The organism is Ruegeria sp. HKCCSP351 (assembly GCF_017872535.1).
Classification (GTDB): Bacteria; Pseudomonadota; Alphaproteobacteria; order Rhodobacterales; family Rhodobacteraceae; genus Ruegeria.
The window spans coordinates 228,955-637,285 of the sequence record NZ_JAEDOV010000002.1 but is presented as its reverse complement, the minus strand read 5'-3'; the positions used below and the strand labels follow the sequence as shown (position 1 = coordinate 637,285).

Here is a 408,331-nt window from a genome sequence, read left to right as displayed (position 1 = left end):
CAGAGCCTCCGTTACGAAATCGCCTCAGCATTCCGAAAAACTCTGAAGACGGACAGGGTTTCACAGCGCATTTATTCTTCACCTTTGCGGGTAAGTTTGCCTCAGTCCTAATCTCACTGTTGCGGTATTTCATAGTCGCGATAACAGGTTACGCGCTGAATGGCGGGATACTGATCGCCGCAGAGTCGACCGGGAAGATTTCAGCTGAACCCGCCCTCGTTTTGGCTGTTGCTCTTGCAGCTATATTGTCCTTCATTCTAAGTCGAAATTGGGCATTTTAGTCGAGTTCTGCTGCATTTTTTTGAAGGTTGCGTAAATGTGGCAGGCCTGTCAAAGAAAAGGTTTACAAACCCCCTGCCCGCTTTACACGCATTATTTGCAGTTTTTGCTTGTTACTTTTGCTGCACCATAGATTCCTCATTTAACCCGATAAGTATCCCTTATCATGTATGATTGATTTCGCCGGAAGATGCGCACAGAATGTGCCTCATGAAACCCCTTGCGCCTTACCTCCCCTGCCCCTCCCCTGCCCTCTCCGCAGAAGATCAGGAGGCGCTCACCGATCTTTATGTGCGCGGCACGCCAGCCAATACGCTGCGCGCTTATGAGCGCGACCTGCTCTATGTCAGCGCGGGGAAAGTCGTGCTGTTTGGTGCAACGCTGGACTAGAGAGTTGCAGCTTCTGGATATGTTCGCAAACTCGGCCCCATTCAGAGTCGTCAAAGTGGGTCTGAACGATTTGTACCTGAAGATTTACCGGATGCGGCGTTCGATACATTGGTGATCCTGTTTGATCATGTTGTTCATAAACTTGGACTTGTTCGTTGTAATTTGGCTAAGCAACCAATCCGTCTCAGTGTCTTGTTCACTGCCTCATTATCTGCCGCGTTTGCTTTGCTCTTGCCCACAACCTTGTCCAAAACTTCGTTTGAAGAAGGTGTCTTGGCAATGAAACCGGTTGCTGCTGAGCGCCTCCCGCGCTCAGACTGCTAAAGTCAAGGCGTCTTCTAATCCGGGTGGTCTCCGATCGAGATACATCCATTTTCCAAAAACATATGTTCGTACACGCGCCAGGAACTTAGTGAACGCGCTTCTTCGTTTCTGCTCTTGCTGCGATAATAAGTGGGTATTTCACAACACGCATATTGAAAGATGCGTGGTCCTTCTGCACGAGGTATTCGGCTATGATCTCTTTCAAATCCCGATGCAACTTGCGCAACGCAGATAGCGACACGCAGCGTAGAATACTGCATCCTTGGAGACATGACCGACTTTCAGAGCGAACCAAGCTGAAACACTCCAAAGAACTGTGCGCAGGAACCAAACGCTGGTTCCTGGACATTTCTCAAACCAGGCAAAAATCCGCAACACACCACTGGATCTTACCCATGGGTAAGATCATCTTCTTCGGGAAGCGCATCGATCAGAGCGGCAATTGCTGCTTCCAGCTTACTGCGATCAACGCGGGTAAAATCCAGATCATACCGCACCTCGATCCTCCCACTAGAGGCAGCGCATTTCGCGATCCCTGCCCTGCCCGAAACTTGAAATGTCGTTTTTGCACGGCGCGGTTTACCTGTGCTGACTGCATCCGACTTTCTTGAAGACGTGGTTTCCGGCTCACCCAAGAATGACCTGAGAATTGCAACCTCACGCGCGCCATCCCGATCAGGCTCGCTCTTCAGTGTCTCGCTTACCTGCCGAACCAGACCTGGCGTGGCGTCAAATTTTCGCTTCAGCTCAACGCCCACGTTTCGTGGAATGTCGTTCGGGTGGATCAGAACTTTGTCCAGCATCAGCAGCAAACTGGCGAAAGACCGGATATAGCTACGCTTTGTATAGCTGGCAGACTTAAACAGCGTGGAGACCGCTTTGTCGACATCCGGACAGTCATTTGCTGGGTCCTCGGAATATGCCCGGGCAAGGGCGCCCATTTCCGCAAATGAGATATCCTTTCGGATCAGGTTCTCGTCGACCATACGCCGGTAACTGTTGTCCAGATCACCCGCATCAGATATCCCCGCTGGAATTCTGGCATAGGTCTCGTCACCGGTCTCATCGTACAAGGCACGATAGGCGGACAAGCGGCGCATACCCTGGATCAATTCATACAGCCCGTCTGACCTGCGCTCTAGGCGGATCGGGTTGGACAAACCGATGTCCCGGATCGAATCCTTGAGTTCATCCAGTTCCGGATCAGGACCCGGTTTGCGGTCTCGTGTCAGTTTTTCCGTGACAACGTCTTTAAGCAGCACCCGTTCTGTCACCAGACCTTCAGCTCTCAGCCGCACCAGTTCATGGGCAAGACGATCGTTTTCTGCGCGGATGGATTGTTCCGTCGATTGCTGATCACGCAAAGCGTCGGCATTTTCCGAAATTGCTGCGGCCATTGGACCGCGCCGTTTTTCAAAAACCTTATCCGGCACCTTTCCAACAGGAATGTCATCCATAGCCGGTATGTCGATATCGAACATTCTTCGCTTGCGGCTCATGCGTCATCCTCCACCTTGTCCCAGGCCGATAACATTACGCCCCGGAATTCCTCATACACATTGTCGAAAGTCGAGCGGGCGCGCCGCCAGGTTTCGCGGGTCATCTCACGGTAATCCATTTCGTAAACCGAACTCAGGAATCGTCCCGACTGCTCCACCGCACGGGTCATTTCCACCGGGTGCTGGGCGACATGCTCGCCAAATACCTTCTTAAAGGCATCAAACATCGCCAGATGCAGCGCATTGCCCGGTTCATACCGCGTCAACAGGAACCGCAACTCACAGAAGGTTTTGGGCAACCCAATCTTACCCGTGGGTAAGGTTTTGTCGAACCCATAGGCCAGATCTTCCAACGCTTCGGCCAACTGGCCGATGAACGACGTGGTCGAGTCATATTCCCAATATCCGGGCCCAGAAGGGATATAAAGCATGTCAGCGGCAAAGACCGCGTTCATGGACTGGTATCCGATTGCGGGCGGGCAATCGAACAGGATGAGGTCATAGGCGTCATCCGGAATCTGATCTAGATACCGGGACACAGCCGCAAAGAAGGACCATTCGGGATTCAGGTGCCTGTACTGGGCCGACGCAAATTCAACAAAGGCTGCGTTCGCACAGGAAGGTATCGCATCGATCGTCGACCACGAGGTCTTCTTGATGAAATCACCAATTCGCAGGTCACCTAAGCCCATGTCCGTTATCGCGGGCGGCAATTCCCGACGGGGCAGGGCGGTTCCTGATTCCGCAGCAGCGGGGCGGTTGTTCATGCGCTCTGTCTCACGAATGAGATCGCGCGCCATTATCCCCCAAACCGTATAGTCCTCGGTCACGTCTGTCAGGCCCATCGAATGGCTTAGTGTTGCCTGAGGGTCGAAATCCACCACGAGGACCCTGTATCCATCCAGGGCAGCCGCATGGGCAAGATGCAGGGCCACGGTCGACTTTCCCGCGCCACCCTTGAAGTTTGCGACAGCCGCTCGAATAGCACGCTTGCTTTCTGGGCGAGGGGGCATCAGGGACTTGCGATTAATTTTGAGCCGTCGCCGCAGCTCATTCACCTCCTCTAGGCTGAACCAGCGCTGACGCCCGTCGGGCTCAACCTCGCCGCCGGGCAGGGATGGGTCGGCTGCAAGCTTTCCGCGAAAGGTCGACTGGTTAACTCGGAAGATCAGTTCGGACACTTCCCAGCTTGAAAACCGGCGGAGCGTTTTCTCCATCTCAGGGCTAAAGGTCTGCTGGCGAATCCACCCCTGCAATTTGAGGGACTGATTGCGCAGTGCGTTCAGGTCTTCGTGCGTGTACATGCCTCGGGTCTCGTATTTTGGAACGTAAATTTCTGCTCGTTTCTTTTTTACGCTTGATTTGCGCTTTTAGCAAAACAAATTATGATGAGACTACGATCTTACCCATGGGTAAGAAAACAAGGCCTGAAAACACCCTTAGCGATTCGTCGGGCCCAGTCGGTGCAAAAAGTTTAGGACAGCCTTATCAGGCGAGTATTTAGGGGGACGGATCGAGGCAAATAACCATATATAGGGGGACACAACGATCCAATAAGGGGTCATTCAGAATGTCCCCCATCACCATTACTTCACCAAATTTCTTTTCCTTATTTGGGTTTGATCTGCGCAAGATCGCACGACGTTCCAGTCTTTGCTTGACAGAATCGAAGCTTTGGACGCTAATTATCTCAAGATGACGAAAAGCGTTGGCAAACGGCGCAGGATCGGTGGGATACACCCGCCAGAGGCAGACAGAGCGGTGAGAACGGGTATGCAGCTTGCGAAACCGGTCGGGCGAAATGCGCCGGCTTTGAAATATGATATACTGTCTGCACTGACCGTTCATGCGCTGTCAGGCGACAAGCACCGGCAACGAAGCATTCTGCGTATCATTGCGTTGATTACGACCCGCTATAACTGGCGCAACAACGAATTATCCATTGGGCGGGAAGAAATTGCGCGCCTGTGGACAGTAAACGAAAGAACCGTAAAGCGCGAAATGGCCAGATTTCGCACATTAGGTTGGGTAACAGTAAAACGGCCTGCTGCGCGGGGTCGTGTTGCCGTTTACGAGATCGATCTGAAGCAAATCCTGATTGACACCGAAGAGGTCTGGCCTGTTATAGGATCGGACTTTCAAGCCCGGATGTCTGACGTGCCAGAACCCGAAACGAATGTCATACCTTTCGCGAACAAACCAAATGCCCCGGAAAGTACCGAAGGGGATGTCTGGTCCCAGGTTCAGGCGATTCTTCACGGGCACGACCCGGAGCTGTGGGCAAGCTGGTTTCAACATCTGTCCGAAGCTGAAAGGGCAGGGGGGCGTGTTGTTCTTGTCGCGCCGTCACGATTCATGGCCGATTATATTTCGCAAAAGTGGTCGGCGCGACTGTTGGCTGCCTACAGCCGTATTGATCCGGGCATCAGGACGGTTCGCGTGGACGCTGCGGAATAACTGTCTTCGCTGTGTAACCAGTGGGATCTCCTCGTTCAATTGACCGGGGAAACAGATACGAGTACCCAACCGAAGCCGGTACGCCGGTATTGACCAGCCCGGCCCACGTAAAGGACGCATCATGGTATCCGAGAATTTTCTTCCCTTTAAGGTCGAACAATTCTTGTCTGACATGGAACATGGCGTGGTTTACAATTTTTCGGAAAGTGGCGTGCACCCCATGTCGTTGAAGGGGTTGGTGGATCTGGCCGAAATCGATCTGGATCAACTACTGGCGACCATGATCGACTATCCGCAAGTCAACGGAAAGCAATCCTTGCGCGAAACCATTGCCGGGTTTTATCCGGGCGCGTCGTCCGATGGAGTCATGGTTACGGTCGGAGCAACGGAAGCCAATACGCTGGTAGCCAATACCGTACTGGGGGCCGGGGAAAACGTTGTGTGTTTTCGCCCGACATACGAGCAGATTTCGGGAAATGCCGTCAATCGTGGGAACGAGGTGCGTTGGGTCAATCTGGTTGAGGCCAACGGTTGGGGCATCGATGCCGAAGCGCTGGACCGTGCTGTCGATGACAAGACGCGTATCATTCATGTGGTCAATCCCAACAACCCGACGGGCCGGGTGTTGAGCGACATCGATCGAGCGCACATCATAGCGGCCGCCAATCGTGTTGGTGCCTGGATCGTCGTCGATGAGGTCTATGCCGGGACCGAGCGGGAAGGGGACATTGAAACACCGTCATTCTGGGGCAGCACAGATCGGGTGCTGGTGGTGAACTCCATGTCAAAGGCCTATGGCTCGCCGGGCTTACGGCTGGGTTGGCTGGTTGGTCCAGAAGACATCATTCAAGAATGCTGGCGGCGGCATGAATACGCGTCGATCGCGGCGTCGATGCTGTCAATGGAACTGGCGGATAAGGCACTTGCCGAACCGGCACGGTCCAAGCTGAAAGCCCGTGCGCGGCGTCTGATACGCACCGGGTTCGATGTGCTGACACAGGAATTGGCGCGACACCAAGGTGTGTTTTCTGTTGTACCGCCTCAGGCCTCAGCCATGTCTTTTGTCCGGTTCAACCTTCCCATCGCATCGGAAGAACTGGGTTTGCGTCTGTTGCGCGAGAAAGATGTGCTGGTCATTCCCGGCTCACGGTTCGGGGTCGAAAACCACTTTCGGTTCAGCTCCGCCCTGCCGGAAGACCACTTGCGAGAGGGGCTGGCAAGGCTCAACGATCTGACCGGTGATATTCTAAACCACACGTGACGGTTAACGGATCGCAGGATCGTTAAAACGGCGCCGCTGATTCGCGCCGTTTTGGCTTGTCTGAGACCGGAATGAGTCGCCAATCGGGCATGGAGGATGGTTCGGAATCCGCGTGGCTTCACAAAAATGTCACGAAGACTGGTCCAATCCTTAGATAATTGCCGGCACCAAGTCGTTGGAGATATTTCTGCTTATGGTTGCTTGAAAATTCATCAAGGCTTTATCCCCAAGCCAAAAGATGTCACGCTTCGCGGCAGTGAAAGACAACTTTCGCAACTTCTTTACCGATAGAAACCAAGAAAGCTGCGACGCAGTGTTCTTTGCGACTTGGCAAAATCAAAATCGAAATGAACGAAGTCTCAGCGGGCGTCGGTCTAATCCGGCTGCTGTGTGCGTTCCCGATCAAGTGGGGCCGCGCGGCGACGAACATATGGGAGAGAAAACATGAACAGATTCATTCGAAACTCAGTGGCGGGGCTTTTATCTTCGACCATGATCACTGGTGCTGCATTTGCTGCAGGCACGCATCCTGAAACCGGCGAAGCGCTGGCAGACGACCAAACCTTTACCTACCGCATTCTGGATGAGCACAGCTCGGTCGATCCGCAGGTTGTCGAAGACGTTTCCGGTGCTGAAATTGTACGTGACCTGTTTGAAGGGCTGATGAACCAGGATGAGGATGGCAATCTGGTTCCGGGCGTCGCCACAGGCTACACCGTCGATGACAGCAAGAAAGTCTATACCTTCACACTTCGCGACAATGCTAAATGGTCGAATGGCGACCCGGTAACCGCCGGAGATTTCGTTTTCGCATGGAAACGCGCGGTTGATCCGGCGCTGTCCTCTCCTTACGCGTGGTTCATGGAGCTGATGTCGATCGAAAACGCATCAGCGATCATCGCAGGCGAAAAGCCGGTTGATGATCTGGGTGTCAAAGCCATCGATGACACGACCCTGGAAGTCACGCTGAGCGCGCCGCTGCCGTATTTCCCGCAGATGACAACGCATTCGACGACCTTCCCGGCACCTCAGAAGGTGATCGCGGAATTTGGCGATGAATGGACCAAGCCCGGAAACATCGTGTCGAATGGCGCGTATGTTCTGACCGAGCACCTGCCGCAGGAACGTTCGGTACGTGAGCGCAACGAGATGTACTGGGACAATGACAACACCATCATCGACAAGGTTGTGGCACTGGTCATCAATGACGAAAACGTAGCCCTGACCCGCTATCTGGCCGGTGAACTGGACCGGACCGAAGTTCCCGCCGGTCAATTCCCGCGTCTGCAGGAAGAGCATCCTGATGAGGCCATCAGCTTCCCGCGCCTGTGCAACTACTACTACACGTTTAACGTGTCTGACAGCGGCCCTGAAGAATTCAAGGATCCCAAAGTTCGCCAGGCCCTGTCGCTAGCCGTTGACCGGGACATCATCACCAAGAACATCAAGGCCGGTGGCGAGCCGCCCGCATATACATTCGTTCCAGAAGCAACCGCAGGCTTTACGGTTCCGGTCGTGGAAATGGCATCGATGAGCCAGGCAGAGCGCGACGAGCTGGCCAAGGAACTGCTGGCCGAGGCCGGCTTTGGCGCGGATAATCCTTTGACCTTCTCGATGGTCTACAACACTTCGGAAGCCCACAAGAAAGTTGCCGTCGCGCTGAGCCAGATGTGGAAGCAAAAACTGGGCGCCAATGTTGAACTGGCCAACATGGAATGGAAAGTCTTTCTGGAAGAGCGGGGCAACCAGAACTTTGATCTGGCCCGCGGCGCGTGGTGCGGCGACTATAACGAAGCCTCGACCTTCCTTGACCTGTTGCAGTCGGATTCGGGCTACAACGACGGCAAGTATAACAATGCCCGCGTGGACGAGTTGCTGGCCGAAGCCAAAACTTCGGACGATCCGGCACCGCTGTACACCGAGGTCGAGCGTATTATCGCTCAGGAAACCCCCGTTATTCCGATCTACCACTATGCCGGTGTCTACATGATGGACAGCGATGTCGGAAACTGGCCGGTCAAAAACGTAGAGCAAAACTGGTACTCCAAGAACCTCTACAAAATCGCCGAGTAATCATCTTCTGACCATGACCTGCCCCGAAGTTTTCTTCGGGGCAGCGCCATCTATTGGGGGCATTGAATGCTTGCCTATGTCATTCGGCGGGTGCTGACCGCCATACCGACGATCCTGCTGCTGATCGTCGCCTGTTTCTTTTTGATGCACTATGCGCCCGGTGGGCCCTTTACCTCGGAACGGACATTGCCGCCGCAAGTTCTGGCCAATATCGAGGCGCGGTACGGTTTGGACCAGCCGTTGTGGAAGCAACTCTGGGACTATCTGTACAATATCGTTGTGCATTTCGACTTTGGCCCGTCCTTCAAGTTCAAGGACCGCGATGTGAACGACATCATCGCGCAGGGCTTTCCGATCTCACTGACCTATGGGTCTTTGTCCTTTCTGGTCGCCACAGTGGTGGGCATCGGACTGGGGATTGCCGCCGCAATCCGGCACAACAGCTGGATCGACTACTTTGCGGTTGGGCTGGGGATTGCAGCGCAGGCGCTGCCCAACTTCATCATGGGTCCGATCCTGATCCTGACCTTCACCCTGTGGCTGGGATGGTTGCCCGGCGGCGGGTGGAATGGTGGTCAGTGGCCCTATCTGATCATGCCGGTTATCGCCCTTGCGACATCTTACATGGGGTCGATTGCGCGGATCACCCGGTCTTCAATGCTGGAGGTTCTGAATTCGAACTTCATCAGAACCGCCCGTGCCAAGGGCCTGCCGACTAGAACCGTGATCTGGCGCCATGCGATGAAGCCGACATTGCTGCCGGTCGTATCTTATCTGGGGCCGGTGTTTGTCTATGTGCTGACCGGGTCCGTCTTTGTTGACATCTATTTCTCGACCGGTGGTCTGGGGCAGGCATATGTCGGCTCGGCCTTGTCACGCGACTATGCCGTGCTGCTTGGGGTAACGATCCTCTATGGCGTTCTGACCGTTCTGGTAAACCTGCTGACCGATCTGGCCTATGCCTGGTTCGATCCGAAGATCCGCTATTGAGGGGCTGGATATGCTAGGAAAATCACAAAAAGCCGCGCATCTGGCCGAAGAAATCACCGATTATACAGCCGTTCAGGGACGTTCTCTCTGGCAGGATGCGCGTATGCGCTTTGTACGAAACAAAGCGGCAATGGCCAGTGTGTTCATTCTGCTGCTTATCGTGTTGTTCACGATCATAGGCCCGTATTTTGCCGTCTGGAGCAATGAAGAGATCGACTGGAATGTCATGGGCGATGTCCGGGGTATGGGAATGCCGTCGATGGAAACGGGTCACTATTTCGGTGTCGATGATCTTGGGCGCGATTTGTACAGCCGCGTCATTCAGGCAACCACGACGTCCTTGCTTGTTGGGTTGATCGGGGCGGCGACCGCTCTGATCGTTGGAACGTGTTATGGCATTACTGCCGGGTACTTTGGGGGGCGGACGGATGGTGCGATGATGCGTTTCGTCGACATCCTTCTGGCTATCCCGACAACTCTGATCATCATCCTTCTGCTGGTTGTTGCCGGGCGATCCTTCTTCACGCTTTTCATCGCACTGGGCGCGGTTGGATGGCTGACCATGTCACGCATTGTGCGCGGGCAGACGCTTGCCCTGAAGAACCGCGAATTCATCGAGGCTGCTCGCGCCGCAGGCGTCAGTGAATTCACGATCATGTATCGCCATATTTTGCCCAATCTGCTGGGTGTCGTGATCGTCTATGCGTCGCTTCTGGTGCCCGAGATGATCCTGACCGAAAGCTTCATCTCATTCCTGGGACTGGGGATCTCCGAACCTTACACGTCGCTGGGAAGGCTGATCGCAGAAGGGGCGGGAACCATGGGCTATGGAACGCTGTGGCAATTGATGTTCCCACTGACATTCTATGTCGCCATTATCATCACGATGTTCTTCATCGGCGATGGTCTGCGTGACGCTTTGGACCCGAAGGACCGCTGATATGAGTCTGTTTTCCGTAAAGAACCTGAGCGTCCGGTTTGACACCCCCGATGGTGTCGTCGAGGCGGTCAAAGACATCAGTTTTGATATCAATCCGGGCGAATGCCTTGGCATCGTCGGTGAAAGTGGATCCGGCAAAAGTCAGACCTTCATGGCCGCAATGGGTTTGCTGCCCCCTGCCGGACATGCCAGCGGGTCAGCCAAGCTGAACGGTCAGGAGATTTTGAACCTGCCGGTGAACAAGCTGAACAAGATCCGCGGCGATGATGTCGGCATGATCTTTCAGGATCCTCTGACCGCTTTGACGCCACATCTGAAGATTGGGCAGCAGATGCGCGAAGTGCTGCAGGTCCACGAGGGCCTGAAGGGGTCAGCCGCGCGCGCACGCTGTCTGGAGTGGTTGGACAGGGTGCGCATTCCCGAAGCGGGCCGCCGTCTGGACCAGTACCCGCACGAATTATCCGGCGGAATGCGACAGCGTGTTATGATTGCGATGTCGATGCTGTGCAGTCCCAAACTGCTTATTGCGGACGAGCCGACGACGGCGCTGGATGTCACTGTTCAGGCAGACATCCTCGATCTGATGGTTCACCTGCAAAAGGATGAGGGAACCGCGATTGCACTGATCACGCATGACATGGGCGTTGTTGCGCGCATGTGCGACCGGGTTCAGGTCATGCGCATGGGTCAATTCGTCGAAGCCGGCGAAACACGCGCGCTGTTCCGAAATCCGCAACACGAATACACGCGGGCCTTGCTGGAGGCGATGCCCCGGATTGATGCCGGCGACGCGCCGCGTGCTTTGGAAAAGGCCGAAGAACCCCTTCTCAAGGTCGATGACGTCAAAGTTCATTTCCCCATTCATGTCTCTGGCGGGTTGTTCGGGCGCAAGGTTCCGCTGAAAGCTGTCGATGGTGTCAGCTTTGATATTCGCAAGGGCGAAACTCTGGGTGTCGTGGGCGAATCCGGTTGCGGAAAATCGACACTGGCGCGCGCGGTTTTGCAACTGATCGAACCCAGCGCGGGGGGTGTCAGCTGGTTAGGCCATCCGATCGTCGGCTTGAAGCGATCCGAGCTGAACAAGTACCGCAAGGACCTGCAGATCGTGTTCCAAGACCCGTTGGCCAGTCTTGATCCACGCATGACGATTTCAGCGTCGATTGCTGAGCCGCTGAAAACCTACCGCCCCGATCTGACGGACCGGGAACGCAAGCAGATGGTCGCCGCGATGATGGAACGGGTTGGTCTGCAGGCCAACATGATCAACCGTTACCCGCACGAGCTGTCCGGAGGGCAGAACCAGCGCGTCGGCATTGCGCGGGCGATGATCAACAAGCCCAGGCTGATTATCTGCGACGAGGCGGTTTCAGCGCTCGACGTTTCCATTCAGGCGCAGATTGTCGAGCTGCTAAAGGAACTTCAGCAGGAATTTGGCCTGTCGATGATTTTCATCAGCCATGACTTGTCCGTGGTGCGCGCGGTATCGAACCGGATCATGGTTCTGTATCTCGGGCGAATTGTGGAAATGGGTGATGGTGAGGTGATCTGCTCGGAACCGATCCATCCCTATACCAAATCACTGATCTCGGCCGTGCCGATACCAGACCCGGATGTAGAGCGGACGCGGCAGCGCCTCAAACTGCCGGGTGAGCTGCCATCGCCGTTGGATCCCAAAGCCGCGTTGCGTTTTTTGCCCAGCCGACTGGTTAACGGTCACAGTGATTATGTTCCAAAGCTGCAGGAAGTCGCACCAGACCATTTTGTAGCGGAACACGACACACTGGATTCCATCATGGCCAATGGCTGAGAGAAAGGTCTGCTGCAGGTTTTCGGTGCTTGAAGCATGCGCCGAAAACCTGCGCAGGGACTGTACGAAAAAACCGTAGCGTGTGGTGGGGCTTAACGCTCGGGAATGAAAGACAATCCTGACACAAGCTGTCGCAGGCCAAGAGCTGCTCCGGCAAAGATCGCCGCAAAGGTTATAGGCGCGCTATAGGCCAGCAGAGAAAAAGCGGAGATGCCTTGCCCGACGCTGCATCCAACCGCAATTATTGCTCCGGGTCCCATTATTGCCGCTCCCAGCATCTGCCGCTTAAGCTCACGTGGATCTTCGCAGGCTTCCCAGCGGAAATGACCTTTTGACCATGATCCGAGGAAAGCCCCAATCAGAACCCCTGAAACCGAACCGACCGCAAACGAGAGCGTGTTGCCTGAGGCGGTCATGAGATAGAACACGGTATCACCCAAAGGCGCGGCAAACGTGTGTGTTTGCAAGGTCTCACCGTCAAACCCGTGTGTGGCTACCCAATTGGTGCCAAGCCAGCCTGAAACGACTGCCAATCCGACCGCCGCACCCCAAAAAACCTGCGCAGGTGATTTACGAAAACGGTCATTTGTCAGGGCAAACACTACTATGGCAGAGCCGACAAGCGTTCCTGTAACCCATGCCGGTATCGACGTCAGCCGTTCGGCTAGGTAGCTGACGCTTTGTGGGTTACCGAGATCCATGGCTTCGGGAAAAAGCCAGATCCTGACATAGGCCAGAGGACCGGACATGACCACATATGCGGAAAGGCCCACGATCAGGACAATAACGAATGACCGAAGATCGCCGCCGCCAAGGCGTGCAAGCGCGCCATAGCCGCAGTTTCCGCTGATGGCCATGCCATATCCGAACATCAATCCGCCAATAACCGATCCGATCGGATTCCATGTCTGCGCAATATAGGTCGTGCCGAGCGGGTCAATCCCACCCAACGCCATTCCCAAATGGCTGCCGACAATCGCAACACCAATCGCAACGGCCCACATACGCAGGCGCCGGTCGTCATTTGCATAAAGATAATCTTCTATTGCACCCAAGGTGCAGAACCGCCCGATGCGCGCAGCAAGACCAAGTACAATGCCGCCGATCAGACCGATCAGCGCAACTGTATTGGCGTCTCCCAGAAGTTCGAACATGGCCAGTCTCCTCCCAAAGCTGGCGGTGTTTCTTTCGGGCTTCTACTTGTCCCGACAGAAAAGATTGTAGACGACTTCCAGGATCTGAGTCGACCGGTCGTCCGCCAATCTGTAATAGATCGTTTTGCCTTCGCGCCGTGTCTTGACCAGCCCTTCAAAGCGCAAGCGGGACAATTGTTGGGAAACGGCAGCCTGCCTGGCCGACAGCATTTCCTCCATCTGCGTGACGGATTTTTCTCCAGATGACAAATAGCACAGAATCATCAGCCGCCCCTCATGGCTGATCGCCTTGAGGAAATTGGACGCCGTCTGGGCGTTATCCATCATCCTGTCCAAGTCCTCGTTGCACATGTCCTTGGTGAACACGGGCAGTTTCGACGGTTTGTCCAACAAGATCATCTCGCTTTCGTGGCTTCACGTATTCAAAACAGTATATGTAAATCCCGAGGATTTAACCAGAGCTCTCGATCTTAACTCCGGCGTCGCGTAGTAAAACACCCAATAGCCCCCAGAAAAAGTCTTCGCCAGGATAACCTTCGATCCGGCCGATTTCTTGACCGTCCTCCAGCAATACAAAGGTCGGCGTATAGAAAAGGGGCCGATCCAGGGTAATCCCTTCGGGCGTGGTTGCGTGGATATCCGTTCGTTGCAATGGGGCAGCTTTACCTTCGGCTGTCAGCGGGTAGATCCCGGATATTTCGGCGTCCCAGCGGGCGCACCACATGCACCCGTCTTCTTCGGCCATCAGCAATACCATTTCGGCCCGCGACGCAGCAGGCCAGGCCAGCAGTGTGACTACGAATAATGTCTGCAACACGTGGCGCATCAAAAGCTCCGATTGACCTGGGTGACACATCTTTACTATTTTGAATGTGTGAATAGTAACCTGTCAGGACGGATTTGACCATGCTCGACATCACGGTTGCAGGGGCTCTGATCGCGGGGCTTTTGTCTTTCCTGTCCCCCTGCATTCTGCCCATTGTCCCGTTCTACCTCAGCTATCTGGCGGGCGTAGGGATGGAGCAGATTTCGGCCGGTTCGACGATCACCCCGGATGTTCGCCGCCGGGCGACCCTGTCAGCGATAGCTTTTGCCGCCGGGATCATCACGGTCTTCATGGCGCTTGGGGCCACGGCGTCGATCTTCGGTCAGCTGGTTCGTGCGTATTTCGACATTCTGCGATGGATCGCTGCGCTCATCATCATCGCGATGGGCCTGCATTTTCTGGGTCTTTTCCGTATCGGCTTCCTGTATCGGCAGTTTCGCGCAGACATCGGTGAGACGAGAAATGTAAGCGTGATCGGGGCATATGTTCTGGGGCTGGCTTTTGCCTTTGGCTGGACGCCTTGCGTCGGGCCGGTTTTGGCGGCGATCCTGTTCACGGCGGCTGGAACCGAGACCGCCTGGCGCGGTGCCGTGCTTTTGTTCGTCTATGGGGTTGGCATGACAGCGCCGTTTGTTCTGGCAGCCTTTCTGGTTCGGCCCTTCATGCAATGGATGGCACGTTTCCGGAAACATCTGGGAATGATTGAAAAGGCGATGGGTGTCTTGCTGATTCTTTTTGGCATCCTGATCGCGACCAATTCCATAAATCTAATCGCACAATGGATGCTGGATCACATGCCTTGGCTGGCGGCCATTGGCTAATTCGGGAGAACACCATGAAACGGATAGTATTGTTCTTGATTGCAGGGCTGTTTGCTGGGGCGGTTTACGCAGCTGAACTGGGGGATGACGGTCTGCATAAAACGCCGTGGATGCGAGACACGTTCAAAGACCTTCGTGAAGACCTTGAAGAAGCGAGGGGGGAAGGCAAGCGGCTGGTTCTGTTCATTGAACAACAGGGCTGCATCTACTGCAAAAAGATGCATGAAGAGGTTTTCCCGCAACCCGACCTGTCTGCGTATATCGAGGAGAACTTCTTTGTCGTTCAGTTGGACCTACACGGAAGCACCTTGGCCATCGATTTTGACGGAGAAGAAGCCGAGCAAAGATCACTGATGCGCAAATGGGGGATTCTGTTCACCCCTACATTGGTTTTCTTACCGGAGGACGTGTCAGAGGATGCCACAGCAATCGAAGCGGCCGTTGCGGTCATGCCCGGGGCGTTCTCGAAGGGAACGACCCTCGATCTTTTTACCTGGGTCAATGAAAAACGGTACGAGCTTGATAACGGGGAAGATTTTCAACGGTATCACGCGCGCCGCATTCAAGAGAGAAACAATGTTTCGCAAGATTGACGTGTTGCAATATAAATAAAAAAATTCATTAAGATGAATTTAATGTTGCGATGAACCCTGCCCGTCGACTACGGTACACAGAGGCTTTGGGTCGCAAAGCGCCATCGGCGCGGTAGCAAATGGGAGGGATCATGAAGCTGAGACACTTGACTTTGGCTTGTATCATAACAGGCAGTGCCGCCATCGCGGCAGAAACAGGGCCAAAAGACGTACGGTTCGACGATTATGGTGCGATCGAGGCTTCATTGACCGGCGTCGCCGGCGATGCGGCAAACGGTGCGGTCATCGTGGGCGAGAAATCCAAGGGCAACTGTGTGGCCTGTCATCAGGTCACGGCTTTGGCGGATATTCCGTTCCATGGCGAAGTCGGTCCGCTGTTGGATGGGGCCGGGGATCGGTGGTCCGAGGCGGAGCTTCGAGGACTGGTCGCAAATGCCAAGATGACGTTTGACGGAACGGTCATGCCGGCTTTCTACAAGGATGACGGCTATATCCGCCCGGGCGACGCCTATACGGGCAAAGCCCCATCAGGGCCTTTGACGTCAATCCTGACTGCACAGGAAATTGAGGACGTCGTCGCGTTCCTCGCAACCCTTAAAGAACAATAATCACGCTTTCAGGCGTGAATTCGTGAGGATCCAAAGGAGATTGAAAATGGAATTTTCTCGTCGCGAGACTCTGGCTCTTGGTCTGGGCGCTGCGGTCCTGACCCTGATGCCGTTCCGCGCAAATGCGGCTGCGGAAGACGCGATAGCCGCGTTTACTGGCGGTGCAGACATGGCCGACGGCGGTGTGACGCTGACGGCGCCGGAAATTGCCGAGAACGGAAATACCGTTCCGATCGAAGTCAGCGCGCCGGGTGCGGCAGCAATTCTGATCGTAGCGGCTGGAAACCCCGAGCCCGGCGTGGCCACGTTCAACTTTGGCCCGCTGGCTGCTGCGCAGGCGGCTTCGACCCGCATTCGTCTTGCAGGAACGCAAGATGTCATTGCTGTGGCCAAAATGGCTGATGGTAGCTTTGCCAAGGCCTCGGCAACCGTAAAAGTGACAATTGGCGGCTGCGGCGGCTGATTGCCACGCGCCCTGAAGAACAGGAGAACAACCAATGGCATCCGGTGTAAAACCCCGCGTCAAGGTTCCAAAAACAGCCGCTGCTGGCGAAGCAATCACGATCAAAACGCTGATCAGCCACAATATGGAAAGTGGCCAGCGTAAGGATAAGGAAGGCAACGTCATACCGCGTTCGATCATCAATCGGTTCACCTGCGAGTTTAACGGAGAACTGGTGATAGACGTGACGATGGAGCCGGCGATTTCGACAAACCCGTATTTTCAGTTCGATGCAACCGTGCCTGAAGCCGGGGAATTCGTTTTCACCTGGTATGACGATGACGGGTCCGTTTACGACACAAAAAAACCGATCGAGATCGCCTGACGGCTCGACCGTAACGGCAGATCAGCGCCGGTGGTTAAAACCTGCGCTGATCACCCAAGGGAGGAACGCAATGAATAAAAAAGCACTCACGGCGATCGCGGCAGTTCTGGCTTTCCCGGTTTCAGTGGCAGCTGGACCTGACGAAGACAAGCTGGTGATCAACGAAGAACTGGAAATGGTTTCGGTGACCGAGGCCCCGGCCCATGTCGAGAACTTCGATAGGATCTACTCGGGGTGGCATTTCAGGACCGATGAAACGCAGGCGTTGCAGATCGACGATTTCGACAACCCGGCTATGATCTTTGTCGACCAGGCCGCTGATCTTTATGAGGCTGTCGATGGCGCCGCTGGCAAAAGTTGCTCTTCGTGCCACGATGATGTGGAAAGCTTCAAAGGGCTGCAAGCGTCCATGCCGAAGGTCGATGCGGAAACCGGCAAGCTGGTTGTGATGGAAGATCTGATCAACAAGTGCCGTACGGAACGCATGGAAGCAGATGCGTGGAAATGGTCTGGTGCCGATATGCAGGGCATGGTCGCGCTGATTGCCTTTCAGTCACGAGGGCTGCCCATGAATGTCGCCATTGACGGCGATGCTGCCCCATATTGGGAGCAAGGCAAGGAAATGTACTACACCCGATATGGTCAGCTGGAGTTGAGCTGCGCCAACTGTCACGAAGACAATTGGGGCAACATGATCCGGGCCGACCATCTGAGCCAGGGGATGATCAACGGTTTCCCGACTTATCGTCTGAAGCAGGCCAAGCTGATCTCGCGTCACAACCGCTTCCGCGGCTGTATTCGTGATACACGCGCTGAAACCTTTGCCGAAGGTTCCGACGAATTCCGGGCACTGGAGCTTTATGTAGCATCGCGCGGCAACGGCCTTTCGGTCGAAACGCCGGCCGTGCGTCAGTAACAAAGAACCCGCGCCAGGATTTCCGGGCGCGGGTTTTTCATTTCTGCCACATTCACACATTTATATGTGAAATAGGAAAGCCAACAGATGATATCGCGACGTGATTTTCTACAGGTCTCCATGGCGGCCTCAGCGCTGTACGGGGCATCCGGTTTCGGGAACTGGGCAAGGCTGGCGGCCCAGCAAAGCCTGACCCAGGACCAGTTGCTGGAATTTGAGACCTTCGGAAATATCAGCCTGATTCATATCACGGATATCCACGCGCAGCTCAAACCGATTTACTTCCGCGAGCCCGAGGTCAACCTGGGCATCGGAGACGCGCGCGGGCAAATGCCGCATGTGACGGGGGCCGCATTTCGCAAGGCTTACGGGATCGAAGATGGCAGCCCGTCCGCCTATGCGCTGACTTACAATGACTTTGCTGCATTGGCGAAGACCTATGGCCGCGTCGGAGGGCTTGACCGGGTCTCGACCGTTATCAACGCCATCCGTGCCGACCGGCCAGATGCGTTGTTGCTGGATGGGGGCGACACCTGGCATGGCTCGTATACCTGCTATCAGACAGCGGGTCAGGACATGGTCAACGTGATGAATGCACTCAAGCCCGATGCGATGACATTCCATTGGGAGTTCACGTTGGGCAGCGAGCGGGTCAACGAGATCGTTGAGGGTTTGCCTTTTGCGGCGCTGGGTCAGAATATCTTTGACGCGGAATGGGATGAACCTGCGGAGCTTTTCAAGCCCTACAAGTTCTTCGAACGCGGCGGGGCCAAGGTTGCCGTCATCGGACAGGCTTTCCCCTATATGCCAATTGCCAACCCCAGTTGGATGTTCCCGGAGTACTCGTTCGGGATCCGGGATGAGAACATGCAGGCCATGGTGGACGAGGTGCGCGACGCAGGTGCCGATGTGGTCGTCGTCCTCAGCCATAACGGCTTTGACGTGGACAAAAAAATGGCGAGCCGTGTTCAAGGGATTGACGTAATCCTGAGCGGTCACACCCATGACGCTTTGCCTGAACCGGTTCTGGTCGAAAAGACGCATATCATCGCGTCCGGCTCGAACGGCAAATTCGTCAGCCGCGTTGATCTGGACGTGCGGGATGGCCAGATGATGGGGCTGAAGCACAAGCTGATCCCGATCTTTTCAGACGTCATCGCACCTGATCCGGCACTCACGGCCCTGATCAACGAACAGCGTGCACCATATGATGCGGCACTAAGCGAAGTGATCGGCAAGACGGACTCGCTGCTTTATCGGCGCGGAAACTTCAATGGCACGTGGGACGATCTGATCTGCGATGCACTGATCAGCGAGCGCGAGGCAGACATTGCCATGTCGCCGGGTGTGCGCTGGGGTCCGTCGATCCTGCCCGGTCAGGAGATCACGCGTGAGGATATCTGGAACGTCACTTCGATGTCCTATCCGAATGCGTATCGTACGGAAATGACGGGTGAATTCATTCACGTGATCCTCGAGGATGTTGGCGACAACCTGTTCAACCCCGATCCCTATTACCAGCAGGGTGGCGACATGGTGCGTGTCGGCGGCCTTGGGTACCGTATCGATGTTACCAAACCGCAAGGGCAGCGGATCAGCGACATGACCCTGCTCAAGACGGGTGAGGCGATTGATCCGGAGAAATCCTATGTTGTGGCCGGTTGGGCCAGCGTCAACGAGGGCACCGAAGGCCCGCCCATCTGGGATGTCGTCGAAAACCACATTCGTAATCAGGGCACCGTCACCGTCGAGCCGAATACATCGGTCGAGGTGATCGGAGCCTGACAGCGCGAACCGAATGTCAAACATTGAATACAAGATTTGCTGATCGAATGACGGAGGCAAACAAAATGAGCGAGAATCCAAGGGCAAAAGCCCCATCGCGTCGCCAGTTTCTAAGCGGTGCTGCCGCGGTTGGCGTAGGTGCGGTCGGTGCCTCAGCGGCGCGCGCCGCAGGCCCTGACCCGCTGATCACTCAGGTTCAGGAATGGGCACAGGCAACGGGCGAAGGTGTAGATGCAACCCCCTACGGCCTGCCAATCCAATTCGAGAGTGATGTCGTACGGCGCAACGTCGAGTGGTTGACCGCAGACACAATCAGTTCGATCAATTTCACGCCGATCCACGCGCTGGACGGCACGATCACCCCGCAGGGATGCGCATTCGAGCGGCACCATTCGGGTGCGATCGAACTGAGCAAGGCGGACTACCGTCTGATGATCAACGGTCTGGTCGAAACTCCGCTGATTTTCACATATGAAGATCTGGAACGTTTCCCGCGCGAGAACCGTATCTATTTCTGCGAATGCGCTGCCAATACGGGTATGGAATGGGCCGGTGCGCAGCTCAACGGCGCGCAGTTCACGCACGGAATGATCCACAACATGGAATATTCCGGTGTTCCGCTGCGCACTCTGCTGGAAGAGGCCGGGGTAAAGCCCGAAGGCAAATGGGTTTACGTAGAAGGCGCCGATGCTTCCTCGAATGGTCGCTCGATCCCAGTGGAAAAGGCAATGGATGACGTACTTGTTGCGTTCAAGGCCAATGGTGAGGCTTTGCGCAAGGAGCACGGATATCCCGTTCGTCTTGTCGTTCCCGGCTGGGAAGGCAACATGTGGGTCAAGTGGTTGCGCCGGGTCGAGGTCACCGAGATGGCTATCGAAAGCCGCGAAGAGACATCCAAGTATACGGATACTCTCGAAGACGGAACATCACGCAAGTGGACATGGGTCATGGACGCCAAATCGGTCGTCACATCGCCCAGCCCGCAAGCGCCGATAACCCATGGCCCCGGGCCGTTGGTGATCACCGGGTTGGCCTGGTCCGGGCGGGGCTCGATTACCGGCGTCGACGTGTCGGTGGATGGTGGCAAGAACTGGGTTCCGGCCCGTCTGGCGGCGCCCGGAACAGACAAGGCGCTGACCCGGTTTTATCTGGACCATAACTGGGACGGTTCAGAGATGCTGTTGCAGGCCCGCGCCAAGGATTCGACCGGTTACGTCCAACCCAGCAAAGCTCAGCTGCGGGATGTGCGAGGCGAGAACTCGATCTACCACAACAATTGTATCCAGACCTGGTGGATCAAGGAAAATGGAGAGGCGGAAAATGTCGAAGTATCGTAAGCTATTGGCCGCCTCGGCCCTTGGGTTGTGCGTAGCGGTTCCGGCCCATGCAGACAAGCTAGGGCTTGGGCGCCCTGCGTTGCCCGAAGAAATCGCGGCATGGAACCATGACATTGCACCTGACGGAACCGGATTGCCCGAAGGTTCCGGCGACGTGTTCACCGGCGAAGAGGTCTTTGCCGAACGGTGCGCGATCTGTCATGGCGATTTTGCTGAAGGTGTGGACAACTGGCCGAAACTGGCGGGCGGCGAGGGCACGCTTGCAGATAAGGACCCGCTGAAAACAGTGGGCTCCTACTGGCCGCACCTTTCGACGGTATGGGACTATGTGAACCGTTCGATGCCGTTTGGAGACGCACAATCGCTGGAGCCTGACGACGTTTACGCGATTGTCGCCTATATCCTGTATTCCAATGACATCGTTGATGATGAGTTCACGCTGTCGCACGAAAATTTCCTTGAAGTGGAAATGCCGAATGCCGGGGGTTTCATCGTGGATGACCGCGAAACAGCCGAGGCGCATTTCTGGACGGATGAGCCATGCATGACGGATTGCAAAGAAGGCGTGGAAATCACCATGCGCGCCGCCGTTCTGGATGTAACACCTGACGAAGCCGGGGCTGACAGCGCGGAGCCGGCATCTGTTTCAGAGGAAGCATCCGTCGAGGTCGAAGAAACCGCTGAAGACACAGCGGCACTTGATCCCGAAATGATCGAAAATGGCGAAAAAGTTTTCAAGAAGTGCAAGTCATGCCATCAGGTCGGCGAAGGGGCCAAGCATCGCACGGGTCCGGCATTGAACGGCGTTGTCGGCGCCAATGCGGCCGCCGTCGAAGGCTTTAAGTACTCCAAGGCCATGAAAGCTGCCGCCGAGGATGGCTTGATCTGGACGGATGAAGAGATGGCCGCGTTTCTGGCTAAGCCTAAAGCCTACATGAAGGGGACACGTATGTCCTTTGCCGGGCTCAAGAAACAGGATGATATCGACGCGGTCATCGTTTACCTGAAATCTTTCGGCAGCTGATCATGCGGTGGCGGGGGGCAACAGGTGTCATATTTGCTGCGAGTATTCTGGCAACAGCTGCTGCCGCGACCGAGGATTTGGGCGATGCAGCAGCTGGCAAGCTTGTGTTTGCCCAGTGCGAAGGATGTCATCAGGTCGGCGCGGGCGCTGAAAACAGGATCGGTCCGCACCTGAATGGTGTATTTGGCCGCCGGGCTGCCGGGCTTGAGGAGTTCAACTATTCCAAAAGCCTGATCCGTGCGGGTACTTCGGGGCTGGAATGGCACGCCGATACATTGTCGGCTTACATTGAAAACCCCCGCGCCTTCGCATCCGGCACCAGAATGAGCTTTCGCGGGCTCGAGAACGCGGAAGACCGGGCCAATGTAATTGCCTACTTGCGTGTGTTTTCCGACAACCCGCAAGACATCCCCGAAGCCGACCCAACCGCAAAGGGAACGGACCATTCCGTCAATCCCGAAATCCTCGCGATACAAGGTGATCCCGAATATGGCGAATACCTGAGCAGCGAATGCACGACGTGCCACCAGATAGAGGGTGGCGATGATGGGATTCCTTCGATCGTTTACTGGCCCGACCAGGATTTTGTTGTCGCCATGCACGCCTACAAGGACAAGCAGCGGCCCCATCCCGTCATGCAAATGATCGCGGGCCGCCTGAGCAACGATGAGATCGCGGCACTGGCCGCTTATTTCAACAATCCACAGTGACAATGCCTAAGGGGAGGAAACGCGATGACACTCAACAGACGGACATTTCTGGGAACCGCAGGGGTACTTGCCGCCGGGCTGTCGGCCCCGATGGTACTGGCGCAGGGCAAGCCCCGTGTCGTGGTGGTCGGGGGCGGGGCAGGCGGCGCAACCGCGGCCCGCTATATCTCCAAAGACAGCAAGGGTGAGATTGACGTCACCCTGATCGAGCCGTCCAGAACATATTACACCTGTTTTTTCTCGAATCTGTATCTGGGCGGGTTTCAAGAGCTTTCGGACATTGCGCACAGCTATGGCACGCTTGCTGCAAAATACGGTATCAACGTTGTTCACGATTGGGCCGTGGGCGTCGACCGCGACGCCAAAACTGTCTCATTGGCGGGTGGCGGATCCATTCCTTATGACAAATTGATCCTGAGCCCGGGTATCGACTTTGTCGACGGCGCGGTCGAGGGGTGGGATGTAACTGTACAAAACAAGATGCCGCATGCGTATAAGGCGGGCTCTCAAACCGAGCTGTTGAAGGCGCAGGTTCTGGCGATGCCCGAAGGCGGAACCTTTGCGATGGTCGCACCGCCGAACCCGTTCCGTTGCCCGCCCGGACCTTATGAGCGGGTTTCGATGGTTGCGCATGTGCTGAAGGCGAACAATCCGACAGCGAAAATCATCATTGCTGATCCGAAAGCCAAATTCTCCAAGATGTCTTTGTTCCAGGAGGGGTGGGCCGACCACTACGAAGGCATGATCGACTGGATCGGAGAGGATTTCGGCGGCGGCAATGTCTCGGTCAATCCGGATGCCATGACAGTGACCATCGACGGTGAAGAAACCAAGGTCGACGTCTGCAACGTGATCCCGGCCATGAAGGCCGGGCGTATTGCGGAAATGGCCGGTGTAACCGATGGCAACTGGGCACCGGTGAACGCGGCGGACATGTCATCGAAAGCTGATCCTGACATCTATGTTCTTGGTGATGCCAGCCAGCAAGGCGACATGCCGAAATCCGGTTTTTCGGCCAACAGCCAGGCGAAAGTCTGTGCCAACGCCGTTCGTGGCGCATTGACCGGATCAAAGATCTTCCCGGCCAAGTTCTCGAACACGTGCTGGTCGCTCATTGATACGGATGACGGGGTCAAGGTCGGTGCGACTTATGAGGCGACGCCTGAAAAGATTGCCAAGGTGGATGGGTTTATCAGCCAGACCGGCGAAGATTCCGACCTGAGAAAAGCAACCTACCAAGAGTCGCTGGGTTGGTATGCTGGTATCACATCGGACATGTTCGGCTAAAAAACGCCGAGGCTTTGACACCGGTCAAAGCCTTGGCGATAAAATCCGAAGAAATGTGGTTCAGTAGGAGGAACATCATCATGAAGCACTTTATCGCATCAGCCGCATTTTCAGTTGTATTGGCAAACCCGGCTTTTGCTGAGGAGGTCATTGCGGTTCCCTTTGACGGTAGCTTTGATGATGCAACCTTTGCCGTTGAATCAGCAATTGTTGGGCAGGGGCTGGTTATCGATTATGTGAGCCATGTTGGCGACATGCTGAACCGGACGGGGGCGGATGTCGGCAGCGACAAGCAGATTTTCACAGCCGCTGAAATATTTATCTTCTGTTCCGCAAAGCTCTCGCGCGAGATGATGGAGGCCGACCCGATGAATATCGGCTATTGCCCCTACGGGATCTTTGTGGCCGAGGACGAAGGCGGTGTCAAAGTGGGTTACCGAAGCTATCCTGACGGACCGATGGAGAAAGTCGAAGCCCTGTTGGCCGGTATCGTCGAAGAAGCCGTTGGAAACTGAAATGAACTACCAAGAGTATTTTCGTGACCAGCTGAGGCAATTGCAGGACGAAGGAAACTACCGGGTCTTCGCTGAGCTTGAGCGCCATTGCGGCGCCTTTCCAACTGCACACAACCATGCAGAAAACGGACCTGAGAAAGTTACGGTCTGGTGCTCGAACGATTATCTGGGAATGGGTCAGCATCCAAAGGTTCTGGCAGCCATGCACCGGGCGATTGATGGCTGTGGCGCAGGGGCTGGCGGGACCCGGAATATTTCGGGGACCACCCATGAACATGTTCTGCTTGAGCACGAGCTTGCAGATCTGCATGGCAAGGAAGCAGCGCTGCTTTTTACGTCCGGGTATGTTTCAAATTGGGCTGCATTGGGAACTCTGGCCTCGCGAATTCCCGGTATCACGGTTCTGTCCGACGAATTGAACCACGCATCGATGATCGAGGGTATCCGCCACAGTCGTTGCGCAAAGCGGGTCTGGAAGCATAACGATTTGAAGGACCTTGAACGACATCTCATGGACCTGCCGTTCAACGCGCCAAAACTGATCGCGTCTGAAAGTGTGTATTCGATGGATGGCGATATCGCTCCCATCAAGGAAATCTGCGATCTGGCGGATCGGTACGGCGCGATGACCTATCTGGACGAGGTTCATGCAGTAGGGCTTTACGGCCCGCGCGGTGGCGGCATTGCCGAACGCGAAGGGTTGATGGATCGCTTGACAGTCATCGAAGGCACGTTGGGCAAAGCGTTCGGCGTGGTTGGTGGATACATCGCGGCGTCAAAGGAACTTGTCGACTTTGTTCGTTCCTTTGCCAGCGGGTTTATCTTTACCACCGCGTTGCCCCCGGCCGTCGCCGCCGGCGCCGCAGCATCCGTTCGGCACCTCAAGCAAAGCAATGCGGAACGGTGTCTGCATCAGCAACGCGTAAGCGAGGTTCGAGGCAGGCTGGACGCTTTAGGCATTCCGCACACGTCCAACCCAAGCCATATTATCCCGGTCATGGTCGGTGACCCGGTCAAGTGCCGCTTCATCTCGGATGTTCTGATGCGCGACTATGGGATTTATATCCAGCCGATAAACTATCCCACTGTCCCGAAAGGCACCGAACGTCTTCGGATCACACCGTCGCCTGTACATTCGTCAGAAGATGTGACCCGGTTGGTCGAGGCATTGGGTGCGTTGTGGACACAGTGTCAGCTTGCGCGCAAGCCAATGGCTGCACAGTGAGAACTTGACGAAAGGCAAAGACGGGCACGTAAAAAGGTGAGAGTTTTTGTCTATGGAACGCCTCATCGATCTGCTGGGAGATTCGGGCACATTGGCCGTTGCCGGTTTGCTTGTTGGCATCCTGTTCGGAGTTACCGCTCAGAAATCTCATTTCTGCTTGCGGGCATCCACTGTTGAAGTCGCCGAGGGCGAGCTTGGGCCCCGTCTGGCCGTCTGGCTGATCGCATTCACGTCGGCACTGACCTTGGTTCAGGGGTTCGTTTCGATTGAATGGCTGGATTTGTCCGGGGCGCGTTCGATTGCGTCAACAGGCAGCCTGAGCGGTGCGGTGATCGGTGGTCTGATGTTTGGCGTCGGAATGATTTTGGCGCGCGGATGCGCGTCGCGCCTGTTGGTGTTGGCCTCATGCGGCAATCTGCGTGCAATGGTGACGGGGTTGGTTCTGACGTTGGTCGCGCAAGCGGCTTACACAGGTGTGCTCAGCCCCGCGCGCGAGGCGCTGTCCGGTCTTTGGACGATCACAGGTGGCAATGCGCGCGACCTTTCGGCACTGCTTGGGTTTTCGCCTATTGTATACACAGTATTTGCCGCAGGGACATTTGTTCTGGCCGTTGCCTTTGCAATGCGCCAGCAGGTGACAATGACAAGGATTGTCACGGCAGCCGGAGTTGGTTTCGCCGTGGCGCTTGGCTGGTTGATGACATTTGCGATTGCGCAAGCCTCCTTCGAAGTCGTGCCGGTGTCTTCGGTCACGTTCACCGGCCCGGCAACGGATACATTGATGGCGCTGGTGGCCGAACGGAACGTTGCGCTGTCCTTTGGCATTGGTCTGGTTCCGGGCGTTGCAATTGGCGCCGCTGTTTCTGCCGTTCTTTCCGGCGAGTGGAAGATCGAACAGTTCGGCCCGGATACTCCGATGGAGCGTTACCTTGTCGGGGCGGTCTTGATGGGCTTTGGTGCAATGTTGGCAGGTGGCTGCGCCGTTGGTGCCGGATTGTCCGGGGGATCGGCCTTGTCGCTGACTGCGTGGCTTGCCGTCTTCTCGATGTGGGTCGGGGCCGTGGCCACCCATCGGATGATGATGCGAATGCCCGTTCTTCGGCGGTCCTGACTTATTCGAATTCCATCTGTTCGTAGACCCGACCGGCGTTTTTTGTAGCCAGTTCTTCGAACGTGTCCAAATGGGCGTAAGGGGATTGGTCGACGTAATAGGCCTCGGCCAGATCGCCGCCAGCATCCATATGTTCCTGTATCTTCGCGCGCAGGTAGATCAGATAGTCGCGTGTATACCGGCGCACCTGATCCATGTTCGTAGGATGACCGTGCCCGGGGATCACATATGTGGCTTCCAGTGCTTCGAACTCATTGTCCCAGGTCTCAAGCCAATCTGCGGTGTAGGTGTCCTGAAAGATCGGCAGCATACGTTCGTGAAATGCCATGTCACCGGCAATGACAAGGCTTTGATTGGGCAGCCAGATCGAAATGTCGCCGGGGCTGTGCGCAGGTCCAAGATGTTTGGCCTCGATGCGAAAATCGCCGAGTTCGACAACGTATTCATCGTCAAACGTTTCTGTCGGACTGGACAGAAACGTTCCTTCTGCCTTGTCCTTGTTATATTCCTGCATCCCTTCAAGGATTTGCGGCCCATATTCTTCGAATTCAGCCGCCGCATCTGAATGAGCGACGATGGGCACCCCAAGTTCCGACCAGTAGGCGTTCCCCAGCATGGCGTGCCCCTGACCGTTTTCGTTGAAGACAAGCTTCACGGGCTGATCCGTGAGCGCTTGAATCTCCTTATGAAGCGCTTCGGCAAGCACATAGGCCGCGCCACCGTTGATGACGACAACGCCCTCCCCGGTCACGATAAAGCTGAGGTTGTTGTTGTGGCCCGAATTCTCATAGGTCGGGGGTGCGGTTGCACCGATGGCGGAAAAGACGCCGGGAATAAATTCGACAGGTTTCGAGTAAAGAACGCTCTGCGGGTACTGGTCTGCAATATCCTCACTGGCCCAGGTTTGCGTGGCCAGGGTACAGGCAATCAACAAAGCGCGCATCATGCAGGCTCTCCAATAAATCGATAGGTCGAACCGGCCTTTTCGACACGGCCAATTCCGCCATTTGGCAAATGGAATCCAATAATCTTCATTTGGGCATGAGAAATCTGATCCAGCAGCGATTTCCGGGCACTTGCCGCGGCGTCAGGGTCCTGATCCGTACCGCTGCGCCAGTCTGGACGCTCGAACGCGACGTGTGGATTGCCGAGCGCATCGCCGACGACCATCACCGCGTCACTGCCTTTGCGAATTTCGAAGGCCATATGTCCGGGCGTGTGCCCGAAACTAGCGCGTGCTGCGATACCGGGAAGGATTTCCTGCCCATCATCAAAGAACGCAACCATGTCTTCGATGGCTTCCATGCGCCGCTTTGCGCCCACCGCGAATGCCGTGCGGTCGGCTCCTATCGTGTCAACGGTTGCGGGGTTCCACCAATAGTCCCATTCCTTGCGGCCAAGATGATATCTGGCATTGGGAAAGAGGTGATCTCCGAAGTCGTCCAGCACACCCCAGATGTGATCCGGATGAGCATGGGTGAATATCACCTGCGTGACCTCATCCGGATATAACCCGACGGCGTCCAGAGTTTCCGGAAGTTTGCCAGCGGTTTGCATGAAATCCGGCCCGGCCCCAACGTCGAACAGTACGGTATTCTGGTCATCGCGGTAGAGCACAATGTTGCACTCGGGCTCGTATCTGGTCAGATCTGTTTGATGGCGGTTCAGAAGTTCTGTTAGCTCTGCCTCGGGCATTGCCCCAAAGACCATTTCGGGCGGCAATGACAAGTAGCCATCCGACAAAGTTGAAATCCTTGCCGATTGACCAAGTGTCATTTCCGCAATCGCAAAGCTGGGTCGCAGGCAGAGTGCCGCCAGACATGCGCCTTGGGACAGGAAGGTGCGCCGGGAGAAATTTGGGTCTCTGCTCATACATAATCATTAAGATGAATGTTTATATTTGTAAATGATGAATGGCGCGGTCGGCACATTCTATCTGGGGCTTTTCACCACCTGCGTTGGAACGTTCGCAGCGAGGTGTCGCATATCTGGCCCATCCCAAAGTACCTTCGACACGTCTTGGCGAAACAGATCCGGAAAGAACTACCTGGAGCGGCGGTGAAAACCTGACCATCGCGGCGCAGGACGTCCAGTTGCAGGTATAGGGCAACCGCCACGACTTGCCGGAGATTTCAACGCAAAGCGACCTACCAAGACGCTAAAATTGTGACGTCATCCAGCCAGTGCGTGCGGCAGGTGTTCAAGCAAAGCCCGTTGCACGACCGCAAACCTTGGCGTGTGTGCGATTTCCTCAAGTGTCGCGACCCAAAGCGGAACCTCGATCCCGGGATCAATGTCGTTCAACCTGTGAAGCCGGGGATCAGCGTCGCCAATAAATGCAGGTAAGAAAGCTCTCCCCACACCGGATGCTACCATCTGCTGAAGCACCAGAAAACTGTCTGCTCCGTTTGTCATGTCATCGGTGCGAACATGTTCAGCCAACCATTTGGCCGGCAGTGAACGGCTGAGGGCCCCATCAAGCCGCATCCATTTTTGGTTATGGGTACCGTCACTATAAACCCCGAAGCGCAACGTTCCTGCGCGCTCTCCGGTCAACCCTTCACCTAGTTGAACCGAAGGGCGGACAACGATATCCGCAGTTAACCTGGTCAGATCATGGTGGCTGTTACCGCTGAGGATCGTCAGTTCGAGGCTGGGATAGAGGGCGGAAATTGAGTTTAGTATCTGTGGCAGGACAAACTGGCAAAGGCTGTCCGTGGACGCAATACGCACATGACCCGTAGGCGAACGATTTGCGCCCACAACGGCGCGTTCGACCGAAAGCACGGCCTCTTCAACGCTTTCCATTGCGGACAGAATTGTTCTGGCTTCGGGAAGAACCGAATACCCTGACGGGTCTTTCCGAAACACAACACAGCCATATCGGTGTTCGAAGGCGGCAACTCTGCGCAGGACGGTTGCATGTGCAACGCCCAGGGCTGTCGCCGCCGCATTCAACGAGCCATGTTTGCTGACGGCTAGGGCATATCGAATATCGTCCCAATTGTCGTTGTTCATAAATGAACAAGTGAGGCCGAATAACAAACAATTACAAGAAAAATCGTTCAAGCTATCATATGGCACATTAAACAGGGAGCCACACCATGATGAAGAAGTCTTCGATCTTTGCGGCAGGTCTTTTGTCCTTGGCCGTAGTTGGAACTGCAATTGCTCAGGATAGCGAAAACCCGGCTGTAAAAGCGCGGACTTCGATTATGCAGCTTTACGCTTTCAACCTTGGAACGCTGGGCGCCATGGCCAAGGGAGAGGCAGAATATGATGCCGAAGCGGCTACACGGGCCGCAAATAATATTGTTGTCGTGTCGCAGATCGACCAGTCTGCGATGTGGCCAGCCGGATCGGATAATGTGTCAGACCCGTCTACCCGTGCCTTGCCTGCAATTTGGGAAAACTTCGCAGATGTTGGGGCCAAAGGGCAGGCACTGGCCGACGCCGCTGTTGCGATGCAGGCTGCGGCAGGTCAGGATGTTGAAGCCCTGAAAGGGGCGATGGGTCAGCTTGGCGGAACCTGCTCTGCCTGTCACAAAGCTTACAGAGCACCGGAAAATTAAAGGAGAATTGATCAGTGCGGCGCATTCTACTTTTCGCCGTTCTGGTCATGCTTATGGTCGGGTTGGCCGGTTTGCTGTTGACCCGACCGCAAAGGGTTGATCCAGCCCGGTTGGCGGGTCTGACCCCCGACGTGACCAGAGGGGCGTCTGTCTTCTATTCAGCAGGATGCGCCTCATGCCACTCGGCCCCGGGTGCCAGCGAGGAAGGAAAGCTTATTCTTTCCGGCGGGCGGCGGTTCGAAACGGATTTTGGTACGTTTGTAGCTCCAAACATCTCCAGTGATCCAGACGCCGGAATTGGATCATGGTCCGCGCTGGATCTGGCCAATGCCCTGAAACACGGAACAGGCCCCAAGGGACAGCATTATTACCCGGCCTTCCCCTATACGTCTTATGCCAAGATGACGGTCGAGGATGTTGCAGCGCTTCATGCGTTTTTGAACACCCTGCCTGCGTCTGACGCGGCAAATATCCCGCATGACATTGGGTTCCCTTTCAATATCCGGCGCGGGCTGGGGTTGTGGAAACTTCTGTTTTCAGGCTCGGGCTGGGTGGTTGAAGGTGATCTGACCGACCAGCAAATCCGAGGCCGGTATTTGGTGGAAGCTTTGGGGCACTGCGCAGAATGCCATACACCACGAAACGGACTGGGAGGGTTGAAGCGGGGTCTCTGGCTGACCGGAGCGCCAAATCCGAATGGAAAGGGGCGCATCCCCGGTTTGACCACCGCCCAGCTTGACTGGTCCGAGGCTGACATCGCTGAATATCTGATATCCGGTTTCACACCGGATTATGACAGCGCTGGTGGCGAAATGGTCGAAGTCATCGAGAACACCTCGAAACTAAGCGATGAAGACCGATTGGCCATTGCTGCTTACCTGAAATCCGTTCCCGTTCAGTGAATTGACTAATGGTTGCAGAAACTCAGGATTTTGTCAGCGCAGGTCTTATGACGCTGGTTCAAACCAGCACGTCTACGTTGCTCAGATCTCCGGCAATGCGGATCAGCGGGCATTGTTTTCTTTTGGTTAACCGCCCCGCGTCGGATAATCCCATTACTTCGGCGGGTATTCGAGTTGCAGCTGCCAATGCGTCTTCCAGCGGTACTTCGGCTTGCGTGGTCAGGACACGCAGCGCTGTGGTCAAATCCAGATCAGCCCCTGCCAAAGTACCATTGGCCAGTGTCAAACGCCCGTCTTTGCGGGAAATGCGGCGGCCTTCCAGTTCGAACATGCGCTGGTCCGTGCCAGCCGGCGCCATCGCATCGCTGACCAGAAATATCCGGCCTGGGCCCCGCTTGGCGGCCCAGGCTGTGCGCATGGCTTCAGGGTGAACGTGAATACCGTCGGCGATTAGCCCGGCGTTTAATCGACCCGCGGCCAGAACCGCCCCGACAAGCCCGGGAGATCGATTGCCCAGTTGACTCATGGCGTTGAACAGATGCGTGGCACAGGACGCACCGGCCTCGGCATAAGACAGGCAGGTATCATAATCCGCATCACTGTGGCCCAGCGAAACAACGGCACCTGCTGAGACCAGCGCTTTCACCTGCGCAATTGACACGTTTTCTGGCGCAACCGTCAGCATCAATGCGGGTAGCGCTTGTGCTGCCGCGACAAGCGTTGTCAGGTCCTCGTCATCCATGGGGCGGATCAGGGCTGCATCATGGGCACCTTTCCGAGCCACCGAAAGGTGCGGCCCTTCCAGATGCAGGCCAGCGATCCCCGCAATACCCGCAGCTACCGCCGCCTTGGCCGCTTCGATGGCGGCGCGGGTCTTGGCTGCGGTATCCGTGATCAGGGTGGGAAGGATCGAGGTTGCCCCAAGCGTCCGGTGCGCCTTGGCGATGCGTGCCAGTGTATCGACAGACGGGGCGGCGTTGAACATCACTCCGCCACCGCCATTCACTTGCAGGTCAACATAGCCGGGGGCCAGAATATCGCCTTGCAGATCGACAAGCTTGCCAGCGCTTGTCTTCACGTCAACGCCAATATCGGTGATGCGGCCAGCCTCCAGCCGCAGCGCGGCACCGTCATGCAAACTGGTGCCGTCATAAACAAGCCCGCCGTGGTAGATGGTCGCCTGGCCGCTCATACCGTTTCCGTCACTTTCCGCAGGTGACGTGGCGCATCCGGGTTGATCCCGCGCTGTACTGCGACCTGCTCGACCATTGAATAAAAGGACACGATAGCTGCCACCGGGTCCGTTAGCCAATGATCCGTGCGGACATGAGGCAGCACCTCGGCCTTTGTGACCAATGGGCTGGTGGCAAATACCTGTGCCCCTTTGGCCGCGAGCGTGTCGGCAACCTCGGCCAACAGCGGCTCTGCCGGATCATTGGCGGCAAAGGCAATAACCGGAAATCCGCCTTCCACGATCGAGACCGGGCCGTGCAGCACCTCGGCCGAGGAATAGCTTTCGGCATGGATCTGGCAGGTTTCCTTGAATTTCAGCGCGGCCTCGTTCGAGATCGCTACGCTTGGTCCGCGACCGAGCGTATAAAGCGAGCTTTGGGTGACGGCAGCCGCCGCTCTGCCCCAGTCACTCCGAGTCGCGGCATCAAGGTGCCTGGGCAGGCCACGTAGCGCAGCCAGAAGATCTTTGTCGTCTTTCAGTTCCGCCAGCAGCCAAAGCCCGGCAACCAGCGAGGTCACGAAGGTTTTTGTCGCCGCTACACTAAGCTCGGGGCCTGCGTGCAGCGGCAAAGCCGCCTCAGCCGCCAGTGCAAGGGGGGACGACGGATCATTAGTGATTGCCACGGTGCTGGCCCCGGCCTTTCGGGCACTTTTCGTAAGCTGCACGATATCCGGGCTTTTTCCTGATTGTGAAACAGAAAGGCAAAGCGCCCCGGCCACATGCAGGTCAGCGCCATACACTGACGCGACCGATGGGCCGACGGATGCCATAGGCAAGCCAAGAAGCAATTCGCTTGCGTATTTCAGAAAAGTGCAGGCGTGGTCGGAAGAGCCGCGCGCCGCCGAAATCATGAACTTCAGCCCTCCGTTCCGGGCGACGTCCGCGGCTGTGCTCAGGGCATCTCCGCCATTGCTAAGCAATCGCTCGACGGCAACAGGAATCTCTTCGATTTCCTGACGCATCAGGGTCGTTTTCGGGGTCATCGGGGCAGCCTTTCCATCGGAATCGCAGATCATGGAGTGAGTCGCAGCTCAGCCACAAAGTCATAGGCATCGCCGCGATAGTTGGATTTTGTGAACTCGGCGACACGCCCGCCTTCCAGATGGGAAATCCGCTGGATGCTCAGCCCTGCCGCGCCTTCCGCGACGCCAAGCAGAGCGGCATCTTCAGCCTCAAGATTGACGGCGGAAATCTTCTGGATGGCGCGAACAGGTCGGCAGCCGCTTTCTTCCAGTAGATCATAGAGTGAGTCGCGCACGGCAAGCGGATTTGGCAGAATGTCCAATGGCAACGAGGCACGTTCGACTGCCATGGGGCGTCCACCAGCCTCTCGCAGGCGGCAAATGCGCGCCACCTGTCCGTCAGCGGGCAACCCGAGCACCGCCGTTTCCTCGGGTGATGGCAGAAAAACGCCCCGTTCCAACCACTTGGAGGTTGATTCCATGCCGCGCAGGCGCATGTCCTCGCTGAACGAGGTCAGATGCGAAAGCGATTGTTCCAGTTTCGGTGCGGCGTTCCGTACGAAAGATCCGGAACCCTGCCGCTGCACGATTGCGCCCTGTTTCACCAGTTCCTGAATGGCCTTGCGCACGGTGACCCTGGACAGGCCGGTAATCTCGGCGATCTCGCGCTCGGGCGGTAATGAGGAATTCGGGGGCAGGACACCAGCGTCGATGCCTTCCTCCAGTCGCTGACGCAGCCGGACATAACGCGGCCCGCCGCTGTTTTCGAGCCAGTCGTCAGAAGCCAGAAAAGATGCTGCGTTCATGCCGAATGCTCCACTTGAAAAGCCCGGGCCAAGGCGATGGCCCCGTCGATAGGCGCACCTTTGGGCTCTGTTACTGCGCCACGCGCACGATCCGGCAGATACGCCTCGTAATGGGGGCCAATACCCCCGGTCAGGCATAATGGCATGGTCGGGGTCCAGCCCATTGCTTCCAGTGCCCGCAAAAGATGCGCGGCGCCTTCGCGCATAAGCGAAACCGCCCGTTCATCCCCTGACCTCGCCGCCGCTGTCACCTGTCGCGCAATTTGGCCGAATTCATGAGGTTGGGCCGCAGCCGCGAAAGCGACAATGCCGCTTGTACTGCCAAATTCGTTCAGCAAGGCCTCGGTCAGGTTGGAAATTGAGACCAGCCCGTCCCATGCATCCAGCGTAACGGAAAGCGCTCTGCGCCCAATCCACTGAGCAGAAGCCTCATCCCCCAGCACAGAGCCCCAGCCACCTGCAAAGCGTCGGCCGGCTTGCGATTGCAGGGCCAGAAACGAACCCGTCCCGCAATGGGCGATTGCACCATCGGTTGCCTGATGCGCACCCGCCAGCGCAGGGTGACGATCATCCTCGACCAGTATCCTGTCCAACGGCAAATCCGCGGCTACTCGCTGGGCGATCTGCTCTCCGGTAACACCGGCCAGTCCAAAATACGCCGGTACCGGTCTCAGGGTGTCGGGCTGAACATTGAGCTTGGTTGCAAGCATCTTCAGGCCGTCTTTCAGCCGCACAATCGCGCCGTCATAATCGCTGGCGACGTTGGCGGGGCCAACCTCGACCACCAGCCGCTGCCCCCCATCGTCATAGGCGATCCGACAGGTTGTTCCGCCGCCGTCTGCTGCGATGATTGGATTGTTTTTCGACCTAAGCATGATGATACCTATATAATGCCTATGCTGAAATGTAAATGCCAAAGTAAATCCAATAAGGGCAGAAAGATCGAAATTACATTGAAAAATAAGGCCAATAGCGGCTGAAAAAAAATTAGTGGACAAATGGTATTGTATAGGTATGCTTTCTGGCAACGAGGAGAAACACGTGCTGCCACACATCACAGAACAACTCCACCCGGACGCATACGATTTGGGCAACCGACCGCTGGAAGAGGCGGCGCTGGCCCTGTCCAGGGGTCAGCAGGAAGCGGCCGGTGCCCCGCAGGGCGCCCTGCGTGGGATATGCGACGGTGCCGACGCCATGGCCCGCAGTCTGGCATCAGGTGGTTCATTATATTACGCGGCGGCGGGGTCTTCGGGGCTGATGGCTGCGGCTGATGCAATGGAACTGGGCGGCACTTTCGGCATCGACGAAAACCGAATCCATATCCTGATGGCCGGAGGATTGCCCCAATCCGCGCATATGCCCGGTGGGACCGAGGACGACACCGACGGGTTGGTTGAAGGGCTGGCCGGGCTTACCTGCAACGACACGGTCATTGCTGTCTCTGCCAGCGGCAGCACCCCTTATACACTTGAGGCCGCGCGACTTGCGCGTGCTGCGGGTGCCAGCACGATCGGGATAGCCAACAACCCGGGCAGCCCACTGTTGACGCAATGCGATCACGCGATTCTGCTTGCCACCCCGCCTGAGCTGATTTCAGGCTCAACCCGAATGGGCGCTGGTACGGCCCAGAAAATTGCGCTGAACATGCTGTCCAGCCTTATGGCAATCAAGTTGGGTCATGTTCACGAGGGGATGATGGTCAACCTGAGAGCAGACAATGCAAAGCTGCGCGCGCGTGCGACCGGCATCGTCGCCCGGATCGCCGGAGTTGATGCAAGCACCGCCCAAAACGCCCTGGCTGAAGCGCAAGGAGACACCAAATCCGCCATTCTCATCGCCGCTCGCGGCGTTTCACTGGCGGCAGCCAATGTGCGCCTGAAAGAAACGGGCGGAGTTCTGAGCGCGGCACTGACACCTGATAAATAACTGCAAACCAAATGGGAGAGTACAATGAAACGTAATAGCCTGAAACTGGCCTTGCTTGGTGGGACGCTGTTAGCCTCTGCCGCCTATGCCGAGGACGTCACGCTGACCATCGAAAGCTGGCGAAACGATGACCTGACCCTGTGGCAGGACCAGATCATCCCGGCCTTTGAAGCAAAGCATCCTGGAATTAAAGTCCAGTTCACCCCGTCTGCCCCGGCAGAATATAACGCGGTTTTGAACTCGAAACTCGATGCGGGGTCTGCTGGTGACCTGATTACCTGCCGCCCCTTCGATGCTTCGCTGGCGCTTTATGAGGCTGGTCATCTGACCGATCTGTCCTCGGTCGAGGCGATGAACAACTTCTCGGACGTTGCAAAGTCTGCCTGGCAGACGGATGACGGTTCGGCCAGCTTCTGCGTGCCGATGGCGTCGGTAATTCACGGCTTCATCTACAACAAGGACGCTTTTGCCGAGTTGGGCCTCGAAGTGCCGACCACGGAAGACGAGTTCTTTGCCGCTTTGGACAAGATCAAGGAAGACGGCACTTACATCCCAATGGCGATGGGTACCAACGACCAGTGGGAAGCTGCCACGATGGGTTACAATAACATCGGGCCGAACTACTGGAAGGGTGAAGAAGGTCGTCAGGCGTTGATCGCAGGCGAACAGAAGCTGACCGACGAAGCCTGGACAGCCCCGTACGCAACGCTGGCCCGCTGGGGTGCGTATCTGGGTGATGGCTACGAAGCACAGACCTATCCCGACAGCCAGAACATCTTCACTTTGGGCCGCGCAGCCATCTATCCTGCGGGATCATGGGAGATTTCCGGCTTCAACGCACAAGCCGATTTCGAGATGGGTGCATTCAAGCCTCCGGTTCAGAACGCGGGCGACACCTGCTATATCTCGGACCATACGGATATCGGCATCGGGATGAACGCGGCCACGAAGAATCCTGAAGCCGCCAAAACGTTTTTGACCTGGGTCGCAAGCCCTGAGTTTGCTGAAATCTTCGGCAACGCTCTGCCCGGCTTCTTCCCGCTGTCGAGCACTCCGGTCGAGTTGCAGGACCCGCTGGCCAAGGAAATCGTCGGCTGGCGTGAAGAATGTGAATCGACTATCCGCTCGACCTATCAAATCCTGTCGCGCGGCACACCAAACCTCGAGAACGAGACCTGGGGTGCATCCGTTGCCGCGATCAAAGGTGCCAAGTCGCCCGAAGAGCTGGGTGCAGAACTACAGGCAGGCCTCGCCTCGTGGTACGCACCACATCAGTAAGCTGAACCATACCCGGGCAGCATGAGTTGCCCGGGTACGCCCGGCATTCCATCGAAAGCGCTCCCCATGACCCGCCCCCGCATCCGCTGGCATATCGTCGTGTTTCTGGCACCAGCCGTGCTTGTCTACACAGCGGTGATGATCTTTCCCCTGTTCAACACGCTCCGTCTGGCCCTTTACTCTGAAGTCGACCAGAGCCGCATATTTGTTGGACTGCAGAACTTTCAAACGCTGTTTTTCGATCCGATCTGGTCGGAACAGTTCTGGAATGCGCTGGGCAACAATTTCTGGTTCTTTCTGATCCATATGCTGGTGCAGAACCCCATCGGCATCGCGCTGGCCGCGCTTCTCAGCCATCCGCGCCTGCGATTTGCGGTGCTCTATCGGTCGGCGATCTTCATCCCGACAATCCTCAGTTTTGTGATTGTCGGGTTTGCATGGAAACTGATCTTGTCGCCCATCTGGGGCATCGCGCCTTCGATGCTGGACGCGGTTGGGCTGAAATCCCTCTTTGCCCCGTGGTTGGGGAAGGAGGAATATGCCCTGACCACACTGGCGTTGATTTCGGTCTGGCAGTTCGTTGGCATCCCGATGATGTTGATCTACGCGGCCTTGCTGTCGATTCCCGAGGAAATCCTGGAAGCCGGGGAAGTGGATGGCATCACCGGTACAAGTGCCTTTTGGAAAATCAAGCTGCCGCTGATCCTGCCCTCGATCGGGATCATCTCAATTCTGACATTTGTCGGCAATTTCAACGCCTTCGATCTGATCTATGCTGCACAGGGCGCTCTGGCGGGGCCTGACTTCTCGACCGATATTCTTGGCACCTTCATGTATCGCACATTCTTTGGCTTCCAGCTGCAATTGGGTGATCCGCATATGGGTTCGGCCATCGCTGGTGCGATGTTTGCAATCATCCTGCTGGGTGTCTGTGTCTACCTTTTCGGCATCCAGACCCGGATGCGCCGGTACCAGCTGTAAGGAGCAGATGACATGAACAAGGCCCGCTCCAACCCGCTAAACACCTTCGCGATGCATGGTGCACTGATCTTCTATACGCTGATCGCACTGTTTCCGGTTTTTGTGATCCTGATCAACAGCTTCAAGACCCGCAAGGCGATCTTTCGCGAACCGCTGGCGCTGCCCGATGCCGACAGTTTTTCGATGATCGGTTATCAGACAGTGATGAAACAGGGGGATTTCTTCCTTTATTTCCAGAACTCTCTGATTGTGACAGTTGCATCCCTGACTTTGATCCTGCTGTTTGGTGCAATGGCGGCTTATGCGCTGAGTGAGTACCGGTTCAAGGGCAACATGCTTATGGGTCTGTACCTGGCGCTTGGAATCATGATCCCGATCCGCATCGGCACTGTGGCCATCCTGGAAATGATGGTGGCGACCGGGCTGGTGAACACCCTGTGGGCGCTGATCCTTGTCTATACGGCGCAGGGCCTGCCCTTGGCGGTGTTCATCCTCAGCGAGTTCATGAAACAGGTGAGTGACGACCTCAAGAATGCGGGCCGCATTGACGGGCTAAGCGAATACACAATCTTCTTTCGGCTTGTGTTGCCGCTGGTGCGTCCGGCAATGGCAACGGTTGCCGTGTTCAACATGATCCCGATCTGGAACGATCTGTGGTTCCCGCTGATCCTGGCCCCTGCGGAAGAGACCAAGACACTGACGCTGGGCAGCCAGGTCTTCATCGGTCAGTTTGTGACAGACTGGAATGCGGTCTTGTCAGCCCTTTCAATGGCGATTCTGCCGGTGCTGATCCTCTATGTAATCTTCTCGCGACAGCTTATCCGCGGCATCACGTCAGGAGCGGTGAAATGACCCGCGTCCTGATCGCAGGCCTTGGAAATATGGGGCTGAGCCATGCGCTGGCACATCACCACCACCCGGACGCACAGATTGTCGGGCTGGTGAACCGATCCGGCCGCGTGGATCACCCTGATCTGACGCGCTATTCGGTGTATTCAAGTTTTGAGGCCGCTCTGACCGAAACCAAACCCGATCTGGTTGTGATCGCGACCTATTCGGACAGTCACGCGGATTACGCCTGCGCTGCGATGGAGGCGAGTGCGCATGTGTTTGTGGAAAAACCGCTGGCCACCAATGTTGCCGATGCGCGGCGTGTGGTCGAAACAGCGGCGCGTCTGAACCGTAAGCTGGTCGTGGGCTACATCCTGCGCCACCACCCATCCTGGATGCGTCTGATCGCCGAGGCTCGCACTCTGGGTGGCCCCTATGTGTTCCGTCTGAACCTGAATCAACAATCCTCAGGGCCTGAGTGGGAGACGCACAAGGCTCTGATGCAGACCACTTCCCCCATCGTGGATTGTGGTGTGCATTATGTCGATGTGATGTGCCAGATCACCGACGCAAAACCCGTTCGCGTCCATGGCATGGGTGTGCGCCTGTCAGAAGAAATCGCACCCGACATGTACAATTATGGCCAGTTTCAGGTCGTGTTCGACGACGGATCGGTCGGGTGGTACGAGGCTGGCTGGGGTCCGATGATGTCCGAAACCGCGTTTTTTGTGAAGGACATCGTCTCGCCCAACGGGTCTGTTTCGATCACCGACGGAAACAAGGGCGCGTCCGCAGACATCGATGGTCACACCAAGGTTGGTGGTCTTCTGGTTCACACGCCGCAGGGCGACCGGACTATCGACATGCCTGATGAACCCGGCCATCAGGAACTGTGCGATGCTGAACAAGCCTATATGCTGCGCGCCATCGCCGAGGATATCGACCTGACCCGCCATATGTCCGACGCCGTACAATCCCTTGCTATCTGCCTGGCCGCTGATCAAAGCATCCGCACTGGCCAACCCGTTTCTCTTGAGGAGACCCGCCAATGACCGCCCTTTCACTGAAAAACATTCACAAATCCTTTGGCAATGTAGAGGTCCTGAAGGACATCAATCTTGAGGTCGAGGACGGCGAGTTTGTGGTTTTTGTCGGCCCCTCCGGATGCGGAAAGTCCACTCTTCTGCGCGTTATTGCAGGGCTTGAAGACGCCACATCGGGCGAGATCAGAATTGCTGGCGAGCAGGTCAATCTGACCCCGCCCTCGAAACGTGGCATTGCCATGGTGTTCCAGAGCTACGCGCTTTATCCGCACCTGAATGTACGCGGCAACCTGACCCTTGCCCTTAAACAGGAACGCCAGGCGAAGGCCGTGATCGACGAGCGCGTCGCCGAGGCGAGCCGGATGCTGGGGTTGGAGCCCTACCTTGACCGCTATCCATCCGAACTGTCGGGGGGACAGCGCCAGCGTGTTGCAATCGGTCGTGCCATCGTGCGCCAACCCAAGCTGTTTCTGTTCGACGAACCGCTGTCCAATCTTGATGCTGCTTTGCGCATGAACACCCGGATCGAGATTGCAAATCTGCACAGGCAACTTTCGGCCTCGATGATCTACGTCACACACGATCAGACAGAAGCGATGACATTGGCCGACAAGATTGTGGTGCTGCGCGACGGACGGGTGGAACAGGTCGGCAGCCCCATGGAGCTGTACAACAACCCGGCAAACCGCTTTGTTGCGGGCTTTCTTGGTGCACCGTCCATGAATTTTCTGCCGGCGGACAATCTGACCCCGGGCGATTCGCGCGAACTGGGGCTGCGCCCGGAAGACATCCGCCTGGAAAGCGGTGGGCCGATCGCCGGCACCGTTTCGCATGTTGAGCAGTTGGGCGGCGATACTAATGTCATTCTGCAAACCAGCAACGTGCCAATTACAGTCCGTTTGTTTGGCCAGCATGCAATTGCCCCGGGTGACGATGTACAATTCGGATTTGATCCCAACCGCGCATATTACTTCGGGAATGACGGGCAAAGATTACAGTAACGGTAGTTTTTCTAGCCCGTTCTGTGCCAGTTTGGTCCGGTGTGAGCGTGACCCAAAGAGTGCAAGCGCCGGAAGATGTGACCGGTTATCCAAGACTGTGGCGTGTGAACATGAATTGCCCGGATGGTAGGTTCGACCGGAAGTCAGCGGCACGACCGGACAGCGCCCTGTAGAACTGACGCAAGCCGGGCTCGATGTCTTCAGCCAGTTCTTCGCACTGTTGGCACAAGGTCTTGACCAGGCTGTTTGGATGTCGATTTGTGATCGCAAAAATCAGCTCTGCATGTGCAGCCCTGAGATCCTGGAATGCCGCTGTTTGCAACAAGGTCTGATCGCCCACCAAAACAAAGACGGGTTCCGGGTTGGCTTTGCCTTTCAGATCAACATGCCCGGCCTCTAACAGGGCCAGATCCCCATGCGTGATTTCATGGACGCCGTTTGAAACAACGATGTCGTAGTCGACCGTTCGACAGCATTGTTCGATCCGCGCTGAGACATTCACGACGTCGCCGATGACCGTATAGTTGAACCGTTTCTGCGATCCGATATTGCCGACGCAGGCCTGCCCGGTGGCAAGCCCCGTTGCCAGCGCGATAGGGGGGCGGTTTCGCATGATGTCGGATGCATTGAACTCTGCCAGAGCGCGCCGCATTTTCAGTGCGGCAAGTGCCGCCCGGCACGGGTGGTCAGCGACAGGCAGAGGCGCGTTCCAGAACGCCATAACGGCGTCGCCGATAAACTTGTCGATGGTTCCCCGTTCAGCCAGTATCTGGTCGCCGATACTGGAAAAAAGCGCATTCAGCAGCGAGACCAGTTCGGTGGCAGATGCGGATTCAGACAGAGGTGTAAAACCCCGGATGTCGGAAAACATCACTGTGATATCCTGCGTCTCGCCTCCCAATTGCAGCTGATGCCCGGTGGCTTCCATCTCATCAAGGATTTCCGGGGCGACGTAATGAGAAAAGACTTTCCGGATTTTGCGCTTTTCCCGTTCGCTGGACAGGAAAAGATACCCTGCCAGCAGCCCGAAATTGGCCATGCCACCGACAAGCGGAAATGTGGCGTCGAACAAAACCGACTGGTTTTGAAAGACCAGCCAACTCAATATCAGAACGGCGGCAGCGGCGACACCGCCTGCAATGAAAGATGCAACCGCACCAAAACTGGACATGACGGCAATCACGACAAGCCCGAGAAAGGCGAAGGCAAGCATTTCCTGCGCTGCGGTCACGTCCGAACGGCTTAGCATTTCGTTGGTCAGGACCTGTTCCAGCACCTGAGCATGAATTGAAACGCCGGGAACGCTCTCTCCAAGCGCTGTCTGATGCATATCGAATAAACCGGCGGCCGACGTTCCGATCAGGATGATCCGCCCCTCAACTTCCGCCCGAATGTCCGCATCATCCGAGCTTTTGAGGATATCGTTGGCCGAGATGTACAGTTCGGGCGCATCCCGCCGGTATCTCAGCCAAATCTCGCCGTTTTCTGTCGTTGGTATACGGTATCCCCCGACCTCAACCGCCAACATGATGCCTGTTTCGTCCTGCGCACCTTCGGCTACGATATTGGTTTCACCCAAGGCAACTCTCAGGGCTTCAATTGACAGACCCGGCAACAGCCCGTCCGGCCCGCGCCAAAGAACCGGCACGCGGCGCATGATACCGGTTCCCCCGATGGGCGAGACGTTGACGCCACCAATACCCGCAGCGGTCCGATCCAATGGAGGCGCAATTGGCGTCCAATGAGGAACTGAAATTAGACCCGCGGCGGGATTTTCCCCGAACTCAATGATACCTGCTTTTGCAGTGATGGGGTTTCCTTCCGCCGACAATCGTGCGGCAGTCCCAAGAACGACCGGCCAATAAGCGATTTCCATCCCAAGCAAGACATCATTATCGAGCTTTTGAGCGTGGCGTTCCACTGTGAGGACCCCTGCCAAAGATGGATCGTTCAGAAGACGCGAGGGCGAAAACCGGTCAGGTTCAGCGAACAACATATCAAATGCGATGGCCGCAGCACCGTATTCACCCAGGTTTTGAACCATCTGCGCCACCAGTGTTCGGGGCCAGGGCCATTGCCCCCAATTGGCCAGAGAGGCTTCGTCAATATCTACAACCCGTATGGGAAGTTCAGGATTGAACTCTCGCGGAGATGACCTTTGCAGAACGTCGAAATAGATCAGACGGGTCATTCGCACAGGATAAGGATCCATGACCCGGATGAAACAACCCACCAAGATCAGACACAATCCGACAAGGCGGAACGCCCATTTCCCTGTCTTGGTTTTGCGCTTTTCGTCGCTCACGTCGTTCTCCGGACAAGTGAGTCCATTTCCGCTTTTTCGACAACGCTACCGGAACAGCTCACTATTTGATTCTTGCTGCTCTGGAACTTCCTGACCTGGTTCCTCCCGATCAGGTTCTTCGGGTTCGGGTTCGGGTTCCGGTTCAGGTTCTTCGGGTTCCGGTTCCGGCTCCTCCGGCTCCGGCTCAGGTTCCGGTTCTGGTTTTACATCTGGCTCTGGGTTTGACGGAGGTGCTGGCGGCGCCGCGACGCTGACTCGGCGCGGCTGGGGCGCAGTTCTGCGAATGTCGGCCCTGTCGACTTTGGCCTGTTGCACGGGCGCCCCTTCGCCAGAACACCCCTCAACCCGTACCTGCAAAGGAGGCAGCAGGCCTTCCTGCGACTGAATAAATGGGAATCCCTCTTTCAGTGCTTGATCATACTGTTCCTGATCAGCGGGCCGCCCGACTGTTCCGCCTCCACCGGTGGCATACATGCTGCACACGCGGCCTGTGGACCTGCAGGACCCTTGTGCACTGCACATTTGAACAGTTCCGTGCAGGACAAGCATTGCGCTTTGGGTTTGTGATACGACCCACATATCGAAGGTTGTGCCACGAACTGCCATTGTCGCTGTCGGGGTCTTGATCGAATAGGCTCTTTTTCTGCTTTTGCCTGAAATGAATCGAAAGCTGCCGCCCAAGGCCTGCACGGCGAAGCTTTTGGCCTTTCGGTTACCGCGCAGCATGGTCACATCCAAAACCATATGCGCATTGGGGCCTACGGCAATTTTGGTTTCATCCACAAATACGATCTGCACCAAACCGCTGTGGTCTGTAGAAATCGTATCGCCCGACACCACATCCATTCCTGAAATGACAGGCTGCGCGTTTCCGGCGCGAATGATCTGAGCGCCTTGCTTGGCGCTGATAACTGTCCCGATGTTGGCAAGGGCCTGCGCTGGCATGAGCGCGACAACAAATACAACCAACACAATCTTTAACCAAGTCAAACTAGAGCCCCTTCCCCCAACGGGTCTAAGTAAGCGCAAAGCGCGCCAAGCTCGATTTTTGCCCCAAAAAATGTGTTATTCTTATTCAAATAGTCAAAAATGCTAACGTTAAATATGCATTATGGCATGTATTTGTAGCAAGAGATTTTTTGATCGTGAATTTCTGCGTTAAGGCCGACGTGAGCCTCCCCACTTAACAGGCCGAAGTGCAGCCTCCATCAAATGAGAGCATTGGGCACCCGGCTCATCGCTTGCCCCGCGATGAGCCATGACGTTATGGGTGTGTTTAGCCGAAAATTCAGAGGAATTGTTCTGGCAACAATGCGTCAGGCATGTTCTGGTAACATACGGGTCTTAAAAACCGCCGGATTGACAATGTGCCGACAGAGGTAGCACCGAAATTGGTCGAAGCGGGGTAGGGGCCGCCATGCACCATGCTGTCGCAGACGTCGACGCCCGTGGGAAAGCTATTGGCCAGAACACGCCCGGCCTTGCGCTCGAGGATCGGCATCAGGGAACGCGCGGTGTCCAAGTCCGCATCATCCATATGCAGGGTGCAGGTCAGCTGACCTTGCAGACTGTGCGCGACGGCCCGCATTTCGTCAGGCGTTTCGGCGGTCACGATAACGCCCAGCGGGCCAAAAACCTCTTCACCAAGGGTTTCGTTTGCCAGCCAGTTCACAGCATTGGTGCGATACAGGTAAGGGGACGCGGTGCGTTGTTCACACATAGAGGTCAGAACCTCCTGCACACCTGCCGTGTTGGCGATCCTTGCCTGACCGGCTCGATAAGCGTCGGCGATGCCGTCGGTCAGCATGGTCTGCGCGGGTGTCTCTGACAGGGCGGTTCGCGCGGTCTCAGCGAAGTGGTCCGCTGCTGCACCCGCCAGCATTACGGCGACCCCGGGGTTGGTACAGAACTGACCTGCACCCATGGTCAGCGACCCTGCCCAGTTCTGAGCAATATTGTCGCCCCGGTTCGTCAGCGCAGCATCGAGAACGAACATCGGGTTGACCGAGCCAAGTTCACCGAAAAACGGGATTGGTTCAGGACGCGCGGCACACAGATCGAACAGTGCCCGACCACCAGCCAATGAGCCAGTGAACCCGACAGCCCTGATCAGCGGGTGTTGCACCAAAGCGGAACCTACTGTCCGGTCACCCCCCTGAATCAGACTGAAAACACCGGGATGAATTTTGCAGCGTTCGATGGCAGCATGTATGGCCTCGGCTATGATCTCACCGGTGCCCGGATGGGCGCTGTGCCCTTTTACGACAACGGGGCACCCAGCAGCCAAGGCGGCCGCGGTGTCACCGCCTGCGGTTGAAAAGGCCAAAGGGAAATTTGAAGCACCGAATACGGCGACAGGGCCAATAGGGCGCTGGATCATTTTCAGATCCGGGCGCGGCAGCGGCGAGCGGTCTGGCAACGGGCCGTCGTGGCGCCGATCCAGATACTCACCACTCAGAATATGAGTGGCAAACAAGCGAAGTTGGCCCGATGTGCGACCCCGCTCTCCTTGCAGACGGGCCTCGGGCAGGCCGGTTTCCTGCGTGCCGATTTCAGTAATTGCCTCGGCGCGGGCTTCGATCTCATCCGCGATGGTATTCAGAAATGCCGCTCGGTCTTCCCGGGTCGAAAAACCATAGCTCCAGAACGCTTCTTCGGCAGCTTTTGCAGCCGCATCAACATCCTGGAAGCGCCCCACCGAAAAACGGTGCGACGGTCCAAAAGCGGGCTGTGACTGAAAAAACGTGTCACCTGAAAGCCAATTTCCAGCGATGAGGTGCTTGCCATGGGGGGAGCAGGTCATGAAGGTTCCATATTTTCGATTCTATGTTAATGGATAATGTATCCAATTTTGAGGGGCAATCAAGCGCCCTGTTAGGTCTCCTCCATGGCGCGTTTTGCTACGATCATTTCCAGCAACTGTTCCTTTGTTCGCCGGATGTGCCGCATCAGCATGTCACAGGCTTCGTCAACGTTCCCTGCTTGCGCCAGTTTCAACAGTTCTCGATGCTCTTTTTTCGCCGGTTCCCGCTGTTTCATCACGCTCAGATGCATTCGGACATAGCGGTCAGATTGCAGATTGACGCGATCCAGCAATTCATTTGTCAGTTTCCTCTGTGACGCCGCGTAGAGGGCGGAGTGATATTGATAGTTCAGGATCCCCCACTTCCCGACGTCATTCTCGTCATAAGACGCTTCCATCTGTGTCAATATCTCGTTGCATCGTGCGAAGTCGGCAGATGTCATCTGCGGAATGGCTCTGCGGAAAAGATCGACTTCAATAAGCATTCGAAGGTCGAATATTTCTCCGATTTCTTTCAGCGAGTGTTTGGTGACTGATCCGCCCCGATTATTGGCCCATTGAATCAGACCTTCAGCGTTCAGACGCTTTAGGGCTTCGCGGATGGGCATCCGCGATACGTCGTATTCCTCGGCCAGAGCTTCCTGGCGAATAGCTTCACCTTCGGCAAGTTCACCATTCAGTATCCGCTCACGAAGATCGTTCGCGATGACATCTGGTAGGCTTTGCTTGGTTATTGCGCGCTTTCCTGCCATGTTCTTCCTGCCACTTGTTTGGGTACAGCTACCGGTTACTGGCGGTTATTCCAAGCTAAGCCGCGGCTCGACCACTCGGAAAGCTGATTAAGGACACTCGGTCTATAATGCATCCAATATCCACGTTGATTCAACCCTGCTGAGACAGCGAGGTATGACCAAGTGCGAATGGGACCTTCTGTGACCGCCTTTCCCTGAGTGTGGGCGCGGCCAATGCACTGTTTAATCAGACACCCCAGGTGTCCGACAAACGATACCCGCCAGGCCAGGGGTCATCCGGGTCAAGCATGAGTTGATGAATGCCGGTGATCCAGCCGCGCCCACTGATTTCGGGGACAATCGCGGCGCGGCCCGCCACTTCGGTGGTATCGACAATCCGGCCGGTGAACCGTGATCCGATGATCGAAACCGCCTCGAATGTCTGACCCGGCGACATCAACCCTTTTGCAGCCATCAGCGCCATGCGTGCGGAAACCGCTGTACCCGTAGGCGACCGATCAACCTTGCCGGGCCGGATCGCCACGGCAGATTTTCCGGTCAATCCGGTTTCGGTCTGGCTCAGCGGTCCGCAGAAAGCACAGAATGAGATATGGTCCCAATCCGGGTTTTCAGGATGCGAAAACCCAAGCTGTTCATTGGCTGCATTGGTGATATTCACCCCCAATCGGGCAATGTCACGGGCCTCATGTTCGACAATTTCGAACCCCAACGCCTGTGCATCGACCACGACAAAACTGTCACCCCCATAAGCAGTATCAACCATGATCGTATCCAATCCGGGCACCTCAAGCGGGACGGACAGTTTATCGGCAAAGCTGGGCAGGTTCTGCACGAAAATGCGTTGCGCTTTGCCACCGCTGCATTCTGCCCGGACATGAACCAGCCCGCCCGGGGCCTCAAGCACCATATGAGTTTCGGGTTCCTGCATCGGAATGATCCCGCCATCCAGCAATACGGTTGAAACACATATCGAGTTCGAGCCGGACATGGGCGGTGTGTCTTCGGGTTCCATAATGATGAAAGCCGCGTCCGCCTTGGGGTGTTTCGGGGGCACCAGAAGATTTACATGACGGAAAACACCGCCCCGAGGTTCGTTCAGAACGAAGTTGCGCAGCGTCTGGTCGCCGGCGACAAAGCTGCGCTGTTCCCACAAGGTATCGCCCGGTGGCGGGGCGACGCCCCCAACGATAACATCGCCTACTTCGCCTTCTGCATGGGCTGAAATGACATGAACGGTTTTGCTGCTTCGCATCGGAACTCTCAATATTGTGCGACAGGCTCGCCCAGAGCGTCAAAAATCGGTGTAACACCCAGACCCGGACGGGCGGGTGCGGTCATCCGGCCGTTGACACGCTTTGGCGCACCCTCGGCAATGTCCACCGTGCCGTAAGAGTTGAAATCCGTGGCAGAGAATGTGAATTCGGACGGCGTTGAACGGGCCAGATGTGCGATGGCTGCCGTGGTGATGTCACCGCCCCAGGTGTCTTCGATCGTCATGGGGATGCCGTGCGCCACGCAGAGGTCACGCATAAGACGGGCTTTGGTCAACCCTCCGACTTTCGAGATTTTCAGGTTGATCACATCCATTGCGTCTTCGGCAATGCCGCGGACCAGCGTGTTGGGGGTGTCGATCACCTCGTCCATCACAAAAGGCAATGCAGTGCGGCGGCGGATCGACACGCATTCCTCATAGGTCAGGCAAGGCTGTTCCACATAGACATCCAGACCCGAAATCGCGCCCACCACGCGTGCGGCCTCGTGCCGGGTCCAGCCGGTATTGGCGTCCGCAACCAGCAGGTCCGACTTTTTCAGAACGGCGCGGGTGGCGTGGATACGGTCAATGTCGTCATTGGCCTCGCCACCCACCTTGAGCTGAAACTTGGTGTAGCCTTCGGCGGCATAGCCTTCGATCTTTTTGGCCATGATCTCAGGTGCTTCCTGACTGATCGCGCGATAAAGCACCACATCGTCCTGCGCAGCGCCCCCCAGCAAGGTGTAAAGCGGCTGTTCCGTGGCCTTGCCCAGCAGATCCCAGCAGGCAATATCCACCGGAGCCTTGGCATAGGGATGGCCCCGCAAGGCCGCATCCATCGTGCGGTTGATCTGACCGATATTCAGTGGGTCCTGCCCGATCAAATGCGGGGCCAGTTCTGCAAGCCCGGCTCGGACGCCGAGCGCGAAAGACGGCAGATAGGCCGAGCCAAGCGGGCAGCATTCTGCATAGCCCTTCAACCCCTCATCCGTGATGATTTCCAGAACGGTGCTGTCAAACACTTCGACAAAATTGCCGTTGGACCAGCTATAGCGGCCTTCTTTCAGCGGCAGATCGACCTGATATACGTTCAGCCCGGTGATTTTCATAAGGTGTTCTCCAGATTAGAAGCGTGTGGATGAGAAAGGTGACATATCGAGCACCGGCTTGGCGTCAGTGACCAGATCAGCCACCAGTTCGGCCGTGCCTGCGGATTGGGTCAGCCCCAGATGACCATGGCCAAAGGCATAAAGCACCTCTGGTGCGCGCGAAGATCGGTCAATCACTGGCAGGCTGTCGGGCAGTGACGGGCGAAAGCCCATCCATTGCGTGCCGCCCTCTAGGTTAAGGTCTGGCATGAAGCGCCCGGCCTTGGCCAGCAACGTGTCAGCGCGCCGGTAATTCGGGGCCAGCTTCAATCCACCCAGTTCGACCGCGCCACCGATGCGCACACCGCCGTTGATCCGGGTCACCACAAACCCATGCCCCCCAAAGGTCAGATGCGTGCGCAGGTCAAAAGCACCTTCGGGCAGGGTCGTGTTATAACCCCGTTCGGTCTCAAGCGGGATATGATCCCCTAGGGATTTGGCCAGTTGGTGTGACCAGGCTCCGGCGGCAACAATCACCTGACCTGCCGAAATGTCGCCGTTGTCTGTGGCAAGACGCACGCCATCATCGGTTGGTTTCAGTGCCGTGATCTCCGCGATCTTTACCTGTCCACCGTGCGCGATGAACTGTGCCGCCAGATGCTCGGTCCAGTGGGCCGGGTCGACGGTATTCATCCATGTCGGGGTAAAACCCGCATGGGTGAATCGCCGGTTCAGTCCGGGTTGAATTTCGGCAATAGCATTCGGACTGTCCAGAAGATCAAACGGGATGCCATGGTCCTTGCGCAGGTCCCAAGTGGGCAGGCTGGCACGGAATTCGCTCTCACTCTCGAACAACTGCAACTGGCCTTGGCGCTGCATCAGCGCCTCGCCGTCAACATACGCGATTTGGCGCTCCAGCGCGGCGCGGCTGTGGTTCATCAGCGCGGCCTGTGCGGACAGTGAGGCAGCATAACGATCTCGCCAACTGGCCCGCCAGAACCGGAGCATCCACGGTGCAATACTCAGCGCATAAGCGGGCGGGATCGACAAAGGCCCCAGCGGATCAAGCAGCCATTTCGGCGCTTTGCGCATGATCCCCGGGGTTGCAAGCGGCACGATATCTGTAAAGGCAAAGGCCCCGGCATTGCCCTTTGACGCCCCGGCTGCGACGCCTTCACGGTCCAGCACCAGCACGTTCCTGCCGCGCTTTTGCAGTTCCAGCGCAGCGCTGATGCCAATGATGCCAGCACCGATCACAACTATGTCCGTCTTGGTATCATGCTGCATGGTTATAGGTTCTCAAATCGTGCTGGGGGGTCGGGGACCGAACAGCGTCTGTCCCCGGACTTGATTTCAAAACGCGATGCCATCTCGGAACGGATCATTCGGCGCGAAAACCAATCTGGCTTCCGCCATGATATGTGCCTGCCCGGTCAGGGTGGGAATGACACCCCCGTTCGGGCCGGGTTGGTAGCTCAGCACATAGGGGCTGCCGATCACGCTTTCCTGCACAATCTCTTCCCCCGCTTCCAGCGCCCCGTTTGCCGCCAGACAGGCGAGGCGCGCCGAACTGCCAGTACCGCAGGGCGACCGGTCATATTGATTGTCCGGGCACAGTACAAAGTTGCGGCTGTGAACATCCTTGTTGGGGGATTGATCCTGTAGGATCACGTGGTCGACCAGTTCCCCGTTTTCACCACGCACCCCCTGTGCGATGCAGGCTTGACGTATGGCTATGGTCAAATCGGTCAACGCACGAATGTTTCCCGGGTTCACCGGGATCGGGCTGGGATCAACAATGAAGAACCAATTCCCACCGTATGCAAGATCGCCGGTGATTGACCCATGGCCGTCAACCTCAATCTGCACAGCTGCCCGCACGCGCCGGCTCTCGACATTTGTGACGCGCACGGTATTGGCGTCCAGCAACTCCACCGAGATGACCCCGACCGGCGTTTCCACCCGGTGCGTGCCGGGCCGGATCCGACCCATATGGGCCAGAGTGACACTCAAACCGATGGTGCCATGCCCGCACATGCCCAGAACGGCATCCGCATCGAAATAGATCACGCCGGTCTCACATCCAGAATCTTCGGGCGCGACCAGAAGCGCCCCCACCATACCGGGCTGCCCACGCGGTTCCAACAAGATGGATTTGTAGAACGCCTCATGCTCGGTGGCCAAGCGTCGTGCACGCTCGGCCAGTGGGCCGGACCCCAGATCGGGGCCGCCGTCGAGGATCACCCGCGTAGGCATTCCTCCGGTGTGACTGTCAATCACATGCATTCAGCAATGACCCCGCCTTGGCCGGACCAATCGGTAAACCAAGTGCGGAACAGGTGGTATTGCTGTTCGCAATAGTTGCGCTGGGCATCCGTCAACTCGTCGGTTTCGTTGAAGTGCAAACGGTATTCCTCTTCGCCGTTCAGGACCAGCAGGTGTTTGTAATACAGTACCAGATCGGTGCCCTCGTCAAAGCTGGCCAGCACACTAAAGGCTTCTTCCAGTTCCCGCGCGCGAAGGCGGGCCTCGGCATGACCGGCAGCTGCTTTCTGACACAGGGCCGCCAGCAGAAGTGCCTCCTTAGGCAAAGCAGTGCCGATCCCCGTGATCGAGCCGGTGGCGCCGCAATTGACGAAGCCATGGTAGACCTCGGTGTCCACACCAACCATCAGTGTAACCTGATCATCTTTCGAGGTAATGTGTTCCGCCGCATAGCGCAGATCGCTTTTGCCGCCGAATTCCTTGAACCCAACAAGGTTCGGATGATCTGCACGCAATTCCAGGAACAGATCGGCGCGCGTCGCAAAGCCGTAAACCGGGCTGTTATAGATGATTGCCGGGATATCAGGTGCAGCCGACAGGATCGCTTTGAAATGGTTACGCTGCGCCGCGATGGACGATCCACGCGACAATACACGCGGGATCACCATAAGCCCTGCCGCACCAACCTTTTGCGCATGCGCGGCAAGCGCCACGGCGGATTTCGAATTTATCGCACCGGTGCCGACGACAACGGGCAGTCCGGCCGCGATCAGACGTTCGACACCTTCCATCCGTTCGGCATCCGACAAGAGAGGCCAGTCGCCCATCGAGCCGCAATAGACTACGGCAGACATGCCCGCTGCGATCATTTCCTTGCCCTTTTTCACCAGCGCGTCGAAATCCGGTGTCCGGTCCGGTTTGCAGGGGGTCATCAGGGCTGGCATGGTGCCGGTGAAGATATTCTGGGACATGAAGGTGACCTTCCTAATTGTTTTGGGGCGGGGGCTCTTATCGCACATTCGCCAGGAATTTGCGGGTGTGTTCGGATTGGGCTTCGCTAAAAATCTGGGCGGGCGGGCCGATCTCTTCCATCACGCCCTGATGAAAAAAAGCAACCCGGTCTGATACATCACGAGCGAAACCCATCTCATGCGTGACACAAATCATTGTCATCCCTTCTTCGGCCAAAAGCCGCATCGTGTCGAGAACTTCGCCCACCAGTTCAGGATCCAGCGCCGAGGTTGCTTCGTCAAACAGCATGTATTCCGGCTCCATCGCCAGCGCGCGGGCAATGGCAAGTCGCTGCTGTTGACCACCCGATAAGGACGAGGGGAAGACGTTCAGCTTCTCGCCCAACCCTACATGGGTCAACTGCTTTGCGGCAATGTCACGCGCCTCGTCCCTCGACTTGCCTTTGACAATCTTCGGGGCCAAAGCAACGTTTTCCAGTGCTGTCAGATGCGGAAAGCTGTTCCATTGCTGGAACACCATCCCCAGCTTTGTGCGCAGCTTGTTGATGTCGGTGCCTTTTGCATGAACATCAATGCCATCAACCCGGACCGATCCCTGCTGGATCGGTTCCAGCCCGTTGATGCAATAGAGAAGGGTCGATTTTCCGGAGCCTGACGCGCCAATCACCGACAAAACTTCTCCTTTCTGCACATCCAGATCGATGCCTTTCAGCACATGCAGCGATCCAAAATACTTGTGCAGGTCGCGTATTTCGATCATTGGGCCCACCTTTTTTCTAGCGACGCAGAATAACGCGAAATCGGATAGCTGAGCGCGAAATAGAACGCACCAGCGATTGTCAGGATCAGGAACGGTTCCTGCGTGCGGGTGATCAGGATTTGGCTGGCCTTCAGCAGCTCGACATAGCCCAGAACCGAGACCAGCGCGCTGTCCTTCATCACACCCAGCGCGACCCCAACCCAAGCGGGGAACACCGCGCGCCCACCGATCGGGAAGACGACGTAGCGCAGATCCTGCCAATAGGTCATGCCCAGACTGCGCGCGGCGCGACGCATCGGATCACCGACGGCCTCAATCCCGCCGCGCGCCACATTCGCAACCAGTGCTGCCGTATAGATGGACAGGATCACCACGCCTGAAGCAAACGGGTCCAGATTGAGCCCGACAATAGGTGCAAAGTTATAAAACAGCACCAGCTGGATGATCAGAGGGACCGACCGGAAAATATCCAGAACCGGAGCCAACGTCAGGGTCGCTGCCAGTTTGCCCTCGTACAGAAGCCATCCGCACACCACGCCAATGACCGTTCCTATGGAAATCGAAAGTACTGAAATCCAGAGCGTTCGCAGCGCGGCTTCGCCCAGAAACCACAGATCGTTGATGTTGAAGCCGCTGAAGAAGCTGACAGTGGGTTGCATCTGTGCCTCCTTCAGTAGCGGAAAAGCCGGGACGCCAGCAGGCGCGAGGCAAGAAGGATGATTTTGACGATCACGTAATAAATGACCGCGGTGACGGCAAAATATTCAAAGATGCGGAAAGTGCGCGAGGCAAAGAACTGCGTCTCGCCCGACAGCTCCCGGAAGCCGACCAGCATGCCCAGCGAGGACATCAAAACAGCCCAGACCATCTGGTTCGTGATCGGATGATAGACAATGCGAAACACCTGTGGGATCACGACGCGTGTGTAGGCCTGCCACGCGGTCATGCCCAGCGATCGCGACGCGCGTAACTGTGTCTCGGGGACGGCCTGAAAGCCGCCGCGAAAGTTTTCAGCCAGATAACCGGCGCAATTGAATGTCAGTCCGGCCAGCACGATGAAGTACGGCGACAGATGCAGGCCAAAGGCACCAAGCCCGAAGCCGAAAAAAAATAGCTGGAACAACGCCGGAGTATTACGCGCCAGTTCGACCCAGGCTGAGGCGAACCAGTAAAGCGGCCCTTTCAGGTGCAGTCGCGTCAGCGCCAGACAAAGCCCGATGATGATGCCAAGGACCATTGCCAGCACGGCAACCTGTATCGTCAGCAGCGATGCTTCAAGCAGGTCCGGCAGGCTTTTCATCACTGGCCGCCAATGGAATTTATAGTCGAACACGGGTGTTCCTCGCGCAATCTACTGGTCCTTTCGCCCGGCCATAGCCGGACGAAAGCATGGAGCAGGAAAGAGTCAGTACATTACGCCGGGAATGCGCAGCTCGGGGGCTTCGCCACTGACATATTTTCCCCAATGCTCCTGATAGCGGCCCGAACGCACCTGGTGGGTCACGAACAGGTTCAGGAAGTTCAGCCAGGTGACATCTTCACGCTTGCCGACAACCGAAGTGTAGTCGGTGGTCCATGGCATACGAGGACCGGCAACAACGGTGTCATATTGCTGGGTAATCGGCAGCACGGCAGTATTTGTGGTAATGCCGATATCGGCCTTGCCCTGAGCCACCGCCAGGAACACCTCATTCTCGGACTGGTAGCCCTGGTAATTGCCTTCTTCACCCCATTCGGCGGCGATCTTCAGCCATTCCTGCTCGGGTACGGTGCCGATCGCGGCAGCCACGCGCTTGCCGCGGATATCCTCGAAGGTTTCAATACCGCTTTCCGCGTTCACCACACCCTGCGCATAATAGATGGCGTAAGGAATGGTAAAGCCCACGGTCCGCGCCCGTTCGAGGCTGTCCGAGGTTGCTCCGAACACAACGTCTGCGCGTCCGGTGACGATCACTGGCAGGCGTTCTGCCCAGGTCAGCGGCAGGATTTCGGCGTCAACTTCAAGGGCGGCGGCCAGATCATTGCAGTATTCCACGTCAAAACCCGCCGGTTCGTTGTTGGCGTCGCGATATCCAATTGGCGGAAAATCCAACACTACACCGCAGCGCAATGTCCCGCGATCTACGACATCGTCCAGCGTGTCCGCCATCGCAGGAACCGTGGAGATAGTGGTGAGGGCCGCCAGTGCGGCGAGTTTCTTGAGCATGTGATCCTCCCTGAATCAATCAATACGCAGAGGAGTAACGGATATTGTATCCAACATCCAGTATTTTGTTTTGACCTCGACGACCTTCTTGTGGTGACAAGGACATCTTGGAGTGGTGATGGTCTTGAAAAGACTGACTTACCGCGCCCGTAAGGGGTGCGTTATCGTCGTGAGGCGAATTTCAGCCGGTAAGACCGCCTGACACTTCCAATCAAGCGGTAATTGGGTTCCTTACAGAGAACCGCATTAGCGACCACTGAGGTCAAGTGCGCTGGTTCAGGTTCTGACGGCCTGCAATTCTTCGAGCAGATCCAGAAGTTGATCCAACTTTTCCTGTCCCATTTGTGCCTCGATGTTGCCGGTGATCGCAAGCGAAGCCGCTAGGTTGTCCGTAAGAATAGATCGGCCTGCGTTGGTGATCGTGACCATGGTGCGACGTTTGTCATCACTATCCCGACGGCGTGAAATCTGGCCTTCGGCCTCCATCGTTCGCAGGATGCGCGTCACACTAGGAAGAAGCAGACATGCCTCGTGAGCGATTGTGCTTTGCTCCACTTCACCAAGCTCATCTAGCACACGCAAGACGCGCCATTTCTGTTCGGTCAGATGAATGCTTTGCAGCATATCCCGGATCGGGGACATGACGGTTTCCCGCGCGCGCAACAGTGCGATTGGAAGGGAGCGGGCGGTGCTTTTGATGTGGCTTTGCGTGGTCATGCGGTTTTCTAGAATGCTGCAATGGCAATTGCAAAGATTAACAAGGCAATCTCTTGACGTGCGGCTTTGTGAATAATAAACATGTTAACTAAATACGCAGAAAGGGAAGGCTATGCCGCATTTCCACGTCGAGTATTCCGGCAATCTGGAAGACAAGATCGACATGGACGGTCTGTGCGAATGCATACGGGCCACCGCTGCAGGGGTTGAGGCGTTTCCTATGGCCGGAATTCGTGTTCGGGCTACGCGGGTTGATCACTATGCCATCGCTGACGGCAACCCGGCGCACGGGTTTGTCGATATCTCGATCCGCCTGAGAGCGGGCCGGCCTAAGGATGTCAAACGGGACGCCACGCAGCGCATTTTTGAGGCGGTTGAGGCCTATCTGTCCCCCGCCTTCACCGGACATTCCATCGCTCTCTCGCTTGAGATGCGTGACATTGACCCAGACCTTTCGCCCAAGACCGGCACGATCCGGCACCATTTGGGCGCCACCAACCAGGAGACCTGATCCATGAGCGCACTGGGTACGAATATCGAGAAGCTGGCGGGCTTTCTGGTCCGGTTTAAGGAAACCGGCATCAAAAACCGGATCGCGGGCGAAGATCGCGACGGTTCCGCAGGGGTGTTCCAATCCACATCTCCCGTCGACAAGTCGGTGATCTGCGATGTCGCCCATGGCACTGCCGAGGATATCGACGCTGCCGCCAATGCCGCTCATGCCGCATTTTCCGATTGGCGTGACAAGCCTGCCACCGAGCGCCGCCGCATCTTGCTGAACGTTGCCGATGCGATCGAGACCCGTGCCGAGGAAATCGCGCTGTGTGAATGCTGGGACACGGGCCAGACCCTGCGCTTTATGTCCAAGGCCGCACTGCGGGGGGCCGAGAACTTCCGGTATTTCGCGGATCAGGTGGTCCAGGCGCGGGACGGTCAGCACCTTAAGTCGCCGACCCTGATGAACATCACCACGCGCGTACCGATCGGTCCGGTGGGCGTGATCACGCCGTGGAACACGCCGTTCATGCTGTCGACATGGAAGATCGCACCTGCTTTGGCTGCCGGGTGCACCGTGGTTCACAAACCGGCCGAAGATTCTCCGCTGTCCGCTCGCCTGCTGGTGGAGATCGCCGAAGAGGTCGGGCTGCCCAAGGGTGTGCTGAACACCGTGAACGGGTTCGGCCCCGATGCGGGTAAGGCGTTGACGGAGCATCCGTTGATCAAGGCGATCGCCTTTGTCGGTGAAAGCCGCACCGGCAGCATCATCACCAAACAAGGTGCCGATACGCTCAAGCGGATGCATCTGGAACTGGGCGGCAAGAACCCGGTTGTTGTGTTCGACGACGCCGATCTCGACCGGGCGCTGGATGCGGTGATCTTCATGATCTACTCGATCAATGGCGAGCGCTGCACGTCATCCTCGCGCCTGCTGGTGCAGGACACCATCAAGGACGCGTTCGAGGCAAAGCTGATCGAACGGGTCAACACCATCAAGGTCGGTCATCCGCTGGATCCTGCGACCGAGATCGGGCCCCTGGTGACCGAGGAGCACTATAACAAGGTGACTTCCTATTTTGACATCGCCAAAGAAGACGGTGCGACTGTCGCCGCCGGAGGTGTCAAGGTGGGCGACACAGGGTATTTCATTCGCCCAACCCTGTTTACCGATGCCAATAACCAGATGCGTATCGCGCGCGAAGAGATATTCGGCCCGGTTCTGACCTCGATCCCATTCTCGACCGAGGACGAGGCGCTGCAGATCGCCAACGACACACCATACGGTCTGACCGGCTATGTCTGGACCAATGACCTGACCCGCGCCTTGCGGTTCACCGACAAGCTAGAAGCCGGGATGATCTGGGTGAACTCGGAAAACGTCCGCCACCTGCCCACCCCGTTCGGCGGCGTCAAAGCATCCGGTATCGGCCGCGACGGCGGCAACTGGAGCTTCGAGTTCTACATGGAACAAAAGCATATCGGATTCGCAACTGGCCAACACAAAATCATGCAATTGGGCCAGTGAAACCGGCAGGAGGCCGCGGTACGCTGACGTCGGTACACACGAGGAGGAACTGTCATGGGAAAGATCGTACAAGCCGCAAAGATCACGCATGTGCCAAGTATCTGGATGTCCCACACGATGCCGAAATATAAGGGCATCCGGCAGTCTGCCATTGATGGGTATGCGCGCCTGCGCCAGGACGCGATAGATCGCGAGGTCGAGACCTTTCTTGTTTTCGACACCCATTGGATCACCAATCAGGGGTTTCACCTGAATACCAAAGAGCACCACAAAGGTCGCTTCATCAGTCATGAACTGCCGCATATGCTAGCGGATATGGAGTTTGACTATCGCGGCGACCACGCATTGGGCGAAACCATCCTTGATGTTTTGCGCGAGCGCGGCGAGCGGGCACTTGGCCATTCGCACCCCGATATGGGAATGGAGTACGGCACACTTCTGCCTATGCATTTCATTAACGATGGATTGAATGCCAGGGTTTTGCCCGTTGCAGTCAACCAGTTCTCGTCGATCCAGGAAAACCGCGTCTGGGGTGAGGCCATTGCTGAAGGTATCCGGCGTTCCGACCGGAACGTTTCCATACTGGCATCCGGCTCACTCAGCCATGATTTCACACCGAATGAACGCTCAGTTGAAGGGCTCAATGCGGTGAACGGAGAATTTAATCGCCAGATGGATATGCGTGTTCTGGAGCTTTGGGAACAGGGAAGGTTTGAAGAGTTTCTTGAGATGCTTCCGGACTATGCAAAGAAATGTACAGGCGAATGTGCAATGAATGACACCGCTTTGCTGTTTGGAGCACTGGGTTGGGGCAGCTACAAGGGTGAGATCAACATCTACACCCCGTATTTCGGCAGCTCTGGCACGGGTCAGGCAAATGTCAGCTTTTCGGTGTGAACCGGACAATCGAACACTAAGATTCAGTGGCGATCCCGTCACAAAGGAAAGTCAATAAATGAACTGGGACGCGTTTTCGCATTGGGGTCAGCACATCTCGAAATGGGCGGCCGACTATCACAGAACTCTTGCCGAGCGCCCTGTTCGCGCACAGACAAAACCAGGACAAATCGCTGCCCAGCTAAAGGTATCACCCCCCGAGAGTGGCGAGCCGATGGAAGCCATCATGGCCGATTTCGAACGGATTGTGATGCCGGGTATTACACATTGGCAACATCCCCGGTTCTTTGCCTATTTCCCGGCCAACGCAGCGCCCCCGTCGATGCTGGCTGAAATGCTGGTGACCACAATCGCGGCGCAATGCATGTTGTGGCAGACCTCGCCAGCTGCGACCGAGGTCGAAGGGGTCATGGTCGATTGGCTGCGGCAGGCGCTTGGGTTGCCCGAAGGTATGACCGGAGTTATTCAGGACAGTGCATCATCCGCCACGTTGTCGGCTGTTCTGACCATGCGGGAACGGGCCACAGGGTTTACCGGAAACCGCGAAGGCCTGAACGCCAAGGGCGCACTGCGCATCTACTGCTCGGATCAGGTGCATTCATCGATTGATCGGGCTTGCTGGGTTGCGGGGATCGGTCAGGACAATCTGGTGAAACTACCTACAGGTGGTCCGACCTTTGCGATTGATACTGGGGCTCTAGATACCGCAATTCAGGGTGATATCGCGGCCGGACATATTCCCGCCGGTATCATTGCAATCACGGGCGGTACTGGTGTCGGGGCCTGCGATGATCTGGTAGCGGTCGCTGAGATTGCGCAAAAATATGACCTCTACACACATCTTGACGCGGCCTGGGCGGGGTCGGCGATGATCTGCCCTGAGTTTCGAGAGGCCCTTTGGCCGGGAGTGGACCGTTACGACAGCATTGTCTTCAACCCACATAAATGGATGGGGGCGCAGTTCGATTGCGCGATCCAGTTTCTGCGGGACGCCGCGCCACAGCTCAACACGCTTAAGATCGAACCGGAATACCTCAAGACCACCGGGGCAGAGGTGACGAATTATTCAGAATGGACCATCCCCTTGGGTCGACGGTTCCGGGCACTAAAGATCTGGTTCTTGTTGCGCTCTTATGGTCTCGACGGGTTGCGGGACCGTATTCGCAACCATGTACTTTGGGCCAATGAAGTTGCAGAAAAGATCGGTGCGATAGAGGGGTTTGAGATCACCACCGGCCCGATCCTAAGCCTGTTTTCCTTTCGCTGTCCGGGGGATGACGCCGCGCAGCAGCGGCTGGTGGATGCGTTGAATGACGATAGCCGAATTTACCTGACGCAAGGCATGTTCGATGGCCGCAAGATCATCCGCTTTCAGGTCGGGCAATTCGATACAACTCGCGATGACGTGCTTATGGCGGCGGATGTCATCCGCGATGTCTGGGAGAGCCTGTTATGAAGTTCGCGACGTTCAGTGCTGCAGGGGATACCTTCTTTGGCGCGATTACCGATGATGGCGCAATCGCTCTGAACAGTGATTTTCCCGGGCTTTCCAGCCTGTATGAGGTTATCGCTGCCGGTGAGTTTGGCCGGTTGGCTGCGGTGGCCGAGGGCAAGCCTGTGACCCATTCGGATTTCACCTATGAAATGGTGATGCCGGATGCCCGCCGCATTCTGTGCGTCGGCGTGAACTTCCCTGACAGGAATGCGGAATACAAGGATGGCAGCGCGCAGCCGGAAAATATGTCACTGTTCCCGCGCTTTGCCAGCGGCTTTACCGGCCACAACCGCCCGCTGATCCGTCCGCCGGAAAACCACACGCTGGATTACGAGGGCGAAGTGGCCATTGTGATCGGCAAGGCGGGCCGCCGGATTTCGCAGGACGAAGCCTATGACCACATCGCCGCTTTGACGCTGTGCAACGAAGGCACGATCCGCGATTGGGTGCGCCATGCCAAGTTCAACGTGACTCAGGGCAAGAACTGGGACAATTCAGGGTCGATCGGCCCGTGGCTGGAGCCCTTCACCGATCCGGCGCAATTAGATGACGCCCGCATTCAGACCCGCGTCAATGGTGAATTGCGCCAGGACGACACCCTTGACCGCATGATGTTCCCGATCCGACGCGAGATCGAGTATATCTCGACCTTCATGACGCTGAAACCGGGTGACATTATCGTAACCGGTACTCCTACGGGAGCGGGTGCGCGCTTTGACCCGCCAAAATATCTTGCACCGGGTGACGTGATCGAGGTTTCCGTCGAAGGTATCGGCACCCTGCGCAACACGGTCGAGGATGAGAAGATATGACGCCGGAAGAGCACGCCCGCGCGGCAGCCGACCTGCTTCAGGCCGAACGCACCGGCGACCAGATCGGTCTGCTGAGCCTGCGCCACCCCGAGATGGGTATGGACGACGCCTATGAGGTGCAGAATGCCATCTATCACCAGAAACTGGCCGAGGGGCGCAGGGTCATCGGGTGGAAGATCGGTCTGACGTCGAAAGCGATGCAATATGCGCTGAACATCGACATTCCCGACAGCGGCATCCTGTTTGATGATATGGCGTTTGAAAACGGTGGTACGGTCCCTGCAGGCCGATTCATCCAGCCCCGAATCGAGGCTGAAATCGCCTTTGTCATGAAATCCGCCGTTGGTGGCGAGAATGTGAGCCGCGACGTTATTATATCCGCCACCGATTACGTCGCGCCAGCGATTGAAATTCTGGACACACGTATTCAGCGTCAGGACCCCGAGACTGGCAAGGTCCGAACCGTCTTTGACACGATCAGCGACAATGCCGCCAATGCGGGCATTGTGCTGGGCTCCGAGCGGCATGCGATCGACGCGTTCGACCTGCGCTGGGTTGGCGCCTTGACCTTCCGCAACGGTGAGATTGAGGAAACCGGCCTAGGGGCCGGCGTATTGAATGATCCTGTCGAAAGTGTTGTCTGGCTGGCCCGGCGCATGGCGCAATATGGACAAAGCGTAGAACCGGGGCAGGTTATTTTGTCCGGCAGTTTTATCCGCCCTGTCGAGTGCCCCCCGGGCACAGAAATTCACACGGATTTCGGGCCGTTCGGCGCAGTCGATATCAACTTTGCCTGAAAGGCTGTCTCTGGGAAAGCCGTCAGGGCAGCATTGAAGGCTGGAAGCCTGCTGATCGGATGTTGTGTGACCCTGCCGGCCTGTCCCGAGATCTTGAATATCGCGCCTGACAAAGCCCGGGTGTCGTTTTGCCAGAGGGGACAACCTAAAGCTTTTGCACACCATGCATGGTCAGGGTACTCACCAGATCGGCATAATCCTCGCGGGCTTTAGCGCCTGCGCCGGTGTTCCACATGTAATACCAGTTCAACATGCCAAAGACTGACATCGTCGCACCGCGAAGCTTGTCCTTGGCGCCGTCAAAGGATCCGGGCGACATTTCCAGAAGTATGTCGCGTACAAAGTTCACCAGATCAAGCTGATAGCCCCGCAGACGTTTTTGCTGTTCTTCGGTCAATGCGCTCATGCCGCTGATCTGAACCCGGTGCTCGTCATCTGCACCTTGATAGGCAAAAAGGATCTCGCGCACTGCTTTGCGCAATTTCTGTTCGGGGCTAAGGCCGTCCAGATCAACATTGCAAATCCGGTCCCGCAACTCACGCAGGTACGTTTCAAGGATGTCATACAGGATGGCATCCTTGCTGTCATAGTAGTGATATATGTTTGCTTTCGATATCCCGCATTCTTTGGCCAAAAGGGTCATCGAAGCACGGTCAAATCCCTGGTCGGCAAACACTTTTGCCGCCATCTTCAGGATCTGTTCCCGCTTTTGGTCGTGGTCTTTGGCAATTGTCCGGGCCACGGCTCAGTCCTTATCGCGATTGTCTACAACGCGCTTCGCCTTGCCCTGAGAGCGTTCGACGTCGCCGGGGTCACCTACTACAATTTCGGTTGAAACGCCAACGACGTCCTTGATCCGCTTGGTCAGCATCCGTGCAGCGGCTGTTTTCGACAGCTCGTCGGTGGAATCTGGGGAAGATTCAACAAAGACCCGCATGGCGTCCATGCGACCGGATTTGTAGAGCTCGATCTGGTAATAGGGGGCAAGACCGCCCGTTGCCATGACCTGTTCCTCGATCTGGCTGGGGAAGACGTTGACGCCGCGCAGGATCATCATGTCGTCACTGCGGCCGGTGATCTTTGCCATCCGGCGCATGGACCGCGCTGTCCCTGGCAGCAGGCATGTCAGATCGCGTGTGCGATAGCGGATCATCGGCAACCCTTCTTTGGTCAGTGTCGTGAACACCAATTCTCCGGTTTCGCCATCGGGCAGGACTTCCCCGGTAACCGGGTCGATGATTTCTGGCAGGAAATGATCCTCCCAGATTACTGGCCCGTCTTTTGTTTCAACGCATTCATTGGCTACTCCGGGGCCCATGATCTCGGACAGACCATAGATATCGACGGCGTGCATGTCGAAGGCTGCCTCGACCTCGGCCCTCATCGCGTCAGTCCAGGGTTCCGCACCAAAAACACCAACCTTCAGCGAGCTCTCACGTGGGTCGAGACCCGCCTTGTGGAACTGTTCAAGGATATTGAGCATGTAGGAGGGTGTGACCATGATCCCGTCAGGCCGGAAATCATTGATCAGGTTGACCTGCTTTTCGGTTTGCCCGCCCGACATCGGGACGACGGTCGCGCCAAGGCGTTCGATCCCGTAATGGGCACCTAGCCCACCGGTGAACAGCCCATAGCCGTAGGCATTGTGCACCATGTCGCCCTTGCGCAGCCCAGATGCCCGCAGAGACCGCGCGCCAAGATCAGCCCAATTGTCGATGTCATTCTTTGTGTAGCCAACCACCGTCGGTTTGCCTGTCGTGCCGGAGGACGCGTGCAGGCGAATTATCTCGCTACGCGGAACTGCAAACAAGCCAAACGGATAGTTGTCGCGCAGATCGTTTTTGTACGTGAACGGAAACTTTGACAGATCCGAAAGCTGCTGAAGATCGTCAGGATGCACGCCAGCCTCGTCAAAGCGCTGTTTGTACATCGGAACGTTTTCATAAGCATGACGCAAGGACCACTTCAGACGCTCAAGCTGTGTGGCGCGAATTTCGTCGATCGAGGCGATTTCGATCGGGTCAAGGTCCGCTTTGTTGGGGGAAAGGTCTTTCATCGCGTAACTCCTCCAGTCACGAAACTATTCTTGAAAATTCTGGCCGCCAATGGTGCGGGACATGCCGCGAAACTCAGCGATCAGAGTATCGTCTTGATTGATGACGCGGACGTCGTAGATGCCGCTGCGACCGGACAGGTTCACTTCTGTCGCGGTAGCAGTCAGGCAGTCACCTTTCCGTCCCGGTGCAAGATAGCTGACCATCGTATGCTGCGCTACAGTTGCAACATTCCGGCTGTTGCAGGCAAAGGCGAAAGCACTGTCAGCAAGAGCGTGCGTGACTCCGCCATGGCAAATACCATGTCCGTTGCAGTGATGCGGCGCAACAGTCAGGGACAGGACTGCGTGCCCTTCATCGACCTCGACAAGCTCCATCCCGAACCATTTACTGGCTTCGTCACTGGCCCACATCGCCGCTGCGGATTTTTGGGCGCGTTCTTTTGGGGTCATCATCATCTTCCCTGAAAATGCGGTGCGCGTTTTTCGAGGAAACTGGACACGCCTTCGGCGTAATCAGCACTTTCCCCGCAGGTTTTCATTGCGTCCGCTTCAATTTCAAGCTGATCGGACAAGGATGTGGTGGCTGCTGTTTGAATGCACTGCTTGGTCAGGCCCAACCCAAGGGTGGGGCCGTTGGCAAGTTGCGCGGCAAGAGCGCGTGCTTCGGTCATCAGCTGATCATCGGGCAACGCTTTCCAGATCAACCCCCAGTCTTCGGCCTGCTTGGCGGTTAGGGGCAATGCTGTCAGGGCCAGCCCCTTTGCGCGCGCCTCGCCCAACAATCGGGGCAGGTGCCAGCTGCCGCCTGTGTCCGGAATCAGCCCGACCTTAGAAAAGCTTTGAATGAACTTTGCGCTTTCCCCGGCCAAAACCATGTCGCAGGCCAGTGCAAGGTTTGCGCCCGCGCCCGCGGCCACGCCGTTTACGGCACAAACAACCGGGAAATTCAAAGACCGGATCAGTCTCACCAGAGGGGCATAGAAAGTGCGTACAGTTTTGCCCAGGTCGGGCGGGCCATCCATTTTCGAGGGATCGCGGTCTCCAAGGTCCTGACCCGCACAAAAACCGCGCCCTGCGCCGGTCAGCAAAATCGCGCGGGCACCATTTTCGCGCGCGCTCTGCAGCGCGTCGTGAAGGGCAAGATGCATCTCCTCATTGAACGAGTTCAGCTTGTCGGGGCGGTTCAGGGTTATTTCAACCCAGTTTCCGTGATCATGTACAAGGATCGTATCGCTCATGGCTGTCTCATCTGTTCCCGTGACAACTTAATCATTGCATTAACCGAACGGTTGGTCAATATATAAACCCAAACCGAATCTGGACTGATCAAAGGGAATGCAAATGCCGCAACCGTCGCTGGTGAGTGTTGACTTTAAGGGCGACGTGGCCTGGGTCACGGTCGACAACCCGCCGGTGAACGCAACCTCGACGGGCGTTCGGCAGGGTCTGGCCGACGCGGTCGACGCAGTTCAGAAAGCTCGGGTTGCCGTCCTGTGCTGCGCCGGTCGGACATTCATCGCGGGCGGTGATATGTCCGAGTTTGACGCGGCTCCGGTTGAGCCGCATTTGCCTGATGTTGTTCAAAAAATCGAAGACAGTAATGTGCCGTTTATCGCCTGTATGCACGGCAACGTGTTGGGTGGCGGGTTTGAAATTGCCATGGCCTGCGCGTGGCGGGTCGCAGCGCCGGGCACCTGCTTTGGGCTGCCGGAAGTCAATGTGGGCCTGATCCCGGGGGCGGGGGGCACGCAGCGATTGCCGCGCCTTGTTGGAATGGAAGCGGCGGTCGACATCGCCTGTTCGGGAAAAATCCTGAAAGCGGAAGAAATGGCCAATCTCGGGGGAATTGACCTGATTGCCGATAACCCAATGTCGGCTATTCTGGATTTTGTCGCCAACCTGCCAAAGCGCCCGGCACCTGTCAGTCAACGGCCCGTTGGCAATGTCGCGTCTGACCTTCTGAAGACAAGCCGTCAGGCTTTGAAAAAACGCGCCAGGGGTCAGCAATCACCGCTGGAAAACCTGACCGCGCTCAGCTGGTCGTCCGAACCTTTTGCTGTCGCACAGCCGAAAGAGCGTGCGCGCCATCTGGCACTGCGTCAAAGCCCTGAAAGCCGCGCCCTGCGATACGCCTTTTTTGCCGAGCGCCAGGTGGCCAGACCTTCGTTTATCGCAGGTGTCACCCCGCGCGATATCAGCCGGATCGCAGTTGTCGGTGGCGGGTTGATGGGGGCAGGGATCGCGACCGCTGCCCTGAATGGTGGTCTTTCGGTCACTCTGATCGAGAGGGATATGGAAGCAGCGGCCGCAGCCCGTGATCGGGTTGAGGGGCTGTTAAAGGGGGCAGTCAAGCGGGGCAAGATGTCCGAAGCACAGCTGCAGGAACGCCTTGCCGCGTTTTGCGCCGTGGACAGCTACTCCGAAGCTGCCGACGTTCAGTTGGCTATCGAGGCTGTGTTTGAAGACTTATCGGTCAAGCAACAGGTTTTTGCAGAATTGGCCTGCCATATGCAGCGTGACGCGATTCTGGCCACGAACACGTCGTACTTGAGCCCGGTCGAGATCTTCGCAGGTATCGAAAATCAATCGCGGTGCATTGGTCTGCACTTCTTCAGCCCTGCCCATGTCATGAAGCTGTTGGAAGTCGTGCATACGCCGCAAACTTCGCCCGAAGTTGTCGCTACCGGGTTTGCGCTTGGAAAAAGGCTTCGCAAGGTTTCTGTCCTGTCGGGCATCTGCGATGGTTTTATTGGCAACCGGATGTTGGCTGCGTATCGGCGCGAGGCTGATTATTTGCTGGCGGATGGGGCGTTGCCTTATCAGGTGGACCAGGCAATGCGAGCTTTCGGGATGCCCATGGGGCCTTACGAGCTGCAAGATCTGACAGGCCTCCAAATCGCCTGGGCCAACCGAAAACGCAATGCCGCAACCCGCGACCCGAACGAACGCCATGTGACGATCGCTGACCAACTTTGCGAGATGGGTCGTCTTGGCCAACGCACAGGCAAAGGATGGTATCGCTATGAAGTGGATCATCGCGAACCGATCCGCGATCCCGAAGTGGAGGCGTTGATCGAGTCCTACTCGGCTGAACAGGGCATAACGCGGCGGGCATACGCGCAGGACGAAATCGTGTCGCGCATCTTGGCGGTGCTGGCCAACGAGGGCGCGTTGATCATTCAGCAGGGGATCGCCGAGTCCGCGGAAGCCGTCGATATGGTTCAAATTCACGGCTACGGCTTTCCGCGCTGGCGCGGCGGGCCGATGAACTATTGCAAGGAAATCGGAACCAGCACGTCGCAGGCAATGATGGAAGCCGTTGCCAAGGAAAGCCCCGGTTCATGGCACGTCGCGGGATGTATTGAAAATAATTAACATGTTGATGGTTACAAAAGTGACCATTAACGCATTCTTGACTCATGTTTCACAGGGAGGAGACAGAACTATGAAATTCACTAGGTTGAGCACACTTCTTGCCTCAGCTGCGCTTGCCGTTTCAGGTACAGTGGCGCTTGCGGCAGATTATACGCTGACCATTTCCAGCTGGGCCCCGCCGACCCATGGCATCAATGCCAAGATGTGGCCGAAATTCGTCGAGATGATCGAAGAGGCCACCGATGGTCAGGTCACCGCCGAGCTGAAGCTGGGCCTTGCCCCGCCCCCCGCGCAGATGGACCTGATCATGGATGGCGCCGCTGATGCCTCGATCATATTCCACGGCTATCAGCCAGGCCGGTTTGTCACCACCAAGATGATCGAACTGCCCGGATACGAAGGTTCGGCCGAGGCTGCGTCGGTTGCGTATTGGCGGGCATATGACGCGCATTTGAAGGCGGCGGATGAACACCGTGGCGTGAAAGTGATCGCCTTGCACACGCATGGTCCGGCTCAGCTGCATTCCAGCAACCCGGTGACGTCTCTGGACGAAGTCTCGGGTCTCAAGGTTCGCATCCCTGGCGGTGTTGGTGGTGACGTGGGCACGGCGCTGGGTGCAACCGGTATCCAGGTTCCTGCACCGAAAGTGTATGAAACCCTGGCCTCCAAGGCCGCAGATGGCGTCGTCATGCCCTTTGAATCCCGTAAAGGTTTCAAGCTGACGGAAGTGGCGCAGAACGTCTATGAGGTCCCTGGCGGCCTGTATCGCGGTTCGTTTGCCTTTATCATGAACGAGGACACCTTTGCTGACCTGCCCGCCGATCTGCAGGCAGCGCTGGAAGAAAACGTTTTCGGAGAACCGCTGAGCCGCGAGATTGGCAAGATCTGGGATGAGATCGATGCGATCGGCCGCGAAGAGACCGAAGGCACCGAAGGCAACGCGATTCATGCGGCATCCGCTGAAGATCTTGAAAAGTTCAATGCAATTGCTGTGGATGTACGTGCCAAAGTTATCGACGAAGTCAATGGCACAGGCATCGACGCCCAGGCCGCCTATGACATGATCGTAAATGAAATGGCTGCGCAATAACGCAGTCTGGCTGGCGGACGCGATCCGCCAGCCGATTTCACCCGCTGGGGACCCGTTATGCAATCTCTCGTGACCTTTGCGCGTCGCGTCAGTATCGTGCCTACGCTGCTGGCCTGTTCCGCGCTGTTCATCCTGATGGTGATGACTTTCTTTGATGTCATCCTACGATCTGTATTCAATGCCCCGATCGAGGCGGCCACGGAACTGACCCGGATCCTGATGGCCGTCCTCGTGTTCTCGGTCTTGCCGATGATCTCGGCAGGCAAGGGTCAAATCGCTGTGGATTTGACGGATGGGCTGTTTTCACGTCTGCGGTTAAGTCGGGTACGTGATGCGATTGTATATCTGTTCTCTGGCATCATGCTTTTTTGGCCAATTCAGCGTGTCTGGGTATTGGCTGAACGTGCGCGGGATTACGGGGACGTCACGGAATATCTTTCGATCCCAGTCTTCTATGTAGGCTGGTTCATCTCGGGGTTCATAGCGATCACCGCTGTTGCAATGATCATCACCGGCATCTTGCACTTCTTTGCCCCCCATACATTGTCGGAGCACCCCCAATGACCGCTGCGCTGATCGGTTTTGTTCTTGTTCTTGTTCTTGTGCTGGTGCGCTTGCCCATCGTGTTTGCAATGGGATTGGTCGGAACGCTTGGCTTTGCCTATGAACGCGGCGGCAGCATCCTGTCCGAGCGTGGGTTGAAGGCCGCGATGTCGATGGTGGGTCGTCAGATCACCGACACCGCGCAGGATTACGGCTTGTCGGTCGTCCCGCTGTTTATCCTTATGGGCTTGTTCGTGAATAAAGGTGGGCTTGCGCGCGAGCTTTACGCAGTTTCAAACGCTTTTCTGGGCCATTTTCGGGGTGGTATCGCCATGGCGACGGTGGCAGCATGCGGGGGTTTTTCGGCCATTTGCGGCTCGTCTCTGGCAACGGCGGCCACCATGTCCAAGGTCGCAATGCCGGAAATGCGCCGCTATGGTTATTCCGACGAGCTTTCGACGGCATCGATTGCAGCGGGCGGTACGCTTGGTATCCTTATTCCGCCTTCGGTGATCCTGGTCATTTACGGGCTGCTGACCGAAACCTCGATTGGGAAACTTTTCGTTGCGGGTATCATTCCCGGTCTGCTTGGCATTCTGTTCTACCTGCTCGCCGTCAGCTGGACCGTCGCGCGCAAACCCGAGTCGGGACCGGCGGGTGAACGTCACGGCTGGTCCGAGCGTTTGTCGGCGGTGCGCTCGGTCTGGGCCGTATTGCTGCTGTTCTTTCTGGTTATTGGCGGATTGTACGGAGCTTTCGATTTTCATCCGCTGAACCTGACCTTCAGCCCGACCGAGGCGGCAGGCATGGGCGCAATGGGCGCTTTCCTGATCGCTCTGTCACGAGGCGGGCTTACTTTGGGGTCGACGTTTGAGGTGCTGAAGGAAACCACCTATACCGCAGCGGCATTGTTCTCGGTTCTGATCGGGGCACAGATCTTTTCGAATTTCATCAACCTTGCCGGTCTGCCCGAAGCGCTCATCGCATTGGTTACGGCCTATGACGTGGAACCTTTCGTCGTGATCCTGATGATCCTTGGGATCTACATCATTCTGGGTTGCGTCTTTGAATCCCTGTCGATGCTGCTGCTTACGGTTCCGATCTTTTTCCCGTTGGTCACATCGTTGGGGTATGATCCGATCTGGTTCGGCATTGTTGTGGTTGTCGTGACCGAGATCAGCCTGATCACTCCACCCGTCGGCTTGAATGTCTTCATTCTGAAAGGCGTGGTCGGAGATGTGTCAACAGGAACAATCTTTAAGGGTGTCACTCCGTTCTGGGTGGCGGATATCTTCCGGCTGGCTCTGATCGTTCTGGTGCCATGGTTGGTGTTGGTTCTACCTGAACAAATGGGGGCGATGGGGCACTGATGTTCTCTCTGACCGCGCTTCCAGACGGGTTTCATACAGATCCCTATCCTGCCTACGCTGCGCTGCGCGAAGATACACCCGTCTGCTGGCAGCCTGACGGATCGGTTATCCTGTCCCGATACCAGGACCTGGACCTTGTTTACCGGGACACGTCGCGATTCATATCGGACAAGAAAGCGGTATTTGGTCCCAAATTCGGGGTCGACAGCCCCTTGTATGAGCACCACACCACCAGTTTGGTGTTTAATGACCCGCCGCTGCATACCCGTGTTCGCAAGGTGATGGTCGGCGCGATGAACCCACGCGCGTTGGCGCAAATGGAACCGGGTCTGATCCAGCTTGTCGATGGGCTGCTGGACGAGATGCTGGTCAAGGGCAACGTCGAACTGATCGAGGATTTTGCCGGAGCAATCCCGATCGAGATCATCGGCAATCTGCTGGGTATACCACGATCCGAACGCGGGCCACTGCGCGATTGGTCTCTGGCCATTCTTGGAGCGTTGGAGCCGCAATTGACGCCAGAGCAGGAAGAGTGGGGTAACCGCTCGGTCTCGGATTTCAAGGACTTCCTGCGGCATATCATCGAGGATCGCCGCGCCAACCCCGGGGACCCGGCAACGGATGTCCTGACCCGGCTGATGCAGGACGACACGGATGGTGGCCTGACCGAGGTCGAGCTGTATCAGAACTGCATTTTCATCCTGAATGCGGGTCACGAGACCACAACAAACCTGATCGGCAACGCATTGGACCTGTTGGACCGGCACCGCGCCAAGCGGGCGGAGTTACTGGCCGACCCGGATCTGATCGGTTCGGCCGTGGACGAGTTTCTGCGGCTGGAAAGCCCGAACCAGTTCGGTAATCGTCTGACCACCGTTGATGTAGTATTCCACGGTCAGACCATTCCGGCAGGTACTGATGTTCATCTGTGTATCGGCGCGGCCAACCGTGATCCACGGCAGTTTGACCGGTCTGACGAGATGATCTTGGACAGACGCCCGAACAAGCATCACGCTTTTGCCGGAGGCCCCCATACTTGCGTCGGTCTGACCCTCGCGCGTCTGGAGGGCCGGGTGGCTGTGGGCCGGTTTCTGGCCCGTTTTCCAGACTATCGCATCACCGACGGCGCCGAACGGGGCGGGCGCATCCGGTTTCGGGGGTTTGCACGAATACCCGCGCGGGTCTGAAAACCCTAGCTTGGGAAAATAGCTTGGTAATTTATTGACCGACCGTACGGTTTAAAATATGATTTCGCAAGACCGGCCTGTGGCAACGCGGGGATCGCGACCTAGATGAGGAGACGCTCATGACTATCCAACAGATTTCCAGCTTTGCAGCTGGTGAGTGGGTTTCGCCCGGCGAGGGTGCCCGCGCAATAACAAGCGCTGTGACCGGCGAGGTTATCGCCGCAGCGGGTAACAGCGCGCTGGATGTCCAGGGGATGTTGGACTATGCGCGCAATGTCGGGGGGCCGGCACTGCGCAAAATGACGTTCCATGAACGGGCCAAAATGCTCAAGGCGCTGTCTATGCATTTGGGCCAGCACAAGCAGGCCATGTATGATTTGTCTTTCAACACTGGTGCGACGCAATCGGATCATATGATTGATATCGACGGCGGCATCGGAACGATGTTTGTTTTTGCCGCAAAAGGCCGTCGTGAAATGCCGGATGGACATGTCTATCTGGACGGTGAGGTCGAGCAGTTGTCGCGCAACGGCACCTTTCTGGGGCAGCACATCTGCACCCCGCTGCAAGGTGTGGCAATTCACATCAACGCGTTCAATTTTCCGGTTTGGGGGATGCTAGAGAAGCTTGCCCCGACCCTTCTGGCGGGCGTTCCGGCGATTGTAAAACCAGCCACGAGCTCGTGTTATGTGACCGAGCTGTGTGTCAGGTTGATGCTTGAGTCCGGCATCTTGCCAACCGGCGCATTGCAGTTGGTCTCGGGTGGTTTGGGTGACATGCTGGACCGTCTGACCATGCAGGACGTGGTCAGCTTTACCGGATCCGCCGATACAGCCCTGAAACTGCGCTCCAATCCGGTGATCCTTGAGAACTCGGTACGGTTTGTTGCGGAACAGGACAGCCTGAACTGTTCGATCCTTGGCCCCGATGCCGTGCCGGGTACGCCGGAATTTGACCTCTTCGTGAAGGAAGTCCAGCGCGAGATGACCACGAAGGCAGGGCAGAAATGCACCGCAATCCGTCGGATCATCGCACCCGAACCGCAGGTACAGGCGGTAATCGAGGCGCTGTCGGCACGACTGGCGAAAACGGTCATTGGCGACCCAAAGTTGGAAACCACCCGCATGGGTGCGTTGGTTTCGAACGGTCAGAAGCGTGATGTTCTGGAAAAGGCCGCTATCCTTGGGCAAGAGGCCGAGCGTGTCTTCGGCAACCCCGATGATTTCGCGGTTGAAGGCGCTGATGCCGAAAAGGGTGCGTTCCTGCCGCCCATGCTCTTCCACTGCGCCAATCCTGACGCGGCGCAGCGCGTGCACGACACCGAAGCCTTTGGTCCGGTCAGCACAGTGATGGGGTATCGCGATCTTGACCATGCCATAGAACTGGCGAACCGGGGGCAGGGCTCTCTGGTGGCATCGGTGATCACCCATGATCCCGACGTGGCGCGACAGGTTGCCATGGGATCAGGGGCTTATCATGGGCGTCTGTATTTCAACAACCGTGACTCGATGAAGGAATCCACCGGTCATGGCTCACCTCTGCCGCACATGGTTCATGGCGGTCCAGGACGCGCCGGTGGCGGCGAAGAAATGGGCGGGGTGCGGGGTGTGAAACACTATATGCAGCGCACTGCCATTCAAGGTTCGCCCGATCTGCTGACAGCGATTGGCCGGAAATGGGTGCCTGGCGCGACCGAAGTCGAAGGTCCTGCTCATCCCTTTACCCGTCGGTTTCACGATCTGTCGATTGGCGAGACCCTTCACACGGCGCCAAGAACCATCACCATGGAGGACATTGAACACTTCGCCAACTTCACCGGTGATACCTTCTATGCGCATATGGATCAGGCGGCGGCGGAACGTAACCCGTTCTTCCCGGGTCGCGTTGCACATGGATATTTGCTGTTGTCTTTTGCAGCCGGATTGTTCGTCGAACCGAACGAGGGGCCGGTTTTGGCAAATACCGGTCTTGACGGGCTGCGCTTCATGAAACCGGTCGAGGCTGGCGACACCATCAAGGTGCGTTTGACTGTCAAGCACAAAACCAAGCGCAATGATGACTACGGCGAGGTTCGCTGGCACGTTACCCTGACACAGCAGGATGATGACCTGGTCGCAGAATATGAGTTGCTGACCATGGTTGCCTACTAGGCGAAGGTGCAGCTGCGCAGGGGCTGGATGGCATTTCCCTCCGGCCCGATTATACTGTGCTTATGAAAGATACGGCCCCAGAATGGTTCGAAACCTGCGTCAGCCAGTTGACCACAACTGGCACGCAACGTGTGTGGTCAGTGCTGGTCACAATTTTCGGTGATCTGGCCCAGAGCGGGTCTGACCAGGTTAGTGGCGCGCTGATCACAGCGCTGACCAACCTTGCTGGGATCAAGGCAGAAGCCACGCGTGTTGCGCTGCACAGGCTGCGCAAGGAAGGCTGGATCGAAAGTACGCGGGTCGGGCGAAACAGCGTTCACAGACTGACCGAATTTGGCCGCAGTCAAAGCGCCGCCGCCGCCCCGCGCATCTATTCCCGCGAGACGAATACGCCAGAAATCTGGCATATGCTTATCGCCAGCAACTCGGAATGTTCGCGAAAAGAGCTGGCAGATCTGATGCTGACCGGAGATTATATTTCAGTTAACCCCACAACAGCCATGTCGGCAGGCCCCGTCCCCGAGAACCTTGAAGAACTGCTGGGTGTTGAAAGCAGCGCCATTTCAGTTCCAGGCTGGCTGTGCGACCTTTGTGGCCCTGAACCGTTGAAGTCAGCCTATGATCAGTTCTTGCACTCCATTCAGATCACCGAGCAACTGTTGCCTGTCGATGGCGTCGGCGATCCGCTGAAAATAGCGGTGCTGCGCGTATTGATTGTGCATGGGTGGCGTCGTTTGGTTCTACGCCATCCATCCCTGCCCCCGGCCTTTTTGCCTGCTGATTGGAAAGGCACGGAGTGTCGCGCGGCGGTGTCCCGATTGCTGGGACAATTGCCCAAACCGGATCTTGCCAAACTGGAATCTGCGGTGGGTTGTTAACTCTTTTCTTGCCGTGTCCGGGGATGGCGCTCTTGGGCGTTGGAAGACGGATGTGAAAGAAGGACCATTTTATGTTACAGAAAACTTATATGAGCGATTACATGGTAACATAATGCTTGCGCCGAATCGATTGAGCATTTATTAACCGACCAGACGGTTAATGACTTGTGTTCCAATGGGAGACCCAATTGATGGATGCCTTCATCTGCGACGCAACCCGCACCCCGATTGGGCGGTATGGTGGTGCGCTTTCATCGGTTCGCACGGATGATCTGGCGGCTATCCCGCTAGCGGCCCTGATGGCGCGCAACCCGCAAGTCGACTGGACCAGTGTGGATGACGTCATTTTTGGCGATGCCAACCAGGCAGGAGAGAGCAATCGCAACGTTGCCCGGATGGCAGCCCTGCTGGCCGGATTGCCGACGGACGTGCCGGGAACAACGATAAACCGATTGTGTGCCAGTGGCATGGATGCTGTCGGAATGGCGGCGCGGGGCATCAAGGCAGGCGATTATGATCTTGCTGTCGCAGGTGGCGTGGAAAGCATGTCGCGCGCACCGTTTGTGATGCCCAAAGCGACGGCGGCGTTTACGCGCAGCAATGCGGTTTACGACACCACGATTGGCTGGCGCTTTGTGAACCCAAAGCTAAAGCAGCAGTATGGCGTCGATTCCATGCCGCAAACTGCTGACAATGTGGCCGAAGACTACGGGATCAGCCGTGAAGACCAGGACGCCTTTGCCGCGCGCAGCCAGGCGCGATGGGCTGCGGCCCACGCGGCAGGCGTGTTCCACGAGGAAATCACACCGGTTACGATTCCACAGCGCAAAGGCGATCCGATTGTTGTCGATACGGATGAACACCCTCGCCCGGGAACCACAGCGGAAAAACTCTCGGGCCTCGTGGGTGTGAACGGGCCGGACAAAACAGTGACCGCAGGGAACGCCTCGGGTGTGAATGATGGTGCAGCCGCGATCCTGATGGCGAACGAAGCGGCAGCGACAAAGAACGGCCTGACCCCGATTGCCCGTGTGGTTGGCATGTCCGTCGCGGGCGTCGAGCCGCGGGTCATGGGTATTGGTCCGGTTCCTGCCAGCCGAAAGGTTTTGGCACGCTCCGGGCTGAGCATCGACCAGATGGATGTGATCGAGTTGAACGAAGCTTTCGCGTCGCAAGGTCTGGCTACACTGCGAGAGTTGGGCCTGCCTGATGACGCCGCCCATGTGAACCCGAATGGCGGTGCAATCGCCCTTGGTCATCCATTGGGAATGAGCGGCGCCCGACTTGTGTTGACCGCAGCGTACCAACTGAAACGCACCAAAGGGCGCTATGCGCTTTGCACAATGTGCGTCGGCGTCGGGCAAGGCGCTGCACTTATTCTTGAACGCGTGTAACGGAGGAGGCGGGACATGTATGCTCAGATGGTAGAATCCGAGGCGTCAAACGATGATCCTGAAAAGCTTGCTGAATTTCAGGCGCGGATCGACGCGGATATCAAGATCGAACCCAAGGACTGGATGCCTCAGGGGTATCGCAAGACGCTGATCCGCCAGATCGGACAGCACGCGCATTCCGAGATCGTCGGGCAATTGCCCGAAGGGAACTGGATCACACGTGCACCGACGCTGCAACGCAAGGCGATCCTTCTGGCCAAGGTGCAGGATGAAGCCGGCCATGGGCTCTACCTGTATTGTGCGGCCGAAACACTGGGTGTCAGCCGCGATGAGATCACCGAGATGCTACTGGACGGTCGCATGAAATACTCGTCGATCTTCAATTACCCGACGCTGAACTGGGCGGATATCGGCGCGGTCGGATGGCTGGTCGATGGCGCTGCAATCATGAATCAGGTGCCGCTGCAAAGAACGTCTTACGGGCCGTATTCGCGCGCCATGATCCGCATCTGCAAGGAAGAAAGCTTCCATCAGCGCCAAGGCTATGACGCGATCCGCAAGATGGCCGAAGGCACGCCCGAGCAACGCAAGATGGCGCAGGACGCGATGAATCGCTTCTGGTACCCGTCTCTGATGATGTTTGGACCGTCCGACAAGGATTCTGTCCACTCCGCGCAGTCGATGGCGTGGAAGATCAAGATCAACACCAATGATGAGCTGCGCCAGAAATTCGTCGACCAGACCGTCCCACAGGCCGAATATCTGGGTCTGACCATCCCTGATCCCGACCTGACGTGGAATGAAGAGCGTGGGCATTACGATTTCTCAGAGCCGGATTGGTCGGAATTCTTCGATGTGATCAAGGGAAACGGCCCCTGCAACGTCGACCGTCTGGCGGCGCGCAACAAGGCCTGGGATGACGGCAAATGGGTGCGTGACGGGCTGTTGGCCCACGCCCGCAAGAAACAGGCCGGCAATCTGGCCGCCGAATAAGCTTACCCTGAGGAGGAAACCCGATGAATACCGAATGGCCCCTGTGGGAAATCTTCATCCGCGGTCAACATGGGATGAGCCACCGACATGTCGGCTCGCTGCATGCCCCGGACGCGGAAATGGCGATCAAGAACGCACGCGACGTCTATACCCGCCGCAACGAAGGCGTCTCGATCTGGGTGGTAGAAGCCAACAACATCTCGGCCTCGTCGCCCAGTGACAAAGGCCCGTTGTATGAGCCCAGCGAAAGCAAAGTGTACCGACACCCGACCTTTTTCGACATCCCCGAAGAAGTGGGGGCGATGTGATGACCCGCGACGAAGCGTTTCAGCAGTTCCTGCTGCGGATGGGGGACAATACCCTGATCCTGGGCCATCGCGTCAGCGAATGGTGCGGCCACGCGCCAGTGTTGGAGGAGGATATTGCACTGGCCAACACGGCGCTGGACCTGATTGGGCAGACCCAGATGTGGCTTGGCCTTGCCGGAGAGATGGGTGGCGGCAAAACCGCCGATGATCTGGCATTTCTGCGCGACGTGTGGGATTTCCGCAATGTGTTGCTGGTAGAGGTTGCGAACGGTGATTTCGGCCGCACCCTGATGCGCCAGTTCCTGTTCGATGCCTGGCATTCGATCATGCTCGGTCGTCTTCTGACATCTTCTGATGATCGTGTCGCCGCGATTGCTGCCAAAGCCAGCAAGGAAGTCGCCTATCATCTGGAGCGTTCGGCAGAAACGGTCGTAGGTCTGGGTGATGGAACCGAAGAAAGTCACACCCGGATGCAGGCGGCGCTGGATTACCTCTGGCCATATGTAGGCGAGATGTTTGTCAGCGACGACATCGACGCTCAGATTGCTGCGGCCGGGATTGCGCCGAACCCAGCCGACCTGCGCGACGAATATGATGCGTTGGTCAAACGGGTTCTGGCCAAGGCGACATTGACCCTTCCGGAAAGCCGATTTGCCCATAAAGGCGGGCGGGACGGGCGCATGCATACCGAACATCTGGGCCATCTGCTGTCGCAGATGCAGTGGCTGCAGCGCGCCTATCCCGGTGCAAGCTGGTAAAAGCGGATGCGGGTCTCGACTGACCAGATATGGAGCTGGCTGGATGCCGTGCCCGATCCCGAAATCCCGGTTATTTCCGTCGTGGATTTGGGCATTGTGCGCGATGTGCGCTGGGACGCTGACACTCTGGTCGTAACCGTCACGCCAACCTATTCCGGTTGCCCGGCGACATCCATCATCAGTATGGATATCGAAACCGCCCTGCGCGATCACGGCATCGGAGATCTGCGCATAGAAACCTGCATCTCACCAGCCTGGACAACCGATTGGCTGAGCGAAAAAGGTCGCGCCAAGCTGGAAGAGTTTGGCATCGCCCCGCCACAACCGGCGGGCGGGCCAGAGCGTTGCCCACATTGCGGCAGTAAAGCGGTTGAAAAGGTCAGCCAATTCGGCTCGACCCCGTGCAAGGCCCATTGGCGCTGCACTGACTGCCTGGAACCCTTTGACTATTTCAAGTGCATCTGAGGAGGAGCACCGGATGGCACGTTTTCATGACCTGAAAGTCACCGACATCCACAAAACCATCCGCGATGCGGTTGTCGTGACGCTTGAACCCGTCAACGGCGCGGCGGATCAATTCGATTTCACCGCAGGCCAGTACCTGACGTTTCGCCGCGACTTTGACGGAGAAGAGCTGCGCCGGTCCTACTCCATTTGTGCGGGCAAGGATGACGGGGTACTGCAAGTCGGGATCAAACGTGTCGACGGCGGCGCGTTCTCCAGTTGGGCCAATTCCGAGCTTAACGTCGGGGACGTTGTGCAGGCGATGCCACCGATGGGCAGCTTTCACACTCCGATCGATGCTGATGCGGAAAAGCAGTATCTCGGTTTCGCTGGCGGCTCTGGCATCACGCCGGTTCTGTCGATCCTGAAGACGACACTGACCCGCGAACCCAAATCCCGCTTTACGCTGATCTACGCCAACAAGGGCATCAACACGATCATGTTCCGCGAGGAGCTGGAAGACCTGAAGAACCTCTATATGGGCCGCCTGAACGTAATCCATATTCTTGAGGCGGATGCGCAGGAGATAGACCTGTTCACCGGTCTGGTGACGCAGGAAAAATGCGCTGACCTGTTCGAACATTGGGTCGATATTCAGAACGTGGACACAGCCTTTATCTGCGGCCCCGAGCCGATGATGCTGGGGATTGCTGCCGCGCTGCGCGCGCATGGTCTTGACGACAGGCAGATCAAGTTTGAACTCTTTGCCAGCGCTCAGCCGGGCCGGGCCAAACGCAAGGAAGGTGCGGCAGATGCGGGTACGCAGGCGAACCAAACCAGCGCATCAATCACTCTTGATGGGTCCACTCAGACGATAACTCTGCCCAAGGACCAATCCATTCTGGACGCAGCCTTGGAAAATGCCATGGACGCCCCTTACGCCTGCAAGGCCGGTGTCTGTTCAACCTGCCGCTGCCGCGTTCTGGAAGGCGAAGTTGAAATGCTCGCCAATCACGCGCTTGAGGATTACGAGGTTGAAAAAGGCTATGTGCTGAGCTGTCAGGCCTATCCGGTCACCGACCGTGTGGTCGTGGACTACGACCAGTAAAGGGAGAAGACCGATGACTGACACCATGACACTCGACAGCTATCTGGCCGCAGGCGGTGTGCTGACCAACCCGACCAATGTTCCGCCGCGCTACCGCGCCGAACTCATGAAGCTGATGGCCACGTTCGTGGACAGCGAACTTGCCGGTGCCGCCGGTTTTGCGGACATCATCAATCAGGGTCCGGGCATCAAGGAACGGATCGCAGCCGCCAGGATTGTTCTTGAGAAAACGGATCACGCCGATCAGGTTCTCAGGATAATGGGTGAGTTCGGGGCCGATACCGAGAGATATGCCACACATCATCCGTGGACGGCGCGCCTGGATCGAGACGCAGATATCGGCGCGACCCGCAGCGCGCATGACATGCGCCTTGCCGTATTCAATTATCCGATCTCGGGCTGGACCGACGCCGTCATCATGAACCTGCTGATGAGCCGTGCGGTCATGGAACAACTGGCCGAGTTTTCAATGGTTTCCTATCAACCGTTGGCCGAAGCGTTCCGCAGCATCGCCCCGGTCGAAGCCCATCATGGTGCGTTGGCGCTGGAAGGTGCTGTGAAGCTTGCCAAGAGCGGAGAGACAGAGCAGATGCAGGATGCGGTTAACTATTGGTGGCCGCGTGTCGCTGTGTCCTTTGGTGGCGATGATTTGAAACGGTTTGAGCTTCTGAAATCGCTGGGCTTGCGCCACAATGGTAACAACGCCCTAAAAGAGCGTTGGGTTCAGACAGCAGGCACCGCCGTGAAACAGCTGGGCCTGAAACCACCGGCCTAGTTCTGTGTGAACGCCAAAGGCAGGTTGAGAGGCGCTTTCGGGGGCGGGCGATGTGAATTTCGCCCCGCGGAGCAAATCTCCGAGTGGGGCTCGATCAAGCCCTTGCGTTTTGTTGGTCCACCCGGTTCTGAGAGCAAAGACAAATGAGCCTTATGACTGAGCCCGGGTCATAAGGCTGACGTGCAATGACCTGACGTTTCACGCCGGCAGACTGCGGTATTGGTTTTTTCCTCTTTTCATATCGGATTGATTGCGCAAACTGAGCGTAATCAAGCGCCAGATAAAACTCACCAGAAGACAGTGCCTTGGCGGCCGTGCTGGCGCAAACAGGGTTCGAGGATACCACCGCCACAACGCACCGGAAGGAACCGCCATGGATTTTGCCCCATCGCCGCGCGCCACGGAAATGTATGACCGCCTGAAAGCGTTTATGGAGGCGCATATCTACCCGCGCATACGCGATCACAAAGAAGAAATGGCGGCAGGCAGTTTCCCGGTCTCGTTTATGGAAGATCTCAAGGCGTTGGCCCGGGCCGAAGGGTTGTGGAACTTGTTCCTGCCCAGCCTGCGCGACGATGAACCCGGCACCCGGCTGAGCAATCTGGAATACGCGCCGCTGGCCGAACTTATGGGGCAGGTGGCCTGGTCTTCGGAAGTGTTCAATTGCAGTGCGCCGGATACCGGAAACATGGAACTGTTGCACATGTTCGCCACCTCGGAACAGCGCGAGACGTGGCTGGTGCCGCTTTTGAACGGTGAAATCCGATCCTCGTTTGCGATGACTGAACCGGATGTGGCCAGTTCGGACGCGACCAATATTACCACTTCGATCCGGCGAGAGGGGGATGAATATGTCATTAATGGCCGCAAGTGGTTCATCACAAACGCCTGCCATCCGAACACCAGATTGTTTATCGTGATGGGTAAAACGGATCCCAATGCGGATCGACACAAACAGCAAAGCATGGTCATTGTCCCGAAGGACACACCCGGTTTTGAGATTGTTCGCAACCCGACCATTCTGAACATGCACGACCCCGAAGGCCATGCCGAGCTGGTCTTCAAGGATGTGCGCGTCCCGGTCAGCAATCTTTTGGGCGAGGAAGGCAGCGGGTTCGCACTGGCGCAGGCCCGGCTTGGGCCGGGTCGCATCCACCATTGCATGCGATCGATCGGTGCGGCGGAAATGGCGCTTAACCTGATGGTCGAACGCGCGCAGGAGCGAAAGGCGTTTGGCAAGCAGCTTGCAGAACAAGGCGTGATCCGCGAATGGATCGCCAAGTCCCGGTTAGAGATCGAACAGGCGCGGTTGCTGACCCTGAAAGCAGCCTGGAAGATTGATCAGGTGGGCGCCAAAGAAGCGTTCCGAGAGATTTCATTGATCAAGGTGGTGGCACCCAATGTTCATGCCGCTGTGACGGATCGTGCGATGCAGGTCTTTGGGGCGATGGGCATGACCCCGGATACTCCGCTGGCCGACAGCTATACCTGGGCACGCGCGCTGCGATATGCGGATGGGCCGGATGAGGTTCATTTGCAGGCGATTGCCAAGCAAGAGTTAAAGAATTCAAACTTTGGTATGTCGGCCCAATGGCTGACCCCACCATCGCGCTAGGCCGGGGGCGGCAACAGGTCTTGCGCGCCCTGCTTTGTTTGAGTGGCAAAGACTTGGGGGTTCGTGCCGCGGCAGGGGTAAGAAGTGAAGGCCAGTAAGTCGTCCTGCGAAAATCCTACCGCCCTTTGACCTCGCGTACCCATGCGATGATGGTTTGGCGCGCTTCTACGTCCATTTGAACCGCTGAAGGTGGCGGCATTGCATGGCTGATTCCGGCCTGCAGGTAAATCTGGTCGGCGTGCCGGGCAACATCGCCGGGTGTTTCAAGATAAACCTTCTTGGGGGCCCATTTCATGGTGCCATAAACCGGCTCGCGGGCATGGCACATCGAGCAGTTGCCCAGAACAGTGTCATAGGCTTCTTCAAACCCCGCAGCCGACGCAAATTTTTCTTCGTAAGGTGTCAGCGCCCTTGCTTCGGCGTCCTCCCATGTCTCGCCGGTTCTGACAGAAGACAGCCATGCGATCACGATCATGAGAATGACAGTAACACCCCAGGTCCAGTGCGGCCCTTTCCCGGTTGCGTGCATCGTGTTGAAGTAGTGGCGGATGGTTACACCGGTCAGGAAGATCAGGCTGGCGATGATCCATGAATACTGGGTGCCAAAGGCCAAAGGATAATGGTTCGACAGCATCAGGAACACGACGGGCAGCGTCAGGTAGTTGTTGTGCGTCGACCGCACCTTGGCGATTTTTCCATATTTGGCGTCCGGCGTCCGGCCCGCCTTGAGGTCTTCCACCACGATCCGCTGGTTGGGCATGATCTGGAAAAACACATTTGCCGTCATGATGGTTGCGGTGAACGCACCCAGGTGCAAAAGCGCGGCACGACCGGTAAAGATCTGATTGTAACCCCAGGACATTGCCACCAGAATCACGAACAGCAACAGCATCAGCGCGGTGGGTCGCTCACTCAGGCGCGATTTGCACATCTGGTCGTAAAGCAGCCAGCCGATGGTCAGTGACCCGCCCGAGATCAATATCCCCTGCCACAACGCCAGGTCCGCTTTGGTCGGATCAAGCAGGAACAACTCGCCCCCGACCCAATATATGATCATGAGCAAGGCCGCACCCGAAAGCCATGTCGTGTAGCTCTGCCATTTATGCCAGGTCAGGTGCTCGGGCATACGTGCAGGTGCGACAAGATATTTGACGGTGTGATAGAACCCACCCCCGTGCACCTCCCACTCTTCGCCATAGGCCCCTTCTGGCAAGGCAGGGTTCGGCTTAAGCATAAGGTCGAGCGCGATAAAATAGAATGACGCGCCGATCCACGCCATCGCCGTGATCACATGCAGCCAGCGGACGGAAAAGGCCATCCACTCCCACATAACAGCCAAGTCATACATGGCGTTGCTCCTACATATCCAAGTTCTTCGGCACTCTAGGCGACAGAGGTTTCATCGGGTATTGCTACGAAAGATCAAGCAGTATCAAAAATAACAATACAATTGTCAGTCTACAGGAACACGCAGCGCAACGCTCAGCTTCCGCGATAAGTCGCGTAGCTGAAAGGCGAAAGTAGCAGCGGAACATGATAGTGGGCGTGTTCGGACATCCCGAACCGGATCGGGATCAAATCCAGAAAACGCGGGCTTTCAGGTGGCACGCCAGTGGCGTCGAGGTATTCGCCCGCATGAAACACCAACTCGTATTCGCCTGTCGAAAACTCGGCCTCGGGAAGGATTTGTTCATCGGTGCGGCCGTCCTCGTTGGTGAGCAGAGTTTTCAGCAACGTGCGGTCTGTTCCGTTGATCCGGAACAACTCGATCTTCATCCCACTGGCCGGGCAGCCCCGCGCCGTATCCAGGACATGTGTTGTAAGGTAACCGGCCATTTGCACCTCTCGCTAAGCATTGCTGTTACTATTGCAATACCTTCGCGGCAGGCAAAGGCAGTCTGTCAAAAGACTGCTTACAGAATTTTTTGAAAAACATAGGTGATTGTTTGGGTTATTCGTTTTTTCACCAAGAGGGAAATTGATGTGACGCGGTATCCACGAGACATGACCGGCTATGGTCGGCAAGTGCCCAATGCAAACTGGCCAAACGGGGCCAAGATCGCGGTTCAGATTGTGCTGAACTATGAAGAAGGCGGCGAAAACAACGTTTTGCACGGGGATGCCGCATCCGAGGCGTTTCTTTCCGAAATCACCGGTGCGGCCCCTTGGACCGGGCAAAGGCACTGGAACATGGAATCCATTTACGAATACGGCAGCCGCGCCGGATTCTGGCGGGTGCATCGGCTTTTACAGGACCTACCCGTCACGGTTTATGGCGTTGCCACAGCATTGGCCCGTGCACCGGCGCAGGTTGCGGCGATGAAGGCCGCAGGCTGGGAGATTGCCAGCCATGGCCTGAAATGGGTTGAGCACAAGGACATGGACGCGGAAGAAGAACGCGCCCAGATCCGTGAGGCGATCCGGCTTCATACCGAGGTCGTCGGCACGCCCCCACGTGGCTGGTACACGGGCCGCTGTTCGATGAACACGGTCGATCTGGCCGCCGCCGAAGGCGAGCTGGCCTATATTGCCGACAGCTATGCCGACGATTTGCCCTATTGGGTCAAGGCTGGTGGCAAGGATCAGTTGATCGTGCCCTACACGATGGATTGCAACGATATGCGGTTTGCAATTCAGGCGGGCTATACCAACGGCGAACAGTTTGAAAGCTATCTCAAGGACAGCTTCGACATGCTTTATGCCGAAGGCCAAGCGGGTGAGCCGAAGATGCTTTCGATCGGACTGCATTGCCGCCTCATCGGTCGCCCTGGTCGCGCCATGGCCCTGAAACGCGCACTCGACCACTTCAAGAAACATGACGGGGTCTGGTTTGCCACGCGTGAACAAATCGCTGATCACTGGGCGCAAACGCATCCGCCAAGTCGACGGCTGACACCGTCGGAAATGGACGAGCCAACCTTTGTCGCCGAGTTCGGCGGCGTGTTCGAACACAGCCCGTGGATTGCCCAAGCGGCCTTTGATCTGGAGCTGGGCCGCACACATGACAATGCCGCAGGGGTTCACAATGCACTGGCGCGCGTATTCCGTTCTGCCACAGCCGACCAGCGGCTTGGCGTCCTGACAGCCCACCCGGATTTGGCAGGCAAACTTGCTGCTGCGGGTCGTCTGACCAAGGAAAGCACGGCAGAACAGGCCGGGGCAGGTCTGGATATGCTGACGGATGATGAGCGTGCGACCTTCACGGCCTTGAACGACGCCTACACGACCAAGTTCGGTTTTCCTTTCATCATTGCGGTCAAGGACAATACCAAAGCAAGCATTCTTGAGGCATTTCACCGTCGGATAGACAGTGACCGAGACACCGAATTCACCGAGGCCTGCCGTCAGGTCGAACGGATTGCCGAGTTGCGGCTGATCGAGAAATTCGCTCAATGACATCCACGCTGAAACTCCGGCCACTGACCGCCGAGGCCTTTGCGCCGTTCGGCGATGTTATCGAAGTGTCTGGCGCGGTGGACAAATACATCAATCAGGGAAAATGCGCGCGCTACCATGATCGCGCCCAGTTGGATTTCCATGAGGGGCGCGCAGGGATCAGCATATTCCAATCCCAGGCCTTCGACTTGCCCATCAAACTTGAAATGGTCGAGCGTCATCCCGACGGCAGTCAAGCCTTTCTGCCGCTTTCAGATAAACCCTTTGTCGTTGTCGTCGCGCCCGACAACGCGGGTGTGCCTGGTGAGCCGGTTGCATTCATTACCGCGCCCGGACAGGGCGTGAATTATCACCGGAACACCTGGCATGGGGTGCTGACACCGCTTCATCCCCCCGGGTTGTTCGCCGTGGTCGACCGAATAGGAAACGGGCCCAACCTTGAGGAATATTGGTTCCAGAACGCCTACACGATCACTGAATAAGGGACATTGCCGGAAGAGGAGCCGGCCCACGCTGTTTTTTTGGGAGGAAAAGCGCGATGTCAGATGCAACTTTAGGGACGCCGGAGCAGCTCCGCGACCCGAACTACACCCCGCCAATCCTGAAGGCGGTACCTTTGGGAATTCAGCACGTTCTGGCGATGTTTGTTTCCAATGTCACGCCAGCCATCATCGTCTGTGGTGCGGCGGGTTTCGGGTTTGGTTCAAACAGCCCCGATTTCCCGCAGATGATCTACATGATCCAGATGTCGATGTTCTTTGCGGGCGTTGCGACACTGTTCCAGACCATTGGGCTGGGGCCTGTTGGCGCCCGCCTGCCAATCGTGCAGGGAACGTCATTTGCCTTTATTCCGATCATGATCCCCTTGGTGGTTGGTAAGGGCGTTGACGCGATTGCCGTATTGATGGGTGGTATAGTCGTTGGCGGCCTGTTTCATGCCAGCCTTGGGTTGTTCATTGGCCGTATTCGCTTTGCGCTTCCGCCCTTGGTTACCGGTCTTGTCGTGACCATGATCGGGCTTGCGCTTGTCAAGGTCGGCGTCCAGTACGCCGCAGGGGGTGTACCCGCCATCGGTACCGAAGAATACGGCTCTGGTCTGAACTGGCTCATGGCCGGAACTGTGATTGTTGTTACGCTGGGCCTGAAGTTTTTTGCCCGCGGTATGTTGTCGGTGTCGGCGGTTCTGATTGGCTTGTTGGTCGGATATGTTGTGGCATTCGCACTGGGTCAGGTGAACTTGGGCAATGTCGGGCGCGCGGCTCCGTTTGCCATGCCGAACCCGTTTCACTTCGGTATCGAGTTTACATTTGCGGCGATCATCGGGTTTTGTGCGATGTCCTTTGTATCGGCTGTTGAAACGGTCGGGGATGTGTCCGGTATCACCAAGGGGGGCGCGGGACGCGAGGCAACCGACAAGGAAATTCAGGGCGCGACTTTTGCCGATGGTCTTGGAACTGCGGTATCAGGCGTCTTTGGGGCCCTGCCGAACACGTCGTTCAGTCAGAACGTCGGCCTGATTGCCATGACCGGTGTCATGAGCCGCACGGTCGTAACCATAGGTGCCCTGTTCCTGATCATATGCGGGCTTATCCCCAAGATCGGCGCGGTGATCTCGTCCGTTCCAATCGAGGTTCTGGGCGGCGGTGTGATCGTGATGTTCGGTATGGTGGTTGCAGCCGGTGTCTCGATGCTGTCGGACGTGACGTGGAATCGCCGCAACATGGTGATCTTTGCGATTTCACTCAGCCTTGGTCTGGGCTTGCAGTTAGAGCCCGGCGCTTTACAGCATCTGCCCGGAACTTTCAAAGTTCTGGCGACATCCGGAATCTTGCCTGCCGCTATCATCGCCATTGTCCTGAATCTGGTTCTGCCCGAAGAGCTTTCTGATGAAGCGACGGAAGAGGTGTCCGGTGGAATGGCAGGCCACGGGCTGGGCTCTATCGAACAGGACGATCACGTCTGACCGGTTCGGCCCGGACTTGTAAACGAAGAAGCGGCGCGCTAATCGCGCCGCTTTTTTGGTTTCTGGCCGGTGTTGCAGACTTGGCCCGTGGCTCACATAAGCAACGCGTCGTTCGACACGACGCTTAGGCGACCAAACGGGAATGTCGTTAGAAATCGACCTCAATCGCGATGCCTTTCTGTACGGCCAGCTCGACAACAGATGCAGCAACCGCCAGATCCTGAAGACCGACGCCAGTGCCATCGAACAACGTGATCTGATCGTCTGATGTTCGGCCCGGGTTCGTTCCGTTGATGACCGCACCCAACTGGATCAGATCACTTTCCCTGATCAGGCCCTGCGCCACGGCGTGTTGAGCCTCGCCAATCGAAATTGACTGTGCGATTTCATCAGTGAATACGGTTGCTTTGGCCAGCAACGCCGCCTCGACTTCCTGCTTACCCTTGGTGTCCGTTCCCATGCACGTGATATGCGTTCCGGGACTGACATGGTTTGCCATCAGCGATGGTGCAAAAGCCGAGGTGATCGAGATTATGACATCCGCCTCGGTCATGCCATCAAGTTCGACCGCTTCAAACGGAACACCGGCTTCATTGGCGACCTTTTCAATGTTGGGCAACATCTCGGGATGGTAGTTCCAGCCAAGGACCTTTTCAAAGGCGCGCGTCTCCAGCGCCGAGCGTAGCTGAAAGGTTGCCTGATGCCCGGCCCCGATCATACCGATCACCCGCGCGTCCGCACGGGCAAGGTGCTTGATGGATACAGAAGAGGCCGCCGCAGTGCGCAAGGCGGTCAACAGGTTGCCGCCAACCATCGCTGACGGTTTTCCGGTGTCAGGGTCAAAAAGAAAAACAGTGGACTGGTGATTGATCAATCCGCGTTTTTCCAGGTTGTTCGGCCAATACCCCCCAGCCTTCAGACCCAGTGTCAGCCCGGCGCGATCAAACCCGCCTTTAAAGCCGTACAGGGCGTCCTCATGCCCGATGGCTTCGCGCACGACAGGAAAGTTATAGGCGTCCCCTGCGGCCATAGAGGCAAAGACCTGTTCGACGGCTTCAAAGGCCGCGTCGCGGGTCATGAGGTTGGCGATTTCGCGCTCGGGTACAATCAGCATGTCATTCTCCACTTGGAATTCGTGCGCCCGTGCGTTTCACCGATAAAAGCGGGCGCGCACGGGCGACTGTCCGGCCATGTTTGGCCGAATGCTTATTCTTTGAGCATTCAAGCTCAGTACGCGCGGCCGCGGGCTGACACCGGCCAAACGCATTCGACCTTGCCATTCCGGACGCCCACATACCAATCATGCACGTTTGCGGTTGGGTCACAGTGCCCCGGCACCAGCTTCAGTTTGTCATTGACCTTGAGCGCCCCGCTTGGATCCATCACGACGCCATGTTCATCCGAGCATTTGATGTATTCGACATCGTCACGCCCGAAAACAACAGGCAGACCGCTATCCACCGACTGCGCCTTGAGGCCCGCATCGACGATTGCCTTGTCAGCCTTGGCGTGGCTCATGACGCTGGTCAGGATGAAGAATGCGTTTTCCCACTCGCCCTGGTCGATCCGGTTGCCGTTCTCGTCCAGGATTCGACCGTAATCAGCATCCATGAACGCATAAGACCCGCATTGCAGTTCATTATACACGCCCGAGTTGGATTCGAAGTAGTAAGACCCCGTACCGCCGCCCGAGACCAGCTCACACTCGATACCCTCGGCTTTAAGGCCTTCTACCGCGTCTTTGACCATCGCGATGGCGGTATCCAGTTTCTCTTTGCGTGCCTTATAGCTGTCGAGGTGTTGCATGGCACCCTGATAGGCCTGAATTCCGCTGAATTTCAGGTTGTCGGCAGCCTCAACTGCTTTGGCGATTTCAATCACTTCGGGTGTCGTTGTGACCCCGCATCGCCCTGCGCCGCAATCGATTTCCACGAAGACTTCCAGCTGTGTTTCATGCCGGACTGCCGCCGCCGAAAGGTCGGCGACATTTTCCAGATCGTCGACACACACAATAATGCGGCTGCCCAGCTTTGGCAGGCCTGCGAGACGGTCTATTTTGGCCGGGTCGCGCACTTGGTTTGAAACCAGAACGTCCTTGATCCCACCACGAACGAAAACTTCGGCCTCGGAAACTTTCTGGCAGCAGACACCGACGGCACCACCGATTGTCTCTTGCAGCTTGGCCACGTCGACCGACTTGTGCATTTTACCATGCACGCGGTGACGCATCCCATGCGCCTTCGCATAATCGCCCATTTTCCTGATATTGCGTTCAAGCGCGTCGAGATCCAAAATCAGGCTGGGTGTCTGGATATCTGCTTCGTCCATGCCGGGCTTGGCCGGAATGTCGTAACCTACTTCGAACTGGTCGAGAGTGCTCATATCTTTCATCTCCGTAATCCTATACCGGAATTGTTTTTTGTTGGGGTGTATTCAGACGTTCATCCAGGGCAGCCGGTCCAGATCGACATTGCCACCTGTAACAATCAGTCCGACACGCTTGCCCTTGAAAGCGTCCGGGTTCTTGAGAACCGTAGCCAGCGGAACGGCTGAAGATGGCTCCATCACAATCCGCAGGTGCTTCCATGTCAGTTTCATCGCATCGATGATCTCCTGCTCGGAGGCTGTGTAAATCTCTGAGACGTGGTTCGATACGAAATTCCAGGTCAGCTCTTTCAGTGGAACCAGCAACCCGTCGGCAATCGTTTTGGGTGCGTCATCCGCGATGATGTGGCCGGCCTTGAAGCTGCGATAGGCATCGTCGGCCTGTTCCGGTTCCGCCGCGATGATCGCGGTTTCCGGGGCGAGCGTCGATAGTGTCAAACAGGTGCCGGACACCATGCCACCGCCGCCAATTGGCGCGACGACCACGTCCAGACCGTCGGTCTGCTCGATAAACTCGCGCGAACAGGTGCCTTGCCCGGCGATGACCCGAGGATCGTTGTAGGGATGAACAAAGTCACCGCCCGTTGCCGCCTGAACTTCGGCAAATGTCGCTTCGCGTGACGAGGTGGAGGGTTCGCATTCTGTGATCTTCCCGCCGTAACGGCGGACCGTATCCTTCTTTGCCTGCGGCGCTGTCCGCGGCATGACCACGTTGCAGGGAATGCCCCGTTTCATCGCCGCATAAGACAGGCACGAGGCGTGATTACCCGAAGAATGGGTGGCGACACCTTTTTCGGCCTGTTTCTCATCCAGCCCAAAAACCGCATTTGTGGCACCTCGTACTTTGAAAGCGCCCGGTTCCTGAAAGTTTTCACATTTGAAGAACAGCTGCGCGCCTGACAGTTCGTTGAGAAAGTCCGAGGTTCGCACTGGGGTGCGGCGGATATAGGGTTTGATCCGGTCATGTGCCGCAAGCATGTCTTCATAGGTTGGGATATACATGGTGCAATCCTTCATCATGCCGCGTTCTTCTGAACGGAACCGGGATGGCCGCGATAGTATTCCTGTGCGGCGGCAACTCCGGACCCCAGGTCAATGTTCAGGCCCAGGTCAACCATGCACATCTCAGCAGTGGCGATCCCGGACAGTGCCATGACATCCGTCAGGCTGCCCAGATGGCCGATCCGGAACACCTTGCCCGCGACCTCACCAAGGCCCACGCCAAAGGCAACGCCGTATTTTTCAGCTGCGTGCGTGACTATATCCGTCGCGTTGAAGCCGTTCGGCGTGCGGATTGCGCTTACGGTATCGGAATAGACCGCAGGGCTGCTGGCACAAAGCTCCAGCCCCCACGCCCCCACAGCGGCACGGACCCCTTCGGCAATCCGGTGGTGCCGGGCAAAAACGTTCTCCAGACCTTCGCTCAGCAGCATAGAGCAGGCTTGATTGAGGCCATTCATCAACCCAACAGCGGGTGTATAGGGGTAAGCATTGTTGGCGTATCCCTTGGTCATGTCCCGGACGTCAAAGAATGTGCGGGGCAAGGTGCCGGTTTTGGTCGCTTCCATCGCTTTCTGGCTGAAACCGACGATGGCAAGGCCAGCGGGCAACATGAAACCCTTTTGCGATCCAGTAACGGCAACATCCACGCCCCATTCATCAAACCGAAAATCCATCGACGCTATTGATGAAACGCCATCAACAAACAGCAGGGCCGGGTGTTGCGCGGCAGTCAGCGCCCTGCGTACAGCAGCGATATCCGACTTCACGCCAGTTGCCGTCTCGTTATGCGTGGCTAGAACCGCCTTGATCTCATGGTTTTTGTCGGCGGCAAGGATTTCTTCGTACCGGTCAGCCGGCAGCCCATCGCCCCACGGGGTTTCGACGATCTCAACATTCAGCCCATGGCGCTGGCACATATCGATCCAGCGATGGCTGAACATGCCGTTGCGGGCCGCCAGGACCTTGTCACCGGCGGACAGCGTATTGGTCAGGGCGGTTTCCCAACCCCCGGTTCCGGTCGACGGGAAAATGAAGACTTCGGCACTGTCGCTTTTCAGAATCTCCCGCACGCCCGCGCGCGCAGGATGCAGGATTTGCCCGAACAATGGCGAACGATGGTCGATCGTGGGCATATCGCAGGCTTTGCGCAGGCTTTCCGGGATGTTCGTCGGGCCCGGGATGAAAACGGGGTTTTGAAAGCTCATGGATGGTCTCCTTCCGTCCTTGCCAGCACAATAAGTATCAGCGATCCAATTGGAAATTTTTTTGAAAACGTATTTCAAAATTTGTCTAACGAGATTTAACTTATATTTGTCAGTTGGTTATATTTTTCATATCATGAAATAGTCTTTCACAAATGATCAGAGGGTTCTTATGGAATTGCAAGACAATGACCCGAAACTCCGTCGCAAAGCCCGGGGAAGACCGCGGGGGTGGGACGACAAAACCGCGCAGAATACGATCAAATCACTGGATCGGGCGATGGAGGTTTTCGAGTATCTGAGCCAGGCGCAAGGCAAAGCTCTTACTGAACTTTCAGATGAAATGCGTCAGGCACCGGCCACGGTTTATCGCATCCTCGTGACGTTGCAGGGCAGGGGCCTGGTCGAGTTCGACCATGAAGAACAGGTTTGGCACATTGGCCCGCAGGCATTTGTCATCGGCTCGCGGTTTCTGCGCCGAACCAGTCTGGTGGAGCGGGCACGGCCGATCATGCGCAAGCTGATGGAAACCACAGGCGAGACCGCCAATTTGGGAATTGAGAAAGAAGGTCTGGTGTTGTTCCTGAGCCAGGTGGAAACACATGAAAGCATCCGGGCGTTTTTCCCCCCCGGTACATTGTCACCCATGCACGCGTCGGGCATCGGAAAAGCGTTATTGGCCCATATGGACGAAGACAGATTGAACAGAAGGTTGGCCGCCGCGAATTTACAGGCTTTTACGGATCAGTCGATTACCAGCCCTGAGGCGTTGAAAAAAGATCTTACAACCATCAGATTGCGGGGTTTTTCCGTGGATAACGAAGAAAAGACTACGGGTATGCGATGCATCGCAGCACCCGTTTTCGATATCAACAGAGAGGCGGTCGCAGGGCTTTCCGTGTCCGGGCCAACCAGCCGCGTCAGAGCGACCGAAATCGAACGGCTGAGCCGCCCGGTGATGGAAGCGGCGCGCCAGTTGACGCTGGCTATTGGTGGGACAGTTTTGTCACCGCAACCCTAAGGCTTTGCCGCCGACGTACGTCGACCGCCGTTCCCGGGTTCGTCTGCCACGACACAACACCAACGCGTGGTGACATGCCTTGTGCACAGACAAGCTCAATAGCAGAACAGGCGTGACCCCTTCCGGCCGCCTGCCTTCCAACCCTCCCCATTATTCTGCGACATTTTGTTTTTGTTTGTGTTTATTGAACTGTTGGTCGAAGAGGTTTTTGAAAGGGCCGTTTTTCTGCATGAGTTGGTCGAGGTTTCCCTGTTCGGCGATGGTGCCGTCCTGGATGACGATGATCTTGTCTGCCTCCAGCACGGTTGACAGGCGGTGGGCGATGACGATGACGGTGACATCCTGTGTCAGGGCGTCCAGCGCCTCTTTGACCAGCGATTCCGATTCCGCGTCCAGCGCGCTTGTGGCCTCGTCCAGCAGCAGGATTTCGGCCTTGCGCAGAATGGCACGGGCTATCGCGATGCGCTGTTTCTGACCGCCCGACAGAAAGGTTCCGTTTTCGCCCACCGGGGTCTCATAGCCCTGCGGCAGGTCGGTGATGAACTGATGCGCATGTGCGGCCCGGGCTGCCGCGATCACCTCTTCATCGCTCGCATCGGGTGCCGAGCAGCGCAGGTTGTCCATCACCGAGGCCGAGAACAGGAACGTGTCCTGACCGACATACGAGATTTTCCGCCGCAGCGAGGCAAAGCTGACCTCCCTCAGGTCCTGGCCATCGATCTCGACGCTGCCCTGATCGGGGTCGTAAAACCGCATGATCAGGCCAAACAACGTGGATTTGCCACCACCGGACTGGCCGACAAGGGCCGTGGTTTTCCCGGCCTCGAAAGTGGCGCTCATGTTGTCGATCACCGGCACCGTGCCCTGATAGCCAAAGGTCACATTGCGCAGCTTGATCTGTCCGGGGCCGTCACTCAGGTCACGGGCCCGGGGGCTTTCCACCATCGTGTCCTCCTGATCCAGCAGGCTGAACAACATGCCGACACCGACCATGCAGGTTTCGATCTGGACCCGCATCCTGGACAGGCGCTTGGCAGGTTCATAGGCCATCAGCAAAGCGGTGATGAAGGACATCAGCTGACCCGCGGTCGGCTGTTCGGTGCCCGCGATGCCCATCGTGCTGACAATGAGAACCCCGGCAACCGCCAGACCGGCCAGAAACTCCATCAGCGGGCTGGCAATGGCCTGCAGCCGGGCGATGTCGTTCGAGCGCTGTTCGACCTTCCGGATTGCGGTCTCCATTCGGTCGATCATGCGATCTTCAAGCGCAAACACCTTGATCACCTTGATCCCCGCCGAGGTCTCCTGCAGCACCCGGATGATCTCTGCCAGCGATTTGAACTCGGCCTGCATGATCGAGCGCACGCTTTTCAGCAGATACCGCACGCCCAGCAGGGCAACCGGGCCCACCACAAAGAACATCACCGACAGAACCGGCTGCTGATACACCATGACCACAATCAGGCCGACCAGGGTCAGGGCATCGCGGACAAACCCGGTGACCAGAACATCAATCAGGCTTCGGGCCGATTGCGCGCCATTGGTCGTGCGCATCAGCAGATCCGATGATTCATTGGTCGAGAAAAACGACACCCCGTGCCGGACCAGCTTGCGGTACAGCTTCTCCTGCTGCTGGGCCACAATCCGGTTGCCCGCGCGTGCCAGAAAAACGGCCTGAATATACGAGGCCACCGCCTTGGTCAGGAACAGAAGCACAACCCCCAGCGCAATGACATGCGCCCATCCCCGCAACTCCGGGCTGGTCATGGCATCGACGATATATTCCATCATGTAAGCCGAGCCGGCGGTGGTGACCGCTACCGCGATCATCGCCAGGATCGCAACGCCGTAAAGCCCGCCCTGCGCATAAAAGCTCTCACCGACAAGCCGGCCCATATAGCCCGATCGCCACTTGTTCCAGGCGCGCTTCATCATTGCGTTCTCCAAATCCGTGAAACGGTGCGCACGCCCAGATACCCCATATCCCGCCGCGCCTAAAGGACAGATGCAACCCTGCGGCAGACCAACCCATCCCAACATCCAAACACGCTAAATAAGACCTCACACACAAACCCGCAACCAAAACCAAAAAACTAAACCAAGCATAAACCTAAAATCGAAAAAGGCTGTGGCTCCTGTTCTTTCGAGCAACATGTCATTGGTCAAAACCAAAACAACTGTCGCAAATGACTGGCATCCAATACCCAACCGGTTGCTGAAATAGGCGCTGCAACAATTACAGACGCAAATGTGACTGTTTTGAACAGGAGTTTCGTTTCATTTCACGGCCAAATATGGCAATTCTGCCCTTGCGGGTCCGGTCCGCAATTTAGAAACACAAGCAGGTCGCGATCATTCGATGAGAGCTGAGATAACTTCTGAACAAGCCGTCCGCGATGCGGTTCAGACGCATTCGAAGCGTGTCTGGCGGTTTGCGCTGGCATTATCGGGTGCCTCGGATGTAGCCGATGATTTGTTACAGGCCACATGTTTGCGCGCGCTTGAACGACATCATCAGGTGACGTCGCACAACCGTTTGGATAGCTGGTTGATGACAATCTGCCGGTCGATCTGGCTGAACGAGCTGCGTTCGCGGTCGGTTAGGCGCGCGCAGGCGCTGTCGGTGACCCCCGAAGCGGATCTGGTTGCAACGGGACCGGACACGGAAACGAATATTTTTGCGGCTGAAGTGTTTACTCAAGTGATGCAGTTGCCAGAGGCACAGCGCGAAACGGTTATGCTCGTCTTCGTTGAGGGGTACAGTTACCGCGAAGCCGCCGCCTTGTTGGAGGTTCCAATCGGCACGATCATGAGCCGGCTTTCGAATACCCGGCAGAAACTTAAAACTGTGATGCAGGTTGATGCAGCGGACACCGCGCGACGGAGTGGCAAATGACGTTTTCCGACGAGACGCTGTTAGCATATCTGGAAGGCAGCCTGGATGAGGCTCAGACCCGCGCTATTGAGGCTGCGGTTGTAGATGACGCTGCGCTGGAACATCGTCTGATGGCGCTGGATCCGTTTGCGCCTGCTGTTCGGGATGTTTTTGTGAACCTGCCCGCTGAAGCGCCGAAGGTGGACCTTCCGGAAAAAACGACGCGGCCCGCCAATGACGGGTTTCTGCGTCTTGTTGTGGTGGCTGCCAGCGCGGCGTTTGCAGCCGTCGCCGTAACCTTCTGGGCCACCCGGCCAGCAGACTTAAGCTGGACCCAGCAGGCCGCGATCTATCAATCACTTTACGTGCCGGAAACGATTGCATCGCTGGACAGTTCAGAAGCGTCGCTGACCAAGCAATTTGCAATGGCCGAAGCCGAGCTGGGACGATCGCTGAATCAGGAAACACTGGAAGCGTTGCCAGGGTTGGAGCTGAAGCGGGCGCAGGTTCTTTCATTCAAAGGCAAGCCCTTGATCCAAGTGGTTTTTGCCGACGATCAGGGTCAACCACTTGCCTTCTGTGTCATTCGCCAGGGACCGAATGCCGCAAATACCGAAGTTCAACATACGGTGTTGAGCGGTTTGGCAACTGCAAAGTGGGAGCAGGGCGGCTATGGATATATGCTGTTGGGCAGTTCCCCGCAGACGGATTTAAGCGCCGAACTGGAAGTATTGACCCGCACATTCTCGGGCTGATGGAAAACCCTTGTGAACTGTTGCAAATGCCCAAAGAATGCCGGGTATGACGCCGAAGAAAACCACGCCCCTTCCAGAAGACGAGGTCGATGATCTTGGCCCAGCCAGCATCTATGATGGTGATCCGGCAGAAGAGGATGACCCTTGGTTTTTGCCTCCGGACCAGGACGTGGAGGAAGATTTCTTTTTGCCTGGTCCCCGATCGGATCAGCGCCCGTTATTCGATCCGCGCGATTGGTATTTAGCACAATCAGAATTGTCGGCAGAGCTTGCTGATCTTGCCCTGACCTTTGGCGCTCTGGATGAGCGGCTGCGTTCGGGGCCTGAGGGGTGGACGCATCGTTTGGCACTTATGGAAACGTCCGATCTGGGGTGGTGGACAGGGGATCGGGTCAGCGTGGACCGCCTAGCTTTGTGGACGGGTCTGAGGATCGGCGCGACCCACGATGACGTGCAGGCGCTGTTTCGGGCAGGTTGGGCCGTGCGCCGTCTGAGCTCAGGCGCGGGCCCTGCGACAGGCGGGTGGGAAAGCGGGTTGACCGCGTTTCTCGACCGTCTGGCTCAGGGGGCCGATGCGACGCCTGAGGCGATCGTTGATCTGGCCGAAGTCATGCGGAATGCTGAAAGGCTGCACCCGGTGACACAATCGGCCATCGCGTTTCATGCATGGCGAGCGGTTTCGCAGGGGGTCGGACAAGACACCGAGGCGGCAATCATCGCAGCGCGGCACGCGGCTTCGATGGGGCGGGGTGGCGCAATGTTCATGCCTCTGGCGTTGTCTGGTCCGGGTGCGTTGCGCGGAACAGGTGGGCCGACGGAAAAGTTAGGGTCTTGGATACAGGGCTCCGGGCAAGCTGTTCTTGCGGCTTTGCTGCACCTCGACAGGATCAGTGTCTGGGAGGGTAAGGCCCGCGACGCGACGCAGGATCTGAGCGGTCGCACCCCCCCGCGTCTGATTGATGCTCTGGCGGCGTGGCCGATGGTCTCGGCCCCACTTGCAGAAGAACTTACCAATTCTTCCCGCGCAGCGGTTCAGCGGAACTTTGACCTGTTCACCCGGAGAGGCCTGGTGCGCGAGGTCACCGGACAAGGCCGCTACCGGGTTTGGACAGCCGCATTATGATCCGTCAACTACTTGCGAAACGGTAAGATTGGACGGGTGCTTTCAGCGTCCAACGCCGACGTAGGTTTCGAACCCCGATTTCAGCGCTGTAGTTTTCGAGTAGATGTTGCGCAGGTCGACCATCCTGGCTGATTTCATTGACGCCGCAATTTCGGAAAGGTTCAGCGCGCGGAATTCATTCCATTCCGTCAGCAGCACAACAACATCCGCGCCCCGCGCGGCGATATACGGATCGTCGCACCATTCGGCGCCCGGCAAAAGCGCCTCTCCTTCAGATTTTCCCTGTGGGTCAACAACACGCACCTTTGCGCCTCCGCCTATCAGGGCGGGGACGATAGACAGCGATGGCGCGTCGCGCATATCGTCCGTATTGGGTTTGAATGTGACACCCAGAACCGCCACGGTTTTGCCGTTGAAATGATCGTCACATGCGTCACGAATTTTCTCGATCATCCGTTTCTTGATTTCGTCATTCACGCGGATGACGGTCTCGGTGATCTGCATTGGATGCGCGTGGTCCTGCCCGATCCGGGCCAACGCGGCCGTGTCTTTTGGAAAACATGAACCACCGTAGCCAGGTCCTGCATGCAGGAATTTGTTGCCAATCCGCCCGTCAAGGCCAATGCCACGCGAGACTTCTTTAACATCCGCACCAACTTTTTCGCATAGCCCGGCGATTTCATTGATGAAGGTGATCTTGGTCGCCAAAAACGCGTTGGCGGCGTATTTTATCATCTCCGCGCTTTCCAGATCGGTGGTCAGGATCGGGAAGTCGCGCAGATACAGAGGGCGGTATATTTCTGCCATCACTTCGGCCGCGCGGTCATTTTCAACGCCGACCACGACGCGATCCGGGCGCATGAAATCGTCGATTGCCGCGCCTTCGCGAAGGAATTCAGGGTTCGAAGCCACGTCAAATTCGGCCTGGGGGTTGGCGGCCTTGACTGTTTCCCACACATTCCTGTTTGTTCCGACGGGCACAGTCGATTTTGTGACGATAACGGTATACCCGGTGACAGCCTGAGCGATTTCTTCCGCCGCTGCCATCACATAAGTCAGATCCGCATGGCCGTCTCCACGCCGGGTTGGCGTTCCGACAGCAATAAAGACAGCATCGGCGCCGTCTACTGCGGCTGCAAGATCGGTTGTGAAGCTCAGGCGGCCAGCCGCGACGTTTCGCGCCATCAGCACGTCAAGACCCGGTTCATAAATAGGCACCTGTCCGGCTTTGAGCATATCGATTTTCTGCTCAGCCTTATCAACGCAAATCACATCATGACCGAAGTCCGAAAAACACACGCCGGACACAAGGCCCACATACCCGGTGCCGATCATTGCAATGCGCATCTGCCAAATCCTTTTTTACCAATTACTATCAACGGCGCGGGCACAATCGAAGAATCCAGCGCCGGTTTCAATGATTTACAGGTATGGCTGCTGAGTTCCCATGTTTTCTTGTTGTTTTTGAGGCAATAAGTACTGAAACAGAGGTTTTTCAATCCGTCGTGCTGCGCAGAACCTGTTGAATCACGGCCATTGTCAGCTAAAAAGACACAATTCTGGGCATGGGTCTGAAGTAAACAGCCATCAGGCGTGTGGTGTCGCGCTGCCTGCTTTTTCGCCCGGAGTTCGGCGTCTTCGGTGGGTCCAATGGAATCGGCGATTGCTAAGGAAATGGCTCGACTACACAAAAAACCGCCCGAACCACAGTTCAGGCGGCAGCTGCACTCAGAACCAGCGCCCTATGGCGATGACACTTGGTGAAAAAGCTGCTGTATCCGAAGTTGCGGAGAGAGCTTTGCACGAGGCTTGAGTGTTTCCGGGCCCATCAAACCCGATGAAACGATTATTAGCTCCAGCGCTGCCACTAATGCAGGGCGCAGAGGAAAATGGCGCTGGGTAGTCCCACGTTATTGCAGCGCTTGCGAATAATGCGCCTTCAGCGGTCGTGCAAGCGACAGGCAACAACGCGGCGGTGCAAATCAGGGTTCCATCGGCAAAACGCGTAAAATCGCCATTGGCATTACTTCCGCGCTCTATGACCGCACCGGTTGGTGTACCGCCAACTTCCGATACCGCCCCCAGAAGGTTGCCCGGCCCATAACCGTAGTCTGCACGCATAAGTCGACCCGGAGTGGTATCCGTCGCATCGCCCTGAACAGCTGCACCAGCCGCTGTTCCGGTCGCGGGGTCAAAAGTCAAAGCTTCCGTCCAGGATCCTCCGTCTGGGGACACTTTGATTGAAAACCCCGTACTTCCGGATAACCCCATTTCAGCGTGGCCGGTCCAGTTCGACTGAAACACCAGCGATGCCGTATCGCTCGCACCCGCCTTGTTGATCTTCAGCTGATGCCCGCCGCCCTCATGGCTCAGAAGCGAGGCTGGGCTTCGGACAGACAAGCGATTCGTAAGGTCTGAGCTTGTTGCCACCCCAATACCGTCCAGGTTCTGTGTATTGACGGGCAAGGGTAGCCAATCAGACCCATTCCAGAATTTCAGTTCACCAGTGGTCTCGTCCCAGGCGCGCCAGCCCGCATACGGGGTCAAGAAATGCCAGGCGTTGTCCAGCCATGCGGCAAGCTCTCCTGCATGTCCGGCCCAGTCCCCAGTGGGGGTGACGCCCAGAGCATAGACATCGCCCTGCTCGGGGACTACGGGCGGAGTGCCGGCATTGGTCGTTCGCACTGTCAGCTGCACGACCAGATCAAGCTGCCGCAGTGCTTCATTGTGAGTAACGTGTTTTTGAGCCTGCGAAGGTTGTAGAAAAGGCAGGCGCAATCTGGGTGAGGTCATTGACACGGGGGGGGTCCTCCTGTGGCTGTCGGTCCGGAAGTCGGTTGCGCGCCACCCTGCCGTAAGGCGCGTCAATCCGGTCTGACCTGGCCGACCGCACAGGAAATGATCTATTAACCTAAGTAACTCCGGGGACAAGCCGACCCGAGTATGGCCTATGGAGAACTTTGTCGCTGCTTAATCTCGGGCATAAATGTCTTCGTACCGTATGATGTCATCTTCGCCCAAGTAGGTGCCTGTCTGAACTTCGATCAGAACCATGGGCACTTTGCCGGGGTTCTCCATCCGGTGCACGGCACCCAGCGGGATATAGACAGACTGGTTTTCGCTGACCAGCCGTTCCTGATCATCGACTGTAACCTTGGCGGTGCCTTCAACCACAATCCAATGCTCGGACCGATGGTGATGGGACTGCAGACTGAGCGCTGCGCCAGGATGTACATGGATTCGTTTGACCTGAAATCTGTCACCGATTACGAGGCTCTCAAACCAGCCCCAGGGGCGGTGATCGACCGGAAGCGTATCTGCCTGTTTGGCCCCTTTTGCCTTTAAGGCAGCGACAGCCTGCTTGACGTCCTGGGCTTTGTCCATGCTAGCAACCAGCACAGCATCCGGCATCGCAACTGCGATAACGTTCTCAAGCCCCATTGCCACCACTTCCTGAGCTGGCGATTCTGATCGTATCAGAACGTTGCGGCAGTCGATTGTGGTTACTTCCCCATTTGTCGCGATGCCGTTTTCATCAGGGTTTGACAATTCTTGAACAGCCGTCCAACTGCCAACATCCGACCAACCAGCGGAATACGGAACCACGCTGAGGTTGGGAGCTTTTTCCATGACCGCATAGTCGATCGAGATGTCATCGACGTCAGTCCAAGCCGAAGGATCCAATCTCAGGAACCCCAAATCTGTCTTTGCGTTGTCGACGGCCTTTTGGACAGGTGCAACAAGGGTGCTTGCGAATTTTTCATATGCGGCAACGATGTCACGTGCCGCAAACAGGAAGATGCCGGAATTCCACAGGTAACTGCCATCTTTCACCATCGCCTGCGCCGCATCCAGATCCGGTTTCTCCACGAACCGATCCAGGCGAACTGCACCCCCGGACGCGTCTAGGGCGTCGTTCAGCTTTAAGTAGCCATACCCGGTTTCGGGCCGAGTGGGCGTAATACCAAATGTCACCAGATCGCCTCGTTCGGCAATTGCGCGCGTGCCTTCGGCGACGGCCTGATGAAAAGCCGCCTTGTTTGGAAGCACATGATCGGAAGGTGCAACCAGCATGATGGCATCCGGATCACGTGAGGCAAGGTAGAGCGCCGCCGCCAGTACGGCAGGGGCCGTGTTGCGCCCTTCAGGCTCAATCAGGATCGGACCGGGGTCGATCCCCACGGTGGTTAACTGTTCAGGGACAATAAACCGAAAGGCTTCGTTGGTGAGAACCATTGGTTTGGCATAGGGTGCATGAGAGGGTCCCAACATCCGGTCAGCACAATCTTGCAAAAGACTGGTTTTGCCGACAAGTGGAACGAATTGCTTGGGATAGCTTTTGCGCGACAGGGGCCACAAACGCGTTCCTGAACCACCACACAGGATGACTGGATAGACCGTACTGTTCATACACGTGCCCCTGAATTGCTGATGACCAACGATATTGTTCAATTATTTTTGTAGACTGAAAGATCCCGTGGCTACTGGGCCGCTTTTCCAGTTGCCACAATGTCATTCAGATATTGGCTCAGGTCATCACGCAGGTCGTCACGGGCAAGGGCAAAGGAAACGGTTGCTTGCAGAAAACCGGATTTTGAGCCGCAGTCGAAACGCTGCCCGTCGAACTTGTATCCAAAAACAGGCACACCGGATGCGATATCCTCGGCGATTGCATCAGTCAGTTGGATTTCACCACCACTTCCGGTTTTCATTGCGTTCAGGTTGTTCAGCACGGAAGGTCGAAGAATATAACGACCAATAACTGCCAGATTGGATGGCGCTTTCGACGGCTCAGGCTTTTCAACCATACCCTTGGCTGGAATGACCGGGCCAATACTGTCGACAACATCCAGCACGCCGTACGAACTTGTCTTTTCTGGTGGAACTTCCATCGTTGCCACCATGTTGCCGCCTGTTTCTTCATAGGCTTCAACCATTTGTTGCAGACATGGTTTGTCTGCAGCAATCACATCGTCAGGCAGCATTACGGCAAAAGGTTCATCGCCTATCAAACGGCGCGCGCACCATACGGCGTGGCCCAACCCCAAGGCTTTGTGTTGGCGGATATAGGCTATCGCGCCGCTTTCCATGTTGGTCTTGTTCAGGATATCGAGAAGCTTGTTTTTACCTTTGGCCATTAGCTCCTGTTCGAGGACGAGGTTATGGTCAAAGTAATCTTCAAGCGCGGATTTCCCGCGAGACGTCACAAAGATGAACTCTTTGATCCCAGCGGCGCGGGCTTCGTCGATTGCATATTGCACCAGCGGGCGATCCACCAACGTCATGATCTCTTTCGGAACGGATTTGGTTGCCGGCAAAAACCGGGTTCCCATTCCCGCCACTGGAAAAACTGCTTTGGTGACTTTACGTGTCATGGTGCCTCTCAAAACAAAACTTGGCCGGCAAAGCAAAAAACATCCGGAATGTCCTCTTAGTCTTCAAAACCGTGTCAATCAATCATGCCCGGTGTGCCGACTGTAATTGACCAACTCGTGCCATCTCGGTCCAGATGAGTCAAAAGCCGACTCTATTGTTTCCTGTATACAAGGACTGAACCACAGTTCCCAGAGACCCTTCCGTTACAACTCTGTGCCAAAAATCTGGCGACGATTTGTCGATCACGGAAAGTTGATGTGTTTGGAGCAGCGTCAGTTGACTTAAATAGTCCCCGGACGGAGTCCCGCGTACCTTACATTGGATGGGCATATCGCATTGTTATAACGAGAAGTTTTGGGCTGCGCGGTCAAAAAAAGAACTCAGTTGGCAAGGACTGTGCGTTTGAAATTAACACGGCTCGCTTAGTCGCAAGCGGCGTGTCTAAATGGCACACGCAACCCGTCGGCAAAAATCCGAGCTTCATGGAAATACATGGTCTGACGCATCAAGTTAGTTTTCGATTGAGCAACAATATAATCGCAACCACAAAGATTGATGTTAATGACGGTCTGTTGCGACCGGCGGTAAGACGCTCAGGCAAGTTACCAGAGACCGTTCAATGCATGCTTGGTGCCTTATCGGGCCAGTTTTGTTTTCATCGAGATTTCAGGAAAACAGGTAGGTGCAAGACCCATCGCTTCCTGCCATCTGCCTATTGATCGGCGGGTTTTGAAACCTGGCAAACCGTCAACGCCCCCGACATCGTACCCCAAGCTTTCCAGCGCGCCCTGCATCTTTGCGATGTCAGAACGGTACAAGCCACCGACCTTGCCCCATTGTCCTTTAAAATCGCCGCTTCCAAATTGGATTCTGTCACCGACATGGCCCACGAACAAAGCATACAGATCGCTTTTGTTGTATTCCTTAAGAACGTAAAAATTGGGAGTGACAAGAAAAGCAGGACCAAATCGTCCGGCCGGCATCATCAGGTAACCTGCACCCTTCAGCTCGTGAGCTGGATAAGGTTTGCCCGAGACCCGGTTTATGCCCATCGCTTCCCATTGCTGGATTGACCGCCCCTGATCAGGTCCTTCCAATGCACATGATACGGTTGCTGGCACAGACACTTCGAAGCCCCAGTCACGCCCGGCGACCCAGCCGTGCTGTTTCAGGTAGTTGCCAATCGATGTGATTGTATCATCGGATGACCCCCAGATATCGAACTGTCCATCGCCGTTGCCATCTGCGGCGTATGCCAAATAGCTTGATGGCATGAATTGGGGTTGTCCTAACGCGCCTGCCCAACTGCTTTTCATTTGCCGGGCTGGCAGGGGCCCTGCTTCCGCGATTTGCAGAGCTGCGATAAGCTCGGTCGTGAAGTAGTCCGCGCGTGTGCTCATGAATGCCTTGGTCGACAGAACCCTGAACGCATCATGGCGGATTGGCACCTGCCCATAGCCGCTTTCTCTGCCCCAGATTGCCAGAATGATACGAGCAGGAACGCCTGTATTGTTTTCGACTTTCGCAAGAATCGCAGAATGTTGCCTCGCCATCCTGCGCCCGACAGACGTTGCACCCTGAATTGACCCCGGATTGAAATACCGGCTGGGCGAGCCAAATTCGGCTTGTTTTTGCGCCTTGGGCGTTTTGTGTTTTTGTCCGGGCGGAACCAGGTCAGGCAGGTCCCAGTTCAGAGTAACACCGGAAAACGCCTGTTGCAGTGTGTTGCGCGAAACACCTTTGGCCTGCGCCTGCGGCCAGATCGTCTCCAACAACCACGACTGAAACTGGCGTTCAATTGCTGCACGATCCTGTGCCAGTGTGGTCTGGGTCAGAAGGATCAATCCTAAAGTGAACAGCAAAGTACGCATTGACGATTTATCTGTCCCGACTGGCCTTGCAAGTCAACGGGAAGATGCCGCGCGACCCGTCGCCGTTTACACCCAAAGTTGAAAGAAAGTTGAGGATGGCAATCCCTGGTTCGGAATAACTCTTGAGAAAATTCACCCACTTGCCGATAGTTGGATGGGATCGAGATGAGGAGAGGACAGTCAGCTGTGGCACAAGTCGTTTCGTCCAATCCATCCTTGCTCAGGCTCGCCGCTGTGTTCCTGTTGATCGCTTCGGTGCAACCAGCTTTGGCCAGCGACAGCTTTTTGGACCCGCAAGGCCCGATAGCGGCAGTTCAGAAAACGCATTTGCTTCGGGCGACCGCATTGATCCTGCTGGCCGTTATCCCGGTATTGGTGCTGGTCCCGGTAATAGCATTTCGGTATCGCCGCCGAAGCAACCGCATTGCGCCTTACGCACCGGATTGGGATTTCTCGGCCAAGCTGGAATTTGTCATGTGGGGCGTACCTGTCATAATCGTGGCCCTGCTGTCTTTTTATCTTTGGAAGGCGACGCATCGGCTTGACCCGTATTCGGCACCATTTGGTGAAGACCCGGCGCTGCGGGTTCAGGTTGTCGGTCTGGATTGGAAATGGCTGTTTCTGTACCCCGATCTCGGGATCGCCACTGTGGGAGAGTTCGGAATTCCGACAAAGCGGCAAGTTGCATTGACGCTGACAACCGATACCGTGATGCAGTCGTTTTTAATACCCGCGCTGGCTGGACAGATTTATGCGATGCCGGGCATGACCACCCAGTTACATCTTGTCGCGGATGCGCCGGAAGTGATGCAAGGTGAAAACACTCAGTACAACGGACGGGGCTTTACCAAGCAGAAGTTCCGCACCATCGCAATGAGTGGTGAGGATTTCGACACTTGGGTCGAAGAAGTGCGTAACAACAGCATCCAACTCGATGCGGCAACTTATCGGAATTTGGCCATGCGGACCGACAGGGATGAGGTTCAGGCCGCTTTGGGAACATCTCGGATGCCGGATGATGCGCTCTACTTCACAATAGAAGACGACCTGTTCCGGAATATCCTGAGCCGTTACCACAGCGGTCAGCCTTTGCCGATCGATCTACAGCCTGGAACTGCATCATTTGGGCAGGAGGCGCAAAAATGACGCCTACCAAGACAGGTTTCTTCGGGCGTCTGAATTGGGACGCTTTTCCGATTGCCGGGTTGATCCAGAACCCAAATACAAATGAGATCGTGGCCAATACAGCCGCAGCTGTTGTGATTTTTGGCGTTGTGGTTGTCGTAGGATTGCTGAGCTGGTTTCGTCTGTGGACACCCCTGTGGCGCGATTGGCTGACTAGCGTCGATCACAAGAAGATCGGTATCATGTATATCGTCTTTGCCATCGTGATGCTGGCACGCGGAGTCCTTGAAGGCGTTGTCATGCGCGCGCAGCAGGCTTCCGGGCCCGGCGACGGCTTCCTCGAAGCGGAACACTTTGCCGAACTTTTCAGCACCCACGGCACAATCATGGTCTTCTTTGTTGCCGTTCCCTTTGTCTTTGGTGTTGCGAATTACATTGTCCCGCTGATGATCGGCGCGCGTGATGTGGCGTTCCCGCGACTAAACCAGATTAGTCTGGGTCTTACGGTTTCAGCAGGCATGATGCTGATGGTGTCGCTGGTGGTTGGAGAGTTTTCGACCGGCGGCTGGACAGCATATCCACCGTATACCGGCGCGGCGTTCAATCCCGGCGTTGGGCCGGATTACTGGATCTGGGCCATCGTAGTTTCGGGCATTGGCACCTCGCTGACCGGTATCAATTTTGCCGTTACGATCTACAAGTTGCGCGCTCCGGGCATGACGTTCATGCGGCTGCCCATGTATTGCTGGACAATCATTTGCAGTTCGATCCTGATCGTCTTTGCCATGCCGCCCTTGGGTGTCGCCGCGCTGATGCTTGCCGCTGATCGCTATCTTGATTTTCACTTTTTCACAAACGACCTCGGCGGCAACATGATGAACTATGCCAATCTGTTCTGGCTGTTCGGCCACCCCGAGGTTTACCTGTTGGTGCTGCCTGCCTACGGCATCTATTCCGAGGTGTTCGCGACCTTCTCGGCCAAACGGCTTTATGGCTACAACTCGCTTGTCATTGCGACCATGTCGATTGCAGTGCTGTCGTTCACGGTTTGGCTGCACCACTTTTTCACCATGGGTCAAAGCGCGCTGATCAACGCGGTGTTTGGTATCGCGACCATGCTGATTGCCATCCCAACCGGCGTGAAAGTCTATGACTGGATGGCGACGTTGTGGCGGGGGCGCATTCGGTTCTCGGTGCCTATGCTTTATGGGCTTTCATTTTTGATTCTGTTTGCCATCGGCGGCCTGAGCGGTGTGATCCTGGCAAATCCAACCGTAGACTACCAGGTTCACAATACGCTGTTTTTGGTGGCTCACTTCCACAACGCGTTATTGCCTGGCGTGTTGTTCGGGTTGTTGGCGGCATACAATTACTGGTTCCCCAAGGCATTTGGATTTCGACTGAACGAATTCTGGGGCCGGGTTTCTGTTTTTTGCTGGACCGGGGGGTTTTTGCTGACATTCATGCCGCTCTATTTCGTCGGGCTGTTGGGCATGCCGCGCCGGTCTTTCAGCTATAGCGATCCGTCTTTCCACCCTTTCATGATCGTAGCCATCATCGGAGCGATTGTTATTACCTGTGGATTGTTCTCGGTCCTGATCCAGCTATGGGTCAGCATTCGTGACCGTGCCCAAACCCGCGTTCCTGTTGGGGATCCTTGGGATGGTCGTACATTGGAATGGTCTATCCCTTCACCGCCTCCGGCTTACAACTTTGCGATAATCCCCAAGGTTACGGATCGGGATGAATTCACGGCACAGAAGGCAAAAGGAACGGCCTATCCGACACCAGACGCTTATGAAGATATTGAATTGCCCCGAAACACAGGAATTGGCTTCGTCCTGTGCGTTCTCAGTGGCATATGGATGTTTGCGCTGGTCTGGTGGATCTGGTGGCTTGCAGCGATAATGACGGTTTTGATGATCCTTGCGGTGATCATCTGGACATTCGATGACAGTACAGAACTCACCATCCCCGCGGAAGAGGTGCGAAGGGATTACGAAGCCTGGCTGGCGTTGGTCCACAGCGAAGCCGCAGTTGATCGCGACTTTGAAACTTCTCCGGAAAACCGCGGCCTTGCCCGCCCGGATCTGGAGGTTGCGACATGAAGCGCGCGCCCACTCACAGCTATCCCGGTATCAATCTTGGGGAACATCACGCCAGCGCCCACAAGGCGACCGAGGTTGTCACCTTTGGGTTCTGGGTCTTCTTGATGAGCGATCTGGTCTATTTTGGCCTGATGTTTGCGATTTACATAACGATGATCGATGCGCAGGCAGGTGGCCCCGGCCCGCACGAGCTGTTTGATCTGAAAAGTGTCTTTGCGCAGACCCTGATACTGCTGACCAGCAGCCTGACAGTTGGTCTTGCGATGCTGGCGCTGAAGTACAATCTGCCGCGCGGTCGCATTGTCTTGTGGTTTGGCGTCACGCTTGTTCTGGGCCTTAGTTTTCTGGTGCTGGAAGTGCGTGACTTCATGGCCATGGCGGAAAAAGGTGGCAATCCACAGCGCAGCGGATTTCTGTCAGCCTTTTTTGGGTTGGTCCCGCTGCATGGTCTGCACGTTGCGACAGGATGCCTTTGGCTGATCGTTTTGGGTATTCAGCTGCGCGTCAAGGGCATGACCGACGTGGTTATCTCGCGCGTGGTGCGGCTGGCGTTGTTCTGGCATTTTCTCGATCTGATCTGGATTGGGATCATTACAATCGTGTATTTCGGAGGTCTGACCTATGGATAGGCGCTCTGAAATGCATCGTCGCGAGCGTCGGCGCTATGTGATTGGGTATGGTGGCTCGCTGTTGCTGACCTTGGCAATGTTTGGCGTGGCACAGGTTTATGGGATTGAAACGGTTGGTGTTTACCTGACCATCGGGTTGATTGGATTGGCACAGCTTGTGTTGCAGCTTGTCTACTTCCTGCATATCGACCGCCGGCGCAGCAGCCGTGAAGATCTGCACCTAGTGCTGTTTTCGACACTGGTTCTGACGATAATGATCCTTGGCACCGTCTGGGTTCTTGGCAATTTGGCCACCCGAATGCACATGCACTTGATGTAGTGCCTATTTGAGACAAGCGGAGTAGCGGGTCGAGATTTGGCTTTCGGCAGGACCACCAATAGCGGAAAAAGCCTCAGTACGTTGTCCGCATTTGATAACCCTGATGAAAGGTCATTCGTACGAAAGTGACTGGGGTATTGCGAAACCACGTTGTCCGCTCCAACTGGAACAAAGGTGTTCCGGGCGGAACAGAAAGAAAGTCCTGAAGCGGACCGGTTGCCGGAACAGCTGAGAATGCAATTTCCGCGTTCGAAAAAGGAACCTCGGCCAGCAACCATTCGTTTGGACCGGTGGACAGAAAGTCTTCATCCATGACGTGCGGTACCGCGGCTGTATTGATCCATCGTTCCTCGTACTGGAAGGGGCGATTGTCTGCATGGTGCATACAGCGCAAATGCAGAATTTGCGTACCCTCGGGCAGCCCGAGTTTGGCTTGTAGCCATGCCGGGCAATCAATCAGTGTACGGCTGACCAACGCATACCGGTATTCTGCATTCATATCTTCAATGGTTTGACGGACTACCGCAATCGGCAATCTGGCCTGTTTGACCGGTGTTGTAACCACACGTGTGCCGCCTTTGCGTTTGCGTGTTACAATACCCTGATCAGCAAGTTCACGCAGAGCTCGATTGACAGTCGCGCGGGCGCAGCCGAACTCGGCGGCCAGTTCCAGTTCGGTGGGTAGCAGGCTGCCTTGCGGCCAAATTCTGGTCTGGATGCGATTCAGAACTTCATCGCGGACATCCTGAAAGCCGACGTTTTTCTGCTCGTTCACATTGTACTCACTATATTTTCCAAACTTATTAGTATTATGTCTAGGTTAACGGCGAGATGCAAAGAATTTGACCCAGAACCTTATCAGATTGCAGGATTTCGCGGTTACGCCATGGGCCAATGGTGGCGGGGTAACAACCGAACTTGCCGCGAAGCGGGTCGGTAAGCACGTCGTCTGGCGTATCAGTGTGGCCCGGATCGATCGGGATGGGCCATTTTCCCGATTTCCGGGGATGTCGCGCGTACACACGATCATCGAAGGGACCGGGCTTGATTTGCTGAGTGATAGTGGTGTTTTACCAGCGCGGCCATTCCTGCCGGTTTCGTTCGACGGGGCGCTCGCGCTGAATGCGCGGCTGTTGGGCGGGCCGTGTCGTGCATTCAATGTGATTTACGATTCAAAGGTCGTTGTTGTGGTGAACGTTTTTGCAAATGATCAGGAATTCGAAGCGACAGCGGGCGAGTTTGTCTTTGTCGCCTCGGGAATGGCCCACATGTCAGACAACACGCCGCTGGTTGCCGGAGACGCAATGACGCTGAACGCCGCTGTTACGGTCAGTCCGGCTGCAGGAGCTAAGATCCTTCGCGTGTGTTTCAATAAGATCCCTAGCTAAAGCTCAGCCAGAAGCTCACTTATTGCCCCTTTGTAGTTACGCGTGACCTTGTCCCGCAGGACGTGATGTCCGTTTTGAACCTGGTGTCTGCCTGCGGACCAAAGATCAGTTACGACATTATCTTTGGCGGCAAAGACTAGACCATCCAGCAGTTGGTGAGGTTGTAGTGCGCAAAGGGCAGGGGCCTGACTGTCGATGGCGACGAGATCGGCCAGCATTCCTTCGGTAATTTGCCCCGCGTTGCGGCCTAGCGCCTGCGCACCGCCAATAGCTGCGCCGCGATAAAGGGTTTGTCCGGCAGAGCCTTCGCCAACCACCATCACGTTACGTGACAGATCGCGCAGTCGTTGCGAGTATTCGAGTGTGCGGAGTTCTTCGGTCATGGAAATCAACACGTTGGAGTCCGATCCCACGCCAAAAGCGCCGCCTGCATTCAGATAGACAGGGCCGTTGAAAGGCCCGTCGCCCAGGTTGGCTTCTGTCACCGGGCACAGACCGGCAACCGCTTTGCTGCGGGCCATTGCGCAAGTCTCTTCGTCGGTCATATGGGTTGCGTGGATCAGGCACCAGTTGGACTCAACCGGGGCATTATCCAGCAGCCATTCGACCGGACGCGCGCCAAGGCCAGCCTGCACTTCCTCAACTTCTCTGGGTTGTTCAGCGATGTGAATATGGATTGGACCGGAACTTTGTGATGCCACCACCTGCGCCAGATCGCGCGGACAGGTGGCGCGCAGGGAATGTGGCGCGATGCCGACGCGACAGTCGTCGGGAAGATTGCCGAGCGCACCCCGCGCCTGTGCGACAAGTTCGCAAAAACGGTCCACATCATTGCCAAAGCGTCGCTGCCCCGCCTCCAGTGGTTTTTCCCCAACTCCTGCATAGCTGTAGAGCACGGGCAGATGGGACAGGCCAATTCCGGTCTCAGCAGCAGCGGCCATGATCCGGTCGCTGAGTTCGCAAAGCCTGTCATAGGGTTGCCCGTTCGGTTGGTGGTGCAGATAATGGAATTCCCCGACCGAGGCGTACCCGGCCTCCTGCATCTCGACATAGACTTGCGCAGCGATGGCCTGAATGTGTACGGGGTTCAGGCGGGCTGTGAAGCGATACATCAGATCACGCCAAGTCCAGAAACTGTCACGGCCAGCCTGCCGATATTCGGTCATTCCCGCCATGGCACGCTGAAAAGCATGGCTGTGAAGGTTGGCCAAAGCGGGCAGTAGAGTGTCAACGCAGGTGTCGCCGAGTTGCGCGACCGCGTCGGGTGTCAGACGGGTAATACGACCATTTTTGATCTCGAGTCGTAGATTCTCTGCCCAGCCGGCTGCCAGATAGGCCCGTTTTGCGAAAATGACCGTCATCCCTACCTCCGGTTTTATGAATAGACATATGCCATAAAGACCTGTACCAGAAAAGAGAGAATTGCACCGAAGAGGGATTCGAATGCAAACCCACGATCAACTGTTCACAGATCTGCACGCTGCCACCATGGTTGGTGCGATTGCATACGGATTGATCGAAGATGCTGCGATTGCCTTGCGTGGAGGCCAGATTGCATGGGTCGGTCCGAAGACGCAGTTGCCGGAAGAATACGCGACGTTCTCTCAAACCTCGCTGGACGGGCGGCTGGTGACGCCGGCTCTGATCGATTGCCATACCCATGTAGTGCATGGCGGCCACCGCGCGGCTGAGTTCGAGATGCGCCTTAACGGTGCCAGCTATGAAGAGGTGGCCCGCGCGGGCGGAGGTATTGTTTCGACCGTGAAAGCCACGCGTGCGGCCAGTAAAGAGGATTTGATTGCGCAGGCCCTGCCGCGCGTGGACGCGATGATCGCCGAAGGGGTTTCGGTGATCGAGGTCAAATCGGGCTATGGGCTTGATCGTGAAACTGAGCTGACCATGCTGCGAACCGCGCGGGCCTTGCAGGAAAGCCGCCCGGTGCGCATTGTAACCAGCTTTCTGGGCGCTCATGCATTGCCCGCCGAGTATGAAGACCGGCCCGAGGCTTATATCGACGAAGTCTGCATTCCGACGCTCCGCGCGGCTCATGCCGAGGGATTGGTAGACGCAGTGGACGCCTTTTGCGAAGGGATTGCCTTCCTGCCCGGCCAACTGGTGCCACTGTTTGACGTTGCCAAGGAACTAGGACTGCCGGTCAAACTGCATGCTGAACAACTGTCCAACCTGGGTGGTACGAAACTTGCTGCAAGCTATGGTGCGCTTTCTGCCGACCACATTGAGTATCTGGACGAAAGCAGTGTCAAAGCCATGGAAGCGGCTGGCACGGTGGCCGTGATCCTGCCCGGGGCTTTCTACACCCTGCGCGAGACGCAACAACCGCCAATTGATCTGTTGCGCAAGTACGACGTGCCAATGGCCCTTGCGACCGACTGCAATCCGGGCTCGGCTCCGATGACGTCGCTTTTGCTTGCGATGAACATGGGGTGCACCTTGTTTCGAATGACACCCGAGGAAGCATTGAAAGGTGTCACCGTAAATGCCGCGCGTGCCCTGGGCCTGAGAGACTGCGGCAGGATCGTCCAAGGCCTGCGGGCGGATCTGGCTGTCTGGAATGTTACTCACCCGGCCGAGCTTGCCTACCGCATCGGTTTTAACCCCCTTCACGCCCGCATATTCGGAGGCGCATTTTGACCACTCTGACGTTAACTCCCGGCGCTGTGTCTCTGGCGCATCTGGAACAGGTTTTTCGCCAAGAATGCGCCGTTCGACTGAACCCGGATTGCAGGCCTGCCATAGCTGCGGCGCACGCTCGCATCATTGAGGCGGCGACTGGCGAAGCCGCCGTTTACGGGGTCAATACGGGTTTTGGAAAACTGGCAAGCGTCAAGATCGCGGCCGAGGATACCGCGACGCTGCAACGCAACCTGATCCTGTCCCATTGCTGTGGCGTCGGACCAGCGATCCCGCGTGCAGTTGCGCGGCTTATGATGGTGCTTAAACTGCTCAGCCTCGGACGTGGCGCGTCGGGTGTGCGGTTGGAACTGATTGACCTGCTGGAAGCGATGCTGGCCGCAGGCGTGACACCGGTGATCCCGGCACAAGGGTCTGTTGGCGCTTCGGGTGATTTGGCACCGCTTTCGCACATGGCAGCCGTCATGATGGGCGAGGGAGACGCTGAGTTTGGCGGTACCGTTATGTCTGGCGGCGACGCACTGACAGCGGCAGGTTTGACCCCGGTCGAACTTGGTCCCAAGGAAGGTCTGGCGCTGATCAACGGTACTCAGTTTTCGACGGCATTTGCGCTGGCGGGGCTTTTCGGCGCTTGGCGGGCGGCGCAAAGCGCCTTGGTCACCTCAGCCCTGACAACTGATGCGATCATGGGGTCTACCGCACCTTTGCAACCCGAAATCCACGCCTTGCGTGGTCACCGGGGCCAGATCGAAGCGGGCGCAACCATGCGCGCGCTACTGGCTGGGTCCGTCATTCGCGAAAGCCACCGGGACGGTGATACGCGGGTTCAGGACCCGTACTGCATCCGCTGCCAACCACAGGTTGTTGGTGCCGCGATGGATGTGCTGCGTCAGGCTTCAGTGACACTGGAAACCGAGGCTAACGCCGCCACCGATAACCCTCTGGTTCTGGCCGAGGCCGGGTTGATCGTATCAGGCGGAAACTTTCATGCAGAACCGGTCGGGTTTGCCGCCGACATGATTGCTCTGGCAGTGGCCGAGATCGGGGCGATTGCGCAGCGACGCATTGCGCTAATCGTCGATCCGGTGCTCAGCTTTGATTTGCCTCCGTTTTTGACGCCCAAGCCCGGTTTGAACTCTGGCATGATGATTGCCGAAGTCACTACAGCCGCGCTGATGAGCGAAAACAAGCATCTGGCCAATCCCTGTGTCACGGATTCAACACCGACTTCGGCCAATCAGGAAGATCACGTGTCAATGGCGGCCCATGGCGCGCGGCGGCTGGGACAAATGGTGACCAATCTGGAACGTATCCTGGGGGTCGAGTTGCTGTGCGCAACGCAAGGGGTTGAATATCGCGCGCCGCTGCCAACCAGTGATAGCCTTCAAGGCGTCATGGCGCGCCTGCGTTCGGTTGTGCCGGCGTTGGAAGATGACAGGTACATGGCAAATGACATCGAAGCAGCCTCGGCCCTTATTGCAAGCGGTGAGATTGCCGAAGGCACCGGTGTCGCCATGCCGGAGCTTGGCGCATGACTGATCCAGTCGAGGTAGTTCAGGGCGATAGTCCAATTGTTTTGGGCCTGCCTCACGCGGGCACTTCTGTGCCGGCGGCGATTGATGCCAAGCTGAATGCACAGGGTCGGGCGCTGGCAGATACGGATTGGCACATCCACATGCTGTACGACGGGCTTTTGCCCGGTGCAACCACGGTGCGTGCCACCTTTCATCGCTATGTGATCGATGCCAATCGTGACCCAGGCGGTACTTCTCTTTACCCTGGTCAGAACACGACGACCCTGGTGCCGCTTACGGATTTCGACGGGCAGGATATCTGGGACATCTTCCCAACTGAAAAAGATATCATTGAACGACGTGACTCATTTCATGCGCCATATCATGCCGCTTTGTTAGCCGAACTGGAGAGGGTGAAGGCGATCCACGGAATCGCTGTGCTGTATGATTGCCACTCAATCCGCAGCCGCATTCCTTTTCTGTTCGACGGCGTTTTGCCCGACATGAACATTGGTACAAATAACGGGATGACCTGCGCATCGGAAATCGAAACAATTGCACATGAGTTCGCCGCTTCATCCCCTTACAGCACCGTTTTGAACGGGCGCTTCAAAGGCGGGTGGACGACACGCCACTACGGACGCCCAGATAACGGTATACACGCGATCCAGATGGAGCTGGCGCAGTCGACCTACCTGACCACAGAAACACCACCTTGGACTTTTGACACCGCCAAAGCCAACCGTCTCCGGCGTTGGTTGAAAGATATTCTAGACGTCCTCAACGACACAGCATTGGAGCTTGCCCGATGACCGATCCTCGCAAAAACACCCGTGACATCTTTCCGCCCACCGGACCTGAACTGAACGCTAAAAGCTGGATGACCGAAGCGCCGTTGCGGATGATGATGAATAACCTGCATCCTGACGTGGCCGAAAACCCGCATGAACTGGTGGTCTATGGCGGGATTGGCCGCGCGGCGCGGACGTGGAAGGATTTTGACACCATCGTTGCCAGCCTGAAGGATCTGGAAGAGGATGAAACGCTAGTGGTGCAGTCCGGAAAGCCGATTGCCATTGTTCGCACCCATAGCGATGCACCCCGCGTATTGATCGCAAACTCGAACCTTGTGCCGAACTGGGCCAATTGGGACCACTTCAACGAGCTCGATAAGAAAGGTCTGATGATGTACGGCCAGATGACTGCCGGCTCGTGGATCTATATTGGCACACAGGGCATCGTGCAGGGCACGTATGAAACCTTTGCCGAGGCCGGGCGTCAGCACTATGGCGGTGACCTGTCAGGTAAGTGGATCCTGACCGGGGGGCTGGGTGGAATGGGCGGCGCGCAGCCTCTGGCCGCTGTCTTTGCAGGGGCTTGTTGTCTGGCTGTGGAATGCAACCCGGACAGCATCGACTTTCGGTTGCGTACAAAATACCTGGACGAAAAAGCCGAGACGCTGGACGAGGCCCTGGCAATGATTGATCGCTGGACCAAGGCGGGCGAAGCGAAATCCGTTGGTCTGTTGGGAAATGCCGCTGAAATCTTCCCGGAAATTTACGCTCGGATGCAAGCTGGCGGGATGCGCCCCGATATTGTTACGGATCAGACCAGTGCCCACGATCCGGTAAATGGCTACCTGCCGCTTGGTTGGACCATGGCGCAATGGAAAGACAAGCGCGAAAGTGACCCGAAGGCGGTCGAAAAGGCTGCACGGGCTTCGATGAAGCAGCACGTCGCTGCAATGGTGGACTTCTGGAACGCGGGCGTGCCGACGTTGGATTATGGCAACAACATCCGACAGGTGGCGCAGGATGAAGGGTTGGAGAACGCTTTTGCCTTCCCCGGCTTCGTGCCCGCCTATATTCGCCCGCTGTTTTGTCGGGGTATCGGACCCTTCCGCTGGTGTGCGTTGTCCGGTGACCCTGACGATATCTACAAGACTGACGCCAAGATGAAGGAACTGTTCCCCAACAATACCCATCTGCACAACTGGTTGGACATGGCGCAGGAGCGTATTGCATTTCAGGGCTTGCCGGCGCGGATTTGTTGGATTGGGCTAGGAGATCGCCACAAGGCTGGGCTGGCGGTCAACGAGATGGTTAGAAACGGCGAATTGAAAGCTCCGGTCGTCATCGGTCGAGACCATCTCGACAGTGGTTCTGTCGCTTCCCCCAACCGCGAGACCGAGGCGATGAGGGACGGTTCGGACGCTGTTTCGGACTGGCCGCTGCTAAATGCGCTTGTCAATACGGCCTCGGGTGCAACGTGGGTTTCGCTGCATCATGGCGGCGGGGTTGGTATGGGCTTCAGCCAGCATGCAGGCGTCGTCATCTGCGCAGACGGAACCGATGCCGCCGCCAAGCGGCTGGAACGGGTGCTCTGGAATGATCCCGCGTCAGGTGTCTGGCGTCATGCGGATGCCGGGTACGAGGATGCAAAAGCCTGCGCTCGTGAACATGGTCTGCGATTGCCGGGCATTTTGGGCTGATTACCACGCGAACCTTTGTTTTGTCGGTTTGCCTTAGCGCTAACGTCACATTTTCCGGTTTCGAACCGGTACTGTTTCCGCTAGGGCTAAGCCGTTCAACAGCCCCGAGGGGTTGAAGGCAACTGACAAAGGTGGCTACCCGTTGCTCGATATTGCACATGTCCGCTCGGTGATTTCGGACGTTTATGACCTTGCTCCATCGGCCACTCTGGCCAATGAGATGAAAGACACGTTTGCCCGCATGGATCGTGTGGTCAGCCCACCAGATTGGGCAATCTACGCGCCATACGTGCGGACCATCAATACGCTCAAGAAAGAGCGTAACGCCGTGATCCTTGGGCACAATTACATGACACCCGAGATTTTTCATGGCGTGTCCGATTTCGTTGGAGACAGTTTACAGCTTGCGATCAAGGCTAGTGAGGTCGAAGAAGATGTGATCGTTCAGGCCGGTGTTCATTTCATGGCCGAGACATCGAAAATCCTCAGCCCTCAGAAGACTGTTCTGATGCCCGACATGGAAGCCGGTTGTTCATTGGCAGAATCGATCACCGCTGAGGGAATCGACGAAATGCGCGCCAAATACCCCGGCGCGCCGGTTGTGTCCTATGTAAACACCACTGCCGAGGTTAAAGCAGCCTCGGATATCTGCTGCACCTCTTCGAACGCACTTCAGATCGTGAACGCCATGGAAAGTGATACGGTCATCATGACACCGGATCAGTATCTGGCGCAGAATGTTGCCAATCAAAGCCACAAGAACGTGGTGTATTGGCCTGGCTCTTGCATCGTGCACGAACAATACACGGCACAGGACCTGCGCGACTTCCGCGAATGGAACCCGGGAACACGGCTGATTGCGCATCCTGAATGCCCGCCGGATGTGGTGGCCGAGGCAGACTATTCCGGCTCGACCAGCGGCATCATCAAATACGTGCATGATGAAAAGCCGAATAAGGCGATGCTGATCACCGAGTGTTCGATGGCATCCAACATTGCCGATGAATTGCCCGAGGTCGAATTTGTCGGGCCATGCAACATGTGCCCGTATATGAAGAAGATCACGCTTGAAAAAATCCTCTACGCCCTGCACACGATGGAAGGGCAGGTCGAGGTAGCCAAAGATGTGGCTGAAAAGGCGCGCAAATCCGTACAGGCGATGATCGATCTGTCCCGCAAGCTCGGCATTTGATCTGAAATGACCAAAGTCACCACGGATCGCGTTATTATTGTGGGGGCTGGCATTGGTGCGCTTTATGCAGCACTAAAGCTCGCGCCGCGGGCAGTGGTTGTGATTTCACCGGATGTTTTGGGTGAAGGTGCTAGTTCCTCTTGGGCACAAGGCGGTGTGGCCGCAGCAATGGATTTGTCTGACAGCCCTGAAAGCCACAGCCTGGACACCGTCAAGGCTGGCGCGGGCATAGTCGTTCCGGCTGTCGCTGATCTGGTCACACGCGAGGCGCGGCAATATATCCTCGACCTGACAACCTTGGGCACGCCATTCGATCGCACCAAGGATGGCAGTTATGTGTTGTCACGCGAAGCGGCGCATAGCTTCGCCCGTGTCGTTCGGGTGAAAGGGGATCAGGCAGGTAGTGAAATCATGGCTGCCCTGATCGAACGGGTGCATGAAACGCCTTCGGTTCAGGTGTTGGAAGGTGTCCTTGCCACGGCGCTGGACGTATCAAACGGTCGGGTGACTGGCGTCACGGTTCAGGACGCATCTGAAACAGAGTCCGAGCCCGTAACGCTATGCGGGCCTGCCGTATTGCTTGCCGGGGGTGGCTCTGGCGGGCTGTATGCCTTGACGACCAATCCGGCACGCATTCGCGGGCAAGTCATCGGGATGGCCGCGCGTGCTGGTGCACTTATTGCTGACGCCGAATTCGTTCAGTTTCATCCGACGGCAATGGATGTTGGTGAAGATCCGGCTCCGCTGGCAACCGAGGCGTTGCGCGGCGAAGGGGCAACCCTGATCAACAATAAGGGTGAGCGGTTCATGTTATCCGTTCACCCGGACGCAGAACTTGCCCCGCGAGACGTCGTTGCGCGTGCAATTTTTGCCGAAGTGCAGGCGGGTAACCAACCAATGCTGGACACCCGCGCCGCATTAGGCTCGAAGATTACGGACCTGTTCCCGGCAGTTGCCGAATACTGCGCGCGCAACGGTATCGACCCGGCCAACGAACCGATTCCGGTCGCACCGGCAGCGCATTATCACATGGGTGGTATTGCCACCGACACTGACGGTCGCGCGACACTTGACGGGCTTTGGGTCTGCGGCGAGGCATCTTCGACCGGCCTTCACGGTGCCAACCGGCTGGCCTCGAACGGGCTGCTTGAGGCGCTTGTTTTTGCGCGCATCTGCGCCGAAAGCATCGGGGCATCCGTTCTGGTGGTGTCAAATGCCGAACCAGTTGCATTGCAGTTTGTTCAGGTAGTGTCCCCTGACACGACAAAGGCTATCCAGGAGTTGCGCGAAACTATGACGCGTGACGTTGGCGTTGTCCGGGACCGGGCGGGCCTAAACCGTGCTCTGCAAACTATTGCGCAGTTGGAGGGGCAGCATGATACCTGCCCGTCATTTCGCAACATGTGTGCAACCGCGACCCTGATCGCTGCCGCAGCCTTGAAACGCGAAGAAAGCCGCGGTGCACACAAGCGATCTGACTTTCCAAACGCCAATGATGGGCCCGGAGAGCGGTCCCGGATGTATTTGTCCGAAGCAATGAGCATTCGGGCCAAAGCCTGCGAGGAACTGTCATGACAAATGCGATCCTGCCAGATCTGATCCTGGAACCCATGGTCCGAGCTGCGTTGATGGAGGATCTGGGAAGCTACGGTGATGTGACAACCCGCGCCGTGATCCCACAGGAAACAACCTACACAGCCAGCCTTAACGCGCGCGAGAACGCTGTCGTGTCGGGGATGCAAGTTGCTGCAATCGCGTTCCGGCTTGTGGATCCGTCGCTTGAGGTTGACGTGAGGATCAAGGATGGTTCGCGTTGCGCACGCGGTGATACGCTGATGACCATCAAAGGCTCTGCCGCATCGATCCTGTCGGGCGAACGTGTCGCTCTGAACTTTGCCGGACGCCTGACGGGTATTGCCACAAAGACTGCCGCATTTGTGGAGCAGACCAAGGGCACCACGGCCCGCATGACCTGCACGCGCAAAACCACACCAGGTCTGCGCATCGTGGAAAAACAAGCCGTGCTGCACGGTGGCGGTTTCAACCACCGCTATTCCTTATCAGATGCAATTCTGATCAAGGACAACCACATTGCTGCGGCCGGTGGCATCCGTCAGGTTCTTGAAGCCGCCAAGGCACAGGCCAGTCACATGATGGCGGTCGAAATTGAAGTTGATCGACTGGACCAGCTTACCGAAGTGCTGGACGTGGGCGGCGCTTCGGTTGTTTTGTTGGACAACATGGACAATGACATGCTGCGCGAAGCGGTTGCCATGGTGGGCGGGCGGTTGAAGACCGAAGCCAGCGGCAATGTGACATTGGAACGGGTCGCATCGATTGCGGGGACAGGGGTTGATTACATCTCGTCCGGTGCCTTGACGCATTCTGCCCGCACCGTCGATCTGGGGCTCGATTTCTGAAGGCGCGGCATTTCCGCTTGATTTATGATCGTTTGCGCCAACACAGTTGCGCATTCTGGTTTTATCGATAATAAATCCACAGCAACGCAAGCTGCAGAAAGTTTTATAGATAAAATGATCATCCCACACTCCGGCTGGACCCGTAAAACTGCGCAAGCTATTCATGATCTTCCGCTGATGGACCTTTTGTTCCGTGCGCAGACCGTGCATCGGGAAAACTTTGATCCAAACCAGATCCAGACTTCGAAGCTATTGTCGATCAAGACAGGTGGCTGCGCCGAAGATTGTGCCTATTGCTCGCAATCAGCCCGCAATGGATCAACCTTACCAGCATCGAAGCTGATCGAGGTTCAGCGCGTTCTGACCGAGGCCAAGAAAGCCCGCGATGGCGGCGCGACCCGGTTTTGCATGGGCGCGGCGTGGCGCGAGCCAAAGGCGCGTGACATGGATGCGCTGGTCGCGATGGTCGAGGGCGTCAAGGAACTGGGCATGGAAACCTGCATGACGTTGGGTATGCTCGACGACACCCAGGTGGTGCAGCTGCGCGATGCCGGTTTGGACTATTACAATCACAACATCGACACATCGGAACGCTATTACTCCGAAGTCATCACCACCCGTACCTTTGCGGATCGGATCGATACGATGAACCGGGTGCAGGAAGCAGGGATCAAGGTTTGCTCAGGCGGCATTCTGGGGATGGGTGAACATACTGGCGACCGTATCGACATGTTGCTGACATTGGCCAACATGACGCCTCCACCGGACTCGGTGCCGATCAATATGTTGATGCCGCAGGCCGATACCCCACTTGCCGACGCCGAGCCGATTGACCCGATCGACTTTGTGCGGATCATAGCAACGGCCCGCATTTTGATGCCCAAGTCCTATGTGCGGCTTTCGGCCGGGCGCAGCGACATGAGTGACGAGATGCAGGCGATGTGCTTTTTCGCCGGTGCCAACTCGATCTTTGTTGGCGAAACGCTTCTGACAGCAGAAAACCCCGAAGAAGACACCGACGCGGTCCTGTTTGCGAAACTTGGTCTTCAGGCCGAAAAAGCCGAAACGCGAAACTGCACGGAAGCTGCCGAATGAAAGCAGTCAACCGACTGGAATCGATGCTTGATGCGCTTCAAGCCCGGCACCGCCGCCGGGCCTTGATCCCAACGCAAGGGCTGGATTTCGCGTCGAATGACTATCTGGGTCTTGCCGGATCTCAAGTGTTACAACGTGCGGCGCATGATGCGTTGTCGCGGGGTGTGCCTGTAGGTTCGGGAGGTTCGCGTCTGTTGCGGGGCAACCACCCTGAACATGAAGCGCTGGAGCGGGAAGCGGCCGCATTCTTTGGAGCTGAGGCCGCGCTGTTCATGGGAGGCGGGTTTCAGGCCAATCAGGCGATCTTCTCCACGTTGCCTGCGGCTGAGGATTTGGTCCTTTATGACGCACTGGTTCACGCGAGCGCCCATGAAGGTATGCGGTCCAGCCGTGCAGACCTGCGTGCCTTCCGCCACAATGATGTTGCGGATGCACGTAACGTATTGCGCGACTGGCAATCTACAGGCGGTTCGGGCCAGGTCTGGATTGCCGTAGAAAGCGTGTATTCCATGGAAGGTGATCTGGCGCCGCTGGAAGACCTGTCCGTACTTGCGCGCGAAGCTGATGCGGTTTTGGTTGTTGATGAAGCCCACGCCACCGGCGTTTTCGGAGAGCGAGGCCGGGGTCTTGCGCATGACCTGAACGCTGATCTGCTGACATTGCATACCTGTGGTAAAGGGCTTGGTGTCTCAGGCGGGCTGATCTGCGGTCCGCGCGTGATGATAGATACCCTGATCAACCGCGCTCGTCCCTTCATCTTTGCGACCGCTCCGTCGCCATTGAACGCTTCTCTGGTTCGTGCTGCGCTACGGGAGCTGGCCAAGGATGTCAGTCTGGTTGAAGGTGCGCATGAACGTATGCGCCATGCCCATGACACCGCACGGGAACTGGGGTTGCCCGCAGCCGCGTTGAACAGCCAGATCATCCCGGTTGTACTGGGAGACGACGAGCGCACAATGGCGATGGCGGCCACTTTGCAGCAGCAGGGTTTTGACGTTCGGGGCATCCGCCCGCCCACTGTCCCAAAAGGCACATCCCGTTTGCGCGTCTCGATTACCGGAAATGTCACCCTTCAGGATATCTCGACCCTGTTTTCAACCATCGCAATCTGCCAGTCGGAGGCCGCATGAGCGCGCTGATCGTTACCGGAACCGACACCGGTGTCGGAAAAACCGTGTTTTCGGCCGGTCTGGCGGCAGCTTTGCAGGCCCGGTACTGGAAACCTGTTCAGTCTGGTCTTGAGGTTGCTACGGACACTGAAACCGTCAGCGCGCTGAGCGGTGCCGAGGTCCTGCCCGAAGCCTACCGGCTGAACATGCCCGCCTCACCGCATCTGTCTGCCGAAGACATGGGTATTGAGATTGACCTCTCGCGTCTTGACATTCCGAAAGTGGACGGGCCTCTGGTTGTCGAAGGGGCAGGGGGCCTTATGGTGCCGCTGAACCGCCAGTCGTTCTTTCTGGACCTGATTGCCGGATGGCAGGCTCCGGTTGTTCTTGTAGCGCGCACCGCCTTGGGAACGATCAACCACACCACATTGTCCCTAATGGTGCTTAGGGCTGCTGGTTGCGAGGTTGTCGGTGTCGCATTCGTGGGTGACCCCGTGCCGGACGTGGAGCAAACCATCGTAGAGATGTGCAAAGTGCATCATCTGGGACGCCTGCCATTTCTGAGCGACCTGACACCGCAGCGCCTGAACAGTGCTTTTTCGGCAATTGATGTGGCGACCATTCGGAGATTCCTGTGACCCCGTTGGAATTTGATGCGCGCCATCTGTGGCACCCTTATACTCATGTGCTTGAACCCGGCCCGATGCACCTGATTACCGGGGCAGAAGGTGTCTGGCTGACGCGTGCTGATGGCGTCAGAATGATCGACGCAATGTCGTCCTGGTGGTGTACGGTGCATGGGCACAGGCACCCGGCCATCATCGATGCGATGCAAAAGCAGCTGAATACACTGCCGCATGTGATGTTTGGTGGCCTGACCCATGAACCCGCCGTGGAACTTGGCCGCAGGTTGGTCGACCTCCTGCCAGATGGCCTGGATCGCATATTCTACAGCGACAGCGGCTCGGTCGCGATTGAAGTCGCGTTGAAGATGGCAGTCCAATACCAGATTGCCAATGGTCGGGGCGAACGGTCTGAATTTGCCACGATCCGGGGTGGCTATCACGGCGACACGTGGAAGGCCATGAGCGTTTGTGATCCCGTCAACGGGATGCATGGCCTGTTTCGCGGTGCGTTGTCGATCCAGCACTTTCTGCCACGCCCTCACATCCAGTTCGGCCGTGAATGGCCTGACAATCCCTCCGCGAACGGATTAGAGTCGCTGGAAGCGTTGCTGAACGACAAAGGCAACAGGATCGCCGCACTGATCCTTGAACCGGTGGTGCAGGGCGCTGGTGGGATGTATTTCTACCACCCTGCCTGGTTACGTGGTGCGCGTGCCTTGTGTGATGCGCATGACGTTTTGCTGATCTTCGATGAAATCGCGACCGGTTTCGGACGCAGCGGCGAGATGTTTGCAATGGATCACGCCGGGGTGGTTCCGGATATCCTGTGTCTTGGCAAGGCGCTGACCGGTGGGCATATCACTTTGGCCGCCACTATTGCGACCGAGGCCGTCGCTCACGGGATTGGCGAAAGCGAGGCCGGTGTTTTGATGCACGGTCCCACCTACATGGCCAACCCTTTGGCTTGCTCGGCAGGTGTGGCGAGCCTTGACCAGTTGCAACAGCGAAACTGGAAGCAGGAAGTTGCATCAATCTCGCAGCAGATGAAAACCGAACTCGCGCCCGCGCGCAATCTGCCCGGTGTTGCAGATGTGCGCGTTCTTGGCGCAATTGGCGTTATCGAGATGGAAGAGCGGGTCGACCCCTCCATCGCACATGGATTGGCCGCAGAAACCGGTGTTTGGCTGCGCCCGTTTGCTCGCAATATTTATTGCATGCCTCCCTATGTTATTTCGCCGGACGAACTGAGCAGGGTAACGTCTGCAATGCTTGCTCTGGCTGGGGGGCAGAAATGAAAAGCCGTTGGCTGGCCCAATCAGACGACTGTACTCTGACCCTTGTGTTCGGTGGATGGGCATTGGGCGATGCTCCGTTCCGGGGTCTTACGGGGGGCGGGAATATCCTGTTGGTGGAAGGCTACACCAGCCTCGATGATCCCCTGCCTGATCTCGCCCGTTTCGATCACATTGATATGCTGGCCTTTTCCTTTGGTGTCGCGTCGGCTGCGCATTGGCTGGAGTGCTCGGGCTTTCGTCCCGACCAATTGATCGCCATCAGCGGCACTTTGCATCCGGCGTGCCCGGAGCGTGGTATTGCGCCTGACATGATCAAGGCAACGGCGGCTCAGCTTTCCGAGCGCAGCTTTGCCAAGTTCTGCCGCCGCGCGGGTTTGCCAGGCGAGCCCCCGGAACTGGACATCGCAGCGGCGCGGCGGGAACTATTTGCCGTGATCCAACGCGGGTCTGCCCCTGATCCAGGTTTTGACAGAGTGTGGATACCCACAAACGACCGGATCATTCCGACAGCGGCCCAAGAAACGGCATGGGCCTCAACCTTGGCCCGAGTCGAGCATGTGGCGGGGCCGCACGTACCATTCCTACAGGGGCAAAGTTGGGCGAGTTGGGTATCATGACAGCGCAACTGGCAGACAGGGTGCAGCGGAGCTTTAGCCGAAGCTTTCAAACCTACCACGACACGGCAAATCAGCAAGCCTGGGTCGCAGGCAAGCTGGTCTCCGAACTGCGTCGTGCCGGAGCCCCGGGTCGTTTTGAAACTGTCTTCGAGCTGGGATGTGGCACAGGGCATCTGACCCGTCTGATGCGACAAAACTTTCACCTGCCAAACCTCATATTGAACGACATCGCGCCGCAGGCTCAGGCAACAGCGGATGCGGAACAGGCGACGTTCATTGCCGGTGATGCGCGTGAAGTTCACTGGCCTTCCCGGATTGATCTGATCGCCTCGGCTTCGATGATCCAATGGATGGAAAGCCCGCTTCAGTTGCTTCACAAAGCGATGGACGCGCTTGAGCCCGGCGGGTGGTTGGCGGTTTCGGGTTTTGGCCCTCAGCAATATCAAGAGCTTAGCGCGATCGGATCATCAGCGCGTGCACCGGGCCTTACTACGCCAGCTGCTCTTGCCGCTGCTGTCGACGGGCCGATTCAGGTATTGGCCGCTGGTGAAAGCCTGAGACAAACCTATTTCGATACGCCCCGCGAGGTTCTTAGGTATTTGCGAAGAACAGGTGTAAACGGCAGGGCGCAAGGGACATGGACCAAGTCCACGCTGGCTCGGTTCGAAAACGAATACGCTAAGGAATTCGGCACGGACTGCGGGGTCTCACTGACATATCATCCCGTGTGGATCATTGCCCGGAAGCGATAGGTGCTTATTCTGCCGTGGCCCAACGTAATTTGTGAGCCTGCCAGGCGGTCGCAAACTCCGCAGCCACGGCCCTCGGCCTTGATGCGATTGTCACCAGTTCCTTTTTGCGGTTGTTGCAGGCAATCAAATTTCATGTGCCCAGGGCGGCTCTGCCCCGGCGCGTGATACTGTTACAGCGGCAACAGTTGCGCCCAACGCCATGGCCGCCCGCAAGCTTTCGGGGGTCAGATTGCGCAGCCCTTGCTTTGTCAAATGCCCTGCGCGGCTGAGTTCGGTCAAAACCCCAGCATTAAACGTGTCGCCCGCGCCGATCGTGTCGACAACCTGAACAGGTTTTACAGGAACCGAAACCTTGGAACCGTCGGCCAAGTACCCGTTCGCCCCGTCGCCACCCCTGGTCACGATGAGGGCAGACGGACCGGTCTGCAATAAAAGGGACGCTTTGGCGGCCTCGGGTTCGGCTCCTGGGATGATCCAATCAAGATCTTCGTCTGAAACCTTCACAATATCGGACTGCGCAATCATGCGGTTCAGACGGGTTCGATACCGGGTCTGATCCTTGATGAAATCCGGTCGGATATTCGGATCCAACATCACTGCGCGATCCGCTCCGTGGCGGTTCAGAAGGGAGGCATAGGCATCCGCGCAGGGTTCACATGCCAGGCTGATACCCCCAAGATATAAGGCGGACACGGCTGTAAGCTGGTCCGGCATGTCCTCGGGTTGCAGCATTCGTCCAGCGGTGTTTTCATCAACAAAGCCGTAAGTGGCGTGACCGTCTTTTAGCTGTACGAACGCAAGGGTCGTGGGGCGGTCAGAGACGATCACATGTGACGTGTCAACATGGCTTGAAATCAGCGCCTTAGTAATTTGTTGGCCAAACATGTCAGACGACACACCGGTCAGCATTCCGACGGAAACACCCAGACGACCGACTGCGACCGCCGTGTTCAATATCGCCCCACCTGTGTGCGGTACAAATCCTTGTGCGCCCGACACTGTCGGCTCGGAAATCATGTCGATCAGGGCTTCACCACAGCACAGGATCATTTCGTAGTCCTTTTCAGATTATTTTGTCAGGAAGACCTGTTATCGCATCAAAGCGTTCTTGCAGAAATTGTTCGCCCCGATGATGCCGAACTCTGCTTGCTCGGATACATACAGGTTCAACGAGCGGCGCAGTTCGCTGAAACGGCCGCCGCCGTTGAATGCCTCTCTGAACTCATCACCGAACAACCAGCGGTTCTTTTCCGCGACGCCGCCAACAAGAAACACTCCGCCCGCAGGCATCAGTGTGACAGCCATGTCGCCCATCAAAGCTCCCAGATGGGTGTTGAACATCCGAGCTGCCTTTACCGCGACGGGGTCAGAATGGTCGCGGGCGTCGCGCAGGATGTCTTTCGCCGAGCGCGTTGGTGTCTGAACATGGCCTGCCGCCAGCCCGATCGCCTGATAGAGGATAGGCAAGCCCGTACCGCTGAGGAACATTTCAGCTTCCAGCGCGAGGCTGTCACCAAAGAAACACTCGGGCGCAATCCCGCGGGCTGCTTCAAAGATGTCAACTTCGTCTCGGTGACGCGGATACAGACCCACATGCCCACCTTCACCAGAGACTGTATGATAGTGGCCCTCGGAAAACAGCAACGCTCCCACGCCAAGCCCGGTGCCAGGACCCACCACCAATCGCGTGCCTGCGGGCGGTGTTGCGTGACCTTGCAAGACGGCAACATCTTTCTGGGTTACTTCTGCTACCGACCAGGCTGCAGCGGTGAAATCATTAATTACAAACGTATGACTGGCACCGGTGGCCTTGGCCAATTCGGCCTCGGACAGGTCCAGATTGGCATTTGTCAGCCGAATCGTGCCGTTTCGGACAGGGCCCGCCCCCGCCGCCACCACTGCCTGCGGATTTGTTCCGATTTCATCCCGAAGCGCGTGAAACGCTTCAAGCAGATCTTCCAGTGTCCCCGTCGGGCGCTTGCGCAGGTCTGTCAGCTCGCCGTTCGTAACCACGCCCAGCCGTGTGTTGGTGCCCCCTATGTCAGCAACCAGATTCCAATGCTCATGCACCGCACCGGATGGTTGCGCTAACGGCTGGGAGACGTTCTGACCCCCGGAAAGGGCAGACTTGAGCGCCATGAACGACGCTTTTGGTGTTCTCTCAAGCGTTTCAAAATCCACGTCCACCAGTCCAAACCTTTTCTCATACCCGAAGGCCCACTCGTAATTGTCCAGAAGCGACCAGACAAAATAGCCTTTTACCGGAACATCTTGTGCCAAAGCGTCCCGTACGGCGGCCAGGTGTCGGTCGAGATAATCGATGCGATCATCATCCCGCTGACGTTCCGCGCTCGCCATACCGTTTTCGGTGATATAGATTGGTAACCCGCCCGTATAGTCTTTCCGTGTTCGGATCAGGAAATTGGTCAGGGCGGATGGTTCGATTTCCCACCCCATCTGAGTTTTGGGCAAAGGCCCTGTAACTTCTTTCAGGGCTGGCCAGGTAGAGGTTGAAGGAGCGACCAGCTTTCGCGTGTAGTAGTTCAATCCGCACCAGTCGACGGGGGTTCCAATCGTATCAAAATCGTTTTGCCACCTTGCTGGTAGGTGTTGCTCCAGCCCTTCCAGCACATTTGCAGGATAAGATTGGTTAAATACTCCCCCAAGGAAGAACCGGTTGTAGATGCCATCATACAGGTCCGCTGCGCGCTGTGCTTCGGTGCTGCCATCGGCGGGCTCAGCCCATTCCAAGTTGAACACTGCTCCCAGATTGCTCATGCCCAGACTGCGCATGGCTTGAATAGCTTTTCCATGGGCCAACAAGACGTGGTGCATAGCTCGGGCGGTGGCGCGGATATCCCGTAGGCCGGGGGCATGGTGACCTTCAAAATGGCTTAGCCAGCTGACACACCAGGGTTCGTTTATCGGCGCAGCACTGAACATCCTGTCGCCGATCCGCCCCATAATAATTTCGGTATAGTCCGCAAACCATCCTGCGATGTCTCGGTTGCTCCATCCACCAATATCCGCAAGAGCAGAGGGCAATTCCCAATGATAGAGCGTCACACAAGGCCGGATCCCGCGTTCTAGCAACGCGTCAGCTAGTCGGTCATAGTAGTCCAGCCCAATCTGATTAACCTGACCACGTCCCTCTGGTAGCACCCGCGCCCAACTTGTTGAAAATCTATAACAGTCAAATCCGGCGTCGCGAACCAGATCGAAATCCTGTTCGAAACGGTTCAGGTGATCGCAGGCTATGTCGCCATTTTCACCTCGAACCACGTTGCCTGGTGAAGCTGCAAAAGTATCCCAGTGAGTCTGACCGGCCCCACCTTGCGCGTGCCCTTCGATCTGATAGGCAGAGGTAGCGACGCCAAAGAGGAAGTCCTCAGGGAAATCCGCGCGCGAGTGTTTCATGATCGCGACCTGTTTGGTGCGGGACCGGTTGATTCTCCCACTACCAACTCTGCCTCCAACAATCTAGTTTTGGCAGGATCATCCGGGGACGTGATCCGCTCGATCAGCATTTCTGCTGCCATCTCTCCGGCCAAGCGAACTGAAGAGCGAGTCGCAGTAAAGATCGGAACGTCTTGCCCGTTTTTTAAATAGGAAAGATCATCGTCATGAGCGATTACCGAGATATCTCGGCCCATTTTCAAACCAGCTTCGTCCATCGCGCGCCTGACACCGATCGCAGAAATCATGGAAGAAGTCAGGATGGCTGTGGGTGGATCGTCAAGTTGCAGCATCCCGTGCGTTTCACGATGCCCATAAACTTCGGTCATTTCCGCGCTGCGCATCAGATCAGGATCGACAGCCAGCTCGGCGTTTTTCAATGCCTCAAGGTACCCTTCGCGACGGCGTTGCGCGAAATCCATGTCTTCGAGCCCATTGATCAAAGCGATGCGGTGATGGCCTAGGTCGATCAGGAAACGCGTCGCGCGCAGGAACGAGCTTTTATTGTTAACGTCAATCCAATCATATGAAGCGTTCACACCCGTTGAGCGACCATGAACAATAAACGGCACACCCATTCGGGTCAGAACTTCGATCCGGGGCTCATTGACCTTCGGACTCTGCAAGACAACCCCGTCCACTGCGCCGCGTTGGAAGAGACTACGATACGCTTTCTCGATCGATGTATCGTCTGCATTTGTGAACATAATATCATAGCCATGTTTGGCGTATTTATTGGCAGCTCCGGCTACAAAGTCCCCAAAGATAGGGTTGACCATTTCATGCTGCGAAGAGCTTGGGATGACGTGGCCGATCACCATGGATCTACCAGTCGCCAATCCCTTGGCGCGACTGTTCGGGCGGTACCCATGTTTGTACGCCGCTGCCTGGACGCGCGCGCGCGTGTCTTCGCTGACTTCGGGGTACCCGTTGAGTGCGCGGCTGACCGTTGTCTGGGAAAGCCTGAGAATCTCTGAGAGCTGTTTCAGGTTCATTATGATTTCAAAGCGCCTTCAATATAGTGACCTAGTTTGTTTTGTTGATAATCGTCTTTCCCGTCAACTGCTATTGTGGATTGGCGCTGGGATGCTAAAAAATAAATGAAACAGGGTGGATGTTGACAGTTTAACTTTCATCGAAGATAAACCCACTATCCAAAGCGCTTTGAAAGAGAGTCTTTCTGGCGCGACAATGTGGGAGGAGGTTTTGATGAGACACTCGCTTTATGCAGGTGCGGCGATGTTCGCCCTGATGGCCGGGCCTGTTCAGGCGCAGGGTGAATTGATCCACGCCGTGGGTGTGGGTGGCTTTGACTGGGATGGGTTTCAGGCTTTTGCCGAAGCCAATGACCTATCCGGTGAAAGCCTGACCATTTTTGGTCCCTGGCTGGCGGGTGAAGGAAAGTCTTTCGAGAACCTTGTCGCATATTTCGACGCGGCGACCGGTGCCAGTTCAAGCTATGTTGGTTCGGATTCGCTTGAACAGCAAATCCTTATCGACGCGGCTGCGGGATCAGCACCAAACCTGACTGTCTTTCCGCAGCCCGGACTGGCGGCGAACCTAGCGAAGCAAGGGTATCTGACACCGCTTCCGGAAGGCTCGGCAGACTGGATCAGGGAAAACTTTGCAGCCGGTCAGTCCTGGGTGGATTTGGGTACTTTTGCCAACGCCGATGGGGCTGACGATTTTTATGGCTTTTTCTTCAACGTGAACGTCAAGTCCCTGGTCTGGTACATTCCTGAAAACTTTGAAGACTTTGGGTATGAAGTGCCTCAGACCATGGAAGAGTTTAAGGCGCTGATGGATCAGATGGTTGCTGATGGTGAAACACCCTTGTGTGTCGGATTGGCGTCAGGTGGAGCAACCGGGTGGCCAGCAACGGACTGGGTTGAGGACCTGATGCTGCGAACCCAGCCTCCGGAAGTCTATGACCAATGGGTGTCGAACGAGATGAAGTTTGACGATCCCCGTGTGATTGCTGCAATTGAGGAATATGGCAGCTTTACCCGCAATGACGACTATGTTGTTGGTAATGCGGACGACACCGCGGCTATTGATTTTCGCGACAGCCCAAAGGGTTTGTTCGACAGCCCGCCAGCCTGCATGATGCACCGCCAAGCGTCTTTTATTCCAGCATACTTCCCTGAAGGGACGGAACTGGGTGTTGACGCTGATTTCTTTTACTTCCCGGCCTATGCAGAAAAGGATTTAGGTACACCAGTGCTTGGGGCCGGGACGTTGTTTACAATTACGAACACAAATCCTGCGGCGGAAGCCTTTATGGAGTTTCTCAAGACGCCATTCGCGCACGAGATCATGATGTCGCAGGACGGTTTCCTGACGCCTCACTTGGGTGCAAATCCTGACAATTACGCGAATGACACGCAACGGGGTCAGGGGGAGATTTTAACCAACGCAACGACATTTCGCTTTGACGGGTCTGACCTGATGCCGGGTGCGGTCGGTGCCGGCACTTTTTGGACCGGGATGGTAGACTATTCGTCTGGTGCTAAAGATGCTGCCACCGTGGCTAGTGAAATCCAGTCCTCTTGGGACGCGGCAAAGTGATCAACGCACAGGGGGGCGGTCCAGTGACCGCCCGCTTGCCAAACGGATGAGCGCACCATGACACCGGCACTACAAGGCCTGCTGACGATCACCATCGGTGTGTCGGGTTGTGTAGGCTATTTCTACCTTTCAAACCTGTTTCTGGACAAAGTCCTGTTCCCGCCGCGCGGGCCAAACGCTGGCCAAAACATCAACCGCGCAAACTTGATCCGCCCGTGGTTGTTCCTGTTCCCGGCGCTTGCTGCATTGGGGCTGTATCTGGCGTATCCGGTGGTTGAAACCTTGCGCCTGTCGCTTACGGAACGCGTGCCTGGCAGCGGATATCGCTGGGTTGGCTTGGACAACTATACCCAAATGGCGGCTGAGCCGAAGTTTTGGGAAGCCATGCGCAATAACATGTTCTGGCTGATCGTTGTGCCAGCAATGTCAACGGCTTTTGGTCTTCTCGTGGCGCAACTGACCGACCGCATCCGCTGGGGTAACTTTGCCAAGTCCTTGATTTTCATGCCGATGGCCATTTCATTTGTTGGTGCATCGGTGATCTGGAAACTGGTTTATGACGCACGGCCGACTGAACAGGACCAGATAGGAATCCTGAACGCGCTGTACATCTTCTTCGGCGGCACCGAACCCAACACGTGGTTAACAATCCCCTTCTGGAACAGTTTCTTTCTGATGGTTGTCCTGATCTGGATACAGACTGGTTTTGCCATGGTTATCCTGTCGGCGGCTTTGCGCGGTATTCCCGAAGAAACCATCGAGGCGGCCATTTTGGATGGGGCCAATCCCTTTCAGATCTTCTTCAGGATCAAGGTGCCGCAGATCAAAACCACAATCCTTGTTGTTTGGACGACGATCACGATCACTGTTCTCAAAGTATTCGACATCGTCTTTGCCATGACCAACGGCCAGTGGGAGACGCAGGTGCTGGCAAACTACATGTACGACAAGCTTTTCCGCGCCAATGACTGGGGCGTCGGATCGGCCTCGGCCATGGTGATCATGTTGCTTGTCACGCCGATCCTCGTCTGGAACGTGCGCAACGCGCGCAAGGAGATGGAGTAAGCCATGAGCGACATCGCCGGAACCAAACCCGCGCTCAGATGGGTGGTGCATCTGTCAGTCATCTTCCTGGTGATCCTTTGGGTCATTCCGACGCTTGGCTTGCTGATTTCGTCCTTTCGGACGGCAGATCAGATTTCGTCCGGCGGCTGGTGGCGGTCTCTGTTTCCTTCTGAACAAAACCTGACGCTGCGCAGTGCCGCGCCCGAGGCGCAGGTGCTGGAAAACGGAGTGTATATCATTCAGGGGGCGTTGTTCGGCGAAGATGAGCAAGTAACGATTTCCAGATGGGGTATCAGTTCGCGTGATGTGGGGGTCTTTGAACCGGGCGAAACGGCCGAACTGCGCAGAGGAGGCATAATCACAGTAGATGAAGCTGGTAATTACCGGATGGAGAACTCTGAGGAATTTACCGGCAAACGCGGTGCGCGTATCTTCGTGACAGCCGAATTACCACCCGAGTTCACCTTGGACAATTACCGGAAAATTTTATTGGACCAGACCAACACAGACAGCATGGCCAAGGCATTCTTCAATACGCTAACCGTTACGATACCGGCGACAATCATCCCTATATTGGTCGCAGCCTTTGCGGCTTACGCGCTGGCGTGGATGGATTTTCCGGGCCGGGCGCTGCTGATCGCAGCGGTCGTTGGTCTTTTGGTCGTGCCGCTTCAGCTTGCCTTGATCCCGTTACTGAAATTTCACTTGAGCATCGGAATTGGCAAAGGGTACCTGGGGGTCTGGCTTGCCCATACAGGATTTGGAATGCCCCTGGCGATCTATTTGCTGCGTAACTACATGGCTGGGCTTCCGCGCGACCTGATCGAGAACGCACGCGTTGATGGGGCCACCGAGTTCCAAATATTCACTAAGCTGATCCTGCCACTTAGTTTTCCCGCTCTGGCGTCTTTTGCGATCTTCCAGTTCTTGTGGACATGGAACGACCTGTTGGTTGCCAAAGTTTTCCTGATCGATGCCACCGGACAGACCACTGTCATGACGAACCGCATCGTCGAGCTTTTGGGCACCCGCGGTGGCAATTGGGAAATCCTCGCGACGGCTGCCTTCGTGTCGATCTTCGTGCCGCTGGTCGTTTTCTTCGCGATGCAAAAATACCTGGTCCGGGGCTTGCTGGCCGGATCTGTCAAATAGAGGCGTCTGATGAACGTGCAGAACAACCTTGAACAATGCAAAGCAACAAAACTGTCTTCGGACTGGTGGCGCGGTGGTGTGATCTATCAGATCTACCCACGCAGTTTTCAGGACAGCAACGGGGATGGGATCGGCGATCTGAAGGGCATCACTGCGCGACTGGATTACATTGCCTCGCTGGGCGTTGATGCAATCTGGATTTCGCCGTTTTTCAAATCGCCGATGAAGGATTTTGGCTACGATGTCAGCGATTACCGCGATGTCGATCCCATGTTCGGGTCGCTGGCGGATTTCAAAGAGCTTTTGGATCAGGCCCATGCGAAGGGTCTGAGGATCATGATTGATCTGGTCCTGTCGCATACATCCGATCAGCACCCTTGGTTCATCGAAAGCCGCAGCAGTCGGGAAAACCCGAAATCCGACTGGTATGTTTGGGCGGATCCCAAACCGGATGGCACGCCGCCGAACAACTGGCTTTCGATCTTCGGCGGCTCGGCCTGGCAATGGGATGCACGACGCCTGCAATATTATTTGCACAACTTCCTGACATCGCAGCCGGATCTGAATTTCCACTGCCCGGATGTTCAGGATGCGTTGCTGGACGTGGCGCGGTTCTGGCTTGATCTGGGGGTGGATGGTTTTCGGCTGGATACCATCAATTTCTATTTCCACGACAAGGCGCTGCGCGACAATCCTGCGCTGCCGATGGATCAACGCAACGCCACGATCGCACCGGCCGTGAACCCCTACAACCATCAGGACCACCTGTTTTCAAAAAGCCAGCCCGAGAACATCGCCTTCCTCGAAAGACTTCGGGCCTTGACGGACGAATATGAAGGCCGGGCTTGTCTGGGCGAGGTCGGAGATGCGCAGCGTGGGCTCGAGATCATGGGCGAATACACATCCGGGGATAAGCGGATGCACATGTGTTATGCCTTCGAGTTCCTGGAAAATCGTTCATTGACAGCAACTTACACCAAGCACGTTTTCGACCAGCTGGAAGCGAAGGCAGGTGACGCATGGCCATGTTGGGCATTTTCCAACCATGATGTGCAGCGCCACGCTTCACGCTGGAATCTGAACGATGCAGCCGCGCGACAGTATGTGGTTTTGATGATGTGCCTGCGCGGCTCTGCATGCCTGTATCAGGGTGAGGAACTGGGCCTGCAAGAAGCTGACGTGCCGTTTGAAAAGCTGCAGGACCCGTATGGGCTCGAATTCTGGCCAGAATTCAAAGGTCGCGATGGATGCCGTACGCCGATGGTTTGGGCCGCTCAGGATGAACAGTCAGGCTTTAGTACAACCGAACCCTGGTTACCTGTAAGCGCCCGGCAAGCCGAACATGCAGTTGACCGGTTGGAAGCAGACCCGCAATCTATGCTGAACCACTATCGCCGCGCCATTGCATTGCGTCACACCCATTCAGCTTTGGCATCAGGTTTGCAGCGCGACCTGACCGAGGCTGGATCGGTTTTGTCCTTCCTGCGCGAGGATTCCCGGGAGAAGGTCTATTGTGCGTTCAATCTGGGGTCGGACACGACCAAGTTAAAACTGCCGGAAGGCAACTGGCGTTTCATTGGTCAAGAACTGGGCGGAGTTGGCGGTATAGGTAGCGTCACCCTTAGCGCTTCGCAATTTTGCCTGATGGTCAGAAACAAGGGGTAAGGCATGTCAGATCTCAAACTCACGGGGGTCGCCAAGTCCTATGGCCCAGTCGACGTGCTTAAAGACATCAATCTTGATATCGAACAGGGCGAACTGATCGTATTTGTTGGTCCGTCAGGCTGCGGAAAATCCACATTGTTGCGGATGATCGCTGGTCTGGAGAATATCACGGGCGGAACCCTGGAAATTGAAGGGCAGGTAATGAACGACGTCCCGCCTGCGCAACGTGGTATTGCGATGGTCTTTCAAAGCTACGCTTTGTACCCCCATATGACAGTAAGGGAAAATATGGCGTTTGCGCTGAAAATTGCCAAAATGCCTGCGACCGACGTCGACGCTGCCGTGAAACGAGCTGCACGCATACTGCAGCTGGAGCCGTTTCTGGATCGCTTGCCCAAGGCCCTGTCAGGCGGTCAACGTCAACGTGTCGCTATCGGACGGGCCATCGTGCGCGACCCCAAGGTATACTTGTTCGACGAACCGCTCTCGAACCTGGATGCGGCTCTGCGGGTTGCGACCCGGATCGAGATCGCGCGCCTGAAGGAGGCCATGCCTGACAGCACCATGATCTATGTGACCCATGATCAAGTCGAAGCCATGACGCTGGCGAGCCGAATTGTTGTGTTGGCCAACAAAGGCATCGCGCAGGTAGGAACACCGCTTGAACTCTATGAGACACCTGACAACGAATTTGTCGCCCAATTCATAGGCTCACCTTCCATGAACCTTTTGCCAGGTAAAATCACAAAGACTGGAGAAATGACAACTGTTGAGCTTGCATCAGGTGGAATTGCTGTGTCAGCGATTCCTACTGAAGACAGCGATCTCGGAAGACAGGTCGCAATCGGGGTTCGCCCCGAGGATTTTTTCATCACGAGCGAAGCCGCAGTCCTGACAGGAAAAGTGGATTTCACTGAAGCACTGGGAGAGGTCACGCTTCTATATTTTGAAAAGACTCAAGACTCCGAAGCTGCGATTGCCAAATTACCTGGCGTACAAAGAAATCTGCGTGGGCAGGTGGTATCCGTAGGGGCGGTCCCGGAAAAAGTGCATCTTTTTCACAACGGTGTTTCCATGCGAAAGTAACAGCTAGGTCGCATCTATACGGCGCTTGACAAGGATATAACTCATAATCCACCTTAATTGAAACGTTTCAATGGTGAGGGATGCGAGTTTCTGCCCAACTCTACACAGTGCGACAATGCGGTGATCTTGCAGATCAACTGCAATTGGTTGCGGCCTGCGGTTTTTCAGATGTCGAAACCACTGGCTTGCACGGCCTCACCCCCGCTCAGATGGCTGGCATTATTTTCGGGTCAGGCCTTAGTGTTCGGTCTGCACATTTTGATTGGGAAGAGTTCGAAGAGCGATTTTCGGATATCGTCGAAGTATTAAACCTAATGGAATGCCGGGTGGCTGTCATGCCTTGGCTGGCGCCCCAGGTGCGGCCCGACACTGCCGAGGGATGGAGGGTGGTGTCGGTCCAGTTGTCCAAATGGGCAAACCAGCTGATGGATCATGGTGTCAGCCTGGCGTATCACAATCATGATTTTGATCTTATCGGCGAGGTTGGCGACACACCTCTTGACCTGATCCTTTCCGGCGGAGATGTCTTTTGGCAGCCAGATATCGGTTGGCTGGTTGCGGCTGGCCTGGATCCGGCGGACGCGATCCGCCGCCACGCCAATCGAATCCTGTCCGTACATGCAAAGGATATCGACCCAGCAGGCGGAACAGGTGACGCGCGCTGGCGCGATTTGGGCGAAGGTGCGGTTGACTGGAACGCAACCCTGCACGCGCTTGCCTCGACCAACTGCATGGATCTTTTTGTTGAACATGACGAAACCGCAGATCACGTACGCACGCTGCAAACGGGTCGGTCGTTTTTGACGGAACAATTGGCAGGGTTTGAGTGATGGCGCGGGCGACGATCAAATCGATTGCCAGAAGTACCGGGTATTCCGTTGGCACAGTCTCAAATGCTCTGCGGGATTCCGTATCGGTGAAGCGGGAAACCCGGGAAGAGATTCAGAAAGTTGCATCGGAGCTGGGATACCGGGTGAATCTGGATGGCCTAAAGCTGCGCACTAATAAGTCCTATAGAATTGCGGTCATGGTCAGTGTTTCAAATGATGCGGCGGAAGAGTGGGAAGGTGTAGAGTTTACGCGAATTCTGGCCGGGATATCCAATGCGCTAATAGGATCACGCTATCAGCTGAGCGTATTTAGCACATGTGATGGCGAGGCTGCGCTGCAGACGTTGAAGTCCATCGTGCAGGAAGGGCAGGCTGATGGCGTGATCTTTTCCGGCACGCGTGTTCATGATGAACGCATCGCGTATCTGCAGGGGCAGGGTTTTCCTTTTGTCACATACGGCATGAGCGACAGCCCCCAACCGCATCCTTTTGTGGATCTCGACAGTCAGGCAGCGGCCTATGATGCCACGGCTCGACTACTTGCGCTGGGGCATCGTCGCATCGCTTTGATAAACCCGCCGGATGACCTGATCTATGCACAACAACGCCGCCGGGGGTATGCTGATGCGCTGTCAGAATGCGGTGTGGAGTTGGACCCGGCACTGGTATCCACCGGCCCGACCACCGCAGAATCCGGTCAGCAGAAATTTGCGACGCTAATGCAGTTGCCGAAACCGCCGAGCGCCATCATCTGTGCAAATGAGGCCATAACCCTTGGGGCTCTGTCAGCTGCCGATAAAGCCGGAGTGCATGTTGGCAGGGACGTTGTGGTCATCTCGAACGATGACTTGAAGCTCAGCCAGTATTTTGTACCGCCACCCAGCACTTATTACTTGCCGATTGCTGAAACAAGCCGTCTGCTGGGTGAGTTCATGTTGAAAACCTTGGACGGTGTCGATCCGTCCGAGATTCAAAAAAAGATCAGGGCCACATTGATCGAGCGGCAACCTGACTCCCCGGCGCCGGAAGCGGCGCAGACCACCTGATCCAATAAAGGAGTACCTGAACATGATTAAGAACCTACTTGCCGCTGCCACACTCACGACGCTGATGGCTCCAGCGGCCATTGCTGCTGACCTGGAAGGGCGTGTTCTGAAAATCGGAACCGATGCGACATACCCACCGATGGAAACCGTGGATGAAACAACCGGAGAGATCGTGGGCTTTGATGTCGATGTGATGAATGCGATCTGTGCGAAGGTCAATTGCGTTCCCAACTTCGTAAACACCGCCTGGGACGGTATCTTTGCGGCCCTTCAGCAGGGTGAGTTCGATCTGGTTATCTCGGGCGTGTCGATCACACCGGAACGCGAAGAAACCATGGACTTTTCCGAGCCTTACATCGTTGTCAGCCAAGCCATTCTGTTGCAGGTTGATAATGCTGACATGACACTTGAGGACTTCAAAGCCGGTGGCCAGAAACTGGCCGCGCAAACCGCGACGACCAACGCCCAATTGGCGGAAGAGCTTGTCGGGCGCGAGAATGTCAGCCTTTACGACAACTTCTCGGCCGCCATTCTGGCGCTTCAGAACGCGGACGTTCAGGGCGTGATCATCGATGGCACTTCGGCGGCGGCCTATGAACAGGAATTTGCGGGCGAATTGACTGTTGGCATTACAGGCCTGCAATCCGACCCGTTAGGCATCGTGTTTCAGGAAGGTGATCCGACAGTGGATGCAATTAACGCTGGTCTGAAAGCCATACAGGAGGACGGAACACTGGACGAGCTGACGGCCAAATACTGGGGCACCAACTGATCCATTAGCGCCCTTTTTTGGTCCGGCGGTCAGCACCGCCGGGCCTTGTTTTAGCGGAGAATTTCCATGTCGCGCCTCAGCACGATCCGCCCGAGTAACCTGGTGTTGCTCGCTGCAGCGCCCTTTATTATCTACCTGTTCGCTACATCCTCAAAATACTTGCGGTCGTTGGTCGCAATTCTGGGGATCGGCATCGACGCGGGGCCCATTTTTGTAGGGTTTCTGCTGATTTCGACCGTTGCGATCCTTGGATATCTTTGCGCCCGGTACGCGCGGTTTTCACAAAACTCCCCCGGCTGGTTGAGGTTCAGTGCGCTTGCTGCGTTACCGGCTGCTGCGGCGCTTTTGGTCATCAGCTTTGTTTCTCCGCAGCTTCTGATGCCATTTGCCGAGTCGGTCTTCTTTCATGCGCTCAGCGAAAACACCTCACCCCTTATCGATCGATCCAGTCAGACCTGGGTACTGTTTCCGGACGTGATCGCCAAGGTTCAGTCGGGACTACAAGTTTTCCTCACAGTTTACGCGGCTGTCGTCGCACTATGCCTGATTTCGGCACGTTTGCAGCCGCCCTGGCGCAGGCGCGTCTTGTTGGGGTTGGAGTGTCTCACGGGCGCGGTTCTGTTTTATCTCATGTTCATGGCTCATTGGCAGTTCGCAACCGGGGTGGCCATTACATTCCGTGCGGCCATTTTTGCCTATATCTTCGCGGCCATTCTTGGTTTGGTCTGGGTCGGGCTGCAATCGTTCAAACCAAAGGCACGTACGACGGTCGTCTATGGTTCGATCAGTTTGGCAATGCTGGCAGCCTCGGCATTTTCCTTTATGCAGCCGCAGGTCAGCTTTGTTCTGGTGGGCAGCACAGAGGGGCGTATCGCGGTTGTGCGCGGCACGCCGCAGGCGCAGGCTGACGTCATCCGGTTTGGCGAGTTCGAGGGGGCCGATGGTCAGCAGTATCGGATCCGCAGCGCAACCGATGCCACTGCCGCGCTTGAACAGATCGAAACGGTCGACAGCGTCTCGGGCGCTTTTGTTCCGGCGGAGGCGCATACGCAAGGTTATCCGGTCCTGTGGCAAACAAGATTTCTACCCGATAAGTACCGCAATCCGGCCCTGGCATTTGCCGTGCTCGGGTTTTTGTTGCTGACACTGACCATCGGCGGGGCTCAGCATAAACTGCACCCGCTGGCGGTCGGGGCCGAATTTTTCGTGGATACGATACGCGGCATTCCGATGCTGGTAATCATTCTTTATATCGGTTTGCCGCTGGCGGGCGCAGTCAAGGATGTTACCGGCGGCGGAATCGATATGACCAATATGACACGGGGGATCATCGCGATCTCGGTTGGCTATTCCGCCTATATGGCCGAAATTTTCCGGTCCGGGATCGAGGCGATACCGAAAGGCCAATTGGAAGCGGGCAGCTCTCTGGGTTTGTCGCGATGGCATACGGCGCGGCTTATTGTTCTGCCGCAAGCCCTTCGGATTGTAACTCCACCGCTTGGCAACGAGTTCATCGCGATGATCAAGGACACGTCATTGCTGTCTATCCTGTCCGTCCGCGACATGACCCAGAGGATGCGCGAATTTCAGGCGGCTAGCTTTTTGCCCTTTGCCCCCTTCAACACGGCAGCAATCCTGTATGTCGTTCTCACACTCGGCTGCGCCAGTTTCCTGAAGTGGATCGAACGACGCATGGCAAAGGACACACGATGAGCGCGCTGGAACTTGGGGTTTGTTACTACCCCGAACAGTGGGACCCTTTGCAATGGCGAGACGATGCCGCCCGAATGGCAGATATGGGGTTGGATTGGGTGCGGATTGCTGAATTCACCTGGGGCCTGATCGAACCCGCGCGCGGTCAGTTCCACTGGGGCTGGCTGGATGAGGTGATTGAGATTTTGGGGCAAGCCGGTCTGCGGGTCATGATGTCCACCCCAACAGCCGCCCCCCCAAAATGGTTGATCGATGAGTACCCCGAAATCCTGCCTGTAGGGCCGGATGGTCGGGTCAGAGGGTTCGGTTCGCGCAGGCATTATTGTTTTTCCAGTGAGGTTTATCTGACCGAGGCGCAAAGGATCGCAACCGAATACGCTCGCAGATATGGTCAGAATTCGTATGTACAAGCGTGGCAGATCGACAATGAGTATAACGACCACGATACAGTTCTCAGCTATTCCGATGCCGCGCGGACTGGTTTTCAGAACTGGTTGGAGGAACGATATGGTGCAATCGACGTATTGAACGACGCGTGGGGAACCGTTTTCTGGGGGTCGCTTTACTCACGGTTTGGTCAGATCGAACTGCCCAACGGGCTGGTCGCCATGCCCAATCCAGCCCACGCGCTGGATTTCGCGCGCTATTCTTCAGAGCGGGTTCGGCTGTTCAACAAAACGCAGGTGGATGTTCTGCGCAAATATGCGCCGGGCCGGGATATCACCCATAACTTTATGGCAGGCAGTTTCGAGTTCGATCACCACGTCGTGGCTGCTGATCTGGATATTGTCGGGTTCGACAGTTACCCGCTGGGGAACCTATTGGGCTCTTCCCTTTCGGATGAAGAAAAGCGCCGTTATCTGCGCACCGGCGCACCGGATTATCAGGGATTTCATTGTGATTTGTATCGCAGTCAGGGGCGCGGTCGGATGTGGGTGCTGGAACAGCAGCCGGGCCCGGTAGATTGGGCCGATAAGAATCCGTCTCCGGCAGAGGGGATGGTTCGGCTTTGGACCTGGGCGGCCTATGCACATGGCGCGCAAGCCGTGATGTTTTTTCGCTGGCGACAGGCAAGATCTGCTCAAGAACAATACCATACAGCGATATTACGGTCAGATGGTAGCCTGGATCAGGCCGCAATTGAATTGGCTGAGATCGTAAAGGACCGCGCCATTTTGCCACCCGAGAGGCGGGCAAAAGCGCGGGTTGCAATGCTGCTGGATTATACCTCTATCTGGGCGGCGGATATCCTGCCGCATGACAGGGATTTCCCCAATGCCCAGATTTTTCGCGAGTGGTACACTGCTATTCGTGGTTTTGGGGTCGATCTTGATTTTGTTGGCCCTGAAGATGAGCTGAGCGACTACGCCCTCATCGTACTATCGCAAAGCATGATCGTGACGGCTGACCTTGCAGACAAGCTTGACGCTTCGGGAGCCAAGATACTGATTGGTGCCCGTTCCGGCAGCAAGACATCCGGGATGAACACTCCGTCCAATCTGGCTCCGGGCGAATTGGCAAAGTTAACAGGTATCCGTGTCACGCGCGTCGAATCACTCCCTTCACTTGCGCAGGAGGCTGTGGTTCTTCACGGTGGACAGCAATTTGAATTCACAGGCTGGCGTGAAATCATCGAGACCAATGAGCACGTATTGGCCCGCTTCAAGAGCGCTTATTGTGATGCCAGCCCAGCGGTAATCCGTTCTGACCGCACGACCTATCTGGCAATGGTTCCGCGAAATGAGCTTTTGCAGGCGATTGTCGGTGAGGTACTGAACTGGGCTGGGGTAAATGCAACGCCTTGCGACCCCGATATACGCATAACCCAACGCGGCTCGACCTACTACGCGTTCAACTTCAGTGACGTTTCAAAGCCTTTGCCTGTTGGTCGTGCACGTCAAATTCTGCTTGGTTCAGATCCGGTCAATCCAAGGGACGTTACCGTTTGGCGGGAGAATGCGGCGCCTCATAATTCAGCTTAGACGTGTCAAATCGTGAAACTGGACATAAGAATTTCGAAAACTGTCACTTTTGGACTGACGGATGGGCGCAGAAAGTCCTATGAATAGAAAACAAAAAAAATCGAGTCCAACAACGGGAGAACACTAATGGTTACCAAGTCATCACTTTCCAGACGCACTGTTTTGAAAGGAGCGGGTGCCGCGGCACTTGCCGCGCCTCTTTACAGCAAGAGCGCTCTGGCGTCGTCCGGTGAAATCAACATCCTGATGTGGTCGGATTACCTGCCGCCCAGCTTTATCGAAGAGTTTGAGACCCTTACCGGCATCAAGGTGAACTACACCGGGATCGGCTCAAACGAAGAAATCATCAACAAGATGAAGGCGACCAAAGGTCAGGGCTTTGACATCGTCTCACCGACCAACAACCGCTCGTTGCAATGGGAGCCGCTGGAGCTGTTACAACCCTTTGACATGAACAAGGTTCCGGTCGACCTGGTGAACCCAGCCATGGCTAAAATCGGTACGGATGCTTGGAACTTTGGCGGCGCCGGGGTCCACTGGTTGCCGCATATCTGGGGCACCGAAGGTATTGCATACCGCACCGACTTGTGGCTGCCGGCTGGGGACGCGCCATCCTATGGCGACGTCTGGTCAGAAGAAAACGCAGGCAAGACCATGGGCCGCGCGCATTCGATGATGCTGGGTGCAGGTCTCTACATGGAGCGTTCCGGCGAGATGGAACCGGGTTCGGTCTGGGCCGCATATGGCGATGAAGAAACCATGCGCAAGGTCTGGGGTCAGATCACCGACTGGTGCATTGCACGTAAGGATCGCATCAAGCTGATCTGGAACGATGCCGACACGCAGAAAAACGGTCTTCTGAATGAAGGTGTTGTTGTCGGTCAGACCTGGGACGGCCCGCCACTTGCACTGAAATCGGCTGGTGAACCGGTGCATTATCAGGCTCCCATCGAAGGGGCGATGGCATGGGTTGACGGGATGTCGATTCCATCTGGTGCGGCGAATATCGACCAGATCTATGCCTTCATCGACTTCGCCTATCAGGCCAAACCTGCCGGTGTTGCCATCGACAGCCACGGGTACAACTCTCCTGTTCTGGGGGCTGACCAGTATTCAGGCGACACCTATAAGAAGAACTTTGCCGAGGCCTATCCGGGCGACTCGCTGGCCAACCTCAACCCCTGGCCGGCCGAAGCACCGTGGTATGCTGAAACGCGGACCGAGTTCGTCAACAAGTTCAAGAGCGCATAAGCGATCTGAATCCATGCCCCTCGCGACCTGCGAGGGGCAACAATCTGTGCGCCGCTCCGGCGTAACGGAAAGCTATGTGGTGTGGTGATAGCGCGCACCTCAAGGAGATACCAAAAATGAGTGCAGGGGTCGGAGTCGATCTGGAAAACCTGTGGATCCGTTTCGGTGACTTCGTCGCCGTGCGCGATGCAAACGTCAATATAAACGGGGGCGATTTCTTTTCGTTCCTCGGGCCCTCGGGTTGCGGAAAAACAACGATCTTAAGGGCTGTTTCCGGCTTTCTCGAGCCTAGCGAAGGCAATGTTCTGATCGGCGGAAAGAACATGCGGGGCATCGGGCCCAACAAGCGCCCCACTGCTCTGATCTTTCAAAACCTAGCGTTGTTTCCCTTGATGAAGGTCTGGGAGAACATCACGTTCTCGATGGAAATCAAAGGTGCCAGCAGCGCCGAACGACGCAAGCGTGCTGATGAGCTTTTGGACATGATCGCGCTGCCGGGGCAAGGCGACAAACTTCCCAGCGAATTATCTGGGGGTCAGCGTCAGCGAGTGGCCATCGCGCGCGCCCTTTGCGCCGAGCCGCACGTATTGCTTCTTGATGAACCTCTATCAGCACTTGACCTCAAATTGCGCCAGCACATGCGAACGGAACTGCGTGAGATACAGCAGCGTGTGGGCATTACTTTTATCTACATCACGCACGACCAGGGCGAGGCGCTGACCATGTCAGATAGTATTGCTGTCATGCGTGCAGGTGTGATTGACCAGATTGCCGATGGCAAAACCATCTACAACGATCCCAACACGGCTTTCGCAGCCTCATTTGTCGGCGAAAACAACGTTTTCCGTGGCAAGATAAAGCAGGTCATGGGTACCGAAGCGCTGATCTCGACCAACCGCTCGGGCGATCTGGTTGCACGGATATCGACCGCCAACCAAGGCAAGATGAAAGAAGGCGATAGTGCGATGATGTTCATTCGCCCCGAAGCCTTCGCCATTGCGCCCAAGGCGGCTTCGGGTGACCATTTTGTTACCGCGCGCGTCAACCACGAAGAATTCGAAGGCAACGTCTTCAACATCTTTACCGAAGGTGAAGGCGGAAAAGAGATCAAAGTGTCGATCCCGAACCATGGACAATCCTTCGAGGACCACACCGGACAGAACATCACGTTGGAATACAAGACGGATAACGCCGTCATCGTTCCTGCGGGTGAACTGGCTGCAGAATAAGGGGAGTGACTCATGCCCCAGTTTCTGAAAGACTTCTTCAATCGCAACGGCACCGGCATGGGAGTGGCAATCCTGGGTCTGGTTCTGTTCTGGACCATCGGCCTGATCATCCTTCCGCAGCTGTCGATGTTGGACTTCTCGTTCCGTCCGAACCTGCCGCCGCCAGAGATCGGCGGCCCCAAAGACGTATATACGCTGGAGAACTACAAATATCTGATCTATGGCCCCGAAGGCGGCAGTCAGGACTACAACACTGTTGATCTGAGGGTGTTTTTCCGAACTCTCGTGGCTGCGGTTTTTGTGACGGTTTTCAACCTGATCATTTGCTATCCGATTGCCTATTACCTGGGTCAGGCCGAAGGCAGCCATATTCGTATCTTCGCGATCATGCTGATCATCCCTTACTGGATCAACGAGATCCTGCGCGCCTTTGCGCTGCGCATCATTTTTGGGGAAACAGGCGTGTTGAACACATTGTTCACGGGGCTGGGCATCTGGGATACGCCGTTCGACTTCATTCGCAATGACATCGCGCTCTATGCGGGCCTGGGATATGCCTACATTCTGCTGATGATTTTCCCAATGTATAACGTGATTGAAAGTCTGGACAAAAACCAGATCGAAGCAGCACGCGACCTTGGTGCACCCTGGTGGCGGATTCATTGGCGTGTGGTCATTCCTTATGCCAAGCCGGGGATCAGCTCGGGCTGTACCATGGTCTTCATGTTGTCCGCCGGTGCGTTGGCTGCGCCGCAAATTCTGGGCGGGCCGTCCAGTTTGTGGTTCACCCAACTGATCTATCAGCAATTCAATGACAACAACGACTGGCCACAAGGCGCCGCCTACGCAATCGTTCTGCTGGTCACTTGTATTCTGTTCGTGCTGGCCATGATGCGCCTGTTCAAAGTGAACATGGGGGATATCGGGAAATGAACAATTCCTTCCTCCGTATAAGCATCTGGGTCTATCTGGCGATCTTCTTCCTGTATCTGCTGGGCCCGCTTGTGATCATGTCGATCACCGCGTTCAACTCGTCCGGGTTCCCCCGGATGAGCCCATGGGAATGTCTGACATTCCAATGGTTTGGCGAACTGTTTCAGGATCAGCGTATCCTGAACGGTATCAAGAACTCGCTGATCATCGGAATTGGTACAGTGATCCTGTCCGTGGCGATGGGTTTGGCAGGCGCGTTGATGCTGACCCAGATCTGGCCGAAGCTTCGTGCGACCTACTATACAGTCATCATCGCTCCTATCCTGATCCCCGGTGTGGTTCTTGGTATCTCGACGCTGGTCTTCTGGGACCGGATCAACCGGATGCTGGGGCTGGGTGCAGACAGCTTTCTGTCGAACGGTATTTTCCTGACGGTGATCGGCCAATCGACCTTCATCGCCAGTTACTGTATGCTGGTGCTGGTGGCGCGGTTGCAGCGTTATGATGTCGCCCTGACCGAGGCGGCACTGGACCTTGGGGCCAGCCACGCTCAGGCTTTCCGCAAAATCCTGCTGCCGTTCATGCGCCCGGCGATTGCCTCGGCGGCGGTGCTGGCATTCTTGGCTTCGTTCGAGAACTACAACACCACCACTTTCACCTTTGGTGAATACCCGACGCTGACGATTGAGCTGGCTCAGAAGGTTCGCTACGGCATCACGCCTGCGATCTCGGCGCTGGCATTCATCATCGTTGCGCTGACGGTTTTCTTCGCTCTGCTGAACGAAGCCAAGCTGAAACGTCAGGAACTGGTGGCCGCGGCGCGTAAGAACGCAACGGTCGAGGAACTGGCTGGAAAGATCAAGCTGCCCAGTTTCTTTGCCGGTAACATGGCCGCCGTGTTGTTGGTCGCATTTGCGGTTGTAACGATCACCGTTATTGGCACAGCGGCGACCTACAGTCCGGCGCAATGCATTGCCGATGTTCGCGAGCAAAAACAGTTGGAAGCAGAACAACGCATTCAGGAACTTCGCAAGCAGCGTGAGGAACGCCGCAAACAGCAGGAGGCGGAAAAAGCCGGGCAGGGTGATGCCCAAACCGCGCCAAAGCCGTCAAATAACAGCGGTTTTGGTAATGTCTTCGCTCCGAACTCGCTGGATGGTAGCGAGAATGAAAGCAACGAAGGTGCTTCTGAAACCGAGAGTGAGCCGTCCAACAACAGTGGTTTCGGAGGGGTGTTTGACCCCAACAGCCTGAAAAGCGACTAATCGGTGTGCTAAGCGGCAACCAACGCAACTGTCCGGACAGGATTCAAATCTGTCCGGGCAGATTGCGCTTCAGGATTTTCACATCACAACCGCCAATGGTCGACCCGTTCCAGACCACCGGTTCAGCGTTATAGTTGATCAAGAACACGTGATCGGCTGTCTCACGCAGTCGCAGTCCTGGCGGCATTGGCTTCGGGCTCAATCCCGTTTTTCCCGCAGCCAGACCGATGACGCGATCCCATAATATTTCGTTTGGGAAGCCTGCAAGATACCAGAGCCCGTCCTCTGCCATAAGCGCAGGCGCTCCGTCGTCAAAACTCAGAATTTCTTCGGCTGATCCTGAAAGGCGATCAATCCAATGTTGTGCCGCGCCGCCGCCCCGGACAGGCCGGTTGTTTGCGGGGGGCAGTGTTTCGACCAAGTCCACGTTGCAATCCAACCCGTTCAGGCCAGGTCGACCGACGACGGGGATCTGGAAATCACGAGTAATTGCGCCGCTGCGCGGACCGAGGATGGCCAGATCCGAGTTGTCCGTTAACCTACGCTCCAAATCCGGGCCAATCGTTGCCAGTCCGGGGGCAAGGATCAGCGCATAATGCGCGGACAGGTCATCGGACGAAACGAAGTCAATCGACAACCCCGCGCGGCGCAATGCACGATAAGCTGAGAAGACCAACCGGAAATAGTCAAAGCCTGCTCCTTGCGGTAGCGATGTCCAGGCCCAGTCCGAGGGGTAATCAAACAGTATCGCAACCTTGGATTGGACCTGATACACCTCGCCCAATGTGGATAGCTCTCCCGCTGTCTGACGGGCCTCGTGCAAGGCAGGGGCAGGGCGATTGTCCGGTGTCAGCAAACCCGCGTGCATCTGTTCCTGTGCAAAGGGGGCTTGCCGCCACCGAAAATAGCTCACAACCTCAGCTCCGTGGGCGACAGCTTCAAGCGACCACAACCGTACCATTCCGGGCAAGGGTGCCGGGTTATAGGGCGCCCAATTCACCGGACCGGGTTGTTGTTCCATCACCCACCATCGGCCACGGCCCACTGCCCGGTAAAGATCATGGTGAAACGCCTGCATGTCCGGATCGCCTTGCTGAAGAAAGGCGGTCTTGTGGGCTTCGTCATCTTCCAATCGGTCCGATAGAAATCCGATCGGATAGCTGTCCCAAGTCGCAATATCCAGATCCGCGCCAACCTCGAAATGGTCGAAATCCAGAATACGGCCCATATAGTTATGCAACAGCGGCGCATCGGTTAAAGTTCGCAATACATCGACCTGAGCTTTGTTGAATGCCACAACCTGATCTGAACTGAACCGACGGAATGCCAGTACATGAGCAGGGTTCGGTTCGGTCACAGTTTGATTGGGTAGGTCAATCTCATCGAAGTTGCGATACTCCATTGACCAGAACACGTTTCCCCAGGCCTTGTTCAGTAGTTCTATGGAACTGTATTGAACAGCCAGCCAGCGCCTGAATGCGTTCAGTGCCGGGGTGCTGTAGCTGACGGTTGTGTCGTGACACCCATACTCATTATCGATCTGCCATGCCGCCACGTACGGGTTATGACCATAGCGCTCTCCCAGGACCCGTGCGATGCGGACACATTCATCGACATAGCCCTGGTGGCTAAAGCAGTAATGTCGCCGTGACCCGAATTTGCGCGTGTTTCCATTTGCATCCACAGCCAGCATGTCCGGATGTTTGTCCAGCATCCAACGCGGTGGTGTTGCTGTTGGTGTACCAAGCACGACTTTCAATCCTGCCGCGCCAAGTGTTTCAACCGCGCGATCCAACCATTCGAATTGCAGGGTTCCAGGGTGAGGTTCCAGCCGGTTCCACGCGAACTCTCCAATGCGTACCCACAAGATGCCGGTGTCTACCATGCGCGCGGCATCTTCCGCGCACATCGCCTCGGGCCAGTGTTCAGGGTAGTAACACACACCAAGTTCCGGCTTCATAATATGATCCTGTGTTCTGCCTGCCCTCGCCCCGCGTTTGGCATTGCAAAGGTCATGCCGTTGGTGGGTTGGGATTCAATATCCGCGTTGCTCAATCCCTGGCGCGCTGAGGTGCAGAACAGCGTGCCTAAGCTGTCGCCACCAAAGGCCGGGCAGGACGTATGTGACGCGTCGAAGGAAATGGCCTTCAGGAATTGACCTCTGGGTGTGTAGGCAGCGACACGTCCAATCCCCCATTGCGCGATCCAGATGTTGCCGTCGGCATCAACCACCGCACCGTCCGGGTTCAAGCCTTCTTTGTGAAGGTCCAGAAATACCGTGCTTTCCCCTTCGGGCCATCCGCTTTCTGCATTCAAGCTCCAGCGCCTGACCTGCCTCGTTTTCGTGTCACAGAAATAGGCCACGGATCGATCCGGGGCAAAACAGATTGCATTGGAAATCGTCACATCCGACACGAGACATCTGAGTGTACCTTTCCAGAACCGATAGATTGATCCGGCCCCGGCTTCAGCCTGTTTGCCCATCGTACCGATCCAGAAACCGCCCCAGGGATCAGCGCGACCGTCATTCGAGCGGGTGATTGGGTTGTCTGCCTCGAGCGGCGTGACCAGCGCTCGATGCCCGGACTTCAAGTTAAACTGCCAAAGACCCGTTTCCGACGCCAAAAGCAGTGTATCGCGATCCACCCAGCCAGCGGCAGAGACATGTTCATCGAATTCCCAGCTTATCTGATTTACGCCTTCGCGCGTCATCAGGCGTTTGTTGAGAATGTCGAACCAGAATAGCTGTTGCCGAGCGGGGTGCCATAGCGGACCTTCGCCCAACGCGCATGGGCGGTCGTCAAAGACCGTACTCATCCTGCCGCCTTGTCAAAGGCTGCCACGATCTGCCCCGCGCGTTCTGCGATTTCGACTGTGTCCATGCCGGGTTTGTACAGCGCTGATCCAATCCCGAATCCATCGGCACCAGCTTTGATCCATTGGTCGAAATTTTCAGGCCCGGCACCACCGACGGCAAAGACGCGTGTTTTCTTGGGCAAGACGGGTCGAAGTGCGGCCAATCCTGTAGGGCCTGCCATGACGCCAGGAAACAGCTTAAGTCCTGTGGCCCCGGCTTTGAGAGCGGCAAAAGCTTCGGTCGGCGTGTAAACACCCGGCCAGCTTTGCATCCCCAACGCCAAAGACCGTTTGATCACATCAGCATCATAGTTGGGTGACACGATCAGCCTGCCTCCGGCATTCCGGACGGCGTCCACCTGATCAACTGTTAGTACAGTACCTGCGCCTATCAGGGCGTGATCTTCGAAGGCGCGGGCCAGGATGGAAACGCTGTCGAGCGGATCAGGCGAATTGAGTGGAACTTCGATCCGGTCGATCCCTGCATCAATGATAACTCTACCAACGGCTTCAGCTTCTTGTGGTCGCAAGCCACGCAGAATGGCGATGATGGGGCGGCTCATGCGGTTTGCCTTGTCATGTTTCGCGCCAGCGCCAGTCCGGCCAGCGTTGCTTCGGTGGCGTTTGCAGTCTCAACAAAAGCGCCCTGTTGTTTCAACGCTGCCGCATAGACCCGCGATACGGCATCTGCACCAATGATAGCCAGTTGTTGACCCAGCCAATAGGGACGGGTTGCGGCCAATTCAGCACCAATAAGCAGTCCCGACAGCCGCGCACGCGCGATGCCTTTGTCCTGATTATGCAGCAGGTCCGCAGCCCGCAAGCCGAACAGGCGCGCAGCCAATTGTTCGGGTTTGGACAACGTATCCGCCACAGCGTCGGTAAAGGTATTTTCATCCCATCCTTCGCCTATCGAATGCCGCAGCACAGATTGCGCACTTAACAAATCAAAAAGCTCTCCGGTCATGAGCGTCCGAAAACTCACGATTTCACCTGCGCTGACCTGAACCCACTTCGTGTGAGTTCCCGGAAGGCAGAGGACACCATCCCAGTTCTGGCGAGTTCCCAAAAAACCCGCGATCTGTGTTTCTTCTCCCCGCATCACATCTGGCGGGCTCAGTTGCTTTAATCCGGGTATGACGAAGGCCCGGATGCGCGGGTCTGTGCCGGGAACACGGACCGGGGCATGCGGCAAGGGCTGCGACGGAACGGTGGAATAAGGTGCTTCGACCCAGCCTTGGCGTGCGCCGACCATGCCGCAGGCGATCACGTCGATGGGGTCATCCTTCAGCCAGTTTTCAACAAGGTCCAACAGGGCGGTCTGGAACCCGTCGGCTCCGATGCGTGCCATACCCTTGTCGGACTGCGCGCAGCCCAGCACCTTTGCCCCCTGCATGGCCCAGACCCGCAGGTGAGATGTGCCCCAATCAACGGCGATCCAGTCAGTATTCATTGCGTCACCCTGAAACCACGACGCCGCCATCAACCGCCATACACTGACCGGTCATCGCCCGGCTGGCGTTGGATGCCAGGAACAATGTCGGTGCAACCATGTCTTCGGGTGTCAAGTGTTCTTTCAGGCATTGTCGATCCAAATGCGCGGCCAAATCTTCGGGCGTCGCCCACATATCCAACTGTTTTTGCGTCAAAACCCAACCGGGAGCCAGCGCATTCACACGAATGTTCTTTGGCCCCAGTTCGCGGGCCAAAGACCGAGTCATCCCTGTAATGCCCGCATTTGACGTCGTATAGATCGGATAGCCTGCATTGCCCATCATGTAGCTGATCGAGCTGAAATTAATGATAACGCCGCCTTCTTTCATTTGCCGGGCCGCTTCCTGACAGGCGAAATAATAGGCTTTCAGGTTTACGTCGATCATCCAGTCCCAGAACTCGGTCGTGGTTTCCTCAAGTGTATGGCGTTGGTCATTGGCCGCGTTGTTAACCAAAACGTCTAGGGGGCCGTGGGCTTCGGCGGCTTTGGCCATTGTCGTGTGAAGAAGCTGGGTGTCGGTCATGTCACCCTGCATGAACAGAGGTGCGCGGCCATGTTTGTCGCGCATCTCTTCGACAAAACCGCTGGCATCCGATCTGCCGATAAAAGCCACATTGGCCCCCTGAGCCAGGAACCCATCCGTCAATGCCGCGCCCACGCCCGAGCCTCCGCCGGTGATATAGACGGATGACCCGTTTAAGTCATGAAATGTCGCTGGCTGGGTCATCAGTGGCTCTCTCTGGTCACAAGGCGGGTGTCTTTGCCGACGAGGAAATCCAGATCGGCCCCTTGATCGGCCTGCAACACGTGATCGATATATAATTTTGCATACCCGCGGGAATAATGCGGCTTGTCGGGTTTCCATTGGGCTCGGCGTGCGTCCAGTTCTTTTTCGTCCACCAACAATTCAAGCTTGCCAGCGCTGGCCGAGACGCGGATGCGGTCACCGGTTTTCACCAGCGCCAGCGTGCCACCTGCTTGTGCCTCGGGGCTGACATGCAGGATGACGGTGCCATAGGCTGTACCGGACATGCGGGCATCCGAGATACGGATCATGTCGCGAACGCCTTCCTTCACCAATCTCGCCGGAATCGGCATGTTTCCCACCTCAGGCATCCCGGGATAACCCTTGGGCCCACATCCCTTGAGCACCAGAATGCTCTTGGATGTGACGGGCAGATCATCCCGGTCGATATTGACTTTCAGGTCTTCGATATTTTCGAAAACGAACGCCTCACCCTCGGTTTCAAGAAGGGCATCGGTTGCGGCAGAAGGTTTGACGATGGCCCCGTTGGGCGCAAGATTGCCGCGTAAAACACGAAGGCCAGCAGCGGGCTTCACCGGATCGTTGAAAGGGCGAATGACGTCGCGGTTGAAACATTCGGCACCTTCGTAATGTGCAGAGATGTCCTTGTTCAGAACCGTTCTGGCCGGGCGGAGGAAAGGTTTGAGTTCGCTCAGCACGGCAGGCACACCGCCTGCGTAACAGAAATCTTCCATCAGGTATTTGCCTGAGGGCATGCAGTTCACCAGTAAGGGAATCTCTGAACCAATTTCAAAGTCCTTGAGCGTCAGGTCAACGCCCACGCGCCCTGCGAGCGCTAGTAGATGCACAACGGCATTGGTCGATCCCCCTACGGCCGCATTGGCGAGGATTGCATTCTCAAAGGCTTCCTTAGTCAAAATGTCCGATGGTTTCAGGTCTTCGTCGACCATTTCGACAATCCGCTTGCCGGTCATATGGGCGAGGGCCATGCGGCGGGCGTCAACGGCGGGCAGGGCGGCATTAGTGGGCAGGCTCATGCCCATCGCTTCGACCAGAGACGCCATGGTGCTGGCTGTCCCCATGGTCATGCAAACCCCGGCACTGCGAGACATCCCGGATTCGGCGCTCATGAACTGCTGAAGGGTCATCTCTCCGGCGCGCACAGCTTCGGAAAACTTCCAAACATCGGTTCCTGAGCCAATATCCTGACCTCGATATTTTCCATTCAGCATAGGGCCGGAGCTGACAACGATCGACGGCAGATCGACCGATGCCGCGCCCATCAGTTGGCCCGGCGTGGTCTTGTCGCACCCGCCCAGCAGAACCACACCATCAATGCCATATGCGCGGATCGACTCTTCGACATCCATGGCCAGAAGATTGCGAAACAGCATGGCTGTGGGTTTCATCTGGGTCTCGCCCAACGACATGACCGGGAATTCGACGGGAAAGCCCCCGGCCTCCCAGACACCACGCTTTACCCCTTCGGCCAGATCGCGCAGGCCGGAATTGCAAGGGGTCAGCTCCGACCACGTGTTGCAAATTCCGATAATTGGCCGCCCATCGAAGGCGTGATCAGGAAAACCCTGATTTTTCATCCAGGATCGATGGATGAACCCATCCTTGTCGAGTTTCCCATACCAGTGCTGTGAGCGGCGTTTTGACATTGTTCTGTGATGCTTTTCGAGATCTGGGAGGATTTGAGTATTTCTAAAAAGATGAAATTCAAGCGGCGCGAGGCGGGCGACACCAATCCGGCAACCAGTCGACATGGGCAGACAGTAGGTCGTTCACCAGATTTCGAATTTGGCGCAGATCCAGCTCGGCGGCGGTGTGCGGGTCCATCATCGCCGCGTGATAGATATGCTCGGGGTTCTGGTCGACCAATGCCCTGACTGTGAGTTCCTGAACGTTGATCTGGCTACGCATCAGGGCGATCAACTGCGGTGGGATGTCTGCGATGACAGAAGGCTGAACACCATTTGCATCAACCAGACAAGGTGTTTCGACAGCAGCCCCAATCGGCAGCTGAGGTATCTGGCCGGTGTTTGGCAGATTGCCATAGGCCACGTAAGGGGAGTCAGAGGTGATCGCGTTCATTATGTCCGCCGCAAACTCGTGGCTGCGAGTGACCGCTATGTCGCGCCCGTCAGTCAGGGTTTTGGCCTGCTGTTTCCAGTTGCTCATCTGTTCCACACAGCGGGTCGGGTATTCATCCAGTGGGATTGAGAATTTCTCGATCAGGTCCGCCCGCCCGTCTTTGATGAACCATGGCACGTATTCTGCCAAATGCTCAGAACTTTCGGTGCAGAAATAGCCAAGGTGGTCCATCACTTCGTAGCGCACCTTGTTGGGGCAGCGCGGCATCAGCAGCGGCGCCTTGGGGATCCTGCCGCTGACATAACCTTGCCGAAGGGCGGGGTATAAATCTTGTCCCTGATGCTCAAGCCGCAGGAAGAAGGCGACGTGATTGACGCCCGCCACCTTGTAGCGAATGTCGTCTTTTGGCAGGTCCAAATCATGTGCTAGTTCCGCCACCGTGTTCTGAACCGAGTGGCACAGGCCGACCTGCTTCAATAATGGGTATTTCTCGGCCAGTGCCCAGGTGTTGATGGCCATCGGATTGACGTATTGCAGCAGTGTCGCATCAGGGCATAGCTGCATCATGTCATGCGCCACGTCCCACAAGACCGGCACAGTGCGCAGTCCCCGCATGATGCCACCTACGCCCAGCGTATCGGCGATGGTCTGGCGCAGCCCGTATTGCTTGGGGATCTCAAAATCTGTGACGGTGCAAGGCTGGTACCCGCCAATCTGAAAGGCAGTGATAACGAAATCGGCACCATCAAGTGCCGCGCGTCGATCTGTATGTGTGGATACTGTCGCGTTTGACCGGACGGAACGGATCAAGGCGCGGGCTACAGCTTCGCTTTCCATCAGGCGTACGGGGTCGATGTCCATCAGCGCAAAATGACTGTCTGCCAGAGCAGGCGTTAACAGAGCATCCCCCACGATGTTCTGCATAAAGATCGTGGAACCTGCTCCGATAAAAGTTATCTTTGTCATTTTACAGCTCCGAGGGTCAGGCCCGCGATAAAGTGCTTTTGCATCAGGAAGAACATGGCAACCGGTGGCAGCGCTGCTACGATCGAGCCCGCGCTCATCAGTTGGTAGGCGGCACGGAACTGGGCGTTGAAACTGGTGATGCCTGCTGTGACAGGCTGGCTTTCCGCGCCCTGTGTCAGGACGACCGCCCAGAAATAATCGTTCCAGATGAAAGTGAAGATCAGCACGCTGAGCGCGGCTATTGCAGGTTTCATCAGCGGCAGGACCACGTACCAGAAGATGCGCCATTCGCTGATACCCTCGACCCGCGCGGCCTCGATTAATTCAAAGGGCAGGGCCCGGATAAAGTTGCGCATGAACAATGTGCAAAAGCCAGTCTGGAAGGCGATGTGAAACAAGACGAGGCCGGTTTTTGTGTTGTAGAGGCCCAAATCCAGGGTCAGGTCGCGCACAGGCACCATCAGGATCTGGAACGGCACGAAATTGCCGGCTACGAACATGAAGAAGATCCATAGGTTCGATTTGAATTTGTAGATGCCTAGTGCAAAGCCGGTCATGGAACTGAGGGCAACGGCACCGATCACAGTGGGGATAGTGATCATGAAAGAGTTCAGCAAATACCGTGGCATGTCAGAATTGAAGAAAACCAGCCCGTAATTGACAGCGCCCTCAAAACTGGATGGCAGGCCCCAATAGTTGGCGTTGGTGAAATCCGCCGCAGGTTTGACCGAAAACAGAGCCACCGCCAGCAGGGGCCCCAGCCACAGCAACAGGGCAATTGGCAGCATCGCCTGATAGGTGATCTGCGCGGCACGCGGCTGTTTTTCGATAGGCTTGGGAAACATCTCAGTGCCCCCTTTCTTCGCGATACATCGACCAGAGGAAATAGGCGATGAAGCAGAGCATGATCAGGAACAGAACCACAGCGATTGCCGCGCCATACCCCATGCGGAACCCGTATTCGGACAGGGCGACTTCGAACATGTAATAGGCCAGCACTCGGGATGAACCGAACGGCCCGCCCTGTGTCATGATCGAGATCAGGTCGAAACTGCGCAGCGCCCCGATGATTGTCACGACAAAGGCTATGAAAGTGGCCGGGCGCAACTGCGGCAGAATGATGTGCCACAGCATTCTCAAGCCTTTGGCACCGTCCAGGCGTCCGGCTTCGATCTGTTCTGGATCGACGGCATTCAGACCGGTGAGATAGAGGATCATGCAATAAGCGGTTTGCGGCCAAAGACCCGCAACGATGATGCCATAGGTGACCAGACGCTCATCACCCAGCACATTCAAGGGGCCCATTCCAAATAGGCCGAGAAGCTCATTCAGAAGGCCAAAAGTAGGGTCATAAAACCACGTGAATACGAGGCCAACAACAACCTGAGAGATGACAAATGGAAAGAAGAACAGCGACTTGTAAAGGCGAATACCCCAGACCGTCTGGTTCAGAAACAAGGCAATGAACAGGCCCGCGGGAATGGCCAGAAGGTACAGGATCAGCCAGATCAGATTGTTTTTGAGCGAAATATAGAATGCGTCCCGGTCAACCCACTCCCAATACAAATCTTCATAGTTGCGCATGCCCACATATTCAGCGGCCCCCAACCCATCCCATTCATAAAGTGACAGGTTGAAGGACTGGAAGACCGGAATGATCACATAGACCATGAAGAACAGCAGGCCCGGAGCCAAAAATAGCCACGGGGCGATCCGCTGTTGGTTTCTGTGAAACCAGCTTTCCTGTTCTGGGGCGTCGGCGGCAGTGGTCATGGGTGTCCCGGGGTTTCTTGAGGTGAAGGCGGGCTGAAGCCCGCCCTACAAAGCGGGTCAAGTAGGCCGGGCTTCAGCCCGGCCCAAGCCTGATTAGTTGTCGTAGATACGCTCTCGCGCGCGTTCCAGCTTGGCCAGAATACGGTCAGCATTGTCTGGTTTGACCATGAATTCCTGGAAACCTTCCATTGACACTTTGGCCATTTCAGCCGGCGCGTCGCGGTCCCAGAACTGAGCCACACCGCCGGGGCTGTTGGACGAGAGCATCGAAAAACCCTGCTGCAGGAACTTGTCATCGTCTACTGAGGATTGCGCGTTCACCGGCAGCTGACCGAGATTTGACCCATTGTTGATCTCGGTCTGTTCGTCCGCCGAGACAACGAAGCGCAGGAATTCACGCGCGGCTTCTTTGTTCGAGGCATTCGCCGGGATATGGAATGTATCGGTCGGCGCGTCTTCAGCCAGTTCGACATCAGGATTGATCGACACGAATTGGTAGAAATCCAGCTGATCGTCTGTCAGCCCTGCTTCACGCAAAGGCGCGACTGCGAAGTTGCCCATCAGATAAGCAGCGGCCTCTCCGTTGACCATGAATGGCAAAGCCTCCTGCCAGCTATAGGTCTGATGGTTATCAATGAAGGCCCCCATGTCGATCAACTGCTTCCAGTTGGCAAAGGTCTGCTTGACCCGGTCATCTTCCCAGCTGATTTCACCATTGGCCAATTGGTTGTGGAAATCAAACCCGTTGGTGCGCATGTTCAGGTAGTCGAACCAGCCACCAGCGGTCCACAGGAACTTGGTGCCGATAGTATAGCATGCGCGGCCAGAATCGACGATCTTCTGACAGTTGGCCAGTTCTTCTTCCCAAGTGGTCGGTTCGCTGAGGCCCAGCTCATCAAAGATATCTTTGCGGTAGTAAACGCCCCACTGGTAGTAGGTATAGGGCACGCCCCATTGTTTGCCGTCGATGGTCATAGCGCCTTTGGTCGAAGCCAGGTTCTCGGCAATTTCGGGCTCGGCCCACAGATCTGATACGTCTTCAAACAGGCCAGCCTCGACATACGGCTTCATACGGTTGGCGGCATACCAAGTGGCCACGTCAGGTGTGTCAGCCGTCAGAAAGTTGCGGATCTGAGTCTTATACGCCTCGCGGTCGATAACCGTGGTTTCGATTTCCAGGCCGGGGTGCTGCGCTGCAAACCGCTCGATCATCGCTTCCATCGTTGCGCGCGGGGCCGGGTTTGACGTGTCCAGGAATATCCGAAGCTCTCCGGTCAGGTCAGCAGCCGCCGGTGCCGCCATAGCAACGCCAAGTGCCAGCGCAGCGGTTGTGCGCTTGAAAGTGGAATACATGGTTTCCTCCCTGTTGTTTCCACAATAGTTCCAAATAATGAAACCTTGTTTTATATATTGAAAACTACACATCGACTCGGTTAGTCTTGTCAAGACCCTCGTGCGATCTGCGATGGGCAAGCGGAGGAGAACGGACGCTCGTGTCAGGTGACGGAACTATTGGCAAAGCATGCGACGTGCTGGATCAGGTCGCCGCATTTCAGCGCCCTGTGCGATTTTCGGAATTGCTGGACGACAGCGATTTCCCGAAAGCAACACTTTATCGGTTTTTGCAATCATTAACCAATCAGGGAATGCTATGTTACGACCCCGAGCGCCAAACCTACGCGCCGGGTATGCGTTTGGTAAGGCTTGCGCATGCAGCCTGGACCCAAAGTTCGCTGGCCCCTATCGCACGTCCGTTTCTCGATATTCTAAGCCAGGAAACCGGCGAGACCGTGCATTTGGCGCAGCTCGATGCAGGTCAGGTTCTATACGTTGATAAACGCAACGCAGCGCAACCGATCGAGATGTATTCTCAGGCGGGTAAGGTGGGCCCGGCCTACTGCACGGGCGTCGGCAAGGCGATGCTTGCCTTTCTGGATGAGGGAGACCTTAACCGGGCAATTTCGCAGCAGAGTTTTCACCGCTTTACCGACAAGACCCTGACGTCGGACAATGACCTGCGCACGGATCTCGATCGAATTCGCAGCAAGGGTTTTGCCGTTGATGACGAAGAACATGAACCCGGAATTATCTGCGTCGCCTGCCCCATTCTGACATCAAACGGTCGGGTGCTGGGCGCAATCTCAGTAACCGGCTCGACCCAACGAATGGATTTTGAACAACTCGAGGCATGGGTGCCTCGTGTGCGGCGGGTGGCTGAACAAATCAGCACCGAGGCACAGGCTTGGCGTTTCCCTGAAACGCGACCAGACCTCGGCAATGACAGGAAGCAAGCGACATGACAGGTGTAACTCTGAACCAGGCAATCAAGCGGTACGGCCAGACGCAAGTCATTCACGGCATCGACTTGCAGATCGATGATGGTGAATTCTGTGTTTTCGTTGGCCCTTCGGGATGTGGCAAATCCACATTGCTACGGATGATCGCGGGTCTTGAAGAAACGTCGGAAGGCGAGATCCACATAGGGGCGCGGGACGTAACCCACATGGACCCGGCTAAGCGAGGCGTGGCGATGGTGTTCCAGACCTATGCGCTTTATCCACATATGACCGTGGCAGAAAACATGGGCTTTGGGCTGCGCATGAACGGCGTCGCAAAGGCAGAGATCACCAGAAAAGTGCAGGAAGCCTCGAACATTCTGAAACTTGACCAGTACCTCAAACGCAAACCCAAGGCCCTGTCGGGTGGTCAGCGGCAGCGGGTTGCGATTGGCCGTGCCATCGTTCGTGGCCCAGACGTTTTCCTGTTTGACGAACCCTTGTCCAATCTGGACGCCGAGTTGCGCGTGGAAATGCGTGTCGAGATCGCGCGCCTTCATCAGGAAATCGGCGCAACCATGATTTACGTGACCCATGATCAGGTCGAAGCCATGACCATGGCCGACAAGATCGTCGTGCTGCGGGATGGTCGTGTTGAACAGGTTGGCGCTCCGATGGATTTGTACCGCGATCCGGACAACCGGTTTGTCGCAGGCTTCATCGGTTCGCCTGCAATGAACTTTCTGGAATGTGACTATGGGGATGGCCTAGTCTCCCATCCCGCACTTAGCAAGCCGTTGCCCGTTACTGTGGCTATACCCGCTGGTCGGACCAAGGTGACATTGGGCATGCGGCCCGAGCATATTCAGATTGACCGTTCGGCTGATGCCTGCACCGTGGACCTGACCGAAGCCTTGGGCGGCGTGTCCTATTCCTATTTACGGACGCCAAATGGTGATAAGCTGATCGTTGAGGAACGGGATGATCAGCGAAGCAGAACCGGGGATCGGATCGGCATAACCATACAGCCAGAGCGTGTGATGATTTTTGATCCAGAGACCGGGCAACGGTTTCGTTAATTACGACTTTCCGACCCAAGGGCAGTCTTCCCAGTGCCAAGAGTTACAAGACACATTAGTTGCCCCGTGGCAAAACGCGCGGGCAGATGTGATTGATTCCAAGTCGAACGTGATTTAAGGGAAGCCCTGTCAAAACAGAGTCACCCAGGGGCTGTACCGTGGTTTCGCCCCTCTCACGCCACGCAATTGTGGTTGCAACTCTTGGATCGCACGCCCCGAAAGGCTTAAAAAAGGTAAAAGAATATGGCAGATAAATCGAACTTCGACATATTGTATACCATTGTAGACGAAGCGCCAGAACTGGCCAGCGCCTCGTTCCTGCCCATCATTCGCAAGTTCGCATCTGCTGCGGGCGTCCGCGTTGGCACCAAAGATATTTCCCTTGCGGGACGCATTCTGGCAGTATTCCCCGAAAACCTTACCGACGAACAGCGGGTAAGCGACGATCTGGCTGATTTGGGCGAGCTGGTGAAGACACCTGATGCCAATGTCATCAAGTTGCCGAATATCTCTGCCTCGGTTCCACAGTTGGTTGCGGCCATCGAAGAACTGCAATCGCAGGGTTACGACATTCCGACTTACCCGGCAGAGCCTGCAACGGATGAGGAAAAGGCGATCCGCGCCCGTTATGACGCGATCAAAGGTTCCGCTGTTAACCCGGTTCTGCGCGAAGGGAACAGTGACCGCCGTGCGGCGCGTGCCGTGAAAAACTATGCTCAGAACAACCCGCATTCGATGGGCGAATGGGCGTCGGACAGCAAGACCAAAGTGTCGTCCATGCCGGCCAATGATTTCTATGCAAACGAGATTTCGGCCACCATCACCGCAGCACAAGCGGGCGATGCTAAAATTGAATTTGTGGGCAAGGATGGTGACGTCACCGTACTGAAAGACGGCTGGTCGCTGGAAGAAGGAACCATAGCCGACGCGACTTTCATGTCGGTCAAAGCACTGTCTGCGTTCCTTGCAGATGCCATTGAGGATACCAAAAAAGACGGGACCATGTTCTCGCTGCATATGAAAGCCACGATGATGAAGGTTTCAGACCCGATCATCTTTGGCTATGCCGTCAATGCGTGGCTGGCCCCCGTGTTTGAAAAATTCGGCGCGGAACTGGATGCGTTGGGTGTGAACCCAAATTCAGGCCTGGGTGCATTGCTGGAGCGTGTACAGGGTCACGCCGACATCATGGCTGCCATCGACGCGCTCAAGGCGGACCGGCCGTCCATGTATATGGTGGATTCGGACCGCGGGATCACGAACCTGCATGTCCCATCGGATGTGATCATTGATGCCTCAATGCCTGCTGTGATCCGCGCCGGGGGCAAGGGCTGGGACGAGACGGGTGCCAAAGGTGACACCAACTGTGTGATCCCAGATCGCTGCTACGCGACCGTCTATGATGAGGCGATCAAGTTCTTCAAAGCCAATGGCGCGTTGAACCCGTCCACTGCCGGAGCCGTGGCGAACGTGGGCCTGATGGCTCAGAAAGCCGAGGAATACGGTTCGCACCCGACAACTTTCGAGGCACCGGCCGATGGTGCAATCCGCATCGTTCTGGCCAATGGTGAAACGTTGCACAGCCACAGTGTCGAGGCCGGCGATATCTGGCGCGCCTGCACCGTCAAAAAGGCGCCTATCGAGAACTGGATTCAGTTGGCTATGGACCGTCAGCGTCTGACCGGGTCCGAAGCGATTTTCTGGCTGGACTCAAACCGGGCCCATGACGCGGAACTTATCAAATATGTCAAACCGGCGCTTGAGGCCGCTGGCGTGGCCGACAAGTTCCAGATCATGGCCCCGCGTGAAGCGACCCGGCAGTCGTTGGAGACGATCACAGCAGGTAATGACTCGATTGCTATCACCGGCAACGTGCTGCGGGATTATTTGACTGACCTGTTCCCCATCCTGGAATTGGGTACTTCGGCCAAGATGCTCTCCATTGTCAAACTGATGAACGGCGGTGGTTTGTTCGAAACCGGTGCCGGTGGCTCGGCGCCCAAACATGTGCAGCAGTTGGTCGAAGAAAATCACCTGCGCTGGGACTCGATGGGTGAGTTCTGTGCGTTGGGTGAATCGCTGAACTTCCTTGCTGACAGCAAAGGCAACGAGAAAGCGGGCATTCTGGGTGCGGCGGCCGAAGCAGCGACGCAGGGTATTCTGGACAACAACCGCTCACCCAGCCGCAAAGTTGGTCAGCCGGATAACCGCGACAGCCACTATTGGTTTGCTCGCTACTGGGCTGAGGCTTTGGCCGCCCAGTCCGAAGATGCGGAACTGGCTGCCGAGTTTGAATCATTGGCCAAGGATCTGGCCGCCAATGAAGCGCAAATCCTGTCCGAGTTGGCCGCAGCGCAAGGTAAAGCTGCGGATTTGGGCGGTTACTATCACACCGACCCAGCCAAAACGGCAGCGGTTATGCGGCCCAGCACAACGTTGAACGCAATCATCGGCTAATCGCTAACGGCAAAACAGGTGATCCCTCGCCTGTTCAAAACATGGAAAGGGACCGGCACAGTTGTGCGGTCCCTTTTTGTATCGCAGACACTGTGACGGAAAGTAGGGTCGGCAAAAGTTTTTTGCATTTACAATGCTTTATAAAAAATTTGTTTGTACTTACGGGATTCCCCTAATAGCACGACAGCGCTGACTGCTTTAAACCTTGGATAACAGAGAATTTCACTGGTGATGCCTCAGGGCCTTATCACTCACTCAGAGAATGACCAGCATTTGGGGTGCTGGTCATTTCATTTTGGTTCTCAGGATTTTCTGGACAGTCCAGCAGTTCAACCATGGTTGAAAACGAACACTATATCGAGTGCTCACAAAATACTGGAGACAGGGTTTTAACCAACACGCCGGGGTTCTGGGCTGGCAATCGGCGCTTGTATTCTGTTCGCTCCGCTAACCGCAACACCTTTATGCCGTAGATAAGAAAGGCGACGCGCCTCACGCCGGGCGAGCGCCAGGGATTCAAGGATAAGCGCGCACACGATCGACAGCATGGTTCCAACAAAACCGGATACTGCGACAACCAAAGACGGAACTCGGTCAACCAACCCTGTTTCCAGAAACTCTCGGAAAACCGATACGAATACGAAAAGCGACGGTAAGAAAATAAACAAGGCCAAAGAAAGGAAGAAAGCGATTGGTTTTTCGTCCTTGATCAGAAGGCCAATCATCTTGAGAATTCGCCACCCATCGGAATAGGTGGCTAGCTTGGAATTCGAATCCGGAAGCCGTGCGACGTATTTGGTCTCAATTTCTCCAATTGGCATGCGCATCTGCATCGCGTGTACCGTAAGTTCAGTTTCAATTTCGAAACCGTTGGAAACCGCTGGAAAACTTTTGACAAAACGTCTGCTGAAAACACGATAGCCGGACAGCAGGTCGTTGATTTTGCTTTTAAAGAAGAATTTCACCAGCCCGCTGAACAAGGCGTTTCCAAGTTTATGGCCCCGCCGATAGGCTTGAATGTCGTCGTTTACCCGTGCGCCGTTGACCATATCAAGATTTCGAGAGACCAGCAGATTTATCAATTCAGGTGCTGCCATACTGTCATAGGTCGCATCCCCGTCTGCCATAACGTAGACATCCGCATCCACGTCGGCAAACATCCTGCGGACAACGTTACCTTTACCCTGATATGTTTCAGAATAGACCAGCGCGCCAGCTTCTTGCGCCACTCTGGCTGAGCCGTCCGTGGAATTGTTGTCGAATACATAGATTACGGCTTCTGGCAGGGCGGCGCGGAACTGCTTGACTGTTTCACCAATGGCAATTGCTTCATTGTAACACGGCAAGATAACGGCAATCTCCAAGCCCGGCCACGACGCCCGCGTCAGAGCTCCACTTCGGATATTCAAGGCACCCTGTATCATATGTTACTCATGCTCGCTCAGATGTGTCACTTGAAGGATGATTGCACTTCACCCCCAAGATGCTGCGCGTATGAGGCAGTTCTGAAGCAGATAAATGGCTGAAATTTGGCATCCGGCTGAAACGCACCGATAATTCAGCAAAAAGGGGCCGGTTCAGGAACCGGCCCCAAAGTTTCAGCTGAACCGAGGGATCAGTTCGAAGCTGAGTTCAGCTTTTCATTTTGCTCACGCAGTGTATCCGAGATAATCGCGTACCATTCACCGGATTGACGCATTTCGATCAGACCTTTGTTCATCATTGCGATGTACTCGCGCGCGAATGGGTTAGTACGATGTGCAAGGAAGCTCATCGACGACAATGTAGACACATAGGGGTTCTCAACAATGTCAGCCGATGTCAAACCCATGTCTTTCATTGTTGATGCGAACAGATCAACTTCGAATGCCGCAACATCTGCAGTCCCGGTCAATACGGCGTCAAGACAATCACGGGCCGAATTGGGCTGAACCACAGTCGTGTTCTCGCGGTTCAGTCCTTGTTCTTCCAAGACAACCATGCTCCAGCCTGCCATACGGCAAATGGTCGAGCCTTCCAGGTCCTTGAAGCTTGTCGCGCTTGCGTATTCGCTTTCCGGCAGTGTGAAGAAGCCACCGACGATATCGTATACCGGAACGGAAGCTACGAATTGACTGCAGCGAGCTTCGGTTTCTGGAGACCATTCGTACGTACGGTTAGTACAATCCGGAACGGTCCATGCAATTGAAATATCAAACGCACCAAGCGGCAACAGTGTATCCAGATGCGAACTCCAGTCGTCGACAAAGCTGACGGAATACTCGCGGCTGTTTCCAGCCCGCTGAAGGCTGGTCGTTGCTAGGCGGGTCATGATGCCCCCGCCGCTGAGTGTTTCGGTTGTGAACGGTTCCCAGCCGTTACCTGCCACCATTTTGATCGGCGGCGCATAGACATTCGACCGCTTTACGCTGGCCGCACGCTGTTCTTCAGCAGCGATGATTTCCTGTGCGCTCTGACCGTTCGGCAAGCTGCCGTCTTCACAGGGCAGGGCCAGCACCAAACCAGGGTTGAGAGACCCCGGGTTGGTGATTGCATTCCTGTTCGCGTTGAAGATCGGCTGGTAGTTCGAGGTGCCATAGGCGGCGATCGCGATGGTTGCCAATGTGTCACCGTCTTGCACAGTATAGTTCGTGCACGCTTCCTGTGCAGCGGCGGCGCCTGCGCTCAGAGCTGTGATGGCGGTTGCCGACAGCACTGCTTTCTTAATATTCTCGTTAAACATGTCCACTTCCTCCAGACTTTAGATTGTCAGGCCAGACGGGGGCCTTATCCATTTTCCATTTGATGACGCAGTGCGGTCGACACGATATCGCGCCATTCGCCCGACTGCTGCATGATTGCCAGACCCTGATTCAGCGTCTCTAAGATCGCTTCCCCATCAGGATTATCTTTATGGGTCATGACGTTTAGCGACTTGATCGCCGCCAGGTTGGGGTTTTCGATAATCCGGTGTTTGTAGCCAAGCCGTGCGATGGCTTCCTCTGCCAGATGCGCTTCGATTGCCACGATGTCAGCAGTTCCGTCCATCACAGCATGAAAGCACTCGTCGGGCGATGTTGGCCGCATCAACTTGATGACGGGTTCGTAAAGACTTACCGCGTCCATATGTGAAAGCGACCAACCTTCCGGGCGGCAAATTGTTGTCCCGGCAAAGTCGGCATGGGTCAGCGTCTGCTCGTACCCCGATCCATCGCGTGCAAAGAATGTATCCACGACTTCATAGAAAGGGTTCGAGAAATCGTATGTTTCACAACGATTACGGTCACTTTCGGACAACGCTGCTACATCTTCGCAATTTGGGCGTGACCAGGGGAAAGTGCCGTCAAATGCAAGTGTTGGCATCAATAGATCCAGATGCGACGACCAATCGTTCACGAACTGAATTTTGTACGCTTGTTCCGGTGCGGCCCGCAGCATCGCTGTCTCAACCAGATGCGTGTAAAGCCCCCGGTTGGGCAACGCTTCGTCCGTAAACGGAGCGTAGTTCCCGCCGGTAATCAACAGCAACTGACGATCACGAATTTCCGGGCGCGTTTCAGCGTTAGCATTTCTGATCAGTGCGGCGGCTTCCGAGCGGGCTGCCTCGATCTCTTCTTTGGCAGCTGCCCGTGCAGCCACGACTGCATCTTCACTTGCCTTTTTTGCCTCAGCTTCTGCTGCCGCAACACGGGCTTCCGCTTCGGCCACGGCTTTTTCCGCGCGTTCTTCAGCGGCCTTTACCAGTTCTGAGGCCATTTCAGCCGCCAGACGTCCAGCTTCGGTGTCGGGCAGCTCGGGTGCGCGCCCAACATCTTCCAGACATGGCAGATTTAGAACGTCACCGATACGAATGATATTGGGGTTTTTGCCGATAACATCCCGGTTGGCATCGTAGATTGGCCGGAAATCTTCAGTCGCGTAAACTCGAATTGCCAATTCCCGCAGGCTGTCGCCGCGCTGAATCTCGTAGGTTGAACATGCCTCTTGCGCTGACACCGCGCTTGTGGCGGCGGCGAGGGCAAGGCTTGATATGATTATGTGTTTTCTCATGGGTCCTGTTGCTTTGCCTGTTTAATTTCTCGTAAGTTTGGCGACGGCGATCGACAGATTGTCCTGATCGGGATCGCCCTTGGCCTGCACAGCCAGTTGCAAGGCTTCGGCGATTTCCTGTGCTAGATCCTGCTGATGCAGGCGCAAAACATCCTGAATCTCAGCGTCGCTGAGATATTGCAGCCCGTCACTGCCAAGGATCAGAATATCAGCCGGAGACACGATCAGCGGTTCTTCAGGGCAATCCACTTTTGGAATAGCGCCCCCCATGATTACCGACGTCAGTTGGTTCCTGTCCAGTTCCCGTGCTTCAGCTTCCGAAAGCTCGCCAGCGGCCAGTTTTGCGTCGATCACGGGGGCCATCGAGTGGTCTTCGTTCACCTGTGTCAACTTGCCTTCGCGGAACAGGTAAAGGGGGCTGTCTCCGATTGAAATCCTGAACACACGCTGACCCAGAAAGAGGACACCCAACAAGGTGGAGCCCATGTTGAAACCCTGGCCCTGCGCTTCGTTATGGTCAGAAATCGCTGCATTGGCTTGCATGGCTGCCAAAGGCAACGCATCAATTGCGGCTCCTTCATTTAAGGTGTCAGCTTCCAGCTCGGCATCCAGCGCGTTGCGCCAAGCGGAGATCACCATTTCCGAGGCTACTTCACCCGCTTCGTGACCACCCATGCCGTCAGCAATCGCAATATAGCCCGCGTCCGATACATCGAACATGCGCGCGGCAATTGCGTCTTCCTGCGTTTCCCGCTGACCCTGGTTCAGGATCAGAGCAACATCATATGCCGGAGTTGCCAGCATCTATCAGGAATCCCGCCAATCAAAACCTTCATCGCAGAAGGCCATAAATCGGATTGAGGTTTCACTGATGCGGATTAGATCTCCGCTGGAGAGCGCGATTGTGCTCAGAACGGGTTTACCATTCAGCCTAACAAGGTTGGCCTTACCGCCATGTCCCAGATAGCATTTTCTATCTTCGGGGTCGTAAGCAATAACGGCGTGGTTCGAACGTGAAATGCCCGTGTCGCCGAAATCCAGTTGGATCGCCTGGTCATCGTTTCGACCGATTTGCATCAGGCCTTCGGTCAGGGTGATGCTGGCGCCCCGTCCGGGACCAGCCGTCACTACCAGCCAGCCAACCGGGAATGTTTCCCGAGCGGCTTCGGTTTTTGAGACGGGTTCTGATGTTTCAATCAATTCCTGAACATGCGTGTCCGCACGCTCAAACCCCAAGAACGTTGTTTTGACCCGTGAACGACGGTCTTCGGCCGGGGCGGCCGGCGTGGGCTGAGCCTGCACGGCGACCTCGTCCACCATTGTTGGTTCTTGCATGGGCGGGGTTGCATCTTCAGCTTCCACCTTCTCTGGCGCACTCATTTCAGCTGCATCCAGAGGCGGCTTAACTTCATCCGGTGTTTCTGCAAGCTCGTCGGCTACATGCAAAGTGATGATTTGATCGTCCGAGATATCCTCGTCATCATCGGGGTCGGCCATCAGGTTTTTGGTATCTTGGTCGTCCTCGTCAATCGCATCTTCAACAAAGATGGATTCTTCAACCGGTTCTTCCGTTTCTTCCGCCGCAACTTCGTCGAATTCCGGCATTTTTTCTTCAGGGATAAGCTCGTCTGTTTCCTCGTAGGATTCAGACGTCATGTTTCCACCGGCCAGTGCGGCGCGCAGCGCGTTGAAGTCCGCGATAGGCTCCTGCTTTTCGGTTTCAGGTGCCGCGCTGTCCGCTGCATGAGCGTTTTCTGCAACATCGTCTTCTTTGGTTTTGCCGGCACCTTCGAGAAGCCGGCTCAGAGGGCTTTTGTATTTGAACATGGTGTCGACACCTTCGAATTGTTGGCACGGACCTTTCGTGCCATTGGGCTGCTACCTACCTCCGCGTGAAACAACGCAGAGACACTCAACGAAAAACATGGAAACTGGTACTCTCTGCGGTGGGCCGGACCCCACCGGGCGGCAAACTGAACGCCACCCTCAGTAAACACACACTGGCAGATCAAAAATGAACCGGTCAGATCACTCCTGCGCTAACTGCATGATCGCGGCTACTTCGGCACCGTTACGGAGCACGGTTAGCTTTGCTTCTGGCTGGCTGTCGGAAACCAGCGCAGCCAGCATGTCATCAAGGCCTTCGGGCCCATTCAATGTCATGTCAGTCTGGCTTTCGCTTAACAGAACATCACCTTTTCGCAGTTGGCCCGTTGGCTCTGCCGGGACGGAGCTAACTTCTGTCTGCCATCCGTCACTTCCCGAGCCGCTGACAGTGAACGAATAACCGTTCTCCAAACCGATCGAGCGCAGCGCAGGCAGTGCTAGCAGGCCATTCTGTGCACGGGTCTTTCCAAGCGGACGATAGCGTGCTGCAACGCGAGTATAGCCGTCTGGATCGACGCTTAGCTTGTCTAGGACCTGCGCAGCGAAAGACATGTCTTCACGAACCGGGTTGCCGTTCAGCGTAAAGATCACAACTCCGGGTTCCACCCACTCGCCGACAATGCTCATGTCCTGATCGGCGTCCACACCGGTAACCGCTATAGTTGCACCTGTTGCGGTGCGGCGGCGGGATGTCTGGAAGGGGATTTCAACATCCCAATGGTGGAACGATATCTGTTGTTCTGCGGGAGTACCGGAAGCGGCATCGGTTTTGGGTTCGGCCACAGCGGCCGCAATCTCTTGTTCTGCTGGTTGTTCTTGGGCACCGACCGTCTCGGTAGTTTCGGACGCTACTTCTGCGGCGGTTGGTTCCGCAGGTTCAACTTGCGCCTGCTCGACAGGCTCTTCTGGTTCAGGTTGTTGCTCTGAAGCGACCGCGACGTCGGGTTCAGGTGTTTCGACCGCGGGCTCTTCCACCGCGGGCGGTTCTGCTTCGGCAGTTTGAGTAGTTGCTTCAGGCAGCGTCGTCGTAACCTCAGCTTGTTCTTCACCTTTGTCGCCGGACATCACAAAGAAACCGCCTGCGGCCAATGCTGCCACAAGCACTGCTGCACCAGCTATCATCTTGCCGCTGCCACCGGATCCGCTCTGAACTACGGTATCAACTGCGACCGGTGTTTCCGCTTTTGCGGAAATCTTGGCCATCTCGGGTTCATTCTTTTTTTCGTTTTCGCGAACAATGTCCGAGTTCCCGGCGAGCAGAGCCGTAACAACCGCTTCGGCATTTTCGCTTTCGGCCTTGATCCGCGCCTTTTCTTCTTCCTTGTCCTTGCGATCCATGCCGACGATCACCGAAACCGGGCGATAGGCGAAGGTATCAAACATCACGCCAGGGCCGCGGAACATGCGCAGCCAATCCAAGGCTGTCTGCAAACGGTCCGTTGCGTGCACTTCCATTGCCTTGTCGATTGCTTCGAGGAATCCATCGGGATATCCGTCAAAGCGGTCTGCCAATGGGGTATAAGGGTCGTCCTGCCCGTTGTTGAATGCATTCAGGCGACTCTGGCCGTCGACCGGACGTTCACCACTGATCGCATGGTATAGGGTTGCCGCCAAAACATAGAGATCGCTGCTGGGCCCCTGTTCGGCACCTCGGACGTAAAACTCGTGCGGCGAATATCCGTCTTTTATGACGCGCAGGGTCAACAATGCGGCCGACTTGTTTGCGGCTTGCTCACGCGCGGCACCGAAATCGATCAGGACCGGGTTTCCGTTTTCGTCAATCAGGATGTTATCCGGCGAAATGTCACGGTGCAGCATCCCGCTTTGGTGGATGAACGACACCGCGGACAGCATCTTTTCCGTTACCTGTACGATAAAGTCAGGACCATCGTCGTTTTCCGGATTTTCAACATAGTCCAGCAGGTCGCAACCACGGATCAGATCCATAGCGATGTAAGCTGTGTCATTATCTTCGAACACCTGGTGAACGTCGACGATGTTCGGATGCACCAGACGCGCATGATTGCGGGCTTCCTGAATAAACAGGTCGATAATGGCGCGCAGATCATCCTTGTAGGACGGGTCGTTCGGCTCAACCAGGTCCCCGTTGCGACGGCACAACGCACCGGGGAAACATTCCTTGATCACGACATCACGCTCCAGGCTGTCGCGCGCTAGATAGGTGATTCCAAATCCGCCATTGCTGAGGTATTGGAGGATTTCATACTGTCCGCGCAACAGCTTTGCGCCCGGTTGCAGTCCTTCAATCTTTGGTTCGTCGTGCGTTGCACCGACAGCCTGGTTGTGGCTCATTTCAATCCGCCCGTTCTACTCATTTTGCGGCTTTATCTAACAGGGCCGGCAGCCCACGAACTCACAACCAAAAACAACCGCAGGACACTTAAGAACGGTTAGACGTTTCAAATTTGACTTTAATGGGGCCGCCTGATGGCTTCACTAAGGATCGGTTTTTTGAATAAAGCTTATATAGTATGCCGACTTCGTGCTAATACTACATATTGACCTATGGGGTGGGAAAAACGAAAACTGATGACCCCAAACAGGTCTGTTGGTCTACGAATTCGAAACAATAAAGGGCCGATTCTTCGGCCCTTCGAATCGCTTCACAGCGCTTCAATCCTTGTGAAAAGTGGCTAGGTACCGGTTTTAGGTTGCGCCGCGGCGACGGTACTGCCAGCCCATGCAAGGTTGTCACCAAGCTGTACAAGTATGCTGATTGCGTCTTTCAAAGGCGCATCCCCGCTTTCAAACTGAAGCAACAACAACAAGTCAGTCGCTTTTTCGAACTCAGCCGGAATCCAATCAGCATCAGGATCAATTTCACCACCTTGGTCCAACCGCTCTGCGAAATCTTCGACGATTTCCTGGCAGCTTTGCAGAAAGGCAGCGGGTTCAATATGAGCGGAGTCACGCAGATCTTCATAGATGCTTGCAATGGCAGCTAGCCAGTCTTCAAGAATGGGGTTGTTCAGTGGCGGAAGGGCAGACTCCAACGTTGACTGCATTGAGGTAGCATCGCTTACGGTCGGTTCCGGTTCGGGCCCTTTCAATGTTTCCAGGAATGGCAGAAACTCGTTCTTCAGATCCTTCCGAGCAGCGTCAAGGTCACTGCGCCGCCGGTCAGACGCCGCATCAAGGACCCTTTCCGCAAGTTCCTGGCCACCACAGTTTTCCCAAAGATCGAAATCAGGTTCTGGCTCTTGTGCCATGGCGCGCACCGCGACGGGTGTGCCAATTGGGACCACAGCGCGAAACAGACCTTCTTTTTCTTTGTTCAATCGAGCTAGCACCCGATCCAGAGCGGACTGCACCGGGGGCAAATCAGCATGCGTGACCGCCAGCAGGCTGTTGGCTCGTAGCTCGGGCGGCACCTGCGCCCACAAATGCCGTTCTGTTTCACGCCATGCGCTAGTGCCATTAGTACACCAGATGGCACAGTCGACGAATTTCAGCAGGTCCAGTGTCTGTTTGTATGTATCATCCAATGCGCCAGAGCCGGGAAGATCGAACAGTGATATCTCTTTGAGAGCAGGGGTGTTCAATCCAACAGAGATAAAGTCAGGCTCATCCGCAGCGGCCTTTTCCAGTGCTATGCCAGAATATGTCTTGGGCTCCTTGTTCCACCAGCCGACTGTCGTCTCTGGCGTATCCGCGTAGGCAACGATGACAAGTGGCAGCTTCAGGTGCTGCGGGCCGGTTGGAAGGATATCCGCCCCTGCCAGCATGTTCGCAAGGCTTGACTTGCCCGCCCCGAACTCTCCAGCGAAACCGATGTTGACCGCGTTGGACAAGCGCTCGGCATGGGCCAGGGCCCGTGCGCGCATATCTTCCAATTTCGGGTCCGACGACAGTTTTTCTGTCGTTGTCAGAAAACGCTCCAGCTGGCGCACTTCCTGTTCGGTTCCGGGAAACTCAATCATTCCGCAGCCTCTGCTTGTCGTTCGTCCACGTTGCTTGTTCCAAAGACACTATCCAACTCGTCAGCAATACGGCGCGCCCGTTCAAACGCAGCTTGTGCTTCCGCCTGAGCATTCAACTCACCCGCTCCGGAACGGTGCTCAAGATGGCCTGCCAACAGGGCCAAGTAATGATCCAGAACGGTTTTCAACCGTTCCAGAAGATTTTCACGCGTTGTGTCGATCAGGTCATCGCCAATCAGTTCGAATTCCTGCACGATCATGCGCTCAGCCCGCGCCACAACGCTGTTGCGCGATATCAGACGCGACAACCAGTTTACACGCAGCTCAACGGTAATGCCACGGGTCAAGGCGGTGGTGTCCGGACGGAACCAACGCACTGCACTTGTGTTCATGCGATTGTCGACTGGTTCCTGCCAACCTGGCAGTGCCCGCAAAGCGGCGTTGCATTGCATGTCGATCGCGTAAAGTTCGCTCAACATGCGTTGCCGCACCACTTGCGACGCGCCCTGCACCAACTCGCGCATTTGTTCGCGCAAAGGAGTGAAATTCAATTCGGTCGCGCCGCCTTTGGCAAGCAATGGGGATTGTCCTTCAGGTCCGCGCACCACAACAAAGACGGATTCAGAGACTGTGTCATCCATGACCCCACGCAGGTTTGACAGAACATCGTCCATGTCCTTGACGATGTCTTGCGATTTGTCCGCAATCAGTTTGCGCAGATCACCAAGCGTCTTGTCGCTGTCATCCGGGCTGTGCGCCCCCGCGCTGCCTTCGTCTTGCAGCGCACGAAGATGTACCTGTGACCGCTCCAAATCGCCACGCGCGAAGCTGTCGAGATGCTGCCACGCCATCCTCAGCTGTTCGTTTATCGGCCCGTCCGCCAACGCCTGAGTGACATGGCGGCGCAAGTCGGGCAAGCCTGACGCGATCATCGCGGCAAACCGTAGTACAGCCTCGCGGCTGATGGGTCCCGGGCCTTGTTTGATCTCGGCCACGCCGTTCAGGTACTGTTGCATCTGTTCCGGGTGCGCCCGCAACCAAGCCAGAATATGATCGTGGTTCACACCGGTTTCATCGCCGGTCAGTGCATAATGCGCCCATTGTGCGCTTCCCATCAGTACATCGATATTCGACGTGCCTAACGCTTTTTCGAGCCCGTCTACAACATCCAGACGCACCTTTGCCGCATCATCGGCCCCGCCGCCCAATTCATCGACTCGGTTGATGAAGACAACGATCTGTCCAAGTTCCAATGCCTGCATCAGCCTGAACAGTTTCAGGTCCGCACGCGACAACGCCTGATGCGCTGACAGAACCACCACAAAGAAATCGGATTCTTTGAGATACTGACGCGAAATCTCCTCACGGATCAGCAGGGGGTCATTTACTCCGGGCGTATCAGTGACGGTCAGAGGAAATGGGAAATGTCCGATGTCGAAATAGACCTCGGCCTTGCGCGTGATGTCGCTGTAAAGTCCCCGATCACTGCCGGGGTCAATTGTTCCATCTTCCGCAGGGTCGTCCCCGGCGCACACGTAACGCGCCAGATCATCGGATGTCAGTTGATCCAGATCGTGGTGTTGACCCAACAACTGTTCATAACTGTCCCCCAGTCGCCGACGCGCCCGGGTCTTCATGGCTTCGACCTGCTCTTCGATCATCTCGCGCTTGTAGCTGTCCTCGTCATCCGGGAACATGTTGCGCAATTCTTCGCCTTCAGCGATCAGTGATTGCCACTGGTAGTTGTCGAAGAAATGGAACTCGGCCCCTTCGGTTCGACCGTTCGGGTGCCCGAAATGCATGTCGGTGATCACGGTCGTCCAGGGGTTCACGTCCGACGGCAGGTATTCTGCCTGACCGGTGAAGCCGTTGATCAAGCGCGACTTTCCTGCTTTGATTTGCCCGACGAAGGCAACTGACGGTTTCAGTTTCCCCAGATCACCAATGATGCGCGATATGAACTGACGCGTTTCATCATTGCTCGTCCCATTCATGTCTTCTGCGATGCGAATAAGCTCGCGGCGATGTGTTTCACTCATTACTCTTTACCCTGACTACAAAAAAACAACGCATTGAATTAGTCGAAAATTTGAATGCTTTGGGGGCGGTCATTCCTCGGCCTCCTCCAAAGATTTCCAAAGATTGATTACCGCCCCAAGTTTGCGGGCATCGTGGATGGCCACAGCGATCTGCTCGTTATCGCTCAGAACTGCCATACCCGCACCCTTACCACCCGATGGCCGCATGACGATCAGATGCGGGCCTTCGAATTCGCCCCGGGTGTCATTGTTCCAACCAGCAAGATCCGAAACAAAACGTGTCAAAATCTCTTGATTGGGGTGCATTCCCTCGGAAGGTTTGCAGGTTCCTTCGCAAGCCACCGCAGTGTTTTCCATATTGTCCACAAGGACACGACCTGTGGCAAAGCGTTCGGCCCCTTCAAAAAACTGTTGCGCCAACGAATTGCCCGACCGTGCTAACGGGGCAGGGCTGTCATCTGAAGGTTTTTCAACATCTGGAACGACAGACACGATGGGCTCAGAGGAGAGCTCAATTCCGGCGCAGGCGCTCTCGATCTCACTCAGCGTAATACCAACATCATCAACCTCCAGTGATGAGGCGGGCTTTCCTGACATCAGTTCCAATGGGGCAGGTGCGGCTGAGATGTCAGAAACCAGTTGGGCCAATTTATCGACCAGCGCGGTACGTGATTCCGTTTCGAAATCAGGGATCTGCCCGGACGGCACCTGAAACACATCCGTGATCCGAGAGCTGTTCACTTCGATTTTCAGGCAGTTTCCATTTGCCGCGGTCAGCTCCAGTCGCCTGGGCAGTATTGTTCCGCGAATGAAACGCAATACAGCCGCCCGACGGGCTGCAGCAGTTTCACCGGGGACAATCACCGTCGGAGACAGGCGGGCAACCGAAGACCGCCCGATATCTTCGAGCATGTCGAGAATGTCTGTGTCCATCATACCGTGACCCCCTCTGGTCCCGTTCAGACTGCGGCCGCAACCGGCTTGAGACTGAGATGCGATTTCGTGAGTGCCAGTCCCACGTTCGCGCTGTTGCGGCAGATATAGCAGACCACATGATCAGGATATTCCTTGGTCCGCAAAAAGATGTTCAACCGGTCTTTTGAAAACACCGCGATTTCCCCGAACCCGGCGTTTTCCTCATCAGTGTTTCCGGCCTCGTGCAAGAGCGCTTCAAATGCAGCGACACCCCGCCCCTGAAACAGATTGGCCACTGCGATTGCCAAAGTGTCCAGCGATTCTGCGCAATCGGAATCAGAGACACTGCTGCCTAAAAGCATGCCGGTCTCCATGTCGATATACCCGGCTGCAATGCAGTCGGGTATCGTTTCAATCGCGGTGTTCAATGCATCCTGAATGGACATTTAACTCTTTATCGTCCTTCTTCTCAGCGTCTTGACTAAGGCGTCCTTACAAAACATGCCATTCTGCACTGCTGTTTTCTTTTGTCTTTGGAATGGCTTGCGGGGCGTGTCTGGACTGTTTCGCACTATATTCAACTGCGATCTGGTCAAATTCGGCAAGAAAGGCTTTGAATACATTCTGAAGCCCGACTGCGTCTTTTGGCAGGTCCTCCTTGTTTGTGATTTCCCGCCACATATCCGACGCGCTAAGCGGCGACCCGACTGCGGACTCTGGAAGATCGATATGCGCATCGTGGCGGATATCGCGGGCGTCTTCCTCGACTGAGGCCACGACCTCTATCAAACCGTTTGACTCAGGCTCAGGTTCGTAATCCTCAGCGTTGTTCTCGGACTGAGCCGCCATCAACGCCGCAATGGAGGATACCGAGACTTCGATACCCCGATCATCACGCGATTCAACTTCCGGCGTGAAAATTTCACTTTCATCCGCTTCGACCGAGGCTTCACGCAAGGTAGAGTTCAAAGAAGTCAGGACGTCATCAACGGATTTGTCACCCGTTTCAGCATCTGGAGTGTCATCCAACAGATCGTCAGAGTGATCTGTATCGCCGATTTCACCGGACAGGTCGAACTCATCTACATCTTCTTCCAGACCGGCGACATTCTTCAATTCCAGCGGATCGTTCGAGGTGTCTTTGAAGAAGGCGCGCAATTCGTCGCTGGTATCAGCTTTCTCGGACATCTGCTCCGGGTCCGATACCATTTCGGCACGCAGCCGTTCAGCTTCATCCGGGTTGATCCGAACTCGTTCGCCCTCATCAGGGCGCCGCTCCACGCGGGCTGGCCGAATGGGGAAGCTTGTCACGACGTTAAGATCGTTGTCTTCAGTTCGCTGTTCGTCGTCCAACGGGTTGACCAGTCGCAAAGGTGCAGCTTCGATGTCGCTGGACAGTGCTTCTCGTTCGTCTGGTTTGCGGGCAGGGCGCAGTGGTTGAACCTTGAATGCGCCCGCTTGGCTTTTGTCGATCTGGTACCGTGCCAGCTGATCGGCGCGGTTGTCCATGATCTGTTCTGTGATTTCCAGAAAACTGTCAATCATCTTACCGCCGCCGCTGCGCGACCACATTTCAGCGTCCCCAGTCTTGTCGCGGGCATTGATCGCATCCCGGGCAGAAAACAAGATGGACCGGTTGAACAGATGCCCGGCTTCGCGGTTGACACGACGCAGAACCTTTTGGCGGTCCTTAAGGTTTAGTGCATCCGCCCGCGTCACCAACAACAGAGAGTTGTGTTGCAAGCGGTCCGGCAGCGAAACCCACGTTGCACGTTCGGTTTCGCGCCAGGCTTGCGTCGCATGGGTGCACCATATGACACCATTTGCCTGACCGACTGCCCGCTGCCAGACATCTGTCGAGATCTTGGGGTCCGAGATGCCGGGGGTGTCGATCAGATCGACGGCTTCCAGAATATCTGCTTCAAGAAAGATACGAATGAACTGCGCGTCATTGACGCCAACAGTCTCAAGCTGATCCAAGTCAATTGGCTCAACGCTTCCGTCATGGCGTTTGATGTACGGTGTTTCACTGCCCCAGCTAAACCAGACCGGTGGTAGCTGGGTCGCGGTGACCTGCGTTGGCAATGTATGCGTTCGCAGTAAAAAGTTCATCAGTGTGGATTTGCCAGCGCTGAATTCACCCATCAAAGCGAAAACCGGTTTGCGGCGGGACCACTGCTCGATACGTTCCCATGCTTTCGGTGAAACAAAGCGTGTTTGTGAGTTGTTTGCCATTTTTCTACTTATGCCGCTTCGTTGCTTAGGTCTTTCAGGATGTCACCCAGAATTTCGTCTCGCGATTTCTGAGGTTGCAGGCCCGCCATCGCTGCCGAGGCCTGCCCGATATTTTTGTCCGCTGATGATGAGATACTCAGCAACGTCTCCTTCTGCTCCCGCATGAAGTCCGCCAGAATTGCGCGGACGTTTTCCAACACTGCCGCAATCTGGTTTTCCTCGATATCCTTGGTGATCGAATTCGCTTCGGACGCGATCAGGCGAGTGTAATCGGCAGCGTATGCTTCAAAGCCTTTGCGCTTTTGCCACCAGCGTCGCCACCAAGTACTTTGCAAGTCCAGAGCAATCGTCCGGCCAATCCCCAATGGTGGTGGAACGCGCGGCACGATCGGTGCTTCGATGTTGAATTCGCCCAGATGGTTGCCAAGTATCTTGTGATACAGCGCTTCGACATCCGCGGCCGCAGTTGAATAGAGCGCTCCAGCATCTTTACGCATTGCGCGGGCAAAGCTGAAATAGGCGGCTTTTTGCAGCGTCCTCAAGCCAGCAGGGTCGTATTGCCAAGTGCCTTGCTCACCATTTTTCTCAAGATGCGCGATCAGAGAGTCTGTCGCACGCTTCACGAAATTTGTCTCGGCCGAGTTTAGACGCTCCAATACTTTGTCGCGCAAAGCGTTGGTCAGTTCGGCTGCTTTCTTTTCATACTCCGCCGAGACTGTTGCAATCGCATCTTCCGGAGATACACCGTCAAGATCACGCGCGACGCCTTCACCCTCTGACAGAGTCTTTGCTACAGCGGTGGCACGAATTTGGCTGGCAATGTTGCGGGCGCGATGGCGAACCCGGTCCATCAGCCGCGCTCCCGCACCTTCTGCAATACGCTCGTTTATCGCCAACAGCAGATCAGGCAAACCGGACAATGCCCAGATTTTATCCAGCGAAGGGGCTTGATCACCGAACCCGGCGGCGAGGTAAAAAGTATTGAGTGCTTCGCGGGATTCTTCGTTCAGAATCTCGGGATTCCCGGTCAGCGCCGCCTCAGCCCATAAGGCACTGCCGAACACGACACTTGTCTTTTCGTCGATGTTGTTCTGTTTCAAAGTGTCCTGAATCCGGTCGCGGATTTCGGGGACTTGATTGACCGGGTCTGACAACTCGTCAATCCGGTTCACAAACAGGACAATCTGGCGATTCTCAAATTGAGCGATGATCCGCATCAAAGCCATGTCCATGGTGGTCAGGGCTTGGCTTGCGGCAAGCACTACAACACAGACCTCGGACCCGCGCAGGCTGCGCAGGGTAATCTGTTCACGCACCATGAACGTATCGTTAACACCCGGCGTATCACAGAGTTTCAGCGCAATCGGGTACTGAGGGATATCCATGTACAACTCGGCTGACTTGGTCACATCTGCAAACCGGCCTGTTTTTGGATTGATATCCGGGTCGTCCTCGTCACCGAGGCAGACATATCTTTGGATCAGTTCTTCATCGAAGTGGTCGTATTGGTGGCTTTGGCCAAGAATCAGGTCAAAGTGCTTTCCAAGACGCTCTTCGGATTTTGCTTTCATCTCGCCGATCTGACGGCGAATGTCCTCCATCTCGTCATCTGCACCGGCACGGTTGGCCAACTCGCCCAACCGGCCACCCCCGACCATCAGGTTGTCCCATTCTTCCTGCTCAAAGAAGGTGAACTTGGCCTTGGTGTCGCCCGGCGGGCGCGTGTTGATGTTCAGGGTTGTGACGACCGACGTCCACGGGTTCACATCTGATGGAAGTAGGGAAGGGCGCCCTGCGAGAATGTTTACAATCGATGATTTTCCCGCTTTCACCTGACCGACCAAGGTGATGCTGGCGGTAAAGTTTTCCATCCGGGTCTTGAGTGTTGCCAGACGTGCTGAAGAGCGCGCATCAGCCACCTCAGTCAATTGATCAATCTGGGCCGTCAGTGATGACATTGCAGAGGTCATCGGCGCCAGAGCTTCGTTGCCGACAGACAACAAGTGATCATTGCGCGCCATGCTTAACCTCCGGTTCCCGTAGCTGCGATGCGGGGTTCATGAGAAGAACGTCCTGTTGGAATTCCTGTCAGCGTGTCGATACGTGCGATCAGGTCCAAAGCGTTGCCCAGAATGTCAGCCTCGGCGCGCGGGCTGATGGTTTCGTAAGCCTTGGCGTCAGCCAGCACTTCGATCGAGCTGAAGCGATCACCGTTTTCAAGGCACGCAACGCGGCGTCCGGTCGGGAACCCCTCGGATTTGACCGCGGGCAATGGCATACGCGCGTTGGCCAGCAGGTAGTGGTCTCCGGAGTGGGTTCGGAGCGAAATCCCAAAGCCCGTGTTCGGATGGTCCCGGTTCAGGATCTTGAGTTCGCCAAGAAAGCTTTCACGAGCAAAGAAGACAGCCTCTTGCTCGGCAGTAGCGGAGGGATTCAGATCGGTCACAGCAGTAAACCTTGTACTGGAGTTGAGCAGGAAACTCGTACCGGCGCCAAAGTGGCAAAAAAGACTCATTAACTCCTGCTAAACAACAAGACCCTTCAAGGCGGTCTTATTTTGACGTGAATAAGAATTTTTGGCGTTTGAAATGTGGCAGCTTTGTGGTGGAGTGCTCTTGAGAATGCCTCAACCTGCGCGGGAATGCCTATGAGGCAAGTGCCAATCCGCACTTCCTGTTTGAAACCGAACGGGGACTGGCGAAACACAATAGCTTGTACCTGACGGTACAGGTCATTCAGTAAACTGTATGGTTCTGTAGGACATTGTAGCCGGGTAAGCCATTCTTGTTTTTTCAGAACCCTGAAGTCTCTCTCTGAGTTGGCAAGGGTCGCAGATGCGTTTCCTGGGGCGCCGTGGCGGGTAATCCCGCGCCTCTTTCCAAGGGTTAAATTACGAGCGTGCAACGGCAGCGAAGGATGACCTCCATATTCGCTCTTGGTGATCATGCAACAGTCTGTCAGCTTGTCTTTTTGGCCTTTGGTCAACGTAAGCGTGATATTTCGCAGGCTAGATGGGTAAAGTTTTAACTACGGCACGAGTAAAGAGCTCTTCTAAAATAACGTGGGCATAGTCTTGCAGGATACCGGATTTCACGGCCACGGATGTTCCCATCAGCTTTCCACTGACGAGTGTCTTGGGACCATTCATTTTCATAAGGTACAGTGGTTGACCCATATCCGATCAGAGGATCTACAAACTTGGCGATACGTGTATTTTACCTCTCGCGCTCGGAAGCAAGCTTTGTTATTGACCGCTTCATTCCAGCGCCGTGGCGCTGAGTTGCGGGTGTGGCGAAATTGGTAGACGCACCAGATTTAGGTTCTGGCGCCGCAAGGCGTGGGGGTTCAAGTCCCTCCACCCGCACCACTTTGATCAACTAAAGTTTTGAAGATATTAGCATCTATTGTTCAGTTAGGTTTTGCCCGCAATTGGTCCCCAAGTTCAATCGCTGCTGGTTTTCCTGTCTTCGATCCAATCGCGCATCTCTAGCGCAATCAACGGTGCTTATCTTTTCCACTGATGAATAGGGCTTTCCTTATCGGCCCATAAGTCCAGAAGAGGTTAAGAAGGCCGCTGGGATCAATGATAGGAAGATACGAGATGTTGCTGCCGTAGATTGTGGATGAGGATTGCGATCGAAGTAAGCACATCCAGTGCCAGAAATGTTGTGGAAACTGTTTCGGCCGATCTGCAGAAACAACAAATGCGCCCTTGGGCGCCTTGATTTACTGGTCGGAGTGAGAGGATTCGAACCTCCGGCCCCTGCCTCCCGAAGACAGTGCTCTACCAGGCTGAGCTACACTCCGACCGTGGCGGGTGATCTATACGGGGCTATTCCGATGCGCAAGAGGATTTTGAGAAGCGGTCATCTGAATCTGCCGTCTTTGAACCGGTATCGGATGGGCTAGGCAGGTCACGCGACACTCATGGCAGAGGATCCGTTTTGTACAGGCGAATCTTGGTGCCTCCGTGGTCTACCACCGGACCGGGTGCCAGCAAAGGCAGGCGGGTCGCCCGAGCCAGGGCCGGGGCGCTGGTGACCACCCCGACACGCCATCCGCGAAAACGGGTCATCAAGGACTTTCCTAAGGCTCCATAGACAGAGCGCAGACGCTTTTCATCTCCAATCCGCGCCCCGTAGGGAGGGTTCACAATGATCAGCCCGGTTGGTCCCGCAGGGGGTTTGATGTCACTGACGGAAAGCTGTTGAAATTGCGTATTGGCGCTTACCTGCGCTCTCTCGGCATTGGCTGTCGCGGCTTCGATTGCCCCGGCGTTGCGGTCTGAGCCGCAGAAGGTGAGAGTACATTCCACGACCTCAGCCTCGCTGCGCATGTCTTGCCAACGGTCAGGGTCGAAGCCAGCCAGGTTTTCGAACGCAAAGCTGCGGGTCCGACCGGGGTGCAGCCCCAGGGCAATCTCGGCGGCTTCGATCACGAAAGTACCCGAGCCGCACATTGGGTCCAACACCGGTTCATTGCCGCTAAACCCGCAGTCTCGAAGAAACATCGCTGCCATCGTTTCGCGCATTGGCGCTTTGGCAATTGCTTCTTTATGACCCCGCTTGTGCAAAAGTTCTCCCGAGCTGTCGACCGATATCGTACAGATGTCCTTCTCGATTCTCAGCAAGATCCTGACTTCGGCGTCGGAAGATTTCGGAGCGCCCAGAGTTTCGGATATCGCTTCCTCAACTCTCTGCCGTGCGGCACCGGCATGATATATTCTGGATTTGCGGCTGGCGGCCTCGACTTTGACCGGAACATCGGAACGCAGGAACTCACCCCACGGAAATTTGCGCGCGCGTTTGTCCAATTGGGCCAAATGCACCGCAGGAAAACTGCCCAGACGGACCAGAACCTTGTTAGCACCGCGTAACGTCAGGTTGGCGCGCCAGACCTCGGACCACGAACCACGGCAGATGACACCCCCTGGAATCGTCTTGACCTGAGAGAACCCGTTGAACTGCGCCTCGGCAGCGAGGGGAGCTTCAAGCCCCGGGGTGGCAATCAGAAAAATTTCGAAGTCTGTGTCTTTTTCCATTCCGGTTGCTTACACTGGAAGTTCAGCGGGCGCGACACGCAATTTTGACCCGTATCTTTGGCCATATTGAGGGAAAACTCCAAGATTTTGCAGTTTGATCTTAACTTTTGGCGGTAACAGGTTTGCGTTTGCGGGCATCCGCGCGTAAAGGGTCCGTGATCAGAATTACGCCTGCGGATTTTGGACCCATTTCGACGCTTTTGCGAGGGGTGCCTGAAAAAAACCGCGTTATTGCATGACCCCATAAGGGTGTCGGCAGGGCTGGCGCAGGAAAGAGGCTTGGAAGAACGTAGCGGCATGCAAACTTTCAAACTTAAAAAAGGGTTGGACCTGCCGGTTGAAGGCGCTCCTGACCAAACCATTCATCCGGGTCCGGAATACTCGACCGTTGGCGTTCTGGGTGGGGATTACATTGGCCTGAAACCTAAGATGCTGGTGCAGGAAGGTGATAGTGTCGAGCGGGGTACGCCGCTCTTTTGTCACAAAGATGCGCCTGACGCGATGATGGTCGCACCGGTGAGTGGCAAGGTTGTTGCCATCAACCGGGGTGCCCGCAGGGTGTTGCAAAGCGTCGTCATCGAAGCGTCCGACACCAATGACACGGGGTTGGATTTTTCGAACGTAGGCGACGCGGACAGCACCGAAGGCGTGACTGCCAAACTGTGCGCCGCTGGTCTGTGGACCTCATTTCGCACTCGACCTTATGCGAAAATGCCGGAACCCGGTGCCAAACCGAACGCGATCTTCGTGACAGCCATGGACAGTGACCCATTGGCGGCTGATGCCGCCACGATCATTGCCGAAGCGCCCGAAGCCTTTGCCGCTGGCTTGGCAGCAATCAGCAAGCTGACCGCGGGCAAGACCTATCTTTGCCAGAAACAAGGTGACACGATCCCCGGCGCGGATGTGGCCGGTGTAGAGGCGGTGGCATTTTCCGGTCCACATCCGTCGGGTTTGGCGGGAACGCATATTCACTTCCTCGAACCGATTGCGGGCGAAAAGCAGGTCTGGACCATCGGTTATCAGGACACCATCGCGATCGGCCGTTTAATACAGACCGGGCATCTTGACCCGAACGTTGTGATTGCCTTGACAGGGCCCGGCGCGCGTCAGCCGCGTTTGATCCGCACCGTGATGGGCGCGTCCACGGGCGACTTGACACGGGATGAGGTAAGTGTGGACGGAACGCCCCGCATCATCTCGGGTTCGATCCTGTCGGGTCAACATGCCGACGGGCCGACCGCATATCTGGGGCGGTTTGCTCGTCAAATCTGTATCATCCGAGAGGATCACGATCAGATTCCGATGGGCTGGATCCGACCAATGCCTTCCAAGTATTCCGTCCAGCCTGTATTGGGCTCGGCCTTTTCCAGAAAACTCTATGCTTTCACGTCCAACTTGAACGGTGGCCGCCGCGCGATGGTGCCGACAGGTGTGTTCGAAGAGCTGATGCCGCAGGATTACCTGCCCACACAATTGCTTCGGGCCTTGCTGGTGATGGATACGGATACAGCTCAGGCACTGGGTGCGCTTGAACTGGACGAAGAGGATCTGGGCCTTGTGGGCTTTGCCTGTCCGGCGAAATACGAATACGGGCTGGCGCTGCGCGACTGCCTGAACAAGATTGAAAAGGAGGGCTGATCCGAATGGGATTGCGTAACTTCTTTGACCGGATCGAGCCAAACTTTACCAAGGGCGGCAAGTACGAGAAGCTTTTTCCGATCTACGAGATGGTGGAAAGCTTCATCTACACTCCGAAAACCGTAACCACTGTTGCTCCTCATGCGCGGTCTTACGTGGATATGAAGCGGATCATGACATATGTCGTGATTGCCACAATTCCCTGCATCCTATGGGGAATGTGGAACACCGGTTATCAGGCAAATTCGGCCATTGCCGCGCTTGGCCCAGAGTCTGCGACCGGCTGGCGGATTGCAATTCTTCAGGTTTTTGGCATTTCGCTGAATCCGGACAGCATCTTTGCCAATGTCATGCACGGGCTCATGTACTTCCTGCCGATCTATTTCGTCACGTTGGTGGCAGGCGGTATTTTCGAGGTCATTTTCGCAACGGTCCGCGGCCACGAGGTGAATGAAGGCTTTCTTGTCACTTCGATGCTTTACGCCCTGATCATGCCTGCAACCACACCCCTGTGGCAGGTTGCCCTGGGGATTATCTTTGGTGTCGTGATCGGCAAAGAGGTATTCGGCGGCACTGGTAAGAATTTCCTCAACCCCGCCTTGGTGGGGCGGGCGTTTTTGTATTTTGCCTATCCCGCGCAGATGTCGGGCGATGCTGTCTGGACCCCGGTCGACGGGTTTTCCGGAGCGACGGCTCTGGCTGTGTCGGCTGCCGAAGGCTATCAGGCGCTGGCCGCTGACGGTATTACCTGGTGGAGCGCGTTTTATGGCACCATCCAAGGCAGTATTGGGGAAACCTCGACGCTGGCCTGCATCATCGGTCTAGCCTTCCTGCTGATCACCAAGATTGCCAACTATCGGCTGATTGTGGGATGTCTGGCAGGCACAATTGCGTTCACCTGGCTGCTGAACTTGATCGGGTCCGAGACGAACCCGATGTTCGCAATGCCATGGTACTGGCATGTTGTGTTGGGCGGTTATGCCTTTGGTCTGGCTTTCATGGTGACCGAGCCGGTCTCGGCAAGCCACACCAATGTCGGTCGCTATGTCTATGGGGCCCTGATTGGTGTCATGGTTGTGTTGATACGTGTGATCAACCCAGCCTTCCCCGAAGGTATGATGCTGGCCATACTGTTCGGCAACGTCTTTGCACCGCTGATCGATTATTTTGTCGTTCAGGCCAACATCAAACGGAGGGCGCGTCGCCATGTCTGATACGCAATCCCCTGAACGCAAGGGCGCGATTGCCCGTTTTCTGGCGGCCTCGCCAGATTCAGTTGGCAAAACAATCTTTATTGCTGTTGCGGTCTGTCTCGTTGCCTCGATGATCGTGTCGGCCGCCGCAGTCAGCTTGCGCCCGGTGCAAGAGGCCAACAAGCTGAAGGACAAACAGGTCAACATCCTGCAAGTGGCCGGGGTGTATGAACCCGGCGTCAATGTCACCGAAGCATTTGCCGCATTCGAACCGCATGTGCTGGATCTGGCCACGGGCGATTTTGTGGACGATCAGTTCGACCCGGCCACCTTTGACGATCTGGCCGCTGCCGGTGATCCGAACCTGAGCGTCGCGCTTGACGACGATCCCGCAGGCATTGGCCGCAAGGCAAAGTACCGTGTGATCTATTTGCTGCGCGACGACGCGGGGGCCTTGGACAAGGTAATTCTGCCACTGCATGGCTATGGGCTGTGGTCCACTCTGTACGGTTTCATCGCGCTGGAGAAGAACGGCAACGATATCTACGGCTTGCAATTCTATCAGCATGGCGAGACGCCGGGTCTGGGTGCTGAGGTGGACAACCCGCGCTGGAAGACGTTGTGGAACGGTAAGAAGCTGCGCGACGACGCGGGAGTGTTGCAGATCACCGTCGCCAAGTCGCAGCCTGCGGCCGGGCCCGACTATTACATCGACGCCCTGGCAGGTGCGACCCTGACCACTGTCGGTGTCGACAACCTGGTGAGATTCTGGATGGGTGACGCGGGTTACGCGCCGTTCCTGGCCAAGCTGCAAGCAGGAGAGATTTGATGTCTCAGACCAAGAAAGAGCTGTTGGTCGACCCCCTTGTCGACAACAACCCAATCACCCTGCAGGTGCTGGGCATCTGTTCGGCTCTGGCGGTGACTTCGTCGTTGCAGGTGGCCTTTGTGATGGCGCTGGCGGTGACCTTTGTGACCGCGTTTTCGTCGATGTTCATTTCGATTTTGCGCAACCAGATTCCCGGTTCGATCCGAATCATCGTGCAGATGGTGATCATCGCCTCGCTTGTGATTTTGGTGGATCAGATCCTCAAGGCTTATGCCTTTCAGATTTCCAAGACTTTGTCTGTGTTCGTCGGTCTGATCATCACCAACTGTATCGTTATGGGCCGCGCCGAGGCATTCGCCATGAAAAACCCGCCGGTAGCATCGTTCATTGACGGTCTGGGCAACGGCATGGGCTATGGCCTGATCCTGATGCTGGTGGGCATCATCCGCGAACTGTTCGGTTCGGGCAGCCTGTTCGGGGTGACAATCCTGCAAACGGTCAACAATGGCGGGTGGTACGTGCCCAACGGCCTGTTGCTGCTGCCGCCGTCGGCGTTCTTTGTGATCGGCCTGCTAATCTGGGCTTTCCGCACGTGGAAGCCGAACCAGGTCGAAGAACGTGAATACAAAATCCAGCAGGTAGAGGCGCACTGATGGAAGGGCTTATCTCTCTGGCCGTGAAGGCCGTCTTTATCGAAAACCTTGCGCTCAGCTTTTTCCTTGGCATGTGTACCTTCATCGCCGTGTCGAAGAAGATTTCGACTGCCATCGGGCTGGGAATATCAGTCATGGTGGTGCAGGCCATCACCGTGCCCGCCAACAACCTGTTGCTGTCCTTCCTGCTGAAACCGGGTGCATTGGCATGGGCCGGGTTCCCGGATGTGGATCTGACCTTTCTCGGGCTGATTTCCTATATCGGCGTTATCGCAGCGATGGTTCAGATCCTCGAGATGATCCTCGATAAATATTTCCCGCCGCTCTACAACGCGCTGGGGATCTTCCTGCCTTTGATCACTGTGAACTGTGCCATTCTAGGTGGTTCGCTGTTCATGGTCGAACGCGACTATAATTTTGCCGAGGCGACCACCTATGGCATCTCATCCGGTTTCGGCTGGGCGCTGGCAATCACCGCGATGGCAGGCGTGCGCGAAAAGCTGAAATACTCGGATGTGCCGGACGGGCTTCAGGGGCTGGGCATCACCTTTATCACCGCCGGACTGATGGCGATGGCCTTTATGTCCTTCTCGGGCGTGAAACTGTAAGGGGGGCGTGAGAATGGAAACCTTTTCGCTCGGCGTTGTCCTATTCACCCTGATCGTTCTGGCGCTGGTGGCAATCATTATGGCTGCGCGTTCCAAGCTGGTGTCGACCGGCAACGTCAACATCACCATCAACGGTGAAAAGACTATTTCGGTTCCGGCGGGTGGCAAACTGCTGCAAACATTGGCGGCCGAAAAACTGTTTGTTCCATCAGCTTGCGGTGGTGGTGGTACCTGTGCCCAGTGCCGCGTGAAAGTGCATTCTGGTGGCGGTTCGATCCTGCCGACCGAAGAAAGTCACATCACAAAGCGCGAAGCATCCTGTGGCGACCGTCTATCCTGTCAGGTAGCGGTGAAACAGGACATGGAAATCGAGGTTCCAGAAGAGGTCTTTGGCGTCAAGAAATGGGAATGCACAGTTCGCTCGAACGACAACGTTGCGACCTTTATCAAGGCCCTTACTCTGGACCTGCCCGAAGGCGAGGATGTGAACTTCCGTGCCGGGGGCTACATCCAGATCGAAGCGCCTGCTCATCAGTTGAAATACACCGATTTCGACGTGCAGGAAGAATATCGCGAGGATTGGGATCGCTTCAATCTGTGGCAATACGAGTCGGTTGTGAACGAACCTATCGAGCGCGCCTATTCGATGGCCAACTATCCGGATGAAAAGGGCATGATCATGCTTAATGTTCGGGTTGCTTCACCGCCTCCGGGCTCAGAAGGAATTCCTCCGGGTCAGATGTCATCCTACATCTTTAACCTGAAGCCGGGCGACAAAGTCACAATCTCGGGTCCGTTTGGTGAGTTTTTCGCACGTGAAACCAAGAAGGAAATGGTCTTCATCGGTGGTGGTGCCGGTATGGCACCGATGCGCAGCCACATCTTTGACCAGCTCAAACGCCTTGAGAACCGCGACCGCAAGATCAGCTTCTGGTACGGCGCACGGTCCAAGAAAGAGATGTTCTTTGTCGAGGATTTCGACCAACTGGCGGAAGAGTTCGACAATTTCGAATGGCATGTCGCTCTGTCGGATGCCCAGCCCGAGGATGAGTGGAAAGGCTATACCGGATTCATCCACAACGTTCTGTTCGAAGAATACCTCAAGAACCACCCGGCACCTGAAGATTGCGAATACTACATGTGTGGACCGCCAATCATGAACCAGTCGGTTATCAACATGCTGCTGGATCTGGGCGTGGATCGCGAAGACATCATGCTCGACGATTTTGGCGGGTAACTAATGAAACCGGCGCTGAGTGCGCCGGTTTTTTCATTCCGGCGCCAGGTCGACCTATTTTCCGTAATAGTCCCGGTACCAATTGACGAATTGGGCAATGCCGTCCTTCAGGTCGGTCTGCGGGCGATAATTCGTCAGTCGCTGCAGCAGCCGATTGTCAGCCCATGTGGCATGAACATCGCCCATCTGCATTGGCATAAAGTTTTTGACCGCTTTCTGGCCAACAGCCTCTTCGATGGCTTCTATGAAATCCATCAGACGCACCTTGTCTCCGTTGCCAATGTTGACGACGCGGTACGGTGCAACGGGCGACAAGCTATCACCATCTTCGATATCCGCGCGGCTGGTCGGGCGAACCGGCGGAACATCGATCAGCAACCTGATCCCACGCACAAGGTCTTCTACATGCGTGAAGTCGCGATACATGTCGCCATGATTGTAGATATCAATTGGCCTTCCATCCAGTATAGCGGCAACGAACTTGAAATAGGCCAGATCGGGGCGCCCCCAGGTACCGTAAACGGTAAAAAACCGAAACATGGTGGTCGGCAAATCCCACAGATGGGCATAGGAATGCCCCATCGCTTCATTCGCCTTCTTAGTGGCGGAGTAGATCGTCAGTTGGGTGTCGGCTTTTTCTGTTTCGATGAACGGCATGTCCTCGTTTGCACCATAGATTGATGAGGTCGACGCCATCAAAAGATGTTCCACTTTGTGCTGACGCGCGATTTCCATCACATTGAACGTACCCACGACGTTCGACTCGATATAGCTGCGGGGAAATTTAAGGCTGTGCCGCACGCCTGCCTGCGCGGCCAGATGTACGATGACATCGGGCTGAAAGTTCTCTGCGACCTGCACAAGCCGGTCAAAGTTCTCCAAACGGTCTTCAGTTGACGTAAATCCCGGGGTTTGAAGCAGTATCTGATGTCGGCGTTGTTTCAGGGTTACATCATAGTAGTCGGTCATCCCGTCGTAGCCGTGTACTTGAAATCCTTCTGCCAAAAGCAATTTGGCCAGATGGAATCCGATGAACCCGGCAGAACCTGTAATCAAAACTCGTTTCATAAAACCCTCAGAACTCGCTGCAAATTCATCGCTGGCTGGAAGGCTGATCCTATCTTCAGATCAACGGCTTGCAAACATCCTGCGGGCCATATCGGACAATCTAAGGCTTGTGGTCAACACTTTGCCTATTCAAACAGTTGCTGATTGCGACCACTACGCAGGGCGGGTAGGGATCAAATGCCATGATGAAAGACTGGATCAGACGGCGGTTCCAATCCGCGGCTCAGGAAAGCACCAATGCGATGCCATGCGACGTGGCACCCGCGGAAAAGGTGACAGCTGTCGGTGATATTCACGGCCGTCTTGATTTGCTTCAGGCGGTTTTGCCACGACTCGACGATCAAAGCCCACTGGTCTTTCTGGGCGATTACATCGACCGGGGGGCATACAGCGCGCAGGTACTGCGGCATTTGCATCACCTGAGTGAAGCGTCAGACGGGCGGGTGCAATGCTTGCTTGGCAATCACGAAGAGATGCTGCTGCAATTTGTAAACGACCCGGAACGTTACGCCAGGCTTTGGTTTCATAACGGCGGAGCGGAAACTCTGGTATCTTTCGGCCTCGTATGTCCCGACGAGTTGGATAGTGGAAAGCATCTGCCTGAACTGGCAGAGCGTCTGCGGCACAAGATGGGCGACAGCTTGCTGGACTGGCTTGCAAATCTGCCGCTGACCTGGACCAGCGGCAACGTCACCTTTGTCCACGCGGCACTTGATCCGCGGCTATCCATTCAATCCCAGGATCGCCAAATCTGTCTATGGGGGCATCCGATGTTTCCACGGCTTGCCCGCAGTGACGCGCAATGGGTTGTGCACGGTCATACAATTGTAAGCCAACCCCGGGTTAGAAACCGGGTTGTGTCGATTGATACCGGTGCCTTTGCCTCGGGCAGATTGACCGCCGCTGAAATAGACGGCGGCAGTGTTAGGTTTTTTTCAATCGGTTGAACCTAGCCAACGATCATCTGCTTCATACGAAGCGCTTCATACTCCAATTCCCTCAGGCGGAAATGCACAACATCTCCGATAGTGATGACACCGCACAAATTGCCATCCCGCAGGACCGGCATATGGCGGAATCGTCCTTCGGTCATGGTTTTCAGCACGTCATTCAGCGTATCCTCGGGCGTGCAGGCCTTTACTTCCCTTGTCATCAGGTCTTCGACCGACTGCGGCAGGGTCTGTCCGGGCGTATCGGCCATGCGACGCACGATGTCGCGTTCCGACAAAATCCCTTGCAATGACCCGTTCTGATCTGTCACCAGAACTGCGCCAATCCGCTTTTCCTTGAGCGTGTTCACCACCGAATGGATGGTATCATTAGGCCGCACCGAAAACACCGCATCCCCTTTACCATCAAGCAGCTTGGCCACGGTCGTCTGCGAATGCGACAGGTTCGAATCCGCTGATTGGCTGTAGGTCGTCTTGTCGGCTTTGTCACCGCGCGACGGCGACTGGTAAGAGGTTGGAGCCATGGGCAATCTCCTTTTTGGTTCTTGCAAAGTCTTTCCCTTTCACCTTAGCGCAGCTAAACGACCTGTATAGGGTCCAATTGCAAGAGTTGATAAACCGTGGGTCGGGAAAGGGAGCCTAGTCTTTTGAATGAATTCTATCTTACGCCCCCGGTCGCCGCGCTGATCTTCTTTGCGGCTGTTGTGTGCGGTCACAACTTTCGCATGGCGTGGAAGCAACAACAGCCCGGGTGGCAGAAACGCGCGTGGCTGTTCGGTATTCCGGCCGGAACTGGTCTTTTGCTGTTGGGTTTCCTTCCGCTGAAACTGTAATGCCAAATTGACTCTGGCTGGGACCGCTGGCATATGCCGGGCACAGAATGTCCCGGAGATAGCCCAATGCGTCTTTTGCCCGTACTGGCCTTTTTCACCCTTCTTTCAGGCTGTCTTTTTGACAAGGAACCCGAAGTGGTCCGTCTGTCTGGTGAGACAATGGGCACGACCTACAATATCACCGCAATTGGCGAAGACCTTGACGAAGACGCACTGGCTTCTGCCGTCAGTGAAAAGCTGGCAGCTGTGAATGCCAAGATGTCCAACTGGGATCCGAACTCCGAGGTTTCCGTTTTTTCCGCGTCGTCCAGCACAGATCCAATGCCTGTTTCCGACGAATTTGCGCTGGTTCTTTCGGCGGCGAACGAAGTGCATGCGAAATCCGGTGGAATTTTCGACGTAACCCTCGGCCCTTTGATCGAACTTTGGGGTTTTGGCCCACGCAAGCCCGAGGACCCGGTGCCATCGGATGCCGATATCAACACCGCGCTGAGCGGCGTAGGTCAAGAACGCCTGCTAGCGCTCGATACCGATGCTGGTACACTTGCCAAGTCAAACGCCAGTGTGGGCATTAACCTTTCGGCGATTGCAAAAGGCTATGGAATTGACGCTGTTGCGGAAACCTTGCAGGCCGCTGGCATCGAAAACTATCTGGTTGAAATCGGCGGCGATCTTGTGACCAAGGGTAAGAATGACAAGGGCGAAGCGTGGCTCATTGGCATCGAAAAACCTGAAACGGGTTCGCAAACTATCCAGTTGATCGTTTCTCTGGATGACAGGGGTATGGCCAGCTCGGGCGATTACAGGAATTTCTTTGAAAAAGATGGTGTGCGTTATTCGCATATCATCAATCCGACAACAGGCCGTCCGATCACGCACCGCACCACTTCGGTCACCGTGCTGGCCGAAAACGCGATGATGGCCGATGCCTGGGCAACAGCCATGCTGGCCTTGGGGCAGGAAAAAGGGCTGGCTCTGGCAGAGGAGCATAAACTTGCCGTGTATTTCATCTCGCGGGATGTGACAGGCGGCGAAGATGCCTATATCACTGCCCATAGCACGGCGTTCAAAGACGCGCTGGGATCGAACTGACTGTTGGAGCTGAGATGAGTACCTTTATTCTGGCCTTCATTCTTCTCGCTCTCGTCATGGTGGGCATGTCATTGGGTGTCATGCTGATGGGCAAGACCATCAAAGGCAGTTGCGGTGGCCTAAACGCGATCTCGGGCGCGGATAAATGCGTTGTCTGCCAAAAAGATGTCGACCCCGACAGCCCACTGCGCGACAAGCTGCAATGCAAACGCGCCCAAAAAATGCTGGAGCAAATGGACCGTCAGGCCTGACACAGGTTTTGCTTCGTTCTGCGGATAGAATTGGCTAACTAAGTCCTCGAGACTTTTGGGGGAGGGTGTCAACTTGGCTAAGGCAAAAAACATCCTGTTCATCATGTTCGACCAGCTGCGCTGGGATTACCTGAGCTGTTACGGTCATCCTCATCTGCATACGCCAAATATCGATCGTCTGGCTGCCAAAGGCGTGCGCTTCAACCGCGCCTATATCCAATCGCCGATCTGCGGCAGCTCCCGCATGTCCACCTACACAGGGCGCTATGTGCATTCTCACGGCGCGTCGTGGAACGGAATTCCCTTGAAAGTCGGCGAGATTACGATGGGCGATCACCTGCGTAAGGCGGGGATGGATTGCTGGCTGGTCGGCAAAACCCATATGCGTGCAGACGCCGAAGGGATGGCGAGGTTGGGTTTGGAGCCCGACAGCCTAATCGGGGCCCGCGTCGCCGAATGCGGATTTGACGTGTACGAACGGGACGACGGTATGCTGCCCGAAGGTCCGGATGGGTTTTACGACCCCGACGGGGCAAAGGAATACAACAAGTTCCTGAAAGCCAAGGGGTATGAGAGTGACAACCCCTGGCATGACTTTGCCAATTCCGGGTTGGATGCGGATGGCAACGTTTTGTCTGGCTGGTTTCTGAAGAATTCACCCGAAGCCGCGAATATTGCCGAGGAAGACAGTGAAACACCCTATCTGACCGGTCGCGGGATCGAGTTCATGGAAACGCATGATGGCCCGTGGTGCTGTCATCTGAGTTTTATCAAGCCGCATTGGCCGTACATTGTACCAGAACCATACGCCTCGATGTATGGGCCGGAACATGTGCTGCCTGTGGTGCGATCCGACGCGGAACGTCAGAATGCGCATCCCGTGCTGAAAGCCTTCATGGACACAAAGATCGGCCAGACCTTTTCGCGGCAGGACGTGCGTGAGGCGGTTATCCCGGCCTATATGGGGCTGATCAAGCAAGCCGACGATCAGATGGGCCGCCTGTTGGATTGGTTGGAGAGAACCGGGCGGATGGAAAACACGACGATCGTGGTGACATCAGACCACGGTGATTTTCTGGGCGATCACTGGATGGGAGAAAAGACCTTTTTTCACGATGCCTCGACCAGAGTGCCGTTGATCATCTATGACCCGTCGCCCGAGGCCGATGCAACACGCGGTACCGTCAGCGATGCGCTTGTGGAATCCATCGACCTTGCGCCGACCTTTGTCGATGCGGCTGGTGGAGAAGTGGCGACGCATATTCTGGAAGGTCATTCACTGCTGCCCATCCTTTATGGAGAGGTGGACGCGTTGCAACGCGATGTGGTGATCTGCGAATATGACTACTCGGCATCGCCAATCGCAAATGTTTTGGACGTGTCTGTCCGCGATGCGGTGATGTTCATGGCCGCAAGCAAGAAATGGAAACTGATCCATTGTGAAGGTGGGTACCGGCCAATCCTGTTCGACCTGGAGAACGACCCTGATGAGTTGAACGATCTGGGTGACAGCGCGGAACATGCCGGTGTGATTGCCGAGATGTACGAGTATCTGTTCGCCTGGACGCGGCGGGCGTCCCAGCGCACGACCCGGTCCGAGCAGCAATTGATCGACATGCGCACCAAAAGCCGGGGCAGGGGTGTTGTTCTGGGCGTCTATGATGAAAACGATGCGCCGCTGGACCTGACGGTCAGATACCGCAATCGCAAGGCGCGCCCGTTCCAAAGCTACTTAAAAGACTAACCCTGCTGCGTCGGTTAAAATTGTTCATCATTACGAAGGTGGTTCACCCGTCGAAGTCCAAAGGATAGAAGGTGACCCAAGAGCAGCAAACGGAGTACATCAATGGCCATCCCCAAACCTGTTGTCCTGTGCATTCTAGATGGTTGGGGTCTGTCCGAGGACACTAAAGCCAACGCACCCTATCTGGCAAACACGCCGACCTTTGACGCGATCATGTCTAATTGCCCGCATTCGACCCTGATCACCCACGGCCCGGATGTGGGTCTACCAAGCGGGCAGATGGGGAACTCGGAGGTCGGGCACACTAATATCGGTGCAGGGCGTGTGGTCGCCATGGACCTGGGCCAGATCGATCTTTCCATTGAAGACGGGACATTCTTTGAAAACGAAGCGCTGCAGGCTTTCATCACTAGCGTTAAGTCCGCTGGCGGCACTGCGCATCTGATGGGGTTGATCTCGGATGGTGGGGTGCATGGTCATCTGAACCATATCCTAGCCGCAGCCACTGCCATAACGGATGCCGGTGTTCCGGTTGCGCTGCACGCAGTGACGGATGGGCGTGATGTCGCGCCAAGGTCAGCTCTGACTTACATTGCTGAGTTGGAAGAACGCCTGCCCGACAACGCACGCATCGTCACCGTGAGCGGGCGGTACTTTGCCATGGATCGCGACAATCGCTGGGAGCGTGTCAGTGAAGCGTATGCTGCAATGGTCAACGGGCAGGGCCGAACAGCAAGCAGTGCCCATGGCGCGGTTGATCACGCCTATAACCAGTCCGAATCTGACGAGTTTGTCACACCAACCGTATTAACGGGGTATGAAGGTATTAACGATGGCGACGGATTCTTTTGCCTGAACTTCCGTGCCGACCGTGCCCGTGAAATCCTGCGCGCCATCGGCGAACCCGGTTTTTCCGAGTTTGCCACAGGGCTGCGCCCGAAGCTTTCAGCTCTGCTGGGCATGGTCGAGTATTCTGACGGGCATAATGCTTACATGACCACGGTTTTTCCAAAGCGCGCAATTGTAAACACACTGGGCGAATGGGTCGCCAAACAAGGGCTTCGGCAGTTTCGACTGGCGGAAACCGAGAAGTACCCGCATGTTACGTTTTTTTTGAATGGCGGTAAGGAGACGCCCGAACTAGGCGAGGATCGCTTTATGCCGAGCTCGCCGAAAGTGGCGACCTACGATCTACAGCCCGAAATGTCGGCCGCAGAGGTTACGGCGAAATTTATCGAAGCCATCGAAGGCGGGTATGACTTGATTGTTACAAATTATGCCAATCCGGATATGGTTGGCCATACAGGCGATCTGAAAGCTGCGATCAAAGCGTGTGAAGCCGTCGATCAGGGGTTGGCGCAGGTTATTGCAGCTCTTGAAAAGGTCAAGGGGGCGATGATTATCACGGCCGATCACGGTAATTGCGAAGTCATGGTCGATCCTGTGACCGGCGGCCCGCATACGGCCCATACGCTCAATCCTGTTCCCGTAGCGCTGGTTGGCGGGCCAGAAGGCGCGAATTTGCGCCAAGGACGTTTGTCCGATCTCGCCCCGACCCTGCTTGAGCTGATGGGTTTGCCGAAACCGCCGGAAATGACCGGGGAAAGCCTGCTGTCATGAAACCGGCCGCTCTGGCAGTGTATCTGTTTTTGGCCTTACCGGCGCTGGCTCAGCCAGACGCTTCCAAGGCTGCTTTGGACGCAGCGCAGATGCTCGAACAGGCGTCCATCGCGTTATCCGAGGCCGAAACCGCCCGAGACCGGGTCCATGCTCTTACGGAGACGATCCATGCCTATGAGGCCGGGCTAGGCGCGATGCGGGTGGGATTGCGCCAAGCGGCTACCCGCGAGGCGCAACTGAGCGCCGAGTTGCGGGCGCGCGAAAAGGAAATCCGGCGATTGCTTGGTGTTCTGCAAACCATCGAAACGACCGAACCACCTGTCTTGATGTTACATTCGTCCGGCCCGTTGGGGGCGGCCCGTGCAGGTATTATGCTGTCCGAGGTCACCCCTAGCCTGAACGCCAGTGCGCAGGAACTGGCGCAGGACCTGAATGAAGTGCAGACATTGCGTGTCTTGCAGCAGAAGGCCTCGGAAACTTTGACGGAGGGTCTGACGGGCGTTCAGGAGGCCCGTACCCGCCTGAGCGAGGCAATCGCCGACCGCACGGATTTGCCCCGCCGCTTTGTGGAAGACCCGGTGCGTACGGCCATCCTGATCTCGTCGACTGAAACACTGGATGGTTTTGCAAGTGGTCTGTCCGAGATCTCGGAAGGAGAGATCCTCGACAGCAATGCCAGCGTCTTGGACAGGAAAGGCCGGATATCAATGCCGGTACAGGGCATCTTGCTGCACAAGGCCGGTGAAACGGACGCCGCCGGTGTCACGCGCCCCGGCCTGATCGTAGGGACACGCCCGCGCGCTTTGGTCACATCGCCTACCGCTGCGACAATTCGCTATCGCGGGCCGCTGCTGGATCTGGGGAACCTGATAATACTTGAACCTCAATCGGGACTTTTGTTCGTGTTTTCCGGTTTGCAGGAGGTCTATGGCCAGCCCGGTCAGGTGATCCCAGAGGGCACACCAGTTGGTCTGATGCCCGGTGAAATGCCGGGAATCGGCGCAATTTTGTCAACAAGCAGTGATGGCACTGGAACTGACCGCTCAGAAACGCTCTATATAGAGGTAAGAGAAGACAATCGCCCCGTGGACCCGGAATCGTGGTTTCGGACCGACAAGGATGGATAAACGCGTATGAAGAAATTTGTGGTGGCCGGTCTGGCTGGAACTGTGGCAGGTATTCTTGCAACAACTCAGATCGCAGGACCCCTGCTGGCGCAGGAGGCCGAGAACAAGGCAAGCGTCTACGAACAACTGGATTTGTTCGGCGACATTTTTGAACGTATCCGCGCCCAGTATGTCGAAGAGGTTGAGCCCGAAGAACTGATCGAGGCGGCGATTGACGGCATGTTGACATCGCTTGATCCGCATTCAAGTTATCTTTCCCCCGATGATGCCGAACAGATGCGCGTGCAGACCCGGGGCGAGTTTGGTGGGTTGGGTATCGAAGTCACGCAGGAAGAAGGCTTTGTCAAAGTTGTATCACCCATTGACGATACCCCCGCGGACGCAGCCGGAATCGAAGCCGGGGATTTCATTACCCATGTGGACGGTGAAAGCATTCTGGGCCTGACGCTGGACAAAGCTGTTGACCTGATGCGCGGCCCGGTCGGATCCGAAATTATCATCACCGTCGTGCGTGAAGGTGAACCTGATCCGTTCGACGTCACTATTATCCGTGACACAATCAAGTTGACCGCTGTGCGCGCTCGGACCGAAGGCACCAGTGTCGTTCTGCGTGTGACCACGTTCAACGACCAGACCTTCCCGAACCTGCAGGAAGGATTGCAGGAACAGATTGCTGAAGCGGGTGGCATCGACAAGGTCAACGGTTTTGTTCTGGACCTGCGCAACAACCCAGGCGGCCTGTTGACTCAGGCGATCAAAGTGTCGGACGCGTTCCTGAACGAAGGTGAAATTGTCTCCACGCGCGGCCGCGACCCGAATGAGGGTGAGCGGTTCAACGCCACCCCCGGCGATCTGGCTGAAGGCAAGCCAATTGTGGTGCTGATCAATGGCGGCTCGGCCTCGGCATCCGAGATTGTGGCCGGTGCATTGCAGGATCATCGCCGCGCTATCGTTGTGGGCACCAAGAGCTTCGGCAAGGGATCCGTACAGACGGTCATGCCGCTGCGTGGTGACGGCGCCATGCGCTTGACCACATCGCGCTATTACACTCCGTCAGGACGATCAATCCAGGCCCTTGGCGTCAGCCCGGACATCATTGTTGAACAACCTCGCCCTGCACCTGAGGAAGAAGAGGAAGAGAACAACGGGCGTACCCGGTCCGAAGCTGACCTGCGCGGCAGTCTAAACAATGACAGCCTGAGCGAGGATGAAATCCGCCAGATCGAGGAAGATCGCGCAAGGGCCGAAGCAACCGCTGAGCTGCGGAAAGAGGATTATCAACTGGCATACGCCATAGACATCCTCAAAGGCCTGTCAGCGTTCACCCCACACGGGCCGTCCCAATAACCAAACCAATGGGCCGCGTACAACGCGGCCCATTTCTTTCTGTCTCGTAAGATTTTTTTGTCATCCAGCAGCGCAATCCGAATGCGATGCGCAGAGTGCGCATAACCGAATGGATGATCCGATTTCGCAAGCGTTTCAGCCGTCTCCGCGACTTACCCTTCGAAAAGCGCGTTTCAGCATATCCAACTCCGCGCGCAAAAGGTCCACTTCCGCCCTGAGATCATCGGCGGATGGCTCTCCTGCTATTATGGAGAAACTCCCAAGTTTCTCGACACTGCCTGCGTCAACTATGACGAAGCTGTGTACGCCTTCGGACAGGGCTGTGACGGGTACCGGAACATACAGATCCCATCCGTTGTCTGCGGGCGAAAGCTCAACACCCTCCAGAGTTTCCCCGAGATATCTAACTTCCAATCCCGGTTTCTGTTCGGCATCAACATGGCCGTGCCAAATACCGCTTTCGAACCGAATGAAGGTCAGGGATGGTTGTGTCATCTTTGATCGTCTCACAAGTCGGCGCGATGGAAGCGGCAAAACGTAAGGTCTCGTACACTTATACGGTTCATTTCCGGCTTCTCAAAAATAAGATCCAGCCAGATCTTTTCGATCCGACGTTCATTCAGGGGCAGGTGAGCCAGGTCGAACTCAACTGCGCTCACGGTGTCAGAAGGGTCTAGCTGCCGCAAAACCTGCTCCATGTTAGGGCCGTGCTGAACATTGAGGCGTGCAAACACGCCCGACGGTTTTTCGCAGTCAATCAGGGCTTCCAACCTGATCAGATGTTCGCGTGTCAGATCGCGAGCGACCTCACGCGGCAAGTCGATTGATACCGATAGGAACGAGCCCGCGAAACCAAAGATCTCGATCTCCAGGCTGAACGGGGCCAGATCACTTGCCCCCCGGTTGCGGATTTGCCGCACGACGATTTCGGTTAATGGGCAGTCGTGAAACAAGCTGACCTGATCGTCCATGACCGTTTTGCGGGGAGCAGAGGCCATTCCGGATTGCAACAACGGCGCGCGCCACAGGCCGGGCCGCCAGCTCCAGTCGGTGCCGACAGGCCGGTGAAACTGAGTTGATCCTATTTTTGGGCGGAGCAAGCGCGCATCCGCCAGTTGGATCAGGCGATCCAGTTGCCCACGCAGACTGCGTGCCTGATCGCGTTTCAACCGCAACTCGGCTTGCGCCGAACCTGGCGCCTGCCGCACGGCCCGGCGCCAGTGGCCGAGCGTCCTGCAATGAATATAGCGATCCAGAATCCTGCGCATGGCCTCTTCGTCCGATAATGTCCTTCTTTAGTCAAAGAAATGAGTAGGAATAAACCCGCAATCACAAAAACACTACTTTAGGGCTACGTTTTCTGGTTGGTGGCTAAGCGTAAAAAAGATAGGTGCCGGATTTGGAGCCTGACCCCGTCAATTCTTGCAATACGTCGGGTCAATGCTTACCGTCTGTTTCCTGAAAATGGGTTACCCCTGAACAGCCATACTTCAGTTCAGCTATCGATAAGGCCAGGCTATGGAGCCCACATTATTTTCTTTTATTTGGAAGCATTCAAAAAAGCAGCAACTTGTCCTGTTGCTGTTAACGGTCCTGTCCTTCCCGTTTCTATATGCGTCGCTGGAGCTACCTAAGCAAATCATCAACGATGCCATCGGTGCGCCGGGCGACACGGTGACAATCTGGGGCTTCACAGTGTCTCAGGTTCAGTACCTGATGATATTGTGCTTTGCATTTCTGGCTACTGTGATTGCCAGCGGATTGATGAAGATGCGCATCAACACGATGAAAGGCATCTTGTCTGAACGAATGCTGCGCCGTCTGCGCTTTACGTTGATTCAACGCACAATGCGCTTTCCGAAATCCTATTTTGCAACCACCAGCCAAGGAGAGCTGGTCTCGATGATCACATCCGAGGCCGAGCCGATGGGCGGGCTGATGGGGGATGCGATTGCGCAACCGGTGTTTCAGTTCGGTCAGATGATGACAATCGTCACGTTTCTGTTCATGCAAAGCATCTGGTTCGGTTTGGCAAGCATTGCGCTGATCCCCCTTCAGGCCTGGTTGATCCCGAAGTTGCAACGCCAGATCAACTTGCTGAACAAGGACCGTATTCAGGAGGTCAGGCGTCTGAGCTCGGAAATCGGGGAAAGTGCGGCGGGCATCAGCGACCTGCGCACGAATGGCGGCTGGCGCTATCGTCTGGCGCAGTTCAGTCATAGGCTGGGGACCTTGTTCGAGATCCGGTTCAAGATCTACAACAAGAAATTCTTTATGAAATTCCTGAACAATCTGATCACTCAGATGACGCCGTTCCTGTTTTATTCGGTGGGCGGATACCTGGCGATCACGGGCGAGGTGACAGTAGGTGCATTGGTTGCCGCGTTGGGCGCGTACAAGGACCTAAGCGGGCCCTGGAAAGACCTTCTGACCTACTACAACCAGGTACAGGACATGTCCCTGCGGTGGGAGGTGGTCACCGAAAGATTTGCCCCGGACAGCATGATCCCCGAAGAGCTGTTCGTCGGAGAGCCGGAAACCATCCCACATCTGACCGGTGATATCGAATTGCGCAATGTGACCGTTCGCGATGGCGACGGCAAAACCATTCTGGAAGACATTGATCTGACCATCCCGCGGGGCGCGCGTGTGGCGATTCAATCCGCCCATGCGTCGGAACGTAGTGCGTTGGGCCAGTTGCTGACCCGCGAGGTGCTACCTGTTCAGGGGGATGTGGTCATAGCTGGCCACAAGCTGGACGAATTGCACCAATCAGTTATCGCGGCCCGGATCGGGTATGCCTATTCACGCCCCTATCTGTTTGACGGAACTTTGGGCGATAACCTTATGATGCCGTTGCGCACCCACCCGCAACACGAAGCAGATGCCATAAGAACCCCGTCCCGTCGTCAGATCGAGTCTGTTCGGGCGGGTAACCCACCGGATTCGCTGGAAGATGAGTGGATCGATCCGGGACTGGCCGGTCTGGACGATATCGAAGGAATACGTGACTGGTGGTTCCAACTGGTGGAAGCCATGGGGATTGACGAGTTCATGTTCCGGCGCACTCTGCGCACCCAGTTTGATCCAGAGATACACCCGATACTGGCACAGGAAATAGTCAGGTTGAGAGATTCCATCGCCGAACGGCTGAAGGCAAAAGGACTGGACCGGTATGTCTATCGGTTCGATCCCAACCAGTTCAACCCGGCCGTCCCGCTTGGGGGCAACTTGTTGTTCGCGGCACCGTCGCGTGACATATCTCCAGACATTCTGGCCGGAGACGCGCGGTTCGTGCAATTGCTTAGCACCCATGATTTGGCAGATGACGCGATCAGCATATCGAATGCTGTCATGGATACTCTTGGCAAGACATTTGGGCGGGACGGGGCCGACCATCCCCTGTTTCTGCGGCTTGGCATGTCCAAGGACATGTATCATCGGCTGCTCGACATCCAGGACCGGCGCAAAGCCAAAGGGAATGCTGCGCTGAGCGATCAGGAGCGTGCCTTGCTACTGACAGTGCCTTTCCTTCTGACAGCAGAACAGATCGGCCCGGATTTCCCAGAGGAATACAAGGAAAAAATCCTTGCTATCCGCAAGACCCAAGCCGAGCGGTTGCGCGGTGCAATGGACGGTTTGTTCATGTCTGTGGCGCCTGACATCTATGTGCCGCGCCTGACCGTGATGGAAAACGCAATCTACGGCCGGATATCGTTGATGGCGGGTGCCCATGCCGAAGATATCGAAGACATCGTTGCCGAGGCCATGAACGAAGCCGGGCTGCGCCGTCGGGCAGCGGCCATTATCTATGACCTGCCGTCCGGGTTGGGCGGCAACAACCTTCCAACCGTGTTTCAGGAGCGTGCCGCTTTTTCACGCGCAGGCATCAAACGCCCCGACGTTCTGATCCTGGACAAGGCGCTGGCCAGCCACGACTCGGAAAGCCGGTTGCGCACGCGACTGAAACTGAGAGAGCTGCTGCCCGATTCCATCATGATATTCATGGAGGATCATTTTGCGCATCCCGAAGCCTATGACTTGTTTGTGGAAATAAAGGATGGACGGATCGACGGCGTCTCGCGGAGCAGACCAGCGCATGAGGACAGAACTTCGGACGATCTGAGCCGTAAACTCGAGATTCTGTCTGCAACTCAGCTGTTTTCAGGCCTGGATGGCAGAAACCAGAGGCTGCTGGCGTTTTCGGCGCAATGGTACGAAGCCAGCGCCGAACAAGTCATCTTTTCCCGCGGTCAAGCGCCGGATGCGGCCTATTTGTGCATTTCAGGACAAGCCAAACTGGATTGGTCCAATGAGGATGGAACGAAACGCACAATCTCGATCATAGAACCCGGTCGGCTCATCGGAGACCTGTCCATCATTACCGGGGAACCAAGGCAACTGGATCTGGTCGCGACGGAAGATAGCAGTTTCTTGCGCATCGGCGCAGAAGAACTGCGTGCCGTTGTTGAAAGTGACGCTTCGGTCGCTATGCAGTTGCTTCAAACAGTTGCAGGGTATCTGACCACGCTTTCGAACAGAATCAGCGTGGCCCAGAACGCCGAAGACATGTTTCCACCCGTGACGGATGAAACGGCGCAGGAAGGTATTGGTAAGAATGCCTAGCGCGTATTCAGCTCATGCGCGCCTGGTCGAAACAGCCCGCGCCAAACCCGAAATCTGGCGTCTTTTGCTGGGGTTGGCATTGATAGCCGTGTTGGTCAGCGTTTCGAACTTGGTGTTTTTCACCGTGATCGCGGGGTTGGGTCCGGAGGAATGGGCACAGGAACTTTTGCAAGGCAACACACCTATAGCGCTGCTTCTGTTGCTGGCCAGTTTCGGGTTCATCATTCTTGGCGTGGCAGTTGCCGCACGTCAGCTTCAGCACCGATCCTTGCGATCAATTTTCGGCCAGCGCAGTCTGGTTGCGGCCCAATTTCTGAAAGTGCTGAAAGCCCTGCTTATCTTGGGCGCTGTCGGTGTCTTGCTGCCGCCCTATGGCTTGGGGGACTCTCTGTCAAAGAATCTGCCGTTTTCAACTTGGCTTTTGTTGCTTCCGGTCTCGGTATTGGTTGTCCTGATTCAGACCAGCGCCGAAGAAGTTCTGTTTCGGGGGTATATTCAGCAAGCGCTTGCAGCCAGGTTTCAGTCGCCCGTCGTTTGGATGGGGGTTCCGTCTGTTTTGTTTGCGGCTGGCCATTACACGCCGGAACTGGCAGGAGAAAATGCAATTCTGTTTGTGCTGTGGGCATTTGTTTTTGGGATGCTTGCATCCGATCTCACAGCGCGCTCAGGTACATTGGGGCCCGCTATCGCCTTACATTTCTTCAATAACATCATCGCACTATTGTTCGTTTCCCTGCCGGATAATCTGAGCGGGCTGGCGCTTTTCTCGCTTCCGTTCGATGCATCTGACGCTGAACAGCTTCGTCCCTGGCTGGTGGTGGATTTGGCGGTGATGTTCGTATGCTGGCTGGCGGCGCGGCTTGCGCTCAGGCGTTGATTGCATTTCTTTCCGTGGCGTCTTATTTGACGTCAACACCGCACAAGCCAAGGTTCCGACATGAACTGGATCACAAACTACGTCCGCCCCCGGATCAACTCGATCTTCTCTCGCCGCGAAGTGCCCGAAAACCTCTGGCAGAAATGTGACGAGTGCGGAACGATGCTATTTCATCGTGAACTTGCGGAAAATCAGAACGTCTGTACCCAATGTGACCATCACATGGCGATTACCCCACGCGAGCGGTTCAATCACCTGTTCGATGGCGGTATTTTCACTGAGGTCGCAGTGCCAGCGCCAAAAGAAGATCCGTTGCATTTCCGCGACCAGAAGAAATACCCCGAACGTATGCGAGCCGCGCAGAAAAAGACCGGTGAAAAAGAGGCGATGCTGGTTGCCAAAGGCGAAATCGGGCGCACGCCAATCGTTGCAGCAGCGCAAGATTTCTCCTTCATGGGCGGATCAATGGGCATGTATGTGGGCAACGCAATCATCGCGGCCGCTCAAGAAGCGGTTAAGCTAAAGCGCCCACTGATCCTGTTCTCGGCAGCTGGTGGTGCGCGGATGCAGGAAGGCATTCTCAGCCTGATGCAAATGCCGCGCACAACCGTGGCCGTCGAAATGCTGAAAGAAGCAAATCTGCCCTATATCGTTGTGCTGACCCATCCCACCACCGGTGGTGTGACGGCGTCATATGCGATGTTGGGCGATGTCCATATCTCTGAACCGAACGCGTTGATCTGCTTTGCCGGCCCCCGAGTTATCGAGCAAACGATTCGCGAAAAGTTGCCCGACGGCTTCCAGCGGGCCGAGTACCTGCTGGATCACGGGATGCTGGACCGTGTCACCAAACGCACCGAGATGCGCGACGAACTGATCACCATCACCCGGATGCTGATGAACCAACCGCCGGCGATCAAAGGTGATCTGCCAGCACCGACACCGGATGAAACGGCCAAGGTCGCGCAGGCCGAAGAGACCGGAAAAAAATGAACACCAAGACATCTGACGCCGTCCTCGACCGGATGATGGCGCTGCACCCCAAGATCATTGATTTGACCTTGGACCGCGTCTGGCGATTGCTGGCCGCTTTGGACAACCCGCAGCTCAAGCTGCCACCGGTTATCCATATTGCCGGAACCAATGGCAAAGGCTCGACCCAGGCCATGATCCGGGCGGGCTTGGAAGGGGCCGGGCGTTCCGTTCATGCCTACACCTCGCCCCATCTGGCGCGGTTTCACGAACGAATCCGGTTGGCGGGCAATCTGATTTCAGAACCCGACCTGACTGCGGTTCTGGATGAGTGTTACTTGGCAAATGGTGGCGAGAACATCACGTATTTCGAGATCACAACCTGCGCCGCCTTGCTGGCCTTCTCTCGCTGCAAAGCAGATTATACTCTGCTCGAGGTCGGTCTGGGTGGGCGGTTGGACGCGACAAATGTTGTAGATGAACCGGTGGTAACAGTCATTACGCCTGTTTCAATCGATCATGAACAGTATCTGGGCGACACCCTGGGAAAGATTGCTGCCGAAAAGGCGGGCATTATCAAACCCGGTGTGCCATGCATCGTCGGCCCGCAGGAAGATGAGGCGCTTGAGGTGATCGAGTACACAGCCGCCCGGTTGGGCGCACCGCTGCTTGTACATGGCCAGCATTGGCACGTTCATGAAGAAAACGGGCGCTTGATCTATCAGGACGAAACCGGGCTGCGTGATCTGCCGCTCCCCAACCTGCTGGGTGCACATCAGTTCCAGAATGCCGGTGCCGCCTTGGCGGTTCTGCGTCATCTTTCAATGGGTGACACTGCCTACGAGGCTGCCGTGTCCAATGCCGATTGGCCCGCGCGTATGCAACGTCTCAAAACCGGCCCGCTGACCGAGCAAGCCCCCCAGGTCGAAATGTGGCTGGATGGAGGCCATAACGCGGCCGCAGGTACCGCGCTTGCCGATGTGCTGGCAAAGATGCCGCAACGCCCTACCCACATAATCTGCGGTATGCTTAACACGAAAGACGTGACTGGGTATCTCGCGCCACTGTCCAGACAGGTTGCAAGCCTGACCGCCGTCTCCATACCGGGCGAGGCGGCCACGCTCAGCGCCGAAGAAACCGCCGCCGCTGCCACCAAAGTTGGCTTGCCTTCTTCGGTCGCTGCAAGCGTTTCGGATGCGTTGAAGGCAATCACGGACAAAGACCCGCAGGCGCGTGTCCTGATCTGCGGCTCCCTTTATCTTGCCGGAAACATCCTGCGCGAAAACGGTTAAGCTTCATCTTTTCGCAAATACTCCGGGGGAGGCGCGCGCAGCGCGACGGGGGCAGAGCCCCTACTTCCCCCAGTTCTGGTCCTGCATTTCCCGCAGGCGCGACGCAGTACGCTCAAACTCGAAGGTGCCTTCTCCTTCAACATACAACATCTCGGGCTCTGCCGCAGCCGAGCAGATCAACCGAACTTTTGCCTCGTAGAGCGCATCAATCAGGATGACAAAGCGCTTGGCTTCATTGAAGTTATTTCTCGACAGACGGGGGATATCCTCAAGCACCAAAACTTTAATTGCTTCTGCGATAGCCAGATAGTCTGCCGGTCCCAGCATCCGGCCGCACAAGTCATAAAACGAAGCCCGTGCAACCCCGTTGCGAAATGCGGGCAATTCGACAGCGCGGCCTTTGACCTGCAATATCAACGGATCGGCAGGCCCTCCTGCAAGATCTTTCCAGACATCCCGAATTTTCTGCCGCGCCTCAGGCCCGATGGGCGTAAAATAGACCGGGGCACCCTCTAGTCTGTTCTGACGGTAATCCGTGGGCGATACTAGTTCCCATACCTGCAACTGGTCTTTGATATGGGCAATAAAAGGCAGGAACAATTGCCGGTTCAACCCATCCTTATACAGCTCGTCCGGATGCCTGTTCGACGTGGTCACAACGACAACACCACCTTCGTGCAGCAGGTCAAACAAGCGGCCGACGATCATCGCATCCGTAATGTCAGTGATCTGCATCTCGTCGAAGGCCAGCAGGCGGACGGATTTTACCACTTCTTTCGCCACAGGTGCCAGAGCATCTTCTACATTCTCTTTTCGGGCCTTGTGCATTCTGGCATGGATTTCCTGCATGAAGGCATGAAAGTGAACGCGCCGTGCGGGGATTTCACCCAGCGTGTCGACGAACATATCCATCAGCATCGATTTACCGCGTCCGACGCCACCCCACAGGTACAGGCCTTTGGGTGGCGGTGGAGCCTTGCGGAAAAACCCTCGTTTTACCGGCTCGGCCAGTGCCGCTCGGATGCGCTCAAACTGGGGCAAAACGGCCTCTTGAGCGTCGTCGCGCGTCAGAGTTCCATCCGAGACGCGGGCTTCGTAATGCGAAATCAGATCCGTCATGACCCAGAGCCTTACCCGTGACCCAGCCCGTTGAAAAGAAGACATTTCCCTGACGCATCAAATTTGCTTATCCGTGACCGCAAATCTGTTGAATTGACGCGACTCGTAAATGCAGTACGGTCCGTCGGACCAAACTACCCGAGGTCGCAATGCAGCAACCCACCCGCATGTTGAACCCGATCCTGATCGTTGGATGCATCATCATCACGGTCAGCTTTGCCGTGCGCGCATCTTTCGGCGTGTTTCAGATTCCGATCGCCAGCGAATTTGGCTGGCTGCGCACGGATTTCTCATTGGCGATTGCAATCCAGAATCTGGCTTGGGGCATCGGCCAACCGATCTTTGCAGCTATCGCTGAGAAAGTAGGAGACCGAAAGGCCATTATCCTTGGCGCTTTGACCTACGCTGCCGGTATGGTGCTTTCAGCCTGGTCCGTCACACCTCTTGAACACCAAGTCTATGCGTGGCTGGTGGGGTTTGGCATTGCCGGAACCGGGTTCGGCGTAGTTTTGGCTGTGGTTGGTCGCGCGTCTTCTGATGAAAATCGGTCCATGTCGCTGGCCGTCGTTACAGCTGCGGGCAGTTTCGGACAGGTTCTGGGCGCTCCGACAGCTGAGTGGTTGTTGTCATTCTTGCCCTGGCAACAGGTCTTCGTCGTGTTTGCCGCTGCGATTCTTGCACTAGTATTGACCCTGCCTTTCATGCGGGCGCCTCAGCCAGCTTCAAAGGCAGAGTTGCAAGAAAGCATGGGAGAAATTCTGGGAAAGGCGTTCCGAGATCCTTCTTACGCTTTGATATTTATTGGGTTTTTCAGCTGCGGATACCAGCTTGGATTTATCACCGCTCATTTTCCGGCTTTCGTAACCGAAATGTGCGGACCGATCCAAGTCGGCAGCGCGCTGCATTCCATCGGCATCACATCCACGTCCGCACTTGGCGCGGTATCGATTTCACTGATTGGTTTGGCCAATATCGCCGGGACCCTTGTGGCAGGTTGGGCGGGTAATCATTTTCCCAAGAAATATTTGCTGGCCTCGGTTTATGCCGGTCGAACGCTTGCTGCGGCGTTGTTCATCATTTTCCCGATAACGCCGCTGTCCGTCATTACATTCTCGCTGGTGATGGGGTCGCTTTGGTTGGCCACCGTTCCGCTCACGTCGGGTCTTGTCGCGCACCTCTATGGTTTGCGTTACATGGGAACACTCTATGGCATAATCTTCTTCAGCCATCAGGTTGGCAGCTTCCTGGGCGTCTGGCTGGGTGGGCGCATGTATGACCAGTATGGTGACTATGCCCTGGTCTGGTGGATCGGTGTGGCAATAGGGGCTTTCAGCGCCATCGTTCATCTACCGATCCGAGAGAACCGTCTGGCAGTCCCCGCCTGAAATAACGTTTCGCGCTCGACCAACGTGTGCGTGCCAGCGGTAATGCCGCGTGGGGTGTTAATCTAGCCAGCTCGGTCCGGAAACAATCCGGCAAGGCCTTCGGCCGAGGCGGCACAAACGCCACGCTCGGTGATAAGCCCCGTCACCAACCGGTTGGGTGTGACATCAAAGGCAGGATTGCCACCCTCCGTACCGTTCGGGGTGACGCGAACATCGGCGATATCCCCTTGGCCGTCCACGCCCATGACATGGGTCACTTCTTTCGTATCGCGTTCCTCGATCGGTATTTCCGACACTCCATCCCGAACCGTCCAGTCAATCGTAGGCGAGGGCAGGGCAACATAAAACGGAACCCCGTTGTCCCGCGCCGCCAAGGCCTTCAGGTAGGTGCCGATTTTATTGCAGACGTCGCCTTGTGCCGTGGTCCGGTCTGTACCGGTGATGACGGCGTCAACCAAACCATGTTGCATCAGGTGACCGCCTGCATTGTCCACGATGTAACGATGGGGAATGCCGTGTTCACCAAGCTCCCAGGATGTCAGCGCCCCCTGATTTCGTGGCCGGGTCTCATCCACCCAGACATGAAGCGGAATGCCCGCGTCATGCGCGTGATACATCGGGCTTGTCGCCGTTCCCCAATCCACCGTTGCCAGCCAACCGGCATTGCAATGCGTCAATAGCCGCACCGGTTCACCTGCGGGCTTTCTGGCTGCAATTTCTTTGATCAGTTGCAGACCATGGCGACCTATCGAGGCGTTGATCTCAACATCTTCGTCAGCAACCTCCTGTGCCATTGCCCAGGCCCGTTCGGCACGGTCACTTGGGGCAAGTGGCATCAGCGCGCCACGGCATCTGTCCAAGGCCCATCGCAGGTTGATTGCCGTTGGCCGGGTCGCGTGCAATAGGTCATATGCGGCATCGAACGAAGCGTCAGAGCTGTCGCGGGACATCTGTTCGGCAATTCCAAACGCGGCTGTTGCACCAATCAGTGGCGCACCCCTGACCCACATATCACGGATCGCTGTCGCAAATTCATCCAGCGTTTTCAGGGTAACCACCCGAAAGTCATGGGGCAGCCATCGCTGGTCGATAATCCGAACCTCACCTGCCGATTTGTCCCACCAAATCGACCGGTAATAAGCACCCTGTACTTTCATAATTCGGTCTCCGTTTGCGAATAGCCTGATCAGAAGTCTTTCGCAGCCTGCGTTCTTTCTGCGGGCTTGTAAACGGGCGTTTCTGGTTGCAGGCTCGCATTTTAACTTGCCGATGATTGCACTTATCCTCGGGTCGCCGCGCGAAGTTCCCGCTCTAAGGCGTCCAGAAACCTTGAACGATCGGCTTTGTTGAATGGTCGGCCGCCGCCTCCGGCCCCAAGCGGATTGGCGGCCCGAAGGTCAGCCATCAGATCACGCATTGCCAATTGCTGGCCTATGTTGGCTGCCGTAAAGGCCTCGCCGTTCGGGCGCAAAACTCGGGCACCCGCTTCGACGCATTTCGCAGCCAGAGGGATATCGGAGGTAACAACTACATCCCCTGCGCCGCAGCGTTCTGCTATCCATTTGTCGGCTTCGTCAGCGCCTTCCGAGACCACGACGACCTGAACCAACGGGTTTGCTGACGGTCGAAGACCGCCATTCGACACCAGTGCCATAGGCACCTTGTGTCGCGTTGCAACTCGTTCGGCCTCGGCCTTTACAGGGCAGGCATCGCCATCGACATAGAGCGTTGTCACGCCTTTTTGGCCTCTTTTTTCTCTGGTTCAGCAGGTTTTTTCCGCACCTTGAATTCGTCCGGGATCGGCATCCGGTTGAAAGCATCCAGCCCGGCGATCTTGTAAGCCTCGGCCAGAGTTGGATAGTTGAACGTATTCTGAACGAAGTAATCGACAGTGCCCTTCAGGTTAAGTACCGCCTGAGCGATGTGGATCAGTTCAGTCGCACCTTCGCCCACAATCTGCACGCCCAAGACACGGCGGGTTTTAAGCGAAAACAGCATCTTCAGCATGCCGTGTTCCAGCCCCATGATATGCCCGCGCGAGGTTTCGCGGAATCGGGCCACGCCGACCTCATACGGAATGCCACGTTCCTGAAGTTCTTCCTCGGACATGCCGCAGGTGGAAATTTCGGGAACCGAGTAGATGCCATATGGGTACCATGGGCTTTCCGGCAGTGTAGGTGTCTCGAGCGCATGGCAGGCAGCCACACGCCCTTGCTGCAATGAAGTCGAGGCCAGCGAAGGGTGACCGATCACATCCCCGGTCGCGTAGACATGCGGAACCGCGGTCTGATATGTCTTGCGGTCTACCTTGATCCGATTGCGGTGATCGGTTTCCAGTCCAACTGAGTCCAGATTGAGTTTCGATGTTGCGCCCATGCGCCCGGCTGCAAACAGCAGCATTTCGGCCCGCACGTGACGCCCGTTTTCTAGGGTCACTTCGACGTGCTCGCCCGCATCTTCAATCTTTTCGACAGCCGATCCCAACCTCAGATCAACACCGTTTTCGCGGACTTGATGGGTGAAATCATGGATCAAGCGGCTATCGATGAAGTCCAGAAACGTATCCCGCGGCTCGATCAGCGTCACCCGAACGTCCAGCGCCGAAAACATCGTGGCGTATTCGACCCCAATGACCCCGGCACCGATAACAACCAGTGAACGCGGGATTTCCGCCATTTCCAGAAACTCGTCGCCATCGACCACGGTCTTGCCGTTAAACGGAACATAATCGGGGCGGTAGGTCTTGGTTCCTGTCGCAATCAAAAACTTGGCGGCCGTTACACGTGTGGTCTCTCCGGCATCGGTGGCGACTTCCACTTCATGTGGCCCGACGAACTTGGCTAAACCGTCCAGAGTATCGACGTGGTTCCGGTTGAACTGATGTTCCAACACATCGACCTCGTGATCGAGGGTCATGTGCAGGCGGGCTTTCAGATCTTCGGCGCGGATCTGGTCCTTAACCCGATAGGAACGGCCATAAAAACTGCGCTCGCGCCAACCGGACAAATTCAGAACTGTTTCGCGCAATGTCTTGGATGGGATAGTGCCCGTGTGAACGGACACCCCACCAAAACGGTCTTTACGGTCGATCACCAGAACCCGTCGCTTGAGCTTGCCAGCCTGAATGGCTGCAGAACGCCCCGAAGGCCCGGACCCGATGATGACCAGATCATAATCGTATTTGCTCATACCTCAGTCTCCGTACAGCGCTTCGGCGTGGAAAACGATGTGATCTTCCATGAAGGTAGATACAAAGAAATATGAATGGTCGTACCCCGGCTGGAGGCGGATGGTTGCTTGCTGGCGACGCTCAGCGATGGCTTGGGCAAGCGCTTCGGGGCGCAGCAGGTCCATGAACTGATCATTGGTGCCCGTATCGATCAGGATGGGGCCGTCGAAACCGGTTTCTTTCATTAACAGGGAAGCATCGTGTTTGGCCCAAAGAGATTCATCATCCCCCAGATACGCGCCCAGCTGTTTGCGCCCCCAGTCAGCGCCCGTCGGGTTCGCGATGGGTGCGAAGGCCGAAACCGAGCGGTACCGTCCCGGAAGGTTCATGGCCAACGTCAATGCACCATGCCCGCCCATGGAATGACCCGTGATGGCCTGACGTTCGCTATCGATGGCAAAGTTTTCGAACAGCAGGGCGGGCAATTCGTCGGCAATGTAATCCCACATCCGAAAATGCGGTACCCAGGGCTCCTGCGCGGCGTTCACGTAGAACCCAGCGCCTTGACCCAAATCGTAGTCGTCGTGATCCGCAACACCTTCACCGCGTGGCGAAGTGTCGGGAAACACCACTGCAATTCCCTGTTCCGCAGCCCACGCCTGTGTGCCAGCTTTTGTCATCGCGTTTTCATGGGTGCAGGTCAGACCAGACAGATACCACAAGATCGGAACCGGGCCATCTTTCGCCTCGGCCGGAAGAAAAAGGCCAAACGTCATGTCGCATTGGCATGCCGACGAGGCGTGGCGATACACACCTTGCACTCCGCCAAAACAAGCATTTTCCGAAAGGGTTTCCATCAGGCATCGTCCTTATTCTAGAGTCGCAACATGGCTAACGATCCACGGACCCGGCGTAAAGTCCGAGTGCCTTTGGAGTGAGTATTTTTGAAAAGGTGAAGGTCAGGGGGTACCTAGTGCCGCAATAATAAGTGGTATGGTGACAATGCTGACGAGCGTCGACAACAAAATAGCAGCCGAGGCACGCTGTGGGGCAATGCCGTAATGCGCGGCCAGCATATAGACATTTCCTGCTACGGGCAGAGCGGACGCCGCAATTGCAACGCTTGCCGGGAATGTTTCGATCGGGATCAGCCAGATTAGGGCGATTGCTACGAAAAGCGGATGGAGCACTAGTTTGCAGAAACTCAACCAGCCAGCGATTTGAATTCTTTCCGCGGATTTGCTTGCCAAGGAAGCACCGATGGCAAAAAGTGCTCCGGGGGTTGCGGCACCACCCAGAATGTCAAGAAAGCTGTTCAACGGATCGGGAACCGGGATTTGCAGGGATGACCAGACGAGCCCGGCAGAGATCGAGACAATCATCGGGTTCTTGAGCAGACCCATTCCAATCAGTTTGAATGTGGCTGGGGTCAGCCTTCCGTCGCGCCCACCGTTGATCAGGATCACGATCAGAGACGAGAATACCACCAGATCTACGGTCAGGACCAGCATGACCGGGCCAATAGCGGCTTCGGTGAACAGCAGCGCGAGCATTGGCAGGCCAAGAAAGCCAACGTTCCCAATAGCAGCGCATTGTGCCTCAACCGCCGAAGTAGGCACGTCAAGGCCGCGTATCCACGCTATGCAAGTTGCTATGCCATAAACAGCAGCGGTGCCTATGAGATAACCGAAGATCAGTCTTGCGTTGAAAATCTCGGCAAAGGGCAGGGTCGCTGCAAATCGAAACAACATTGCCGACAGCGCGAAGAAGAAGACGAACTTGGTTAGATATGCGGTTGCTTCAGCTGTAAAGAACCGTGTGCGCCCAGCCCAAAAGCCAAGGCCGATGATTGCAAAAAAGGGAAGTGTACGCAAAAAGATATCGGCCATGGGCCAAGTCCTAGCACGGTTTGAAGCCGTCGCAAGAGCCCTGGGCCACAATTAGAACATTGGCAGATATCAGTGGAATACGAGAATCCTTGTACCTGAACCGAACGGTTTATAAACTGTATCAGGTATCGCTTGAGGAGATGACATGACCCAGACCGCCACCATCCTGCGCACAGGCCGAAAGTTCGATCAGGTTTTGCGCGGGGCCCGAGAGGTTTTCATGGCGGATGGATTTGAGGGCGCAAGCGTGGATGATATTGCCCGCGCGGCTGGGGTGTCAAAAGCAACCTTGTACAGCTATTTCCCGGACAAGCGTCTTTTGTTCATGGAAGTTGCGCAAACAGAATGCTGCCTGATGGCTGAACGGGTCGTGGCGATGATCGACGAGACCAAACCCGCCCGCGAAGTACTGATGATCGCGGCGACGCAGCTGACGGCGTTTCTGGTTTCAGATTTCGCGCAGCAAGTATTCCGGATTTGTGTTGCCGAACGGGACCGGTTTCCGGAACTCGGCCGCGCATTTTACGAGGCGGGGCCACAAAACGGCCAGCGTCAAATGGCGGAATATCTTGAAAAGGCCGTGGCCAAAGGTGAGTTGGCGGTTGAAGATGTTCATATCGCGGCCGAGCAGTTTTCCGAGCTTTGCAAGGTAAGGATCTGGACCCGCGCGGCCTTTGGAATTCAGAATTCGTTCAGCAAAGAAGAAATCGCTGAAGTAGCGACACAAGCCGTTGATATGTTTCTTGCCCGTTATGGGGTCTGATCCGATTAAGAAATGGCCCATGTCCGGATCAGGGACACAGACCATTGCTCACACACCAGAACACTCGATGCAGTTCAGCTTACAGCGATAAGTCTTTTCAAACTCTTTATTTGTCAAACCGTCGGCGCGGCTTGGGACTCAACGTAGGCTGGAAAGAAAAGCAGATAAGCGTCCGAGTTTGTTGCCCAGTTTGGTGCGCTTTAGCTCGCTAGCAACAGGCCAAGCCAGAAAGAAAACCAGCACAGAGCAAGGCTGATCAGAATATTGCCTGCTGCCAAATACAATGTGCGTTCGCGGTGAAGTTCAAGCGATTGGTAGGCAAAGCTGGAGAAAGTCGTAAAACCGCCGCAAAACCCGAAAACAAGGCGTTTTTGGTCCTCGGGTATGTCTACAGGACCGCCCAGATACCCAACCCAGATCCCCAGCAGCAGGCTACCCAACACATTTACGAGCAAGGTCGCTAGTGGAAAGTCGTGCCGAATCTTCAGCGCCAGCCAATGGCGCATCACGGCCCCCAGACCTCCACCCAAAGCGAACATGGAATGAAGATACAATTCGTTCATGACGACAACGTTTTGGAATGAAAATGTCGACCAAGTCTTTCGCCAATCAGCGCGGCAGCAAGGCCAAATGAAACTTCCAGCCCGATTGCCAGGGACGTTACCCATAGGCCGCCATCGGCTATTCGTTCAAGATCAGCAACAAAAGATGAGAAGGTCGACAATCCACCGCAAAACCCGACAGCGCCAAGGTGCAGAACATGCGCGTGCACTTTATTGCGCACGGAATACAGCCAGCCCAGAACAAAACAGGCGACCACGTTGATGCCGAAGGTCGAGGTGAGAAAGCTTAGGCCGGGGATCTCTAGTGCAAACGCCTCACGCAACAACGACCCAAGCGCACCGCCTGAGAAGACGGACAGAAACATCACGCTTTTTCGGTCACGCCAGAGGTGGGATTGTGTGTTTGCCAAGGATTGGCCCTTTGTCGTCCGTTAAGCGTGATTTATCCGCCGGTTGCACCGGGTTCAACAGTTGGTCCGTTCGTAACATGATTTCACGTTTGCGTCCCTCAGCGGACATTTTTTCGCAGACACTTGAAATAAAAATTCAATCTGTTTCACGTTGAGTTCTGACAGCATGGCTCATCGGCCCGATAGAAACACAAGGAGTTTGGAACATGATTGTCCGCAGAATTTTCTTTTTTCTGAGCTGTGTCTGTCTGCCCTTGGTTCTGATCCTTGGGTTCTTCTGGTCGCCTGCGCATTGGCTTCTGCTCATTTTGGTGCCGTATGCGATCATCGGTCTTTATGATGTTCTGACGACCAAACATAACGTCCTGAACAATTATCCGGTTCTTGGGCATTTCCGGTACATGCTGGAATTTGTAAGTCCGGAAATTCGCCAATATTTCGTGGAAACCAACGAAAGTGGACGGCCTTTCAACAGGATTGTCCGAGGGTTGGTTTACTCTCGGGCCAAGGGGCAGGTGGACACACAGGCGTTCGGCACACAATACGACATTACGGAAACCGGGTATCATCGTGCCAACCACTCACTAGCCCCCAAACATGTGGACAAGAGTGAAGAACGTGTAATGCTGGGCGGTCCACAATGTACGCAACCATACAGCGCCTCACGCCTCAACGTGTCTGCCATGAGCTTTGGCGCGCTCAGCGCCAACGCCATCCGCGCGCTGAACGGAGGAGCCAAGGATGGGGGGTTCGCGCATAACACCGGAGAGGGTGGGCTGTCACCGCATCATCTGGCCGAAGGTGGTGACATCATCTGGCAGATCGGGACGGGTTATTTCGGGTGCCGGACCCCTGCTGGTGGATTTGACATGGACAAGTTTGCCGAAAAGGCAGGCAAGGACGTGGTCAAGGCCATTGAGATCAAGTTATCACAAGGCGCAAAACCTGCCCATGGCGGTGTTCTGCCTGCCGCCAAAGTCGATGCCGAGATTGCCGAGATACGGGGTGTGCCTGAACATCAGGATGTGATTTCTCCGCCTACCCACAGCGCATTCGATGGGCCCACAGGTTTGATGCATTTTGTCCAGCACTTGCGAGAGATGTCCGGCGGCAAACCTGTCGGTTTCAAGCTGTGCATCGGCAAGCCGTCTGAGTTTATGGCGATCTGCAAAGCAATGCTTGAAACGGGTATTCTGCCGGATTTCATCACGATTGACGGGGCAGAAGGGGGCACGGGCGCAGCCCCGGTCGAATTTACCAACCGGTTGGGTATGCCCCTGAACGAAGCCTTGATCTTAGTCAGCAACTGTTTGCGCGGTGTCGGGGTGCGTGACAAGATCCGGATCATCTGTTCCGGCAAAGTGGCGACCGGATATGACATGGTCGAGAAATTGGCGCTTGGCGCCGACATGTGCAACTCGGCGCGCGCGATGATGTTTGCGGTTGGTTGCATTCAGGCATTGCATTGCAACACAAACCGTTGTCCCTCAGGGGTGGCTACACAAGATCCCATCCGCGGGCGCGCTGTGAACGTGCCGCAGAAACGTCAACGTGTTCATCGCTATCACGATGCCACACTGGAAAGTTTCCGCGAGCTTTTGGGTGCCATGGGCAAGGAAAAAGCATCCGAGTTACATCCCCGTGATATCCTGCGCCGAACTGCGGACGAGCATGAGCGTACCTATGCGGAGCTGTATACTTATCTTGAGGATGGTGCCTTTCTAAAGGACGACATTCCCGAAGAGTTTGCGGATGATTGGAAACGAGCTTCGGTCGCCCATTTCTGATATACGCATTCGGTAGGGAAATGCTTGGCCATGCGAAAGCGTACGCGTAGTTGCTCGCTCATTTCCCCTTCGTACACAGCTTCTGCTACCTGGGAATAGATCGCGGATTGTTTGCTGCATGGGTATTGATCTTGCGAATACTCCATTCAACAGAATCTCGCATCGCGCGCCCTAAAGCCAGATCAAATGCACTGATCAGGTCGGGTGTCTGATCGCTGGTCGCCACAACGTTTTCCTGAAACGAGCTGGATGCAATGATTTTGTCTTCGTACTCGTCGATCACCTTGATATTCATGCGCACTTCAATACGAACTTTGGTTCCGTTCTCGGTGTCCGCGACCACAACCCCCTGAAACTCTCGAAGGTCGGGTACAATTATGTAATCGGCCCGCAGGCCTACGGTTGAGCGTCCAACGGCTGCAACTTTGCCCGAGTTCTCAAAGCTTTCGATCAAAAGGGTCTGAACGATCAAAGGTGCGCGATCCACCCAACGGGCGCGGGGCAGGTATTGCACCTGCAACGGAGTAGGTTGAATGGCAATCTGGTCCGTGTTCACTGCGGCGGTTGCCGACGGTTCCTGAACGACGATCTGCTTTTCAATCCTGGGCAGTGCCGAGGAAAACGTGCTTTTAGGTGTAAGCAGATACAAATCATTTGGTTTTGCCGCTTGTTGCAACGTGCCCAAACCAGCGCAGCCGCCAAACAAGACAACCATCAGCATTGCAAGTGCAGGCTTGATCATTGACGAAACTCCGATGCTTGGGTGCCCAACAGGAAACGTGCCGGATCGCGTTGAACTTTGTCTACGAGGCGATCCAGACCGATAACTAGACGCTGGGATTCTTCGATGAAACGAATAAATTGAGGCAACCCGACACGCAGGAAATCCGAAACTTGTCGGCGGTTGCTCTGAACAATGCCATCGATGGTTCCCAGTAGTTCGGACGCGGAATTTGACGCGCTCAGGACGTCGTCCGAGATCTGGTCGATCTTTTCCGTGATGCCCGCGACGGTTTCGGTTACCTGATTGGCCGCCTTCCGGACATCTTCCGCAACAGGTGCCACGTCTTCCTCCATGACACGATTTGCAGAGTCAAAAGCGGATTCTGCCGAAGCCAGCGCCCCCTTGGCGGACTCCATCGTCGTAGTAATCGAACCAAGCGTCGTATTGGCGTTCATCACTGTTTCGTTCACAATTCCAAGGGTAACGCTGCCTTCATCAGACAAAACGGTCAATCGTTCAGCCAGTTGCGAGCCTCGCTCGATGAAAGGCTTCACGTCTTGCTGCAAAATACGGTCCGCCGTCTGAATGGTTGTATTAGCTTCATCCAGCGCTGTCTTGGCGGACTCGGATGCCGTTTTGACAGCTTCCAGTGTTTCAGAGCCGGTCTTGAGCGTTGTTTGAGCGGTTTCGATCAGAGGGTCCAGCCGCTTTGAAAACGCGCCAATATCCTTCGCAGCGCTGCCGATGTCATTTGCGACGGATTCAAAACTTGTCAGTGTCTTGTCCAGTTTACCTGTAGCCGAAGCAAGATTGTCCAGAATACCGCTCACAGCTTCCCGGTTTTTATCATCGACGACTTTGTTCAGGTTTTCCAAAAGCGTCACGGCTTCGTCCAGAACTTTTGGCGCGCCTTCGAACAGGGATTGAATTGTGCTGCGTTTGCTCTTGATAATGCTCTTTTGTGGCAATCGTTCAGCGTTAGCTGATCCGCCGGTCAGTTCAACATAGCCGACACCGGTTACGCCAAGGGACTGAAGCTGTGCGATTGTCTCATCGGTTATCGGAATGTCTGCGTCCACTTCGATCCGCACCCGAACCTTTGACGGATCATTTTCGTCCAGCTGCAAGGAAACAACCTGCCCGACAGGTAAGCCGTTGAAGTTCACGCCGCCAGCTGCCGACAGACCTGCGACATTGTCAAATAGTACATCGTAATAAGCGTATTGGCGCGTGATCTCAAACTTGGCGAGCCACAGGAAAAAGCCGAATGCGCCCAGCAACCCCGCGAGGGTAAACGCGCCAATGAGGATATAGTTCGCCCGGGTTTCCATTGCCTTTACCTGTTTTGCCCCTTCTGCTGCGCCGCGCGGGCGCGGGGGCCTGTGAAGTATTCCTGTACCCAAGGATGGTCGACCTTGGTCATGTCCTCAATCGGACCTTCAACCAACACGCGCTTTTCTGCAAGCACTGCAACGCGGTCACAGATGGCGTAAAGGCTGTCCAGATCATGGGTGACCATAAAAACTGTCAACCCAAGTGCCTGCTGTAACTCGCCGATCAGTTCATCATATGCCGCTGCGCCGATAGGGTCCAATCCTGCGGTCGGTTCGTCCAGAAAAACGATCTCGGGGTCAAGGGCCAGCGCCCGGGCCAGCGCTGCGCGTTTGCGCATACCGCCCGATAATTCCGAGGGAAACTTACCGCAACTCAGCTGTGGCAGACCCACAAGGCTGATCTTCAATGCACCCAGAGACTCCATCAGTTTTTCGCTGAGACCTGTGTGTTCCCGCAACGGAGCCATCACATTTTGGAGCACGGTCAGCGACGAAAACAGTGCCCCGTCCTGAAAGGCAACGCCCCAGTGGCGTTCGATTCTGCGACGATCATCTTCCGGACCATTCAGAACATCGACGCCCAGAACTTCGATTTCTCCGGCGGCGGGTTTGTTCAGCCCTACGATAGTTCTGAGTAACACGGATTTACCGGTGCCCGACCCGCCGACGATTCCCAGAACCTCTCCCCGCCAGACGTCAAGATTCAGGCCTTCATGAACCACTTGCGTACCGAACTGAGTTCGGAGCCCGCGCACACGAATGACCGCCTCGCGGTCTGTGGTCGCGGCCAACGATACCTGTTGTGTATCATTGTTCATGTCATATCCCGATCTCTGAGAAGAAGATCGAAAACAAAGCATCGATTGCGATCACCATGAAAATGGATTGAACAACTGATGCTGTCGTACGTTGACCGACACTTTGGGCGGACCCTTTGACCTGCATTGCCTGCCAGCAGGCAACAACGCCGATGACGAGCGCAAAGAACGGTGCCTTGATCAGGCCGACCGCCAGTTGCCAGACGTCGGTGTTTTCCTTCAAACGAGTGAGAAACATGCCGGGGCTTACACCCAGGTCGATCCAGCTCATCAAGGCGCCGCCAAACAGGCCTGCCATATCGGCGACAAACCCCAATATGGGCAGCATGATCAACAAGGCCAATACGCGGGGAATGACCAAAACTTCGATCGGGTCCAGACCCAGTGTTCGCATTGCGTCGATTTCTTCCTGCACTTTCATCGAGCCGATAGACGCGGTGAATGCAGAACCCGAGCGCCCGGCAACGATTATGGCCGTCAACAATATGCCCAATTCACGTAGAACCGAGATCGAGATCAGCTCGACCACGAATATCTCAGCTCCAAATTGCTTCAGTTGGGTCGCGCCCTGAAAGGCCAGTACGACACCGATCAGAAATCCCATAAGGGCCACGATTGGCAGTGCCTTGAACCCGGTTTCTTCCATGTGCGTGACCAGCGCTGCCTTGCGCAGTCGCCATGGCATGACAATGGTACGAAACAGCCTATGCAGTGTCAGACCCAGAAATTCGAGGATCGAAAGTGTGTCCCGCCAGGCACCTACCGTGATGTGGCCCATTTGGGCGATCAAATCTAGCAGACTTCGCGGTTTATCAAGCTCACCGGGTTCGTCGGGGATGCTGCGGGTTACAGTATCGATCAGAGTGGCATGTGCTGGTTTCACCCCTTGAAACTCAAGTGTTGCACCTTGCGACGTGAAGCGTCTGCCGAGATCCGCGATCAGCCAGGCACCGCCTGTATCAAGAGCTTCGACATCGGACAGATCAAGAACGACCCTGTCTCCGGTTAGGCGGACAGAGGCAAAACCCTGCTCAACGGTTTGCAGCGATTGCGTGAGCAGCTCTCCGGATATGCGTACACGAGTGCCGCTGGAATCGTATTCTGAGATTATCGTGGGCTGCGTCATGAGGTCATGTGAAGTGAAACACTCGAAGACCGCAACGGCTTTGTGCCATTGGACATCTTTTTGCCGCGCCGCATTGCCTTGGCGTCACGCCGGTCGCAGTATTGGACCGCCTTGAACTGATCCCTGCCAGATGTTTTCGCTCTGCGACTTTTGTGTGGATTATGTGCCCATGCACAACCCACAAATCGGTTGCGCATAAGCCGGAAGCAAGACACATTCCGCGTTGGTTATTACGGCGCGGAACAGGAGAAGTCGGTATGCATCAGACCAAGAACGTCTTGTTTGTCATCATCGATCAACTCAGAGCGGATTGCTTGTCCGGGGCCTTGGCAGATCATGTGAACCTTCCAAATTTACGGGCTTTTATGGATGAGGCTGTGACCTTTACCCGCCATTTTTCGGTCACCAATCCCTGCGGTCCCTCGCGCGCGTCGATCCTGACCGGCCAATATGCGATGAATCACCGGTCGGTAAGAAACGGCACGCCGTTACGACACGATACCCCGAACATCGCCACGGAAATGCGTAAGGCTGGTTACTTGCCAATGTTGTTTGGGTATACAGATACCTCCGCCGATCCGCGCGTCCATGATCCCAATGACCCAGATCTCAAGTCTTACGAGCAGTCGATGACAGGGTTTGTCGAAGTTGTCGAAATGCGCCTTGAAGAATCATATCCGTGGCAAGCGCATCTGATGAAAAAGGGGTACCAATTTGAAACGTACTGGGATGTCTACAAGCCCGTTTCGCCTGTTGGTGGACAGCCGCGATTGAACGATCCCGCGCTGTATCGGGCCGAAGACAGCGACACAGCCTTTTTGACCGATGCCTTCCTGGACGGAATCGCGCCGCATCGTGGAAAGGGTTGGTTCGCCCATTTGACCTATATCCGCCCTCATCCGCCATTGGTCGCACCGGCCCCTTACAATGATATGTATGACCCGGCGGGCATCCCTTTGCCGCATTGCTTGCCAAGCGCAGCAGCAGAAAGGGCACTGCACCCATTCTTCGGACCAAAGCTGGATACCTATAGCGCGAAAAAGTTTGTTCACGGTTTCGATGATGTTGAACCTACGGACGAAAACATTCGCACCTTGCGTGCTATATATCTGGGTCTGGCGACTGAGGTTGATCACCACATCGGTCGTGTTGTCCAGTACCTGAAGGACAGCGGGCAATATGACGATACACTTCTGGTTATCACCGCCGATCATGGTGAAATGCTGGGGGATCGACACAGCTGGGGCAAAATGACGGTCTACGACGCAGCGTATCACACACCGCTTATGATCCGTTTGCCAGGGAACGAAGCTGTGGCTGGAAGCAAGATCAAAGTACCAACCGAGTCCGTGGATGTCACTCCGACCATATTGGACTGGATAGGGCAGGCTGTTCCGAACGCTATGGATGGTCGGTCCTTGCTGCCATTGTTGCGGGGTAATATCCCGGACAATTGGCGCGACTATTCTTTCAGTGAACTTGATTTTTCAGAACCTGAGAACCCGACGTTGTGGCAGCAGGAATTGGGGACCGGCAACAGTGACTCATGTTTGGGAATATTACGGGATGAACGGTTCACACTGGTTGAGTTCGCTGCCGACCTGCCCCCGATCCTGTTCGACCATCATGGTAAGGGCGAATTCGAGAACGTCGCGAATAATCCGGATTTTGCGGCGGATCTCGCACGGTTAAGCCGACAGATGTTGCGCCACAGGATGAGAAACATGGACCACACGTTGTCCTTGCACTCGATCACATCTGAAGGTGCAAAATCCCGTCCCAGATACACATCTTAGAACGCGGATATTGTCCACCTTCATCGTTTCTGGCGCCGCCGGGCGTATTGTTGCGGGCTGATTTGTCAACGTATTTCACGTTGTGCATTCACGGATCGTCAAAAGCATTAAACCGAAGGCTGGGTCTGAAAATGCCTCCTCTCAATTCCACTACCCGCGCGTGATTTCTGATGCTACGCATGAGCCGTGGAGAAGACCAACTTGAACATAACCGAAAAGCGTATCAAGGCGATGACGACCGCCGGGCTGAACCTGATCGGTCAGGCGCTTTCCATTTATGACAGCAAGTTGCAACTGGTGCTCAGCAATCGCCGCTTCCAGGAAATGTTCGGTTTGCCGGACGAGCTGGTTCAAAGGGGCGCTCTGTTTCGCGACACGATCCACTTTCTTGCCAGCCGCGGTGAGTATGGCGACGATGAAAGTGTCGATGAAATGGTCAATCTGCGTGTCCAGCAAGCCTTGGCGTTTGAGCCTCACTACATGGAGCGCGTGCGCCCCAATGGGCAGGTTGTTTCAATAGAAGGCGCGCCGCTGCCACAAGGCGGGTGGGTCGCGGTTTACACCGATATTACCGGCACACGGCGGGCGGAAAACCTGTTGCGCGCGCGGTCAGAGGAACTGTCGGAACAGTTGCTGAGCCACGCGGAAGAACTGTCCGCAACCAACCGCAAACTTGCGGCCACGATCGCAGCGCTGGAAGAGGCGAAGCGGGAATTGACCGAAATTGAAGCCCGCACTCGTATGGTTACCGAGATGATGCCGGCTCATATCGCGCATTTAGACAGCGACGGCCGTTACGATTACTCGAACCGTCGGCTGAGCGCCGTCATGCCTGGGCGTCCGTCCGATATTCTGGGGCTTCACATTTCTGAAGCGCTGGGTGCGACCGCCTTTGAACGGGTTCAGGCCCATTTGCTTAAGGCCTATAGCGGAGAGCCGTCGGTCTTTGAGTTCACTGAAGATCAGGATTCCCGCCGAATTCGGGTTTCATTTACGCCAGATGGGGCAGGGGGCGTGTACGTGATGTCGGTGGACATCACCGAAGAGACACAGGCACGCGTTGCATTACAGCAAACCCGCCGTCGGGCGATGGCGGCCCAGATGACCAGCGGGCTTGCCCATGACTTTTCCAACCTGCTTACTATTATCCTGGGGATGCAGTCCCGCCTCGACAAGATGGATTTGCCGGATGGTGCGCGGGAACTTGTGGCGGCAACTCAACAAACCGCGCGTCGGGGCGGGCAACTGCTGAACCGGATCGCCGACATGACTGGAAACCGAACGCCGCAACCGCAGGCAACTGACATCGGAGGTTTGTTGGAAGATCTGAGGATTCTGGCGACACCGTCACTGCCTCGCGGTGTAGGCCTGTCCGTCGTAAACACCTTGCCGAAACAGACATTGATGCTTGATCCGGGTATGGTTCAGGATGCGCTATTAAACTTGGTCCTAAATGCCCGGGACGCCTGCGGAAGCACGGGCCAGATCACGATCAGTGCACATGCCATAGGTGAGATCTGGATCGAAGTCACAGTTTCCGACACCGGGCCGGGGTTTTCACCCGAGGCGCTTGAAAAGGCGCTGAACCCGTTTTTTACAACAAAAGGGAGCGACGGTTCGGGTCTGGGGCTGCCGATGGTTTATGATACGGTCAAGCTTGCCGGTGGCGATCTGAATCTAAGAAATACGCCATCTGGGGCCTCAGTTGTCATGCGTTTGCCTTTTCGGCCCGCTCCTCCGGCGCAGGACGGGTTGGTACTGTTGGTTGAAGATAACGAAGACCTGCGCGGGCAGTTTAGGGACATGCTTGTGGATTTGGGCTTTACTGTCATTGAAGCAAATTCAGTTGATGAAGCACTGGCCTTGATATCAAGTGTGAAGGACATTTCGCTAGTCTTGTCGGATATCCGTCTGGAAGGACACGGTACAGGCTTGGACATCCTTGAACAGTTGAAGCCGGGGTTACCGTTTATCCTTATGACATCCCTGCCAATTTCAGATCCACTGCATCAACGGGCCCTTGCTTTGGCACCTGTTTTGCGTAAACCGTTCTCACAGGCTCAATTGTCCGCTCTCATCCAAACCGAGGCCGCCTGATGTCGCAACCACTGGTGACCATTCTCGACGACGAACCCGAGATACGGCGCATTCTGACGGATGCACTGGAGGATGCCGGTTTCCGGACGCAGAGCTTTTCTCGTGCCAGAGAGTTTGAAGCAGCCCTAAATCGAGTGACCCCGGATGTTTGCCTCGTGGACCTGTCTTTACCAGATACCGACGGGCTGGCGCTTGTTCATCGCTTGGCGCTGGAACAGGGTGCAGCTGTGATCATTATTTCCGGCCGGGCACAGGTTCAGGACCGTGTGACCGGGCTGGAGCTTGGCGCAGATGACTATATTACTAAGCCGTTTGACCCTACCGAGGTCGTAGCCCGGGTCCGGGCAAGGTTACGCGCACCGCGCGGGCGGACGTCACAATCGGATACGGCTGAATTCAACGGCTGGATTGCGCATTTTGATCGGTATGTTCTGGAAGACGGGTCAGGGTCTGAAACACCTTTCAGCCATGCTGAAGGCGAGGTTCTGCGTCTGTTTCTGGAAAGCCCCAAGCGGCTGATCAGCAGGGGGCAGATGCAGGAGTCCTTGGGCGGCGCGGCCGGCGACAGTTTTGATCGTGCTATGGATGTCAGAATCTCCAGATTGCGCACGAAACTTGGTGAAGATCCAAAGAATCCACGCCTGATCAAAACGATTTACGGTGCCGGGTATATTTTCCTGGGGGATGTCGACTGGAAATAGTGACGCTCTGGTAGTCGGATTGCGAACCTGAATTTCTATCGACCCACTCTGCGTCAGGCAATGTTGATCGAGGATACTGTAAGAATTTGAAAAGAAACTATTTTATGGTCTTTTCAGTTACTCACGCAAAGCTTGATCTTTTATCTTCACGACAGGTTCCAGCAGATACTCCAATACGGATTTTCGACCTGACAAAATGTCAACCTCTGCGATCATGCCGGGTATGATTTCCACAGCAACACCATTTCCATCGAGCATGGTGTCGCTCGTGCGAATTTCCACAACGAACACCTCTTCGTCGTTCCGCTCTGAACGTGTGACGGTATCGGCGCCAATCCGTGCGATTTCACCATCCAGCGCCCCGTATCGCGCAAAATCATAAGCCGTGATCTTTACCTTTACGGGCTGTCCAGCACGCAAAAATGCAATATCTTCGGGCTTTACGTAAGCTTCGACCAATAGTGTGTCGTCCAGGGGAACAATCTCGACAAGGTCTTCGCCACTCCGCGCCAAACCCCCAATGGTGGTTCGGTGGATGCGGTTGACGATACCGCGAACCGGAGAGCGAACCTGCGCTCGTGCAGCGCGGTCGCGTAGGGCTGGCAAGGCGGGTTGCAAAGCCGCCAGTTCCGCAGTTGCAATGGCCAATTCAGTAAGCGCCGCACTTCGAAATCGGCTGTGAGCAGCTTGAATGCGATCATTTATTTCATCTAATCCGGTTTGCAACCTACTGGTCACGGTTTCGGCACGGACCTTGCGACCGCGCCACTCGGCTTCGCTGCGCCGCAACGCCAGCAATGTCGTTGCCGGTTCCATTTGCCGCTCGACAAGCGGAGCTATGATTGCACGCTCCTCCCCAAGCACCTTTAGGGTTTCTTCTGCTGTTACCTGATCCACTAAACCTTCTTCGTGTTCTCGCTGCTTTTGCTCACGTTGTCGTTCCAATATGGCGATTTCTGCTTCCAGCTCTGCTTGCCGACCCTGATACAATGCAGTTTCCGAACGCACGACACTGGGTGCACCTTCGATCAACTGCGCATCGAAATTCAATTGCGTACCATCAATTTCTGCTTGCAGTCGTTGTGCACGGGCTTGCAGTCCGAAAGCGCGCTGTTGTTCCTGGCTAAGTTGGCTGTCGAGTTGTGTGGCGTCCAGTTCCATCAACAATGTTCCTTTGTCGACCAACTGACCTTCGCGCACATGGAGCGACCGCAACACGCCAGGTTCGGAGGCATCGATCACCTGAATGTCGCCCGAAGGCACGATCCGCCCGTCGACGCGCGTTACGTCATCCAACTCGGTCAAATGCGCCCACAGCCCGGCCGAGACAATACAGGACAGGATCAACAGCAAGAGCAATGAACCACGAACGGGGGACCGCCCCTGCATTTCGCGCGCCAACTTCGCCAGATCAGGATGCTGCGACATTCAAGTGCCTCCCTTTCTGGCGCATGTGCTGCGTCAGCAAGCTCTTGGGCCCATCAGCCGCGATTTTTCCGTTTTCCAGAACGATAACCCTGTCCACAAGCTCCAGCAGGCTGGTTCTGTGCGTTACAATGACCAGGGTTGACCCGGAAGTTGACTTACTCAGACGCTGAACCAGTTGGGCTTCGCTTTTGACGTCCATCGCACTGGTTGGCTCGTCAAAAAGCAAAACCGGAGGACGCCCGACAAGTGCCCGTGCCAGAGCGATTGCCTGCCGTTGCCCACCCGAAAGCCCCTCACCACGTTCCGCGAGGTGAATATCATAGCCCGAAGGATGGCTGTTCACGAATTCTTCGACTCCGGCAATGCGGCCGGCTTCGACAATGTCGCAATCTCTGGGTCGGATTGCGCCACTGGCGATATTGTCCCTGACAGACCCCGAAAAAAGCCAGACATCCTGTAAAACGGATCCGATATTGCGTCGCAAGTCACCCGGGTCGATCTGACGTATGTCCAAACCATCAACCATGACCGAGCCCACTCGTGGCGTGTAAAGCCCCAATAGCAGGCGCGCAATCGTGCTTTTCCCGCATCCGATTTGACCGAGAATTGCGACTTTCTCACCGGGCTTGATTGTGAATGAGACACCACGCAGGGTATCTTCGCCTTGGTCAGAATACGAGAAGTACACGTTATTGAAGGCAATCGCCCCTTTGAAATCAGATCGGGTCAGCCATGTGCGCCCCTCTGGGCGTTCGCTTTCTGCATGCATTAGCGCATTGAGATTGCGATAAGCGCATCTGGCCTGGTTAATGCGGGTCAAAGTCTGCGCCAGTTGACCCAGAGGGGCCAACGCCCGACCGGTCAACATTACCGAAGCGACCAGCGCACCCATGCTGGCTTGCCCGTTCGTGATCAGAAAAACGCCAAGAAATACGACAAGCACTTGCGCGGCCTGTTGGGTGAATCCGGTCAGGTTCAGCGCGAATTGCGTGACCGTCCGGCTTCGCGCACCATGCGCTGACTGCTGTTCGATGGCCTGTTCCCATCGTGCGCGCATTTTTTGGCCTGCTGCCGTCGTTTTTATGGTATCTAGTCCCGAAACAGCCTCAACCAGAACTGATTGTTTGGACTGTCCATCGGACAAGCTTCGTTCCGCCATCCTTGATAAAACTGGCTGCACCGCCAAACCTGTCAGAAGCACCAACGGTACGGCCAGAGCTGGGATCAAAGCCAGTTGTCCACCAACCAGATAGATCACCAGGATGAACAACCCAATGAAAGGCAGGTCGACAACGGCCACCAGCGTCGCGGATGTAAAGAATTCTCGCAGAGTTTCAAACTCGCGAATGGTGCTGGTCATAGCACCAGTAGACCCTATGCGCGATTTCATCTGGATGTTCAGCAACTGGTCGAAAATGCGACGGCCCATCAACAAGTCGGCTTTCTGCCCGGCCTTGTCGATAAATCCCGCCCGCAGCAACTTGAGGGCAAAGTCAAAACACAATGCCAACGCCACGCCCATGGTCAAAGCGATCAGCGACTCAGTCGCTTCGTTGGGCAATACCCGGTCATAGACCACCATGATGAAAACGGACGTGGACAAACCAAGAAGGTTTGCCAGCGCCGCTGCGAGTGCGACCTGAATGTATGACCAACGACTGGCGGATAGTGCGTTCCAGAACCAGTGACCGCCATGTGAACTGCCCCCCCCAACGTTTCGCCGTCGTGATGGCGACGGAACAGGATTGCGTAACCGGTATAACAGGCTGCCAGCCTGTCTTCGGAAACTTCACCGACACCTTCGCCTAGCTCTGGGTCGAAGACCAATAAAGCGCCGGTTTGCTTTCGTCCGTGAAAGACAACGGCTTTATCTTCTGCCAACAGCAACAGGGTGGGCGTCAGATTGTTGTTCAATTCGGAAAGGCGCTTTGCCCCATACCCCGCCTGCATGCCCGCCTTTTGCGCGAGGGCGAGAATGTCCCGTATTGTCAAATCCCCATCTGCGCCAGTTTGCGCTGCGTGCAGCGCCGCGAGACTCAATGGCCGTTCAAGTGCCGACGAGATATTCAATAGGCAGGCTTCAAACGGTGTCAGCAGCGAGGCATTGGGGGCAGGGTCGGATGCGTTCATTGTGTATTGCCCCAGTCGTCCAATGAAACCCCAAGCAGGTCGAGTATGTCGCCGGTCAGGCTTAGGGCTGCATAATTGGTCAGAAAGTAGCTCTGTTCCGCAAGGATCAAACGTTCCTGAGCATTAACGTAGTCCCGCTGCGCATCCAGAATTTCAATGAGGCTACGTCGACCGATCGAAAATTGTTTACGGGAAGCAGTGATATTTTCAGCGTTAGCCTCCACGGCATTCCGGGCTTCGCGCAACCGATAGGCACCCGCTTTTTGATCTGAACGGATAAAACCCACCTCTCGCGTTATTTCACGGATAAGTTGCTCGCGCGCAAACTCAGTTTCTTTGACCAGCGATTCCGCAGCTGCTATTGCGGCGCGACGTTGGCCGGTGTTGTCCAGCTCGTAATTGAAGGAAAGATCCACTCCAAAATTCGTGTCACGATTGTTATCCTGGTTCGCGAATGCGGCGACCCTGACATCAGGGCTGCGACGCGCTTGCGCTGCGGACAATTCTGCCTTGGCAGCCAGAAGGCTTGCATCGGACCGCCGAACCTGAGGGCTGTTCATTATGATCTGCATGTCACTTCTTTCCAGTCCAGGTGCCGGAACAGGTGCAGGAAGAGCGCCGGGCTCATCCCCGAATATCTCGCGGAATCGCGCTTCGGCCCGGTCTGTGCGCGCATGCGCATCAGCCAGCTTTGTGCGCGCATCGGACATGCGCGACCGGGCAGCCAGGACGTCGGCACTCGAACCGACGCCGTTTTTTGTTCGGTCGGTTATCTGGCGAACAAGCTCTTCATGGGTCAAAACATTCTGTGCTGCGATGCTTTGAATCTTTCGTTGATCGAGGACAAGTACATAGGTCTCAATAGCTGCGAGCGCAGTGGATGAGGCCGTTTGAATCTGATCACCTCTGCTTTCCAAGACACGTGCCCGCGCAGCGGTCAGATCTCCCGAGGCCGCCCCTCCGTCATAAACCAATTGCGAGACCCTCAGATACGGCGAGACGTCCGCGATATCTGATGCAATCCTCTCAGACCGTGCGTTTAATCCCAGCGAAATCTCCGGGAGAAAAGCGCCTTCAGCTGCGTCTTGTTTAGCCTTCACGATGCCCATTCTGGATTTGGCTTGCGCCAGGTTAGGACTGTTCTCAACCGCCTTTTTCACCCGCTGCCCGAAGGCGCTGTGACTGAGTGATTTTGATGGTTTAGTTGCCCCGGCGCCGGCTGTTTGGGCTGCAAAGGACATCGTAACTGACGTCAAATCAGGTGGACGCGTGCAGGCGGAAATGGAAATCAGAAGCAGACTGAACGCAACAAAATAATATGAATACCTACTAAATGGCATACTGACCCTCCTGCCACCGATGGTCCAACAAGCTTTCCTTTCGTTGGGCGGCTGCCAGCGCCTCCATAAATTCTGAAGCATCCGACCTAACGCCGGTCGACGACTTTTTCGCCAATTCTTCGGCTCGCATTTGAGCTGGCAAAAGCCACGCGCAATGGGTCAAGGAAACTTGGTGGGCATGTATGAGGCGCAGGCCTCCGTTCATGGCGAGCAATGACAGATGCGCTGAAGGAACTTGCCGCAAGGCAGCCAGGTCGACTCCGAAGTAACCGCCGAGGCATTCGTCCATTTGTGCGCAGGCGAGTGGAGAAAAAAGCCCCATACCACCTATCGTACGGCACAACTGATATGTGTTCTCCAGTGACGCTGTAAGCTTGCGAAAGAACACCTGGACATTTTGCAGTTCAGGCCCCAGCGCTCCGGTTCGGTCAAAGAATGGCTCATCTTCTGGGTTGTCAGTAACCAGGTCCAAGCTTTCGTTGACAAGCAAACCAAACTCCCCCTCTCCGGTTTTGTCCTGAAGCTCAGGTGATCGGAACTGAAATGGCACACACCGTAGTGCCGAGGGAACGTAGCTTGCGCGCCATTCCCCTGTAGCTGACACGAATGGCGTCGGTTTGTCTGGTGTCATCGATAAGATTGCCACGGGGTAAAATCCCCGTTCGGATTTCCGGAACGCGATCGGAAAAGTGGCTGCTGCCTGTAGGACCTCTGCCTCTGCCACCGGGCAGTCGACCATGTCGCGCGCGAATTCGAACGACGTGTAACGTTTCCAGAACCGATGACCATGTCGTAATCGTGTGACCGGGGTTAAGCCAATCTGCGCCATAACTGCCTCGTGTTTCTGATGAACGCCAATTTTTTCCTGAGTTGGGTCAAGCCGTCGCACCGGTTGGGTCGGTGTGTATGATGTTGTCGGCAGTCAAGCCGCTGAGATCGGCCAGGCCATGGAAAGTGGCGAGGGTTTCGACGTTGGCATCGCCAGGTGTCAAGAAATCAGCTTTGATCAGAACACTGTCTGTTCCGTCCGTTGCCATCACATAGAGCTCATCACCCGCAAACGCTCCGGCAAGGCTCTCTACAGCCGTTTCGAGTGTCCCGGCAGTGAGGTCTGCAAGAACGGTATCGAGGCCCACAAATCCGGTGTCTGTGCCCAATGTGCCGCCGACAGAAAGCAGCTCGAAACCGGTGCCATCACCGCGAAGTGAAGCGACATTCAGTCCGCTGAACATCAGAGCGTCGGTCACATCTGCTGCGGGCCCAATTGTGAAACCGGTTATGCTGTCTGCGCCATTGTTGTTCGGGTCGGCTTCAAAGACAACGACGTCCCGCCCGGCTTCGACGATGTCAATGCTGTCATCGCCGCCACCGCCACGAATGATTGTATCCGTGTTTGCCGCGGTGAGGATGTCATTGCCATTGGTGCCAAACTGAACAGAAACAGGGCCACCTTCGGGTGATTTTATCGTCAACTCAATGGGTTGGGCAGCATCCTGTATTGTCATTGTGAAGGTGACAAGAGGTTGGGACAAATCAGAAAAAACAGTCGCCGCCCCAGCGAAGTTGATGATGTCTCCTGTACCTAGGTTTGCAAGGAACAAATCGAACGCGCTGTTTTCCGTGTCAGACCCGGTGTCGAAAGTGGCGACAGATGAGTCGAACTCAAGCTCCGCTGTAAAAGCCAAGCCACCAGAGATGTCACGATTTGCATCGGCATAAATGGCAAATGTAACGGTTGATCCACTGCGCCCGACCTCAGAGATCACGTAGGCAGCTGGTTCATGAGCAACCGCCTGATCCGATACAGGCAAGGGATCTGGTCCCCCTGCAACGGTTGCCTGGGCTGAAATAGACAGGGCATCCCCAGCTTCTATTGCGGCGAAATCTGACGACGCAACAGCCAGTGTCCAGTATCCGTCCGCGGTTACTGTCGCGCTGCCGATGGAACTGCCGTTCAGCAAAACATCTACAATCTGGCCGTTTGAAAGCCCGGCAGAGGAACCGCTGACAGTAATGCCTGACACCTTGGCATCAGCAATGGCCACCGTGTTGTTTACGCCGATATCGTTCAGCATCAGAATAGGTCGAAAGTCCGTCGTTACCGAACTGCTTGCCGGTACTGCGCTGTTGCCAGCGATATCGTCAACTGTTGCGGTGATGGTGTGGTTTGTTCCGTCGGACAGCGCGCCCAGGTCGCTGGCTGGCACAGTGATCGCCCAGGTTCCGCCCAAAGCAATACCGGTATAGGTTTGCCCGCCAAACGTGACAGAGACTGTTTGGCCATCTTCCGAGGTCGTCGTACCTGAAATTGTCAGGTCTGTACCTTGTTCCGTTACATCCAATACGGAGCCAACCGGCAAACTGTCGATCGTGATTGCTGGCGTTGTAAAATCGGTTGTAAAACTTGTCGAGGTTTGGTTGCCATTCCCAGCAGCGTCTGAAACAGAAGCCGTAACATTATAGACACTTGCGTCCTGGAGGCCTGAAAGTTCGGCAACTGTTGCTGTATAGGTCCAGACACCACCGGACACCGTTGCTGTACCGCTTATATCTACAGTACCGTCAGTTCGGGCAATCTCAACAGTAATGACTGTCCCATCCTGAGCGTCAGAAGTTCCCGCGACAACCAGGTTGGTACCTTGCTCAGTAGCGTTCATGAGAGCGCCATCAGAAATACTGGTTGTTCCAAGGGTGGGGGGTGTGAAATCGGTGGCGAAACTATTGCTGGCTTGTGACGCCTGATTGCCTGCCGCGTCCGAAACATCAGCCGTGACCGTCACGGTGGCGGCATCAGAGAGGGCCGCAAGATCTATGGCGGGGACAACTGTGCTCCATGACCCTCCGGTGGCTATCCCAGTGTAAGATTGCCCGTTCAAAGTGACGGTAACGACTTGACCGTCTTCAGCCGACGTAGCGCCCGATACTGTCAGGTCTGTCGCCAATTCGACAGCATTCAAGAGCGCCCCGGTCGAGAACGTGTCGATGCTGAGGGTTGGCGCTGTGACGTCTTTCGAAAGTGTCACATCAGCCTGAGGGGCTGTCAGCCCGTTTGCGTCGCTGACATCTGCGGTGATCTGAAAGCTGCCACCGTCGGCCAAAGATGCCAGATCACCGGCTGGGACAGTTACAGTCCATGTTCCGCCCATCACTGTTGAGGTATAGGTTTGACCATCCAGTGTGACGGTGACTTGCTGACCATCTTCGACATTGGCGGTTGCCCCGCTTATGGCCAAACTTGATCCGGCTTCAGCAGCGTTGAGAACTGCGCCGACGGAAAGAGGAGATATCGAAATAGAGGGGCCGGTCAAGTCCACTGGTACAGTAACAAGAATCGGTGCGGCCGGGTTGCCAGCGACGTCCTCGACCGCCACAACAATTGCAGCAGGTGTTCCAGTGGACAGACTGCCGAGGTCGGAATTGGGGATCGTGACAGTCCAATTTCCGCCTGTCGCAATACCGGTGTACACCTGACCGTCGAACGTGACGATGATGGTTTGCCCGTCCTCGGCCGTGGTGGAACCCGTTAAGGTTAAGTCACCAGCCACATCAATCAGGTCAATTGATCCACCCGCAACGGGATCCAGAGAAACACTTGGAGCGGTGAAATCCGTATCAAAACTTCCGCTGGCCTGTAGGGCCGGGTTTCCAGCCGCGTCAGCGACGTCTGCCGTTACATTTACGATTGCACCGTCAGGCAAGGCGCTAAGGTCAGCCGCCGGGACGGTTACACTCCACTGTCCACCGGAAACCGTACCGGAATAGTTTTGCCCGTTCAGTGAAACCGTTACGGTTTGCCCATCTTCTGCATCGGTTACGCCAGTGACAGTCAGGTCGGTCGCTTGCTCGGCTAGGTTGAGAACCGGTCCGTCAGAAAAACCGGTGATGGACAGGCTTGGTGGAACCGTATCGATGTCAAATTGAACGGATTGTGTTGACAATTCAGTACCCGACCCATCCAGGTTCGTGATGGTCACCGTCGATACCCCCTGTGGAAGTGCGCCGGCTTCGGCGGCTGTCAGAGAGATACTCCAGCTGCCATCGGGGTTGGGTGTCACGGTTTTGACCAGTGACCCTATTGTGACTTCAATGGTTGCCGTCCCTTTGGGAGGGATGGCGTTGGTGCTGATGTTGTTCAGCGCAGTAGATTGCAGATCAGCCAGGTTGAGGCTTGGGTATGTCGGGGCGGGTTCGGACACGACGGAGGTGGGCTCGGATACGACGGGGCTGTCACCGCCACCGCCGCCACCTCCTGCGGCCGCAGCCGCCCCTGCCAGACCCAATCCGCCCAACGCCGCGCCGGCGCCACTGATGCCACCTGCGGACGCGCCCGCGGAAACACTGGCTTCAACCGCGCTGAATTGGGCAATCTCCTGAACCGCATTCTCAGCGATCATGATGGCACCGCTGTCCAGGAGCTGGACGTTTTCAGCGGTCACAATCATTGTGCGGCCATCGGCCATTTTTAGAAGAACATCGCCATTCTTCAACAGCTTGACAGAGCGAACGCCTGGAATGGTTTCCGCGAATTGAAAAGCATATAATTCTTCAATTGTGGCTTGTGACAACGCGGGCAAGGCCATCAAAGTTGAAATCAGCCCACCGGCCGCTCCGCGCCCTGCCCAGCGGCCAAGTTTTCCTTCGATCCACTGGCGAATGTGTTGCTTGCGGTCCGTTTCCGAAGGTTCAGCCGCCGGACGGTTGTTGAACTCTGGTGCTTTGGTCATCTTACCCTCACATGTGGTTTCCGCGATCACCGAAAAGGAAGACAGGTCGCGCTGATAACGGCTGGCTCATCTGTCTTTCCCACTGGTTACTGTTGCGATCGAAAGCAAAAAATTGAGTTAATCTGAAACCGAACTTCTCGTTTTCACCACAATTCCGCTTTTGTTTCGGTCCGTGCATCAGGTCATCTTTTGGTCAAGGCCAGGAGTGGCGCAGGAGGTGTTGGCTGTGATGCTTCAATTCGAAGGTGTGGTGGCAACGGGGAGCGCGGCGCTCGATTCAGGTATCGGCGATACGGCTTTAAAAACGTTTAACGGCACCACGTATCTTTATACCGTCACCGGACCGGGTGGCGGCGTCGCTGTCTGGCGGTTGGTCGAAGGTGCGTTACCGCAACTGGTCGACACGGAATATTACAGCGGAACAATCACGTTTCAGGTTGGTCGCAGTGGCACACCGATAACGCTGGCGGGAACCGAACAACTTGTACTGGATGTGAATATGGCGGTCGGGTTGGTCGGATATGACCTTAACGTAGACGGCACCCTGGACAGCCTTACGGAAACCGGATCTCTGACAGGAGGCGGAGATATCTCGGCCATTGTTCAAGTGTCGATTGGCCTGATGGATGTTCTTGCAATGGCTCATGAAGAAACGGGGCAAATCGGGACATACCTTGTCAATCAGGACGGAACGCTGAGCCTTGCTGGCCTTGTTTCTGGCACTGGTGACGCGATGCAGACGCTGCGCGCAGGGACTGACCATTTTCTGATCTCAAGTGATGCGGCCAGCAATACAGTCTCAACTTATCGGATCGACAGCATTTCCGGTCAGTTGACCGAAATTGACAACGGTTCGGCCCTCGGGACGCTCGGAATCTCAACTCCGACAGCCGTCGAAACGATCAATGCCTACGGCAAACCCTGGGTGATCGTGGCGGGTGCAGGCAGCAATTCGCTCAGTGTGCTTCAATTGAACGCTGACGGCAGCCTGAGCGCCACAGATCATATTCTGGATTCGCTCACGACCCGCTTCGAATCTGTGCAGGACCTTGAGGTCGTGGACATCAACGGGCGCGTATTCGTCGTGGCGGGTGGCGGTGACGATGGGCTTACATTGTTCACGCTGACACCTGAAGGCCAGTTGGTCTATCTGGATAGTTTCGCTGACACGTTGATTAGTGGATTACAGAACGTCGAATCGCTGAGCCTTGCCCATGTTGGTGACGAGTTGCAGGTTCTGGCTACGTCGCAACAAGGCGCCGGAGTGACTGTCATTACGGTTCCTGTCGATAATCTGGGGATCGTGGACAAAGGGTTTGGAGCAGTGTCGGGGACTGCCGCAGACGACATGCTGAGCGGTAGTATTCTGGATACCGCCCTGATGGGTGGCGATGGCGACGACATACTGATAGCAGGAACGGGTGCTACGACCATGTCAGGTGGGGCAGGGGCCGACATTTTCGTGATGCAGTCGGGCAGCAGTATGACGACGATCACGGATTTTCAGCCGGGTGTGGACCGTCTGGACTTGTTTGACTACCTGCTGTTGCGGTCCCCTCAGCAACTGACCTTTACCAGCACTACACAAGGGGCCCGGATAGAGTATCGGGGCGAGGTCGTGCAGGTTCAGTCCGCTTCGGGTGGAACGCTGACCAGCGCTGATATTTTCGGGGCCGGGTTCGATGGCCCCGATCACATTCCGGTTGATTTCGGTAATTTCGGCGGTTTGACGCCGGACAGTTCGGATGGCGTGCTTGGGCCAATCACAGTGGACAGCCAATCTGCTAATCCCGGATTGTCGGATGCAGAGATCAAGTTCACACCGGTCGGTGGTGGCACGGTATCCGTCACGGCTGACGATCAGGGACAATTTGACTTGGACCTTCCGGATGGCACTTTCCCCGGAAGACTGGACATCATCAAGCACTATTCGACAGCGAGCAAAGAGATTGACGCAATGGATGCTTTGCAAGTGTTACGCATTTCGGTTGGCCTCGATCCGACTTGGGGTCCCCCCGCTGCGGAAAACCTGATCGCGGCAGATATCAATCAAGATGGCACCATCAATGCCCTGGATGCACTGGCAATATTGCAGGTGGCCGTTGGACAGCCCACTGCGCATGAACCTCAATGGGTCTTTTTGGATTCAAATGCGGACTTGTCGGGAATTACAAAAAGCAACGTTGATTATCAGACTGGAATGGATGTTGTTGCCATAGACGGGGTGATAACCGCCGATATGACGTCCATATTGCTCGGCAACCTCGAAGCGGCATGAATTGAACGGTGCTGCAACTCAGTCATTGCAAGGCTTCCGCTTGGTCCGCAATGTTGGCCTTAGATACACAAACACAAAAGGACAGGCCATGAATCGTCTTTCGGAACGCAGAGATTTTGCCATCGCGGTCTGTGAAGAAGCTGGGGTGATTGCCGAGAAATACTTCTTGGACAGGAGTAATCTGGTCATTGATCAAAAAGGTGCTCAGGACTGGGTGAGTGAGGCGGACAAAAACGTCGAAACGTTCATTCGCCAAAAGATCATGGCTGCCTGGCCGCAAGACGGGATATTTGGCGAAGAACACGGCGCTGCCACCGGTGAGAGCGGTTTTGACTGGGTGATTGATCCAATTGATGGAACTACGAATTTCGTCAATGGCATACCGGTATGGACGATTGTTCTGGCCGGTGTCACCGAAGGGCGTACTGCGGTCGGTGTGATTCGGGATCCGAATATGGACGAGACCTTTGTGGCAACACGCGGAGAGGGCGCGACACTGAACGGTTTACCTATACGCGTGGCCTCTGGCGTGGCTCTTCAGGACGGGACGGTTTCTGTTGGGTATTCGAACCGGATCGAAACTCGCCACGTCGTGCCTGTGGTCGCAGAACTGATCGAGCGCGGTTCCATGTTTCACAGAAACGCCAGCGGGGCGTTGTCATTGGCCTATGTCGCAGCCGGGCGACTTCTGGGTTATGTGGAAGAACACATGAACGCTTGGGATTGTCTGGCCGGACAACTGCTGGTCGCGGAAGCGGGCGGAGTTGTCGAAGATCAAGACGCCGACGCGATGATCCGCGACGGTGGGCGCGTGATCGTCGGCACACCAGACGTATTTGAAAGCTTGCTGGAAATCGCAGAGAGCGCTTGGGGTGCTTAACGTCTAGGCCATTGGCAACCAAGTGGAAAAAGGTCGTAGAGTTGTCAGGCTAGCCTGCCAATAATGGCCTTGTGACGGTTGATCGTAATGGCGGTCAATCGGATTTCCGGAAAGCTCACACCACAACAATGTCCCGACCGCACCATGTGTAATGATAGCGAGGTCTCCGGTGCCATGAGCACGAATGATCTCCGACACTGTCCGACGAATGCGCCTCTGCGCGTCGGCCGCAGTTTCCCAACCGCGAAAGCTAATCTCCGGCTGGGCAAAGAATGCGTCGGAGGCCGCCTCGAACCTTTCCCGTGGCAGGAAACCAGTGGCACTCCGATCATTCTCACCAAGATCCGGGTGGATATTTAGAGGCAACCCCAAAGGTGCGGCCAAAATCTCACCAGTGTCGCGAGCCTTTCGTTCGCTGCTGGCCCAGACGTGGGTGACATTGGCCATAACTTCACTGGCGGCAAAGGCTGCGGCGCGCCGGCGACCTGTCGCGTTCAGACCCCATTCAGTAATGGGGGTATCCGGATCAATAACGACCTCGGGGTGAGTGATGATCAGTAAACTCGGCATCTAGTCAGGCAGAAGTACCGGTCCTTTGCCGGCAAACCCCATCGTGATTTCGGTACCCGGCGCAAGCGGTGCATCAACATCATCGTGGACCGCAAAAACCTGACCAAATGCGCCGGTCAGTGTGTATTCCATCCGCACGCCAACATAGGTTGCCTTGGCCACTGTAGCGGCGATGCCGTCATCAGATCCAATTACAAGGCGCGAGGGTCGTACAGCGATGGTCGCGGGCCCATTGGTCAAACCGCGGCGCGGCAAAGTTTGGCGGTACCCTTCGATCTCGATTGTTGCAGTATCACCGTCGGTTGAAACGATCTGACAGTTGAGCAGGTTTGCCTCGCCTATGAAATCGGCAACAAACCGGTCATTCGGGGCGTCATAAAGCTCGCGAGGTGTACCCATCTGAGCGATCGCGGCGTTTCGCATCACGACGATCTCGTCAGAGACGGCCAAGGCCTCTTCCTGATCGTGGGTGACATAGACAACCGTCAGTCCAAGGTCTTGTTGGATGGCCCGGATATCCTCGCGTACCTGGCGTCGCAGCTTGGCATCGAGGTTGGACAGCGGTTCGTCAAACAGCAGAACCTGTGGTTCAAGAACCAGTGCACGCGCGACGGCGACACGTTGTTGCTGACCACCCGAGAGTTCGGAGGGAAGGCGATTGTCGAACCCCTTGAGCCCTACCAATTGCAAGCCATGCAGCGCGCGGCTCCGAGCCTCATCCTTGGCAAAGCCCGAGAACGTGAGGCCGTACATTACGTTCTCCAGCACACTCATGTGCGGAAACAGCGCGTATGATTGAAACACCATTGATACGTCGCGGTCTGTTGCGGGCAGTTTGGTGACGTCCCGGTCGCCAATCATAATCTTGCCAGAGCTTGCCATCTCTAACCCGGCGATCATGCGCAACGTTGTCGTTTTCCCACAGCCTGATGGGCCAAGCAGCGTGACCAGTTTTCCCGCTTCGACATGAAGGTTAATGTTATCAACAGCAACAACATTTTTGCCGAACACTTTCGACACGTTCTCAAATAATACCGGGGCGGCCTTGGAACCGATTTTGTTGTCGGTCATGAGGGTGTCTCCGTTGTGCTCTGTGTGCGCCGACCGATCTGGACCCGACCGACGAGAATTTGCAATAACCCGACCGCTGCCAGCATCACGAAGATCAGCGTCGTCGAATAAGCAATGGCGAGACCATAGTCGTTATTCTCGACCCGCCCGATGATATAGCTGGTTGCCATGTCGTATTCGGCGCTGACCAGAAAGATCACAGCCGAGATCGCCGTCATCGCGCGGACAAAGCTGTAAACAAGCGCGGCCAGTATCGCGGGGCGTAGCAGCGGCAGAATGATACGACGAAATGTCTGCCACGAGTTTGCGCCAAGGGTCAGCGATGATTCATCAAGACTGCGGTCAAGTTGCGACATGCTAGCGATGCCCGCACGGACCCCAACCGGCATGTTGCGGAATATGAAACTGACAACAAGGATAACGCCTGTGCCGGTTATTTCGATCGGCGGAACGTTGAAGGCAAGAATATAGCTGACACCAATCACCGTACCGGGGATAGCAAAGGACAGCATGGTTCCAAACTCGAAAGCATTCTTTCCTGCAAAGTTCTGCCGGGTCAACAGGTAAGCCGTTACCAACCCAACCGCCGCCGTCAGAGGGGCAGCAATTGCCGCAATGGTTATGGTGGTCCAGAAGCTGTCCCAAGCGGCGCCGGTCCAACGAATGCCCTCTTCTTCAAATCGAACAGAGAATGCAGTGACATAGTGTTTTAGGGTCAGGGAGTTATTGACCCCCCAAAGCTCGACCACACTGCCGTAGATGATCATTGCATAGACAATGATCGTGAACACCGCCCAGCCAAGAGCGATTACCAGCACGGGAACTGAAAGACCTGTCGGCATCAAAGGGTGCACGCCTGCGTCACCTTTGCCTGTCACGGTGGTATAGCTTTTCTTGCCCAGCCAAACACGCTGCGCGTAAAAGGCCGAAAGGGTGAAAAACAGCAGTACCATGGCCAAAACGGCCGCCCGGCCTTGGTCGTATTGCGCACCGACGATGGCAAAGAAAATCTCGGTCGATAGAACGTCGAAATTCCCACCCAGAACAAGCGGGTTTCCGAAGTCGGCCATACTTTCGATGAAGCCCAAAAGAAATGCATTGGCAAGACCTGGGCGCATCAGGGGCAGGGACACTGTCCTGAACGTTTGCCATCTGCTGGCGCGGAGCGTCTGGGCCGCTTCCTCCATAGATGGCGAGACGCCTTCCACCACGCCGATAAGAACGAGGAATGCAATGGGTGTGAATGCAAGGGCCTGTGCGATGAATATGCCTGGCATTCCGTACAGCCAGCGCGTTGCCTGCGTGCCAAACAGTTCTGCGACGAACCGTGTGACTGAGCCTGACAGGCCAAAAAGCAGGATCAGCGCGAGGCCAATCACAAATGGCGGGGTGATGATCGGAAGAACAGTCAAAGCCCGCAGCACGCGTTTGTAGCGGAAACCCGAGCGGGTCACAACCAGTGCAAAGCACAACCCCAGAACTGTCGTGACGAAGCCAACCAGGATGGCAAGAAACAACGAGTTCCATGCTGCGCCGCATCTGGCACCAAAAAAACACCCCAACCCCCATAGCCGGGCATCAAAGAACTTTGAGAAGAAGACAGCAATGGAATATGCGCCATCTTCAGTGACGAAGGCAGCGAACAGCATCTTGGCGATCGGAAAAAAGACAAAGACAGTGACGATGGTAATCACACCGCCAATCGCACTGACGACAAAGACGTCACCGTTGATGGCACCTCTTGCCGCAATGCCTTGGGTCAACAGGAATAGAAAGCTTGAAGCGCAAATCATTGCACCATAGCCCATGCCGAATTGGCGATCACCAAGTTCGCCAAAATAGGCTTCCAACCAATTGAAATTGAATCCCCTGATGCCAATCCCGAAACCCTGCGCGATCAACCAGCCGAAGCCGAGTGCGCCGGAAAGGATCAGAACACGGGCATAGAGCGGGTCAGACTTGGCTTGCTTCAACACCAAAAGGGGTAAGGTCAGGGCGATCAACAGTGGGGCAAGCCAAAGCTTCTCACCCTGTGCGATCAGGAATGCAGCGGGGGCATAATCTTCGTCAAACGGGTAGCCGTCAAAAAGCCATTCGAATGACCACAGGCCGCCGTCGACCATGTACCACGGCAGCAGAAAGAATCCGACCCACCCGGCGATGATCCAGAAGATCAGAACCTGATGGGTCGTTTTTGAAGTCCGGTCAGTCATTTACTGCGGCAGAGTTGAAACCTCTTCGTCCCATTTCTGCAACAGGCGCTTTCGCTCGTCTGAGGAACCATATTTTTTGAAGTCATAGTCAATCAGCTTGATCTGACTCATGTCAGGCGCGCTATCCGACGTTTCTGCGCTCTTGTTCGAGGGCACCTGAAACGCGTTGACCTGAAGGGCAAGGTTCTGAGCCTCGGGCGACAGCGCCCAGTCATAGAACTTCTTAGCCTCTTCCTCGTTGCGGGCGCCTTCAATAATGGACATCGAGCCAATTTCGTATCCCGTGCCCTCGCATGGTGCGACGACCTTAATCGGGAAACCCGATACAGCCTGCTTTACCGCATCATGCATGAAGACGATGCCAATGGTGTTCTCACCACGACCGGCTGCTTTGATTGGTGCCGATCCGGATTTTGTATACTGATTGATATTCGAATGCAGGCCTTTCATGAACTCAAAACCTTCATCCTCGCCAAAGATCTGCACCATCGAGGCCAGCGTAGTGTAGGCCGTACCAGACGAGTTCGGGTTGGCCATCTGAACGTGACCCTTGTATTCAGGCTTTAGCAGGTCTTTCCAGCAGGCGGGTTCGGGCAGGTTATTGGCCGCTAGCAAGTCTGCGTTATAGCCATACCCAAGTGCGCCGGAATAGATACCGATCGTTCTGTTTCCGGCACTTTCGGCCTGGGAAATCGCCCAATCATGAAGCTGATCGCGCATTGGCGACATGTATTCCATTGTCAGGCCCTCTTCGGCGGCCTGCAAATGCGGATCACCCGTGCCGCCCCACCACACGTCTCCTTTTGGGTTCGAACTTTCGGCGCGGATTTGTGCAAAGGTTTCACCTGACGACTTACGCGTCATATTGACGTCAATGCCCGTCGCATCTTCGAAACTGCGCGCCATGAGTTGGCACCAGTCTTCCTGCGCCGAGCAATAGAGTGTCAGCTTGTCTGCCTGCGCTGCCGACACAGACGCGGCTATTGCAATCAGCGACCCGACGGCCGTGGATGTAATTTTTTTCATTATCCTTCCTCCCTTTGGTAATTGCGCGCCCAGTATCTTTGATTTTGTCAGGCGCTTTCTCATCCAGCTTTTCGTAGCTTGTTAATGACAGACTGGGCGTTCTGGTCGCTTGTCAGATTTTTCAAAAAACTTGAGAGATCTCTTTCTTCCACCAGCTTTGCCGCTTTCCCTGGTGAAAACCAATGACGCGTCCGTTCGTCCCGTTCTTTCCAACGCCGTTTCAACTTTTCAACGACCATGGGATAGAGAGTAACGCGGCAGCGAACGCTACTCGCGCCCTCAAAGCGCTTGTCATAGAAAAAATGACCAATTGGCTGTTTCGAGATTGCCCCGACAGCACCTGCTTCTTCCAGTGCTTCAATTTCAGCGGCATGCCAGGGTTTCTTTCCTTCCATCAACCAACCTTTTGGGATGACCCACCGCCCTGTATCGCGCGAAGTCACCATCAGAACGTGCAGTTTTCCATCCCTGTCCCAGCGCATCGGAAGTGCTGCAATCTGGTCTGTTATGTCGCCGTCGCTCATGCTGCCCTCAATGACACGGTATCAAAAGCGCGCCCAGAATAACCTTCAGTCGTTAATGGTGGTCCTTAGGTTTTCACTTTGAACCGGTTCAATTCATCATTCTTGCTTTGCGCTTTGGACTCTTCCGAATTGTCACAACCTACTGAGGGTTATGCAACAAAAATTATTGCATTATGCCCGAAATCCCACAAAAGTGGGGTTTGAAACCTGATTGGGTTGTTGGATGTCCAAAACGAAAACACGTGCCAAAACGATTGAAAAGGGACGGGGTAGGGTAAAGAAATCCGACCGGCGCCAGCAAATACTGCTGGAGTTGAAGCTTCGCCCACACGTTCGCATCAATGAATTGGCCCAGCGTTTCAACGTCTCTAACGAGACGGTGCGCAGGGATTTCGACGCTCTGTCGAATGACGGCCTGATCGCACGCGCGCACGGAGGGGCATCTGCCCCGGCGCAAGGGCATTATCCAGGTCTGGACGAGCGGGCCAACGCGCGAATTGAGGAGCGCGAACGCATAGGAATCAGCGCGGCAGGGCTGGTGCGCGACGGTGAAACAGTCATGATCGATTCCGGTTCGACCACAATCGAGATGGCCCGTGCATTGGCTTATCTCGGCACTCCTTGCACAGTGATTACAAATTCTATTCCGGTGGCAATGACCCTCGGCCATGGGGCTGCCGAGGTTTTGCTTTGTCCAGGAGAATATCTGGCAACCGAATCTGCGACGATTGGAACCGAAACGCTGGAATTCCTGTCTCGGTTCAATGTCGACAGATGCATGATCGGCTCATCAGGTTTTTCGGCCGAAGGCCCTTCAGAAACCGTGCGCGGCTTTGCGGCTGTCAAAAGAATGATGCTGACGCGCGCAGCAAATCGACATCTTTTAATCGATTCAGGAAAATTTGGCCGTAAAGGCCTGTCTCAGGTCGGAGACCTGACCAACCTGGATTCCATAGTTTCCGACACGAAACCAACAGGAGAGTTGCTTAACGCGATCAACGGTGCCGAGGTCGATGTTCTCGTCGCCCCGTAAACACTGAAATGAATGACGAACAGCGGACTGCAAAAAGACCGCGCATAACTGGGAGGAAAACATGAAGATAGACATCAGATTATTGGTTGGGGCATCGGCATTTGCGCTCATGTCGCTTTCAGGCACAGCTTCGGCGCAAGATTGCCCGAGGGGTGATCTCGACGAGCGGTTTTGCGATGTCGACGGGGATTTGATTGCGGATATCCCCACAGATCCTTCCCAGCAAATTGATCCTGACACCCTGATTTTTGCCTATACACCGGTAGAAGACCCCGCCGTATACAAAACCGCATGGTCAGATTTTCTTGACCATTTGAAAGCGGAAACTGGCAAGGACGTTGTCTTTTTTCCCGTTCAAAACAACGCGGCCCAGATCGAGGCGATGCGTTCGGGGCGTTTGCATATTGCAGGCTTCAACACCGGGTCCAACCCACTTGCGGTAAACTGTGCCGGGTTCCGTCCGTTTACGATCATGGCCTCAAAAGACGGTAACTTCGGTTATGAAATGGAGATCATCACCTATCCAGGCTCGGGCATCGAAAAGGTCGAGGATATCAAAGGCAAGCAACTTGCGTTTACGTCGCCCACCTCCAACTCGGGCTTCAAAGCACCGTCGGCGATCCTGAAAAGTGACTTCGATCTTCTGCCCGATCGCGATTTCGAACCCGTCTATTCGGGCAAGCATGACAACTCGATCCTGGGTGTGGCAAACAAGGATTACCTGGCGGCCTCAATTGCGAACTCCGTTAAGTCCCGGATGATCTCGCGCGATGTGATCAATGAAGATGATGTCGTTACGATCTACAAGTCGCAGACCTTCCCGACCACAGGGTTTGGGACCGTTTACAACCTGACGCCCGAATTGCAGGAGAAAATCCGCAATGCGTTTTTCAACTTCGAGTGGGAAGGGACGACGCTTGAAGCGGAGTTTTCCAAGTCGAACGAAGGCCAATTTCTTGAGATGACTTACCAGGAATTCTGGGACGTCATTCGCAAAATTGACGCGGCAAACGGCGTCTCCTACGCCTGCCAATAAGTCTTGCTTAATCCAGCGGGCCTGAAAAGGCCCGCTTATCACCCTAATCGGGGGCAATTTATGCTGCGTCTTCTAAAGCTGACGAAAACCTACAAGACCGGAGATCAGGCACTGAAGGCCATCGATCTTGAGGTACCCAAAGGGCAGGTGCTTGCACTGATTGGACCCTCGGGCGCGGGGAAATCGACCATGATCCGTTGCATCAACCGCTTGGTCGAACCCACAAGCGGCGGTGTTCTTCTGGATGACATGGACCTGACCAAACTCGGGTCGGGTGCGTTGCGGAAAGCACGCCGCGAAATGGGTATGATCTTTCAGGAATATGCCCTGGTCGAACGCCTCACCGTGATGGAAAACGTATTGTCCGGTCGGTTGGGGTATGTGGGATTCTGGCGCAGCTTTCTGCGGCGGTATCCGCAGTCGGATGTGGACGAGGCTTTCCGCCTGCTGGACCGGGTGGGGCTGTTGCATATGGCCGACAAACGCGCGGACGAGTTGTCGGGTGGTCAACGCCAAAGGGTCGGTATCTGCCGCGCTCTGATCCAGGACCCAAAGTTGTTGCTGGTCGATGAACCGACCGCGTCGCTGGATCCGAAGACCAGTCGACAGATCATGCGGCTGATCACCGAGCTGTGTCAGGAGCGCGGGCTGGCGGCCATCATCAACATCCATGACGTGGCTCTAGCCCAGATGTTCGTTCCGCGTGTCGTGGGCCTCCGCTTTGGCGAAATCGTATTTGATGGTCTTCCAACAGGGCTCACCCCGGAAAAGCTGACCGAGATTTACGGCGAGGAAGACTGGGAAGCGACCATCGAAAAAGTGGATGAGGATGAAGATGTCGAGGCCGCAGAATGAGCCATCGAGAACTTGACGACATGCTGGGAAAAGGCTGGCGCAAACCGGCCTTTATCAAAAACACGTTGTTGCGCAGGGCATTGATACTGGGGTTCTTCGCTTACCTGATTGCGGCGTTCATGACCATCGATGTTGATTGGGGCAGGGTCTATGAGGGACTGGACAGGGGATGGGCGTTCGTCCTTGCCTTTACCAGCCCGGATTTCATTTCACGGTGGTCAGATATCTGGGCCGGCCTTCTGGAAAGCATTGTGATGACCGTGGCCGCGTCGGTTGTTGGCATCCTGATTTCGATCCCGATTGGATTGGGGGCTGCACGTAATATCGCCCCGTTGCCAATCTACATGATTTGCCGCGGCATTGTCGCGTTAAGCCGGGCATTGCAGGAAATAATCGTTGCCATTTTGCTTGTGGCCATCTTTGGCTTTGGCCCGCTGGCAGGATTTTTAACGCTGTCTTTCGCAACCATTGGGTTTCTTTCCAAGCTTTTGGCCGAAGATATCGAGGCGATGGACAAAGTTCAGGCTGAGGCGATCCAGGCCTCTGGTGCACGATGGCTGCAATGGATCAACTACGGGGTTCAGCCTCAGATCATGCCTAGGCTTGTGGGTCTGTCCATGTACCGGATCGATATCAATTTCCGGGAAAGCGCTATTCTCGGGTTGGTGGGGGCAGGCGGCATTGGCGCGACACTGAACACCGCGTTTGATCGATATGAATACGACACGGCAGCCGCCATTCTGATCCTTATCATCGGAATCGTCATGGCCCTCGAATACCTTTCGGGAATTATCCGCGCGAGGGTTCAGTAATGCCGGTTCTTGAACGCGACGATACACAAATCTGGCGCAGGCGGACGACGGGCCAAAGCCTGGTTCGCTGGTTTGGATGGCTTCTGGGTGTAGCGGTTTTTGTCTACTGTTGGCAGCTGATTTCGCAATCGACAACCTGGTTTTTCGTCTGGGATGCGCCCCGTATCGCCAACGATATCTGGACCCGCGCAACGCCGCCCAAATGGGACTATATCACCCAGCTGGGTCGCCCGATCTGGGATACCCTGAACATTGCTACTCTGGGTACGATCATCGCTCTGTGCATGGCTGTGCCGGTTGCCTTTTTGGCGGCCCGCAACACTACCCCGTCGGCGTTGTTCATCCGGCCCATTGCTTTGTTGGTCATTGTCTCGACCCGCTCAATCAACTCGCTGATCTGGGCGCTGCTATTGATCGCTATCATTGGACCAGGTGTGTTTGCCGGTGTCATAGCGATCGCCATCCGTTCAATCGGGTTCTGCGCCAAACTTCTTTATGAAGCGATTGAAGAGATTGATCACGGTCAGGTCGAGGCGATCACAGCCACCGGTGCTTCGCGGTGGCAAGTCATGGCGTATGGGATTGTTCCGCAAATCCTGCCTGCTTTTGCCGGAATTGCAGTCTTTCGTTGGGACATCAACATTCGCGAGTCCACAGTTCTTGGGCTGGTTGGTGCCGGCGGTATCGGGTTGCAGCTTTCGGCCTCGCTTAATGTTCTGGCGTGGCCGCAAGTCAGCCTTATCCTAATCGTAATTCTTCTTGCGGTCATGATCAGCGAATGGGTTTCGGCAAAAGTACGAGGAGCGATCATTTGACCGGATTCTCAGCGCAGGAGGCATTTAAGGCTTACGAAGCCGTCCGGCACCGCCTTCCAGATATTGAACCGAACGACGTGAATTATTGTCGTATCGAGACCCTTTCCGAAGTTATGGATGAGTTCGACGTGTTTCTGCTGGATGCGTTCGGGGTTCTCAATATCGGAGAAACGGCGATCCCCGATACGCCGGAACGGATCAAGTCACTAACGGCTGCGGGCAAACGTGTCCTGGTGGTGTCGAATGCCGCCGGGTTTCCCCACGCCACGCTGTTGGAGAAATACACCAGGCTGGGATATGACTTCGCTCCGCAGGATGTGATTACCAGTCGGGCTACGTTGCTGTCCGGGCTGAATGGTCAACATGGGCTGCATTGGGGTTTGATGGCGACACCCAGCGCCGGGCTTCGCGATTTGGAAGATTTGAAACTAACCTATCTGGAGGATGACCCGCAACCCTACGAAACTGTTGATGGTTTTCTGATGATCGGGTCAGCCGCCTGGACCGAAACCCGGCAGGCGATGTTGGAGGCGGCATTGCTAAGCCGACCCCGCCCGGTATTGGTTGGCAACCCGGACATCGTTGCCCCACGTGAGTACGGCTTTTCCAAAGAACCCGGTCTTTTCGCGCACCGTTTGGCCGACCGGACGGGCGTAACCCCGCAGTTTTATGGAAAGCCTTTCGGCAATATCTATGATCTTGCTTTTAAGCGACTTGGGCCTGTCGACAAATCCCGCGTTCTGATGGTGGGTGATAGTCTGCATACTGACATTCTGGGCGCGCGTCATGCCGGAGTGGCTTCGGCACTTGTCTCGGATTTTGGATTCTTCGCCGGGCATGATGTTGAGGAAGCTATCAAACAAGCAGCGATTGTGCCGGATTTTGTCGTGACCCGACCCTGAGATTTCGAACTAAGGCGTATTTTAGGAAGAGTGTACGGGCAGGTTGCCATGCAGAAGATGCGTGTAATGATGATTATGTTGCTTTTGTGGAGGTGTATCCAGTAGGTGAATTTTCTAACGGCAAATACCCATAGTCTCAGAACCTCGAAACCGGTTATTTCGCATCCTAACAATCTGGAACTCAATGCTAAGGGTCACTTTCGAGAACTCAAGCCATCTCAGGCTGGAAACACCGCTGTTTTCTTGACTGTTCCATAGACAAAACTGGTGTCGATCGAAGCTATTCCGCCGATCGGGTGAATTCGGTTTCGAATAAAGTCCTCGTATGCTTCGAGGTCTGATACCAATACCCGCAACTGGTAATCCATTGCGCCGGTCAGCACGTGGCATTCTAGAACTTCATCGATCATCCGAACGCGTTTTTCGAATTTCTGCACATCTGTTTCATTGTGCCGCTCAAGCCGGATGCGGACAAAGACGGTAATCGCCATCCCGTATGCGGCAGCGTCCACATCGGCGCTGTATCCTTTGATGACACCGCTGGCCTCAAGGTTTTTGACCCGCCGCAGACACGGTGAAGGAGATAGGTTGACCTCATCAGCAAGATCCTGGTTCGTCATACGCCCGTCCCGTTGCAACGCTCGAATGATCTGCCTGTCTTTGGCGTCCATCTTCTCTCCATTCTTAGCATATTATGCCAATACTTGTCCTAAACTTGGCATTATTCGCAACCCGTTGCTCAAAGTAAAGGCGCAAAGTGATAACAACTTAGCTCAGGAGCCCACCGTGACCCGCACAACCGGATTTGCCACTCGCGCCATTCATCATGCCTACAACCCGTTTGAAAACGATGGTGCGCTGACCCCGCCCCTCCACTTGACCTCAACTTTCTCCTTCGAATCCGCAGAGGCTGGCGGGGAAATGTTTGCCGGTGAGCGCGCAGGCCATATCTATAGCCGAATATCGAACCCGACATGTGACCTTCTTGAAAAGCGCATTGCCGTGCTGGAAGGTGCCGAGGCCGGGCTCGCCCTCTCCAGCGGGATGGGCGCAATTACCGCCGTACTTTGGACCCTGCTGTCACCAGGTGACGAAGTCATTGTCGACAAAACGCTATACGGATGCACTTTCGCTTTCATGCGCCACGGGCTGGCAAAATGGGGTGTCATTATTACCCATGTCGACATGACGGACCCTGCAAACCTGAAAGCCGCTGTTTCCGAAAAAACCCGCGTCGTCTATTTTGAAACCCCAGCCAATCCAAACATGCGCTTGGTGGATATCGCCGCCAGTTCAGAGATCGCGCATTCTGTTGGTGCGCATGTTGTGGTCGATAATACATATGCCAGCCCCTATCTGACCCGCCCGATCGAGCACGGCGCGGATATCGTCCTGCACTCCGCCACCAAATATCTGGGCGGGCATGGCGATGTGGTCGCGGGTCTTGTGGTCGGAACCGCCGAGCAGATTTCTGAGATCCGGCTGGTCGGCATGAAAGACATGACAGGCGCAGTGATGGCACCTTTTAACGCAATGCTGATCCTGCGTGGGTTGAAGACACTGAACCTGCGATTGGATCGTCACTGTGCGTCCGCCAAGGTGGTTGCCGATTACCTTCAGGCACACCCTACCGTCAGTGAGGTTTATTTCCCGGGGCTTGAGAGTTTTGCCCAGCACGATGTCGCACAACGCCAGATGTCGCAGCCGGGGGCCATGATCGCCTTTGAAATCAAGTCTGGCCTGTCCGGTGGCATCGAGTTCATGAACCGCCTGAACATGATCCAACGCGCCGTGTCCTTGGGGGATGCAGAAACCCTGATCCAGCACCCGGCATCCATGACTCATTCGACTTATACTGCGGAAGAACGGGCAGAACATGGGATCAGCGACGGTCTGATCCGTCTTTCCGTCGGGCTGGAAGACGTTGATGACATCCTTGCGGATTTGGAGCAAGCTCTGCCCTACCCTGCCCGCAGTGCCGCATGAACCCGGAGACCACCATGCCGTATGATCCCAAGCTGTTGAAAATCGTCGAACAGCGTTTGCTGTGGTTGTCGCATTGGATGATCCACCATGCCAACCATATCCGTCCCAAGGTGGATGGGATCAAGATTGGTGGTCATCAAGCGTCGTCCGCGTCGATGGTTTCGATCATGACGGCGCTCTACTTCTCAGCTTTGCGCCCCGAAGATCGGGTTGCGGTCAAACCTCATGCGTCACCGGTTTTCCACGCGATGCAGTACCTTATGGGCAACCAGACCCGCGAGAAGATGGAGAACTTTCGCGGGTTTGGCGGCGTGCAAAGCTACCCCAGCCGGACAAAGGATATCGATGATGTCGACTTTTCGACAGGTTCGGTAGGTTTGGGTGTCGCGATCACCTCGTTTGCTTCGATCATTCAGGACTACGTCAAGGCCAAAAACTGGGGGGCAGATGCCCCGATGGGGCGCATGGTGGCTCTTGTAGGCGACGCTGAACTGGATGAAGGCAACGTATACGAAGCATTGCAGGAAGGCTGGAAAAACGGCCTGCGCAACACGTGGTGGATTATCGACTACAACCGGCAGTCGCTTGACGGCATCGTTCGTGAAGGTTTGTTCGAACGGATAGAAAAAATCTTTGATGCCTTCGGATGGGATGTCGTGCGGGTGAAGCACGGCGTGTTGCAGCGCGCGGCCTTCAAGGAACCTGGCGGTGATCGGCTGCGAGACTGGATTGATGCCTGCTCGAACCAGGAATACTCGGCCCTGACATTCATGGGTGGCGAGGTTTGGCGAAAGCGCCTCATGGACGATCTTGGGGATCAGGGGGATGTGACGGCGCTGATCGAACGGCGCACAGATGCCGAACTCGCTGCATTGATGGAAAACCTCGGCGGCAACTGCGTCGAGACCATGGCCCAAACCTTTGATGCAATCGAACATGACCGCCCTACCTGTTTCCTGGCCTACACTGTCAAGGGATGGGGCACGCCAATTGCGGGCCACAAGGACAACCACGGCGGACTGATGAACAACAGCCAGTTCGTCGCGTGGCAAGAACATATGGGCGTGCCTGCCGGCAAGGAATGGGAACCTCTCTCGGCAGTGCCGGACCCAGAGGCGCTGAAAGATTTTCTGTCGAAAGTTCCCTTCTTTGCAAAAGGTCCGCGACGCTATTTCGATGACAAGCTGGATGTTCCATCTATTGACATCGACACAAGCCGCGAAATCTCGACCCAAATGGCTTTCGGCAAGATTCTGGATGACTTGTCGAAGCGCGACAGCCAATTGGCCGAGCGTATCCTGACGACGTCCCCTGATGTCACAGGCACAACAAACCTTGGCCCTTGGGTAAACCGGCGCAAACTGTTTGCCCGATCCGAGCAAGCCGACGCTTTCATTGAACACCGTATCCCTTCGACGGCAAAATGGGAATTTACTCCCGAAGGGCAACATATCGAACTCGGTATCGCCGAGATGAATCTCATGTTGCTATTGGGCGCTGCGGGCCTTTCGCATTCCCTGTTTGGCAAGCGGCTCATCCCAATCGGTACGGTGTATGACCCCTTTGTCAGCCGCGGCCTCGATGCGCTCAATTACGCTTGTTATCAGGATGCGCGCTTTATGCTGGTCGGCACGCCTTCGGGCATAACGCTGGCACCAGAAGGCGGCGCGCATCAATCCATTGGCACACCGTTGATCGGGATGAGTCAGGACGGTCTGGCAGCCTTTGAGCCAGCCTTTGCCGATGAACTGGCGGTGATCATGGAATGGGCCTTTGATTACCTTCAGCGTGGCGGCGAAGGACAACCGGACGAACGCACCTGGCTGCGGGACGAAACAGGCGGTTCGGTCTATCTGCGCCTGACGACAAACCCGATTGAACAGCCTGGAAAGCGTGTGGACGATGAGTTCCGCCAAGGTGCCATTGATGGTGCATACTGGTTGCGGAAGCCGGGCCCGAATTGCGAGGTTGTAATCGCCTATCAAGGGGCCGTTGCACCCGAAGCGATCAAAGCCGCTGGCGTAATGGGCGAAGGACGCAAAGACATTGGCGTGTTGGCGGTGACTTCGGCAGATCGGCTAAACGCCGGGTGGACGGCTGCGCAACGGGCGCGTTCGCGGGGGAACTTGGCTGCTCGGTCCCACATCGAAGCTTTGATGTCCGGTCTGCCGCGCCACTGCAAGCTGGTTACAGTGATCGACGGACACCCCGCGACATTGTCTTGGCTGGGTGCCGTACAGGGACATCAGACCATCCCATTGGGGGTCGAACATTTTGGTCAGACAGGGACAATCGGCGACCTCTATCGGCACCATTGCATTGACGCGGAAGCCATCCTGGAGAAGGTGAATGGTCTGACCCATGGTAAGGCTTTGCTTCGCACATGAGCGGCGGTATTGGGCGTCACAGCTGAGGCACCTTAAGCTCCGGGTATTTGGGCCCTTTCTGCAGGCGCGCGCTTGGGTTCAAAGCCCGGAACGAAAGGCACCTTGTTCGAACCAAACTTTTGGGATCTGAGAATAATTGCCGTTTGGGACTAAAGGAGAATGAAGTGGTCCTACCTTTTTGGACAGTTTTGCAGCGTTAATAAGGTGTATCGGGTTTAGGTTTCATGCTGCTTTTTGCTCTTCCAAGCTGGTCCAATGTGCCTCGTCCGGCGTTCGCCGGCCAAGTGCGGAATGGGGTCGCTCTGTGTTGTAGAATGCCTTACCTTTGCACTCAGAAGTCTCGCCGAGATGATGGTCTTGGCTATCTTTTCGGGCGCTGATCTGGGATTTGTCATTACCCATCACCGGACACGGGTGTTTTGGTGATCATCGGTGCACCGGTCACTACAAACCTTCTATTCCGCTGGAACTGATCGCGGAAGTGATCCAGATGATCAAAGCGCTTTTTCACCCAGCTTGCCGTAATCTTGAAGCATCTACGATACGACGACGAAAATTGCCGTTGGTTTTACAGCTGCGGCTGAATAGCGCTTCTTTACGCTAAGGACCCGCGGTTTCTTGCCTAAAAAAAGATGTGCAAACTTGGCAAGGCTGATCTAACTTTTTAAATGCGGGGGCGCATCTCCGAATAATGTGGATTGAAAACATTGAAACCTGAACACCGCGTATCTGCGGCCCCCCGCCATGAACTGCGCAATGTGCGCAATCAGGGGATCGCGTTCCTTGCTTTGGCGTTCTTGTTCAGCATTTTTGTGAACCTGCTTATGCTGACGGGCCCATTGTTCATGTTGCAGGTGTATGACCGGGTATTGGGCTCACGTGCGGTGGAAACCCTGACAGCGCTGTTTTTGTTGGTGGCGTTGCTTTATGCGCTGATGGCGATGCTGGACTTTGCCCGCGGTCGCATCGTTGCCCGGTTCGGTGCACGGTTTCAGTCACAGTTGGATGAGCGCGTCTTCGAAGCAACGCTGCGACGTTCACTTCTGCCGCAAATTCGGTCGGCCCCGGCAACGGCTTTGCGCGATCTGGAATCCATTCGAAACCTGTGCTCGTCCCCCGTTTTGTTGGCGGTGATGGATATTCCGTGGACGCCGGTTTTTTTGGGTGCGATTTTCCTGTTTCATCCTTTGTTGGGTTGGCTGGCCGTGACAAGCGGTGCGTTGCTTGTCGTGATTGCATTGCTCAATCAGGCGCTGACCAGCAGGAAAGTCGCCGAGGCACAATCAGCAGCAGCGCGAGCAAATGCCTTTGCCGAACATGCGCGACAAGCGGCAGAGGTTGTGCGCTCTCAAGGTATGCAGGCGGACGTGACAAAGCGATGGTTGGACCAGCGTTCGAATGCCTTGCGTCAAACCATCTCCGCCAGCGATTGGACGGGTAGTTTTACGTCTTTGACCAAGTCTTTACGACTGTTTCTTCAATCTGCAATGCTTGCCTTGGGCGCGTGGCTGGTTCTGCAAAATGAAATGACACCGGGCGCGATGATTGCGGGCTCAATCCTTTTGGGTCGGGCCCTCGCCCCGGTCGAACAAGCGGTTGGCCAATGGGGCATGATCGAGCGTGCGCGAACGGCCTGGACTTCGCTCAGCCGGTTTTTGGATCAGACCCCACCCGAGGAGCAGCGGATCCGCTTGCCCATCCCGAAAGCGCAGCTGGAAGCCAAATCTCTGACTGTTATTCCCCCTGGGGCAACAACGCCTACGTTGCGGAACGTGAATCTGAAGCTGCAACCGGGCAAGGCGCTGGGTGTCATCGGCAAAAGTGGGTCGGGAAAGACGACTCTGGCCAAGGCGTTGCTGGGGCTTTGGAACCCGGCAGCCGGGGAAATTCGGCTGGGTGGTGCCACTCTGGATCAATATGACTCCAACGATCTGGGCAGCCATATCGGATATTTGCCGCAGCAGGTTACCCTGTTTAACGGGACCGTGGCCGAGAACATCGCCCGGATGTCAGAAAACCCGGATTCCGAAGCGGTGGTGGCCGCAGCCAAGAAAGCTAATGCGCACGACCTGATCCTGTCTTTGGAGAAAGGTTATGGTACCTTCCTTGAAGGCAATGACAGCCAGTTGTCCGGCGGACAGAAACAGCGCATCGCGCTGGCCCGCGCCCTCTATGGCGACCCTGTTCTGCTTATTCTGGACGAACCAAACTCGGCACTGGACGCGGATGGCACCGAAGCCTTGAACGCAGCCGTGAGGGGGCTCAAGGCGGCCGGCAAAGCCGCGATCATCATGACACACCGCCCGCAGGCCATTTCGGAATGTGACGATCTGGCCGTTGTCGAAAAAGGACAAGTGGTCAGATTCGGCAGTCGTGACGAGGTTCTCAGCGCAATGGTGCAAAACGCGGGCGCGATTAAGCGCAAGCTTAGCCCCGTAGGTGAATAATGGCAAAAAAGACGACCAAGAAGCAGGCGCAGGCCTGGAGTATGAGAATTCCTGCCCTGGTGGGATTCGCCGCGCTTGCCATTTTGGTTGGCGGATTGGGTCTTTGGGCAGTTAAGACGCGCCTCGCCGGTGCGATCGTATCCTCAGGCGTGATCGAAGTGCAAAGCAACCGCCAGGTGGTCGAACATCCTGATGGTGGCGTTGTTGGAGAGATCTTTGTTCGCGATGGTGATGTGGTCGCCTCGGGCGAGATGCTGTTACGGCTGGATGATACCTTCTTATCGTCCGAACAGACGATTGTCGAAGCGCAGCTTTTTGAGCTGCTGACACGCCGTGTCCGTCTTCAGGCCGAACGCGACGGGCTTTCGTCGCAAGAGCTGTCGGCGCGGTTGCACGAGGTTCAGACGGAATACAACATCGATCTGGACCTGATCGAAGGTCAGCAAAACCTGTTCAACGCCCGCGTGGAAACGCTGTCCAAACAGCAGGAACAGCTGAACAAGCAGTTGGTTCAGATCGAAAGTGAGATTGAAGGTACACAAGCCCAACTCGTATCGCTGCGCCGTCAGGTCGAATTGATCGAGGATGAGTTGGAAGACCAGCAAAACCTGCTGAAACGTGGATTGACGCAAACCAGTCGTGTGCTGGCCCTGCAACGGGAAGAAGCCAGCCTGACAGGTGAAATAGGCCGACTGGAAGCCGCAGTCGCCCGCCTCAAAGGGCAGATCGCTTCAACCGAGATCCAGATCGTTGAACTGACTGCAACCCGCCGCGAAGAGGCAATTACCACGTTGCGGGACGTTCAGGCACAAATTGCTGAACTGTCGGAACGCCGACTGTCCCTGACCGAGCGGCTGACACGTTTGGACATCCGCGCACCGGTCAGCGGAACAGTATATGGAAGTCAGGTCTTTGCCCTTCAGTCTGTCGTTCAGCCGGGTGAACCCATGATGTATGTTGTTCCACAGGATACGCCATTGCTTGTCGCCGCGCGCGTTGACGCGATCCATGTAGATCAGTTGCATGTGGGTCAACCTGTTGCCCTGCGGTTTCCAGCCTTCAATCAGCGTGAAACGCCTGAATTGGACGGGCAGGTCAAAAACGTATCAGCCGATACATTCACGGATGAAAAATCAGGCTTTACATTCTACCGCGCCGAAGTGGTTATGAATGATGGCGAGCTGGACCGTCTCAACGGTCAGGAGCTTTTGCCGGGTATGCCTGTTGAGACACTGATCAAAACCGATGAACGCACCCCGTTGTCCTATCTTGTCAAGCCGATGGCAGATTACTTCAACCGTGCCTTTAGGGAATAACGGCAAGGCTATCTCTGGATAACTGCGCTTTCCCATTCGGCCAGAAAACGGCGGCGTTTTAATCTGTCCAAAAACGTCATCAGCGCTGGATCCAGCCCGATCGTTTCACGTTCTTCGTCCGTTTCAAAAGGTGCCAAAGGCGGGAGGGTGTGGCTGCCGCCTGCCCGGCTGGATTGACTGGATACAAGGTGACGCACAAAAGACGCGGCAAATTCAGGTACGGGTGTACCTTCAAGCACCATCGCCGTGCGCATCATGGTTGTCTGAAAATCCGACGGCAGGATAACCTCAAGTGTATCCTTGTGCCCGGTGCGCGCGTCCGCATAGCTGCCAAGAACATTATAGGCGACGGCGATCTCACCTTTGACAAGATCATCAATCATGTCGCCGGAACAGCAGTAAAGGCGCACATCCAACCCGCCCATGACTTCCATCAGACGCCAGAACGTTTCTGACGCACGGGCATCCTGCGTCGCAAACAGATACCCTAGACCGGACTGACGGATGTCATATGTTCCCACCCGGCCCCGAAAACTGTCCGGTCGCATTCGAAGAGCTTCAATCAGTTGCTGTCGGGTCTCTGGAATAGGCGCACCGGAAAAGGCGGCACGGTTAATCACGATGGTCGCGGGCTCAAACGTGAAGGCGAAAAGACTGCGATGCCACTGTGCCCAGGACGGCAGAGATATGTCATCTATCACGCGTCCATATCCGTCATTGGCCAGTTTCAGTTGCAGGTCCATAGCGCTGGAAATGACAATATCGAAGTCTTCCGGTGCGGCACGCACGATCCGATCGATGTCGGCAGTACCCGTCACCATATACTCGACGGAAATGTCTGGGTTTTCCTTGATAAAGCCGGAAATCATGGGTTCAAATAAAAGCGTATCCGTGCTTGAGATGACCCGAATATGCGCCTCGTCCGCTTCGGCGTTGAATACTTGCCGATCCTCCCAGATTTGCGCCTGTGTGACTGCGGGAAACCAAAGGAGGACTATAGCGATAATGTAACGCATGCGCCGCCTCCCTGCCTGTTGGACAAGTCAAGCGCTCCACCATGCGCTGTTGCAACGTCCTGCACGATGGTCAGACCCAGACCGGACCCGATGGTGCCGCTTGCGTTCTTACCCCGTTCAAAACGGCGCGTGAGAGTGTCAATTTCGTTTGAGGGAAACCCCGGGCCACGGTCTTTTACCCGGATTTGAACCCGAGGTTCTGAAGTGACTTCGATGCGAACAGAACTGTCAGCCGGAGCATATTTCAGTGCATTGTCGATCATGTTGCGCACGGCGTTTTGAATGAGGATGGGGTCACCTGAATACATGACCTGTGGGTCGCCACAAAGCGACAGTGACAGGTCCTTCATCTCGGCAATTGGTGTCAGGCGCTGCACAAGGTCACGGACCAAGGCGTTCAGATCTATGTCTTCCCGCTCAAGATGGTCAGCCCGGAACGTGATCATCGCATGATCCAACAGCTGTCCAGCTGCACGAGAGCTTTCGTCAATGGCGCGCACCATCGAACGCAGAGCCTCGCGGTTTTCTTCTTTTTCAACCCTTTGCAAAGTGGCGTCAGCATATGACCTGACCGTAGCAAGTGGGGTGCGAACACGGTGTGCCGCCTCGGCAATAAAGTCTTCTGACTGGCTGAGTGACTGATCAAGCCGACCCATCAATGAGTTCAGTGAAGCAACCAAAGGGGCCATTTCGCGGGGTACCGGCTTTTTGAACGGGCTCAAATCCTGCGGCCCACGGCGGGTGACAGAGGTTGTTAATCTGTTCAGCTGCCCGATGGTCGAGGACGTCGCCCAAAAGGAAAGAGCGGCAGCAAGGGCAAAGAACCCTACACCCAGAATAGCTGCATTGCGCGAAATCTGGTCCAGAGTTTCGGCCAACGCGTCTTGTGTTTGCCCCAGCGCGACCACGAGCTCGGTTTGCTTATCCAATCCCACCAATGTTCGGCTGGCGCTGACCTGACGTATGGTTTCACCCCGGATCTGACTGAATCTAAAAAGCGACTTGCCGTCACGCTGTCCAACGGTCGGAGGAAAATCCTCGTATCCGGACAGAAAAGACCCGTCCTGAAAGATTGAATAGAAGATCCGGTCATCCGCAGGGGTGCTTAGCATCGCGAAGGCGGCATATGGGATGTCGACCTCCAACACCCCTTCCCGCAAAGCGGCCGCATCGAGGATAGATGCCACTGATGCGCCAAGTATGTTGTCCTGCCCCTGTTGCGCGACCTGCGCAGCATAGTTTCGCACTGCGACAAACAGCAGGAACGCAAGTATGGCCGCGCCACCGATCAGTGTCAGAACCAGCCTGTTCCTCAGCGATCCTGACACATTGGGATCAGGAGGCATGGTCAAGTCTGTATCCCAGCCCACGCAACGTGGTGATCTTCAGGTTCGAGGGTTCCAGATGCTTGCGCAGGCGGCCCACATAAACTTCGATCGCGTTATCAGAGACATCATCATCATAAGAAAAAAGCCGGTCGGTTAGTTTTTGTTTCGAAAAAACCTGACCAGGTGCGCTGATGAACAATTCCAGCAGGCGCAGTTCACGATTCCGCAGCGACACGGTCTCGTCACCCACGGTAAGATGGCCCGCCAGGGGATCGAATACGATGCCACCGACTTCTATCGTTGTCTTCGTATTCCCGGATTTGCGACGCAGAACTGCGCGGCAGCGCGCTTCAAGCTCGGCATGATCAAACGGCTTGGTGACATAATCGTCAGCACCCAGATCAAGCGAGCCGATTCGATCCGAAACCTGACTGCGGGCCGTCAAAACGATCACCGGCGTGTCCAAATGGCTCGCGCGATGCCGCTTGAGGAAATCGCGACCGTCCCCGTCCGGCAGCATGATATCCAGCAGGATCAGATCGTATTCCTGCGATTCAACAAAGGCTGTCGCATCGTCCAGTTTTGAAGCGTGATCAACCACATGGCCGTCCAACCTCATGCGGGAACCGATCGCGTTTGCGAGGTCAAGATTGTCTTCGACAAGTAGAAATTTCATCGGGTCTTAACACTATTCTCGTGCATGACAGGTTGATGTCAGGTTGGTGTGTTTAAGTTTTTCCCAATCTGAGCCGCCATGCGGCCCGTTGTCAAATGGGAGGACATCATGACAACTTTCGCACTGGGCCGTCGCGCCCTGATCGCAGCTGTTGCTGCAGTCGGTCTTGCAGGACCTGTTCTGGCTGAAGACCAGGTAGTGGACAGCATCCACTTTCTGATCCCCGGCGGTGCCGGTGGTGGTTGGGACGGTACCGCTCGCGGCACCGGCGAAGCGCTGACGAACGCCGGCCTTGTGGGCACCGCATCTTATGAAAACATGTCAGGCGGTGGTGGCGGCAAAGCCATCGGCTATCTGATTGAAAACGCCGACAGCAACCACGGGACACTGATGGTGAACTCCACGCCAATTGTGATCCGTTCGTTGACTGGGGTGTTTCCTCATAACTTCCGCGACCTGACACTGGTGTCGGGTACGATCGGTGATTACGCAGCCATTGTCGTCGGTAAAGACAGCCCCATCAACTCTATGAGTGATCTGCTGGCTGCCTTCGACGCTGACCCGGGCAACACGGCCATCGGCGGCGGCTCGGTCCCCGGTGGCATGGACCACCTGGTTGCAGCCATGGTGATGGAAGCGGCTGGGAAGGATGCGCTTGGCGTGAAATACATTCCGTATGATGCGGGTGGCAAAGCCATGGCTGCCCTTCTGTCCGGCGAGATTGCAGCGCTGTCCACCGGTTTTTCGGAAGCCGTCGATCTGGCCAACGCAGGTGAAGTCAAGATCATTGGCGTCACATCGGCAGATCGTGTTGACGCCGCCCCAGACGCGATGACCATGAAAGAACAGGGCATCGACACCACATTTGTGAACTGGCGTGGCTTCTTTGCGGCCCCAGGTCTGCCCGAGGACAAGCTTGCAGCTTACCAGGCCGCGCTTGCAAAGATGTACGAGACCCCTGAATGGGAAGAGGTTCGTGCACGCAACGGTTGGGTGAACATCCACAACTCGGGCGATGATTTCCGGTCATTTCTTGAGCAGCAAGAACAACAGATTGGTGATCTGATGAAGAAGCTGGGCTTCCTCTGAATCCAACTTGGGCAGAGCGGTAACCCGCTCTGCCAACCCTGACGACTAAAAAAGGAGGGGGTCCCATGGCGCTGGATCGCTGGATCGCGCTCATTCTTCTGGGTGTTTGTTTAACATATGGCTACGCCGCTTGGTTCACGATGGACAGTAGCCTGCCCCCTTTCATGCAAAGAAACCCCATATGGCCAAGCACTTTCCCCAAAGTGCTGTCAATTCTGGGGATCGCCACTACCACGATCATTCTGCTGGGCTTTGAAAAGGCTGAACCCAGCGAACCTGAAATCGATTACCGGCGGTTGGGCGATTACCATCTTGGTCAGGCGATCATGTTACTAGTTCTGATGGTCGTCTACGCGTTGTGCCTGCGCCCCGTAGGGTTCCTGATCTCAACTTCGGCCTTCCTGATCTTTGGGTCTTTTATCTTGGGTGAACGAAAATGGCATATCATGCTGCCCGTCGCCCTGATCGCCACCGGTACGGTCTGGTATCTGGTTCAGGAAGTCCTTGGCATCTACATGCGCCCTTTGCCCGGCATTTTCGGAGGCTGACATGCTTGAAGGACTTCTGATTGGCCTGCAAACGGCATTCTCACTGCAAAATCTGCTGATGGTCGTGGCGGGCTGTCTGATTGGCACATTCATCGGAATGCTTCCGGGTCTGGGCCCGATGTCGATTATCGCCATCATGATCCCGGTCGCAATTTCCATGGGCGACCCGTCCGCTGCGCTGATCCTGCTGGCCGGCGTGTATTATGGCGCCATTTTTGGTGGTTCGACCTCTTCTATTCTGCTGAATGCGCCGGGGGTCGCGGGTACCGTCGCCTCCAGCTTTGACGGCTACCCGATGGCGCGTCAGGGCAAAGCGGGCAAGGCCCTGACCATTGCAGCAATCGCGAGTTTTGCAGGCGGAACGTTAGGCGCATTGCTTTTGATGATCTTCGCCCCTGCCCTGTCCTCTGTTGCGTTGCTTTTCCATTCAGCCGAGTATTTCGCGCTGATGGTTGTCGGCTTGTCGGCCATTGCCGCCTTTGCGGGAACAGGCCAGGTTGCCAAGGCTATCATAATGACAATCCTTGGGTTGATTATGGCGACCGTTGGTGAAGGCGCACTGTTCAATATGCCTCGTTTCACCATGGGCATCATGGATTTGCAGTCGGGCTTTGGCTTTATCACACTTGCAATGGCCATGTTCGCATTACCCGAGGCGCTGTTTCTTGTCCTCAAACCCAAGGACCTTAAGGGGGAAGAAGGTGAAATCAAGGACCTGCGCATAAGCAGGGAGGAAGCCAAAGCCATTGCACCAGTGATTGGCCGCCAGTCTATACAGGGGTTTTTCATCGGCGTTCTGCCGGGAGCGGGCGCAACGATTGCCAGCTTTCTGGGCTACGCGGTCGAGCGTAACATCGCCCCAAAAGCCGAGCAGGACGAATTCGGTAAAGGGTCGATCAAAGGGCTGGCCGCGCCTGAAACGGCGAACAACGCCGCCTGTACAGGCTCGTTCGTGCCGCTGCTGACCCTGGGCATTCCCGGATCGGGAACGACGGCAATCCTGCTTGGGGCATTGATTGCTCTGAATGTGACACCGGGCCCACGCCTTATGCTGGACGACCCGCAGATCTTTTGGGCGGTCATCATGTCCATGTTCATTGGCAACCTGGTGCTTCTGATCCTGAATCTGCCGCTGATCCCTTATATTGCCAAAGTACTCTCGGTGCCGCGCAACTATCTGATCCCCTTTATTTTGTTCTTTACTCTGATGGGGGCCTATATCGGGCAGAACAATGCAACCGAACTGCTGATACTGGTAGGTTTTGGGGTATGCGCAACGGCGTTGAAATTCGCTGATTACCCATTGGCACCACTGCTGATCGGTTTCATCCTCGGTGGCATGATGGAAGATAACTTCTCGCGGTCCATGCAGCTGTACGATGGCATCGCCTTTATATGGGAGCGCCCGATGACGCTGGGTCTGCTGGTTATCGCGGCGCTTCTGGTGCTCCTACCCAGCTACCGCGCGCGCCGTGCACAGGCCAGGTCAGAAGGGGTTGCCGAAGGTGACTGACCCGCTGGCGGGAATACGGGTTCTCGATCTGACCAATGTCCTCGCGGGTCCGTATTGCTGTTACCAACTGGCATTGATGGGTGCCGACGTGATCAAGGTCGAACGCCCTGATGGTGGCGACCTTGCTCGTGTTCTGGGTGCTGATCCTGCCAGAAACAAGGCGGGGATGGGGATCAGTTTTCTGGCGCAGAATGCCGGGAAAAAGTCTGTCGCGCTGGACATGAAATCGGAAAAGGGCAAGGCGCTGCTGAAACGCCTTGTCCAGTCCGCTGATGTTCTGGTGGAAAACTTCCGGCCCGGAGTAATGGATCGTCTTGGTCTTGGTTATGAAGTTCTGCGCAACGTCAATCCCAACCTGATCTATTGCGCCATCAGCGGGTTCGGGCAGGATGGCCCCCGGCGCGATGATCCGGCTTATGACCAGATTGTGCAGGGTATCAGCGGCGTGATGTCAATCACCGGCGCCCCCGACACGGCACCGTATCGTGTCGGCTATCCGTTGGCGGACACGGTCGGGGGGATGACGGCTGCCTTTGCAGTCTCGGCGGCATTGAACGCCAACCCACGCGGCACCTATCTGGATGTTGCGATGTCCGAAGCCGTTATTTCGACAATGGGCTGGGTTGTATCAAATTATCTGGTGGGTGGTGTAACGCCCGGAGCGCATGGGAATGAGAACACAACCTCGGCCCCCTCAGGTACATTTGCCACGCTGGACAGCCCGATCAACATCGCGGCCAATCGGGACGAGCAATGGCAGGCACTTGCCCGCTATCTGGGGCGAGATGACCTGCTAAACAACCCCGACTACGCAACGCGTGAAGACCGCAAAAGAAACCGCCACGCCTTACGCTCAGAACTGGAACGAACCCTAAGAACGAAGGCTGCGTCCGAATGGGTGAGTGCACTAAATGCATTGGGAGTACCAGCCGGACAAGTTTTGACCGTGCCCGAAGCCCTTGCAGACCCGCAACTTTCCGATCGCGGTCTGATTGGCTCTTTACAGGTTCACGGCGAACAGATGCAGCTTGCAGGCAGTCCCGTCGTAATGGATGGCATCCGGCGAATGCCGCAAATCGCACCACCAAAGCTTGGGGCCGACAACAAAGCGGTGTGGTCCGAAATCGGATTGACCGACGCGGAAATCGACGCGCTAAGCAGAGAGGGGATCATATGAGCGATGTGGCAGATTGGTGGGCAACTTCCATCATCGATATGGAACCTGGCCGGATAGACCTGCGCGGAGAGCCGATTCAAAACCTGATCGGACGTCTTGGTTTCGCGGAAATGATCTGGTTTATGGTACGTGGAGACCGCCCATCAAAAGCGCAGGCCAAATTGTTCGAAGCCGCGCTGGTCGCGGCAGTCGACCACGGTCCTCAGGCCCCATCGATTGCGACCGCGCGCATGGCGGTTACATGTGGCCTGCCCCTCAACAACGCGATGGCAAGCGCGGTGAACATGTTGGGCGACATTCATGGAGGGGCCGGCGAGCAGGCCGTGGAACTCTACCATTTTGTGGGCCACTACCCTGGCGCTTTGGAGCAGGCAATCGATGCGTGGATCGAAAGCCACGGAAAGATACTTCCGGGTTTTGGGCACAGGTTTCACACGCCTATAGACCCCCGTGCGCCGTGCCTGATGGACTTGGTCGCCGAAGCGGTGAAAACCGGTGCTTGCGATGGGCAATTCATGCGCATTGCGCAGCAGATCGAGGCAGAACTTGCGCGGCATAAGGGCAAACCTGTCCCGATGAACATCGATGGCGCAACCGCAGTTATTTATGCCGAGCTTGGGTTTGCGCCACCATTGGCGCGCGGCCTTTTCTGCCTGTCCCGATCAGTGGGTATTCTGGCACATGCATGGGAGCAGATGCAGCAAGGTGGTCGCAACAAAGGACCGACCCCGCCCTCATATCGCTGGACGTACCAGCCTAGCTAAGCGCTTTTCCGATGGGATCGATTTGCCAACAGATCGGCGGCCGCACGGGCAATAACCAACTCTTCATTTGTCGGAATAACCATGGCGACCACTCGGGACAGGTCTGTCGAGATGATCCTATCATTGTCCGCGTTGGCTTCGGGATCCAGTTCAATCCCCAACCACCCCATTCCGGAACATACCCTGTCGCGCACAAGGCGCGAGTTTTCTCCGATACCACCTGTGAAGATCAGTGCGTCAATACCGCCCAGTATTGCTGCCATTGCACCAAGTTCGCGGCGGATGCGGAACGTGAAATAGCTGATGGCCTGTCGACTTTCGCGGGTATCTGCTTTTTCAAGAGTGCGCATGTCGCTTGAAAGTCCGGACAGACCCAGCAAACCTGATTTGCGAAACAGAAGGTCGGAAATCTCAGAGGCGCTCAACCCTTCCTGATCCATAAGATACAACAAAACACCGGGATCAAGCTGACCGCAACGGGATCCCATCGGCAGCCCGTCCAACGACGAAAACCCCATGGTCGAACCGACGGACCGGCCCCCGATCATGGCACACATCGACGCCCCGTTACCCAAATGCGCAACCACAACCCGCCCCGCGTGCAAAAGCGGCGCGGTTTTGGCCAAATGGTCCGAAATGTACTCATAACTAAGCCCGTGAAAACCATAGCGCCGGACGCCTTTGTCGTAATACTCGCGCGGCAGGGCGAATACGTCGTTCTCCCAGGGGTGGCTGCGATGAAAGGCCGTGTCGAAACAGGCAATCTGGGCGGCATTTGGAAAGCGTTCCATAGCTGCCTTGACGCCAGCCAGGTTATGCGGTTGGTGCAGAGGTGCATACGGAGAGAGCTTGTCCAACTCCTCCAAAGCAGCGGCAGTCAACGGCAAAGGCGTATCGATCTCAGGTCCGCCGTGAACAATACGATGCCCAACCGCGGTGACCTCGCAACTGGGGAAGGCCCGTGACAACAGATTCAGTACCCAGTCCAGGGCAGCAGCGTGGTCGTGAATATCGCCTGCCGTGCCATTCGCCAGAACTCCACCACCAGATGACCGCGCCTTGACGATTGGCTCAGGCTCACCGATCCGTTCGACCACACCGGTGCACACCATGACTGGATCGTCTTCTGTCAGTTCGAACAGGCCGAACTTCATCGAAGACGATCCGGCATTCAGTGTCACGACATGTGTCATGCATATCCTCTGGTTTGCGAAAAGGTGAAGTTCCTAAGGTTTACTGATCCGCTCTGGTACAAGGTTGAGTTTAAGACATTACCCAAGACTACGAGCCAGCCAACCGCTACAAACCCCGGTCTTTGCAAATCTCCATGGAAGAAAAGATCGTTCAGCCCATTTTTTTCCGGGGTGCCAACATCACCTTCATTCCTGCCAACCTAGTCGTAATCATGGATTGGAGCACGTGCAAGGCACTAAGCTGACGCCGTCAAACACGGGTTCCGAAGCACAGTGCACTTCATCCCCCGCGACGGTTTCCTCCACCCCCTTGTCTTCGCATGGTCAACCCAATGCGCTTTCGCGGGACATCAACATCGACGACACGTACTTTAACCACTTGCCCGGTCTTAACCACGTCATGCGGATCTTTGACAAACCGGTCCGCCAGCTGGCTGACATGAACCAGCCCATCCTGATGCACGCCGATATCCACAAAAGCGCCGAAGGCGGCGACGTTGGTGACTGTGCCTTCCAAAACCATTCCGGGTTTCAGATCGGTAATTTCTTCGATGCCATCGGTGAAAGATGCGGTGACAAAACTGGGGCGGGGGTCGCGTCCGGGCTTTTCAAGCTCGGCAAAGATGTCCCGAACGGTCGGCAGGCCGAAATCCTGAGTTACAAATTGTTCGGCCCGCAACCCCTTTAACGCGCCATCATGGCCCATGATGTGACGGATATCGCGACCGCAGGCAGCAACGACCCGGCGCGCAATGTCATAGGCTTCGGGGTGCACTGAAGACGCATCTAAAGGCTCGGAACCGTCCCTGATGCGCAGGAAACCGGCGCTTTGCTCGAACGCGCGCGGTCCAAGGCGGGCGACGGACAGCAAATCCTTCCGCGATCGGAAGGGCCCGTTCAGGTCACGGTGGGTGACAATCGCTTCGGCCTGCGCCGAACCCAGACCAGACACGCGTGACAGCAAAGGGGCAGATGCGGTGTTCAGATCAACCCCGACAGCATTCACCACATCCTCGATCGCGGAATCCAGCGACTGTGACAGACGATGCTGATCCACATCATGCTGATACTGGCCAACACCAATGGATTTCGGTTCGATTTTAACCAGCTCGGCCAAGGGGTCCTGCAATCGGCGCGCAATCGAGACCGCACCACGCAGCGAGACATCCAGGTCCGGAAATTCGCGTGCAGCCAGTTCAGATGCGGAATAGACCGAAGCGCCAGCTTCTGACACCACCACTTTTGTTGGTGCTTTCACCGTCTTGGGTAGAAGTGCAAGAGTGTCTGCAACCAATCTTTCGGTTTCACGGCTGGCCGTCCCGTTCCCGATTGCGACCAGTTCGATCTGATGAGCAGATATCAGATTGAGGATACTGGCCTGTGCGCCATGCAAATCATTCTTCGGCTGAAACGGATACAAGGTATCAGTGGCGACAACCTTGCCGGTCGCATCAACGACAGCAGCCTTTACGCCCGTACGAATGCCCGGATCCAGACCCAAGGTCGCCTTGGCACCTGCCGGTGCGGCAAACAGCAGGTCCTTGAGGTTTCGCGAGAAGACCTGAATGGCTTCGTCCTGCGCCCGGCTGCGCAGGACAGCCATCAGTTCGACCATCATGGACAGCGAAAGCTTTACCCGCCATGTCCAGCCCGCGACTTTGCGCAACCACGCGTCTGCCGGCCCAGTGCCGCGTGTCTGTAGATGAGCGGCGACAATCGTCTCGGCCCGCGCGGCACCAAATTCCGGTTCAGGCGCGATATCCAGTGTGACGACACCCTCTTTGGATGCCCGCAGCATTGCCAAAGCCCGATGTGAAGGCACGTCCGCCCACAATTCGGCGTGGTCAAAGTAGTCACTGAACTTGGCGCCGTCCTTTTCCTTGCCTTCGATGACCTTTGCGCTGAGCAAAGCCTCGCGCTGCATGAAGCTGCGCAATTCGCCCAGCAGTGCGGCGTTTTCTGTCAACCGCTCGGTCAAAATGTCCCGCGCGCCGTTCAAAGCATCCCGGGTCGTTGCTACCACCTCGGTGAGGTACGCCGCGGCTAGCGTTTCAGGATCGCAGTTGCGGTCCGTCAGAATAGCATCAACCAAAGGTTCCAGCCCATTTTCGCGCGCAATCATCGCCTTGGTGCGCCGTTTTGGCTTGTAAGGCAGATATATGTCTTCCAACTGCGCTTTGGTTTCCGCACGCGCTATGGATTTGTTCAGATCTTCCGTCAGTTTGCCCTGATCCTTGATCGAGTTCAGGATGGTTTCGCGCCGCGCTTCAAGCTCGCGCAGATAGGTCAGCCGCTCGGACAGCAGGCGCAACTGGGTGTCGTCCAATCCTCCGGTTGCTTCTTTCCGATACCGGGCGACAAATGGCACGGTTGCTCCGTCGTCCAGTAGCTTGATCGCGGCACCGACCTGCTCGGGACGTGCATTAATCTCGGTAGCGATGGTGCGGGCGATACGGTCCAATGGTGCCTCCTGAAACGACGCTGGAAGAACTTCTTAACCAGCTGTTTCGGCAAGGGGAAGACCCTTGGTTCAATCTGAACCGGTCGCGGATTGATGCCGCTCAGTCGCGGCGTGCAATCGACGATTCCAGCGTTGAGCGCAGAAGTTGCGCATCTAGCGGTTTGTAGAGCAAAGGCAGATTGGCGTGCTTGCAACGCTCGGCCAGTTCAGGTGATCGGTTCGCCGAAATAATGCAGCCGGGCAGAGGCCCAAACTCGTTCGTCAGGGCATGTATCGCGTCGATACCGGTTCTGTCGTGGTTCAACTGAAAATCGGCAACTATTGCGTCGGGCAGAATGTCAATTTCGCGAAGTAGATTGATTGCTTCGTCTTCGCTTTCGCTCTCCAAAACCTCGACCCCCCAGGATTCGACGGTCATGGTCAGTGCGCTACGAAGATTTTCATCATTCTCAATCAACAATACGACCGTGTTACCAAGTATGTTGTAGCCCGGATCGTGGGCCGCAGGGGCACTGCCGCATGCAGTCTGCTCTTCCTGTGCCAACGGTACTTCGACCGAGAATCCAGTTCCTTTGCCTACTTCGGAATACAGCTGGATTGGATGTTGCAACAGCCCACAGGCGCGCTCTACGATTGCAAGGCCCAATCCCATACCTTCTGCGGCACTGGCATCAGAATGCAGGCGCTGAAATTCCTGAAAAACGAGGTCTCTTTGGTCTGACGCGATTCCGATGCCCGTATCCCAGACCTGCAAGGCAATTGCGCCTTCACGACGCCGCACACCGACCAGAACTTTTCCGGTCTCGGTATACCTGATCGCGTTCGACAGCAGGTTCTGCAAAATCCGACGCAAATAGCTGGCGTCGCTGGTCACACGCGCGTTTGTGTCAACAAATGACAGTTCAAGCCCTTTTGCCTGCGCAACCGGGCGAAATGCGTCTTCCATCTGAGAAAACAGCGCACTCACTGATATGGTGGACAAATGCGCGGTGGCCCGTCCTGAATCCAGCTTCGAGATATCCAGCAGCGCTTCCAGAATGTGTTCAACGCTGTTCAGCGCACTTTCAGCCTTGCCTGCAACGGTCCTTGCGTCGTCTTTGTCCAGGCCGCTGCCCAGCGATGCAACATAAAGCTTTGCCGCGGAAAGAGGTTGTAACAGGTCGTGGCTGGCCGCTGCCACAAATCGCGACTTGGACGCGTTTGCACGCTCGGCCTCGTTCAAAGCGTCAGCCAGTTCCATCGTGCGTGATGTTACGCGTTGTTCCAACAGCTCTTTGGCTTCATATAAGGCCTGAGCGGACTTTCGTTCTGCGGTAACATCGGTGAAGGATATCACAAAACCCCTGTCGGGCATTTCCTGCGCAAACACAGAAAGTATTTTCGACCTTCCACGGTGCATCTGAAATTGCAGAGGACGGCGATAGGTTTGCCGCGTTACCCAATCCAGCAGATCGGCTTCCGTTATTCCCTTCTGGAACTTGATGTTCGCGCTGAGGCGGTTGGACAGCGATTCAAACCGGGTCCCCATCTGAAACTGCGCGATCGGAATGGCCAGCAACTCGCTGGCGCGGTTGTTCCACCCGATCAGACGGTGTTTGTTGTCAAAAATACAAACGCCCTGTTCAATATGTTCCAGCGTTGCGCGGATCAGCCTGGCCTTGTCATCCAGTATCCGGTCACGCTCCTGCCGTTCGATCCGCATGATATCGGTCACATCGGTTTGCAGAATAACAGTGCCGCCATCCGGCGTGCGGTGTTCGGATACTTGCGACCACCGATTGCCAACAAGCCGGACGTTGAACACCACATGATCGTCCGTGTGCCGATCCAGACGGCTTTTGGCCCAGTCTGTCGGGGTCATTGTTTCAGGCAGGGACAGAAACCCTGATCGGCTGACCAGTTCGACATATGCGGCAAAGCTCAATCCCGGGCTCAGCCGCTCCTGAATGTCGGGCATATGCAGACCAAAACGGCTGTTACACAGCACCAGTTTTTCGTCGCGATTGAAAAGGGCAAACCCCTCTTGCACCGTTTCGATTGCATTGGCCAAGTCAGCGCGTGCGGCTTCGGTGTCCTTGTTCGCCTGTGCCAATCTGGCATTGGAATCGTTCAGCAATTCAAGGGCGCGTTCCAGATCATTCGTCCGGGCGCGGACCTCTTGTTCAAGCACGGCCGCGCGCTGAAACTGCGCATAGGCTGCGCCTGACGCATCGGTGGATTCTTCTACCCGGCGCATCAGCGCTTCAGCGATCTTGCGAAGCTTCTCGTTCTGGCGGTCAACCGAGTCCGACGGGTCTGTAAGATGCTCGATCATGGGTTACTCTTTCTCGGGTGGATAAATAGCAACACCCGTCAGAGTTTGGTTCACGTGGATGGAATTGTACTGCTCTCCGTAGGTTGAAAATCCGACAACGTGATTGCGGGCCAGAATGTCCGAGATGTCGCGCGTCTTTTGCTTTTCCTGCGCTTCCAGTCGGCGGAGAATGCAGTCGCAACCCAGAATGGTGTCGGGTTGCCGTTTCTCGGTCAGAAATCCGATTTCTTCCTCAAGGTGCTCGACCATGTCCCTTGGTTCGGCCAGCGTCAGCACAAGCCCTTCATCAATGGCCGAAAAAAAAACGAGGTCCCCGTTGCCCGCCACCTGCTGAATGGCGCGGACGTGATGCTGCCCGCCAATCTGCACAACAACGGGGTGCGCCGCAAAGGTGAATGTCGTCAGTTGATCCGGATCCTTGCCAAGGATACGGGCGTATTCGCGGGCGGCGGGCTCGGCGTTGATTTCCTGAACGATGCGTTTTGCCGGGTCCGCCTTGGTCACCACCATACGCCGGTTCGTTGGTACCAGATGATCGGTTTTGAACACCTTGATCGGGCACCGCGTACGAACCTGAGCCAGAATGGCAGCATTGCTCAGCGCCTTGCCCTGATGCAGTACATAGGTACGCCCGAACCGGGTTCCATCACCGGCCGATCCGCCGAACAACGGCACTGGCCCCAGACCGACGGCCAACTCAGAGGTCAACGCATCCTCTTTGGTGGACAATCCGTCGATCATCAGGAACGTAAATTCATGGCTCCAGTCGGGCGCCGTGACCATCATGTTGTTTCGGTTGTGGATCATCTCGTTGATGATGCTTTCCGCCTCAAAATCGTTCAGATCGGAAACCAGGACCGTACGCGCGTCGAAATGGGATTGTGGCAGGCCAATCGCGACGATCTGATCCTCGCAATAACCGCTATCCGCAAGTTCTCCGGCAGTGGTACAGCCAACCACCGGAGTAGGCGCAAACACCTGCTCGGCATTGGTAATGACCGCAGCCGCGTCCGCGTTTGGACTGACAAAAAGTATCACCAGCGCAAGCGGTTCAGCCCCGAGTTGACGTACGAGCACCCCAAGCGCCTGCCCGGTGTCGTAACGCGCGAAAGCCGTTTTGACGATGCCTGCCGCACCGGTCCGGGCTGTCGCCCACCCGACTGCTTGGTCCATCGAGCCTCCTCCCTAAAGCGCGACGATGTAGTGAGAGTATGACGCTTAGCCGTGGTCTTGCAAGACGCTGGCAAACGAAGCTTTCTTTGCAATCAGAACGGCTTGCGTCCGGCTTTGCACACCCAGTTTCCGCATGATTGCGGTGACATGGGCCTTGACCGTGGGTTCCGCAATGGAAAGGTCATAGGCAATCTGCTTGTTCAGCTTACCTTCGCAGATCAGTTGCAGAATGCGGGCCTGCTGATTTGTCAGTGTCGCAAGCCGATTGACCGCCTCGGCGTGTTCATCTTCTTCGACATTGAACAGAACGCACCCTTCGGGCACAAAAACTTTGCCGGAATGCACTGTCTCGAATGCCAGGCGAAACACATCGCGTTGGCTGTGCTTGGGTACATAACCCGATGCGCCCGCCTGAATCACCTGACTGACAACGCGATTATCCGTCATCGAGGACACCACGATAACCGGGGCGTTCGCAGCAGCCTTCAGACGGACAAGGCCGTCCAGCCCTTCCACATCCGGCAGGTTGAGGTCCAGCATGACCGCGTCCGGTTTCAGCCCCCCTGCCAGAAGTTCCATCGCACCTTCCAATCGGTCCGCTGTATGGATTTCCCCGATTTGCGCCACGCTTTGCAAGGTCATCGACAACGCGTCGCAAAACAGGGGGTGGTCATCGACGATCAGCACTTTCTCGAAGCCAGATCTTTCGACGGAGTCTGCAAGCATTTGGTATTGCCTTTTTTCAATCAGGTTGCCCCCAGTTTATCCAATCCTAACAACGAAAGTAATCTGCGCCTACTGGCCCAAAGTCGTACATAAGATCGGCTCGGCGACACCTACACCCAAGGTCTAATAGGCAGGGCAAAAAACACCACGTAGCGTAAGAAAAAACACTTGGAGAAGAGAAATGGAGCTTAGTGACAGCCGCGTCATTGCCGCGCCGCGATCCAAGGTCTGGGACGCGCTTTTGTCGGCTGAGGTTCTGAAAGAATGCGTTCCGGGATGTCAGGAAATGACGGGCTCGGTCGATGACGGATTCGAAGCGACGGTGGTGCAGAAAGTCGGCCCCGTCAAAGCGACCTTCAAAGGGGCCGTTACCCTTTCTGATATTGTAACGCTTGAAAGCGTGAAGCTCTCGGGTGAAGGTAAGGGTGGGGCTGCGGGTTTTGCCAAGGGTGCGGCCGATGTCAGTTTGTCTGATGTGCCCGAAGGTACACTGCTGACCTATACCGTCGACGCACGTGTCGGTGGCAAGCTGGCCCAGCTGGGCAGCCGGGTCATCGATGGCGTCGCCAGAAAAATGGCCGACCGGTTCTTTGAAAATTTTCAGAACGCGGTCGAACCCGAAAAAACACCCGATCCGGAAACCTCGGATCAGGTTCAAGCCGAACCTTTAGCCGAGGGTGAAGGCGGCGAAGCAAAAAAAGGTTGGTTCAAGCGCGTATTGGGCGGTTGAACCGTTGGAATTCAGGGAGGAGAAAGTCATGAAAATTTCCATGACCGTGAACGGCAAGGCCGTCAGCGGCGAAGTCGAGGGCCGGACATTACTGTCCGGCTTTCTGCGCGAGCAACTGTCATTGACGGGCACGCATGTCGGCTGTGATACGGCCCAGTGCGGTGCCTGCGTTGTACATGTGAACGGCCAGGCCGTGAAGTCGTGCAATATGCTGGCGGTCGAAGCTGACGGCGCTGACGTTGGCACAATCGAAGGTCAGGCAAATGCGGATGGTTCGCTGAATGTGATTCAGCAAGCCTTTCAGGATCATCACGGCCTTCAATGCGGGTTCTGTACTCCGGGTATGGTGATGAGCGCCGCTGCGCTGCTGAAAGACAACCCACGCCCATCTGAAGCCGAAATCAGGAAGTACCTGGAAGGCAACCTGTGCCGCTGCACAGGGTACCACAATATCGTCAAGGCGATCATGGCCGCCTCAGGTCAGGACGTCGGCAGTATCGCTGCGGAATGATGCCGCCGCGGGCGTAAACGTTGCGCCCGTGGGACAAGTGAAGGGTGCAGCAGCATCCGTTTATGGGAGGAGAACAAGCAATGCCCAAAGACAGTGGCATCGGAGCCAGTTCCAAGCGACGCGAGGACGTCCGCTTTCTGACCGGAGCAGGCAACTATACCGACGACATCAACGTACGTGGTCAGGCTTACGTATATTTCCTGCGGTCCGACATCGCGCATGGTCGGATCAATTCTGTAGATACATCAACCGCCGAAGGTATGCCCGGTGTGGTCAGAGTATTCACCGGCAAAGACTTTGAAGGCGTGGGCGGAATGCCCTGTGGCTGGGAAGTGACCGACAAGCACGGCGCGCCGATGCAGGAACCACCACACCCAATTCTGGCACAGGGTAAGGTGCGCCACGTGGGTGATCCAATCGTTGCCGTGGTGGCTGACAGCCTGGAACAGGCCCGTGACGCGGCCGAGGCTATTGATCTGGATATCGAGGAACTGCCCGCCGTGATCGACATGAAATCCGCGGCGCAGGAAGGCGCGACGCTGGTTCATGACGATCTGAAAAACAATATCTGCTATGACTGGCAGTTGGGTGAGGCCGACGACGCCAAGGTGAACGACGTCTTTGCCAATGCGGCGCATGTCACCACTTTGGATCTGGTGAACAACCGGCTGGTCGCCAACCCGATGGAGCCACGCGTGGCTGTGGCCGAGTACAGCAGGGGCACGGATGAATATACGCTCTATACCACTTCGCAGAACCCGCATGTCATCCGCTTGTTGATGTGCGCGTTCGTTCTGGGTCTGCCGGAACACAAAGTCCGCGTCGTGGCCCCGGATGTGGGCGGTGGTTTTGGCACAAAGATTTTCCACTATGCGGAAGAAGCATTCTGCACCTTTGCCGCCAAGGCCTGCAACCGGCCCGTCAAGTGGACAGCCAGCCGGTCCGAGGCATTCATGTCGGATGCGCAGGGTCGTGACCATGTCAGCACGATTGAACTGGCGCTGGATGCGGACAACAACTTCATCGGCCTGCGGACCAACACCTATGCCAATCTGGGCGCCTATCTGTCGACCTTCTCCAGCTCGGTTCCGACATGGCTGCATGGGACGCTGATGGCAGGCAACTATAAGACCCCGGTCATTCAGGTGAATGTGAAGGCGATGTTCACAAACACGGTGCCGGTGGACGCCTATCGCGGCGCTGGTCGACCCGAAGCAACCTTCCAACTGGAGCGTGTCATCGACAAGGCTGCGCGCGAGTTAGGTGTCGATCCGATCGCCCTGCGTCGCCAGAACTTTGTCACGCAGTTCCCCTATGACACGCCGGTGGCGCTGACTTACGACACCGGGGATTATAACGGGACCATGGACAAGCTGGAGGCCGCTGCTGATCTTGCGGGCTTTGCCGCACGACGCGCGCAGAGTGAGGCCAAAGGCAAGCTGCGCGGTCTCGGCGTCAATTGCTATATCGAGGCTTGCGGTATCGCGCCTTCGAATATCGTTGGCATGTTGGGAGCCCGTGCAGGTCTTTACGACGCGGCGACAGTTCGGGTGAACGCCACTGGTTCGATCAGTGTTATGGTCGGCGCACACAGCCACGGGCAAGGCCATGAAACAGCCTTCCCGCAGGTCGTGGCCGACATGATCGGCATCGACGAGTCAATGGTCGAGATCGTGCACGGAGACACTTCGAAGATCCCGTTCGGCATGGGCACCTATGGCTCACGCTCGCTGGCGGTCTGCGGCTCGGCTATGGTCAAGGCCACCGAAAAGGTGATCGACAAGGCCAAAAAGATCGCAGCCCATTTGCTGGAAGCGTCCGAGGCAGATATCGAACTTAAGGACGGTCAGTTCAGTGTTGCGGGGACCGACAAGTCGGTGGCGTGGGGGGATGTGACCCTTACGGCCTATGTGCCGCACAACTATCCGCTGGAAGTTGAACCGGGACTGGAGGAAACCGCGTTCTATGACCCGGCCAACTTTACTTTCCCGGCAGGGGCTTATGCCTGTGAGGTCGAGGTAGACCCCGACACTGGTCAGGTCAGTATCGAGAAGTTCACGGCAGCGGATGACTTTGGCAACATCGTCAATCCGATGATCGTAGACGGTCAGGTACATGGCGGTATTGGTCAGGGCATCGGTCAGGCCCTGCTGGAGAACTGCGCCTATGACGAGAACGGCCAATTGCTGAGCGCGTCGTTCATGGACTACGCGATGCCACGCGCCGATGACGTCCCGTTCTACGGCGTGGATCATTCCAGCCAGACGCCCTGTACGCACAATCCGCTTGGTGTGAAGGGTTGCGGCGAGGCCGGAGCGATCGGCTCACCGCCAGCGGTGGTCAACGCGGTGCTGGATGCGTTGAACTCGGGTGGAAGGGCTGTTGATCATATCGACATGCCGATGAGCCCGTCACGCGTTTGGACGGCGATGCATGGTTGAGAGGTTGGGGTGCGAGGGACCAGCCCCTCGCGCTCCCCGGGATATTTATAGCCAGATGAAGGGCGGATCAGCGCCTTTTGGAAAGGAAGAACGAAATGTACAATTTCGAGTTTGAGAAGCCCTCGACCATTGCTGACGCGGTTGCAGCATTGGCAGCAGAGGATGCGCAGGCATTGGGAGGCGGGCAAACCCTGATCCCGACATTGAAACAGCGATTGGCGGCACCGTCCAAACTGGTGTCGATGGGCGGCATTGCCGAGATGCAAGGCGTCTGCGTTGATGATGACGGCTCGGTCTCTGTTGGGGGTGCAACACCTCACGTTGTCGTTGCTCGCGACGCTGCGGGGTCTTATCCCGCGTTGGCGGCATTGGCTGGACAAATTGGCGACCCGGCAGTGCGCAATCGTGGAACCATCGGTGGTTCGGTTGCGAACAATGACCCGGCAGCCTGTTATCCGGCGGGCGTGCTAGGATCCGGCGCGACCGTCGTGACCAATACGCGTCAAATTTCGGCAGATGACTTTTTTCAGGGCATGTTCACCACAGCCCTGGATGAAGGAGAGATCATCACTTCGATCCGCTTTCCGGTTCCGCAGGCGGCAAGCTATCAAAAATTTCTGCAGCCAGCGTCGCGGTTTGCACTTGTTGGGGTATATCTGGCCCGTTTCACGGACGGTGTGCGTGTGGCAGTGACCGGGGCAAGTGAGGATGGCGTCTTCCGTTGGAGCGAAGCCGAGCAGGCGCTGAACAAGGAGTTCCGCCCGGACGCCTTGATGGACCTTCGGATTAACCCTGCCAACATGATCGCTGATTTACATGGCAGCAAGGAATACCGGGCGCATCTTGTGTCGGTCATGACCAAACGCGCCGTTGAAGCCTGCATGTAGACATTTCTCGACAAGATGCTCTGAAGCCCCGGTTTTTGCCGGGGCTTTTTCGTTGAGATATGGTTTTTAGTGTTTCGCCAAGGTCGGGCTGGCCAGCACCTTTTCGCTGTTTGAGGGTTGTGGCCAGTCTCTGCGCAAAAAAAATCAGGCCACCCAATTCCGGGCGGCCTGATCAAGTCACAAGCTAAGCTTTCGCTTTATTCGGCGGCTTGTGCACCAGTAGCGGCGTGTTTGTCACGCTGGCTGTCGCGGAACAAAGCTTTGGCCAGAGCAATACACATCAAACCCATTACAGCAGTAAAGGGCAATGCGCCGATGATCATTGCGTTTCGCAGCGCATCCATCGGGTTGTTTTCACCCGCCGCGAGGATCAGCGCGCCGATCACAGCCGTCAGGATGACACCCCAGATGATGCGGTGCTTGATGCCCGTCTCTTGGCTGCCGCCCGACATGATGGTATTCATCACCAGAATGCCCGAGTCTGCCGACGTGACGAGGAATGTCATGATCAGGATCACGCACATCACGTTCAGCATTGACAGCAGACCACCGTCAATCATGTAAGATAGTGTCACGAACAGCTTGTTGGTGTTCGATGCACCGATGATTGCACCTTCTGCGGCGCCTGCCAGTTCCAGATCAATCGCAGTTCCACCCAGAACAGTCATCCATGCAAAGCAAACCAATGCCGGTGCGAGCACACAGCCTACGATGAACTCGCGGACAGAGCGCCCTTTCGAAATACGGGCAAGGAACAGGCCCACGAAGGGCGAGAACGCGATCCACCAGGCCCAGTAGAACGTGGTCCAGCCCGACTGCCAGCCGAACTGACGCCCCTGCTCACCCGCCGCATAAACGGCTGCCAGGGTTGCTTCATCCAACTCAGCTGCTGCCCCTTCCAGGCCGCTCTTGAAACCGTCAAAGCTGCCCCATGCATTGGTGGCCCCACCCATCAGATCATTGGCATGGGCTTGTGCTTCGGCAGGCAACGCCGCAGCGAAGGCTTCAACTGACAACGGGCCATAGGCGTTAAAGCTGAGCGACAGGATATGCAGGATATAGTCGACCATTGCTGTGCCATAAGTGGTCATGGCAAAGACGAACGAGCCGAAGACGATAAATGTGCCCAACAGGATGATCGACAATACGAGGTTCAGGTTCGACAGGTATTTAACACCACGACCAACGCCCGATACTGCGGAAATAATCGACAGGCACATAATGACAACCAGACCGGTGATCAGACCCACTTTGCTGGGGGTTGGAACTTCGCCACCCAGATCCATGACCCACTCCATACCGGTGATGGCAAAAAGCCCGTCGATGAACTGGCTGACACCATAGCCGATGGTGACAGAAACACCGAGGATCGTTGCAACAACGCCAAGTACGTCAACCACATGGCCGAAGAAGCCATTGACGAAGCGGCCAAACAGGGGCGTCAGCGCCGAACGGATGGTGAGAGGCATGTCACGGGTATAAGCGTAATATGCCAGCGACAAACCGGTCACCACATAGATGGCCCACGCGTGAAATCCGTAGTGCAAGAAGGTATAGCGGTAAGCCGACTGCAGTGCTTCGGGGGTATTTCCCACGACCGCTTCGGACACGACTTCGGGGTTCGAACCCCACAGCCCTAATGGTTCTGCGGTTGCAAAAACCATCAGACCAACACCCAGGCCGGCGCCGAACATCATGGAGAACCAAGAGAAGTTCGAAAACTCGGGCTTTTCACCGGGTGTTCCCATCACACGGCGACCCGTGGACGGAATAGCGGCGACAACGGCCAGAAAAACAAGGAACAACCCGACAATGACAATGTAGAAGCTGTTGAAAAGCTCGAGCAACCGCCCGTTCAGGCTGCCAAGCGTTCCGTTTGCGTTTGCAGGGAATACCAATGCCCACAGAACCAGAGCGACCATAATGGCCTTGCTGATCAGGGCAATTGGGACGCTGTAGTTTTCATAAAAACCGGCATCCGCCGTTTTTATCTCAACGTCTGTGAATGGTTCGGGTATCGACATGTTGGGTTTTCCTCCGTGTGTTCGCAGTTTTTTTTGTTCTTTTGAGTTCCGTTTGGGATGCAGCGTGCCGGACGGCGTAAACAAACATGCACAATGCACCAAACAGTGAGTGGGTAGTGTTCAGATCAACTGAGATTTGCGGCAAGTCCATACGCGCAAGTGGCGTCTCCTACCGCTCTTTTCCTCCCGGATTTTTGCCGCCTGCAAAATCTGTTTGTCCTTAGTGACCTATCAGTTTGCCGTTGAACCTGCTTGCAGCTTCGCAAGAAGTGGTTGCGCCCTTCAATTCGAGAAAACCTATATCGGAGGTTGGGGCTGCTCGCCCGAGAATCCGACCCTTATGCGACTCGAAACGACCATCTTGATGGCTCTTATAACATGTTAGCGACAACAGATGGAGGGCGTGATTGTAACTCCATTTACAGTTTCAGAACCAGTATGTCGGACTTTGCCCGCGAAACGCATGTGCACAGGAACTCATGCGTTTCCTGCTCTTGTGGGGTGAGTATACCGTCGCGATGATCAACTTCGCCGGAAACGACATCAACGATACAGGTTCCGCAAAGCCCTTCGGAGCAGCCGAAATCAACCTGCACACCATTGGCCTGCAAAACCTCCAGAATGGATTGGCCCTTGCCAACGGGATAGACCGCTCCGGTCGACTGGATCTTGATCTGGAAATCGGCGTTCGGGGCATGCTCAATGTCCGACGCAGCGGCGAACCGTTCAAAGTGTATCGCGCCGCCGCGCAGCAAGGCACCAGCTTCCAGTACCGCGTTCAACATCGGTTCAGGGCCGCAGGTATAAACGTCTGCGCCCATCGGCATCGATTGCATGACCGATTTCAGATCGAATACCCCGTCTGTGTTATCACAATGCAAATGATACCATTCATCCAGACCAAGTGCCCGGAATTGTGCATCCATCGCCGCGTATTCTTTTGATCGAACAAGATAATAGACACGAAAATCCTGCCCTCGGTTCAGCAGCTCACGTGCCATTGCAACCAGTGGTGTGGCCCCAATACCGCCAGCGATCAAAGTGACGTGCCGATCATGACTTTCGAGTTTGAAGTGGTTGCGGGGACCGCCGATTTCGACGGTCGCGCCCTCTTGCAGGTCATGCATCGCCAGTGACCCGCCCCGCCCTTCGTCTTCACGTTTTACGGCCACGTTGATCAGGCGCCCATCCTGACTCCAGCTCCACAGCGAGTATTGCCGTATCAGACCGTCTTCAAGATGGATGTCCACATGCGCCCCGGGCTCGAGGCTGGTGAAGCGCCCGCTTTCGATCTCGAAGCAGAAATCAGTGGTGTCGGGGCTGAGCGATGTTTTTCGCACAAGGCGGGCGACTTGAGTATCCATCACTTGTCCTGTTCGGTCTCACGTGGCGTACATTCTGCGTCGTTCAGCAAACAACAGGAAAAAAGATAGATTTCAATTGCAAAATTTCTAACATTCGGGTGAATTGAGCTCACCCAGAGTTCGAAAGCCAACAAACCTCCATGTCTCGACGCCACTACAACCTTCCCCCACTTACGACATTATCGGCCTTTGAAGCCGCCGCACGGCATCTCAGTTTCAAGGAAGCCGCAAGCGAGCTTTCCGTGACGCCAGGTGCCGTCAGTCATCAGATCAAGGCGTTGGAAGGTGAGCTGGGCGCGGCACTTTTTGTCCGGAAACACCGCGGCGTGGAACTGACCGAGGATGGGCAAGACCTGTTTGAGGCACTCAGCGCTTCGTTCCGCCAGATTTCAAAGGTGCTTGAGAAGATTCGCAGCAGTGATTCCGAAAACCACGTAACCGTTGGGTCAACTACTGCCGTCGCCGCACTTTGGCTGTCGCCGTCTGTCATCCGGTTCTGGCAGGATTATCCGCACGTAAAAGTGAACCAGATGGCACAGGACAAGGCGTTCACGGACCGGCCGGATATCGACTTGTTCATCCGCTATGGCCGGGACGCGAACGCGCAACTCACGCACACGAAACTGTACCGCGATATCCTTACACCCGTTTGCAGCCCCCAGATGGCCGCGGACCTTAAAGGGGCCAGTCTTGAAGACCTCGTGCAGCGGCGTTTGATCCATCTTGAAACGCAGGACAGCACCTGGACGACCTGGTCATCCTGGTTCCATGACCTCGGGTTTTCCGGGGTTGTTCCTGTGGGATCGCGGGTGAACAGCTATGCGCTTGCCCTTCAGGTCGCGCGTAAAGGCGCGGGTCTTGCGTTGGGGTGGAAACGTCTGGTCCAGCCCATGCTCGCATCGGGGAAACTCGTGGCATTAGAGGAGTTCAGCCTGCCTGCCCCGGACAATTTCTATCTTGTCGGTCGCCCGGACGATCAGCTCTCGGAAGGGGCGCTGGCTCTCAAGAATTGGTTGCTTAACGAACTGTCTCAGGGCTCGGTTTAGCCTGCCTCAATTTGCCATTAGGATTTTTAGTATTGAACGTGGACGGCCTCAGCCGCCAATGGATGCAGCGATAAACTCATTCAAAATCACTCAGGAGTGGCCGATGAACAAGCACGCACCGCTTTCGTCTGTTCTGACACCGGTAAACACCGCAAAGGGTCTGCCGAACGAGCATTATATTGATCCCGCAGTTTTTGCCGAAGAACGGGATGCGGTCTTGTTTGCGAACTGGTCCGGCATCGGCTTTGGCAAAGACATTCCCGAGGCGGGCGACGCGTATCCGATCGATTTCCTGGGTGTGCCGCTCTTGATGGTTCGTGATCGCGACGGTCAGATCGGAGTGTTCCAGAACACCTGCCGCCATCGCGGCATGATTTTGGTCGACAAGCCGCAAAAGATCCGCGGCGCGATCCGCTGCCCCTATCACAGCTGGTGCTATGGCCTGAATGGTGAACTGCGGACCGCCCCTCATGTCGGTGGCCCCGGGCAAAATACCCATGAGGATATGGATTTTGCCGAGTTGGGCCTTATCCGTATCCGCTCTTATGTCTGGCGGGATGTTGTCTTTGTCAATGTCAGCGGCGACGCGCCGGAATTCGAAGATGTCCATGGCGAGTTGATGGAACGCTGGAAAGAATTCGATCAACCGATGTATCACGGTGGCGCTGGCGCATCGGTTTATCTTGAGTTGAACTCGAACTGGAAACTGGCTGTTGAGAACTACTGCGAAAGCTATCACCTGCCCTGGGTTCATCCCGGCCTGAACAGCTATTCGCGTCTGGAGGATCACTACAACATCAACGAGTTGGGCAAATATTCGGGTCAGGGCACCTATGTCTACCGCCAGTTCGAAGGTCACGATGGCGAAAAGCTGGATGATTTCGAGAATCTGAGTGAGCAGTGGAATGACGGCGCGGAATATATCGTCGTTTACCCGAATACCCTGCTGGGTGTTCAGCGCGATCACGGCTTCGCCTTCCTCATCGATCCGATTACCCATGAGCGTTCGAACGAACGGATTGAGCTCTACTACGCCAAAAAACCGGAAGACGCTCCAGAACACGAGGCACTGCGCGCCAAGAATGCGCAACTGTGGAAAACGGTGTTCGAGGAAGACGTCTTTGTGGTTGAAGGCATGCAGAAAGGCCGTCACGGCGTGAAATTCGATGGCGGCCGTTTCTCGCCCGCGATGGACGGCCCGACCCATTGTTTTCATCATTGGGTGGCAACTCAGATCGAAAAAGCCCGGGCTGAAGTGTAAGCAATCCTGAAAATGTTGATCTGGTCAGGCCCTTCTGACCAGATCGCGGATCGGTTGTAACAACAGCAGACGGGACCGCGTTGCAGTCTTTTGTCTCCTAGAGGACAGCCGGTGTGAATTCACCGAAAGGGTCACAGTGGATCTGGACGAACTCGACAAACAACTCTTGCGGGCCCATGCGGAAAAAGATGTACCCGCATTGATCCGGCTGTATCACCAAGCGGCGATTCTGGCCGAAGAGCGCCAGCATCATGAAGCCTCGTGTTTCTATCTGACCCACGCATTTGTGTTTGCTTTGGAATACGGCGCGCCGGAAGCAGATGAGTTGAACCTAAAGCTGTTTGAACGTGGCCGTGCACACCGATTGACGTTCTGACGAATTCGTTTGCATAAGCGTATCGCGCAGTCAGGCAATTCCCAAAAGTTTGAGTTTAGTTGACTTCATTCGATCTCGAATTTTGTCGACATTGTCGATGGGCCCGTCTTCATGAAAGAACAAGCGCGAACGAAAACGCGCGAGATAGCCAAAATGCGAAACGAAGCTCAGGCCGTGGTCATCGGCGGAGGAGTGATCGGGTGCTCGATCCTGTATCATTTGACCAAACTGGGATGGTCGGATGTTGTTCTGTTGGAGCGGGACGAGCTGACCTCAGGGTCAACCTGGCACGCAGCCGCAAACATTCACGGATTGCACGACAGTACCAATATCAGCCGCATCCAGCATTACACGATGAGCCTGTATAAAGCGCTGGAAGCTGAAACCGGTCAAAGCTGCGGAGTATTCCAGCCCGGTTCGCTATACCTGGCCCAGACGGAAGAGCGCGAACATCAGCTGAAGCTACAGGCCGCAAAGGCCAGGCTGTATGGCATGAATTTCTATGAGATCAGCATCGAGGAAGCCCAGAAGCTGAACCCGCTGGTCAATTACGACGGCATCCGTTGCGTGATGTTCGAACCTGATGGCGGCAATGTGGACCCGTCGGGCGTGACCAACGCCTATGCGGTCGGCGCACGTCAACGCGGGGCGCAGATTCACCGTTTCACTCCGGTCACTGCAACCGAACAGCAGGAGGATGGCAGCTGGATCGTCAGAACGCCTAAAGGTGACATCAGGACACGCTGGGTGGTGAACGCAGCGGGCCTGTGGGGGCGCGAGGTTGCTGCACTGGCTGGAATCGAGCTGCCGCTGCAACCTACAGAGCACCAGTATTTCGTAACCGAATCCATGGCGGATGTGAAAAGCCACGGCACCCGCCTGCCATCTGTGTCAGACCGGGATGGCGAGTATTACTTGCGTCAGGAAGGCAACGGCCTGCTGGTCGGCGCTTATGAGAAAGACATGAGGTTCTGGGCAGAAGAAGGCACACCGCTGGATTTTGCCCACGACCTGTTCCCAGATGATCTGGAACGGATCGAAGAGAACATGATGAACGCGATTGAACGCCTACCGGCGGTCGGTGAAGCCGGGATCAAGCGTGTCATCAACGGCCCGATGATCTGGTCTCCGGATTCGAACGTTCTGATGGGGCCGGTGCCCGAAGTCGATGGCTATTTCTGCTGCAATGGTATCATCCCCGGCTTCTCGCAATCGGGTGGCATGGGCCTGATGGCAGCGCAATGGATCATCGAAGGTGAAACGGAATACGACATGTTCGCCTGGGATCTGGCGCGTTTTGACAGCTGGGCCACCAAGGCGTTCACCAAAGCGCGCGTGGCAGATCAGTACAGTCATCGGTTTGCGATCCATTTCCCCAATGAAGAACGCGGCGCCGGTCGTCCGGCACGGGTTCGCCCGATCTATGAGGCGCAGAAAGCCATGGGTGCGGTTTTTGGCCTGAACGCCGGTTGGGAACATCCGCTGTGGTTTGCCGCAACGCCCGACACCAAAGACACCAATGGCTTTACCCGTCAGAACTGGTGGGGACCGGTGGGCGAGGAATGCAGGATGTTGCGTGACCGTGCCGGGATCATCGATATCTCGAACTTCGCCAAATATGTCTGCAAGGGTCCGGGTGCGGCAGACTGGCTGAACGCCGTCTTTGCCAACACCATGCCCAAAACCGTTGGTCGGTCCTGTCTGACCCCACTGATTTCAAAGCGCGGCGGTATTGCAGGCGACTTTACCGTCACCCGCGTGGCTGATGACGAGTTCTGGGTGATCGGCTCGGGCATGGCAGAGCGGTATCACAAGCGCTTTTTCAAACAGGTTCCGCTGCCTGAAGGCACCACTTTCGAAAGCAAAACTGAAGCGATGTGCGGTTTTAACGTGGCCGGACCCAACTCCCGCGACATCCTGCAACGACTGACCAACACATCGCTGGCAACCGAAGATTTCCCCTTCATGCGGTCCGCCAAGATCGAGCTGGCGGGGGTTCAGGTTCTTGCCCTGCGCGTCTCCTTTACCGGCGATCTGGGATGGGAGCTGCATTGCGCGACCCAAGATCAGGTGCGGCTCTACAATGCGTTGCTTGAGGCAGGCAAAGAGTTCGGGGCTGGCCCTGTTGGCAGCCGGGCGCTGATGTCTATGCGGGTCGAAAAGGGCTATGGGTCTTGGAGCCGAGAATACAGCCCGGAATATTGGCCACATGAAGTGGGTCTTGATCGCCTCTGCAAGTTTGAAAAGGACTTCCTCAACAAGGCAGCTGCGCAGAAAGTGTTGCGGAACCCGGCTCGGGAACACCTGGTGATCCTGCACCTGAACGAAGCGGATGTGACAGCGTCCAACGCGGATGCAACAGGTGGTGAGCCGATCTTCAAGAACGGCGAAGGGATCGGCCGGGTGACCTCGGGCACCTATGGCTACACCGTCGGAATGTCGTTGGCCTTGGGATATGTAAAAAACGCCCAGCGAGGTGATGAGGTCGAGGTTATGGTTCTGGGGCGTCCACACAGGGCCACAATCCTGCATGAACCGCCCTTTGATGCCGCGGGAAAAGCGCTTAGGGCTTAAAACTGCAATAGCTCAAGGCCTTGCCCTTCGGGATATTCCGTCACTTCCGCCGGGATGATCGCCAATCCATCCGCTTGCGCAAGCAAAGCAACACGACCACTGTAGGACGGCTCCATCAGACGCAATCGGGGCCGTCCGTCCGGTGTGTAACCGTCAATCTGAACCGGGCGATATTCCTGTCGGCCTGCGGTACGGTACAAAGGTTCCGACAGAACTGCTTGTACGGCTGCCTGCGGTGTGTGGTGCAGACCGGCACGGCGCGCCATCATCTGCGATCCGATAATTTGCCAGGTCACAAAAGCAGAAACCGGGTTACCCGGCAGACCGATGTAAAGCGCACGGCCACGCCGACCGAATATGATAGGCTTGCCCGGTTTCATTGCGACTTTCATCACATCCGTTACGCCACCGATCTCGGTGAGCAGACGCGGCATATGATCCTCATCGCCGACAGATACACCACCGGTCGTGATGATCAGGTCAGAGGTCTCAGTCGCGTCCAGCAAGACCTGTTTCAAAAGTTCGGGGTCATCTTCAACCTGCCCCCGGTCCGTTAGGTCAATCCAGGGCTTCTGCAACAGCGCAAGCAGCATGTAACGGTTCGAGTTATAGATCTGCCCCGGTCCAAGGGGCTCACCCGGTTGGCGCAACTCACTGCCGGTTGAAAAGATCGCAACCTTCAACTTGCGAAGCACCACGACCTCGCCATACCCGGCGGATGCAAGGGCTGCCACCTCGCGCGGGCCAATCTCGCAGCCGCGCCGCAGGATCGGCGCTCCGGCATGAAGGTCTTCACCGGCACGCCGGATATGTTGCCCGGGCTTTGGACGGCGGCTGAAGCGAATTTGTCCCTCCACAACATCACAATCTTCCTGCATGACGATGGCGTCGTAATCAGAGGGAACGGGCGCTCCGGTAAAAATCCTCAGCGCGCTACCCACAGGTGCAGCATGAGATCCGCTGTCCCCCGCCGCGATGCGACCCGCAACAGCCATCTGGAACAGGGCGGCATCGCCAAGATCGGCGGTTCGAACCGCATAGCCATCCATTGCCGAATTGTCGAAAGCGGGCATATTGACCTTGCTGAAACAGTCGCGGGCCAATATTCGCCCTATTGCAGCGGCCAAAGGCAGCGTTTCCGTTTCTGTGATCGGATCAGCAGCGGACCGGCCCCGGCACAGGGCTTCATCCACGCTCAGATACATATGCGCGTGTCGATCACAGCCGCATCCATCAGCCATATCCAGCCTCCAACTCTGCGAACATGTCTCCACCCATTCTAAGGTGGGCCAGGCTCGCTCAACCGACACGACGTCCGCTGTGCTGTCATTGACATAGGTCACGTGTCACCGCGTGGTGCTTCGAAACGACGGGATGGCGGGCTAAGCGTGACTTCCACTACAGTGGCTTCTCGGATGGTTCTCAGACCGGGATCAACTCTTCCTGATAAGCGAACAGCGCCGGTTGCCCACCCGTATGCAACAGCACAACTTTCTGGCCCTGTTGAATGGTGCCGTTCTCACGTAATTCCAACAAACCTGCAAAGGTTTTGGCCGAGTAGACCGGATCCAGAAAAATACCCTCGGCGCGCGCCATCAGTGCAAGCGCCTTCCGTGTGGACGGGCCTATTCGCCCGTATCCAGGAGGCAATGCGCCGTCCCATGTGAGGATGTCATTCATGACCAGAGCCGGGTCAAACATCATCATACCGGACAACCGTTCCAATATCTTTTGCAACCGCGCATGTTGCTGGTGGCGGTCGCGGCGAACGCAGATGCCAAAAACAGGCGCCGTGTTGCCAGCCAGACGCAGCCCGGCCAGAAACCCGCCATGGGTCGAACCGCTGCCGGATGGCACCACCGCCACGTCGAAATCGGCGATCTGATCCAGTAGTTCGGCGGCCCCGGCCACATAGCCTAACGCCCCCAAGGGCGGATGATCGATGCCCAAGTGAATTACATATGGCTTTCCGCCCTCATCGATAAGCTGATCTGCCCGAACGTGAAGGGCATTGTCGGCCCCGGCCTCGTCTTCTCCGGTGTGGTAGTGAATGTGCTCGGCACCCAGAAGCCGGGCCAGAAGAACATTTCCCGAGGAATAATAATGTTCTCCCATATCCGGTACGCGCTCTTCCAGTTGAAGCACGGCGTCCATCCCAAGCTTCGATGCAGCCATGGCAGCCGTGCGCACGAAATTGGACTGCACAGCGCCGGTGATCAGAATGGTATCTGCCCCCTGTTTCTGTGCTTCACCCATATAGAATTCAAGCTGTCGGGTCTTGTTGCCACCAAAGCTCAATCCTGTCAGATCATCCCGTTTGATCCACAGATCCAGACCAAGCTGGTCGGACAGACGATCAAGCCGTTCAACCGGCGTAGCAGCTGTCATCAGTCTCGCGCGGGGGAAACCGGCCAATTTCTGTTCAATCGTCATGTCTGCGGTCCATCAACTCACCCACTCAGCATCGCGCGGGAAAGGGCATATCCGGTAAGAATAGTAAGGAAGGTGCTTGTGAGAAAGATCGCGGATCGGACTTGGCCTGTTCTCTGCCCCGAGAAATATCCAGGTGGCTCTATTTCTCGCTCGGGTCGCTTTCCGCGTAATTTCGCAATACATCCATGTCAGCAATTTCCGCGTGGTTTCGGTTGATCTTCACCCCGACTGGTTTCAACCTCGAAAACGCGCGGCTCAGGCTTTCGGGTTTCATCCCCAGACGCCCGGCGATCAGCATCTTGTCATACGGCAGTTCAACTTCGCACTGGCCGGCATCGCTATCACACAGATTCAGCAGGAATTCCGCGACGCGCTGCGCACCGGTCTGGGCCTTGAGCTGTTCGAGCTGCGCCACCAGAGAATGCAGATGCGTGAATGTGGCCGCCAGGATTGATACGCAAATTTCCGGATCTTGCTTCATCAGCGATAGCAGCACCGGACTTGGAATGTGCATGATCTCACATGGGGATACCGCTTCGGCCGACACCGGATAGGGCACATTGCGCAGTGCAACGGCTTCGCCAAAGCTTTCACCGCGCGTGAAAACGCTCACCACGGCTTCGGCACCGGTCGGGGAAATGCGGAACAACTTGACCCAACCAGCCAGTACAACATGTACGGCCTTGGCCTCTTCCTCTTGCAGAAAGATCGTCTCGCCTCGATCATATTGCCGCCAGACGGCCTGACGCAGCAGAGTATCGACATGTTGCTCTGGCAGGCTTCGCAGGAGCAGTGACTGCCGCGCAACTATCTTTTGTGCCTCGTGTGACAAGAAGGCAGCCCCTTATTCGTCCGCTCCGGGAACATCCCCGGATGATCAACCCCGTGTCATGCTATGCCAAAGCCAGCGCGGGGGTGCCACCCTTTTCTCGATCTCCAACTTGACTATTGTCATGTAAGGGCGCGCGCCACTGGCATAGGTTCAACGAGATTTCAATTATCCGGGGAGCACGCCAGATGGACTTCGAGCAATTTTTCAGCCAGAGCCTCGACACTTTGAAAGACGAAGGCAACTACCGGATTTTCATCGACCTGCAACGCCGTCGCGGTGCGTTCCCGAACGCGCGTCAAACTGACGGACCGGTCCAGCGGGATGTGCGGATCTGGTGTTCTAATGACTATCTGGGCATGGGGCAGCACCCTTCGGTGATCTCTGCCATGCACGACGCACTGGATCGCTGCGGCGCTGGCGCTGGCGGTACACGCAATATCTCGGGCACCACGCATGATCACGTTCTGCTTGAAGCTGAGCTAGCCGATCTGCATGAGAAAGAAGCCGCGTTGCTGTTCACCTCGGGATATGTGTCGAACTGGGCTGCTTTGGGGACATTGGCGGCGCGAATTCCCGGGCTGATCGTGTTTTCTGACGCGCTCAACCACGCCTCGATGATCGAAGGTATCCGGCATTCGCGTGCCCAGAAGGTGATTTGGAAACATAACGACCTGGCGGATTTGGACGCCAAACTGGCCGCAGCGGATCCCGACGCACCCAAGATGATCGCATTTGAATCGGTTTACTCTATGGATGGCGACATCGCTCCCATCAAGGAAATCTGCGAACTGGCCGACAAATACGGCGCGATGACCTATCTGGACGAGGTTCATGCCGTCGGCCTTTACGGCCCGCGCGGTGGCGGGATTGCCGAACGCGAAGGATTGACGGATCGCCTGACCGTCATCGAAGGCACGTTGGGCAAAGCCTTCGGCGTGGTTGGTGGGTATATCGCGGCCTCAGCCGCGCTGTGTGATTTTGTCCGCAGCTTTGCCAGTGGTTTCATCTTCACCACTGCCCTACCCCCATCGATTGCAGCCGGCGCCGCCGCTTCGATCCGGCATTTGAAACATTCAGGTGCCGAGCGTGACTTGCAAAAAACCCGTGTGGCGCAGGTGCGCGCCCGATTGGATGCCGAGGGCATTCCGCATTTGCCCAACCCCAGCCATATCATCCCGGTGATGGTTGGCGACCCGGTGAAGTGCAAATTCATTTCAGACACCTTGCTTGAGGAGTTTGGCATCTACATTCAGCCGATCAACTACCCAACAGTTCCAAAAGGAACCGAGCGCCTGCGGATCACGCCGTCACCCGTCCATACGGATGACGATATCGATCATCTAGTGGGCGCCTTGTCGGCGCTGTGGCAGCGCTGTCAGATCGCGCGGATGCCTATGGCCGCACAATAACCTGAGCGTCCCTTTGCTTGGAAAACTGCCGCCCCTTTTTGGGGGCGGCTTTTTTCAGATCAGGTACAGTGCGAAGATCACCACAGAGAACCCCGTCAGAACCATGGTGAAGCCCCGCAGCCAGCCCGGACTTTCAACCAGGTCCAGATATCGGGCCAGAATTACACGGGCTTTTATCAGTGCAAGGAGCAGGATACCGCCTGCAATGAGTACGTCTGGCGATTTCATCAGGGTCAAAAGCGTTGAGGCCAGACTGAGCGCCAAAAGCACCAGCCACGCGCTGGTGAGTGAGTTCGGACGCCTCCGGCGGGAGTATTTAGCAAAAGATGAAATTGCCGGCATCTTGTTTATCCCAGAAGATAAATCACGGGAAACAGCAGGATCCAGACCAGATCGACCATGTGCCAAAACTGTGCGCCCGCTTCGATGTTACGAGGATCATCGCGCCACGCGACCAGCAACAGGATACCCACCCCGGCCAGAACATGCGCCGCGTGAAACCCCGTCAGCAGGTAGTAGAACATGAAGAACGGGTGGGTTTCATAGGTAATGCCCTGCCCCGCCTTTCCAGCATATTCCACGCTTTTGATAACCAGGAATGCGATTCCAAGTACGGCCGCGCCTGTCAGGGCAAGCCTGGCCTTGAACCGGAATGCTGCGCGGCGCCAGTTCAGGGCCTGCGCGGCCAGATAACCAGATGTGACCAGTATTGCAGTGTTAAAGGCTGCACCTGTTCGATAAAGATGCGATTGCGCCTCGGCAAAGCCTGCGGGGTCGGTCAGGCGAACACCCATGAACGCGATCAGCCCGGCACCAAAAACCAGCAACTCACTGATAATCAGAACCCACATCAGCAATTCGCCCGGCAGCTCGTCGATGAAAGAGGTTTCGCTCATGCTCCGACCAGTTGGTGGTAGATCTGCGGTAGAGCCATGGTCAGGCGGTGTGGGTCAGGAATAACCGCAAACCCACCCTGTCCGAACATGCGCGGGAACCAGCTTTTGCCGGTTTTGTCGATGGTGACGCCAAAAACCGATTGCCCGGCGCGGCGTGCTTCGCGCACGGCCATGCAGGTGTCTTCTATCCCGTGGCGCCCTTCGTAATGGTCAAGATCATTGGGTTTGCCATCGGTGATCACCAGCAACAGGCGGCGCTTGCGGGATTGACTTGCCAAATCCTTTGAACAGTGACGGATCGCGGCCCCAAGCCGCGTGTAATGGCCTGGTCGCAGCGACGCGATACGTTGTTCAACTTTGGCACCCATCGGCTCATCAAACCGTTTGCATCGCTGGACATAGACGCGCTGGCGTTTCAGCGAACTGAAGGCATGAATGGCGAAATCGTCACCGCAGGCGTTCAGGCCCCAGGCCAAAGCGGCCAGAGCTTCACGTTCAATGTCGATCACGGCGCGGCCGGTTACGGCACTTTCGGTGGAACGGCTGACATCCAGCAGGATCGAGACTGCCAGGTCGCGCGCCTCGGGACGGGATTGTTGCCAAATGCGGTCGTTGCTTTCGCCGCTGGCCATGCGGTCGGTTTCGGCACGCACGGCGGCTTCGATATCCAGCTGGTCACCGTCCAGATGGCCACGTGTCATCACACGACCGGGGCGCAGCGCCTCGAACTGGCGTTTGACCGCGCGGATGCGGCGGGCGGTGGCAGGGTCCTTGCCGAAGGCGGCAGCGTCGTCGCGGATATCCGCATCCGACAGCAGGACGTTGACGTGATCTGGCAGATACCGGCCCGATCGCACGTCCCATTCGGGATAGAGGATGCGGCCGGACAGACGCTCGCGGTTCACATCCTCGGGTGCCAGATCAAGGTGCAGCTTCAGCCGCGTTGGGGGGGCCTTTGATATCTGACCCAGGCCAATCTCTTCCTGATCATCGGCCGCTTTCTTGGCGTTGTCGGGATCGTCATCGTCGATGCGGCGGTTGATGTTCAGGAACTCGGCCCAGCTGAGGATGGCTTCGAACTTATGCAGAATGAAACTGTCGCTGCGCTCGGCCTGATCCGATCTACGGCGCCGGGCACGGTGCGTCTTTTCGCCGGATTCCTCTGGCGGGCCTTCGGTATCGGGGTTTTCCACCTCGTTATGTTCGGAAAAGCCAACCGCGCGCAGTTCGGGCCACAAGGGAACCGGGCGCATAGGCTGATAGCCGCGGGGGGCGATCAGGTTATCGTCCAGTGTCAGAAGCTGCTCAGCTTTCACCGACAGCTGTTGAGAGTCGCCCAACTTATGGCGGATCAGCTCTTCGACTGCGTCCTCAACCGGTGGCAGATTGGGAATATCGCGCTGATGCAACACGCCCTTGCAAAGTTCGGTATAAAGTGGGCGCAGGCCGGGGGCGTCGTCCAGGGTCGCATCAACCATGCCCTGCGCGGCAATCAGCGATCGCAGGTCGGCGCGCAGCGGGTCGTCTTCATCAATTCGCGTTCCGGCATGGGCAGCCGCGGCGGCCAGCCAGACATACAGCGCGCCGTTGGCTTCGCGGGCAGGAAAAACCGCCAGCCGGTCCGGTAGGCGCAGAACTTCACCATCGAACGAGGCGCGTGGCATCAGTTCTGCCTCTGTTGCCAGACGACGAAGCCAACCCAGACGGTGGTGTGAAACCTCGGGCGAGACCGGGCGCAATTCTACGCCCGGACCACCGCCCAGCCCTCGAAAGAGGACGGCCAGCCGCCCCGCGACCTCAGAAAGGTCGACCGCGGCTCCATCGTGCACCTCAGGTGCATCGAGGCGGCTGGCAAGGGAGTGCCACAGTTTCCCGATCGTTTCTTCGGGTTCCCATGGCTCAAAATCGATCTTGACCATCGGCCGGCCTCACCCAAAGACAGCCGTAACAAGATCGAGGAGCCCGCGTTTGATATCCTCGTCATCCGTCAGAGGTTCGATCATGGCGGCAAGGATGGCGCGGTCGGTGGACATGCCCTGTGCGATCAGTGTTGCGGCATAAACAACCAGTCGGGTGGAAACGCCTTCCTCAAGATCCTGACCCTTGAGCCCGCGCAGCTTACCTGCCAGCCGCACCAGCGGCTTGCAGCGTTCCAGCGGCAGGCCGCTTTCCTGCGCGACCACTTCGGCTTCCTTCTGAGGCGAGGGAAAGTCGAACTCCAGCGAGATGAACCGTTGCCGGGTCGAGGGTTTGAGGGTTTTCAGGATATTCTGATAGCCGGGGTTGTAGGACGCCACCAGCATGAAACCGGGCGCGGCCTCCAGCTCTTCTCCGGTGCGGTCGATCGGCAGGATGCGCCGGTCGTCGGTCAGCGGGTGCAGCACCACGGTCACGTCCTTGCGCGCCTCGACCACCTCGTCGAGATAGCAGATCGCACCTTCGCGCACCGCGCGGGTCAGGGGGCCATCAACCCAGACGGTTTCCCCGCCTTTCAGCAGATAGCGCCCAATCAGGTCGGCGGCGGCCAGATCGTCATGGCAGGCTACTGTATAAAGCGGGCGGCCAAGTTTTGCGGCCATGTGGGCGACAAAGCGGGTTTTGCCGCAGCCCGTCGGACCTTTCAGAAGAACTGGCAAATCGTTGTTATACGCTGCGGTAAATACATCGCATTCGTCGCCTTGGGGCAGGTAGAAGGGGGCGTTTGCCGCCCCCTCATTCAGTTTCATGGAGCCATCCATATCCATCACTCCGCAGGGGTTTCAGCCGCGCCGGGTTCAATGACTTCTTTCCGGGGAACCCAGATCGAGTAGATGAACAGCAGCGCACCAAGGACCACGACGATACCGGAACCCAGACGCATCCAGTAGAAGATTGCGATCTGGTCTTGTACGTCCATGAAGTAATCTCCGACCACGCGCTGCATGTGTGTCTGCACGGTGCCGCCGAAGGTCAACACGAAGGTCATGAAGACCATGCCGCTGGTCATCAGCCAGAACGAGCCCATGTTCAGAACCTGATTATAGGGATCACGGTTCTTCAGGATCGGCATCGCATAGCTGAAGATCGCAAGGTTGAGGCAGACATAGGCGCCGTAGAAGGCCAGGTGACCGTGTGCCGCCGTGATCTGCGTTCCGTGGGTATAGTAGTTCACCCCGTGCAGCGTATGCAGAAAGCCCCAGACACCGGCACCGAAGAAGGCAAGCGTTGCACAACCCAGCGACCACAGCAGCGCGGCCTTGTTAGGGTGGTCACGACGGCCCTTCCAGACCATGACGAAGGCAAAGGCCATCATCGCGAAGAACGGGATCACCTCGAGGCTTGAGAAGATCGAACCGATCCACTGCCAGTAACCGGGAGTACCGATCCAATAGTAGTGGTGACCTGTTCCAAGAATGCCCGAGAACAGCGCAGCGGCGACGATGACATAAAGCCATTTCTCGACGATCTCTCGGTCCACACCGGTCAGCTTCAGCATCAGGTACGCCAGGATCGACGCCATGATCAGTTCCCACACACCTTCGACCCACAGGTGGACAACATACCACCAGTATTGCTTGTCCAGAGACAGGTTGCCCGGGTTGTAGAAGGCAAACAGGAACAGCAGCGCCAGACCCCACAGACCCAACAACAGGATGTTGGTGATGGCAGTCTTCTTGCCCTTCAGAACGGTCATGGACACGTTGTAAAGGAAGATCAGCGCGGCAACGACGATACCGGCCTTGACCCATTTGGGTTGCTCAAGGAACTCGCGCCCCTCTTTGCCCAGCAGCCAGTTTCCTTCGAACAGGTTGAAGACATAGGTCAAAACCACGCCCAACGTACCGACCACAAGAATGATCAGCTGCAAATAGGCCAGCTTGGGCGAGTGGATTTCACGCTCGGCCTCTTCCGGGATCAGGAAATAGGCCGCCCCGAAAAAGCCCAGTATCAGCCAGACGATCAGCGAGTTGGTGTGCAGCATCCGCACGATATTGAACGGCAGAAGCTCGCTCAGGAAGTTTGGCGACACATAGATCAGACCGGCCAGCAGGCCGCCGATCACTTGGATCGCGAACAACGCCATGGCTACCGCAAAGTAGGCATAGGCGATTTTTTGGGATTCGTATTTCATTGCTCCATTCCCCTTCTCAGCCAGCCTCGTTGGGCGGCCAGTCCTGAGCGTCGATATTGTCCGTCCAGATCAGGAAGTTGGTCAGATCCCGGATCTCTTCGTCGCTGAGGTTGAATTGCGGCATCTGCCGACGACCGGGAATGCCGGTGGGTTGTGCCTCCATCCAGCCCTTGAGGGATTCAAAGGCCGATTCCGGGTCGTCCAACACGCCCCAACGTGTCATCACATTGCCGACCTCAGGGGCAAAGTACGCCCCTTCGCCAAGGATCGTGTGGCAGTTGATACAGGCGTGTTTTTCCCAAACATGTTTGCCCCGAACCACACTTTCGTCGAGCTTCGCGGCATTTTCGGAATTGACGATATACAGATGTGAATGGGCTGATAGAGCCAGAAAGATGAGGATGAAGAACAGTGACCCGCCATAGAATATGTTGCGAGCCATGCTCTTTGTCATGACTTCTCGCATCGCGCTCTCCTTTGCGCAGATTAGCTAGTGCAGGCAACATGACGTGCGGGTCACAGGGCTGCCTTAACGAAAGTCAAGACTTCTAAAGTATCCTCAGGAACAAGATCAGAGATCCGCAAACACCGAGATTAACGAAATGACCTTATGGTCGCCTTGAAATCTGAGGCAATTGTGAACACTTTCGCGTCGACTTCTTGATATACCGGACGTAATCAACCACCTGAGAAAAGGTGAAAATTCCGCTTCAAAGATTGATGGGCAAAAATGGCGAACTATTCCTATATCGGTTATACACCCGGTGTCATCACGGTGAATACGATTGGGCCGGACACGGTTACGTTGGATGTCAATTTTGATCCCGACACGGATCGTCGTTTGTTCAGCGTGACTGACGCAGCCGGTGGTTTTATTCAAAACGGCGGCGGACCACCTATCCCCGATACAGGGGATGTTTTCAACGGTGACCGCTTTGACAACGAAGACGGTGATGACCTGACGCAGACCGGTACTATCACCACCCTCGATGGTTCGACCACCTTTCTAAGCGGCCCAATATACCTGGAAGAATCCTACGTTCTGTCCAAACCAGGCGGGGGCACAATTACTGTATATCGCGTCGAAGTTGACGGCGTATTGGGCGGCTATATTACCTCTGAACCTCTTGTGCCCGGTACGACCTACTCGATGAACATCGTGAACGTCACGCCGACCAATGCGCCCGACACAACTGACCCGGCTGCCATCATTGACGTGCCGTGCTTTACTGCCGGAACACTTATCATGACGCCAGAAGGTCCGATGCCCATCGAGGATCTGAAGGTGGGTGACATGGTCGTGACTGCCGACAACGGACCGCAACACATACGTTGGATCGGAACGCGAAACCTATCGCATGAGGAGCTGGTGAAAAAACCCAAGCTGCTTCCAATCCTCATCAAGGCCGGGGCCTTGGGGTGTGACTTGCCAAAACGCGACCTGCTTGTTTCGCCACAGCACCGTATGTTGGTTCGATCCCGGATCGCCGTCAGAATGTTTGACACAGAGGAGATCCTGGTCCCCGCGCGCATTCTTACCGCCAGCCCTGGTATCAGCGTTGCAAAAGACACCCTGTCAGTCACGTATTACCATCTATTGTTCGACCGCCATGAAATCATCTTCGCAGAAGGTGCCCCGTCAGAAAGCCTTTTTGTCGGCGCACAGGCTCTGTCCAGCGTTCCCCCAGAAGCAAGGGCAGAAATCTTCGACCTGTTTCCGGAACTAGAGACCCCTTGGCACGTTCCTCAGTCTGTGCGGCACATACCTGAAAACGGAAGACGCGCTCGTGCGCTCGTGTCCCGCCACGTAAAGAACGAACGCCCTTTGATATTCTGAACTGTAATCCGCGCTTACGGTTCCGGTGTCAGCCGTGCTTTGCTGCGCGCGGGCCCGTCAGCGCGGGCCACATGGAAAACAGATACAACCCGATTGCGGCAATCCATAACCCGTCAGCCGTCAGCATGGCGGTCATATATCCACCTGCCAGCCCGGACCCCAGCCAGCGGACCAAAGCCGCTGCCGCCATAAGCCCGTATCCGACCGCCATGGGCGACGGTGCAACAAGGGGGCGGCCACTGTGGCCAAGGGCGGCGCGGCTCATGACGGCAAGGGTCATGCCACCAACACACCCGATCCCCAAAATGTGCAGCGCGCCGATCTCATTACCATATCCGATGACGGCAGACCCCCACAGCAACAACCCAAGGGCCAGCATCATCAAGCCTAAGTGCAGAGCAATCAGGATCGGCTGCCGCAGCGCCCAACCCGCTCTCCACCGTGCCATGCGCATCAGCTGGGCGCCGCCCAGCAGCAGCGCGCAGATACCCGCCAACGAAACACTGCCCAAGGTCAGCACCAACAACGGCAGCACAAGGGCGAGCGCCATCACGGCCTTTTCCAGCGGCGCATTTGAAACCGGCCACAGGGCTTCGGGTACACCGTCGCGTTTCATTGCATTGCGCGTAAAGGCTGGTGTGATCCGTCCCCCCAGTATCGCTATCATAGAACACAAGGTCAGCAGCCCTGCGCGCACCCCGGTATTCAACGTGTCTGTGGTGATACCAATCCATTCCAGATGAACCATCAGGTTGGCCACCCATACCAAACTCAGGAGATACAGAAATACCATGTTCTGTGGCTTGGGCCTGCGTATCAGCTGGCTGGCAATTTTCAGGACAAGAATTGGAACAAAGCTCAGATCGATAATTGCGACGGTAGTCGGAGAGAGCGACCCTGATAACCACACAGCCAGCCGCCCCGCCATCCAGATCAGCGCTACGACCGTGACAAATCGCGCCCGCACTTCGGGCGTCCCGGTCCAGTTCGGAACTGCCGTCAGAAAGAACCCACCCAGTGCCGCCGTTGCATAGCCAAAAATCATCTCATGGGCATGCCACATGACCGGGGGCATTCCATAACTTTGCTCGTCATAAGGTAAAAGCCCATCCAATGAGGCCAGCCAAATACCCCAAGCGACACCGGCAAACACACCATAAAGACCGGCGGAAAGGAAAAATATCCGAAACCCTTCGCTGAAAATGCGCGATATTGCAGATGACATGCCTGCTCTCCATGGCCCATCTCGTCATTCAATAAGCAGTACCGTCCGACGGGATTGGGGCACTTAACCGAAATCAAGACGCCAAAAACATGTGTGAAAAAAACAGGTTTTATTGGCGAAATCTGAACCTGGTTTTTGTCCAAAGAACGAAGTTAGCGCCGCGCCCGTTGACTTTGGTCAAGGATGACAATCCCGTGATGGATCAGTCTCTGCATTGCCTCACCACGCAAATGGAGAGTGATCATGTCACTTGGAATCAGCTACAACAAGACCGGCCGCGCTTTTGGGGTCGGATTGGCAATGTTGTTGGGCAGCGTCGCTGCTCCAGCTTTTGCCGACGAGCCAACGCTTAGCGACGAAGCCTTTGAAGCTTCGAAACAACTGTACTTTGAACAATGTGCAGGCTGCCACGGGGTTTTGCGCAAAGGCGCAACCGGTAAAAACCTGGAACCGCATTGGAAAAAGACCGCAGCCGACGGCACCGTAACCGAAGGCGGCACTCTGAAACTGGGTCAGGAACGCCTTGAGAAAATCATCGCCTGGGGAACTGAAGGCGGGATGAACAACTTCTCGGACATCATGTCCGAGCAGGAAATCAAGGATATGGCGACCTACATCATGATGGAGGCCCCGAAGCCGCCTGAAATGTCGCTGGAACAGATGAAGGCAACCCGCAAGGTTTATGTCGAAGAAGCGGATTATCCGACCGAGCCGCTGCACGGCCGCAACTGGGAAAACTTCTTTGTCGTCATCGAACGCGATGTGGGCAAGGTTGCCGTCATCGACGGTGACACGAAAGAAGTGCTGACGCATATTCCGACTGGCTACGCCGTGCACGTCCTGAAAGCTTCAGAGCATCACAACATCACCGAACCCGAAACGCCCGGACGTTTCTGGTACACAATGGGCCGTGACGGCAAGATGACCAAGATCGACCTCTGGCAAACGCCGGACAAGATGCTGGTTTCAGAAGTCAAGATTGCCTATGACGCGCGAGATGTTGCCGTGTCGGGTGACGGTAAATACGTCATCGGTGGGGGATACTGGCCGCCGCATTTCGCAATCGTTGACGCGCAGACCATGGAACCGCTGAAAGTCGTTTCGACGCGCGGAACCAACGTGGACGGTGAATATGTGGAAGAAAGCCGTGTGGCCGCCATCTACACCACACCGAATGAACCCACATGGATTGTTGCCGTGAAAGAGCTGGGTCAGCTCTGGCAGGTTGACTACACCGACCTCGACAATTTGCGGATCGACAAGATCGACAGCGCCAAGTTCCTGCATGACGGGTTCTTCGACCCGACAGGCCGGTACTTCCAGATCGCGGCAAACGCATCGAACAAGATGGTCGTTGTCGATACCGAAACGCACAAGCTTGAGGCGATGATCGACACCGCTGCCCTGCCGCACCCCGGTCCGGGCGCCAACTGGATTGACCCGAACTGCGGACCTGTGGCGGGTACAACCCACCTGGGCGTCGGCACCGTGACAGTCTGGGGCAACGACCCAGAAGGTCACCCGGATCAGGCCTGGAAAACCTGTTACGAGGTGGAAACCGACGGCCCCGGCCTGTTTGTCCGTACCCATCCGAACTCGGACTACATCTGGGCTGACCAGACCAAACACCCCGAGCCGGAAATTCAGCAATCGGTTCAGGTCATCTCGAAAGAGACCGGTGAGATCGTGAAAACCATTCAGATCACCGAAGACGAAGGCAGCGCCGCTGTTCACTTCGAATTCAACGCCGATGGTACCGAGGTTTGGGTTTCCAAGTGGAACCTGTCGGATTCGAAAGAACCCAATGGCCAGATCGTGATCTTCGACGCCAAGACATTGGAAGAGATCGGTCGGATTGACGGGCTTTACGCCCCGACCGGCAAATTCAATGTCCACAACCGGTCGAACCACGTCACCTGACGGGTTCGCAACTTAAACCGGAAAGGGCGGGCCCCTCGCCCGCCCTTTCCTCGTTTGACAGATCCGCCAAACTCACCGGCCTGCCACCAAAGGCCAGATAAGACAGCCAAAACGGAGCCCGGATATGACTTCCGAACCGGATAAGAAAAAACCGATCTGGCGCCGGTATTTCCTGTGGGGAATGCCCGTGGCCGGCATTGCTGCGGCCTTTGCCGCCGGCATCATCTTCTGGGGTGGGTTCAACACCGCCATGGAAGCCACAAATACCAAGGAATTCTGTGTCTCGTGCCACGAGATGCGGGATTTTGTTTATGCGGAATACCAGGGCACGATCCACGACGTGAACCGTTCGGGCGTTGGTGCGGTCTGCTCGGACTGTCACGTACCCAAGGACTGGACCCACAAGATCATCCGCAAAATAAAGGCCTCGAAAGAGCTTTATGGAAAGGTGGTCGGTACCATCAACACCCGCGAGAAATTCGAAGCCAAGCGCATTCATCTTGCCATGAATGAGTGGGAGCGGATGAAAGCAACGGACTCGCGCGAGTGTCGAAACTGCCATGACTTTGAATCGATGATGCCCGAATTCCAGCGTCCCCGTGCGCGTCAGCAGCACCTGAACGCAATGGAAACCGGTCAGACTTGTATCGACTGCCACAAGGGCATAGCCCACTCGAACATCCGAGACCGCGCAACCGACGAGTATCTGGAAGAGCTTGAAGCACCAAACCCGGCCTTCATCCGGCCAATTCCGCCAGAATACCTTGCCAGCCTTGAGCGGGTCGAAGCCAAGGAAGCTGCCGACGCCGAGGCCGAAAAAGCTGCAAAGAAAGCCCAGCAGGAGGCCGTTCAGGCCCAGATTGCGGCAGCAGTTGACGCGGCCGTCGCGGAAGAGCGGGCAACGGCTGCAACCGATGGGTCTGCAACACCTGCCAGCAGTGAAAGCGGCGATGTTGGTGCCAACATCGACTGGAATGCGGTGGCCAGTGCGGACCTGAAACTGTTCTACCCAGGCCAGGCGTCATTTGAATGGGTGCAGAACGGAAAAACCCATGGCGGGGCCCGTCCGCTGACCAAAGGTGGTGATCAATGTTCGACCTGTCATGCCAAAGAACTGGATGCGATTGGTAACAAGATCGTTGCCGGTGGCGAGCTGGAGCCCACTCCTATCCCCGGCAAACGCGGTGTGATCGACGCAACCGTTCAGGCGGCGCATGATGACGAAAACCTGTACATCCGCCTGCAATGGCCGGATGCGGGGCATAACCCTGCTCCGTTTGCCGATGGCGGCAAAATGGATCCCGAAAACCAGATCAAGGTCGCTATGATGATCACCGGAACTGGCATCGAGTTGGGCGATCAGGTCGGGTGCTGGGCGTCGTGCCACGCCGACAACACCTATATGCCCTTTGCGCCTGAGGCGGATGCAATTGCTGCGAACGGGGATGTTTCCGGTCGCCTGACCGCTCAGGACACCGTGACCAAATACATCAGCGAAAGCCGCACCGAGATCGAGATCAAAGGCAGGGGTGGCAAGGCTTTGGGCGGTTGGGACAAGCTGCAGGCCGCTGAACAAATCGAGCAGTATCTGGCTGATGGCACCTATCTTGACCTGATGCGTGTCTACGCGGACGGCAGCGCCACAAATGGTTATCTGCTGGAACAGCGGGTGGTCAATGATGGTGAGATTGCAGCCTCGGCAAACCTGTCAGGTGGCATGTGGACGGTCGTCTTCACACGTCCACTGAACTCAGGTGCACCCGGCGATGTCCCTCTGGAGGCCGGTCAAACCTATACGGTCGGTTTTGCAATCCATGATGACTTTGCCGCCGCTCGTTTCCACCACGTAACGCTGGATACCAGCCTGGCGCTGGACGACGACAGCGCATTTATCAACGTGGTCAAGCAATAACAGTTTGGGGCCGGTTCTCTCGGCCCCAATCACTTTGGAAAGGAGACATGGACCATGAAACCCCACCGCCTTCTTCCCGCGCTGCTGCTTCTTGCCGCGCCAGCCTGGTCAGATGAAACCGCCGAAATCTGTGCTGAAGCCGAAGAGCGTTATGTCGAGCTGTTCGGCCACCCCTCGGCCTCGGTCGAGGACGCCAAGGTGGTTTTGATGTACAACTACAAATTCTGCCCGTTCGAACTGACCGTAAAGGCAGGTACAACTGTCCGATGGGTGAATGTCGACAAGCGCACCAGCCACAGTGTGTTGCTGAAAGATGGCAGCGAACCCGAAAGCGACCGGCTGTTCCCGGAAGAAACGGTTGAAATGACCTTCCTGACACCGGGCCCTCAGGATTATCTCTGCGGGCCCCATTGGGAGACACAGAACATGATCGGGATGATCACTGTCGAGCGCTGATTTTGGGTGTACTTACAGGCTGAATTAAGGGGCGCGGGCGCAAATCCCGCGCTCCTTAACTTATGTCAAGGAGGTTGGTTTTCGATTGCGCCAATCTGCCTTCATGACACGCCCGGCCTACCCAGCAACGTCCCGCAAAAGCATTGGATTCGCGCAGGAATACCCGGGTTTCGAAGACATTCAGACCCAGCGAGTTTGAACATGAGCGGTAAGGTTTTTCTGATTGGTGCAGGCCCCGGCGACCCCGAACTGATGACGCTGCGTGCCCTGCGAATGCTGCAGGAAGCGGATGTAGTTGTCTATGACAGGCTAGTGTCTGCCGACATCCTGAATCTACACGCCGAAGGCGCGCGGCTGATCCCTGTCGGGAAAGCGCCCAAATGCCATACTGTCCCACAGGACCGGATCAACGAAATCCTTCTGGAAGAGGCCAGGGCAGGTCACACGGTCGCCCGTCTGAAAGGTGGCGATCCGATGATCTTTGGCCGCGGCTCGGAAGAAGCCGCTTATCTGATGGCCCATGGCGTGGCGGTAGAATACGCACCGGGGATCACCGCGGCGCAGGGCGCGTCCTGTTCGACCGGCGTGCCGCTGACCCATCGCGGGCTGGCGACCTCGGTTCAATATGTCACCGGACACCGGCAGGCAGACAAAGTGCTGGACCTGGACTGGAAACGCCTGGCCGACCCGGACACGACACTGGTGGTTTACATGGGTGTGGCCAATATCGGCCAGATCGCCATGGGTTTGATGACCGAAAACCTACCAGGATCAACACCGGTTCTGGCCATCGGAAATGCGACGACACCTGATGAACGCCGGCTGGTGTCACGGCTGGACCAATTGGCCAACGATGTGCGCACCTCCGGGCTGAAGGCGCCAACGCTTTTCATCATCGGCAAAGTTGTCTCACTTTACGCCGAACAGCCCATGGCGGACATTCTGGAACGGGCCCATGGCTAAGCTGGGGTGCAGAAATCGTGTGCCGTGTCCCGCGCCGAACGGAAATGTGCCCGGCCGTGCGGGGTGGGTTGCCCGAACTTTTCTGACAACTGCGGTTCTGGCTGCAACGTCCGCCTTTGCTGCCGATGTCATTGATCCCAACGCACTGAAAAGACTTGTGCATCAGGACTGCGGCTCGTGCCACGGACTGTCGCTGAAAGGCGGCCTGGGGCCCGATCTGCGCTCGAATACACTGAAGCATTACGACGCCGAGGTTTTGACCGGTGTCATCCTTGACGGCATCCCCGATACGGCGATGCCCCCGTGGCGGCCCCTGATCAGTGAAGAAGAGGCCGAATGGATTGCCCGATACCTGCTGGAACAGGAGGCACGATGAAACACCCTATCCTCAGCCTTGCGGCGACATTGATGATGACCACGGCCCAAGCCGAGCCGATGGCGACTGGAGACCTTGGGCTGGTGATCGAACGTGCCAGCGGATCGGTCCTGTTGGTGGACCAGTCCGACCGTGCCGCTCTGGCCCGGATAGAAGGATTGGGCGATCTGTCCCACGCCTCGTTGGTCTATTCACCGGATGAACGTTTTGCCTATGTCTTTGGCCGCGACGGAGGCCTGACCAAGGTTGACATTGTCACCCGCCAGATCGTGAACCGTGTTGTGCAGTCCGGAAACGCCATTGGCGGCGCAATCTCGGACGATGGCGCCCTTGTAGCTGTATCGAATTACGAACCCGGCGGTGTGCGCGTGTTTGATGCGCAAACGCTGGAGATGGTGGCTGACATTCCCACCGGCAGCAAAACGATTGGTCTGGTCGACGCGCCGGGCCGCCGTTTCGTTTTCACAATGTGGGACACCGGCGAGACATGGATCGCGGATTTCGCACAAGGCGCGCCCGAGATCACCAAGATCCCCGATATCGGCAAGAACCCTTATGACGCGCTGATCACTGCCAATGGCCGCACCTATATCACCGGCCTGTTTGGCGAGGATGGTCTGACCGCGCTTGATCTGTGGTCCGACAACCCGGAACCGATCCGCGTTCTACCCGGCTATGGCCGTGGTCAGGAGGAAATGCCGGTCTACAAGATGCCCCATCTGGAAGGTTGGGCGCTGACAGGGTCCGAATTTGTCTTGCCCGCCGTTGGCCACCACGAGGTTTTGTGGATCGACGCCACCACCCTGACCGAGACCGGACGCACGCAAACCTACGGACAGCCGGTTTTTGCCATGGCCCGCCCGGACGGGCGGCAGGTCTGGGTTAACTTTGCCCACCCGCTGAACGATACCATTCAGGTCATCGATACCGTCAGCAAACAGATCATCCACGAATTCAAGCCCGGCCCGGCCGTTTTGCACATGGAATTCACACCGCGCGGGCACGAGGTTTGGATCAGTGTGCGCGATGCGAACAAGGTCATGGTTTATGACACGCATAGTTTTGAAAAACTGCGTGAGATCGAGGCCGAAAGCCCTTCGGGTATCTTCTTTACCGCGCGTGCGCACAAGACGGGTCTGTAAGTCATGCAACACATTACAGACCCGATCGACCGCCGCTTGCTGGATGAATTTCAGCGCGATTTCCCGGTAACCGAACGCCCGTTTCAGGTTCTTGGAAACGCACTTGGACTTGACGAAAGCGAAGTCATCCACCGCCTTTCAAGAATGCGCACTACGGGTCGCATCACGCGGGTTGGCGCAACCATCACGCCCGGCGCGGTGACGGCCAGTACGCTGGCGGCTGTGTCCGTCCCGGAGGAGCGGCTGGAAGAGGTCGCCGCCCTGATCGACGCCGAACCGGGTGTAAACCACAATTATCAGCGCGAGGACGCCTGGAACCTCTGGTTTGTTGCAACCGGCCCGGATCGGGCGCATGTGAATGCTACCCTAGCGCGGATCAGCCGGGTCACCGGGCTGCGGGTGCTGGATTTGCGGCTGGTGCGCCCTTTCAACGTTGATCTTGGGTTCCGCATGATCGGCGGGGTCAAAACCGTGCCTACAGCACGCCAGGTGGATGCAACTGCGATGCGCGAGGGTGATCGGTATCTACTGCAGACGCTGAGTTCGGGACTGTCTCTGGTCGCTGAACCCTATGCAGATTTGGCACATTCACTGAACCGGGACGTTGATGATGTGATGGCGCGAGTCATCGCGTTGCATTCGGCCGGTATCATCTCGCGGCTGGGCGTCATCGTACGTCACCGGGCGCTTGGCTGGTCGGCCAATGCGATGGTTGTCTGGGACCTGCCAGCGGAGCAGGTCGATACAGCCGGCCCCGCTTTGGCGGCTTTCCCCGGTGTGACCTTGTGTTACGAGCGCAACCCGGTGCCCGGTGTGTGGCCATATCGCCTGTATTCCATGATCCACGCGCGATCCCGCAGCGAGGCTTTGGACGTACTGACCCGTGCGACGGCCCTGCCAGAACTGACGGGTGCACGGAACAAGGTTCTGTTCTCAACCCGCTGCTTCAAGCAGACCGGCGCGCTGATTCAAACCAAGGAGGTCGCCGCATGATGCTGGACCAAACTGACCGTGCGATCCTGAACCGGATGCAGGACGATCTGCCACTGGTTTCACATCCTTACGCAACAGTCGCCAAAGAACTTGGGCTGTCCGAGGCCGAACTGCTGGCGCGCCTGACGCGCATGACAGAGGCCCGTGTCATCACACGTTTTGGGCCGTTTTTCGATGCCGCGGCGATGGGCGGTGCCTTTTGCCTCTGTGCGATGGCCGTTCCAGCTGGGGAATTTGAAGCCGTCCTGACCAAAGTCAATGCACATCCCGAGGTCGCCCATAATTATGAACGCACGCACCGGCTGAACATGTGGTTCGTACTGGCCACGGAAACGCCCGAAGGGATCGAGGCCGCGGCCGATGCAATTGAACGGGAAACGGGGATCGAGGTTCTTTGTTTCCCCAAACTTCAGGAATTCTACATCGGCTTTCGGGTAGCGGCATGATCGACGCAACAGACAGACAGATTATCCAAGCACTACAGGGCGGATTGCCTCTGGTTTCCGCCCCATATGCTCAGGTTGCAGATGATCTAGGGATGCCGGAAGCCGATCTGCTTGAGAGGCTGTCAGCCCTCAAGGCGCGCGGCGTAATCCGCCGCATCGCGGCCGCCCCTAACCACTACAAGCTGGGCATGACCTCGAACGGCATGACTGTCTGGGATGTCGAAGACGACCGCATCGCCGAATTGGGCGCTCAGATCGGTGCCCTACCCTTTGTCACCCATTGCTATGAACGTCCCCGCGCGTTGCCGGACTGGCCCTATAACCTGTTTGCCATGGTTCACGGATCGGATCGGGATGAGGTCGAAGAGAAGCGAGCCGAGATCGCCGCAATTCTGGGTGACGCCTGCCGGGCCAAGGATATCCTCTATTCCACGCGCATCCTGAAAAAGACCGGTTTGCGCCTGAAAAAGAAAGGCTGAGACGATGTTTCGCCTGACCGAATACATGCACCAGCTGGTCAAGCCGACCCCGGTGCGTAAACACCGCCCCGGCCCTGTGAAACCGGTGGTGATCTGGAACCTGACGCGGCGCTGCAATCTGAAGTGCCGCCATTGCTACACCGTCTCAGCGGACGTTGCGTTCCCGGGCGAGCTCAGCCACGAGCAAGCCATGGTAACCCTTGAGGATCTGGGCCAGTTTCGCGTCCCGGCCCTGATCCTCTCGGGTGGGGAACCACTGGACAGGTTCGATTTCTTCGACATTGCCAAACGTGCCCGCGACCTTGTGCCGATGCTGGCGCTGTCGACCAACGGGACACGCATTCATGATGAGACCGCCGACATGATTGCCGATGTCGGATTCAACTACGTTGGTATCTCGTTGGATGGGATCGGGGCCACGAATGACTGGTTCCGCGGTGTTGAAGGGGCTTTTGCCGACGCCCTGCGCGGTGTGCGCGAATGCAAGAAGCGCGGCATCAAAGTCGGCTTGCGGTTTTGCCTGACCGAAGGCACGCAGCATCACCTGCCGGACCTGCTTCAGCTATGCGACGACGAGGGCGTCGACAAGTTCTACCTGTCGCACCTGGTTTATGCCGGGCGCGGTGACAAGAACCGCGGCGAGGATGCTGAGCATCAGCGCACCCGCAAGGGAATGGATCTGCTGTTGGAGCGCGCGTGGGAGGCTGCCTCGGGCGGTCGCCCGCTGGATATCGTGACCGGCAACAATGATGCAGACGCGGGGTACTTTCTGAACTGGATTCGTGCGCATTTCGACGCTGACAAGGCTGCGCATGTCCGCGAGCATCTGGCCGCTTGGGGAGGAAATTCCAGCGGTTTGGGTGTGGCCAATATCGACAATCTGGGCCGGGTCCATCCTGACACCTACTGGTCCGATTACACAGTAGGCAACGTTAAGACTAATCCGTTTTCCGAGCTTTGGACCAGCGACGATCCGATGCTGGCCATGCTGCGCACGCGTCCGCGCCCGCTTAGGGGTCGATGTGGGGCCTGCGAGCTAAAGGATGTCTGCGGTGGCAACACCCGCATCCGGGCCCTGCAACTGACCGGTGATCCCTGGGCCGAAGATCCGGCCTGTTACCTGACAAACGAAGAAATCGGTGTTGACGACGCAGGCGAGCGTCTGCGGGTTACGCCATTCCGGGGGAAAAGCCATGATCCGGCGCATCAATTCTTTTAATCCCGTCTGCTCTGAGCCTTCGACATGGGTGCCAGAGACACCCAAGGGAGCCTCCGGCGGGAGTATTTTTGAAAAGATGAAGCTCGTGGTGATGTGTTCCGTGCTGACCGCAGGTGCAGCCTGGGCAGACGCGCCAACGGATTATGCTGAACATTGTGCGTCCTGCCACGGTGAAAACCGTCTGGGCGGCGTCGGCCCGGCCTTGATCCCCGAGACGCTCCAGCGCATGCGCGGGCCCCGCATCGCAGCGGTGATAGCCGAAGGGCGCGCGGCGACGCAGATGCCTGCTTTCTCGCACGAACTTGACGCTTTGCAGATTGAAGAGCTGGCCGGCTGGCTAAAATCACCGCTGGAAACCGACCCCGAATGGGGCGAGGCCCATATCATGGACAGCCGCACGCTGGATGACGGTTATATCCCGGTTGATGCGCCAGTCTGGGCCAGCGATCCGATGAACATCACTCTGGTGGTAGAAACCGGGGACCATCACGTCAGTGTGCTGGATGGTGACACGTTTGAGGTTCTGGACCGGTTCGAGACACCTTTTGCTGTTCACGGCGGGCCGAAGTTCAGCCCGGATGGGCGTTACGTTTTCATCATGTCCCGGGATGGCTGGGTTCAGAAATACGACATTTGGGCCCTGCAACAGGTGGGGCGCATACGGGCGGGGCTTAACAGCCGTAACATCGCAATGTCCGGCGACGGCAAGTGGTTGGCCGTTGCGAATTATTTGCCCAACAGTCTGACCTTGCTGTCGACCGAGGACCTGTCGGTGGCAAAAGTCATTGCGATCAAAGGAAAAGCGGGAAAATCCAGCCGCGTATCCGCGGTGTATCAGGCTCCCCCGCGTGAGAGCTTTGTTCTGGCACTCAAGGATGTTCCCGAAATCTGGGAGGTCTTTTACGGAGCCAACCCGCCGCAATCCGGGTTGGGTCACGACTTTCGCATCGAAGGGCAGTTCAAGAACCCCGACCCCTTCCCGGTGCGCAAGATCACCACGCCCGACTATCTGGACGATTTCTTTTTCGATCAGAGCTATGAATACGTGATGGGTGCCGCGCGCGATGGAAAGGGCGGACAGGTGATCGACCTTGTTATTGGGCACAAGGTGGCCGATCTGGACTTGCCGGGGATGCCGCATCTGGGCTCGGGGATTACGTGGAAGCATGGCGATACGACCGTTATGGCCACACCACATCTGACCGACGGCACGGTGTCGGTGATCGACATGGGGACTTGGGAAACTATCAAGCGGATAAAGACCGAAGGGCCGGGCTTCTTCATGCGGAGCCACGAGAATTCGCCTTACGTCTGGGCCGATGTCTTCTTTGGCCCCAACAAGGACGCCATGCATGTGATAGACAAGCAAAGCCTTGAAATCGTAAAGACTTTGCGCCCTGCCCCGGGCAAGACCGTGGCCCATGTCGAATTCACAAAGGATGGCCGCCACGCGCTGGTCTCGATCTGGGAAGATGACGGAGCGGTGATCGTTTATGATGCGCAGACGCTGGAAGAAGTACGCCGCTTGCCGATGCGTAAACCGTCTGGGAAGTACAATGTCTGGAACAAAATCACCTTCTCGGAAGGCACCAGCCACTGAGGGCAAATGGCCGGTCTGGAAACTGGCCATTCTGCTTTATCCAGCCACCATGTTGACCGTGGCCATCAACCTGTTTCTGGCCGGGCTGATCCTGCACAGCGCCGGTTTCGGGGTGATTGGACCGGTTCCGGCGATCCTTTGGTCAATACCTTTGGGCATACCCGCGTCTTGGTTGGCGGGGCGATGGGTGCGTGGGTTGATGGACGAAGCGGACGGCTGAAGGGAAATTCCAAAGGCCTGACGAAAGTCAAGTATCGGACAGGGAAAACCGCCTACGACTGGGGAAAGAATACCGAGTTGGATTCTCCATGCCTGCCTTTAACTCCTTCCACAACCTCCCTGATCGCGCGTTACGTGCGGCGTGTGGACTGGCAGGTATTTTCCTTCTGTTGTTGCAAATGCTTGGCCCGGTGCTGGCGAGTCCCGGTGAGAGCATGTGGGTGGAGATCTGCTCGGAGGCGGGCGCGGTCTGGGTTCAAGTTGACCTTGAAGAAGGCGACGATGATCCAACCGCGCCCTGCCCGAAATGCGCGGACTGTGCGCTTTGTGCGGTGACGGCGTCAGCACCGATGCCGGGCGCTTTGCTGTCCGCAAGCGTCGGAAATGTTCAAAATGTACGCTTTGAACATGGGGAGCAGTGCATTTTGTACAGCCCCAAACACCTGTGGCCCGAAACCCGGGGACCCCCGTTCACGACCCAAGAAGAATCTGAACGCGCCCCGCGCGCGTCCATGGCGTCCACCCAATTGATCGGAGGTGCGCCGTGGTCGTAAGTCGCGCAATCCATTTCCTTCTGGCCCTCGTTCTGTCCTGCAGTGTTGCAATCAGTGCACGCGCCGACAGTCTTGCCAGCTTTCTTCCCGACATTGATCCGGCTGACCTAGCACCGGGCGCCGACGCGTTTGGCCCGGTACGCAGCGACGTGAAGGTTGCCCCGGTCCTTCGGGGTGGCGAAACCATCGCGTGGGCTTTTCTGACTTCGGACTTTGTCGGTACGACCGGCTATTCCGGCAAACCCATTCACGTGGTTGCCGCCATCGACGCAGACGCTGTTTTGACCGGTGTTCAGCTGGTCAAGCATTCCGAACCCATCGTGCTGATCGGCATTCCCAATTCCCGGATGGTCGAACTGACCGAAGGCTATGCGGGCCTTGACCTGAAACGAGAGGCCGAGACCGGGGGCGAGGGGCATGACCTCGACATTATCTCGGGCGCGACCGTGACGATCATGGTGATTGATGACAGCCTTGTGCGCGGAGGGATCAAAGTGGCCCGCGCGCTGGGGCTGGGCGGATTGTCTCCGGTGCAGGCTGGAGGTCCGAAGCGCGAAGTCGATATGGCGCAGGGTGCGGTTTACGATTGGACCACATTGTCGGGAGACGGCTCGGTCCGGCGCATGACGCTGGATGTCGGGCAGGTCAATGCCGCCTTTGAAGCCACCGGGGATCAGCGTGCGATCAAGCGACCCGAACCGGGCGAGCCGGATGACACCTTCATCGACATGCACATGGCGCTGGTCTCGGTCCCGTCCATCGGCAAGTCGCTGCTGGGTGAAGCCGAATACCAGAACCTGACCAACTGGCTGGACGAAGGTGAACAGGCTATTCTGGTACTGGGGCGCGGGTCCTATAGTTTCAAGGGATCGGGCTATGTCCGGGGTGGGATATTTGACCGGATTCAGCTGATCCAGGGCGACAGCTCGGTGCGGTTCTTCGACAGGCAGCAGCGCCGTCTGGGTGAGGTTGCAGCGCCGGATGCCCCCAGCTTTACCGAACTGGATATCTTCAAGATCCCGGCGGATGCCGAGTTTGACCCGGCCGAGCCGTTCCGCCTGCAATTGCTGGTGCAGCGTGCCGTCGGGGCAGTGGAAAAGACCTTTCTGACCTTCGATCTGGGATACAAACTGCCGGAACAGTACCTGTTGCCCGTCACCGCACCATCGGTCGTGGATGATGCAACGGGCGAAGCGGCCGCCAAGGCCGCCCTGTGGCAGCGCATCTGGAAGGATCGCACTGTCGAGATCGCCGGGCTTGGTGTCATGCTGCTGGTGCTGACGGCGACGTTCTTCTTCCAGTTCCACGCCACGATGAATGCGCGCGTCTTCTACTGGTTCCGCATCGGGTACCTGACGATAACCCTGTTCTTCATCGGCTGGTATGCCAATGCACAGCTGAGCGTGGTGAACCTGATGGCGCTGGCGGGCAGTCTGCGAACCGGGTTCTCGTGGGATGCGTTCCTGCTGGACCCGCTGGTCTTTATCCAGTGGTTTGCCGTGGCCGCCGCCCTGCTGTTCTGGGGTCGTGGGGCCTATTGCGGATGGCTGTGCCCGTTTGGCGCGCTTCAGGAGCTGACCAACAAGATCGCGCGGGCGCTGAAAGTGCCGCAATGGACTTTGCCCTGGGGCCTGAACGAGCGTCTCTGGCCTGCGAAATACATGATCTTTCTGGGTCTTTTTGGCCTGAGTTTCGTGTCGATCCCGCTGGCCGAGCAATATGCCGAGATCGAACCGTTCAAGACCGCGATCATTCTGAAATTCATGCGCGACTGGCCGTTTGTGGTCTTTGCGCTGGTCCTGCTGGGGATCGGGCTGTTCGTTGAGCGGTTCTATTGCCGCTATCTTTGCCCGCTGGGCGGAGCGCTGGCGATCCCTGCCCGTATCCGCATGTTCGACTGGCTGCGCCGCTACAACGATTGTGGCACGCCCTGTCAGACCTGCGCCAATGAATGCCCCGTTCAGGCGATCCACCCCACCGGTGAGATCAATCCGAACGAGTGCGTCACCTGCCTGCATTGTCAGGTGCTCTATCAGTCCGAGGACAAATGTCCCGTCGTTATCCGCCAACTGAAACGGCGGGCCAAGACCGGGTCGGTCACACCTAAGACCCCCCTCGGGCAACCACCGGCGAACCATCCGAACGCCAAACCGAAAACCGTTTCCTAAAAGGAGGAACGACCATGTCGGACCAAGAAAACAAACTGAACATCACGCGCCGCGGTATGCTGGGGGCCACTGCCACCGGTGCCGTCATCGCCGGGACCGGTCTGGGATCGACCCTGATGACCGCGAAAGAGGCCAGCGCTGCCGCCAAGCAGCATCTGGAGCCGGGCGAGCTGGACGAATATTACGGCTTCTGGTCGTCGGGCCAGACCGGCGAGCTGCGCATTCTGGGCGTGCCGTCCATGCGCGAGCTGATGCGGGTGCCAGTGTTCAACCGCTGTTCGGCCACGGGCTGGGGCCAGACCAACGAGTCGCTGAAGGTTCTGACCGAAGGCCTGCTGCCTGAAACCAAGGAATTCCTGGCTGCAAACGGCAAGGTCACCTATGACAACGGCGACCTGCACCACCCGCATATGTCTTTCACCGATGGCACCTATGATGGCCGTTATCTGTTCATGAACGACAAGGCCAACACCCGCGTGGCCCGTGTGCGTTGTGACGTGATGAAATGCGACAAGATCATCGAAATCCCGAACGCGCATGACATCCACGGCCTGCGTCCGCAGAAATTCCCGCGCACCGGCTATGTCTTTGCCAATGGTGAGCACGAGGCCCCGCTGGTCAATGACGGCCAGATCCTTGATGACCCGTCGCAATATGTGAACATCTTTACTGCCATCGACGGCGACAGCATGGAAATTGCGTGGCAGGTGATGGTGTCGGGCAACCTCGACAACACCGACTGCGACTATCAGGGCAAATACGCCTTCTCGACCTCGTATAACTCGGAAATGGGTATGAACCTGGCCGAGATGACCGAGAACGAACTGGACCATGTGGTCGTGTTTAACCTCAAGGGCATCGAGGATGCGATTGCCGCGGGTAACTATCAGGAGCTGAACGGCGTCAAGGTCGTGGACGGGCGTAAAGAGGCGGGTGGAAACCTGACCCGGTACATCCCGATCCCGAACTCGCCGCACGGTGTGAACGCGGCCCCCGACAAGAAACACATCATGATCAACGGCAAGCTGTCGCCGACCGTGTCCGTGATCGATGTGGAAAAGGTCGATGCGCTGTTCAGCGAAAACGCCGATCCGCGTTCCGCTGTTGTCGCCGAGCCGCAGCTGGGTCTTGGCCCGCTTCACACGGCATTCGACGGCAAGGGCAACGCCTATACCACCCTGTTCCTGGACAGCCAGGTGGTGAAGTGGGACATTGCCAAGGCGATCGAGGCCTATGCGGGTGCCGATGTTGACCCGATCGTCGACAAGGTCGACGTGCATTACCAGCCGGGCCACAACTCGACCTCGATGGGTGAAACTGCCGAAGCCGATGGCAAGTGGCTGATTTCGATGAACAAGTTCTCGAAAGACCGCTTCCTGAACGTGGGTCCCCTGAAGCCCGAGAATGAGCAGCTGATCGATATTTCCGGCGACAAGATGAAGGTGGTCCATGACGGCCCGACCTTTGCCGAGCCGCATGACTCGATCATTGTTCACCGGTCCAAGGTGAACCCGGTCAACGTCTGGGACCGCAACGACCCGATGTGGGAGGAGGCGCGCGCGCAGGCTGCTGCTGACGGTGTCGATCTGGACGAAGGTGCCGAGGAACCGATCCGGGATGGCAACAAGGTACGGGTCTACATGACCTCGACCGCGCCCGTGTTCAGCATGGAGAAGTTCACCGTCAAACAGGGTGACGAGGTGACCGTTTATGTCACCAACCTCGATGACGTGGATGATGTGACCCACGGCTTCTGCCTGTCGAACTTCGGCATCGCGATGGAAGTTGCACCGCAGGCCACCGCCTCGGTCACGTTCATTGCCGACCGGCCGGGCGTGCACTGGTTCTATTGCCAGTGGTTCTGCCACGCGCTGCACATGGAGATGCGCGGCCGGATGTTTGTTGAGCCGCGGAGCGCATAAACATGCGTTGGCCCCTGCTCATACCGCTCCTGCTCGGCTCGCCCCTTTGGGCGGCGGATTGGGATGTGCCCAACCGGGCGGGGGCCATCAACGAGATACTGGCGCAGGCGGCGGATGGGGACACCCTTCGCCTGAGCCCCGGCGTTTACGTCGAGCAGTTGGTTCTGGACCGGCCCGTGACCCTCGACGGGCTGGGACATGCCACCATCGACGGCCAAGGCCAAGGCAGCGTGATCACAGTGACCGGGCCGGGCGTGACCCTGCGCGGGCTGACGGTGATCGGATCGGGATCGGACCATGACGGGATCGACAGCGGTATCCAGCTGACCAAGACGGCGCGCGCGCCGGTGGTCGAGGACAATGTGCTGCTGGGTAATCTTTACGGCATCGACATCCACGGTGCGAAGGACAGCATCGTGCGGCGCAACCGGATTGAAGGGCGGCAGGATCGCCACATGAACGCGCGCGGCAATGGTGTCTATGTCTGGAACGCGCCGGGTGCGGTGGTTGAAGGCAATGACATCCGCTATGGGCGCGACGGGATCTTTGTGAACTCGTCCAAGAAGAACATCTTTACCGGCAACCTGTTTCGCGATCTGCGGTTTGCCGTTCACTACATGTATGCCGACGACTCGGTCGTCAGCGACAATGTCTCGATCGGCAACGATCTGGGCTATGCGGTGATGTTCACGACCAATGTGCGGGTCGCCAACAATGTCTCGATCGGGGACCGCGAACATGGCGTGATGCTGAACTATGCCAACAAGAGCGTCATCACCGGCAATGTCGTGAAAGGTGCCAAGGAAAAATGCACATTCCTGTATAACTCGAACAAGAACGAATTCACCGACAACTGGTTCGAGGGATGTGGCATCGGTATCCACTTTACCGCCGGCAGTGAACGCAACCGCATCGTCGGCAATTCATTCATCGGCAACCGGACGCAGGTGAAATATGTCTCGACCAAGTGGGTCGAGTGGTCAGAGGACGGGCGCGGCAATTACTGGTCCGATTTTGCCGCCTATGATGTGGATGGCAACGGTATCGCCGATGTCCCCTATCGACCCAATGACAGTATGGACCATGTGCTGTGGACCCAACCCGCAGCCAAATTGCTGCTCGGCTCGCCTGCCGTGCAGCTGGTGCGCTGGTCGCAATCGGCCTTCCCGGCGTTGTTGCCGGGGGGTGTGATGGACAGCAACCCATTGATGCAAGCCCCTGAACCCCCAGCTATGAAAAAGGTGCCTCATGACGGATAAGGCCCTGTCAATTGACCATGTCAGCAAGAACCGGGGGAAAACCTGCGTTCTTGACGATATCACCCTGTCCCTTGCCCCCGGTCAGCGCGTCGCGCTGCTGGGCCATAACGGCGCGGGCAAGTCGACCCTGATCAAATCCATCCTTGGCCTGACACCAATTCAGGACGGGACCATTCGGATCGGGAACGCCACCCCCGGCAGCGCGCAGGCACGACGGGATACGGCCTATCTGCCCGAGGCGGTCTCGTTTCACCCGGCGTTGACCGGGCGCGAGCAGCTGACGCTGTTTGCGAAACTGTCCGGGTCGAAAGCCGATGTGCCCGGTCTGCTGGAACGCGTCGGCCTGAGCGACGCTTTGGACCGCCGGATCGGAGCCTATTCCAAGGGGATGCGGCAACGACTGGGGCTGGCGCAGGTGCTGCTGGGACAGCCGAAAGTGGCGCTGTTGGATGAGCCGACATCGGGCCTGGACCCGATCTCGCGTCAGGACCTCTATGCCATTATCGACGAATTGGCCGAGCAGGGTACTGCGGTGCTGATTGCCAGCCATGCGTTGACCGAGGTTGAGGCCCGCACCGACCGGATCGCCATCATGCGCAAGGGTCGGATGGTGGCCGATGACACGCTGAACAACCTGTCGGCGCTGGCCGGGCTGCCGATCCGCCTGAAGGTGCGCGCCAGCGCCAATGCAGATGCCCTGGCCGCTGAACTGGGCGGCAACCGGATCAACGGCGCATCGGTCGAGCTGCTCTGCACACCCGATGACAAGATGGAGGCCCTGCGCCGGATCGCCGGGTTGGGCGATGCAGTGGCGGATGTGGAAATGACCCCGCCCAAGCTGGAGGATCTTTATCGCCACTACGCACAAGAGGAGAGGACATGACCCGCTTCCTTGCCATCACCCGAACTGAAATGCTGATCCTGCGCCGCAACCGCTGGCTGCTGGTTGCCACGCTGATCATGGTGCTGTTCGCCTTGGCGCTGACCTTTGCGGGCAGTGCGCCCACCGGCACTTTGGGTGTTGATATGCTGACCGTCTCGGTCGCGTCGATGACCACATTGTCGGTTTACCTTGCGCCTTTGCTGGCGCTGATGATTTCCTTTGACGCCATCGCAGGCGATGTGGACCGGGGCAGCCTGTCGCTGCTGCTGTCCTATCCGGCTGGACGCGGGGAAATCCTGTTGGGCAAGTTCTGCGCCCATCTGGCCGCGCTGGCCTTTGCCATGACCGTGGGTTTTGGCACCGCAGGTGCGGTAGCCGCGTTCTTTGGTGGTGCGGGGCCGGAAAGCCTGATGGCGCTGGTGCGACTTATCCTGACATCAATCCTACTGGGCGCCGTGTTTCTGGCGCTTGGATACCTGCTGTCCGCTTTGGCGAGGGGCGCCACGGCGGCTGCGGGTCTGTCGGCCGGGCTTTGGCTGGTTTTTGTCGTCCTTTATGATCTGGGCCTGTTGGGGGCCGTCGTCATGGACAAGGGCGGCGCTTTCACCCAATCCGTCTTTCCATGGGTGATGGTGGCCAACCCGGCCGACGCGTTCCGTTTGTGGAACATCGCCGCGACGGAAGGCGTGGCCATGGCCTCGGGCATGACCGGGGCCGCACAGGCCCTGCCGGTCTGGGCTGCGCCCGCGTCGCTGCTGATCTGGCCGGTGCTGGGCTTTGCCCTCGCCCGGCTGGCTTTCCGGAGGGTTGAGCCATGAGACGTCTTGCCCTGATCGCATTGCTCGTACTGGCGGCCTGCAAGGAAGAGCTGGCCGAGGCCCCCGATCCGGTCGATCTGACACCGGATGCGCTGAGCTATTTCTGTCAGATGAATGTCGCCGAGCATGGCGGCCCCAAGGGGCAGGTTCATCTGAAAGGCTATCCGGCCCCGCTGTTCTTTGCGCAGGTGCGGGACATGGTGGCCTATCTGAAAAGCCCCGAGCGCGATGCGGATATCACTGCCATCTATGTCAGCGATATGGGCGTCGCGCCAAGCTGGCGGCAGCCGGGGATTTCGAACTGGATCGCTGCGGATGATGCGACTTTTGTCGTCGGTGCCGATGTGGCAGGCGGCATGGGTGCGCGCGAAGTGGTGCCCTTTGCCGATCCTGCCGATGCCCAGGTTTTCGCGGAGACCTATGGCGGGACCGCGATGCGCCTGCCCGACATTCCCGATGCCGAGGTGCTGGGCCCTGTCGATCTTGATCTGACATTGGAGACCCCCGTATGACCGCCCTGTCCCGTCGCCGTTTTCTGATCATTTCCGCCGCCTGTGCGGCCACTCCGGCCATGGCTTCGGACACGCACTGGCGCGGAACCGCCCTTGGGGCTGCGGCCAGCCTGCGGCTGGTCGGGCTGACGGATGCCGAGGCCGCACCGATCATCGCCGCCGTCGAGGGTGAGGTGACCCGGCTGGAGGATATCTTCAGCCTGTACCGTCCGCAGTCACAGCTGAGCCGCCTGAACCGCGACGGTGTTTTGACCGCACCTGCGCCTGAACTGTTGAAGGTGCTGAGCCTGAGCAGCGCGCTGCATCAGGCATCCGGCGGCGCATTCGACCCCAGCATTCAACCCCTGTGGTCTGCTTTGGCAACACGCGCAGGCCCCGGAGATCTGGCTACCGCCCGCGCTGCTGTGGGCTGGGAACGGGTGTCTTTCGATGCCGCGTCGGTGCGGCTGCCGGTGCCGGGCCAGTCGGCCCTGACGCTGAACGGTATCGCCCAAGGAGCGATCACGGATCGGATCGCCGCGCTGCTGCGGGGCTTTGGTTTGCGTGATGTTCTGGTCGATATGGGAGAGGTTGCCGCCATGGGTACACGAGGCGACGGCGCGCCCTGGAAAGTCGGGTTGGCCGCGCCGGACCAGCGGGTTCTGAAGCGGGTCGCGCTGCGTGACCGCGCGGTCGCAACATCATCGTCGCTGGGGACGCAGCTGGGACAGGGTTTCGGCCACATCATCACCTTGGATGGGCCTGCAAACCGGGACAGAACGGTTTCGGTTTCTGCCCCTGACGCGGTGATGGCAGATGGTCTGTCCACAGCAATTTGCGCGGTATCTGACAGCCAAGTCGCTGAAATCTTGCTGCGTTTTCCCGAGGCCCGTGTCGAGCTGAATGTTTAGAAAAGTACCGCAAACAGCAGAACGAGCAACAAAATCAGAAAAAATATGATATAGGTCAAGTCCTGCACTGCTTCACACAGCTAGGAAGTAAGGACGCGAACCAATCTATCCAAACTCGAGTCGCCAGCCATGAGCCAGTTGACCAGCAGACGCGCTTTTCTGAGCGCACGTATCCTACGGGAGGATCCTGATGCGATCCGACCGCCGGGTGCGGGCGTGACAGGATTTGCCGATCTGTGCACCGGCTGCGAAGACTGCGCCGGGGCCTGCCCGGAAGACATCATCACATTCGACAACAGCGGCTTTCCGGTTCTGGATCTTTCCGCAGGCGGCTGCACCTTATGCGGTGCATGTGCCGAGGTTTGTCCGACCCCGGCGCTGTTGCCCGAGCGTGTGGCCGAGTGGCCGTGGCGCGCACGGATCGAGGCCGCAAGCTGCCTGTCGATGAACGGGGTGAGCTGCCGCCTGTGCCAGGACACTTGTGAACAGGAAGCCATCCGCTTTCGCCTGCAACTGGGCGGGCGGGCTGAACCGGCGCTTGAAACCGAAACCTGCATCGGATGCGGCACATGTTCTGCCGCCTGCCCTGCCGGGGCCATCACGATGCACCGCCCCACCCCTTTGCACCCGGAGGTGACCCAATGAATATCTGTGGCTGTCTTGTCCACATCGCCCCCGATCACACCGACGCCGCGCGCGCGGCGATGACCGGCACCGATGGCGTCGAGCTTCATGCCGAGGCCGGGGATGGCCGGTTCGTCGTGGTTGTCGAGGATACAGCCGACCGGCTGGCCTCGGAAACCATCATGGATCTGCACCAGATCCCCGGCGTGATCTCATTGTCACTGACCTATCACCATTTCGAAGATCCCGCGGAGGCTGCTCCGCGTCCTGATGCTCCAAGCCAACCGTCCAGCAGGAGGCCCATGCAATGACCATCTCTGAATCCCGTCGTACATTCCTGAAAGCGTCCGCAGCGGCTGCCACGGCCTCGGCTGCCGGCATCCCGCTGGCCGCTGGTTCGGCCAGCGCTCAGGCCGCTGCGCCTGATATCCGCTGGGACAAGGCCGCCTGCCGGTTCTGCGGCACAGGCTGTTCGGTTCTGGTGGGCACCAAGGATGGCCGCGTAGTCGCCACGCAGGGCGACCCTGATGCGCCGGTCAACCGGGGTCTGAACTGTATCAAGGGCTATTTCCTGTCCAAAATCATGTATGGCAAGGACCGCCTGACCACGCCGCTTTTGCGCAAAACCAACGGCGAATATGACAAGAACGGTGAGTTTGAGCCGGTCAGCTGGGACGAAGCCTTTGACGTCATGGCTGCCAAGTGGAAAGAGGCGCTGGCCAAGAAAGGCCCGACCAGCGTGGGCATGTTCGGTTCCGGTCAGTGGACCGTCTGGGAAGGTTATGCGGCGGCCAAGATGATGAAGGCCGGATTCCGGTCGAACAACATCGACCCTAACGCGCGTCACTGCATGGCGTCGGCCGTGGTCGGCTTTATCCGCACCTTCGGCATCGACGAGCCAATGGGCTGCTATGACGACCTTGAACACGCGGATACGTTTGTTCTGTGGGGGTCGAACATGGCCGAGATGCACCCGATCCTGTGGTCGCGCCTGACCGATACGCGCCTGACCAAGCCGGGATGCGAAGTGCATGTTCTGTCGACCTTCGAGCACCGCTCGTTCGAGCTGGCCGACAATGGCATGGTGTTCAACCCGCAGACCGATCTGGCGATCCTGAACTATATCGCCAATTACATCATCCAGAATGGCGCGGTGAACGAAGAGTTCGTCAAGAACCACGTCAACATCACCAAGACCGCCACCGATATCGGTTATGGCCTGCGCGACAATCATCCGCTGCAACAAGAGGCCGCGAACCCCAATGTCGGCAAGATGGAACCGATCAGCTTTGAGGAATATGCCGAGGCGGTATCGGCATACACGCTGGAATACACTTCGGAGTTGTCCGGTGTTCCGGCGGACAAGCTGGAGCGTCTGGCCCAGCAATATGCCGACCCGAACCGCAAGGTCATGAGCCTGTGGACCATGGGGTTCAACCAGCATACCCGCGGGTCGTGGGTGAATTCGTTGATGTATAATGTGCACCTGCTGGTGGGCAAGATTTCCGAGCCCGGAAACTCGCCCTTCTCGCTGACGGGTCAGCCGTCGGCCTGCGGAACCGCGCGTGAGGTTGGCACCTTTGCCCACCGTCTGCCTGCCGACATGGTTGTCATGAATGACGAGCACCGCGAGATTTGCGAAACCGCCTGGAATGTGCCTGCGGGTACCATTCCGGCCAAGCCCGGCTTTCACGCCGTACTGCAACACCGCAAGCTGAAGGATGGCGATCTGAACGCCTATTGGGTGCAGTGCAACAACAACATGCAGGCCGCACCGAATATCAACGAAGAAGGTTATCCCGGGTATCGCAACCCCGAGAACTTTATCACCGTTTCAGACCCCTACCCGACCGTCACGGCCGTGTCCGCCGACCTGATCCTGCCCACCGCCATGTGGGTCGAGAAGGAAGGCGCCTATGGCAACGCCGAGCGCCGTACCCAGTTCTGGCGGCAGCAGGTCAAGGCACCGGGCGAGGCCAAGTCGGACGTGTGGCAGGTGATGGAATTCTCGAAACGTTTCACCGTTGAAGAGGTCTGGGGCGAAGAGTTGCTGGCCACCATGCCGGAGCATCGCGGCAAGACCATGTACGAGGTTCTGTTTGCCAATGGCAGCGTCGACAAGTTCCCGCTGTCGGAAACCGCCGAGGGCTTTGACAACGACGAATCCGAGCATTTCGGGTTCTACGTTCAGAAGGGTCTGTTCGAGGAATATGCCAATTTCGGACGCGGCCACGCGCACGATCTGGCACCGTTTGAAACCTATCACCAAGCCCGTGGCCTGCGCTGGCCGGTCGTGGATGGCAAGGAAACGCTGTATCGTTTCCGCGAAGGCTATGACCCTTATGTGCCCGAAGGTGCGGGCGTGAAGTTCTATGGCAAGAAGGATGGCAAGGCGAGCATCATCTTTGCGCCTTACGAGCCTGCGGCCGAGGAGCCGGATGCAGAATATGATCTGTGGCTGTGCACCGGTCGTGTGCTGGAACACTGGCATTCTGGGTCGATGACGCGCCGTGTGCCAGAACTGCACCGCGCCTACCCAGCGGCTGTGGTTTACATGCATCCGCAGGACGCCAAGGATCGGGACCTGCGCCGGGGTCAGGAGATTGTTCTGTCTACCCGTCGAGGCGAGGTCACCAGCCGGGTCGAGACCCGTGGGCGCAACAAGGTGCCGCGCGGTCTGGTGTTCATGCCGTGGTTCGACGAAGGCCAGTTGACCAACAAGCTGACGCTGGACGCGACCTGCCCGCTGTCGAAAGAGACCGACTTCAAGAAATGCGCCTGCAAGGTCGAGCGCGCATAGGCAACAAGGATCGTACGGGTATATCCTCATGTCTTTTGCCGACAAACCCCTTTCGCCGCAGCGGCGCCGGTTCCTGCAGGATTCGGCGCGGGCGGCGAGCGGCTGCGTGGTCGCCGGGACGGTGCTGGCCTATCTGGCCCGCGACGCCCACGCCCTGCCGGCCGAGGCTTTGCGCCCGCCCGGCGCGCTGCCGGAAAAGGAGTTCCTGTCAGCCTGTATCCGCTGCGGCTTATGCGTGCGGGATTGCCCATATGATACGTTGAAACTGGCCGAGTTGGGCTCGGACGCGGTGGCGACGGGAACACCCTTTTTCACCGCGCGGGATATTCCCTGTGAGATGTGCGACGACATCCCATGTGTCACCGCTTGTCCGACCGGGGCACTGGACCCGGCGTTGGACAATATCGACGATGCGAAGATGGGGGTCGCGGTTCTGGTCGACCAGGAGAACTGCCTGAACTTCCTCGGGTTGCGCTGCGATGTCTGTTACCGCGTCTGCCCCGTCATCGACGAGGCGATCACGCTGGACACCACGCACAACACGCGGTCGGGTCATCACGCGATGTTCATCCCGACCGTCCACGCCGACCGCTGCACCGGCTGCGGCATGTGCGAGAAAAGCTGTGTTCTGCCCGAGGCCGCCATCAAGGTGCTGCCTGCCCGGCTGGCGCGGGGCAGTTCGGCAGAGCATTACCGCAAGGGTTGGGAAGAAAAGGCCGCGAAAGGCGCGCCGGTGGTCGAGGGGATCATCGACCTGCCGGACCGTTTGCCCGGACCGGGCACGGACAATCTGGCCACGCCCGGCGGCTTTGCGCCGGGATATGATCTGCCGGGGGTGGGACAATGAGCGCCCGCACAGATATGCCCACAGGTCAAGAGGCCATCGCCAGCAAGGGCTGGATCGGCGCGCATCGCTATCTGCTGTTGCGCCGTGCAAGCCAGCTGTTCTTTCTGGTTCTGTTTCTGCTCGGCCCATGGTTCGGCATCTGGATCGTTCAGGGCACGCTGGCCGGGTCGCTGACGCTGGGCGTGCTGCCTTTGACCGATCCGTTCATCCTGTTGCAGAGCATGGTTGCGGGCCACTGGCCCGAGGTGACAGCATTGATCGGTGGAGTGATTGTTCTGGTGATCTACGCGCTGATTGGTGGCCGTGTTTATTGTTCCTGGGTCTGCCCCATAAACCCGGTGACGGACGCGGCCAACTGGGTGCACCGCAAGCTGGACCTGCCGAAAGGCTGGCAGCCCAAGCGCGGCACGCGCCTGTGGATTCTGGCAACCGTCCTGCTTGTTTCGGGTCTGAGCGGCATGATCGCGTGGGAGTTGATCAACCCGATCACCATGCTGCATCGCGGGCTGGTCTTTGGAATGGGCTTTGTCTGGGCGCTGATCGCCGCCATCTTTGTCTTTGACGTCTTCGTCTCGCGCCACGGATGGTGCGGACACCTGTGCCCGGTGGGTGCGTTCTATGGCCTGATCGGAGCAAAAAGCCTGCTGCGGATCAGCGCCACAAACCGCGCCGCCTGCGATGACTGCATGGATTGTTACGCGGTCTGCCCGGAAAATCAGGTGATCTCGCCCGCGCTGAAGGGCAAACCGGGAAGTACCCCGCTGATCCTGTCACCCGACTGCACGAATTGTGGCCGCTGCATCGATGTCTGCGCGGTCGACGTTTTTACCTTTACTCACCGGTTCGACGACCACGTCGTCCAACCTTCCGATCCAGTTGCCGCGCCCGAGCCGCGCGCCGCCAGACCTATCTAGGGGAGTGCCAAGATGAAAAAATCAATCGTTACAGGCGGAATTGCCCTTCTACCCGTATTATTGCTGAGCGGATGGGCCGTCGCGCAATCTGCTCAGGTTGAAACCCTGCGCGGTGCGGACGTGGACGAACTGATCCCGTTGGATCAAATCCACAAGAATGTAGAAGGACGGATGCAGCGTAATTATCGCCAGCAGCCGCCGCTGATCCCGCATTCGATCGAACAGTATCAAATCGATGTGCGCACCAATCAGTGTTTGTCATGCCATGACTGGTCCAAAGCTGGTGAGAGAAATGCACCGACCCTTTCGATGACCCATTATCTGGACCGCGAAGGCCGCGAACTGGATCGGATCGCCGGAACCCGGTATTTCTGCAACCAGTGCCACGTACCGCAGGCCGACGCCCCGCCGCTGGTCGACAACGTGTTCCAGCCCTCCGCCGGCAATTGATCCAACGCAAGACTGAAAGGAGCACCGATATGGCCGACTCTCCTGAAAACCGCGGCTTGCTTGGTCGCCTCTGGAACGCGATCTGGACGCCGACGGTGCTGTTCAGTTCAGGCTTTCTTGTCCTGGCCGGATTTCTGGCCGGTATCCTGTTCTGGGGTGGATTTCACTGGACCCTTGAGCTGACGAATACCGAAGAATTCTGTACCTCGTGCCACACAATGGAAACCAACCTGGGCGAGTATCGCGAAACGATCCATTACAACAACCATTCCGGCGTTCGTGCGATCTGTTCCGACTGCCACGTGCCGGATGAATGGAGCCACAAGATCAAAGCCAAGATCATGGCCGTCAAAGACGTCTATCATGAGCTGGCCGGAACCATCAGCACACCCGAGCAGTACGAGGCGCATCGCCTGAGCATGGCTTCGGCCGTGTGGAAGAAGATGAAGGAGTCGGACAGTCGTGAATGCCGCAACTGTCACAACTTTGACTACATGGACTTTACCATTCAGGAAACCCGCGCCGCGTCGGAACACCAGCGCGCCATCGACACCGGCATGACATGCATCGACTGCCATCAGGGCATCGCGCATAATCTGCCCGCGAACTATCTGGAACAGTACCAGAAGATAAGCGAGGCCGTGGAGGGCGAGGTTCTTCAGGAACATGCATCCGCCTCGGGCAGCGACATCCGCGCGTTTCTGAACAAAAGTTCGAATTAGAGTGGGGGCAGACATGTTAGACTTACTTGGAACAATCGGCGCCAATGTCCTGGGCCTGCCCGGCATACTTGGGCTGGCACTTGGAATGATGACCCGCAAGCTATGGCTGGGTGCGGTACTGGGCGCCGTTGTCGGCATTCTGGAAACGCTGGTTTTTGCGGGCTTTCAGTTTGCCCATGTGGAAGCGCTGGAACTTGGTATCTCGGTTCTGGTCGGGCTTTGCGCGGGCAGCCTTGGTACTGCCATCCGCCTGAAAGGCGCAACCGTCTGAAGAAGAAACCGGTTCTGCCCGTTTGGTGGAACCGGTATCCTGCCGAGTCACGTTTCCCGCGCCAAAGCGGACGCTTGTGCCGCGCGCGACGCGTCTATTGACGTAACGGAAGCGTTTAAAGAGCGCGGCAGCAACGAAAATCGGCAGGGTGTGATTTTCGCATTTCCACAACTTCGATGAAAGCGCACGAGGCCCTAGAGCCTAGGGAGAAACACCCATTCCCATTCCGTGCGGCAAGGCAGCAGGCCCGACCCAGATTTGCGCGTGAAAAATCAATATGAAACCGAAAGCCAATGATTTGACAAGAAAAATTCAAAGTGGAGTGGAAATTCGAAACGACATCTGTCACAGCAGATAACAAGTTAATAATGGTGTCCCTGCGTCATGTGGATAGAACGTAAATTCCTCTCTATTTTTGCTTATACAAATACAATATGTTTTGAGGGGAGTAAGGGGGGAAGGAAAATGGACGGGGGCGCAGAACGATGACGGGGGTCCTTGAGGCATCGCCGCGTATCTCTAAAGTTCTTCAACTGGCTGATCTGGAAAACCATGCCACGCTGTTTCGGCAGGAAGGCGTGGATGATGATATTCTGGACGAGCTGACAGATCCCGAACTGCGTGATTTGGGGTTGACGGTTGGCGAAAGAAAGCGGTTTCGCAAGGCGCAGGCGCGTCTGAAATCTGAGGAAGCTTCGACCCGGCAGGAGCTTAGGTCCGAAGCCGAACGGCGGCAGCTTACGCTGGTTTTCTGCGATCTCGTGGGGTCCACGCAGCTGGCCCAGCGGTATGACCCGGAAGACCTGATGCAGATCATGAACCTGTATCTGGATACGGCGATCGGGACCCTGAAACAGCATGGCTGTCACTTGGCCTACAGGCAGGGCGACGGGATCATGGTCTATTTCGGATATCCCAAAGCCATGGAGGACGATGCCGAACGCGCCGTTCGCGCCGTGCTGGAGACCATCGAAGCCGTACAAAACCTTGAAAACAGGTTTGGCGAAAAACTGGATCTGCGCGCGGGAATTGCCACCGGTATGGTTGTTGTAGGGGTGGTTTCGTCGACAAGTCTTGGGTCGCAGGACTTTCTGGTCGGTGAAACCGCGAACCTTGCATCCCGCCTGCAAGGTCTGGCCGAGCCGGGTGAGGTGATCGTTTCCGCAGAGACGTGGCGATTGACACAAGGCGCATTCGAGTTCGAGCCCCGTGGCAGCCACAACCTGAAAGGATTTGACAATCAGCGCACCGTCTATCGCGCCATTTCCGAAAGCGTTGCGACCAGCCGGTTCGATGCGCGTGTCGGACAGTCAGCTGTTGATCTTGTCGCCCGGGGCGACGACCTTTCGGTCCTGACCCAGCTTTGGAAAGATGCACAGGCGGGCTCCGGCAGGTTCGCGTTTGTCGGCGGCGCCGCAGGCATTGGCAAGTCGCGGCTGATCAAATCGCTGTCCGAAACAATTGGCGTCAAACCCTTTACCTTGCAGTGCATTCCGCATCTGGCCAGCCTTCCGCTTCACCCGATCGTGGGAGAGTTGAGGCGGGTTTCAGGCAACAAATCCGATGACAGCATCAGGGCTGCGATTTCCGATTTTGTTCAGGCCGCCTCTCGTCTGAGCGACGCGGATTTGCCTGTTCTTCTGGATATGGCCGGGGTCGAAACGGGCGCAGCGCCGGATCCAGACCCCCTGAAGAAGGCCCGCAAGTCGCTGGACGTGTTGTTGCGCAGCCTTGGCAGCCTGTGTGACAGGCGGGGCACCTTGCTGCTGGTGGTGGAAGACGTGCACTGGGCTGACGCAACCACGCTGGACGTGCTGGAGGCGCTGGCATCAGGTCTGGACGGGTTCCCGATACTGGTGGTCCTGTCGCATCGCCCTGAATACGAGCCGCCTGAGCATTACGAGGGCCGCGCGGCGCGCATCGATCTGACGCCTCTGGCCAGCAGTGAAGCCTCGGAACTGGTCCGGCGCGTGGCCGAGCCATACAGTTTGCCGGTCATCCTGATCAGGCAGATTGTCGAGAAAGCCGATGGCGTGCCGCTTTACATCGAAGAGATGACCAAGGCGGTTCTGGATCAGCTGCCGCAAGATGCGCCGATCAACGCCGAGGTTCTGGATGCCCTGAGTATCCCCGCGACCCTTCAGGATTCGTTGATGTCGCGTCTTGACCGGATGGAAAACGCCAAGCCCATTGCGCAGCTTGGGTCTGTTATCGGGCGCAGTTTCACCTCGGCGATGATCCAGGCGGTTGCGCAGGAAGACATGGATGTGGAAAGCGCGCTGATGCAGCTGATGGCGGCTGGCGTTGTGCTGATCACGGGCGAAGCCGGAACGGCCACCTATACGTTCAACCACGCGCTGGTTCAGGATACGGCCTATAACTCGCTGCTGCGCGAAGACCGGCAGAAGGTTCATCTTAAAATCGCACGGGCCTTGCTGGCCGGACATAACGCATTCGGAAACCCCGCCCCCGATACCGTGGCGCATCACTGCGACCATGGCGGGTTGAAGGATGAGGCGGTGTCCAACTGGTTTACGGCAGGCGAACAAGCCCTGTCGCGGTTGGCGAACCTGCCTGCGATCTCGGCGTTTCGCGCGGCACTGCGCAATATCGGAACGATGCCCGCCAATGCCGAGCGTGACGGGTTCGAGCTTCGGGTGCAGATGAATATCCTTCCGGCTTACATGGCGATCTATGGATGGTCCTCCGATCAGGTCGGAGAGACAGCCGCCCGCGCGATGGAGCTTGCCCATGCCTTGGGCGATGGCGAAACCCTTTTCGCGGCCACCTTCTGCCGCTGGACCAATTTCTTTGTCGCGGGCCAGATGAACCGGGCAATGGAGATGGGGCAGGCTCTGGACGCGATGGCCGGTATGAGTGGCGATCCTGTCGCCAACGTGCTGGCAGCCCGCGCGCTGAGTTTCACGCATTACTTTCGCGGGGAATTCGCGGATTGCGAGCAGCAGCTTGACCGTGCCTTTGCGCTGATCACGCCCGAGCTGGACATGGCCATGATGCCGATGACCCAGTCCTCGACCACGGCGTCGTTGCTGGCCATTCAGGGGTGCCTTCTGTGGCAGCAGGGCAAGTTTGATGAGGCGGAGGCCGCACGTCTGAAAGCCATCGACGTCAGCCGGGCACTGAACCACGCACCCAATCTTGTCTATGTCATGGGCGCGTGCAGCATGTTCCTGCCCTACGCGGGCGAATGGGACCGGCTGGACGTCACTATGAAAGAAGCCCGCAAGATCGCCGATGAGGAAGGGTTCCTGTATCTTCACGCCATGCAGGATATCTACATGGGTCTTGCGCAGGCGGGAAAAGGTGACATCGAGGGCGTCCCGGCCCATATCGAGGCCTGCATGAACCTGATCTCAAAGTCTGGTGGAAACTTTACTTTTCCGCAGAATCAGATTGTTCTGTCTGAGTTGATGATCGATCACGGGGATATTGATCAGGCCCTGGACCGGCTTGAAACCGTGTGTACCCCCGGTTGGGAACGAGGAGAAACGCTGAACAAACCGGAATATCACCGCGTGCGGGCCAAAGCCTTTGCTGCCAAGGGTGATCGGGACAGCGCGATTGCCGAAGGTGAACTGGCATTGGCGCTTGCCCGCGAATGTGGTGCCGTTGTTCAGGAACAACGCGCCGAGGCACTTCTGGACAGTTTGACGAAAGCCGAATGAACGAGACGGACTGCCCGGCCAAACAGGGCAGCATCACCAAGAGGGATTTACAATGACCGACGCATTGGATTGGAACACCGAACAGTGGAATGCCGTTAACAAGGCCGTCCATGATGAAGCGCTGCGTGCGCGGGTGGCTGCGAGCTTTCTGCCGCTTTATGGGCCGCTGCCTGCGGACACGCAATCTGTTCCCCTGAACAAGCTGGGTCTGGTCGACAACGCATCAGGCGCGGCCAAGCGTCTGGAAGTGAATGATTATGACACCCTGCGGCTGACGACGGTTTCCGTCAACGTCTACCTGAAAGGCGCGCAGGTGGCTGATCCGGAACTGGCCGCAGCCATGATCATGTTCCGCCGGGCCGCCGCCGTCGTGGCCAAGGTCGAGGATGACATCGTTTTCAACGGCCAGCCAGGCAGCAGCGAAGCGCCCAAACATGCCGGTGGCGCACCTGCCGATCTGCCGCCGATCTATACCGTCAGCGGTGGCGGCAAATACCCGGGGCTGCTGGAGGCTGGCGAAGGTCAGTCCATATCGATCAACGGGAAGAAAAAACCCTGTTCCGGCCCCGAGGTTTTCGAGGCCGTGGTCGCGGGCATCAACAAGCTGGAAGCGCATGGATACCTTGGGCCTTTTGCCTGCGTGATGGGCAATGGGCTGTTTCAGGCCGTGACCACGCCGATCGAAAACTCGATGGTGCTGCCGCGTGACAGTATTCTTCCGTTCCTTGACGGCCCGCTGCTGCGATCGGGCACCCTGCCCGCAAACAAGGCAGCACTTGTATCGCTGCAAGGTGCGCCGGTCGAGATTGTCGTGCCTTCGGATATCGCGGTGAAGTATCTGCAAACCTCGTCTGACGGTGAGCACATCTTCCGCGTGCAGCAGAAGTTTCACCTGAGGATCAAGGAAGCACAGGCGATCTGCACCATCACGTGCTGACCGGAGAACTGGTCATGCGAGAATTCACAGACCGGGGTGTGACATTGCGTTGGTCCGAATTGATCAACGAAAATGGGTTAAATCGGGTGCTGATCGAAGCCGGACCCGCCGTGTCTTCGCATGACGTGGTGCGTGTGATCTTTTCTGAAGATGGCGGCCCCGAACGCGCCATTCGCGGCTGGCCCTTGCGTTGCGACCCCATGACGGGGTTTCAGCAGTTTGCAGCCATGCTGCCATCTGTGACCCAGAAAAAGGCATTGACCTGGCGACCGGTGCTGACGACCGGTGGTCGCGAATATGATCCCGGCCCCGGAAAGGCCCCCGAACCTGCGCCGCCAAACCTGGCAAAGCCAGTCACGCAAGTGCCCGCGCTTGAACACGTTGGCAGGTTTGTGGTGCCGTTCACCGACGAGTTCTATCCGTCGGGGGAAACACCGGACGGCATCTGGCTGCATTTCGGGATCAAAGAGGGCGGAACGGTTGAAGGGCCTCATCTGAAGGGGACGATCGATCCGCTGGGGGGCGACTGGATGCGCGTGCGATCCGACGGAGTTGGGCTTTTGCACGCCCGAGCGCTTATCCAACCCGTTGAAGGGGGTGCGCCGATCCTGTTCGAAGATACCGGCGTGTGTGACTTTGGCCCGGATGGGTATGCCGGGCTGGCGAAGGGCACTCTGCCCGCCTCGGCCCCGGTCCGGCTGGCACCGCGATACCTGACGTCAAACCCGAATTATGCCTGGATGAACAGGTTGCAGGGGTTCGGCATCGGCGAAGCCAGCCTGTCCGATATCACCCTGCGCTTTGACGTCTATTCCGCGAAAGGAACATCCGATGGCTGAAAAGGTTGTCATATTGGGCGGTGGCGTGGCCGGAATGAGCGCCGCGCATGAGCTGATCGAGCGCGGGTACGAGGTCGAGATTCACGAGCGCCAGCTGATCCCCGGCGGTAAGGCACGCAGCATCCCCGTGATGAAGGGCGAAGGCGATCACGGGTCAAAGGCGAAACACATCAAGGCGCTTGAACAATGGGCCGAGATGGACGGTGCCAGTTATCCTCCCGGTGTGAAACGCCCCTGGTTGCCCGGCGAGCACGGGTTCCGGTTCTTTCCGAATTTCTACCGCCATATCACCGATACGATGGCGCGCACGCCCTATTACGGCAAAGGCACCTGTTATGATAATCTGGTGTCCACCACTCAGGTTCTGGTCAGCCAGTTTGACGACCCAGGCATCATCGTTCCCGAACGGTTCCCCCGCACGCTGAAAGACGTGGCCGATGCGCTCAAGACGGTTGCATTCACGCTCTCGCCCCGTGACCAGATCGCCTATGAGGATGTCGAACATTTCATCGCCTGCATGTGGCGCATCGCGACATCCTGCAAGGAACGCCGGTTCGACGAATATGAACGCATCGGGTGGTGGGACTTCATCGGTGCCGAACAACGCTCGGAAGCGTATCAGAAGTTTCTGGCCATTGGCCTGACCCGTTCGCTGGTGGCCGCGAAGGCGACAACTGCCAGTACAAAGACGGTGGGCGACATTGCCGTTCAGCTTCAACTGGGTATCGCGACGCCCGAGCCACATGGCAACCGGCTGTTGAACGGTCCCACCAACCTTGTCTGGATACAGCCATGGCTGGATTACCTCAAAAGCAAGGGGGTCGTGTACAAGTTCAACTCAAAGGTCACGGGCATCGACTGCCAGGAGGGCCGCATCGTCAGCGCGACAGTTGAACAGGATGGCGAAGAAAAGCAGGTCACCGGGGATTGGTTCATCAGTGCGATGCCGATCGAACGGATCGCGCCGCTGATCACCCCTGCGATGACGGCAATTGACCCGTCTCTGGCCAAGTTGCCCCTGCTGGCCGAAGATGTGCAATGGATGAACGGAATTCAGTTCTATCTGACCAAGGATGTTGAACTGACGCACGGCCATGTCATTTTCATTGACAGCCCCTGGGCCCTGACCGCGGTTTCGCAAAAACAGTTCTGGTCGGCCATCAACTTTGAAAACTGGGCAGAAGGCAAGACCAAGGGTTTGCTTTCAATAGATATTTCGGAATGGGACAAGCCGGGGCTGAACGGAAAAACCGCGCGTGATTGCAGCCGCGAGGAGATTGCGCAAGAGGTTTGGGAACAGCTCAAGCGGAGCGTCAACGTGGATGGCCAGACCGTCCTGCGCGACGAGGACATGCATTACTGGTTCCTTGATCCGGATATTGTGCAGGATCCCAACGACCCCAAGCGCCAAACCAATGTGGAGCCGCTTTTGGTCAATCGCATCAACAGCTGGCGGTTGCGCCCTGAGGCGGCCACGTTGATCCCGAACTTCATGCTGGCATCAGATTATGTGCGCACCTACACCGATCTTGCCACCATGGAAGGGGCGAACGAAGCGGCGCGCCGGGCGGTCAATGCCATCCTGCAACGCGGCGGATCAAAAGCTGAGCCCTGCCAGATCTGGGACCTGCACGAGCCGGATATCCTGAAACCGCTGCGCGCCTATGATTTTGCCCGCTATCAGGCCGGTCTGCCCTGGGACAACCGGTTTGCGGTTGCGGTCGAAGCCGCGCTGAGGATGGGACAGGATTCCGTGGGTGTTGAGCGTGGCGGTGAAGGGCCGCTGGCCGTCATCGGGGAACCGGCGGCTGAGTATTCAAAACCCGGCGGGATTACCGAAGACCCTGCGATTGCGGACGCGTTACGCATGATCTGCCCTCCGAAAGAGCTGTTTGACCTGATGGTGGCCTACGAGCCGACTGCTGATCTTCCGATCCCGGGAGAGGAGATTGCAGAGGATGTTGCCTTTGATCTGGGCCGGGACAGCGGCCAGTCGGGGGTGTTGTCCAAAGCCTTGCCGCTGACGGATTCACCTTTGTCCGCAACCGGAACCAACCTTGCCGAGACGGGCAGGAACGAGACCAAAACCCGTGTGATCATCACCCAGAAGGGATGACCCTGTGGCCACTGGCACAGCACATCTGGATCCTGCGGCACAGCAGGATTTTCTGAAAACGCTGACCTCATACGGGGATCGCGCCCGAGAGACGCTTTTGCAGATGCTGCCGACGGGCGAGCCGCAGGCTTATCTGTACGGGCCGATGCGGGATTACATCGAAACCTCGGGCAAGGGGTTGCGGCCCGCGCTGTTGCTGGCCACATGCGAGGCTTTCGGCGGTGACAGCGAAAACGCACGGGTGTCTGCCGCCGTTCTTGAACTGCTGCACAACGCGTTTCTGATCCATGACGATATCGAGGATCAAAGCGATTTCAGGCGCGGGCGCGAATGCATGCACAAGCGGCTAGGGGTCCCTTTGGCGATCAATACCGGCGACGGGATGCAATCGCTGGCCCTGCGCCTGTTGCGCCAGAACCTTGGGCCGCTGGGCCCTGAAACGGGTATACGCGTGGTGGACGAGTTCGATCACCTTTTGCAGCAGTCCATTGAAGGTCAGGCGCTGGAGCTTGGCTGGATACGGGACAACCGGCTGAACGTGGATGCATCGGATTATCTGACGATGTGTCTGAAAAAGACCTGCTGGTACAGCTTCATTCACCCCATGCGCATCGGGGCGCTGATTGCCCGGCCACATGATGTTGCGTCAGGCGCGCTTAATCTGGACGATTTCAACGCGTTTGGGTTTTTTCTGGGGGCCGCGTTTCAGATACAGGATGATGTTCTGAACCTCGTGGGCTCGCAGGACAAATATGGCAAAGAGATCGGCGGGGACATTTACGAAGGTAAACGCACACTGATGCTGGGGCGGCTTAGCCTGCAGGCGGACGAGCCCGAAAAGGCGCGCCTGTCGGAGATGCTGTCAAACCCGCGCGACAGCCGCTCGACGCAGGATGTGGGCTGGGTTCTGGATCGCATGGATCACTATGGCTGCATCCGATACGCTCAGGACGCGGCCAATGACCTGCTGGCCTCGGCCCGTCAGGAGTTTGCGCAGGTTTTTGCGGCCACCGAAGAAGTGCCGCGCGCGTTTCTGGGTCATTTCATGGACTATCTCGTAACCCGTCAGGTTTGAGCGCCCGCCACCTCGTACATCACGATGATCGAGGTTTGCACTGTGCCTGCGCAGGCGATCCGGCCGTGATATTCGCCGGGATCGGCAAGATCCGGCACGGTTACAATGACGGCAACATCTGTTGACTCACCGGGGTTTAACTGGATTTGTGGGGGGACAACATTGACCCGGTTTGCCGGAAGAGTGTCGCCGTTCCGGTTGATCAGGTCACCCGGTTCGAACTGTAGTGCGACAGGCCCGCCACCGTTTGGTGCGTCAAAGGACAGCAATATGGTCGCGGTGCCGCCGGGGTGGCAGGTTTTGCGGCACGCAAATGGCCCCTCAAGCGGCTGTTGCGTGTCCCGTTCAGCCCCAAGCACGCGGCGGGCGATGTCAGAGATCGGTTGCGCATCCGGCTGCGGCGCGATCGGGCTGACCGGAAGTGGCGTGCTAACGTATGGTTTTCGTTCGAAATAAGGCATGCCCAACTGTGCACCTGTGACGCGGATCAGTAAATGGGAAATTTACTTGGTCCGCGCGACAAACACACCGCGTTATTATTTGCCTTTCCAGACCGGATCACGTTTTTCAGCAAATGCACGCGCGCCTTCAAGCTGGTCCTCGCTGGAATAGAGGACATCCACGCTGCGCAGTTGCCGCTTGGTGATGCGGTTCATGGCGTCCTGAAACTTGGCGTCTTCGGCATCGCGCACGATTTCCTTGATGGCCGCGTAGACCAGCGGTGGCCCTGACGCCAGCAGGCGGGCAAGGTCCCACGCGCGGTCCATCAGCTGATCAGCGGCGACAATCTCGTTCACCAACCCCCAGCGGTTGGCTTCTTCGGCATCAAACCAGCGGCCTGTCAACAGCAGCTCCATCGCGATGTGATAGGGGATGCGCTTGGGCAGTTTGACGCTGGCAGCATCCGCAACGGTGCCCGAGCGGATTTCCGGCAAGGCAAAAGTGGCGTGGTCAGCTGCAAGGATCATGTCTGCTGACAAGGCCAGCTCTAGCCCGCCGCCGCAGGCGATACCGTTGACGGCGGCAATCACGGGCTTGTTCAGATCGCGCAGCTCTTGCAGGCCTCCGAACCCGCCGACGCCGTAATCTCCGTCCACCGCGTCGCCGTCGGCGGCAGCTTTCAGATCCCAGCCGGGGCAAAAGAACTTTTCGCCCGCACCGGTCAGGATGGCCACGCGCAGGTCCGGGTCGTCGCGGAATTCGGCAAAGACCTCGCCCATTCTGCGGCTGGTGATCAGATCAATCGCGTTTGCCTTGGGGCGGTCCAGCGTGACCTCGAGGATCGAGCCATCGCGGCGGGTTTTGATCGGGTCCATATCTCAGGCCTTTCTTATCAGGGCGTCCACGGCAACGGCCTTGTCCGGCGTGCACAGGAGCGGGTTAATCTCGACCTCGCCAAGCGTGTCAGCATTTTGCACAACATAGGTCTGAACGGCCTCGACCGCGGCAACAATCGCATCCATATCAGCCGCCGGTTGACCGCGATAGCCCGCCAGCAGCGGGGCGATCTTCAATTGGCTAAGGGCGGAGCGGACGTCTTCGGGCGGGCTGGGCACCAGCAAGGATACCGTATCGCGCAGCAGTTCGGTCAGCACGCCCCCTGCCCCAAGGGTCAGAACAAACCCATGCGCAGGGTCACGCACCACGCCAATCAGAAGCTCGGCAACGGGTCCGGTGACCATCTCCTCGATCAGGATGTCTTCGGTGCCGATATCAGCCGTGACAGCCGCGACGTCCTGGGCCCGGATGCCCAGCCGAACGGCGCTGTGTTCGGATTTATGCGCAAGCCCGACACCTTTGACGGCAAAGGGGCCTTCCATCTGGTCCGCTGCGGCACGGGCAGCTTCCGCGCCCCGCACCGTCCGGTTTTGCGGGATGCGCAGGCCGCATTCCGCCAGCGCCGCCTTCGAGGCGCCTTCGGTCAGGATTTGGGTTGGTTCCATCATGCCCGGTTGCAATACGGGCGCAGCGGATGGGGCCTTGACCTGCCCTGCGGCGCGGGTCGCAGACAGCGCCTCGCGCAGGCCCATGAAGGGCACAACACCCCCGGCCATCAGCTGTTGTGCGATGTCTTCCGGCAAAAGTTCCGGCAAGGTGGCGACAATCGCAAACCGGGCACCGGTTTCTGCCCGTACGTTCAGCGCTGCCTGCGTTGCGCAGGCCCAATCGGTAGAGTCGGTGGTCGGGTAGTCGACGATCGAGAATGTCATGTCGATATCGTCGCCCGTCATGCCCGACCAGGCCCGCGTCATCACCAGCTCGTCACGCCAGATATAGGTGTGATAATCCAGCGGGTTGTTCAGCGCGACCATGGGCCCGAGCGCGTCACGCAGGCGTGTCAGTTTTTCATCGTCCAGCCTTGGAAATTGCAGCCCCGTGCCGACAGCCATATCGGCAATCAGGCTCGCCTCGCCCCCCGAACAGCTGATCGAGGCGATGTTGCCCCCCGGCAGCGGTCCGTAGCAGTGCAGCAGTTTGAGTGTTTCAAGGAAGTCGGGCAGTGCCGGAAGGCGTGGAATGCCAAGCCGGTCAAGCAGCGCCTGCGCCCCGGCATCGCTGCCCGCCAGCGACGCGGTATGGGAAACTGTTGCCGCCTGCGCCTGTTCCGATGCGCCGACCTTGAGGGCAACCAGCGGGACGCCCTTTGCATGGGCTTTGGCGGCCAGCGCCTCCCACTCACGGATGTTCTTGAAGCCTTCGATATGCAGGCCCACGGCAGTCACGCGCGGGTCATCGATCAGGGCCGAGGCGATCTGCGCCTGACTGGTCTGAGCCATGTTCCCGCAAGTGACCATATAGGCAATCGGCAACCCGCGTTTCTGCATGGTCAGGTTGATCGAGATGTTCGAGCTTTGCGTCAGGATCGCCACGCCCTTGTCGACGGGCACAACCCCGTGCTGATCCGGCCACAACAATGCCCCGTTCAGCGCGTTGATGAAGCCATAGCAATTCGGGCCCAGAATGGGCATATCACCGGCCGCGGTGATCAGTTGATCCTGCAAATCCCCACCGGTGTCGTCCTCGGCCACGGCCTCGGAAAAGCCCGAGGCGAAGCAGACAGCGCCACCCGCACCCATGCTGGACAGGACTTGAACCGCTTCAATCGTGGCGTGGCGGTTGATGCCGATGAAAACCGCGTCAGGTGCATCGGGCAGGTCTTCGATATGGCCATAAACCTTGTGGCCCGCAATGTCCGAAGCCTTGGGGTGGACCGGCCAGATCTGACCGGCATATCCCATGCGTTCGGATTGCAGAATAACCTGTTGGCACCATGCACCGCCACCAATGACAGCGATGCTTTTCGGGCGCAGCAGCCGGGTCAGGTCTTTGGTCATGGTCAGGCGCCCAGCGGACGCAGAAGATCGCGGCTGATGATGTGGCGCTGAATCTCGCTCGTGCCGTCCCAGATCCGTTCGACCCGGGCGTCACGCCAGAACCGTTCGATCGGGAAATCATCCATCAGGCCCATGCCGCCGAAGATTTGCAGCGTCGTGTCGGTGACCCGCGCCAATGCCTCGGAGGCATAGAGCTTGGCCGAGGCGATCTCGCGGTTTGCGGGCAGGTTCTGATCCAGACGCCAAGCGGCGGCAAGGGTCAGCCAGTCGGCGGCGTCAATCTCGGTGATCATGTCGGCGATCTGAAAGCCGACGCCTTGAAACTTGCCGATGGGCTGACCGAATTGCTTGCGCTCGGCGGCGTAGTTCAGCGCATAGTCAAAGCAGCGCCGCGCGCGCCCGACCGAGAAGGCCGCAACCGTCAGCCGGGTCGCGTAGAGCCATTCGTTCATCACCGCAAAACCGCCATCGACCTCGCCCAGAACCTGCGCATCGGACAGGCGGCAATTGTCGAAATACAGGATACAGTTTTTATAGCCCCTGTGGCTGACGGATCTGTAGCCGTCGCGCACTTCAAAGCCCGGTGTGCCGCGATCCACCAGGAAGGTGGTGATGCGTTTTTTAGGGCCTTTCGGGGTCTCATCCACGCCGGTGGCAACGAAGACAATGAAGAAATCCGCGTGTTCCGCGCCCGAGATGAAGTGTTTTGATCCGTTGACGACCCAGTCGCCACCGTCGTGCACCGCCTGACATTTCATGCCGCGCACGTCCGATCCGGCATCCGGTTCAGTCATCGCCAGCGCGTCCATCTTTTCCCCGCGCACTGCGGGCAGCAGATAGCGTTCGCGCTGTTCGTCGTTGCAGGCCATGAGGATGTTTTGCGGGCGGCCAAAGAAATGTGTCAGCGCCATCGACCCACGGCCCAGTTCACGCTCGACCAGTGTAAAATCCAGATGCGACAGGCCCGCGCCGCCCACTTCTTCGGGGAAGTTGCAGGCATAGAACCCCAGATCGATACATTTCTGCTTGATCTCGTTGCCAAGCTCCGGCGGGACCGTTCCGCTGCGTTCCACCGCGTCTTCATGCGGGTAGATTTCTTTTTCTACAAAGCTGCGGACCGTCGAGACGATCATGTCCTGTTCTTCTGTCAGACCAAACTGCATGGCGCGTGTTCCCTGGATCGGTGGTTGACCAACCAAACGCCATCGCTCATGGTCGCGGCATGCAGAGATAGATCATTTTCATGCCGAGTTCGAAAATATTATCGCAGCAATACAATGTCCTTCTGTTCGACGGGTTCTCGAACCATTGCCTTGCGAACATGGTCGAACCGTTGCGGGCGGCGAACACCCTGTCGCGGCAGGCGTTATATGCATGGCGCTTCTGTTCGCTTGACGGCAACCCTGTTCAAAGCTCCAGCGGCCTTGTCGTCACCCCGAACGGGGCCATCGGCGATCAACAGGGGGATTTTCTTGTTGTCATGCCGTCATATGGATACCTGAAGCTGGATACGCGGCCGACCATACGTGCCGTGCTGGCTGCGGCCAAGCAACACAAGCACCTGGCCGGGCTGGACACGGGAAGCTGGCTGCTGGCCAGCGCGGGATTGCTGGATGACCACAGGGCGACCATTCATTGGGACGAGTTTTCGCGGTTCGAGGAAAGGTTTCCGGCGGTGGAGGCCGTGCAGGAACGGTTTGTCATCGATGGCAACCGGCTGACCTGTTCCGGGGCCATGGCCGCCTTTGATCTGGCCTTGACCCTTATCCGCCGGGATCACGGCCCGCTGCTGGCGATGGAGGTCGAGCACTTGTTCATGAGCCGGAACGGGCGCGGCCATTATGACCTGCCTCTGAAATCCGAGGACACGCTGGTCAATCGCGCGCTGACCGTCATGCAGGCGCATCTTGAAGCACCGCTGTCAGTCCGAAGTGTGGCCCGGAAAATCGGGTGTTCGCAAAAACGGCTTGAAACGCGTGTTCAGGCGGAACTGAAAACAACTCCGCAAGCGCTGTACCGGCGTCTGCGCCTGAACCGCGCACGCAATCTGACCGAGGATACGGAACAATCCATCGCCGAGATCGCGGGGCGCTGTGGATACGAAAATGCCAGCGCCATGACCCGCGCGTTCAAGGCCGAGTTCGGTCAGACGCCGACCGCATTTCGGAACGGAAACCTGTCGGGGCGATAAACCCGGACTGGCGGGATTTCTGTTTCAGGTGTCGAACTCGGAAACAAACCGCGCTTTTGTCGTAGCGATTTACGTTAGCGCCGTGGTCGGCCCTCAAAGCGCCGGAGAATATGCGTGGACAATGCGCCCACGCAGGTCAGGTTTGGTTCGGGCGTTCAGGCTGCGGCGATCTGGCTTGCCTTTTCGACCAGTACTTCGGCCTGACGGATCGAGGCATAGTCGATCAGACGACCATCCAGTGAAACGGCGCCCATTCCATCCGCCTCGGCCTCGGCCATCGCGACAAGAATGCGTCGTGCCTTGGTGACTTCGGCATCCGAGGGCGACATCACCTCGTTGGCCAGTGCGATCTGGCTGGGGTGGATGGCCCATTTCCCCTCGCACCCCAAAACAGCGGCGCGTTTTGCGGCGGCCTTGTAACCGTCGGGGTCCTGAAAATCTCCGAACGGCCCATCAATCGGACGCAGCCCGTTGGCGCGCGCCGCAACCACCATGCGGGCAAGGGCGTAGTGCCACATGTCGCCCCAGTGGGTCAGGCGGCCTCCGTCGGCATCCGGGTCGGTCAGTACCGAATAGTCCGGGTTCACGCCCCCGATGATTGTGGTTCGCGCCCGGGTCGAGGCGGCATAATCCGCGACACCAAAGTGAAGGCTTTCATTGCGCTTTGATGCGGCCGCGATCGCGCTGACATTCTGCATACCAAGCGCGGTTTCGATGATGTGTTCGAACCCGATCCGTTTCTTGTATCCCTTGGCGTCTTCGATCTGGGTCACCAGCATGTCGACCGCATACACATCTGCAGCTGTCCCGACCTTGGGGATCATGATCAGGTCCAGACGCTGGCCCGCCTGTTCGACAACATCCACGACGTCCCGATACATGTAATGGGTGTCCAGACCATTGATCCGCACCGACATGGTCTTGTTGCCCCAGTCGATATCGTTCAGTGCCTGAATGATGTTCCTGCGCGCCTGTTCCTTTTCATCGGGCGCGACGGCGTCTTCCAGATCGAGGAAGATGACATCCACGTCCGATTTCGCGGCCTTCTCAAACATTCCGGGCTGGCTGCCGGGCACGGCAAGCTCGCTGCGGTTCAGGCGGGCGGGGGCTTGTTCAATTGGATGAAAGCTCATGGTTGGGACCTTTCGGCTTACAGGTTTGGGTATATGGGGAAGCGGTTGCAGAGGTCAGCGACCTGGGCGCGGACGCTGGCTTCGACTTCGGCGTTGCCGTCTTCGCCGTTGGCAGCCAGGCCGTCGACCACTTCGATGATCCAGTCGGCGATCTGGCGGAATTCGGCCTCGCCAAAGCCGCGGGTGGTGCCGGCGGGGCTGCCCAGGCGGATGCCCGACGTGATGGTCGGCTTTTCCGGGTCAAACGGCACGCCGTTCTTGTTGCAGGTGATATGCGCCCGGCCCAGGGCCTTTTCGGTCGCGTTGCCCTTGACGCCCTTGGGGCGCAGGTCGACCAGCACCACATGGGTGTCGGTGCCGTGGGTCACGGTGTCGAGCCCGCCCTTGATCAGCTGATCGCTGAGCGCCTGCGCATTGATCACGACCTGCTGGATGTAGCTTTTGAACTCGGGGCGCAGCGCCTCGCCAAAGGCCACGGCCTTGGCCGCGATCACATGCATCAGCGGGCCGCCCTGAATGCCGGGGAAGATCGCCGAATTCACTTTCTTAGCGATATCTTCATCATTGGTCAGGATCATACCCCCACGTGGGCCGCGCAGGGTCTTGTGTGTGGTGGTGGTCGCCACATGCGCGTAGGGGAACGGGCTGGGATGCTCGCCCGCCGCAACCAGACCGGCGAAATGCGCCATGTCCACGTGCAGATAGGCGCCGACCATGTCGGCGATCTGACGCATGCGGGCAAAGTCGATCTGACGCGGGATGGCCGAACCGCCCGCGATGATCAGCTTGGGGTTATGCTCTTTCGCCAGCGCCTCGACCTGATCATAGTCCAGCATGTTGTCCTGCTGGCGCACGCCGTATTGCACGGCGTTGAACCACTTGCCCGACTGGTTGGGCCGCGCGCCGTGGGTCAGGTGGCCACCAGCATCCAGGCTCATGCCCAGAATGGTGTCGCCGGGCTGGATCAGCGCCTGGAACACGCCCTGGTTGGCCTGGCTGCCCGAGTTCGGCTGCACATTGGCAAAACCGCAGCCAAACAGCTGCTTGGCGCGGTCGATGGCCAGATTCTCGGCGATATCAACAAACTCGCAGCCCCCGTAATAGCGCCGACCCGGGTAGCCTTCGGCATATTTGTTGGTCATCACCGAACCCTGCGCCTCCATCACAGCGGCAGAGACGATGTTCTCGGACGCAATCAGCTCGATCTCGTCGCGCTGACGACCCAGCTCAGACCGGATCGAGCCAAAAAGCTCAGGGTCGCGGTCCGACAAGGACTGGGTGAAAAATCCGGTGTCACGAAGATTGGCGTTCATGGGCGCTCCACATGGCTGGGTAAAATCTTGCGGATTTCCTATCGGAAACGTCACACGCACAAAAGGCTTAAAGCGACGATTTGGCCAACTGCGGCGTCAAGACTGGCCTATTGGGGAAAGGTATGTTTGTTTCGGAACCAAATGTGCAACACCGGAAACCACAAAACATGAAAAAGAGAATCGCCTTTCTCGCCAGCGAGGTCAAAGTGGCGCAAACAGCGCGTGACATCCTGGTGGCCAAATATGGAAATGTGGCACCTCGGGACGCAGATGTTGTGGTTGCATTGGGCGGCGACGGCTTCATGTTGCACACTTTGTACAATGTGCAGCATCTCGATACTCCGGTTTACGGGATGAATCGCGGCACGATCGGCTTTCTGATGAATGAGTATCACGAAGACGATCTGATGGCGCGGCTGGAGGATGCCGAGGAAGAGGTTATCAACCCGTTGGCCATGCAGGCGATGGACCAATCAGGAAAACTGCACCAAGCGTTGGCGATCAATGAAGTGTCATTGCTGCGCGCCGGCCCTCAGGCAGCAAGGCTCAAGATCAGCGTAGACGGCCGGGTACGCATGGCAGAACTGGTCTGTGACGGGGCACTACTTGCCACGCCCGCGGGATCGACCGCCTATAACTATTCCGCGCATGGGCCGATTGTTCCGATTGGCGCTGACGTTCTTGCTCTGACACCCATCGCGGCGTTTCGCCCACGGCGGTGGCGTGGTGCCTTGTTGCCGAAAATGGCGAAAGTCAGGTTCGATGTGGTCGAAGCAGACAAGCGACCGGTCATTGTGGCTGCTGATTCCGTTTCTTTCCCGGATATCGACTGGGTCGAGATCAGGTCGGAACCAACCATTGCGCACCGTATCCTTTTCGACCCCGGCCATGGGTTGGAAGAACGTCTAATATCAGAACAATTCACGTAAAATTGGCCATCCCCGAATTTTCTCAAGTCTATGTGAAGCAGTTCACAGGAATTCCCTTAACGATTGGCTAATGTGAACTTGCCCGGAGAACACGCCAAGGTGGGAGTGAGTGGCCACCTGAACGGTGTTTTCGAATGGTTGCGCAGATTTTGCGCTGGCGAGGGTGGGTGGTGCTACGCTCGTCATCAGAAATCCGGGCTTATTTTAGCAGCTGGACCCCGGGCACAATGACCCGGGGTCTATTTTTGCTGCATGTGATCCCAAAGCGGGAAACACATCTGTCCGATGCGGGCTTCTATCGCGGCGGCGGCATCCACGGCCAGATCCTCGCGCCAGCGCTGTGCCGCGATCTGTACGTTGATAGGTTGAGGCCCTTTGGGAAGGGTGGCCAGCCGCGACGGAACACAAGCTGCGGGCAGTCCCAGAAAGTTCATCGCATAGGAATAGACAGCGCATCCCAAAACATCATGCACGCCTTCCGCGCCTTCGGTGTCCCGGTCAGGTTTGAAAAATGGCTGTGGCAGGAAAGGGGACAAAACCAGCGGGTAGTCCTGCATAAACAGGGACCATTCGCGTGCATAATGGCTGCGCTTGGCCAGCATACGAACCAATTCTGTTTCAACGATGGGTGGGAATTCCTGAAAGTAGACGTCAAAGATGTCGCGGATGGTTCTGGACCCAGCGGCTTCAATGTCAGACTTCATCAGGGTCAGCACTTCGCCCATCAAGGTCCGATACCCGATCCGGCCACATTCAAAGACATCGGGTGGATCGACCTCTTCAACGTCGTACCCTGCATCGACCAGCGCATCGCGCGCAGTGTCGAGGGCTTTTTCAACCTCGGGGTGCAGCGCATAGCCGAAAGTATTCTTGGTGAATGCCACTTTGATTGGCTGGTCAAAACGCTCGCCGCGCCAGGGTATTGGTACGTGGAACGGATCCCGCGCATCGGTGGCGATCAGGCTGGGCATGGACAGGTGCAGATCCGCAGCCGAGCGGGTGATCAGGCCCTGAACCGACATTGATTGCGCCAGCAATCCGCGTTCGGCCTTCTGACTTGGGTTCCACGCGGGAACGCGCCCCAAACCCGGTTTGACCGTCACGGCACCGATGGCGGCTGCCGGAAAGCGCAGGCTGCCGCCAATATCGTTGCCATGGGCCAGCGCACCGACACCTGCCATCACGGCGGCAGCAGCGCCACCGGATGATCCTCCGGGTGAAATGTGCCGTCCCCACGGGTTGAATGTGCGCCCATGCAGGGGGTTGTCGGTGTCGGCCCTGAAGGAAAACTCGGGCGTATTCGTTCGCCCGATCACAATGGCCCCCGCTTTTTGCAAATTGCTGACCACTGGCGCGTCATCCGGTGCAATCACATCCTTCAGCGCAATGACACCGTTGGTGGTAGCGTGACCTTTCTGATCGACATTCACCTTGATTGTTACCGGTACACCATGCAGCGGGCCGGTCGGCTGACCACGCCCACGTGCAGCATCAAGCGACTGCGCGCGCTCCAGGGCTTCGGTGCGCAAATCTTCGACGACCGCGTTCAGCGCGGGGTTCACCGCGTCCATGCGATCAATCGAGGCCTGTACCGCCTCGGTCGCGCTCAGATCGCCGCGTCGGGTCAGGGTGGTCAGCTCTGTGGCGCTGAGACGCCAGATATCGGTATGTGTCATGGGCCCTCACTGTCTTACAGCGACAGTAGGGGCCCAGATTCAGGTTGCAAGGGCGGACATGGTATGGGCGGCCTGTGCCGCCCGATGGTTACTTGGCGTAACCAATTGTCTGCAATGCTTCCTTGATTTCATCGAGGATGGCCGGGTCGTCAATTGTTGCAGGCATTTTATAGTCCTGACCGTCTGCAATCGAGACCATCGTGCCGCGCAGGATTTTACCGGAACGGGTCTTGGGTAACCGGTCGACAACAACGGCCAGTTTGAAGGCGGCCACCGGCCCGATCTTTTCCCGAACCATTTTGACGACTTCCTGAACCACATCGCCATGTTCCCGTGTGGCACCAGCATTCAGGCACAGGAAGCCAACCGGCATCTGCCCCTTCAGCTGGTCCGAAACTCCGATCACCGCGCATTCAGCCACATCGGGGTGGGCGGCCAGCACTTCTTCCATCCCACCCGTCGACAAGCGATGGCCGGCAACGTTGATGACGTCATCGGTGCGCGCCATGATGTAGAGGTACCCGTCTTCGTCAATCATCCCGGCATCGCCGGTTTCGTAATATCCGGGGAAGTGTTCAAGATAAGACTTCTTGAACCGTGCCTCGGCATTCCACAGTGTTGGCAAGGTGCCTGGGGGCAGGGGCAATTTAACCGCGATGGCACCCAGTTCACCGGCCTTCATCGGGTGACCGCCTTCATCCAGAATTTGCACGTCATAACCCGGCATCGGTTTTGCGGGCGAGCCCAGCTTGACCGGAAGCTCTTCGATACCCAGCGGGTTTCCGGCTATGGCCCAGCCGGTTTCGGTTTGCCACCAATGGTCGATCACCGGAACCTTCAGCGCATTTTGTGCCCAGATAATTGTGTCAGGGTCGGCGCGTTCACCTGCCAGATAGAGGGCCCGTAGATGAGACAGTTCGTATTTGGCGATCAATTCACCTTTGGGGTCTTCTCGTTTGACGGCGCGGATGGCCGTAGGTGCGGTGAAGAAGCTCTTGACCTTATGTTCCGAGATCACGCGCCAGAAGGTGCCCGCGTCCGGGGTGCCGACTGGCTTGCCCTCGAACACAATTGTGGTGTTTCCGTGGATCAGGGGTGCGTAGCAGATATAGGAGTGCCCCACGACCCAGCCCACATCGGACGCTGCCCAGAACACGTCACCCGGATCGACGTTATAGATATTCTTCATCGTCCAGTTCAGTGCCACAAGGTGTCCGGCAGTGGGGCGCACGACCCCTTTGGGTGCACCCGTAGTGCCAGAGGTGTACAGGATATAAGCCGGGTCATTGCCGTCGACCGGTACGCATTCAGCCGGTTCGACACCGTATTGGAAGCCATGCCAGTTGAAGTCGCGCCCTTCGATCAACTGAGCAACTTCTTGTTCCCGCTGGAAGATCACACAAAAATCAGGCTTGTGGTTTGCCAGTTCGATCGCACCGTCAAGCAGGGGCTTATAGTGTACCACGCGGCCAGGTTCCATCCCGCAGGACGCGGCGATGATTGCTTTGGGTTTGGCATCGTCGATGCGCACAGCCAGCTCGTTGCTGGCAAACCCGCCGAACACGACCGAATGCACGGCGCCCAGGCGGGCACAGGCCAGCATCGCCTCAAGCGCTTCGGGGATCATCGGCATGTAGATGATGACACGGTCACCTTTCTCGACACCCTTTGCCCGCAGCGCGCCGGCCAGAGTGGCCACGCGGTTGCGAAGCTCGACATAGGATATCTCGCGCTTGGTGTGGGTGATGGGGCTGTCATAGATGATGGCGGTTTGTTCACCGCGCCCGTTTTCCACATGACGGTCTACGGCATTCCAACAGGTATTGACCCGCGCATCGCTGAACCATTCGTACAAGGGCGCATTGTCGTCGAACAGTGCCTTGCTGGGGGCCTTGACCCAATCGATCCCATTTGCAGCGTTCATCCAGAACGCTTCGGGGTCAGTCTTCCAGCTGTCATAAACGTCCTGATACGCCATCTCGTCCTCCTCACAACGGCTTGGACATTGTGTTAGGTCGCAGAAAACATCCGGGCAAGCGCGACGCATGACGACGCGTCAGTTTATCGCAAAAAATTTGCAGATCAGCGAAATATGTCTTGCAAATTTTTGCAAAATCACAGGCCTAGCAGAGTTTTCGTCGCCGCAGTGGGAAGTTTTGCAAAATTGCAAACTTTTGCATGCAAATCCTACGCCCCTTCGGGAATCATCTCAACCAGCCGTTTTGGCGTATCGTGGCAGCTTGTCCTCAAGGTTCAGCCAGGGCAGGTGGTCGGCGTGGAACACGTGAAACTGTGGCGGCAGGGTTCCCGGGTTGGCCAGCGTTGCAGTGTAAAGATGTATGTTCACCTTGTCGCGCGCTGTGCGATAGGCCATCTGGGTTCCGCAATTGCCACAAAACAGACGCTCGACCCCTTCGGATGAACGATAGATCTTTGGTGCCTGACCCAACCATCTGACTGCTTCATGCGGCAGCCCGAAAAAAGCCGTGACCGGCGCGGCGCAGTTTCGCCTGCAATCTGAACAGTGGCAATAACAGCTCCACGCTGCTTGGGCATCGCTTTCCCAATGCACGGCGTTGCAGTGGCAATGTCCTTTCATGCGCTCCCCCCTGTTGGCAGGGGCACCAGCAAGGCCGCCCCCGGTTAACCGTAATGCGCCACGGGTGTTCCTGCAATCGCCGCCATGTTAAGCAGACCGCGCGCGGTGATGGATGGAGTAACAATATGGGCCTTGTTGCCCATGCCCATCAGGATCGGGCCAACTTCAATTCCGTCCGCCTTCATCTTCAGAATATTGCGTACGCCACTGGCCGCATCTGCGTGGGCGAATATCAGAACGTTGGCCGCTCCTTCCAACCGCGACGCCGGGAAGATACGCGCCCGCAGTTCTGCATCCAACGCCGCATCCAGATTCATTTCGCCTTCGTAGACAAAATCGCGCGGCTGCCGATCAAGGATTTCCAGCGCCGCCCGTAGCCGTTTGCCTGATCCTTCAGCCTGATTGCCGAATTGCGACTGCGAACAAAAGGCGATCTTGGGCTCGATCCCGAACCGGCGAACATGTCGCGCAGCACCAATGGTGGTTTCTGCCAGTTCTTCCGGCGACGGCAATTGCCGGACATGCGTGTCGGCGATGAACAGGGGGCCGTCTTCCAAAATCATCAGCGACAACGCGCCGTGCGGGCGCAGGTTGCCCTCGTCAAGCACCTGCTCAACATAGTTCAGATGCCAGCGATATTCGCCGAACGTGCCGCAGATCATGCTGTCGGCCTCGCCCCGATACACCATGATCGCGCCGATGGCGGTTGTATTTGTGCGCATGATCGCCTTGGCCAGATCCGGTGTCACACCGCGGCGCTGCATGATCTGGTGGTAGGAAGTCCAGTAATCGTAATAGCGCGGGTCATTCTCCGGGTTAACGATTTGACAGTCCTTGCCCGGACGAATGGTCAGCCCCAGCTTTTCACATCGGGTTTCGATCACATCGGGTCGCCCAATCAGAATTGGCGTTTCCGTCGTCTCTTCAAGAATGGCCTGCGCGGCTCTCAAAACCCTTTCATCTTCACCCTCGGCAAAAACGATGCGACGGGACGCGACGGCCGCAGCCTCGAACACAGGACGCATCAGAAGGGCAGATTTGAAGACAGTCTGGTTGAGCTTTTCCTTATAGGATTCAAGGTCCTCAATAGGGCGTTTTGCAACACCGCTTTCCATGGCGGCCTTGGCGACCGCCGATGACACCACGCCCACAAGACGCGGGTCAAATGGTTTTGGAATCAGGTATTCTGGGCCAAAGGTCAGTTGCTCGCCCTTATAGGCAGCCGCGGCCTCGGCGCTTGTGGTCGCGCGCGCCATTTCAGCGATGCCATCCACGCAGGCAATCTGCATCGCGTCGTTGATCTCGGTCGCGCCGACGTCCAATGCACCCCTGAAGATAAACGGAAAGCACAATACGTTGTTGACCTGATTAGGAAAGTCGCTGCGACCCGTGGCGATGATTGCGTCTGGTGCAACTGCGCGCGCGTCCTCTGGCAGAATTTCCGGCGTCGGGTTGGCCAGGGCGAAGATGATCGGGCGGCTGGCCATTTTCCGGACCATATCAGGCTTCAGAACATTTGGGCCGCTGAGACCCAAAAACAGGTCGGCCCCACCGATCACATCGTCCAGCGTCCGCAAGTCCGACTTCTGCTCGAACTGTGACTTGTGCGGGTTCATGTCCTCGGCCCGCCCTTCGTAGACAAGCCCGTGAATGTCGCACAGCCATATGTTTTCACGCTTCACGCCCAGCTTGACCAGCATGGTCAGGCACGCAATCCCGGCAGCCCCGCCACCGGTCGACACGACCTTGATATCCGCAAAGGACTTACCCGCCACATGTAGCGCATTCTTGGCCGCAGCCCCGACCACAATGGCGGTTCCGTGCTGGTCATCATGGAAAACCGGAATGTTCATGCGTTCACGGCAGAGTTTCTCGACGATGAAGCAATCGGGGGCCTTGATGTCTTCCAGGTTAATGGCGCCAAATGTCGGTTCAAGGGCACAGACGATATCCGCCAGCTTTTCGGGATCGGGCTGATCGACCTCGATATCGAAACAGTCGATGCCCGCAAACTTCTTGAACAGAACGGCCTTGCCTTCCATAACCGGCTTCGACGCGAGTGCCCCGATATTCCCCAGGCCAAGCACGGCGGTGCCGTTTGACACCACAGCAACAAGGTTGCCGCGCGCTGTATACCGCTCGGCATTGGCTGCATCGGCCTTGATTTCAAGGCTGGCCTCGGCCACGCCGGGCGAATAGGCGCGGGCCAGATCGCGACCGTTGGCCATCGGCTTGGTGGCCTTGATCTCAAGCTTTCCGGGTTTGGGGAATTCATGATATTCGAGCGCAGCTTGTCGCAGGCTGGGGGTGTCAGACATCGGCGATTCAGCTCCCATTGAGAATTTGATTTAGCCTTAAACTATTTATTTGGACTTGGCTACGCTACGTAACTCTGCCGTGATGTCGCAACCGTGAAACCGGATTGATATTGTCTGAGTTCATTTTCACCTTTTCACATTGCGACGACCAAGATCACTCTGGCAAGGCCGTCGTGACATTCAGAACTGATGGCCCTACTGGTAACGAATGAGGGATCAGTAGGTTGGATGTTGGTTGCAGCGGTGCTGGATGGTTGTTGTCACCCAGGTATTGGTCGAATTCACCGCGCTGATCGGCGGAGTGTTACCCGTGATCATTGAACTGCGAATCTTTTCCGTTGAAGAAATGCCGGGGATGTTCTTTTCGGTTGGCCTTTGGCGTCTGTTCTGATCGGATGGCCAAAGTTGCAATTCGAAGAGAATAATGATGACCGAGACATCCGATCTGGCGCGAACGCACGCTGAGATTCGCCTGCCCACACGGGAAATTCGCGACGACATCCCTTTCTACACAAAAAAACTGGGGATGAAGATGGACATGATTTATCCCGCTGACGATCCGCGCGTCGCGGTGTTTTCGGGGCATGGTGTGCGGTTGCGCATTGAAAAAGACGCACCGGAAAGCCCAGGAACATTGCGTATCCTGACGGATAATCCGTCAGATTTCGCCGGTGGTGAACGCGTTCTGGTGGCCCCGAATGGCACCCGGATCGAAGTTGAAGAACGAAATCCGCCACTGGTGATGCCAGAGACCGTGCATTCCTTTGTCGTGCGCAGGCTCAAGGATCAGGCCCCCTGGATCATTGGTCGGGCCGGGATGCACTATCGCGATCTGGTGCCGGATCGGTTGGGTGGGTCGATTATCGCCAGCCATATCCGCATTCCCGATGGTGGGCCGGTTCCGGACATGGTGCATTTTCACAAGGTCGGGTTTCAGCTGATCTTTTGCATCCATGGATGGGTGGATGTGGTCTATGAGGATCAGGGCGAGAAAATGCGTCTGACAGCGGGGGACTGCTTTATTCAACCACCGGAGATCCGGCACCGTGTTCTCGAAGCTTCTGATAATGTTCAGGTCATCGAGATCGGAGTGCCGGCTGAGCATGTCACAGAGATCGACCATGACATGACACTTCCCACTCCGCACATCCGCCCGGACCGCGAATGGCAGGGTCAGCGTTTCGTCTACAATCAGGCCAAGAACGCCGAGTGGGTGCCCTTCCGTCTGCCGGGGTACATCTGCCGCGACACCACGATTGCCGAGAACACCAAGGGCGTTGCTGGGGTGCAGGTTGTGCGCAAAGGGTCGGGGGATCCGGAATGGGCCAGCCATGACACCGACATTCACTTTACCTTTGTGATGGGCGGCGAGGTCACCCTGGAAGGAGAGGGGCGTGAGCCCTACCGGCTGGAGCAAGGGGATGCTTTCGTCATCCCACCTGGGATGCGCACACGGCTGTCCGACCCAACAGACAATATCGAATTGTTGGAAGTCACCTTACCCGGTACCTTCAACACAACGCTGGGTTAAGCGAAAAACATGGGTCGGGGGCTTCAAATTCCCCGCCTTAATACGTTAGCGTGCAAATTTCTGACCAGATGATCAAAAATGAGGATTCGCCATGTCGCTGAAAGACGCTGCCTTGTCTGTCCGGGAAAACGCCTACGCGCCATATTCGAACTTCAAAGTTGGCGCAGCGCTTCGGTCTTCTTCGGGTCATGTCTTTTCCGGGTGCAACGTCGAGAATGTGGCCTATCCCGAGGGCACCTGCGCGGAAGCAGGTGCAATTGCCGCGATGGTGGCCGCGGGCGAGCAGGAACTGGCCGAAGTCTACGTGGTTGCCTCCAGCCCTCAGCCTGTGCCGCCTTGCGGTGGGTGCCGTCAGAAGCTGGCCGAGTTTGGCAAGCGCGATGTAAAGGTCACTCTGGCGACCGTCGATGGTGCGGAGTTTGAGACAACCATCGGAGATTTGCTGCCGGGTGCGTTTGACGCGTCGCACATGGAGGATGTCTGAACGCATGGACGCCCGTTCAATCATAGCCAAACTGCGCAGGCACGAAGTTCCAGGCAGCGACGAGCTGATCTGGTTCGCGCAAGGGTTGGCAGACGGCAGCGTCAGCGATGCGCAGGCCGGGGCGTTTGCCATGGCCGTCTGTATGGGCGGGCTGGGTCCTCAGGGGCGTGCGGACTTGACGCTTGCGATGCGCGATAGCGGCGATGTTCTCAGTTGGGATGTGGATGGGCCGGTGATCGACAAGCACTCGACCGGTGGGGTCGGGGACTGTGTCAGTCTTGTGCTGGCTCCGGCGCTGGCGGAATGCGGTGCGTATGTGCCGATGATCTCGGGTCGGGGTCTGGGTCACACGGGTGGAACATTGGACAAGCTCGAGGCGATTCCGGGGGTCAGCACTCAGATCAGTCAGGACCGACTTGCGCAGATATTGCGCGAAACGGGCGCGGCCATCGTTGGCGCGACCGGCCAGATTGCACCGGCGGACAAGCGGCTTTATGCAGTGCGGGATGTAACGGCAACAGTCGAAAGTCTGGATTTGATCACAGCGTCGATCCTGTCCAAAAAGCTGGCGGCCAGCCCGGATGCCTTGGTTCTTGACGTCAAGGTCGGCAGCGGTGCCTTTATGAAAACAATCGAGGATGCCCGTAAGCTGGCCACAGCATTGACCGAGACAGCGAACGCGGCCGGGTGCCGGACTTCGGCGGTGATCACGGACATGAACCAGCCTTTGGCCCCGGCGCTGGGCAATGCACTGGAGGTCGCGGAAGTGATGAAGGTTCTGACCGGTCCTGACGCTTCGCCACTGGTGGACATTTCTGCCGAGTTGGGCGGCGTCCTGCTGGCTGATGCTGGCATGTGCAATTCGGTCGACGAGGGGCGTGAGCAGATCGCCAGGATCATCCGTGACGGTCGCGCCGCCGAACGGTTTGGCCTTATGATGGCAGCGGTTGGTGGTCCTGTGAAATTCGTCGATACCTGGACCCGTTTCCTACCTGAGGCGAGCGTTATTCAGGAGGTTCCTGCCTCCGAAGACGGTTACATCTCTGCCATCGACGGGGAGGCGCTGGGCCTTGCCGTTGTCGCGCTGGGTGGCGGCCGTCAGGTCGAAAGCGATGAGATCGATCCGGCAGTAGGAATATCCAACATCCTCAGGCTGGGGGATCGTGTGTCCAAAGGTTCACCCATTGCCGTGGTCCACGCTGCGCGGGAAGACGCCGCACGGCGCGCAGCGGACACTGTGCTGAGCGCGATGACGATCAGCGATACAGTTCCAAAGCTGCCCGATCTGATCCACCAAAGGATCAGCGTATGAGCCGTGCATTCCTTGTGGTTATGGATTCCGTTGGAATAGGTGGGGCACCCGACGCAGATCAGTTTTTCAACGGTGATGTCCCGGATACCGGGGCAAACACGCTGGCCCATATCGCCCAAGCCTGTGCGGAGGGCCGTGCAGAAGAGGGGCGCACCGGCCCGTTGCACCTGCCCAACCTGGACGCGCTGGGTTTGGGTGCGGCTGTGCGGCTGGCGTCTGGAGAGACCACTCCGGGCCTCGATGCCGAACCTGCTGGACTATGGGGCTACGCGCGTGAGCATTCGCCGGGTAAGGACACGCCCTCGGGCCACTGGGAATTGGCGGGCCTGCCAGTGCCCTGGGATTGGCATTACTTTCCAAACACGGTTCCGGCTTTTCCAGCGGAATTGAGCCGCGCGGCAGCCGAAGCTGCCGGGACCGAAGGGATTCTTGGTGACTGCCACGCGTCGGGGACAGCGATCATTGCCGAGCTGGGCGCTGAGCATATGCGCACCGGCTGGCCGATCTGCTATACATCCGCTGACAGCGTGTTTCAGATCGCGGCGCATGAGGAAAGCTTTGGGCTGGAACGGATGCTGGATATGTGCCGCGCGCTTGCTCCGCGATTGCACAAGATGAAAGTGGGGCGTGTCATCGCGCGCCCCTTTGTCGGAACGCCTGAGACGGGGTTCGAACGGACGACCAATCGCAAGGATTTCGCCATTCTGCCCCCGGCACCGGTGCTGACCAATTGGGTGCAGGATGCAGGGCGACGGGTTCATGCAGTGGGCAAGATCGGCGACATCTTCTCGATGCAGGGGATCGACACGCTGCGCAAAGGGTCGGATGCCCAGCTGATGCAGCACCTGTCTGATCTTATGGACGAGGCGGAAGAGTGTAGTCTGACCTTCGCCAACTTTGTCGAATTCGACAGCCTTTATGGGCATCGCCGCGACATCAGCGGATATGCGCGCGCGTTGGAATGGTTCGACCGCGAGATCGGGGATATCCTGAAGAAGCTGCACCCAGGCGATCTGTTGCTGTTAACAGCTGATCATGGCAATGACCCAAGCTGGACTGGAACGGATCACACACGTGAACAGGTACCGGTTCTGATTGCGGGGCAGGGTGCGGGACAGATCGGGCAAGTGGATTTTGCCGATATTGCGGCCAGCATTGCCCATCATCTGAACATTCCGGCGCAAGGGCCGGGAAGGAATTTTTTGTGAGCGTCGCAGACCTGCCTAAAATCGAACTGCATCTTCACCACGAAGGCGCGGCACCTCCGGCCTTCATCCGTCAGCTTGCGCATGAAAAACGCGTTGACCTGAGCGGTATCTTCAAACCGGACGGATCTTATGATTTTCGTGATTTCGCGCATTTTCTGAGCGTGTACGAAGCCGCCTGCGAAGTTCTGAAAACGCCCGAAGACTTCCGGCGGTTGACATTGGCCATTCTTGAGGAAAGCGCTGAAAATGGCGTGGTTTATTCCGAGACCTTTCTCAGCCCTGATTTTTGCGGCGGTGGCGACCTGCATGCGTGGCGGGATTATCTGAATGCCATTCAGGATGCGGCAGACGAAGCCGAGCGTAAATTCGATATCACCTTGCGCGGTGTCGTTACCTGTGTCCGCCATTTTGGCCCCGAACAAGCCAGGCGGAGTGCCCATTGTGCGGCCGAGACCGCCGGAAACTGGATCACCGGTTTTGGCATGGGCGGCAACGAATCCATTGGCACGCAGGGTGACTTCAAATGGTCTTTCGATTGTGCTCGCGAAGCCGGGCTTCGCCTGACCACGCATGCGGGTGAGTTTGGCGGTCCCGACAGTGTGCGCGACGCTGTGCGCGATCTGGGGGTTGAGCGTATCGGGCACGGTGTCCGCGCCATCGAAGACCTTGATCTTGTTCGTGAACTGGTTGACCGGGATATCACGCTTGAAGTGTGTCCGGGTTCGAATGTGGTTCTGGGCCTTTTCCCGGATTTTGCTGCCCACCCCATCGCGAAACTGCGCGATGCGGGCGTAAAGGTTACGATTTCCACCGACGATCCTCCGTTTTTTCACACTACCATGCGGCGGGAATATGAGATGTTGAACGCGGCTTTCGGCTGGGAGGCCGGGGATTTTGCGGCATTGAATGAGACGGCCCTGAACGCGGCTTTCTGTGATGATGACACCCGCGCGCGGGTCAAGAAAAGATTGGAGAACACATGAGCGAACACCTGACCGTCGTCGATCACCCGCTGGTGCAACACAAGCTGACGCTCATGCGGGACAAGGGCACCTCGACCGCCGGGTTCCGGCAATTGCTGCGCGAGATCACATTGCTTCTGGCCTACGAGGTCACGCGCGACATTCCCCTGACCACGCGCAATATCGAAACGCCGATGGAAGAAATGGACGCCCCCATACTGGCAGGTAAAAAAATGGCGCTGGTGTCAATCCTGCGCGCCGGAAACGGGATGTTGGACGGGGTGCTGGAACTTGTGCCTTCAGCACGCGTCGGTTTTGTGGGCCTGTATCGCGACGAAGAAACGCTGAAACCTGTTCAGTATTATTTCAAGGCCCCCGAAAGCCTGAAGGACCGTTTGGTCATTGCGGTGGATCCGATGCTGGCGACTGGTAACAGCTCGGCCGCGGCCATTGACCTGTTGAAACAGGCCGGGGCGACGGATATTCGCTTTCTGTGCCTATTGGCGGCACCCGAAGGTGTGGCGCGGATGAAAGAAGCACACCCTGACGTGCGTATCGTCACGGCAGCGCTGGACCGCGAGTTGAACGCGAAAGGTTACATCATGCCCGGTCTGGGGGATGCCGGCGACCGGATGTTCGGAACCAAGTAACCCGGTTTATTCGCCGCAAATATTCTGTAGCCGGACCCAGTCGCGGTCCGGCAGCACCTGTTCCAGCGCCCTTCCCGCCATCGGATCCGCTTCGATCAGGCCAAGAACCGTTTCGCCGGTCACATCACGGGCATAGGCGTAGGGCGTTGAGGGAAGCGCGCTTTGCGAGAACATCGCCAGCACGTCGTCGTCAGAAATGGCCGGACGGGGCTGTGACAGGACCTGCTCGGTATATGTGTCGATAATCTCGGGCGTCAGTCCGCCGGTTGTCAGCAGCCTGAAGGCAGAGGTCGCGCCGGTTCTGTCCAGCAGGTCATCAAGCGGATCCTTATGCGCGGCCCGCGCCCGTTCTGCAATCACATAACCCGCTGCGACAGCAGGGTCTTCGTAATCCTCGACCAAAGCACGGCTGAGCAGGACAGTGCCGCCAGGCAAGCTGAGGCTGTCTTGAACGCCTGCTGGCAGAATGATGATCTGCCGTACGCCAGTGCGCCGGGCCAGCTGTTCCAATGAATCCCGTGCATCCCGCGACGTACAGGCCTGGCCCGAAACACGCTCGATCCGGTGCAGGATCATATCGCCGATCTCCTGCCGCTTGACCTGGGGCACGACCGAGACAACATGGTTTTGCAGCGCACCGGGCAGCCAGAACAGCAACAGGGCCAGCACAGCGGCCACGACGCCTCCGACACTCAGCCAGCGCAAACGCCCCGGGTGGGGGCGGGACCGATCTATAGCGCGCTGCAATCGATCGATCGCTTCAAGCATCGTGGTTTCGGATTCCGCCAGCTCAAGCGTTTCATCCGGGTCACCGTCCGGGTTGAATATGGCCGGAAAAGAACCGGGGTTCTGGCGTTCAAGTGCCGCCAGCGACCAATGTGTTAGCGCCCTGTCATTGAAATCAGAAATGGTTAGGGTGGCTTCGCCGATAGACACAACAACCTCGCGCCGCTGTTCATCGGGCGAGGGGCGCCACAGACCGGTGGCTTCGATCCGCTGGTACTGTTTCAGGGCCGTCATCTGGGTAGGTCTGCTCGAATTTGTTTTGTTGCAGCTTAGCATGGTGAAATCGCAGGGCGCAAACCTGTTGCGCAGTCGTTGTGAATTGTGCTGGATAGCCGAATGGATCGAAACAGTCGGCCCACCATCGCAATCAGGACACGACTTCATGCAGGCGCATTCCGCATCTTCTGCTGTTCTGGCTTCGGCCCTGATGGTAAGTGCCATGGCAATTATCGGCGTCATCGACAATGTTGTGATCCTTTTGGCCGAAACCGTCGGGCTGTGGCAGTTTCATCTGACCCGTGCATTGTTGATGCTGCCGCTGATTGTTGGCCTGTCGTTTCTGGGGCTTGGCGGGTTGAGGCCCGTGCGGCTGGGGCCTGTCATCTTGCGCAGCGTGCTGATTACCATGGCGATGCTTTTCTATTTTGCATCTCTTGCCATGATGCCAATTGCACAGGCGCTGGCAGGGTTGTTCACCTCACCGATTTTTGTGCTGTTGATCTCCGCTCTGGTGCTCAGGCAACCAATAGGGCCGTGGCGCATACTGGCCGTACTGATTGGATTTACTGGCATCCTTTTGGTACTTCAGCCAAACCCCAGCGATTTTGACCTGCGCACGCTGGTGCCTGTGGCGGCAGGGTTTTTCTATGCCCTCAGTTCGATCCTCACGCGTACGCATTGTTCTCAGGAAAGCACTGTGGCCATGCTGGCCGTTATGGTCATTACTCTGGGTGTGGCAGGTGCGATGGGGGTTGCGTTTCTGACAATCTCACCGCTCGTCACGGCAGAGGGTGCTGATGGCTTTGTCTCGCGTGGATGGGTTTGGAACATGGGGCCTGCCATACCGTGGCTGGTTACTCAGGCTATCGGTTCAACAATCGCGGTTTTCATGCTGATCAAGGCGTATCAGGTAGGCGAGCCATCTTATGTGGCGGTGTTCGAGTATTCTGTCATGATCTTCGGCCCGCTCTTCGCATTTGTGGCCTTTGGGCAAACCATTGGCGTCTTTCAGATTTCGGGCATCCTTATGATTGCGGCAGCGGGTCTGTTGCTGGGGTGGCGTGCCAGCCGATCATCTGAACAGCAAAAAGTAGCCTGACGCGATTGGGTCGTATGCACGTCTAAGCCAGATCGTCTTGATGCTTCTGAACCTCTGTGAAACGCGAGGATTCGGAGGATCGACAAAATCGCCTTCGTTTCAGAAATGGAAAAAATGCCCAGTGAGGCTTATAGAGTGTTCATGAAAACTCGCGGTAACTACGCGGAATTGGTCAAAATTGGGCGCAAATATGTCTGAAATGTGACGGGCCGAATTTTTGGTGTTAGCTCATTGGCATAACCGTTTTGTGCCAAAAGGGGGTAGGGCACGTGTCCGAAGTAACAAGTATTTCTGTTTATCTGGATCAGCTGCCAGAAGTTGATCGAACCAACAATAAACAGGCGGTAAATGCGCGCCGTGGCGGGTTTTTGCACGGCACCAAGATCGCCACGACTGCCGGGTGGAAGCCGGTCGAACGGATCACGGTGGGTGATCTGGTTAGAACCCTCGATCACGGGTTCAAAGAAGTACGGCGCATCTCGATAAGCGTTGTGGTCATTCCAGCCGATGAACGCCGGGTCGAGTTCCTGCCGGTCCTCGTGCCTGCCCGCGCCGCGTATAACGGGCGACCTGTCTGGTTGATGCCCGAACAGGGCATGGCGCTAAACCTGTCCCGGATCAACGCCAAGGCCGATGGACCTTCGGTGGTGCCAGCGCGTTTGCTGAACGGCGCCGGTCACCTGACGTCACAGGCACCGGGGTCGTCTTTTGAAGTGTTTTCTTTGTTCTTTGATGATGATCAGGTGATTTTTGTCGAGGGCGGATTGCAGGCCTATTGCCCGTCCGGTCGCTTCAACATGCGCGGTGCAACCACCGGAACACGGTACGATGTCGCGGCCGAAGAGGTGGCCTCAGACCTGATCCACTCACTTATGAGCAAGGGCGATATGTCGGCTCTTGCCAACCCATTGGGTGCGCTGCCTGCACCCATTCCCCAGGAACCGAAATTTCCGATCCGCCCGCCGTTTGGGGTCAGGCGACCGGGTCGACCGGGACGCCCAAGCGCGCCGGTTCTGTTCCTGCGGCCCGAATGGCAGATCTAACCAAACACTGACAAGAACGATGCGGGCGCATGGTGACATGCGCCCGCGTCATTGGATTAAGCGGCTTTTGCTTCAGGGTTGAAGCGACCGTAGAAGTTCTGACCTTTTTCTGCCATCTCGCGCAGCAGCGTCGGGCAGGCAAAGCGTTCACCGTAATTCTCGGCCAATTGATCGCAACGTTCGGCCGCGTAGGGCGTGCCGATGATGTCCAGCCAGCTGAACGGACCACCCGACCACGGGGCAAAGCCCCAGCCCAGAATTGCGCCGACATCGCCCTCGCGGATGTCCTCCAGAACACCCTCTTCCAGCGCGCGGACGGCCTCCAGAACCTGAGCAAACATCAGACGTTCCTGCACTTCGATCAGGTCAGGCTGGTCATCGGCAAGCGGATACTTGTCTTGCAGGCCCTTCCAGTATTCGACGCGCTTGCCCTTCTCGTCATAGTCGAAGAAACCGGCATTCGCCTTACGGCCCAGACGGCCCTGTTCCTCCATCCAGAAGATCAGATCGTCCGAGGGGCTTTCCGGATAGGCATCGCCCATCGCCGCCTTTGTCGCGCGGGCGATCTTTGCACCCAGATCAATCGAGGTTTCGTCGGTCAGCTGGATCGGACCGACCGGGAAGCCCAACTGCCGCGCGGCGTTGTCGATCAAAACGGGGCTGACGCCCTCAGTGACCATGCGCGCGCCTTCGTTGATATATGGAATGATGCAGCGGTTTGCGTAGAAGAAACGCGCATCGTTGACCACGATCGGTGTCTTGCGGATCTGACGCACATAGTCCAGCGCCTTGGCCACTGCACGATCCCCGGTTTCCTTGCCCTTGATAATCTCGACCAGGAACATCTTTTCGACCGGTGAGAAGAAGTGGATGCCGATGAACTGGTCAGCCCGGACCGAAGCTTTGGCCAGATCGCTGATCGGCAGGGTCGATGTGTTCGATGCAAAGATGCAATCTTCGGGGATAATCGCCTCGACCTTCTTGGTCATCTCAGCCTTGACGCCCATGTCTTCAAAGACCGCTTCGATGATCAGGTCGCACCCTTTCAGGTTGTCCAGATCCGGCGTCGCGGTGATGCGACCCAGCATGGCCTCTTTTTTCTCAGCCGTGACCTTGCCGCGCTTCATGCCTTTGTCCAGATAGGTCTCGGTATAGGCTTTGCCTTTGTCCGCAGCCTCCTGGTCGCGGTCGATCAGAACAACTTCCATACCGGCCTGCGCCGATACCAGAGCGATACCAGCCCCCATCATGCCCGCGCCCAGAACGCCGATCTTCTTGACTGACTGGTCCGGGACACCGGTTGGGCGCACGGCTCCTTTTTCCAGTGCTTCCTTGTTCAGGAACAGCGACCGGATCATCGCACCTGACGACGGGTTCATCAGCACGGACGTGAACCAGCGCGCTTCGATTTTCAGCGCGGTGTCGAAATCGACCAAAGCGCCTTCGTAAACCGCGCTCAGCAGAGCCTTGGCGGCCGGGAAGGCCCCTTGGGTCTTGCCATTCACCATCGCCGACGCGCCAACGAAGTTCATGAAGCCCGCAGGATGATAGGGGGCGCCACCGGGCATCTTATAACCCTTTGCGTCCCATGGTTTGACCAGATCGGCGTCCTTGGCGTTCAGCACCCATTCCTTGGCTGCCGCCATTGGATCGGCTGCGATCTCGTCAACATAGCCTGCGCCTTTGGCTTTCTTGACGTCCAGCATCTTACCTTCCAGCAGCAGCGGAGCCGCCGCAATGGCGCCGACTTTGCGGACCATCCGCGTGGTGCCGCCCGCGCCGGGGAAGATGCCGACCATGATCTCGGGCAGGCCGTACTTCGCCTTTGGGTTCTCGGCCGCAAAGATACGATGGGTGGACAGGGGCAGTTCCATACCGATGCCCGCAGCGGTCCCGGGCAGAACGGTAGCAATCGGCTTGCCGCCTTTCTTGGTCTTGGGGTCCATACCCGCCAGTTCGATCTTGCGCAGCAGGGCGTGCATTTTCATCGTACCCTCGAACAGACCCTTGGCCGGATTGTCGCCCGCCTGTTCTTTCATCACCGCCAGCAGGTTCAGGTCCATGCCGCCTGCAAATGACCCTTCTTTGCCCGAAGTAACAATGATGCCTTTCACCTCATCGTCGGCCAACGCCTGATCGATGCAATCGCTCAATTCTGCCAGCCCGTCAAAGGACATCACGTTCATGGTCTTCCCGGCCACGTCCCAGGTGATTGTGGCGACGCCATCGGCGTCTTTGCTCAGAGTGAAATCAGTCATTGTCATCTCCAATCTGGTCAGCCGTCAGCGGGCTGCCATCCTTGCGGGTGAAGGAGAATCCGTTCTCATCAACCTTCACCATCATGTCCACGTCGCTGTAATAGCCGGTCTCGGTCGGGGTCCGTGTGCCCACCACCAGAAAGGTCATGGGCGCATCGGTCTTGTTCACAAGGTGATGGCCGTTGGCCTCACCTGCGGGCCAGGCGGCGCAATCGCCGGGCTGCATCTCGTGCTCGCCATCATCATCGACCAGCGTGCACGAGCCGCTGAGGATGATGGCAAACTCGTCCTGTTTCATATGGTAATGCCGCAGCGAGGACAGGCCCTGCGGTTCCAGCCGCACGATGTTGACGCCGTATTGGGTCAGCCCGCCCGCATCGCCCACGCGCTGCGCGAAGCGACCTGCGGTCGCTTCGGCCAGCTTGCCGGGATAGGCCGAGCCGCCCTGAAACGGAATCTGAGAAAGATCCAGCTTTGGCATCAGACGCGCTCGATAATGGTTGCCGCACCCATGCCGGATGCAATGCAAAGCGTGGCCAGACCGGTTTCCTTGTCCTGACGCTCAAGCTCATCCAGCAGCGTACCAATGATCATCGCACCCGTGGCACCCAGCGGGTGACCCATCGCGATCGAGCCGCCGTTGACGTTGACCAGTGCAGGATCGACATCAAATGCCTGCTGGAAACGCAGCACGACCGAGGCGAAGGCTTCGTTCACTTCAAACAGGTCCAGATCGCTGATCTTCATGCCATTGTCGGCCAAAATTTTCTCGGTCACCGGTACCGGGCCGGTCAGCATGATGGTCGGATCAGTGCCAATCTTGGCGGTTGCTTTGATGCGGGCACGCGGCTTGAGGCCGTATTTCTCGCCAAATTCCTTGTTGCCGATCAGAACAGCAGCGGCTCCGTCCACGATGCCCGAGCTGTTGCCTGCATGGTGGATGTGGTTTACGCGCTCAAGATGGGGGTATTTCAGCATTGCAACCTTGTCGAAGCCAGGCATCTGTTCGCCCATCATTGCGAATGACGGGTTCAAAGCGCCGAGGCTTTGCATATCGGTGCCTGGACGCATGTATTCATCGCGGTCCAGAATGGTCAGACCGTTTTGATCCTTGACGGTGATCACGGATTTTTCAAACCGGTTGTCGGCCCATGCTTCCGCAGCACGTCTTTGCGATTCAACCGCCAGCGCATCCGCGTCATCACGGGTAAAGCCATACTCGGTCGCGATGATGTCGGCCGAGATGCCCTGAGGCACGAAATAGGTCTCCATCGCCAGCGAGGGGTCAACGGCGATTGCTGCACCGTCGCTGCCCATGGCCACGCGACCCATCATCTCGACACCGCCTGCAATATAGGCATCGCCCGCGCCGCCTTTCACTTGGTTTGCGGCCAGGTTCACGGCTTCCATGCCCGAGGCGCAGAAACGGTTGATCGCCAAACCCGGGATCGACTGGTCGAGGTCGGATGCCAGAACGGCCGAGCGCGCCAGACAGCCGCCTTGCTCCATCACTTGCGTGACGTTTCCCCAGATCACGTCTTCGACGGCGTGACCTTCCAGGTTGTTGCGCTCTTTCACCGCGTTCAGGGTCAGGGCGGACAGGCGCACCGAGGTTACCTCGTGCAGGCTGCCATCCTTGCGGCCCTTGCCGCGCGGCGTGCGCAGGGCGTCATAGATATAGGCTTCGGTCATGGGTCTTCTCCTCAAGCTCGATCCGACGGGTTGCCGGGCATCAGGTCATAGGGGGGCTTCCAACCGGGCTGTTCGGACAAGCGGGTCAGCCAGGCGTCGATATGGGGCCAGTCGGCACGGTCAAAACCGAATGGTTCAGGGTAATACAGATAGCCGCAGCAGCTAAGGTCGGCGTTGGTTACGCCGTCGCCGACGATCCAGTCGCGGCCTTCCAGATGCGCGTTCAGGATCTCATAAGCTGCTTTCAAACGTCCTTTGTTGAATGCAATGACGTCAGGGTTGCGGTGCTGCTCGGGTAGGAAATTGATCAGGAACCGCGTCAAACCAGCCACGGAGCTGAGTTTGTGATTGTCCCACAAGACCCAACGCAGAACATCGTAGTTTTCTTCCCGGTCCTTGCCACCGAACTTGCCGGATTTCTCTGTGACATAGGCTTGAATCGCACCGGATTGGCTGGTGCGAAAATCTCCATCGACCAGAACAGGCGCTTCACCCAACTCGTTTACGTCAGCACGATATTCCGGCGTGCGGGTTACGCCTTTGAAGAAATCGACAAAGACCGGTTCCCACTCCAAAACGGACATTTCCAATGCCAAAGCAGCCTTGTAGCTGTTTCCACTTTCTCCGAAGCAATGAAGTTTGATGGTCATGTGCTCGCCCCTCCCAAGGCGCATGTGGCTAGGCTGGATTTGAGTATTTTTGAAAAGATGAAGGACTGTCGGTAACCTTAAATCAACCATCTTCGTTTTAAGTAGTTATGCGGTACAGGCTGGAGAGCCGATGGCCGCAAAAGGTGAAGTCGTTCCTGTCCTGATGGCGAGTGCGCCCGGTGGCAGGGACGCATCGCCGCTTCATCTTTTCACAAATACTCCCGCCGGAGGCGTCCGGCATTCAAGTTAGCGTCGCCGTTGAGTTTTCTTTGTAGCAGCTCATCTTTTCCGTGCCTCAAGTTCGGAATTGAAGATGCGCAGGCGGTGGGTCAGGTTCTCCTCATCAATCAAGCTGTTGAAATTCTCGAACAAGAAAGACAGCGCCTCGCCTTCGTCCAGACCAGCATCCCGCGCGAACGCTTTGAGTTTGCGATACCCTTCTTCAGTCATCGCAACCGGGAAACGGCGGGTCAGGCGAAAACGTTTTGGCATTTGGTCTCCTTCGGTAAACTGGGTCCGGGCGGGGTTGCCCGGACCCAGACTGAAATCAGAAGTTCGCCGCGTCCAGTGCCATTACCGTGTCCGCACCAGTCTGAATGCGCGCAAGATGCATCGCTGTCGCTGGTAGGCGACGCGCCATGTAGAAGCGACCGGTGTTGATCTTGGTCTCGTAGAACTGCTTGTCCGACGCATTATTGTCCAGAGCGTCCTGCGCGGCCTTGGCCATTTGCGCCCACATCAGGCCCAGGCAAACATGGCCGAACATGTGCATGAAGTCATAAGAACCGGACAGTGCGTTATTCGGGTTCTTCATGCCTTCCTGCATGAAATACATGCCTGCGGCCTGAAGATCCTTGGACGCAGCTTTCAGCGGTTCAATGAACGCTTTGTCGTATGCTTCGTTCTTGCCCGCGTTATCCTTGCAGAAGGTTTTGACCATCTCGAAGAACGCCATGACGTGCTTGCCGCCATCCTGCGCCAGCTTGCGACCCACAAGGTCAAGCGCCTGAACGCCATTTGCGCCTTCGTAGATCATCGCGATGCGGGCGTCGCGGGTATATTGCGACATGCCCCATTCTTCGATGTAGCCATGGCCGCCATAAACCTGCTGCGCCTGAACGGTCATGTCGTATCCTTCGTCGGTCAGGAAGCCTTTGATGACCGGAGTCAGCAGCGAGATGAGCCCGTCCGCATCCTTGTCTCCCGCGCGGTGCGCCTTGTCGATCATGGTCGCGCCCCATAGGATGAACGCGCGCGCGCCTTCGGTAAAGCTTTTCTGATCCATCAGGTTGCGACGGATATCTGGATGCACGATCAGAGGATCGGCCGGACCATCCGGGTTCTTAACGCCGGTCACATCGCGACCCTGCAAACGATCCTTGGCGTATTCCAGAGCATTCTGATAGGCCGCTTCGGCTTGCGACAGGCCCTGCATACCCACACCCAGACGCGCTTCGTTCATCATGGTGAACATGGCGCGCATGCCCTTGTGCTCTTCGCCCAGCAGCCAGCCGGTGGCTTCGTCATAGTTCATGACGCAGGTCGAGTTGCCGTGGATGCCCATTTTCTCTTCGATCTTTCCGACCGATACGCCGTTGCGTTCGCCCGGACTACCGTCTTCGTTCACAATGAACTTGGGCACAATGAACAGCGACACGCCTTTGATGCCCTCGGGGCCACCTGGGATCTTGGCCAGCACCAGATGGATAATGTTGTTTGCCATGTCGTGGTCGCCAGCCGAGATAAAGATCTTCTGGCCTGATATCTTATAGCTGCCATCACCCTGCGGTTCTGCCTTGGTGCGCATCAGGCCCAGATCGGTCCCACAATGCGGTTCGGTCAGGTTCATGGTGCCGGTCCATTCACAGCTGACCATGTTGGGCAGGTATTTGTTCTTCTGCTCGTCTGTTCCGTGCGCCAGAATGGCCGAGGCTGCGCCATGGGTCAGGCCCTGGTACATGGTGAAAGCCTGGTTGGAGCCCGAGAACATCTCACCTACGGCTGTGCCGATCACGTAGGGCATGTTCTGGCCACCATACTCTTCCGGCATGTCGAGGCCAGTCCAGCCACCTTCCTTCATCTGCTCGAAGGCGTCTTTGAACCCGGTAGGGGTGTACACAATACCGTTTTCCAACCGGCACCCTTCGGTGTCGCCAACAACGTTCAAAGGATGCAGGACGTTGGCGGCAACCTTGCCTGCTTCTTCCAGAACTGCGCCGGTGAATTCGGCTTCCAGTTCGTCATAGCCGGGGATGTCCGACTGTGAGACTTTCAGAACATCGTGCAGAATGAACTGCATGTCTTTGGTTGGCGCGTTGTAAACGGGCATGTGAAGCTCCCTTAATTCATATGTCCGGAAGGCAGGGCGAGGTTACTCGGCCGCCTTCTTTTCCTGTTTCATCGAGGCGATGACTTTCTCGCCCCAGCGCAACTGCTCTTTCAGATCGTCGATGGCCTGCGTCAGCTCTTCGCGGCGCGATTCCATGTCAGCCAGACGCTCGCACGCGATTTCATAAGTGCGATTCATCTGGGTGACCTGTTGATCGCCCACGTGGTAGAGATCCAGCAGCTGTCGAATTTCCTCGAGGCTGAACCCAAATCTTTTGCCGCGCAGGATCAGCTTCAGCCGCGCCCGGTCACGTTTGGTGAACAGACGTTTTTGGCCTTCGCGGATCGGGAACAGCAGTTCCTTTGCCTCATAGAACCGCAAGGTGCGTGGTGTGACATCATAGGTCTCGCACATCTCGCGGATGGTCATCACATCTTCGGTCATTCGTCATACTCTCGTCACTGGCGTCATGAGACATGAGTTGCGCAGTTGGTGGGTGCTTTACAACATGTGAGTGACGTTTACGTAATCCAGACGCTGCGTCACTTTTAAGTTGACGTAACATCCGTGCACGTAAGCGGTGTTCGACGTAATTTTGTTACCGCTACGTCAACTGATTTTCGGCATGAATAATCGGGAGCGCGGAAGGGGATGCGCACCGGTTTTGACAGGTTCTGCCACCTGCAATGTTTGATTTTGTAAAATCGGAAAAGGTTATTCCAGAGATTTGGCGGTTTGGTCGCGCAGGCGCTTGAGTTCGTTCATGGCCTCGTCCAATTGCTGGCGCTGCTGCTGAAGTTCACTCATCTGGCGGTCTGCCATTTCCACGAAGGTGGCCATTTGCGCCTCGTTGCCCTGATCTTCATAGATCAAAAGCCACTGGCGAATCTCTTCCAAGGGGAAGCCGAATTTACGACCGCGCATGATCAGCTTCATTCGCGCGCATTCCCGGGCCCCATAAAAGCGCGAACGCCCTTCGCGGTCCGGTTGCAAAAGCTCGATATATTCGTAATAGCGCAAGGTGCGCGGCGTCACGTCGAACTCGGCGCACATTTCTTTGAATGACAAACGGTTGTTGGACATTCCCGGTCTCCTCGTCAGCAACCTAGGCGGTCCCGATCCCAAGCGCAACAGGCAGGCTTGCTCTTTACTGGAGCACCGGCTCATAAAGGCAGTGCAGAGAACAGGACGCATACCCATGGTTGATAAAACAGTTTTAGCCCGCCAGTTTATCGAGGCGATCCCCCATGCGCGGGCATTGAACCTTACGCTCACGCAGATCGGCGAAGGTGAGGCTGAGATAACATTGCCCTACAACAAAGACCTGATCGGGGATCCGCGCACAGGGGTGATTCATGGCGGTGCGATTTCCACGATTCTGGACACCTGTTGTGGTGCTGCGGTGATGAGCCACCCGTCGGCGCCCGGAGGAACCGCAACAATCGATCTGCGGATAGATTATATGCGCGCGGCGACGCCAGGTCAGACGATTACTGCGCATGCCGTTTGCCATCATATCACGCGCAACGTTGCCTTCGTGCGGGCCACTGCAATGGACAACGACACGGACCTGCCTGTGGCGACTGCCTCGGGCTCTTTTACGGTTGAAGGGAAGTAACATGCCGCGACCTCGTCCCGAACCGATGCAGGTGGTCAAGCAGCGCCGCGATGCTGCCCTGCGTGCGCTTGTCGATGGCGTACCGTATATCCGTTTTCTGAACATCAGTTTTGACAGGCGCGGGGATGAACTGACCGGCGTGTTGAATTTTGATGACAAGCTGATCGGCAACCCGTTTCTGCCTGCAATTCATGGCGGTGTGACGGCTGCCTTTTTGGAAGTGACAGCCGTTATCACGCTGAGCTGGGAACACATGTTTCCAAGTATCGAGAGCGGAGAGATAGATGCAGACGCCATCGTGTCAGACGAAAGCATCCGGTTTCCGAAGACGATTGACTTTACCGTCGACTATCTGCGCTCGGGCTTGCCGCGAGACGCCTATGCGCGGGCATTTATCAGCCGGTCCGGGCGGCGTTACGCATCGGTGCGGGTTGAAGCCTGGCAGGACAATCATGCGAAACTGTTTGCGCAGGCTTCCGGACATTTCCTGATGCCGCAACCTCCCAGAGACAAGAGCTGACCATGCAGGACGCCTCGGCGCCCATCTCGCATGGACGGGTGCTGAAGATCGCGGTGCCGATTGTCCTGTCGAACGCCACCGTTCCGATTCTGGGGGCAGTTGATACCGGTGTTGTCGGCCAGTTGGGGCAGGCTGCGCCTATCGGGGCGGTCGGAATCGGCGCAGTGATCCTGTCAACGATCTACTGGATCTTCGGTTTCTTGCGGATGGGAACCACCGGGATGGCGGCGCAGGCACGCGGGGCAGGTGACGCTGTTGAAACCCGGGCATTGCTGATGCGCGGCCTGATGCTTGGCGGCGCGGCCGGGTTGTTCTTTGTCCTCACGCAAGTGGCTGTGTTCGCGGGTGCATTCGCCCTTTCTCCGGCAAGTCCCGAGGTCGAAACACTTGCCCGCGCCTATCTTGAGGTTCGAATTTGGGGGGCGCCTGCCACTATCGCGCTTTATGCGGTTACCGGATGGTTGATTGCCGTTGAACGCACGCGCGGGGTTTTTGTTCTTCAGGTCTGGATGAACGGATTGAACATCGTTTTGGACCTGTGGTTCGTGCTTGGTCTTGGCTGGGGTGTCGAAGGGGTTGCCATAGCCACTTTGATTGCGGAATGGACAGGTCTGGCGCTGGGCCTTTGGCTGTGTCGGGATGGGTTCGAAGACGGAATCTGGCGCGACTGGGCCCGCATACTTGACGCTGCCCGACTGCGCCGGATGTTGCAGGTCAACGGCGATATAATGATCCGGTCGGTTTTGCTAACCGGATCCTTCACGACCTTTCTTTTCGTCGGTTCCGATCTGGGTGATGTCAATCTGGCGGCCAATCAGGTTTTGCTTCAGTTTCTAGAAATCACAGCTTTTGCGCTGGACGGGTTTGCCTTTTCCGCCGAGGCGCTGGTCGGAAGCGCGGTGGGTGCCAGAGACAGGTGTCAGGTGCGCCGCGCGTCTGTCATGACCTCGCAATGGGGTGTTGGGGGTGCCCTGTTACTGGGTGTGGTTTTCTTTGTCGCCGGACCGGCGTTGATCGACCTCATGTCAACATCGCCGCAGGTGCGCGAGGCCGGGCGCGAGTTTCTTGTCTGGGCCGCGTTGGCACCCGTTATCGGCGTGGCAAGCTGGATGTTTGACGGCATCTACATAGGTGCTACATGGACCCGGGCCATGCGTAGCGCGATGTTCCAATCGGTCGCTATCTATTTGGTTGCGCTGTTCATTCTGGTGCCAAGTTTCGGAAATCACGGCCTGTGGGCCGCGTTGATGGTGCTTAATATCGCGCGAGGCGTGACTTTGGGGTGGCGCTATCCCAAGCTCGAGGCGCAGGTGGCCTAGAGCAGCGTAAGAAGGTTTTCCGGTGGACGCCCGATGGCGGCCTTATCGCCCGCAATGGCAAGCGGACGCTCAATCAGGATCGGGTTTTCAGCCATGGCCCGGATCAGGGCGTCGTCTGGCGAGGTCTTTGTCAGCCCCAGTTCCTTGAACCGGGATTCTCCGGTGCGCATCATCTCGACGGGCGAAAGCCCCAAGGCGGATTGTGCCGCTCGCAGCTCATCAATTGATGGTGCATCCTCAAGATATTTGCGCACCGTGACCCGTGCACCATTTTCTTCCAGCAATGCAAGACCGGCGCGGGATTTTGAACAGCGCGGGTTGTGCCAATATTCGATCATAGCCAGTCCTCTCGTTTGCTGCCGACGGCCTGAGCCACATTGTCAAAGCCGTCGCAGGCCAGCAGTTTATCCAGCCCGTTCGCAATGTCCGCCGCCAGAGAAATGCCGCCATACACCATCGCCGTATAGAACTGCACAGCTGATGCCCCGGCGCAAATCTTGGCATAGGCCTGTTCCGCACAGCTGATGCCACCGACGCCGATCAGGGGAATGTCACCCTCGGTCAACTGGCTGAGCCGCGCCAGAACACGTGTTGATTTCTCGAACAGCGGTGCACCGGACAGCCCACCGGTTTCACCTTTGTGCGAGCTGCGCAACCCGTCACGTGACAGGGTGGTGTTGGTGGCAATCACGGCATCCACACGGGTCTCGCGCGCAACCTCGGCAATGTCCTGCAATTCGGCATCGGTCAGGTCCGGCGCGATTTTCAGGAAGACAGGCAGCGGGCGAGGCAGCGCATCACGGGTTTCAATCACACCGCTCAAAAGCGCGCTCAGCGCTGCTTTGCCCTGCAAATCCCGCAGCTTTTCCGTATTCGGGGATGACACGTTGACGGTGGCAAAATCCAGATGCGGGGCACAATGCGCCAGCACCTTGACGAAATCACCTGCGCGATCCTCGCTGTCCTTGTTGGCACCCAGATTCAGGCCGATCACCGCATTTTGGGGGCGATCAGCAAGCCGTTTTGCCATCACCTCCATGCCTTCGTTGTTGAAGCCAAAACGGTTGATCGCCGCTTTGTCTTCGGTCAGGCGAAACAGGCGGGGTTTAGGGTTTCCCGGTTGCGGGCGTGGTGTGACAGCACCGACTTCGATGAAACCGAATCCTACGCGCGACAGCGGCGTCAGAACCTCGCCGTTCTTGTCGAAACCCGCGGCCAAACCTACCGGATTAGGCAGGTCCAACCCGGCTAGGCTGGTTTTCAGACGCGGTGTTGTCACCGGCCCCGGCGCAGGCGCAAGCCCCGCCTTCAAAGCCCTGATCGACATCCCGTGGGCGGTTTCGGGGTCCATGCAGTGCAGGGCCGCAAGCCCGAACTTCTCGGTCAGTTTCATCCGAACGCTTTCCCGCTTTTGCTTGATCCGCACCGGATCAGGCGCGAGGTTTCTACCGCAGCCTGCCGATGGACCACCGCTGCCCGGTACACCGGGTCAGTCACCATTTCCAGAAACGCATATGCAGTCGGATAGCGTGCGATAAAGACGGCATCCCATACCTCATCAGCCGGTCCGATCAGTGTCGTTTCAAATGCACCCCGCCACAGGATGCTTGCCCCGATACGGTCAATGATTGGGGCGGTTTCAACCCCGTATTTCTGATAAGCCTGCGCCCCGGTCAGCCCTGCGCCAGCCAATTCATGTGATTTGGGATACTGCGCCTCGGCGCGGAATTTCACCAGATTGAGCATTTCGATCGGCTGGTCGCGCTCCAGAGCCTTGAATGCCTCGAACTGGGCGCGATCCGGATCGACATAGGATGTCATGCCATGTCCTCGGGAAACTGATGTGCCGTGCCGACAAAAGGCAGGGGGCGCGCCCAGACGACATCGCTTAACCTGATCTGACGATACAGATGCGGAAACAGGGCGTCTCCTCGCGACACTTCCCATTTCAGGTCATCGCCCATGGCATCAGCATCGCAGGCCAACAGCGTAAGCCCTTCAACGCCCGCAAAATGCTTGGCGGCGGTTTCAGCAGCTTGTTCAGCGGTGGAAAAGTGAACAAACCCGTCTGACACGTCAATGGGTGCTCCGTCTGTGACGCCCAGACTTTGCAGTTCAGCCCATTCGACGGCTCGGAAAATCTTGTAGATCAGCATGATGACCTGATGCCCCGCACGGCGCTTGGAATCAAGCTGGATTTCTCCTTTGACTCTCGGTCGACATAAGCGCACGATCCCCGGCAATAATAACAGGGAGTTCCAAGATGTTGACCCGATTTTTAACTTCGGTCGCGGTGCTGGGCCTGACGGCGGGTGCCGCAGCAGCCGACTACAAGCTGACGATTCTGCACACCAACGATTTCCATTCGCGCTTTGAGCCGATCAACAAATACGACAGCGGATGCGGTGAGGAAGACAATGCAGAAGGTAAGTGCTTTGGCGGATCGGCGCGCCTTGTAACGGCAGTTGCCGATGCGCGCGCACGGGCAGAAAATTCGATCTTGGTGGATGGAGGTGACCAGTTCCAGGGGTCCCTTTTCTACACCTATTACAAGGGCAAGGTCGCGGCGGAGTTCATGAACAAGCTGGGCTATAACGCCATGACCGTTGGCAACCACGAGTTTGATGACGGCCCTGAAGTGTTGCGGGGGTTCATCGACTCGGTCGACTTCCCGGTTCTGATGTCCAACGCTGATATTCGCGACGAAGAGCTTTTGACGGACAGGATCAAGAAATCGACTGTTATCGAAGTGGGCGGCGAAAAGATCGGCCTGATCGGCCTGACCCCAATCGACACGGATGAGCTTGCCTCGCCCGGCCCCAACGTCACGTTTTCGGACCCGGTGCCAGCCGTGCAGGCCGAAGTCGATAAACTGACAGGTGAAGGCGTCAACAAGATCATCGTTCTCAGCCACTCCGGCTATGGTGTCGATCAGCGTGTCGCGCAAGAGACGACCGGTGTTGATGTGATCGTAGGTGGGCATTCGAATACGTATCTTTCGAATGTGTCGGATAAGGCGGCAGGTCCGTACCCAACGGTGGTAAACGGCGTACAGATTGTTCAGGCCTATGCCTATGGCAAGTTTCTGGGCGAGTTGAACGTCACCTTCGATGACGACGGCAAAGTGATCGAGGCAGTTGGCGAGCCATTGATCATGGACAACGCAGTGACCGAGGATCAGGCGGCGCTGGACCGTATTGCGGAACTGGCGGTGCCGTTGGATGAAATCCGCAATAAGGTCGTTGCGAGCGCTGCGGAAGCCATTGAAGGGGATCGCTCAATTTGTCGCGTGCAGGAATGTCAGATGGGCAACCTGGTTGCGGATGCGATGCTGGCGCGCGTGGCGGATCAGGGCGTTCAGATCGCGATTGCCAATTCGGGTGGATTGCGGGCGTCCATTGATCCCGGTGATGTGACCATGGGCGAGGTTCTGACTGTGTTGCCATTCCAGAATACACTGTCGACCTTTCAAATCAGCGGACAGGGTGTCATTGACGCACTTGAGAATGGTGTAAGTCAGGTAGAAGAAGTAAAAGGTCGCTTCCCGCAGGTCGCCGGCCTAAGCTTTACTTGGGATCCAAGCGTTGCGCCGAACGAGGGACGCGTCAGCGAGGTAATGGTTGCCGAGGGTGACGGTTTTGTTCCGATCGACCCGAACAAGACCTACCTGGTCGTCACCAATAACTACGTCCGCAACGGGGGTGACGGGTACAAGATGTTCGAAGGCGACGACAAGAACGCCTATGACTTCGGACCGGACCTTGCGGATGTCACCGCGGAATACCTGGCGGAAAATGCGCCCTATCAGCCCTATGTCGACGGGCGTATCAAACAGAAGTAACAGTGATTTTAGAAAAGACAAAAGCCGCATCCTCGTGATGCGGCTTTTTTGTTTGTTAGGGAACCGATCAGCTGAAATCGTATTCCGGCCAGAGCTCGGGGTCGATCCCGTCGAGCATCGGCTTGATATGCTCGGCAACCTCACGCCAGCCTCCGATAGACTTGGTCGAGATCTTTCTGCGCACCTGATCGATGCTGGCCGTGCGCACCTGTTTCGTGTTCTTTTCAGGGTGCATCATCGTTTCGGTCCACTCCAGACCGCAGAACGCGGCGACCTGCTGGCTGTAGGTTTTCGGGTCTGCCACCAGTTCTTCGTAAGGGACCGTCAGAATACGATCGCCGAACACGGCATCCCAATGCGCCATATAGCGACGATACAAATTTGCAGAATGGGCAATGGCTTGCAAATGCGAGGCATAACGCATTCCGCCCGCAGGAAAGCGTCTGATCCATTTGGACAATCCCACATCCCGCGGGTCGCGCAGCATGTTGATGACCTTTGCCTTTGGAAATGCGGACAACAGAAACCCGACGCGCTGATAATTGTGCGGCATCTTGTCTACAAAAGCGACAGAGTCGCCAGGAATGGGCGGCATCAATTCGAGGAATTCCCGCGCGAGTTTGGACGCTTCGGATGGGTCATACTTCTGGCCCTTTTTTTCATACTCACGCGACAAATCGGCACCCAGGGTCAGTTCGCCGCAACCGGCTATTCCGGGTGCAGAACTCAGCATCATTTCCATCAATGTCGTGCCAGAGCGCGGTTGACCCAGTACGAAGATCGGCATCGGCCCCTCGTCAAAGCCGGACTCCGGTGTTCCGGCATCGATTGGGAACAAGCTGGTGATCCGAAACAGTTTTTCCTCTTCAACGGACGGGACATAAGGATTGCCTTGGTGCTGAATATCGTTGGCCCGTGCAAAATGCGGCATGGCGGCATTCAACCCGTCTAACTTCGAAATCAAATGTGCCTTGGCGAACTGAAGCTCCAAAATATTATCTCCCTTGTCGGAGATCGTTTTATTAACGGCATCCAGTAGTTCCGGAGCGTCCTCCGTAGAAACCATTGTCGACATTTGCAGCAACGCTGACACGTGCCCGGGTTCATTTTGAAGAATGCGCTTCAGAATTGCCTTGGACTCATTCTTGTCACCGCTTTGGTGCAGATTGGCGGATTTATGAAAGGCAATCTTTGTGTTCTCGGGGGCCAACTCGTAGGCGCGCGCAATATCGCGAGAGTTTTCATCGTCAAAGCCAACCTTGGCGTAAGCCCTTGCACGTTTTTCAAGAAGCTCCACATTGTCGGGATCACTTTTCAGCTTTTTGCTCGCATGCTCAATTATCATGCGCCAGTTGTTGCCCTTGAGGTGAATCTCATCCAGCACGCGGTTCAATTCCTGGTTGTTGGGGAATTGTTCCAGCTTTTGCTCAGTATATTCTAGGGCCTTGGGAATCTGCCCAGTCTGCATCAAAGCATTTGCCAGGTTTTCGACAAACTGCGAATCGTCAGGTTTCATTCGCGAGGCTTCAACAAAATGCGGAATGGATTTCTTGTATTGCTTCATCTCGGTCAACACAAAGCCGGCAATGGCGTGATAATCCGAGTCTTTTGGAAACTTTTTGACACCCAGTTGCGCCTTCTTCAAGGCCTGCGGAAGCTTGCCCGCGTCTAGAAGGGCCAGTGCTTTGCTCTTGAGGGATTGTGTTGTCTGGTTTTCCATGTGACCCCGTGAGATCCTGTGCCTGTGTCAAGATAGTATCGGTGGTTCATTACCTATGTGCGGACGGTTTGCAATAACTCTTCCCAACGACGCGATGGCGCAGCTGTTTTCGGCGCGCCCGGCAAATGCGCTACCTGTGGTGCCGAATTTCAATGTTTGTCCGACAAATCAGGTACATGTCGTGCGGAGTGGCGAAACAGGCCGTCATCTGAGTGCGCTGCGCTGGGGATTTCTGCCACATTGGTACAAGACCGAAACGGCGGGGCCGTTGCTGATCAACGCCCGGGCCGAGACCCTGGCGGACAAGCCCGCCTTTCGTGAAGCCTGCCGGGCGCGCCGCTGCCTGATCATAGCGACTGGGTTCTATGAATGGACAAAAACGAAACAGGGAACGCGCCTGCCTTGGTATATCCACCGTCGGGACAAAGCTCCGATTGCTTTTGCCGGGGTCTGGCAGGACTGGGGTCCTGAAGGCGAACGGCAGGGCACTTGTGCAATCGTGACGACGGCTGCCAACAAAAGGCTTGAGGTCATTCATCAGCGAATGCCCTTGATAGTAGAACCCAAAGACTGGCCACTGTGGTTGGGTGAAGCCGGAAAAGGGGCCGCACGACTGATGCAGCCAGGGCACGAGGATGTGCTGACCTTCCACCGGGTTAGTCCTTTGGTGAACTCGAACCGGGCCAGCGGGCCTGAGCTGATCGAACCTTATGACGCGTGACCTTTTCATTGGAAACGCGGCAAGCTAGACCTTCGGCATGGCTCTGAAATTTCCTGACCTGACGCAACTTTATGCGCACGGCTATGATACCGTGATTGACGTTCGCAGCCCTGCCGAGTTTGCCGAAGATCATCTGCCGGGTGCAATAAACCTGCCGGTGCTGAACAATGAGGAACGCTCCCGGGTCGGAACCATCTATGTGCAGGAAAGCCCCTTTCTGGCGCGCAAGCTGGGCGCTGCTTTGGTATTCCGCAATGCAGCCAATCACATCGAACATCACCTCAGCCATCATGACGGAGCGTGGCGCCCCTTGGTCTATTGCTGGCGCGGTGGACAGCGTTCCGGATCTTTCACATGGATGTTGCAGCAAATTGGGTGGCGCGCCGAAGTGGTCGAAGGCGGCTATCGCACCTATCGTCGATTGGTGAACGCTTATTTGTACGATGATCCCTTGCCACATCGGCTGATCGCGCTGGATGGCTACACGGGCACCGCAAAGACCGATCTTTTGGCTGTGTTGCAGGCACGAGGCGTACAGGTTCTGGATCTTGAAGCGCTGGCCAACCATCGCGGGTCCTTGCTGGGCGAAAGGCCGGGAGGGCAGCCCAGTCAGAAGGGGTTTGAATCTGCTCTGTCCGCTGCGTTGTGTGCAATGGATCCGGCGCGTCCAGTCGTGGTCGAAGCGGAATCATCCAAAATTGGCAGCTTGATCCTGCCACCCAGCCTTTGGAACGCGTTGTGTAATGCTCCGCGTGTGAACATCACGGCTTCGATTGAAGCACGTTCGGCCTATCTGGTGCGGGCTTATAACGACATCCTGTCTGACAGTGACCGATTGCGGGACCGGTTGTCACCGCTGCGGTTCCATCGCGGGCATGAGGTCGTGGACGGATGGCTGCGATTCATTGATGCGGGTCAAAAACAGGCGCTGACACGGGCCTTGATGGAACAGCATTATGATCCCGCATACACCAAATCCCGGCAATCCCGCCCGGTGCAAGTGTTGGCCAGTCTTGATGTGGAAACTTTGGACAACACGGGGCTGAGCAACGCGGCCGCGCAAATTGAAAGCCTTCTGGATCAGCTTTGAAGGCGCAAACCCGGTGTGTCGGTCAGCTGGCCAATGATCATTGCCGGATATCCCGCGTCCAGAAGATCTTGCAGAAGGGTTTCGGCATCCTTCGCATTCACGGCGGCCAATAAACCTCCGGCTGATTGCGGATCAAAAAGCAGCGCCGCCTTGCCCCCGGACGGAAGATTGGGCGCAATCGTGCTGTTGTCGGTAAAAATCGTTGACCGGACCCCCTGATCTGTCAGCGCAAGCGCACCGTCCATCACATTTACCGCGTCCAGATCAAGCGTGGCGCCGCAATGCGATGCGTCGCAGATGCCTTGCAGATGCCCGGCCAGACCAAACCCGGTCACGTCGGTCATCGCATGGGCGTTGGCCAAAATGCGGGCTGCATTGCCTTGGGGCTGTGTCATATGTTTGTAGGCTGCCGCGACCCAGGCCCCCTCGGCAAGACCGGCCATTTCCGCCGCCATCAGAACACCGCTTCCCAAGGGTTTGGTCAGGATCAGACGGTCCCCCGGCTGACCACCCGCTAATGTAATCGGGGTAGCTTCGCACAGGCCGGTCAACGTGAAACCGACCGTCATCTCGTCGCCCATTGAGCTGTGCCCGCCGACGATTTCCGCGCCCGCATCGCGCATGACGTCACTCGCGACGGACATGATTTCGGACATTGTGCGGCTTTGCAGGGCGGCAGACATGCGTGGCAGGATGATCGTTGCCGTGGCCGCCTGAGGTGCGGCCCCCATGGCCCAGATATCCCCCAGGGCGTGAACGGCGGCGATACGCGTCATAAGTGCGGGATCGTTGGTGAAAGCCCTCAGATGGTCGGATGTCATGACTTGCTGCGTCCCGCCCGTTTGCAAAAGCGCGGCATCGTCGCCGGGCAGGGGGGTGACGTCGGTACGAGTAGGGGCGGGGAGGGATTTCAGGGCGATCTGCAATGCGTCGCGCCCGACCTTTGCTCCGCATCCGCCGCACATGGGCTTTTCACCCAAAACCCCATCAAGACCGGCGGCCCGGTCGCGCGGCAGAGCGGGTGGTGTCATTTGCGGCAGGTCGCGAAACTTGTTCATAAAGGTCTGGTCGATATGGTTCTTCCATGTCCACATCAACGGGCCGCTGAACGATGTTCCCAAACGCTCGGCCAGTGCTGACTTGCCACCCAGTGAGATCAGTTTGAGATAGTCTTTTTGCGGTGTGTATCTTTGCATCCGCCCCGCGCCGAGCACTGCGCGCAGATTTTCGAACAATATTGGCGCTTCGCGCACCGCATAAACACCAGCCTTCGGTCTGGGGTTGTCCGAAAGATGGGCGCAATCCCCGGCGGCAAACACAGCCGGATCACTGGATTGCAGGTAGCTGTTCACGCGGATGTATCCGTCCTGAAGGTCAAGCCCTGTGTTTGCGATCCAGTCATAGGCGCGGGCTCCGGCGGCACCGGTCACGAAACTAGCCGGAATTGTGCGCCCGTCCTGTAGTTCCACGTGATCCTGCCCGATCCGAGTGATCACCGCGTTTTCGATCACTTCCACACCAAGGTCGTGCATTGCAATCCGGATTGTTGCTGCCGCCTTGGGTTTGGTTGCAGTCAGGGCCGAGGCACTATCGATCAGGGTAATCTGTACCGCCCGCCCCCTGGCCTTCAACGCATGTGCCATCGCCATGACCAGTTCGACGCCCGCGACGCCGCCACCGATCACAGCGACCGAGGCCGGGCCTTGTCCATTTAGATACTCGGCCCATTTCGCAGCAAAAGGTCCCAGCGGCTTGGCTGGCACTGCATGTTCCGCAAAGCCCGGCAGGGCGGGCATGTCGGACGTGATCCCTACATTGACCGAAGCCACGTCGAAGCCTACCGGAGGATGCCCAGGGACGTGCACTTCGTGTGTTTCGGTATCGATGCCATTGACCGTGCCCAAGATCACCCGCGCGCCTGCGAAACGGGCCAGTCTGACAAGATCGATATCCAGCTCCCACCGGTCGTAATGTCCGGCGACATATCCGGGCAACATCCCGGAATAGGGGGCGGTGGGGCCGGGGTTGATCACGGTTACCCGGGCGCCGGGCAAAGGGCTCATTCCCCATTTGCGCAGCAGCAGGGCATGGGTGTGGCCGCCGCCAATTAAAACCAGATCACGGGTCAGGGGCAGCGGAGATGTGTGCATTTGTGTTAATTCGCGCTGTGGTCCGGAACATCCTCGACCTGCTCGACCGCATGGGTGGCCCAAAGCTCATCCTCGCCAGCATCGGGCAGGTCACTGGGCAGTTCATGACGGTGAATGTGCCATTTTGCAATGAACAGGGCCGTGATCGGAGCCGTCAGGAATAAAAACAGCGTGATCAGAAGCTCGTGCAGCGACAGTTTGCCTTCCAGCAGAACGGAATGGGTGATCGAAGCCAGCAACACCCCGCCCACACCCAAAGTAGTCGCCTTGGTCGGCGCATGAAGGCGGGACATAGGGTCATTCAGCTTGATCATGCCGAAGGACCCGACAAACCCGAAAACACCCGAGATTATAAGGAAAACGGCGATCAGCAGCTCTGCAATGAATGTCATATCGCCCTCATTCGATGATGTTGCCGCGCAGCATGAAGCGCGCATATGCCACGGTCGAGACGAAGCCAAGCATCGCGATGATCATGGCCGCTTCAAAGAAAATCTCGGTCCCTTTCGACAGGCCATAAAGGATCATCAGAGCAATCGTGTTGATGACCATTGTATCCAGGGCCAGAACCCGGGTCCCAACGCCGTCTGCGGTGATGATCCGCCACAGACACATCATGATCGCCGCGCCGAAACAGGCAAATGCAAAGTAGATTGCGTATTCGATCATTCGAAAATCTCCTTCAGGCGACGTTCATAGCGCTGCTTGATTTCGTCGCGCACCTGATCCGGGTTTGGTGCATCCAGGCAATGGACCAGCAGATTGTGCCCCTGTGCCGACAGGTCGCAACTGACGGTGCCGGGTGTCATCGTGATGGTGCCGGCCAGCACGGTTATGGCTTCGGGTGTCCGAAGCTCCAGTGGAATGCACACCCAGTTGGGCCGCCGGTCTTCATTGCGTTTGAACAGGACGATGCGGGCCACGGTCACATTCGCGACGACAATATCCCACAGCACTACGATCATGTACTCGGCGACCATTGGCCAGTTGCGCAGCTTGGGCCTGTCGGGCCAGTAGGGTTGTGTGACAAAGGGAATGATGATCCCAAGGATCAGGCCAAAGACCAGAGAATTCAGCGACGGCTTGTTCGCCAGCAGGATCCAGACGATCGTCAACAAAATGGTCAGGTGAGGGTGCGGAAATATCCGGTGTAGCAGTTTCATCATTCGGCCCCTCCCAATACGGCAGAGATGTAGTTTTCAGGCGCAAACAGCTGCTCTGCGGTTTGGCTTGTATATTCCAGCGCAGGGCCCGCGAACAATGTCAGCAGGATCAGGCCGGCTACTGCGCCGAAAACGGCGGTAAAGGCAAGACCCGGTTGCGGTTCCGGTGCGACCGGTTCAGGGGCAGCCTCGTTTTCCGCGGGCATCTCTATTGGAACAGCCTGAGTGTCGTGGCTTTTCCAGAAGATCAATGTCCCGGCTCTGGCCAGCCCGATAATTGTGACGAAAGAGCTGATCAGAATCACGGCCCAGACCATCGTGGCATCGGAAGCATCGCGCGAGGCGTCCAGCACAAGCAGCTTGCCAATAAAGCCGGACAAGGGCGGCATTCCCGCCATTGCAATCGCCCCCACGAAGAACAGTGCAGACACCAGCCCGCTTTGCGGCATGGGGGGCGTTGGTGCGATGGCCCCGCCCCGCCGCGCCATCACCAGATCGGCAACCAGGAACAGTAGGGCTGTCGCCAGTGTCGAATGGAACACATAGTACAGCGCTGCGGCTGTCGCATCAGGCGTGAATTGCGAGATTGCGATCAACAGGGTGCCCATGGATGCAATCGCGCAGAACGCCACCATGCGGGCGATATGTTTTGACCCCAGAATGCCGATAGTCCCGACAGCCAAAGTGACAAGTGCAGCAGGTTGCAACCACTCACCCGCCAGACCCTCTGTCGCTGCGACATCAGGGCCAAAGGCCAGTGTGAACATCCGCAGAATCGAGTAAGCCCCGACCTTGGTCATGATTGCAAACAGGGCCGCAACGGGCATTGGCGCATTGGCATAGCTGGCAGGTAGCCAGAAATGCAGGGGCAGAACGGCGGCCTTGATGCAAAAGACCAGCAGCAAAAGGACCGCGCCAACCCGCAACAATGCCGTATCCTCGGCCGGGATTTCGGCAACCCTTATGGCGATATCCGCCATGTTCAGTGTCCCGGTCACACCATAGATCGTGCCCAACGCAAACAGGAACAAGGTCGATCCCAACAGGTTGTAAGCCACATATTGCACACCCGCCTTCAACCGTACCGCACCGCCACCATGGGTCATCAGACCGTAAGAGGCGATCAGCAGAACTTCAAAAAACACGAAAAGGTTAAAGGCATCTCCGGTCAGAAATGCGCCGCAGACACCCATAAGCTGAAAATGGAACAGGGCGTGGAAGTGTTTGCCCCTATCATCCCAGCCCGAAGCTATTGCATAGAGGACAATCGGTAAGGCCAGCAGCGCGGTTAGTAGAACCATCATGGCCGACATTCGATCCAGTACCATGACAATGCCAAACGGGGCGGGCCAGTTTCCAAGCTCGTAAACCTGAATATCTCCGCCCGAAGCCTGCGCCGTGATTGTCAGCGCAATCCCAAGCAAGGCCACAACACCGGCAACGGAAAAGATGCGCTGCAGATCCAGATGGTATCGCAGGACCATGATGCTAAACGGAGCCAGGATCGCGGGCAGGACGATCGGCGCAACGATCCAGTGGTTCATGCGTCTTCTCCCGCGGCATCCACGCTGTCCTGCGCTGTCATGTCGATATGGTCATCCTTGGAGGACAGGTACGCGCTGAGCGAAATCATCACGATCACCGCGGTCATTCCAAAGGAAATTACAATCGCGGTCAGCACCAGCGCCTGTGGCAGAGGATCGGTATAAGCGACGTCCTTGTATTTGTTCAGAACCGGCGGGGCGTTCAGCGCAAGGCGCCCGGTCGCGAACAGGAACACGTTGACCGCGTAAGTAATCAGCGACAAGCCCAGAATGACAGGGAACGTCCGGCGGCGCAGGATAAGGAATATTCCGGCTGCGGTCAAGATACCGACGGCAGAGGCTACGAGCGCTTCCATCAGGCCTGCTCCTTCTCTTGTTCTTGTTCCGGTGGAGAGTCCCGCAGGGGATTGATATCCATCGGAAATTCCTGTGCCATTCCGGGTTGCCATGCAAAGCGGGACAGGCTGTCGAGCGCCAGCATGACCGCGCCCAGAACCGCAAGGAACACGCCCGTGTCAAACAGCATGGCGGTGGCCCATTCGAATTCCTCAAGCGGGGGCCAGTGGAGGTAGCCGAAGTCGCTGGTCAAGAAGGGGCGTTCATTGAACCAGGCGCCCAGACCCGTTGCTGCGGCGATCAGAACGCCCCAGCCAATGGTGCCGTGGTAATAAAACCGCTGCCGTTCAATCGCCCAAGTATAGCCGCTGGCCATGTATTGCATCAGATAGGCGATGGCGACGATCAGCCCGGCGATAAATCCGCCGCCTGGCTGGTTGTGCCCACGGAAGAAAATATAAGCCCCGACCATCAGCGCAATCGGCATCATCACGCGGGTCGCCACAACCATCATCAGCGGGTGTGAATCACCGGACTGTGGCCAGTGCGGTTTGCGATTCAGCAGGTAACTGCGGACATTGGTGCTTAGCACGGATTCCGTCAGCGCAAAGATAATCAGCGCGGCAATGCCCAGCACGATGATCTCGCCAAACGTATCAAAACCCCGGAAGTCGACGAGGATCACGTTGACCACATTGGTGCCGCCACCGCCCTTGTAGGAATTGGCCAGATGGAATTCTGAAATCGTTGGGAATGCAAAATCGCGCATCATCATGGCGTAAACCAGCGCGCCAGTACCAAGACCGGCAATGACGGAAATCGCGGCATCCCGCCATCGCCGTGCCGCGCTGCTGTCCCACGGTGTCTCGGTCGGCAGGAAGTTCAGCGACAGCAACAAAAGGATCATTGTCACCACCTCGACCGAGATTTGCGTCAGGGCAAGATCTGGGGCCGAGAGATAGTTGAAGGCAACCGAAACGATCAGGCCGACGACACCGATCAGCACCAGCGACAACAGGCGATTCCGATGGAACCACATGATGCCCAGCGTTGCGCCCACCAGACAGATCCAGCCGATGATCGGAATGATCTGCGCTGGCAGCGGAACGCGGGTTTCCACACCGATGGTTCCCGTCGAATAGGCGTAATAACCAAGGCCCACGGTGAAGGCCACGAAGATGATCGCATAGCGGCTGAGAACACCGTTATGCATCTCATCGGTGATCCAGCGGCTTAGCCTGGTCAGCGCGTCGATGATCGCCTCAAAGATTACCTTGGCCTCGGGCCGGGGCAGGGCATTCCAGACCTGCTCGCCGCGTTTGTGCAGCGCCAGCAGGAACAGGCCACCCAATGTCGCAACAACCGACATGTAAAGTGCGGGCGTGAAGCCATGCCACAGTTTGAGCGAGTAATACGGCAGCTTCTCGCCGCCTATCACCGCGCTGGTAACCACGGCGATCAGCGGGCCAACGAGTGCTGCGGAATTCAGCCCGATCAGGACGACCAGCACCACCAGCAATGCGGGTGCCAGCCACAGCCCAACAGGCGGATCATGCGGATGGGTGGGATAGTCTTCGCGCTGGGCTCCAAGGAAAACATGGCTGACGAAGCGGAAAGAATAAGCGGCCGAAAACAGCGCTGCCAAAAGTGCCAGCCCCGGAACCAGATAATGTGAATGCAACCAGGTGGTATGCACAGTCTCTTCCAGCATCATCTCTTTCGACAAAAAGCCATTCAGCGGCGGCAGACCCGCCATGGAAAGGGCTGCGATGGTGCCGATGGTAAAGGTGATCGGCATCAGGTGGCGCAGGCCACCCAGCCGTTTCAGGTTCCGCGTACCGGTCTCGTGATCCACGATTCCGGCGGTCATGAACAGGGCGGCCTTGAAGGTTGCATGGTTGATGATGTGGAAAATGGCGGCCACGGCGGCAATTTTAGTGCCAAAGCCCAACAGCATGGTGATCAGGCCCAGATGGGATACGGTCGAAAAGGCCAGCAGCGCCTTCAGGTCATCTTTGAACAGCGCGATGACCGCACCCAGCAGCATGGTGATCAGACCAGTTGTGGCCACGATGTAGAACCAGGCATCTGTTCCCGCCAGAACCGGCCACATCCGCGCCATCAGGAACAGACCGGCCTTCACCATGGTGGCCGAATGCAGATAGGCCGATACCGGCGTCGGCGCGGCCATGGCATGGGGCAGCCAGAAGTGAAACGGGAACTGTGCCGACTTGGTGAAAGCGCCCAGCAGGATCAGGATCAACGCCGGCAGGTAGTAGGGGGACGCCTGTATCAGCGCCTTGTTCTGCAAAATGACACTCAGGTCATAAGATCCAACGATATTGCCGAGGATCAGCATCCCGGCGATCATCGCCAACCCGCCCGAGCCGGTGACGGCCAAAGCCATGCGCGCGCCCTGTCGGCCATCGGGCAGATGTTTCCAATAGCCGATCAACAGGAATGAGCTGAGCGATGTAAGTTCCCAGAAAACAATCAAAAGTAGGATGTTGTCGGACAGGACAATACCAACCATCGCCCCCTGAAACAGCAGCAGGTAGGTATAGAACTGTCCCATCGGATCTTCGCGCGACAGGTAGAACCGTGCGTAGAGAATGATGAGCAATCCAATGACAAGGATCAGCAAAGCGAAAAGAAATCCCAGCCCGTCCAGCATGAAATTCGCGTTCAGGCCCAATCTCGGTATCCAATCAAACCGGGCGGTCACGACGTCTCCACGCATGACCGAAGGGATGTGGATCAGCAGCCCCATCAGGGCCAGAAATGTGGTCAACCCGGCTGCGGACGCGGCGGCATTTCGGCCCGCGCGGATCAGCAGTGCGGGAAATACAGCACCAAGGAAGGGAAGGGCCGCAATAAGGAATAGGGACAAGTGCGATACTCCGGTCTGGGCGGTCAGGGTGAGGTCAATTTTGTAAGGATATTTTGCCGACTGTCCAGAGATGGCAACTTTTTTGCCGGGCTCCAATGGATCACCAATGCATTGGTGGCATTGCGCATTAATGACGCGATCTTGATCTGCAAGCTGTGTTTCACCGCGCAACTTGCTGTCTGGTTGTGATAGAACCAGCGTCAGCGAACAGGAGGCTGAGGTGTGGCCGAAAAAATGAAACGATCCCGACGGTGGCTATTGATTGGTGGCGGTGCCGCGATTGCTGCCGGGTTTGCGATCAGGCAATACAGACTGATCCCCGAGGATCACAGCGGCGGCCGGATCAGTGTGGCGGACGCCCATGAGCAGGCTGTGGACGGGCGCGTTCTGCTGGTTGATATCCGCACACCGCGCGAGTGGCGCGCCTCGGGAATTGGCGAGGGCGCGGTACCGCTGGATATGCGGCGCGAGGATTTCGTCGACGTTCTGACACAAATGACCGGTGGTGATCAGGCTGTTCCCGTGGCGCTGATTTGCGCCCGAGGGGTGCGGTCCGCGCGCCTCAGCAATCGTTTGATTGAAGCCGGATTCACAAATATCATCGACGTGCCCGAGGGTATGCTGGGCTCGGCGGCCGGGCCAGGATGGGTAAGGGCCGGTTTGCCGGTTCGCAGATTCATTGAGGATGCGGGATGATCAGGGAAATCAGTCTTGCAGCAATCTTTGCCTTTGTCGCGCAAACGGTCCAGGCGGGCTGCGCCGATCAACAGAGCGTTTGCGAGACGCCGATGGGCGCGTATCACATCGAATTGCCCGACGCAGAAAACCCGCCATTGGTGGTGTTCCTGCACGGGTATGGCGGCAGTGGTTCAGGCACGATGCGAAATCGCGGGATGGTCGAACCTCTGCTGGCGCGGGGTTATGCTGTCATGGCTCCGGAGGGCTTGGAGAGGCCCGACCGTGGTGGCACTAAAAGCTGGAATTTCTATCCCGGTTTTGGCGAACGGGATGAAACCGCCTTTCTGTCTGAAGTGGTTCAGGACGCGGTAAACCGCTTTGGTATCGACACCGACCGGGTCATGCTGGGCGGGTTTTCGGCTGGTGGTTTTATGGTCAACTATCTGGCCTGCAAGGCACCCGAGACATTTTCGGCATATGTTCCGGTGTCCGGAGGATTCTGGCGGCCGCACCCAGAAACCTGCAAGGGTCCGATCCGGATGTTGCATACCCACGGCTGGACCGACAACGTGGTTCCGCTTGAGGGGCGCTTGCTGGGCGGTGGCCGGTTTCAGCAGGGGGACATCTATGCCGGGCTCGAAATCTGGCGCGAGGCAAATGGCTGCGTCGATCACAAACCGGCTGGGTTCAGCACAACAGGAAAATTCATGCGCCGCCGCTGGACTGCCTGTACCAAAGGCAGCGCGCTGGAGTTTGCCTTGTTTCCGGGCGGTCATACAGTTCCAGCCGGTTGGGCCGATATGGTCGTGGATTGGTACGAAGGGCTTCCAGGCAGTTGATCACTCTGCCGGGGTCATCTTGATCTTACCTTCAATCAGTTGTTTCAGCTCGGCCCGGTAACGGCGGGCCGACCGGGTGATGGAAGGTTCGCGGAAATCCTCGCGCATCCCGACCATCCGGCGTGCGGCACCGGCCGAAACACCGCTGAGTGCTGATAGTGGGATGGCCAAAGCGAGACTGATGGCGATCGGAGCCAGCCAAATCGAGACCAGCCCGGACAGGATACCAACACTCAAGGCCATGCCACTGACGGTTTCCAATGCGTGACACAGGATCAGCGTGCGCAATCCGTAACTACCACCGTCGCGTGATTGAGGCGACCAGCCCCGCTGAATGCCAAGCGCTGTCCGGAACACGGCGATCATCTGTTGCACCATCAGGATTGGCGCATACAGGATCGACAGAATGACCTCGGCAAGAAACGAGGTCAGGAACTTGAGGCCGCCTCCGAATTCGGAGTAGCGCACACCGCTTAACGGCAAAGCCAGAACTCCCAGCACCTTGGGTGCCAGCAGCATTGCATACATCACGAGAATGATCAGAACGTGCCGGGTTTCAGACATTTCCGGCCATTGCGGGAACAGCGGATTATCGGGGCTGAAGTAGTGCAGGACAGACGCGTCTTTGCCCTGACCGATCAGTGCCCACATCAACAGCAGCGCAAACCACAGCGGTGACATCAAGTACCCAACGGCACCATGGAACATGTGAAAACGCGAGACGGCCCGGAATCCGGTCGAGCCCAGCAGTTTCAGGTGTTGCAGGTTGCCCTGGCACCAACGCCGATCCCGCATCGCATGATCGATCAGTGTGGGGGGTGTTTCCTCGTAAGATCCCCGAATGCGTGGCAGGAACCGCACCGCCCATCCGGCACGGCGCAGCAATCCGGCCTCGACGAAATCATGGCTCATGATCAGCTTGTCCTGACCATTGAGCGCACGCAGCTTGGGCAGTCCGGCACTGGTGGCGAAAGCCTTGGTGCGGATAATTGCGTTGTGGCCCCAATAATTGCCCTCTTGCCCGCACCAGCGCGCCAATCCTTCGGCAAAGGCGATGCCATAGACTCCATTTGCAAATTGTTGCATCCGGGCAAAAACCGATTGCGCGCCGATCAGTTGCGGATAGCTCTGGATCAGCCCGGCACCGGGATCACGCGCCAGCGCATCGGTCAGCCGAAGTATGGCGCGACCTGTCATCAGGCTGTCCGCATCCAGAACCAGCATCGCGTCCCAATCTGCGCCCCAGCGACTGACCCAGTCGGCGATGTTACCCACCTTGCGGTCGGTGTTTAGCTCGCGACGGCGGTAATACAACTCCAGCCCCGGGGCGAGCGTGGTGCGCAGGGCTTCGACGCTGGCCTGTTCCTGCGCCGCGATTTCAGGATCGCGCGTGTCGGACAGGATGAACATGGCATAGTGATGCTGCCCACCGCGTGCCTGCAAATCCTCAAGCATGGTGCGGGCGTTGCCCAGCACGTTCCATGGCACTTCGTTGTATACCGGTGTCAAAAGGGCTACGCGCAGGGGCTGTGCTGTGCGCTTGCGCTGCGGACGATCCTGTCGCGACAGCGACACCATACCCAGCAGAACGGTGCAGACCGTGAATGAAATCCAAAAGAAGTTGAACGAGATAAGCGCCAACAGGATGCCCTCGATCAGATTGATCCCCTGGGCGCTGAACCAGTCGCTCATGATCCATAGCAGGCCCAATGTCGCCACCATCGCCGGTGAAAACGCAAGCGCGCGCCAAAATCCAGTCGCACCCGTGTCTGTGCCCGACGGGGCATCGGCATCGTGGAACCCTACGCTGAAATTCTGCGCGGGCATCGCCAGAGGTGCTTCAGGCGGCATGATATGCAGATCGCGGTTCATATGGTCCATCGGTAAAGCCACACCTCAGAGGCGGGCTGTTTGTCTTTCAGCAGCTGCGCGCGCAATTCAACATGATCGCGCTCTTCAGGTTGGAACGAAAACGCCAGACGCAACCCACCCGTATCCGGGTTGCGTTGCAGAACACCGTCCGAGGTTTCGGCATGAGGGGAATCCACGAAGACACTGATCGTCTCGATATCATCGAACAAGTCGCTGCCTTCGAAATCGACGACAACCAAACGCCCCTCACCAAAGGTATTTTCGCCCATGGCGGTGTTGGTCACCCGTGGCATCGGAGTGCGCTGAGGCTCCTCACCCCAGATCAGGCGATAGGACAGGTCAACCCTGCTACCTGCCGCGTAGGGTTCAGCCGGACGCCAATAGGCGACGATGTTGTCGTAGATTTCCTGATCTGCCGGTATCTCGACCAGTGTAACGGTGCCCTTGCCCCACTCTTCCTTAGGCTCGACCCACAGGCCCGGGCGTTTGTGATAATTCGCCTCAAGGTCGGCATAGTCCGAGAACTCGCGCTTACGCTGCATCAGCCCGAAGCCGCGCGGGTTAGTATCAACGAAGGAGGAAACCTGTAGGCGGGTTGGATTTGCCAAGGGACGCCAGAGAACCTCGCCCGCGCCATTGCGGATTAGCAACCCGTCACTGTCATGGACGGCCGGACGGAAATCGTCGAACCGGCTGTGGTTGGTCTGGTCGAACAGGAACATCGAGGTGCCCGGCGCTATGCCCACATGGGGCAGGTCATCACGCGGAAACAGCGTGGCCTCGACATCGATAATGCAATCCGCGCCCGCCGTGACATCGAACCGATAAGCACCGGTCACGCTGGGACTGTCCATAAGCGCATGTACAACCATATTCCGTTGGCCGGGCATGGGGCGTTCCAGCCAAAAACGGATAAACTCGGGGAATTCCTCACCATCTGGATCGCCGGTTTTCAGGGCCAGTCCGCGGGCCGACAGGCCATAAACCTCATGCAGGCCAATTGCGCGGAAATAGCTGGCGCCCTGCCAGACGCAGAATTCATCCGTTTTGCCGGGGCGGTGCATCTCGGTCCGCAGTCGCAGGCCTGAAAAACCCAGAGTCTCGTCGATGGGCAATTGCGGCACATCTTCGGATTTGTCGAACATCCCCAGATCGAAATCGACCGGTGTGGTCATGCCGTTTTCGACCGTTTCCACCTTGACGGTCCGGGGGAAATAAAGGCCCGGTGTGAAGAAATCGACGTTGAATGGCGTTTCGGTCTCGTACCACAGCGCCCGGTCCAGTCGAAAACGGATCGAGCGATATTGTTCGTAGGTCAGATCCTGCCATTCCTGAGGGACCATTTCGCGTTCCGCATAGGGACGGCTGGCAAGATCGCGGGCCAGTTCGATCACGTGGTCACGGTCAAATGGAACGGTGCCCCCGATCGCATAGGCCGATGGGGCAAAGGCCAAAGCTGTCGTCGAAACGAGGAATGCGCGACGGGTGAAATTCATCTCTTTAATTTCCAGGGTTGAGACTTGAACCAAGCTGCCAGATAAGCCACGCCAATGATCATGGCAAAGCCAATTATGTTGGCGACAAAGACGGTGGCAACATCCCGCCCAGCTTGATCGAGGGCAACGCCGATAAGTCGCGCTGCTGCCATGGAAAATACAAAGACTGCAAGGGATTGCTGGCCGACTTTGGTGATGACCGTCAGCAGGAACTGCCAGACACGCGCGCCTAAACCGTGACCCGTCGCTATCAGGCGGTGACCATGTTCGCCTGCCGCAACCCAGCCCAGATAGGCCAGTGACAGGAAATGGACATACCTCAGCAGGCCAAACTCGGTCTTGCCGCGCAACTCTTCGGTCAATGGCCAGCTTTTGCGGATCACAGCGCCCAGCTCAGGTGCAGCAGTGTTAACCCAGATAAAGACTTTCCACGATCCGAATGGTGCTGAAAGGATCAGGAACAAGGCAGCCGCCCAGACCAGGGTTTTCGATACCGGTGGAGCGGGAATCCAGCCGCGCATCAAGGCAAATCCGGTAAAGAACAGCAATTGCCAGCCAAACGGGTTGAAAAACCATTGCCGATCCGACCAAGGCTCGGCTGGAAGGGCCAGCGCACCGGTCTGGGTGATGCACCAGATGGTCACAGATGCAGCTGCCATCAGCCAGAAACTGATACGGTACAGCGCGATGTAGAGTGGCATCAGCGCCAGTACCACCAGATACATTGGCAGGATGTCAAAGTAGTTCGGTACATAAGTCAGGGTAAAGATTCCCACCATCTGAGGGGCGGGATCATCGAAGAAATGCTGAAGATTCAGCGACGAGACATAGGTTTTCTCGAACGCACCGGTCAAATCCAGCGCGGCCACTGTCATAGCGACGAAGAAGAACAGGGCAATATGGGCCCAATAAACCTGCCAGATGCGATAGGCCACACGGGCCGTGCCCATCCACCAGCCTTTGTGCAGGAACGCCCCGCCAAAGGCGATGGCCGAGGCCATGCCCGAACAGAACACGAAGATCTCGGTTGCGTCCGAGTACCCAAAGCGCGCCGGGATCCAATTGGCCCAGGGATCATTGGGAATGTGGGCGATCAGGATGATGAACATCGCGATGCCGCGATAGAAATCCAGTCGCGGGTCACGCGTGCGGGCGGGGGCCGCAGCCGGGGCTGCGACGGGTGCAAAATCAGCAGCGGGCGATATGGTCGCCATACGGTCTCTGTCCTTTTTGGTCGTCTTGTTATTCGGCGGGGACGCTTTGCATGTCTCCGCCGTCGCGGGCCGCATCAATCAGGGCGCGGCGCGCGATGGCATAATTGTCTTCTCCCCCGGCGCGCTTGGCGCGACGGTCGTCCAGAATGCGTTCAACCGCATCGAGACGACCGGCCCGAAGCCCGGAATCGATAGTAATGCGTTCAAATACATCACGTTGCGCGTGGCTGCCACCAGCCAGTTGCATCGAACCGCGCGCTGCCAACAGGTGATCAAATGCCGTGCCATAATGGCCGTCACCAAAGGCTTCAAGACCCATGGCGGCCGCGACACCGGGATCGGCCATACGGCGGGTGGTGTCGTCATTGGCGCGCGCTGCATCCTTGTTGAGGCGAGTCAGCATCTTGGCGGTGGCATCCGCGCGGTTGCCACCGGTCAGCGCCAGCAGATAATGCAGATCCGCAAAGATCAGGCAGCCGTCTTCGGTGCGTGCAGCACTCAGGTCAGCCAGTTCTTCCCAGCGATTCCCGACGTTTACGCCTTCTAGTTCAAGCCGCATCAGCAACGAGGTTCCGTTCGAGATGTCGCGGTAATCGTCGGTTTTGTCCTTGCGAACGTGGTTGTCATACAGATCCATCACCTGATCGACCTGACCAAGATCCAGATGCATCAGGGCCTTGTGCCACCAGACGTGATAGCGGAAGTTGTTGCAATGGGCCCAGGCCGCCTCGCGTCCGGCCAGCCAGTCAAGGCCCAGCTGCGCGTTGCCGGTCATTTCATGGACATGGGCCACCGCGTGCAGACCCCAGGCATCGTCGGACACCATCCAAAGCGCCTGACGTCCCGCGATTTCGGCCTTTTCATAAGCTCCGGTTTCTTCCAGCGCGAAGGAATGGCAGCCCAGCAGATAGCCCCGACCGGGATGATCGGGTTCATATGCAGGCATCACCCGTTCGATCGAACGGCGCATTCCGCCCGGATCGCCCAGAACGAAACGGGTCGCGTGGCTGAGTTTCATCGCCAACGTATCCTGCGGATGATCGCGCAGGACCGCTTCGAACTTTTGCACCGCCTGTGTCAGTTGGCCCGCCAGATACAGCCCCAAAGCATCGACAAACAACCGCTCGCGTGCCGAGACGGGCTGCTGTTTCATCGCAGCATTGGCAGCCGCCAAAGCCTCGACTGCAACCGCCATCATCTCGCGCCGACCGAGAAGGCCCATGAACAGGCCTTTCACGGCATGACCCAAAGCAAAATCGGGCTCAAGCTCCAGCACTTTGCTCAGATGTTGGGGCGTAACCGCGGCATGTGCCATGAACCCAAGCAGAACACCATTCCAGGCTTCGACAGCTTCAGGCTGCGCCAAGGTGTTCATCTGTCCAAAAACGTCTTGTTTCATACTTGGGTCCAATCTGATTGCGGTATTTGACACTGTTTGATGTAGCAGAGTGTGCGAGAGCGGCGTATCAGTATCGACCCCGCTCTCGAATTGGTGAAATGTCGTGTGTGAAAAAGTCGAAAAAATCCGCCGATTCAAAGGCATGTTTCAGCAACTTGCCGCCTAGTTGTGCAAGTGTTTCAATCGTCGAACGGGTTTTCAGCGTTTAACACCCAATCAGTATCGGCCCCGCAGGTGGGTGGTGCACTGCGATATGTTACAGGCGTACGTGACAGGTTAAGGGGATTCCCGATCAGGTTCACCTTACCGGGCTGGGTCTGCATCGAAATCTGCATATTTCGTGCTGCTACCTGTTCCGTATCAAAAACCTGATCCAGCGTCTGGACCGGACCCACGGGCACTTTCACGGCTTCAAGACCGGAAATTACGGATCGCGTATCCAGCCGTTGAACCGCCGGCCGAAGAATGGCGTTCAGCGCATCACGGTGTTCCAGTCGCGCTGGGTTGGTCACGAATCTGGGATCGTCGGCAAGTTCGGGTTGTCCCAGGAAATCGCACAGCTTTCTGAACTGGCCATCATTTCCAACCGCCAGAATGACATGCCCATCGGATGTCTCGTAAACGTCATAAGGCACGATGTTGGGGTGCCCGTTTCCGCGGCGTTGCGGAACGTTGCCAGAAGTCAGGTAATTGACGCCCTCGTTGATCAGCCATGCGATCTGAGAATCAACCAGTGCCAGATCGACCTGCTGACCTTCACCGGTCAGATCGCGGTGGCGCAGTGCGGCCAGAATACCAACGCTCGCATACATTCCGCACATCACATCAGCGATTCCAACCCCCACTTTCATAGGCGCGCCTTCCGGGTCGCCGGTAAGGGACATGATCCCTCCATAGCCTTGCGCCATCAGGTCATAGCCGGGCTTGCTGGCATTTGGTCCGGTTTGGCCGTAACCCGAGATCGAGCAGTAAACGAGGCTGGGGAAGTCCTGTGACAGGGTGGCATAATCCAGCCCGTATTTGGCCAGACCGCCAGGTTTGAAATTTTCGATCAGAATATCCGCGTGTGAGGCCAGCCGCCGGATTTCCGCCTGACCTTTCTTAGTCGCGATATCCAGTGCCACGGATTTCTTGTTTCGGTTCGCTGACATGAAATAGGCGCTCAGGTCCGAGCGGTTGCCGTCGGCATCGGTCACATAGGGCGGACCCCATTGCCGCGTGTCGTCTCCCCCGGTGGCAGGGTTCTCGATCTTGATGACACTGGCGCCCAGATCACCCAGCAACTGCGTGCAGGTCGGCCCGGCCAAGATACGGCTGAGGTCCAGAACCTTGACGCCCTTCAGCGGGCCCTCAGATGCGGCCATCATATCCTCCCCGGTCGATTTCAGCGGCGATGACGGTAAATGTCTCAGTCTTTACAGCAGCTTCAAGTGCTGCACGCAACTCTGCCCGGTTGCGGACGGTGTGGCCGTTCCCACCAAAAGCACGGCCCATGGTGGCGAAGTCATGGTGGCCGAAATCCACGCCATTCTTGCCCATCTGCCGCTGCCGCTGTTTCAACTCGATAAGGGCAAGGCTGGCATCTACGAAGACAAGAAAGATCGGATTGCCACCCATTTCAGCTGCCGTCGACAATTCCCCGGCGACCATCAAAAACCCGGCATCACCCGAAAAGCTGATCACCGGGCGGTCGGGCTCGGCCAGTTTCAGACCAATGGCCATTGGGACAGCGCAGCCCATGGTGCAGAGCGCCGAGGATTGGATCAGCCCACGTTCTTCGCTGCATTCCCACATCTGGCTCAGCAGAATGCGATGCGCGCCGCTGTCGGCGGTTGCCAGCGTTTCGGGGGGCAGGGTAGCGCGCGTTTCGGCGATGACCGCTGCGGGTCCCCAGTCCTCATCGGTGGGAAAGGCCTGTGCCAGAGCAGATTTGACCTGCGCGGGCTCACCACCCGGCCACGTTGCGCGGGCAGGGTTTCCCTTGGCAATGGCCTCCAGCGTCTCGCCCGTGTCGGCCACCAGATTAAGACCCGCCTGATGCATGTAGTGGTCATTGATCACCGCTGATATGTCGATGACACGTTTTTCTTCAGGGTCCCAGATTTCGCGCCAGCCGGGGCGCATTTCGATCGGGTCATAGCCCAGACACAGCACCAGATCGGCTTGTTCAACCAATGGGACAAGGTGCTTGTCTGCCAAAGGCGACAGGCCAGCGCCGCCCAAACACAAAGGGTGATCTTCGGGAACAACACCCTTGGCCTTGTAGGTGGTCACAAATGGAATTCCGAAATGTTCCAAAAACGCCTGCACCACACTGCGCGAGTCGTCATAGAGAACATCGAGACCGATAATGGCGATAGGTCGCTCGGCCTCAGCCACCCAGCGCCGGGCTTTTTCAAGGCATTCACCATTGGGGCTGACAGGCGCGACCTTGGCCAGGCGGCGGCGTTTTTTACCCGTCACCGGCGTGTCGGCGACCGAGATCGGGACATCAATATGAACCGGCCCCGGTCGCGGCTGCGTGGCCAGCGACACCGCCTTGTCTGCGATGATATCCGCACCCTTGGCCGTCAGGGTAAACGTGCCCTTGGTGATGGAACGGTAAACCTGGCTGTGGTCCATAACCTGATGGGTGTAGGTCAGCGCTTCGTCCGCATCGACACAACCGGTCAGAACGATCATCGGAACACGGTCCTGCAACGCATTGGCCACCACGTTGATGCCGTTCATCGCGCCGGGACCCAAAGTGGCGACCAGAATCGCAGGCGCGCCGTCGCGGTGATGCACGGCCTCGGCCATGAATCCGGCCGAGTTTTCATGTTTTGTCAGATGAAAGGTGATGCCCGCTTTCTCAAGCGCATCCACCAGTGTCAGCACCTCACCCCCCGGCATTCCAAACGCGTGGCGGCACCCCGCTTCGTACAGGCGTTGGGCCAGAAGATCGGCGGCGCGCGGCGTGGGGTCCTGCATCAGTCATGCTCCGAGATAACCGTTTCGAAGCAGATTGCGGAGGACGCCACCAGACGCAAGGCGGATCACGTCAGTGTGACTATTTGACTGCCTCTTCGGCGACGGATTGAAAGGCTGTATCCAATTCTGCGGCAATGTCCTGCAAGACTTGCCCGCCTTCCGCCATGTAAGGGGCAAACACGAAGCTGGGGGTCTTGTAAGACAGGGTTGCGGTCCCGTCCTCGTTCTCGGTGACGTAGAAACGGATCGGTGCTTCGATCATCGCATTGGTAGAGGTTTCCAGCACCCGCACCGCGTAATCGTTGTTGAACGCACCAATCACCAGATTGCCTGGAATGGTGATCCCGCGCGCCGCAGCAGCTTTGGTGGGGCCAGCCTGCGTCACCACAATTAGCCCGTTGTCCTTGATTGCAGCCTTGGTTGCATCGACCAGTTCCGAGTAGGTCTTGTCCGCAGGAAGCACGGCCCAACCGGTTGGGGCGTCTTGTGCCCAAACGGGTAAAGCGATCAGGCAGAGCAAGGGAATGAGGGCTTTCATTGTCACGTCTCCTGTATTGAGGTGCAACCTGTGTGCCAGACCTGAGCGATCCACGTCATCACAAACCCGTGTTTATTTGCCCGTGCGTTATTTCCGTCGCGCCTTCAATAGGTAGATATCCATGATCCAGCCATGTTCGGCGCGGGCCTTCGCCCGGGTCTTAAGGATGTTCTGCGCAACCTCATCCAGCGGGCCACTGATCAGAACCTCTTCTTTCATACCCACATAGGCGCCCCACCAGATGTCAAAACCTGCCGTATCAAGGGTTTGGAACGAACATTCGCCATCCAGCATCACCGCAACGTTCGAGGCCGCATCAGGCCAGCCTTCATCCCGGATACGACGACCGGTTGTAACAACGTAAGGTGCGCCCAGATCATTGATCGGAATCGCATGGGCAGCGGTCAGCGCCTGCAACGCGGTGATGCCGGGGATAACCTTGGTATTTGGTTGCGGGTTCAATCGTGCAGCGATGCGCAGTGAGCTGTCATAGAGGGACGGATCCCCCCAGATCAGCAACGCGACATGCTGCGCCTTTGGGTGCGCGGCAATGGCCGCTTGCCAGCGCAGGGCGATGGTGTCGTGCCATTCATCGACACCGCGCAGGTAGCCATCGTCGGCCCGGCGCTGGGGAATATCGAAATAGGCGATCTGTGGCGGCGTTTCGGCGACACGCTCGATGATCGCTTCACGCAGCCCGGCCAGATCAGCCTTGTTTTCCCCTTTGCGCGGAATCAGGATCAAATCCGCCGCCCGGATGGCTTGCGCGCCTTGAAACGTTACATGATCCGGATTGCCGGTGCCGATGCCGATCAAGCTCAGATCAATCATCGTCGAACTCCGCCAGCGGACCATAAAGGATCAGCGCCGGTGCTTTGCCAATCTCGGTTTTCAGCTGTTCTGCGAGCGCGCCAATCGTGGCGCGTTGCAGTTTTTGGTCGGGAGTCGAGACGGATTCGGCCATAAGCGCCGGAGTATCCAAAGGCAAACCTTGGGCGTGCAGCGTATCGACCAGCAGGGGAAAGGTGCGCTTGCCCATGAAAACGACGGTCGTGGCCTGCGGATCGGCCAGCGCTTTCAGGTTCAGGTCGCCGGGTAGATCACCACTGACGTCATGGCCCGTCACGAACTGAACCCGTCGGGCCGTGAGCCTGCGCGTCAATGGAATGCCAGCGGCTGCTGCCGCTGCTATTGCCGAGGGGACGCCGGGAATGATCTCATAGGCGATACCGGCTGCGCGCAGGGCGACAAGCTCTTCCTCAAGCCGTCCGAACATACCGCCGTCGCCGGACTTCAGGCGCACCACATGCTGACCGGACTGCGCGTAATCCACCAGCAGCCGGCTGACATGGTCCTGCTTGGGTGACGGACGACCGGCCCGCTTTCCGACACCAACCAGATCCGCATCGTCGCGCGCATGGCTCAGGATCGGGCCACTGCTGAGATCGTCGAACAAGATCGCGTCGGCTTTTTGCATCCGGTCCACCGCCTTGAGCGTCAGTAGTTCCGGATCACCGGGGCCAGAGCCGATGAAAGAGACAAAGCCGCTCATGCCGACGCCTCCGCAATCAGGTGAAAGAACGTGCCAGTGACATTGCCGCGTAGTGATCCGGTTTGCGGGCCTTCTTCCCCTTCGGCGTCAAACACGCGTGCCAATGGGGCGTCCGGTTGATCCATGATTGAGGAATAGTGGAACTCGTGTCCGCGCAATGCCGATCCTTTGGCAAAGCCGGGCATAGGGGCCAGAAGGGCGGCCTTTCTGTAACCAAGGTTGAACTTGCGCTTCTGATAAGATGTGACAAGGCCCAGCAAGCCGGCCATTTCATGTTGCACGCCGTCCTTGTCGATCAGCGCCTGACCAAGCGCCATGTAGCCGCCGCATTCTCCGTGCACCGGTTTTGTTTCCGCATGTTTACGCAGTCCACTCAGAAAGGTGGTGGCCGCCGCCAATGCTCCGGCATGCAATTCGGGATACCCGCCAGGCAGCCAGACCAGATCGGCATCCGCCGCCGGAGGTTCGTCTGCCAAGGGGGAAAAAGGCAGGATCTCGGCACCCGCATCGTGCCACCCTTGCAAAAGGTGAGGATAGGTAAAGGAAAAGGCGGCATCACGGGCCAGCGCGATCCGCTGGGCCGGGGGCTGCGGCAGCGCGGCTGACGAAGGTCCGCCGGGGCCTGAGGAAGCTGCCCGCTTGATAGCGTCGAGGTCTACATGTTCTCGCAAGAACGCGGCATAGCCTACAATGGCGCTTTCCAGATCGGGGTGTTCAACCGCCTGAATAAGTCCCAGATGCCGCTCTGGCAGGGTCAAATCACCACGGCGGGGCAGCACGCCCAGAACAGGCAGGCCCGCGCGCTCCATTCCCAGACGGGTCAGGCGTTCGTGGCGGGGGCTGGCGCATCGGTTCAGGATAACTCCGGCAAAGGGCAGATCGGGATTGTACATCCTGAACCCCAGCGCTGTTGCCGCCGCTGATTGTGCCTGCCCGCCCACATCCAAGACAAGCACAACGGGCCAGCGCATGCGCAGGGCGGTCTCGGCACTCGAACCGTGCCCAACTTCGCCAGGCTTTGCGACACCGTCGAACAAACCCATCGAGCCCTCGGCCACCACAATGTCAGCGCCTTCGGCCTGAGCAGAAATTGCGCTGAGCAGGGGATCTGCCATGGCCCAGCTGTCCAGATTGAACGAAGCCCGCCCGGCCGCCGCCCGGTGAAAGGCGGGGTCGATATAGTCCGGTCCGCTCTTGAACGGTTGAACGGTCAGGCCATCCTCGGCCAACGCGCGCAAGAGGCCCAGCATGACCGTCGTCTTGCCAGTACCCGAAGAGGGAGCTGAAATCAGAATACCCGGAGGGTTAGTCATCACCATGGCTCCAGGTTGACCAAGGGCTGTCGGCACTTTGCGGGCGATAGCGGCGGTCGTAGTCTCTGGAATAAAGGCAGCTTTCGTCAAAACCCTCACCGGCCAGCGCGGGGCCGACCATGATCAAAGCCGTGCGCGAGATGCTTTCATCCAGCGACCCTTTCAGGGTTTCCAGCGTTGCGCGGATGATCTGTTCATCCGGCCAGCTTGCGCGATAGACAACGGCCACCGGACAATTTGCACCATAAGCCGGGGTCAGGTCTGCAATAACCTTGTCCAGATTGCCGATTGACAGATGAATGGCCAATGTCGCGCCGGTTCGGGCAAAATTCACCAGCGTTTCACCTTCGGGCATGGATGACGCGCGCCCCGGCGTTCGGGTCAGAACCACCGATTGCGCCAATCCCGGCAAGGTTAGTTCGGTGCCCAGGGCCGCTGCGGCGGCGGCAAAGGATGGCACGCCTGGGGTCACACTGACCGGAATGCCCATTTCTTTCAGGCGGCGGATCTGTTCACCCATCGCTGACCAGACTGACAAATCGCCCGAATGCAGCCGCGCCACATCCTGACCTGCTTTATGCGCGACTTCAATCTCGGCCATGATGTGGTCCAGATCCATGGGCGCAGTGTTGACGATTTTTGCGTCTTTGGGGCAATGGCTCAAAATTTCCTCGGGCACCAGCGATCCGGCATAAAGGCACACGGGGCACGAGGCGATGATGTCGCGCCCACGCAATGTCAACAGGTCTGCAGCGCCCGGTCCGGCGCCGATGAAATGAACGGTCATGTTTGTCCTCCGATGGCGATGGCGCAGGTGGCCAGCCGGTCGTCCGAAATGCGTCTGGGTGAAAGCAGCCGCGCGCCGGACCCGGCGGCGGCAAGGGCCGATGCTTCGGCTACGCTGCCGGTGCCATAAGCGGCACGGCTGCGGTTCGAACATGTCAGGGTGCGTTGTCCGGCTAAATCGGCAACCGCCACGAAATGCAGCGGAAGGGCAAGGCTTTCCGCAAAGGCCGCCAGCGCAGAGTGGCCGCTTTTGTCGGCAACCGTCGCTAGAGCTTGGACATCATGGCTGGCTGCTGCCGCGTCATAGGCGGCGCGCAAACTGTCTGTCGTCGCGTCTGATGAAAAGCCCAAACCTGCCACGATCATAGCGTCACGCTCCACTGTACGACCGGATAGGCAGCTTTCCAGCCGCGCCGCGGTCCGAGCGGTGCAGAATGTGCCAGTTCGATCCGCAAAAGGTCTCCGCCTAGGTCTTCGTGCCATCGCGCCAACAGGGCTTCGCTTTCCAGCGTTACCGCATTGGCGACCAACCGGGTGCCAGCGGGCAAGGCGTCGCGAAGCCACGCCAGCAGGCTAGTGCTGAGCCCACCGCCGATGAAAACCACGTCCGGCAGGGGCAATCCGGCCAGCGCTTCGGGTGCGGTACCGTGGACAACTTGTAACCGATCCTGCCCCAGCGCGTCGGCATTGCGACGAATGCGTTCGGCCCTGTCGGCACGGGGTTCGATACTGGTGGCAGTCATGGTCGGGTCGCACATCAGCCATTCGATGCTGATCGAGCCGGTGCCACCGCCAATGTCCCACAGATGCTCACCCCTCTGTGGCGCCAATGCGGACAGGGTCAGCGCCCGGATCGGGCGTTTGGTGATCTGGCCGTCGGTTTCAAAAAGATCATCCGGCTTGCCCGAGGCCTTGGACACTCCCCGCCCAGTGCCGGTCACTTCCAACCCGACGCAGACAGGATGATCGAAGGTTCCCAGCAGAGCTTCGGTCAGGCTCACTGTCTGGACGTTTTCACGCGGGCCGCCGAGGGCCTGCATCACATGCAACGCGCTGTCGGCAAATCCGGTTTCGCTTAGATATGTCGCCAGTTCAGCAACCGCCTTGCCGTCACGCAAAAGTACAATGGCGTGCAGGCCCGCGGCCAGATGCGGCCGCAACCGGGTCAAAGGTGCGGCGTGCAGGCCAAAGGTCAGCGTGCTTTCCAAAGGCCAGCCCAGGCGCGCAGCGGCCAGCGAAAACGTGGACTGGCAGGGCAGGGCGGTCCACTCGTTGGCATCGAAGTTACGCGCGATGACGGACCCCGCGCCAAACCAGAACGGATCTCCTGACGCCAGAACCACCGTCTGCCGTCCGCGCAGGCCTTTCAGGATCGGCAATCCCTCCGAGAACGGCACCGGCCATTCGAACCGCTCGGCCTCGTTTTCCGGCAGCAGCGACAGGTGGCGCGGCGGCCCCATGATCACTTCGGCCCGGTCCAGCACTTGACGGCTGGTTGGCGACAGGCCATCAAACCCATCTTCGCCCAATCCCAGAACGGTCAGCCACGGAGATTCAGACATGCCCAAACTCCTGATTCTTGGCGGCACGACCGAGGCCAACGCTCTGGCCAAAGCTGTTGCGGAACAAGGGATTGCGGCTGTGTATTCTTATGCGGGACGGGTGGAAACCCCGCGCTCGCAGCCGTTGCCGGTGCGAGTTGGCGGGTTTGGCGGCCCGGAAGGTCTGGCCTACTACATCCGCGAAAACGCGATCACCCATGTCGTGGATGCGACCCATCCATTTGCCGCGCAGATGAGCCGGAACGCGATTGAGGCGTGTCACACAACGCAGGTTCCACTGGCTGCCTTGACCCGCGCGGCGTGGAAGCCGCAACCCCGCGACGTCTGGCACCGCGTGCCCGATATCTCTGCCGCCGTCGATGCGCTTGCAGGTGATCCGCAGCGTGTGTTTTTGGCTGTCGGACGTATGCACCTTGAAGACTTTGCTGCTCAGCCCCAGCATTACTACCTGCTGCGCCTTGTGGATGAGCCCGACACTTTGCCCTTGCCCAACGCAGAGGTGGTCGTGGCCCGGGGTCCTTTTACAGAAGCTGATGACCGCGCGCTGATGCAGCAACATGGAACGCAACTTGTGGTGTCCAAGAACGCGGGCGGCTCGGGCGCGCGCGCCAAGCTGGACGCAGCGCGGGCGCTGGGTCTGCCAGTGCTTATGATCGACCGCCCTGTTCTGCCCAAGCGGACCGAGCTTTCGACTGTCGCACAGGTTCTGGACTGGCTGTCTCATCCCTGATCCTCGACCGGGGTGAAGCGTGGCGTATAGACGATCGGCGTGCCGTGGCGTTCGATGACCCGGGTGCGCGACGAGCCGACAATGACCACGGTCTGCATATCCGCCATCTCGGGCGTGGCCTCGGCCAGTGTGGAAATCCGGATCGCCTCATCCGCTCGTGACACGGCGCGTGCAAACAGGATCACTCGCTCGGGTTCACATTCTTCGCGCAGGATTTCCATTGTCTTTACAAAGCCTTCCGGGCGAGATTTCGAGCGGGGATTATAGAAGGCCATCGAAAAATCGCCTTGCGCAGCTAAGCGCAGGCGTTTTTCGATCAGCGTCCATGGCTTTAGGTTGTCGCTAAGGTTGATGGCGCAGAAATCATGCCCCATCGGAGCGCCCGCGCGCGCAGATGCGGCCAGCATCGCGGTGATCCCCGGCAGTACATCGATCTGAAGGTCTCGCCATTCCGCGGGGCCATTCTCCAACGCTTCGAACACAGCTGCCGCCATAGCAAACACACCGGGATCGCCCGAGGACACAACAACCACCCGCCTGCCTTCGGCGGCCATTTGCAGCGCGTGTTGCGAGCGGTCGATTTCAACCCGGTTGTCACTGGCGTGCAGGGTCAGGCCGGGGCGGTCGGCCACGCGGGCCACATAAGGGATATAGCCCACTACATCGGTGGCGTCGGCCAAAGCCGCTGTAACTTCAGGGGTGACCAGAGCCTCATCCCCCGGACCAAGGCCTGCGATCTTGACCCAGCCGCTCATGGTCGCCGCCCCTGACCGTGCACAACGATGATCGAGAAATACGGGGTGATCTTCCCGCAGGCTTCGGACAGTTTTGTCACTGTCTGGTTCGGCATTTGCGCATATTCGACAATCCAAGCGCGGTCGTACAACCCCGAGGTTTTCAGTGCGCGTTTTACCTTGTCGATGTTCCGCCCGATTTTCATCACGACCAAAGCATCTGTCTGCGCCATACGTTCAGCCAAAACCTCCTCGGGCAGAGTGCCAACCAGCACGGTCAGCACATCATCGCCCCATGTGATCGGATCGCCCGTAGCCGTCCACGCACCGGACATGCCGGTGATGGCTGGCACAACCTCGACCGGAGCTTCGTCACGCAACCGATTGTAAAGATGCATGAACGAGCCGTAGAAAAACGGATCGCCCTCACACAGGACCACCACATCCTCACCCTGTTCCGACAGCGTCTTCAGGTGTGCTGTGCACTCTTCATAGAACGCGGCCAGCAACTCGTTATAACGCGGATCGGTGACCGGGATCTCGGTGGTCACAGGGTATTCCATCGGGAATTCAATCGCGCCTTCGGGGATCATCCCGTTGACGATTTTGCGGGCCTGACCGCTGCGACCCGGTTTGCGAAAGAATGCCACATGCTTGGCGTTGCGCAGCAGGCGATCAGCCCGGACGCTCATCAGATCCGGATCGCCGGGGCCAAGGCCCACACCGTATATGGTGCCCATCTTCATTCTGCTCGGCTTGCAATGGCGTTGATGGCCGCCACGGTGATGGCGCTGCCGCCCAGACGACCTTTGACAATGCAGGACGGCACCGGTTGCGCCTGCCATAGCGCATCTTTGGATTCCATCGCTCCGACAAATCCGACCGGGCAGCCGATGATCGCGGCAGGGCGCGGGCAATCCGGGTCTTCCAGCATGTTCAGCAAATGAAACAGCGCGGTGGGCGCATTGCCGATGGCGACCAGCGCGCCCTCCAGATGCGGCCGCCACAATTCCAGCGCAGCGGCGGAACGGGTGTTGCTCATCTCGGCGGCCAGGGGACGCACGCGTTCGTCGTGCAGGGTGCAGATTACCTCGTTGTCGGCAGGAAGACGGAAGCGGGTCACACCTTCGCTGACCATGCGCGCGTCACACAGGATCGCCGCGCCGTTTTCCAGCGCCGTGCGTGCGGTCTGCACAAACCCGGGTGAGAAATGTACAAACTCCTCCAGCCCGACCATGCCGGCGGCGTGGATCATCCGAACGGCGACCTGCTCTTCATCGGCATCAAAGCGGGTCAGATCAGCCTCGGACCGGATGGTGGCAAAGCTTTCCTTGTAGATCGCCGCGCCATCAGTTTCGTAAGTGTAGGGCATCAGGTGAAGTCCATAGTCATGAGTGTTTTCGGGTCGAGCCCGCGTTGGCTGGGCTCATCCCCCGCGCGGCCCTGTTTGACAAGATCAAATCGCCCGTTGTTGCCGACCACAGTGATGTCGGCCGGGCCCATATGGGCGCATCCCTTGGCGCAGCCCGAGACATGCAGGCGACCGGGAATGCGCCGGGCCAATGCACGGGCGATGTCGCGCGTTTCCACCTGCGCTTGCGGGCAGAACGGCGCGCCGGGGCAGGCGTCGGTTGTCATCATCGGATCGGCTCCGTCAGTGACAAAATCCGGGGCGGGTATCGCCGCCCCGCCTTCCAGCAGGATCAGTCGCCACGGGGTGACACGCAAGGCAGAAGCGCCGCTGGCTTCGATCAGTTCACAAAGCTTGCGCGCAGGCAGCGAGCCGAATGCCGCGCCGTATAGAGCACCCAGTTCACAGGGGCCGGGTTGCAGTTTTTCACCGACAGGACCGGGGGCAAATCCCTGCCATTCCTGTGGCAGTGCGTGGGTGACCCGCGCCATGCGACGTGTCTCGGCCGTATAGGTCTGGGCAAACCATCGGGCCAGCGCGATCACGTGGTTAATGGCGTCATCCTCGGTCACACATCGCCCGGTTTTGCAGCC

363 protein-coding genes, 2 tRNA genes and 2 pseudogenes (1 of these 367 cut by a window edge) are annotated in these 408,331 nt (G+C 56.8%); 198 read left to right on the top strand and 169 right to left on the bottom strand.

Features of this window, described 5'->3' with window-relative positions; translation table 11 throughout:
- Positions 1–489 precede the first annotated feature (489 nt).
- Positions 490–669, top strand: coding sequence for a hypothetical protein (locus tag I9182_RS07060; protein WP_245222518.1), 180 nt, complete (start codon positions 490–492; stop codon positions 667–669).
- 713 nt (positions 670–1,382) lie between these two features.
- Here I9182_RS07060 and I9182_RS07055 read toward each other — a convergent pair.
- Both I9182_RS07055 and I9182_RS07050 read right to left on the bottom strand, forming a co-directional pair.
- The gene (locus I9182_RS07055; protein WP_209597540.1) at positions 1,383–2,492 is read right to left on the bottom strand and encodes a ParB N-terminal domain-containing protein; all 1,110 of its coding nucleotides are present in this window, start codon (positions 2,490–2,492) and stop codon (positions 1,383–1,385) included.
- Positions 2,489–3,796, bottom strand: a complete 1,308-nt coding sequence (locus tag I9182_RS07050; RefSeq protein ID WP_209597538.1) for an AAA family ATPase — start codon at positions 3,794–3,796, stop codon at positions 2,489–2,491. The genes I9182_RS07055 and I9182_RS07050 overlap by 4 nt, the downstream gene beginning before the upstream one ends.
- 469 nt (positions 3,797–4,265) lie before the next feature.
- Between I9182_RS07050 and I9182_RS07045 the strand changes: the two genes are divergently transcribed.
- From I9182_RS07045 to I9182_RS07020, 6 genes are all read left to right on the top strand, one after another.
- The gene (locus I9182_RS07045) at positions 4,266–4,949 is read left to right on the top strand and encodes a DnaA N-terminal domain-containing protein (protein ID WP_209597535.1); all 684 of its coding nucleotides are present in this window, start codon (positions 4,266–4,268) and stop codon (positions 4,947–4,949) included.
- 121 nt (positions 4,950–5,070) lie between these two features.
- A complete protein-coding gene (locus I9182_RS07040) occupies positions 5,071–6,210 on the top strand; it encodes an aminotransferase class I/II-fold pyridoxal phosphate-dependent enzyme (RefSeq protein ID WP_209597533.1) in 1,140 nt (379 codons plus the stop codon).
- Positions 6,211–6,654: 444 nt separating this feature from the next.
- Positions 6,655–8,283, top strand: a complete 1,629-nt coding sequence (locus tag I9182_RS07035) for a peptide ABC transporter substrate-binding protein (protein WP_209507492.1) — start codon at positions 6,655–6,657, stop codon at positions 8,281–8,283.
- Positions 8,284–8,349: 66 nt separating this feature from the next.
- Positions 8,350–9,273 (top strand): oligopeptide ABC transporter permease OppB, encoded by a 924-nt coding sequence (oppB, locus tag I9182_RS07030; protein ID WP_209507493.1) that lies wholly within the window; start codon positions 8,350–8,352, stop codon positions 9,271–9,273.
- A 10-nt stretch (positions 9,274–9,283) separates the two neighbouring features.
- Entirely contained in the window at positions 9,284–10,213 is a 930-nt protein-coding gene (locus I9182_RS07025) for an ABC transporter permease subunit (RefSeq protein WP_209507494.1), read from the top strand.
- A 1-nt stretch (position 10,214) separates the two neighbouring features.
- The gene (locus I9182_RS07020) at positions 10,215–12,020 is read left to right on the top strand and encodes an ABC transporter ATP-binding protein (RefSeq protein WP_209597531.1); all 1,806 of its coding nucleotides are present in this window, start codon (positions 10,215–10,217) and stop codon (positions 12,018–12,020) included.
- Positions 12,021–12,112: 92 nt separating this feature from the next.
- Here the strand turns inward: I9182_RS07020 and I9182_RS07015 are convergent, their stop codons facing one another.
- The 3 genes from I9182_RS07015 to I9182_RS07005 are packed head-to-tail and all read right to left on the bottom strand — an operon-like array spanning position 12,113 to position 14,000.
- Positions 12,113–13,174, bottom strand: coding sequence for a YeeE/YedE family protein (locus I9182_RS07015; protein ID WP_209597529.1), 1,062 nt, complete (start codon positions 13,172–13,174; stop codon positions 12,113–12,115).
- A 42-nt stretch (positions 13,175–13,216) separates the two neighbouring features.
- Positions 13,217–13,573 carry a metalloregulator ArsR/SmtB family transcription factor gene (locus I9182_RS07010; RefSeq protein ID WP_209507497.1) on the bottom strand — a complete coding sequence of 119 codons (357 nt, stop codon included), beginning with the start codon at positions 13,571–13,573 and terminating at the stop codon, positions 13,217–13,219.
- A 52-nt stretch (positions 13,574–13,625) separates the two neighbouring features.
- Positions 13,626–14,000 carry a hypothetical protein gene (locus I9182_RS07005; RefSeq protein ID WP_209507498.1) on the bottom strand — a complete coding sequence of 125 codons (375 nt, stop codon included), beginning with the start codon at positions 13,998–14,000 and terminating at the stop codon, positions 13,626–13,628.
- A gap of 80 nt (positions 14,001–14,080) precedes the next feature.
- Here I9182_RS07005 and I9182_RS07000 point away from each other — a divergent pair, with 80 nt between their 5' ends.
- From I9182_RS07000 to I9182_RS06935, 14 genes are all read left to right on the top strand, one after another.
- Entirely contained in the window at positions 14,081–14,821 is a 741-nt protein-coding gene (locus I9182_RS07000) for a cytochrome c biogenesis protein CcdA (RefSeq protein ID WP_209597527.1), read from the top strand.
- Between the two features lie 14 nt (positions 14,822–14,835).
- Positions 14,836–15,414, top strand: a complete 579-nt coding sequence (locus I9182_RS06995) for a thioredoxin family protein (protein ID WP_209597525.1) — start codon at positions 14,836–14,838, stop codon at positions 15,412–15,414.
- 131 nt (positions 15,415–15,545) lie between these two features.
- Entirely contained in the window at positions 15,546–16,022 is a 477-nt protein-coding gene (gene soxX, locus I9182_RS06990) for a sulfur oxidation c-type cytochrome SoxX (protein WP_209597523.1), read from the top strand.
- 46 nt (positions 16,023–16,068) lie between these two features.
- Entirely contained in the window at positions 16,069–16,485 is a 417-nt protein-coding gene (soxY, locus tag I9182_RS06985) for a thiosulfate oxidation carrier protein SoxY (RefSeq protein WP_209507502.1), read from the top strand.
- 34 nt (positions 16,486–16,519) lie between these two features.
- The gene (gene soxZ / locus I9182_RS06980; RefSeq protein ID WP_209507503.1) at positions 16,520–16,849 is read left to right on the top strand and encodes a thiosulfate oxidation carrier complex protein SoxZ; all 330 of its coding nucleotides are present in this window, start codon (positions 16,520–16,522) and stop codon (positions 16,847–16,849) included.
- Between the two features lie 70 nt (positions 16,850–16,919).
- Entirely contained in the window at positions 16,920–17,765 is an 846-nt protein-coding gene (soxA, locus tag I9182_RS06975; protein ID WP_209597521.1) for a sulfur oxidation c-type cytochrome SoxA, read from the top strand.
- A gap of 87 nt (positions 17,766–17,852) precedes the next feature.
- The gene (gene soxB / locus I9182_RS06970) at positions 17,853–19,550 is read left to right on the top strand and encodes a thiosulfohydrolase SoxB (protein WP_209597519.1); all 1,698 of its coding nucleotides are present in this window, start codon (positions 17,853–17,855) and stop codon (positions 19,548–19,550) included.
- Between the two features lie 65 nt (positions 19,551–19,615).
- Positions 19,616–20,887, top strand: coding sequence for a sulfite dehydrogenase (soxC, locus tag I9182_RS06965; protein WP_209597517.1), 1,272 nt, complete (start codon positions 19,616–19,618; stop codon positions 20,885–20,887).
- Positions 20,871–21,911: a c-type cytochrome gene (locus tag I9182_RS06960; protein ID WP_209507507.1), complete on the top strand. Its 1,041-nt coding sequence runs from the start codon at positions 20,871–20,873 to the stop codon at positions 21,909–21,911. The genes soxC and I9182_RS06960 overlap by 17 nt, the downstream gene beginning before the upstream one ends.
- A gap of 2 nt (positions 21,912–21,913) precedes the next feature.
- On the top strand, positions 21,914–22,621 hold the full coding sequence (locus tag I9182_RS06955; RefSeq protein ID WP_209507508.1) for a c-type cytochrome: 708 nt from the start codon (positions 21,914–21,916) through the stop codon (positions 22,619–22,621).
- Between the two features lie 24 nt (positions 22,622–22,645).
- Positions 22,646–23,908 (top strand): NAD(P)/FAD-dependent oxidoreductase, encoded by a 1,263-nt coding sequence (locus I9182_RS06950; protein ID WP_209597515.1) that lies wholly within the window; start codon positions 22,646–22,648, stop codon positions 23,906–23,908.
- Between the two features lie 80 nt (positions 23,909–23,988).
- Complete coding sequence (locus I9182_RS06945; protein WP_209597513.1) at positions 23,989–24,423, top strand: DUF302 domain-containing protein; 435 nt, start codon at positions 23,989–23,991, stop codon at positions 24,421–24,423.
- Position 24,424: 1 nt separating this feature from the next.
- Positions 24,425–25,648 carry a 5-aminolevulinate synthase gene (gene hemA / locus I9182_RS06940; RefSeq protein WP_209597511.1) on the top strand — a complete coding sequence of 408 codons (1,224 nt, stop codon included), beginning with the start codon at positions 24,425–24,427 and terminating at the stop codon, positions 25,646–25,648.
- A 52-nt stretch (positions 25,649–25,700) separates the two neighbouring features.
- Complete coding sequence (locus tag I9182_RS06935; protein WP_209597510.1) at positions 25,701–26,759, top strand: YeeE/YedE family protein; 1,059 nt, start codon at positions 25,701–25,703, stop codon at positions 26,757–26,759.
- Between the two features lies 1 nt (position 26,760).
- Here the strand turns inward: I9182_RS06935 and I9182_RS06930 are convergent, their stop codons facing one another.
- Together I9182_RS06930 and I9182_RS06925 are read right to left on the bottom strand one after the other, a co-directional pair.
- Entirely contained in the window at positions 26,761–27,705 is a 945-nt protein-coding gene (locus tag I9182_RS06930) for an MBL fold metallo-hydrolase (protein WP_209597508.1), read from the bottom strand.
- Positions 27,702–28,631 carry an MBL fold metallo-hydrolase gene (locus tag I9182_RS06925; RefSeq protein ID WP_209597506.1) on the bottom strand — a complete coding sequence of 310 codons (930 nt, stop codon included), beginning with the start codon at positions 28,629–28,631 and terminating at the stop codon, positions 27,702–27,704. Before I9182_RS06925 ends, I9182_RS06930 begins: the two co-directional genes overlap by 4 nt.
- Positions 28,632–28,672: 41 nt before the next feature.
- Here I9182_RS06925 and I9182_RS06920 point away from each other — a divergent pair, with 41 nt between their 5' ends.
- Entirely contained in the window at positions 28,673–28,864 is a 192-nt protein-coding gene (locus tag I9182_RS06920; RefSeq protein ID WP_209597503.1) for a hypothetical protein, read from the top strand.
- 67 nt (positions 28,865–28,931) lie between these two features.
- Here I9182_RS06920 and I9182_RS06915 read toward each other — a convergent pair whose 3' ends face one another.
- Entirely contained in the window at positions 28,932–29,777 is an 846-nt protein-coding gene (locus I9182_RS06915) for a LysR family transcriptional regulator (RefSeq protein WP_209597501.1), read from the bottom strand.
- A gap of 86 nt (positions 29,778–29,863) precedes the next feature.
- On the opposite strand from I9182_RS06915, the gene I9182_RS06910 reads away from it, so the two are divergent.
- Together I9182_RS06910 and I9182_RS06905 are read left to right on the top strand one after the other, a co-directional pair.
- On the top strand, positions 29,864–30,331 hold the full coding sequence (locus I9182_RS06910; RefSeq protein ID WP_209597499.1) for a cytochrome c: 468 nt from the start codon (positions 29,864–29,866) through the stop codon (positions 30,329–30,331).
- Between the two features lie 14 nt (positions 30,332–30,345).
- Positions 30,346–31,233 (top strand): cytochrome c, encoded by an 888-nt coding sequence (locus I9182_RS06905; protein ID WP_209597497.1) that lies wholly within the window; start codon positions 30,346–30,348, stop codon positions 31,231–31,233.
- 58 nt (positions 31,234–31,291) lie between these two features.
- Here the strand turns inward: I9182_RS06905 and nagA are convergent, their stop codons facing one another.
- The 4 genes from nagA to I9182_RS06885 are packed head-to-tail and all read right to left on the bottom strand — an operon-like array spanning position 31,292 to position 35,110.
- Positions 31,292–32,425, bottom strand: coding sequence for an N-acetylglucosamine-6-phosphate deacetylase (gene nagA, locus I9182_RS06900; RefSeq protein ID WP_209597495.1), 1,134 nt, complete (start codon positions 32,423–32,425; stop codon positions 31,292–31,294).
- The gene (locus tag I9182_RS06895; RefSeq protein ID WP_209597493.1) at positions 32,422–33,450 is read right to left on the bottom strand and encodes an SIS domain-containing protein; all 1,029 of its coding nucleotides are present in this window, start codon (positions 33,448–33,450) and stop codon (positions 32,422–32,424) included. Before I9182_RS06895 ends, nagA begins: the two co-directional genes overlap by 4 nt.
- Positions 33,451–33,479: 29 nt before the next feature.
- The gene (locus tag I9182_RS06890) at positions 33,480–34,235 is read right to left on the bottom strand and encodes a GntR family transcriptional regulator (RefSeq protein ID WP_209597491.1); all 756 of its coding nucleotides are present in this window, start codon (positions 34,233–34,235) and stop codon (positions 33,480–33,482) included.
- Positions 34,232–35,110 (bottom strand): BadF/BadG/BcrA/BcrD ATPase family protein, encoded by an 879-nt coding sequence (locus I9182_RS06885; protein ID WP_209597489.1) that lies wholly within the window; start codon positions 35,108–35,110, stop codon positions 34,232–34,234. The genes I9182_RS06890 and I9182_RS06885 overlap by 4 nt, the downstream gene beginning before the upstream one ends.
- 166 nt (positions 35,111–35,276) lie before the next feature.
- Here I9182_RS06885 and I9182_RS06880 point away from each other — a divergent pair, with 166 nt between their 5' ends.
- The 6 genes from I9182_RS06880 to I9182_RS06855 all read left to right on the top strand — a co-directional run bounded on the left by I9182_RS06880 (position 35,277) and on the right by I9182_RS06855 (position 41,298).
- Entirely contained in the window at positions 35,277–36,164 is an 888-nt protein-coding gene (locus I9182_RS06880; protein WP_348540386.1) for an N-acetylmuramic acid 6-phosphate etherase, read from the top strand.
- Between the two features lie 24 nt (positions 36,165–36,188).
- On the top strand, positions 36,189–37,442 hold the full coding sequence (locus I9182_RS06875; RefSeq protein WP_209597485.1) for an ABC transporter substrate-binding protein: 1,254 nt from the start codon (positions 36,189–36,191) through the stop codon (positions 37,440–37,442).
- Between the two features lie 66 nt (positions 37,443–37,508).
- Positions 37,509–38,423 carry a sugar ABC transporter permease gene (locus I9182_RS06870; protein WP_209597484.1) on the top strand — a complete coding sequence of 305 codons (915 nt, stop codon included), beginning with the start codon at positions 37,509–37,511 and terminating at the stop codon, positions 38,421–38,423.
- Between the two features lie 12 nt (positions 38,424–38,435).
- A complete protein-coding gene (locus I9182_RS06865) occupies positions 38,436–39,275 on the top strand; it encodes a carbohydrate ABC transporter permease (protein ID WP_209507525.1) in 840 nt (279 codons plus the stop codon).
- Entirely contained in the window at positions 39,272–40,306 is a 1,035-nt protein-coding gene (locus tag I9182_RS06860) for a Gfo/Idh/MocA family oxidoreductase (protein ID WP_209597482.1), read from the top strand. The genes I9182_RS06865 and I9182_RS06860 overlap by 4 nt, the downstream gene beginning before the upstream one ends.
- A complete protein-coding gene (locus I9182_RS06855) occupies positions 40,303–41,298 on the top strand; it encodes an ABC transporter ATP-binding protein (protein WP_209597480.1) in 996 nt (331 codons plus the stop codon). The genes I9182_RS06860 and I9182_RS06855 overlap by 4 nt, the downstream gene beginning before the upstream one ends.
- A gap of 85 nt (positions 41,299–41,383) precedes the next feature.
- Here the strand turns inward: I9182_RS06855 and I9182_RS06850 are convergent, their stop codons facing one another.
- The 14 genes from I9182_RS06850 to hpaR form a co-directional block, all read right to left on the bottom strand.
- The gene (locus tag I9182_RS06850; protein WP_348540385.1) at positions 41,384–43,603 is read right to left on the bottom strand and encodes an adenylate/guanylate cyclase domain-containing protein; all 2,220 of its coding nucleotides are present in this window, start codon (positions 43,601–43,603) and stop codon (positions 41,384–41,386) included.
- A gap of 45 nt (positions 43,604–43,648) precedes the next feature.
- Complete coding sequence (locus I9182_RS06845; protein ID WP_245222517.1) at positions 43,649–44,593, bottom strand: FecR domain-containing protein; 945 nt, start codon at positions 44,591–44,593, stop codon at positions 43,649–43,651.
- A 298-nt stretch (positions 44,594–44,891) separates the two neighbouring features.
- On the bottom strand, positions 44,892–46,406 hold the full coding sequence (locus I9182_RS06840; RefSeq protein WP_209597478.1) for an aldehyde dehydrogenase (NADP(+)): 1,515 nt from the start codon (positions 46,404–46,406) through the stop codon (positions 44,892–44,894).
- A 71-nt stretch (positions 46,407–46,477) separates the two neighbouring features.
- Positions 46,478–47,158, bottom strand: coding sequence for a GntR family transcriptional regulator (locus tag I9182_RS06835; protein ID WP_209507529.1), 681 nt, complete (start codon positions 47,156–47,158; stop codon positions 46,478–46,480).
- Positions 47,159–47,384: 226 nt separating this feature from the next.
- Positions 47,385–48,410, bottom strand: coding sequence for a proline racemase family protein (locus I9182_RS06830; protein ID WP_209597476.1), 1,026 nt, complete (start codon positions 48,408–48,410; stop codon positions 47,385–47,387).
- A gap of 8 nt (positions 48,411–48,418) precedes the next feature.
- Positions 48,419–49,519, bottom strand: a complete 1,101-nt coding sequence (locus tag I9182_RS06825) for a cis-3-hydroxy-L-proline dehydratase (RefSeq protein ID WP_209597474.1) — start codon at positions 49,517–49,519, stop codon at positions 48,419–48,421.
- Between the two features lie 15 nt (positions 49,520–49,534).
- Positions 49,535–50,785 carry an FAD-binding oxidoreductase gene (locus tag I9182_RS06820; protein WP_209597472.1) on the bottom strand — a complete coding sequence of 417 codons (1,251 nt, stop codon included), beginning with the start codon at positions 50,783–50,785 and terminating at the stop codon, positions 49,535–49,537.
- Between the two features lie 66 nt (positions 50,786–50,851).
- A complete protein-coding gene (locus I9182_RS06815) occupies positions 50,852–51,784 on the bottom strand; it encodes a proline racemase family protein (protein ID WP_209507533.1) in 933 nt (310 codons plus the stop codon).
- Positions 51,775–52,734 carry a dihydrodipicolinate synthase family protein gene (locus I9182_RS06810; RefSeq protein WP_209597470.1) on the bottom strand — a complete coding sequence of 320 codons (960 nt, stop codon included), beginning with the start codon at positions 52,732–52,734 and terminating at the stop codon, positions 51,775–51,777. The genes I9182_RS06815 and I9182_RS06810 overlap by 10 nt, the downstream gene beginning before the upstream one ends.
- Before the next feature lie 37 nt (positions 52,735–52,771).
- Complete coding sequence (locus I9182_RS06805; protein WP_209507535.1) at positions 52,772–53,494, bottom strand: amino acid ABC transporter ATP-binding protein; 723 nt, start codon at positions 53,492–53,494, stop codon at positions 52,772–52,774.
- Positions 53,491–54,153, bottom strand: coding sequence for an amino acid ABC transporter permease (locus I9182_RS06800; protein WP_209507536.1), 663 nt, complete (start codon positions 54,151–54,153; stop codon positions 53,491–53,493). Before I9182_RS06800 ends, I9182_RS06805 begins: the two co-directional genes overlap by 4 nt.
- Before the next feature lie 11 nt (positions 54,154–54,164).
- Entirely contained in the window at positions 54,165–54,827 is a 663-nt protein-coding gene (locus tag I9182_RS06795; protein WP_209597468.1) for an amino acid ABC transporter permease, read from the bottom strand.
- Between the two features lie 72 nt (positions 54,828–54,899).
- Positions 54,900–55,700 (bottom strand): transporter substrate-binding domain-containing protein, encoded by an 801-nt coding sequence (locus tag I9182_RS06790; RefSeq protein WP_209597466.1) that lies wholly within the window; start codon positions 55,698–55,700, stop codon positions 54,900–54,902.
- Between the two features lie 276 nt (positions 55,701–55,976).
- On the bottom strand, positions 55,977–56,417 hold the full coding sequence (gene hpaR / locus I9182_RS06785) for a homoprotocatechuate degradation operon regulator HpaR (RefSeq protein ID WP_209507539.1): 441 nt from the start codon (positions 56,415–56,417) through the stop codon (positions 55,977–55,979).
- A 112-nt stretch (positions 56,418–56,529) separates the two neighbouring features.
- Between hpaR and I9182_RS06780 the strand changes: the two genes are divergently transcribed.
- The 6 genes from I9182_RS06780 to hpaH are packed head-to-tail and all read left to right on the top strand — an operon-like array spanning position 56,530 to position 62,441.
- Entirely contained in the window at positions 56,530–56,928 is a 399-nt protein-coding gene (locus I9182_RS06780) for a 5-carboxymethyl-2-hydroxymuconate Delta-isomerase (protein WP_209507540.1), read from the top strand.
- Between the two features lie 3 nt (positions 56,929–56,931).
- The gene (hpaE, locus tag I9182_RS06775) at positions 56,932–58,440 is read left to right on the top strand and encodes a 5-carboxymethyl-2-hydroxymuconate semialdehyde dehydrogenase (RefSeq protein WP_209597464.1); all 1,509 of its coding nucleotides are present in this window, start codon (positions 56,932–56,934) and stop codon (positions 58,438–58,440) included.
- Between the two features lie 54 nt (positions 58,441–58,494).
- Entirely contained in the window at positions 58,495–59,337 is an 843-nt protein-coding gene (gene hpaD / locus I9182_RS06770) for a 3,4-dihydroxyphenylacetate 2,3-dioxygenase (RefSeq protein ID WP_209597461.1), read from the top strand.
- A gap of 58 nt (positions 59,338–59,395) precedes the next feature.
- The gene (locus tag I9182_RS06765; protein ID WP_209597459.1) at positions 59,396–60,793 is read left to right on the top strand and encodes a pyridoxal-dependent decarboxylase; all 1,398 of its coding nucleotides are present in this window, start codon (positions 59,396–59,398) and stop codon (positions 60,791–60,793) included.
- Positions 60,790–61,644 carry a fumarylacetoacetate hydrolase family protein gene (locus tag I9182_RS06760; RefSeq protein WP_209597457.1) on the top strand — a complete coding sequence of 285 codons (855 nt, stop codon included), beginning with the start codon at positions 60,790–60,792 and terminating at the stop codon, positions 61,642–61,644. The genes I9182_RS06765 and I9182_RS06760 overlap by 4 nt, the downstream gene beginning before the upstream one ends.
- Positions 61,641–62,441 (top strand): 2-oxo-hept-4-ene-1,7-dioate hydratase, encoded by an 801-nt coding sequence (hpaH, locus tag I9182_RS06755; protein WP_209597455.1) that lies wholly within the window; start codon positions 61,641–61,643, stop codon positions 62,439–62,441. The genes I9182_RS06760 and hpaH overlap by 4 nt, the downstream gene beginning before the upstream one ends.
- A gap of 145 nt (positions 62,442–62,586) precedes the next feature.
- Here the strand turns inward: hpaH and I9182_RS06750 are convergent, their stop codons facing one another.
- The 4 genes from I9182_RS06750 to paaG are packed head-to-tail and all read right to left on the bottom strand — an operon-like array spanning position 62,587 to position 65,735.
- Positions 62,587–63,183, bottom strand: coding sequence for a TetR/AcrR family transcriptional regulator (locus tag I9182_RS06750; RefSeq protein WP_209597453.1), 597 nt, complete (start codon positions 63,181–63,183; stop codon positions 62,587–62,589).
- 3 nt (positions 63,184–63,186) lie between these two features.
- Entirely contained in the window at positions 63,187–64,497 is a 1,311-nt protein-coding gene (gene paaK, locus I9182_RS06745) for a phenylacetate--CoA ligase PaaK (protein WP_209507547.1), read from the bottom strand.
- Between the two features lie 24 nt (positions 64,498–64,521).
- A complete protein-coding gene (paaI, locus tag I9182_RS06740; protein ID WP_209597591.1) occupies positions 64,522–64,947 on the bottom strand; it encodes a hydroxyphenylacetyl-CoA thioesterase PaaI in 426 nt (141 codons plus the stop codon).
- Positions 64,948–64,949: 2 nt separating this feature from the next.
- Positions 64,950–65,735 (bottom strand): 2-(1,2-epoxy-1,2-dihydrophenyl)acetyl-CoA isomerase PaaG, encoded by a 786-nt coding sequence (gene paaG / locus I9182_RS06735; RefSeq protein ID WP_209597451.1) that lies wholly within the window; start codon positions 65,733–65,735, stop codon positions 64,950–64,952.
- A 103-nt stretch (positions 65,736–65,838) separates the two neighbouring features.
- Here paaG and I9182_RS06730 point away from each other — a divergent pair, with 103 nt between their 5' ends.
- From I9182_RS06730 to I9182_RS06660, 15 genes are all read left to right on the top strand, one after another.
- Entirely contained in the window at positions 65,839–67,872 is a 2,034-nt protein-coding gene (locus I9182_RS06730) for an FAD-dependent oxidoreductase (protein ID WP_209597449.1), read from the top strand.
- A 70-nt stretch (positions 67,873–67,942) separates the two neighbouring features.
- Entirely contained in the window at positions 67,943–68,962 is a 1,020-nt protein-coding gene (locus I9182_RS06725) for a TRAP transporter substrate-binding protein (RefSeq protein ID WP_209597447.1), read from the top strand.
- A gap of 57 nt (positions 68,963–69,019) precedes the next feature.
- Positions 69,020–69,526, top strand: a complete 507-nt coding sequence (locus I9182_RS06720) for a TRAP transporter small permease subunit (protein ID WP_209597445.1) — start codon at positions 69,020–69,022, stop codon at positions 69,524–69,526.
- Positions 69,523–70,875, top strand: a complete 1,353-nt coding sequence (locus tag I9182_RS06715; protein ID WP_209597443.1) for a TRAP transporter large permease — start codon at positions 69,523–69,525, stop codon at positions 70,873–70,875. Before I9182_RS06720 ends, I9182_RS06715 begins: the two co-directional genes overlap by 4 nt.
- On the top strand, positions 70,875–72,062 hold the full coding sequence (locus I9182_RS06710) for a cytochrome P450 (RefSeq protein WP_209597441.1): 1,188 nt from the start codon (positions 70,875–70,877) through the stop codon (positions 72,060–72,062). Before I9182_RS06715 ends, I9182_RS06710 begins: the two co-directional genes overlap by 1 nt.
- Before the next feature lie 119 nt (positions 72,063–72,181).
- On the top strand, positions 72,182–74,212 hold the full coding sequence (paaZ, locus tag I9182_RS06705) for a phenylacetic acid degradation bifunctional protein PaaZ (RefSeq protein WP_209597438.1): 2,031 nt from the start codon (positions 72,182–72,184) through the stop codon (positions 74,210–74,212).
- 62 nt (positions 74,213–74,274) lie between these two features.
- Positions 74,275–75,090, top strand: a complete 816-nt coding sequence (locus tag I9182_RS06700; protein WP_209507555.1) for a PaaX family transcriptional regulator C-terminal domain-containing protein — start codon at positions 74,275–74,277, stop codon at positions 75,088–75,090.
- Between the two features lie 191 nt (positions 75,091–75,281).
- Positions 75,282–76,484 (top strand): 3-oxoadipyl-CoA thiolase, encoded by a 1,203-nt coding sequence (gene pcaF, locus I9182_RS06695; protein ID WP_209597436.1) that lies wholly within the window; start codon positions 75,282–75,284, stop codon positions 76,482–76,484.
- A 15-nt stretch (positions 76,485–76,499) separates the two neighbouring features.
- Positions 76,500–77,477 carry a 1,2-phenylacetyl-CoA epoxidase subunit PaaA gene (paaA, locus tag I9182_RS06690; RefSeq protein WP_209507557.1) on the top strand — a complete coding sequence of 326 codons (978 nt, stop codon included), beginning with the start codon at positions 76,500–76,502 and terminating at the stop codon, positions 77,475–77,477.
- A 23-nt stretch (positions 77,478–77,500) separates the two neighbouring features.
- Complete coding sequence (paaB, locus tag I9182_RS06685; RefSeq protein WP_209507558.1) at positions 77,501–77,785, top strand: 1,2-phenylacetyl-CoA epoxidase subunit PaaB; 285 nt, start codon at positions 77,501–77,503, stop codon at positions 77,783–77,785.
- Complete coding sequence (paaC, locus tag I9182_RS06680) at positions 77,785–78,543, top strand: 1,2-phenylacetyl-CoA epoxidase subunit PaaC (RefSeq protein WP_209507559.1); 759 nt, start codon at positions 77,785–77,787, stop codon at positions 78,541–78,543. Before paaB ends, paaC begins: the two co-directional genes overlap by 1 nt.
- A gap of 6 nt (positions 78,544–78,549) precedes the next feature.
- On the top strand, positions 78,550–79,008 hold the full coding sequence (gene paaD / locus I9182_RS06675) for a 1,2-phenylacetyl-CoA epoxidase subunit PaaD (protein ID WP_209507560.1): 459 nt from the start codon (positions 78,550–78,552) through the stop codon (positions 79,006–79,008).
- Positions 79,009–79,021: 13 nt separating this feature from the next.
- Complete coding sequence (locus I9182_RS06670; RefSeq protein ID WP_209597434.1) at positions 79,022–80,095, top strand: 2Fe-2S iron-sulfur cluster-binding protein; 1,074 nt, start codon at positions 79,022–79,024, stop codon at positions 80,093–80,095.
- A gap of 13 nt (positions 80,096–80,108) precedes the next feature.
- Positions 80,109–80,870, top strand: a complete 762-nt coding sequence (locus tag I9182_RS06665; RefSeq protein WP_209597430.1) for a Phenylacetic acid catabolic protein — start codon at positions 80,109–80,111, stop codon at positions 80,868–80,870.
- A 373-nt stretch (positions 80,871–81,243) separates the two neighbouring features.
- Positions 81,244–82,485 (top strand): acyl-CoA dehydrogenase family protein, encoded by a 1,242-nt coding sequence (locus tag I9182_RS06660; RefSeq protein WP_209597425.1) that lies wholly within the window; start codon positions 81,244–81,246, stop codon positions 82,483–82,485.
- Between the two features lie 115 nt (positions 82,486–82,600).
- Here I9182_RS06660 and I9182_RS06655 read toward each other — a convergent pair whose 3' ends face one another.
- Positions 82,601–83,833: a urate hydroxylase PuuD gene (locus tag I9182_RS06655; protein WP_209597419.1), complete on the bottom strand. Its 1,233-nt coding sequence runs from the start codon at positions 83,831–83,833 to the stop codon at positions 82,601–82,603.
- Positions 83,834–83,967: 134 nt separating this feature from the next.
- A complete protein-coding gene (gene uraH / locus I9182_RS06650; protein ID WP_209597413.1) occupies positions 83,968–84,321 on the bottom strand; it encodes a hydroxyisourate hydrolase in 354 nt (117 codons plus the stop codon).
- Between the two features lie 147 nt (positions 84,322–84,468).
- Here uraH and puuE point away from each other — a divergent pair, with 147 nt between their 5' ends.
- Genes puuE through I9182_RS06635 form a run of 3 tightly spaced genes read left to right on the top strand, consistent with a single transcriptional unit; the run spans position 84,469 to position 87,844 of the window.
- Complete coding sequence (gene puuE, locus I9182_RS06645) at positions 84,469–85,881, top strand: allantoinase PuuE (protein ID WP_209597411.1); 1,413 nt, start codon at positions 84,469–84,471, stop codon at positions 85,879–85,881.
- On the top strand, positions 85,878–86,363 hold the full coding sequence (locus tag I9182_RS06640; protein WP_209597409.1) for an ureidoglycolate lyase: 486 nt from the start codon (positions 85,878–85,880) through the stop codon (positions 86,361–86,363). Before puuE ends, I9182_RS06640 begins: the two co-directional genes overlap by 4 nt.
- A gap of 56 nt (positions 86,364–86,419) precedes the next feature.
- Positions 86,420–87,844: a nucleobase:cation symporter-2 family protein gene (locus I9182_RS06635; RefSeq protein WP_209597407.1), complete on the top strand. Its 1,425-nt coding sequence runs from the start codon at positions 86,420–86,422 to the stop codon at positions 87,842–87,844.
- 148 nt (positions 87,845–87,992) lie between these two features.
- Here I9182_RS06635 and bhcD read toward each other — a convergent pair whose 3' ends face one another.
- From bhcD to bhcA, 4 genes are all read right to left on the bottom strand, one after another.
- Positions 87,993–88,958: an iminosuccinate reductase BhcD gene (gene bhcD, locus I9182_RS06630; RefSeq protein WP_209507569.1), complete on the bottom strand. Its 966-nt coding sequence runs from the start codon at positions 88,956–88,958 to the stop codon at positions 87,993–87,995.
- A gap of 113 nt (positions 88,959–89,071) precedes the next feature.
- Entirely contained in the window at positions 89,072–90,235 is a 1,164-nt protein-coding gene (bhcC, locus tag I9182_RS06625) for a 3-hydroxy-D-aspartate aldolase BhcC (RefSeq protein ID WP_209507570.1), read from the bottom strand.
- 42 nt (positions 90,236–90,277) lie between these two features.
- Positions 90,278–91,246, bottom strand: a complete 969-nt coding sequence (gene bhcB, locus I9182_RS06620) for a beta-hydroxyaspartate dehydratase BhcB (RefSeq protein WP_209597589.1) — start codon at positions 91,244–91,246, stop codon at positions 90,278–90,280.
- The gene (gene bhcA, locus I9182_RS06615) at positions 91,246–92,436 is read right to left on the bottom strand and encodes an L-aspartate--glyoxylate aminotransferase BhcA (protein ID WP_209597405.1); all 1,191 of its coding nucleotides are present in this window, start codon (positions 92,434–92,436) and stop codon (positions 91,246–91,248) included. Before bhcA ends, bhcB begins: the two co-directional genes overlap by 1 nt.
- A 169-nt stretch (positions 92,437–92,605) precedes the next feature.
- Here bhcA and bhcR point away from each other — a divergent pair, with 169 nt between their 5' ends.
- Positions 92,606–93,454, top strand: a complete 849-nt coding sequence (gene bhcR / locus I9182_RS06610) for an HTH-type transcriptional regulator BhcR (RefSeq protein WP_209597403.1) — start codon at positions 92,606–92,608, stop codon at positions 93,452–93,454.
- Between the two features lie 150 nt (positions 93,455–93,604).
- Here the strand turns inward: bhcR and I9182_RS06605 are convergent, their stop codons facing one another.
- Positions 93,605–95,389 (bottom strand): ABC transporter ATP-binding protein, encoded by a 1,785-nt coding sequence (locus tag I9182_RS06605; RefSeq protein ID WP_209597401.1) that lies wholly within the window; start codon positions 95,387–95,389, stop codon positions 93,605–93,607.
- Between the two features lie 424 nt (positions 95,390–95,813).
- On the opposite strand from I9182_RS06605, the gene I9182_RS06600 reads away from it, so the two are divergent.
- From I9182_RS06600 to I9182_RS06590, 3 genes are read left to right on the top strand one after another with little or no spacing between them, the layout of a single operon-like run.
- Positions 95,814–96,350 carry an RNA polymerase sigma factor gene (locus tag I9182_RS06600; protein ID WP_209597399.1) on the top strand — a complete coding sequence of 179 codons (537 nt, stop codon included), beginning with the start codon at positions 95,814–95,816 and terminating at the stop codon, positions 96,348–96,350.
- Entirely contained in the window at positions 96,347–97,084 is a 738-nt protein-coding gene (locus tag I9182_RS06595) for a hypothetical protein (RefSeq protein ID WP_209597397.1), read from the top strand. Before I9182_RS06600 ends, I9182_RS06595 begins: the two co-directional genes overlap by 4 nt.
- 46 nt (positions 97,085–97,130) lie before the next feature.
- Entirely contained in the window at positions 97,131–98,207 is a 1,077-nt protein-coding gene (locus I9182_RS06590; protein ID WP_245220758.1) for a helix-turn-helix domain-containing protein, read from the top strand.
- Positions 98,208–98,249: 42 nt separating this feature from the next.
- Here the strand turns inward: I9182_RS06590 and I9182_RS06585 are convergent, their stop codons facing one another.
- From I9182_RS06585 to I9182_RS06565, 5 genes are all read right to left on the bottom strand, one after another.
- Positions 98,250–99,554: a UDP-glucose/GDP-mannose dehydrogenase family protein gene (locus tag I9182_RS06585; protein ID WP_209597396.1), complete on the bottom strand. Its 1,305-nt coding sequence runs from the start codon at positions 99,552–99,554 to the stop codon at positions 98,250–98,252.
- Positions 99,555–99,935: 381 nt separating this feature from the next.
- On the bottom strand, positions 99,936–101,000 hold the full coding sequence (locus I9182_RS06580; protein ID WP_245222515.1) for a DUF2793 domain-containing protein: 1,065 nt from the start codon (positions 100,998–101,000) through the stop codon (positions 99,936–99,938).
- A 177-nt stretch (positions 101,001–101,177) separates the two neighbouring features.
- The gene (locus I9182_RS06575; protein WP_209597391.1) at positions 101,178–102,617 is read right to left on the bottom strand and encodes a mannose-1-phosphate guanylyltransferase/mannose-6-phosphate isomerase; all 1,440 of its coding nucleotides are present in this window, start codon (positions 102,615–102,617) and stop codon (positions 101,178–101,180) included.
- A gap of 71 nt (positions 102,618–102,688) precedes the next feature.
- Positions 102,689–103,582 (bottom strand): UTP--glucose-1-phosphate uridylyltransferase GalU, encoded by an 894-nt coding sequence (gene galU, locus I9182_RS06570; protein ID WP_209597390.1) that lies wholly within the window; start codon positions 103,580–103,582, stop codon positions 102,689–102,691.
- 636 nt (positions 103,583–104,218) lie between these two features.
- Positions 104,219–105,454: a lytic murein transglycosylase gene (locus tag I9182_RS06565; protein ID WP_209597388.1), complete on the bottom strand. Its 1,236-nt coding sequence runs from the start codon at positions 105,452–105,454 to the stop codon at positions 104,219–104,221.
- Positions 105,455–105,640: 186 nt separating this feature from the next.
- On the opposite strand from I9182_RS06565, the gene I9182_RS06560 reads away from it, so the two are divergent.
- From I9182_RS06560 to I9182_RS06545, 4 genes are read left to right on the top strand one after another with little or no spacing between them, the layout of a single operon-like run.
- Positions 105,641–106,600 carry a cytochrome ubiquinol oxidase subunit II gene (locus I9182_RS06560; protein WP_348540384.1) on the top strand — a complete coding sequence of 320 codons (960 nt, stop codon included), beginning with the start codon at positions 105,641–105,643 and terminating at the stop codon, positions 106,598–106,600.
- Positions 106,597–108,687 carry a cbb3-type cytochrome c oxidase subunit I gene (locus I9182_RS06555; protein WP_209508292.1) on the top strand — a complete coding sequence of 697 codons (2,091 nt, stop codon included), beginning with the start codon at positions 106,597–106,599 and terminating at the stop codon, positions 108,685–108,687. Before I9182_RS06560 ends, I9182_RS06555 begins: the two co-directional genes overlap by 4 nt.
- Positions 108,684–109,316: a cytochrome c oxidase subunit 3 gene (locus I9182_RS06550; protein ID WP_209597383.1), complete on the top strand. Its 633-nt coding sequence runs from the start codon at positions 108,684–108,686 to the stop codon at positions 109,314–109,316. Before I9182_RS06555 ends, I9182_RS06550 begins: the two co-directional genes overlap by 4 nt.
- A complete protein-coding gene (locus tag I9182_RS06545; RefSeq protein ID WP_245222514.1) occupies positions 109,309–109,635 on the top strand; it encodes a cytochrome C oxidase subunit IV family protein in 327 nt (108 codons plus the stop codon). The genes I9182_RS06550 and I9182_RS06545 overlap by 8 nt, the downstream gene beginning before the upstream one ends.
- A gap of 73 nt (positions 109,636–109,708) precedes the next feature.
- Here the strand turns inward: I9182_RS06545 and I9182_RS06540 are convergent, their stop codons facing one another.
- Positions 109,709–110,410: a GntR family transcriptional regulator gene (locus tag I9182_RS06540; RefSeq protein ID WP_209597382.1), complete on the bottom strand. Its 702-nt coding sequence runs from the start codon at positions 110,408–110,410 to the stop codon at positions 109,709–109,711.
- A gap of 67 nt (positions 110,411–110,477) precedes the next feature.
- On the opposite strand from I9182_RS06540, the gene I9182_RS06535 reads away from it, so the two are divergent.
- Positions 110,478–111,023 (top strand): HutD family protein, encoded by a 546-nt coding sequence (locus I9182_RS06535; RefSeq protein WP_209597379.1) that lies wholly within the window; start codon positions 110,478–110,480, stop codon positions 111,021–111,023.
- Here the strand turns inward: I9182_RS06535 and I9182_RS06530 are convergent.
- Positions 111,020–112,384: a formimidoylglutamate deiminase gene (locus I9182_RS06530; RefSeq protein WP_209597377.1), complete on the bottom strand. Its 1,365-nt coding sequence runs from the start codon at positions 112,382–112,384 to the stop codon at positions 111,020–111,022. The genes I9182_RS06535 and I9182_RS06530 overlap by 4 nt on opposite strands.
- 82 nt (positions 112,385–112,466) lie before the next feature.
- Here I9182_RS06530 and hutI point away from each other — a divergent pair, with 82 nt between their 5' ends.
- From hutI to I9182_RS06465, 13 genes are all read left to right on the top strand, one after another.
- Complete coding sequence (gene hutI, locus I9182_RS06525) at positions 112,467–113,675, top strand: imidazolonepropionase (RefSeq protein WP_209597375.1); 1,209 nt, start codon at positions 112,467–112,469, stop codon at positions 113,673–113,675.
- Positions 113,672–115,210, top strand: coding sequence for a histidine ammonia-lyase (gene hutH, locus I9182_RS06520; protein ID WP_209597373.1), 1,539 nt, complete (start codon positions 113,672–113,674; stop codon positions 115,208–115,210). The genes hutI and hutH overlap by 4 nt, the downstream gene beginning before the upstream one ends.
- Complete coding sequence (hutG, locus tag I9182_RS06515; protein ID WP_209597371.1) at positions 115,207–116,001, top strand: N-formylglutamate deformylase; 795 nt, start codon at positions 115,207–115,209, stop codon at positions 115,999–116,001. The genes hutH and hutG overlap by 4 nt, the downstream gene beginning before the upstream one ends.
- Complete coding sequence (hutU, locus tag I9182_RS06510) at positions 115,998–117,680, top strand: urocanate hydratase (protein ID WP_209597368.1); 1,683 nt, start codon at positions 115,998–116,000, stop codon at positions 117,678–117,680. The genes hutG and hutU overlap by 4 nt, the downstream gene beginning before the upstream one ends.
- A 142-nt stretch (positions 117,681–117,822) precedes the next feature.
- On the top strand, positions 117,823–118,872 hold the full coding sequence (gene nadA / locus I9182_RS06505) for a quinolinate synthase NadA (RefSeq protein WP_209597366.1): 1,050 nt from the start codon (positions 117,823–117,825) through the stop codon (positions 118,870–118,872).
- Between the two features lie 6 nt (positions 118,873–118,878).
- On the top strand, positions 118,879–120,447 hold the full coding sequence (locus I9182_RS06500; RefSeq protein ID WP_209507674.1) for an L-aspartate oxidase: 1,569 nt from the start codon (positions 118,879–118,881) through the stop codon (positions 120,445–120,447).
- On the top strand, positions 120,444–121,292 hold the full coding sequence (gene nadC / locus I9182_RS06495) for a carboxylating nicotinate-nucleotide diphosphorylase (RefSeq protein ID WP_209507672.1): 849 nt from the start codon (positions 120,444–120,446) through the stop codon (positions 121,290–121,292). Before I9182_RS06500 ends, nadC begins: the two co-directional genes overlap by 4 nt.
- A 114-nt stretch (positions 121,293–121,406) precedes the next feature.
- On the top strand, positions 121,407–122,387 hold the full coding sequence (gene bioB, locus I9182_RS06490; RefSeq protein ID WP_209507670.1) for a biotin synthase BioB: 981 nt from the start codon (positions 121,407–121,409) through the stop codon (positions 122,385–122,387).
- Positions 122,384–123,517 carry an 8-amino-7-oxononanoate synthase gene (locus tag I9182_RS06485; RefSeq protein WP_209597363.1) on the top strand — a complete coding sequence of 378 codons (1,134 nt, stop codon included), beginning with the start codon at positions 122,384–122,386 and terminating at the stop codon, positions 123,515–123,517. The genes bioB and I9182_RS06485 overlap by 4 nt, the downstream gene beginning before the upstream one ends.
- A complete protein-coding gene (bioD, locus tag I9182_RS06480) occupies positions 123,514–124,134 on the top strand; it encodes a dethiobiotin synthase (protein ID WP_209597362.1) in 621 nt (206 codons plus the stop codon). Before I9182_RS06485 ends, bioD begins: the two co-directional genes overlap by 4 nt.
- A complete protein-coding gene (gene bioA / locus I9182_RS06475; RefSeq protein WP_209597360.1) occupies positions 124,131–125,417 on the top strand; it encodes an adenosylmethionine--8-amino-7-oxononanoate transaminase in 1,287 nt (428 codons plus the stop codon). Before bioD ends, bioA begins: the two co-directional genes overlap by 4 nt.
- Complete coding sequence (locus tag I9182_RS06470) at positions 125,414–126,034, top strand: pimeloyl-ACP methyl esterase BioG family protein (protein ID WP_209597358.1); 621 nt, start codon at positions 125,414–125,416, stop codon at positions 126,032–126,034. The genes bioA and I9182_RS06470 overlap by 4 nt, the downstream gene beginning before the upstream one ends.
- Positions 126,031–126,786, top strand: coding sequence for a methyltransferase domain-containing protein (locus I9182_RS06465; RefSeq protein WP_209597356.1), 756 nt, complete (start codon positions 126,031–126,033; stop codon positions 126,784–126,786). Before I9182_RS06470 ends, I9182_RS06465 begins: the two co-directional genes overlap by 4 nt.
- Positions 126,787–126,909: 123 nt before the next feature.
- Here the strand turns inward: I9182_RS06465 and I9182_RS06460 are convergent, their stop codons facing one another.
- From I9182_RS06460 to I9182_RS06450, 4 genes and pseudogenes are all read right to left on the bottom strand, one after another.
- A complete protein-coding gene (locus tag I9182_RS06460; protein ID WP_209597354.1) occupies positions 126,910–127,836 on the bottom strand; it encodes a carbohydrate kinase in 927 nt (308 codons plus the stop codon).
- A 39-nt stretch (positions 127,837–127,875) separates the two neighbouring features.
- Positions 127,876–128,925, bottom strand: a complete 1,050-nt coding sequence (locus tag I9182_RS20390; RefSeq protein WP_245222539.1) for an ROK family protein — start codon at positions 128,923–128,925, stop codon at positions 127,876–127,878.
- Positions 128,902–130,203: pseudogene (locus tag I9182_RS20385) on the bottom strand (GH1 family beta-glucosidase); the annotation flags it as partial. The pseudogene I9182_RS20385 and the gene I9182_RS20390, both read right to left, overlap by 24 nt.
- Complete coding sequence (locus I9182_RS06450; protein WP_209507653.1) at positions 130,200–131,237, bottom strand: substrate-binding domain-containing protein; 1,038 nt, start codon at positions 131,235–131,237, stop codon at positions 130,200–130,202. The gene I9182_RS06450 and the pseudogene I9182_RS20385, both read right to left, overlap by 4 nt.
- A 214-nt stretch (positions 131,238–131,451) precedes the next feature.
- Between I9182_RS06450 and I9182_RS06445 the strand changes: the two genes are divergently transcribed.
- The 14 genes from I9182_RS06445 to I9182_RS06380 all read left to right on the top strand — a co-directional run bounded on the left by I9182_RS06445 (position 131,452) and on the right by I9182_RS06380 (position 148,799).
- Positions 131,452–132,810, top strand: coding sequence for an ABC transporter substrate-binding protein (locus tag I9182_RS06445; RefSeq protein WP_209597350.1), 1,359 nt, complete (start codon positions 131,452–131,454; stop codon positions 132,808–132,810).
- Positions 132,811–132,867: 57 nt separating this feature from the next.
- A complete protein-coding gene (locus I9182_RS06440; protein ID WP_209597348.1) occupies positions 132,868–133,875 on the top strand; it encodes a sugar ABC transporter permease in 1,008 nt (335 codons plus the stop codon).
- A gap of 3 nt (positions 133,876–133,878) precedes the next feature.
- Entirely contained in the window at positions 133,879–135,027 is a 1,149-nt protein-coding gene (locus tag I9182_RS06435) for a carbohydrate ABC transporter permease (protein WP_209597346.1), read from the top strand.
- A gap of 9 nt (positions 135,028–135,036) precedes the next feature.
- Positions 135,037–136,692 carry an alpha-amylase family glycosyl hydrolase gene (locus I9182_RS06430; RefSeq protein ID WP_209597344.1) on the top strand — a complete coding sequence of 552 codons (1,656 nt, stop codon included), beginning with the start codon at positions 135,037–135,039 and terminating at the stop codon, positions 136,690–136,692.
- Between the two features lie 3 nt (positions 136,693–136,695).
- Complete coding sequence (gene ugpC, locus I9182_RS06425) at positions 136,696–137,778, top strand: sn-glycerol-3-phosphate ABC transporter ATP-binding protein UgpC (RefSeq protein WP_209597342.1); 1,083 nt, start codon at positions 136,696–136,698, stop codon at positions 137,776–137,778.
- Positions 137,779–137,858: 80 nt separating this feature from the next.
- On the top strand, positions 137,859–138,608 hold the full coding sequence (locus I9182_RS06420; RefSeq protein ID WP_209597340.1) for a sugar phosphate isomerase/epimerase: 750 nt from the start codon (positions 137,859–137,861) through the stop codon (positions 138,606–138,608).
- Entirely contained in the window at positions 138,608–139,654 is a 1,047-nt protein-coding gene (locus I9182_RS06415; protein ID WP_209597338.1) for a LacI family DNA-binding transcriptional regulator, read from the top strand. The genes I9182_RS06420 and I9182_RS06415 overlap by 1 nt, the downstream gene beginning before the upstream one ends.
- 22 nt (positions 139,655–139,676) lie before the next feature.
- Positions 139,677–140,426 carry a basic amino acid ABC transporter substrate-binding protein gene (locus I9182_RS06410; RefSeq protein WP_209597336.1) on the top strand — a complete coding sequence of 250 codons (750 nt, stop codon included), beginning with the start codon at positions 139,677–139,679 and terminating at the stop codon, positions 140,424–140,426.
- Between the two features lie 66 nt (positions 140,427–140,492).
- Positions 140,493–142,139: an amino acid ABC transporter permease gene (locus I9182_RS06405; RefSeq protein WP_209507635.1), complete on the top strand. Its 1,647-nt coding sequence runs from the start codon at positions 140,493–140,495 to the stop codon at positions 142,137–142,139.
- Positions 142,136–144,121 carry a beta-galactosidase gene (locus I9182_RS06400; RefSeq protein WP_209597334.1) on the top strand — a complete coding sequence of 662 codons (1,986 nt, stop codon included), beginning with the start codon at positions 142,136–142,138 and terminating at the stop codon, positions 144,119–144,121. The genes I9182_RS06405 and I9182_RS06400 overlap by 4 nt, the downstream gene beginning before the upstream one ends.
- Positions 144,122–144,247: 126 nt before the next feature.
- Positions 144,248–145,372, top strand: coding sequence for an extracellular solute-binding protein (locus I9182_RS06395; protein ID WP_209507630.1), 1,125 nt, complete (start codon positions 144,248–144,250; stop codon positions 145,370–145,372).
- A gap of 116 nt (positions 145,373–145,488) precedes the next feature.
- Complete coding sequence (locus I9182_RS06390) at positions 145,489–146,601, top strand: ABC transporter ATP-binding protein (protein ID WP_209597332.1); 1,113 nt, start codon at positions 145,489–145,491, stop codon at positions 146,599–146,601.
- A gap of 12 nt (positions 146,602–146,613) precedes the next feature.
- On the top strand, positions 146,614–147,534 hold the full coding sequence (locus I9182_RS06385; protein ID WP_209597330.1) for an ABC transporter permease: 921 nt from the start codon (positions 146,614–146,616) through the stop codon (positions 147,532–147,534).
- Positions 147,531–148,799, top strand: a complete 1,269-nt coding sequence (locus tag I9182_RS06380; RefSeq protein ID WP_209597328.1) for an ABC transporter permease — start codon at positions 147,531–147,533, stop codon at positions 148,797–148,799. Before I9182_RS06385 ends, I9182_RS06380 begins: the two co-directional genes overlap by 4 nt.
- A 43-nt stretch (positions 148,800–148,842) precedes the next feature.
- Here the strand turns inward: I9182_RS06380 and I9182_RS06375 are convergent, their stop codons facing one another.
- The 10 genes from I9182_RS06375 to I9182_RS06330 form a co-directional block, all read right to left on the bottom strand.
- A complete protein-coding gene (locus tag I9182_RS06375) occupies positions 148,843–150,759 on the bottom strand; it encodes a beta-galactosidase (RefSeq protein WP_209597326.1) in 1,917 nt (638 codons plus the stop codon).
- The gene (locus I9182_RS06370; RefSeq protein WP_209597324.1) at positions 150,756–151,616 is read right to left on the bottom strand and encodes an SMP-30/gluconolactonase/LRE family protein; all 861 of its coding nucleotides are present in this window, start codon (positions 151,614–151,616) and stop codon (positions 150,756–150,758) included. The genes I9182_RS06375 and I9182_RS06370 overlap by 4 nt, the downstream gene beginning before the upstream one ends.
- Entirely contained in the window at positions 151,613–152,218 is a 606-nt protein-coding gene (locus tag I9182_RS06365; RefSeq protein WP_209597322.1) for a 2-dehydro-3-deoxy-6-phosphogalactonate aldolase, read from the bottom strand. The genes I9182_RS06370 and I9182_RS06365 overlap by 4 nt, the downstream gene beginning before the upstream one ends.
- Entirely contained in the window at positions 152,215–153,108 is an 894-nt protein-coding gene (locus I9182_RS06360) for a 2-dehydro-3-deoxygalactonokinase (RefSeq protein ID WP_209597320.1), read from the bottom strand. Before I9182_RS06360 ends, I9182_RS06365 begins: the two co-directional genes overlap by 4 nt.
- Before the next feature lie 4 nt (positions 153,109–153,112).
- Positions 153,113–153,877, bottom strand: a complete 765-nt coding sequence (locus tag I9182_RS06355) for an SDR family oxidoreductase (protein WP_209507611.1) — start codon at positions 153,875–153,877, stop codon at positions 153,113–153,115.
- Positions 153,877–155,583 carry an IlvD/Edd family dehydratase gene (locus tag I9182_RS06350; RefSeq protein ID WP_209597318.1) on the bottom strand — a complete coding sequence of 569 codons (1,707 nt, stop codon included), beginning with the start codon at positions 155,581–155,583 and terminating at the stop codon, positions 153,877–153,879. Before I9182_RS06350 ends, I9182_RS06355 begins: the two co-directional genes overlap by 1 nt.
- A gap of 58 nt (positions 155,584–155,641) precedes the next feature.
- Positions 155,642–156,982, bottom strand: coding sequence for an alpha-glucosidase/alpha-galactosidase (locus I9182_RS06345; RefSeq protein WP_209597316.1), 1,341 nt, complete (start codon positions 156,980–156,982; stop codon positions 155,642–155,644).
- Positions 156,979–157,827 (bottom strand): carbohydrate ABC transporter permease, encoded by an 849-nt coding sequence (locus tag I9182_RS06340; protein WP_209507605.1) that lies wholly within the window; start codon positions 157,825–157,827, stop codon positions 156,979–156,981. The genes I9182_RS06345 and I9182_RS06340 overlap by 4 nt, the downstream gene beginning before the upstream one ends.
- A gap of 1 nt (position 157,828) precedes the next feature.
- Positions 157,829–158,755 (bottom strand): sugar ABC transporter permease, encoded by a 927-nt coding sequence (locus I9182_RS06335; RefSeq protein WP_209597314.1) that lies wholly within the window; start codon positions 158,753–158,755, stop codon positions 157,829–157,831.
- Between the two features lie 93 nt (positions 158,756–158,848).
- Positions 158,849–160,108: an ABC transporter substrate-binding protein gene (locus I9182_RS06330; protein WP_209597312.1), complete on the bottom strand. Its 1,260-nt coding sequence runs from the start codon at positions 160,106–160,108 to the stop codon at positions 158,849–158,851.
- A gap of 140 nt (positions 160,109–160,248) precedes the next feature.
- Between I9182_RS06330 and I9182_RS06325 the strand changes: the two genes are divergently transcribed.
- The 3 genes from I9182_RS06325 to I9182_RS06315 all read left to right on the top strand — a co-directional run bounded on the left by I9182_RS06325 (position 160,249) and on the right by I9182_RS06315 (position 164,567).
- Entirely contained in the window at positions 160,249–161,055 is an 807-nt protein-coding gene (locus tag I9182_RS06325; protein WP_209597310.1) for an IclR family transcriptional regulator, read from the top strand.
- Positions 161,052–162,110, top strand: coding sequence for a sn-glycerol-3-phosphate ABC transporter ATP-binding protein UgpC (gene ugpC, locus I9182_RS06320; RefSeq protein ID WP_209597307.1), 1,059 nt, complete (start codon positions 161,052–161,054; stop codon positions 162,108–162,110). The genes I9182_RS06325 and ugpC (I9182_RS06320) overlap by 4 nt, the downstream gene beginning before the upstream one ends.
- Positions 162,111–162,353: 243 nt before the next feature.
- Positions 162,354–164,567 (top strand): NADP-dependent isocitrate dehydrogenase, encoded by a 2,214-nt coding sequence (locus I9182_RS06315; protein ID WP_209597305.1) that lies wholly within the window; start codon positions 162,354–162,356, stop codon positions 164,565–164,567.
- A 389-nt stretch (positions 164,568–164,956) separates the two neighbouring features.
- Here the strand turns inward: I9182_RS06315 and I9182_RS06310 are convergent, their stop codons facing one another.
- The 13 genes from I9182_RS06310 to I9182_RS06250 all read right to left on the bottom strand — a co-directional run bounded on the left by I9182_RS06310 (position 164,957) and on the right by I9182_RS06250 (position 182,059).
- Positions 164,957–165,931 carry a glycosyltransferase family 2 protein gene (locus tag I9182_RS06310; protein ID WP_245222513.1) on the bottom strand — a complete coding sequence of 325 codons (975 nt, stop codon included), beginning with the start codon at positions 165,929–165,931 and terminating at the stop codon, positions 164,957–164,959.
- 251 nt (positions 165,932–166,182) lie between these two features.
- Positions 166,183–167,289 carry a transporter substrate-binding domain-containing protein gene (locus I9182_RS06305; protein WP_209507596.1) on the bottom strand — a complete coding sequence of 369 codons (1,107 nt, stop codon included), beginning with the start codon at positions 167,287–167,289 and terminating at the stop codon, positions 166,183–166,185.
- A gap of 44 nt (positions 167,290–167,333) precedes the next feature.
- Positions 167,334–168,596, bottom strand: a complete 1,263-nt coding sequence (locus I9182_RS06300) for a transporter substrate-binding domain-containing protein (protein ID WP_209597301.1) — start codon at positions 168,594–168,596, stop codon at positions 167,334–167,336.
- A 21-nt stretch (positions 168,597–168,617) separates the two neighbouring features.
- On the bottom strand, positions 168,618–169,400 hold the full coding sequence (locus I9182_RS06295; RefSeq protein WP_209507594.1) for a PP2C family serine/threonine-protein phosphatase: 783 nt from the start codon (positions 169,398–169,400) through the stop codon (positions 168,618–168,620).
- Positions 169,401–169,403: 3 nt separating this feature from the next.
- Positions 169,404–170,423: an FHA domain-containing protein gene (locus tag I9182_RS06290; RefSeq protein WP_209597299.1), complete on the bottom strand. Its 1,020-nt coding sequence runs from the start codon at positions 170,421–170,423 to the stop codon at positions 169,404–169,406.
- Positions 170,424–170,624: 201 nt separating this feature from the next.
- A complete protein-coding gene (locus I9182_RS06285) occupies positions 170,625–172,796 on the bottom strand; it encodes a serine/threonine-protein kinase (RefSeq protein ID WP_209597297.1) in 2,172 nt (723 codons plus the stop codon).
- Positions 172,797–173,137: 341 nt separating this feature from the next.
- Positions 173,138–174,424, bottom strand: coding sequence for a dynamin family protein (locus tag I9182_RS06280; protein ID WP_209597295.1), 1,287 nt, complete (start codon positions 174,422–174,424; stop codon positions 173,138–173,140).
- Positions 174,421–176,463, bottom strand: a complete 2,043-nt coding sequence (locus tag I9182_RS06275; protein WP_209597293.1) for a dynamin family protein — start codon at positions 176,461–176,463, stop codon at positions 174,421–174,423. The genes I9182_RS06280 and I9182_RS06275 overlap by 4 nt, the downstream gene beginning before the upstream one ends.
- Positions 176,464–176,532: 69 nt before the next feature.
- Complete coding sequence (locus I9182_RS06270) at positions 176,533–177,399, bottom strand: hypothetical protein (RefSeq protein ID WP_209597291.1); 867 nt, start codon at positions 177,397–177,399, stop codon at positions 176,533–176,535.
- A 23-nt stretch (positions 177,400–177,422) separates the two neighbouring features.
- The gene (locus I9182_RS06265; RefSeq protein ID WP_209597289.1) at positions 177,423–177,824 is read right to left on the bottom strand and encodes a hypothetical protein; all 402 of its coding nucleotides are present in this window, start codon (positions 177,822–177,824) and stop codon (positions 177,423–177,425) included.
- A gap of 46 nt (positions 177,825–177,870) precedes the next feature.
- Positions 177,871–179,613 (bottom strand): dynamin family protein, encoded by a 1,743-nt coding sequence (locus I9182_RS06260; RefSeq protein WP_209597287.1) that lies wholly within the window; start codon positions 179,611–179,613, stop codon positions 177,871–177,873.
- Between the two features lie 8 nt (positions 179,614–179,621).
- On the bottom strand, positions 179,622–181,634 hold the full coding sequence (locus I9182_RS06255) for a dynamin family protein (RefSeq protein WP_209507586.1): 2,013 nt from the start codon (positions 181,632–181,634) through the stop codon (positions 179,622–179,624).
- A 2-nt stretch (positions 181,635–181,636) separates the two neighbouring features.
- A complete protein-coding gene (locus I9182_RS06250; RefSeq protein ID WP_209597285.1) occupies positions 181,637–182,059 on the bottom strand; it encodes a hypothetical protein in 423 nt (140 codons plus the stop codon).
- 836 nt (positions 182,060–182,895) lie between these two features.
- On the opposite strand from I9182_RS06250, the gene I9182_RS06245 reads away from it, so the two are divergent.
- A tRNA-Leu gene (locus I9182_RS06245) sits at positions 182,896–182,980 on the top strand.
- Between the two features lie 363 nt (positions 182,981–183,343).
- Here the strand turns inward: I9182_RS06245 and I9182_RS06240 are convergent.
- Positions 183,344–183,420, bottom strand: a tRNA-Pro gene (locus I9182_RS06240).
- Between the two features lie 118 nt (positions 183,421–183,538).
- Entirely contained in the window at positions 183,539–184,654 is a 1,116-nt protein-coding gene (locus I9182_RS06235) for a class I SAM-dependent RNA methyltransferase (RefSeq protein ID WP_209597283.1), read from the bottom strand.
- 297 nt (positions 184,655–184,951) lie between these two features.
- Here I9182_RS06235 and I9182_RS06230 point away from each other — a divergent pair, with 297 nt between their 5' ends.
- The 6 genes from I9182_RS06230 to nqrF are packed head-to-tail and all read left to right on the top strand — an operon-like array spanning position 184,952 to position 190,815.
- Positions 184,952–186,295: a Na(+)-translocating NADH-quinone reductase subunit A gene (locus I9182_RS06230; RefSeq protein ID WP_209597281.1), complete on the top strand. Its 1,344-nt coding sequence runs from the start codon at positions 184,952–184,954 to the stop codon at positions 186,293–186,295.
- A gap of 5 nt (positions 186,296–186,300) precedes the next feature.
- Positions 186,301–187,509, top strand: a complete 1,209-nt coding sequence (locus I9182_RS06225) for an NADH:ubiquinone reductase (Na(+)-transporting) subunit B (RefSeq protein ID WP_209597279.1) — start codon at positions 186,301–186,303, stop codon at positions 187,507–187,509.
- A complete protein-coding gene (locus tag I9182_RS06220; protein ID WP_209597278.1) occupies positions 187,502–188,317 on the top strand; it encodes a Na(+)-translocating NADH-quinone reductase subunit C in 816 nt (271 codons plus the stop codon). Before I9182_RS06225 ends, I9182_RS06220 begins: the two co-directional genes overlap by 8 nt.
- Positions 188,317–188,970 (top strand): NADH:ubiquinone reductase (Na(+)-transporting) subunit D, encoded by a 654-nt coding sequence (locus tag I9182_RS06215; RefSeq protein WP_209507137.1) that lies wholly within the window; start codon positions 188,317–188,319, stop codon positions 188,968–188,970. Before I9182_RS06220 ends, I9182_RS06215 begins: the two co-directional genes overlap by 1 nt.
- Positions 188,970–189,578 (top strand): NADH:ubiquinone reductase (Na(+)-transporting) subunit E, encoded by a 609-nt coding sequence (nqrE, locus tag I9182_RS06210; RefSeq protein WP_209507136.1) that lies wholly within the window; start codon positions 188,970–188,972, stop codon positions 189,576–189,578. The genes I9182_RS06215 and nqrE overlap by 1 nt, the downstream gene beginning before the upstream one ends.
- 13 nt (positions 189,579–189,591) lie before the next feature.
- Positions 189,592–190,815 carry an NADH:ubiquinone reductase (Na(+)-transporting) subunit F gene (gene nqrF, locus I9182_RS06205; RefSeq protein ID WP_209507135.1) on the top strand — a complete coding sequence of 408 codons (1,224 nt, stop codon included), beginning with the start codon at positions 189,592–189,594 and terminating at the stop codon, positions 190,813–190,815.
- 54 nt (positions 190,816–190,869) lie between these two features.
- Here the strand turns inward: nqrF and I9182_RS06200 are convergent, their stop codons facing one another.
- Positions 190,870–191,883 carry an NAD-dependent epimerase/dehydratase family protein gene (locus I9182_RS06200; RefSeq protein ID WP_209597276.1) on the bottom strand — a complete coding sequence of 338 codons (1,014 nt, stop codon included), beginning with the start codon at positions 191,881–191,883 and terminating at the stop codon, positions 190,870–190,872.
- Between the two features lie 182 nt (positions 191,884–192,065).
- Between I9182_RS06200 and I9182_RS06195 the strand changes: the two genes are divergently transcribed.
- On the top strand, positions 192,066–192,830 hold the full coding sequence (locus I9182_RS06195) for a metallophosphoesterase family protein (protein WP_209507133.1): 765 nt from the start codon (positions 192,066–192,068) through the stop codon (positions 192,828–192,830).
- 2 nt (positions 192,831–192,832) lie between these two features.
- On the opposite strand, the gene I9182_RS06190 is transcribed toward I9182_RS06195, so the two are convergent.
- The gene (locus I9182_RS06190) at positions 192,833–193,357 is read right to left on the bottom strand and encodes a CBS domain-containing protein (protein WP_209597274.1); all 525 of its coding nucleotides are present in this window, start codon (positions 193,355–193,357) and stop codon (positions 192,833–192,835) included.
- Between the two features lie 123 nt (positions 193,358–193,480).
- Between I9182_RS06190 and I9182_RS06185 the strand changes: the two genes are divergently transcribed.
- The 7 genes from I9182_RS06185 (at position 193,481) to I9182_RS06155 (ending at position 200,847) form a co-directional block, all read left to right on the top strand.
- Positions 193,481–193,666 carry a hypothetical protein gene (locus tag I9182_RS06185; RefSeq protein ID WP_209507131.1) on the top strand — a complete coding sequence of 62 codons (186 nt, stop codon included), beginning with the start codon at positions 193,481–193,483 and terminating at the stop codon, positions 193,664–193,666.
- 66 nt (positions 193,667–193,732) lie between these two features.
- On the top strand, positions 193,733–194,758 hold the full coding sequence (locus I9182_RS06180; protein ID WP_209597273.1) for an FAD:protein FMN transferase: 1,026 nt from the start codon (positions 193,733–193,735) through the stop codon (positions 194,756–194,758).
- A 14-nt stretch (positions 194,759–194,772) separates the two neighbouring features.
- On the top strand, positions 194,773–195,009 hold the full coding sequence (gene nqrM, locus I9182_RS06175; RefSeq protein ID WP_209507129.1) for a (Na+)-NQR maturation NqrM: 237 nt from the start codon (positions 194,773–194,775) through the stop codon (positions 195,007–195,009).
- A gap of 73 nt (positions 195,010–195,082) precedes the next feature.
- On the top strand, positions 195,083–196,753 hold the full coding sequence (locus I9182_RS06170; RefSeq protein ID WP_209597271.1) for a sulfatase-like hydrolase/transferase: 1,671 nt from the start codon (positions 195,083–195,085) through the stop codon (positions 196,751–196,753).
- Between the two features lie 102 nt (positions 196,754–196,855).
- On the top strand, positions 196,856–198,373 hold the full coding sequence (gene gpmI / locus I9182_RS06165; RefSeq protein WP_209597269.1) for a 2,3-bisphosphoglycerate-independent phosphoglycerate mutase: 1,518 nt from the start codon (positions 196,856–196,858) through the stop codon (positions 198,371–198,373).
- The gene (locus tag I9182_RS06160) at positions 198,370–199,500 is read left to right on the top strand and encodes a peptidase M23 (protein ID WP_209597267.1); all 1,131 of its coding nucleotides are present in this window, start codon (positions 198,370–198,372) and stop codon (positions 199,498–199,500) included. The genes gpmI and I9182_RS06160 overlap by 4 nt, the downstream gene beginning before the upstream one ends.
- A 6-nt stretch (positions 199,501–199,506) precedes the next feature.
- Positions 199,507–200,847: a S41 family peptidase gene (locus tag I9182_RS06155; protein WP_209597265.1), complete on the top strand. Its 1,341-nt coding sequence runs from the start codon at positions 199,507–199,509 to the stop codon at positions 200,845–200,847.
- Between the two features lie 135 nt (positions 200,848–200,982).
- On the opposite strand, the gene I9182_RS06150 is transcribed toward I9182_RS06155, so the two are convergent.
- A complete protein-coding gene (locus I9182_RS06150; protein ID WP_209597263.1) occupies positions 200,983–201,342 on the bottom strand; it encodes a hypothetical protein in 360 nt (119 codons plus the stop codon).
- An 11-nt stretch (positions 201,343–201,353) separates the two neighbouring features.
- Positions 201,354–202,115, bottom strand: a complete 762-nt coding sequence (locus tag I9182_RS06145; RefSeq protein WP_209597261.1) for a DUF6478 family protein — start codon at positions 202,113–202,115, stop codon at positions 201,354–201,356.
- A 250-nt stretch (positions 202,116–202,365) separates the two neighbouring features.
- Between I9182_RS06145 and I9182_RS06140 the strand changes: the two genes are divergently transcribed.
- Genes I9182_RS06140 through I9182_RS06125 form a run of 4 tightly spaced genes read left to right on the top strand, consistent with a single transcriptional unit; the run spans position 202,366 to position 208,614 of the window.
- Positions 202,366–205,473 carry an ABC transporter transmembrane domain-containing protein gene (locus I9182_RS06140; protein ID WP_209597259.1) on the top strand — a complete coding sequence of 1,036 codons (3,108 nt, stop codon included), beginning with the start codon at positions 202,366–202,368 and terminating at the stop codon, positions 205,471–205,473.
- Positions 205,466–206,350: a type II CAAX endopeptidase family protein gene (locus I9182_RS06135; RefSeq protein WP_209597257.1), complete on the top strand. Its 885-nt coding sequence runs from the start codon at positions 205,466–205,468 to the stop codon at positions 206,348–206,350. The genes I9182_RS06140 and I9182_RS06135 overlap by 8 nt, the downstream gene beginning before the upstream one ends.
- A gap of 60 nt (positions 206,351–206,410) precedes the next feature.
- On the top strand, positions 206,411–207,343 hold the full coding sequence (accD, locus tag I9182_RS06130) for an acetyl-CoA carboxylase, carboxyltransferase subunit beta (RefSeq protein WP_209597255.1): 933 nt from the start codon (positions 206,411–206,413) through the stop codon (positions 207,341–207,343).
- Entirely contained in the window at positions 207,340–208,614 is a 1,275-nt protein-coding gene (locus I9182_RS06125; RefSeq protein WP_209597253.1) for a folylpolyglutamate synthase/dihydrofolate synthase family protein, read from the top strand. The genes accD and I9182_RS06125 overlap by 4 nt, the downstream gene beginning before the upstream one ends.
- A 60-nt stretch (positions 208,615–208,674) precedes the next feature.
- Here I9182_RS06125 and zapE read toward each other — a convergent pair whose 3' ends face one another.
- The gene (zapE, locus tag I9182_RS06120; protein ID WP_209507118.1) at positions 208,675–209,733 is read right to left on the bottom strand and encodes a cell division protein ZapE; all 1,059 of its coding nucleotides are present in this window, start codon (positions 209,731–209,733) and stop codon (positions 208,675–208,677) included.
- A gap of 149 nt (positions 209,734–209,882) precedes the next feature.
- Here zapE and I9182_RS06115 point away from each other — a divergent pair, with 149 nt between their 5' ends.
- Positions 209,883–211,118, top strand: coding sequence for an MFS transporter (locus I9182_RS06115; RefSeq protein WP_209597251.1), 1,236 nt, complete (start codon positions 209,883–209,885; stop codon positions 211,116–211,118).
- Positions 211,119–211,180: 62 nt separating this feature from the next.
- Here the strand turns inward: I9182_RS06115 and mtnA are convergent, their stop codons facing one another.
- The 5 genes from mtnA to I9182_RS06090 form a co-directional block, all read right to left on the bottom strand.
- Positions 211,181–212,275: an S-methyl-5-thioribose-1-phosphate isomerase gene (mtnA, locus tag I9182_RS06110; RefSeq protein WP_209597249.1), complete on the bottom strand. Its 1,095-nt coding sequence runs from the start codon at positions 212,273–212,275 to the stop codon at positions 211,181–211,183.
- Positions 212,276–212,397: 122 nt separating this feature from the next.
- Positions 212,398–212,853: a YaiI/YqxD family protein gene (locus tag I9182_RS06105; protein WP_209597247.1), complete on the bottom strand. Its 456-nt coding sequence runs from the start codon at positions 212,851–212,853 to the stop codon at positions 212,398–212,400.
- Positions 212,850–214,307 carry a Si-specific NAD(P)(+) transhydrogenase gene (sthA, locus tag I9182_RS06100; protein WP_209597245.1) on the bottom strand — a complete coding sequence of 486 codons (1,458 nt, stop codon included), beginning with the start codon at positions 214,305–214,307 and terminating at the stop codon, positions 212,850–212,852. Before sthA ends, I9182_RS06105 begins: the two co-directional genes overlap by 4 nt.
- 3 nt (positions 214,308–214,310) lie before the next feature.
- On the bottom strand, positions 214,311–215,144 hold the full coding sequence (gene fghA / locus I9182_RS06095) for an S-formylglutathione hydrolase (protein WP_209597243.1): 834 nt from the start codon (positions 215,142–215,144) through the stop codon (positions 214,311–214,313).
- 102 nt (positions 215,145–215,246) lie between these two features.
- Positions 215,247–216,176 carry an AEC family transporter gene (locus tag I9182_RS06090; protein ID WP_209597241.1) on the bottom strand — a complete coding sequence of 310 codons (930 nt, stop codon included), beginning with the start codon at positions 216,174–216,176 and terminating at the stop codon, positions 215,247–215,249.
- Between the two features lie 145 nt (positions 216,177–216,321).
- On the opposite strand from I9182_RS06090, the gene I9182_RS06085 reads away from it, so the two are divergent.
- Positions 216,322–216,939: a TetR/AcrR family transcriptional regulator gene (locus I9182_RS06085; protein ID WP_209507111.1), complete on the top strand. Its 618-nt coding sequence runs from the start codon at positions 216,322–216,324 to the stop codon at positions 216,937–216,939.
- Positions 216,940–217,139: 200 nt separating this feature from the next.
- Here I9182_RS06085 and crcB read toward each other — a convergent pair whose 3' ends face one another.
- Together crcB and I9182_RS06075 are read right to left on the bottom strand one after the other, a co-directional pair.
- Positions 217,140–217,502 carry a fluoride efflux transporter CrcB gene (gene crcB / locus I9182_RS06080; RefSeq protein WP_209507110.1) on the bottom strand — a complete coding sequence of 121 codons (363 nt, stop codon included), beginning with the start codon at positions 217,500–217,502 and terminating at the stop codon, positions 217,140–217,142.
- On the bottom strand, positions 217,499–217,867 hold the full coding sequence (locus I9182_RS06075; protein ID WP_209507109.1) for a CrcB family protein: 369 nt from the start codon (positions 217,865–217,867) through the stop codon (positions 217,499–217,501). The genes crcB and I9182_RS06075 overlap by 4 nt, the downstream gene beginning before the upstream one ends.
- Positions 217,868–218,118: 251 nt before the next feature.
- Here I9182_RS06075 and I9182_RS06070 point away from each other — a divergent pair, with 251 nt between their 5' ends.
- Positions 218,119–219,699: an FMN-binding glutamate synthase family protein gene (locus I9182_RS06070; protein WP_209597239.1), complete on the top strand. Its 1,581-nt coding sequence runs from the start codon at positions 218,119–218,121 to the stop codon at positions 219,697–219,699.
- An 85-nt stretch (positions 219,700–219,784) separates the two neighbouring features.
- On the opposite strand, the gene I9182_RS06065 is transcribed toward I9182_RS06070, so the two are convergent.
- Genes I9182_RS06065 through I9182_RS06050 form a run of 4 tightly spaced genes read right to left on the bottom strand, consistent with a single transcriptional unit; the run spans position 219,785 to position 223,701 of the window.
- Positions 219,785–220,441, bottom strand: coding sequence for an ABC-type transport auxiliary lipoprotein family protein (locus I9182_RS06065; protein ID WP_245222511.1), 657 nt, complete (start codon positions 220,439–220,441; stop codon positions 219,785–219,787).
- The gene (locus tag I9182_RS06060) at positions 220,438–221,754 is read right to left on the bottom strand and encodes an MlaD family protein (protein WP_209597237.1); all 1,317 of its coding nucleotides are present in this window, start codon (positions 221,752–221,754) and stop codon (positions 220,438–220,440) included. The genes I9182_RS06065 and I9182_RS06060 overlap by 4 nt, the downstream gene beginning before the upstream one ends.
- A gap of 5 nt (positions 221,755–221,759) precedes the next feature.
- A complete protein-coding gene (locus I9182_RS06055) occupies positions 221,760–222,575 on the bottom strand; it encodes an ATP-binding cassette domain-containing protein (protein WP_209597235.1) in 816 nt (271 codons plus the stop codon).
- A 1-nt stretch (position 222,576) separates the two neighbouring features.
- A complete protein-coding gene (locus I9182_RS06050; protein ID WP_209507105.1) occupies positions 222,577–223,701 on the bottom strand; it encodes an MlaE family lipid ABC transporter permease subunit in 1,125 nt (374 codons plus the stop codon).
- 257 nt (positions 223,702–223,958) lie between these two features.
- On the opposite strand from I9182_RS06050, the gene I9182_RS06045 reads away from it, so the two are divergent.
- The 3 genes from I9182_RS06045 (at position 223,959) to I9182_RS06035 (ending at position 228,295) form a co-directional block, all read left to right on the top strand.
- Positions 223,959–225,497 (top strand): alkaline phosphatase family protein, encoded by a 1,539-nt coding sequence (locus tag I9182_RS06045; protein WP_209597233.1) that lies wholly within the window; start codon positions 223,959–223,961, stop codon positions 225,495–225,497.
- A 201-nt stretch (positions 225,498–225,698) separates the two neighbouring features.
- Positions 225,699–227,594, top strand: coding sequence for a PAS-domain containing protein (locus I9182_RS06040; protein ID WP_209507103.1), 1,896 nt, complete (start codon positions 225,699–225,701; stop codon positions 227,592–227,594).
- Positions 227,594–228,295 (top strand): response regulator transcription factor, encoded by a 702-nt coding sequence (locus I9182_RS06035; RefSeq protein ID WP_209507102.1) that lies wholly within the window; start codon positions 227,594–227,596, stop codon positions 228,293–228,295. The genes I9182_RS06040 and I9182_RS06035 overlap by 1 nt, the downstream gene beginning before the upstream one ends.
- A 117-nt stretch (positions 228,296–228,412) precedes the next feature.
- Here I9182_RS06035 and I9182_RS06030 read toward each other — a convergent pair whose 3' ends face one another.
- From I9182_RS06030 to I9182_RS06010, 6 genes are read right to left on the bottom strand one after another with little or no spacing between them, the layout of a single operon-like run.
- Entirely contained in the window at positions 228,413–229,723 is a 1,311-nt protein-coding gene (locus tag I9182_RS06030; RefSeq protein WP_209597231.1) for an HlyD family type I secretion periplasmic adaptor subunit, read from the bottom strand.
- Positions 229,707–231,368 (bottom strand): type I secretion system permease/ATPase, encoded by a 1,662-nt coding sequence (locus tag I9182_RS06025; RefSeq protein ID WP_348540388.1) that lies wholly within the window; start codon positions 231,366–231,368, stop codon positions 229,707–229,709. The genes I9182_RS06030 and I9182_RS06025 overlap by 17 nt, the downstream gene beginning before the upstream one ends.
- Positions 231,257–231,853 (bottom strand): cysteine peptidase family C39 domain-containing protein, encoded by a 597-nt coding sequence (locus I9182_RS20595; protein WP_348540383.1) that lies wholly within the window; start codon positions 231,851–231,853, stop codon positions 231,257–231,259. The genes I9182_RS06025 and I9182_RS20595 overlap by 112 nt, the downstream gene beginning before the upstream one ends.
- A complete protein-coding gene (locus I9182_RS06020; RefSeq protein ID WP_209597230.1) occupies positions 231,850–233,274 on the bottom strand; it encodes a TolC family protein in 1,425 nt (474 codons plus the stop codon). The genes I9182_RS20595 and I9182_RS06020 overlap by 4 nt, the downstream gene beginning before the upstream one ends.
- Positions 233,183–234,022 carry a SapC family protein gene (locus I9182_RS06015; RefSeq protein ID WP_209597228.1) on the bottom strand — a complete coding sequence of 280 codons (840 nt, stop codon included), beginning with the start codon at positions 234,020–234,022 and terminating at the stop codon, positions 233,183–233,185. Before I9182_RS06015 ends, I9182_RS06020 begins: the two co-directional genes overlap by 92 nt.
- Positions 234,023–234,068: 46 nt before the next feature.
- Positions 234,069–237,917 (bottom strand): Ig-like domain-containing protein, encoded by a 3,849-nt coding sequence (locus I9182_RS06010; RefSeq protein WP_209597226.1) that lies wholly within the window; start codon positions 237,915–237,917, stop codon positions 234,069–234,071.
- A gap of 229 nt (positions 237,918–238,146) precedes the next feature.
- Here I9182_RS06010 and I9182_RS06005 point away from each other — a divergent pair, with 229 nt between their 5' ends.
- Positions 238,147–240,195 carry a dockerin type I domain-containing protein gene (locus I9182_RS06005; protein ID WP_245222535.1) on the top strand — a complete coding sequence of 683 codons (2,049 nt, stop codon included), beginning with the start codon at positions 238,147–238,149 and terminating at the stop codon, positions 240,193–240,195.
- 88 nt (positions 240,196–240,283) lie between these two features.
- Positions 240,284–241,075: an inositol monophosphatase family protein gene (locus I9182_RS06000; protein ID WP_209597222.1), complete on the top strand. Its 792-nt coding sequence runs from the start codon at positions 240,284–240,286 to the stop codon at positions 241,073–241,075.
- A 3-nt stretch (positions 241,076–241,078) separates the two neighbouring features.
- On the opposite strand, the gene I9182_RS05995 is transcribed toward I9182_RS06000, so the two are convergent.
- The 5 genes from I9182_RS05995 to I9182_RS05975 are packed head-to-tail and all read right to left on the bottom strand — an operon-like array spanning position 241,079 to position 246,479.
- On the bottom strand, positions 241,079–241,645 hold the full coding sequence (locus I9182_RS05995) for a histidine phosphatase family protein (protein WP_209597220.1): 567 nt from the start codon (positions 241,643–241,645) through the stop codon (positions 241,079–241,081).
- Complete coding sequence (locus I9182_RS05990) at positions 241,646–242,716, bottom strand: ABC transporter ATP-binding protein (protein WP_209507098.1); 1,071 nt, start codon at positions 242,714–242,716, stop codon at positions 241,646–241,648.
- Positions 242,713–244,929 carry an iron ABC transporter permease gene (locus tag I9182_RS05985; RefSeq protein ID WP_209597218.1) on the bottom strand — a complete coding sequence of 739 codons (2,217 nt, stop codon included), beginning with the start codon at positions 244,927–244,929 and terminating at the stop codon, positions 242,713–242,715. The genes I9182_RS05990 and I9182_RS05985 overlap by 4 nt, the downstream gene beginning before the upstream one ends.
- Positions 244,930–245,955 (bottom strand): ABC transporter substrate-binding protein, encoded by a 1,026-nt coding sequence (locus tag I9182_RS05980; protein WP_209507096.1) that lies wholly within the window; start codon positions 245,953–245,955, stop codon positions 244,930–244,932.
- Positions 245,956–246,014: 59 nt separating this feature from the next.
- Entirely contained in the window at positions 246,015–246,479 is a 465-nt protein-coding gene (locus I9182_RS05975) for an NUDIX domain-containing protein (protein WP_209507095.1), read from the bottom strand.
- A gap of 223 nt (positions 246,480–246,702) precedes the next feature.
- Between I9182_RS05975 and I9182_RS05970 the strand changes: the two genes are divergently transcribed.
- From I9182_RS05970 to I9182_RS05945, 6 genes are all read left to right on the top strand, one after another.
- On the top strand, positions 246,703–247,512 hold the full coding sequence (locus tag I9182_RS05970) for a DeoR/GlpR family DNA-binding transcription regulator (RefSeq protein WP_209507094.1): 810 nt from the start codon (positions 246,703–246,705) through the stop codon (positions 247,510–247,512).
- Between the two features lie 61 nt (positions 247,513–247,573).
- A complete protein-coding gene (gene phnD, locus I9182_RS05965) occupies positions 247,574–248,548 on the top strand; it encodes a phosphate/phosphite/phosphonate ABC transporter substrate-binding protein (RefSeq protein ID WP_209507093.1) in 975 nt (324 codons plus the stop codon).
- Positions 248,549–248,608: 60 nt separating this feature from the next.
- Positions 248,609–249,403 carry a phosphonate ABC transporter ATP-binding protein gene (gene phnC, locus I9182_RS05960; protein ID WP_209507092.1) on the top strand — a complete coding sequence of 265 codons (795 nt, stop codon included), beginning with the start codon at positions 248,609–248,611 and terminating at the stop codon, positions 249,401–249,403.
- Positions 249,400–250,215 (top strand): phosphonate ABC transporter, permease protein PhnE, encoded by an 816-nt coding sequence (phnE, locus tag I9182_RS05955; RefSeq protein WP_209597216.1) that lies wholly within the window; start codon positions 249,400–249,402, stop codon positions 250,213–250,215. The genes phnC and phnE (I9182_RS05955) overlap by 4 nt, the downstream gene beginning before the upstream one ends.
- Positions 250,215–251,030 carry a phosphonate ABC transporter, permease protein PhnE gene (gene phnE / locus I9182_RS05950; protein WP_209597213.1) on the top strand — a complete coding sequence of 272 codons (816 nt, stop codon included), beginning with the start codon at positions 250,215–250,217 and terminating at the stop codon, positions 251,028–251,030. Before phnE (I9182_RS05955) ends, phnE (I9182_RS05950) begins: the two co-directional genes overlap by 1 nt.
- Positions 251,027–251,932: an HAD hydrolase-like protein gene (locus tag I9182_RS05945; RefSeq protein WP_245222510.1), complete on the top strand. Its 906-nt coding sequence runs from the start codon at positions 251,027–251,029 to the stop codon at positions 251,930–251,932. The genes phnE (I9182_RS05950) and I9182_RS05945 overlap by 4 nt, the downstream gene beginning before the upstream one ends.
- Before the next feature lie 218 nt (positions 251,933–252,150).
- On the opposite strand, the gene I9182_RS05940 is transcribed toward I9182_RS05945, so the two are convergent.
- The gene (locus I9182_RS05940; protein WP_209507088.1) at positions 252,151–252,603 is read right to left on the bottom strand and encodes an Lrp/AsnC family transcriptional regulator; all 453 of its coding nucleotides are present in this window, start codon (positions 252,601–252,603) and stop codon (positions 252,151–252,153) included.
- Between the two features lie 115 nt (positions 252,604–252,718).
- Here I9182_RS05940 and I9182_RS05935 point away from each other — a divergent pair, with 115 nt between their 5' ends.
- The 5 genes and pseudogenes from I9182_RS05935 (at position 252,719) to I9182_RS05920 (ending at position 260,068) form a co-directional block, all read left to right on the top strand.
- Positions 252,719–253,918: a methionine gamma-lyase gene (locus I9182_RS05935; protein ID WP_209597209.1), complete on the top strand. Its 1,200-nt coding sequence runs from the start codon at positions 252,719–252,721 to the stop codon at positions 253,916–253,918.
- The gene (locus I9182_RS05930) at positions 253,915–256,305 is read left to right on the top strand and encodes a 1-deoxy-D-xylulose-5-phosphate synthase N-terminal domain-containing protein (protein WP_245222508.1); all 2,391 of its coding nucleotides are present in this window, start codon (positions 253,915–253,917) and stop codon (positions 256,303–256,305) included. The genes I9182_RS05935 and I9182_RS05930 overlap by 4 nt, the downstream gene beginning before the upstream one ends.
- 342 nt (positions 256,306–256,647) lie before the next feature.
- Positions 256,648–256,778: pseudogene (locus tag I9182_RS20375) on the top strand (AbrB family transcriptional regulator); the annotation flags it as partial.
- Positions 256,779–257,054: 276 nt separating this feature from the next.
- Entirely contained in the window at positions 257,055–258,752 is a 1,698-nt protein-coding gene (locus I9182_RS05925) for a type I secretion system permease/ATPase (RefSeq protein ID WP_209507145.1), read from the top strand.
- A 41-nt stretch (positions 258,753–258,793) separates the two neighbouring features.
- A complete protein-coding gene (locus I9182_RS05920; RefSeq protein ID WP_245222507.1) occupies positions 258,794–260,068 on the top strand; it encodes an HlyD family type I secretion periplasmic adaptor subunit in 1,275 nt (424 codons plus the stop codon).
- An 8-nt stretch (positions 260,069–260,076) separates the two neighbouring features.
- Here the strand turns inward: I9182_RS05920 and I9182_RS05915 are convergent, their stop codons facing one another.
- From I9182_RS05915 to I9182_RS05905, 3 genes are read right to left on the bottom strand one after another with little or no spacing between them, the layout of a single operon-like run.
- Positions 260,077–261,084, bottom strand: coding sequence for an ABC transporter substrate-binding protein (locus I9182_RS05915; protein ID WP_209597205.1), 1,008 nt, complete (start codon positions 261,082–261,084; stop codon positions 260,077–260,079).
- Positions 261,063–262,430: a sensor histidine kinase gene (locus I9182_RS05910; protein WP_209597581.1), complete on the bottom strand. Its 1,368-nt coding sequence runs from the start codon at positions 262,428–262,430 to the stop codon at positions 261,063–261,065. Before I9182_RS05910 ends, I9182_RS05915 begins: the two co-directional genes overlap by 22 nt.
- Complete coding sequence (locus I9182_RS05905) at positions 262,420–263,088, bottom strand: response regulator transcription factor (protein ID WP_209507084.1); 669 nt, start codon at positions 263,086–263,088, stop codon at positions 262,420–262,422. The genes I9182_RS05910 and I9182_RS05905 overlap by 11 nt, the downstream gene beginning before the upstream one ends.
- A gap of 108 nt (positions 263,089–263,196) precedes the next feature.
- Here I9182_RS05905 and I9182_RS05900 point away from each other — a divergent pair, with 108 nt between their 5' ends.
- From I9182_RS05900 to I9182_RS05885, 5 genes are all read left to right on the top strand, one after another.
- Positions 263,197–264,177: a tripartite tricarboxylate transporter substrate-binding protein gene (locus I9182_RS05900; protein ID WP_209597203.1), complete on the top strand. Its 981-nt coding sequence runs from the start codon at positions 263,197–263,199 to the stop codon at positions 264,175–264,177.
- 65 nt (positions 264,178–264,242) lie between these two features.
- Positions 264,243–264,725: a tripartite tricarboxylate transporter TctB family protein gene (locus I9182_RS05895; protein ID WP_209597201.1), complete on the top strand. Its 483-nt coding sequence runs from the start codon at positions 264,243–264,245 to the stop codon at positions 264,723–264,725.
- A 1-nt stretch (position 264,726) separates the two neighbouring features.
- Positions 264,727–266,238, top strand: coding sequence for a tripartite tricarboxylate transporter permease (locus I9182_RS05890; RefSeq protein ID WP_209597199.1), 1,512 nt, complete (start codon positions 264,727–264,729; stop codon positions 266,236–266,238).
- Positions 266,231–267,415 (top strand): CaiB/BaiF CoA-transferase family protein, encoded by a 1,185-nt coding sequence (locus tag I9182_RS20370; RefSeq protein WP_348540382.1) that lies wholly within the window; start codon positions 266,231–266,233, stop codon positions 267,413–267,415. The genes I9182_RS05890 and I9182_RS20370 overlap by 8 nt, the downstream gene beginning before the upstream one ends.
- Positions 267,412–268,179: a citryl-CoA lyase gene (locus I9182_RS05885; protein ID WP_245222506.1), complete on the top strand. Its 768-nt coding sequence runs from the start codon at positions 267,412–267,414 to the stop codon at positions 268,177–268,179. The genes I9182_RS20370 and I9182_RS05885 overlap by 4 nt, the downstream gene beginning before the upstream one ends.
- On the opposite strand, the gene I9182_RS05880 is transcribed toward I9182_RS05885, so the two are convergent.
- The 5 genes from I9182_RS05880 to I9182_RS05860 all read right to left on the bottom strand — a co-directional run bounded on the left by I9182_RS05880 (position 268,176) and on the right by I9182_RS05860 (position 276,046).
- A complete protein-coding gene (locus tag I9182_RS05880; protein ID WP_209597195.1) occupies positions 268,176–269,372 on the bottom strand; it encodes an acetate/propionate family kinase in 1,197 nt (398 codons plus the stop codon). The genes I9182_RS05885 and I9182_RS05880 overlap by 4 nt on opposite strands.
- Positions 269,373–269,652: 280 nt before the next feature.
- Positions 269,653–271,833 carry a Tex family protein gene (locus I9182_RS05875; protein ID WP_209597193.1) on the bottom strand — a complete coding sequence of 727 codons (2,181 nt, stop codon included), beginning with the start codon at positions 271,831–271,833 and terminating at the stop codon, positions 269,653–269,655.
- A gap of 100 nt (positions 271,834–271,933) precedes the next feature.
- Positions 271,934–274,147, bottom strand: coding sequence for a PAS-domain containing protein (locus I9182_RS05870; RefSeq protein WP_209507077.1), 2,214 nt, complete (start codon positions 274,145–274,147; stop codon positions 271,934–271,936).
- Between the two features lie 3 nt (positions 274,148–274,150).
- Positions 274,151–275,320: an FIST N-terminal domain-containing protein gene (locus tag I9182_RS05865; protein ID WP_209597191.1), complete on the bottom strand. Its 1,170-nt coding sequence runs from the start codon at positions 275,318–275,320 to the stop codon at positions 274,151–274,153.
- A 45-nt stretch (positions 275,321–275,365) separates the two neighbouring features.
- Positions 275,366–276,046 (bottom strand): response regulator transcription factor, encoded by a 681-nt coding sequence (locus I9182_RS05860; RefSeq protein ID WP_209507075.1) that lies wholly within the window; start codon positions 276,044–276,046, stop codon positions 275,366–275,368.
- Between the two features lie 181 nt (positions 276,047–276,227).
- Here I9182_RS05860 and I9182_RS05855 point away from each other — a divergent pair, with 181 nt between their 5' ends.
- The 4 genes from I9182_RS05855 (at position 276,228) to I9182_RS05840 (ending at position 280,615) form a co-directional block, all read left to right on the top strand.
- Positions 276,228–276,776 (top strand): carbon monoxide dehydrogenase subunit G, encoded by a 549-nt coding sequence (locus I9182_RS05855; protein WP_209597189.1) that lies wholly within the window; start codon positions 276,228–276,230, stop codon positions 276,774–276,776.
- Between the two features lie 28 nt (positions 276,777–276,804).
- Positions 276,805–277,287 (top strand): (2Fe-2S)-binding protein, encoded by a 483-nt coding sequence (locus I9182_RS05850; protein ID WP_209507073.1) that lies wholly within the window; start codon positions 276,805–276,807, stop codon positions 277,285–277,287.
- 80 nt (positions 277,288–277,367) lie between these two features.
- Positions 277,368–279,728 (top strand): xanthine dehydrogenase family protein molybdopterin-binding subunit, encoded by a 2,361-nt coding sequence (locus I9182_RS05845; RefSeq protein WP_209597187.1) that lies wholly within the window; start codon positions 277,368–277,370, stop codon positions 279,726–279,728.
- Between the two features lie 95 nt (positions 279,729–279,823).
- Positions 279,824–280,615, top strand: a complete 792-nt coding sequence (locus tag I9182_RS05840) for a xanthine dehydrogenase family protein subunit M (protein ID WP_209597185.1) — start codon at positions 279,824–279,826, stop codon at positions 280,613–280,615.
- A gap of 197 nt (positions 280,616–280,812) precedes the next feature.
- On the opposite strand, the gene I9182_RS05835 is transcribed toward I9182_RS05840, so the two are convergent.
- Complete coding sequence (locus I9182_RS05835) at positions 280,813–282,639, bottom strand: BCCT family transporter (RefSeq protein WP_209597183.1); 1,827 nt, start codon at positions 282,637–282,639, stop codon at positions 280,813–280,815.
- Between the two features lie 419 nt (positions 282,640–283,058).
- Positions 283,059–284,003 (bottom strand): PDR/VanB family oxidoreductase, encoded by a 945-nt coding sequence (locus I9182_RS05830; RefSeq protein ID WP_209597181.1) that lies wholly within the window; start codon positions 284,001–284,003, stop codon positions 283,059–283,061.
- A 140-nt stretch (positions 284,004–284,143) separates the two neighbouring features.
- On the opposite strand from I9182_RS05830, the gene I9182_RS05825 reads away from it, so the two are divergent.
- From I9182_RS05825 to I9182_RS05810, 4 genes are all read left to right on the top strand, one after another.
- Positions 284,144–285,049, top strand: a complete 906-nt coding sequence (locus I9182_RS05825) for a LysR substrate-binding domain-containing protein (RefSeq protein WP_209597179.1) — start codon at positions 284,144–284,146, stop codon at positions 285,047–285,049.
- Positions 285,050–285,152: 103 nt separating this feature from the next.
- Positions 285,153–286,310, top strand: a complete 1,158-nt coding sequence (locus I9182_RS05820) for an aromatic ring-hydroxylating dioxygenase subunit alpha (RefSeq protein WP_209597177.1) — start codon at positions 285,153–285,155, stop codon at positions 286,308–286,310.
- Between the two features lie 136 nt (positions 286,311–286,446).
- On the top strand, positions 286,447–286,686 hold the full coding sequence (locus I9182_RS05815) for a hypothetical protein (protein ID WP_209597175.1): 240 nt from the start codon (positions 286,447–286,449) through the stop codon (positions 286,684–286,686).
- 153 nt (positions 286,687–286,839) lie between these two features.
- Complete coding sequence (locus I9182_RS05810) at positions 286,840–289,260, top strand: FAD-dependent oxidoreductase (protein WP_209597173.1); 2,421 nt, start codon at positions 286,840–286,842, stop codon at positions 289,258–289,260.
- Here I9182_RS05810 and glp read toward each other — a convergent pair.
- From glp to I9182_RS05795, 3 genes are all read right to left on the bottom strand, one after another.
- A complete protein-coding gene (gene glp, locus I9182_RS05805) occupies positions 289,257–290,501 on the bottom strand; it encodes a gephyrin-like molybdotransferase Glp (RefSeq protein WP_209597171.1) in 1,245 nt (414 codons plus the stop codon). The two genes, I9182_RS05810 and glp, sit on opposite strands and share 4 nt — an antisense overlap.
- A gap of 181 nt (positions 290,502–290,682) precedes the next feature.
- Positions 290,683–291,693, bottom strand: coding sequence for a D-cysteine desulfhydrase family protein (locus I9182_RS05800; protein ID WP_209597169.1), 1,011 nt, complete (start codon positions 291,691–291,693; stop codon positions 290,683–290,685).
- A gap of 139 nt (positions 291,694–291,832) precedes the next feature.
- Positions 291,833–292,525 (bottom strand): Crp/Fnr family transcriptional regulator, encoded by a 693-nt coding sequence (locus I9182_RS05795; RefSeq protein ID WP_209597167.1) that lies wholly within the window; start codon positions 292,523–292,525, stop codon positions 291,833–291,835.
- A 185-nt stretch (positions 292,526–292,710) separates the two neighbouring features.
- Here I9182_RS05795 and hemA (I9182_RS05790) point away from each other — a divergent pair, with 185 nt between their 5' ends.
- Positions 292,711–293,934 (top strand): 5-aminolevulinate synthase, encoded by a 1,224-nt coding sequence (hemA, locus tag I9182_RS05790; protein WP_209597165.1) that lies wholly within the window; start codon positions 292,711–292,713, stop codon positions 293,932–293,934.
- 54 nt (positions 293,935–293,988) lie between these two features.
- Here the strand turns inward: hemA (I9182_RS05790) and I9182_RS05785 are convergent, their stop codons facing one another.
- From I9182_RS05785 to I9182_RS05760, 6 genes are read right to left on the bottom strand one after another with little or no spacing between them, the layout of a single operon-like run.
- Positions 293,989–294,276, bottom strand: a complete 288-nt coding sequence (locus I9182_RS05785) for a cytochrome C oxidase subunit IV family protein (protein ID WP_209597163.1) — start codon at positions 294,274–294,276, stop codon at positions 293,989–293,991.
- 5 nt (positions 294,277–294,281) lie between these two features.
- Positions 294,282–294,830, bottom strand: coding sequence for a cytochrome c oxidase subunit 3 (locus I9182_RS05780; RefSeq protein ID WP_209597161.1), 549 nt, complete (start codon positions 294,828–294,830; stop codon positions 294,282–294,284).
- On the bottom strand, positions 294,827–296,749 hold the full coding sequence (locus I9182_RS05775) for a VWA domain-containing protein (protein ID WP_209597158.1): 1,923 nt from the start codon (positions 296,747–296,749) through the stop codon (positions 294,827–294,829). Before I9182_RS05775 ends, I9182_RS05780 begins: the two co-directional genes overlap by 4 nt.
- 9 nt (positions 296,750–296,758) lie before the next feature.
- On the bottom strand, positions 296,759–297,574 hold the full coding sequence (locus I9182_RS05770) for a CbbQ/NirQ/NorQ/GpvN family protein (RefSeq protein ID WP_209507057.1): 816 nt from the start codon (positions 297,572–297,574) through the stop codon (positions 296,759–296,761).
- Entirely contained in the window at positions 297,574–298,941 is a 1,368-nt protein-coding gene (locus I9182_RS05765; protein ID WP_209597156.1) for a cbb3-type cytochrome c oxidase subunit I, read from the bottom strand. Before I9182_RS05765 ends, I9182_RS05770 begins: the two co-directional genes overlap by 1 nt.
- A gap of 16 nt (positions 298,942–298,957) precedes the next feature.
- Entirely contained in the window at positions 298,958–299,407 is a 450-nt protein-coding gene (locus tag I9182_RS05760) for a cytochrome c (RefSeq protein WP_209597154.1), read from the bottom strand.
- A gap of 264 nt (positions 299,408–299,671) precedes the next feature.
- Between I9182_RS05760 and I9182_RS20365 the strand changes: the two genes are divergently transcribed.
- A complete protein-coding gene (locus I9182_RS20365; protein ID WP_245222505.1) occupies positions 299,672–300,778 on the top strand; it encodes a Hint domain-containing protein in 1,107 nt (368 codons plus the stop codon).
- A gap of 28 nt (positions 300,779–300,806) precedes the next feature.
- Here the strand turns inward: I9182_RS20365 and I9182_RS05750 are convergent, their stop codons facing one another.
- Positions 300,807–302,003: an NnrS family protein gene (locus I9182_RS05750; protein ID WP_209597152.1), complete on the bottom strand. Its 1,197-nt coding sequence runs from the start codon at positions 302,001–302,003 to the stop codon at positions 300,807–300,809.
- A gap of 243 nt (positions 302,004–302,246) precedes the next feature.
- On the opposite strand from I9182_RS05750, the gene I9182_RS05745 reads away from it, so the two are divergent.
- The 32 genes from I9182_RS05745 to I9182_RS05590 all read left to right on the top strand — a co-directional run bounded on the left by I9182_RS05745 (position 302,247) and on the right by I9182_RS05590 (position 338,015).
- The gene (locus I9182_RS05745; RefSeq protein ID WP_209597150.1) at positions 302,247–303,923 is read left to right on the top strand and encodes a cytochrome D1 domain-containing protein; all 1,677 of its coding nucleotides are present in this window, start codon (positions 302,247–302,249) and stop codon (positions 303,921–303,923) included.
- A gap of 124 nt (positions 303,924–304,047) precedes the next feature.
- Positions 304,048–305,835, top strand: coding sequence for a NapC/NirT family cytochrome c (locus tag I9182_RS05740; protein ID WP_209597148.1), 1,788 nt, complete (start codon positions 304,048–304,050; stop codon positions 305,833–305,835).
- 54 nt (positions 305,836–305,889) lie between these two features.
- Entirely contained in the window at positions 305,890–306,291 is a 402-nt protein-coding gene (locus I9182_RS05735; RefSeq protein ID WP_209597146.1) for a plastocyanin/azurin family copper-binding protein, read from the top strand.
- Positions 306,292–306,492: 201 nt separating this feature from the next.
- Entirely contained in the window at positions 306,493–307,254 is a 762-nt protein-coding gene (gene cobA, locus I9182_RS05730; protein WP_209597144.1) for a uroporphyrinogen-III C-methyltransferase, read from the top strand.
- Positions 307,247–307,630, top strand: coding sequence for a cytochrome c (locus I9182_RS05725; RefSeq protein WP_209507049.1), 384 nt, complete (start codon positions 307,247–307,249; stop codon positions 307,628–307,630). Before cobA (I9182_RS05730) ends, I9182_RS05725 begins: the two co-directional genes overlap by 8 nt.
- The gene (locus I9182_RS05720; protein ID WP_209597142.1) at positions 307,627–308,772 is read left to right on the top strand and encodes a cytochrome D1 domain-containing protein; all 1,146 of its coding nucleotides are present in this window, start codon (positions 307,627–307,629) and stop codon (positions 308,770–308,772) included. Before I9182_RS05725 ends, I9182_RS05720 begins: the two co-directional genes overlap by 4 nt.
- Positions 308,773–308,775: 3 nt before the next feature.
- Entirely contained in the window at positions 308,776–309,765 is a 990-nt protein-coding gene (locus I9182_RS05715) for an AsnC family transcriptional regulator (RefSeq protein WP_209597140.1), read from the top strand.
- On the top strand, positions 309,762–310,211 hold the full coding sequence (locus tag I9182_RS05710; protein ID WP_209597138.1) for an Lrp/AsnC family transcriptional regulator: 450 nt from the start codon (positions 309,762–309,764) through the stop codon (positions 310,209–310,211). Before I9182_RS05715 ends, I9182_RS05710 begins: the two co-directional genes overlap by 4 nt.
- Positions 310,208–310,690, top strand: coding sequence for an AsnC family transcriptional regulator (locus I9182_RS05705; RefSeq protein WP_209597136.1), 483 nt, complete (start codon positions 310,208–310,210; stop codon positions 310,688–310,690). The genes I9182_RS05710 and I9182_RS05705 overlap by 4 nt, the downstream gene beginning before the upstream one ends.
- Before the next feature lie 4 nt (positions 310,691–310,694).
- Positions 310,695–311,909, top strand: a complete 1,215-nt coding sequence (nirJ, locus tag I9182_RS05700; RefSeq protein ID WP_209597134.1) for a heme d1 biosynthesis radical SAM protein NirJ — start codon at positions 310,695–310,697, stop codon at positions 311,907–311,909.
- A gap of 91 nt (positions 311,910–312,000) precedes the next feature.
- Positions 312,001–313,509 carry a nitrite reductase gene (locus I9182_RS05695; RefSeq protein WP_280922665.1) on the top strand — a complete coding sequence of 503 codons (1,509 nt, stop codon included), beginning with the start codon at positions 312,001–312,003 and terminating at the stop codon, positions 313,507–313,509.
- Complete coding sequence (locus tag I9182_RS05690; RefSeq protein ID WP_209507042.1) at positions 313,466–313,729, top strand: hypothetical protein; 264 nt, start codon at positions 313,466–313,468, stop codon at positions 313,727–313,729. Before I9182_RS05695 ends, I9182_RS05690 begins: the two co-directional genes overlap by 44 nt.
- A gap of 543 nt (positions 313,730–314,272) precedes the next feature.
- On the top strand, positions 314,273–316,450 hold the full coding sequence (locus I9182_RS05685) for a NosR/NirI family protein (protein WP_209597130.1): 2,178 nt from the start codon (positions 314,273–314,275) through the stop codon (positions 316,448–316,450).
- A 14-nt stretch (positions 316,451–316,464) separates the two neighbouring features.
- Positions 316,465–318,372, top strand: a complete 1,908-nt coding sequence (gene nosZ / locus I9182_RS05680) for a TAT-dependent nitrous-oxide reductase (RefSeq protein WP_209507040.1) — start codon at positions 316,465–316,467, stop codon at positions 318,370–318,372.
- Positions 318,373–318,374: 2 nt separating this feature from the next.
- The gene (locus tag I9182_RS05675) at positions 318,375–319,631 is read left to right on the top strand and encodes a nitrous oxide reductase family maturation protein NosD (protein ID WP_209597128.1); all 1,257 of its coding nucleotides are present in this window, start codon (positions 318,375–318,377) and stop codon (positions 319,629–319,631) included.
- Positions 319,621–320,514: an ABC transporter ATP-binding protein gene (locus tag I9182_RS05670; RefSeq protein WP_209597126.1), complete on the top strand. Its 894-nt coding sequence runs from the start codon at positions 319,621–319,623 to the stop codon at positions 320,512–320,514. The genes I9182_RS05675 and I9182_RS05670 overlap by 11 nt, the downstream gene beginning before the upstream one ends.
- The gene (locus tag I9182_RS05665; protein WP_209507037.1) at positions 320,511–321,332 is read left to right on the top strand and encodes an ABC transporter permease subunit; all 822 of its coding nucleotides are present in this window, start codon (positions 320,511–320,513) and stop codon (positions 321,330–321,332) included. Before I9182_RS05670 ends, I9182_RS05665 begins: the two co-directional genes overlap by 4 nt.
- Positions 321,329–321,844 carry a nitrous oxide reductase accessory protein NosL gene (locus I9182_RS05660; RefSeq protein WP_209597125.1) on the top strand — a complete coding sequence of 172 codons (516 nt, stop codon included), beginning with the start codon at positions 321,329–321,331 and terminating at the stop codon, positions 321,842–321,844. The genes I9182_RS05665 and I9182_RS05660 overlap by 4 nt, the downstream gene beginning before the upstream one ends.
- Positions 321,841–322,734 carry an FAD:protein FMN transferase gene (locus tag I9182_RS05655; RefSeq protein ID WP_209597123.1) on the top strand — a complete coding sequence of 298 codons (894 nt, stop codon included), beginning with the start codon at positions 321,841–321,843 and terminating at the stop codon, positions 322,732–322,734. Before I9182_RS05660 ends, I9182_RS05655 begins: the two co-directional genes overlap by 4 nt.
- A 129-nt stretch (positions 322,735–322,863) precedes the next feature.
- Positions 322,864–323,379, top strand: a complete 516-nt coding sequence (gene napF / locus I9182_RS05650) for a ferredoxin-type protein NapF (RefSeq protein ID WP_209507034.1) — start codon at positions 322,864–322,866, stop codon at positions 323,377–323,379.
- A complete protein-coding gene (locus I9182_RS05645; RefSeq protein ID WP_209507033.1) occupies positions 323,376–323,669 on the top strand; it encodes a chaperone NapD in 294 nt (97 codons plus the stop codon). The genes napF and I9182_RS05645 overlap by 4 nt, the downstream gene beginning before the upstream one ends.
- Positions 323,666–326,158, top strand: coding sequence for a nitrate reductase catalytic subunit NapA (napA, locus tag I9182_RS05640; protein ID WP_209597121.1), 2,493 nt, complete (start codon positions 323,666–323,668; stop codon positions 326,156–326,158). The genes I9182_RS05645 and napA overlap by 4 nt, the downstream gene beginning before the upstream one ends.
- A gap of 28 nt (positions 326,159–326,186) precedes the next feature.
- Positions 326,187–327,005 (top strand): ferredoxin-type protein NapG, encoded by an 819-nt coding sequence (napG, locus tag I9182_RS05635; RefSeq protein ID WP_209597118.1) that lies wholly within the window; start codon positions 326,187–326,189, stop codon positions 327,003–327,005.
- Entirely contained in the window at positions 327,002–327,919 is a 918-nt protein-coding gene (gene napH / locus I9182_RS05630) for a quinol dehydrogenase ferredoxin subunit NapH (protein WP_209597115.1), read from the top strand. The genes napG and napH overlap by 4 nt, the downstream gene beginning before the upstream one ends.
- A 12-nt stretch (positions 327,920–327,931) precedes the next feature.
- Positions 327,932–328,369: a nitrate reductase cytochrome c-type subunit gene (locus I9182_RS05625; protein ID WP_209597113.1), complete on the top strand. Its 438-nt coding sequence runs from the start codon at positions 327,932–327,934 to the stop codon at positions 328,367–328,369.
- Between the two features lie 29 nt (positions 328,370–328,398).
- The gene (locus I9182_RS05620; RefSeq protein WP_209597111.1) at positions 328,399–329,091 is read left to right on the top strand and encodes a NapC/NirT family cytochrome c; all 693 of its coding nucleotides are present in this window, start codon (positions 328,399–328,401) and stop codon (positions 329,089–329,091) included.
- A 13-nt stretch (positions 329,092–329,104) separates the two neighbouring features.
- On the top strand, positions 329,105–329,362 hold the full coding sequence (locus I9182_RS05615; RefSeq protein ID WP_209507027.1) for a hypothetical protein: 258 nt from the start codon (positions 329,105–329,107) through the stop codon (positions 329,360–329,362).
- A 485-nt stretch (positions 329,363–329,847) separates the two neighbouring features.
- Complete coding sequence (locus I9182_RS05610) at positions 329,848–333,048, top strand: adenylate/guanylate cyclase domain-containing protein (RefSeq protein WP_209597109.1); 3,201 nt, start codon at positions 329,848–329,850, stop codon at positions 333,046–333,048.
- Between the two features lie 52 nt (positions 333,049–333,100).
- A complete protein-coding gene (locus tag I9182_RS05605; RefSeq protein ID WP_209507025.1) occupies positions 333,101–333,985 on the top strand; it encodes a family 1 encapsulin nanocompartment shell protein in 885 nt (294 codons plus the stop codon).
- A gap of 14 nt (positions 333,986–333,999) precedes the next feature.
- The gene (locus I9182_RS05600; RefSeq protein WP_209507024.1) at positions 334,000–334,824 is read left to right on the top strand and encodes a DUF3237 domain-containing protein; all 825 of its coding nucleotides are present in this window, start codon (positions 334,000–334,002) and stop codon (positions 334,822–334,824) included.
- Entirely contained in the window at positions 334,817–336,940 is a 2,124-nt protein-coding gene (locus I9182_RS05595; protein ID WP_209597107.1) for an FAD-dependent oxidoreductase, read from the top strand. The genes I9182_RS05600 and I9182_RS05595 overlap by 8 nt, the downstream gene beginning before the upstream one ends.
- Before the next feature lie 4 nt (positions 336,941–336,944).
- Positions 336,945–338,015: a polyprenyl synthetase family protein gene (locus I9182_RS05590; RefSeq protein WP_209597105.1), complete on the top strand. Its 1,071-nt coding sequence runs from the start codon at positions 336,945–336,947 to the stop codon at positions 338,013–338,015.
- Here I9182_RS05590 and I9182_RS05585 read toward each other — a convergent pair.
- From I9182_RS05585 to I9182_RS05570, 4 genes are all read right to left on the bottom strand, one after another.
- Positions 338,006–338,476 carry a hypothetical protein gene (locus I9182_RS05585; protein WP_209597103.1) on the bottom strand — a complete coding sequence of 157 codons (471 nt, stop codon included), beginning with the start codon at positions 338,474–338,476 and terminating at the stop codon, positions 338,006–338,008. The two genes, I9182_RS05590 and I9182_RS05585, sit on opposite strands and share 10 nt — an antisense overlap.
- A 75-nt stretch (positions 338,477–338,551) precedes the next feature.
- The gene (locus I9182_RS05580) at positions 338,552–339,331 is read right to left on the bottom strand and encodes a carnitinyl-CoA dehydratase (protein ID WP_209597100.1); all 780 of its coding nucleotides are present in this window, start codon (positions 339,329–339,331) and stop codon (positions 338,552–338,554) included.
- Positions 339,332–339,334: 3 nt separating this feature from the next.
- A complete protein-coding gene (locus I9182_RS05575; RefSeq protein WP_209597098.1) occupies positions 339,335–341,350 on the bottom strand; it encodes an acetate--CoA ligase family protein in 2,016 nt (671 codons plus the stop codon).
- A 2-nt stretch (positions 341,351–341,352) separates the two neighbouring features.
- Positions 341,353–342,513, bottom strand: a complete 1,161-nt coding sequence (locus tag I9182_RS05570) for an acyl-CoA dehydrogenase family protein (RefSeq protein ID WP_209597096.1) — start codon at positions 342,511–342,513, stop codon at positions 341,353–341,355.
- 80 nt (positions 342,514–342,593) lie between these two features.
- On the opposite strand from I9182_RS05570, the gene I9182_RS05565 reads away from it, so the two are divergent.
- Entirely contained in the window at positions 342,594–343,541 is a 948-nt protein-coding gene (locus I9182_RS05565; RefSeq protein WP_209597094.1) for a helix-turn-helix domain-containing protein, read from the top strand.
- Positions 343,542–343,696: 155 nt separating this feature from the next.
- On the opposite strand, the gene I9182_RS05560 is transcribed toward I9182_RS05565, so the two are convergent.
- Positions 343,697–344,674 (bottom strand): CoA ester lyase, encoded by a 978-nt coding sequence (locus I9182_RS05560; RefSeq protein ID WP_209597092.1) that lies wholly within the window; start codon positions 344,672–344,674, stop codon positions 343,697–343,699.
- A gap of 17 nt (positions 344,675–344,691) precedes the next feature.
- Positions 344,692–345,987: a serine hydroxymethyltransferase gene (glyA, locus tag I9182_RS05555; protein ID WP_209597090.1), complete on the bottom strand. Its 1,296-nt coding sequence runs from the start codon at positions 345,985–345,987 to the stop codon at positions 344,692–344,694.
- 122 nt (positions 345,988–346,109) lie between these two features.
- Between glyA and I9182_RS05550 the strand changes: the two genes are divergently transcribed.
- Positions 346,110–346,916, top strand: coding sequence for an NAD kinase (locus I9182_RS05550; RefSeq protein WP_209503217.1), 807 nt, complete (start codon positions 346,110–346,112; stop codon positions 346,914–346,916).
- A 239-nt stretch (positions 346,917–347,155) separates the two neighbouring features.
- Here the strand turns inward: I9182_RS05550 and I9182_RS05545 are convergent, their stop codons facing one another.
- The 4 genes from I9182_RS05545 to I9182_RS05530 all read right to left on the bottom strand — a co-directional run bounded on the left by I9182_RS05545 (position 347,156) and on the right by I9182_RS05530 (position 353,509).
- A complete protein-coding gene (locus I9182_RS05545) occupies positions 347,156–348,592 on the bottom strand; it encodes an amidase family protein (protein WP_209597087.1) in 1,437 nt (478 codons plus the stop codon).
- A gap of 88 nt (positions 348,593–348,680) precedes the next feature.
- Positions 348,681–350,570 (bottom strand): propionate-CoA ligase PrpE, encoded by a 1,890-nt coding sequence (gene prpE / locus I9182_RS05540; RefSeq protein ID WP_209597085.1) that lies wholly within the window; start codon positions 350,568–350,570, stop codon positions 348,681–348,683.
- A gap of 231 nt (positions 350,571–350,801) precedes the next feature.
- On the bottom strand, positions 350,802–351,191 hold the full coding sequence (locus tag I9182_RS05535; RefSeq protein WP_209503223.1) for a GFA family protein: 390 nt from the start codon (positions 351,189–351,191) through the stop codon (positions 350,802–350,804).
- Positions 351,192–351,235: 44 nt separating this feature from the next.
- The gene (locus I9182_RS05530) at positions 351,236–353,509 is read right to left on the bottom strand and encodes an NADP-dependent malic enzyme (RefSeq protein ID WP_209597083.1); all 2,274 of its coding nucleotides are present in this window, start codon (positions 353,507–353,509) and stop codon (positions 351,236–351,238) included.
- 250 nt (positions 353,510–353,759) lie between these two features.
- On the opposite strand from I9182_RS05530, the gene I9182_RS05525 reads away from it, so the two are divergent.
- The 7 genes from I9182_RS05525 (at position 353,760) to upp (ending at position 359,656) form a co-directional block, all read left to right on the top strand.
- Positions 353,760–353,900 carry a hypothetical protein gene (locus I9182_RS05525; protein ID WP_209597079.1) on the top strand — a complete coding sequence of 47 codons (141 nt, stop codon included), beginning with the start codon at positions 353,760–353,762 and terminating at the stop codon, positions 353,898–353,900.
- A gap of 36 nt (positions 353,901–353,936) precedes the next feature.
- Entirely contained in the window at positions 353,937–355,040 is a 1,104-nt protein-coding gene (locus I9182_RS05520) for a cupin domain-containing protein (RefSeq protein ID WP_245222504.1), read from the top strand.
- Between the two features lie 91 nt (positions 355,041–355,131).
- Positions 355,132–355,524, top strand: a complete 393-nt coding sequence (locus I9182_RS05515) for a cytidine deaminase (protein WP_209597078.1) — start codon at positions 355,132–355,134, stop codon at positions 355,522–355,524.
- Positions 355,525–355,528: 4 nt separating this feature from the next.
- Complete coding sequence (locus tag I9182_RS05510) at positions 355,529–356,836, top strand: thymidine phosphorylase (RefSeq protein WP_209597076.1); 1,308 nt, start codon at positions 355,529–355,531, stop codon at positions 356,834–356,836.
- The gene (locus tag I9182_RS05505; protein ID WP_209597074.1) at positions 356,833–358,044 is read left to right on the top strand and encodes a phosphopentomutase; all 1,212 of its coding nucleotides are present in this window, start codon (positions 356,833–356,835) and stop codon (positions 358,042–358,044) included. The genes I9182_RS05510 and I9182_RS05505 overlap by 4 nt, the downstream gene beginning before the upstream one ends.
- Positions 358,041–359,027: an adenosine deaminase gene (locus I9182_RS05500; RefSeq protein WP_209503236.1), complete on the top strand. Its 987-nt coding sequence runs from the start codon at positions 358,041–358,043 to the stop codon at positions 359,025–359,027. The genes I9182_RS05505 and I9182_RS05500 overlap by 4 nt, the downstream gene beginning before the upstream one ends.
- A complete protein-coding gene (upp, locus tag I9182_RS05495; RefSeq protein ID WP_209503238.1) occupies positions 359,024–359,656 on the top strand; it encodes a uracil phosphoribosyltransferase in 633 nt (210 codons plus the stop codon). Before I9182_RS05500 ends, upp begins: the two co-directional genes overlap by 4 nt.
- A gap of 6 nt (positions 359,657–359,662) precedes the next feature.
- Here upp and I9182_RS05490 read toward each other — a convergent pair whose 3' ends face one another.
- Positions 359,663–360,676: a hypothetical protein gene (locus I9182_RS05490; protein WP_209503240.1), complete on the bottom strand. Its 1,014-nt coding sequence runs from the start codon at positions 360,674–360,676 to the stop codon at positions 359,663–359,665.
- Positions 360,677–360,824: 148 nt separating this feature from the next.
- Here I9182_RS05490 and I9182_RS05485 point away from each other — a divergent pair, with 148 nt between their 5' ends.
- Both I9182_RS05485 and I9182_RS05480 read left to right on the top strand, forming a co-directional pair.
- A complete protein-coding gene (locus I9182_RS05485; RefSeq protein ID WP_209597071.1) occupies positions 360,825–361,760 on the top strand; it encodes a DMT family transporter in 936 nt (311 codons plus the stop codon).
- A 269-nt stretch (positions 361,761–362,029) separates the two neighbouring features.
- Entirely contained in the window at positions 362,030–362,803 is a 774-nt protein-coding gene (locus I9182_RS05480) for a Hint domain-containing protein (protein WP_348540381.1), read from the top strand.
- A gap of 56 nt (positions 362,804–362,859) precedes the next feature.
- On the opposite strand, the gene I9182_RS05475 is transcribed toward I9182_RS05480, so the two are convergent.
- The 8 genes from I9182_RS05475 to I9182_RS05440 form a co-directional block, all read right to left on the bottom strand.
- Complete coding sequence (locus tag I9182_RS05475; protein WP_209597070.1) at positions 362,860–365,061, bottom strand: 3-hydroxyacyl-CoA dehydrogenase NAD-binding domain-containing protein; 2,202 nt, start codon at positions 365,059–365,061, stop codon at positions 362,860–362,862.
- Positions 365,054–365,542 (bottom strand): cupin domain-containing protein, encoded by a 489-nt coding sequence (locus tag I9182_RS05470; RefSeq protein ID WP_209597068.1) that lies wholly within the window; start codon positions 365,540–365,542, stop codon positions 365,054–365,056. Before I9182_RS05470 ends, I9182_RS05475 begins: the two co-directional genes overlap by 8 nt.
- A complete protein-coding gene (locus tag I9182_RS05465) occupies positions 365,542–366,753 on the bottom strand; it encodes an acetyl-CoA C-acetyltransferase (protein WP_209503248.1) in 1,212 nt (403 codons plus the stop codon). Before I9182_RS05465 ends, I9182_RS05470 begins: the two co-directional genes overlap by 1 nt.
- An 11-nt stretch (positions 366,754–366,764) precedes the next feature.
- On the bottom strand, positions 366,765–367,403 hold the full coding sequence (locus I9182_RS05460) for a glutathione S-transferase family protein (protein ID WP_209597066.1): 639 nt from the start codon (positions 367,401–367,403) through the stop codon (positions 366,765–366,767).
- Positions 367,404–367,682: 279 nt separating this feature from the next.
- The gene (locus I9182_RS05455) at positions 367,683–367,895 is read right to left on the bottom strand and encodes a hypothetical protein (RefSeq protein WP_209597064.1); all 213 of its coding nucleotides are present in this window, start codon (positions 367,893–367,895) and stop codon (positions 367,683–367,685) included.
- Between the two features lie 55 nt (positions 367,896–367,950).
- Positions 367,951–369,732: an acyl-CoA dehydrogenase C-terminal domain-containing protein gene (locus I9182_RS05450; RefSeq protein WP_209597062.1), complete on the bottom strand. Its 1,782-nt coding sequence runs from the start codon at positions 369,730–369,732 to the stop codon at positions 367,951–367,953.
- Positions 369,733–369,774: 42 nt separating this feature from the next.
- The gene (locus I9182_RS05445; RefSeq protein ID WP_209503256.1) at positions 369,775–370,176 is read right to left on the bottom strand and encodes a MerR family DNA-binding transcriptional regulator; all 402 of its coding nucleotides are present in this window, start codon (positions 370,174–370,176) and stop codon (positions 369,775–369,777) included.
- A gap of 270 nt (positions 370,177–370,446) precedes the next feature.
- On the bottom strand, positions 370,447–370,815 hold the full coding sequence (locus I9182_RS05440) for a MerR family DNA-binding transcriptional regulator (protein WP_209503258.1): 369 nt from the start codon (positions 370,813–370,815) through the stop codon (positions 370,447–370,449).
- A 115-nt stretch (positions 370,816–370,930) separates the two neighbouring features.
- Between I9182_RS05440 and I9182_RS05435 the strand changes: the two genes are divergently transcribed.
- The 3 genes from I9182_RS05435 to I9182_RS05425 are packed head-to-tail and all read left to right on the top strand — an operon-like array spanning position 370,931 to position 373,189.
- Positions 370,931–371,350 carry a PaaI family thioesterase gene (locus tag I9182_RS05435; protein WP_209503260.1) on the top strand — a complete coding sequence of 140 codons (420 nt, stop codon included), beginning with the start codon at positions 370,931–370,933 and terminating at the stop codon, positions 371,348–371,350.
- Between the two features lies 1 nt (position 371,351).
- Positions 371,352–371,870, top strand: a complete 519-nt coding sequence (locus I9182_RS05430) for a PaaI family thioesterase (RefSeq protein WP_209503262.1) — start codon at positions 371,352–371,354, stop codon at positions 371,868–371,870.
- 2 nt (positions 371,871–371,872) lie between these two features.
- Positions 371,873–373,189, top strand: coding sequence for an MATE family efflux transporter (locus I9182_RS05425; protein ID WP_209597060.1), 1,317 nt, complete (start codon positions 371,873–371,875; stop codon positions 373,187–373,189).
- Here I9182_RS05425 and arsC read toward each other — a convergent pair.
- From arsC to I9182_RS05405, 4 genes are read right to left on the bottom strand one after another with little or no spacing between them, the layout of a single operon-like run.
- Positions 373,186–373,527, bottom strand: coding sequence for an arsenate reductase (glutaredoxin) (gene arsC, locus I9182_RS05420; protein WP_209503266.1), 342 nt, complete (start codon positions 373,525–373,527; stop codon positions 373,186–373,188). The two genes, I9182_RS05425 and arsC, sit on opposite strands and share 4 nt — an antisense overlap.
- Positions 373,524–374,582, bottom strand: coding sequence for a quinone-dependent dihydroorotate dehydrogenase (locus tag I9182_RS05415; protein WP_209597058.1), 1,059 nt, complete (start codon positions 374,580–374,582; stop codon positions 373,524–373,526). The genes arsC and I9182_RS05415 overlap by 4 nt, the downstream gene beginning before the upstream one ends.
- On the bottom strand, positions 374,579–375,010 hold the full coding sequence (locus I9182_RS05410) for a DUF1330 domain-containing protein (RefSeq protein WP_209503270.1): 432 nt from the start codon (positions 375,008–375,010) through the stop codon (positions 374,579–374,581). Before I9182_RS05410 ends, I9182_RS05415 begins: the two co-directional genes overlap by 4 nt.
- Positions 375,007–375,345 carry a DUF952 domain-containing protein gene (locus I9182_RS05405; RefSeq protein WP_209597057.1) on the bottom strand — a complete coding sequence of 113 codons (339 nt, stop codon included), beginning with the start codon at positions 375,343–375,345 and terminating at the stop codon, positions 375,007–375,009. Before I9182_RS05405 ends, I9182_RS05410 begins: the two co-directional genes overlap by 4 nt.
- A gap of 107 nt (positions 375,346–375,452) precedes the next feature.
- On the opposite strand from I9182_RS05405, the gene I9182_RS05400 reads away from it, so the two are divergent.
- Positions 375,453–377,030 (top strand): bifunctional metallophosphatase/5'-nucleotidase, encoded by a 1,578-nt coding sequence (locus tag I9182_RS05400; protein WP_209597054.1) that lies wholly within the window; start codon positions 375,453–375,455, stop codon positions 377,028–377,030.
- A gap of 67 nt (positions 377,031–377,097) precedes the next feature.
- On the opposite strand, the gene I9182_RS05395 is transcribed toward I9182_RS05400, so the two are convergent.
- On the bottom strand, positions 377,098–378,750 hold the full coding sequence (locus I9182_RS05395) for a sulfotransferase (protein ID WP_209597053.1): 1,653 nt from the start codon (positions 378,748–378,750) through the stop codon (positions 377,098–377,100).
- Between the two features lie 55 nt (positions 378,751–378,805).
- Here I9182_RS05395 and I9182_RS05390 point away from each other — a divergent pair, with 55 nt between their 5' ends.
- Both I9182_RS05390 and mnmH read left to right on the top strand, forming a co-directional pair.
- On the top strand, positions 378,806–379,471 hold the full coding sequence (locus I9182_RS05390; protein WP_209503278.1) for an SOS response-associated peptidase: 666 nt from the start codon (positions 378,806–378,808) through the stop codon (positions 379,469–379,471).
- Positions 379,472–379,508: 37 nt separating this feature from the next.
- Entirely contained in the window at positions 379,509–380,561 is a 1,053-nt protein-coding gene (mnmH, locus tag I9182_RS05385; RefSeq protein ID WP_209597051.1) for a tRNA 2-selenouridine(34) synthase MnmH, read from the top strand.
- On the opposite strand, the gene selD is transcribed toward mnmH, so the two are convergent.
- Genes selD through I9182_RS05350 form a run of 7 tightly spaced genes read right to left on the bottom strand, consistent with a single transcriptional unit; the run spans position 380,552 to position 388,644 of the window.
- Positions 380,552–382,711 carry a selenide, water dikinase SelD gene (selD, locus tag I9182_RS05380; protein ID WP_209597049.1) on the bottom strand — a complete coding sequence of 720 codons (2,160 nt, stop codon included), beginning with the start codon at positions 382,709–382,711 and terminating at the stop codon, positions 380,552–380,554. The two genes, mnmH and selD, sit on opposite strands and share 10 nt — an antisense overlap.
- Positions 382,712–382,716: 5 nt before the next feature.
- Positions 382,717–383,103, bottom strand: a complete 387-nt coding sequence (locus tag I9182_RS05375; RefSeq protein ID WP_209597047.1) for a Na+/H+ antiporter subunit G — start codon at positions 383,101–383,103, stop codon at positions 382,717–382,719.
- A 7-nt stretch (positions 383,104–383,110) separates the two neighbouring features.
- On the bottom strand, positions 383,111–383,380 hold the full coding sequence (locus I9182_RS05370) for a K+/H+ antiporter subunit F (protein ID WP_209503286.1): 270 nt from the start codon (positions 383,378–383,380) through the stop codon (positions 383,111–383,113).
- Positions 383,377–383,874 (bottom strand): Na+/H+ antiporter subunit E, encoded by a 498-nt coding sequence (locus I9182_RS05365; protein ID WP_209504851.1) that lies wholly within the window; start codon positions 383,872–383,874, stop codon positions 383,377–383,379. Before I9182_RS05365 ends, I9182_RS05370 begins: the two co-directional genes overlap by 4 nt.
- A complete protein-coding gene (locus I9182_RS05360) occupies positions 383,874–385,418 on the bottom strand; it encodes a monovalent cation/H+ antiporter subunit D (RefSeq protein WP_209597045.1) in 1,545 nt (514 codons plus the stop codon). The genes I9182_RS05365 and I9182_RS05360 overlap by 1 nt, the downstream gene beginning before the upstream one ends.
- Positions 385,415–385,774: a Na+/H+ antiporter subunit C gene (locus tag I9182_RS05355; RefSeq protein ID WP_209503290.1), complete on the bottom strand. Its 360-nt coding sequence runs from the start codon at positions 385,772–385,774 to the stop codon at positions 385,415–385,417. Before I9182_RS05355 ends, I9182_RS05360 begins: the two co-directional genes overlap by 4 nt.
- A complete protein-coding gene (locus I9182_RS05350; protein ID WP_209503292.1) occupies positions 385,774–388,644 on the bottom strand; it encodes a monovalent cation/H+ antiporter subunit A in 2,871 nt (956 codons plus the stop codon). Before I9182_RS05350 ends, I9182_RS05355 begins: the two co-directional genes overlap by 1 nt.
- 234 nt (positions 388,645–388,878) lie before the next feature.
- Between I9182_RS05350 and I9182_RS05345 the strand changes: the two genes are divergently transcribed.
- Positions 388,879–389,340, top strand: a complete 462-nt coding sequence (locus tag I9182_RS05345; protein ID WP_209504852.1) for a rhodanese-like domain-containing protein — start codon at positions 388,879–388,881, stop codon at positions 389,338–389,340.
- Positions 389,337–390,161, top strand: a complete 825-nt coding sequence (locus I9182_RS05340; RefSeq protein ID WP_209597043.1) for an alpha/beta fold hydrolase — start codon at positions 389,337–389,339, stop codon at positions 390,159–390,161. Before I9182_RS05345 ends, I9182_RS05340 begins: the two co-directional genes overlap by 4 nt.
- Here the strand turns inward: I9182_RS05340 and mdoH are convergent, their stop codons facing one another.
- From mdoH to cbiE, 13 genes are all read right to left on the bottom strand, one after another.
- Positions 390,162–392,033, bottom strand: a complete 1,872-nt coding sequence (gene mdoH, locus I9182_RS05335) for a glucans biosynthesis glucosyltransferase MdoH (RefSeq protein ID WP_209597573.1) — start codon at positions 392,031–392,033, stop codon at positions 390,162–390,164.
- Positions 392,030–393,529, bottom strand: a complete 1,500-nt coding sequence (locus I9182_RS05330; protein WP_209597041.1) for a glucan biosynthesis protein G — start codon at positions 393,527–393,529, stop codon at positions 392,030–392,032. Before I9182_RS05330 ends, mdoH begins: the two co-directional genes overlap by 4 nt.
- Positions 393,526–394,743 carry an OpgC domain-containing protein gene (locus tag I9182_RS05325; RefSeq protein ID WP_209597039.1) on the bottom strand — a complete coding sequence of 406 codons (1,218 nt, stop codon included), beginning with the start codon at positions 394,741–394,743 and terminating at the stop codon, positions 393,526–393,528. The genes I9182_RS05330 and I9182_RS05325 overlap by 4 nt, the downstream gene beginning before the upstream one ends.
- A gap of 28 nt (positions 394,744–394,771) precedes the next feature.
- Positions 394,772–396,142, bottom strand: coding sequence for a tetratricopeptide repeat protein (locus I9182_RS05320; protein ID WP_209597037.1), 1,371 nt, complete (start codon positions 396,140–396,142; stop codon positions 394,772–394,774).
- 179 nt (positions 396,143–396,321) lie between these two features.
- Positions 396,322–397,506, bottom strand: coding sequence for a CaiB/BaiF CoA-transferase family protein (locus I9182_RS05315; RefSeq protein WP_209597035.1), 1,185 nt, complete (start codon positions 397,504–397,506; stop codon positions 396,322–396,324).
- Entirely contained in the window at positions 397,493–399,112 is a 1,620-nt protein-coding gene (locus I9182_RS05310; RefSeq protein ID WP_209597033.1) for a thiamine pyrophosphate-binding protein, read from the bottom strand. Before I9182_RS05310 ends, I9182_RS05315 begins: the two co-directional genes overlap by 14 nt.
- A gap of 79 nt (positions 399,113–399,191) precedes the next feature.
- On the bottom strand, positions 399,192–399,650 hold the full coding sequence (locus tag I9182_RS05305; protein WP_209503305.1) for a DUF302 domain-containing protein: 459 nt from the start codon (positions 399,648–399,650) through the stop codon (positions 399,192–399,194).
- An 87-nt stretch (positions 399,651–399,737) separates the two neighbouring features.
- Positions 399,738–400,481, bottom strand: coding sequence for a precorrin-6A synthase (deacetylating) (gene cobF, locus I9182_RS05300; protein WP_209597032.1), 744 nt, complete (start codon positions 400,479–400,481; stop codon positions 399,738–399,740).
- A complete protein-coding gene (gene cobA, locus I9182_RS05295) occupies positions 400,474–401,202 on the bottom strand; it encodes a uroporphyrinogen-III C-methyltransferase (protein WP_209503309.1) in 729 nt (242 codons plus the stop codon). Before cobA (I9182_RS05295) ends, cobF begins: the two co-directional genes overlap by 8 nt.
- Positions 401,199–402,521, bottom strand: coding sequence for a cobyrinate a,c-diamide synthase (locus I9182_RS05290; protein WP_209597030.1), 1,323 nt, complete (start codon positions 402,519–402,521; stop codon positions 401,199–401,201). The genes cobA (I9182_RS05295) and I9182_RS05290 overlap by 4 nt, the downstream gene beginning before the upstream one ends.
- Positions 402,508–403,302 (bottom strand): precorrin-4 C(11)-methyltransferase, encoded by a 795-nt coding sequence (cobM, locus tag I9182_RS05285; RefSeq protein ID WP_209597028.1) that lies wholly within the window; start codon positions 403,300–403,302, stop codon positions 402,508–402,510. The genes I9182_RS05290 and cobM overlap by 14 nt, the downstream gene beginning before the upstream one ends.
- Positions 403,299–403,667, bottom strand: a complete 369-nt coding sequence (locus I9182_RS05280; protein WP_209597571.1) for a cobalamin biosynthesis protein — start codon at positions 403,665–403,667, stop codon at positions 403,299–403,301. Before I9182_RS05280 ends, cobM begins: the two co-directional genes overlap by 4 nt.
- Positions 403,664–404,863, bottom strand: a complete 1,200-nt coding sequence (cbiE, locus tag I9182_RS05275; RefSeq protein WP_209597026.1) for a precorrin-6y C5,15-methyltransferase (decarboxylating) subunit CbiE — start codon at positions 404,861–404,863, stop codon at positions 403,664–403,666. Before cbiE ends, I9182_RS05280 begins: the two co-directional genes overlap by 4 nt.
- On the opposite strand from cbiE, the gene I9182_RS05270 reads away from it, so the two are divergent.
- Positions 404,862–405,593: a cobalt-precorrin-6A reductase gene (locus I9182_RS05270; protein ID WP_209597024.1), complete on the top strand. Its 732-nt coding sequence runs from the start codon at positions 404,862–404,864 to the stop codon at positions 405,591–405,593. The genes cbiE and I9182_RS05270 overlap by 2 nt on opposite strands.
- Here I9182_RS05270 and cobJ read toward each other — a convergent pair.
- The 4 genes in view from cobJ to I9182_RS05250 are tightly spaced (each overlapping or abutting the next) and all read right to left on the bottom strand, a layout consistent with a single transcriptional unit that may run on beyond the window.
- Complete coding sequence (gene cobJ / locus I9182_RS05265) at positions 405,584–406,348, bottom strand: precorrin-3B C(17)-methyltransferase (RefSeq protein ID WP_209597022.1); 765 nt, start codon at positions 406,346–406,348, stop codon at positions 405,584–405,586. The two genes, I9182_RS05270 and cobJ, sit on opposite strands and share 10 nt — an antisense overlap.
- The gene (locus tag I9182_RS05260) at positions 406,345–407,073 is read right to left on the bottom strand and encodes a precorrin-2 C(20)-methyltransferase (protein WP_209597020.1); all 729 of its coding nucleotides are present in this window, start codon (positions 407,071–407,073) and stop codon (positions 406,345–406,347) included. The genes cobJ and I9182_RS05260 overlap by 4 nt, the downstream gene beginning before the upstream one ends.
- A complete protein-coding gene (locus tag I9182_RS05255) occupies positions 407,070–407,699 on the bottom strand; it encodes a precorrin-8X methylmutase (RefSeq protein WP_209597018.1) in 630 nt (209 codons plus the stop codon). The genes I9182_RS05260 and I9182_RS05255 overlap by 4 nt, the downstream gene beginning before the upstream one ends.
- A protein-coding gene (locus tag I9182_RS05250; RefSeq protein ID WP_209597016.1) for a cobalamin biosynthesis protein CobG crosses the window boundary here: on the bottom strand, positions 407,699–408,331 show its 3' portion. The gene runs 489 nt beyond the window's last position; the window shows 633 of its 1,122 coding nt (coding positions 490–1,122); its start codon lies beyond the right edge, outside the window; the stop codon is at positions 407,699–407,701. The genes I9182_RS05255 and I9182_RS05250 overlap by 1 nt, the downstream gene beginning before the upstream one ends.

Bases quoted from the DNA above. Each gene is read 5' to 3' on its own strand.
- I9182_RS06635 (WP_209597407.1), top strand. From the start codon at position 86,420: ATGTCAGATGCAACTTTAGGGACGCCGGAGCAGCTCCGCGACCCGAAC.
- I9182_RS06260 (WP_209597287.1), bottom strand. From the start codon at position 179,613: ATGGCAAACAACTCACAAACACGCTTTGTTTCACCGAAAGCATGGGAA.
- I9182_RS07040 (WP_209597533.1), top strand. From the start codon at position 5,071: ATGGTATCCGAGAATTTTCTTCCCTTTAAGGTCGAACAATTCTTGTCT.
- I9182_RS05910 (WP_209597581.1), bottom strand. From the start codon at position 262,430: ATGCCTCCTGATCCCAATGTGTCAGGATCGCTGAGGAACAGGCTGGTT.
- I9182_RS06045 (WP_209597233.1), top strand. From the start codon at position 223,959: ATGCATCAGACCAAGAACGTCTTGTTTGTCATCATCGATCAACTCAGA.
- accD (WP_209597255.1), top strand. From the start codon at position 206,411: ATGAACTGGATCACAAACTACGTCCGCCCCCGGATCAACTCGATCTTC.
- I9182_RS06485 (WP_209597363.1), top strand. From the start codon at position 122,384: ATGAAAGCAGTCAACCGACTGGAATCGATGCTTGATGCGCTTCAAGCC.
- hutU (WP_209597368.1), top strand. From the start codon at position 115,998: ATGACCGATCCTCGCAAAAACACCCGTGACATCTTTCCGCCCACCGGA.
- I9182_RS05580 (WP_209597100.1), bottom strand. From the start codon at position 339,331: ATGGACCCGATCAAAACCCGCCGCGATGGCTCGATCCTCGAGGTCACG.
- nadC (WP_209507672.1), top strand. From the start codon at position 120,444: ATGACAAATGCGATCCTGCCAGATCTGATCCTGGAACCCATGGTCCGA.
- I9182_RS06340 (WP_209507605.1), bottom strand. From the start codon at position 157,827: ATGTTTCCCAAGCCTATCGAAAAACAGCCGCGTGCCGCGCAGATCACC.
- I9182_RS06440 (WP_209597348.1), top strand. From the start codon at position 132,868: ATGACACCGGCACTACAAGGCCTGCTGACGATCACCATCGGTGTGTCG.
- I9182_RS05325 (WP_209597039.1), bottom strand. From the start codon at position 394,743: ATGGCGACCATATCGCCCGCTGCTGATTTTGCACCCGTCGCAGCCCCG.
- paaC (WP_209507559.1), top strand. From the start codon at position 77,785: ATGACCCGCGACGAAGCGTTTCAGCAGTTCCTGCTGCGGATGGGGGAC.
- I9182_RS07050 (WP_209597538.1), bottom strand. From the start codon at position 3,796: ATGTACACGCACGAAGACCTGAACGCACTGCGCAATCAGTCCCTCAAA.
- I9182_RS05855 (WP_209597189.1), top strand. From the start codon at position 276,228: ATGGAGCTTAGTGACAGCCGCGTCATTGCCGCGCCGCGATCCAAGGTC.
- I9182_RS06290 (WP_209597299.1), bottom strand. From the start codon at position 170,423: ATGTTCAAATACAAAAGCCCTCTGAGCCGGCTTCTCGAAGGTGCCGGC.
- I9182_RS06595 (WP_209597397.1), top strand. From the start codon at position 96,347: ATGACGTTTTCCGACGAGACGCTGTTAGCATATCTGGAAGGCAGCCTG.
- paaD (WP_209507560.1), top strand. From the start codon at position 78,550: ATGCGGGTCTCGACTGACCAGATATGGAGCTGGCTGGATGCCGTGCCC.
- I9182_RS06935 (WP_209597510.1), top strand. From the start codon at position 25,701: ATGGAACGCCTCATCGATCTGCTGGGAGATTCGGGCACATTGGCCGTT.
- I9182_RS06140 (WP_209597259.1), top strand. From the start codon at position 202,366: ATGGAGCCCACATTATTTTCTTTTATTTGGAAGCATTCAAAAAAGCAG.
- soxA (WP_209597521.1), top strand. From the start codon at position 16,920: ATGAATAAAAAAGCACTCACGGCGATCGCGGCAGTTCTGGCTTTCCCG.
- I9182_RS06395 (WP_209507630.1), top strand. From the start codon at position 144,248: ATGGTTACCAAGTCATCACTTTCCAGACGCACTGTTTTGAAAGGAGCG.
- I9182_RS05670 (WP_209597126.1), top strand. From the start codon at position 319,621: ATGACGGATAAGGCCCTGTCAATTGACCATGTCAGCAAGAACCGGGGG.
- pcaF (WP_209597436.1), top strand. From the start codon at position 75,282: ATGGATGCCTTCATCTGCGACGCAACCCGCACCCCGATTGGGCGGTAT.
- I9182_RS07045 (WP_209597535.1), top strand. From the start codon at position 4,266: ATGCAGCTTGCGAAACCGGTCGGGCGAAATGCGCCGGCTTTGAAATAT.
- paaI (WP_209597591.1), bottom strand. From the start codon at position 64,947: ATGACCCCAAAAGAACGCGCCCAAAAATCCGCAGCGGCGATGTGGGCC.
- hpaE (WP_209597464.1), top strand. From the start codon at position 56,932: ATGAGCGCACTGGGTACGAATATCGAGAAGCTGGCGGGCTTTCTGGTC.
- I9182_RS06810 (WP_209597470.1), bottom strand. From the start codon at position 52,734: ATGTCCCAGAATATCTTCACCGGCACCATGCCAGCCCTGATGACCCCC.
- uraH (WP_209597413.1), bottom strand. From the start codon at position 84,321: ATGGCCGGTTACCTTACAACACATGTCCTGGATACGGCGCGGGGCTGC.
- I9182_RS05290 (WP_209597030.1), bottom strand. From the start codon at position 402,521: ATGGTGATGACTAACCCTCCGGGTATTCTGATTTCAGCTCCCTCTTCG.
- I9182_RS05560 (WP_209597092.1), bottom strand. From the start codon at position 344,674: ATGAGCTTTCATCCAATTGAACAAGCCCCCGCCCGCCTGAACCGCAGC.
- I9182_RS06720 (WP_209597445.1), top strand. From the start codon at position 69,020: ATGCAATCTCTCGTGACCTTTGCGCGTCGCGTCAGTATCGTGCCTACG.
- I9182_RS05895 (WP_209597201.1), top strand. From the start codon at position 264,243: ATGGCGCTGGATCGCTGGATCGCGCTCATTCTTCTGGGTGTTTGTTTA.
- I9182_RS20390 (WP_245222539.1), bottom strand. From the start codon at position 128,925: ATGGCGCTCAAGTCTGCCCTTTCCGGGGGTCAGAACGTCTCCCAGCCG.
- I9182_RS06055 (WP_209597235.1), bottom strand. From the start codon at position 222,575: ATGAACAATGATACACAACAGGTATCGTTGGCCGCGACCACAGACCGC.
- I9182_RS06550 (WP_209597383.1), top strand. From the start codon at position 108,684: ATGAAGCGCGCGCCCACTCACAGCTATCCCGGTATCAATCTTGGGGAA.
- fghA (WP_209597243.1), bottom strand. From the start codon at position 215,144: ATGGAAACCCTTTCGGAAAATGCTTGTTTTGGCGGAGTGCAAGGTGTG.
- bhcD (WP_209507569.1), bottom strand. From the start codon at position 88,958: ATGCTGATTGTACCCGAGCGCGAAATCGCCAACCTCATGACCCGCGAC.
- I9182_RS06925 (WP_209597506.1), bottom strand. From the start codon at position 28,631: ATGAGCAGAGACCCAAATTTCTCCCGGCGCACCTTCCTGTCCCAAGGC.
- I9182_RS05545 (WP_209597087.1), bottom strand. From the start codon at position 348,592: ATGACACATACCGATATCTGGCGTCTCAGCGCCACAGAGCTGACCACC.
- I9182_RS06190 (WP_209597274.1), bottom strand. From the start codon at position 193,357: ATGGCTCCAACCTCTTACCAGTCGCCGTCGCGCGGTGACAAAGCCGAC.
- I9182_RS06000 (WP_209597222.1), top strand. From the start codon at position 240,284: ATGAATCGTCTTTCGGAACGCAGAGATTTTGCCATCGCGGTCTGTGAA.
- I9182_RS07025 (WP_209507494.1), top strand. From the start codon at position 9,284: ATGCTAGGAAAATCACAAAAAGCCGCGCATCTGGCCGAAGAAATCACC.
- I9182_RS07000 (WP_209597527.1), top strand. From the start codon at position 14,081: ATGCTCGACATCACGGTTGCAGGGGCTCTGATCGCGGGGCTTTTGTCT.
- I9182_RS06075 (WP_209507109.1), bottom strand. From the start codon at position 217,867: ATGTTTCTGTCCGTCTTCTCAGGCGGTGCGCTTGGGTCGTTGTTGCGT.
- I9182_RS05510 (WP_209597076.1), top strand. From the start codon at position 355,529: ATGGACGCCCGTTCAATCATAGCCAAACTGCGCAGGCACGAAGTTCCA.
- I9182_RS05735 (WP_209597146.1), top strand. From the start codon at position 305,890: ATGAAACCCCACCGCCTTCTTCCCGCGCTGCTGCTTCTTGCCGCGCCA.
- I9182_RS06445 (WP_209597350.1), top strand. From the start codon at position 131,452: ATGAGACACTCGCTTTATGCAGGTGCGGCGATGTTCGCCCTGATGGCC.
- I9182_RS06295 (WP_209507594.1), bottom strand. From the start codon at position 169,400: ATGCTGGCAACTCCGGCATATGATGTTGCTCTGATCCTGAACCAGGGT.
- cobA (WP_209597144.1), top strand. From the start codon at position 306,493: ATGAGCGGTAAGGTTTTTCTGATTGGTGCAGGCCCCGGCGACCCCGAA.
- sthA (WP_209597245.1), bottom strand. From the start codon at position 214,307: ATGAGCAAATACGATTATGATCTGGTCATCATCGGGTCCGGGCCTTCG.
- I9182_RS05475 (WP_209597070.1), bottom strand. From the start codon at position 365,061: ATGACTGATTTCACTCTGAGCAAAGACGCCGATGGCGTCGCCACAATC.
- I9182_RS20365 (WP_245222505.1), top strand. From the start codon at position 299,672: ATGGCGAACTATTCCTATATCGGTTATACACCCGGTGTCATCACGGTG.
- I9182_RS06255 (WP_209507586.1), bottom strand. From the start codon at position 181,634: ATGGCGCGCAATGATCACTTGTTGTCTGTCGGCAACGAAGCTCTGGCG.
- I9182_RS06300 (WP_209597301.1), bottom strand. From the start codon at position 168,596: ATGAGAAAACACATAATCATATCAAGCCTTGCCCTCGCCGCCGCCACA.
- glp (WP_209597171.1), bottom strand. From the start codon at position 290,501: ATGGCTGATGGATGCGGCTGTGATCGACACGCGCATATGTATCTGAGC.
- mtnA (WP_209597249.1), bottom strand. From the start codon at position 212,275: ATGAAAGTACAGGGTGCTTATTACCGGTCGATTTGGTGGGACAAATCG.
- I9182_RS05770 (WP_209507057.1), bottom strand. From the start codon at position 297,574: ATGGATATGGATGGCTCCATGAAACTGAATGAGGGGGCGGCAAACGCC.
- I9182_RS05930 (WP_245222508.1), top strand. From the start codon at position 253,915: ATGAACCCGGAGACCACCATGCCGTATGATCCCAAGCTGTTGAAAATC.
- I9182_RS05465 (WP_209503248.1), bottom strand. From the start codon at position 366,753: ATGACCGAAGCCTATATCTATGACGCCCTGCGCACGCCGCGCGGCAAG.
- I9182_RS06580 (WP_245222515.1), bottom strand. From the start codon at position 101,000: ATGACCTCACCCAGATTGCGCCTGCCTTTTCTACAACCTTCGCAGGCT.
- I9182_RS06230 (WP_209597281.1), top strand. From the start codon at position 184,952: ATGCAAACTTTCAAACTTAAAAAAGGGTTGGACCTGCCGGTTGAAGGC.
- I9182_RS05305 (WP_209503305.1), bottom strand. From the start codon at position 399,650: ATGAAAGCCCTCATTCCCTTGCTCTGCCTGATCGCTTTACCCGTTTGG.
- I9182_RS05660 (WP_209597125.1), top strand. From the start codon at position 321,329: ATGAGACGTCTTGCCCTGATCGCATTGCTCGTACTGGCGGCCTGCAAG.
- I9182_RS06805 (WP_209507535.1), bottom strand. From the start codon at position 53,494: ATGATCGAAATACGCGACCTGCACAAGTATTTTGGATCGCTGCATGTG.
- I9182_RS05280 (WP_209597571.1), bottom strand. From the start codon at position 403,667: ATGATCGTGGCAGGTTTGGGCTTTTCATCAGACGCGACGACAGACAGT.
- I9182_RS07060 (WP_245222518.1), top strand. From the start codon at position 490: ATGAAACCCCTTGCGCCTTACCTCCCCTGCCCCTCCCCTGCCCTCTCC.
- hutI (WP_209597375.1), top strand. From the start codon at position 112,467: ATGCAAACCCACGATCAACTGTTCACAGATCTGCACGCTGCCACCATG.
- I9182_RS06500 (WP_209507674.1), top strand. From the start codon at position 118,879: ATGACCAAAGTCACCACGGATCGCGTTATTATTGTGGGGGCTGGCATT.
- I9182_RS06725 (WP_209597447.1), top strand. From the start codon at position 67,943: ATGAAATTCACTAGGTTGAGCACACTTCTTGCCTCAGCTGCGCTTGCC.
- I9182_RS06460 (WP_209597354.1), bottom strand. From the start codon at position 127,836: ATGATCCTGTGCTGTGGTGAAGCCCTGATCGACATGATTTCCGAGCCG.
- nqrF (WP_209507135.1), top strand. From the start codon at position 189,592: ATGGAAACCTTTTCGCTCGGCGTTGTCCTATTCACCCTGATCGTTCTG.
- I9182_RS05440 (WP_209503258.1), bottom strand. From the start codon at position 370,815: ATGTCCAACAACCGTTTGTCATTCAAAGAAATGTGCGCCGAGTTCGAC.
- I9182_RS06800 (WP_209507536.1), bottom strand. From the start codon at position 54,153: ATGCAACCCACTGTCAGCTTCTTCAGCGGCTTCAACATCAACGATCTG.
- soxB (WP_209597519.1), top strand. From the start codon at position 17,853: ATGATATCGCGACGTGATTTTCTACAGGTCTCCATGGCGGCCTCAGCG.
- I9182_RS05880 (WP_209597195.1), bottom strand. From the start codon at position 269,372: ATGACACATGTCGTGACACTGAATGCCGGATCGTCTTCGATGAAGTTC.
- I9182_RS05845 (WP_209597187.1), top strand. From the start codon at position 277,368: ATGCCCAAAGACAGTGGCATCGGAGCCAGTTCCAAGCGACGCGAGGAC.
- paaA (WP_209507557.1), top strand. From the start codon at position 76,500: ATGTATGCTCAGATGGTAGAATCCGAGGCGTCAAACGATGATCCTGAA.
- I9182_RS05535 (WP_209503223.1), bottom strand. From the start codon at position 351,191: ATGAAAGGACATTGCCACTGCAACGCCGTGCATTGGGAAAGCGATGCC.
- nirJ (WP_209597134.1), top strand. From the start codon at position 310,695: ATGTTTCGCCTGACCGAATACATGCACCAGCTGGTCAAGCCGACCCCG.
- I9182_RS05870 (WP_209507077.1), bottom strand. From the start codon at position 274,147: ATGATCGAGCATCTTACAGACCCGTCGGACTCGGTTGACCGCCAGAAC.
- I9182_RS06335 (WP_209597314.1), bottom strand. From the start codon at position 158,755: ATGACCACTGCCGCCGACGCCCCAGAACAGGAAAGCTGGTTTCACAGA.
- I9182_RS06555 (WP_209508292.1), top strand. From the start codon at position 106,597: ATGACGCCTACCAAGACAGGTTTCTTCGGGCGTCTGAATTGGGACGCT.
- I9182_RS06530 (WP_209597377.1), bottom strand. From the start codon at position 112,384: ATGACGGTCATTTTCGCAAAACGGGCCTATCTGGCAGCCGGCTGGGCA.
- nqrE (WP_209507136.1), top strand. From the start codon at position 188,970: ATGGAAGGGCTTATCTCTCTGGCCGTGAAGGCCGTCTTTATCGAAAAC.
- I9182_RS05340 (WP_209597043.1), top strand. From the start codon at position 389,337: ATGATCAGGGAAATCAGTCTTGCAGCAATCTTTGCCTTTGTCGCGCAA.
- selD (WP_209597049.1), bottom strand. From the start codon at position 382,711: ATGCACACATCTCCGCTGCCCCTGACCCGTGATCTGGTTTTAATTGGC.
- I9182_RS05355 (WP_209503290.1), bottom strand. From the start codon at position 385,774: ATGGAAGCGCTCGTAGCCTCTGCCGTCGGTATCTTGACCGCAGCCGGA.
- phnD (WP_209507093.1), top strand. From the start codon at position 247,574: ATGAAGATAGACATCAGATTATTGGTTGGGGCATCGGCATTTGCGCTC.
- I9182_RS06765 (WP_209597459.1), top strand. From the start codon at position 59,396: ATGAACTGGGACGCGTTTTCGCATTGGGGTCAGCACATCTCGAAATGG.
- I9182_RS06465 (WP_209597356.1), top strand. From the start codon at position 126,031: ATGACAGCGCAACTGGCAGACAGGGTGCAGCGGAGCTTTAGCCGAAGC.
- nqrM (WP_209507129.1), top strand. From the start codon at position 194,773: ATGAGTACCTTTATTCTGGCCTTCATTCTTCTCGCTCTCGTCATGGTG.
- I9182_RS05775 (WP_209597158.1), bottom strand. From the start codon at position 296,749: ATGGTCAAGATCGATTTTGAGCCATGGGAACCCGAAGAAACGATCGGG.
- I9182_RS05675 (WP_209597128.1), top strand. From the start codon at position 318,375: ATGCGTTGGCCCCTGCTCATACCGCTCCTGCTCGGCTCGCCCCTTTGG.
- I9182_RS06670 (WP_209597434.1), top strand. From the start codon at position 79,022: ATGGCACGTTTTCATGACCTGAAAGTCACCGACATCCACAAAACCATC.
- hpaH (WP_209597455.1), top strand. From the start codon at position 61,641: ATGACGCCGGAAGAGCACGCCCGCGCGGCAGCCGACCTGCTTCAGGCC.
- cobA (WP_209503309.1), bottom strand. From the start codon at position 401,202: ATGAGCGGCTTTGTCTCTTTCATCGGCTCTGGCCCCGGTGATCCGGAA.
- I9182_RS05835 (WP_209597183.1), bottom strand. From the start codon at position 282,639: ATGTCGATACCCGAACCATTCACAGACGTTGAGATAAAAACGGCGGAT.
- I9182_RS06430 (WP_209597344.1), top strand. From the start codon at position 135,037: ATGAACGTGCAGAACAACCTTGAACAATGCAAAGCAACAAAACTGTCT.
- I9182_RS05485 (WP_209597071.1), top strand. From the start codon at position 360,825: ATGCAGGCGCATTCCGCATCTTCTGCTGTTCTGGCTTCGGCCCTGATG.
- I9182_RS06345 (WP_209597316.1), bottom strand. From the start codon at position 156,982: ATGACAAAGATAACTTTTATCGGAGCAGGTTCCACGATCTTTATGCAG.
- I9182_RS06155 (WP_209597265.1), top strand. From the start codon at position 199,507: ATGAAGAAATTTGTGGTGGCCGGTCTGGCTGGAACTGTGGCAGGTATT.
- I9182_RS05520 (WP_245222504.1), top strand. From the start codon at position 353,937: ATGACCGAGACATCCGATCTGGCGCGAACGCACGCTGAGATTCGCCTG.
- cobJ (WP_209597022.1), bottom strand. From the start codon at position 406,348: ATGAGCGGCTGGGTCAAGATCGCAGGCCTTGGTCCGGGGGATGAGGCT.
- I9182_RS05425 (WP_209597060.1), top strand. From the start codon at position 371,873: ATGCAGGACGCCTCGGCGCCCATCTCGCATGGACGGGTGCTGAAGATC.
- ugpC (WP_209597342.1), top strand. From the start codon at position 136,696: ATGTCAGATCTCAAACTCACGGGGGTCGCCAAGTCCTATGGCCCAGTC.
- I9182_RS05830 (WP_209597181.1), bottom strand. From the start codon at position 284,003: ATGGATACTCAAGTCGCCCGCCTTGTGCGAAAAACATCGCTCAGCCCC.
- bioB (WP_209507670.1), top strand. From the start codon at position 121,407: ATGATCATCCCACACTCCGGCTGGACCCGTAAAACTGCGCAAGCTATT.
- I9182_RS06835 (WP_209507529.1), bottom strand. From the start codon at position 47,158: ATGGCAGGAAAGCGCGCAATAACCAAGCAAAGCCTACCAGATGTCATC.
- arsC (WP_209503266.1), bottom strand. From the start codon at position 373,527: ATGATCGAATATTGGCACAACCCGCGCTGTTCAAAATCCCGCGCCGGT.
- I9182_RS05445 (WP_209503256.1), bottom strand. From the start codon at position 370,176: ATGACCGAAGATGTGATGACCATCCGCGAGATGTGCGAGACCTATGAT.
- I9182_RS06640 (WP_209597409.1), top strand. From the start codon at position 85,878: ATGACATCCACGCTGAAACTCCGGCCACTGACCGCCGAGGCCTTTGCG.
- I9182_RS05625 (WP_209597113.1), top strand. From the start codon at position 327,932: ATGAAAAAATCAATCGTTACAGGCGGAATTGCCCTTCTACCCGTATTA.
- I9182_RS06020 (WP_209597230.1), bottom strand. From the start codon at position 233,274: ATGCTTCAGAATTTATGGAGGCGCTGGCAGCCGCCCAACGAAAGGAAA.
- I9182_RS05665 (WP_209507037.1), top strand. From the start codon at position 320,511: ATGACCCGCTTCCTTGCCATCACCCGAACTGAAATGCTGATCCTGCGC.
- bhcC (WP_209507570.1), bottom strand. From the start codon at position 90,235: ATGAAAGATATGAGCACTCTCGACCAGTTCGAAGTAGGTTACGACATT.
- paaZ (WP_209597438.1), top strand. From the start codon at position 72,182: ATGACTATCCAACAGATTTCCAGCTTTGCAGCTGGTGAGTGGGTTTCG.
- I9182_RS06160 (WP_209597267.1), top strand. From the start codon at position 198,370: ATGAAACCGGCCGCTCTGGCAGTGTATCTGTTTTTGGCCTTACCGGCG.
- I9182_RS06590 (WP_245220758.1), top strand. From the start codon at position 97,131: ATGACGCCGAAGAAAACCACGCCCCTTCCAGAAGACGAGGTCGATGAT.
- I9182_RS06330 (WP_209597312.1), bottom strand. From the start codon at position 160,108: ATGTATTCCACTTTCAAGCGCACAACCGCTGCGCTGGCACTTGGCGTT.
- I9182_RS05505 (WP_209597074.1), top strand. From the start codon at position 356,833: ATGAGCCGTGCATTCCTTGTGGTTATGGATTCCGTTGGAATAGGTGGG.
- I9182_RS06665 (WP_209597430.1), top strand. From the start codon at position 80,109: ATGACTGACACCATGACACTCGACAGCTATCTGGCCGCAGGCGGTGTG.
- I9182_RS05645 (WP_209507033.1), top strand. From the start codon at position 323,376: ATGAATATCTGTGGCTGTCTTGTCCACATCGCCCCCGATCACACCGAC.
- I9182_RS05800 (WP_209597169.1), bottom strand. From the start codon at position 291,693: ATGACGATTGAACAGAAATTGGCCGGTTTCCCCCGCGCGAGACTGATG.
- phnC (WP_209507092.1), top strand. From the start codon at position 248,609: ATGCTGCGTCTTCTAAAGCTGACGAAAACCTACAAGACCGGAGATCAG.
- I9182_RS05600 (WP_209507024.1), top strand. From the start codon at position 334,000: ATGCGAGAATTCACAGACCGGGGTGTGACATTGCGTTGGTCCGAATTG.
- I9182_RS06415 (WP_209597338.1), top strand. From the start codon at position 138,608: ATGGCGCGGGCGACGATCAAATCGATTGCCAGAAGTACCGGGTATTCC.
- I9182_RS05565 (WP_209597094.1), top strand. From the start codon at position 342,594: ATGCCGAGTTCGAAAATATTATCGCAGCAATACAATGTCCTTCTGTTC.
- I9182_RS05715 (WP_209597140.1), top strand. From the start codon at position 308,776: ATGCAACACATTACAGACCCGATCGACCGCCGCTTGCTGGATGAATTT.
- I9182_RS05330 (WP_209597041.1), bottom strand. From the start codon at position 393,529: ATGAATTTCACCCGTCGCGCATTCCTCGTTTCGACGACAGCTTTGGCC.
- paaK (WP_209507547.1), bottom strand. From the start codon at position 64,497: ATGAAAGACCTTTCCCCCAACAAAGCGGACCTTGACCCGATCGAAATC.
- I9182_RS06920 (WP_209597503.1), top strand. From the start codon at position 28,673: ATGGCGCGGTCGGCACATTCTATCTGGGGCTTTTCACCACCTGCGTTG.
- I9182_RS06945 (WP_209597513.1), top strand. From the start codon at position 23,989: ATGAAGCACTTTATCGCATCAGCCGCATTTTCAGTTGTATTGGCAAAC.
- I9182_RS05255 (WP_209597018.1), bottom strand. From the start codon at position 407,699: ATGCCCTACACTTACGAAACTGATGGCGCGGCGATCTACAAGGAAAGC.
- I9182_RS05690 (WP_209507042.1), top strand. From the start codon at position 313,466: ATGTCTGGAACAAAATCACCTTCTCGGAAGGCACCAGCCACTGAGGGC.
- I9182_RS06090 (WP_209597241.1), bottom strand. From the start codon at position 216,176: ATGGCCGATATCTTTTTGCGTACACTTCCCTTTTTTGCAATCATCGGC.
- I9182_RS20595 (WP_348540383.1), bottom strand. From the start codon at position 231,853: ATGAACGCATCCGACCCTGCCCCCAATGCCTCGCTGCTGACACCGTTT.
- I9182_RS05750 (WP_209597152.1), bottom strand. From the start codon at position 302,003: ATGTCATCTGCAATATCGCGCATTTTCAGCGAAGGGTTTCGGATATTT.
- I9182_RS05990 (WP_209507098.1), bottom strand. From the start codon at position 242,716: ATGACCGACAACAAAATCGGTTCCAAGGCCGCCCCGGTATTATTTGAG.
- I9182_RS05655 (WP_209597123.1), top strand. From the start codon at position 321,841: ATGACCGCCCTGTCCCGTCGCCGTTTTCTGATCATTTCCGCCGCCTGT.
- I9182_RS05995 (WP_209597220.1), bottom strand. From the start codon at position 241,645: ATGCCGAGTTTACTGATCATCACTCACCCCGAGGTCGTTATTGATCCG.
- mnmH (WP_209597051.1), top strand. From the start codon at position 379,509: ATGGCTCTGAAATTTCCTGACCTGACGCAACTTTATGCGCACGGCTAT.
- I9182_RS07020 (WP_209597531.1), top strand. From the start codon at position 10,215: ATGAGTCTGTTTTCCGTAAAGAACCTGAGCGTCCGGTTTGACACCCCC.
- I9182_RS06660 (WP_209597425.1), top strand. From the start codon at position 81,244: ATGGATTTTGCCCCATCGCCGCGCGCCACGGAAATGTATGACCGCCTG.
- I9182_RS05740 (WP_209597148.1), top strand. From the start codon at position 304,048: ATGACTTCCGAACCGGATAAGAAAAAACCGATCTGGCGCCGGTATTTC.
- I9182_RS05615 (WP_209507027.1), top strand. From the start codon at position 329,105: ATGTTAGACTTACTTGGAACAATCGGCGCCAATGTCCTGGGCCTGCCC.
- I9182_RS06700 (WP_209507555.1), top strand. From the start codon at position 74,275: ATGAAAGATACGGCCCCAGAATGGTTCGAAACCTGCGTCAGCCAGTTG.
- I9182_RS06870 (WP_209597484.1), top strand. From the start codon at position 37,509: ATGACCCGCCCCCGCATCCGCTGGCATATCGTCGTGTTTCTGGCACCA.
- I9182_RS05760 (WP_209597154.1), bottom strand. From the start codon at position 299,407: ATGCGAGAAGTCATGACAAAGAGCATGGCTCGCAACATATTCTATGGC.
- paaG (WP_209597451.1), bottom strand. From the start codon at position 65,735: ATGAGCGATACGATCCTTGTACATGATCACGGAAACTGGGTTGAAATA.
- glyA (WP_209597090.1), bottom strand. From the start codon at position 345,987: ATGAACGCCAATCTTCGTGACACCGGATTTTTCACCCAGTCCTTGTCG.
- I9182_RS05585 (WP_209597103.1), bottom strand. From the start codon at position 338,476: ATGCCTTATTTCGAACGAAAACCATACGTTAGCACGCCACTTCCGGTC.
- I9182_RS06910 (WP_209597499.1), top strand. From the start codon at position 29,864: ATGATGAAGAAGTCTTCGATCTTTGCGGCAGGTCTTTTGTCCTTGGCC.
- bhcB (WP_209597589.1), bottom strand. From the start codon at position 91,246: ATGAAGGATTGCACCATGTATATCCCAACCTATGAAGACATGCTTGCG.
- I9182_RS06370 (WP_209597324.1), bottom strand. From the start codon at position 151,616: ATGAGTACGGTCTTTGACGACCGCCCATGCGCGTTGGGCGAAGGTCCG.
- I9182_RS05455 (WP_209597064.1), bottom strand. From the start codon at position 367,895: ATGCCAAAACGTTTTCGCCTGACCCGCCGTTTCCCGGTTGCGATGACT.
- I9182_RS06915 (WP_209597501.1), bottom strand. From the start codon at position 29,777: ATGAACAACGACAATTGGGACGATATTCGATATGCCCTAGCCGTCAGC.
- hpaD (WP_209597461.1), top strand. From the start codon at position 58,495: ATGGGAAAGATCGTACAAGCCGCAAAGATCACGCATGTGCCAAGTATC.
- I9182_RS05410 (WP_209503270.1), bottom strand. From the start codon at position 375,010: ATGACATCCTATGTCGATCCGGATCGCGCCCAGTTCGAGGCATTCAAG.
- I9182_RS06875 (WP_209597485.1), top strand. From the start codon at position 36,189: ATGAAACGTAATAGCCTGAAACTGGCCTTGCTTGGTGGGACGCTGTTA.
- I9182_RS06450 (WP_209507653.1), bottom strand. From the start codon at position 131,237: ATGAACCTGAAACAGCTCTCAGAGATTCTCAGGCTTTCCCAGACAACG.
- I9182_RS06060 (WP_209597237.1), bottom strand. From the start codon at position 221,754: ATGGAAACCCGGGCGAACTATATCCTCATTGGCGCGTTTACCCTCGCG.
- I9182_RS05725 (WP_209507049.1), top strand. From the start codon at position 307,247: ATGGCTAAGCTGGGGTGCAGAAATCGTGTGCCGTGTCCCGCGCCGAAC.
- I9182_RS06125 (WP_209597253.1), top strand. From the start codon at position 207,340: ATGAACACCAAGACATCTGACGCCGTCCTCGACCGGATGATGGCGCTG.
- I9182_RS05315 (WP_209597035.1), bottom strand. From the start codon at position 397,506: ATGGCCGCATCTGAGGGCCCGCTGAAGGGCGTCAAGGTTCTGGACCTC.
- I9182_RS06005 (WP_245222535.1), top strand. From the start codon at position 238,147: ATGCTTCAATTCGAAGGTGTGGTGGCAACGGGGAGCGCGGCGCTCGAT.
- I9182_RS05470 (WP_209597068.1), bottom strand. From the start codon at position 365,542: ATGCCAAAGCTGGATCTTTCTCAGATTCCGTTTCAGGGCGGCTCGGCC.
- I9182_RS06350 (WP_209597318.1), bottom strand. From the start codon at position 155,583: ATGTCAAAACGCCGCTCACAGCACTGGTATGGGAAACTCGACAAGGAT.
- I9182_RS06730 (WP_209597449.1), top strand. From the start codon at position 65,839: ATGCCGCAACCGTCGCTGGTGAGTGTTGACTTTAAGGGCGACGTGGCC.
- gpmI (WP_209597269.1), top strand. From the start codon at position 196,856: ATGGCCATCCCCAAACCTGTTGTCCTGTGCATTCTAGATGGTTGGGGT.
- I9182_RS05985 (WP_209597218.1), bottom strand. From the start codon at position 244,929: ATGACTGACCGGACTTCAAAAACGACCCATCAGGTTCTGATCTTCTGG.
- I9182_RS05820 (WP_209597177.1), top strand. From the start codon at position 285,153: ATGAACAAGCACGCACCGCTTTCGTCTGTTCTGACACCGGTAAACACC.
- upp (WP_209503238.1), top strand. From the start codon at position 359,024: ATGAGCGAACACCTGACCGTCGTCGATCACCCGCTGGTGCAACACAAG.
- I9182_RS06145 (WP_209597261.1), bottom strand. From the start codon at position 202,115: ATGCGCAGGATTCTGGATCGCTATATTCATTGCAGGACGCTCGGCCAC.
- I9182_RS05865 (WP_209597191.1), bottom strand. From the start codon at position 275,320: ATGGACCAAGCAGTCGGGTGGGCGACAGCCCGGACCGGTGCGGCAGGC.
- I9182_RS06840 (WP_209597478.1), bottom strand. From the start codon at position 46,406: ATGACCTGCTCCCCCCATGGCAAGCACCTCATCGCTGGAAATTGGCTT.
- I9182_RS05260 (WP_209597020.1), bottom strand. From the start codon at position 407,073: ATGAAGATGGGCACCATATACGGTGTGGGCCTTGGCCCCGGCGATCCG.
- I9182_RS05885 (WP_245222506.1), top strand. From the start codon at position 267,412: ATGAGCGATGTGGCAGATTGGTGGGCAACTTCCATCATCGATATGGAA.
- I9182_RS06065 (WP_245222511.1), bottom strand. From the start codon at position 220,441: ATGATCAAGCCTGCACTTGCAATGCTGATGGTTGTCTTGTTTGGCGGC.
- hutG (WP_209597371.1), top strand. From the start codon at position 115,207: ATGACTGATCCAGTCGAGGTAGTTCAGGGCGATAGTCCAATTGTTTTG.
- I9182_RS06235 (WP_209597283.1), bottom strand. From the start codon at position 184,654: ATGGAAAAAGACACAGACTTCGAAATTTTTCTGATTGCCACCCCGGGG.
- I9182_RS06365 (WP_209597322.1), bottom strand. From the start codon at position 152,218: ATGAGCCGCCCCATCATCGCCATTCTGCGTGGCTTGCGACCACAAGAA.
- I9182_RS05430 (WP_209503262.1), top strand. From the start codon at position 371,352: ATGCCGCGACCTCGTCCCGAACCGATGCAGGTGGTCAAGCAGCGCCGC.
- mdoH (WP_209597573.1), bottom strand. From the start codon at position 392,033: ATGAACCGCGATCTGCATATCATGCCGCCTGAAGCACCTCTGGCGATG.
- I9182_RS05745 (WP_209597150.1), top strand. From the start codon at position 302,247: ATGTCACTTGGAATCAGCTACAACAAGACCGGCCGCGCTTTTGGGGTC.
- I9182_RS06285 (WP_209597297.1), bottom strand. From the start codon at position 172,796: ATGAGCCACAACCAGGCTGTCGGTGCAACGCACGACGAACCAAAGATT.
- I9182_RS05365 (WP_209504851.1), bottom strand. From the start codon at position 383,874: ATGAAACTGCTACACCGGATATTTCCGCACCCTCACCTGACCATTTTG.
- I9182_RS06575 (WP_209597391.1), bottom strand. From the start codon at position 102,617: ATGAACAGTACGGTCTATCCAGTCATCCTGTGTGGTGGTTCAGGAACG.
- I9182_RS05400 (WP_209597054.1), top strand. From the start codon at position 375,453: ATGTTGACCCGATTTTTAACTTCGGTCGCGGTGCTGGGCCTGACGGCG.
- I9182_RS05570 (WP_209597096.1), bottom strand. From the start codon at position 342,513: ATGCAGTTTGGTCTGACAGAAGAACAGGACATGATCGTCTCGACGGTC.
- I9182_RS06780 (WP_209507540.1), top strand. From the start codon at position 56,530: ATGCCGCATTTCCACGTCGAGTATTCCGGCAATCTGGAAGACAAGATC.
- I9182_RS06585 (WP_209597396.1), bottom strand. From the start codon at position 99,554: ATGCGCATTGCAATGATCGGCACCGGGTATGTGGGCCTTGTGTCCGGC.
- I9182_RS05940 (WP_209507088.1), bottom strand. From the start codon at position 252,603: ATGGACGCCAAAGACAGGCAGATCATTCGAGCGTTGCAACGGGACGGG.
- napA (WP_209597121.1), top strand. From the start codon at position 323,666: ATGACCATCTCTGAATCCCGTCGTACATTCCTGAAAGCGTCCGCAGCG.
- I9182_RS06830 (WP_209597476.1), bottom strand. From the start codon at position 48,410: ATGCGAAGCAGCAAAACCGTTCATGTCATTTCAGCCCATGCAGAAGGC.
- I9182_RS06405 (WP_209507635.1), top strand. From the start codon at position 140,493: ATGTCGCGCCTCAGCACGATCCGCCCGAGTAACCTGGTGTTGCTCGCT.
- I9182_RS05395 (WP_209597053.1), bottom strand. From the start codon at position 378,750: ATGGAAAACCAGACAACACAATCCCTCAAGAGCAAAGCACTGGCCCTT.
- I9182_RS06820 (WP_209597472.1), bottom strand. From the start codon at position 50,785: ATGCAGCATGATACCAAGACGGACATAGTTGTGATCGGTGCTGGCATC.
- I9182_RS05460 (WP_209597066.1), bottom strand. From the start codon at position 367,403: ATGACCATCAAACTTCATTGCTTCGGAGAAAGTGGAAACAGCTACAAG.
- ugpC (WP_209597307.1), top strand. From the start codon at position 161,052: ATGACAGGTGTAACTCTGAACCAGGCAATCAAGCGGTACGGCCAGACG.
- I9182_RS06305 (WP_209507596.1), bottom strand. From the start codon at position 167,289: ATGTTTAACGAGAATATTAAGAAAGCAGTGCTGTCGGCAACCGCCATC.
- I9182_RS06955 (WP_209507508.1), top strand. From the start codon at position 21,914: ATGCGGTGGCGGGGGGCAACAGGTGTCATATTTGCTGCGAGTATTCTG.
- I9182_RS06375 (WP_209597326.1), bottom strand. From the start codon at position 150,759: ATGAAGCCGGAACTTGGTGTGTGTTACTACCCTGAACACTGGCCCGAG.
- I9182_RS06070 (WP_209597239.1), top strand. From the start codon at position 218,119: ATGATTGTCCGCAGAATTTTCTTTTTTCTGAGCTGTGTCTGTCTGCCC.
- I9182_RS05840 (WP_209597185.1), top strand. From the start codon at position 279,824: ATGTACAATTTCGAGTTTGAGAAGCCCTCGACCATTGCTGACGCGGTT.
- cbiE (WP_209597026.1), bottom strand. From the start codon at position 404,863: ATGTCTGAATCTCCGTGGCTGACCGTTCTGGGATTGGGCGAAGATGGG.
- I9182_RS06860 (WP_209597482.1), top strand. From the start codon at position 39,272: ATGACCCGCGTCCTGATCGCAGGCCTTGGAAATATGGGGCTGAGCCAT.
- prpE (WP_209597085.1), bottom strand. From the start codon at position 350,570: ATGGCGTATCAGGACGTTTATGACAGCTGGAAGACTGACCCCGAAGCG.
- I9182_RS05270 (WP_209597024.1), top strand. From the start codon at position 404,862: ATGCCCAAACTCCTGATTCTTGGCGGCACGACCGAGGCCAACGCTCTG.
- I9182_RS06180 (WP_209597273.1), top strand. From the start codon at position 193,733: ATGCGTCTTTTGCCCGTACTGGCCTTTTTCACCCTTCTTTCAGGCTGT.
- I9182_RS06115 (WP_209597251.1), top strand. From the start codon at position 209,883: ATGCAGCAACCCACCCGCATGTTGAACCCGATCCTGATCGTTGGATGC.
- I9182_RS06470 (WP_209597358.1), top strand. From the start codon at position 125,414: ATGAAAAGCCGTTGGCTGGCCCAATCAGACGACTGTACTCTGACCCTT.
- I9182_RS05435 (WP_209503260.1), top strand. From the start codon at position 370,931: ATGGTTGATAAAACAGTTTTAGCCCGCCAGTTTATCGAGGCGATCCCC.
- I9182_RS07010 (WP_209507497.1), bottom strand. From the start codon at position 13,573: ATGATCTTGTTGGACAAACCGTCGAAACTGCCCGTGTTCACCAAGGAC.
- I9182_RS06545 (WP_245222514.1), top strand. From the start codon at position 109,309: ATGGATAGGCGCTCTGAAATGCATCGTCGCGAGCGTCGGCGCTATGTG.
- I9182_RS05405 (WP_209597057.1), bottom strand. From the start codon at position 375,345: ATGCTGATCTACAAGATTTTCCGAGCCGTCGAATGGGCTGAACTGCAA.
- I9182_RS06715 (WP_209597443.1), top strand. From the start codon at position 69,523: ATGACCGCTGCGCTGATCGGTTTTGTTCTTGTTCTTGTTCTTGTGCTG.
- I9182_RS05980 (WP_209507096.1), bottom strand. From the start codon at position 245,955: ATGAAAAAAATTACATCCACGGCCGTCGGGTCGCTGATTGCAATAGCC.
- I9182_RS06605 (WP_209597401.1), bottom strand. From the start codon at position 95,389: ATGATGAAGCGCGCCTGGAACAAGTGGCGATCGGGCTATATGGGCCGG.
- I9182_RS06355 (WP_209507611.1), bottom strand. From the start codon at position 153,877: ATGACCCAGCCAGCGACATTTCATGACTTAAACGGGTCATCCGTCTAT.
- hemA (WP_209597511.1), top strand. From the start codon at position 24,425: ATGAACTACCAAGAGTATTTTCGTGACCAGCTGAGGCAATTGCAGGAC.
- bhcR (WP_209597403.1), top strand. From the start codon at position 92,606: ATGGAATTGCAAGACAATGACCCGAAACTCCGTCGCAAAGCCCGGGGA.
- I9182_RS05450 (WP_209597062.1), bottom strand. From the start codon at position 369,732: ATGCCCGTTTACAACGCGCCAACCAAAGACATGCAGTTCATTCTGCAC.
- I9182_RS06790 (WP_209597466.1), bottom strand. From the start codon at position 55,700: ATGCTCAAGAAACTCGCCGCACTGGCGGCCCTCACCACTATCTCCACG.
- I9182_RS05825 (WP_209597179.1), top strand. From the start codon at position 284,144: ATGTCTCGACGCCACTACAACCTTCCCCCACTTACGACATTATCGGCC.
- I9182_RS06030 (WP_209597231.1), bottom strand. From the start codon at position 229,723: ATGTCGCAGCATCCTGATCTGGCGAAGTTGGCGCGCGAAATGCAGGGG.
- I9182_RS05765 (WP_209597156.1), bottom strand. From the start codon at position 298,941: ATGAAATACGAATCCCAAAAAATCGCCTATGCCTACTTTGCGGTAGCC.
- paaB (WP_209507558.1), top strand. From the start codon at position 77,501: ATGAATACCGAATGGCCCCTGTGGGAAATCTTCATCCGCGGTCAACAT.
- I9182_RS05860 (WP_209507075.1), bottom strand. From the start codon at position 276,046: ATGCTTGCAGACTCCGTCGAAAGATCTGGCTTCGAGAAAGTGCTGATC.
- I9182_RS07035 (WP_209507492.1), top strand. From the start codon at position 6,655: ATGAACAGATTCATTCGAAACTCAGTGGCGGGGCTTTTATCTTCGACC.
- I9182_RS05620 (WP_209597111.1), top strand. From the start codon at position 328,399: ATGGCCGACTCTCCTGAAAACCGCGGCTTGCTTGGTCGCCTCTGGAAC.
- I9182_RS06995 (WP_209597525.1), top strand. From the start codon at position 14,836: ATGAAACGGATAGTATTGTTCTTGATTGCAGGGCTGTTTGCTGGGGCG.
- I9182_RS06960 (WP_209507507.1), top strand. From the start codon at position 20,871: ATGTCGAAGTATCGTAAGCTATTGGCCGCCTCGGCCCTTGGGTTGTGC.
- nosZ (WP_209507040.1), top strand. From the start codon at position 316,465: ATGTCGGACCAAGAAAACAAACTGAACATCACGCGCCGCGGTATGCTG.
- I9182_RS05375 (WP_209597047.1), bottom strand. From the start codon at position 383,103: ATGACATTCATTGCAGAGCTGCTGATCGCCGTTTTCCTTATAATCTCG.
- I9182_RS07005 (WP_209507498.1), bottom strand. From the start codon at position 14,000: ATGCGCCACGTGTTGCAGACATTATTCGTAGTCACACTGCTGGCCTGG.
- soxC (WP_209597517.1), top strand. From the start codon at position 19,616: ATGAGCGAGAATCCAAGGGCAAAAGCCCCATCGCGTCGCCAGTTTCTA.
- I9182_RS05345 (WP_209504852.1), top strand. From the start codon at position 388,879: ATGAAACGATCCCGACGGTGGCTATTGATTGGTGGCGGTGCCGCGATT.
- I9182_RS05810 (WP_209597173.1), top strand. From the start codon at position 286,840: ATGCGAAACGAAGCTCAGGCCGTGGTCATCGGCGGAGGAGTGATCGGG.
- bioD (WP_209597362.1), top strand. From the start codon at position 123,514: ATGAGCGCGCTGATCGTTACCGGAACCGACACCGGTGTCGGAAAAACC.
- I9182_RS05890 (WP_209597199.1), top strand. From the start codon at position 264,727: ATGCTTGAAGGACTTCTGATTGGCCTGCAAACGGCATTCTCACTGCAA.
- I9182_RS06895 (WP_209597493.1), bottom strand. From the start codon at position 33,450: ATGACCCCGAAAACGACCCTGATGCGTCAGGAAATCGAAGAGATTCCT.
- I9182_RS05320 (WP_209597037.1), bottom strand. From the start codon at position 396,142: ATGAAACAAGACGTTTTTGGACAGATGAACACCTTGGCGCAGCCTGAA.
- I9182_RS06855 (WP_209597480.1), top strand. From the start codon at position 40,303: ATGACCGCCCTTTCACTGAAAAACATTCACAAATCCTTTGGCAATGTA.
- I9182_RS06655 (WP_209597419.1), bottom strand. From the start codon at position 83,833: ATGTATGACTTGGCTGTTATGTGGGAGTGGATGGCCTTTTCCGTCCGC.
- nagA (WP_209597495.1), bottom strand. From the start codon at position 32,425: ATGAGCGGCCAGGCGACCATCTACCACGGCGGGCTTGTTTATGACGGC.
- I9182_RS06410 (WP_209597336.1), top strand. From the start codon at position 139,677: ATGATTAAGAACCTACTTGCCGCTGCCACACTCACGACGCTGATGGCT.
- cobM (WP_209597028.1), bottom strand. From the start codon at position 403,302: ATGACCGTTCATTTCATCGGCGCCGGACCGGGCGCTGCAGACCTGTTG.
- I9182_RS05360 (WP_209597045.1), bottom strand. From the start codon at position 385,418: ATGAACCACTGGATCGTTGCGCCGATCGTCCTGCCCGCGATCCTGGCT.
- I9182_RS05695 (WP_280922665.1), top strand. From the start codon at position 312,001: ATGTGTTCCGTGCTGACCGCAGGTGCAGCCTGGGCAGACGCGCCAACG.
- I9182_RS06815 (WP_209507533.1), bottom strand. From the start codon at position 51,784: ATGCATGTGATTGACAGTCACACCGGAGGAATGCCTACGCGGGTGATC.
- soxZ (WP_209507503.1), top strand. From the start codon at position 16,520: ATGGCATCCGGTGTAAAACCCCGCGTCAAGGTTCCAAAAACAGCCGCT.
- I9182_RS05905 (WP_209507084.1), bottom strand. From the start codon at position 263,088: ATGAAATTTCTACTTGTCGAAGACAATCTTGACCTCGCAAACGCGATC.
- I9182_RS05390 (WP_209503278.1), top strand. From the start codon at position 378,806: ATGTGCGGACGGTTTGCAATAACTCTTCCCAACGACGCGATGGCGCAG.
- I9182_RS06265 (WP_209597289.1), bottom strand. From the start codon at position 177,824: ATGTCCATTCAGGATGCATTGAACACCGCGATTGAAACGATACCCGAC.
- I9182_RS05915 (WP_209597205.1), bottom strand. From the start codon at position 261,084: ATGCGTTACATTATCGCTATAGTCCTCCTTTGGTTTCCCGCAGTCACA.
- I9182_RS06150 (WP_209597263.1), bottom strand. From the start codon at position 201,342: ATGACACAACCATCCCTGACCTTCATTCGGTTCGAAAGCGGTATTTGG.
- soxY (WP_209507502.1), top strand. From the start codon at position 16,069: ATGGAATTTTCTCGTCGCGAGACTCTGGCTCTTGGTCTGGGCGCTGCG.
- I9182_RS05575 (WP_209597098.1), bottom strand. From the start codon at position 341,350: ATGACCAAAGACCTGACCCGGCTGCTGCGCCCGAAAAGCATCGCTGTC.
- I9182_RS07055 (WP_209597540.1), bottom strand. From the start codon at position 2,492: ATGAGCCGCAAGCGAAGAATGTTCGATATCGACATACCGGCTATGGAT.
- bhcA (WP_209597405.1), bottom strand. From the start codon at position 92,436: ATGAGCTTTCAAAACCCCGTTTTCATCCCGGGCCCGACGAACATCCCG.
- I9182_RS05975 (WP_209507095.1), bottom strand. From the start codon at position 246,479: ATGAGCGACGGCGACATAACAGACCAGATTGCAGCACTTCCGATGCGC.
- I9182_RS06760 (WP_209597457.1), top strand. From the start codon at position 60,790: ATGAAGTTCGCGACGTTCAGTGCTGCAGGGGATACCTTCTTTGGCGCG.
- oppB (WP_209507493.1), top strand. From the start codon at position 8,350: ATGCTTGCCTATGTCATTCGGCGGGTGCTGACCGCCATACCGACGATC.
- I9182_RS06420 (WP_209597340.1), top strand. From the start codon at position 137,859: ATGCGAGTTTCTGCCCAACTCTACACAGTGCGACAATGCGGTGATCTT.
- crcB (WP_209507110.1), bottom strand. From the start codon at position 217,502: ATGAACGAATTGTATCTTCATTCCATGTTCGCTTTGGGTGGAGGTCTG.
- I9182_RS05785 (WP_209597163.1), bottom strand. From the start codon at position 294,276: ATGCCGGCAATTTCATCTTTTGCTAAATACTCCCGCCGGAGGCGTCCG.
- I9182_RS06215 (WP_209507137.1), top strand. From the start codon at position 188,317: ATGTCTCAGACCAAGAAAGAGCTGTTGGTCGACCCCCTTGTCGACAAC.
- I9182_RS05490 (WP_209503240.1), bottom strand. From the start codon at position 360,676: ATGACGGCCCTGAAACAGTACCAGCGGATCGAAGCCACCGGTCTGTGG.
- I9182_RS05370 (WP_209503286.1), bottom strand. From the start codon at position 383,380: ATGATCGAATACGCAATCTACTTTGCATTTGCCTGTTTCGGCGCGGCG.
- I9182_RS06010 (WP_209597226.1), bottom strand. From the start codon at position 237,917: ATGACCAAAGCACCAGAGTTCAACAACCGTCCGGCGGCTGAACCTTCG.
- hemA (WP_209597165.1), top strand. From the start codon at position 292,711: ATGGACTTCGAGCAATTTTTCAGCCAGAGCCTCGACACTTTGAAAGAC.
- I9182_RS05530 (WP_209597083.1), bottom strand. From the start codon at position 353,509: ATGTCTGACACCCCCAGCCTGCGACAAGCTGCGCTCGAATATCATGAA.
- I9182_RS05970 (WP_209507094.1), top strand. From the start codon at position 246,703: ATGTCCAAAACGAAAACACGTGCCAAAACGATTGAAAAGGGACGGGGT.
- I9182_RS05900 (WP_209597203.1), top strand. From the start codon at position 263,197: ATGACAACTTTCGCACTGGGCCGTCGCGCCCTGATCGCAGCTGTTGCT.
- I9182_RS06885 (WP_209597489.1), bottom strand. From the start codon at position 35,110: ATGCTTAGGTCGAAAAACAATCCAATCATCGCAGCAGACGGCGGCGGA.
- I9182_RS06270 (WP_209597291.1), bottom strand. From the start codon at position 177,399: ATGATGGACACAGACATTCTCGACATGCTCGAAGATATCGGGCGGTCT.
- I9182_RS05920 (WP_245222507.1), top strand. From the start codon at position 258,794: ATGAGAATTCCTGCCCTGGTGGGATTCGCCGCGCTTGCCATTTTGGTT.
- I9182_RS06315 (WP_209597305.1), top strand. From the start codon at position 162,354: ATGGCAGATAAATCGAACTTCGACATATTGTATACCATTGTAGACGAA.
- I9182_RS06710 (WP_209597441.1), top strand. From the start codon at position 70,875: ATGTTCTCTCTGACCGCGCTTCCAGACGGGTTTCATACAGATCCCTAT.
- I9182_RS06890 (WP_209597491.1), bottom strand. From the start codon at position 34,235: ATGAACGCAGCATCTTTTCTGGCTTCTGACGACTGGCTCGAAAACAGC.
- I9182_RS05850 (WP_209507073.1), top strand. From the start codon at position 276,805: ATGAAAATTTCCATGACCGTGAACGGCAAGGCCGTCAGCGGCGAAGTC.
- I9182_RS06135 (WP_209597257.1), top strand. From the start codon at position 205,466: ATGCCTAGCGCGTATTCAGCTCATGCGCGCCTGGTCGAAACAGCCCGC.
- napF (WP_209507034.1), top strand. From the start codon at position 322,864: ATGAGCCAGTTGACCAGCAGACGCGCTTTTCTGAGCGCACGTATCCTA.
- I9182_RS06220 (WP_209597278.1), top strand. From the start codon at position 187,502: ATGTCTGATACGCAATCCCCTGAACGCAAGGGCGCGATTGCCCGTTTT.
- I9182_RS05310 (WP_209597033.1), bottom strand. From the start codon at position 399,112: ATGCAGGACCCCACGCCGCGCGCCGCCGATCTTCTGGCCCAACGCCTG.
- napG (WP_209597118.1), top strand. From the start codon at position 326,187: ATGTCTTTTGCCGACAAACCCCTTTCGCCGCAGCGGCGCCGGTTCCTG.
- I9182_RS06865 (WP_209507525.1), top strand. From the start codon at position 38,436: ATGAACAAGGCCCGCTCCAACCCGCTAAACACCTTCGCGATGCATGGT.
- I9182_RS05415 (WP_209597058.1), bottom strand. From the start codon at position 374,582: ATGAAACTGACCGAGAAGTTCGGGCTTGCGGCCCTGCACTGCATGGAC.
- I9182_RS06085 (WP_209507111.1), top strand. From the start codon at position 216,322: ATGACCCAGACCGCCACCATCCTGCGCACAGGCCGAAAGTTCGATCAG.
- I9182_RS06435 (WP_209597346.1), top strand. From the start codon at position 133,879: ATGAGCGACATCGCCGGAACCAAACCCGCGCTCAGATGGGTGGTGCAT.
- I9182_RS06400 (WP_209597334.1), top strand. From the start codon at position 142,136: ATGAGCGCGCTGGAACTTGGGGTTTGTTACTACCCCGAACAGTGGGAC.
- phnE (WP_209597213.1), top strand. From the start codon at position 250,215: ATGCCGGTTCTTGAACGCGACGATACACAAATCTGGCGCAGGCGGACG.
- I9182_RS05780 (WP_209597161.1), bottom strand. From the start codon at position 294,830: ATGAGCGAAACCTCTTTCATCGACGAGCTGCCGGGCGAATTGCTGATG.
- I9182_RS06380 (WP_209597328.1), top strand. From the start codon at position 147,531: ATGAACAATTCCTTCCTCCGTATAAGCATCTGGGTCTATCTGGCGATC.
- I9182_RS06360 (WP_209597320.1), bottom strand. From the start codon at position 153,108: ATGAATACTGACTGGATCGCCGTTGATTGGGGCACATCTCACCTGCGG.
- I9182_RS06015 (WP_209597228.1), bottom strand. From the start codon at position 234,022: ATGGCGCAGATTGGCTTAACCCCGGTCACACGATTACGACATGGTCAT.
- I9182_RS06385 (WP_209597330.1), top strand. From the start codon at position 146,614: ATGCCCCAGTTTCTGAAAGACTTCTTCAATCGCAACGGCACCGGCATG.
- I9182_RS05550 (WP_209503217.1), top strand. From the start codon at position 346,110: ATGTTTGTTTCGGAACCAAATGTGCAACACCGGAAACCACAAAACATG.
- I9182_RS06035 (WP_209507102.1), top strand. From the start codon at position 227,594: ATGTCGCAACCACTGGTGACCATTCTCGACGACGAACCCGAGATACGG.
- I9182_RS07015 (WP_209597529.1), bottom strand. From the start codon at position 13,174: ATGTTCGAACTTCTGGGAGACGCCAATACAGTTGCGCTGATCGGTCTG.
- cobF (WP_209597032.1), bottom strand. From the start codon at position 400,481: ATGATTGATCTGAGCTTGATCGGCATCGGCACCGGCAATCCGGATCAT.
- I9182_RS05605 (WP_209507025.1), top strand. From the start codon at position 333,101: ATGACCGACGCATTGGATTGGAACACCGAACAGTGGAATGCCGTTAAC.
- I9182_RS06930 (WP_209597508.1), bottom strand. From the start codon at position 27,705: ATGATGCGCGCTTTGTTGATTGCCTGTACCCTGGCCACGCAAACCTGG.
- napH (WP_209597115.1), top strand. From the start codon at position 327,002: ATGAGCGCCCGCACAGATATGCCCACAGGTCAAGAGGCCATCGCCAGC.
- I9182_RS06050 (WP_209507105.1), bottom strand. From the start codon at position 223,701: ATGACGCAGCCCACGATAATCTCAGAATACGATTCCAGCGGCACTCGT.
- zapE (WP_209507118.1), bottom strand. From the start codon at position 209,733: ATGACGGATCTGATTTCGCATTACGAAGCCCGCGTCTCGGATGGAACT.
- I9182_RS05525 (WP_209597079.1), top strand. From the start codon at position 353,760: ATGGTTGTTGTCACCCAGGTATTGGTCGAATTCACCGCGCTGATCGGC.
- phnE (WP_209597216.1), top strand. From the start codon at position 249,400: ATGAGCCATCGAGAACTTGACGACATGCTGGGAAAAGGCTGGCGCAAA.
- I9182_RS05705 (WP_209597136.1), top strand. From the start codon at position 310,208: ATGATCGACGCAACAGACAGACAGATTATCCAAGCACTACAGGGCGGA.
- I9182_RS06195 (WP_209507133.1), top strand. From the start codon at position 192,066: ATGATGAAAGACTGGATCAGACGGCGGTTCCAATCCGCGGCTCAGGAA.
- I9182_RS05515 (WP_209597078.1), top strand. From the start codon at position 355,132: ATGTCGCTGAAAGACGCTGCCTTGTCTGTCCGGGAAAACGCCTACGCG.
- I9182_RS05720 (WP_209597142.1), top strand. From the start codon at position 307,627: ATGAAACACCCTATCCTCAGCCTTGCGGCGACATTGATGATGACCACG.
- I9182_RS06565 (WP_209597388.1), bottom strand. From the start codon at position 105,454: ATGCGTACTTTGCTGTTCACTTTAGGATTGATCCTTCTGACCCAGACC.
- galU (WP_209597390.1), bottom strand. From the start codon at position 103,582: ATGACACGTAAAGTCACCAAAGCAGTTTTTCCAGTGGCGGGAATGGGA.
- I9182_RS06200 (WP_209597276.1), bottom strand. From the start codon at position 191,883: ATGAAACGAGTTTTGATTACAGGTTCTGCCGGGTTCATCGGATTCCAT.
- I9182_RS05595 (WP_209597107.1), top strand. From the start codon at position 334,817: ATGGCTGAAAAGGTTGTCATATTGGGCGGTGGCGTGGCCGGAATGAGC.
- I9182_RS06825 (WP_209597474.1), bottom strand. From the start codon at position 49,519: ATGAAAATCACCGGGCTGAACGTATATCAGGTCGATCTGCCGCTGAAA.
- I9182_RS05710 (WP_209597138.1), top strand. From the start codon at position 309,762: ATGATGCTGGACCAAACTGACCGTGCGATCCTGAACCGGATGCAGGAC.
- I9182_RS06275 (WP_209597293.1), bottom strand. From the start codon at position 176,463: ATGAGTGAAACACATCGCCGCGAGCTTATTCGCATCGCAGAAGACATG.
- soxX (WP_209597523.1), top strand. From the start codon at position 15,546: ATGAAGCTGAGACACTTGACTTTGGCTTGTATCATAACAGGCAGTGCC.
- I9182_RS06390 (WP_209597332.1), top strand. From the start codon at position 145,489: ATGAGTGCAGGGGTCGGAGTCGATCTGGAAAACCTGTGGATCCGTTTC.
- I9182_RS05610 (WP_209597109.1), top strand. From the start codon at position 329,848: ATGACGGGGGTCCTTGAGGCATCGCCGCGTATCTCTAAAGTTCTTCAA.
- I9182_RS06280 (WP_209597295.1), bottom strand. From the start codon at position 174,424: ATGATTGAGTTTCCCGGAACCGAACAGGAAGTGCGCCAGCTGGAGCGT.
- I9182_RS06225 (WP_209597279.1), top strand. From the start codon at position 186,301: ATGGGATTGCGTAACTTCTTTGACCGGATCGAGCCAAACTTTACCAAG.
- hpaR (WP_209507539.1), bottom strand. From the start codon at position 56,417: ATGACCACGCAAAGCCACATCAAAAGCACCGCCCGCTCCCTTCCAATC.
- I9182_RS06600 (WP_209597399.1), top strand. From the start codon at position 95,814: ATGAGAGCTGAGATAACTTCTGAACAAGCCGTCCGCGATGCGGTTCAG.
- I9182_RS06950 (WP_209597515.1), top strand. From the start codon at position 22,646: ATGACACTCAACAGACGGACATTTCTGGGAACCGCAGGGGTACTTGCC.